This window comes from Ensifer adhaerens (assembly GCF_020035535.1).
In the GTDB taxonomy this organism is placed as follows: Bacteria; Pseudomonadota; Alphaproteobacteria; order Rhizobiales; family Rhizobiaceae; genus Ensifer.
This window is the reverse complement of the sequence record NZ_CP083350.1, coordinates 55,814-517,186: the sequence shown is the minus strand read 5'-3', so window position 1 is coordinate 517,186 and position 461,373 is coordinate 55,814. Positions and strand designations below refer to the sequence as shown.

Genomic DNA, 461,373 nt, shown 5'->3' with positions numbered 1-461,373 from the left:
GCTGCTCATCACCACGGTCGCACCCGTCTTCTCGATGCTTTCGGTCGGCATCATGTTGTCGGCGCGATCGCCGATGAACTTGCGGATGAAGTTGTCATATTGCCGGCTGAGCGAGCTTGGCGCCAGCTGGAAATCGGCGACGACGTCATCGTCCTTGAACCTGTGATAGTCGGCCTTGTCGAGCAGGTAGATATGCGTCAGCCGATGCGGGCCGGGCTTCGGGTCGGACTGAGCGATGGCGTCGAGCGCCAGGCGCGCGCCGCGGTCGCCGGTCACGTGATAGTGCAGCTTGAAGCCCTTTTCGGAAAGCACCTTGGAGTAGCGGTCGAGCGTTGCCTCGTCGAAATAGAGGAAGCCGCTGTCAAACCCGTGGTCGATGCCCGGGCCCTGTTTGTAGGGCGCGAGCAGCGCACCGGTGCGCTGCTCGAGGATGCCATCGACATAGATCTTCACCTGATTGAACTTCAGCAGCCGGTTCGGGTCGTTGCTGTAGAAGCTCGCGAGCTTTTCGACCTGCGCGTCGAACGGCAGGTCAGGATAGACGTAGAGCGCATTGGCGGCTCTCAGCGTCAGCGTGTCGTTCTTCTCGGCCATTTCCCAGGCCTTCAGGTGCCCCTGCGGCCAGAAGCCGCCGGCGTCGCTGACGGTGGTGATGCCGCTTTCGGCCATCGTCTTCAGCGTCGGCAGCATGCTCTCGTAGGCAAACTTGACGTTTTCAGGCGTATCCGGAAAGGCGAGGTTGCGCAGCTTCTGCTGGGCGTTTTCGAGCACAATCCCGTTCGGGGCGCCGGTCTTCTCGTCGCGCAGGATGATGCCGCCCGGCGGGTTGCCGTCGATCTTGTCGTAGCCGGCAGCCTCAAGCGCGGCGCTGTTGGCCCAGGCGCCATGGCCGATGTCGTCGAGGATCAGGATCGGCCGGTCGCGGGAAATCTCGTCCAGAACGGCGACGGGATTGTCGGTTTCGTCGAGCAGGTTGGTCATGCTGACGCCCGAGCCGACCACCCACTCGTTTTCGCTCTGCTTGACGCAATCGCGAACGGTGTCTTTCGTCTCCTCAAGCGAAGCGAAGGCTTCGAACTCGCAGAGACTGGCGTTGACCCCGGCCTCGATCAAATGCACGTGGGCATCCTGGAAGCCCGGAAGGAGCATCCGGCCGCCGAGCTTGACGACGTGGGCGTCGGCGCCCGCCTTGGCCAACACGGCCTCTTCGTCGCCTACCGCCGCGATGACCCCATCGTCATCGATCGCCACGGCTTCGGCCAAGGGCGCCGCGGGGTTCATGGTGCGGACCTTGGCGTCGGTAATGACGAGCGTTTCCGCAATCGCGGTGGTGGCGCCGCAAAGCGCCGAAGCGGCCAGAAGCAGGCCGGTCAGCGGTCGCAGCGCTCTCTTGACGTCTCGAGACATGGGGATGCGCCTTTCCTTTCGGTGTTCCTCACTACCACGCCTGTGCCACCAGTGCAGGTGAAGTCTCGAATGAACGACCTTCGCAGGCGCGTTGCTGGTTCGCCGGCCACCGGATCTAGTCCGCTGTGGCCGGTCGACGGTCAATCGAGCGTGACCCAAACGGACTTGGACTGGGTGTTGTCGATCAGTGCCTCCAGGCATTTGTCGCGGCCGTGGCCGGAGAGTTTCCAGCCGCCCCAGGGCTGGCTCATGTCGCCGTTCATGTAGCCGTTGATCCAGACCATGCCGCATTCGAGATCGCGGGCAATGCGGTGCGCCTTGCCGAGATTGGAGGTCCAGATGCCGGCGGCGAGACCATAGGGGCTGTCATTGGCAATTCTCACGACATCCTCGGGGCTGTCATGGGGAATGATCGCCCCGACCGGCCCGAAAATCTCCTCCTGGGCGATCTTCATGCGGTTGTCGACGCCGGCAAAAAGCGTCGGTTCCACAAAACACGCCTCGTCTGCGGTCCGATCGCCTGCGTGGCCGCCGATGACTGGCGTTGCACCGTCTTTGCGGGCGCCGTCGATATAGTCGAGCACACGGCCCTGATGAACCTTGTTGACGAGCGGTCCCATCGTCGTAGAGGGATCGAGCGGATCGCCCGGCCGATACTTCCGTGAGGCGTGCCCGGCGATGAGTTCGCAAAATTCGTCGTGGATGCTTCGCTCCACCAGAATGCGGGAACCGGCCGAACAGACTTCGCCCTGATTGCCGAACAGTCCGTCGGCGACCTTCTCCGCGACCGACGAGAGGTCCTCGACATCTGCGAGGACGATCTGCGGCGACTTGCCTCCGAGTTCGGCCGACACCGCCTTCAGGTTCGAATCCGCAGCGTAGCGATACATCTGCCGGCCGATCGCCGTCGAACCGGTGAAGGCGATCTTTTCCACCTGCATCGAACGCGCCAGCGCCTGTCCGGCCACCGCGCCGCGCCCCGGCACGACATTGAACACGCCGTCCGGGCCGCCCGCTTCCAGAAACAGGCGACCGAGCATCAGCGCGCTCAAGGACGTATCCTCGGCCGGCTTCAGAACGACGCTGTTGCCGGCCGCAAGCGCCGGCGCGATCTTCCAGACCGCCATCATCAGCGGGTAGTTCCAGGGTGTGATGCAGCCGACAACCCCGAGTGGCTGGCGCAGGATGTAGTGCAGCGCGTCCGGATTGGTGACCGGCGCGCTGCCTGCGATCTTGTCGATGCTTTCGGCCATGAAGCGCATCGTCAGCACAGCGCCCGGAACGTCGATCGCGCACATCTCGGCAATCGGCTTGCCCATCTCCATGGTGTCGAGTACCGCGAGAATTTCGCGGTTGTCGGCGATCAGTTCGGAAAAGCGGGTCAGGACATCGATGCGCCGTCGGAGCGCTATGCGTGACCAAACGCCCTGACGAAACCTCTTTGCCGCAACCTCGCATGCCGTCTCGATATCGGCTGCATTTGCGCAGGCGACGCGTGCGATCACGGTGCCGTTTGCCGGGTTGATCGAGGCGAGCGTTTCGCCGTCTGCTGCCGCCCGAAACTGCCCGTCGATCAGCAACCGCGTCTCAGGACGGAGCGCTTCTGCAATGCGGTGCCATCGTCTGTCCGGTGTCGTGTCCATGACCTGCCTCCACGGTTGACCTCGGCATGCGTTGTAGCGAGCGGGGGAGAGTCGGGCACAGTCCCCCTCATGGGTGACTGGCGCTCCCTCGAATAGCCACGGACCTTTGTGGGCGACGAATACATGCGTTCGGAGGACAGGATGCGAAGCGGGATCGACGGGGATCGTTTGTGGGCTCGGCTGATGGCGATGGCCGAAGTCGGCCCGACACCGGAAGGAGGCTCGTGTCGGCAGACGCTTTCGGATGCGGACGAAGCCGGCCGCGCGCTGTTTCTCGGCTGGTGTGAGGCGCGTGGCTACGGCATCCGCAAAGACCGGATCGGCAATCTTTTCATTCGCCGCCCGGGTCTCAATCCCGAAGCGTCCCCGGTCCTGATCGGCAGTCATCTCGACACCCAGCCGACCGGCGGGCGGTTTGACGGCGTGCTCGGCGTGCTCGCCGGGCTTGAGGTTTTGGAGACGCTGGACGATGCGGCTGTGGAAACCGCCAGGCCGATCGATCTCTGCGTCTGGACCAATGAGGAAGGCTGCCGCTTTCAGCCCGCGATGATGGGGTCGGGCGTTGCCTGCGGCATGCTCGACCTGGAGAAGGTTCTGACGGCCCGCGACTGTGCCGGGATTGCGCTGGCTGACGAGATTGTTCGGCATCGATACGATCGCGAGGCGGCGCCAAGACTTCCCGTTGCCGATTGCTATGTCGAACTGCACATCGAACAGGGACCGATCCTGGAAGCGGAGGCAAAGACCATCGGTATCGTCACCGGCGGTCAGGGCATCCGCTGGTATGAGATATCGGTTCATGGCGAGGAAACCCATGCTGGCCCCGTCCCGATGGCGTTGCGCAAAGACCCCGTGCCGGTGCTCATGCATCTGATCGGGCTGGTGCAGGCCATCGGCCGGCTCGACGAAGACGCGCGCTGCACGATCGGCAAGATCCATCTCTCTCCAGGTGCGATCAACGTGGTCCCCGGGCGTGCTGATATGACTGTCGACCTGCGGCATCCCAACGAGGAGGTGCTCGACAGGATGCATCGGCGCTTGATGGGCGGGATCGAGGCGCTCCGTCAGAGCCATAGGGAGACCGATCTCCAGGCCTGCCTGACATGGCATTCGCCGGTGGTCACATTTGACGGTGCACTAATCGAGGCGGTGAGGGCAAGCGCCAGGGATCGGCAGCTGACGCATCGTGACATCGTCTCCGGGGCGGGGCACGACGCATTCAATCTGGCGCGGCGGGTGCCGACCACGATGATCTTCGTGCCCTGCCGGGAGGGGATCAGCCACAACCCCCGCGAATACGCGTCTCTCACAGATGTTATGGCCGGCGCCAACGTACTCTTGGATGTGACGCTGGCGCGTTCATCTGAGGGGCAGCCTAAAGTATCTAGTTTGTCCGTGTAATCGGGGAGCACCTCAATGGCTCGCATAGCGAGCCGCGCCCTGTTGCGTGGGCGCGGCTCCGTGACCGTTCTGTAGCTCGGCTTCGCTGGGTATCTTGGCGAAACAGCAAAGGTCGACGATCTTGCGGTGCAGCCTTACGCTGGCTGGGCAATCATCCGAGACCTGTGCTTCCACATGGACAGAAGCAGCACAACCACCAAGAGGCCGAGCGTGACCAGCGATGCATTGTCACGCGGAAGGTTCAGTCCGCCTTTTTCAATCGGCTTGGTCAGGAAGTCGCCAAATGTCGCACCGAAGGGGCGCGTAAAGACGAACGCTATCCAGAACAGCAAGACGTCGCTGATCTTCGTCAGGTAGTGCAGCGCGACAACGATGCCGATGATACCGGCCGTGATGATCGCGCCTTGCACATAGCTGAGCTCCATATTGTCGGTGAGGAAGTCGCCGAAGGCCGTGCCGAGGCTGTTTGAAAAGACGACCGCGATCCAGAACAGGGCTTCCGTGTCCCGGCGGTTCACGTGCACGACGTCAAGCTTGGCGTCGCGCAGATACCAGACGCCAAGGGACGCAGCGAGCCCGAGCGTCAGGATGATGGAGCCCGACAGGTAGCCGAGGCCGAAGGAACGGTCCATCATATCGGAGATTTCCGTTCCGGCGGTCGTGGTCGCGACGATCGCCAGCCAGAACAGCGGCGAATAGAATTTCCGCGCCGAGATCTGGGCGACAAGAATGACCAGCAGCGCTGCGAAGGTGATACCGAACCCGACATAGTAGCCGAGGTTGAGGGTCATCGAGATGAAATCACCGGCGGTTTCTCCGAGCGTAGTGGCTAGAATTTTCATAATCCAGAAGGCCAAGGTCACGGCGGCGACCTTGGTAAGTGGTGCGCCCGTGGGCGCCGTGCTAGAAATATCGGATGGGGAATGTGAAACCATGATGCTTCCTAACGGGGAGACGGTTGACCGTTCACATGGGTTGACCGGCAGGAGAGTTGATTGCCGGCACGCCGACCCCGTCGCATCCTTAGGGGATGCCGGGTGGACGCCGCCGCCGCGCGACTCACAGGCCGTGGCGGGCGTTTGGCCCGCCGCGGCGCATATTGCTGAGGAATTCTCACGGCGGCTCTACCTGCACCTTACGGATTTGTAAGCCGTAAGGTGTCGCAAGCTTGGGGCGAGCTTGGTGCGAATGCCGAGCAGAGAGCCGCCTCAAATGTAGCTATCAGGCAGAATGGGAGTGTCGGCGCGACGTCGTGGTCCATCCGCAGCGTCAGGTGCCTGAGACCTGGGCTCCAGTGCGTGCGCGATGCGATCTGAGGACGATCCTCGTTCCGGGATTGTTGTCCTCGATCGTGATCGCCGCACCGTGAAAGTCCGCGATTGCCTGTACGAGGCTAAGTCCCAAGCCGCTTCCCGGCGTGCTGCGGCTCTTGTCGAGCCTGTAGAGCCGTCGAAACACGTTGGTGCGCTCGTCCTCGGGAATGCCTGGCCCATCGTCCGCAACACTGAGGATCCAGCATTGTTCGCCGTGAACGAGATCCACCGCGATTTTTGTTCCCTGGGGGCAGTGGGTGATCGCATTTTCGATCAGATTGACCAACATCTGGGTAAAGAGTTCCTTGTCCCCTTGGGCTTGGACATCGTCGATCCGACCGACGATCAGGGATTGTTGGTTGTCCTCTGCCACATCCGAATAGGTCTCGATCACATTGCGCACGAGCTGGCCGAGATCGAGCGGATAGAACCGAAGCTTGCGCCCGCCGGCCTCGATCTGGGATATCCGCAACAGGGCGTCAAACGTCGCGTTGATCTGGTCGCTTTCGGACAGAGCCTCCTCCAGCAGGAGGCGTAGCTCGCCATCAGTCGCGTCGTGACTGAGCGCGTCCTCCACCATGAGCTTGAGACGGTTGAGCGGCGTCTTCAGATCATGCGCTATGTCTGTGCTGACCTGCCGCATGCTTTCGATCAGAGCGGAAAGACGCGACAGCGCCTGGTTGATGTGCCCGGCAATCTCGTCAATATCGTCCCGCGACCTGGATAGCGGGATCCGCACTTGAAGTTGGCCCTGAGAGACGGCCGACATCGTGTCTGCAATCGCATCCAGGCGCTGTTGAGCGCGGCGAGCGAGGTAGGCACCCGTGCCGAACGCCAGCAGCACAGCCAGGGCGCAGGCCCAGCCGAAACTCACCAGGATCATTCGTGCCAGGTCGTCCGTCTCGGCGAAGCTGTGGCCGACGATTAATCGATATCCATCGATTGTACCGCTCAAGACGCGAAAGCGTTCGTCACCGGGCAAGCCGAGCGCCGCCGCGGAAACTGTCGTGAGCCCATTGCCGTCCATGGTGTGCACGAGGTTGCCCGACAGGGCCTTTCCCGCCCGGTCAGTCAACAGGAATACGCGTGAGCCATTGGCATTCAGCCTGACGAAGCTGTTCATTGTGGCGACCAAATCCTCGATGTCATCAGGGGCATAAGCCGCCTCGAGAACCGAGTAGGTCTCCTGAACCGAGCCATCCAGGGCGTCGTGCAGTCTTCGTTTCAGTAACTCGTAACTGACTACCCAAACGGCGAGCGACGTAAAAACAAACAGCAGGCCATAGGTCAGCGCGAACCTGATCGGCGTGCTGCGCAACAGCTTAGCGCGGGGCATGCAAGCTATACCCCGTGTTGCGGACCGTATGGAGAAGAGGGGTGTTGAAGGGCCGGTCGATCTTGGCCCTCAATCTGCTGATATGAGTTTCGACGACGCTCGTCTTCGGGTCGAAATGGTAATCCCAGACCTGCTCGAGCAGCATGGTGCGTGTGAGGACCCGCCCTTCGGCACGCATCAGAACCTCGAGCAGGGTGAATTCGCGCGGCTGGAGATCTATGATCCGATCGGCCCGCGTGACAAATCTCTTCACCAGATCCATTTCCAGGTCGGCGACGCGCAACACCGTTTGCTGTTCCTGGACCGGTGGTCGGCGAGATAGCGCGTTGATGCGCGCCAACAGCTCGGAGAATGCGAACGGCTTTACCAGATAGTCGTCGGCGCCGGCCTCCAAACCCTCAACACGGTCGCCAACGCCACCGATCGCAGTCAGGAACAGCACCGGCGTGCCGACACGCGCGGCCCGAAGGGCCTTCACGATGGAAAGACCGTCCAGGTTGGGCAGCATCCGGTCGACGACGACGATGTCGTAGTTGTCCTGCGTTGCCTGGTAGAGGCCCTGGCGACCATCGGCGACCACGTCGCAGACATGCCCCGCTTCGTTCAAGCCCCTCATAATGTAATCGGATGTCTTCTTGTCGTCTTCGATGACGAGGATGCGCATGTCCTGGTCCGGTTCCAGTTTCGGCGGTCAGTGCAGCTTCGAAGAAGCGTGCGTCATTGTAAAGGCGACCGTGCAGAGATCGGTCGGATATTACGAAACCGTATGGTTCTCACAAAGCGTGCGTATTTTCGGTGGCTTACAACTTCCATTCGCCGGAAGAGATCTTCCCGGTCCCCCAGGGCGGGTCGCCCTGCTCGTTTGCCGGAGCCCAAGCCATGAGAGTTCGTAAACTGATCCAGGCCGCATCGACGATTGTTCTTGGAACGGTCGCTTTTTCCATGCCGGCACATGCGACTGTCCCGTGCGAAGACATGCTCAAGGAAATGCGTGCCACGAAAGCGAGCACGACGCTCAACGACACCGACAAGGCGAAGGTCGAGGAACTGGAAGCGAAGGCTGTCGAACGTTGCAACGCTGACGACGACGTACGTTCGGACAAGTTTCTCACCGAAGCGATGACGCTCTTGGGCAAGTAACAGACAGCATAGGGAGCACTGCCGTCATGTCCCATATCACGCTCACCACGGAAAGTGGATTGAACCGCGTTCCTCGCGTCACCGTTGACTTCTGGCTGATCAAACTCATGGCCGTCACCATGGGTGAAACCGCCGCCGACTACCTCGCCGTCAACCTCGGATACGGGCTTACGGCAACATCGCTGATCATGACCGCCGTGCTGGCGGTCGTGATGGTGCTGCAGCTCTCGCAGAAGCGTTACGTCCCCTGGGCCTATTGGTCTGCCGTCGTGTTGATCAGCGTGGTCGGCACCTTGATCACCGACAACCTTGTCGACAATTTTGGCGTAGCGCTGGAAACGACGGCAACCGTTTTCTGCATCCTGTTGGTGGCAACGTTTGCGTTCTGGTACGCGCTTGAAGGCACGCTATCGATCCACACCGTCTCCACCAATCGGCGTGAGACGTTCTATTGGCTCGCAATTCTGCTGACTTTCGCGCTTGGTACGGCGGTCGGAGATCTGGTCGCCGAAGTGTTCGCGCTCGGCTATCTGACGACAGCGATCATCTTCGGTACGCTTATCGCGGCAATTGCCGCCGCCTATTATGTCCTTCGCCTTGATGGCATTCTCACGTTTTGGCTGGCCTACATCTTTACTCGACCGCTCGGCGCTTCAATTGGCGATTTGATGTCTCAACAGGTCGAATACGGCGGTATGGGGCTTGGCACCATTTACACCAGTCTCCTCTTCCTGACGGTGATCGTCACGATCGTCGTCTATATGAGCTTCAACTACACTCCGGAGGAGGTCCCTGCCGAGCGCATGGGTTGACGTCGACCTTGGGTCGGGGAGAGGGTCGAGGCCTCAGCATCATGCAAATCCGCGTGAAGGCAAGGATCAGACCTCCCGCCACGACCGTAGCCATCGATTGAAGGCTGTTGCCACGGCGCTTGTCGGCGTTCCTGCGATCTCGTAGGCGCCGACAATCGGATCGATACTCGGACAGAGCACGATCAATTGCCCCTCCCGCAACTCCCGCTCGATCAGAGAGGGGCTTGCCTGCCCGATCCCGAGCCCGCTCATGCAGGCGTCGATCGAGGCTTCATCCGTGTCGAATGTGATGCTGCCGCTGCGCGGCTGAAACGCGATGTTTGCCGCCTCGCACCAACGCCGCCACGACCATCCGTCCGCAGTGTCGAGCAGGAGCGGCAGATCGAGGAGCGCTTGCGGCGCCATCGTTGTCGTGACGTTGCCGATCAGGAGTGGGGAGCAGACTGCAACCGTTCGGTCGAGAAGGAAGGCGGATGAAAATCGGCCTTCCTCCGAGCCCCGTCTATAAATGATCCTGGCATCGGGTACGTCGCTTGCGCCGAGTGCGAGCGACTGGATGCTCGGGTCCACGCTCGGATTTTCCTGCAGAAACGAACCGAGCCTCGGAATGAGCCACGTCGTGCGAGCGTGATTGGCGTCTGGATTACCAGGCGCACGCGATCTGGCAGAAGGGCGCGTGTGCCGTTGTCGATCGTTGCCAATGCGGCGTTCACATGGGTCAGGTACTGCCGCCCTGCGTCGGTGAGCGTGATCGCGTTGTGCCCGCGATGGAAGAGTTGGACGCCCAGCGTGTCTTCCAGCGACTTGATCTGCCGGCTGATCGCCCCGGGCGTCAGATGCAACTCCCTGGCTGTCAGCGTAAGGCTGCCGGTACGGGCTGCGATAGAAAACGCAGGCAGCGTGGCCAGCGGCGGAAGCTTGGTGCGATTGGATTGAGCATTTCTCATGCCGGCGTGAGAATCTTTCGCTTGCAAATAACTTGACTTTATCTATCCACAAATCCCTGGCACAACAATAAACCATCGGGTGGACCGGCATTGAGGACACCGATCCGAAATCAGCACGTCTGTGGAATGCACGGCTTCGCTGTCAGGGGGAGCATGCATTCTGCGCAACAGCTTGGGTGGCTGGCGGCGCGCCACTGTCATCACTGACCATATCCAGGGAGATATTCATGTTTCGGAACTTTGCCTCGCCGATCAGGCGCGCCGTGTTGTCTGGCATGCTTGCCACGTGCTTCGCCGTGATCGCGGGACCGGTCCTTGCCGAAGACGCAACGCAAAAGGTCATCGACGACCGCGGCGTCGAGGTTCAGATCCCCGCGAAGCCCCAGCGTATCGCATCGGTTTCGTTCTTCGCTGACGACGTGGCGTTGGCGCTTGGTATCAAGCCCGTAGCCAGCACCTATATGGTGGCCGATCGCGCGCCGGAATTCCTGCTCGGCCTGACCAGGCACATGACGCAGATCGGCCAGCGTGCCAAGCCGAACCTCGAGCTTCTCTCGGAAGCAAAGCCGGATCTGATTGTCGCTATCCGCCGCTACACGGTCGGCAATGCGCCGCAGCTCGAGAAGATTGCCCCCTATGTCGCCTACAACATGGAACTGCTCGACGGCAGCGACAAGGAAATCGAGGCGCTGTCGAAAATCCTGGGCAAGCCTGAACGCGGCGTCGAGCTCAACAAGGAGTTCCGCGGGCATCTGGCCGAGACCGCGGCCAAGGCGCCGCAAGACAAGCATCCGCGCTACGCGATCATGTGGGGCGGCGAAGTCCCGTTCGCTTTCCATGACGAAAACACCTCTGCCTCGATCGTCAATGCGATCGGCGGCGAAAACATCGCCGGAGCCATGACGCCGGGCGGTGAGTTCGGTATCGACCTCAGCCTCGAGACGATGCTGGAGAAGGACCCGGAGGTCCTATTCATCTATGATTACGGTCCGGATCGCCCGCATGAGAACAATCCGATCTGGAGCCAGCTCTCTGCCGTCAAGAACAACCGGGTCTTCTATGTCGGCGATCACTGGGTCGAAACGAATGGTCCGATCGCGCGCGAGATCGTTCTGCGCGAGGCTGCGCACTACCTTTATCCGGATGCCTTTCCCAAGATCGACGTCAGGGCCGAAGCGGCCAAGCTGATCCCCGCTGAACTGCAGAAGTGAGCGACTGATCGCAACGACGATGGACGCACGGAAATCCTCGATTGCCATAGGCTTCATCGTCCTTGCGACGCTTCTGGTCGTTGCTATCGGGTTGATGCCGGGGGCCAGAACGCTCTCGTTCGAGGCCGTTTTCAGGGCACTCGTCAATCCCGACGGCAAGATCGAGTCGATCCTCGTTTGGACCCTCAGGCTCCCGAGGAGCCTGACGGCCGTCACCGCGGGCGCAGGCCTTGCCGTCTCGGGTTATCTGCTCCAGTCCCTGACCCGCAACCCGCTCGCCGATCCCGGCATCACAGGCGTCACGGCCGGCGCGATCGCGCCGATCGTCACCTGCTTCGTTCTTCTGCCCTGGGTTTCCGGTCTCTACTATCCCGTTATCGGGCTTGCCGGCGGTCTCGCAGCGGCAGCCGTGACATTCTGGGTGGCGCGCGGCGGCACCAGCCATCCGCTTCACCTGGCGCTCGGAGGCGTCAGCGTTTCCCTCTTCCTGGGGGCGATCACGATCTACGTTCTGCTGTTAGCCGGTCCACAGTCGACGGCACTGCTGTTTTGGCTCGCCGGAGGTTTTGCGGGCCGAACGTGGATGAACCTCGTCCAGATGCTGCCGTGGGTACTGACGGGCGTGATCGGCGCTTTCATCCTCTCTCGGGTCGTTGCGATGTTTTCCCTGAGCGACCATTCCGCCGCAGCCATGGGGGTGCAGTTGACTGTGTGGAAACCGGTCCTGCTCGTGCTTGGCGTATGCCCTGTTGCCGGCGTTGCCCCCGTCGCAGGGCCCGTTGCCTTTGTCGGCCTCGCCGCACCGCATATCGCCAGGCTTCTAGGGCCGCGCGGCACAGTTTTTGAGATTGCCTTTACCGCTGCCATCGGGTCGCTGATCGTGAGTTCGGCTGATCTGATCGCGCGGACAATCGCCATCCCGAAGGAATTACCGGTCGGGATCATAACCGCACTGCTTGGGGGACCGATCTTCGTCTATCTGATCCAGCGCGGTCGGCTCGACTTCAGGGGGGAGGGCGGACGATCGTGAAGGCTTCCACTCTCGGGCAACCAAACCGCTGGTTTTTTCCTGCCGTTTTGTTGCTCATGCCCGCGTCCTTCGTTGCGGCCATTTTCCTGGGCATCGTCGACGTTCCCGTTGCCGACGTCCTCTCGGCCCTGGGCGGACGCGGGTCGCCGGAGGCGCGCTCGATCATTCTCGACATCCGATTGCCGCGGATCGTGACGGGTGTTCTTGCTGGAGTGCAGTTCGCGTTGGCGGGGTTGCTTCTCCAGACCATCACGCGAAACCCGCTTGCCGATCCATCTCTGATGGGTGTCTCTCAGGGGGCGACGCTGACCGTGACGCTTTTTCTCCTGGCCACGGTCTACCTTGCCCATCCGGACTCCTACGCCGTCAACGAGTTACCGATCGCCTGGCTTCCGCCCGCCGGCATGGTTGGCGGCATGGTGGCAGGAGGCATCATCTATCTGCTCGCTTTCCGTCTCGATCTCAGCCCGCTGCGGATCACACTCTGCGGTATCGCCATTGGCGCCGTGCTTCATGCCATCGCCATCGGGCTCATCGCAGGCTGGGGTTCGGCGCGCATCGAGATCATTCTCGAATGGCTTTCCGGCAGCCTCTATGCCCGGACCTGGGATCACGCGCTCTTCCTGCTGCCTTTCACGGTTGCCGGCCTCGCCGTGCTACCCTTGATCTACCGTCCGCTCATCCTGCTCCGGTTCGACGCCGCCGTCGCCCAATCCTTCGGCCTTTTCTATCGGCGACAGTTCTCGCTCGTTCTGCTCGTGTCCTGTGCGCTCGCCGCAAGTGCCGTCGGCGCCGTCGGGCCGATCGTATTCGTCGGCCTCATCGTCCCGCACCTAGCGCGCTTCATCGCAGGCCGGCACTTTCCATTGGTCCTTCCGCTCACCATCGTCCTTGGCGCGGTCGTCGTTACGCTCAGTGACCTGATCGGTCGCCTGGTCGGCGGCGCCGAGGAGGTGCCGATCGGTGTCGTCACCGCTCTCATCGGCGTCCCCGTCCTGCTCGCGCTTCTGCGCAAGGTTTCTTGAGATCATCCATGCCGTTGTCCTGTTCGCAATTGTCGGTTCTCTACGGTCACCGAAGAGCGTTGTCCGATTTCTCCCTGTCCATGGAGAGAGGGGAGATACGCGCCCTGATCGGTCCGAACGGATCCGGGAAGAGCACTGCGCTTCAGGCGCTCGCTGGGCTGCTTTCACCAGCGGAAGGCGGGGCGTTGATTGAAGGTGTCGCCGTTGCCTCGATGTCGCGCCGCGCCATTGCGAAGAAGCTCGCATTTCTGCCGCAGCAGCCCACCGCTCCGGACGAGATGACGGTCGCTCAACTCGTCCGCCAGGGGCGCTTTCCCCATGTCGGCCTGTTTCGTTCCTACGTTCGCCGGGACGAAGAAGCCATCGAATGGGCACTGGACAGCACAGGGCTCACCAGCCTTGCAGACCGCACGCTCCAGCAATTGTCCGGCGGCGAACGCCAACGCGCGTGGATATCGGCGGCCTTGGCGCAAGAAGCGGCGATCCTGCTCCTCGACGAGCCGACGTCCTTTCTCGATATCGGCTATCAGGTCGAGGTCATGGACCTCGTCCATCGCCTGAGCCGCGAGCGCGGCGTGACGATCATCATGGCGATCCACGACATCAATCAGGCGATTGCCGTCAGCGACCGGATATCTCTATTGGAGAGGGGCGTGTTGCGCTTCGACGGCGAACCGAGGTACTTGGCCGAAAGCGGTCTGATCGAGAAGACCTTCCGGGTCAGGGGGACGTTCGTCGAGGTTGCCCCCGGCAAACCACCCCATTTCGACGTCGAGCTTACGAAGCTGAACCCGCCAGGCCCTTGACGAGCCGGAAAACGATCTTCGTCTGGGTGTAGTAGTCGAGCGCATCGGCGAAATTTGGCGTCCAGCCATCCGCGACAAAGGGAATGAAGCCGTCATATTCCAGCTTGCGGCCTGAGACCTCGAAGCCGGCTTTGGCGAAGGCATTTCCGTAGTCGGTGATCGATCGATCCTGAACGACCGTATTCGTGCGCTTGGCGACGAGATCGCGCCACTTCGGCCAGAGCGGATTGTCGGTGTGGCAGCCCGTGACGGCATAGTAGACGCCGCCCGGCTTCAGCGCCTTGAAGATGTCGGCGGCATGGGCGTCGATGTCCTCGACGAGATAGATCACCTCGTGGCTGATTGCGAGATCGAACTCCTCGACCCAGCCTTCGAGCCTTCCGCCGACCGCGTGCTGAACGGGAATATTGCCCTTGAAGGCTTCGGCCTTGGCGATCGATTGCTCGGCAATGTCGATACCAAGGGCCTTGCGAAATGGCCGGATCGCATAGAGATGCCGTAGCAGGCCACCCTGATTGCAACCGAAATCAAGGACGCTCTTCTGGGACAGGTCGCGCTCGACGATCAAGTCGATCAGATGTCGCCAGATCGGAGCATGCCCATCCGACATCCGGTCTTCTGCGTCCGGATCGACATACCAGGTGGTTATGGTCTTTTGGTCCTGGCTCATGGCGGCCTCCAATCCGATTCTTCTCGTATGAATCTGTTTAGGCGACGGGGACTTACGCCGGTAGGACAAAAGCGCGAGGTGCGACAGAACGTGTGCTGAAGGTGGTATTTGGCGGCCTTTGGCCACGATAGCGATGATCGGCCTCTCCAAGAGGGCCGGCTGCATTCTCGCCGACGGCTCAGGGGACATGCTCTGAAACCGCCTTGCAGGCCGATAGAGGGGCCGGAGGCAAAAAACTCCGCAAATTACGGCGGAAACGAGACGGAATTTCTAAGGCGTTGCGCAACCGAAGTGCTCGGTCCCTCGCGCTGCTATACGCCCGCCGGTAGGTTCTCAGGGAAAACAACACCGGAGAATTGCATGAAACGCCTCCTCATTCTCGGCGCTGCCCTCGCCGCGCACTTCGTCACTCCCGCGCTGGCTGAGGAGCCCACGAAACTCCTCAACGCGTCTTACGACGTTTCGCGCGAGCTTTTCGTTGCTGAGAACGAAGCGTTCATCAGGCAGCATCCCGGGGTAACGATCGACCAATCGCACGCCGGCACGTCGAAGCAGGCGCGCTCGATCCTCGAGGGTCTCGAGGCCGATGTCGTGACCTTCAACCAGACCACCGACATCGAGTTCCTGGCCAAGAATGGGTTCGTCGCCAAGGACTGGGCGAAGGCCTTCCCGAACAATGCCTCGCCATTCTATTCCTTCCCATCCTTCCTGGTGCGCACAGGCAACCCGAAGAACATCAAGGATTGGAGCGATCTCGCGCGCGACGATGTTCACGCTGTTTTCCCCAATCCGAAGACCTCGGGCAATGCCCGCTACACCTATCTTGCCGCTTACGCCTGGGCCAAGGAGGCCTATGAGGGGGACGAGGCGAAGATCGAGGCCTACATCACCAAGATCTTCGACAATGTTCCGGTCTTCGATACGGGTGGCCGCGCTTCCACGACGACGTTCGTCGAACGCGAAACCGGCGATGTCCTGATCACCTTCGAGGCTGAAACGCGCAGCATCGTCAAGCAGTACGGCGCCGACAAGGTCGAGAGCGTCATCCCGTCGGTGAGCCTGCTTGCCGAATTCCCGGTCGCCGTCGTCGACAAGGTTGCCGAGAAGCACGGCACGGAAGCGCTTGCCAAGACCTATCTCGATTTCCTCTATACGGAGGAAGGCCAGCGGATCGCCGCCGAGTTCGGCCACCGCGTCCGCAACGAGAAGGTAGCCGGCGAGTTCAAGGATCAGTTTCCGGCGATCCGCCTCGTCAACGTCGACGACGTCTTTGGCGGCTGGAGCAAGATCCAGAGCGAGCACTTCGCTTCCGGCGGGGTTTTGGACAAGCTCTACGGCAGCCGCTAAGCGCTAGCCGCTCCCGATTTCAGCCAGCCCGGCAGACGAACCGTTTGCCGGGTTTCACCATGACATGACAAGGAAATGACCGCTTGAGACGCAATGTCCTGCCCGGATTGCGCCTGTCGCTGGGGGTGACGCTGCTCTACGTGAGCTTGATCGTCGTCCTGCCGCTGGCAGCCCTCGTTTTCAAGGCAGCAAGCCTTGGTCCTATTGATTATTGGCAGATCGTCTCGTCGTCGCGGGCTCTCGCGAGCTATCGCGTCACGGTGCTTGCCGCACTTGCCGCGACCTTCTTCAATCTCTTTTTCGGCCTCGCGCTCGCCTGGGTTCTGGTGCGCTACCGCTTTCCGGGGAGGCGCATCGTCGACGCCATGGTCGACCTGCCGTTTGCGCTGCCGACGGCCGTCGCCGGCATTTCGCTGACGGCGCTTTTCACCACGAACGGCCTGTTCGGCTCCATCCTCGGCGATTTCGGCATCAAGGTTGCCTATACGCCGCTCGGCATCATGATCGCCATGTGCTTCACCTCGCTGCCCTTCATCGTGCGCACGGTGCAGCCGGTGCTGGAAGATCTCGATCCGTCGCTGGAAGAGGCCGCCCAGTCGCTTGGCGGGTCGGATTGGGCGATCTTCCGCAAGGTCATCCTGCCGCTTCTCACTCCGGCCCTGCTCGCAGGTCTATCGCTTTCCTTCGCCCGTTGCCTCGGCGAGTTCGGCGCGATCATCTTCATCGCCGGCAACCAGCCGATGTCGACCGAGATCACCGCGTTGCTGATCTTCATCCGGCTGGAGGAATACGATTACCAGGCCGCTGCGGCGATCGCGTCCGTCCTGTTGCTCACGGCCTTCCTCATGCTCGGCATCACAAACTGGCTGCAGGCGCGTGCGCTGCGCTATACGGCGAGGGGCTGACCATGAGAATGATGAGAACCGGACGCACCCCGCCGCGGGTCGGTGACGGACCATTCTTCCGCCGCATGCTGATCGGCACCGTCCTGACCCTCGGTGCCTTCCTTATCCTTGCACCTTTGCTGATCATCGGTGTCGAAGCCTTTGCCAAGGGATGGCAGGTCTATCGCGACACGATCCTTCATCCCGACACCCGGCACGCGATCATGCTGACCGTGCTTGCGGCGCTGGTCGCAGTGCCGGTCAATACCGCCTTCGGCATTGCGGCGGCCTGGGCCATCACCAAATTCGACTTCCGCGGCAAGGCCTTCCTGCTGGTGGTGATAGAAATCCCGTTCTCGGTCTCGCCGATCGTTGCGGGTGTCGCCTATCTCTTTGTCTATGGCCTGCAGGGCATCTTCGGTCCGACACTCGATGCCTACGGCATCAAGATCCTGTTCGCGATCCCCGGCATCATCCTTGCCTCGATGTTCGTCACCGCGCCGTTCGTCGCGCGCGAACTCATACCGCTCATGCAGGCGCAGGGCAGGGACCTCGAGGAGGCGGCAACGTCGCTCGGGGCTTCCGGCTGGCGTACTTTCTTCTCGGTCACGCTGCCGAACATCAAATGGGCGCTGCTTTATGGCGTCGTTCTCTGCAATGCCCGTGTCATGGGCGAGTTTGGCGCCGTGTCTGTGGTTTCGGGCAATATCCGCGGACAGACCAACACGCTGCCGCTTCATATCGAACTGCTCTACCACGATTACCAGGCGGCGGGCGCCTTCGCGTCGGCGTCCATCCTGGCGCTGATCGCCGTCTTCACCATCATTGCCAAAGTGGCGCTGGAGCGCCGTGGGGCGGGCCGTGTCCGTCCGGCAGCCAATCCTGCGGAGTAAACATCATGAAGATCCGCCTTGACCACGTCGTCAAGACTTTCGAAACGTTCCGCGCCGTCAAGGACGTGTCCCTCGAGGTCGAGAGCGGCGAACTTGTCGCTCTGCTCGGGCCGTCCGGCTCCGGCAAGACGACCATTCTGCGCATGGTCGCCGGGCTCGAATTCGCCGATGGTGGCCACATCTACTTCGGCGATCAGGATGCAACGGATATCCCGGTGCGCGATCGGGGCGTGGGATTCGTCTTCCAGCACTATGCGCTCTTCCCGCATATGACCGTGGCGGAAAATATCGCCTTCGGCATGGACGTCTCGAAGGTCAAGCGCGAGAAGGCGGCGATCCAGGCGCGGGTAACGGAGCTCCTGCGGCTGGTCCGCCTCGAAGGTCTGGGTGACCGGTTTCCGGCGCAGATTTCCGGGGGGCAGCGTCAGCGCGTCGCGCTTGCCCGTGCCCTTGCGGTCGATCCGAAAGTGCTGCTGCTCGACGAGCCTTTCGGCGCGCTGGACGCCAACGTCCGGCGGGAGCTTCGCCGTTGGCTGCGCGAGATCCATACAACGCTCGGCATCACGACGCTGTTCGTCACCCACGACCAGGAAGAGGCGCTCGACCTTGCCGATCGCGTCGTGATCCTCAAGGACGGCCACATCGTCCAACAGGGAACACCGGAGGCCGTCTGCCGCGACCCCAAGTCGGCATTTGTCATGAAGTTCCTGGGCGATGCCAACATGCTCGCCGCCGAAGTGCGCGACGGCAGGGCCTATGCCGATGGCGCGGAGATCGACGCCGCAGGCTTGGCGGATGGCAAGGCTGAACTCTACGCTCGTCCGGGTGATCTCGACTGGGCGCCGCAGGGAGCCGGCATCGCTGCCACCGTCAGCCGTGTCATGGATCGGCCGGGCGGTCGCCGGGTGATTGCGACCACCCGGGACGGTGCGCATCTGGAACTCGACCTGGAACCGGAACGCACGGTGAAGTCCGGAGACACTGGTTTTGTCACGTTGCGCCGCGCGAAGGTCTTTGCAGCCTAGTCGATAGAAGCCGGCTGTCACGACTATCCGTATCGACGGCTGCCGTTGACCTCCTTGCCGACGATTTCCCGGATGATGGTCAAGGTCTCCTTGGCCGCCTTCTTCGGGTCCAGCGCCGTATCGGCGACATTGCTGACCAGCCTGGTGATGTCGTGATCGATGTTCTTCTCCGCCCATCGCTTGCCCTTGGCGACGGTGATGTAGACGGAGTAGGCGTGATGCATCGTGCCGGGACGTTCGCCGATGATGTGGAGGATCCCTCTCAGGCTGTCGGGGTCGGCCTTCGCGTAAAGCATCTCGCCAATGCGATAGCCGGCCCGCACTCTTCCGCTCGTGACGACGATGTTCTTGTCTCCCACCGAGACGCCGGCGTCGGAAAGAAGCTTGCGCATCTCTTCGAGGAAGGGTGCGAGGTGTCCCTCGTCCATGATGGCCTTGGCGTTCAGGCCGTCTGAAATGACGATCTGCCCTTTCGGGATGTCGTCGCCCCAGAGTTCCCGTATCTTTTCAATCTCGGCGGCCGTTTCCGGGCTAATCGTTTCGCCTGTGGTCGGGTGGGCGATGTAGTCGTTGCGGTCCCTGGACAGCGTGCGTACCGTCACGGCGTTGGGCACGGCGGCAATGAACTCGGGCGTGAGCTCAGCCCAGAGCGATAGCTTGGCATCGTCGTAGAGGCTCTTGACCTTGGCCGCGAGTGCCGGGTTGAGGTCCCAGATCTCTGCACCGTGACCTGTTGCAAGGTCTACACCTCTCGCCTCAACCTCCTGCATCTTCTCGCGGCCTTCGGCATACACGTCGTCCTTGGACCGCCCGTCACCTTTGGCGAGACGATACTGGTAATAGACCCAGAGAGGATCTCCATAGTTCGCCGTGTAGCTGCCATCCTCGCCAACGATCCCGATGCGTTTGTAGAATTCCCACATTGCATCATTGACCTTGAAGCCGAATTTATCCCGTACCCGCACGTGATCCTGGAACGATGTGGTGAGATAGCTCAACATCGGGTCGTTCTTGGTCGGCAGCGCGATCAGATAGGCGGGATTGGCGGGGAGGATCTGGTCCTGGCACCAGTCCAGGTCTTCAAGACTGACCGTCATATGCAGGGTGGTGCAGATATCGAGCCCGATGATCAGCCCATGCAGCTTGCCCATGACCATGTCTTCGAGGCAGCACCTGACTAGCTGCTCGCGGGTCTTGAAGACCTCAGGCCCTATGAATCCGGCAACATCGTTGACATGAAGCCACGCGCCCTTGGGCTGGACCTTGGCCAGTTCAATTCCGACGGCCCTGCTGAACCCGTATTTGCGTGCCTCAAGCACCATCATATCGACGCCGTTTGCGACGCCGTTGGTGAATTCCGAACCTTGCCCGGTTTCGAAGTAGAGACCATATCGTTCGCCGGCCTTGGCGCTTGCATACTTCAGGATCTTGTCGTTCGTGATGTCGAAGATCTTGTTGCAGTCGTCCGTTCCGGCAAGGCTTTGGAACATCGTCGAAACCGTTCCCGGGAAATCCTCGTTGACCTCGGCCTGAACGTCGATGTGCGCAAGCACGCACCAGGGGATCACGTCTCCGAGCGCAAATGTATCGACGATGTCCTTTAGCGCGCGCTCGACGGTGACGACGCTATCGACGGTGCTGTCCACCGGATTGGTGCCGATGACGATATCGCCGGTCGCATAGGAAAACGCATCGAACACCTGCCAGACGATGTCTTCGGGGTGATCTGTGGGAGAATTCGGCTGGATCCGAGCGCCCATATACCCTTTCGCGCCCATCTTGGTGCGGGGCATCACATTGAAGATCTTGTTGCTGAGAGAAATGAGCTCCTGATTGGTCATCAGTTTCGGGACGCATCCGATCGTATCGCTGGTCAGCCCCGTCATCATGGCTTTGATGGTTTCTTCCGGTTCGTTCAGAAGAAAGTCCTTCAATCGTCCCATCGTCCAGTCTTTGACCTTTTCGAATTGGGCTTGGTCGGTCGTCTGCCAGATCAGGCGCTGCAGATTGTCCTCAAACAGCGGATGCTCGTAGAGTTCGCCGATCTTGGTGTTGGTCAGCAGAGCGCGCGCATGGAGCCGTGTCGCGTCGTCTTCAGCGCCCACGCCAATCGTTTGATCCCCCTCCTTGAACTCGTTGGCGGCGCCAATCACCTGCTGGTAGGCTCTTTGGGTAAAGCCACCATTCATCCTGTTGAGGTAGGCGAATACATCCTCATCGCGCCTGACCTCTTCGATCTTGATTGCCGTTTCGCCGGACGCCGCTGCCGCCCTGTGGCTGGAGCTGGCGAGCGCCGCGGCCGCGGTTCCGGCAATGAGCAGAAGGTCTCTTCTGTATAGTCCGGCATGCTGATGAGAGAACGAGCCCTTCGTCATGGTCACTTCCTTTCTGCAGAAGGTCGGTACCGCGTTGGATTGAACGTTGTGGCGGCTTCGCGAGCCGCCAATTTCGTGCTTTGCGCCGGCGAATTTCGCTCGGTTCACCTCTCCGGCTATGATGGCGTCAGCGCCTCCGACCTCATCAGCCGACAGCCAGAAGGACTTGATGGTTTTGTCCGTCATCGGCGAGCGGGACGCTGAGGTCCTTGAGCTCCTGGCCATCCAGCGTGATTGCCCGCCGGGGCCCGGGACCCTTTTTGACCTTGATGCAATAGGTTGCTGCTCCAAATCGGAAGTCGACTTCATAGCCGGGCCAATTGGTCGGCACGCAGGGTTCGATGAAAAGCTGTGTGCCTTGTCGGCGGATGCCGAGGATCGCTTCGAGGCCAACACGATAGAGCCAGCCGGCAGATCCCGTGTACCAGGTCCACCCTCCGCGACCCGAATGGGGCGGCGCACCGTAGATATCGGCGTTAACGACATAGGGTTCGACCATGTAGCGCGCGGTGTCTTCGGCGGAGAGGGCATGATTGATCGGGTTCAGCATGCTCCAGAGCTCAAACGCCCGGTCACCGTCTCCTGACAGTGCGGTGGCCAGGACGACCCAGGCAGCGGCATGGGTGTACTGGCCACCGTTTTCCCGAATACCTGGAACGTAGCCCTTGATATATCCTGGCTGCAGCGCGCCTTTGTCGAACGGCGGATCGAACAGCCGGATCAACTTGTCCTCGGGACGAACCAATCGATCCCACACGGCATGCATGCCCTTCGAAGCGCGTCCCGCGTCGGCTGCCCCCGATATGACGGCCCATGCCTGCGGTATGGCGTCGATCTGACATTCATCGTTTACCGAGGAGCCAAGTGGCGTGCCGTCGTCGAAATAGGCGCGGCGATACCACGAACCGTCCCAGGCGTGGGTCTCCAATGAGACGCGCAACGCCTCGGCTCGCTCTTCGCACCAGGCGGCCCGTTCTCTGTCGCCGGTGGCGGTTGCCAACGTTGCGAACAACCTGAGAGTGGTCAGGAAGAACCAGCCGTTCCAGACGCTTTCGCCCAAGCCTTCCGCGCCCACCTTGTTCATCCCGTCGTTCCAGTCGCCGGTTCCCATCAGGGGCAGGCCATGCCGACCGGTGCGAAGACCCCTTTCAAGGGCGCGGCAGCAATGATCGTAGAGCGTTGCGGTTTCCGCAGAGATCTCGGGCATGCCGAAGGTCTCTTCCTGCTCGTCCGTAAGGACTGGCGACGAGATGAAAGGCACAGGCTCGCTGAGAAGCGCATAGTCGCCCGTCACCGACACATAGTTCTGGACGACGTAAGGCAGGAAATAGAGGTCATCGGTGATGCGGGTCCGAACTCCAACGCCCGTCGGCGGGTGCCACCAATGCTGGACGTCACCTTCGGTAAACTGGCGCGCCGCGGCGCGCAGGATGTGCGCGCGCGCCTCGTCGGGCGCGCAGTGAACCAGCGCCATGACATCCTGGAGCTGGTCGCGAAAACCATAGGCGCCACCGGATTGATAAAACCCGGTCCGCGCCCAAACCCGGCAAACCAGTACCTGGTAGAGCAGCCACCGGTTCATCATGAGGTCAAAGGCCTTGTCTGGCGAGCGAACCGTAATCGCACCCAGGGTTTGGTCCCATTGCCGGGTGGCGGCTTCCAGAGAGCGCCGTGCGCCGCCCGGATCGGCATATTCCCGAACGAGCCTGCGGACTTCGTCGCGACTGGTTGCCTGCCCAAGCACGAACACAAGCTCGGCGCTCTGGCCAGGAAGGACCGGTACCTCGACTGTCAACGCCGCGCAGGGATCACCCGGGGTACCGGTGGAGCAGCTGAGCTCGGAACCACTCAGCCCCAAGGGTTCTGCGACGGAACCGCCGCGTCCCAGGAACTCGCCGCGATCACAGGTGAACGATCGCAGCGGCATGCTGGATGCAGCGAAAGCGTGCCGTCCAGCGAAAGGACCTTCCCAGATGGGCCTGGCGATGATGGCGTGTGACTTGGCGTCATGTTCGCAGGCGATCCGCGCCGACGTATCCTCGCGCAAGGTCCCGAGCACCCACTCGATGAAGTAGGTTATGCTCAGCGTGCGCGCTTCGGTTCCCTCGTTGCGAATGGCAAGCTGGATGATCTTGAGCGGTGCGGAAACGGGAACATGCACCGTCATTTCATGGCGAAGCGTTCCGCTGGCGCCTTCATAGCGCGTGTAGCCCTGCCCATGCTTCACATTGCTGGACGACGCGTGTCCAAGCGGTAGAGGCGTCGGTGTCCAGACTTCTCCGGTCTGCTCATCGCGCAGATAGACGACCTCGCCCGGAGCGTCTGAAACCGGATCGTTCGACCACGGGGTAAGCCTGTTCAACTGGCTGTTGCCTGCCCAGCTATACCCAAGGCCGCTTTCGCTCGTCATGCAGCCGAAATCGGGGTTGGCGATGACATTGCACCATGGCGCAGGCGTCGGCCGCTCCGCAGCGATCACATATTCATTGCCCTGATGCGTGAAGCCCCCGTGTCCGCTCCAGAAAAGCAGGTCCTCTGGAGCGTCGCCGGGCCGCACCGGTCGGCGGCGCGAAGATGCGTCGGGTGGTGGTGCGGAAAGCGGAATGCTTGTTCTCGGCGAGATCTGAACGGCCAGCGGTCCGCGGCTGGAAGCAAGAACCACACGCGCGGCAGCAAGCAGCGTGTTCGCGGTGCCGTGCGGGAGCTTGCTGCCACGAAGCGTATGAATTCCTCCTGGCTTATCGAAGAGTTCTTCTCCACGGCTTTCTGTGACCTGTTCGCGCAAGTGCGCGCTTTCGTCGTCGTCACGTTCATCGAGGAGAACCAGATCGAGGGTGAGGCCACGGCCGGTCAGGAACGCATGTGCATCGAGAAGATCCGGAAGAAGTGAGGTCCTATCTTTTTGGTCGAGCCGAAGCAGCAGAATGGGAATGTCGCCGCCAATCCCGTTCGACCACAACGCGCCGATTTCAAGGCGTGGCCCGCCATGGACACTGCCGTTCCGGAGGTCGGGATGCGAGCGGGCCAAGGCTCCTGCGAGTTGATAATAGACGGCCACCTTGTCGGCCATGGGCTGGGAAGCGGCCGCATTGGTGGAATTTCGGGTTACAGGCGATAGGGCCCTAGCTGCCGCCGCGATATCTGAAAACTGTCTCGCGATCGCGAGTGCGGTCCCTTCGTCGTCAGAGGCACCCGTCACGAAAGCGATTTGCGCGATCTCGGAAGGTCCCAATGCCAACGTTCTGCGCAGGCTGAAGACCGGATCAAGGACGGGCCCCGTCGTCGCTGAAAGACGCTGCCGGTTCTCAAGGGCGAGGGGATTGGACGGTGTTCCCCCTCGGCCCAGAAAGCGGCAGCGGTCCGTCTCATATTCGACCGAAGAACCGCCGTTCTGGCTCGATGCCGAAACGTGGACGGCAAAATTCGGCTTGTCCAAGGCGCTGCGCGGTCGGCGCCTTGCAAACAGCGCCGTCGTTTCCGGGTCAAACCGGGTTTCTACGAAAAGCTTGGCGAATGCAGGGTGCGCACTGTCGCCGCGTCGGCCGCTCAGGCAGACCTCGGAGTAGCTCGTTACCGCAAGTTTCCGGGTCGCGGCTCCCTTGTTGACGAACTGCAGCAAGCGCACTTCGGCGTCGCAATCACCGGCTACACATATTTGCGCGGTGACTTCGATGTCTTTGAAAGCGCAAAGAAACTCCGCGCGGTCTCCATCAAGCTCCTGCGCATACGTTGCATCCGGCCGTCGGATCGGTTGCCTGCCGATGGACCAGACATCGCCGCTTTCGAGATCCTGGATGTAGCAAAACTGGCCCCAGCAATCGCGCGTAACATCCTCTCGCCAGCGCGTGACATCGAGCCCGCGCCAGATTGCGTATCCTGACCCGTTCTCCGTGAGGAGCACATGATAACTGCCGTTCGAAAGCAGGGCGGTTTCGGCAGCCGGACCTGTTCGATGCGGGGAAACCAGTTTCTCAGTTTCGTCAATCGACCGGACCATTGCGAGATCCCTCAAATCGATAGCAGCTTTGCGTCAAGCCGGACGCTGGCACATCTCCATGGATGTCGTTCGGGAAGGCCATCCGGGTTCCCGTTCAACAAGGCCTGTGCTGTCGTGCCTCCGGGCGGCCGGCGTGCAAGTCAGTGCAGTCGCATGACGATGCGGCCGTCGATCTTGCCCGCCTCCATCCGATGGAAGATGTCGTTGATGTTCTCGAGGCGGTCCCAGGAAAAGTGCGGCTTCACTTTTCCCTCTGCGGCAAACACCAGCGATTCCTCCAGATCCTGGCGGGTGCCGACGATCGAGCCGCGCACCGTGATGCGTTTCAGTACTGTCTCGAACACGGGCAAGGACATCATTCCCGGAGGAAGGCCGACCAGCGCCATCGTGCCTTTCGACCGCATGAACCCGAAGGCCTGCTCCATCGCGGCGGGAGAGACCGCGGTCACAAGGACGCCGTGAACGCCGCCATTGGTCGCGTTCACGACCTGTTCGATGGCGTCTTTGGCCTTGCCGTTGACAGTAACATCGGCGCCGAGCTGTTTTGCCAGCGCCAGCTTTTCCTCGAATATGTCGGCAGCGACGACATTCATGCCCATCGCCTTGGCATATTGCACTGCCATGTGCCCGAGGCCACCGACACCGGATATCGCCACCCACTCGCCGGGACGGACCTCCGTCTCCTTCAGCCCCTTGTATACGGTCACCCCGGCGCAAAGCACCGGCGCGGCGGCACCGAACTCGAGCTTGTCTGGTACGGCGCCGACGAAGTCAGGATCTGCCAGTCCGAACTCCGCGAAGGTTCCGTTGACGGAGTATCCTGTATTTGCCTGGGAAGCGCACAGGGTCTCCCAACCAGTTCGGCAGTATGGGCAGTAACCGCAGGCAGTGTGTAGCCAAGGCACCCCAACCCTGTCGCCTTCCTTCACTCTTTTGACGCCCGCTCCGACGGCCGAGACGAAGCCAACTCCCTCATGTCCCGGTACGAAGGGTGGCGACGGCTTAACCGGCCAGTCTCCATTGGCGGCGTGGAGGTCGGTGTGGCACACGCCCGTCGCCTCATATTTGACCAGTATCTGGCCTGGTCCAGGTGTCGGTACGGCCATTTCTTCAATGGTGAGTGGAGCGCGGAACTGCCGAACGACAGCCGCCTTCATCGTCTTTGCCATTTCCATGCTCCTCCAGCTTGTATGACTTCGACGTATTTTGCGGGCCTTGATGCCAGTACTGGCTATGGCGGATACGAACCCGAGATCTCTTAGCTACGCCTCGGCGCTTCAGACATTCTCTGCGAACATCCATGCGGTTCTTTGCCCTCGTTGATTAAGACTCACGAACGGGCTTTCATCGCCAGCAACGGGGAGGTCGCTGACGTGGTTGTCCAACATAGTTCGGCTTGCCTGTCTGACCGCTGTTGTCAGGCGAATGCTTGACGGCGACCGCCGTCACCAATTCTTTGACGCGCATCTGAACCTAACTCCGGCGAGAGGCAATACCGTCATCAGCGGCGGGAATGTTAAACCTCTTGCGATGCTTCGACAACCGGCTCTGCAACTTGTGACCGCTGCCGCTACCACCGCGCAAGCGGCTGTTCCAACTGGCCGGACAGAAGATCAGCGAAATTGTCCGGCGTCTGCAGCGAGCATAGTAAGCCTTCCACAGGAGCGCTGTGCGTTGCTGTAACATACTCCGGCAATTCCCGGCCTTCATGCACCTTGTCGCCGTTTGGCGCCGTCCGGCGACCAGTCGATAAGAGGTCATAATGTTGAGGGCAGTTATTTCGTGGCGGCCACCGTGCTTGCCGCCATCGTCTTTACCGGGCCTGTCCAAGCCCGGACCCTGAGTTACACCGACGCGATCACCAAATTGACGGACGATTGCGGGCGGATATTCAGAAGTTGTGCAAGGGGCTTAATCTCGGCAACGGAAGAATTGCCGATTGCCTGCAGCAGAACGCTTCGAAGGTTACGCCCACCTATAGGGGCGCCATCAGCGTCGTTCTCCAGTCGATTGCCCAGCGGGAACAGGCCCAAGCTTCCTATCAAAAGGTCTGCCAGCGCGACATCGCCAAGAGATGCTCCGACATCAAGGGCGACGGCTTCATCCTCGCTTGCCTGGCGACAAAGCAGGAACGCATCAGCCAGGAATGCAACCAGGTGATCACAGAAGCAGGGTGGAGACAATACCATGAGGTTTCTCGCAAAAGGAGGCGCTTTGCTTGCCGCAATCGCTCTCTTCCCCTGCCTGACGTTTGCCCAGGAGGTTTCTCAACAGCGGATCATCACCGGGCTCAGAAAGGTTAGCTCGGCGGCGCGCCGGCAATTGATCTGGAGATTTTGAGGCCGGAGGTGGTGAACGGCGGCGGCCAGCCGATGGCGGCTCTGCCGAACTGGCAAAAGATCTCGAAGCTTCCGTGGACCAATCTTGGGGTCTTCACGCAAAAGCTGTAAACGGCAGCGTAACACCGTGTTGATCGGTTGTCTCCCAGGCGTCAATTAGAAGAGGGGCCCAACCTAAAGGGTTGGGCCCAAGCTTTGCCTGGCATGCTCACCACCGAGTCTGTACATAACGCGAGGCGCCAGAGGCGCATCAGCCAGAACGAGCCTTCACTCTGCCGCCGAACGTTGCGGCAGCACCCAGTTCGGGCGCGGGAAATGGCAGGTGTAGCCGTTGGGATAGCGTTCCAGGTAATCCTGGTGCTCCGGCTCGGCCTCCCAGAAATTCCCGACAGGCTCCACCTCGGTCACGACCTTGCCCGGCCACAGGCCTGAGGCTTCCACGTCAGCGATGGTATCCTCGGCAACCCGCTTCTGCTCGTCGTCGACGTAGTAGATCGCCGATCGATAGGACATGCCGATGTCGTTGCCCTGGCGGTTCTTCGTCGTCGGGTCGTGGATCTGGAAGAAAACCTCCAGAAGGCGCCTGTAGCTGATACGCTCAGGGTCGAAGATGATCTCGATGCCCTCGGCATGGGTGCCGTGGTTGCGGTAGGTTGCGTGCGGCACGTCGCCGCCGGTGTAGCCGACGCGCGTATCGGTGACGCCGGGGAGCCTGCGGATCAGGTCTTGCATCCCCCAGAAACAGCCACCGGCCAGAACAGCTCTCTTCGTCATCCAGAATCCCTCCGGTTGGTAAATGCGCCTTGGTCTTTTCTCCACTCACGGCGAAGGTACCGTCGGCGATGGACCTGTAATATAGGAATTCGTTTTGCTCTGGTCAGGAGGGAGCCAAAAAACACGGATCGAATCCCGCGCTGAGGGTCGCCACGGCGCTTCCTAAGCTTGGCGAGGGAGAATGCTACAACGCCCCGGGCTTCAGCGGCTCCGTCAGTCGCGTCAGCAGCGTCACCACTTCGGCCTGCAGATCCAGGCAGATTTGCTGATGCTTGGACACCTGCTTCTCCCGGCGCGGAAGCTCTCGCAAGAGACTGTCGAGCGTCATCGACTCGCGCGCATAGGCCTCGAAGAGGTCGTAGAGCTGATGGTTCTTTGTCATGCGCAGAAGTTCGCGGTGCCGTGGAAGCACCAACGAAAGGCGAGCCCGGCCGAGTTGTACCAAACCCATATCGTCCCTTGCCCTCTGCTTTTGCCTGCGATCGGTTCGATCCAGGTTCTCTCCTGCGGCCCGGTATCCGAAAGCGCCGGAGGACGGGAAACGCTGCAACTCGAGGACGGTTCCCGACGATGTTGAGGCCGAGCCGAACTGTGCGCGCGAGAACGTTGAGGTTGGCGGTCGGCCGCTTGCCGATTGCTCCGGATGGGCGGACGAACGCCTTCGTTCGCTTTCTTGAAGGCGAGGCGGCCGCTCTTTCTGGCGACGCGCCCCGATCCAATCTTCGATCACGGTTTCAAGGCGGCCAGGAGGGCTTTTGCCGTTTCGCCAGATGAGGCGGGATTCTGGCCGGTGATGAGCCGGCCATCCACGACCGTATGGACGCCCCAGTCCTTCACCTTTGAGAAAACGGCGCCGAGACCGAGCAACTCGTCTTCCACCAGGAAGGGCACGACCTCCGTCAGGCCGACGGCCGCTTCCTCGGAATTGGTAAAACCGGTGACCTTTCGACCGTTCACGAAAGGCGTGCCGTCCGGGTTCTTGACGCGGTGCAGAACGCCGGGGGCGTGGCATACGAGGGCAATCGTCTTGCCCGCCGCAATGAAGGCTTCAAGCAGCTTGATCGAGTTTCCGTCCTCGGCGAGATCCCACATCGGACCGTGACCGCCGGGATAGAAGACGGTGTCGAAGTCCCTCTGGTTGACGCTGTCGAGGCGAACCGTCTCGGCGAGCTGGGCCTTGGCTTCCCGGTCTGCCTTGAAACGCCGAGTGAGGTCGGTCTCGAACATCGGTTCATCGCTCTTCGGGTCAAGTGGCGGTTGGCCGCCCTTGGGGGATGCAAGGGTGATTTCGGCACCGGCATCCCTAAAGACGTAATAGGGAGCCGCCAGCTCTTCGAGCCAGAACCCTGTCTTCTTGCCGGTGTTGCCGAGGGTGTCATGCGAAGTGAGGACCATTAGGACTTTCATGGATCATATCCTTTGCACTGGAGGAGTAGATTTGAAGTCCGATCAGCCGCGTCGGCTTCTCGATGCACTGATATTGGCGTCGCAATGATATTTGGGAGATCTAGGTCGCAGAATCCAGCTATCCATCTTGATGATGGAAGAAGGAGCGAGAACTTCAGCTCGCTTTCGGGCGGCGATTGATCGCCGCCCGGGTGGCCGAAATGGCCTGTGCGCCCTTCAGGTCTGACCGCTGCGGGCGTCGACCGGCAGGTTGGCTGTAGTGCCATCCGCGCGCGCCAGGACGAAATTGTCGAAATTGGCGATCGAGGCGCAGGAGTGGTTGGGGAACACGCGCACGCGACTGCCGAGCGGCAGGGCGCGCCCGGAATGCGGGACGAACCCATGTTCCTCGGACAGTCGCTCGAGTGTCCACATGCCGGTTTCGCCATCGCCTTCAGCGCTGACGACCGTGCCGAACCCTGCGCCACCCATGCCATGTGCGCCGCGATCGGAGCTCATGGACTTCGAACCAGCGTCGATGATGAAGTGCGCGTCGTTGGACGCAACGACGCGGGCGACGACTGAAAGCGCGAGGTCGTCGGCGGTACAGATGCCAAGCCGAAGGGCGGTGCCGTCCAGAAAGACGTAGTTTCCGGGACGGATGTAGTCGACTTCCTGGGGCAGCGGTGCACCGAGGCAAGTCGGCGTTGCGCCGACGGAAATGCAATCGACGGCGATTCCGCGTTGCCGAAGCCGGTCGGCGAGGCCGGCGAGGGCCTTCGCCTCGTCGCGGGCGATCGTGGCCAGGGCGTGCGGCTCAGGAGCGGCGTAGGCATGTCCGGCGTGCGAAAGCAGTCCGGCAAATCGCAAGCCAGGGGCGCCGGCGATCCTTGCGCACAGTTCAGGCGCTGCCGGGTCATCGGGTTTGAGGCCGACGCGGCCGAGGCCGACGTCGACCTTGAGGAACACGCCGATCTCGACGCCGTGCCGGCTGGCGGCCTCCGACAGCGCATCGACACCTGTTTCGCTCGCCGCAATCGTACGCAGTTCCACGCCCCGCGCCTTGACTGCAGGCAGCAGGCGATCGAGCGACGCCGCGCGGACGATGGGATAGGCCAGGATAATCGACGGGATCCCGGCTTCGGCAAAGATAAGCGCTTCGCTGGGCTTGGAGGCGGTGATGCCGCGCGCGCCTGCGGCCAGCTGCTGCCGGGCGATGTGGAGGCTCTTGTGCGTCTTCACATGCGGAAACATCGCCACGCCGGCTGCATCGGCGCGCTGCTGCATGGCCTTGATGTTGCGGGTAAGCCGTCTCTCGTCGACCTCGATATAGGGTGTCGGTCGCTCGGCGGCCGCTGGACGCAGGAACCCTGTGGTCTTGGCTTCGCTTGCGCTGTCGCGGATATCTGTCGACGCGATGCCGGCAGCGCTCGCAGCCGGTTGCGTCACTTCGAAAGTGCTCATGTCGGGATACTCTGATCTGGAACGGGGTATTGCGGCCGTTGTCAGCCGGTTGCGACCTGGCGCACGTAGTGGGTCGATGAGATCTGCCGCATCGGCAGTTCGCGAGGCACGAAGTCCGGCGCACGCACCGCACTCGGGATTTCGTCGGACATCGGCTGGCGCCCTTCCGGACGGCGCGTCGGGTCGGCAATCGGCACGGTCGATAGCAGCTTGCGGGTATAGGGGTGCTGCGGATTGCCGAACACCGAACGGCGATCGCCGATCTCGACGATTTCGCCGAGATACATGACCGCAACGCGGTGTGCGATGCGCTCGACCACCGCCATGTCGTGGCTGATGAACAGAAGAGCGATCTGCATCTCGCGCTGCAGGTCCATGAGAAGGTTGATGACTTGCGCCTGGATCGTCACGTCAAGCGAAGCGACCGCCTCGTCGGCGACGATGAGACGCGGCTTGAGCGCGAGCGCCCGGGCGATACAGATGCGCTGGCGCTGGCCGCCGGAAAATGCATGCGGATAGCGCTCGAGATGCTCAGGCGAAAGCTCGACCTTTGCAAGAAGTTCGGCGGCGCGGGCGCGCAAATCCCCGGTCGAACCCAGCTTGTGGACCCGCATCGGGTCCATCAGCGACTGCTCGATCGTCATGCGCGGGTTGAGCGAAGAAAAGGGGTCCTGGAACACCATCTGGGCTTCGCGCCGAAATCGGGCAAGGACGGGGCGCGGCGCGCCGATCAGCTCGGTTCCATCGAAGCGGATGGAGCCCGAGCGCGGCCGATCGAGCTGCATGAGCGAGCGGGCGACCGTCGACTTGCCGCAGCCGGATTCGCCGACCAGCGCCAGGGTCTCACCTGGAAAAATGTCGAAGGAGACGTTCTCCACCGCGTGCACCCGGCCGGAGACGTGGCCGAAGAGCCCGGCTTTGAGATCGAAGCGCGTCACCAGGTTTCGTACCTCGACGAGCGGGCGGGGGGCTTCCGTCACATGAGCCGGCGCGTTCATTCGGTCGCCTCCGCGGGCTGCCGCTCCGGTTCGAACACCAGCAGCGGGAATTTTTCCGGCGCATCCTTGTCGGCCATGCTGCCGAGGCGCGGCACGGCGGAAATCAGGGCGCGTGTATAGGCATGCTTCGGCTTGGCGAAGATGTCGTAGACCGAACCCGTCTCGACGATTTCACCCTTGAGCATCACGCAGACCCGGTCGGCGACCTCCGCGACGACACCCATGTCGTGGGTAATGAACAGCACCGACATGCCGATCTCGCGCTGCAGGGCGCGGACCAGATCAAGGATCTGCGCCTGAATGGTCACATCGAGCGCGGTCGTCGGCTCGTCGAGGATCATCAGTGACGGGCGGCAGGCAAGCGCGATGGCGATCATGACGCGCTGGCGCATGCCGCCGGAGAGCTGATGAGGATACTGGTCGAGCCTGCGTTCCGCATCGGGCACGCGCACCAGCTTGAGGGTGTTGACCGCGATCTGGCGCGCTTCCTCGGGTGTCTTGTTCTGGTGATGGATCACCGCTTCGGCAATCTGGTCGCCGACGGTAAAGACCGGGTTCAGGCTCGACATCGGGTCCTGGAACACGATCGAGATGTCCGCGCCGCGGAGGGCTTCGACCCGCTTTTCCGACAGTGTCGCGAGATCGGCGACCTTGCCGTCCTTCAAGCGCATCAGCACCCGTCCGCCGGTGATCGCCGCGCCGTCATACTCCGTCAGCCGCATGATCGTCATGGCAGTCACCGATTTGCCGGATCCGGACTCGCCGACCAGCGCGACGGTCTCGCCGCGTGCAATGCGGAAGGAGACGCCCCGCACCGCGCGTAGCTGGGAGCGTGTGCCGGCCGCGAAGGAAACCTCAAGGTCTTCCACGGAAAGGATGACATCCTCGGGCAGTTCAGGGGGCGCGGATTTAGACAGGAACATCAGCACATGGACCCGATTTCGAGGGGACGTTGCCCTATCAGGTCTCGCAACGGGGTTGCATCCTGTCAATATGCTCGGATGGCGGAGAACTCCCAGCGAGGCAGGCCGTCAGTGCCCGGGCGGCACGCGATCGGCTTCGGTCCGCGCCACAAAACCGAGTGAAATCAATGTGTCACGAATGTGGCAGTCGAAACTATGCGCTTTCTGCATCGTGTCGCCTGTCTTCGCATATGGCCTCGATCGGGCGATTTCGGTCATGACGATGCCTCAGGCGGCGTCGATGCCGGCATCGAATCCGTTCTTGTACTGTGGCAGCGCCGCACACTGCTTGAGATGCTGCCACAACCCATCGCTGTCGGCGCTGCCGGGGCCGGCGCGTCTGAAGATGCGGATCTCCATTTCGAGCGACATCTGTGGTCCGCCGATCTGGACGAGGCGGCCTTGCCGCAAGGCTTCCGCCACACAGATCTGCGGCAGCCAGGCGACGCCGCGCCCGGCGACCGCCATGTGCTTCAGGCCGTCGGCGAGGCCTGACTGATAGACGGTGCTGAGATTGAGCGGCCTGCGCCAGCGCGACTGGATCAAGGTCGCCAGCTTGCCGATGTAGCCGTCGCTCCAGGAATAGGCGAGGTAAGGGATCTCCGTGCTCTCGGGCCCGTCGATGTCGAACAGCGGTCGGCCGCTCTCGTCGGTTCCAGACACCAGGATGAGCCTGTCCTTGCCGATCTGCAGGGATTCGAACGGACCGCCTTCCAGCACCGGCGGGCCATCGGGATGTACATAGGTAATGGCAAAATCGCACTGGCCCGAACACAGGTGATCGATGCTTTCGAGGAAGTCGGCCGCATGCATGCTGGTGCGAAGCGGCATCCGCGAGATCAGCGGCGAGCCAATCCATCTCGGGAAAAAGTACATCGCCAGCGTGTGCAGCGAGGTAAATGTCAGCATGGCCGAGCTTTCGCCCGCGACATTGCGGCAATCGGTGCGCAGCCTGTAGGCCTCGCGCACGAGGCGCTGGCAACCGGGCAGGAACATCGTTCCCGCCCGCGTCAATTGCACGGGATAGGTGCTGCGGTCGATCAGGTCCGCGCCGATCCAGTTCTCAAGCGATTTGATGCGGCGACTGAAGGCCGGCTGCGAAATGTTGCGTGCCGTCGCCGCCGTCGAGAAATTCCGCGTGGCGGCAATCTCCAGAAAATCTTCAAGCCATTGCAGTTCCATGCTGGCCCTCATGCGTGATTTGCATAGTCTATCCTAATTACACATTGGACAGACCTGCAAGGGCTCTTCTAGCCTCACCCATAACGAGAAGAAAACTTCCGCCTCCACCAAATGGGAACAACGATGAAACGCACCTTAGCCCTAGCTCTCTGCTTGGGGCTCGGCATCGCGGCTGCGCCCGCTATGGCCGAGACCAAGAACCCCGGCACTTTCGTCTTCATGTGGACCGACGACATCCAGTCGTTCGATCCGGCCTATATCGCCAACACGCCGAGCTCCTACGGCGCGCTCAACATCTACAGTCGCTTGTTGAACTTCAACGGCTCGAAGATTTCCGAGTTCGTGCCGTCGCTCTCGACCGAAGTACCGTCGCTCGAGAACGGCCTCATCAAGCAGGCGGCCGACGGCTCCGTCAGCTACACCTTCCCGATCCGCAAAGGCGTTCTCGCCCACAAGGTCGGGATCAAGGGTGCCGACGGCAAAGTCGCCTGGGCGTATTACGACAAGCTGACCGACGCCCAGAAGGCGACGATCGAGCCTGGCTACGGCCAGATCACGCCGGAGGACGTGCGCTATTCGCTGTTGCGCGCCATCCTTCAGGGGCAGTCGTGGATGTCGAACGCGATCACCGAGGTGATCACTGCCGGCAAATATACCGACATCGCCAAGTGGGTTGAGGCCGAAGGCCAGGTCAAGTCGATCAACGACGCCAGCCCCGAGATCCTGCGCAAGGTTTATGACCAACTCGCCTCGCAGATCGTCGTCGATGGCGATAATGTCACGCTCAAGCTGCCCAAGTCGTTTCCAGCGACGCTTGGGGTAATCGCGCTGCCCTTCGGCACCTCGGTCGTCGACAAGGAATGGGTTGCATCGGTCGGCGGCTGGGATGGTTCGGGCGACACCTGGAAGGCCCATTACCGCCCGGAACTAGGCGCCAATCCGCTGTTTGCGGAAGAAAATGGCACCGGGCCGTTCATGCTCGAGGAGTGGGACCGGACCGACCGGCGCATCACCTTGAAGCGCTTCGACAATTACTTCATGGGCCCCGCCAAGCTTGAGCGCGTGGTCATGCGCACCGTGCCGGAATGGACGACGCGGCGCCTGCAGCTTCTGTCCGGCGACGCCGATTTCGTTACCGCCCCGGTCGAGTTCATCGACGAACTCAGCAAGACCGAAGGCGTCAAGGTCATCGACGGCCTGCAGAAAGTGTTCTCGCGCGGCATTTTCTTCGCCTGGCCGCTCGACGACAACGACAATCCGGCGATCGGTAGCGGCAAGCTGGACGGCGCCGGCATCCCGCCGGACTTCTTCGCCGATATCGACGTGCGCAAGGGCTTCAACTATGCCCAGAACTACGATGCGCTCCTGAACCAGGTGCTGCTCGGAAAGACCGTGCAGTCGCGCGGGCCGACGGTGCGCGGCATCATGGGTTACCGCGCGGATTCGCCGATCTACAGCTACGATCCCGCCAAGGCCGAGGAGCACTTCAAGAAGGCATTCGGCGGCAAGCTCTGGGATACCGGCTTCGCCTTCACCGCCTATGTGACCGAGGGCAATCCGCAGCTGACGGCCGCACTTTCGGCGCTGCAGCAGGGCCTGTCGCGCATCAACCCGAAGTTCAAGATGCAGATCCAGGCACTGCCCTGGGCCTCGGTCTCGGACAAGCTCAACAACCGCGAGAAGCCGGCCGCTCCTTTGACGGTGATGGGGTGGGGGCCTGACTATTCCGATCCGGGTGGTCCGCTCGGTGCAGCCAGCTACTATCTCTCGCCCACCGGCCTCGTCGGCGGCATGGTCGGCCAGGGGTACCGCGATCTGATGGCCGAGAAGTTCAAGCCTCTGCTCGACGAGGCATGGGCTTCGGTCGATCCCGCTGTGCGCGAGCCGATCTACGCCAAGCTGCAGGAAATGTCGTACGAATACGCCACCACCCAGTTCCTCTGGGAAGATTTCGGCTACGTCGTCACCCGCAGCAATATCGATGGTTATGTCGACAACATGATCCTCTACGGTGCGTGGGACTTCTACCCGGTCACCAAGGCCAACGATTGATTGGCCAGGGCTGCCGGGTGGCGATCCCGCCCGGCAGCCCTTGTTTCATTTTCCCTGAAATCGGAACGTGTGAACCGTGCTGAACTATGCACTCAGACGATTGATGATGCTGCCGATCGTCCTCTTCGCGCTGTCGTTGATGATCTTCGCGCTGCAGATGTCGCTTTCGCCGACACAGAGACTGGCGGCCTACGCACCGTCGCCCGATTATCTCAAGGGCGGTCAGGAGAGCATTCGCCGGATGATCGAGCAGTACGGGCTCAACGATCCCTTCTATCTCCAATATGGCCGCTGGATCGGTGGCGTTCTCAGCGGCAATCTCGGCTGGTCCGAGACCGCCCGCCAGCCGGTGTCGACGGCGCTGATGTCGCTGTTTCCGGCGACGCTGGAGCTGGTCGTGCTGGCCTTCGTGCCCTGTCTGCTGCTCGCCGTCTACCTCGGCTCGCGCGCCGGCATCTATCTCAACCGCTGGCCGGACCACGTCATCCGCATCTTCACCATTCTCGGCTGGTCTTTTCCGGTCTATGTCTTCGGCCTGCTGATGCTCCTGATCTTCTATTCGGCGCTTGACTGGTTCCCGCCCGGCCGGCTCAGCCAGTGGGCCCAGACCATCGTCAGTTCCGGCGATTTCGTGCGCTACACCGGCGCCAACACCGTCGATGCCCTGTTGAACGGGAACCTTGCGATCTTCGGCGACGCGCTTCGTCACCTCGCGGCGCCCGTCATCACGCTGACCTATGTCAACGTCGCCAGCATGACGCGGGTGATGCGCACCTCGATGCTGGAAACGCTGCGCCAGGATTACGTGCGCACCGCCCGCGCCAAGGGCCTGCCGCGCCGCGTCGTCGAATTGCGTCACGCCAGGCGCAACGCGCTTCTGCCGCTCGCAACCATCGCCGGCATGGAACTCGCCGTGATGATGGGCGGCGTGGTCATCACCGAGACCATCTTCGACTATGCCGGCCTCGGGCAGTTTGCCGCGAAGACCGCCGCCAATCTCGACTTTCCCGCAGTTCTCGGCTTCGGCCTCTATTTCGCGGTCGTCCTGGTGCTGATGAACCTGGTCGTCGATCTCATCTATCCGTTGCTTGACCCGAGGGTGAAGACGCAATGAAGTTTCTTCGTTACCTCGCACGCAATCCGGTGTCGCTGTTCGGCGTCGTGGTCCTGCTCGCTTTCGTGCTGATCGCCGTCTTCGCCCCCGTCTTGGCACCGCCGCAGAGCTTCCAGCTTTCGCCCTACGACACGCCGCGCGCGGGTTTCCTCGCGACGCCGCAACCGCCTTCGCCTGAGGCTGTGTTTGGCACGACCCAGGGCCAGTACGACATCTTCTATGGTGTCGTCTGGGGTACGCGCACGGCATTCAAGATCGGGCTCGGGGTCGTGGCGATCTCCGTGCTGATCGGCACGGTCGTCGGCGCCGTCGCGGCCTATTACGGTGGCGTCATCGAGGAAGTGCTGATGCGCATCGTCGACGTGTTCATGGCCGTACCTTTCCTGATCGCTGCCATGGTGCTGACGGCGTTGCTCGGCAAAGGCATCGTGCCCATCACGATCGCGCTGACGACGTTCGGCTGGATGAGTTATGCCCGTATCGTTCGAAGCGAGATCCTGAGGATCCGCGAGATGGATTACATCCACGCAGCCAGGAGCTATGGCGCCAGCGATCTCAGGCTGATCGTGCTGCATATACTGCCCAACGCCATGTTCCCGGTGCTGGTTCTCGCGACGATGGCGACCGGTTCCATGGTGCTGTCCGCCTCGGCGCTCAGCTTCCTCGGCGTCGGCACCGAAGAAGGTTATGCCGACTGGGGCCAGTTCATCGCCTATTCACGCAACTGGATCGTCGGTCAGCCCGGCAATCCCTTCCAGTTCTGGTACACGCTGGCCTTCCCGGGCGCGGCCGTCTTCCTCTTCGTACTGTCGTGGAACCTGGTCGGCGATGCGCTGCGCGACATGCTCGACCCACGCCACGCCCATTGAGACCCGATCCCTTTACGACCCAAGGAGCATTTTCCATGTCCTCTCTGTCTGCTGCTTCCATCGAGCTGTTCGAGGATCTGATCCGGTACGAGGTCGAGGATAAGGCGATCCCGTCGATCTCCTACGCCCTCGTCGACCGCGACGGTGTGCTTGCCGAAGGCCATGTCCAGCGCCATGACCGACATTTCGAAATGGGCAAGGACACCTGCTTCCGTATCGGCTCGATCACCAAGACCTTCACGTCGCTCGCGATCATGCAGCTGGTCGAAAAGGGCCTTGTCGATATCGATGTCGACGTCTCGACCTATCTGCCCGGTTTCAAGCCGGTGAACCCGTTCGCCGGCGCCGAGGGCGGGCCCTACGGCTCGGTCATCAGCCTGCGCAAGCTGATGACCCATACGGCCGGGCTCGTGCGCGAACCGAAGAGTGGCCACTATCTCGACGCAACCCGTCCTCCGCTGGAGGACACCGTCGACGAGCTTGCGAGCTCGACCTTGAAGCAGGATCCGAGCCTCGGGGTGATGCACTACTCCAACGCCGGCATCGCCGTCGTCGGCCGGGTGATCGAGGTCGTCACCGGCCAGAGCTATTCCGACTATGTCGCTGCCAATATCCTGAAACCGCTTGGCATGGACAGTTCCTCCTGCGGCATGGCGCCCGGCATTCGCGAGCGGCTTGCGCCGGCCGACATGTGGACGCTCGACGGCGATACGCCGGCGCCGGTGTTCAGCCTGGGCGGCTCGCCGGCCGGCAACATCTTTTCCACCACGGGCGATATGGCACGCTACGCCCAGTGCCTGCTGCGCGGCGGCTTCGATGCTGAAGGCAATTCGATCATCTCGCCTGCATCGCTGCGCGAGATGTGGACGCCGTTCGGCAAACGTCCGGCCGGCCATGACAAGACACTCAACGGGTATGGCCTGTGCTTTGGTTCCGGCGACGTCGACGGCTGGACCTCGGTCGGCCATGGTGGCGCCGTCTACGGTTATGCTTCGCAGATGATGCTTCTGCCTGCCGCCGGCGTCGGCGTGCTTATCTTTGCGACCCTTGATTTCGCCAACCAGATCGCCTCGCGGCTCGGCGTCGACGGCGTGCGCATCGTTCTTGCCGAACGCAAGATGGGCAAGATGCCGGAGCGGACACAGCGTCCGCCGGAGATCCCCGAGGCGCAGTTCAAGACCCTGCCGGGCTATTACCGCGACGACGCCACGCAGGAGATCGTCGAGGTCAAATCCAAGGACGGCAAGATCTACCTGATGGGCGAGGGCGTTCCGCACCGGATCCGTCCGGTTGCCGGCAACGATTTCGTCATCGACGGTCGCATCTACGGGCGCGGCGCGGACTACGCCCACATGAATCTCTCCTTCCCGGAAGCCGGCAAGCTCGTCTGGCGGGATACAAGCTGGACACGGATAGAGACGCCCGACGACGAGACCGTGCCCGACGCTATTGCGCCGCATCTCGGCGAATACGGGCCGGACTTCAACATCACCTACCTGACCTACAGCCATGGCGGCCTGAAGTGCCTGATCGAGTACTTCTGCACGCACACCTGCGAGCCGGTCGAAGAGGGGCGCTTCCGCATGCATGGGCGGCTTTACGAAGACGAGATCCTCGAACTCGACGCCGTCGACGACAACGGCAAGCGCGGCATCCGCGTCGGGCCGATGTTCCTGGAGCGGCGCAGCCCGTCCCAGGCCGAAGCGGCGTGACCCAACCATGACCGCTCCAATCAAGATGGAGTCACCTCTTGGCGCCCGCATGTTCATCGGCGGGCGCGAGGTCGACTATTATTGCGGTACGTCGTACTTCTGCCTGCATGGCCACCCCGAGGTGATCGAGGCGGCCTGCGAAGCGACGAGGCGCTACGGCATGGGGCCGGGGACACTCGCCCATATGCAGGTCTATGCCGATTTGCAGGAGCGGTTGCGCGACTGGTTCGGCACGGAGGAGGTCGTCTACATGATCTCCGGCTACACCAGCCCCATGGTGTTGCTGCAGGGGCTGCGCGGCGAATTCGATGTCATCCTCATGGATTCCGCAACGCATTACAGCACCCGTGACGCAATCCCGACGCTCGGCAAGCGGGTTCATGAATTTCGGCATGCCGATCCAGAGGACCTTGCTGCACAACTGTCGCTGCATGTGAAGGCGGGCGAGCGGCCGGCGGTGCTGACCGACGGCGTCTTTCCGTCGTCCGGGCGATTGGCGCCACTTGGGGATTACCGGCAGGCCATGGCCCCCTATGATGGCGCGCTGCTCTGCATCGACGATTCCCACGGCGTCGGCGTTCTTGGTGAGACCGGCCGCGGATCGCTGCAGCATGCGGGGCTCGAAGGCGACGGCAACTATCTCGCGGGCACGATGAGCAAGGCGTTCGGCGCGCTTGGCGGCATCGTTCCCAGTAGTGCGGATCTGGCGGCCAAGATCGCGGGCAATGCCATGATCATGCGTGGGGCCTCGCCGGCACCACCGGGTCTTGCAGCCGCTGCTGCCGCATCGTTGCGCGTTCTGCAGGCGACTCCGGAAAAGCGCGCCAACCTCGTTCGCAACGTCAAGCATATGCGCAACGGACTGCGGACCCTCGGGTTCGACGTTGCCGACACGCCGGTGCCGATCGTCACCATCAAGGGCGTCACCGACCTCGAACAGCTGCGCGATCGTCTGGCGGAGCGCGATATCATCGTCAGGGTGCAGCAGCCTGGCGGTTATTCCGACGCGTCAGATGTCGCGACCATGCGGCTTGCGGTGTTTTCCGAGCACACGACTGATCAGATCGATCGGCTCCTGCAGTCGATGGGTGAGCTTCTCTAGACCTGAGTGTGGTGATGCCACCGACTTGGCAACGGCAGAGAGCTCCGCGCTACCGACCGCGCGCGCGTCTGTTCGTCAGGGGGTATCCATAACCAATTGAACTCTCAGGACTTAGGCGATTTTTGCATGGAGTTTTGCCCAAATTGAATTGGCCTGTGGCGGCGAGCTGCACCAATGTTCCGTCCAAACGACATGCAAATCGCCGATCACCAGTCAGACGCGCCTCGCCGATAACTTGCCCAAGTGGCCGCTAAAGCCCCGTGGTCGTCGGCTGCGCCGAACGCGCTCTGCTTGGCCTTCGCGATGCCTGCCTGAAACGACCGCATCTATCCCGCTTTTCCCGATTGACCGATAGAGGAACCCACCCATGAAAGTCTTCATTTCCGCTGACATCGAAGGCACCGCAGGCATCGCGCAATGGGACGAAGCGGAGCGCACCCATGCCGACTGGACCGAATTTCGCGCCCTGATGACCGCCGAGGTGGTCGCTGCCTGCGAGGGCGCGCGCGCTGCGGGTGCGACCGAAGTCGTGGTGAAAGACGCCCATGACAGCGGCCGCAACCTCATCCTCGACCGCTTGCCGGACTATGTCCGCATCGTGCGCGGCTGGTCCGGCCATCCGGATGCGATGATGTTCGGCCTCGATGCCGGCTTCGCGGCCGCGATCTATACGGGCTACCACTCCAAGGCGGGCAGCGAGGCAAATCCGCTCGCCCATACCTCCACCATGCGCATCTCGCGCCTGCTTCTGAACGGCGAGGTCGCCTCGGAATTCACCGTCAACGCGCTCTGTGCTGCCGGTTACGGCGTACCGTCGGTCTTCCTTGCCGGCGATGCCGGCATTTGCTCTGAGGCGCGGGCGATGGTGCCGGGGCTGAAGTCCGTGGAAACACTGGAGGGCAAAGGTCGTTCGACCACGTCGATCTCGCCTGCTTGGTCGCGCCGGCTTATTCGCGAAGGCGTGGCAGAAGCGCTTGCCGGCGATTTCGCTCAGGTGCTGCCGTCCAGGGCCGAGCGCTACGAAGTGGTGATCGAGTTCAACAATCCGACAGATGCCTATCGTGCCGGCTGGTATCCCGGTGCCTACGCGCACGGTCCTCGCGCCGTCGCCTTCAAGCATGCGGATTTTGCGGAGATCCTGCGCGCGCTGGTCTTCCTGAAGGCCTGATCAGGCGGGCTCGCGTTCCAGCAGCAGCTTTGCCGTGTGCCAGAGGTCTTCGACCCTCCGGCTGCGCATCGCGGCGTGGCGATAGAGGCGTATTTCGAGGTCGAGATTCCAGCCCGTGTCCGCGGAGGCGGGTACCAGGTCTCCGGCCTCGATCACGTCGCGCGCGAGGCTCTCTGGCAGCCAGCAGACGCCGGCGCCCGTCACCGCCATGTTCATCAGCCCGGCGCTGATCGTGTTTTCATGCGTCGTGCGGCGCCGGAAGGGCGGGCGACGGAGCATGAGGCGCGACAGGGCGACGCCGAAAAAGGAATTGAACCCGTAGCTCAGATAGGGAACGGCGAGCCGCGGCTGTGCGACGGCGCGGTCGAGGATGTGCAGCCCCGGCAGTGTGCCACCGGGAATGGAGACGTTTGCGGCGGCGAGCGGGATCAGCCGATCATGGGCAATCGTCAATGACGAGAACTGTCCGCGGTCGAGATGGAACGGCACCTCCGAATGCGCATAGGTCAGGAAAAAATCCGCCTCGTCGCCGATGAGGGCGTCGAGATTGGCCTCGATGCCGCCGCGGTCGGGCATCAGTGAGGTGCTGAAGGCGCCGCCAGACTTCTCCAGGAGTTTGAGCCAGCGCGGGAAGATCGTTACCGTCAGCGTATGGAGCGCGGCGAAGCGGATGAGGCCTTCTTCGTGAGACGGTCGCAGTGACTCGCGTGCCGCGTAGAAGGTTCGGATCGCCTCCTGCGCAATGGGGAGGAAATTGCGACCGGCCGGTGTCAGTTCCGCTGGCATGGTGGCGCGGCTGATCAGCGTTGCTCCGAGCCAGCCCTCCAACTGCTTGATGCGGCGGCTGAAGGCAGGCTGAGTCACGTTGCGCAATTCGGCAGCGCGCGAAAAGCTCCACGTGTCGGCGAGCGTCACGAAGTCCTCCAGCCACTTGATCTCCATGCCCGCTCCCTTGTGCTTTATGGTTGTGGGGGATCATAAGTTGTTGGAAAGAAATCGCTATGCCGATATTGCATCAGCCTTTGCTAAAAGCGAATTAGCCAAACCCCAACAAACCTTCCACGTTGCGCCCAAGGCAAACAGTTCTGATTTCGAGGCAGCGAGGAGGCTCACGAAATCAGGCTGATAACAAAAGGGGGATTGTTAATGGCCTTCCAGCTTCACGCTGATCTTATCCTGCGCAATGGCCGCATCTGGCGGGGCAGGGAGGAGGGGATCAGCGAGGCCCTAGCCATCTGGCAGGGCAAGGTTCTGGCTACCGGCAGCGACGCCGATATGCTGAGCCTCAAGGGTCCGCACACCGAGGTCATCGACCTCGAAGGTCGTTTCGCCAGCCCCGGGCTCATTGACAACCATCTTCACCTGATCTCCACCGGCATCACCATGGGATGGGTCGATGCGACGCCTGCCGCCGCGCCGACGCTTGCCGCCCTTTTGGAAAAGCTTGCCGAACGCGCCGCCGCGACACCGAAGGGCAACTGGGTGCGGGCGCGGGGCTATGACCAGGTCAAGCTCGATGTCGGCCGGCATCCGACCCGCGAGGAGCTCGACCGCGCCGTTCCGGATCATCCCGTGCTTTTGACGCGCGCCTGCGGCCACGTCGCCATCGCAAATTCGCTGGCGTTCAGTCTGGCCGACGTGACGGAGGCGACGCCGGTGCCGGATGGCGGCGTGATCGGTACCACCGATGGCCGCCTCAACGGGTTCCTCGCGGAAAACGCGCAGAACCTCATCAAGACCGCTATGCCCGAGGTGACGACCGAGGAACTGATCGACGGCATCGAACGGGCCGGACGCTATCTTCTCTCGCTCGGCTTAACCAGCTGCATGGATGCGGCGGTCGGTCAACTCGCCGGCTTTGCAGAAATCCAGGCCTATGAGATGGCCAAGCTTTCGGGTCGGCTGCCGGTGCGCGTCTGGCTGACGCTGCTGGGTGATCCCGGTGTCTCGATCGTCGAGGATTCCTGGCGTGCAGGGCTCATTACCGGCGCGGGCGACGACATGTTGCGCGTCGGCGCGGTGAAGATCTTTCTCGACGGTTCGGCCGGGGGGCGCACCGCCTGGATGACGCAACCGTATCAGGGGGAGCCCGACAATATCGGCGTGCAGATGCTGCCGGATGCCGACGTCGAGGCGATCGTCAAATCCTGCCACGATCGGGGCTATCAGATGGCCTGCCACGCCATCGGCGACGGTGCGATCGAGCAGCTGGTCACAGCCTATGAAAAGGCGCTGGCCGCCAAGCCCGACCCGGATCGGCGTCACCGCATCGAGCATTGCGGCTTCTCGAGCCCCGACCAAGATCGACGCATGAAGGCGGCTGGCATCCTGCCGGCACCGCAGATGGCCTTCATCCACGATTTCGGCGACAGCTACGTTTCCGTGCTTGGCGAGGAACGCGGCAAGGCGTCCTACCAGATCGGCACCTGGATGCGCATGGGTCTCAAACCTTCGACAGGCTCGGACTCGCCGGTCTGCTCGCCCGATCCCTTCCCGAACCTTCACGCCATGATCACGCGCAAGACCGGCAAGGGCACCGTGATGGTGGAGACGGAGAAGCTGAGCCGCGAGGAAGCGTTGCAGGCCTATACGGAGTACGGCGCCTATTCGCAGAAGGCCGAGGGCGTGAAGGGCAGACTGGTGCCGGGCCAATGGGCCGACATTGCGGTCTTCGACAACGACCTGCTGGAAGCGCCGGCGGAAACCATCCTCTCAGGCACACGCTGCCTGATGACCCTGCTTGCAGGCCGCGTCGTGCATGACGCGCGCTGACGGCCTGCCGGACTGACCAACACAAAGCCGAAAACGGCACGAGAGGGAAAACAGCATGCTGAAAAGATTGACACTGGCCGCAATGCTCAGCCTCGGCGTGGCTACCGGGGCACTGGCCGCCGGCGAACGCCACGGCGGGACGCTCGTCTTCACCGCACCCTATGGTTCGAGCTTCGCCACGCTTGACGTGCAGGCAAGCCCGAACACGCAGGAAGAATTCATCACCCAGGCCATCCACCGCGCGCTCTACAGCTGGGATTCGATCCAGAACAAGCCGGTGCTGGAACTGGCAAGCTCGGAAGAGGTCTCCGACGACGGCACGGTGCACACCTATCACCTGCGCGACAACGCCGTCTTCCACAACGGCAAGCCGCTGACGGCTGACGACATCATCTACAGCTACAAGCGCATCGCCAACCCGAAGAACGCGTTCCCGGGCGCGAGCTACATCGCCGTCATCAAGGGCGCGGAAGAGTTCATTGCCGGCAAGGCACAGGAGATTTCCGGTCTCAAGAAGATCGACGACCACACGCTGGAGATCACCTATACCGGACCGATCAATCCCGGTTTCCCGCTGATGCAGAATACGACGGTGATCTATCCGTCAAACGTCGAGGATGAATCGAGCTTCGCCAAGACCCCCGTCGGCCTCGGCGCCTTCGTCTTCAGGGAGCACGTGCCGGGTTCGCAGGTCGTCGTCGAGAAGTTCGACAAGTACTACGAAGAGGGCAAGCCCTACCTCGACCGCATCAACATCGTGCTGATGGCCGAGGATGCCGCGCGCGACGTGGCTTTCCGCAACAAGGAAATCGACGTCTCGATCCTCGGTCCGACCCAGTACCAGGCCTATCAGGGTGAGGAAGCCCTCAAGGATCACCTGCTCGAAGTCGCCGAGGTCTATACGCGCAACATCGGCTTCAACCCGGCCTTCGAACCGTTCAAGGACAAGCGGGTCCGCCAGGCGATCAACCATGCGATCAACGCGCCGCTGATCATCGAAAGGCTCGTGAAGAACAAGGCATACCCCGCTTCAGGCTGGCTGCCGCTGTCTTCGCCTGCCTTCGACAAGGACAAGGCGCCTTACGCCTTTGATCCGGACAAGGCGAAGGCTCTGCTGGCCGAAGCCGGTTATGCCGATGGCTTCGAATTCGAAGTGACGGCGAGCCCGAACGAAAGCTGGGGCGTGCCGATCGTGGAAGCCATTCTGCCGATGCTGAAGAAGGTCGGCATCACCGTGAAGCCGAAGCCGGTCGAAAGCTCGGCCCTTGGCGACGCCGTAACGTCGAACAACTTCCAGGCCTTCATCTGGTCGAACCTGTCCGGTCCTGATCCGCTGAATGCGCTGCGTTGCTATTATTCCAAGACGGCGCAATCGGCCTGCAACTACGCAAGCTATTCGAGCCCGGATTTCGACAAGCTCTATGAGGCGGCCCAGCAGGAACGCGACCCGGCCAAGCAGAGCGATCTGCTCCGCCAGGCCAACAACATCGTGCAGGACGATGCGCCAGTCTGGTTCTTCAACTACAACAAGGCAGTCATGGCCTACCAGCCATGGATCCACGGCCTTGTTCCGAACGCGACGGAACTGGCGGTCCAGCCCTACGACGAAATCTGGATCGACGATACGGCTCCGGACGCACGCAAATAAGCCCTGAGAGGTTCGGGGCGGCTTCGGCCGCCCCACACATCAGTTGTCCCACCCATCCGGGTGGCCAAAATGGAACCGCTCATGCTTCGTTTTACCCTGCGCCGCATTCTGCAGGTCGTCCCGACGATCGTCGTGGTGGCGCTGCTGATCTTCGTTATCTTCTCCGTCGTTCCCGGTACCTTCGCGGCCAGCCTCTTTGCTGACGGCAAACGTGCCGCCGATCCGCAAATGATCGCTCGTCTCAACGAGGAATTCGGTCTGAACAAACCGCTGATGGAGCGCTTCGTGACCTACGTCACGGATCTCGCGCGGTTTGATCTCGGCACCAGCTTCCGCACGCGCCAGCCGGTCATCGACCTCATCAACGACCGCATGGGTGCCTCGCTTCAGCTTGCCGTCGCCGCCATGGTCTTTGCCATTGTCGTCGGCGTGCCGCTCGGCTTTCTCGCCGCACTCCGGCCCGGTTCGATCCTCGACACCGTGACGATGATCGGTGCGGTTTCGGGCCTTTCCATGCCGCAATTCTGGCTCGGCCTGTTGATGATGTATCTCTTTGCGCTGCAACTGAACTGGTTGCCCAGTTTCGGCTATGGTGACGGCTCATTGCGGAACCTTATCCTGCCGGCCGTGACCCTCGGCGTCACGCCGCTGGCGCTGCTCGCGCGCACCACGCGGGCGGGCGTGCTCGACGTGTTGAACGCCGATTTCATCCGCACCGCCCACTCCAAGGGCATGAGCGAGGCGAAGGTCGTGCGCTGGCATGTGGCGCGCAATGCGCTGGTGCTGATCGTCACCACCATCGGTCTGCAGTTCGGTTCGCTGATCGGCCAAGCGGTCGTCATCGAAAAGCTCTTCGCCTGGCCCGGGATCGGTTCGCTGCTGGTCGATAGCGTGGCGATCCGCGACATTCCCGTGGTGCAGGGCACGATCCTCGTCATCGTGCTGTGGTTCCTGATCATCAACACCGCCGTCGATCTGGTCTATGCCGCGATCGATCCGCGCATCAAGCAGGAGTGACGCCCGTGCGCCTCGGCTTCAACTTCTGGCTCGGCGCGACGCTGACTGCGCTCGTCATCTTCGCCGGTGTCCTTGCCCATTGGATCGCGCCCTTCGACCCGGTGCTCGATGCGGACCTGATGAACTCCGAACTGCCGCCGGACGCCACCTTCTGGTTCGGCACGGACGGGCAGGGACGGGACGTCTATACCCGCATTCTCTACGGCGCGCAGATCTCGCTGACCGTCGGTATCGTATCGCAGGTGATCAACTCGATCATCGGCGTCACGCTCGGCATGACCGCTGGTTACTGGGGCGGCTGGTGGGACGATCTGGTGAACGGTCTGACCAACGTCATGCTCGCCATCCCCTCGTTGATCTTCGCGCTCGCCGTGATGGCTGTGCTCGGCCCAGGCTTGCCGTCGCTGCTGATCGCGCTTGGCCTCACCAACTGGAGCTGGACCTGCCGCATCGCCCGGTCCTCGACGCTTTCGCTGAAATCGCAGGGCTATGTGCAGGCGGCCCAAACTCTCGGCTATGGTGACCTGCGCATCATGTTCACGCAGATCCTGCCCAACATGATGGGGCCGATCCTCGTCATGGCGACGCTCGGCATGGGGTCGGCAGTGCTGTCGGAAGCGGCACTCTCCTTCCTCGGGCTCGGTATCCAGCCGCCGTTCCCGAGCTGGGGCTCGATGCTGACTGACGCCCGCCAGCTCATCCAGCTCGCGCCCTGGGCGGCGCTTTTCCCCGGCCTTGCCATCTTCCTCTCGGTGCTCGGCTTCAACCTTCTCGGCGATGGACTGCGCGACAGCCTCGATCCGCATATGAGGACGCGCAAGCCATGACTCAGCCGCTTCTCGACATCAGGGACCTGCGCCTCGGCGTTTCGCTTGGCCGCTCCAGTCACCATCCGCTGCTCAAGGGCGTCTCCTTCCAGATCATGCCCGGCGAAGCCTATGGTCTCGTTGGCGAGTCCGGTTCCGGAAAATCGGTCACATCGCTCGCTGTCATGGGGCTCTTGAAAAGACCGCTCGCCGTTACCGGTGGCGAGATATTGTTCAAGGGGCAGAACCTGCTGGCGCTGCCGAAGCGTGAAATGCGGCGCCTGCGCGGCAATCGCATCGCCATGATCTTCCAGGAACCGATGACCGCGTTGAACCCGCTTTCGACGGTCGGACGCCAGATCGCGGAAATGTTCGTGCTGCATCAGGGAAAAAGCTGGGCGGAAGCTGAAAAGCTCGCTGTCGAGGCGCTAGGGAATGTCCGCGTGCCCAACCCGGATCGCCGTGCCAAGAACTACCCGCATCAGATGTCCGGCGGACTGCGCCAGCGCGTGATGATCGCGATGGCGCTTGCCTGCAGTCCGGACCTTTTGATCGCCGACGAGCCGACGACGGCACTCGATGTGACCGTACAGGCCGAGGTGTTGCGCCTCATCAAGGAACTCTGCGCGGCGCGCGGCACGGCGGTTCTCTTCATCAGCCACGACCTCGGCGTCATCGCCAGCATCTGCCAGCGCGTCGGCGTGATGTATTCGGGTTGCCTTGTCGAGGAAAACGAGACGCGGGCGCTCTTTGAAAGCCCGCGGCATGAATATACCCGCGGCTTGCTCGGCGCACTGCCGCGCCTTGGCAGCCGCAGCGAACATGGGCGGCAGCGGCTCGTCGATATCGACAGCATCATCGCCGATCGCTCGAGGCTGACCGAGAGCCGCTTCATCGCGCCACGTGAACTGGAAGGGAGCCAGACATGACCGCTCCGCTGCTGCAGGTGGATGATCTCCACGTTCGTTTCCCGATTTCCGGCGGTGGCTTGCTCGGCAAAGGACGGCGCACGCTCCACGCCGTCAACGGCATCAGCTTCGAACTCGCCAAGGGCGAATGCCTGTCGATCGTCGGCGAGTCCGGCTGCGGCAAATCGACGACGGCTCTTTCCATCCTCGGACTGCAGGAGCCGACCGAGGGCATGATCCGCTATCGCGGTCAGCCGCTCGCGGGAGCCGGCGCGCCGCACCGGATGGACAGGGCGAAAGCGGTGCAGATGGTGTTCCAGGACCCCTATGCCTCGCTCAACCCGCGCCAGTCCGTGCGCACCTCGCTCGCCGCACCGCTGCGGCTGCACGGCATCACCGCCGCTTCGGAAATTGAGAGCCGCATCGAGGCGATGCTGAAGAATGTCGGCCTGACGCCCGAACAGGCAGGGCGCTATCCGCACGAATTCTCCGGGGGCCAGCGCCAGCGCATCGGCATCGCCCGCGCGCTGATCCTCGAGCCTGAGATCGTCGTGCTCGACGAGCCGGTCTCGGCCCTCGACGTGTCGATCCGTGCGCAGATCATCAACCTCCTGCTCGACCTTCAGGAAAAACTCGGCCTCTCCTATCTGATGATCAGCCACGATCTGAGCGTGGTGGAGCATATGAGCGACCGGGTGCTGGTGATGTATTTCGGCGAAGTTGTGGAAGAGGGCGGCTGGCGCGAGATCTTCGAGGCGCCCACCCATCCCTACACGCGCCGCCTGATCGCCGCCATTCCTGACCCGGATGCGGCGCTGAAGCCGGCGGCCATGCAGGGGAGCGACGCCAACGTGCCGCAACTTGCCGGCCGCCGCTTCGTTTCCGATGGCAGCACCGCGCCGGATGTCTTTACCGCCCCTGTTCGATCCGAACTGATCGAGATCGGCGGGAACCATAGGGTTCGGATGGCTTTGGTCTAGTCCGGGGACGCGGTCAGCGAAGCCCGGTTCCGCCCTGCCGCAAGGATAGGCTAGGTTGGCCGACGTTCGAGCGTGGAATCTCTGAAATCTAGGATGAACCCGATGAAAAGCATGCCGAAGATCGCCGTGATCATGGATGAAAACACCAGTTCAGGTGGCGGACGTTACGACACCTCGAGGAATTACTTCTCCGCGATCCGCCGCGCCGGCGCCTTTGCCTTCGGCATCCCGTATATTCCCGATCTCGTCGAGCAGGTCGTCGAGGAGTTTGATGGGTTCTTAAGCGTCGGCGGCCGCATCAATTTTCCGAAGAGCTGGTATGTCGAAGGAGACCAATCCCAGTACCCGCCATCGGATCGCCTTGCCGTCGATGTGGCATTGATGGAAAGCTTCCTTGCGCGCGACAAGCCTGTGCTCGGCATCTGCAACGGCATGCAGATGCTCGGCTGCCTCAACGGCTGCCGGATGGTTTCGGATGTCCATTCGTCGTGGCCCGCAGCGCTCAACCACGACCAGGCCAATTTCTCGCATGACGTCCGCGTCGTCGCCGGCACCAGAATGGCTGGTATCTTCGGCGCCGAGACATTCGCCGTGAACACGTTTCATCGCGAGGCGATCGTGGAGGTATCCGACGCTGTGACCGTTGCCGCCCGGGCCCCGGATGGAGTGGTCGAAGCGATCGAGATCGGCTCGCAGTCCTTTGCCATGGGGCTTCAATGGCACCCGGAGATGCTGGACGCTGAAAGCCATCCGGGCGCACGCGTCTTTGACGCATTCGTGGAAGCTGCCAGCCGCCGATCCCGTTGACGCCTAGTACGGCTGAGCGCATCGCGCTTTCAACGGAAGCGCGCTCCGCGATATTTCATCGCGAGGACAAGCTTCCGTTGGCGCGTTTAGTTGTTGTGGCCGCTGTAGTGTAACAGTTCCGGGACGCGCAGAGCGAGGATCGCAAGCGAAATGGCCAGCAACGTGCCACTGATCAGCGCGACATTGGCGATGCCGACGATTTCTGCCGCGGAGCCGAGCACCAGGCTCGAAACCGGCATGACGCCGATCGTCAATTCCTGAATGCCCATCACGCGTCCTTGCACGTGCGGTTCCGTCATCATGAGCATGAGCGTGGTCTGCAGGACACCGAACGGCGATGCCGAAAATCCGATGAGCCCCATGAGAACAAACGACAGAGGCATCGTGGATGATAGTGCGAAGACAGCCCAAAGGCCGCCCCAGACCGCCGTTCCGATCAGAAAGAGGCCGCCCTTGTAGCGGAAGTCCCCGAGGCTGGCGATGACGAGGGCGCCGGCCAGGCTGCCGGTGCCCGCGCATGCCAGCAGCAAGCCGAGCCCCTGTGGCGTCAGACCCAGATGTTCCTTGGCAACAACAGGCATGAAGCCCTGGTAGATAGGCCACAACAGAATATTGGCCAAGAACGTGACACCCAGGACGGACCTAAGGAGGACGTTCCCGGAGATGGTGCGAAAGCCTGCCGCCACGAGGCTCGCGAAGTCTTCTCCTCGATGCTGCTCGCGGCTGTTCTTCAGGTTCCGCATCGGCCAGAGCGCTATGAACGAAACGAGATACCAGCAGGCGGAGATGGCGAGCGCCGAGGCAGCGCCGAATGCGACGATCATCGTCCCCCCAAGCGCCGGACCGATCATCTGCGTCATGCTCAGCACAAGCGAGTTCAGGGCATTGGCGTTGCTGAGCTTTTCGCGATCGACGAGATCGGCGACCAGTGCGAAACGTGCCGGCTGAGACGGAGATTGCGCCAGGCCAATGCAGAAGCCACCAAAGACCAGGCCCCAGAAGGATATCTTGTCGAGTGCCACCAGCAGCGCGATCGCGCTGAGGACGGCAAAGGCCCAGCCTGACGCAACCAAAAGCAGCCTCGGCCGGTCGAAGCGGTCCGAGATCACGCCGGCGAGCGGACCGAACATCATCGGGCCCAGCCTTGCCGCGGTGAAGAGGGCGACGGAAAACTCCGAACGGGTGGTCTCGAACACCAGCCAGCCGAGCACGAGCGTCTGTGTCCAGACACCGCCGAAGAAGAAAAGGTTGGATATCCAGAGTCTTCGGTAGCCTGGATAAAGGATAAGGGACGACGCGATCCGGGCCAGGAAGCCGGCGCGAGGCGCGGATGACGAAGAACGCCCGCTCGCGATAGTGTCGGAACGCATGGCGCCCTCAAGGTCTTCAATCATTGCATCGCACCTTTCCAGGCAGCCAGTCGCCGAGGGGCTGGATCTCTTTTTGCGAGAGGTGGCTGCTCGTTGCGGCGTCTGGGGTGTCAATGCGGATTTCGCCGCTGCCGCATTGCGCAATTCGCGACCGGAGACCGCGACATGGCTCCGGCTATAGGACTGTTCTCGACGGTTCGGAAATTAAGAAAACCGATGGAAAGCATTGCGTTGGAGAATGGTAGCAGGCGCTAAGTTCCGTCTCAAACGTGACGATCCCTCATGAGCTCGTCGGGTCCATATTTGGCGAGCTCTAGGGTTATCGGGCTGATGAAGGCAAAGGGCGGGCATCGCCCCCGAGGCGACGCCGGCTCTTTTCTCTTTGCATGCAGATTGTATACAATGTAATAAATTCAGCGCATTCAAAGCGCGACGCGTGAACTGTGGACTTCCCGGGGATCGCACGATTGCGCTCCATTTCGGAGCCGTCATCCTCGCCAGCAATCGGTTCCAGTGCATTTGGGGGACGAATGAACCGCTATCCCATGTTCAATCCCCAGCTGTTGCTCAGCTTTGTGGCCATTTGCGAATGCAACAGCTTCACCCGGGCCGCCGAGCGGGTGAATCTTTCGCAGTCGACTGTCAGTCAGCAAATTCGCCGGCTGGAGGAAATGCTCGGGAAAGCGCTCTTCGAGCGCTCGTCGCATCTGGTGCAATTGACGGAAGAGGGCGTCAAGTTGCTGAGCTATGCGCGTCGTATCATCGCGCTGAACGAAGAGGCGCATGATGCCCTGGCCGGGCCCTGGCGTGACGGGGTGCTGCGCTTGGGGATGCCCGAAGACTTCATGGTGCCGACGGCCGATCTTCTGGCATCGTTCAACGGCCAGCATCCGCACTTGCGATTGGACGTGACGAGCGGGCTCAGCGCCGATCTGCAACACGCCTATCGGGACGGGGACCTCGATCTCATCCTCGTCAAGCAGCGCCGCAAGCAACAGCCGCGCGCGGCGAGGCCTGAACCCTTGCTGTGGTTGGACAGTCTCGTGCGCCCGGCGATCGAACAGGTGCCGGTGCCCCTGGCTGTGTTCCCGCTCAACGGTCTCTATCGGGAGGAATTGTGTCAGGTGCTCGACACCCTCGGCATTCGCTGGCGCATCAGCTACAGCAGCGCCAGCCTGGCAGCGCTCGCTGCCGCCTCCGCTGCCGGGCTTGGTGTCAGCTTGTTGCCCGCGAGCTGCCGGCTGTCTTCCCACCGCGTGCTGGGCGCGGCTGAACGTCTGCCGTCCGTCGATGACTTCGAACTGGCGCTGTTTTACCGCGACGATGCCAGCCCTGCAGCACTGGCGCTGGCGGAACGTCTCATCGAGTATTGCGACCTCAGGCGGTAGCGACGGGGCGCACCCCTTTGCTATTCGTGAATGCCGTGATGTTGTCCGCTCGCATTGGCAAATCGAATAGCCAGCATTGGCAAATGTCGCTGCCATGCCGTCCCGCCGTTCGGTAAATTGGCGGCTCTAACCAATCCATGATGAGGCAATAATGTTGGAACAGATGCTACCACAAAGCCGCAGGACCTTTCTGAGCCGCACCGGGTCGCTGACCACGGCGTGCGCTGTCGCTGGGTTGTCCGGTGGGGCGGTTCGCGAGGCATCGGCCAGCGCGGGCAAGAGCGTCGGCGAGACGAACACCAAGACGCTCGCGGATCGCCATTACATCCTGACCGGCGTGCGACTGGAGGAAGGGTTCGAATATGACGGCGATGTCGTCGTCGCCACCCGGACCGCGCTCTACGGCCTGGAGATCAAGGACGGCGCGATCGTCGCTCTGCATCCGGAAAATGCGAACCTGCCCGAGGGCGTGCCGCGCTATCAGGCGAATGGGCAACTGTTGCTGCCGCAGATGCGCGATATGCACATCCATCTCGACAAGACGTTTTATGGTGGCCCGTGGCAGGCGCCGCGCCCGCGTCAGGGCAAGACCATCATGGACATGATCGCGCTCGAAGAGAAGCTGCTGCCTCAGTTGCTGCCGACCTCGCGTGAACGCGCCGAGGGGCTGATCGCCCTTTTGCAGTCCAAGGGAAGCACCGCCGCCCGCAGCCATTGCAACATCGACCCGGTCAGCGGTCTCAAGAGCCTCGAACACCTGCAGCAGGCGTTGGAAAACCATCGCGATGATTTCGTGTGCGAAATCGTCGCTTTCCCGCAGCACGGCCTGCTTCACTCCAAGGTCGATGGCCTGATGCGCGAAGCGATGCAGATGGGCGTTCAATATGTTGGTGGCCTGGATCCGACGAATGTCGACGGTGCGATGGAAAAATCGCTCGACGCCATGTTCCAGATCGCGCTCGATGCCGGCAAAGGGGTGGATATCCACCTGCACGAAACCAGCCCGGCCGGCGTTGCCGCGGTCAACTACATGATCGACACCGTCGAGAAGAATCCCGCTCTGCGCGGAAAAGTGACGATTAGCCACGCCTTCGCGCTGAGCACGCTTGCTCCTGAGGCTCTGGAAGAGACCGCCACGCGGCTGGCGGAACAAAAGATCTCGATTGCCTCAACGGTGCCGATCGGTTTGGTGATGCCCCTGCCGCAGCTGGCCGAGAAGGGGGTCTTTGTCATGACCGGAACCGATAGCGTGATCGACCACTGGTCGCCGTTCGGCAGCGGCGACATGCTGGAGAAGGCGTATCTCTACGCGCAGCTTTATCGCGGGTCGGACGAGTTCCGCCTCTCGCGGTCGATGTCCATTGCCACCGGAGGCATCCTGCCTCTCGACGACAAGGGCAAGCGCGCCTGGCCGAACGTCGGCGACGAGGCCTCGTTCACGCTCGTCGGAGCAAGCTGCTCGGCCGAGGCGGTCGCCCGCGTACCGGCGAGAACTGCGACGTTCCACAAGGGGCGTCTCGTGTCGGGTGGGGTTGGCGAAGCCTGACGAGTTGGGCGCTTGCGTGCCACGACAGCGCTTGTCATCGCGAGGCGGCAGTGGCCGCCTCGTTCACAGTCGAAGTGACGCAAGGGCCGATAGCCCCGATGTCTAGGAGATGGCTCGCGCGCCGGACCAGCCTGCAAGGCTCCCGGATATCCTCCGGCAGCGCCGCACCTTGCCTAGGCCAGGCCCTCTGCCACGGCGTAGGCGGAGAGCACTTCCTTGATGTTTCTGTCGCCGTCGGTCGGAAGCAGTGCACGGGTCGTCACCGAATCGAGGTGATGCGCCATGAGGGCCGCCGCCTCGTCGGTCTTGCCGGCAATCAATTTGTCCAGCAGGTCCTGGTGTTCCGACACGGCGCATTCCGATGAATGCGGCCGGCCGTAGAGCGCGAGGATCAGGGAACTGCGGGCGACCAGTTCGTTCACGTAGCGGATGAGGCTGGTATTGTTCGTCATCTGCGCCAGCAGCGTATGGAATTCTCCGGCTAGCCGGATCGATTGAGCACGCTCCTTCTTCGCGGCCTCCTCGGCGGCGATATGAGACGAGAGAACGTCGATCTGCTCGCGCGTGAGTTTTCCCGAAAGCGTCTCGACCACCAGCCGTTCCAGCGCCATTCGGGTCAGGAACAGATTGCGGCCCTCCTCAAGCGTCGGTCGTGCAACCACGGCGCCCCTGTTTGGCCGCAGTTCCACCAGCCCCTCCTCGCTGAGGCGGACCAGCGCCTCGCGCACCAGGGTTCGGCTGACACCCAATCGTTCGCCGATCGAATCTTCGGGCAGCTTTGATCCCGGAGACAGCGCCTGATCGAGGATCGCGCGTTTCAGGACGCGATGAACGGCATGAGCGCGGCCGCCACCTCCTTCGCTCTCTTTCTTTGCCATTCGGGTCACTCCAAGCCGTCGCAATTATTTCTTCGAATTGCATACAAATCGGCGAGCTGTCCAGTGATTTGGCGTTTGGATCACGGCAACAGCGGCGACCCCAAAAGTCGGTTCTCGAAAAGTCAGGCGCCAGGAAGCGCCCTTCGTGCCCGCGCGTGGGTCGGCAAGATGCGGCCAGCACGCGCGAAGCGAGGCAAGGCCGCACCCTTTCGAGGGCAATGTCTCAGACGGGCGACTGCATGGCCTGCGCGTAACGTGACGGGTTGAAGCGCATGTAGAGGAAGAACACGCCGATAACGCAGGCCAGATGCAGCGTCCATCCGGGAGCGAAGCTGCCGCTGATGTTGTGCAGAAACGCCGTTGCAAAGGGGCCGAGCGACGCGATCAGGAAGCCGCCACCCTGCATCAGCGCCACCAGTACGCCGGCCTCTTGCGGCCGCGGCAGGTGGTCGAGGGCGGTGACGATCGCCAGCGAGAAGCTGCTGCCGAGGCCGGCTCCGCAGAGGCCAACCCAGATCGCGGGCGCTGCCTCCGGCAGGAACGCAAGGCCGGCAAAGCCGATCGCCTGCATGGCCAGTGTCAATCGCAGGAAGGCGCGGCGATCGATGTTGTGGCGGGCCAGGACTGGGAGGCCAAGGGCGCCAGCCGCCTGACAGATCGCCATCAACGCCACAAGGTTACCGCTGTCGCCGCTGCTCCAGCCGAGTGACTGATAATAGGATGCAAGCCAGGCGACGGCGGAGGAGTAACCGGCGTTGACGAGCCCGAAGGCGATGATCAGCGTCCAGGTCCGGGGACGGCGGAGCAGCCGGCCGGTCAGAGCCTTGTCCGGTCGCTCGCTGCGCGAATCCGATAGGATCAGCCATGCGGCACCGAGAGCGACGATCGCGGGGGCCGCAAGCCAGGCAAGGGCCGGGCGCCAGCCGTAGCCGGTGCTGACGAGGAATGGCGTCAGCCGTGCGCCGAGCGCGCCGCCACCCATCAGGACCGCGGAGTAAAGGCCGGTGACGACAGGTATGCTGCGCGGAAACTCAGCCTTAATGATCCCGGGGAAAGCGGCCTGGATAAAGGCGACGCCGGCGCCGCAAAGGGCAGCCGTCATGACCAGGGCCACGCCACCCGGTGCGACGAGCCGGAGCAGAGAGCCGGCCGCCAGCACCAGCATGGCAATGAGAATGCCGCGCCGCGTGCCGATCATGGCCTGCAGCGAGGGGGAAATGAAGGCGCCCACGCCCATCAGCATCATCGGCAGCAGTGTCAGCAGCGCCAGACTGCCATATCCCATGCCGGTATCGGCGACGATCTCGGCCAGCACTGGCCCCGGAGCGGTGAGAAACGGCCGAAGGTTGACGGCGACCAGCACGACGAGAATGAGCAGCATCCATTGGCGGCCCGTCGTGGGCTCTGATGATTTGGGCATGATCGGGTATTTCCTTTACGTATTCTTCTTGTTTTTGAGGCCCCGGAGGGCACTTGCGCGGTGGCGCATCAATCTTTCGCGATGGGCATGAGCTCCAGGGCGATCAGTCCAGTCAGGCCAGCGGCATGCTGACTGGGGTGTCGGTGATCGGCCCCCGATCCCGCCGGCCCTGGCCGGCGAGATGCGGGAAATCCGTATTGGTCTATGTCCGCCACTGCTAGGCCGAAGCCAGTTCCCGCCCCAGAATGCGCTCGACGGAAGGGGCAAGGCGGAGAAGCTCGCGCGTGTACTCGTGTTTCGGCGTGGTGAAGAGGGTCTCGGTATCCGCAAGCTCGACGATCTCTCCCGCCTTCATCACGGCGACGCGGTCGCACATCTGGCGGATCACGGCGAGGTCATGGCTGATGAACAGCATGGAAAGACCGGCAAGGTCGCGCAGATCCTTCAAAAGGTTGAGGAGCTGTGCCTGCACCGAGACGTCGAGCGCCGAGGTCGGCTCGTCGCAGATGAGCAGCGAGGGATGCGGCCCGAGCGCGCGGGCGATGGCGATGCGCTGGCGCTGGCCGCCGGAGAAGGCGTGCGCGAAGCGCGCGCCGGCGTCGGCGGGAAGGCCGACTGCTTCGAGCAGCGTCTTGGCGTCCTGCCGGGCTTCCTCGGCATTGGAGGCCAGCTTGTAGAAGAGGATCGGTTCAGCAATAGCAGCGTTGATGCGCAGCCGCGGATTGAGCGCCGAGTATGGATCCTGGAACACCATCTGAAGCGACTGGCGGATCGATTTCTCGCGTCGGGCGCCGAGCGCCGTTCCCTGGAAATCGATGGAGCCGGCGCTCTGGGTGACGAGACCGGCGATGGTATTGGCAACCGTGGTCTTGCCGCAGCCGGATTCGCCGACGAGGCCGAAAATCTCGCCGCGCCGGACATCGAACGAGACGCCCTTGACGGCCTTGAAGGCCGCTGCCTTGCGAAGCAAGCCGCGCCCGCCATACTCCACGGCGAGATCGCGCACCGAGAGCACCACCTCGTCGCGACTGCCGGTCTCGCTCTTTGCACTCTTGCGGCGCACCGAAGCGCGCGCGTCGAGCGTCACCTGCGTTTCTTCGCTCGGCACCGGCAGGCGATCGAGGCGCGTATCGATCGGCGGTACGGCCGCGATCAGCGTGCGGGCATAGGGCGCCTTGGGTGCCGTCAGCACCTCACGGGTCGGGCCGCTTTCCACGACCGCACCGTTCTGCATGATGGTGACGCGGTCGGCGATCTCCGCAACGACGCCCATATTGTGGGTGACGAGCAGCACGCCGACGCCCCGCTCATCGGCAAGGTCACGGATGAGCTTGAGGATCTGGGCCTGCACCGAGACGTCGAGCGCCGTCGTCGGTTCGTCGGCAACGATCAGTTGCGGATTGCAGGCAAGCGCCGTGGCAATGACCACGCGCTGACGCTGACCGCCGGAAAGCTGGTGCGGATAGCTGCCGAGCCGGCGTTCAGGCTCCGGAATGCCGACGGCCTTCATCAATTCCAGCGCGCGGGCCTTCGCCTCTCTGGCGGAAAGCTTCAGGTGCGTGAGCATGCCCTCGCAAAGCTGGCTTTCCACCGTGAAGAGCGGGTTGAGGCTCGTCATCGGATCCTGGAAGATCGCGCCGACGTCGCGCCCGGGCACGATGCCCTCGGTACGACCGGTGCGAAGGTTGATCTCCTTGCCGGCAATGACGATCGAACCGGCGGCGATCTTGCCTGGTGCCTGCAGCAGACCCATCAGCGCATTGCCGACAGTGGTCTTGCCGGCGCCGGATTCGCCAACGAGAGCGTGGATTTCCCCGGGGCGGATCGTGAGGTCAATGTCTTTGACGGCCGTCAGCGTGCTGCCGTTGGCCAGGGGATACTCGACACGAAGATTGCGGATGTCGAGGACGGGGCGCGTTGTTTCGGTCATCTCATCTCGCCATCAGTTTCGGGTTGAAGTGGTCGCGCAGATAGTCGCCGATCACGTTGACTGCGAGCACGAGGATGACCAGCACCGTCGCCGGCATCACCGCGATCCACCAGAGACCGGAGAACAGGAACTGGTTGCCGATGCGGATCAGCGTGCCGAGCGAAGGATAGGTCGGCGGCATGCCTGCACCAAGGAAGGAGAGCGTCGCCTCCGTCAGGATCGCGCCGGCAAGGTTGATCGTGGCGATGACCATCACCGAACTCATGATGTTCGGCAGGATATGGCGGCCCATGATGCGGGCGGACGGCAGGCCGATGACCTTGGCGGCGCGCACATAGTCTCTCGCGATCTCCACCATTGTCGAGGCGCGCACGGTTCGCGCATATTGCACCCATTCGTTGATGGCGATCGAGAAGATCAGCACCAGCGGCGCCCAGGCGAGCATCGTATCGGCGCTAAGCTGCGCGCGGGCGATGCCGCTGATGAGCAGCGCGACGAGAATGGTCGGGAAGCTGACGAAGACATCGGCGATGCGCATCACGACGCCATCGACAACGCCGCCGAAGAAGCCGGCAATGAGCCCGAGTACGACGCCGAGTACGGCCGCAAAGACCACTGCGCCGAGACCGATGATGACGGAAATCCTCAAGCCGAAGAGGATGACGGAGACGAGATCGCGTCCCTGGTTGTCGGTGCCGAGCAGGAAGCGGGAATCACCGCCCTCCATGAAAACAGGGGGAATCTCCATGTCCATCAGCGAATAGGACGAGACGTCGCGCGGGTCCATCGGCGCGATCATCGGGGCGAAGATCACGAGGATCAGCATGACGACGAGCACCACACCGGCGATCATCACGGAAACCGGCGGAAGCCGGCGCATCAGGGATTGCGTGGCCATTATCGTGTCCTCAGGCGCGGATCGATGAAGGTGTAGAGAATGTCGACGATCATGTTGATCATCACGAACAGGAAGCCCACGAACAGAAGGTAGGCGGCCAGCACCGGCACGTCGGGATAACCGACGGCGTTGGTGAACAGCAGGCCCATGCCGGGCCACTGGAACACCGTCTCGGTGACGATCGCGAAGGCGATGAGCTGGCCGATCTGCAGGCCCGTGACGGTAACGACCGGCATCAATGCGTTGCGCAGCGCCAGGCGGCCGTAGATATAGGTCTTGGGCAGGCCGCGCGCGAAGGCGAAGCGAATGTAGTCCGACGACAGGACGTCGATCATTTCGGACCGCACAAGCCGCATGATCAGTGTGAGCTGGAACAATGCCAGCGTGATCGACGGCAGGATCAGGGACTTCAGGCCCGAGAGCGAGAGGAAGCCCGTCTGCCAGAACCCGATATCGACGAGATCGCCGCGTCCGGAGGATGGCAGCCATCTGAGGTTCACGGCGAAGACTAGGATCAGCAGCAGGCCGGTGACGAAGGTGGGCATGGAGATGCCGACGAGGGTTGCTGACTGGGTCAGTCGCGAGAAGAAGGCGTGCGGCTTCAGTGCGCAGAGCACGCCGAGCGGGATGCCGAGCGACAGGGCCAGCACTGTGGCAACGATCACCAGCTCCAGCGTGGCGGGAAGGCGACTGAGCAGCAGCGTCGTGACCGGCTGCTGGTAGCGATAGCTTGTGCCGAGATCGCCGGTCAGCACCTGGCCTACGAATTTGACGAACTGGGTGACTACCGGCTTGTCGAGGCCGAGCGCAGCGCGCACGGCATCCTTTTCTGCCTGGGTCGCGCCCTCGCGAACCATCGAGGCGACGGGGTCGCCGACGAAGCGGAACATGACGAAGGCGATGGCCGTCACCGCGACCATCACGAGGATGGCCTGAAGCAGCCTGACTGAAAGAAGTCTGATCATCGGATAGTCCTTAGGGGGAGCGATCTTGCCCAAAGGGCGGCCACCGGGCTGTGCGCTCCCGCGTCCTCCGTGCCGTTTCCGGCCCTGGAGGGGTTGACCCGGTTTGCGGTCCAGTCCCGGCGGGCTTGCGCGCGCCAGGACCGGCCTCGGGAGTATCCCGACTTACTTCTTAATCTGCGCGAACCACGGACGAACGTACTCGTCCGGGAACTGCGGCATGTCGACCTTGCTGTTCATCGCCCAGGCGACCGGCTGCTGGTGCAGCGGCAGGTAGAGCACCTGGTCATGGGTGATGCGGAAGGCATCCTTCAGCATCTGCACGCGCTTGGTCTCGTCAAGCTCGCTTGCGGCGGCATGAGCCAGCTTGTCGATATCAGGGTTGGACAAGCCGTCGGCGTTGCTGCCGCCGAAGGTGCCGTCATTGGTCGCCAGCAGCGCCTGCAGCGGGCTGAACCCGTCCATCGGCGGCAGTGAAGCCCAACCGAGAAGATAGACGTCGAACTCGCCCTTGTCGGTCCTCGGGAAATAGGTCGTCTTGCTCTCGACGCTCACATTGGCCTGGACACCGATCTGCGCCCACATGGAGGCAACTGCAAGGCAGATCTGCTCGTCGGCGATGTAGCGGTCGTTGGGGCAGGCGAGGCCGGTCTTGAAGCCGTTCGGGTAGCCGGCTTCGGCCAGTAGCGCCTTGGCCTTGGCGACATCATAGGGCAGCGGCACGTCGATGGATTCGTCATAACCGGTCACTGCCGGCGCGACCAGCATGCCGGCCGTGCGCGACTTGCCCCGCATCAGGCGCTTCTGGATCGTGTTGGTGTCGATTGCGTGCCACAAAGCCTGGCGTACGCGTACATCGCGCAGCGGATTGGGCTGGCCCGGCGTCGCGTGAAGTTCCGGGCGGTAGCTGAAGACGAAGAAGATCGTGCGCAGCGATGGGTTTTCGACGACCTTCAGCCCATCGGTGGCCGCAATGCGGTCGATGTCCTGCAGCGGCACCGGCGCAATCATGTCGACTTCGCCCGACAGAAGGGCGGCGACACGGGTAGCGTCGGAGGCGATCGGACGGAACTCGACTTCGTCCAGATTGTGCTGCGGCTTGTCCCACCAGTCCTTGTTCACTTCGAAGACGGAACGCGAATCCGGCTCGTAGGCCTTCAGCTTGAAGGCGCCCGTGCCGTTGGCATGGTTGCTGGCATAGGTGACGACGCCCGTCGAAGCGTTGCCCGGCTTCAGTGCGTCATGCTCTGCCATCCACGGCTTGCTCATGATGTAGATGGCAGCAAGGTCGTTGAGGAGCAGCGGATAGGGCGCGCGGAGGATCAGATCGACGGTATACTCGTCCACCTTCTCGACGCCGACAACGGTGGAGAGGTTCTCGCGGTTGCGCGCTCCGGGATCGATCTGGCGCTGGATCGTCGCCACGACGTCGTCGGCGTTGAAGGGCTGGCCTTCATGAAACTTCACGCCCTGGCGCAGCTTGAAGCGCCAGCGGGTGGGCTCGACGACTTCCCAGGAAGTGGCGAGTGCCGGCTCCAGCTTCAGATCCTTGTTGCGGCGCACCAGCGGATCGAAAACCATGTGGTGTACGCTCTGGGTGAAGCTGTCGACCTGTGCGTTCGGGTCGTAGGAAATGACGTCGCCGGATGATGCCCAGCGCAGCGTCTCGGCAAATGCGGGCGCAGACAGAGGCGCCATGAGGGCGAGTCCGGCCAAAAGGGTCTTTATAGAGGTCTTCACTGGTTTCTCCCATTTAACGTATACATATTGTCTTTGCTATTGGATACGAATGTTCCCATAAATAGTGTACATCTGATGCAAACAATATCAAGATGGCGAAAGTCGATTTGGCGCGCTTTGTCAAAAAAGAGCGCCAAAACCGGCAGCCGGAGAGGGAGCCTTCCATGACGAACGCACTACTGATTGAAAATGCCACGATCGTTACGATGGATTCGGGACGGCACATTCTCGATCGCGGCCACATCCTGATCGAGAATGGACGCATCGCTGCGATCGGTGATGGAAGTCTTGCTGGAGAAACAAATGCCGAGCGCATCGACGCGGCCGGCATGGTCGCAATGCCCGGATTGATCGACACCCATGCCCATGCCGGTCATATGCTGACCAAGGGGCTGGGCAGCGACACCGAGGACTGGATGTCCGTAACCGGACGAATCTACGCAACCGCGACCGATCCTGAATTCTGGGCGGCAGAGGCGGCGCTGTCGGCGACCGAGAGGATCAAGTGTGGTACGACGACTGCGGCGCTGCTGTTTGGCGGCGGCCCGGATATCATGCGCAGCGAGGCGCCGGAGGCGGCGGAAGCGCACCTGGCTTCGATTGCGGCCATGGGCGTGCGTGAGGTTCTGGCCGTCGGCCCGAACCGTCCCGGACAGGATCATGTCTATCGCCAATATACGTCGACGTCCCACACCGACCTCGTCGTCGATCCGGACCGGCAGATCGACGTGGCGACCGATTTGGTCGACGCCTGGGCCGGACGCGACGAGCGGTTGCAGGTCGTCTTTTCCCTGCCGGTATTCGATGAGCAGGAACTGCGCGACGAAACGGTATACAGGATTGCATGCAAGGTGCGCGATCGCGTGCGCGCAAGAAAAGGCATTCTGGTGCAGGATGGTCACCGGGACGGATCCATTGCTGCCAATGACGTGAGGCTCGGCCTCTTTGATGAGCGGTCGCTTCTTGCCCACTGCATAGACCTGACCGATGCCGACCGGGCGGTGCTGAAGCGAACCGGCGCCAAGGTCGCACACAATCCGAGTGCCCTGATGTCGGTCTATGGCCGCTGCCCGGCCCCGGAACTGATGGCGGACGGCGTTACCGTTTCGCTTGGCACCGATGCCGCGGCACCCGATCGACCGTTCGACATGTTCCGCAACCTGTTCCAGGCGCACCGCTACCACGCACGTCATTTTGGAGACGATGCGGTGTTGCCGCCTTTGCAGTTGCTTGAGATGGCGACGATCGAGGGCGCCCGCGCGCTGATGATGGAAGACGAAATCGGCTCGCTTGAGGTGGGCAAGCGTGCCGACATCCTCCTTATCAACCTGCGCCAGCCCCACCTCTGGCCGCCGCATGACCCGGTGCAGCGCATTGCACGTTTCGCCAATGGCGCCGACGTGGACACGACCATCGTCGGTGGACGGGTGCTGATGCGTGGCCGGCGCCTCGTCGGCCACGACGAAAATGCGATCCTGGATCGCGCGTTGCGTGCGTTTGAGATCGCCATGTCCCGCGCAGGACTGGGCGTTCGCAGCTGACACTGTGAAAAGCGAGGATATCAAGGTGACTGCAGACCTACTCATCCGCAATGCCCGTCCCTTCGGCGGTCCCCTCCAAGATCTTTGCATCCGCGAAGGCCGGTTTGTTGCGGCAGATGGCGGGCGTGCGGCCATCGAGATCGACGCCGCCGGACAAGTCGCCCTGCCGGGGCTTGTCGAAGCCCATACACATCTCGACAAGACACTCATCGGCATGGACTGGTTCGAAAACCGGGTCGGTCCGACCCGCAACCACCGGATCCTGGCTGATCGCAACGCCAAGCGCGAACTCGGCATCAATGCCCGCCGGCAGTCTGCCCGTCAGATCATGCAGACGCTTTCCTACGGCGTCTTGAGCATTCGCAGCCATGTGGATGTCGATACCGAGATCGGCATTGCCAATATCGAAGGCGTCCTCGAAACGCGCGAGGCGATGCGCGATCTGGTCGTTGTACAGATCGTGGCATTTCCGCAGAGTGGCATGCTGCCGCGCGAAGGCACGCTCGAACTGATGGATGCGGCACTGCGGGCCGGCGCCGATATCGTCGGTGGCATCGATCCCGCTTCCATCGAGCGTGATCCGGTGCGCCATATCGATGCAATCTTCTCCCTTGCCGATCGTCATGCAAAGCCGATCGACATTCATTTGCACGAGCCCGGCGACCTCGGTGCGTTCTGTCTCGAACTGATCATCGAGCGCACACGCGCATTGTCGTTGCAAGGGCAGGTGATGGTAAGCCACGGCTATTGTCTGGGAATGCTCGATGCTTCACGACAGGCTGCCTTGATCGACCGGCTCGCTGCGGAAGGCATTGCCGTCATGACCGTCGGGAGCCCTTCGGCGCCCGCATTGCCACTCAGGTTGATGCGTGAGAGCGGTCTCGCTGTCGCTTCCGGTAACGACGGCATTCAAGGCACCTGGGAGCCCTATGGAAATGGCGACATGCTGGAACGGGCGCGGTACCTGGCGCAGCGCAATGGAATGGCCAATGATGTCGATCTCGAATATGCGGCTCGCGTCTGTACCTTCGGTGGTGCGGAAGCCATCGGGCTCGACGGTTATGGTCTCTCAGATGGCCGCTTCGGTGATCTGGTGCTGGTGCCGGCCCGCACCTTGGCGGAGGCTGTCGCGCTGACCCCGCACAAACGCACCGTCATCAGGCGGGGTCGTGTGGTCGTGGATCGTGGCGAACTGGCGGGTGACCTGCCGGTCATCGAATGACGATGGGGCGGGGGCCGGGCTGATGGAAGAGGGACCGACCGTCCGAAACGCCGGCGGGCAGCCGCAGGAACGGCCGGTCCGCAGTGGCGGGCCGCGCCTTTGCCGCTTCGAAGGGGGTGATAATTGACTGTGCTCGGTCCCTTGGCAGTCTCTTTCGACAGCACGCCCGCTATTCTTCAGGTTCGTCATGACGTCCAATCCCAGTGATAGCAATTCAAAATCCGCGGCCTCCAAATCGGACTTGGTCTATCGCATCCTTAGGCGCGCAATCCTCGACCAGGCATTTCCCGCCGGAACGAAACTTCCCGAGGATTCGATCGGCGAGCGGCTGGGTGTGAGCCGCACGATCGTGCGCCAGGCGCTGGCCCGGCTGAACGGCGAGGGCTTGATCGAATTGCGCCCGAACAAGGGTGCCTGCGTCAGTCATCCCAGCCTTGAGGACGGGCACGATATCTTCGCGGTGCGGCGGTCGCTGGAGACATTGGTCGTTGATAGCCTGATCGGCAGGCTGACGCCGCCGAAGATCAAGGAGCTCGAGGCGCATGTCGATGCCGAGGACAAGGCAAGGGTCAGCAATCCGGCAATCTCGATTCAGCTCGCTGGAGAGTTTCACGTCCTGCTCGCAAGGTTGACGGAAAACGCGATTCTCCTGCGGTACGTCACGGAACTCGTTTCGCGCTCTTCGATGATCCTGTCGCTCTATGGGCGTCCCCATTCTTCCGATTGCGCCGTCTCCGAACACCGCGCCCTGATCGCCGCGCTTACGCGCAAAGATCGAGAAAAGGCATGCGAACTGATCGGCCATCATATCGGGGCCATCACGGCCCGGGCACTACTGAAAAGCAACGCCGAGGACGGCCTGCCGGATCTGCTTGCTACCTACGCGAAAGAAGAGGGGCTGTAATGCGCTCTGACACGCTGCTTGTTTTGCTGCGGGGCGTCCCCAGATGCATGCGCGCAGTTCGTATGCAATCAATCTGATGCTTCGACCGCGTGAGGCACGTCTCCACAGTGACCGCGCGGCGGAGTTGGTTTATTCCGTTCGACGCCTACCATCTCGTCAAGCCTCTGATTCTTCGTCAAGATTCGTGTAGAAATCTTGCTGACCCTATTGGAGATTGACCTGTTCATCTCGATTCCTAAGATTGTATGCGATTATTGGATACGATATTGACATAATAATGGATGCAATATAGCTCTATAAGGGCGATTGGCACTGTCGGGGAGGGCAGCATGCGCAACGTACGTTTTGCCGGCCGGAGAGCCGGCGATGCTTTCCTGAAAAGCGATCGTTCCTGCCGAAAGAGATATGCCGGTGTCGGTGCTATCTGCGCGGCCGCGCTTTGCCGCGCATCGCCGTCGGTCCCCAGTGTGGTCGACGGCGAGCGTGTGTGCAGTCGCAGCGCTGAAGCGATGAGTTTTTCAACAAGCAGCCAGGAGATCCGGACATGAACATCGATTTCACCACGCTTCCGCCTCCGGACCGCTATCGACTGCTGACCAACTTCATCGGCCCGCGTCCGATCGCCCTTGTTGGAACGCGTTCGGTCGCCGGCCATAACAATGCGGCGCCGATGAGCTTCTTCAACGTGTTCTCCCATGAGCCGCCATTGGTCGTGCTCGGGATCCAGAACCGTGGCAATGGCGACGAGAAGGACACCGTCGCAAATATCCGTCGAACGGGCGAATTCGTCGTCAACATGGTCGACATGGCGCTTGCCGACGCGATGATCGTCTGTGGCGTCAACTTCGCCTCGGAAGTCGACGAGCTCGATTTTGCCCGCCTGACGCCGATAGCGTGCGAACAGATCGATGCCGCCCGCATCGCCGAAAGTCCATGCAGCTTCGAATGCAGGGTCGAGCAGATCCTCGATTATCACAAGCGTGTGCTGGTCATCGGCAGGGTCGTGCACATGCACATCCAGGACCGGTGTCTTGATCCGCAGGGGCGCTACGCGAACCCCGAGACCTATCAGCCGATCGCGCGGCTGCATGCCGACAATTACATCACGTCAGACCGACAGTTCGAACTTAAAAAGCCGGAGGACCTCCTGCCTCTGGAACAGGCGCAAGTGAACCCCAGGCCGGAGAGGGCCGCCCAATGATCCGCATACATGTCATCAATCCGAACTCGACCGCGTCAATGACCGAGCAGATCGCACGGGCGGCCGAGGCCGTACGATCGGAAGGTTCCGTCATCGATGCGGAGACCGCAACCGGCACGCCCGTCTCGATCGAAGGCTACTCGGACGAGGCGATGGCCGTCCCGGCGATGCTGGCGGCAATCCGTGCTGCGGAGAAACGGGGTGCATCGGCGCACGTGATCGCCTGTTTCGATGACCCCGGTCTGGCGGCTGCGCGCGAAGTGGCAACCGGTCCGGTCATCGGGATCTGCCAAGCGGCGGTACAGGTGGCAATGACGGTGGCGACCCGCTTCGCAGTGATTACCACGCTGCCGCGGTCGGTGCCGGTGATCGAGGATCTCGTCAAGCACTATGGTGCTGCGTCCCGCTGCCGCCGCGTGCGCTCGGTCGACTTGCCGGTTCTAGCACTGGAGTCCGACCCGGAAAGCGCGCGGCGGAAACTCCTCAGCGAAGCGCGCGCGGCGATACGCGACGACGGCGTCGATGCCATCGTTCTTGGCTGTGCCGGTATGGCGGAGCTGTGCGATTGGCTCTCGCGTGAAGCCGGCGTACCGGTCATCGATGGCGTGGTGGCGGCCGTCAAGCTCGCCGAGGCCTTGGCGAGCGGCGGCTTTCGAACCTCAAAAGCCGGTGCCTATGCCTATCCTCGCGACAAGTCGGGTGATATCGCCACCACCCACTGAGCCAGGCCTCCGGCACTCCCGCGCCAACTGTAGCGGCATATTCGAAGGCCGCACTCGCCTTCAAATCACGCTGCTCGGGCGATGGTGGCGCGGGTCGCTTCGGCCAGCCGGCGCACCCCTTCCTCGAGTTTTTCGGGCGCGTTCAATGTGAAATTAATCCGGACCGAGCGGCAATTTCGGCCCTCGGGATCGAAGACGCTGGACGGCGTGATACAGACGCCGTGTCCAAGCGCTTCACGCAAAAGAGCATCGGTATTCAATGCCGGGTCCCGGGCCGTGGCCCAGACGAACATGCCGCCCGTCGGTTTCTCCCATTCGAACAATTCGCCCAGATGCCTTTCCATGGCCGCGCAAAGCGCATCGCGGCGTGCGCGATAAAGCGCAAGGATACCCGGCAGCACGCGCTCGGGGAGGCCGGCGGCGAAAGCGTCCTGGGTAATGCGCTGAGACAAACCCGAGCTGCACATGTCCGAAGCCTGCTTGGCGCCGACGAGTGCCCTGATCATATCGGGGGCGGCGATGGCCCAGCCGATACGAAAGCCGGGCGCCAATTCCTTCGACAGCGTTCCGAGGTAGACGACCGGGCCGTCGTAGACCATCTCATCTTTGCCGGAGAGGGTAAGCATGCGCGGCAAGGGAGTGCGGTCGTAGTAGAGCGTGCCGTAGGGATCGTCCTCGATCAGCCAAGTCCCGGCGCAAGCGGCCGCTGTGACAAGCGCGTGCCGATCCTCGACTCCGACGAGCCGGCCCGTGGGGTTTGAGAAATTGGGCACCGTATAGGCGAACTGTGCGCCGCTCATTGCCGCGACAGGGTTGAAATCACTGGCTTCCAGCCGCATCGGGCGATAGGTCGGGTAGCGGGGCTTCCAGGCATCCAGCGCGCCCAGATAGGCCGGTGTTTGGGCCGCGATCAGCCCGCCTTCATCCAAAAGCACCTTGCCGATCAGATCCAGCGCCTGCATCCCGCCGGTGGTGATCAGCACGTTTTCGCGCGTGAGGCGGAGCCCCGGCGCGCTAAAACGCGCCGCGATCAGGTCGCGCAGTCCGGGTAGGCCCTCGATCGGACTATAGGCCAGCGCCTCGCGCGGGTGATCTGCCACGGCACTCGCCGCCAAGATCGAGAGGTCGGAGACCGGCCATGTCGACGGATCGGGCAGGCCGCCTGCTATGTTGATAAGGCCGGGGATCTGGCCGGCAGACAGGAACATCTGCGTGACATCGTTGCTTTCAGCCAGCCAGTTTGCAAATTTCGGACGCCGGGCGGAATGCTCCATGATCGCTCCTCAGATCGAATGCAGTAGACCGCCATCAACCGCGATGGCCTGGCCGGTGATGTAGGATGCTCGCGTCGAGGCGAGAAAGACGGCGAGCGCCGCGAACTCCTCGGGCTCGCCCAGTCGCCCCGCGGGAATCTTCGGTCCCATTGTCGCATTGTCGACACCCAACTCGGCCATCCGGTCGGTGTTGGTGTAGCCGGGGAGCAGCGCGTTGACGGTGATGCCGGCTGCAGCAACCTCGCGCGACAAGGTGTTCAGCATTCCCAAAAGCCCGGCTCTAAGGCCGTTGGAAATGACCAGACCCGGCTGCGGCTCTTTCGCGGCAACCGAAGTCACGGCGAGGATCCTCCCCCAGCGGTTCGCTTTCATCGCCGGAAGGACGGCCTGAATGCTGTCCACCGTACTCATCCACAAGCCTTGGAAACCCTTGGTCCAGGCCGCCGCATGGGTGGCTTGAAAGCTGCCGGTGGGTGGCCCGCCAGTGTTGGTGACCAGAATGTCGATAGGGCGGTCAAGAAGCGTGCTCGCCGCCGTCACCAGTACTCCGCCCGCTCCAGGGGCAGAAAGGTCACCCGCAAGCGGCAGGCACGCCGTCGCTTCGGCCGTTTTCCGCAGCGCGGCCTCGTCGCGCGAAACAATCACGACCTGGGCGCCTTCGCGCGCAAGTTCCGCTGCGATCGCCCGGCCCAATCCACGTGACCCGCCGAATACGAGGGCGGATTTTCCCTTCAGCTGCAGATCCATGTCAGACCTTCGGGTCCGGGTCTTTGGTGTTGTCGCGCGACACCTGCAGCAGCATTCGCCCGGAAGAGGCCAGCCGCCTGAACTCTGCGGCGCTTTGATAGTCGGCATCCCGATACCAGGCCAACGCTGCATCCCGATCCGGGAACTCCAGGAGAACCATGCGCTCGGCGAAAGCCGGACCGCCTTCGACCGTCTCGACCGCGTCGCCACGGGTGAGGAATTTTCCGCCGTAGCGCGCCAGCGTGGGCGGCGTGAGTGCCGTGTATTTGCGGTAGGTGTCGGGGTCGTGAATGGTCATGGTGCATACGAAGTAGGCAGGCACGGTCGCTTCTCCCGTTTTTTGAAATTCACGGAGACAGTAGCCCGATATTCTTAGCACAACTCGGCGATCTCGGGCATTCACCCATTATTGTGCGCGTGATATCACTACGAATAAGTAGTTTTTGAGAGTTTTTCGCTCATGCCCGATCTCGACCTGATTGATCACAAGATCCTTGACGTCTTGCGCCGGGACGGGCGCATCTCGATGCTGGATCTTGCCGAGCGCGTTGGTCTTTCGGCCACGCCATGCGGCCGCCGCGTCAAGCGCATGGAAGACGCGGGGATCATCAAGGGCTATGCCGCCCGGATCGATCCGGTGGCGCTCGGGCTGACTGTCAGTGTCCTGTGCTCGGTGCGGCTGGCTCGGCACGGCACCGAAGGAACGGAGCAGTTCCTTTCAGCGATCGCCAAACGCCCGGAGATCACAGAATGCCTGCTGGTGGCGGGCAACGTCGATTATGTCCTGCGCATATGGGTGCGCGATCTCGATGCGCTGGGGACGTTCATTCGGGATGTGCTTCAGTCGATCCCGGCCGTCGCCGAAACCACGACCATGGTGATCCTGAAGCACGACAACCCGTACTGGAAGGCGGGGCGATGACGGCGGTTCCATGCCGGGCGCCGCCATCATAAGGGCTGCGGCTCACGTCTCCGGGGCGGCCTCTGCGCGGGCACATCCGCGGATTTCTTCGAGCGAGCGCACGCCGAGGCGTTCCAAGAGCGCGTAGAGATCATCGAGGAGGCGGGGGAAGTAATCCGGCCGGCTCATGCTGGCGGCGCCGATCTGCACGAGATGGGCACCCGCCATGATGAACTCCACGACGTCCTCCGCCGTGGTGATGCCGCCGGCCCCGATCACCGGGCGCTTGGCGACGCTCGCAGCCTGCACGCAGCGCCAAAGCGCGAAAGGCTTCACGCCGGAGCCGGAGTAACCGCCAAAGCCGGTGGAACCGCAGACGAAGGTGCGCCGCTCGATGTCGATGCGTGCGCCTGGAATGGCATTGAATAGCACCGTTCCATCCGCGCCGCCTCGCTCCGAGGCGGAAACAAAATCCTCGATGATCATCTTGGCTGACGTGGCCGCCTTCGACCACAGCAGCACCTTGCCCTCGGCGGCCGCCGAAAGCGCGCGAAACATCTCCTCGTTCTGCTGGGGATTGTCCCAGTAGGAGGGTTCGCCGCGGCCGGCATAGGGGAAGTTGCCATTGACCTCGACGCCGGCGATGCGGCCGCTTTCGACACAGGCGCGGATCATCTCGACCAACTGCGCGCGCGTCGGCGCCTTGATGTTGACGAAGATCGGCACCTCTTCCGCCGGCAGGCGCGGCAGCGCCTCGGCAATGAAACGGTCGAGCGTCATGTTGTTGATGCCGAAGGCGGAGAGATAGCCGCTCTCCGTATGGGCAAAGCGGCGGCAGCGGTTCGGCTCACCCTGCCAGGGAAGGAAGGAGTTTGCGACGACGCCGCCGAGCCGGGTGATGTCGAAGACATCGAGATACTCGACGATGTTGCCGAAGGTGCCTGCGGCTGACATGACCGGGTTCTTGAAGGTCACGCTGCCTGTGCCCATTGGTACGGTTACGGAAAGGTCCATGGCGGCGATCCTCAAATGAAGGGGGCGGAGGCGAATTGCAGGCGCACGAGGTTGACCCGCTTGAGCGCGAACCAGGGGCCGACGCGACAGCTCGCCTCGCCGTCCATGTTGTCCGAAACCGTTACGTGACAGCTCCGGCAGGCGCCAACGCCGCAACTCATGTCCATGTTGGCAAAGAGGTAGGGATTGGCGTCGGGGAACTCGACGATGAAGGCCTGAAGCCGCGCGGGTTCGAGTGCGAGGAAGACGGACGTCCATGCGAGACCAGCCTCCACGCGCTGGCGTAGATTCTGCCAGAGGTCCGCATCCGCCCCGGTGACGAGCACTGTCGCTCCGCGCTGCTCGAAGGGCGCGACGCGGTAGAGGAAGGCCGGCGTAGTGACGATGAGCGAACCGGCGCCGACGGACACGGCAGCGGTTTCGTTCGACCAGACTGTCAGCGCGTTGCCCGCCGCGGGTTCGAGGTCATCTGCCTCGAACTTTGCGACCAGCGCAGCACGGCCGTCCGCAAACGTCTCGACCGTCGCGATCCGGCAGCGAGGGCTGTGCCGGTCCTCCGAGAAGAGCACGGTCTCGCCGGGGCTAACCGATGCAAGGCCAGAAATTTCCAGCCGCAGCCAACGACGCGCGCCCTCGCGTCGCAGTTCGTGACAAGCCAGTACCTTGGTTTCACTGAGGAAGCGCATGGTGGCTCACCGTGCCATCAGCGTTGCGCCCGGGCCTGGCGGCAGGTCCCACAGCACCCAGAACACGAGCTGCAGCGCGAGAACGGCGAGGATGGCGAGTGCATAGGGCATGGCCAGCATCAACGGCGTGCCGACCTTGACCGCCTCGGTGCCCTTGGGGCGCCACTTGTTGAGCAGGCCGATGACGAGGATGAGGAAGGGGTTGACCGGGCAGATCGCGTTCAGCGGTGCATCGCCGATACGATAGATCATCTGGGTCGCCGCCGGGCTGTAACCGAGCGCCAGCATCAGCGGCACGAAGATCGGCGCGTACATGATCCACAGTACACTGCCGGAGATGATGAAGAGGTTCGATACCGAGACGAGCAACAGGAAGAGGAAGATCGCGACACCCGGCGAGGCCTGTGTGCCCTGCAGCATCACCACGCCGTAGCTGCCGATGTATTCGCCGATGTGGCTATCGTTGAAGAGCTTCAGGAAGATCACCGCCGCGGCGGAAACCACGAGGAAATAGGACATCGACGAGATGCCGTTCTTCATCCATTCCGCCGCCTCGCCGAGTGACTTCAACCGGCCGGAGGCCCAGCCATAGGCAATGCCCGACAGTGCAAAATAGAGCGAAATCAGAACCACGATGCCGCCCATGAAGGGGGACTTCGGCACGATTTGACCGCCTTCGCCGCGCAGTGCTCCGCCTTCTGACAGGAGAGAGACGAGGATCAGTCCGAGATAGACAACGGTGAAGATACCGGCTGCGACGAGCCCCCGACCCTCGCGGCCATGACCGGTGCCGGGCTCTTCAACGACCTCCGTTTCGATCTCCAGTTCGCTCACACGGTTCGGTGCGAGCTTGGAGGGCACGAAGAAGTAGGTGATCAGCAGCATCGCCGCCGTTGCGGTAAAGGCGCTGAACGCGTTGAAATACCAGTTCATGATCGGCGAAACGTTGGCTGCTGCCTCCGGCGGCAGAACGCTCGCGGTGATGCCCGAGAGTACCGTATCCGTCTGGTTGATGACCAGTGAAGCGGAGAAACCGGCAGTGTTGCCGACGAAGACCAGAATGATGCCGAGCCAGGGATTGAGGCCCATCTGATAGAAAAGCGTCGCCGCGAGCGGCATCAGCACGAACATCGCCGCGTCGCCAAAGAGGTCGCCGTTGATCGCCACAAACGAGACGACGCTGATGATCGCGAATTTCGGAACGCGCCGCAGAAGCCCGCGAATGACCGAGGAGAGGAAGCCGGATTGTTCGGCAACCGAAATACCCATCATCACGACCAGCGTGAGGGCGATCGGCGGGAAGCCGACGAGCAGCTTCGGAAATTCGACGATCAGGTTGGCGAAGTAGGCGGGCGTCAGGATGTTTTCGATCGCAACCGTCTTCGCCACGGCCTGGCCCGTCGCCGGATCCACGGTCGAGAAAGCCAGCGATACCCCCGCTTGGGCCAATGGGAAAGACGCCAGCGCCGTCAGTGCCGCCAGCGCCAGCAGCAGCGTGAAGGGCTCGGGCAGTCTGTTGATGATCCCTTCGAGCCTGTCGAATAAATTGCTGTCGCGCCTAGCGAGCGTCCCGTCCATGCTGTCCCACCCCATCCTCGAAATGCCTTCGATGGCCAAGTTATTTCGCAAGTGTCTGCGAAAGTGAAGATCATGTCGACAGGAATGGCGCTTGTTTGTATACATTTATTTCAATTATCGTGCGCAATATAGAATGCTATTGGATTGCCGTGCCGGCACTCTCGACCGGCTGCACCTCTGGCAGCTCCTGTGGCTCGAGGTTCATGCTAATTTCCGTGACCAGTTTGCGCCGAAGGGCGGTCGCGTAGTCGCCTGGGCCTGTCGTTGTCACGACAAAGGCTCCCGAACCGCCGATGACATTGTCGGCAAAATAGGACGCCAGGTGATAGCCGGGAATTTCGTCACTTGCCGGGATGGCGATCGCGTTGATGGTGTATCCCTTTGCAATCGCGTTTCGTCTGCTTGACTGAACGGGGAGGCCGTCGTTGTTCTCGCCATTGCCGGAGATGTCGATGACTTTCCGCTCGGCCTTGCCCGGATACTGGTCGAGAAGCAGGCTCGCGGCATCGATGGCAGAGGAAACGGATGTCCCGCCCCTGCCACCGCGGCTGAAGCCGGTGTCGCCGTTTCTTCTGATCACATCGGCGGCGGCTTCGGCATCTTCCAGTCCGCAGATCCTCGTCCAGGGCAGCACGATTCTCTGGCGTCCGGGGCTCGCCCACTCAAAATAAGCGACGCCGACGCAGCCGAAGTAATTTCGGGCAATGGCTGCAACGATCTCCGGCGACGTGAGCGCTGCGGCATGACCGTTGCGTTGCAGGTTGGCGGTGTCCGGATCGACCGAGGACGAAAAATCGACGGCGAACACGATGGCGACGTCAACGTCGGCAGCCTGTGCCGGCAGCGGCCCAAGCAATGCGGCGGCAAGTGTTCCCGCCAATCTCAAGAATGAACTGCCCCCCATGACGAGCCCCCGGTCGGTTGGTTCCATCGGTGCCGTGTCCGGCACTTCTCTAGGTTTAGTCGATCGACCGTCACGGCGGAGCTTGAATGGTTGGCGGTTTGGTTGACGCTAGCGTTATATTTGCATTAGCGTTTCATTATTTAATGGTGCCAGACGCCCCATGACGACCAACCAAGGCATGGCCAGACTCAGACTTTCTTTGCTCGGCGGCTTTCGGATCGAGGAGGAGCAGCGCGGCCAGGTCCCTTTGACCGGCAAAAGAGGTCAGGCCATCATTGCCTATCTTGCCCGCTGTCCGGGCATGGCAGCGTCCAGGGAGAAACTGGCCGGTCTGCTCTGGAGCGATAGTGACAGCGACCATTCGCGCAACAGCCTGCGGCAAACCCTCAGCCTTTTGCGGCGCGATTTCAGTCGGGCAGGCGTGGATTTGATCCAGGCCCAGAACGATACGATCGGCCTGAAGACTTCTGCCATCGACATTGACGTCGAGGATTTTGAAGCGGGTCTGATGGCCCGCTCGCCGCAGGAGCTCGAAATGGCCCTGGCGCACTACGGCGGGCCGTTTCTCGATGGCTTCTACCTGGACAGCAACTCCTTCGATGACTGGGCAGCCTCAGAGCGAGAGAGGCTGCTGAACCGCGCAATCGAGTCGTATGAAAAACTTGCGCGTCTCGTGGATGGGGAGGCGGGCTTGGTTCTGGCCGATCGCCTGTTGGCCCTGGAGCCGACGCGGGAAGCATCCTACCGGCTGAAGATCGAATTGCTGATCGCCTATGGTCACCGCGACCAGGCGATGCGCACATATGAGCTGTGCAGCAGCGTCGTGAAGAGGGAGTTTGGCGTCGGGGTCAGCCCGGAGACCCGAGCGCTGTCGGACGCCATCTTGGCCCCCGCCTCGAAATCGGTTCATCCACAGTCGGCAAATGGAGGCGCGGCCGGACAACACCACGGAAGCCCGTCGATCAGCGTTGCAGAATTCGTCAATCTGACGGGCGAGGGGGGAGACGATTACTTCGCGAGGGGGCTCGTGCAGGATATCGCGACGGCCCTGACCGCGGTTGCGGACTATGTGGTGCTCGCCGTACCCTCGCCCCAGGACAAGAACATTCCCGGCGACGAGCCGAAAACGCCGGTCAGGGCGCGTTATGTGCTTAGCGGCAGTATTCAGAGATCCGGCGATGACCTGCGGGTCAACGTCCTGCTCGTCGATGTCTCCGGCGGCCACAACGTCTGGGCGCAGAAGTTTGACGGCCACTCGGAAAATGCACTCCGGTTCCAGGACCGGATCGCACAGGCGGTCGTGCTGGCCGTGATCCTCGAACTACAGATGACGAACTGGAAAGTGCGTGACAAGAGCCCTCCCGGCAGCTCGGAGGTACGCAGGCTCGTGAACGAATCTCTGATGAAGTACTTCGAGATGACGCGGGATTCGCTGCTGACGGCGATAGAGCTTGTCGAGATGGCGCTCGCAATCGAGCCTCACAACGCCCGCGCAAAGCGCACGCTGTCCGTGGCAATGACCATGGCCCTTGCCTTTGGCGCCCTTCCGTCAAATCAGGGATACCTGGAGCGCGCATTGGATCTTGCGCAGGCTGCGGTGCGCGCGGTGCCCGACGACGAAATTGCCCGCGTCATCCTCTCCTTCGCCCTTTTGTCGGATGGCCGGATCGATGAAGCGATTGTCGAGTGTCGCCATGCGATCGGTCTTAACCCGAGTTATCCCAGTGCGCGGGGCGATATTGCGGAACTCTATGCCTTGCGCGGACAGGTGAACGAGGCATTGCACGAGGCGAGCGAAGCGATCCGTCTCGGGACCCATGACGTGATCGACTTCTGGCGCCACCACAGCATGGCCGTGGCGCTGTTTGCCGGCGGCAAGGATCGGCGTGCCCTGGAGGTTGCCCGCAAGGTTGTCAGGACCAAACCCGGCTTCGTTCGCGGCGCGCTCTATTGGGCCGCTGCCGCTGCCGCCACCGGAAACACGGAAGAAGCGTCTCGGGCCATGCATCATTGCCTCTCACAGCTCCCGCATCTCAACCTCGGCAATGTCTGCCCGGGTTTCATGCCGCGCTACGTGAAGGATCATCACCACGCGCGCTTGCTGGAGATGCTGTCGCGTGCCGGTCTTCCGAGCGCGTAGAGAGCGCTTCCTTGAGAGCGGTCTAGGAGAGCGGTCTACGCAGTCGGAATTTTCGCATTGAGCGGTTGCCCCACCGAACGTTCAGTGGGGCAACCGGAAACATTATGCAGCGGAACGCTGTCCGACCGCAGCCGCGAGGCGCCTTGCCCGCTCGAGGCATGCCGGCTGCTGGTCGGCAAAACGCTCGGCGCCGATTTCCATGATCAGCGTCGTATCCGGAAGGAAGGTCAGTTCGGAGAAGATGTCATCCCAGGCAATGTCGCCCCAGCCGATCGGCAGGTGCAGGTCGCCGATCCCAAGCGCGGTCGCTTCGGCCGGGTGATAGAAGCGGTTCATGGTGTAGGGCAGGCCGAAGCTGTCATGAGCGTGCAGGTGACCCGTCACCGGTGCCATCGCCCTCAGCTCGTCGCGGAAATCCAGCCCACGATGCGTGGCTTCGATATAGGCATGCGAGAAGTCGATGAGCGCGACGACGTTGTTCGAGCCGATCGCTCGCACCGTTTCGGCAACCTGGCTCGGCGTTTGCCGATACTGGCCGCTTTCCGTTGTGAAGATGTTCTCAAGCGCGATGCGGACACCGTAACCTTTGGCGACCTCGGCCATTTCCGCGAGCGCGTCGCGTTCCATCTTGTCGAGGTCAGCGGCGTTCTCTCCGGCGGCAAGCTGTGCCGCGCCGGAGTGGTGGACGAGGATCCCCGCACCGAGCCTGTCGCACAGTTCGAGCATCGCCCGCACGACCTTCTTCTGCAGATGGTGGTGCTGGCGATCCATGAAGTTGGATACGATCTGGCCGTGCAGCGAAAGCTTGTTGAAGGTGTACTTCTTGGTGATCTCGGCGACCCGCTGGACGCGGTCTTCGATGATGCGGCCGCCGCTGACGATCTCTTCGCCATAGATCCCGATCTCGCAGGCGTCGGCGCCCGTCTCTGCAACTTCGCGCAGGGAGGCATCAAGGGTCGAAAGATCACCCTTGCCCGTCCGGTTGCAGAATCCTACGGCGGAAATGATATCGTTCATCACGGTTTCTCCTGATTTATTGAAGTGATCAGACTGCTTGGAGTGTCGGTTGGCTGGCGGAATTGCGGACGGCACGCGGCTCCAGATCGACCTCGATCCTCCGGCCGGTCTCCTTGTCGAAGAGGTGCAAGTGCGCGAGCGGCAGTTCCAGGCTGATCCTCTCGCCCGGCCGCACGCGCGTGTACTCGTCGACTGTGGCCGCGAAGGGATAGCCGTTCAGTTCCGAGTGGATAACACGGCCGGAGCCGAGCTCCTCGATGAAATCCACCTTGATCGAGATTCCATCAGGCGCAACGACACATTGTTCCGGGCGAATGCCGACCGTGATCTGCCTTGCGCCCAGCCGGGTGGCCAGGCCTCTGTCGATCGGTATCGTCGTGGCGCCGAATGTGAGGCAGGCGTTGTCGACGTCGACCACGGCATCGAAAAGGTTCATCGCCGGAGAGCCAATGAAGGATGCGACGAAGATGCTTGCCGGACGGTGGTAGATGTCGAGCGGCTGGCCCACCTGTTCGACCACGCCCCTGTTCATCACGACCAGCTTGTCCGCCAGTGTCATCGCTTCCACCTGGTCGTGGGTGACGAAGATGGACGTTGCCTGGAGGCGCTGATGCAGTTTGCGGATCTCGGCCCGCATGGTGACGCGAAGCTTGGCGTCCAGGTTCGAAAGCGGTTCGTCGAATAGGAACACGTTCGGCTCGCGAATGATCGCGCGCGCCATGGCGACGCGCTGCCGCTGACCGCCGGAAAGGGCAGCGGGCTTGCGATCGAGATAATCGGTAAGCCCGACGATCTTGGCTGTTTCCTCGATCCGACGCAGGCGCTCCGCCTTCGCTACGCCGGCCACCTTCAGGGCATAGCCGATGTTTCCGGCAACGGTCATGTGCGGGTAGAGGGCGTAGTTCTGGAACACCATGGCGCAGCCGCGTTCGCGCGGCTCGAGCCTGTTGACGACCTTTCCGTTGATGGCGATCTCGCCGGCGGTGATGTCCTCCAACCCCGCGATCATCCGCAGAAGGGTCGATTTTCCGCAGCCGGACGGGCCGAGGATCACGACGAATTCTCCTGACGCGAAGGCGAGGTCGATGCCATGCAGGGTGGGGTTCTTTCCGTAAGATTTACGCACGGCGCGAATTTCGATGTCAGCCATGAGCGCGGACCTCTCTGTCTATTCTGTTCGGGGAAAGCGGGGTCATTTTTCCGTGGCCACGAGGCCGCGAACGAACCACCGCTGCAGCACGGCGACGACGATGAGTGGAGGCAGCATGATGATCAAAGAACCGGCGAGCGTCACGTTCCAGTCCGGCGTGCCGTTGTCGGCGGGCAGGAGCGCAACCAGCGACATCATCGTGGTCTTGTATTGCGGGTCCGTCACCATCAGGAGGGGCCAGAGATACTGGTTCCAGCCGTAGACGAACATGATCGTGGTCAGCGCCAGCATGTTGGTGCGCGAGAGCGGCAGCAGCATGTCGATGAAAAAGCGGATTGCGCCTGACCCGTCCATACGCGCCGCCTCCGCCAGCTCGTCCGGCAGGGTCAGGTAGAACTGGCGGTAGAGGAAGGTTCCGGTCGCCGTGGCGATCAGCGGCAATGTCAGACCGGCATAGGAATTGAGAAGGTTCCAGTCGACGGAGATCTCGAAGCCGGTGATGGCGGAAATCAGCAATCGGATCGGTTGGAACAGATCGGCGGCAACCGCATAGGTGGGCACCACGCGCACTTCGAGCGGCAGCATCAGGGTGATGAACACCATCCAGAAGAAAAAGCCCTTGAGCGGTGTGCGGAAGAACACGATGGCAAATGCCGTCAGCGCCGACAGCGCCACCTTGCCGACCGTGACAAGGCTCGCCATCACGAAGCTGTTCAGCATCGCCGTCCCGAGGCTGGCGCGCGACCAGGCCGCGCCCATGTTCTCGAAGAGGCGATCCTGCGGCACGAAGCTGAAGGGGATGGCGTTGACCTGCTGGAAGGTCTGGCTGGCGCCCGACACGATGACGATGAAGGGGCCGATCAGCAGCAGGAAGCCGAAGATCATCACGCCATAGGTCAGCGCGTTGGCGAAGGGGGTCCGCTGGATCATGGGAGCCTCACTTGTAATGGACCTGGCGCTCGATGAAGTGGAACTGGATGAAGGTGAAGACCATGATGAGGCCGATGAGCACGAGGCTCTGGGCCGACGCGCCGGAGTAGTTCAGGCCGCGGAACGCCTCCTCGACGATGCGATAGACCATCACGTCGGTGCCGTGGTTCGGGCCGCCATCGGTCGTGCGGGCGACGATGCCGTAGGTATCGGCACCGACGAAGCCCTCGGTCATCATGATGACCAGCAGGAAGAAGAGCGTTGGCGCCAGCAACGGTATCTGGATATCGACCGCTCGGCGGATCGGGCCGCAGCCGTCCATCGCGGCCGCCTCGATCAGCGAGCGCGGCACCGACTGCAAGCCAGCGAGCAGGAAGATGAAGGTGTAGCCCGCCCATTTCCAGGCAAAGACGACGATGACGAGGATGAGGGCGTGGCTGCCATACTTGGCCGGGTTCCAGAAGTCAGGAAAGGCGGCGTTGACCGATGCCATCAGCCCGCGTTCCGGCGACAGGATGAAGCGGAAGGCCATACCGGCCGCCGGTCCCGCAATCGCGTAGGGCAGAATATAGAGGAACCGGAACGGTGCGGAGCCCGGCAATTGCCGGTCGACAGCAAGGGCAAGAACAAGGCCGATGAAAATGGTGGAAAGCGTGCCGCAAAGGGCGAATGCCAGGCTGATGCCAACGGAGTTCCAGTAGAGCGGATCGGCAAACACTTCCTGGAAGTTGGCAAGGCCGACGAATTCGGCGGCACCGCCGAATGGCGGCTCCAGCGTGAAGGCCCACCGCAATACGGCGACCGCTGGCCAATAGAAAAAGAGCAGGATCAAAATGATCTGCGGCAGGGCGAAGAGGCTGGGCAGCCACCAGCTGCGAAAGGCCGCGCGCTTGTCCATATGTCGAAATTCCAATGCGCAAGAACAGAAATCGGAGCCCGCCGATATTGCGGCGGGCTCCGGGCGGATCAGATGTCAGTTCAGCGTCTGTCCGGCGTAGGTCTTCTCGAAGCGGCGCAGAACGGCGTTGCCACGTTCAACCGTTTTGTCGAGTTCGGCCTGTACGTCTGCGTTCTGCATGAAGATCGCTTCGAGCGCGGTTGCGAATTCCTTGCGGATCTGCGTGAAGCCGCCGAGGCGAATGCCGCGGGTATTTTCCGAGGTCGGGGTGAAGGATAGGCTCTGGATGGCGAGTTCGCGCCCCTTGTAGGGAGCCTTGTCGTAGAAGCCATTGGCCTTCATGGCGTCGAAACCGGTCTTGGTCACCGGGATGTAGCCCGTCACCGTTGACCACCACTCGGCCATCTCGGGCGTCCCAAGGTAGTTGAGGAAGGCGGCCGCGCCCTTGTATTCCGCTTCCGGACGGCCAGCGAGCACCCAGAGCGATGCGCCGCCGACGAGCGAGTTCTGCCGCTCCGTGCCCTTCCATACAGGCAACATGGCAACTTCCCACTTCACGCCTTCGGGAAGGGTCTTGCCGATCGTGCCGTGGTCGGCGACGGAGGTCTGGATCATCTGGCAGGTCTCGGACGTGAAGGCCGGGACGATATCCATGCCGAGTTGCTTGGTCTTGACCACGAAGAGCTTCTCGTCAGCCATCTTCTTGAAGAACTTAACGTGATCCACGAACTTGGTCTTGTTGACCACAAGTTCGGCGTCCAACCCATTGTAACCATTGGCCTTCGTGGCAAGCGGCTGGTTGTGGATGGCGGAGAACTGCTCCATCAGCGGCCAGGTGTCGAAGTTGAACGCCAGCGGGCACTCGAAGCCGGCTGCCTTCAGTTTGCGGGCTGCTTCCTCGACCTGTTCCCAGGTGTCCGGCTTGAAGTCGATGCCAGCCTTCTGGAAGGCGTCGACATTGTAATAGAACATCGCGGTGGAGGAGTTGAACGGGAAGGAGTTCAACTCGCCCTTTGCCGTCGCGTAATAGTTGGCGATGCCGCCGAAATAGTTGTTCCAGTCGATGGTGTAGCCGTTGTCGGCCATCAGCTTCTTGGCGGGCACAAAGGCGCCGGAGAGCATCATGTCGAGTGTGCCGGCATCGTAGATCTGGGTGATTGCCGGCTGCTTCTTGGCACGGTAGGCGGCAATCGTGTTCTGCAGGGTCGTGTCGTAACCGTTTTGAGAGGTGCAGACGATCTCGAATTCGGACTGGCTGTCGTTGAACTTCTTGCAGGCATCCTGGACGCGTTCGCCAAGATCGCCCGAAAGGCCGTACCAGAATTCGAATTTCGTCTTCTCGGCGGCGGCTGCGGGCGCGCCAAACGCGACGCTGGCCATCAGGCCGATAAATACGGACGTAGTGACGGAGACTCTCATTTGCAAAACGCTCCTTGCAGATTGGCGGACACCAGGATCGGTGGCACGAATGAAGCCGGGCGCTTGCTAACAGTTGAGTGTGACAGTCCTTGCCAATCTGCATGATGGAAAAATGAAAGTTTGATTACGCTTTGAGGAAGCGGCGCGCGCTCTCGTTGCGCCGCCTCCGTGTCAGGTGGCAGTCGTTGACCCGGTGTCGGTTGGCGTCAGGCTGACGACCGGAGCGACAAGCTCCGAGCCGCGATTACCGCTCGGGTGACTGCCGCAGACTTCCCTCGAGGCGAAAGAACTGCCCCTGAAGGGTCGTGAAGAAGGAAAACGATCGTCCGGTCTGAAAGTCATCGACGTGGACGACGGTCGAGCCGTCCGCTTCCTGCCAGGAGATCGCATAGATCTCTTCGCTGAGCCGGCGCCATTGAAATTCAACGGTGCCGGATGCTCCCGACATCGGACCGGATGTAATCTCATAATAGAGCGTGCGTCCGTCGGCACTGTAGGTGTTGATAGCCGCCAAATCGCCGTAGTCGACTTCAAAACGCTTCCCAGCGTGAGGAAAGGCCTCGGTCATTTTTTCATCTCCGTCAGTAAGTTACCTGGGTTTCCCAACGTCCTGCATTGCTTATCGAAGCGCCGGCGCCGCGTTTTTCGCGCGGGTTCCTATGAGCACCAGAACCAGGCCGGCAGCTGCCAGCAAGCCGCCGGCAATCGGAATGGCTTCGTAGCCGAGGCCCGCGCTGAGTGCGCCGCCACCGACTGCCGCTCCCACTGCATTGCCGAGGTTGAATGCGCCGACATTGATCGACGAGGCGAGACCCGGCGCCTCGGCCGCCGCCTGCATGACCCGCATCTGCACTGGTGGCACGATCGCAAAGGTGGCCGCACCCCAAACAAGGAGCCCGATCGCCGCGCCGACATGGGTCGTCAGAGCCAAGGGCAGGAGCAGCATGATGACGGCGAGAGCGGCAAGAAAGATCTTCGTTGCCCCATCCAGCGACCAGTCGGCCAGCCGGCCGCCGAGGCCGTTGCCGATGGTGAAGCCGACGCCGATCAAGACGAGTGCGAGCGTGATGAAGGTCTCGGATGCGTGCGTGAGCTCAGACAGCACGGGCGCGACATAGGTGTAGAGCGTGAACATCGCCCCGGCGCCCATGACCGTTGTCGCCATGGCCAGCAGCACGACCGGGCGGGTGATCACCTTCAACTCCTTTGCGACGTCCGGCATCTTGCCCGCCTCGCCACGCGGCAGGGACTGCCACAGGGCGGTGATGGCGACGACGCCGAGAACCGCCGTTCCGGCAAACGACATGCGCCAGCCAATCTGCTGGCCGATCCAGGTCGCTGCAGGAACGCCGCCAATATTGGCGATCGTCAGGCCCATGAACATGGTGGCGACAGCACTTGCGCGCTTTTCCGGCGATACGATGCTTGCCGCCACAATCGAACCGAGGCCGAAGAAAGCCCCGTGGTTGAGGCTCGTCACGAGCCGGGCCGCGAGCAAGGTCCAATAGTCGGGCGCGAAGGCCGAGAGAATGTTGCCGAGCGTGAAGATGCCCATGAGCAGCATCAGCGCCGTCCGCTTGCCAAAACGGCCAAAGGCCAGCGTCATGATCGGCGCACCGACCATTACGCCGATGGCATAGGCGCTGACGAGGAGACCGGCCGTCGGAATTGATACGCCGACGCCATCGGCAATGACGGGCAGCAGGCCCATCGGCGCAAATTCGGTGGTGCCGATGCCGAAGGCACCGATCGCGAGCGCGAGAAGCGGCCAGTTGAAACCAGCCGCCGGCGCCGCACTTTCCTGTGCGTTTGTAGCACTCATTGCGAGTTCTCCGTTATTTGTCCCAGACAGGCGCCAGTCCGGGAGGGCTGACCAACCGGCCGTCGGGGCGTGCAAGTTTGGAAATCGCGGCCATGTCCTCGGCGCTGAGCTCGAAGTCGAACACATCGAAATTCTCGGCAACGCGTCCCGGCTTGGCGGTTTTCGAGAGAGCGACGAAGCCACGCTCGATCAGCCAGCGAATGCCGACCTGCGCTGCCGTCTTGCCGTACTTTTCGGCGATCGCCTGCAAAACCGGATCGCGCGGCACTTCGCCGTCTGCCATGCCGTAATAGGCGGTGATGGCTACGCCGGCGGACTTGGCCGCTTCCGCCACCGCGTTCTGGTCGAGATAGGGATGCACCTCGATCTGATTGGTGACGATGGGGGCAGCGCTGCGCGCGATGGATTCGTTCATCTGCGCGATGTTCTGGTTGCTGACGCCGATGAAGCGGGTCTTGCCTGCGGCCTGGACTGCATTCAGCAAGTCGACCTGGTCGGAGATCTCCACTTTATCGGCCGGCCAGTGGAGGAGCAGCAGGTCGACGTGATCGACCCGGAGCTTGTCGAGGCTTTCCTCGACGGACGCGGCAAATCTCTCTGGGCTATAGTTGTCCACCCAGACCTTCGTGGTCAGAAAAATGTCCTCGCGGCGGGCACCAGCCTTCTGCAGGGCACGGCCGAGGGCAGCTTCGTTCTGATAGATCTGCGCAGTGTCGAAATGGCGGAAGCCTGCTTCCAGCGCGGCCGGAACGACGCTCTCCACTTCGGCGTCCGACATGCGGAACACGCCGAAGCCGAGCGAAGGAATGGTGGCTCCGTGCGAATTGACGAATTTCATAGGTTTCTCCATGGGGTCAAGCAGCATGTATTGCGGGAATTTTGCCGAGCCGCGGCATGACATCGGAAGCAAGCTCCTCGATGACCTCTGCCGGCGGGCGGCTTGATTGGCGAAGGTTGATCGCTATGTGATCGACGCCGGCCCGGGCGAGCGCGCCAAAGTGTTGGACCAAAGCCTTGCGGCCGAGGCGGGCACCGAAGCGGATCGGCTGAGCGGATGCGTTGGGGTCTTCGAGCAGATCGAGATGAAAGGCGCTGATGAACACGCCCTTGTGTGCCGTCGCATCGGACCAGGCTTTCGTCTGAAGGGACAGTTTTTCGAGGTTGCCGGGATAGACGAAACGGCCTTCCATATTGGCTGCAAGCCAGGCGTCGTCCTGGCGTGCTTGGCCGGCGACAATGAGCGGAATGCTTGCCTGCGCCGGACGCGGAAGAATATGGAGTGTCGGATCACGTCGACCGTCGACCGGCAAGCCGCCCGGCTGCCAGGCCTGTCTCATATAGCCAACGGCCTCTCGAAAGCGCTCGCCGCGGCCGTCGAAATCGAGGCCGAGCAGCGGGTATTCGACGGGACGATCGCCGGAAGCAACACCGAGGAGGAGCCGTCCTCCCGACAGTGCGTCTACCGAGGCGGCGGCCTTTGCCATCAGCAGCGGATGGCGGATCGGCAGCACGACCGCTGCCGTGCCCAGCGCCATGTGGCGGGTTACACCGGCGAGGAAGCCGAGTAGGGTGAAGACGTCGTAGACCGAACCGGCATCGCCCATGTTGACCTGGTCGAAGACCGGCACGTCGCGGGCCCAAACGGCGGCGAAGCCGAGCGCATCGGCCCGCCGAATCAGATCCGTCTGCGACGACAGATCCGCTACGCCATGGGGTCGGCCGGTGGCGCGCGCTCGCGCCAGGCCCTCGGGCGACCAATCGTTGTCGAGCGGCAATTCGATGCCGAGGGTCATAACATCCGGCTTGCGGATCAGGTTGAGAGCTGAGATTTTTGACATGGCGAACAGATATGCGGGGGCGATCTGCTTGATAAGTCGCTGTCATTCCACATTTTCTGTGAAAGTTTTTCACAAGTAGGATTCGTCATGGATAACCGCACAGGGGAAATGCAGGTCTTTGTCCGCGTCGTCGATGCAGGCAGCTTCTCAGAAGCGGCGCGCCTGCTGCGCATGACGCCGTCGACGATCAGCAAGTTGATCGCAAGGCTGGAGACCCGCCTCGGCGTGCGGCTCTTCGAGCGGTCGACCCGTCGCCTTTCGCTCACGACCGAAGGGCGGATCTACTACGAGCGCGGCCAATTGCTGCTGAACGAGTTCGACGAGGTCGAACGAGAGCTCTCGCAGGGTGCGTCGAGCACCGGCGGGACTGTTCGGGTGAATGCTTCCGTTGCCTTTGGCGTGCTCGGGCTTGAGCCGATCTTGCCCGAGTTCTGGCAGGCCTTTCCGAACGTCGTTGTCGATCTGTCGCTGTCCGACGAAATCGTCGACCTTTATCTCGATCGTACCGACGTGGCGTTCCGCATCGGGCCGTTGCCGAATTCGACGATGATGGCCCGCAAGATCGGGACGGCCAGACGGAAGATCGTGGCTGCGCCCGAATATCTGAGCCGACATGGAACGCCGACCTCCGTCGATGATCTGACGCAGCACAATTGCCTTGGTTTCAATTTCCGCCGTTCAGCGCCGGTTTGGCCGATGAAGGAAAGCGGGCGTATCGTCGATCGGGCGGTGCATGGGGCGCTGCTTGCCAACAACGGTGAAACGGTCCGGCGCATGGCTGTGGCCGGTGTCGGTATCGCGAGGCTCGGCGACTACCATGCTCGGGCGGATATCCAGGAAGGCCGTCTCGTCGAAGTTCTGAGCGACGTGGTTGCCGAGGACGAGGAAGATATCCACGCGCTCTTTCTTGCGGGTGGGCGCTTGCCACAACGCGTCAGGGTCTTCCTTGATTTCGTCTGTCCTCGACTGCAGCGGTTTCTCGGGAGCGCACCGGCTCGCGCTGCATGACGTTCGGGCTGCGGCAAGGTCACAGCCGTGAGGTATCGTGCGTCCGAGGCTAGTTGCGGTGCCAGGCGACGCACGTCAGTTTTCCGACAGTTCATCGGCCGTCGCCACCAGGTTAGCGTTGCCAAAGGCGCCGTCTGCATATTTGAATGCAAGTATGCTCATGATCGAGGCGACTATTGCTACCAGTATTATTCGCATCTCGTTTTCCCGTATTCACTCAGCATACGGCAACGCGCGTCGCAGACGGTTGTTCCCAACCGGCCAACTGTTCAAGGTTTCTCTAATTCGAACGGGTTAGGCGACCACTTTCGTACCACCGGCGTTCTCATATCGTTCTATGCGTATTAGAAGTTAAACTTTCTCCCGTTACTCAGCTAATGCGATTGTCATCCATCGTCTGCAGGCGTTGACAACCAAGTCCAATCGACCATTTTTCTTGACATGAAGATTCTCGCAATATCAGGCAGCGCTCGGATCAATTCCACCAATACGGCCATGCTGCGGGCCATCCAGTCGATTGCACCGGCAAACATCGAGATTTCAGTCTTCGATCGTGTGGGAGAGCTGCCGGTCTTCTCGCCGGATCTCGAGATCCTGCCCCTGCCGCGCCAGGTACAAGGCTTCATCGATGCCATTGCCAGGAGCGACGGCCTGATCGTCGCAAGCCCGGAATACGTGCGCTCCATTCCAGCTGGCCTCAAGAATGCGATCGACTGGCTCGTGTCTGGAGCGGAAATCGTCCACAAGCCGATTGCCCTGCTGCATGCGTCTCATCGGGGAGACGATATGCTGGCCAATCTGCGCACCGTCCTTGCAACGGTCAGCGACCGTTTCGCGGTAGATATCTTTCTCCGTCTCCACCTCATGAAGATGGAGCCTGCAGAGATTTTGGGGGCCATGGAGACACCCGAGAACCGCTCGAAGGTAGAAGCCTATCTTCGGGCGCTTGCATTGTTCTGCATGGCCGAGCGTGAATCCGCTTAGCTTTTAAGCCTGCAGCACCAGCTGTTCGGGGCCCCCTAGCTGTCGACCTGATTTTACTGGCGAATTCGAAAACAGGGGCAGTCGGCTTTCCCACTTCCTGGTGTCTTCGTGCTTGCTGTGGCGCAAGGAAGAGCGCGCGTCTACGGGATAGCTATGCGGTGACTGCGGGACATTCTCGCAGCAGCGCAGAAGGAGCTTGAGTGTGGTGAGGCGACGCAACAGTTGGGGATTGGCGTTTTTCGCTGCCTGCCTGTTCGTGCTGCAGTCGATCGCCGGCACATTTGCCGCGAGTTCGATGGCTGCCTTCGCGCAATTGGATCCTTTCGGCAATGCGCTTTGCGCAAGCGTGGATCACGCCAGCAAAGACAACCATGACAGCGACCACGGGAGCGCCGCCGATTGCTGCCTGCTTGGATGCTGCGTGTCCTCGCAGGTCCTGGCGGCTACTCCGGAGGCCTTCGAGGTCGTTTGCTTTCAAGTCGCGTCCGCCGCAGAGCGGTATTGGCCCGCGGCAGCCCCGTTGCCGACGGGCGAACATCGCCCCGGCTATCCTCGCGCGCCCCCTCGACTGCTCGCCTGATCGATAGCGTTCGCGCCAGCCTATGCCTGAGGCGGGGACACCCTTGCCTGGCGTCTGCCGGTACCATCGCTCTGCGGGATTCTCCTGCAGGTCACTGTCGCCTTCGCCCATGCATCGCTCAACACAAGTGAACCGAAGGACGGCGCGGTTGTAGATACCGCGCCGCCCGCCTACATGTTGACCTTCAGCGAGCCGGTTTCGCCCTTGTCGTTGAAGCTCGTCGGCCCAGATGGGACGGCGATCCCACTGGAACGGTTTGAGCTGAAGGATCGATTGCTCGAGATCATGGCGCCGACCGGTCTTGGGCGCGGCACGCATGTGCTCAGTTGGCGCGTAACCTCTGCTGACGGGCATCCGATCGGCGGATCGGTCGTCTTTTCGCTCGGCGCCGCCAGCACCACTCCGCTCGCGACGGGAGACAAGATCGACTGGTCGGTACGCGCCGGCGTTCTCCTGTCAAAGCTCGCGTTTTACGTGGGGCTGTTCATCGGTGTTGGCGGCGTGTTTTCGCGCCATTGGCTGCTCTACGGTTCCCGATCGGGGCGCAACGTGGTCGCGGCAGCGCTCGGGATAGGGGGGCTGGGTGTCCTTGTCGCCGTGGGCTTTCAAGGGCTCGATGCATTGGGCGTCCCCCTGGCGCACCTTGTCGAGCCAGTTGCCTGGTCCGCGGCCATGGCGACGAGCTTCGGCGGGACGGCCGTTGCCGCGTTCGTTGCCTTCGGTGTGGCGGCAATCGCCCTGCGGGCAAAGGGTCGGCTTGCGCGGGCGTCGTCTCTTGCCGCGCTGGTCGTCTCATCTGCCGCCCTGTCACTGAGCGGGCATGCGGCCACGGCCGAGCCGCAATGGTTGATGCGCCCGGCGGTCTTTCTGCACGTTATTGCGGTCAGTCTCTGGATCGGAGCGCTGGCGCCTCTGGGTCTGGCGCTGCACGGCAAAGACCCGGCGGCGCTTTCGGCGTTGCGGCGGTTCTCAATGGCCATCCCTTATGCGGTTCTAGTGCTCGTCGCGGCGGGTATTGCCTTGGCCATCGTGCAGGTGGAGAAGCCGGCAGCGCTGATCGAAACAGCCTATGGCCAGGTATTTGTGGTCAAGATGGCATTGCTGACGGGATTGTTTCCGCTGGCGATCGTGAATCGCTGGCGTCTGACACAACCGACCTTGGCCGGCGATCGGGCCTCAGCGAAACGGCTGGCCCGTTCGATCGCTGCGGAAACACTGATTGTCTTCCTGATCTTGGGAGCCGTCTCTTGCTGGCGCTTCACGCCGCCGCCGCGCGCGCTGATGGGTTCGGCGGAGCAGCCTGCAAGCGTTCATATTCACACCGAAAAGGCGATGGCCCTTGTTGACGTCGCGCCCGCCCGGGTGGGCGAGGTGGACGTATCGATCAACACGCTCACCGACGAACTCGAGCCACTTGCCGCCAAGGAGGTTACGCTTGTGCTGTCCAAACCTGATTCAGGCATCGAACCGTTCAAGCGCACGGCTGTGCGGCGCGGTGAAGCGGACTGGCAGGTCGAACACATGAACATCCCGCTGCCCGGCACTTGGCAGGTGCGTGTCGATATTCTCATCAACGATTTCGAGAAGGTGACGCTGAGCGATCAGATTGGCATTGCGCCGTGACTGCGGAGGCTGCCGCCCCGAAGCCGCTGTCAGCTTTTTCCGATTGCAATTGCTGGCGGCATCGCAGTCCCCACTGCAGCGCTCAATCGCACGCACCCGACGTTGGGCCGCGGCCTTGCCGCGGGAGGTCCTTTTGACGTCGCGCCCTTGCGCGAGTGACGCGACTGGCGGCTGGCCGAAGCTCGTCCGTCGAAAGATTTTTTTCGCCGTTAATATTTTAGAAATATCGCATGTTCATGCTGTGTGGCCATGCGCGGCTTCCTGTTGATGGCATTTTTCGCTGGCGGATTGTGGACGGTCGACACGACGTTGTGTGAGGGCCGCTATACCCAGGAGTTTGGGCATGAGGCTCAGTCCGCGACCAGACAGGTTCGCTATTGGCTGAACGCTCAACTGAACTACCTGCGAACGCGCTTCTAGCTTTCCGTCGCCTCCTGGTGCGGAGAACCGGTATCACCAAGCGGTCCACCCCGAGGATTGGGCGGCGAAATATTGCTGCTAAAAAGTCACACTGTTGGCCACTTCGTTGTCAAAGAGCTTGGAAATCCGAACTAAAATGACAGTCGTCAAGTGGGGGAGTTGGTTCTGTTCGTTAGTGCGTGCTAAATTGATGAAATGCATAGATCTGATCAAGATGGCGATGCGAAGGTCACGGACCTCATCGCACAATTCAAAGCGGCGCAGAGCCAACTGTTTGGGCTGGTTGACGAATATGAAACGGAACGATTCCGCTCGCTCGAACGGACCGTGGAGCAAACGTTCGTCGAGATTGAGCAGCGCGTCCCGCGCGACGCCGGCGAATTTCGCGCGATAGCGCAGTTCTATCTGGATATTCTGGAGGACAATGATGGCGGCTACAACGGGCGGCTGCATGCCTGCTTGCGCCAGTTGGTCGATCGGCACACCTTTGATGTGTCCTCGAAATTCGACTGATTGACGGTGTTGCGTGTGTCGTTCACACAGGTTCCATTCACACCGGGTAATGATCCCCCGAACATAAGGAAGGCCCATGGAAGGGGATAGAGAGCGCACCTTCGTTGTGGATCTCGCCGATGTGGAAACTGCGGATTCCGGGATTTTCACCTGGGACATTACACAGGACCTCGTCTACGCGGACTCGGCTCTGGCGGAGCTTTTCGGATTGATCGCCACGGAGACCAATCGCGGATTGCCGCTCAAGCTCTATCTCGACCGGGTTCACCCGGAAGACCGGCCGTATCTGGCAAAGGAAATTGCCGCCACCATGGTGGGAGGGCGAGCCCAGCAATCGACCTATCGCGTAAGGACGCGAGGCGGACACTACGTCTCGGTCGTCGCTTTTGGTCGGTGCTTTCGCGATCGGAAGGATACTCCGGTGCTCTATTCCGGGATCGTTGTTCTCGAAAGCGCCACGTCGGCAAGCGACCATCGAAGACACTGACGGCGCAAGGTCGCCAAGGCGCGGAACAGATTTGGGGAGATTGGTCCGCGGTCAGGCGGAAGTCGTTTCGCGCAAGCCGCTGTCGAGCGCATTGTGTGCTGCCTGCATCACGTCGATGTCGTGAATGTGGCTTATGGTTGCCATCTCCATCATCAGATCGCCGATCACCAGATCAATGCGTCTCGGTGCACCGGCATCCCTTTTCGCGACGCAGGCCTCAAGCTGTTCGGACGATCCGCCCAAAACGACATAGAGTTCCAGCGCGGTCGTCAGAACCTTTGCGCGACGCACGGCAAGATCACTGGTCGAATCCTCTCCTGCGGAAGCAACCATCAATCGAACAGCTCTGTTTTGGAACTCGCTCATTTTGAACCCTGTTCAAACGCAATTTAGCGCGGAGCATATCGCCGATTGCTGAACTCTATCTTAAGCGCAAAGGTAGAGTTCATAATGCAGTTTGGGTTTTACTCGGGCTGACGCAGTCGAGCCGTCCCGAAGGCAAGGTCTCGCCATGATGCTGTTCGGCGACCTGCAGCACCTTCCCACGGACGCGACCGAACCGGCGGGGTCTCGCAGTCTGTCGCGAAAATGAGAACGTTTGAAGAACTTTCCTGTGTGAAAGGGCCTTCTGCCCGTGTATAAGGCCCGGATGGTCCAGAGAGCAGGCAGTGCCGATCTTCCGCTTCACGGTGGCCGGGTTCCCCGGTGGCTTGGCGAGCGTATGACAAAACTTGGTGCGATCATTACCCAGGCGATCGTCATCGAATATGGGCGAGACGAGTTTCTTCGCCGGCTGGCGCATCCGTTCTGGTTTCAGTCTTTCGGATGCGTCATGGGCATGGACTGGCACTCCTCCGGCATCACCACCAGCGTCATTGGTGCCCTCAAACGTGGTCTATCACCGCTGTCGGGCGAACTTGGTATCCATGTCTGCGGCGGACGAGGGCGGAACTCCAGGGAGACACCGGGCGAGTTGATTGCAATCGGCGAGCGCGTGGGCCTCGATGGAGGCGGCCTGGCGACCACCAGTCGCCTCGTCGCAAAGGTCGACAGTGCGGCCGTGCAAGACGGCTTCGACCTTTACCTGCACGGCTTCATCGTCACCGATGACGGTAAATGGGTTGTCGTGCAGCAGGGCATGAACGGCGAGAGGCGGCAAGCCCGGCGCTACCACTGGCTTTCCGAGGGGATCAGCAGCTTCGTGGATTCGCCCCACACTGCGATCGAAGGTGCGCGGCAGGGCGAGATCGTCAATCTTGCCGACCGCCGCGCCGCGGCTTCGCGCAATAGCCAACTAGATCTTCTGGCATCGCTCGGACCGGACCGGATCGTCCGGGAGATCGCGGCGATCGAGCCAAGACGTACGACCAGGCAAAGCGCGCAGCCTATGCTCCCCCATCTGATCATGCCCGCGCATCACGACGTGCGCGAGGAAGACGTCAACATGAAACGCCTGCATGCCACGCTCGCCGCTGCCGCCGACCGTGGTCCAGAGGATTTCGAGCATCTCCTGTTGGTGCCGGGCGTTGGCGCGCGCACGGTCAAGGCGCTGGCGATGGTGGCCGAAGTGGTACACGGCGCGCCGTGCCGGTTCGCCGATCCGGCGCGCTTCTCGCTTGCCCATGGAGGCAAGGATCGCCACCCGTTTCCGGTTCCCCTGAAGGTGTATGACGAGACGATCCGGGTGATGAAGTCCGCCGTGTCGAAGGCGAAGCTCGGTCGCGACGAAGAGATGCAGGTTCTCAAGCGCCTCGACGATCAGGCCCGCCAGTTCGAGAAATATGCCACCGGCCCGGATCTCAAGGAGATCGTGGCCGGTGAGTTTCGTCAATCGCACGAGTTTGGCGGCCGCAGTGTCTTCGGCTGGGAAGGACCGGTAGAGCGGTCGAGCGATGCAGACCGGCCACGCCGCAAGGGTGACCGCGACCGGTAACCGCTCCATGCCGCTGCAAGGCGTTGCAGCGAATCTCATTCTTTGATCTTCTTGAGATGTTCTCGCCGGAACTCAAACCTCCTCCCAAGGGTTGGAAGGTCGTGTGAACAAACCTGCGAGGGCGAACCAGCAGAATCCACGTCAAGAGGAGTCTCGCGATGGAAGAACTGCAGAGCATCACGGTATCTGAGGAACGGCTCGAGGATTGCCGTGACGTCGTCGAACTGGACCTCCAGCTTTTGATCCGCGAGACCATCGAGTCCGGGTTTTCGGTGGAAGAGGTCCTGATCGCGATCAGCGAACTGGTGGCGGAAGATTTCGCCCACGCCGTCAAGATCGCCAGCGTCCATTAAGACCAGAGTTCACTGCGGAACGCATTGCTGTCCGAAACGGAGCATCTGATCGCGCAGCGATGGCTCTGCGACGCGCTTGGCCGCTTCCCGATAGTCGAACCAGGCGAGCTTCCGCTCTCCCTTCTCGGGGAATTTCGCTCGCATGCGCGCGACTTCCAGGGTGTGGAGTTGAACCCTGCAGGAAATCTTGAGCCCGTGGTCCAGCCGCTTCTTGTAAAAGTAGTGGCCGAACGGAAATCTCTGGCAGGTGCCTTTCACGCCAGCCTCTTCATAGGCCTCTCTCGCTGCCACCTCATGCGCGCGCTTTCCCTTCATCGGCCAGCCCTTGGGAATGACCCAGCGACCGGTGTCCCGGCTGGTTATGAGAAGGATTTCCAATGCGTTGTTGCGCACGCGATAACACAAGGCCGCGTATTGCATACGTGGCGGCCGGCGCAGCATCAACTGCACGTCAGCGGCAATTTGGCGTAGAAAATTCACCGGAATACTGTCTCCCTTGTCGCCCGCTTGCGGCAATCGCGCTCTGTGCGCCACGCGCAACATCGACAATAACAACCGGATCATCGGTTCTGTTCCGCCAACAGGTAGTGCAAAAAGGAATGGGGCGACGGAATGGCCGGCCGATTCAAAGCGTTGACAGGATTCGATTGCTGAGTGATCCCCGATAGGTTTTCCTGATCTCGACCTTGTTTTCCAGTGAATCCAGGATCTCGTCGCAGAAATCGATATCGTGAAGCGCACGGATGGTCTGGAGCCCGCCGGGCGTGAAGACGTTGATCTCGAGAAGTTTGTCGCCGACGATATCGAGGCCGACCAGGAACATGCCGTCCTCGACGAGTTTGGGCCGCAGCGTTTCGGCGATTGCCAGCATATCCTTCGTGACATTGGCCGGCTTCGGCGTGCCGCTGGCGTGGATGTTGGACCGAACGTCTCCCTTGGGTGGCACGCGTCTGAATGCGGCATAGACGTCGCCTCTCTGCAGCGGTCGCCCGTTCATCAGGAACAACCGCGTATCGCCTTCCGACGCCTTCGGTAGATAGCTCTGCACGATCAGATAGCCGACGACGCCAACCGCCTCGACGATCTGCGTAAGATTGCCTTCGGTGCTGGTGCCCACCCGGAAGACGTTTTTACCTCCGGATCCCTGCAACGGCTTGATGATCACGCCTTCGGAGTGGCTGTCGATGAATGTGCGGATTTCTTCGATGTCCTTAGAGATCAAGGTTGTCGGGCGAACGGCCACCGGGAAATCCTGGAAGTAGAGCTTGTCCTGGGCCAGTGCCAGACCGCAGGGATCATTGACGACGATCGTGCCGCGCTCGGTGGCGAGACGCCCGAAATTGGCTCCGGCATAGGATGCCCAGGACCGGTTTTCGGCGTCCTCTGAAGGGTCATTGCGAAGCAGCAGGACGTCCACGTCTTCAATGTTGACGATGGTCCTGTCTGCATCGGCAAGCGCGCGCAAGAGTGTTTCCGGCTTCTTTGGCCGTGTGCCGGCGAACCCGGCCGCTCGGATCATCAACGTATCGTCCGGGCGCAGGATGAAGTCGCCAGGCGTGACGTAGAGAACCTCATGCCCGCGAGAGAGGGCGGCGAGCGCCAATGCGGTCGTTGTATAGGCAGGGCTTTCGGTTTCAAGCGTGTTGACGAGGAGGGCAATGCGCATTGGGGCTCCTGGCTTCGGATGGAGGAATTTGATCCCTTTCGCGCCGGGCGAACCGAATGCGCGGCACATGACCGAAATAGGGCGGCTGCCGGTGGCAGCTACTCCTGTTTATCGCGCCAGGCGGCAATCGGCGTTTTCGTCGCGACGCGGCCGCCGACGGTGAGCACGCTGTCGAAGAACTCGACCCCGCTTTCGGATTGGATGGAAGAGGTGTCGTGCATGACGGCGATCACCGCCGCCTCCGGGCAATGATCCTTGATCGACTGATAAAATCCGCGAACCGCCTCGCTATCGAGTGCGCTCGTCGCCTCGTCGAGGAAGAGAAGGCCTGGCTCCTGCAACAGGATTCTTGCAAGGACCAGCTTCTGCTTCTCGCCCCCGGACAGAAGCTTGTCCCAGTTCTGCCCTTCGCGACCATCGTTCGAAAGTTCTTCCGTGAATTCTTCGAGCCCGGCCTCCTCCAATGCTGCAATGACAGAGGCATCGTCATGGGATTCAGCTGCATCCGGCAAGCAGACGAGGTCCTTCAGGCAAACGCCCTGGAGCTTGACGTCCTGGGCAGCGTAGAGGCTTCGTACCTTCTCCGGCGCCGTGATCATGCCGCGGCCGTGTGCCCAAAGTCCGTTGATGGCCTTGAGAAGCGAGGTCTTTCCGCCACCGGATTCTCCGACCACCAAGGTCCACTCCCCGGGACGGAAATTCAGTTCGTCAGCGGTCAGAAAAGCTTTGTCGTCGCCGGTGTGCAAGAGTTCGACTGCCTGGATCGTCAAGCCGCGTGCGGCGTCCTGGGTCTCGTACTCGAACACCGAAGGGCCGCTGCGAGCATAATAATCCTGCGGCCGCTGCACCGTTTCGATCGCTTGCGCAAGTTCGGTGATCCGGCGCGCGTCCGCTCTGAGCGTCGCGATATCGGGCATTGCATGGATGAACCACGAGCATTCGTTGATAAGCGCCGTCGCCAGCTCGGCGCCGGTGACGTAGTCCTGAAGGCTGATCGTCTTGTCGACATAGGGCAGCAGACCTGGCGCATAGGCGACGATGCGTGAGCCGATAAAGTTGTGCACCAGTTCGAAGCCCATGTAGCCGGCAGTAACCCGGTTGAGGCTCGCCCAGGTGTCGTCGATCTCGCGATAGCGCCGCCCGTTCACTGCTTTCTGGGCCGGTTCGCCCTTGATCACGGCGACATGAAAACTACGGTGCAACAGCTGGTTCAACTCGCTGCGATAACTGCCTTCAGCCGATTGGATGCGTATGGAGAGGCCCTGGAGGACGCTGCCGAGCTTGGCTGCGATGAAGGTGTTGAGCGGCACGTAGATCGCGATCGCCAGGAACATCAGGCACGCGCTGCCGTAGCTGCCGAGGAGATCGAGCCCTCTGACGGGGCTCGACGTTTCGATCAGTTTTCGCCCGACGAAGCCGAGCGACAGAACGACGCCGGCGATGCCAACGCCGAGACCGATCGCACCGCCGGTCATGCCCTTGATCGCTTCCTGTATTCTCTGGTCGATGTTGTCGGGCGATGAGCTCTCATCCTCCGTCGCGGCACCAAACCCGTTCTGCTGAAGGTGGAAATGGGTGTGGTTGGAATCGAGCAGCGCCCGGTTGAAGCGTTCGTCCAGCCACTGGCGCCATTTCCGGTGGAGCGTGGTCGAGAAAAAATGTCGGACCGCCGTGAACCCGGCATCCCTGGTGATCGCGATCGCCGCCAACGTCCCTGCGGTGCTCAGAAGAGATGATGGCGTGGTGGGTACGGTGGGGTGGTGGAAATTGGCGATCCGATTGACGAGCTCGCCCGAGGTCAAGGCAAACCATACGCTTGCTTGCGCCGACAATCCGGTGAGGAGCAGGATGAGAAACGTCAGGCCCCAGGCTTCGCGCCAGCGTTCGGAAAGCCAGTAGGCCAGCAACAGACCCCAGAAGCTGCGCATGGAGGAAACAGGGCTGCTCCGGCGCCGTCGTTCCCGGTCGAGGGTCCATTTGACCAGTGCTGCTGTTCGTTGTGCGTTGCTGCGCACGACCTCACTTAATGCCATCACCATGAACTGGGGCGAGGATCGGGCTTGTCAATTCCGAAGCGTGCGGTGGCAGGTGGACCAGGCTCGTTGCCAATTGCCGATGTCCCTTTATCTCCGCAGCTTACGCGTCGGAGATTGAAATGTCGTCGCGGATCAATTTTGCCAGTTCCCGTTCATCCGTCACGCCGAACTCATACCAACGGATCAAATTCCTGGCTGCGAGCCCGCCCGCGTCACTTTCGGCCTGACAACCTTGCTCGTCGCACCATTCCCTGAGGAGGCGGCGCAGCACCGTGATGGTTTCCGACGCCATCCCCGGCTTTGGCCAATCCGTCTTCCACATGCGCGCCTTCCAGCGATTGCAGCCTAGCGGTCAACGGACCTCCGGCGTAAAGATCGATCATCAAGTGACGCCTAATGTTTCTGGTGGGTTCCTGCCCCGAAGTGGCTTCCGCTCGCCAGCCGTCGCGGCCATCGAGTTATGCTTGCTTGGTGAGGCCGCCGCTTCCCTTTGTCGGATTTTTCGGCGGCCTCGAAGCCTTGCGCCTCAAAGGAAATTGAACGCCCGACGCATTTTCGCGTCAAGGTTTAGCGGTTACTCAATTCGAACTAGCCTCCCGGCAGAGTTGCGTGCGCGCCGGGCTTTTGATTGGTTTCGATTGCCTCCGGCACATGGAAGAGTTCAAAAGGAGCCCGGCTCTCGATGCCGGTCTTATTCTCACGGCTCAGGCGGTCGAACACTGTGAGATCGCCCGCTACGGCACCTTGAAGGCCTGGGCCAAACAACTTGGGTTGGAAAAAGCGGTGCTTCTGCTGGAGCCGACCCTTCAGGAGGAAGGGCTACCGCAAGGCGCTCACCAAGAGCGCGTTGTCTGCCGCCAATATCAAGAGGTGAAAGCTGCGGCCTGACGACATCAGAATGAAGAGGGCGCAACCGTGCCCTCCGCATCAATGCCACCGGCGAAAGAGAAGCCCGGCGTGAGGCCGGGCTGTTGTGTTCAATCGCGATGCTCGGGCATGGACTTGAGCTGATCCTTGGTCCATGTGGTCACAGCGTGAACCTCACCGTCTTCATCACGCATGAAATCAAGATCGGTCGTGGGCACCGCAACCGGCTTTGCACCGATGCCGAGAAAACCGCCGACATCAATGATAACGGTGCCGCTGGCGCCTGCGCCGTGGACGTGGTCCACCTTGCCGACCTTGTCGTCATCTGCCCCATACACAGTCGCACCCTCAAGGGCTGCGGGTGTCAGTTCGGTGGGGCCAAGGCGTACGTGATTGGTGTGATCCATCTTCGTTGCTCCTTTGAAGTGAACGGAGCAGAACCGGCATCGGACGAAACGGTTCCATCACACGGTGATCGCCTGTGAGGTCGCTGACGAGAGAAAGCGAGCTCACCGTCGCATTGGCGCGCGGTACCCGGGACCGGCGGTATTTGGCGGCCGGGCTGATGCGCCGGGGCTTGGAGATCTCGATCGGCGCCGGGCTGAGATTGGCCCCTGGCCGGGTAAACAATCCACCTTCCTGGCAGGTGGATGCAGGCGGACCGGATTGGTCCGGCAGGTTGGTCGCGGAAAAGGAGGCCAACCAACTGTTCTATCTGGTGGCAAGCGGCGTGAGAGCCCGGCAGCGAGCACGATAACGCCCCGCAGCCTCGCCGGCTGGATCGTTCGCGGGTGACTCATTCACCGTCTGCAAGAAGATCGATACGTGCGCGCACGCGGGTAATGCCTTCCGGGATGCGCGCGCCGGGGATCGACGAATAGCCCATGCGGAAATAGCGACAGGGCTGGTCGCTCCGGGGGAAGAAGGGCGAACCGGCTTCGATCAGCACGCCATCCTGGCGCAGATCGCTGACCAGCCGATCCGCATCCAGCCCCTCCGGTCCTTCCATCCAGAACGAGGTGCCGCCGAAGGTCGAGGAGCCCGCGACCTTCAGGTTCGCCCTGCGCAGCGACTCCGCCATGATCACGTGGCGCTTGTGATACTCCGTACGCATGCGGTGCAGAACCGCGTCATAGTGGCCGAGCGCCAGGAAATAGGCCGCGGTGCGTTGCAGGTGGCCTGGCGGATGTCGCAGCATGAGCGAGCGCAGCGCACGGGCCTCGCGAATAAAGGGCGCAGGCGCGACGAGGTAGCCGAGGCGGAGCCCGGGAAACAGCGATTTGGAGAAGCTGCCGATGTAGAGCACGCGGCCGGAGGGGTCCAAGGCTTTCAGCGCCGGGGAGGGCGGCGCGAGATAACTGATCTCGAACTCGTAGTCGTCCTCCACGATGACGAAGTCCTTTTCCTCTGCCGCCTGCAGCAGCCGGGTGCGCCGATCGATCGGCATTGTCGCGCCTGTCGGCGAATGGTGGCTCGGCGTCACGAAAACGGCGTCAATGTGCTCCGGCAAGGCATCCGGCGACAGGCCTTCTCCGTCCACGTCGACGGTCGTGACTTTCGCACCGCTGAGCAATAGAGACGCGCTGATATCTGGATGGCACGGGTTTTCGCAGACCGCGGCGGAGCCCTTCTCCAGGATCAGCCGCGTTACGATCCAAAGGGCATTCTGGGCACCGACGGTGACGAGGATTTCGTCCGGCGTGGCGTGGATGCCGCGGCGCGGCAGCGTGCGTGAGCAGATGTAATTGACGAGGCGCACATCGTCGGCGGCGGCAAAGTCGCTCGCCATCAGCACGAAATCCTCGCGTGCGAGCGCCCGACGGGCGCAGTCACGCCAGGCATTGAGGTCGAACAGCGTCGGGTCCATCTGGCCATAGAGAAACGGGTAGGGGTAGCGTCGCCAGTCCAGCGGTTTGGGGATCTGCCGCACGACACCAAAGCTCATCTTGATCTTGCGGCTCCAGTCCACCGGGGCGCTGCCGACGGATGGACGGTCGCTTTCAAAGTCTCTGCCCGGCGGGTTGTCGGCGATGCGATAGGAACTGCGGTTGACGGCTTCCACATAGCCCTGGGAGATCAGTTCCTGGTAGGCGAGCGTCACCGTGATGCGTGAAATGCGAAGATAGTCGGCGAGCTTGCGCGTCGAGGGCAGGTGTGCTCCGGGCTGTACCCGGCCGGCGAGCACGGCCGAAACGACGGTCTCGCGCAGCTGCGCCTGCAAGCCGATCCCGCTTTCGCGTTCGATGAAGAAGATCGTTTCGGAAACGTTCATGCGCACGTGCCGGTCCTCGGTCACCCCAATCTGGATCTATTCAACTTCCAGACTGGATATAACGCAAGCCGCCAAGCGCCTCTATCGTCCTCAACAAGACCGGAAAAACTGGCCAATCAATAATCAACGAGGAGGAACGAAGAATGCCATACGGACATTTCAAACGATTTGCGGCCGCCGCCAGCATCGTGGCTGGGCTTGCCGTATCCAGTGCAGCTTACGCGGAGACGAAGCTCGTCGTCGGCTATCAGCAGATTGTCGGCCCGTTCGTGGCCGCGATCGCCGACGGCCGTTTCGACGCGGCTGCCAAGGAGGTCGGTTACACGATCGACTGGCGCCAGTTCAGCTCGGCCGGCGACATCACGACGGCGCTTGCCTCAGGCGACGTTCCGATCGGCGTTCTCGGCTCGACCGGAACGGCGTCGGCCGCGACACGTGGCGTCGACCTGCAGCTCTTCTGGATCCTCGACAATATCGGCCAGTCCGAGGCACTTGTCGCGCGTGAGGGTTCCGGTATCGAGACGCCTGCCGATCTCAAGGGCAAGAAGGTCGCCGTGCCGTTCGTCTCCACTTCGCACTTCCACCTACTGGTCGGTATGAACAAGATCTGGAACATCGATCCGCGCAAGGTGGAAATCCTCAATCTGAAGCCGCCGCAGATCGTGGCCGCCTGGCAGCGCGGCGATATCGATGCGGCCTATGTCTGGCCGCCCGCTCTTTCCGAGATCCAGAAAACCGGCAAGACAATCTCGGATTCCGAGGTCATCGGCGCGGCAAGCGTGCCGACCTTCGACGGGCTGGTGGTCTCCAAGGGTTGGGCAGAGGAAAATCCGAAGCTCATGGAGGCCTTCACCAAGGTCCTGACGCAAGCCTATGCCGACTACAATGCCAACAAGGCGGCCTGGACGGAAGACTCAGCCCAGGTCCAGGGCATCGTCAAGCTGATCGGCGGCGACGGTCCAAGCACGGTGGAGGCGCTGCGTCTCCTCGCGTTCCCGAACGCGGAGGATCAGGCATCAGACGTCTGGCTCGGTGGCGGCGCCACCCGCGCGCTCAGCGAGAGCGCAAAATTCCTCGTCGAACAGAAACAGATCAGCCAATCGCTCGACGACTATGCGCCCTTCGTCAACGCCAACTTCGCGAAGGCTGCGGCGCAGGCGCAATAGGATACCCCGCAGATTGCGCCGTCCCTGAGGAGCGGACGGCGCACCATCATCGACCCGTGACCGAGGTGCAGGGAGGCATTTCTCATGGAAACACTTAGCGTCAGGAACATCAGTCTGACCTACCCGGGCCTTTACTCGGACCAGGCGATCATCGCCCTCAAAGGCGTCAATCTGACCATCAACAGTGGCGACTTCGTCGTCGCTCTCGGCGCCTCGGGCTGCGGCAAGACGACCTTGCTCAACCTGATGGCGGGCTTCATGGCCCCCTCGGAAGGCGACATCACTCTCGGAAACCATCGGGTCAACGGGCCGGGCGCCGAACGCGGCGTGGTCTTCCAGAAGCACGCGCTTCTGCCGTGGCTCAACGTGATGGAAAACACCGAATTCGGCCTCAAGCTTCGCGGCGTCGACAAGGCGACCCGGCGCGATCTGGCGACCAAGAACCTCGCCTTGGTCGGGTTGCAAGACTTTCACCGCCACATGATCTATCACCTGTCGGGCGGCATGCAGCAGCGCGTCGGTATTGCCAGGGCACTGACCTGCGACCCGGCCATGCTCTTGATGGATGAGCCGATGGCAGCACTCGACGCGCTGACGCGCGAGACGATCCAGGAACTGCTGCTCAAGGTCTGGCAGCTCACCAACAAGATGTTCTTCTTCATCACCCACAGCGTCGAGGAGGCTCTTTTCCTCGGCTCGCGGCTGATCGTCATGTCGCCGCGTCCGGGCCGTATCACCCACACCTACGAGCTCAACTTCAACAAGCGGTTCCTCGCCGAAGGTAATGCCCGTGCGATCAAGTCCAGCCCGGAATTCATCCGCATGCGCGAGGAGGTGCTCGGCATCATCTACGGCGACGAACGTGCGTCCGGCAACCCGGAGGTGGCCCATGCTTGACAGAGTGACACGCGCCAAGCCCGTCAAGGCCGGCAAGATCTTCGGTGCTCCCGGTGACGGCAGCAGCGGCCTGATCAGCTTCGCAACGACGGTCGTCATCGTTGCCCTCTGGTTCACCGTAACGGAGGCCGGTTGGGTCAAGCCGCTCTTCCTGCCGTCGCCGCTGGCGGTCTGGGACAAGTTCATGCTGGCGATGACCGACGGTGTTTCGAACTCGACGCTGATACAGCATACGCTCGCCAGCATCGGCCGCGTCTTCGGCGCCTTCCTCTTGGCGCTGGTAACGGCCGTGCCGATCGGTGTGCTGATGGGCGTCAACCGCTTCGTGCGTGGTCTGTTCGATCCGATCATCGAATTCTACCGGCCGCTGCCGCCGCTTGCCTACCTGCCGCTTGTCATCATCTGGCTCGGCATCGGCGAGTTCCCGAAGGTGTTCCTGATCTATCTGGCGATCTTTGCGCCGATGGCGATCGCCGCAAGGGCAGGGGTGCGTTCGGTCTCCACCGAGCAGATTCATGCGGCCTATGCGATGGGCGCCACCCGCGGGCAGGTCATCAGTCAGGTGATCATGAAGGCCGCCTTGCCCGAGATCTTCACCGGCATGCGCATCGGCATCGGTGTCGGCTGGACGACCCTGGTTGCGGCGGAAATGGTGGCGGCCAACCGAGGCCTCGGCTTCATGGTTCTGAACGCGGCCGAGAACCTCGAAAGCGATACGGTGATCATGGGCATCTTCATCATCGGCATCTTCGCCTTCGCCTTCGATCTCTTGATCCGCTACCTCGAAAAGGCGCTGATCCCCTGGAAGGGCCGCCTCTAGCCGGCGGCCACGTTCGACCCCTCATCTGAATTCGGCCTGGCAGCCTTTTGAAGACGGCATCTCCCGTCTCCGGCGAAGCCATGCCTTGCGACTAGCCAAAGGACAGGACCATGACACTGACGGCGACCGATCTCAAAACCTTGTTCGATGCCTTCAACCGGCACGACATCGATGGCGTCATGCACTTCTTCGCCACCGACTGCGTGTTCAACGCAGTCGGTGGCCCGGAGGTCTATGGCAACCGTTTCGTCGGCTCCGGTCCGATTGCCGATGCCTTCAGTGGCGTGTGGAAGTCGATGCCGGACGCCGAGTGGGGCAACCACAGCCACTTCGTCGAGGGGGACCGGGGCGTCTCCGAGTGGACTTTCTCCGGCACGGCCGCCGATGGCAGCCGCATCGAAGCCGAGGGCTGCGACCTCTTCACCTTCCGCAACGGCAAGATCGTGCGCAAGCAGGCGTTCCGCAAGAACCGCCCGGTCTTGCAGCCCCGCTACTGATGGCCTGGAGCAAGAGCCATGCAACTGCACGCCACTTCCCTGAAGACTGCAAGGCAGCCGTTCGATCCCGCCTACGACCCCAACCACGACCGCAGCCCCGGTCGAGGCAAGGACTATGCGCCGACCTATTGGATCGGCACCGCCGGGCCGGAGCCGGAGGACGACGGCCCGGTCACGCGGGACATCGATGTCGATGTCGCGATCATCGGTTCGGGCTATACCGGTCTCTCCTGCGCCATCCATCTGGCGCGCGAGCACGGCATCAAGGCCACTGTGCTGGAGGCCAATGGCGTTGCCTGGGGCTGCAGCACCCGCAACGGCGGGCAGGCACAGATTTCTGCCGGTCGCCTGAAGCGCTCGCAATGGATCGCCCGCTGGGGCGTGGACGTTGCCCGCAAGATGCATGCGGAGATTTCCGAGGGATTCGACCTCTTTCGCTCTCTCGTCCGCGAGCCCGAAATCGACTGCGATCCGCAGGATGGCGGCCATCTCTATATCGCCCACCGCGACAAGATGCTGCCGGCGTTGCAAAGCGAGGTCCGTGTTCTCAACGATACGTTCGGCTATCGCGCCCGCATGGTCTCGCGCGGCGAGATCCACCGCGATTTCGTCCGCGACGAGGAAGCACGCGGGGCGATGTACGAGCCCGACGGCATGGGTATCCATGCGGCCAAGCTCGCCTTCGGCTATCTGAGGCTTGCCCGCAAGCTGGGTGCCAAGGTGCATACGTCGAGCCCTGTGCTTGAGTGCGTCGCCAAGGGCGGCGTGCATTACCTGACGACGCCGGGCGGCACGGTGCGGGCTCGTGCCGTCTGCATTGCGACGGCCGGCTATACCTCGCCGGGGATGAATGCGCTCACCCGTCACCGGCTGATGCCGATCCTGTCGAACTCGATCGTTACGCGGCCGCTGACGAAGGGCGAGCAGCAGGCGCTCAACTTCAAGGCGCGCATCCCGCTCACCGATACGCGGACGCTCCGCCACTACTATCGCATGTTGCCGGACGGACGGGTGCAGATCGGTAGCCGCAGCGCCATTACCGGGCGCGACGCGAGCAATCCGAAACATCTCGAGCTGCTGCTTGCCGGCCTCTACCGCAAGTTCCCGGCGCTCCGCGGCATCGACATCGACTACTCCTGGTGGGGTTGGGTGGATGTCAGCCACGACATGATGCCGCGCATCTTCCAGCCGGACCCGGCCCAGCGGCTGTTCTACGCCATGGGCTATGGTGGCAACGGCGTGATGTATTCCGCCCAGGCCGGCCGCCGCATGGCCCAGATGGTCGCCGGCAAGGGCGGCGGCCTCGACCTTCCCATCTTCACTTCGCCGCTACCGGGCCACGGGCTTCTGACGCCGTTCCGACGGCTCGGCCAATGGGGAATGTACCGCTGGTACTACCTCCGCGACGAGATCCTCTAACACTTTGAAATAATACCAGGAAAGGAACCACCCCATGAAAATGACCACCGAGGAAGCCTTCGTCAAAGTCTTGCAGATGCATGGCCTCGAACATGCCTTCGGCATCATCGGCTCGGCCATGATGCCGGTGTCGGACCTGTTCCCGAAGGCCGGCATCAAGTTCTGGGACTGCGCGCATGAGACCAATGCCGGCATGATGGCTGATGGCTTCAGCCGCGCGACCGGCACGATGTCGGTCGCAATCGGCCAGAACGGCCCCGGCGTCACCGGCTTCATCACCGCGATCAAGACCGCCTACTGGAACCATACGCCGCTTCTGATGGTCACGCCGCAGGCGGCCAACAAGACGATCGGGCAGGGCGGTTTCCAGGAAGTCGACCAGATGGCGATGTTCGAGGAAATGGTCTGCTACCAGGAAGAAGTGCGCGATCCTTCGCGTATCCCGGAGGTGCTCAACCGGGTCATCGAAAAGGCTTGGCGCGGCTGTGCGCCGGCGCAGATCAACATCCCGCGCGACTACTGGACCCAGGTGATCGATGTCGACCTGCCGGCAATCGTTCGCTTCGAGCGTCCGGCCGGCGGTCCGCAGGCGATCGCAGAAGCCGCCAAGCTTTTGTCCGAGGCGAAGTTCCCGGTCATCCTCAACGGCGCCGGCGTCGTCATCGGCAATGCCATTTCCGATTCCATGAAGCTCGCCGAACGGCTCGACGCGCCGGTCTGCTGTGGCTACCAGCACAATGATGCCTTCCCCGGCAGCCATCGCCTCTCGGTCGGCCCGCTCGGCTATAACGGTTCGAAGGCGGCGATGGAGTTGATCTCCAAGGCAGACGTCGTGCTGGCGCTCGGCACAAGGCTCAATCCGTTCTCGACGCTTCCGGGCTACGGCATCGACTACTGGCCGAAGAACGCCTCGATCATCCAGGTCGACATCAATGCCGACCGGATCGGCCTGACCAAGAAGGTGTCGGTCGGCATCTGCGGTGATGCCAAGCAGGTCGCCCGCCAGATCCTGGAGCTGCTCTCACCGACTGCCGGCGATGCCGGCCGCGAGGAGCGCAAGGCGGCGATCCACCAGACCCGCTCGGCCTGGCAGCAGCAGCTCTCCTCGATGGATCACGAGGACGACGATCCGGGCACGGAATGGAACGAAAGCGCCCGCTCGCGCGAGCCGAACCGCATGTCGCCGCGCCAAGCCTGGCGAGCGATCCAGGCGGCCCTGCCGAAGGAGGCGATCATCTCCACCGACATCGGCAACAACTGCGCGATCGGCAACGCCTATCCGACCTTCGAAGCTGGCCGGAAGTATCTTGCTCCGGGCATGTTCGGGCCCTGCGGCTATGGCTTCCCGTCGATCGTCGGCGCCAAGATCGGTTGCCCTGATGTGCCGGTCGTCGGCTTTGCCGGTGACGGTGCCTTCGGCATCTCCATGAATGAAATGGGCTCGATCGGCCGCGAGGGTTGGCCGGCGATCACCATGGTGATCTTCCGCAACTACCAATGGGGTGCTGAAAAGCGCAACACGACGCTTTGGTACGCCAACAACTTCGTTGGCACCGAGCTCAACCCCAACCTCTCCTACGCGAAGGTGGCCGAAGGCTGCGGCCTGAAAGGTGTTGCCGTCAATACGACGGCGGCGCTCACCGAGGCGCTGTCGAATGCAATCACCGACCAGAAGAAGGGTGTCACGACCTTTATCGAAGTCATCCTCAACCAGGAGCTCGGTGAACCCTTCCGCCGCGATGCGATGAAGAAGCCGGTGCCGGTTGCCGGCATCGACCGCGCCGACATGCGTCCGCAGAAGCGGGCCTGATCCCTCGCTCTAAAATAAGCTCCGCCCGGTGCCCCCCAGCCACTTACTTAAATGTGGAATCGTTAGGACCGTCTTCAGCAATACCCCTTATAACCCCGGTTATCGGGGGTATTGCGTATGCCGGAGATTTTTTCGGAGACCCAAAAACGCTTGCGACTGCCTCTCCCCTTCCAGGGAGTGAACGTCAACTTCTGTAAAAATCCGCACTGCCCAAACTTCGGCGTTGCAGCGGAGCTGGAGGACGGTCGAGGGCGATCCCGATCAGACAACAATCGGACACCGTATAAGGTTTCAGCGAGGGACGATAACGCTGTCCTCAGGTGCACGACATGCGGCACGTCCTCCATCGTCAAAAGCAACAAGGCCGTTTGGGAGGAGTTCGACCGACACCTACAGTCGCTCGCCGCACCTCTTGGCCACAGGTGCACGAAGAAGACCTGCTCGAACCACTCGAAGCCGCTTGATTCGCATCCCGGAGAATACTACCGCCACGGCACCAACGCGAGCGGCGACCCACGATACCGATGCCGTGAATGCCGGACGACCTTTTCGGCGGCAAGGCGGCATGCAAGGCATCGGAAGTCGCACGAGAACAAGACCGTCTTCCAGCTTCTCGTCGCAAAGGTCGCCCTTGCCAAGATCGCGCAGGTCACGGGCCTGAATATCAAGACGGTTTACGACAAGATCGATTTTATCCACGGCCAGTGCGCCAAGTTCGTCGCGGACCGCGAGCGTCGCCTTCCCACGATGGACCTGGGCGACATGCGTCTCTGCACGGACATGCAGGACTACATGGTCAACTGGCCGACCAAGGCGATGCGCAAGACGATCCAGTTCCGGGCAATCGTGACGAGCTGCCTCAACACCGGATACGTCCTCGCCTGCCACCCGCAGCTCGATCTACGTTTCAATACGCTGGAGGTCCAGCAGCTCGTCGAGGAATGCGACGATCTCCTGAAGCGGCCCGCCTTCCGGGAGTACGCCCGCCTTTGGAACTTCGAGGATTACGCCAGCGCCCTGTCGCTTCCATCGAACGTGTTTCGACCAGTCCGCGAGGACCAGGAGTCGCCAGAGCACATGACCGAAGACCGCCAGCTACCCAGGCAGGGGGCGATGGTTCACATCGATTATCTGGCAATAGGGCACTTCCGATATCTCCGCCATCTGCTCGGCCGCGCCGACCATGTGTACTTTTCGCTCGACGCTGACCCCGGCCTCCCGACCGCCGTCCTGGCGGGCTGGGTCGACAAGGCCATGGCCCGCAAGCTCGACGTCGCGGTTATGTCGTTCGACAAGAATTCCACCATCGACGAGAAGAACGAGCGGGTGATGGCGGCCAACAAGATCAAGGCGCTCGCCGAGGAGGCCTATCCCTTCCTTCATCCATTCGTGGCTTGGCTGACATTCTTCCTGCAGATTAGCGGGCTGGATCGGATGAGCACCTCGGAGCGAAGCGAGCACCTCAGGACCACCGAGGTCGATTACCCGTACATCAACAAGTCAGAACCCGGAAAGCGCGTCCGCCTGCTAACGGACGACGGCAGACGGACTGGCCTGCAGATCGCAAGGGTGCTCCACGATGTCTCGCTCCACCAGGTCGACAGGTTCTTCATGCAGGTCCGCCGCAGCATCGCCGGGCTGGAACGAGCGCCGTCGTATCCGAGGCGTGCGGCGCGAAAATGGTACCTGTACGGGTTCTACTCCCCCGACATGGTCGAGAAGTGCCTGGTGATCTTCCGCACCTACTTCAACTTCATCGCCAAGGGCAAGGACGGCCAAACACCAGCCATGCGCTTGGGCCTCGCCAAGGGGCCAGTTCGCTTCGAGGATATCCTCTATTTCGACTGAATTTTAGAGAGAGCTAAATCATGTGGAATCGACCCGAAAGTCGATTCCACATTTAAGTAAGTGGCTGGCCGGTGCCCCCGGGCGGGGCGAAGCCTCCCGTAAATGACCGGAACAGAACCATGACCTTCGTTGCCTCCGTCCACGAACGCTTCCGAAGCGTGCCCTCCGGCTTTGCGGCCTACTGGCCGGGCTTTGCCGTTACGGCGGCGGTTGCCGTCGCTGCTCAATTCCTTTCCGACCACTACGGCGCGCCGGCCATGCTGATGGCGCTATTGCTCGGCATCGCCTTTCACTTCCTGTCCGAGGAAGGGCGCTGCGTCGCCGGCATCGATTTCTGCGCCAAGAAGGTGCTGCGCATCGGCGTGGCGCTGCTCGGCATGCGCATCAGCGTCGATTTGCTGATCGGGCTTGGCGCAAGCACGATTCTGCTGCTTATCTCGGCCATCGCCGCCACCATCGGCTTCGGCCTGCTTGCCGCAAAACTACTCGGGCGCGGCTGGCGGCTGGCGCTTATCACCAGCGGTTCGGTCGCGATCTGCGGTGCATCTGCCGCCATGGCTATCGCGGCCGTCCTTCCAAAGAACGAGTTTTCCGAGCGCAACCTAATCTTCACCGTGCTTTCGGTCACGGTGCTCTCCACGCTTGCGATGATCGCCTATCCGATCATCGCCCAGACCATGGGGCTTGACGCGCGGGCGACTGGCATCTTCTTTGGTGGCACCATCCATGATGTCGCGCAGGTTGTCGGCGCCGGCTTCTCGGTCTCGCCGGAGGCGGGCGAGACGGCGACGCTCGTGAAGCTGATCCGCGTCACCATGCTGGCACCGGTCGTCCTCATCTTCTCGCTGTCGCTGCGCAAAGTGCCGCAGCCCGAAGGCGAAACCGGCAAACGCCCGCCGTTGCTGCCGGGCTTCGTCGTCGCCTTCCTGATTCTTGCGGCGCTGAATTCCTTCGGCTTCGTGCCGGAAATGGTCGCCAAGGCTGGCATGGAAACGTCCCGCTGGGCGCTGCTCGCGGGCATTGTCGCCGTCGGCATGCGCACCTCGCTTCGCCGCGTGCTCGACGTCGGCGGCGATGCCGTCGCGCTGATCGTCGCCGAAACCGTGTTCATCGCCCTCTTCATCCTCGTCGGCATTCACTATCTGGGACACGCCTGATGAAACCGCTCGATCGCATTCTCGAAGCCGCGAAATCCGCACCCCGTCACATCGTTCTCGCCGAGGGCGAAGACCCGCGCATCGTCGAAGGCGGCCTGCGGGCCGTTAGAGCCGGCCTTGCCGAGATCACGCTCGTCGGCAATCGCAATGTCGTTGAGGAACGTCTGGCAGAAGCCGGCGCTCGATCGGACGAAATCCGTGTCGAGGACCCGGCATTGTCGTCGCTGACCCCACGTCTTGCTGGGACCTACCATCAGCTGCGCCGAAGCAAGGGCGTCGACGCGGCGGCGGCAGCCGAGGCGGTGCGATCACCGCTCGTCTTTGCCGCGATGATGGTGCGGGAAGGTGCGGCCGACGGCACGGTCGGCGGCGCCGTGGCAACCACGGCGGACACGGTGCGTGCCGCGCTCCAGACCATCGGCCGCGCGCCGGGTGTCGGCCTGGTCTCAAGCTTCTTCCTGATGATGCTCTGTGCGCCGCATCACGCCAAGAAGGGCGCTTTCGTCTTTGCCGATTGCGGGCTGGTGGTTGACCCCGATGCTCAAGGGCTTGCCGATATTGCCGTCACATCGGCGGGATCCTTCGAGGCGCTTGCGGGAAAGCCGGCGAAGGTAGCGATGCTCTCGTTCTCGACGGCCGGCAGCGCTGCGCATGAGCGCGTTTCCAAGGTGGTGGAGGCGACGCGGCTTGCGCATGCGGCCGCGCCCGGGCTGGTGATTGACGGCGAGTTGCAGTTCGACACCGCCTTCGTCGAGGCCGTCAGCGCGGCCAAGGCACCCAACTCTGCCCTTCATGGCGAGGCCAATGTCTTCGTCTTTCCGAACCTCGATGCCGCAAACATCGGTTACAAGATTGCGCAGCGGATCGGTGGAGCCACCGCCATCGGCCCGATCCTGCAGGGGCTCGCCAAGCCCGCCAATGATCTCTCGCGTGGGTGTAATGCCGATGACGTGTTCCACATGATCGCCGTCACCGTCGTTCAGGCTTCTAGTGGATAAGTTATCGCACGCGAGCCCATCGTTCGGCAGTGTTGTGCCGTAAGCTTGGTGAAGCCTACGTCGCCCGGTGTGCCAGTTTGCGCGCGATGTCGAAGAAGGCGCTGACGAGCTTGCCGTTGCTGCGCTCGCGCAGGCAGATCAGTGCTTCATCCATCAGCATCTCCGGCGCGTCGATCCGGATGGGAACGAGGCGGCTGTCCTGGCCGAACTCCGCCGAGGAAACGAAACCGACACCACCGCCCGCCGCAACGATCTCGCGCACGGCCTCGCGTCCCTCCGCTTCGATGAGCGGCGTCAGAGACGCGCCGCATTGCTGGGCCATCGCCTCCAGCTTCTGCCGCGTCTTGGAACCCTGCTCGCGCATGACGAGCGGATGTCCGGCAAGCTCGGCGAGGGTAACCGTCTTCCGGCCCGCGAGCGGGTAGTCGCGGCTGGCGAACGCGATGATCGGCGTGGAATTGAGTTTCAGGATGTCGAAGTCGCTCGATTGCGGGATTTCTCCGAGAACGCCGATATCCGCCTCATAGGCGTGCAGGCTGGTGATGACCGTTTCGGTGTTGCCGGAGTCGATCGAGACCTGCACCGTCGGATAGGTACGCCGGAAGGCGGCAAGGATATGCAGCAGGTGGTGGGCGGCATCGGCAACGATCCGTAGTTTTCCCGCTCTCAGCGCCCGTGATTCCGACAAAAGATCCAGGGCCTGCTGCTCAACATCGAACATGCGGCGGGTGACTTCGAGAAGCTGCTGGCCGGCCTGGGTCAGTGTCACCTGCTTCTTGTTTCGGTTGAAGAGGAGGACATCGTATTCCTCTTCGAGCTTGCGCACCTGATCCGAGACGGCGGGTTGGGTGAGGAACAGCGCTTCGGCTGCGCGCGAGAAGCCACCATGGATGGCCACATTGTGGAAGGCGCGAAGCTGGACATAGCGCATGCGTACGACGCCTCTTGAATAGATTTGATCTATGGTTTGATTAAAACGAACGATTTGATTTATGTAAAGTGGCGGCGGATAGTTTTCGGATTGCATCTCTTTCCGGAGCGCGCCCATGAACCTCCCGGCTGTCGCCCTTGAGCTTGCCGCTGCCACTGTCCTTTTGCTCTACGCCGTCAGTCTCGTGAAGAAGGGCGTCGAGACCGCGGCAGGCGACATCGTTGCACGCACCGTCGGCGGTGCGGGCGGACGACCGCGGGCAGCCATCTGCGGCTGCGCTGTTGCCATTGCCCTGCAGAGCTCGACGGCGGTTGCCATGCTTGCCGCCGGTTTTGCCGTCAGCGGCGCACTGGCGCTGGATACCGGTCTGGCGGTTCTGCTGGGTGCCGATCTCGGCTCGGCGCTCGTCGTCAAGATCCTGTCCTTCGACCTGCACTGGCTGGCACCGCTTCTAATCGCCGTTGGCGGTCTCGCTCATCTGAAGGCATCGACCCGCAAGACCGTCGAAGGGGGCCGCGCCGTGCTCGGTATCGGTCTGCTGCTGCTTTCGCTGCAGATGATCGGCCATGCGACGCAGCCGCTCTCGCAAAGCCCGCTGCTGCCATCCGTCGTCGCCTTTGTCGGCAAGGATGCGCTGACGGTGATGATCCTTGCCGCCCTTTTCACCTGGGCGCTGCACTCCAGCGTCGCCGCGATCCTGCTGATCCTGACCTTTGCCGTGAAGGGCATCGTGCCCCTGGACGTCGGTATTCCGCTCGTGCTCGGCGTCAATATCGGCGGCGGGCTCATCGCGCTCTGGCTGACCCGTGGCCTGCCGGTCGAAGGCCGACGCCTGCCGCTTGGCAATTTCTTCTTCCGCGCCCTGTTCGGCGCGATGATCTTTGGCCTCTTTGCGCTGCATTCTCCATTTGACTGGCTTCCGGGTGAGACGGTGGCCGGCAAGCTCGTCAATCTGCATGTGCTCTTCAACGCGGCCCTGGTTCTCGTCGGGGTGATCTTCTGCGGCCCGATGGCGCGCCTCGTTCGGTTGGTTATGCCGGAACCCGCTGGTGCCAATGAAAGTTCGGCTCATTTCAGCGCCCTTGACCCGGCGCTGATCGACAAGCCGGCGCAGGCGCTTGCGGCTGCAGCACGCGAGGTGCTCCATATGGGCAATCTCATCGCCCGGATGCTTGAGCCCGTCATGACGGTCATTCACGCGCCGACACCCCAGACGGTCAAGGCGCTCAGGAGGATCGACGGTGACATCCACGTGGCCCATAGCGCGATCAAGCTTTACATCGCCGCCGTCAATCGCGGCATCTTGACCGAAGACCAATCGCGACGGGGCATCGAACTCACGGAGGCGGCGATCCACCTCGAATATGCCGGCGACGTTGTTGCAAAGAGCCTGCTGCAGATGGCCGAGGAGCGGCTTGCGGGCGCAGGCACGTTCTCGCAAGAGGGATGGCGTGAGCTCACCCTGCTGCACGCGGCCGTGTCTTCCAACGTCCGGCTCGCGGCCAACCTTCTCGTCTCACCCGATCCGGTGATTGCCCGCGAGATGGTTCGGCAGAAGGAACATATCCGTCGTCTCGTCGAGGAGAGCAGCAAGTGCCACCTGGAGCGGCTTCGCCAGGGAGTGGCGGCCAGTATCCTGTCGAGTGACATGCACCTGGAGATCGTGCGGGCGCTGAAGGAGGTCAATTCGCTCGTGACCACCATGGCCTATCCGCGCCTGCGCGAGAGCGGCGACCTCCTTGAAAGCCGCCTGGTTCCCGCCGCGTAGACATATAAACGAAATCGATAGATTGATACAAAAGAACGATTTTACAGATAGATGTTTCCGCCCCATTGTCGTTCTCGAACACGCCAACTGCGAGGACGGACAATGCCAAACACCGCTTCTGACAGAACCATCGCGCCCCTGGAAACGCCGAGGCTCGGCGAGCCCTATCTGTTGACGCCCGGCCCGCTGACGACGGCCTATGAGGTCAAGGAAGCCATGCTGCGCGATTGGGGTTCCTGGGATGGCGATTTCCGCGCGATGACGGCCAAACTGCGCCGCGAACTGCTCGATATCGCCGGTGACACCAAGGGCGAGTTCGATTGTGTGCCGATGCAGGGCAGTGGCTCGTTTTCGGTCGAGGCCATGCTCGGCAGCTTCGTTCCGAAGGACGGCAAGGTGCTGGTGCTGATGAACGGCGCCTATGGCAAGCGCATCGCCCAGACGCTCTCCTATCTCGGTCGCGCCCACGTGACGATCGACAAGGGCGACTACATGCCGCCGCGCGGTCCGGAGGTTGCAGCGGCGCTCGATGCCGACCCTGGTATCACCCATGTCGTGGTCGTCCATTGCGAAACGAGCTCCGGCATCCTCAACCCGCTGAAGGAGATTTCCGACACGGTCTACTCCCGCGGCCGCAAGCTGCTCGTCGACTCGATGAGCGCTTTCGGCGCAGTGCCTGCCGGTATTGGCGATTTCCGCTACGAGGCGATCGTTTCTTCCGCCAACAAGTGCATCGAGGGTGTGCCCGGCTTCGGCTTCGTCATCGCCCGCAAGAGCGAACTGGAGGCCGCCAAGGGCCGCAGCCATTCGCTGAGCCTCGATGTGCATGCGCAGTGGGACTACATGAACAAGACGGGCCAATGGCGCTTCACGCCGCCGACCCATGTGGTCGCGGCCTTCCTCGAAGCGCTGCGGCTGCACCGCGAGGAGGGGGGCGTTGCCGGCCGCGGTGCGCGCTATGCCCGCAACCGTGACGTCATGGTCGCCGGCATGCGCGAGGCGGGCTTCGAGACGCTGCTTGCCGACCAGTGGCTGTCGCCGATCATCGTCACCTTCTTCAGCCCGGCCCATCCCGCCTTCGCCTTCGATCGTTTCTACGACCTGATGAAGGACAAGGGCTTCATCATCTATCCGGGCAAGCTGACCGTCGTCGACAGCTTCCGCGTCGGCTGCATCGGCCGCATGGACGAGCATGTCATGCGCCGCGTGGTCGAAGCCGCTAGTCAATCCCTCAATGAAATGGGCGTCGATAGTGCTGCCCCGCCGGCCGTCGCCCTCGAAGAACGCCGTCGTCTCGCTGCCTGAACAAAGGAAATTCCAATGAACCAGATGTCCAAGATCACCGTCACCGCAAACCGCCGCACCTATCCCTGGCCGAAGGTTCCGGCGATTGCCATCTGCCTCGACGGCTGCGAGCCGGCCTATCTCGACGAAGCCATCAAAGCCGGGCTGATGCCGACGCTCGAGCGCATCCGCAAGACCGGCACGGAGCGCACCGCGCTCAGCGTCATCCCGAGCTTCACCAACCCGAACAACCTTTCCATCGCCACCGGCCGGCCGCCGGCGATCCATGGCATCTGCGGCAACTATCTCTACGAACCGCAGACCGGCAACGAAGTGATGATGAACGACCCGCGCTTCCTGCGCGCTCCGACGATCTTTAAGGCGTTCTACGATGCCGGCGCGAAGGTGGCTGTGGTGACGGCCAAGGACAAGCTCAGGGCGCTGCTCGGCGACGGCCTCAAGTTCGACGAGGGCAGGGCGATCTGCTTCTCCTCGGAAAAGTCCGACAAGACGACGGAGGCGGAAAACGGTCTCGACAATGCCTCTGCCTGGCTCGGTCGTCCCGTGCCGGAAGTCTATTCCGCCGATCTCTCGGAATTCGTTTTTGCCGCCGGCGTCAAGCTGCTCAAGGAGTTCCGGCCTGACGTCATGTATCTGACGACGACCGACTACGTGCAGCACAAGTATGCGCCGGGCGTGCCGCAGGCAAATTCCTTCTACGAGATGTTCGACAAGTACCTGACCGAACTCGACGCGCTCGGTGCCGCGATCATCGTCACCGCCGACCACGGCATGAAGCCGAAACACAAGGCGGACGGTTCGCCCGACGTGGTCTACGTCCAGGACCTGCTCGACCAATGGCTCGGCAAGGACGCAGCCCGGGTGATCCTGCCGATCACTGACCCCTATGTCGTGCATCACGGTGCGCTTGGTTCGTTTGCCACGGCCTATCTTCCGGAGGGAGCCGACAAGGAGGAGATCATCGAGCGCCTGAAGGCGATCGAGGGTATCGATGTCGTCCTTACACGCCCGGAAGCCTGCGTGCGCTTCGAGCTGCCCGACGACCGCATCGGCGACCTCGTGCTGATTTCGACCGAAAACAAGACGCTCGGCACCAGCGAGCACCGCCACGATCTCGCAGCCCTCAATGAGCCGCTGCGCTCGCATGGCGGCCTGACGGAACAGGAAGTGCCATTCATCGCCAACCGCAAGCTTCCCGAACTTCTTTCGGCCGGCACGCTGCGCAACTTCGACGCGTTCTTCTACGCGCTCGTCGCTGCGGCGCAGGTTGCGCACTAGGGAGGACGCGATGACCAAGGTGGAAACGACATTCGCCATTCGCCACGAGCCGATGCGGATCGCCGGCAAGGCGGTCGATACCGAAGGGCGCATCGAAGTGCGCTATCCCTTCAACGATGCCGTCATCGGCACCGTTCCCGCGGGCAATGCCGAGCACGCCCGCAAGGCGTTCGAGATCGCGGCCGCGTACCAGCCGAAGCTGACGCGCTACGAGCGTCAGCGCATCCTGCTCAAGGCGGCGGACCTGCTCGTTGCCCGCAAGGAGGAAATTTCGGACCTCATCACCCTGGAGCTCGGCATCTCCAAGCAGGACTCGCTCTATGAGGTGGGTCGCGCCTTCGATGTGCTGACGCTGTCGGGCCAGATGTGCATCCACGACGATGGCGAGATCTTCTCCTGCGACCTCACTCCGCACGGCAAGGCGCGCAAGATCTTCACCACGCGCGAACCCCTGACCGCCATTTCGGCGATCACGCCCTTCAATCATCCGCTCAACATGGTGGCGCACAAGGTGGCGCCGGCGGTGGCGACCAACAATTGCGTCGTCCTGAAGCCGACCGAGTTGACGCCGATGACTGCGCTGATCTTCGCCGACATCCTCTATGAGGCCGGCCTGCCGCCGGAAATGCTATCGGTCGTCACCGGCTGGCCCGCCGATATCGGCATGGAGATGATCAACAACCCGAACTTCGACCTCATCACCTTTACCGGCAGCGTGCCCGTCGGAAAATTGATCGCCGCCCATGCCCACTACAAGCGCCAGGTGCTGGAACTTGGCGGCAACGACCCGCTGATCATCCTCAACGATCTGTCGGACGACGACCTCGCAAGAGCGGCGGATCTCGCCGTGGCCGGCGCGACGAAGAACTCGGGCCAGCGCTGCACGGCGGTCAAGCGTATTCTCTGCCAGGAGAGCGTTGCCGATCGCTTCGTGCCGCTGGTGCTGGAGCGGGCGAAGAAGCTGAAGTTCGGCGATCCGATGGACCGGGCGACCGAACTCGGTACCGTCGTCCACGCACGCGCGGCGGAAGTCTTTGAGCAGCGCGTGTACAAGGCAGCGGAAGAGGGCGCAGAAATCCTCTACAACCCCGGTCGAAAGGGCGCCCTGTTGCCGCCAATCGTCGTTGACCGGGTCAAGCATTCAAGCGAACTGGTGATGGAAGAAACCTTCGCGCCGATCATACCGATCGTGCGTGCGCCCGATGACGACGACGCGCTGATCGCGCTGTCGAACTCGACCGCCTTCGGACTCTCGTCCGGCGTCTGCACCAACGACTTCCGCCGCATGCAGAAGTACATCGCAGGCCTAAAGGTCGGCACCGTCAACATCTGGGAAGTGCCGGGCTACCGTATCGAGATGAGCCCCTTCGGCGGCATCAAGGATTCGGGCAACGGCTACAAGGAAGGCGTCATCGAGGCGATGAAAAGCTTTACCAACGTCAAGACCTTCTCCTTGCCATGGTGATCTGACGCGTTTCCCCCGCAGGTTCACCCTTCTGGGAGCCGCGTTAGCGGCTCCCTTTTTTATTGCTTGCCGTGCCGTCGCAGCAACCGGTCTCGAGCGCAATCGTAGATCTGCCTCTTCATTTTGCAGGGCGCGTGAAATTGTACTGGAGGTTGCTCATGGCTTCGCCGCCTCCCGGCCGACTTGCCTCGTTTTGCGGCAGACCATCCATAGTTTTTATCTTCTGAACGATAAGAATAATAAATTTTACTTACTGGAAACCGCTGCGCAGAATGTTTCCCGAAGCCGACAACTACAGGGCAGCATCAAGATTGCCCGCCGCGCTTCCCCGGTTTTTCCAGGACTTCAGAGGAGAACTTCAACATGAACAAACGCATGCTGCTTGTGCTTGCCGGCGCCGCTTCGGCAGTGCTTCCCGCCATCGCTTCCGCTGAAACCCAGCTTACAGTCTATACCGCTGTCGAAGCCGTCGACCTTGACCGCTACAAGGCCACGTTCGAGAAGGCTCACCCGGATATCAAGATCAACTGGGTGCGCGATTCCACCGGTGTCATGACGGCAAAACTGCTCGCCGAAAAGGACAATCCTCAGGCCGACGTCGTCTGGGGGCTCGCCGCCACGTCGCTGCTTCTCCTCAAGACCGAAGGCATGCTGGAGCCCTACCAGCCCAAGGGCGTCGAGGCGCTCGACCCGAAATTCGTCGACAAGGACACGCCGCCGAGCTGGGTCGGCATGGACGCCTATGTCGCAGCCCTTTGCTACAACACAGTCGAGGGCGAGAAGCTCGGTCTCACACCGCCGACGAGCTGGAAGGACCTGACGAAACCCGAATACAAGGGCCATGTGGTGATGCCGAACCCGGCTTCCTCGGGTACCGGCTTCCTCGATGTCTCCGGCTGGATGCAGATGTGGGGTGACGAGAAGGCCTGGGACTTCATGGACAAGCTCCACCAGAACATCTCCGCCTACACCCATTCCGGTTCTAAGCCGTGCAAGATGGCAGGCGCCGGCGAAGCCGTCATCGGCGTGTCCTTCGAGTTTCCGGGCGCCAAGGCCAAGAGTGCCGGCGCACCGATCGACATCATCTTCCCCGCGGAAGGTTCGGGCTGGGAGGCGGAGGCAACCGCGATCATCGCCGGCACGGCAAATCTCGAAGCCGCAAAGACGCTCGTCGACTGGTCGGTCACCAAGGAAGCCAACGAGATGTATAACGCCGGCTATGCCGTCGTTGCCTATCCAGGCGTCGCCAAGCAGGTCGAGCATCTGCCCGACGACATCGCATCCAGGATGATCGTCAACGACTTCGAGTGGGCCGCCAACAACCGGGCGTCGATCCTGAAGGAATGGCAGAAGCGCTACGACGCCAAGTCTGAGCCGAAGAGCTGAGCCTGATCGGCCTGGCGCAGTGCGATCGCGCTGCGCCCGCTCGCATTTCTCCCGAAATCCCTCAAGCCAGCGGAGCTTGCAGATGAGGCATGCCCTGTCGATCGAACCGACACCCACCAGCCGTCAGCACTTCGCCGATAATGCGGCCGCCGAACCGGCTCCCTATCTGCAGATCCGGGATCTCTGGAAGACCTATGGCGATTTCGTTGCGCTGCGCGACATCGAGTTGAGCATCGCCAGGGGCGAATTCATCTGTTTCCTCGGCCCCTCCGGTTGCGGCAAGACGACGTTGCTCCGGTCGATTGCGGGCCTCGATCTGCAGACCAAGGGCACGATCCTGCAGGATGGCCGCAACATCTCGACGCTGCCCGCTTCCAGCCGCGACTATGGCATCGTCTTCCAGTCCTATGCGCTCTTTCCCAATCTGACGATCGAGCAGAACATCGCCTTTGGCCTCGAAAACACCGGCCGGTCGAAGGCGGGGGTCGCGTCCCGCGTCTCAGAACTGCTGGAGACGGTCGGCCTGTCGGCCCATGGCAAGAAGTATCCGGCGCAGCTTTCGGGAGGCCAGCAGCAGCGTATCGCGCTTGCCCGCGCGATTGCCATCTCCCCGGGGCTGCTGCTGCTCGACGAGCCGCTCTCGGCGCTCGACGCCAAGGTCCGTGTGCATCTTCGCCACGAAATCAAGGCACTGCAGAGAAAGCTCGGTGTGACGACCATCATGGTGACGCACGACCAGGAGGAGGCCCTCGCCATGGCCGACCGGATCGTCGTGATGAACCACGGCGTTATCGAGCAGATCGGTTCGCCGACCGAAATCTACCGTCATCCCGAGACGCTGTTCGTCGCCGACTTCATCGGCGAAACCAATCAGTTCGAAGCCCGCGTGCTTGGAGATGGCGAAGTCGAGATCGGCCACTCGGCTTTCTGCTGTTCGACGGAAGATTTTTCGGCCGGCCATGCGGCAACGGCGGTCGTCCGCCCGGTCGACATTATTCCCCACGGTGCCGATGCACATGCGGTCAGCGCCAGCGATCGGCCGGCGACGCCGCAAAACCTGATCGATGCCGAGGTGCAGGAAATGGAATTCCTCGGCATGTTCTGGCGCACGCGCCTGACGGCCCCGCGTCTCGGCGAGCGCACGCTGGTTGCCGACTTCTCCGTCAACGCGGTGAGACGCCTCCGGATCGAAACCGGCGGCGCCATCCAGGTGGAGATCCCGCGCGAACGCCTGTTGCTCTATCCAAGGGGAGCGTGACGATGAACATGGTCCTCGAAGCGCCCCACCTTCCCGCGATCGGCAAACGGCTCCGGCAGGAAGCCTCCCGTGACGACCGCATCAAGCTCGGCTTCATGGCCATCATAGGGCTTTATCTGGTGGTCGCACTCGGTGCGCCGCTCTTCGTCATGCTGTCGAAGTCGCTTTCGACCTATCGGTTCGAGCTTTCAGCCTTCGAGTTCCAGGTGAGCGACGAGACGGGCGCGAACTGGGGGCCGGTCGTTAGCGCCGAAGACCTGAACCGCACACTCGCGGCCGTGACGGAAGCCGAGCTTTCCGTGAGTTCGGACGGGCGGCTTGCCGCCACGAAGTTCTTCCCAGAGTTCAAGTTCCGCAGCCCCGTCCACTACCGCATTCGCGGTACGACTGACGATACGACCTTCCTCGTCGGCTCCACCCTGGAGAAGGGCACGGAGTGGCGCGACTACGATTCCGGCACGTTCCGGCGTGTCGTCCTCAGACCCGCCCGCAGCCTTGGCTTCGAGAATTTCAGCACGTACTTCTCGACGCCCGCCCTTGCCCAGTCGATCTACAATTCGGTGCTGATGGCGGTGATCAGCACTGTGTTCACGATAACGATCGCCTTCGCGCTGGCCTTCGGCCTGACGCGAAGCTGCATGCCCCTGAAGGGGCTGTTTCGTGGCATCCTGACGATCCCGATCCTTGTGCCGTCGCTGCTGCCGGGCATTGCACTCGTCTATCTCTTCGGCAATCAGGGTATCTTTAGGGATTGGCTGCTGGGCTATTCCATCTATGGACCGATCGGTATCGTCATCGGCTCGATCTTCTTCACCCTGCCGCACGCCTTTCTGATCATCCTGACCGCCCTTTCCGTCGCCGACGCCCGGCACTACGAAGCGGCCGCGTCGCTAAAGGCCAGCAAGTGGCGCACGTTTACGACAGTCACCGTGCCCGGTGCGCGCTACGGCATCGTTTCGGCCGCCTTCGTCGTCTTTACGCTCGTCATCACCGATTTCGGCTTGCCCAAGGTGATCGGCGGGCAATACGGCATGCTCGCGGTCGACATCTACAAGCAGGTGATCGGCCAGCAGAACTTCGAGATGGGTGCGGTCGTCTCCGTCATCCTGCTGGTGCCGGCTGTACTGGCCTTCTACGTCGACCAGCGCATTCAGAAGCGGCAGGTGGCGCTGTTGTCGGCGCGCGCCGTACCCTACACGCCTAAACGCAACCCTCGCACGGATGCGCTTTGCTTTGCCTTCGCCTGCCTTGTCAGCTTCTTCATCCTCGGCATGATTGCCATGTGCCAGATCGCAGCGGTCGTGAAGTTCTGGCCTTATGATCTGACGCTGACAGCGAAGAACTTCGCCTTCGACCTGATGGACGGTGGCGGATGGGCGGCCTATGGCAACTCGATCCGGCTTGCATTGCTGACGGCGCTCTTCGGTTCGGTCGTCGTCTTTGCCGGCGCCTACATGGTCGAGAAGGCTGATGGCTTCCGCTTCGGCCGTGGCCTCTTTCACTTCCTGGCAATGATGCCGATGGCGGTGCCCGGCATGGTGCTCGGCCTTGCCTATATCTTCTTCTTCAACAACCCGGCCAATCCGCTGCACCCGATCTACGGCACGATGGCGATCCTCGTCGTATCGACGGTGACGCACTTCTACACCGTCGCGCATCTGACCGCGCTGACGGCGCTGAAGCAGATGGACCCGGAATTCGAATCGGTCGCCGCCTCGCTCAAGCAGCCCTTCCACCGTCTGTTCTTCCGGGTCACGGTGCCGGTCTGCCTCCCGGCGATCCTCAACATCGCGATCTATCTCTTCGTCAACGCGATGACGACCGTCTCGGCGGTGGTGTTTCTCTACTCGACCGACACCAAGCTCGCATCGGTTGCCGTGCTCAACATGGACGACGCCGGCGACATCGCGCCGGCCGCCGCCATGGGCATGATGATCTTCTATACCAATGTCGCGGCCAAGCTCGTCCATGCGCTGATCGCGCGCGGCCTGCTGGCCCGCACCCAGGCCTGGCGCTAACCGGCCCAGCCTCTCCGCAAAGCGTGTCGCCCTCCTTCGTTCTGAAGGAGGGCGACACGCTTTCCCGCGTCAATCTCAAGCGACCCGGCGCTCTTCCATGGTCGCCCTGCGATCATTTCCCGCGCGCAGGCGTTCCATTTCGGCAAGACGCGTGCGCTGCGGCGTCAGTCCATAGCGCTCGCGGTAGGTGCGGGAAAAATGCGAGGCGGTGGAAAAGCCGCAGGCGACCGCGATCTCGATGACCGGGAGGGACGAGGTCAGCAGCAGCAGATGGGCGCGCTCCAGCCTGAGATCGAGATAGTAGCGCGCCGGCGTGCGGCCCATTTCCTTGCGAAACAGCCGCTCCATCTGGCGCCGTGAAAGGCCGGTCGACGGCGACATGTCGGCAAGCTTCACCGGCTCGGTGAGATTGGCCTCCATCTGCTGGATGATCCGGATCAGCAAAGGGTTGTCGATGCCAAGGCGTGCCTGCAGCGGCAGCCGCTGGCGCTCGCCTGTCTCGCGAAGTCGCTCGCAGAGCGCCGCCTCGCAGATGCGGTTGATCACATCAGGGCCGAGGTCCGCTTCGATGATGCGCAGGAACATGTCGAAGGGCGCATTGCCACCGGCGCAGGTGTAAAGGTTGCCGTCGATCTCGAAGGCGGTCTGACGCGCCCCGGCGATGAAGAACCGCTCGGAGAAATCCGGAAAATGCTCCCAGTGGACGGCGCAGCGACGCTCGTCGAGCAGGCCTGCGTGCGCCAGACAGTAAACGCCGCCGGCAAGTCCAGCGAGGTGCACCTGACTGCGGGCGCATAGCCGAAGCCAAGCCTCCAGAGCGCGGTCGATGGGCGGTTTCGTGCGGCTACCGCAGATGACGACGAACCCTGGCTGTTCGCCCCGGTGGAACCGGCCGCGCTCATCCGAAAGGGGACCGGCCGCAGCAAGGCGTGTGCCGCAGGACGACACGGCGGGCGAGCCATCTGCCGTTACAGCGTGCCAGTGATAGACCGGGCGCCCGGCCACGTCATTGGCAAGACGCAGCGCTTCGATCGCTGCAGAAAAGCCATGCAGGGCAAAGCCATCGAGCAGATAGAAGGTGAAGTGGCGCACCGGCGCGGTTGCCTGCTGCATTGTCTCTTCCTGATCATGAAAGGTCGTGACGTGTTGCGCGTTTGATAGAATGGTTACATTATGCAACATATTGAACCGTTGCCAAGGCGGTTTCAGCGGCTCCGGAGGAAAAATCTCGGCGTTTCTCGCGTGAAAGGCCGGTTCTTCCAACGGGGAGAGCGGCAAGCCTGTGGCGCGGCTTGTCAAATGGACAAAAATGAACACAGTTGGTTCCATGTCCGACTCTCAAAACACAAAAGCCCTCGCTCCGCGCCGGCACGGCGAAATCCTCAGGCGTCTCGCAGCCGACGGCACCGTGGGGATCACCGAACTTGCGGACTTCTTCGGCGTTTCGCGGCAGACGATCCGCCGGGACCTGAAGCTGCTTGCCGATCGCGGCCAGCTCGATCTGGTCCATGGCGGCGCCACCCTCTTCGAGCCGACCGAGGCGGCCTTTGTCGAGCGGCGCGAGGAGAATGCCGCGCCCAAGGCGGCGATCGGCCGTGCGGCGGCGGAACTGGTGCGTGACGGCATGGTTATCTTCCTGGATTCCGGCACGACGACGCTGGCCGTGGCCCATGCCTTGTCGGAGAGAAAAAACCTAACGATTTGTACGACATCCCTTTCGATCGCGCTTTTGATGTGCAGGCAGCCGCTGGTGCGCGTCCATATGCTCGGCGGCGAAATCGATCCGGACGAGGAGGCGGCCGTCGGCATCGATGCGCTTGAGGCGATCAGTCATTTCCGTGTGGATGTGGCGTTCCTCGGTGGCGGTGGCCTGTCGCCGGATGGCGAGGTGACGGACTTTACCCGCAACGGCGCCGAGCAGCGTTCCCGCATGGTGGCGACGGCGACGAAGGCCTACTTCGTGCTCGACAGTTCCAAGTTCGGGCGCCTGACGCCCCTGCGTATTCCGCGCTTCGAGGTTGCGGCCGGAGTGATCGTCGACCGCCGCCCGCCAGAGGCGATCTGCGAGGCTCTGGAGCGCAAAGGTCCGGTCCTCATCGTGCCGATGGATTGAAATGTAATATTTTGTAACTTTTTGTCTTGTTCTTTCGCTATGGTTTGTTACCTTGCGGCCTTCCATGGTTTCGGGAGGTCACTTCATGGCGCAGGAATTTCCAACGCAGGCACAGGTCGTCATCGTCGGCGGCGGCATTATCGGCTGTTCGCTTGCCTATCACCTGACAAAACTTGGTTGGCGGGATGTCGTCCTTCTGGAACAGGGGCAGCTAAGCGGCGGAACCACCTGGCATGCGGCCGGGCTCGTCGGGCAGTTGCGCAGCCACGCCAACATGACCGGCCTCATCAAATACTCGACGCAGCTCTACAGTGAGCTTGAGGCCGAGACCGGCCTGGCCACAGGCTGGAAGAACTGCGGCTCGCTCTCTGTCGCGCGCACTGCGGATCGAATGACCGTGTTGAAGCGTACCGCAGCCTCCGCCCGCGCACAGGGTGTGGCGATCGAGGTGATCTCGCCGAAGGAAGCGCAAGACCTCTGGCCGGTCATGGCGATCGACGATCTCGTCGGCGCCGTCTGGCTGCCGGGTGACGGCAAGGCCAATCCGACAGACCTCACGCAGTCGCTCGCCAAAGGTGCGCGCAGCCGCGGCGCGAGGGTATTCGAGCGGGTGCGGGTGACCGGGATTTCGACGAGGAACGGTGCCGTCACAGGTGTCGAAACCGATCGGGGCGCCATTGCCGCGCAGATCGTCGTCAACTGCGCCGGGCAGTGGGCACGCAAGGTCGGCCAGATGTGCGGCGTGTCCGTGCCGCTGCACTCGGCCGAGCACATGTATATCGTCACCGGCCGCATCGAGGGAGTGCATCCTGATCTGCCGGTCATGCGCGATCCGGACGGCTACATCTATTTCAAGGAAGAAGTCGGCGGGCTCGTCATGGGCGGCTTCGAGCCGGAAGCCAAGCCCTGGGGCATGGCAGGCATTCCCGATGATTTCGAGTTCGCCCTTTTGCCTGACGATTGGGACCAGTTCGAAATCCTGATGCACAATGCGCTGCAGCGCGTGCCGCAGCTTTCAACATCCGAGGTGAAGAAGTTCTACAATGGCCCCGAGAGCTTCACGCCGGACAACAACTTCATTCTCGGCGAGGCGCCTGAATTGAAGAACTTCTTTGTCGGCGCAGGCTTCAACTCCATGGGCATTGCCAGCGCCGGCGGGGCGGGGAGGGCGCTGGCCGAGTGGATCGTCAACGGCGCCCCGACCATGGATTTGTGGCCTGTCGATATCCGCCGTTTCGCCGGCTTCAACAACAATCCGCGCTGGCTGCACGACCGGGTCAAGGAAACGCTCGGCCTGCACTACGCCATGCCCTGGCCAAACCGGGAACTGGATACGGCGCGCCCTTTCCGCCGCTCGCCGCTCTATGATCGCCTTGCCGCCAAAGGCGCCTGCTTCGGCTCGAAAATGGGGTGGGAGCGCGCCAACTGGTTTGCCGCCGCGGGCGAAAGCCCGGTGACGGAATACGCCTTCGGCCGGCAGAACTGGCACGAGGCGGTGAAACGCGAGATGAAGGCGACGCGAGAGGCTGCCGGCATCTTCGACCAGACGTCGTTCGCCAAGCTGCTCGTCCAGGGGCGGGATGCCGCGGCAACGCTAAACCGCATCTGTGCCGCGGAGATCGACGTCGAGATCGGTCGTTCCGTCTACACCGGCCTGTTGAATGGGCGGGGCGGCTACGAAAGCGACCTGACGGTGATGCGCCTTGCGACGGATCGCTTCCTGCTGATTACCGGATCGGCGCAGGCGGTGCATGACGCCGACTGGATCCGCAAGAACGTTGCCGCCGACGCTCACGTGACGCTGACCGACGTAACCTCGGCCTACTCGGTCCTGGCGCTGATGGGGCCGAAGTCGCGCGACCTCCTCGTGCGCCTCACGTCTGCTGACCTCTCGAACGAAGGATTTCCGTTTGCGACGATCCGCGAAATCGATATCGGCTACGCTACCGTCTACGCAAACCGCATGACCTATGTCGGTGAACTCGGCTGGGAATTGATCGTGCCGACGGAGTTCGCCGTCGGTGTCTACGAGGCATTGCACGAGATCGGCGGCGAATTCGGTCTTACCGATTGCGGCTATTACGCGCTGGAGGCGCTCAGGCTGGAAAAGGGCTACCGGGCCTGGAGCCGAGAGCTGACCCCGGACATCAATCCATGCGAGGCGGGCCTCGCCTTTGCGGTGGCGGCCGACAAGGCGGGCGGCTTCATCGGTCGGGACGCTTATCTTGCGGCAAAGGCAAAGGGTTCGCCCGCACGGCGCATCGTACAGTTTACGGTGGACGATCCCCTGCCGGTGCTCTGGGGCGGCGAATTGATCCTTCGTGACGGCAGGCCGGTTGGCGAGGTGCGCTCGGCCGCCTATGGCCATTCGCTCGGCCGTTCCGTCGCGCTGGCACTCATCGAACATAGTGCGGGCGTGGACAAATCCTTCGTGGAGTCCGGCCGCTTCGAGGTTGAACTCGCCGGCGAGCGCTTTGCGGTTACCGCACATCTCGCAGCCGCCTATGATCCTAGGGCTTTTCGCGTGAAGGCCTAGTCACGGTGTCGTGCACACGCCGCCGCCGATAGAGCTCAACGGGGATTGCGCGCACTCTCGACGATGGTGCGCGCAAGCGTTTCGGCTGCACGCGATGGCTTGTTGCGTGGGTGAGCGATGTGGAACATGTCCTCGAAGGTCATACGTTCCGGGGCGAGCAGCCGAAGGCGGCCGCTACGCACCCATTCCTCCGCATAGTGATCGGGCAGGAAGCCGATATAGGCGCCGGAGAGAAGCAGCAGCAGCGTTCCCTCCATATGCGGTGTTGCCGCTGCCCACCGGAAATTCACGCCGCAGATCGTCTCGTTCAGCATATAGGTGCGGCCGGCGAAGGACTGTGCCTCCAGAAGCTCCGCCGTGATTGCCGTATCCGCCACGCCGAACAGCGGATGGCCCTCGGCGCAATAGAGCTTCTGGACCTCGGAAAATACCGACTGGGTGCGGAAATGCGGTGTGGCACTGCCGATCGAAGGCATGAGCACGATCTGGTACGCGCCATTCATCAGGCCCTGATGCAGAACCTGCGGCGCGGCGACGTCGATTTCCAGATGGACGCGCGGAGCCTGGCGATGAAACGCCGCTAGCGCACCCTGTAGATCGAGATCCCTGTTGGTGATCATTGCATCCACGGTGCCGAAAGCAAGGCTTCCGGTCAGCTCGCCCTGAGCTTCGCCGACGCGGCTTTGGAACTTCTCCAGCGAGCCGAACAGTTCCAGCGTCGCTTCATAGACGAGGCGCCCTTCATCCGTCAGCAGGAAGCCGCTTCGCCCGCGACTGCAAAGCCGTAAGCCCAGGCGATCCTCGAGATGGCGCATATGCGTGGATATCGTCGCCTGCGTCATCCCGAGTGCGGTCTGGGCAGAGGAGAAGCCGCCATACTGAACGACGGAGGCAAAGACGCGCAACAGCCGGAGCTCGGCGTCGCCGAGGGACAGATTGAGAACGCGGTGGCGAACCTTGTTGATCATGCATTGATTAAGTCACAACTAAACATCCAATCATAGATATTTTTAAAGGTATCCGCCTTCCGCACACTCCTTCCCCTGTGGAGGAGACACATGGCTAGCAATTCCTACGAAACCGGTCGCCTGAACCTGCCGTTTGTCGGCATCTGCACCTTCGGCAAATATCCCTACCAGCCCGATTGGGATGCGATCGACGCTGACGTCGCAATCCTCGGTGCGCCCTTCGACTGCGGTACGCAATGGCGTGCCGGCACACGCTTCGGGCCGCGCGCGATCCGCGAGGCCTCGACGCTGTTTTCCTTCGGTCACGGCGGTGCTTACGACCACGAGGACGACGTCACCTACCTGCCGAGCGACAAGGTCTCGATCGTCGATATCGGTGACGCCGACATCGTCCATACCGACACGATGAAGAGCCACGCCAACATCGAATTCGGCGTACGCAAGATCCTTGCCGCCGGTGCGCTTCCGGTGGTTCTCGGCGGCGACCATTCCGTCAATATTCCGTGCATCAACGCTTTTGAAGACGACTGCGCCAGGAACGGCCCGATCCACATCGTCCAGATCGACGCGCATCTCGATTTCGTCGACGAACGCCATGGGGTGCGCTACGGACACGGCAACCCGATGCGACGCGCCGCGGAAAAGCCCTATGTCAGCGGCCTGTCGCAACTCGGCATCCGCAACGTCTCTTCCACGGCGAAGGAAGGGTATGAGGATGCCCGCGCCATGGGTTCGGACATTCTCTCGGTGCGCCAGATCCGCACCTTGGGCACGGAATCTGTGGCCGCCCGCGTGCCGGCCGGTGCGCGCTACTATGTCACCATCGACATCGATGGCTTCGATCCCTCGATCGCGCCTGGTACCGGCACACCCTCGCATGGCGGCTTCATCTATTACGAGGTGCTGGAGATCCTGGCTGCACTCGCCAAGCGCGGCACGATCGTTGGTATCGACCTCGTCGAGGTTGCCCCGGACTACGACCATTCCGGCTCCACCTCGATCCTTGCAGCACAGGTGCTGATGAACCTCATCGGCCGCGTCATGCACGCGAAGAGGGGCTGAGACCATGGGGCGCATCGCTTACGATTTTGCTGGCGAACATGTGCTGGTCACCGGCGCAAGCAGGGGCATCGGCCGGGCCGTCGCGGAAGCTTTTGCCGCGGCCGGCGCCGACGTGACGATCCTCTCTTCGGGTGCCGGCATCCATGAGGCGGCGCGCGAGATTTCGGCGCGCGTCGGCCGCAAGGTCGCAGCACTCGAATGCGACATCACCGACAGCGCTGTGGTGAAGGCGACGCTCGCGCCGCTCGGACGCATCGACGTTCTCGTCAACAATGCCGGGCTGGAGCGCATCACGCCGCTCAGCGAAGAGGACGATGCCGTCGAGGACACCTTCCGCCGTATCACCGACATCAACACCAACGGCACCTTTTACGTTACCCGCCATGCGCTGCCGCATATGGCCGACGGCGGTCGTGTCATCGTCACGGCGTCGATCTGGAGCCGGGTCGCTGTACCCGAGTTTTCCGCCTACGTCGCGTCCAAGCACGCCAATCTCGGCTTTACCCGGGTGATGGCCAAGGAGCTCGCCGGCCGGGGCATCCGCGTCAATGCCGTCTGCCCGGGTTGGGTGCGCACCGAGGCGGCGATGCTCTCGCTGAAGAACATGTCGTTGCGTACCGGTCGCAGCGAAGAGGATCTGCTGGCCGAAATCGTCGGCGCGCAGGTTCTGCCTGGCTTGCTGGAGCCGGAAGATCTGGCCGCTCCCTATCTTTTCCTTGCCTCCAACGGAGCGAAGGACATGACGGGGCAGGCGCTGATGCTCGATCGCGGCGAGGTGATGGCATGACGCAGCGCATTCTAATCACCGGCGCCTATCGCGGGATTGGCGCCGCCTGTTCCCTTGCCTTCGCCGCGTCGGGCGCGCGCGTCGCGCTTGCCGATATCCGCAAGCCGCTGGAGACCGCGGAGGCGGCAACGAAGGCAGGGGCCGCTGAGGTGCTTACGCTCGCCTGCGATGTCTCCGATGAAGGCGCCGTCGCGGCCGTCGGCGAGGTGGTGCGGGAGACCTTCGGCGGGCTCGATATTGTCGTCCATTGCGCCGGCGTGATCCATGAGGCGCCTTTGCTTGAAACCCCGGTCGCCGATTTTGACCGCGTGATCGCCATCAACCTGCGCGGCAGCTTCCTCGTCGGCAAGATGGCGCTCGGGCTGATGAACGGGACAGTCGAGGAGCCTGCCCGCCTCATCCTGATCGCCTCGGACATGGCCTACTACGGTCGCGAGACCTTTTCGCCCTACGTCGCTTCGAAGCACGGCGTGCTCGGCCTAGTGCGCTCCTGGGCGAAGGAGTTCGCGCCACGCGTCCTCGTCAATGCTATCTGTCCAGGGCCTATCGATACCGAGATGCTGGGTGCCGCCCATATGAGCGCCGAATGGCGCGCCAGGGAACTGGCGATCCCGCTTGCTCGCTTCGGCAAGCCCAAGGAGATCGGCGAGCTCGCCCTGTTCCTGGCGGGTTCCGGAGGACGGTACTTCACCGGGCAGGGGATCGGCAGCAACGGCGGGAGCATCATGCCATGATCGCTAATCCCATTCCCTGGCCGAACGGCGCCAAATGTGCCGCCTGCATCACCTTCGACATGGATGCCGACAGCCTCATCCATATCGCCCATCCCAATGATGGCCACAGCCGCGTCTCGGCGATCTCAATGCTGCAATATGGTCCGAAGGTGGCGATCCCGCGGATTGTCGAAAGCTATCGGCAACTCGGTATCAAGCAGACCTTCTTCGTGCCTGCCTGGTGTATCGAGCAGTATCCGCAGGCGATCGACGCCATTCTTCAGGGTGGCCACGAACTGGCACACCACGGCTTCCTGCACGAGCACCCGCGCGAACTGCCCGATGATGAGGAGGCCTACTGGCTCGACCGCGGCATCGAGGTGATCGTCAAGGCGAGCGGCAAGCGGCCGCGCGGCTGGCGGGCGCCGCTCTACAATTTCTCCCATCGCTCCGCCGATCTGCTGGTGTCGCGCGGCTTCGACTACGACGCCTCGCTGATGGGTGACGACATCCCGTACCTGCTCGAATGTGATGCCGGGCGTCTCGTCGAACTGCCTTCGCATTGGGGTCTCGATGACTGGCCGCAATACGTCCAGTCGATGGATCTCGACTACATGATGCCGATCCGGGCACCGGAACAGGGCTTTGCCGCCTTCGCCCAGGAATTCGAGGCCGCCTATCGCCACGGCGCCCTTTGGGTTCCGGTCGTCCACCCTTTTGCCACCGGTCGGCTCGCCCGCTGGGAAGTGGTGCACCGCTTTCTCGAACAGGTCATCGCGCGCGGCGACGTCTGGTTCGCGCCGATGGAAGAGATCGCCGCTCATGTGCGGCGCGTTGTCGAAAACGGCAGCTGGTCGCCGAGGATCGATCGGCTGCCCTTCTATTCCGAGCCCGTGCGGGTTCGGTAGCCGGAAGCGGGTGCGCCCGCTTCCGAAGATCTGCGGCTGATGGAGCCGCGACTGTCTTCGCGGAAAGACGCCAAAAAGGCGCGACGCGACAAGGGGAACGACGATGGAACACAACGAAATCGCCTGGCAGGGCGAACTGTCGCGGCGCGCCCGCGTCTATGAGGACATCGAAGCGGGAGAGCGCTTCGAGGGCACCATGACCACGCTCGACTATACCTGCTTAACCTTGCTGACGCTCGTACTCGTCGTCGGCTTCTGGCTTTGGGGGGCGTGAGATGACCGATCACGTTGCATTGGACCGCCTCACCGCCGCCGAAACCGAACTTGAGGATGCAGCCCGCAACCGTGCCGCCGCCGAGCGTGGCGATGCGCCGCTGCTGCCAGCCGAGAGGCTTTGGGGTTTCTGGGAGTTCACATATGCCAATTCGGCACTGGCGATTGCCACCTGGGCCTTTCTGATCGGCGGTTCCGTCGGTCTGTTCGTCGGGCCGAAGGAGGGCATTGCCGCAATCGTGATCGGCAACATCGTCGGCGTGGTGCTGACCGCGCTCGCCACCACCACGATGTCCGGCCGCTATGGCGTCGAGCAGTTCATCGCACTGCGCAGCCAGTTCGGCTACAACGGCAGCCGTGTCGTCTATGTGCTCGCCGTGGTCATCCTGACCATGGGGTGGCTCGCGGTTCTCGCGATGATGTTCGGCCGCTCGATCGACGGGTTGATGGCGCTCAGCGCCGGCGAAGCGGCCAATCCGACCGGCGCCAAGATGATCGTTGCTGCCATCGGCGCGATCCTGCTCACCTGGTTCATCGTCGCCAAGGGACCGACCTCGATCAAGTTCTTCAACATGGTCGTATCGCCGGCGCTGGTGCTCCTGATGGTGGCGATGCTCTATCTCATCCTTAGCCATCACTCGATCGGCGAACTCCTGGCGCTGCCGGCCCTTGCGCCGCCCTTCGAGGACAAAACGCTGAATTTCATCGTCGCGGTCGAGGTCAATCTCGCCGCCGGCTTCTCCTGGTGGCCCTATATCGGCAATCTGGCACGGTTGACGAAGAACGAGCGCACAGCCTTCTGGCCGAACATCCTCGGCATCTTCGGGGCCGCAGCCCTTGGCGAAATCGTCGGCCTGCTTGCGGCAGTGGCACTTGGCGAAAGCGATCCGACAATCTGGATGACGAAGATTGCCGGACCGATGATCGGCATCGTCGCACTGCTCTTCGTGGCCTTCGCCAACATGACCTCGATGGCGAACATCCTCTACACCTCGATCGTCGGCCTGCGGCAGGTCGGTACGGCATCGGTACGCGCCATTTCCTGGGGCACGATCCTCTTCCTCTTCTGCCTCATCCCGTTCGGGCTCGTGGTCTTCTATCCGCAGATGTATGACGGCTTCTTCATCTTCCTCGTCTGGACCTCGGCGCTGAACTCCGCGCTCGCCGGCATAGGTATCGCCGACTACTTCTTCCTGCGGCGCCAGAAGCTCGACATGCGCGGCCTGCACGGGCCACAGGAAAATGGTCCCTACCGCTTCTGGGGTGGCTTCAATCCCATCGGGCTCTTTGCTCTGGCCGTCGGCTTCATCGTCTATGTCGCCGTCTTCAATCCGCAGACGCTCGCGAGCCTTCCAGCCTTCAAATACCTGACCGCCTCCGTGCCGTCCTGCCTTGCCGCAGGCACGGTCCACTACGTGCTGACACGGCTTTTCGCCCGCGGCCGCGGCTGGGGTCAGTATCCATAACCACCGGAGAAGACGACGATGACCGAAACATACGACTACATCATCATCGGGGCAGGGTCGGCCGGCTGCGTGCTCGCCAACCGCCTGTCGGAGGATCCGTCCACCCGGGTGCTCGTGCTCGAATTCGGCGGCAGCGACAAGTCGATCTTCATCCAGATGCCGACGGCGCTTTCGATCCCGATGAACGGAACGAAGTACAATTGGAAATACATGACCCTGCCGGAGCCCGGTCTCGACGGGCGCAGGGTGCATTGCCCCCGTGGAAAGGTCATCGGAGGCTCGTCCTCGATCAATGGGCTCGTCTACATGCGTGGCCACGCGCGGGATTTCGACGAGTGGGAGGAACTGGGCGCGCGCGGCTGGCGCTACGCCAATTGCCTGCCCTACTTCCAGAGGGCCGAGACCTGGCAGGATGGGGGCGACAGCTATCGCGGGGCCTCGGGGCCGCTTTCGACCAATGCCGGTAACAAGATGAAGAACCCGCTCTACCGGGCCTTTGTCGATGCAGGGCGCGAGGCCGGCTATGTCACGACAAACGATCCGAACGGCTACATGCAGGAAGGCTTCGGGCCGATGCACATGACCGTGAAGGACGGAGTGCGCTGGTCGACTGCCAACGCCTATCTGAAGCCGGCGATGGGCCGACCGAACCTCAATGTCGTCACCCATGCGATGACGCGCCGGGTGCTGGTAGAAGACAAGCGCGCCGTCGGCGTCGAGTACGAGCTTGGCGGCGAGCGCCATATTGCCCGCGCCAGCCGTGAAGTGCTCATCGCCTCGGGCCCGATCGGATCGCCGCACCTGCTGCAGCGCTCGGGCATCGGCCCGGCCGCAGTGCTGCAACAGGCGGGCGTACCCGTCCTGCACGATCTGCCCGGTGTCGGCGAAAACCTGCAGGACCATTCGGAGGTCTATATTCAATATGCGTGCAAGGAGCCGATCACGCTCAACGGCAAGATGGGCGTTTTGAGCCGCGCGCTGATCGGTGCCGAATGGCTGCTGTTCAAGAAGGGGCTTTCGGTCTCCAACCACTTCGAAAGCGGTGGCTTCATCCGCTCCGACGCTTCGCTTCAATGGCCGGACATCCAGTTCCATTTCCTGCCTGCAGCGATGCGTTACGATGGCAAGAAGCCGCTCGATGGCCACGGCTTCATGGTCCTGACCGGACCGAACAAGCCGAAAAGCCGCGGCTACGTCCGGCTGCGTTCTCCCGAGGCCCACGAACAGCCCGACATCCTCTTCAACTATCTCGACCGTGAGGAGGATCGCGAAGGTTTCCGTCGCTGCTTGAGGCTGACGCGCGAGATCATCGCCCAACCGGCCTTCGACCGTTTCCGTGGCGATGAAATCGCCCCGGGAGCGAATGTGCGGACGAATGACGAGATCGACGCCTGGGTTCGAGAGACCATGGAGAGCACCTATCACCCCTGCGGCTCCTGCCGGATGGGTGAGGATGGAATGGCGGTCGTCGATAGCGAACTTAGGGTTCGTGGCATCGATGGGCTGCGGGTCATCGACAGTTCCGTCTTTCCATCAGAGCCGAACGCCAACCTCAACGCGCCGACGATCATGCTGGCCGAGCGGGCCTCCGACATGGTGCGCGGCAAACCGCTGCTCGCCGCCTCCAACGCCGAAGTCGGCGTTGCCCCTGGCGTCGGCGTCACACAGCGCAGCAGCAAGCCGCTGCGCGCGCTCCGGCAGTGAACGGGGAGAGGGCGCTGCGGCATGTTGCGGGGTATCGGTTACGTGGTAGTCCGGCGGGAGCGCGGTAACGACGAGGAGCCGAACCGATTGGCCTTGGCGGTCGAAAGGCTCCTCGGCCGCCTCATCTCCCGATGTTACCCTCCGTTCGGGCAATCGCATCCGCCAACCGGAGAAGAAGAGGCCTCATCCGATCTGCCGGAACGCCGGCGTAGCCGAGAATGAGCGCACCCGGCAAAGGTGTCGCGATCGTATAGTCGGACAGGGGATAACATTGCAGCCCCGCATCGAGCACGGCGCGGTGCGGGGCCTGGTCTTGCCGACCGCCCTTAAGCCAGGCGAGCGCGTTGAGGCCGCTTTCGGAGCTGTCGATGCGTGCAAGTCCGGCAAGCGTCTCCTGCGCCACTTGCGTAAAGGTTTCGCGGCGCTCGGCGTAAAGGCTACGCATGCGGCGCAGATGGCTTGCAAAATGACCACCGCCGATGAACTCGGCGAGCGCGAGCTGGGTTTCGACAGGCACGCTGCGATGGATCAGCGCTGAGAGGTTGCGGAACGTACCGATCAGTGGCGGCGGCAGGACGAGATAGCCGACACGCAGGCCTGGATAGAGCGCCTTGCTGAAACTGCCGGCGTAAATGACGCGTCCATTGCTGTCGATGGAGCGCATGGACGGCAGCGGAGCGCCGTCATAGCGGAATTCGCTGTCATAATCGTCCTCGATGATCCAGGCATCGTTGGCCCGCGCCCACTCGAGCAGGGCAAGCCTGCGCGGCAGCGTCAGGGTGACACCGAGCGGGTGGTGGCGCGACGGCATGACGAAGGCGAGCCGGGCATCCGGATAGCGGGCGATCGCGCCTTCGACATCGAGGCCCTCGGCATCGACATGCGTCGGACACAGGCGCAGACCAAGCGTTCGGAAGAGGTTGCTGGTGGTGATGGGCCCCGGATCCTCGAACCATATCCCGTCACCGGCATCGGCAAGCGCCAGCGCGGCGAGCGAGAAGGCCGCGTGGCCCCCGGGTGTAATGACGATCTGCTCGGGATCGCACGGGTCTCTCCGGTGCAGGGCCAGATACTCGGCGATCCGCTGCCGCAGAACCAGTTCGCCCGCAACGTCGCCATAGCCCATGGCCACCGCCTTGCCGCTGCGCGCTACGGCGTTCCAGCATTTCCTCCAGATGGCAAAGGGAAAGCGATCGAGCGCCGGCCGGTTGGGCAGGAAGGGCCTGTCCTCCATCTGGCCGATGTCGGCCGACATCCGGCGCGATTGCTCGCCAATGCGCGATAGCCGTGGCGGTGCGCTGTCGGTAACGTCACCACGAGCGGGCATCGACAGCTTGGTCGATTGCCGCGGCAAGGCGGCGGACACGAATGTCCCGGCCCCTTGCCGTGCCTCCAGATAGCCCTCCGCCTTCAGGTTCTCGAGCACCCGCACCAAAGTCTGGCGCGACAGGCCGAGCTCGTCGGCCAGGATGCGGCTGGCGGGCAGCCGGGTTCCGGCACGCAGATGCCCCTTGAGGATGGCCATGCGCAATTGGTCCTGCACCTGGCGGAATTTCGGCAGCGCGATCGTCGCATCAATGCGCAGGAACGGCAGGATCGGGCCTTCCAACTGCTTGCTCACCGGTGTGTCTCCAAAATTGGTACGATCGAATGCATCATAATGGACGTTTCTTCGTCGTCCAATTGTTACATCCTGTACCTACACGAAAACGCACCGATGCAGCCCTTCCGCAGGACGCAGACAAGGTGCGGGGGAACCGGAACTGAGGCGGTGCCGACGACCGGATGCAAGGACAGAAAAGCAGTCATCGCCCACGATCCGTCGCAGACGGTCAACAGGAGGAAATCATGAAGAAGCTTCTATCGCGCGCAACGAGCCGCGCCTTCGTCTCCACCCTTGCACTGGCTGCCGCGCTGCCGGGTATTGCCCGCGCCGAGCCTTCGCAAGAGCTGGTGGCGGCTGCCACGAAGGAAGGTGCGCTTACGGTCATCGCGCTCCCCCATGACTGGTGCAATTACGGCGAGGTCATCGCTGGCTTCAAGGCAAAATATCCGGGCATCGAGGTCAACGAGCTGAACCCTGATGCGGGTACTGCCGACGAACTGGAAGCGATCCGGGCGAACAAGGGCAATACCGGCTCGCAGGCGCCTGATGTCGTCGACCTCGGCCTTGCCTTCGCCCCGGCCGCCGCGCAGGAAGGACTTCTCCAGCCGTACAAGGTGGCGACCTGGGATGAAATCCCGGGCAACATCAAGGATGAGAAGGGCTATTGGTACGGCGACTACTATGGCGTCATGGCCTTCGGTGTGAACAAGGACCTGCTCGATACTGCGCCCACCGATTGGTCGGATCTGTCGAAATCGGAATACTCAGGCGCCGTCGCGCTCACCGGCGATCCGCGGTCTTCCGCCCAGGCGATCCTGGCGCTGATGTCGGCCGGCATCTCGCGCGGCGCCAAGCCCGGAACGGAGTCCGGCGGCAAGGGGCTGGAGCTCTTTGCGGAATTGAACAAGTCCGGTAACTTCGTGCCTGTGCTCGGCAAGGCCGGCACGATCGCACAGGGGCAGACGCCGATCGTCGCTGCCTGGGACTACAATCTCCTGGCCTGGCGCGATGCCCTGAAGGGCAATCCGCCGATGGACGTCGTCGTGCCGGTGAGCGGCGTCGTTGCCGGCGTTTATGTTCAGGCGATCTCCGCCTACGCACCGCACCCGAATGCTGCCAAGCTGTGGATGGAATACCTCTATTCCGATGAAGGCCAGACCGGCTGGCTGAAGGGTTACTGCCACCCGGCGCGCTTCAATGCCATGCTGAAGGCCGGCAAGTTCCCGCAGGACCTGCTCGACAAGCTGCCGCCGGCCGAAGCCTATGAAAAGGCGATCTTCCCGACGGTCGACGAACTTTCGGCCAACAAGACCGCGGTGGTCGAGGGCTGGGACAAGGTTGTCGGCGCCAACGTGAAGTAATCCGCCGCTCGGGCAGAGAGGCTTCACCTGTCACGAAGCCTCTCACCGGCCTTTGGCGCTACTATTCCAGGGACAAATCCGATGACGACAAGCGTCGCATCCCTGCCGGCTGCCTTCAGGCCACGGCAGGTCCTCAGCTGGTTCGGGGTCGCCCCCTTCTTCCTCTTCGCCACGCTGTTCCTCATCCTGCCAACGCTCAACATCGTGCTCGGTGCGTTCCGCAACGCGCAGGGACAGGTGACGCTCGAAAACCTCGGCAAGCTTCTTGCGCCTTCGATACGCTCTGCCTTCTGGATTTCGATCGAACTCAGCCTGCTGACGGCAGCGCTCGGGTGCCTGTTCGGCTTTCTCATCGCCGCTGCCATCACGCTGGGCGGCCTCCCGCGACCGCTGCGCAATGCCATCCTCACCTTCTCCGGCGTCGCCTCGAACTTTGCCGGCGTGCCGCTCGCCTTCGCCTTCATCGCGACGCTCGGTCGCCTCGGCTTCGTGACGATGCTGCTGCGCCACTGGTTCGGCATCAATCTCTACGGCGCCGGTTTCAACATCGTCTCCTTCCTCGGCCTGGCGCTCACTTATCTCTATTTCCAGATTCCGCTGATGGTGCTGATCATCACGCCAGCGCTGGAGGGGCTGCGCCGCGAATGGCGGGAGGCGGCCGAAAGCCTTGGCGCCAACGGCTTTCAGTACTGGCGGCTGGTGGCCCTACCGGTGCTCTGGCCTTCTCTTCTCGGCACGCTCGCTCTCCTTTTCGCCAATGCCTTCGGAGCGGTTGCGACTGCCATCGCGCTGACCGGTTCATCGCTCTCGATCGCGCCGATCGTCCTCTTCGCACAGATCCGCGGCGACGTGCTCAATGATCCGCATCTCGGCTATGCCATAGCCTTTGCGATGATCCTGCTGACCGCCGTTGCCAACGCAATCTACATCGTCTTGCGCATGCGCGCGGAAAGGTGGGTCAAATGACGGAAAGACGCCTCTGGTCCTGGCTCGCCGTCGCCTTGGGTGGACTCTATTTCCTGCTCCCGCTCGTCGGCATGTTCGATTTCTCCATGCGCATGCAGCGCGATGGTTACAGTTTCGAAGCCTATCGTGTCGTGCTGGCGGATCCTCAGTTCCAGCAGACCTTCGGTTACTCGGTGGTCCTCGCCCTGCTGACGATCGTTCTCGGAATCCTGATCATCGTGCCGACAGCCTATTTCGTGCGGCTGCGGTTTCCGGGTCTGCGCCCGATCGTCGAGTTCCTGACGCTGCTGCCGCTGGTCATTCCGCCGATCGTCATCGTTTTCGGTTACATCCGTATCTACAACACCTCGTCGATCCTGCCGCTGACGGGAAGCTGGTGGGGCACCAATCTGCTGCTTTTGTTCGGCTATGCGACACTGTCGCTGCCCTACATGTACCGCTCCGTCGATACCGGGCTCCGTACCATCGATGTCGGCAGCCTGACGGAGGCGGCCCAGAGCCTTGGCGCCGGCTGGGCGCGGATCCTCACCGTCGTCATCCTGCCGAACGTCTTCGTCTCGGTGCTCTCCGGCGCCTTTTTGACCTTTGCGATCGTCATCGGCGAATACGTCTTTGCCGCCTTGCTCAACGTCGGCAGCTTCGGTCCCTACATGGTCTGGATGGGCGGCAATCGCGCCTATGAACCATCGGCGCTCGCGGTGGTGGCATTCGGCATCACTTGGGCCTGTATGGGGCTGATCCAGCTTTTCACCCGCTTTTCAAAATTCTCTACCGTGAGGCGCTGATCATGGCCTTTCTCGACATCCGTAATCTGGAAAAATCGTTCGGCGCGCTACGCGTCGTCAAGGATTTCAACCTCAACATCGAGAAAGGGGAGTTCGTCTCCTTCCTCGGACCATCCGGCTGCGGCAAGACAACCGTATTGCGCATGGTGGCCGGGTTTGAGGCGCCGACGGCCGGTGCGATCCGTATCGAGGGGCGCGACGTGACCGGCCTTGCTGCCAACCGTCGCAACATCGGAATGGTCTTCCAGGCCTATGCGCTCTTCCCGAACCTCACGGTCGAGCAGAACATCGGGTTCGGCTTGCGGATAAAGGGCGAAGGAAAGTCAGAGATACGCACGCGTGTCGGGGAAATGCTGGAGATGGTCGGCTTGCCGAAGCTCGGCGAGCGCTACCCGTTCCAGCTTTCCGGCGGCCAGCAGCAGCGCGTGGCCCTGGCGCGCGCGCTGGCAATCCGCCCGCAGGTCCTGCTGCTGGACGAGCCGCTGTCGGCGCTTGACGCAAAGATACGCGTGAGCCTGCGAGAAGAGATCCGTCGCATCCAGCGCGAACTCGGCATCACCACCATCTTCGTGACGCATGATCAGGAAGAGGCCTTGTCGATGTCGGACCGCGTCGTCGTCATGCATCAAGGCATAGCCGATCAGGTCGGCACTCCTTTTGAAATCTACAATCGGCCGGCGACGCGGTTCGTGGCGCAGTTCGTCGGTACGCTCAATCTGCTTGATGCCAGCCTCATCGACGCAGCCGCGGGGCGGGTAGGGCTGGGGGATATCCCGGTGGCTCTGAACAGGAAGCTGCCCGGCCGGGTGGGTGACCGCGTGAGCCTGGCGCTCCGGCCGGAAACCGTGGCGCTCGGGCGAAAGGACGAGGGCTGCGTCGTTCTCTCCGGCCATATTGCCGAGGTGCATTTCCTCGGTTCGGTCATCCGCATCAGGGTCGCCGTTGCCGGTCAATTCGTCTCGCTCGATACGTTCAACCAACCCGATACGCCACCGCCTTCTGTCGGGACCGCGGTCGAGGTCAGCATTTCTGATCGCGACCTGCTCGTTCTTGCGGCCTGACGACGCGAACGAAAATTTCGAACAATACCGATCGCTTGCGGAGGAGCCGGGATGGTGACCGATTTGCCATGGGAAATGACGCCTCGCCCGAATTGGCGGCAGCGGATAGAGGGTCTGTCTGCCGGGGGCCGTGCGAAGCTCGCTGCGCGGGCACGACGCGCGCCGCTCTTTGCTCATGCCTATGCCTTTCACCTGAACTTCCGCTTTGGTGGCATGAAACCCCTGGATCTGGCTGAATTCGCAAGAGAACTGGGTCTGCAGGGCCTCAAGATTCATGTCGAGGACGGCGAGCAGGCAAGTCTGGCCAGAATGTCAGATGAGGCGTTGCTGGCGTTTGGCGCGACGGTGAGCGGCCTTGGTCTGGAGTTGCATGTCGAGACCAGCACGACCGAGCTTGCCGGGCTCTCAGACGCGGTGCGTATTGCGCTTGCGACCGGAGCCACATCGCTTCGTTGTTACCCGCGCTACGAGGGGCGGGTTTCTGAGATCGTCGAATGGACGATCGCCGATCTGCGGCAGCTCGAAAACCTCGATCCTGACGGTAGGCTCCGTTACACGCTCGAACAGCATGAGGACCTCAAATCAGCAGAGTTGATCCAAATCATCGAGGCAGTCGCAAACCCGCGCCTCAGCCTTCTGTTCGATTTCGGCAACATGATCAATGCGTTTGAAGAGCCGATGTCGGCGCTGGCCATGCAGGCGCCGCATATCACCGAGGTGCACGTCAAGGATTGCCTCGTACGGCCGGATCGCGGCGGATGGGCGCATCTCGCCTGCTTGTCGGGAACCGGCGATTTGCCGATGCTGGCGATGCTGGTGGAGCTGTTGCTGCTTGGCAGCGACAGGCCGCAGGTTCTGGCTTTCGGATTGGAGGAGGAGGAGGGCTATTTCGCGCCCGCGCTTCGCTTTGCCGACGAGGCACGCGATCCGTTCATCCCCGCCCGCTCGGCAAGCTTCACCACGATTGGAGCCGCCGATCAGGAGGCGCGGCTGCGCCAGGAGGTGGCGGCCGCCCACAAGCAGGTCGAGACGGTCCGGAGCCTGTTGCAGAAAATCATAACGCAAGCTGAGAAGGTCTAAGAATGACGGTTGAACATGCCTGCCCGCCTGCGTTTCTGGCATTCGCCCACGAAATGGCTGATGCCGCCGCTACCGTTATCCGTCCCTATTTCCGTCAACGGCTCGAGATCGACGCCAAGGCGGATAGCAGCCCTGTCACGGAAGCCGATCGTCTCGCCGAAATGACGATGCGGCAGATGATCGGGAAGCGTTTTCCGGACCACGGCGTTCGTGGCGAGGAGTTTGGTGCTTCCAATGCTGATGCGGAATGGGTCTGGGTGCTCGATCCGATCGACGGCACCAAGTCCTTTGCTTCCGGCTCGCTTGCTTTCGGCACGCAAATCGCGCTGCTGCATCAGGGCGCACCGTGCCTTGGCATCATTGACCAGCCGATCACAAACGAGCGCTGGGTCGGCCGGCGGGCGAGCCCGACGCTTTTCAACGGTGTACCGATCCGAACGAGCGATATCGCCCGCCTCAAGGAAGCGATCGTCTATACATCGGCGCTGGAACAGTTCGATCTCAATGCGAGAGAGCGCTTCTCGCGGTTGGCAGCCGGGGCCCGTTTCACGCGGATGTCGCATGATTGCTACGCTGCCGGCCTGCTGGCGCTTGGTTGCGTTGACGTCCTGGTCGAAAGCGACGTGTTCGACTACGACATCCTTCCGCAGGTACCCATCATCGAAGGAGCGGGTGGCATCGTTACGGACTGGGAGGGTCGACCGTTGGCCAACACCAGCCGGTACGGGACAGTCCTCATGGCAGCGAACGAGACGCTGCACGCCGAAGCGCTCGAGCGGCTGCGGCACGGGACAACCCCTGCAGTGCCCTAGGGGCTGGCTGCGTTTTCCGAGCGTGGGCGCGCGGAGGGATCACGCCCTTCGAAGAGCGGCCGATGTTTCGCGAGCGCCTGGCCTGCAAACTCTGTAAAGGCGCTGACACGGGCGGTGCGGCGCAGGTCCTCGTGGGTAAGGAGCCAGAGCTCTCGCGTCATTGCGGCGACCGGTGAGCCGATGCGCACCAGGCCCGGTGTCGTATCGCCAAGATAGCAAGGCAGCGCCGTAAGGCCGATACCGGCTGCTGCTGCTTCGCGCGCGGTCACCAGGGAGTCGCAGCGCAGCACCGCCGGCGCGGGCAGCGTCGCGCGCATCCATCGTGAGACGCTTGTGGAAGCAAGCGCATCGCCGAGGCCAATCCAGCGTTCCCCCGCGAAATCGATCTCGTCGGACGATCCCAGGCCGCGTTCCTGCAGGTATGAGGGCGCCGCATAAACGGCAAAGGCAACGTTCGCGATCCGGCGGCCCACGAGCGCATCGGGTGAATCGACCGCGGGGCGAATGGCGACGTCAGCGTCGCGATGAGAGAGATTTGCGAGTGCATTCGAGGTGCTCACTTCGAGCAGGACGCCCGGGTGGCGTTGCCGGAAAGCAGCGAGTATCGACGGCAGGATCGAGGCCATCAGTGTGTCGGTGGTGGTGATCCGCAGGCTGCCTTCCAGCCGCAGGTCCTGCCCGGTCAGGCGGCGCTCCAGTTCGGTGACCGTTTCCGCCATCTGTCGGGCCGCCGCGAGCAATTCCTCGCCGCCGGCTGTGAGCGTGTAGCCGGACGGGAGGCGATCGAACAGCCGGACCCCCAATTTCTGCTCGAACGATCCAACGCGCCTGAGCACGGTGGTGTGATTGACGCCGAGCGCGCGGGCCGCAGCGGCGAGGGAGTTCGCCTCCGCGACCGCCAGGACAAAGCGGAGATCTTCCCAGTCGATACGGTGGTGGCTGTTCATGTCTGGGCAAACCTTCGGCAGCGTTGCGGATCGAGCGTGCAAGTCGCAGCGCCGTCTCCGCCATCCTCGGTCGGATCGGCACAACCACCCCCCACGATCAGGCGACTCGGCGCTTCGACGGCCCAAACTTAGGGGATGTGCAAATATGCAGCATGAAACGGCAAAGTGACAGATCGATCTGCGAGAAGGCACGGCCTAACTAGATAAACACGTTCGGACGGGACGGTCGAACGCGCCTGTCGAGCCCGGTTTCCGGTGTGAGGGAACCTCAATGCCGGTCCATGTCCCCTTTGCGCTACTCATCAAGGAGGTCCCGTGATGGAGACCCTGTTCGTTCCATTGGCTCTGGTTGCCGGTGGTCTGCTCGCAGTTCAGGCGGGCGCCAACGCACAACTTTCAAAGGCTGTCGGGTCGCCGTTTGCGGCCACCACGCTCCAGCTCGCGATCGGCACCGGCCTTCTGTTTTTCGTCACCCTGTTTACCGGAACAGTTGCCGTTCTCGCCGCGGTTCCAGAGGCCGAGTGGTGGCATCTCGTCGGAGGTACCGCCTCGGCGGTTTACGTCGTTTCGACGATCGTTCTCTTTCCCCGACTAGGTGCCGTCGTTTCCGTCGGGCTCTTTATCGCCGGGCAGATGCTTGCGTCCCTTGCGCTCGATAGCTTCGGTCTGCTTGGTGTGACGCAAATCAGGCTTCGCGCTGGAGCCGCGATCGGCACGCTCGTCGTGCTCATCGGGGTCGGCATGATCGTTTTCGGCCAAGGCGGAAAGGATAACCTCAAGGCCGACAAGCTTGGATGGATCGCCCTGGCGCTGACCGCCGGCGCGGTCCTCCCGGTCCAGGGCGCCGTCAACGCGCTTCTGCGCCACGATCTCGGTGGTGCGCCGTTTGCCGTGGGCGCGGTTTCGTTCTTCGTCGCAACGCTCGCCATGGCAGCGGTGATGCTTGTCGGGCTCGCCGGACAGAAGGCACCCCGCCCGAATATCGGCGGCGTGCAGGCCATGCCCTGGTGGGGCTGGCTCGGTGGCCTTGCCGGCGCTACCTATGTCACCACGGTGTTTACCGCAATCCCCGTGATCGGCGCGGCCGCAGCGGTCGGCTTTACCGTCGCCGGTCAGCAGGTCGCGAGTGTCTTCGTCGATCGCTACGGTTGGTTCCGTCTCCCGCAGCGGCCGGTGTCGGGACTGCGCCTCGCCGGGGTGGTGCTGTTGCTTGCGGGTGTCGCGCTCATCAAACTCGTATGAAGGACGACTGGTGCGGCGCCAGGCGTGGCATCAGGAAGATGGAGAACAGGTCACGCCCATCCTGAGTTGCATATCCTGCACGGTGGCGCGCGTCGCCTCCACATAGGCATCGACGAGGTGGCGGTTTTTTGTGTCGCGAAGCCAGCAGAGGCTGAGATCAGATGCGATGTTGGGGCGGAAAGGCCTGATCGTGATCTGATCGCGCTGGCCATAGGCGAACACCGGGTCGACAATGGCGATCCCCAAACCATTGGCGACCATTTCACAAACGGCCGGCGCGAGTGTTGCATCCATGATGTAATTCAGGCGGGTGCCGTAGCCATCAAGCGTGCTTTCGATCTTCTGCCGGATGCGGTTGTCAGCGGCAAAGCCGATATAGGGCTCGCCGTCGATATCGGCGGGCTCGACCTCTTGCTTGGCGGCGAAGCGATGCCCCGCCGGTGCAATGCAGACAAGGTCGCCACCGCGCAAGGGAACGCATTCGATGTAAGGATTATCCGTATTGCGGTTGATCAGGCCGATATCCACCTGTTTGGACAGCAGCCATTCAACGATGAATTGTGAACTGCGGATCACCACGGAAATATAGGCATCACCATGCCTGGCAAGGAAGCGCTTGTTGGTGTGGCTGATGAACGGGCCGGACAGGGCGGGCATCACGCCAACGGAAATTTGCCCGAGCTCCTCTCGCCGGATCAAGTCGACGGCGCGCTCTATCTGCTTGATGCCGGCGAAGACACGGTCGATCTCCTTGTAGAGCCGCATGCCATGTTCTGAAGGGATCAGCCGCCCCTTGACGCGATCGAACAGCGCCAGTTCCGTATCCTCTTCCAAATGCGCCAACAGCTTGCTCACCGCCGGTTGCGAGATATGCAATATCTCGGCTGCGCGGCTGACCGTACCACATTCGATCACGGCCTTGAGGGCCTCGATTTGTCGTAGGTTCGGTGCGCGCTTCATTCCATAACTTCTCAACAGGGCCGGTCGCCGATCACCCTAACTGCGCCAACGGATATTGACAATCTGGCAGCCCGCGATGCTGAAAAGCACCTGAGGTTCGGCGCCGCTACGTGCATGGATAGCCTATAACCTTTTGGAATGGGTGCAGGCTCATAAACAATTGGACGGGCCAAAATCGCTGCGCCTATCTATGTGCAGGCTGCAGCCGGATCGATCCGGTTGCGCGATAGGCGATCGGCTCGGCAATGCGCCCACGCACGGACCGACGCTCATCAAGTCACGCTGGGAGGCGCGAGGAGGAACAATGATTATCGGGCAAAAGATCAATCGCAGAAACGCACTCAAGCTGTTGGGAGCCGGCAGCGCAACACTGCTCGCAGCGCCGTACATCATCCGCTCGGCAAGCGCGCAGAGCTCGGTTCTCAACATCACCACATACGACAAGTTCCTGCCGCAGGACTTCATCGAGCAGTTCCAGAAGGAAAGCGGCATCGAGGTGCGCATCCGTCTGACCGACGACCAGGGCAAGCAGTATAATCTGCTCACGGCAGAAGGTGCAAATCCGACGACCGACATCGTGACGGTCGCGGGCCATCGCTATGGCCAGTTCATCGACTCGAAGCTGGTGCAGGCGCTGGACACAGCCAAGTTGCGCAATTGGTCGAACCTCAATTCCGCCTATCAGGAGGCGGCCTGGGCGCGCTACGAAGGCAATCTCTGGGGGCTGCCGATCCTTGCCGGTTACGAAGGCCTGGTCCGCAATACGGACTACGTGCCGGAGGCGGATAGCTGGGGCATCATGTTCGACGCGAAATACGAGGGCCTGACGGCCTATATGGCGGGAGATTTCATGTCGATCACCATGAAGTATCTCGGCCATGATGGCGACTTCGTCACCTACACCGACAAGGCCGACGAAGCCCAGAAGGCGGCCAGCGAGGCGCGTGACTTCCTGATCAAGCACAAGGGTATGGTTCGCAAATATTACGATGCGGCCAGTGAAGTGCAGCAGATGTTCATCAACGAGGACATCCACCTGGCGCAGGCCTGGTCGGGTCCGGCCGCGAAGCTGATCATGGACGGCGTGCCGGTCAAGCTGTCCGTTCCGAAGGAAGGCACCTACGGGTTCTGCTACACGCTGAACATCGTCAACAACGCGCCCAATGCCGAGAACGCCTACAAGCTGTTCGACGCGATCCTGGCGAACCCCGAAGTCGGGGCGGCGATGACGCGCACGTCCGGCTTCAGCTCGACGATCTCGGGTGTCGACAAGCTGCTCGACGACAGGGAGCGGCTGGCATCGACGCTGCCGCAGGAAGAACTCGAGCGCGTCACCTTCTTCAGCACGCATAACCGCGCGCTGAAAAACGAAATCATTGATCGTGCCGTCGCCGAACTGAAGGCGGCTTAAGCAACCATAGAGCGGCGACTGGTCCTGGCCCCGTTTTAGAGACGGGGTCAGCACGATGACGCATGCCCAGTCGCCGCCCATCGGGTCAAGGTTTGGGACAATTCAATGGCCGTGGGAACAAGTACAGCGGATGGCGGTATTCCCGCCTATGCCGCTCAAATGAAGTATTCGACAGGCATCGCCCGGGTGATCCACTCTCCGGTCTACCGGTATACGCTGGGCGCCGTTGCCGAGTGGCGATATGGCCGCATCCTTCTATTGGCCGGCGTGCCGGTCGTCTGGATGCTGATGATGCATATCGGCCCAATCTACGAGATGCTGCGCATCAGCCTTCTGTCGAGCTACCCGCCCCAGCCCGGTGTGGAGGCGAATTTCACGTTCGACAACTACGCGCTCTTCTTCAGCGAGAAGCTCTACTGGATGCCGCTGCTGCGTAGCTTTATCTACGCGTCGATCGCAACTGCGGTTACCCTGATCGTGGTCTATCCGGTTGCCTATTACGTTGCCAAGGTGGTGACGACCGGTAACAGGTCGCGGGCGTTGCTGTTGTTGCTGGCGCCCTTCTGGGCCGGCGAAATCATCCGCATCTTCTCCGTCATCATGCTTCTGGCCAATCGTGGTGCGGTCAACGTGCTGTTGCGGGAAATCGGGCTGACCGATCGTCCCATCCAGATGCTCTACACCTCGTTCTCGATCAGCTTCGGCCTGGTCTACATGGTCTGCCTTTACATGCTGCTGCCGCTCTATTCGGCGATCGAGAAGATCCCGAAGTCGCTGCTCGATGCCTCGGCAGATCTTGGGGCAGGGCCGTTCACGCGCTTCCGCCGCATCATCCTGCCGCTTTCGCGCGATGGCATCGTGTCGGGATGCTCGCTGGTCTTCCTCACCTGCATGGGCGTCTTCGCTGCTCCCATTCTTCTGGGCGGGCCGACCACCAGCATGTTCTCCGAAACGATCAGCAGCTTCTTCCACGGCGCCAGCAGCCGCTGGCCGGCGGGTGCCGCCTTCGCAATGATCATGCTTGCGGCATCGCTCGTCACCGTCGGCCTGTTCATGCGGGTCGTCGGCGGATCCAAACAAAGGACATTCTGATGCGCGCCATGTTACTCGATTGGCCGGGACTGGCCCTCAAGTCCTTCTACTGGCTGTTTGTCTTGTACCTGTTTCTGCCGCTGTCGCTGATGGTTGCGGTCAGCTTCAAGGATGCGAGCTTCATTTCTTTCCCGCTCGGAAACCTGACGATCGATTGGTACGCCAAGGTCATTCAGGACAAGCAGTTCCTGGACGCCTGCCTTTACACCTTCATGATCGCCGCGGCGACGACCGCCATCGCGACGGTGATCGGCGTCTGGATCGCGATGCTGATCGGATCGCTGCGCGGCGCGGCACAATACGTGGCCTTCGCGGTCGCCTGCCTGCCGGCCGTCGTGCCGGGCATGATCTCGGCGATTTCGTTGCGCATCTTCATCACCACCATCGACCTGCCGACCGGCACGGTGGCGATCATTCTCGGTCACGTCGTCCACGCCGTGCCCTTCGTGGTCGTCATGGTGCTGACGCGACTGCGCTCCATGCCGGGCAATCTCGTTGATGCCGCTCGCGATCTCGGTGCGGACAGCATCGTCACATTCTTCCGCGTGACGCTTCCTTACCTCGGGCCGGCCATCTTCGGGGGCATGATCTTCTGCCTCCTGCTGTCGAGCGATGACTTCGTCCGCACCTTCTTCCTCGGCGGCTATCGCCCGACGCTGCCGATGCTGATTTTCGCCCGCGTGCAGTCCGGCATGTCGCCGGAGATCAACGTCATGGCGACGCTGGTCCTGGTCGTGACCGCGGTGGTCGGGCTTTACGCAGAATATCTCACACGTCGTTCGAGGATCCGCTGATGGAACCGGTAGTTCAGTTCGAAAATGTCAGAAAGAGCTTCGGCAGCTTCGTCGCCGTCGACAATCTCAACCTCAACATAGAGCGCGGCAAGTTCGTCACGCTGCTCGGCCCATCCGGCTGCGGCAAGTCGACGACGCTGCGTATGCTCGGCGGGTTCGAAACACCCACGAGCGGCCGCATTCTGCTCTCCGGCCGCGACGTGACAAAGGTTCCGCCGAACCGGCGCAACGTCAACATCGTATTCCAGGACTACGCGCTGTTTCCGCACATGACGGTCGCGAAGAACATTGCCTTCGGCCTGGAACTGAAGGGGGTCGACAACAGGCAGATCCAGAAGCGCGTATCGGAACTTCTTGAACTCGTGCAACTGCAGGATTTCGCAGGCCGCCTTCCGTCCGAACTTTCGGGCGGCCAGCGCCAGCGCGTCGCGCTGATGCGGGCGCTGGCGCCCGATCCTGACGTGCTCCTGCTGGATGAGCCGCTTTCGGCCCTCGATGCGAAGCTGCGCCAGACCATGCAGGTCGAGCTCAAGGCGATCCAGGAGCAGACCGGCAAGACCTTCATGTTCGTGACCCACGATCAGGAAGAGGCGCTCACCATGTCGGATACGATCGTGGTCATGAACAATGGCCGGATCGAGCAGATGGGCGACCCGGCGAGCCTCTACAAGCGGCCCGGTTCCGCCTTCGTCGCGACCTTCCTCGGCGAAACCAATCTGTTGCGCTCAGATGTCGTGGGCACGGAAGCTGGCGAGGCCGCAGTGCGGTGGAACGGCATGACGATCAAGGCGTCGGCCGGCGCGCTGTCTCCCAAGGCAGGCGATGCGATCTATGTCGTCCTGCGGCCGGAAGCGATCCAATGTTCGGCGCAGGAACCGGGCGTCGCCAACCGGATCCGGGGGCGCATCCGCCAGCGCGTTTTCAAGGGCAACCACACATCGCTCAAGGTCGAGATCGGCGAGGGACATCTGCTCAACGCGCTCGTTCATCCAAGCGAGGTGGAACGCCTCAGCCGCGACGACATCTGGGTTGGCTGGTCGTCCGAAGCGACCACGCTCATCCCTGCCCGCAACGCGGCTTAGCCGCAACATCTCGACGGCGGGCGCCCCGGCTGCGCCCGTTACCCGATATCAGTGAAAGTGGAAAACGACATGCGCGTAGGTATCGCAGGTGCTGGCTCTATTGCCTTCGGCACCGCTGCACTTCTTGAAAAACTGGGACACAAGGCGACGCTCTGGTCACCATCCGGCACGGGGACCGTTGCGCTTGCCGAGGGAGAGAGCCTAAAGGCCGAGGGCGCCATCGAAGGCACGTTCCTTCCGGCCGTTGCCGAAAGTGCGGAAGATCTCGTCCACGATGCCGATGCGATCCTCATCGCTCTGCCGGCCTATGGTCACCGCTTCGTGCTGGACGCAATCGCGCCGCATCTGACCGCCGGACAAGTGGTGATCTTCAGCTCGCACACCTCGTTCGGCGCGCTTTATCTCTCGTCGCTGCTGGCAGCACGCGGCATCACTTTGCCGATCGTTGCCTGGGGCACGACGATCGTCAGCGGCCGGAAGCTCGGCCCTGCGCTGGTGCAGGTGAACACCATCCGCAAGCAGGTCGACCTGGCGACCGTTCCGGCATCGGAAAGTGCGCGCGGCCATGCGGTTTGCACGGCGCTCTTCGGCGAACATTTCGTTGATCGCGGCAGCCTGCTGGCGATCGCGCTTTCAAACCTCAACCCGCAAAACCACCTCGGGATCGCGCTCGGCAACATGTCGCGCATGGAGCGTGGCGAGAGCTGGGTGCAGGCCCAGAACGTCACCCCCAATATCGGCCGTCTTCTGGAGACGCTCGACCGCGAGCGCCTGGCCGTCGCCGAGAAGCTGCAGTTGCAGGTGCGCGATATTTTCCAGCACTTCCACCTGTCGTTCCATGTGCCGGTCAGCACCATCTCGCAGATGAACCAGGAGATGCATCAGGCCGGGCATAACGGCACGGGTCCCCCGACGGCCGATAGCCGCTATGTGACGGAGGATGTCCCCTTCGGCCTGGTCGTCACGGCGCAGCTCGCGCGCCTTGCCGGGTGCCCGGCAGACCTGCACGAGGCCGGCATCCGCATCTTCTCGGCCATGTACGGCCGGGACTTCGAAGGCGAGAACGACCTCCTTCCGGAACTGGGCCTCGATCGGCTGGATCTCGAGGGTCTCGATGCGCTGTGCCGCAGCGGCTTCCCGCCTGTTGCTGCTGTCGATCGAGCCGAAGGACGCATCTGAATGAACGAACGCTTTCTGTCCCATTTCCGTTTAGAGCTCGATGGCCTGAAGACGGCCGGATTGTACAAGTCGGAGCGTGTGATCACCTCGAAACAGGCGGGTGAGATCGAGGTCGCCTCGGGCGATCGGGTGCTCAACTTCTGCGCCAACAACTATCTCGGCCTTGCCGACAACGAAGAGCTGGCGGAGGCCGGCAAACAGGCGCTCGACCGTTACGGCTACGGCATGGCCTCGGTGCGCTTCATCTGCGGCACGCAGGAGGAGCATAAAGCACTCGAGGCGCGGATTTCGTCCTTCCTCGGCCTGGAAGACACGATCCTCTATTCCTCCTGCTTCGATGCCAATGGCGGCCTGTTCGAGACGCTGCTTGGCGAAGAGGACGCGATCATCTCCGATGCGCTCAACCACGCCTCGATCATCGACGGCGTGCGGCTGTCCAAGGCCAAGCGCTTCCGTTATGCCAACAACGACATGGCGGCGCTGGAAGAAGAGCTGAAGAAGGCCGAGGGCAGCCGCTTCAAGCTGATTGCCACCGACGGCGTCTTTTCGATGGACGGCATCATCGCCAATCTCGGTGGTGTCTGCGATCTCGCCGACAAGTACGGCGCCATGGTCATGGTCGACGACAGCCATGCGGTCGGCTTCGTCGGAAAGAATGGCCGCGGCTCGGCCGAGCATTGCGGCGTCGAGGGCCGGATCGACATCATCACCGGCACGCTCGGCAAGGCGCTCGGCGGTGCCTCGGGCGGTTACACTTCGGCCAGAGCGGAGGTCGTCGACTGGCTCAGGCAGCGCTCGCGGCCCTATCTGTTTTCCAACACGCTGGCGCCGGTGATTGCTGCGGCCTCGCTGAAAGTCTTCGACCTGATCGACAACGGCGATGCCTTGCGCGAGCGGCTCTATGCCAATGCGGCACTGTTCCGCACCGAGATGACCAAGCTCGGCTTCACGCTTGCCGGCGAGGGCCATCCGATCATCCCGGTGATGCTCGGTGATGCCGCACTCGCCCAGGAGATGGCGGCGCGCATGCTGAAAAAGGGCGTCTATGTCATCGGCTTCTCCTTCCCGGTGGTGCCGAAGGGCCAGGCGCGCATCCGCACGCAGATGTCGGCAGCACACAGCGAACAGGACGTCCGCCGGGCGATCGCCGCCTTCGAAGAGGTCGGCCGCGATCTCGGCGTGATCTGAGGGAGGCAATCAAATGACGAACATGATGAAGGCGCTGGTCAAGTCGAAGGCCGAAGTGGGCTTGTGGATGGAGCGTGTGCCGGTGCCGGAGATCGGCCCGAACGACGTGCTGATCAAGGTGAAGAAGTCGGCGATCTGCGGCACCGACGTGCACATCTGGAACTGGGACCAGTGGGCGCAGAAGACCATTCCGGTGCCGATGGTCGTCGGCCACGAGTTCATGGGCGAGATCGCCGAGGTCGGCTCGGCCGTCACCAAGTACCATGTCGGCGAGCGGGTCTCGGGCGAGGGCCATATCGTCTGCGGCAAGTGCCGCAACTGCCGCGCCGGCCGCGGGCATCTGTGCCGCAACACGCTCGGCGTCGGCGTCAACCGGCCGGGCTCGTTCGGCGAGTTCGTCTGCCTGCCGGAATACAACGTCGTGCCGATCCCCGACGACGTGCCCGATGAAGTGGCGGCGATCTTCGATCCGTTCGGCAATGCCGTGCACACAGCGCTCTCCTTCGATCTCGTCGGCGAGGACGTGCTTGTCACCGGCGCCGGTCCGATCGGCATCATGGGGGCGCTCGTTGCCAAGCGCTCGGGCGCCCGCAAGGTGGTGATCACCGACATTAACCCGACGCGCCTGGCGCTCGCCAAGAGCGTCGGCATCGATTACGTCGTCGACGCGTCGAAGGAGAACCTTGCCGACGTGATGAAGGCGATCGGCATGACCGAGGGTTTTGACGTCGGGCTGGAAATGTCGGGGGCGGCTCCCGCCTTCCGCGACATGATCGACAAGATGAACAATGGCGGCAAGATCGCCATCCTCGGCATTGCACCGGCCGGCTTCGAGATCGACTGGAACAAGGTGATCTTCAAGATGCTCAACCTCAAGGGCATCTACGGCCGCGAGATGTTCGAGACCTGGTACAAGATGATCGCCTTCGTGCAGGGCGGTCTCGACCTTGCCCCGGTCATCACCCACCGCATCACGATCGACGAGTTCCGCGACGGCTTCGAGGCGATGCGCTCGGGCAATTCCGGCAAGGTCGTGATGGACTGGTAAACCCCAAGGGCCGCCGTACCCCGCAAGGCGCGGCGGCTCAGTTGGCAAGGCCGAGCTGGATCTCGATCTCCTCGGCAACGTCTGGGGCGAGAAGGCTGCGCATGGCGCGGCCGGCGGGCCTGCGACGGCTCTATCCGCGTGGCCTTGCCCGTTTGGGGCGTCAGCCCGGTTCATCCACGCATTGGTATATGAAACAGAACGAATATTCCAACGTGAAAAATCTGCGGATTCCTCGTTCTATTTTCTCTTGCAGGTTCGTTATCGTTCGTTTTTAATCGGCGCACTTTCGCTACGAAAGTCAGGCGCGTCTGATTGAGGAGAGTCAACGCGGCTGAACATTGTGACTTGTCGTCTTAACAATGGGAGGAACCGCCATGAGAGTTTTGAAATGGACCCTTGCGGCCACATCTGCGCTTTCGATCTTTGCCGCCTCGAGCGCCTTCGCGGCGACAGAACTCGCCTGGTGGCATGCAATGACGGGCGCCAACAACGAAACCGTTGAACGGCTTGCCAAGGAGTTCAACGAAAGCCAGTCGGAATACAAGGTCGTCCCCGTCTTCAAGGGAACCTATGCTGAAACGCTGAATGCCGGCATCGCGGCATTCCGTTCGAAGCAGGCTCCGGCCATCCTGCAGGTATTTGATGCCGGCAGCGGCGTGATGCTGGGCGCCGAAGGCGCCGTGGTGCCGGTGGTGGACGTGCTTCAGAAGGGTGGCTACGAGTTCAACAAGGATCAATACCTGCCGGGTATCGTCGCCTACTACTCCAAGTCGGACGGCACCATGCTGTCCTTCCCCTTCAATTCGTCTTCCCCGATCCTCTATTACAACAAGGACGCCTTCACCAAGGCCGGCATCGATGCGGCCAAGCCGCCGGCCACATGGCCTGAGGTCTTCGAAGCGGCGAAGAAGATCAAGGCAAGCGGGGCGGCCAATTGTGGCTTCACCTCGACCTGGCTGACCTGGATCCAGACCGAAAACTTCGCCGCCTGGAACAACGTGCCCTACGGCACGAACGAAAACGGCCTTGCCGGCCTCGAAGTCGAACTGAAGATCGACGCCCCGCTCTTCGTCGAGCACTTCCAGTCGATTGCCGACCTCGCCAAGGACGGCACCTTCCGCTACGGCGGCCGTACCTCGGAAGCAAAGCAACTCTTCATGTCGGGCGAGTGCGCGATCCTGACCGAGTCCTCCGGTGGTCTCGGCGACATCGTCAAGTCGGGCGTCAACTATGGCGTCGGCGAGCTTCCCTATTATGAAGGCCATGGCCCGCAGAATACGATCCCAGGCGGTGCAAGTCTCTGGGTCTTTGCCGGCAAGAGCGACGCTGAATACAAGGGCGTAGCCGAGTTCTTCCATTTCCTGTCGAAAACGGAAACCCAGGCTCAGCTTCACCAGGTCTCGGGTTACCTGCCGGTCACGCTTGCCGCCTATGAAGAAACCAAGAAGTCCGGTTTCTATGAAAAGAACCCGGGCCGCGAAACGCCGATCAAGCAGATGATGGGCAAGGCGCCGACCGAAAATTCAAAGGGCGTTCGTCTCGTCAATCTGCCGCAGGTTCGCGACATCCTGAACGAAGAGTTCGAGGCGATGCTTGCCGGCCAGAAGGACGCAAAGACGGCGCTGAGCGAAGGTGTGGTAAAGGCAAACGCAGCGATCAAGACTGCAATCGGGAACTGATCCTCTAGACGAAATGTCCGCACCGCACCGCGGTGCGGACTGGTTTTCTTTGGAGGGGAGGTTTCATGCAGTCCGTCGTGTTTCCAAACAAGGTGCTGCCGTATCTTCTGCTGGCGCCTCAGATCGTCCTGACGGTCATCTTCTTCTTTTGGCCCGCCAGCCAGGCGCTCTACCAATCGGTCTTGCGCGAAGATCCGTTTGGCCTGAAATCCGGCTTTGTCGGCCTTGCCAATTTCCGGGCGATCCTCGCCAATCCGGACTATCTGCATTCGCTGAAGGTCACCGTGGTCTTCAGTCTCGCAACAGCGCTGTTGTCGATGGCTCTCGCGCTGCTGCTGGCGACGGCCGCCGATCGTGTGGTGCGCGGGCGCAACGTCTATCGCACGCTTCTGATCTGGCCCTATGCGGTCGCGCCGGCCGTAGCCGGCATGCTGTGGCTGTTCATGTTCAATCCGGCGATGGGGACCTTTTCCTACATTCTGCGTCGGAACGGCTTTGCGTGGGATCCGCTGCTCAACGGCAACCAGGCGATGTTGCTGGTTATCGTCGCCGCGGCCTGGAAGCAGATCAGCTACAACTTCCTCTTCTTCGTTGCCGGCCTGCAGGCAATCCCGAAATCGTTGATCGAAGCGGCGGCAATCGACGGTGCTCGCGGAACCAAACGGTTCTGGACGATCGTCTTCCCGTTGCTCGCGCCGACGACGTTCTTTCTCCTCGTCGTCAACACCGTCTACGCGTTCTTCGACACCTTCGGCATCATTCACGCGGTCACCGGTGGTGGTCCGGCCAAGGCGACCGAGACGCTTGTCTACAAGGTTTACAATGACGGTTTCGTCAATCTTGACCTCGGCAGTTCAGCGGCCCAATCCGTGATCCTGATGATCATCGTGATCGCGCTGACTGCCTTCCAGTTCCGCTTCGTCGAGAAGCGGGTCCACTATTCGTGAGACGCCGATGATCGAGAACCGTCCCATATCAACCCTGATCAGCCACCTGGTGCTCGTGATCGGGATCATCATCGTCGCGCTGCCGATCTACTACACCTTCGTCGCCTCCACGCACACTTCGATCGAGATCGTGCGCCCTCCCATGTCGCTGGCGGTCGGGGATCATGTCGTCGAGAACTACCGGGAGGCGGTGGGCGGTGGCGTCGAGCGCGTAGTCGGCGTCAGTCTCGAGCGCCTCTTGTTCAATTCGACGGTGGTGGCGATCGCGATTGCCGTCGGCAAGATCGTGATTTCCTTCCTCTCCGCCTTCGCGATTGTCTTTTTCCGCTTCCCGCTGAAGATGCTGTTCTTCTGGATGATATTCATCACCCTGATGCTGCCGGTCGAGGTTCGCATCTTGCCGACCTACAAGGTGATCGTCGACCTCGGTCTGATCGACACCTATGCCGGACTGACGCTGCCGCTGATGGCTTCGGCAACGGCGACGTTCCTTTTTCGCCAATTCTTCCTGACGATACCGGGCGAACTGGTGGAAGCGGCGCGCATCGACAATGCCGGTCCGTTCCGCTTCATGCGGGATATCCTGCTGCCGCTGTCGGCAACGAACATCGCGGCACTCTTCGTCATTCTGTTCATCTACGGCTGGACCCAGTATCTTTGGCCGCTGCTCGTCACCAACGACGCAAAGATGAATACGATCATCATCGGGCTCAGGCGAATGATCGATTTCACCGACGCTTCTACGCCTTGGAACTATGTCATGGTGACCGCAATCCTTGCGATCATTCCCCCTATTCTCGTCGTGGTGCTGATGCAGCGCTGGTTCGTCAAAGGCCTTGTGGAGACAGAAAAGTAATGGCTGAGATTACGCTGAAAGACGTCCGCAAGAGCTACGGTCCGGTGGACGCGATCAAGGGCGTTTCGCTCGACATCTTGGACGGTGAGTTCGTCGTTCTGGTTGGCCCGTCCGGCTGTGGCAAGTCCACGCTTCTGCGCATGATTGCCGGCCTCGAGAGCATCACCGGCGGGGATATCTTGATCGGCGGGCGCCAGGTCAACGATGTCGAGCCGGCAGAGCGCGACATTGCGATGGTATTCCAGAACTACGCGCTCTATCCGCACATGACGGTGCGGCAGAACCTCGCCTACGGCCTCAAGAACCGGAAAACACCGCCAGCCGAGATCGAGCGGCGCATCGCCGCTGCGGCTAAGACGCTTGAGATCGAGCCCTATCTCGACCGCAAGCCGCGGCAGCTATCGGGCGGCCAGCGCCAGCGCGTTGCCATGGGGCGGGCGATCGTTCGCCAACCCGCCGCCTTCCTCTTCGATGAACCTCTCTCGAACCTCGACGCCAAGTTGCGTGGCCAGATGCGTATCGAGATCAAGCGGCTCCAGCGCGCCCTTGGTACGACGAGCGTCTATGTCACGCATGACCAGATGGAAGCGATGACGCTTGCCGATCGGCTTGTCGTCGTCAGCGCCGGCCGCATCGAACAGGTCGGCACGCCTCTGGAACTGTACGAAAGACCCGCAACCACCTTCGTTGCCACCTTCATCGGCTCTCCCTCGATGAACCTGCTGAACGGCAAGGACGCCTCGGCGGGATGGTCGCTCGCCCCGCAAGTGGCTCGTTCCGATGACGACTTTACGCTCGGCGTCCGTCCCGAAGATCTTTCGCCGATCTCGGCTGGGGCCCCGGCTCCTGCATTCGAGGCGACGGTCCGCATCGATGGTATCGAGTTGGTGGGTGCGGAAAGCCTGCTGCACGGCAGGCTCGACAACGGCAGCGATCTGATATTTCGCGTTTCCGGCCGGGCCCGCAATGCGATCGGCGACCAGGTGAAAGTTGGGGCAAGCGCCGATGCTTTGCACATGTTCGATGCGAACGGCCAGCGGTGCGGCTGAGGCCGCATTTCGAGCGCACCTTCCTGCCGAAGGCGCACGACCCGTTTAAGAGGGCGGGACACTGTTCGGTGATCCGCCGCCAAAAAAGAGCCTGCACGGGCAGGACGTCGCTTAGGCGGAAAGAACGTGCGGTTTCGCGCTGGTACGCCGCAACATTATCTCAGAAGCCCGCAATTTCGAGCAAACTGATATCTATAAAAGCTATAGAGTTTATATGTTAATAGTCCTGTTGGCTCGCCAGGAGGATACCATGCCCAAAACCGAATCCAATCCCATCACGCTCGGAACCAGCGCCCCGGACTTTATCTTGCCCGATGCCGACGGGAACCTGTTCACGCTGGCCGAGTTCAAGGACAGCCCGGCGCTGCTCGTCGCCTTCATCTCCAACCGATGCCCCTTCGTGGCGTTGATCCGTGAAGCGCTGGCGCAATTTGCACGCGACCGTGCCGGGCAGGGGCTTGCGGTCGTCGCCATCAACAGCAACGACGCCGAAGCGCATCCGGAAGAGACACTGGAACGTATCGGCATTGAGGCGAAGACCTACGGATACGGCTTCCCCTATCTGAAGGACTCTTCGCAGCGTGTCGCCAAGGCTTATGGTGCGGCCTGCACGCCGGATTTCTTCCTCTATGACCGTGATCGCAAGCTTGCCTATCACGGCCAGTTCGACGACGCCCGGCCCGGCAACGGCAAGGATGTGACGGGCACGGATCTGCGCGCGGCCGTCGAGGCGGTACTGAAGGGTGAGGTGGTCGGCGCAGATCAGGTTCCCTCGATCGGCTGCAACATCAAGTGGACAGCCGGCAACGAACCGTCCTGGTTCTCGACCGCCGCCTGATCTGCATTCGCAAACGGCCGGTCGTAGCGCCGGCCGGCCCCTTCCTTTCCTATACCGGTACACCATGGCATCGCGTCGCAAGGAACCGCCCACCGAAGAGGGGCGACACATAGAAACGGACGTGCTGGTCGTCGGCGGCGGTCCTGCGGCCGCCTGGGCCGCGCTTTCGGCCGCCGAGAGCGGCGCGCGCGTCGTATTGGCGGACAAAGGCTATCATGGCACCAGCGGCGCAACCGCTCCGTCCAATACGGGGACCTGGTGCGTGCCACCGGGAGAGGGGCGGGCGGCCTCGGTCGAACAGCGCTTCAAGCGCACGGCCGGCCTTGCCGATCGCCGCTGGATGTTGCGAGCGGCGGACCGAGCCTATGAAAACCTCCTGAAGCTCGTCGAATGGGGGTATCCCTTTCCGAGCGAAGAGGATGGCGGCCTCTACATCGCCAACTTGCGGGGCCCGGACTACATGCGGTTCATGCGCCAGCGCGTGCAGCAGGCCGGCGTCACCATCCTCGACCACCATCCGATCCTGGAACTGCTCGGCGACGAGCATCATGTCGGCGGGGCGGCTGGGCTCGCGCGCCGCAATGGTGCAAGCTTTTCCGTTTCGGCCGGCGCAGTCGTGCTCGCCACAGGCGGCTGCGCCTTCTTCGAACGCATCCTTGGCGGAACAGGCCTCACCGGTGACGGCTATCTCTTCGCCGCGGAGGCCGGCGCCTCCCTTTCCGGCATGGAGTTCACGGGCAAATACACGCTCGCACCGCACGGTTCCTCGCTGAACAAGGGGCTGCCCTTCCGTTGGGCGACCTTCTACCGGGAGAACGGCGAAGTGCTGCGCGACGCGCGCGGCGAGCCGGTGACAAACGGTATCGGCGGCGGCGAGCGGCAAGTGGCCGAGGCGCTGCTGTCCGGCCCGGTCTACGCCCGGCTCGATCTCGCCGAACCCGCCATGCAGGACTGGCTGCGTCGTGGCCAACCGAACTGTTTCCAGCCCTACGACCGCATGGGGATCAACCCGTTCGAGCAGCTGTTTAGGGTCGAGCTCAAATACGAGGGCACGGTGCGTGGCACAGGCGGTATCCGCATCGTCTCCTCCGATTGTGGCACCGGCATTGCCGGGCTTTACGCTGCCGGTGACGCCGCGAGCCGCGAAAACGTGACAGGCGGGATTTCCGGCGGCGGCGCCATCAACGCCTCCTGGGCGATCGCCAGCGGCTGGTGGGCCGGTCATGGCGCTGCCGGCCACGCACGCAGCAGAAAGCACCGTGATATCGCGCGCTTGCGGCCGCTTGGTGCAACGGGTTTGCGCGGCGCGGGACAGCGCGAGGACGTCAGTCTTGCCGCGGCCGCCCGCACCGTGCACGACGAGATCGTGCCGCTCGACAGGAGCTATTGGCGCAAGGCCGCTGCGCTGGAGACGAGCCGCCGCATTCTGGAAGGCGTGTGGGCCGGCCTCAACCAGGCGAAGCCCGCGGTCGGCATCGATCGTCTTCGCGCACGCGAGGTGGCGTCGGTTACGGCGAGCGCCCGTTGGACGGTCGCGGCTGCGCTCTTGCGCACGGAAAGTCGAGGTGTGCATCGCCGGAGCGACTTTCCGACCGAAGACGACGGGCAGGCAAGCCGCATCGTCGTCTCCGGCCTCGATCGGGTGAGGGCCGTGCGTGAAGATCTCGTGCTTGAAACGGCCAGGGAGGGTTGAGCGATGATCGAAGTCATCTCCGCCGACCGCTGCATCCGCTGCGACATCTGCGAACGGGTCTGCCCTGCCTTCGTCTTCGATCGCGACGAAACGGGCCTGCCGGTGATTGCCCGGCAAGACGACTGCCAGACCTGTTTCCTCTGCGAAATCTACTGTCCGACGGATGCACTCTACGTCGCCGAGGCGGCGCACGGACCGGTCGGCATTGCGGAGGCCAAGGTGCTGGAACGCGATCTTTTTGGCGCCTACGCCCGCTCGCTCGGCTGGAACCGCGGCCGCGCCGGCGGCGCGCAAGATGATCCGACCCGTCACATCCGCGTGGCGCAGGTTTGAAGGGAGTTCGACCATGGAACGCATAGCCGTCAGCGCGCTGCGCAAGACCTTTACGCTCAAACAGGGCCAGACCGTAACGGTCGACGGCGTCGCCTCCAACCGCATTGCGGTACTGGATGGCGTCGATCTGACCATCAAACGCGGCGAATTCATCACCCTCGTCGGGCCGTCCGGCAGCGGCAAGTCGGTGCTGCTCGACGTCATCGCCGGATTGACCGAAGCGACCTCCGGCGTCGCCCGCATCGACGGCATCGAGGTCTCCAAGCCGCACGCCCGCACCGCCTATGTCTTCCAGCAATATGCGCTCTTCCCCTGGCGAACGGCGCTGCAGAACATCGAATATGCGCTGGAGGTGCGCGGTGTGCCGGCGGCGGAGCGCCGCGAGAAGGCACGTCATTTCCTGCATCTCTTTGGCCTCAAGGGCTTCGAAGACCGCTTCCCTTCGCAACTTTCCGGCGGCATGCAACAGCGTGTGGCAATCGCCCGAGCGCTCTCCACCGATCCGCAGGTGCTGCTGATGGACGAGCCCTTCGCGGCGCTTGACGCCCAGACGCGCGACATCCTGCAAAGCGAACTGTTGCGCATTTGGGAGCAGATCAAGACGACCGTCGTCTTTGTCACCCATTCGATCGACGAGGCGATCTACCTCGCCGACCGTGTGGTCGTCATGACCGCGCGCCCGGCGAGCGTCAAGGAAATCGTCGAGATCGACCTGCCGCGCCCGCGCGACCTCGATATCCGCAACAGCGCCGCCTTCAATACCTATCGCGGCCGCGTCTGGGAAAGCCTGCGTGACGAGGTCGTCAAGGCCCAGCGCGATTGGGCGCTCGCGTCCAACTATGCCAACTAAGGGAGGATCCGATGAGTCTGATCGCCGACCGCAACCTGCCGCTCCGCAACACTTTTTCATCGCGCCGAAAGCGCGCGGCCGAGAAAGCGCCGACAGTCCTCGGTGAAACCTTTTCAACCATCACGTTGGGTCTGCCCGCACTCGTCGCCTTCGCTCTCCTCTGGGAGATCGCACCGCGTGCCGGCTGGATCAACGCGCTGTTCTTCCCGCCTCTGAGCCAGGTGCTCTCGGTGCTGTGGGAAATGATCGTCTCCGGTCAGCTCGCGGACCATATTGGCATCAGCCTTCAGCGCGCCGCGATCGGATTTTCGCTTGCGGTCGTCGTCGCCGTGCCGCTCGGCTTTCTGATGGGCCGCTATCCGCTCTTCGAAAAGGCGTCAGACTTTTTGGTCCAGACCCTGCGCAATACCTCGCAATTCGCCCTGTTGCCGGTCTTCATCCTGCTGCTTGGCATCGGCGAGGCGTCGAAGATCGCCATCACCTTCTACGCGGCCGTCTTCTTCCTGCTGATCAACACCATCGTCGGCGTGAAGTCGGTGGATCCGCTGCTGGTGAAGGCGGCCCGTTCCATGGGGACATCGGACTGGGACCTCTTCAAGAAGGTCATTCTGCCCTCGGCCGTTCCCTCGATCGTCGCGGGCGCTCGGCTTGGCGTGAAGACCTCGCTCTTCTCCGTCATCGCGGCGGAGATGCTCGCGGCCCAATCCGGCATCGGTTACCTCATCCAGAACTCTTCGCTGATGCTGGAAACGGACCGGATGTATGCCGGCATCCTGACGCTGACGATCATCGGCCTTCTCCTGAACTACCTGCTCGTCGCCGGGGAACGGCGCGCCACCCGTTGGCGTGGCAACGCTGAAAGCGGACCGAACTGAGCCCTGCCTCTCTTCAAACGAACTCTCGAATTCGAAAGGATCCTTCCATGACATCCAATCCGCTCCGCCGGACGCTCCTGAAACTGGCGATCGCACTCTCGCTCCTGCCGGTCACCGGTGCCGCGCCGGCCCTCGCCGACGAGGCGAAGCCTGAGGTCATCCGCATCGGCTCCACCGCACCGGGCCACCTGAAGTTCATCCTCTACCGGAACAAGAAGCTGCTGGAGGACGAGTTTGCCAAGGATGGCATCAAGATCGAGCTGACGACATTCGATGGCGGTTCGGCTGCCACCGTTGCGCTCGGTTCAGGGGCGATCGACTTCACCTATATCGGCAACAACCCGTCGCTTCGCCTTGCCGCGACCGGCGCCGACGTGAAGCTGATCGGCCTTTCGAGCTGGAACCGCTCGAACGAGACGCAGATCGTCGTCAAGCCGGAGTCCGCGATCCAGAAGATCGAGGACCTGAAGGGCAAGAAGGTCGCTTATCTCTCTGGTACGGTGCGTCACTCGACCTTCGCCAAGGCACTGAAAGCCGCAGGTCTTTCCCTCGCGGATATAGAAAGCCTGAACCTCGGTATCGAAAGTTCCGGCCCGGCGCTGGCCCGTGGTGACGTCGACGCCATCGTGGAAAGCACCGGCCCGGTCCAGACGCTTGTTGAAAAAGGCGGAGCGCGAGTGATCTTCGACGCCGGCGTGTCGGGCAGCCCCGATTGGGCGGTTCCACATCTCCTCAGTGTCAACGGTGAATTCGCCCGCAAGCATCCCGAAATCGTGACGCGTCTGCTGGCTATCGATATCGAGACTGCCCGGTGGGCCGACGCCAACCCGGAGGAGACGACCGCGGTCTTTGTCAAGGAGACGGGCAGTAGTGACAAGGCAGTCCGCGCCACCTACCCGGATGGAAAATTCTTCCAGGACCCGGAAATCACAGACGCGGCGCTGAAGGCGCTTCAGGGTGAGGAGGCCTTCATGGCTGAGGCCGGACTGCTGAAGGGCAAGGTCAACTATGAGACCTGGATTGACCGCTCCTTCTACGAGGCGGCTCTAAAAAAGGTTGCTGCCAGCAACTGATCCTGTAGGTTCGGGCGGCGGCGCAGCTGCGTCTCCGCCCTCTCTTCTTCTAGAATGATGTCCTCCATTTCCTCTTCTCCGCTGCCATTTCACCGTACCCGCATCGTCCCGGCCGTCGTGGCCGTCGCTTTTTTCATGCAGATGCTCGACAGCACGATCATAGCGACGTCGCTGCCGGCCATGGCCGCGTCGTTCGCGACCGATGTGGTGACGCTTAACATCGGCTTTACCGCCTATCTTCTGGCGATGGCCGTGTTCATCCCACCTGCCGGCTGGCTCGCCGAGCGTTTTGGCGCGCGGGAAGTCTTTCTCGCTGCCATCGCGCTGTTCACGCTCGCCTCCGTTGCTTGCGGCTTTTCAGGATCGCTAGGCGAATTCACTGCAGCGCGGCTCTTCCAGGGCGCGTCCGCCGCGCTGATGACGCCGGTCGGACGTCAGCTCGTGCTGCGCGATGCGCCGAAGGCCGAACTGGTGCGGGCGATCGCCACCATCACCTGGCCGGCCCTGATCGCCCCCGTGATCGGCCCTCTGATCGGCGCATGGATCACCACCCATGCTGGCTGGGAATGGAACTTCTTCATCAATCTGCCGCTTGGCATTCTGGGTGTCGTGCTCGTCGCCTTCTTTGTGCCGCGCGCGCCGGCCGAGGGTGCGCGGCCCTTTGATTTAACCGGTTTCGTGCTGACCGGAGGCGCGCTCGCGCTGACCCTTGCCGGTCTGGAGCTTTCCAGTTCGTCGAGCGGGGGCGCCGGCGCGCTTGGTCTTCTGGCCGCCGGCCTTTTCTCCGGATTCTTTGCCGTCCGTCACCTTCGCCGCGCGTCGCATCTTCTGCTCGACATGGCGGTGCTGAAGATCCCGACTTTCTCCTTCGCGACGCTTTCGGCCGGCACGGCCGGGCGGCTTGCAGTCAACGCGACGCCATTCCTGTTGCCACTGCTGTTCCAGGTCGGGCTGGGCTTCAATGCGGTCGAGACGGGTTCGCTGGTCTTCGTCTACTTCCTCGGCAACCTTCTGATGAAGAGCGTGACGACACCGGCGCTGCGTCTTTTCGGCTTCCGCACCTTGCTCGTCGTAAATGGCTTGATCGCCGCTGCGACGATCGGTGCCTTCGCTTTCGTCGACGCTGAGACCCCGCGCATCTTCATGTGGACGCTGCTGATTGCCTGCGGCCTTTCCCGATCGATGCACTTCACGGCGCTGACGACAATCGCCTTTGCGGACGTGACGCCCGCCCAACGAAGCGCGGCGACGACCATTTCGGCGATGCTGCAGCAGCTGTCGCAACTGCTCGGCATCGCTGTCGCGGCGGCCGTCATTCGCTTTGCATCCTATCTGAGCGGAGGAGGCGGCGATGCCGGCATGCTTCCGGATATCCGCGCGGCCTTCCTCGTTATCGCTGCCATTGGCTTCGTTTCGGCGCTGCGCTTTCTCGCGCTGTCACCCGAGGCGGGTGCCGAAGTCTCGGGCCATCGGCGCACTCGACCATCGCCCGTTCGCAACAACGCCTGCTAGGCCAGGGATAGTGAGAGAGGGCGGGCAAGCCGCCCTCTCGTTGTTGCACCTTCGTCAGCGTTTGTGATGAACGCTCTGCAGGCCATAGACCGGCGTCTCAATGCCCTCCATTCGTGCCTTCAATTGCAGTGAGAGATACTGCGAATAATGGCGCGACTGGTGGAGGTTGCCGCCGTGGAACCACAGGGAATCCTGTTGCGTCGGCTTCCACATGTTGCGTTGCTCGCCCTCCCAGGGGCCGGGATCCTTCGGCGTATCGGAGCCGAGCCCCCAGACCTTGCCGACCTTGTCGGCTGTCTCCTGGTCGATGAGATCGGCGACCCAGCCGTTCATCGAGCCGTAACCCGTAGCATAGACGATGACGTCGGCAGGAATCTCCTTGCCGCCAGAGAGTTTTATGGAGGTTTCGGTGATCTCTTCCACCTGTCCAGCGGCAAGCTTCACCTTGCCATCGATGATCAGCTGCGACGCGCCGATATCGATGTAGTATCCGGACCCGCGGCGCAGGTACTTCATGAAGAGACCGGAGCCATCCGCGCCCCAATCCAGCTGGAAGCCGGCCTTCTCCAGCGCCGCGTAAAAGTCGGCGTCACGCTCGCGCATCTTGTCGTAAAGCGGGATCTGGAACTCGTGCATGATCCGGTAGGGAAGCGAGGCGAAGATGAGGTCCGCCTTGCCCGTCGTCACGCCATTGGCCAGCGCCTGTTCTGAATAGAGCCCACCGAGGCCGATATCCATCAGCGTGTCGGACTTGACGATATGGGTCGTCGAGCGCTGGATCATCGTGACCTCGACGCCCGCCTCGTAAAGTGCTGCGCAGATGTCATGGGCCGAATTGTTCGAGCCGATCACGACGACCTTCTTGCCCTTGTAGCCATCAGGTCCCGGATGCTGCGAGGAATGATGCTGGTCACCCTCAAAGCGCTCACGGCCCTTGAAATTCGGAATGTTTGCCTTGCCGGACATGCCTGTCGCAAAGACGAGTTGCTTCGGCCGCAACACCACTTCCTCACCGTCGCGGTCGACGACGATAGTCCATTCCTTCGCGGTTTCGTCCCATTTTGCCGATTTGGCGGTGGAGCGTGTCCAGTAGTTCAGCTCCATCACCTTGGTGTAGAATTCCAGCCAGTCGCCGATCTTGTCCTTCGGCGCAAAGACCGGCCAGTTCTTTGGGAAGTCGATGTAGGGCAGATGGTCGTACCAGACGGGGTCATGCAGGCAGAGCGACTTGTAGCGCTTGCGCCAGCTGTCGCCTGGCCGGTCGTTCTTTTCGAGGATGATGGTGGGAACGCCGAGTTGGCGAAGCCGGGCGCCGAGCGCAATGCCACCCTGTCCGCCGCCGATGATCACGACATAGGGTTGCTTCTCATAGCCGAGAGTGCGCTCCTCGTGCTCGCGCTCCTCCTTCCAGGTTTTCGCGCCGACATTCTGGCCGTGTTTTGCACCAAGTGGGCGGGTAAAGCCGGATTTCTCCTCGTGGCCCTTGAGTTCGGCCAGTGCCGTCAGCAGCGTCCAGATCAGACCGTTCTTGATGCGCACGAGGCCGTAGCCGCGTCCGGTTGCCGTCTCGAACGAAATCCAGCTTTCAAGTACGCCATCTGCCTCGGTTGCTTCTTCGCCGGTGGCGACGCGCCAGTTGGAGGGCTTTGCAGAGGCAAGCTGTGCCTGAAGCATGTCGCGCACCTGATCCCGGCCTTCGACGGTCTTGAGGTTCCAGGTAAAGGCGACGAGGTCACGCCAGTAGCATTCCTCCGCAAACAGGTTGACCGCATCGCCGATACGGCCGGTTTCGAGTGCAGCGCCAAGGGCATCAAGCTGTGCCTGAACGCGGGTGGTGGGGGTCTTCTCGAGCATCCTTTATCCTCCTGCTCTGTGATGAAAAACGGGACGGCTCCTCAACCGTCCCGCAATGCGGACCGGCCTAACGCTTGAGGTCGACCATTATTTTCAGATGGGTGCCGGCGGGATCGAGCAACTGGTCGAACCCCGCCGAAACGGCCTCGCTGAGCGAGACATATTTCGTGACGATGCGACGAGCCGGTATCTGGCCGCTGGCGATCAGGCGCGCCACGCGCGGCCAGTAGTGGGTCGGGTAGGCCCACGAACCACGAATATCGATGTCCTTGAAGGTCACGTCGAACCAGTTCAGCGGGTTCTCACCGGGATGAAGGCCGGTCTGCACGACGACGCCCTGCTTGCGCACGGCGCTCGCGCAGTTCTTGAGCGCATGTTCGTTGCCGACGCACTCGATGGCGACGTCGCAACCGACGCCGCCCTCGGTTTCGGCCTGGACAACATCGCTGACCTTTTCCATCTTTGGATTGATGGTGCGGACCTCGCCGAGTGCTTCCTTCGCCAAGGAAAGTCGCGTCTCGTTGAGATCAGAGAGAAAGATCTTCGATGCGCCGGCGGCCCGCGCTGCCATGGCGACGAGAATGCCGATCGGTCCTGCGCCCGTGACCAGCACGCTGTTGCCGGCGGTAACGCCGCCGCGATCGCATGCATATACGGCGACCGCGGTCGGCTCGATCAGAGCGGCCTCCTCGTCGGACAGCGCATCGGGAATGGGCTGGACATTGTAGTCGTTGAGAAGGGCCGCTTCCGCCATCCCCCCGGAGTGCCAGGAGAGGCCTGCAAGGGCGAGGTTGGCGCTCAGATGAAACAGACCGCGATCGGCATAATAGTCGCCGCGCCGCGGCATGATCAGCGGCTGGATCGAGACGCGGTCGCCCGGTTTCACATGGCTAACCCCTTCGCCGATTGCCTTCACGACGCCGCCGAATTCATGGCCGAGGATCTGCGGTCCATGAGCAGCCGTAAAGGGATGCGGCTCCTTGGGGATGAAGATCGGGCCGTAGGCGTATTCGTGCAGATCGGTCCCGCAGATGCCGCAGAAACGATTCTCCACCAACACCTCGCCGGGCCCGGGCGCAGGCGGGGGCTCGACATCGTCAATGCGTAGATCCTTGGCAGCGTGAAAGCGCAGAGCTTTCATTGTGTTTCCTCCTGTTGTTCTTGCACAGGAGAGGCAGCAAGTCGCATGCCAGATCGCAGACCTGTCTATTTTGAACGTGATATCAATGGCTTGAGAATGGAAGCGAGTTAAAATCTCGGGGAATGCAACAGTCGCTGCGCAACAGGTGTTGCAGGCGTTGCGTCAGTTGATACGCTTCAGGCGACGGTGGATGGTGGAACGGTTGACGCCGAGCTTTCTCGCAAGTGCCGAGACGTTGTCGCCGCAGTCTCTGAGTGCCTGGCGCAGCCCATCATCCTCGCCCGGCAGCGAATGGAGGGCGGCGGAGAAAAGATGCTCCGGCAGGCACTCGGTGTCGATGAGGCCATTCTCGGAAAGGGCGGCAGCCACCCGCAGAACGTTCGAAAGTTCGCGCAGATTTCCCGGCCATTCATGCGCGAGCAAGACTGCCCGGGCGGGCTTGTCGATGCGATAGGACTCGTTGTTTTCCTTCTCGACGCGAAGGAGCAACTGGTCGATCAGCCAGCCGAGATCCTGACGCTCTCGCAAGGCGGGGAGCACGAGCATTGCGGCATTCAGGCGATAATAGAGGTCTTCCCGGAAACGGCCCTCCTTCACCAGCTCCGCCAGATCGCGGTGGGATGCGGATACCACGCGCAGGCGGATCGGGCGAGCCTTCAGCGCGCCGACCGGTTGGATCTCGTTTTCCGAGAGCACGCGCAACAATCGGCTTTGCAGCGAGAGCGGCATGTCGCCGATCTCGTCGAGGAACAGGGTTCCGCCGTCGGCATCCTCGATCAGGCCGCGCTTGCCCTTCTGGCTGGCGCCGGTAAAGGCGCCGGGAGCGTAGCCGAATAGTTCGGATTCGATGAGGTGCTCCGGGATGGCCGCGCAATTGACGGCGACGAAATTGCCGTTGTCGCCGCAACTGTCATGGATCGCGCGAGCGAGATATTCCTTGCCGCTACCCGTTTCCCCTTGAATGAGAATGGGAATGCGGCGGGTGGCCAGTTTCGCCGCACGGGTCTGCACCCGCTCCATTGCGGTGTCGCCGTGGCTGAGATCGCGCAAGGCCCGCGGGAGGTGCTGTTCGGGCACGGCGGGCGCGCGGTGGCTGACAACGGGTGCGATGGCACTGGCGAAAAGGACCAGCCCACTTTTGGCTCGGAGCAGGCGTTCGCCGTTCGGCCGGCCGCGCATGAAGTTTGGCAGGTCGTCCACGTCGATATCGAAGACCTCGGAGACCGGGAGGCCCAGGAAATCGCGTGTTCTGAGGCCGCGGATGTTCATCGAGCGCGCGAGTGCGCCGAAGCCGCCGTGGGTCATGCCGGTGATGCGCCCGCTGCCATCAAGGGCGATGGCGGCGTCCGGGTCGACGTCAAGGAATTCCGGGGAGCGCGCAAGCCGCAGGACCCAGTCGTTGCGGGTGCGGGTCATGAGGTTGGCAAGCTCGATCCGCCGCGCAGTGGCGGATACCAGATGCAGGGCCAGTTGCTGGCTCGTCTTGGCGGTGGGTGAACGGAGCTGGGAGATGTCGAGCACGGCGGTCAGATCGCCGAGCGTGTCGAACACAGGCGCCGCCGTACAGGTCAGCCCGATATGGCTGGCGTCGAAATGATCGTCCTGATGAATGATGACCGGCTCGCCGGAGACGATACAGGCCCCGACGGCGCAGGTGCCCGCGCGGTTTTCCGACCATTCCGAGCCGAGATAGAGCCCCGCCTTGCGAAGCTGATTGTCGAAGGTCGGATCGCCCATGAAATCGACGGTGACGCCGCGTGCATCGGACAGCAACAGAACATAGTTCTGCTCGGCGACTTGGTTGAACAGCCCTTCAAGGCCCGAACGACCGATGCGGATCAGTTCTTCCGCCTGTTCGCGATGCTCGCGCAGCTTCGATCCCGGAACGATATAGGCTTCCTGCGCGATCGTAGGATCCAGCTTGTAATCGTTGAGGCAGCGCAGCCAGGACTGGACGACAGGTGCATCGCGCGGGCTCGCAGCGCCCAGGCCGACACGCTCTATCTCACGTATATGCGATAGTTGCGTTGTCATCGATCGGCCTCCCAAACGGGAAGCTGACATACTCCAGGCCTATCGACAATCCATATCTACCGATCGGCAAACGGGCGCCGGGCGGATTCTTCACGATGACGAGATTGGAAGCCGCGCCACTTTCATGTGTTTTGCAGTTTCGGTGCCGTGTTGCTCGAAGCCCATCCGTCAAGGCACCAGGCCGTGCGCCTTGAGGTGGCGGTCGAGAATCTGAGGGATCATCCCGCCTGCTCGAAGCGTCTCCACCTCTTGCTCCGTTTCCACCGCCGCCCGAGCCACCAGCGTTACGTTTTCGCCGGAGGCGCGTTTCAGAACCAAGGGCACCGGCCCGCGCGGACAAATGGCCGTCGCATCGATCTCCAGGAGGTCAAGAGCTGATATCAGCGGCACCTTCTGATCCTGGAGAATGATGGGAAGAACACCCATGCCGATCAGGTTGGTGCGGTGAATCCGCTCAAAGCTCAAGGCGATCACTGCCCGTACCCCGAGCAGCCCGATGCCTTTCGCCGCCCAGTCACGCGATGATCCGGCGCCGTAGCGTTCTGCTGCAACGACGACGACGGAGCGCTGCTCCGATCGGTAGCGTTCGGCTACCTCCCATAGCGGAGCCTCTTCCCCTGTCGGTGCGTGCACGGTCGTTAACGCGGGCCTACCGTCGAGGAGGTGGTTGGCGGCCGAGCGATTGTCGAAGAGGCCGCGCACCATCACCCTCCAGTTGCCGCGACGGGCGGCGTAAACGTTGAGATCGTTTGCGGGATCACCGGCGGCAACGAGGTGGCGGCCGGCATAGCTGGTGGCGCCAATCTGGCCGGCCGGCGAGATGTGGTCCGTGGTCATGTCATCTCCGAGCACGAGCAAGGGGTGCGCCACGTAGGTCCCCAGGCGGCTGGGCGCGCCTGCGACGGCAAAGGGTGGCCGTCGGATGTAGGTTGAGGTTTCGTCCCACGGAAACGTCGATGACGTTGGCGCGGCCAACGCATGCCAGGCCTCGTTTCGTTCCGCGTCCAGGAACGCGCGGTGGTAGTCCTGCGGATCGGAGTGCTGCTGGAGAACGGCATCGATCTCCCCGTCGGCAGGGATCAAGTCGCCGAGGCGCATGGGCGTTCCGTCGGCGGCTCGCGCGATCTCCGTGTTCATTGGGTCCGGAACGAACTTTCCAATCAAGGATAGGGCCAGAACGTGCGGCGGCGATGCCAGGAAACCGAACTGGAGACTTGGATGCACGCGGCCGGGAAAATTGCGATTTCCCGAAAGCAGGGCTGCCGCGATCGTACCGCCGCCGATCGCGTCGGCCATCTCGCTTTGAAGGGGTCCAGAGTTTCCGATGCAGGTGGTGCATCCGTGGCCGACGATGCCGAAACCGACGGCCTCAAGCTCGGCAAGCAGGCCGCTTCTCCTCAAAAACAGTTCGGCGGATGGCGAGCCGGGTGCCAGCGATGTCTTGACCCAGTAGGGCGGGCGCAGGCCTAACCGGTTGGCATTGCGGGCGACCAGGCCTGCCGCGGCCAGCAGTCGTTGATCCGACGTGTTGGTGCAGCTCGTGATCGCGGCGATCGCGATTGCGCCGTCCGGTATGCCGGGGGTGCCTTGCTCCAAGGGCCGGCCGCATGCGGTCTCAAGTACACCCAAGGCATCGGCCAGTGCCAGCTTGTCCTGCGGGCGCCGTGGACCGGCCATCAAGGGTTCGACCACCGTGAGGTCGAGCTCGATCACGCGGGTATAGCGCGGCGAAGCCGCAGGCTCGAACCAGAGGCCGAGCCCCTTCGCGGAGTCGCGGACGAGTTGGCAATGGGACGGAGACCGACCCGTCCGGCTGAGATAGGCGAGGGCTTGTTCGTCTATCGGAAAGTAACCCGTCGAGGCGCCGTATTCCGGCGCCATGTTGGCAACGACCGCGCGATCTCCGGCCGAAAGCGTCGAAACACCCTCGCCGAAAAACTCGACAAATTCGCCTGATATTCCATGACGTCGCAGCAGATGGGTCACTTCCAGCGCGAGATCGGTAGACAGAACGCCTGGCGTCAGCCTTCCTTTCAGCCGCACGCCGACCACATCAGGAATGCGCAGCGTCACCGGAAAACCAAAGAAGACACTCTCGGCCTCGAGGCCGCCGACGCCCCAGGCCAATACGCCGATGCCGTTGATCATCGGTGTATGGCTGTCGGTGCCGATCAGCGTATCCGGCACGGCCCATTGTTCCCCACCGCGTTCCTCGACGGAAATCACCTTTGCAAGTTGCTCGAGGTTGATCGTATGCATGATCCCGGTTCCCGGGGGGTGCACCTTGACACCTGGCAGGGCCTGGGTCGCCCATTTCATCAGGCGATAGCGCTCGCTGTTTCTGTCCATTTCGCGCTGCATGTTGAAGCGGCGAGCGTCGGGCTGGCCGTACCGGTCGACAGCGACGCTGTGGTCGATGGAGACATCGACCGGAAGAACCGGGCTCAACGCGTCCGGATCGCCACCGGCTTCCGCGATCGCATCGCGCATGGCGGCAATATCGACGAGAGCCGGCACGCAGGTCGTGTCGTGCATCAGCACCCGGGAAGGGTGGAATGCGATCTCCGCTTCGCTCGTTCCTGCTTCGAGCCAGGATTTGAGCGCCGCGATGGTCGAGGCCAACTGGGCGGCGTCCTTGCGTGCGACGTTTTCAAGCAGAATGCGCAGAACCCAGGGCAGGCGTTCGAAATCAGGTCCGAAATCTGCGCGGAGGTCTACAACGTTCAGCGTTCCGTGGACCGAAGGGATGCTCAGCGCCATGTCGACTACTCCAATATTGCTTTTTTAAAACTAAAAATCCAAAATAGTACCAAAGTCAACCAACGAAAGCCCTTTCATTGGCTTTTTCATCGGCGGAATATGCAAAAAATAAGGGAGTTCGGTTCCCTTTGCGTGCGTTGTGAAATATCGTGGCACCCGGCAAAGTTTTACGAATCCGGGGACTACCGACATGCGTTCCAGCCAATTGGCACAGACCATCGCCAACGAAATCAGCCTGCTCGTGACATCCGGGGAGTTGAATGTCGGCGACCATGTGAAGACGCAACAATTGGCAGATCGTTTCGGCGTTTCCCGGTCACCGGTCCGCGAGGCGATGGAGATTCTCGCCGGGCAGGGGCTGCTGGAGCAGAAGGAGAACCGCGGCTTCTTCGTGAAAGAGCCGCCGGGCGCCATCGCCGAGAGGGTCCGTGAAGATGCCGAACCGTTCGAAGTTGCGAACGACTACCAGCGCCTTGCCGAGGACTGGCTGACCGACCGCATCCCGGCAGAGGTCACGGAACAGACGCTGCGGGAGCGCTACGAACTGACCAAGTCCCAGCTCAACGACGTGCTGATGCGCGCGACCCGTGAAGGGTGGGCTGAGCGCAAGCAGGGTTACGGCTGGCGATTCCTGCCGGTCGCCAAGACACCGGAAGCCTTCGAGCAGATTTATCGTTTCCGCATGCTGATCGAGCCGGCTGCCATGCTCGAGCCGGAGTTCAGCCTCGATCGAAAGATCATCGATGAGCAGCGGCGCATCCAGATGCGCATGCTGGAGACGGACATCGAGCGACTGCCGGCGGAGCGCCTACTGCACAATGGTGCGCTCTTCCACGAAGAGCTCATCAAGATGTCGAACAATCCTTTCTTCCACATTTCGCTGGTGCGGGTGAACCGCATGCGACGCCTCCTCGAATATCGCTCCCGCGTCGACCGCAGCCGCACGGTACGGCAATGCCAGGAACACCTCGAAATCCTTGATCTTCTTGAGCGCGGCGAGGTCGTCGAAGCCTCCTACGCGATGCGTCGCCACCTTGGCGGCGCACTGTCCAAGAAGTCGCCGATTACCTGGTCCTGGTCGCACCAGGCGCATGAAAAAGACAATCTCGAAAAATAGGGATTGCATTTTCAGATTTAAAAAGCCAATAATCCGCCCGTGACGTAGAGCGGCGACTTCGCTCGTCGCCTCATGGGAGATTAGCTGATGAAAATATTCGTGACGCCGTGTGATGGGATCGGTCCGGAGATCACTGCGGCAACCATGGAGGTCCTGAAGGCAGCCGACGCGGCTTTCGGCCTGGGCCTCGAATACCATTTCGAAAACACCGGCTTCACGAGCCTGGAGAAGTACGGCTCGACGCTGCGAGATGAGACGCTTGATCGCGCCCGCACCTTCGACGGCATCATCCTTGGGCCCCAGTCCCACATGGATTATCCGGCCCGCGACAAGGGTGGCGTGAACGTCTCGGCAGGTTTTCGCGTCAAGCTCGACCTCTATGCGAACGTGCGTCCGGCGCGCTCTCGTCCGTTCCTGAACGACGCCAAGAAAATGGACCTCGTCATCATGCGCGAGGCGACGGAAGGCTTTTATCCCGACCGCAACATGTATGCCGGTACGGGTGAGTTCATGCCGACGCCGGACGTGGCGCTTTCCGTGCGAAAAATCACCGCGTCTGCCTGCGAGCGCATCGCGCGCCAAGCCTTCCTGCTGGCCATGAAGCGCAACAAGAAGGTGACCGCAGTTCACAAGGCCAACAACTTCATCCTCACGGACGGCCTGTTCCTTCAGCAGGTACGCAAGGTTGCCGCCGAATTCCCCGAGGTCACGCTCAACGAATTCATCATCGATGCGATGGCCGCCCATCTGGTCCGCGACCCCTCGCGCTTCGACGTGATCGTCGCGACGAATTTCTACTCGGACATTCTTTCGGACCTCGCCAGCGAGCTCTCCGGCAGCCTTGGCCTGGCCGGCTCGATCAACGCCAATGCCGAGACCGGCCTTGTCTGCGCCCAGGCGCAGCATGGTTCAGCACCCGATATCCAGAACCAGAACATCGCCAATCCGACTTCGCTCATCCTGTCTGCAGCCATGATGCTTAGCTGGCTGGGCGAGCAGCGCGGTCTGCCGCAATTCGAGGCGGCGGGCGCGGAAATCGAGCGCGCGGTCGACGAGGTCCTCGCGAACCCCGGGTCCCGGACGCGCGACCTCGGCGGCAGCATCGGCACGGATGCATTCGGTTCGCTCGTGGCGCGTGCCGTTCGCAGCGGTGAGGGCGAGCGGAAGCTTGCAAACGCCTGATCGGAGTTTGTACTTTGGATATTTAAAAGCCAAAGTGCGGACATGGAGGCGCGAGGGCGGCAACGGCCCTCGCGAAACTGCCCGGAGGAGATTTGGAGCCGGGCGTCTTTTGGGAGAAGAGAAGATGAACAAGCATGTTTCCGGCCGCCTTGGGGCCGTTGCGGTCACCGCGTTCATGACGGCTTTTGCGGCGCACGCGCAGGAAGTGCCCGCGGGCTACCCTGCCGACTATGCGGACCTGATCGCCAAGGCCAAGCAGGAAGGCACCGTTTCGATCTATACCTCGACCGATGCGGCCCAGTCGCAGAAGCTGCAGGATGCCTTCACCAAAAAATACGGCATCAAGATCGCCTACAACGATCTCGGGACGAACGGTGCCTATAACCAGGTGATTTCGGAGGCTGCCGCCAGCCAGACCACCGCCGACATCGTCTGGAGTTCGGCGATGGACCTGCAGATGACGCTGGTCCAGGATGGTTATGCGGCTGATTACGCTTCACCAGAAGCCGGCAACCTTCCGAGCTGGGCAAACTACAAGAACACGCTCTACGCCACCACCGTCGAGCCGATCGGCGTGATCTACAACACCAAGGCCCTTTCCGAAGACAAGCTTCCGAAAACCTATGCCGACATGATCACGTTCCTGAAGGGCAACAAGACCGAGCTTCAAGGCAAGGTTGCGACCTTCGATCCTGAAAAGAGCGGTTCCGGCTTCCTGCACCACTCCAACGATGCGCGTAACCGGCCTGACTTCTGGGATCTTGCCAAGGCCATGGGCGACGATGGCGCCAAGATCTATTCCAGCTCCGGCGGTATGAAGGAAACGGTCGTTTCGGGCGAAAACGTCATCGCCATCAACATCATCGGCTCCTACGCGCTCGACTGGGTCAAGGAGAGCCCGAACCTCGGTGTGCACTTCGCAACGGACTATACGCCCGCCTTCTCGCGTCTGGCGCTGATCACCAAGGATGCTCCGCATTCGAACGCGGCCAAGCTCTTCGTCGACTTCATGCTGTCGTCCGAAGGCCAGTCGCTTCTGGCGGAAGGCGGACTGCCGTCGATCCGTGAAGACGTGACCGCCGGCCTCAACATCAAGACGCTCAACGAGCGTGTCGGTGGTGGCCTGAAGCCGATCGCCGTCGACGAGGGTGTTCTGGAATACATGGACCAGATGAAGCGCGTTCAGTTCCTCAACGACTGGAAAGCCGCCCTCGGCCGCTGATGCTTAGCCGACCGCGGCGCTCCGGCGCCGCGGTTCCGCCACCGTTTGCGAGAGGCATAGAATGTCTACCCACATCCAAGCACCGGCTGCAGTCCCCCTGACGAAAGCCGCAGCCGAAAAGAAGTATCCGGCAAAGATGCCGCGGCATGGCAATGCAAACTTCTATCGGCGCATCGTCATTGGTCTGCTCGCGGTCGCCGTCCTGGCACCCGTCGGCCTGATCATCTACCAGAGTTTCCTGACGGCCGCGTTCTTCAGCCCCCGTGCGCACTTCGGCCTCGATGCGTACAAATACGTCTTCACCGACAAGAACTTCTATCGTGCACTCGGCACGACGGCGATCTTCTCGTTCGGCATGGTGGCGATCGCGGTGCCGCTCGGCGGCCTGCTTGCCTTCCTGATTACGCGCACCGACATCAAGGGCAAGCGCCTGCTCGAGATCCTCGTGCTCGTGCCGATGTTCATTTCGTCGATCGTGCTTGCCTTCGGCTACACCGTCTCGGTCGGCCCGACGGGTTTCGTGTCGCTCTTCGTGCGCGACATTCTCGGCTTCGTGCCGTGGAACATCTACAGCCTGCCGGGCATGATCCTGATTGCCGGCCTCAGCCACGTTCCGCACGTCTATCTCTATGTCTCTTCTGCCATGCGCAATCTGCCGTCGGACCTCGAAGAAGCCGCCCGCACCACCGGCGCGTCCATCTGGCAGGTCTCGCGCGACGTCACGCTGCCGATGGTGCTGCCGGCGCTGATCTTTGCGGCGGCGCTCAACATCCTGCTCGGCTTCGAAACCTTCGGCATTCCGCTCGTGCTAGGGGATCCGAACGGGATCATGGTACTGACCACCTACATCTACAAGCTGACGACGCTGTTCGGCACACCGACCTATCAGCTCATGGCTGTCGTCGCGGTCGTGCTGGTGCTGATCACGCTGCCGCTTGTGTGGATGCAGCGCAGGCTGCTGCGCAATGCCCGCAAGTATGCCGCACTCGGCGGCAAGGGTGCCCGCGTCGCCACCTTGAAACTCGGCACAAGCGGCCAGGTCATTGCCCTTTCGGTCATCGGTTTCTGGCTCTTTGTCTCGGTCGCTCTCCCGATCGGCGGCATCACGGTGCGCGCGTTCGTCGATGCCTGGGGCGAGGGCGTCAACCTCTTCGACCAACTGACCCTCTCCAACTTCAGCCGCATGCTCGAAGTGCCGAGCCTCTACAATGGCATCGTCAATACGATCATCCTGTCGGTCGTCGGTGGTGCTGCAGCCGTGGCGATCTATCTCGCCGTCGGCCTGGCCGGTCACCGCAACTGGGGCATGTCGAACACGGTGCTGGACTATATCGTCCTCCTGCCGCGTGCGCTTCCGGGCCTCGTCGTCGGCCTTGCCTTCTTCTGGGTCTTCCTGTTCGTGCCGTTGCTCACGCCGCTGAGACCAACGCTGGTCAGCCTCTTCGTCGCCTATCTGGTCGTCGGCCTGTCCTATGGTCTGCGCCTCCTGCAGGGCACGCTGATCCAGGTCGCCCCGGAGCTCGAAGAGTCCGCCCGTACCACGGGCGCAACGATAGGCCGCACCTGGAAGGATGTGGTGATCCCGATCGTCCGGCCGGGTCTTGCCGGTGCCTGGGCGCTCATCATGATCATCTTCCTTCGCGAATATGCGACGGGCGTCTACCTCATGGGCGCCGGCACGGAAGTCATCGGTTCGCTGATGGTCTCGCTTCTTCAGACCGGCGCCATGAACACGATCGCCGCTCTTTCCCTCATCAGCATCGTCTTGACGGGCGCAGGTCTCGCACTCGCCCTCCGTTTGGGAGCAAAAATCCATGACTGAACTCGTTGTCAGCAATGTCCAGAAGTGGCTGGGCGGTCTGCAGATCCTGAAAGGCGCGTCCTTCACCGCGCAGCGCGGCTCCATCGTCGCCCTGCTGGGTGCCTCGGGCAGCGGCAAGACCACGCTGTTGCGCTGCGTCGCCGGGCTCGAGCAGCCGGAAATCGGCCAGATCGTCATCGGCGGCAAGACCGTGCTCGATGGCGAAAGGAAGCTCGCGCTTCCGCCCGAACAGCGCAACATCGGCCTCGTGTTTCAATCCTACGCCCTTTGGCCGCATCGCACCGTCAAGGAGAATGTCGGCTACGGCCTGAAGCTGCGCGGGGTGACGCAGGCCGATATCGAAAAGCGTGTGCAGGCGATCTTGGAACGCATGGGCCTTGGCCATCTTTCCGATCGCTTCCCCTCGCAATTGTCGGGCGGCCAGCAGCAGCGCGTCGCCATCTGCCGGGCGCTGGTTTATGAGCCGCGTGTGCTGTTGCTCGATGAGCCGCTCTCCAATCTCGATGCGAAGCTCAGAGAAGAGGCGCGCTACTGGATCCGCAAGCTGATCCTCGACCTCGAGATCTGCGCGATCCTCGTCACCCACGATCAAAGCGAGGCGCTGGCCGCTGCCGATAACATTCTCCTGCTACAGGACGGTCGCATCGTCCAGCAAGGCGGACCGCAGGAGATATATTCCAATCCGAACAGCTTCTATTCGGCAGACTTCCTGGGCGCGAACAACATCGTCAAGGCGAAGGTGAAATCGATCAACGGCCGTAGCGCCGTCATCGGCGGCGACAACTGGAGCCTCGACGGCACGGTGCGCGAGGCATCCGGCGTCAACGCATCCGACGACGCGCGTGCGGTGATCCGGGTCGAGCAGATCAGCGTCAGCGACCAGCCCGAGGCGGGCGGGCTTGAGATGAACCTCGACGACAGCATCTATCTCGGCGACCGCTGGGAATACCGTCTGCGTCGCGGCGATTTCGTTGCCAAGGCACACGGCGCACGGCAGCTGGCGACCGGCACTGTCTGGGCACGAATCCCGTCTGAGAGCGTCTGGGTGTTTTCGGCGGGCCAGCGCTAGCGGGCGCTTGGCGGTCGCCGTTCCTCCCGGCGGCCGCTCCATTCAAAGGGATTTTCATGTCGAGACAGCCCCGGATAACGCTCGTCCACGCGACGCCGATCGCGATGGAACCGATCAAACTTGCTTTCGCAACGGCTTGGCCGGACGCGGATGTGGTCAACCTTCTGGAGGACAGCCTTTCGCCCGACCGTGCCGCAAGCACCGACATCACCGAAGCCCTGACGGCGCGTATCGAGGCTCTGGCCCGATATGCGCGGCAGATCGGGAGTGCGGCCGTGCTCTTCACCTGCTCGGCCTTCGGGCGGGCGATCGAGCAGGCGGCGACGACCGTCGACATCCCGGTGCTGAAACCCAACGAGGCGATGTTTGAGGCTGCGATCCGGAAAGGCGGCAGGACTGCCATGCTCTACACCTTCCCGCCTGCGCGCGACGGCATGGAGGCGGAGTTTTGGGAGGAGGCCGAAAGGATCGATCCGACCGCGACCATGGAGAGCTTTCTGGTGCACGGCGCGATCGAGGCGGTGCGGGCGGGTAATGCAGAGACCCACAATCGGCTCGTCGCCGAAGCTGCGGCGGGGTTGCGTGGCTTCGACAGCATCGTGCTTGCGCATTTTTCCACGGCACGCGCCGTATCTGCGGTGCGGGCGGTGACGAACATACCGGTCCTGTCGAGCCCGGATGCCGCCATCGACAAACTCAAGCGCCTTCTCGGCGCAGCCTGACATTCGGGAGTACACCTTCAATGCTGCTTGGCGTCATTGCAGACGATTTTACAGGGGCAAGCGATATCGCGAACACGCTTGCCAAGGGTCTGTCGGGGCAGGGTGGTCTTCGCACCGTTCAATACCTTGGAATCCCGCGGGCAAAGGCCGAACCCGATGTGGAGGCTGGCGTGATTGCGCTGAAGAGCCGGTCGGTCGAGGCAGCTTCGGCCATCGAGCAGTCGCTGGCGAGCCTGCGCTGGCTGCTCGATCAGGGGTGCCAGCAGATCGTCTTCAAGTACTGCTCGACCTTCGATTCCACTCCGGCGGGCAATATCGGCCCCGTCGCCGAAGCGCTTGCCGAGGCCTTGGGCGTCAAAGGCGTGATCTCCTGCCCCGCTTTTCCCGGTGCCGGCCGAACGGTCTATCAGGGCCACCTCTTCGTGAAGGATCGGCTTCTGAGCGAGTCCGGCCTGCAAAGCCACCCGCTCAACCCGATGACCGACGCGGATATCCGGCGCTGGCTGCGGCTCCAGTCGACAACTGAGGTTGGACATGTCGATATCGCCGTCGTCCGGCAAGGGGCGGCCGAAATCGGAACAGCACTGCGGGAGAACGGCGAGCGCAATCGCACGCTCGTCATCGTCGATGCCATCACGGATGAGGATCTCGTCGCAATCGGTCGTGCAGCGGCGGGAGATCGCCTTGTCACGGGTGGTTCCGGCATCGCGATCGGTCTTGCCGCAAACTTCATCGCGCAAGGCCTTGCTGCCGGCCACAGCGCCAGTACTGCCGGCGTCGAGGGGCCGGAGGCCATTCTCGCCGGAAGCTGCTCCGGTGCGACCCGCGAACAGGTCGAGATCCACCGCAAGAACCACCCGACGCTTGCCATCGACGTTGCCGGCGTCATGGCCGGCTCGGTGACGACCGCCGAGCTGACGTCCTTCATGCGCGCGAACGAGGGCAGGGCGCCGCTCGTTTACTCTTCGGGCACGCCCGAGGAGGTCCAGGCGGTCCAGGCGCGCTTCGGCCGGGAAGCGGTTGCCGGGGCGCTCGATGATCTCTTCGCCAAAACGGCGCAGGAACTGGTCAAGGTTGGCGTCCGTCGCCTCGTCGTTGCCGGTGGCGAAACGTCCGGAGCGGTCGTCTCGGCACTCGATCTCGGTGCGCTGACGATTGGGCCGGAAATCGATCCTGGGGTGCCGGTGCTGTTGTCGGGCGGGGCAAGTCCCGTGGCGTTGGCGCTGAAGTCCGGCAATTTCGGCAGCCCCGATTTCTTTGCCAAAGCATTGGAAAGGCTCACAGGCAGATGAGTGCTGAGAACAGGATACGTGAGGAGATCGCCCGGCTTTCGAAGTCGTTGTTCGACCGTGGCTTCTCGGTCGGCTCCGCCGGCAACATCAGTGCTGCAGTCGAGGACGGGATCCTGATGACCCCGACCAATTCGTGCCTCGGCTTTCTCGATCCGGCACGCATCTCGAAGCTCGACCGCGAGGGCAACCACATATCCGGCGACAAGCCCTCGAAGGAAGTGTTCCTGCACCGCGCGTTCTACGAAACACGGCCGCAGACGGGCGCGGTGGTCCACCTTCATTCGACCTTCGCCACGGCTCTCTCCTGTCTTGCCGACATTGATCCGGACGACTGCATTCCGCCGCTCACCCCTTACGTTGTCATGCGCGTGGGGCAAGTGAAGCTGCTCCCCTACGTCAAGCCGGGCGACGAACGAATGGGCGACATGATCAGGGAACTCGGTGGTCGCTATGCCGCCGTTCTGCTTGCCAATCATGGCCCCGTCGTCACCGGCAAGGAGATTGCATCGGCGGTCTACGCAGCCGAGGAGCTAGAGGAAACTGCCAAGCTGCTGGTGCTGTTGCGCGATGCGCCGAAACGCATGCTTTCCCCTGAAAACGTCACGGAATTGAAGGCCGTCTTTGGCGGCTATTGAAGGAAACACCGATGAAAACGGCTGATCTCGTCGATGCGCATGGGGAGGAAGTGCACTTCTGCGATCTTCCCTTTCTGAAACTCGGGAAGACGAAGTCCTTCAGCGGTCCGATCGCGACCGTCAAATGCTTCGAGGACAATGCTCTGTTGAAGGCCGAACTGCAGATGCCGGGCGAGGGCAAGGTCATAGTTGTCGATGGTGGCGCCTCGAGCCGCGTCGCGTTGCTCGGCGACCAGATCGCGATGATCCTTCGCGACAATGGCTGGGCCGGCATCGTGATCAACGGCGCCGTGCGCGACAGTGCTGAGATCGCCGAGATGGACGTGGGCGTTTTCTGTCTTTCGGTGACACCAAAGAAGTCCGCGAAGGACGGTCCCGGCAAGACGGGCATGCCCGTTCAATTTGGCGGCGTCACGTTCGCGCCGGGCGCCTACCTCTATGCGGATGCGGACGGCGTGCTCGTCAGCGCGCGCGATCTTCGCTGAGGGGATAGTGCGGTGACCGCGCAGCCCATTTTCTCGGCCCACACCGGCTATCTCTTCAAGGAGCTACCCTTCGAGGAACGCTTCGAAGCGGCTGCTGCTGTGGGTTTTGATGCAGTAGAACACCCTTATCTGGAGACGTTCGAACCCGCGGTCATCCGCGGCCTTTTAAAGAAACATCGTCTCCGCTTTGCGCAGCTCTCCTGCGCATTCGGCGACCTGGCAATGGGCGAAAAAGGTCTCGCCGCGCTGCCGGGCCGGCAGTCCGAGTTTCGCGCAACCTTCGACAGCGCCCTTGAATTCGCGCTCGCTGTCGATGCGCCCTACGTGCACCCGATGGCCGGCGTTCCACCTCAAGGAAGCGATGCAGACGCCGGCAGTGTCTACCTCGAAAACCTGCATTTTGCCGTCCAGCGAACGGCCGGCACGCCGGCGAAGGTCCTGATCGAGGCGATCAGTGAGCGGTCGGTGCCGGGCTACGCGCTCTCCACACTGGAGCAGGCGTGCCGCGTGCAGGATGTCTTCGGTCCCGGCAATCTCTCGCTGCTGTTTGACACCTTCCATGCGCGTGCGACCGGCATCGATCCGGCTCAGTGGATCGCGGAAAATGCCTATCGGATCGGACACATCCACATCGCCGACCATCCGGGCCGACAGGAGCCGGGGACCGGGACGATCGATTTCGAGCCAGTCCTTTCCGCACTTGAAGCGCAGAGCTTTCAGGGTGCCATCGGCTTCGAGTTCACACCCTCGGCGAACACAGTCGAGAGTTTGACATTTCTTGCCGCCTGGCGGGCGAGATCAGAAATCAGGAGGTGGCATGAAAGAGGCCACGCCCGCTGAGAGAACGGATCATTGAGATGGCGATGATGATCGAGGGACAGTCACGCTTCCAGCCTTTCGGCTTATCCTGTTGGGGTTTTGCAGATCTCAACACGGGAGTTGGAAGCATGACTGCGTCCTATGATTACCATATCGGGGTCGACTACCACAAATCCTATAGCCACCTGGTGGTGCAGGACAGCAGCGGTAAGACGCTCAGATCCGGCCGGGTGAAGAACGACCGCCAGTCGCTGGACAGCTTTCTCGAGCGCTACCGCGAGAACAGCCATGCGGTTGTCGAGGCAACCCGCAACTGGATGGTGATGTACGACTGGCTCGACGACATTTGTGATGATGTCGTTCTCGCCCATCCGTTGAAGGTCAAGGCGATCGCCGACGCCAAGATCAAGACCGACAAGATCGACGCGACGGTGCTGGCGCATCTGCTGCGCGCCGATCTGGTGCCGGAGGCTTGGGCACCGAGCGACAAGGCCCGCGCGTTGCGTGTCGCGCTGCGCGAGCGGATGTTTTACGTGCGGCTGCGCACAATGACGAAGAACCGCATCGTCACGGTGTTTGATCGTTATCCGGAGCAGACGGCCCAGTTCAAAAAGCTCGGCGACCTGTTTGGCAAGGCCGGCCGCATCCAGCTGGCGCAGATTGAGCTCTCCGCGATCGACCGCGTCCAGATCGACCGTGGCCTCGCCTTCATCGGCGACATCGATGGGCGGATCAAGCAGTCGGAGACAACGATCCGGGCACTGACCAAGGCCAATGCCAACGTCAAGCTGTTGAAGACGATCCCCGGCATCGGCGAATTCTTCGCCCGGCTGATCGAGGCGGAGATCGACGATATATCCCGCTTTCGCAACCCGAAGAAGCTGGCCGCCTATGCGGGACTGGTGCCGTCGACCTATTCGTCTGGCGGCAAGACCTTCCACGGCAAGATCATCAAGCAGGGCAACAAGTGGCTGCGCTGGGCCTTTGTCGAGGCGGTAACGCCGGCCGTCGCCAGTGATCCTGAGCTGCGCGCCCACTACGAGCACCTGAAGATCAGAGGAACCAACAAGGCGCGCGTGGCGATTGCGCGCAAGCTTTTGACGATCGCCTTCCAGATCCTGCGTGACCAGCGCGCCTATGAGCCGCGCGGCACCCCCATGGAAAGCGCGTCGACGATATCCCGGTTGTCCTGATGTTCGTCTAGCGAGCCCGGCAGGACTGGGCTGCGCTCTTTCAGGAGAATGGGAAACCGGGAGCCGAACGCCACTCTGTGACCGAAGCCAAGGCATCAGGTCACGCATTGGAGACTGGTTCAAGAACCGAAGGACGGAAACAACCGTCCAGCGGAAGGAGCATCTTTAGCCGATCGGCAAAAACGCCGGTCAAAACTGAACCGCACCCAAGGAAAAGCCGCCAGTTCAAGGCGTTTTGCCCCTTGCATTCTTTCATTGGAGAAGAGCATGATCGTTTCCACCAATCCGGCCGACGGCCGCGAGCTTGCGCGCTACGACCTTCACGGCGATGCCTATGTCGACCAGGCGTTGCGCGCGGCAGCGAAGGCACAGGCCGCCTGGCGAAGAGTACCAGTTGCTGAGCGCTGCACGCTTCTTTCCGCCATGGCGCGAGTGCTGCGGGCCGGAAAACACCGTTATGCCGCCATGATAACCCGCGAGATGGGCAAGCCGATCACAGAGGCTGAGGCCGAGGTGGAGAAGTGCGCCTACAACTGCGATTTCTATGCCGAGAATGCGCCGAAGTACCTTGCGGATGAACCGGTGGCGTCGAACGCGGCTGAAAGCGTAATCGCTTTCGATCCGCTCGGTGTCGTCTTGGCGATCATGCCGTGGAACTATCCGTTCTGGCAGTTCTTCCGCTTTGCCGCTCCTGCCTTTGCAGCAGGCAATGGCGCAATCTTGAAGCACGCCAACAATGTCCCTGAATGTGCGCTCGCGATCGAAGAGGTGATGCGGGAAGCCGGCTGCCCTGAAGGTCTCTTCGCCACGCTGCTGATCGAGCCGTCGAAGGTTGCCGGCATCATCGCCGACGATCGGATCGCGGCCGTCACGCTGACGGGATCGACGGAGGTGGGGGCGATTGTCGCCGCGCAGGCCGGCAAGGCGTTGAAGAAGCAGGTGCTTGAGCTCGGCGGCTCGGATCCGTTCATCGTGCTCGCCGACGCCGATATCGAACAGGCGGCGAATATCGCGGTCAAGGCGCGCTACGTCAATGTCGGCCAATCCTGTGTCAATGCCAAGCGCTTCATCGTCGAAGAAACCATCGCAGAGCGGTTCGTTGACCTCTTCCTGCAAGAAGTGGCGAAGCTGAAGATCGGCGACCCGATGGAGCGGGAAACGAATATCGGCCCCATGGCCAGGGAGAACTTGATGACTGGCCTGCACAAACAGGTCGAGCGTAGCCTTTCGGCCGGCGCGACGCTGAGGGCCGGCGGCACGCCGCTCGAAGGCGACGGGTTCTATTATCCGCCGACGGTCCTCGACAACGTTCGCCCCGACATGGCTGCCTTTTGCGAGGAGACCTTCGGGCCGGTTGCGGCGATCATCCGCGTGAAGGATGCCAGGGAGGCGGTGGCGCTCGCCAACCAGACGGAGTTCGGCCTGGGTGCCGCGCTCTGGACCAGGGATCTTGCACGCGCCCGATCGCTTGCGCGTGAGATCGAAGCCGGCGCCGTCTTCATCAACGGTATGGTCGCTTCCGATCCTCGCTACCCCTTCGGCGGCATCAAGCGCTCCGGCTACGGGCGCGAACTCGGGGTCTACGGCATCCGCGAATTCGTCAACATCAAGACCGTGTGGATTGGCCCCACCCAGACGCCGGCGACCGCACAGGGAGGAGCACGATGAGCAAGGTGATGCCGGCCATCCTGCGGCCAAGGGAATTGAAGACCAACGACCGTGGCAACGGCGCACGCACCACGCCGCTGGTCACGCGCAAATGCGGCTCAGCGAGCATGATCAACGGCATCACCGCGTTCGATCCAGGTGCTGCGATCGGCCTTCACAAGCACAATTGCGAGGAAAGCGTGATGATCCTCGATGGTCAGGCGATCGCCGAGATCGATGGCGTGCGCTATCCCCTCGGGCCCAATGACACGACCTGGATTCCGGCGAACGTTCCGCACCGCTTCATCAATGCGTCGGAGACGGAGCCCATGCGGATCTTTTGGGTCTATGCATCGATCGATGCCACCCGGACGATGATCGCGACCGGCGAGGAGCACACGATTGACGCCGAGCATGGCCACAAGCCGGGGGCGTCGGTATGATCCAGGAAGTTGCAGAATTGACCATCAAGCCGGGGCTGGAGGGTGATTTCGAGCGAGGCGTCGAGAAGGCTGTTCCGCTGTTCCTCCGTGCCAGGGGATGTCACGGGGTTTCCCTCCACCGTGTCATCGAGACGCCGCAGGTCTATCGCCTCGTCGTCGATTGGGAAACGGTCGAAGATCACATGGAAGGGTTTCGAGGCTCTGCCGATTTTCAGACCTGGCGCGAGATCGTCGGTCCCTGCTTCGCGGCGGCGCCCGTCGTAACGCACACGCGCCAGGTCATGAGCGCTCGGTGAGCCGCGACGGACTTCGCAAGGCGGGCGGCCGGTTTGCGCTGACGCTCTGCATCGGTGCGTTCGGCGGGTTCTTGATGTGGCTGGCGCATATGCCGCTTGCATGGCTGTTGGGGGCCATGCTGGCCACGGCCGTCTGCGCCTTTGCAGGCGTTCCCGTCTCCCTGCCGAAACACGCGCGCCCACCGATGACGGCGGTGATCGGTGCGATGCTCGGCACCTCCTTTTCGCCGGAAACATTCGGACATTTCTCGGCCTGGATCGTATCGCTCAGCGGCCTGATTGCCTTCATCGCCATCACCGGCACCTTGGCCTTTGCCTATTTCCGGTACCTCGCCAAGCTGGATCCCGTTACCGCCTACTTCTCCGCGATGCCTGGCGGTCTCGTCGAAATGATAACGCTCGGCGCGGAAAAGGGCGGCGACGAGCGGATGATCGCGCTCATCCATGCCGCCCGAATTTTCCTGGTCGTATTGACGCTGCCGTTTCTGATCCAGACGTTTACGGGCGTCGCGATCGACAGAACGGGCGTCGTGTCCGCCGGCGAAACCGCAGTGTCGGTAGCGGATGTGCTGTGGTTTGCCGGCGCGGTGATCGGCGGCGTTGCGCTTGGTACCGTCCTGCGATTGCCGGCGCGGTTTCTGGTCGGGCCGATGCTTGCGAGCGCTGTGCTTCATCTGGCCGGCGTGACCGATTTCGAGCTGCCGGCCATTGCCCTTGCTGCGGCACAGGTCGTCATTGGCGCGACGATCGGATGCCGCTTCGCCAACGCGTCACCGCGCATGGTAGTGCGGGCAATGGTGCTTTCCGCCGGCGCCACGGTGCTGATGCTCCTATCGACGCTGATGTTTGCCGGGCTGTTGTCGTTCATGGGCGGGGACCGGCTCATCGCCTATGTGCTCGCCTATTCGCCCGGTGGCGTCGCTGAGATGAGCCTCATTGCCCTTTCGCTCAACGTGGAAGTGCCGTTTGTGGTGCTGCACCACGTCGTTCGCGTGCTCACCGTCGTCGCGGGCGCATCCGCTGCCTTCCGATTGTTCGGCGCACTGATGCGTTGATGTCCGCGGGCAAAAGAGTTGGAGGTGTGGGCGACAGGCCACAGTCGGAGATGCTAGGGGTGCTCACCGGGAAGGGGCACAATCCAGCAGGAGACTTCTCGATGAGCAGAACTGCCATGAACGCCCTAGGACAACCGCTCTATTACAGCGGAAGCTCGACGGCATGGTTTTCCGCGACCGGATCCGGACCGACCCTCTACGGCACCGCCGGTAACGATTCCATCTGGGGCGACAGTTCCGTCGACGTAACGATGGTCGGCGGCACGGGCGACGATATCTACTACCTTTATTCATCGACGAACCGGGCCGAAGAGGCGCCCGGCGAAGGTGTAGACACGATCGATACGTGGATGAGCTACACCTTGCCGGAGAATTTCGAGAACCTGACCGTCACCGGCGATGGTCGACATGCATTCGGCAACGGTGCCGACAACATCATCACCGGCGGTTCCGGCAGCCAAACCATCGACGGAGGCGCAGGCAATGACGTGCTGATTGGCGGCGGTGGAGCCGATATTTTCGTGTTCGAGCGCGGCAATGGCAGCGACGTCATTGCCGATTTCAGCTCCAACGACACTGTTCGCCTCGACGGTTATGGCATCACGTCGTTCGACCAGGTTCTGGCCAACTCCGTTCAGGAGGGCGACGATCTCCGCCTTGGCCTCGCTGATGGCGAAAGCCTGGTGCTCGCCGATACGGCGACCGAGCAATTGCAGGAAAGCCAGTTCCAGTTGAGCCTGGACCGGTCGGCCTTCACGCAGACTTTCTCGGACGACTTCGACACGCTTCAACTCCGCGATGACACGGGCGGTGTCTGGGATGCGAAATACTGGTGGGCGCCGGAAGAGGGGGCGACGCTCACTGAAAACGGCGAACTGCAGTGGTATGTCAATCCGAGCTACGAGCCGACCGCTGCTGCCAATCCTTTTTCGGTCGGGGACGGCGTACTTACGATCACCGCGGAGCGCGCATCGGAAGCAATCCAGTCCGAGATCGGTGGCTATGATTACACGTCCGGGATGCTGACGACCTACTCGTCCTTCGCCCAGACCTACGGCTACTTCGAAATGCGGGCCGACATGCCGGACGACCACGGCGCCTGGCCCGCCTTCTGGCTGCTACCCGCCGACGGCTCCTGGCCGCCCGAACTCGACGTCGTCGAGATGCGCGGGCAGGACCCGAATACCGTCATCACCACCGCCCATTCCAATGAAAGCGGTGAGCACACCGTGAGCCGAGACGGGGCGCAGGTCGCCGATACCGACGGGTTTCACGACTATGGCGTGCTTTGGACGAAAGACGAAATCGTCTGGTACTTCGACGACACGGAGATCGCCCGCACCGACACGCCCGCGGATATGCACGAGCCGATGTATATGCTCGTCAATCTTGCGGTCGGAGGAATGGCCGAAGCGCCGAATGACGATTTTGCCGATGGAGCGGAGATGAAGATCGACCACATCGAGGCGTACGCGCTGGGTTCCGATTGGGACATTTAATCGGGTAGCGGGCAAGGCCGGCGGCCCGCACGGCGGCCGGCCTTGCCAAAGCTCTCAGGGATCAAGATGACGGAAGGCCGGCGCTCATTTGGCGGCTCCCTCGGTCCCGGCCAACTTGATCCTGTCGCGTTGCGGCAGGCGACCGTTCAGCACGATATAGGCGACGAGGCCGATTACCAGACCCCAGAAAGCTCCGCCAATGCCGAGAAGCTTGATGTTGGCGGCAGACGCCAGGAATGTGATGAGAGCAGCCTCGCGCGATGTCGGATCGGCCATCGCTCCGGCAAGGCTGCCGCCGATCGTGCCCAGCAGCGCGAGGCCCGCAAGCGTGGTGATGAATGTTGCGGGGAATGCCATGAACACGGCAGCGAGGGTCACACCGAAGACACCCACGAGCACATAGAAGCAGCCTGCCGCGATGCCCGCGATCCAGCGCTTGGACGGGTCCTCATGCGCTTCCTTTCCGGTGGCGATTGCCGCGGTGATGGCCGCGATATTGAAAGCGTGGGAGCCGAAGGGCGCCATGATGAGCGAACCGAGGCCGGTCGCGGTGACGATCGGGTTGGCGCTGGTCTTGAAGCCGTCATTTCGCAGCACCAGCATACCCGGCATGTATTGGCCGGTCAGCGTGATCAGAAACAACGGCAATGCGACGGAAAGCAGTGCGTTCAGCGAGAATTCCGGCATGGTGAAAACGGGTGCCGCGAATTCCAGCTTCAGCCCGGACAGGTCGACCCGGCCCTCTGCAAGCAGGAACGAGAGCCCAAGAATGAGGATGCCGACCACCGCATAGCGGGCGGAGAAGCGCTTCAGCACGACATAGGCAGCGATCAGCAAGCCGACGAGCAGCGGATCGACGCTGGCGCCGCCAAACGCACCGATCCCGAACTGCAGCAGAATGCCGGCCAATAGGCCGGAGGCAATGCCCGACGGGATCAGGCGGATGACCTTCTCGAAGTAGCCGGAAAGGCCAAGTGCGACGAAAGCTGCAGCCGAGACCATGTAGGCACCAATGGCCTGCGCATAGGGTGTCGTTGCCAGTGCCGTCACGAGAAACGCCGCCGCTGGTGTCGACCAGGCGGTGATAATCGGCTCGCGATATCGCCAACTCAAGAAGAGCCCTGACAGCCCCACGCCGACGGAGACGGACCATACCCACGACGCGGTCAGCTCCGGACTGAGACCGGCGACCTTCGCGGCCTGAAAGACCAGGATGAATGTGCCGCCGTAATTGACGATGACTGAGATCAGGCCCGCCACGATCGGGTGCGTCAGGTCGTTCAGGCGGATGGGAGTGGGCGATGGATGGGAAGGCATGTCTTGACGGAACTCCTGAATTCTGCGGCGGGTGGCCGACGAAGTGCGTTGACATTTAGCCGCCCAATGGACTGATGTTCCCATCCATTTTGTCAGGCAGGGTCAGACCATTTGTTCAAGCATTCGCAACTGGAGTCCGTGAAGGCTTGGCTCGTTCATCCGGCGCATGCCGCCATGCCGCTTCACGCGCGGATACAACGCGCAATCCGGCAACTGATCCTCGATGGCGTGATTGGGCCCCGAAAGCCGCTGCCGGCGTCACGCGCGCTCGCCCAGTCGCTCGGCGTATCCCGCGACACCGTCGAAGCAGCCTATGGTCAGCTTCATGCCGAAGGCTTCATCGAGCGCCGGGTGGGAAGCGGGAGCTTCGTGGCCGAGATGACGGAATTCGCAAGCGGTCGGCGCCTTTCCCGGCGGGATACGCTATTGCGCAACCACGCGCCGAACCTCAGCAGACGTGGCGATGCGATGTTTCAAAGTGGCGGTGTGCGCGAACTGCTTGCGCCGCGACCGTTCGCGCATGGTGTGCCGGAGACGCGGAATTTTCCTCTCCGGATTTGGGAACGCCTGGAACGCCAGGTGTTGCGGGAGAACGGCACCCAGGTGCTCCTTCACGGCGATCCGCAAGGGACCGAATCGCTTCGCCGTGCCATCGCCGACTATATGAACCTGGAGCGTGGCGCGCGCGCCACGGCCGATCGGGCGTTGGTCCTCACGAGTTCGCAGCAGGCGTTGACACTTTGCGCAAACATGCTGTTCGACCCCGGCGACCGGATCTTCATCGAAGACCCCGCCTACTACGGTGCGCGCAAGGCTTTCGACGCGGCGGGGCTGGAATGCGTTCCCGTTCGCGTCGATGGCCAGGGCCTCGTCGTTGAGGAGATCATGGCCGAACCGCGCAAGGCCAAGGCCGTGTTCCTGACGCCCTCGCATCAGTTCCCGACCGGTGCGACGCTGGCGCTGGAGCGCCGCCTGGCGCTGATCGAGTGGGCCAAACACCATCATGCCTGGATCATCGAGGACGACTACGACAGCGAATTCCATTATGCTGGCAAGCCGACGGCCTGCGTTCAGGGTCTCGATCCGCACGACCGGACGATCTACATCGGCACCTTCACCAAATCGCTCTTTCCGGGCTTGAGGATCGGCTATGTGGTGCTGCCTCCCCAACTCGTGCAGCCGATGACGGTCGCGCGCACGCTGCTTGACGGGCACACCGCCCCGCTGGCGCAATTGACGCTCGCCCGCTTCATGGAAGGCGGGCATTTTGGTGCGCATGTCCGCACCATGCGCAGCGTCTACGCCGACCGGCTCGCCCTGCTGGCAACCCTCGTCGGCAAGCATCTGTCGAACTATGTCGAAGCGCAGGTCCCCATCGGCGGGCTGCAGATGCCCTGTGTACTGGTCGGCAACATGCCGGAGCCCACAGCCATCGACGCCGCTCGACGTGCCGGGATCGACATCATGGGACTGTCCGGTCTTTACGCTACCGGCGAGCCTATGGCCGGCTTCCTGATGGGATTTGCGGCCTACACGCCGGGTGAAATCGAGACTGCAGTCAGGAAGCTGGCGGACGCATTCGGCGCCGTAGCGAAGCCTTAGCCGCTTTTGCGCCGGATTTTCGGCGCAAACGCCAGAACGAAATGGCTGGCGATATCAACGCCAGTCCGAGCTGCCGGCTGTTCTGTCGTCCTGCAGGGTTTCGAGAAGCAAGCTCATATCCCCGAGCGCGACGGTTTGGGACATGGCGATGTCCAGGAGCGCGTCTCTGAACCGGCTCCGCTGAGAAGCGTCGCGTCGCTGCAAGCCTCCAAAGCGCGCCGGATAAAACTCACTCTCTCTGCGTGGCATGATTGGCAGCCTCCTGCATTCCGCCGGATGAATGGCGAACCTGGCGCGATTGTCGTAGCAAATAGGAGCCCAACTCTGCGGCAGCAGCGATATCGGCGAAGAGCAGGCTCGCCTCCGCCATGGTGCCATCGTCAAGGGCATCTGTTTCATTGGGGTCAAAGTCACCGAGCAGCACCAGAAGTGCCTCGATCCTTTGACGCTGGTCGCTGGCCGCTGCCAACAGGCTCCGCTCGATCCGCTCTCGCTCCAGCCTTTCAAGGTCGCGCAGTGCCTCGCCCACCCGGTCTCGGCATTCGCAGTCGATCGCGCTGCTCAAGACCGCGCCGTGCATGCGCGCGATCGCACGGCCGATGTCTTCTTTGGTTTGGGCCAATGTCGATGTCATCGCTGGGTCCGCTGCTCGCATTGCATATGTTCCATGTCCACGTTGCGTCGAAGCACCTTCCGCTTCCAGGCAACGACGATCCGGCAATCTCGGCGTCAACCTAAGGTGAAGTGAGACCGGACTGTTTGAACCAGCGCAAAGACAGACGATTTTCTATGGCCGGGGGAGGTCTGAGGCGCGTGGCGCGAAAAAAGGGGGTAGTGATCACCAGGTGGACCTTGGTCGCAAGGAAGGACGGGACACCGGCCAGTTATTCCAATATGACGTCCACCAGATCCGCTGCAGTCGCAGCCGCAACGACTGACGGCCAAGGGCCGTCACTCCTGACGCCAGGCTCGGGGAGCCGTGAAGTAGGATTAGCCTTGATGATCACACCAACTCCTGGGCAGGCGTTGCCCGCTTCTGCAGATGAATTCGCCGGGCGTGAGCAACTGCGTGCGAGTTCCGCCGAATTCCGCAAGGATATCATCGAAATCACGGAGGGCGTTTTTGCCGCCGTCGGCTATTCGGCGAGTAACGTCACGCTGATCCAAGGCGACGGTGGTTCGATTATCGTCGACACATCCGCCAACCCTGTCGACGCCAAGGCGATCGTGGACGCCTTCGGTGATCGTTTCGTCCGCCCTGTCCGGGCAATCATCTACACCCACAATCACCCGGATCATTCTGGCCGCACGAAGGTATTTGCCGGAGCTGACAATCCCGAAATCTACAGCCATCAGGTGCTGGTGGAAGCCGGCCCTGAGTTCGGAAGGGGACCGAGGGATGGCGGCGATGCCTTCGGAACGAAGCTGGCCGACGATCTGTTCATCAACGCGGGCACGCAGCTCGAATATGGCCGCGTTACACCGCATACCCGGGAGGGCTTCCTGCCGCCGACCCGCACTTTCGGCGGCGAGTGCGAGACCATCGAGCTTGCCGGTGTCTCGATGCAACTCATCCATACGCCCGGAGAGTCACCGGAGAACACGGCCGTCTGGATCCCCGGAAAGGGCGTGCTGATCCCCGGCGACAATTTCCTGAAATCCTACCCGAACCTCTCGCCGATCCGCGGCCTCAAGCTGCGGCCGCCGGAGAAGTGGGTCGCAAGTCTCGACAAGATGCTCGCCTTGAATGCTACCTACATGATCCAGGGCCATATGCGACCTATCCTCGGGAAGGACGAGGTCCGCAAGGCGCTCACCGACTACCGGGACGGGATCAAGGCGGTCCTCGATCAGACGCTGGCCGGAATCAAACAGGGAAAAACGCCGGACGACATCGTTCAGGAAGTGAAGCTTTCTTCCGAACTCGCAAGGAGCCCACATCTGCAAGAATACTACGGCACAGTCGCATGGGCCGTGCGTGGTATCTATGCTGACTATGTCGGCTGGTTCGATGGAAATGCCACGAATTTGAACCCTCTGCCGCCCACCGAGCGCGCTGAAAAAATGCTCGAAATGGCTGGAGGGACAGAGAAGATGATCGCCCGCGCCCGGGAAGCAGTCGAGGCCAAGGAATTCCAATGGGGCGCGGAACTGATCGACTATGTACTAGCCTCCGACCCTGAGAACATGCAGGCCAAGGCGATCAAGGCGAGGGCACTGACCGAGTTGGGTGAGCGCCAGATCAATGCCACCGCCCGGAACTACTATCTCACCACGGCGCAGTATCTACGGAACGCTGAGAACCAGGAGTAAACTTCACCGCGGGGTGGCTGCCGCGGGCGGCCACTCGATCCGTTTCGGCCCGCGACACTGGAGAGACTTCAACGGGCAGATAGCTACGGGGCCGTTCTGGCCTGGTCGCTGGCGCGGCCGGGCAGGCGAGGGTGGAAACGATCGCACCCGCTTCCTCCTCGTTCACGCTTGCCAGCGACCTGTCAGCCGACCTTCAGCCTCCAGCACCGAGTACGGACGTGATCGCGCCGGCGGCCGCTTTCACGACGATGTCTGCCTCGCCGGTTGTCAGGCAGAGCGGCGGCGCGAAGCCCAGGATATCGCCCTGCGGCATGGCGCGGCCGATAACGCCGCGTTCGAGCAGGGCGGCCGCGATTTGCGGGCCCACCTTCTTCGCCGGATCGAAGAAGACCCGGTCGTCCTTGTCCTCGACAAATTCGATCGCGGCCATCAATCCGTCGCCACGCACCTCGCCCACATGCTTGTGGCCGGCAAGCGCCTTCGTCAGCTCCGAGCGGAAGTAGGCGCCGGTGCTACCGGCGTTTTCAACCAGCCCCAACTCGTCGATCAGTTCGAGATTGGCAACGCCCGCGGCCGCGCAGATCGGATGGGCGGAATAGGTCCAGCCATGGCCGATCGCACCCAGTTCGTCGGATCCTTGCACCAGCACCTGCCACATCTTGTCCGAGACGATCGTGCCCGACAGCGGCGCGTATGCCGAGGTGAGACCCTTGGCAATGGTGATGAGATCAGGCCGCATGCCGTAGTGATCGGAGCCGAACATCGTGCCGAGACGGCCGAAGCCGGTCACCACTTCGTCGGCGACGAGCAGGATGTCGTACTTCTCGAGCACCGCCTGGATCTTCTGCCAATAGCCCTTCGGCGGCGGCACGATGCCGCCGGTGCCGAGGATCGGCTCGCCGATAAAGGCGGCGATCGTCTCCGGGCCTTCGGCGAGGATCATTTCCTCGAGCTTGTCGGCGCAATGTTGCGAGAACTGCTCTTCATCCATCGAGCGATCCGGGCGGCGGAAGAAGGAGGGCGCTTCCGTGTGCAGGATCGGCGCGCGCGGCAGATCAAACGCGTTGTGGAAGAGATGGAGGCCGGTCAACGAGCCGGTCATGACGCCGGAGCCGTGATAGCCGCGCCAGCGTGAGATGATCTTCTTTTTTTCCGGCCGGCCGAGGATGTTGTTGTAGTACCAGATCAGCTTGATATTGGTCTCGTTGGCGTCCGAACCCGAAAGACCAAAATAAACCCGGCTCATGCCCTCCGGTGCACGGTCGATGATCATCTTGGAAAGCGTGATCGACGCTTCCGTACCGTGGCCGACATAGGCGTGGTAATAAGCAAGGTTTTTGGCCTGCTCGGCGATTGCGTCGGCGATCTTCTGCCGGCCGTAGCCGACATTGACGCAGTAGAGGCCGGCAAAGGCATCAAGGCTCGTCCTGCCGCTGGTGTCGGTAATGTACACACCTTCGCCGCCGCCGATGACGCGGGTCGGCGTCTCGCCGCGGGCGTGCATGCCCATATGCGTGGACGGGTGGAAAAAGTGATCACGGTCCCAGGCGCTGTGTTCGTTGCTTCTGTCGAGCATGGTCTTTCCTTTCGCGTATGAAATGTGGCGCCCGCGTTCAGGCGGCCGTATCGATGCAGAGATATTTGAGTTCGGTGAAGGCCTCGATGCCGTGGCGCGAACCTTCGCGCCCAAGGCCTGACTGCTTCCAGCCGCCGAAGGGGATCGGTCCGCCGGTGATTTTCACCCGATTGATCGCGACCATCCCGTACTCCAAAGCCCGCGCAAGACGCATCTGGCGTCCGCCGTTCTCTGTGACCACGTATGCGACGAGGCCATAGTCGGTGGCATTGGCGCGCGCGATCACTTCGCCCTCGCTGTCGAAAGCGGTGACGGCGGCGACCGGGCCGAATGTTTCCTCGCGCATGATCAGCGCTTCGTCGGGCACGTCGGTCAGCAGCGTGGGTTCGAAGAAAAGTGGTCCGGCCGCATGGCGCCTTCCGCCGACCGAAAGCTTGGCGCCAAGCCGAAGTGCGTCGGCCACCTGGTCCTCGACTTTGGTGATCGCCCGTTCGTGCATCAGCGGGCCGATCTCGCTGTCGCGGTCAAGGCCTGCACCGACCTTCAGGTCCGCGATCCGCGCAGCAAAGGCCGCCTCAAACGCCCTCAGGATCGGCCTTTCGACATAGATGCGATTGGCGGCGAGGCAATCCTGGCCGGAGGTTGCAAACTTTGCCGCGATGGCGATATCGGCTGCCTTCTCCACATCGGCGTCGGCGAAGACGATCAGCGGTGCATGGCCGCCGAGCTCCATGACCAGCCGCTTCATGGTCTCAGCGCACTGGCCGGCGATCAGCTTGCCGATTTCCGTCGAGCCGGTGAAGCTCATGGCGCGAATGCGCGGATCGGCATTCATGCGGCCGACGATGATGGCGGCATCGCCGGTCACCACATTGAAGACGCCTGCGGGAAGCCCAGCCCGCTCGCCGAGTTCGGCAAGGGCGAGTGCCGAAAGCGGGGTTTCGCTGGATGGATGCGCAACGACCGTGCAGCCGGCCGCAAGTGCGGCTGCAGCCTTGCGCGTGATCATGGCGGAGGGGAAATTCCAAGGCGTCACGATGCCGACCACGCCGAGCGCCTCGCGGCGAACGATCATCTCGGCTCCGGGAAGATGGCTGGTGACGCTTTCTGCGTTGAGGCGCTTTCCTTCCTCGGCATACCATTCGACGAAGGATGCCGCATAGTCGATCTCGCCGCGGGACTCGGCAAGAGGCTTGCCCTGTTCTAGCGTCATCAGCAGGGCAAGATCCTCGCGCGCCCCAAGCATCAGGTCGTACCACTTGCGCAGGATCGCAGCGCGCTGCTGCGGCAACATGCTGCGCCAGGCTGGCAGCGCATCGCTCGCCGCAGAAATGGCCTCTCCGGTCTGCTCGGCATCAAGCGCTGCGACCCAGGCGAGTGTCGCCGACGAGGCGGGATCCGTCACCTTGAAGCCGGCGCCGTCGTGACCGGCAATCCAGCGGCCGCCGACATAGGAAAGCTCCCTGAGTAGGTGCGGATCGGCAAGGCGGGCGAGAGCGTCGTGAAAGGTCGTTCGGGCAAATACGGCGGTCATGGCGGCCTCCTCCTGTTGGTAGAGGAAGTCTGCCAGAGGGCGAGCGACAGATTGTCTATTGCCGGGGTGGCGGCCAGAGACTTTGGCCAAAGGTGGGGCCGGCCGTAGACAATCTCTCTATTCGGAGGCGGGAAGCAGCGTCTCTAGCGGAAGCACGGTCTCCTCCTTCACCGTCTTGGTGACGATGTAGGTGAAGTAGCGATCGATACCGAGTTCGCGGTCGAGCAGGCTGTCGACAAGGCGCTGATAGGCGTCGATATCGGGCGCCATGATCTTCAGGATGTAATCGACGCCGCCGCCGACCGACCAGCAGGCGACGATTTCAGGCGTTGCCGCGACGGCGCGCTCGAATCGCTCGAAATCCGTTTGCCGATGGTTGGCGAGCGTCACTTCCATCATCACGCTGGCGACCGGCGCAACGCGCCTGACCGCGACGCGGGCATGATAACCCGTCACGATGCCTGCCTTTTCCAGCTTGCGCAGGCGCAGCCAGCAGGGCGTCGGCGAAAGCCCCGCCTTTTCCGCGAGCGCCAGCTTGGTGATGCGCCCGTTTTCCTGGATTGCTTCCAGGATGCGCAGGTCGATGGCGTCGAGTTTCATTCAGGCGCCCTCCGGGCGGGGGTCATGTCAAAGCAGAGAAAAAGACAATGGTTAGGCATTTTGGCGTTGTCAATTGAACTGAATTTGAGCACTGTTGAAATCATGACAAATTGGCGACCCGATATATCCCAATTGCGCCGGCCGGCCTATCTCTCCCTCGCCGAGCAGATTGCTCGCGCCATTCAGGAAGGCCACTTGCCGAACGGTACGCGCCTTCTGCCCCATCGCAAGCTCGCCGACGACCTGAAACTATCAGTGCAGACCGTCAGCCGTGCCTATGACGAGCTGATCCGAAGGGGGCTGATATCGGGCGAGATCGGCCGCGGCTCCTTCGTGCAGACAAGGCCGAAGGAGCCCGAGCCCCCCTACCTGCCCGAGCGTCTTGGCGAGCTGGTCGACCTTTCGATCCTCAAGCCTGTGTGCGAGCAGCTCCATCTGGAACGCATGCGTGCGGCCTTCGGGTGGCTGGCGGAAAACCTGCCTTCGAGTTCGGCGCTGTCCTTCCGGCCGAACATGGTTTTCCCGCGCCATCGCAATGTAGCGGCCGAGTGGCTGTCGCGGTGCGGTCTCGATGTATCGCCCCTCAATATCAGTCTGACGAATGGCGCAACTTCGGGCATGACGGTGGCGCTGATGAGCGTCGCTCCGCCGGGCTCGACCGTTGCGACCGAGGCGATCAGCCACCACACGCTCGTGCCGCTTTCCAGCTACCTTGGCCTTCATCTCGAGGGCTTGCCGATCGATCGCGAAGGCATGATCCCTGAGGCGCTGGATGAAGCTTGTCGCACCGGCGTCATCCGCGCCGTCTTTCTCCAGCCCTCGGTGATCAATCCGACCGCGGCGTTGATGGGGCCCGAGCGTAGGCAGGCGCTTGCCGAGATCGCGCGGCGCCACGATATTGCGATCATCGAGAACGACATTCTGGGGCCGCTGGTGGAAGGCCGCGCGCCGCCGATCGCGGCCTATGCCCCGGAGCGTACGCTCTACGTCACCAGTTTCACCAAGATCACGGTGCCGGGTCTGCGCATCGGCTATCTTGCCGCGCCGGACCGTTACGTCGCGGCCGTCGCCAACCGCCATCTGGTCTCCAACTGGATGGCGACGCCCTCGATCGCGGAGATCGCTACGCTCTGGGTCAGTGACGGCACGGCGATGGAACTCGTCAACTGGCAGCGCCGGGCGCTCGGTGTCCGCCACGCGATCGCGGAGGAGGCGCTGGCGGGTCTGCCCTATTACGCTCATCCGCAGAGCTTGCATGTGTGGTTGCCGTTGCCGGAGGGGCATACGGAAGAAGGGTTCGTCTCTCAGGCCCGCTTGCGGGGCGTTGCGATTGCCCCGGGCTCTTCCTTCCGCACGGCGGACCAGGGCTGGCATCCGGCGGTGCGCATATCTTTGGGCTCGACGACCGAGCAGGAACTGCGCACCGGCCTCGGCATCCTCGCTTCCTTGGCCAGCGGCAACCCGGAGGCGTTGCTGCTCGCGATTTGAATGGAATGCCCGCCAATTGGGCAGCCGAACTATAATTGTACTGATATTATTATTCTGATTGACATGATTTTGATTGCCGCGCATCGTTGCGCCATCACTTGTCTCAATAGGGAGAGACATGCATGGCAGCGCCGATCATCCGCATCGACAACATCACCAAACGCTACGGTCCGCTGACCGTACTCGACGGTCTGTCGATGGACGTGCTGCCCGGAGAAAAGCTGGCGCTCATCGGCCCCTCCGGTTCGGGCAAGACGACGATCCTGCGTATTCTCATGACATTGGAAGCGATCAACGGCGGCCATATCGAGGTCGACGGCGACCAACTCTATCACATGCCGAAGAATGGCAGCCTCGCGCCGGCCGACGACCGTCATCTGCACAAGATGCGCGAGAAGATCGGCATGGTCTTCCAGCACTTCAACCTCTTCCCGCACAAATGCGTGCTCGACAATGTCACGTTGGCGCCGATGCTGACGAAAGGCGCCGCGAAAGCGGCGGCGGAGAAGCGGGCGATGGAGCTTCTCGACATGGTAGGCATGGCCGACAAGGCCAGGAGCATGCCGGCGCAATTGTCCGGTGGCCAGAAGCAGCGCGTTGCGATCGCCCGGGCGCTCGCGCTCTCGCCAAAGATCATGTTGTTTGACGAGGTGACCTCCGCGCTCGACCCGGAACTGGTCGAAGAGGTGCTGAACGTCATGCGCAAGCTCGCCGTCGAGACCGACATGACCATGTTGCTTGTCACCCATGAGATGGGTTTCGCCCACGACTTTGCCGACCGCATCCTCTTCTTCGACCGCGGCAAGATCGTCGAGGAAGGCAAGCCGGACGAGATATTCCGCAATCCCAGGCAGGAACGCACGCAGACCTTCCTGCGCAAGATCATCGCGGCAGGGCACCGCGTCTGAGCGGCCTTGCTGCCCGGAAACAAGCTCCAAACAAAAACCAGGGACAGCCAGAGGAGTTCGCAACTATGAGCATGAGAAACTTTTTGACCATGACCGCCAGCGCAGGCGCCCTGACGGGAATGGTTGCCGCAGCACCTGCTTGGGCCGACGGCAAACTTGAAGAGCTGAAGGAACAGGGTTTCGCGCGTGTCGCCATCGCCAACGAGCCGCCCTTTACGGCAGTTGCCGCCGACGGCAAGGTTTCCGGTGCCGCACCGGACGTGGCGCGCGAGGTCTTCAAGCGCCTCGGCGTCGAAGACATCGTCGCCTCGATTTCGGAATATGGCGCGATGATCCCGGGTCTGCAGGCCGGGCGCCACGATGTCATTACCGCCGGCCTTTTCATGAAGCCGGAGCGCTGCAACGCCGTCGCCTATTCCGAGCCGATCCTGTGCGACGCCGAAGCCTTCGCGCTGAAGAAGGGCAACCCGCTCAAGCTCAAGAGCTACAAGGATATCGCCGACAATCCGGATGCCAGGATCGGTGCGCCAGGCGGCGGCACGGAAGAGAAGCTCGCGCTCGAAGCCGGCGTTCCGCGTGATCGCGTCATTGTCGTGCCGGATGGCCAGAGCGGCCTGAAGATGCTGCAGGACGGCCGTATCGACGTCTATTCGCTGCCGGTGCTTTCCATCAACGCTCTTGTCGCCAAGGCGAACGACCCCAGTGTCGAAGTCGTGGCGCCGGTTGAAGGCGCGCCGGTCTATTGCGACGGCGCGGCCTTCAAGAAGGGCGAGGAAGCCTTGCGCGATGCCTTCGACGTGGAACTCGCAAAGCTCAAGCAGTCGGGCGAGTTTGCCAAGATCATCGAACCCTATGGCTTCTCGGCCGCGGCCGCTATGTCGACAACCCGCGAAAAGCTCTGCGCCGCCAAGTAAGCGCCGCAGTACATCGTCCTCTCCCCGGATTGGGGAGAGGAGCCATCTCCTTGCTACATGGAAGAACGGATGACCGACTGGTCCGGTTACATAGGGCTGATCCTGCAAGGCGCGCTCGTGACGCTTGAGCTCACCGTGCTCGGCTCGATGCTCGCCGTCGTCATGGCGTTCGTCGCCGGCCTCGGGCGCGTCAGCCGCTTCCTGGCGGTTCGCGCGCTTGCCACCACCTATATCGAGTTCTTCCGCGGCACGTCGATCTTCGTTCAACTCTTCTGGGTCTATTTCGTGCTGCCCTTTGCCGGCGTCACGCTCTCGCCGCTTCAAGCCGGTGTTCTGGCGCTGGGTCTGAATGTCGGAGCCTATGGGGCTGAAGTCGTGCGCGGCGCGGTCAAGGCGATCGGCCGCGAGCAGCGCGAGGCCTGCATTGCGCTCAATCTCTCCCGCTATCAGTCGATGCGTTACGTGATCCTTCCGCAGGCCCTGCCGCTGATGCTCCCGACCTTCTGCAACAATGCGATCGAGCTCCTGAAGGGCACGGCCGTCGTCTCGCTCATCTCGCTGACCGACATGACTTTCCAGGCGCAGGTGGTGCGGGCCCAAACCGGCAGCACGCTCATTCCGTTCGCAACGATCCTCGTGCTCTACTTCCTGATGGCACTTGCCATCTCCCACGGCATGCGCTGGCTGGAACGCCGGGTAACGCGCGGCCTTGATGGCGTGAGGACCTGACGATGGAATGGGACTGGAATTTCGTCTGGGAGATCATGCCGACCCTGCTCGAGGGCCTGAAGATCACCATTCTGGCGACTGTGTTCGGCGCGGCCCTCGCCGCCGTCATCGGCCTCGTCTTTGCCATCCTGCGCATGACCGCGCCGAAACCGATCGCGCGGGCCGTGGCCTTCATCGTGGAATTCATTCGCGGCACGCCGCTGCTCGTGCAGCTCTATTTTATCTTCTTTGTCCTGCCGGATATCGGCATTCGCCTGCCGGCGATGCTCGCCGGCATCATCGGGCTTGGGCTGCACTATGGTACCTACGCCGCCGAGGTCTACCGTGCCGGTATCGAGAACGTACCGCGCGGCCAATGGGAGGCGGCAAAGGCGACGAACCTGACCGGCCGCCAGACCTGGATCCACGTCATCCTGCCGCAGGCGATCCCGCCCATGATCCCGGCGCTCGCCAACTATCTCATCGCCATGTTCAAGGAGACGCCGCTGCTCTCCGCCATCACCGTGCTCGAGCTGATGAACCAGGCGAAAAGCGTCGCCAACAGCAGCTATCGCTATATCGAGCCGATGACGCTGGTCGGGGTCTTCTTCCTGATCATGAGCCTGATCTCCGTCGTCTTCCTGCGCTGGCTGGAAGAACGTTACGCCCGAGTGGAGGAACGCTAATGCAGACGTTCGACCTTGCACTTGCTTCGCGCGCGCCCAAACTGGACGACCGTCCGATGGACAAACGCGTCGGCCTGATCATCCTTGCGACGGATCACACGACGGAAGTAGACTTCCAGAGCTTGGTGGCAAGCGAGCGGATCGGTGTCTATGCGACCCGCATTCCCTATGCCAATCCGGTGACGCCGGAGAACCTGCGCGCCATGCAGCCTTCGCTGACATCGGCGGCCGCGCTGATCCTGCCGGACGAGCCTCTCGACGTCGTCATGTACTCCTGCACGTCCGCCTCCGTCGTCATCGGCGATGCGGAAGTGAAGATGGCCGTGCGCGCAGCCAAACCGAGTGCTGCCGTCGTTACGCCCACTGCGGCAGCTACCTCCGGCCTCAAGGCGTTGGGCGCGAAGCGCATTTCCGTGCTGACCCCCTATACGATCGAAACCAGCAAGCCGATGGCTGATTATTTCGTGTCGCTCGGCTTCGACATCGCCCGCTTCACCTGCCTCGGCCTCACCGACGACCGGGAGATGGCGCGCATTTCTCCGCACGAAATCGTTGCCTTCGCGAGGCAAGCGACTGCACCCGATAGCGACGCGCTCTTCATATCCTGCACGGCTGTGCGGGCGGCAGGCGTGGCGGCGGAGATCGAGGCCACCATCGGAAAGCCGGTCGTCACCAGCAACCTTGCCACGGCCTGGGCTTGCCTGCGGCTCTGCGGCAATGACACGGCGCGTCCGGAACTCGGCCGCCTCATGACGCTTGCCTATTCGGACCAGTAGCGATGTCGAACCTTCAAGTTACATTGGCGGATATCGAACAGGCGGCTCGGTGCATCGACGGCCGGGTCTTGAATACGCCGCTCGTGCTTTCCGCTTCGCTCTCCGAACGCTGCGATGTGCCCATCGGCCTCAAGCTTGAGCACCATCAGACGACGGGCAGCTTCAAGCTCCGTGGCGCCACGAATGCCGTACTCTCGCTGACGTCGGAAGAGCGGGAGAGGGGTGTCGTCGCCGCCTCTACGGGCAATCACGGCCGGGCGCTCGCCCATGCCGCCAAGGCCGAAGGATCAGTCGCGACGATTTGCATGTCCAGGCTCGTGCCCGACAACAAGGTGTCGGAGATCCGCAGACTCGGCGCCAATGTCCTGATCGTCGGCAAGTCGCAGGATGAGGCACAAGTCGAGGTGGATCGGCTGGTGACCGAAGACGGTTTCGTCATGGTGCCACCCTACGACAACCGCGCCGTGGTCGCTGGCCAGGGCACGCTCGGCTTGGAGATCGTTGACGCGATGCCGGACGTGGCGACAGTTCTTGTGCCGCTTTCGGGCGGCGGGCTCGCGGCCGGTGTCGCCGCGGCCGTGAAAGGGCGGTCACCGAAGACCCGCGTCATCGGCCTCACCATGGATCGAGGGGCTGCAATGAAGGCGAGCCTTGACGCGGGGCGGCCGGTGCAGGTCGAGGAAGTGGCAAGCCTTGCCGACTCCCTCGGTGGCGGCATCGGCCTCGATAACGCCGTGACCTTCGAAATGTGCCGAGCGCTGCTCGATGATGTGATCCTGCTTTCGGAGGAGCAGATCGCCGCCGGCATAAGGCACGCCTATGCCGCGGAGCGTGAGGTGATCGAGGGGGCAGCAGCCGTCGGCGTTGCAGCCCTGCTCTCCGGCCGGCTGGGCGGGCTGACGGGGCCGGTGGCGGTCATCCTCTCCGGCCGGAATGTCGACATGGACTTGCACAGACGGGTCATCAATGGCGGGGTCGGTCCGCTTGCGGAGGCAGCGGCATGACGACGATGAAGATTCTCACCGAGGCAGAACTGAGGCACATCGTTCCGCTCGATCTTGCGGCCATCGCCTGTGTAGAGGAGGCATTTCGCGCACTCGCCACAAAGGCGGTCGTCATGCCGCCGATCCTGAGGCTCGACATGTCCGAAGTGCGCGGTGAGGTGGATGTGAAGACCGCCTACGTGCCCGGTCTCGACGGTTTCGCCATCAAGATCAGTCCTGGCTTCTTTGGCAATCCGCAGATCGGCCTGCCGAGTACCAACGGTCTGATGGTCCTGCTTTCCGCGAAAACCGGCCTGGTAGAGGCCGTGCTGCTCGACAATGGCTACCTGACGGATGTGCGTACAGCGGCAGCCGGCGCCGTCGCGGCTCGGCACCTTTCGCGCTCGGATGCCATGGTTGCCGCCATCTTCGGCGCAGGCATGCAGGCAAGGTTGCAGCTTGAGGCATTAAGCCTCGTGCGGCCGATCCGCGAAGCGCGCATCTGGGCGAGGGATGTTGCGAAAGCCGAGGCCGCCGCAGCGGACTTGACGGTGAAGCTCGGCTTTCCGGTTCGAGCGGAGGCCGACGGCGCGCGAGCTGTCGATGGCGCCGAGATCATCGTCACCACCACGCCTTCCGAAACACCGGTACTTCGGACCGATTGGCTCCAGCCTGGCCAGCATGTCACGGCCATGGGGTCGGACGCCGAACACAAGAACGAGATCGAGCCCGCCATTGTCACCGGCGCCGGCCTCTATGTCGCCGACAGCCTCAAGCAGACGCGCAGGCTTGGCGAACTGCACCATGCCATCGAAGCGGGCCTCGTGGCGGAGGGCACCATCTTCCCCGAACTCGGCGAGATCATCGCCGGGCGCAAGCCGGGCCGCAGCGGCCCTGAGCAGATCACCGTGGCGGACCTGACCGGCACGGGCATTCAGGACACGGCCATCGCAACGCTTGCTGCCGCCCGCGCGGCAGCGGTGGGCGCCGGCACGATCTTCGAGAGTTGAGACCGGCTTTTCGCCGGGTATAGAGGAAAAACCGATGAAACAAGCGAACCTGAAGTTCTCACTTCCGGAGTATGAAACGCGTCTTCAAAAAACGCGAAAAGCCATGGAAGCCAAGGGCATCGACGTGCTGATCGTCAGCGATCCGTCGAACATGAACTGGCTGACCGGCTATGACGGCTGGTCTTTCTACGTGCACCAATGCGTCGTCGTGCCGCCGACGGGCGAACCGGTCTGGTATGGCCGCGGCCAGGATGCCAACGGCGCCAAGTTTACTGCCTACCTCAAGCACGAAAACATCATCGGCTATCCGGACCACTATGTGCAGTCCACCGAGCGCCACCCGATGGATTACCTCTCGGCCAAGCTTGGCGAACGCGGTCTCGACAAGCTGACGATCGGCGTAGAGATGGACAATTACTGGTTCTCCGCTGCCGCCTTTGCCTCGTTGCAAAAACACCTTCCGAATGCCCGCTTCGTCGATGCGACCGCCCTCGTCAACTGGCAGCGCGCGGTCAAGAGCGAGGCGGAAATCCGCTACATGCGCAACGCCGCGAGGATCGTCGAAAAGATGCATGAGCGCATCTTCGACAAGATCGAGGTCGGCATGCGCAAGTGCGATCTGGTCGCGGAAATCTATGATGCCGGAACCCGTGGCGTCGACGGCATCGGTGGCGACTATCCGGCGATCGTGCCGCTGTTGCCCTCCGGCGTGGAGGCGTCTGCGCCGCACTTGACCTGGGACGACCGGCCGATGAAGACAGGCGAGGGAACGTTCTTCGAGATCGCCGGATGCTACCACCGCTACCACGTGCCACTCTCGCGCACCGTCTTCCTCGGCAAGCCGACACAGGCCTTCATCGACGCCGAGAAGGCGACGCTGGAGGGCATGGAGGCCGGCCTCGAAAAAGCGCGACCCGGCAATACCTGCGAGGACATCGCCAACGCGTTCTTCGCGGTGCTGAAAAAGTACGGCATCGTGAAAGACAACCGCACGGGCTACGGCATCGGCGTTTCCTATCCGCCGGACTGGGGCGAGCGCACGATGAGCCTGCGTCCCGGCGACCGCAGCGAACTGAAGCCGGGCATGACCTTCCACTTCATGACGGGGCTTTGGCTCGAGGACATGGGCTTCGAGACCACGGAAAGCATCTTGATCACCGAGACCGGTGTCGAGTGCCTCGCCAACGTGCCGCGCAAGCTTCTCGTGAAGGATTAAGCCATGCGGGAGATTACGCTTCGTCCTTCGCCGATCAGTGCCACCGTCGATTTTTCGGTCGATGGCATCCAGCACGGATTCCTGCGCCTGCCCTACAGCCGCGACGATTCCGCCTGGGGCTCGGTGATGATCCCGGTGACGGTCGTGAAGAATGGGGAGGGCCCGACGGCCCTTCTCACCGGCGGCAACCACGGCGACGAGTATGAAGGGCCGATTGCGCTCTTCGATCTCGCCCGTAAGCTCAAAGCCGAGGACGTGACGGGCCGCGTCATCATCGTGCCGGCGATGAACTATCCGGCCTTCCTCGCCGGCACGCGCACTTCGCCAATCGACAAGGGCAACATGAACCGCAGCTTCCCGGGTGCGCCGGACGGCACGGTTACGCAGAAGATCGCCGACTATTTCCAGCGCACCCTGTTGCCGCTCGCCGATATCGTCCTCGACTTCCATTCGGGAGGAAAGACGCTCGATTTCCTGCCCTTCTGCGCGGCCCATATCCTGCCAAACAAGGCGCAGGAGGAGAAGGCCTTCGCCCTCGTCAGCGCCTTCGGTGCCCCTTGGTCGATGAAGATGCTGGAGATCGATGCCGTCGGAATGTACGACACGGCGGCGGAGGAGATGGGCAAGGTCTTCGTTACCACCGAGCTCGGCGGCGGTGGGACGGCGACGGCCAGGAGCGCACGCATCGCCAAGATGGGCGTTTCGAACGTGCTGAAGGCGGCGGGCATCTTGAATGGGCCGATCGACGGTGCGCAAACCACGTGGCTCGACATGCCGGACGGCAATTGCTTTTCCTTCGCCGAGGATGGCGGCCTCATTGAACCGCTCGTCGATCTCGGCGATACGGCAAAGAGCGGGCAGGTTGTCGCCCGCATCTATCCCGTCGGCCGCGCGGGCGCTCAACCGTTGGAGGTGCATGCGAAGATGGACGGCATCCTTGTCGCTCGCCATTTCCCCGGTCTGGTCAAATCCGGAGATTGCGTCAGCGTGCTGGCAACCATTGTCACGGGATAAGCTTGGCCGCCCGGGGCAGCGTGGGCGGCGAGTGCCGTATGGCTAGGCAAGGCGAGCCGAGTGGATGGCTCGCTCTGCCCCGAAACACGAGTACTCTACGAGGAGAGACTTGCTAGGCCGCATCGGTGACCAACGATGACACGGGAAGCGTCGGCTCTTCCTTCACGGTCTTGGTGACGATGTAGGTGAAATAGCGAGCGATGCCGAGCTCCCGATCGAGAAGCGCGTCGATCAGGCGCTGGTAGGCGTCGATATCCGCGGTGACAAGTTTCAGGATGTAGTCGACGCCGCCCCCGACCGACCAGCAGCAGACGATCTCGGGCATATCCCGGATCGCCCGTTCGAACCTGTCGAAATCGGCCTGGCGATGGTTGGCCAGCGTCACCTCAAGCATGACGTTGGCAACCGGCGCGATGCTTCGCATGGAGATGCGTGCGTGATAGCCGCAGACGATGCCGGCCTTTTCCAACTTGCGCAGTCGCATCCAACAGGGCGTCGGAGAAAGCCCGACCGTTTCGGCGAGCGCAAGCTTGGTAATGCGGCCATTGCGCTGGATCGCATCCAGAATACGCAGGTCGATCGCATCGAGTTTCATGGCAAGCTCCCGCGCCGCCGGACGCTCGCTCTTATCAAGTGCTGCTCTGTGATGCCGCTTTTTCGGCTTCCATCTCGGCCATGTCCTGGAAGCGGTCGGCGATGCGGGCATGGGCGCGGCCGCTGTCGGAGGCACCGATGGCGACGATGATTTCGTCCGGGCCAGGGGCGTCGGCGATCTGGAAATTGGCGGTGAGGAAATGCGATCGTTTGCCGTTTTCGCTCTTGTGCATCATCGGCAACGACAAGAGCGCGCCTGGCGCATTACGGGTGTTGGCGAATTCAAGGTAGTTGGTGCCGCCGATCGCCTCGCGGAAGGAATTGCCGAAGCGCAGCGTGTGGATCATTGCCGAAGCATGTTCAATTTCGCCGGCGATGCCGACGGCCGCTGCCTTGCCGCAAGCCTCGATCCTGTCCGCCGCCATCTGGCAGAGCAGCCGGTCCGTCATCTCCTGGCTGAGTTCACCGGCGATGCGAGTGATTTCCGGCCGCAGGTCTTCGACAAAGCCTCGCCCTGCCCAGGGGTTCTGGATCACTGCAGCCACCACCACGATGTTGACCGGGCGCGCCGCCGCCTTGCCGCCTTCGACGAGGGTTTCTTCCAGGAAGGTGCAAATTTTTCTGATGCCGAGGGTCATTTGGAACGCCGCTGATAGTGGAAACTTGCGGCAACTTACCGGGGCGCTTGCAGATTTCTTCCGCTGTTTCGAGGAAGTGGGCGCCGATCGTTCCTGCAAAAACAGGTAGGGCCCTGCGCTGAACGCATCTCGCTCAATGAGCAAAATCTAAATCGTCGCCGTCCTTTACGAGGAAGCTTTGGCCCTTAGCTCGGAGGGGAGAAAAAATGACATCGGTCTTCCTCCGTCCGTGAGAATGCCCCCGTCTCAGCGCCCGCCCATCATGGCCCCGCCAACCGGCGACCACCAGATGGAAGGGAACCAAATGAAGACGATACTGGCGAACACGACTGCTTTGATGCTTGTTCTGCGGCTTTCCGCGGGCATCGCTTACGCCGACAGCGCAAGGCTCGATACGCTCATCGACCAGAAGTATCCGGAGATTGAGAAGGTCTACAAGGACCTCCACGCCAATCCCGAACTTGGCTTTCATGAGACGCGGACGGCAACGCGACTGGCCGGGGAGCTGGAAAAGCTCGGCTTCGAGGTGACCGTCGGCTTCGGTGTGGATACCGGTCTCGTCGGTGTCTTTAGGAATGGCGACGGTCCGACGATCATGCTCCGAACCGAGCTCGATGCGCTGCCGATGGAGGAAAAGACCGGGCTCGATTACGCCAGCCGCGTACAGGTGCCGGCAACCCAATGGCCTGGAAACACAGATGAGACGGCAAAGGTCTTTGTCGCCCATAGCTGCGGCCATGATATCCATATGGCGTCATGGCTTGGAGCGGCCCAATTGCTGGTCGAGATGAAGGATGATTGGAAAGGAACGCTGCTGCTCGTCGGTGAACCGGCCGAAGAAATCGGCGGCGGTGCAACCGCCATGCTGAAGGCAGGCCTGTTCGAGAAGTTTCCGAAGCCGGATTTCGGCTTCGCCATGCACGTCAACGGTGACACCGCCGGCAAGATCACCGTGAAGGACGGTGCCTTCAGCGGGAACTCTGATACGTTCGACCTGACCTTCAAGGGTCGCGGAGCCCACGGCAGCGCGCCGCATCTCTCGATCGATCCGATCGTCTTGGGTTCCCGTTTCGTCACCGATATCCAGGCGGTCGTCAGCCGCGAGAAAGATCCACGCGAACCGGGAGTGATCACGATCGGAAGTTTTCAGGCGGGAACCGCGGGCAACATCATCCCCGACCAGGCCAAGCTGAAGCTGACCATGCGTTCGACGACGCCGGAGACGCGCAAGCTGCTGCTGGAGGCCATGCAGCGCGTTGCCGAAACGACGGCGCAATCGGCCAAGGCGCCGGAACCCGAACTGGTGCGTATCGGCGGCGGCGCTGTGGCCGGCACGAATTCGTCGCAGCTGATCGGCGATATCAAGCCGGCACTGGATGCGTCCTTCGATGGCGTCGTGTACGTTCCGGCCGCGGTCCAGCCGACGCTGGGCGTCGAAACCTATCCTGAGTTCATAGAAGCCGGCGTGCCTTCCATTTTCTATTGGGTTGGCGGGAGCTCACCTGAACAGATCGAAAAAGCTAGCCAAGAGAACAGGCCCGTTCCCTCCAATCATTCGCCATTGTTCGCTCCGGCCCCGGAGATTTCCATCAAGACGGGCGCGAAGGTTCTGGCGATCTCGGTGCTCGAAAAAGCCAGCGTTGACTGAAGCCTGAATAGAGCCGTGGGTTCGTGGTCGTCGGCAGTTCGATGGCCACGAACTCGGCGTTGAAGATACTACCTTTCATAGAAAGGTTGACCGAAGATATCCATCGAAACGAAGTAGACTTGTCCGGTGTCGGCGCGCATGTTGATTGATAGAAATCAAGAGGCGAGGCATTTGGATCAGAAGTCCCGGATATTGTCGCTGCGCGACGTCGCGAGCCAGATCAACAGCGGTAGCGACCTTCAGACGGCGCTGCAGGAGCTCATCGTTGCCGCATGCCGCCATGCGAACTGGGCGCTGGGGTCGATCATGGGCATCGATGCCGCGCATGGCTATGCCCATGTCATCGTCCGCTATGACCCAACGCTGATCGAACGGCAACTGCCCGACAAATGGGAGCTGGCGACCAGCCCCTCCCTGATCGCCTTGCAGCGCAATGAGCCCGTCTACATCAGGGATGCACGCGAGTCGGGCGAGTTTCCTGGCTATCGAAAAGAAGCCTTCGAGCGCGACTATCGAACGGTGCTCGTCATGCCGATGAACTGCAGGGACGCCGAGGGGCGCCCGATGGTCCTGAGCGTCATCGCCCGCGAGGTGACCGAGGTGTCGGAAGACGACCTCGCCTTTCTCGGCACGATCATCCACCTCGGCGCTATCGCCGTCGAGCGGGAACACCGTCTCGAAGCCGAGAAGCGATCTGCCCAGCGGCTGGAACGCGCGCTGGAGGCGCATACGTCCCTGCTCGAACATGTGTTGAGCGACCGGTCGGTCGCATCGCTTTCCACCATGGTCGGGATGATGTTGCCGAATCCGGCTGTAGTCGTTGATTTTACAGCCAATCAGGTCGTCGCCGGACGGTCGCCGAACGCGCTTTACGACGAGGCCAGTTGGCAGCATTCGGCCTCTGGCGTCCTTAGCCGACCGCTGCCATGAGCCTCTACCTCGACGACGGCACGCAACGGTTCAAGATAACCGCCCGCGTCGAAGCGCTGATGGTCGACAACCAGCTGGTGGGAGCGCTGATCATCTTCCCGACGACCCGCGAATTCAGCGATCTCGATCTCCTGATGTTAGACAGTGCCAAGTTCGCATTGAGCGTGCAGATGATGCGAAGCTTCATCCGGTTTCGCTTCGAGACGCGGACGCAGACCGAGCTCTTCTTCGAGGTCGTGGAGGCGCGGTGGCGCAATGCCGGCGATGTCGCGCAACGGGCTCAACGGCTTGGCTTCAGTTTCTCAACGCCTCAGCAGATGATCGTCGTTGATTTTCCGGACAAGACGAAGGCATTTGGTGGCGCTTCCGTCGATGTGGAGCACACGCTATCGCGTGTCATGCAGCAGGCATCCGTTCAGGCGAACCTGATCGCGGTCGAGGGCGGCGTCGTCTGCCTCGTCCCCCATGATACGGGTAAGCGGCAGGAGCGCACGACAAAACTCGCCCGGCGCATCGCCGAGGAACTTGGCCGCTATTTCGACGAGGCACCTATCGTCGTCGCCAGCAACCGGTGTGCGACCCTGTCGGACTATCCGCCAGCCTGGGAGCGCTGCGCCCGGATGATCCGCATCGGACGCTCCTTCGGCCTGACCGGTGCGGTCTCCGCCCAGGATTTCGGTCCGCTGCCGATGCTGGTCGCCGCCTGCGAGGCGGGCGACGTGCGCGGCTTCGTGCAGGAGAGCGTGGGCGCAATTGCCGATCATGACCGGGACAACGGGACGCCCTACCTTGAAACCTTGTCGGTGTATCTGCAGGAAGGTTGCCGTAATCAGGCCTGTGCCGATGCGATGGGCCTGCATGTGACGACGCTGCGCTATCGGCTGGCGCGCATTCAGGAGCTGTTCGGGGTCGATGTCGAGACGCCTGAGAAGCGCTTTGCCGTCGAGCTCGCGATCCGTCTGCATGGCGTCATCGACAACGGCTCTACCGCCAGCAACTAGCATATCGTCATCGGTCGAGAGCCGCCTGGCGACTTCGTCGCCACCCGCTTTCGCGGCCTTCGATCATCTCCTCGGGATCGATGGAGAAGTTCTCTCTCCTCTCCTTTGAAGCCATGGAAGCATGGTCGCCATGACGGCGTTAGCCTCCAACCAACTTACTGGTGAGGAGGCGAGAAGCGCATGGTTGAGACAACAGCATCGACGGACGTGCCGATTGATCCGATTGCGCTTCGTCGCGCCTTCGGCACGTTCGTGACAGGTGTCACGGTCATCACCACCCGCGACGAAGACGGCACACCGCGTGGAATGACGGCTAATTCCTTCACGTCGGTTTCGCTCGATCCGCCGCTGCTGCTGGTCTGCGTCGCGAAATCCGCGTCGAGCTATCCTGCCTTCACCAATGCGGGATGTTTTGCGGTCAATATCCTCCATGAAGGGCAGGTCGACGTCTCCGGAAACTTTGCCTCGAAATCCCCCGACAAGTTCCAGTCGGTGACGCATGACCATATTCACACGGGCGCGCCGGTCCTGACCGACAGCCTGACCTGGTTCGACTGCACGACTTTCAACACCGTGGACGCCGGCGATCATGCGATCCTGATCGGTCAGGTCCGGGCATTCGGCACCAGCCCCACCGCACCGCTCGGCTTCTGCCGCGGCCGCTATGCCAGTGTGAAAGACCCGCTGCCGAGCGGTTGGCTTGCGTCGCATGGAATGATCATCGGCTATCTGATCGAGGCCGGTGACGGCCTGCTCCTGCGCTCGGATGGCAAGGGCGGCTGGGTTCTGCCGTCAGCACGGCGTCGCAAGGCGGACAGCCAGCTCGTCATCGATGGTGGCGACGCGCTCAGCCTCGTCCCGGACGAGACCTTTCTCTACTCGGTTTTCGATGTTGCCGACAGCGACCCGGGCTACCTTGTCTATCGCGCCCGGCTGGCGGGCAAGGGCGGCGCCGGCGCGAGCCTGCCATCCGATCTGCGCTTCTTCCCACTCGACGATCTTCCTGACGAAGCGATCGCGACGCACGAACTGCGATCCATGTTGCGCCGCTACGTGCGCGAGCGGCAGGCGGGTCGCTTCGGCATCTACATGGATTCCGACGACGGCGGCCGTATCGCGATGATCGACGGCGAAGCCCGCACCTGGCTTCAGGCCTCCCCAGACCAAGGACAATAATATGAAGACGACGGTCAGTTCCATCGAAGGTTCACGTCAGCTGCTGTTCATCGGCGGGCAATTCGTGGCACCAAAGAGCGGCAACTACATCGCCAGTTTCGACCCGACGACGGGTAAGCCCTGGTACCATTTTGCCGAAGCGGATGCGGACGATGTCGGGGCTGCCGTCACTGCTGCCGCCGCTGCCTTCCGCGATCCGGCCTGGCGCCGCATGACGCAGACCGATCGCGGCGCGCTGATGCGCCGTCTTGCCGAACTCGTTCGCGCCAACGCCGATACGCTCGCGGAAATAGAGACGCGCGACAATGGCAAGCTGCTGAAGGAAACTCGGGCGCAAATGCGCTCCATGCCCGACAGCTACCACTATTTCGCGGGCATGGCAGACAAGCTGCAGGGCGAGACGATCCCGATCAATCGTCTCGATACGCTGAACTTCAACCTGCGCGAACCCTTGGGCGTCGTCGGCATGATCACGCCGTGGAATTCGCCGTTGATGCTTCTGACCGGCACGCTGGCGCCTTGCCTGGCGATCGGCAATACGGTCGTCATCAAGCCCTCGGAACACGCGACCGCGTCGACGCTGGCGCTTGCGGAGCTGATCCACGAGGCGGGCTTTCCCGCCGGCGTCGTCAATGTGGTAACGGGTACGGGCCAGAGTGCCGGTGAGGCGCTGACACGTCATCCCGGCGTTGCGAAATACGTCTTCACAGGCAGCACGGCTACCGGCCGGCGCATTGCAGGAAACGCAGCGCAAAACCTTGTTCCCTGCTCGATGGAGCTTGGAGGCAAGTCGCCTCACGTGGTCTTCGGCGATGTCGATATCGAACATGCGGTCAACGGCGTCGTCTCGGGCGTCTTCGCAGCAGCCGGCCAGACCTGCGTCGCGGGTTCACGCTGCTTCGTCGAGGAGCGTGTCTACGATCGCTTCATCGAGGCGCTTGTCGCCCGCACGCAGCGCATCCGCGTCGGCCTCCCGACGGTCGACGACACCGACGTCGGTCCGCTCGCGCTCGCCGATCAACTTTCCAAAGTCGAATCCTATGTGGCCTCCGGCATCAAGGAAGGGGCGCGCGTCGCCGCCGGCGGCAGCCGTCCGCAAGGTCACGGGCTTTCGTCAGGGGGCTGGTACTTTGAACCGACCGTGATGGTCGATGCGCAAAACGACATGGCCTTCATGCGCGACGAACTCTTCGGCCCCGTGGTCGGCGTCATGCCGTTCCGCGAAGAAGAAGAGATGATCGGGCTCGCCAACGACACGCGCTACGGCCTTGCCTCGGGCATCTGGACAAAGGACATCGATCGGGCGCTGCGGTTCGCCAACCGCATCGATGCCGGGACAGTCTGGATCAACACCTACCGCTCCGCCTCCTTCATGTCCGCCAATGGTGGCTTCAAGGAAAGCGGATACGGCCGGCGCGGCGGCTTCGAGGTCATGCACGAGTTCTCACGATTGAAGAACGTCATCGTCGACTACTCCGGCGCGATGCAGGACCCCTTCGTCATCCGCCTGAAATGACAGCAAAAGCACGGGAACAGGAAAGGCAGAAAACATGAAGTTCGCGGTCTCCCTCACAATGGAACGCTTCTCCCCCGATATTCCGATGGAGCAGGTGAAGAGCAACCTGCTGCGACTTGCGCGGCTTGCCGACGATGGCGGCTTCGAGACGCTGTGGACTGCCGAGCACCATACCCTGGAATGTACGATTTCCCCCAATCCGTTCCAGACGCTGGTTTGGCTTGCACAGCACACGGATCGCATCCGGCTGGGTACCTCCACGCTGGTTGCACCCTATTGGAACCCGATCCGGCTCGCCGGCGAGTCGGCGCTCTGCGATCACCTGACCAATGGACGCCTGGAGTTCGGCATCGCGCGCGGTTCCTACCAGTACGAGTTCGACCGCATGGCGGGTGGCATGCCGCAGCAGGAGGGCGTGGCCTACATGAAGGAAATCGTGCCGGCCGTGAAGAAGCTCTGGTCCGGTGACTATGCTCATGAGGGGCAATACTGGAATTTTCCGGTCACGGCCGCGGTGCCGAAGCCGCTGCAGCAGCCCCACCCGCCAATCTGGGTGGCGGCGCGCGATCCGGGAACCTTCGACTGGGCGATCGCGAACGGCGCGAGCATCCTGTCGACGCCGCTTTCCGCTCCGGAGGCCGAAATCCACGTCCTCGCCGAGAAGTTCCGCAAGGCCGTCGCCGACCATCCGGAAGTACCGCGTCCGCGCTTCATGATGCAGCGCCGGACCTGCGTCTACGACCGGCCGGACGGCTGGGAGCGCGCCGTCAAGCACAGCATGGACTACGGTCGCGCCTTCGAAAACCTCATGCAGAACATCGGCACGGTGCACAACGGCTTTCCCGAGGCGGTGCCGTACGAAGCGGTCAAGGGCAAGGACAACTACAACCCCGAAAACATCCGCAAGAACCTGATGTTCGGTACGCCGGACGAAGCGATCGAGAAGCTGCTGGTCTACGAGGCTGCCGGCGTCGATCAGTATTGCCTGGGCCTGACTTTCAATCTGCCGTTCGAGCTGCAGAAGCGGACGCTGGAGCTGTTCGTCAAGGAAGTCATGCCCTTCTTCGCGGCGCGTGAGAAGGAACAGAAGCGCGTTGCGGTGGGAGCCTGACCATGGCAGCGGCTCAGCGCCATACCATTGGAGAGGTGACACTCAACTATCGCATCGAAGGTGACGGCGAACCGCTCGTCTGCATTCACGGCGTCGGCTCCTATCTCGAGGCATGGTCGGGCGTGGTCGAACGGCTGAAGGATCGGTTCACGATCCTGACGTTCGACCTTCGCGGGCATGGACGGTCGAGCCGGGTCAAGGGTCGCTACGAGATCGATGACTTCGTCAACGAGACGCTAAGCCTCGCCGACGCTGCGGGTTTTCCCACTTTCAATCTCGCAGGCTTTTCGCTCGGCGGGCTGATCGCGCAGCGTCTGGCTCTCACCCATCTTGGCCGCCTGCGCAGGCTGGCGCTTCTGTCGACCGTCGCCGGCCGCACGCCGGCCGAGCGGGAGCGTGTTCTTGATCGCCTCGCGGCGCTGAGGGCCGGAACGCCTGCCGATCATCACAATGCCTCGCTGTCGCGCTGGCTGACGGAAGAGTTCCAGGAGAGCAACCCGGAGGTGATCGAACGGCTAAGGGCGCGGGATGCCGAAAACGATCCCGACTGCTACGCCGCCGCCTATCGCGTGTTGGCGGAAACGGATTTCGGCGGCTTTCTCGACCAGATCCGCTGCCCGACGCTGATCACTACCGGCGAAGACGATGCCGGCTCCAACCCGCGCATGGCGCGCTACATGCACGAGCGCATTCCCGGGTCCGAGCTTCGCATCCTGCCAGGCCTGCGCCATTCCATCCTCATCGAGGCGCCCGACGTCGTGGCGACGCTGATGGGCGAGTTCATGAGCCAGGGGGAGACGGTCGATGGATGAGGCACTTCGGGCAAGGGGGGAGGCCGTCCGACGCCAGGTGCTTGGCGATGCCTATGTCGACCGGGCGATCGGCAATAGCGATGCCTTCTCGCGTCCCTTCCAGGATCTGTTGAACGAATATTGCTGGGGCACCGTCTGGACGGACGAAGGCCTCGATCTGAAGAGCCGCAGCCTGCTCAACCTCGGAATGCTCGCGGCGCTGAACCGCATGCACGAGTTCGCCATCCATTATCGCGGGGCGATCCGCAATGGCCTGACCGATGAGGAGCTTCGCGCGGCACTCGTCCAGATCGCGGTTTACTGCGGCATTCCCGCAGGCGTCGAGGCCTTCCGGGTGGCGCGCAGCGTCCGCGATGAGATGGCCGAGAAAGGAGAGCGCTGACTTCCACTGTTTTTAGGAAAGGGCGGCCCCGCGCTACCTCGGATCACCGGAAGACGGATGGCGGCCTCAGAACTCAAGATCAACCCGTTGGCAGGAAGAGGACCCTGTCAAAAACAGAACGATAAAGGGAACGACAGCATGAACACATTCTCAAAACTCACCGCGGCCGCATCGCTAGCCCTGTCGCTCGCAACCGTTCCGGCTCATGCCGGTGCCGTGCTCGACCACGTGCTCGACGCAAAGACCCTGAAGGTAGCGACCGACGCCAACTGGGCGCCGCAATCCTTCATGAACGAGAACAACGAGATGGACGGCTTCGATGTCGATGTCGCCAAGGAACTCGCCAAGCGGCTGGGTGTGGGTGTCGAGTTCGTCACGCCCGGTTGGGACATCATCACCGCCGGCAACTGGCAGGGGCGCTGGGACATGCATGTCGGCTCGATGACGCCAACAAAGGAACGCGCCAAGGTCTTCGATTTCCCCGCGGTGTACTATTACACCCCGGCCGCTGTGGCCGTGCACAAGGATAGCCCTGTCGTCGGCTTGATCGATCTGGACGGCAAGGTTGTCGGTGCGACGGCGACGTCCACCTTCGAAGCCTATGCCAAACAGGATCTGACACTCGATGCCGCCGGCGCGCCTGCCTTCGAATACACCTTCAAGCCGAAGGAGGTGAAATCCTACGCCAACTCGACGACCGCGTTCGATGATTTGCGCCTCGGTGACGGCGTGCGCCTCGACGCAGTCGTGTCGTCACTGCCCAGCATTCGCGACGCAATCAAGGCCGGATATCCGATCAAGCAGGTTGGCGACCCCGTCTTTTACGAGCCGCTCGCCGTCGCCATCGAACGCGGCGACAAGGAACTGAATGACAAGATCGCCGAAGCGATCAAGGCAATGCAGAGCGACGGCACACTGAGCAAGCTTTCCGAGAAGTGGTACGGCGTCGACTACACCGTCGTGAAGTAAGGCAGCCACATCTGGCGGTCCGGGCAACCGGACCGCACGTTGTCCAAAGGGACCAAAGATGCTTTATCCGGATACTGTCGAGTCCGAAATACTCGTCCACAAGCCGTGGTTCGTGGCCAGCATGTTCGCCGCTGTCCTCATCGCCTTCACGGCCTTCGGCCTGACCGGCACGACGATGGGCGAACTGATGCGTCCGGTGATCGGGGAGCCGCTTGAGAGTGGGTTCTACGGCCGCTTTGCGACCGCCTTCGTCGTGGCAGTGCTCTTCTGCCTCAACATCGTGCTCATCGGCTTTGCGAGCCTCAGGGTCCAGATCGCCGTCGTCTGGCTCGAGTTGCTGGCGCTGTTCCTTGCGTTCTTCCAGACCTTCCACCTCAGCCTGCCCTTCATCGAGGAGAAGCTGCCGTTCCTCATCACGCAGGGGTTGGTAACGACGGTCTACGTCTCGGCGATCTCGATCGTGATTGCATCTGCGATCGCCATCCTCGGCGCCGTGGCCAAGCTCTCGACGAACGGTTTCGCCTATGCGATCGCCAGCTTCTACACGTCGTTCTTTCGCGGTCTGCCGCTCCTGATGCAGGTTTACCTGATCTATCTCGGCCTGCCGCAACTCGGCTTCATCATCGACGCGGTGCCGGCCGGCATTCTGGCACTTTCGCTCTGCTACGGCGCATACATGACGGAGATCTTCCGCTCCGGCATTCAGAGCATCGACCGCGGCCAGTGGGAGGCGTCGCGCTCCATCGGCTTCGGCTTCGGGCTGACGATGCGCAAGGTCATCCTGCCTCAGGCGCTGCCGGTGATCATCCCGCCGACCGGAAACCAGTTCATCTCCATGCTGAAGGATAGCTCGCTGGTCTCCGTCATCGGTGTCTGGGAACTCATGTTTCTCGCCCGCACACTTGGCCAGAAGACCTTCCAGCATATGGAAATGCTCATATCCGCCGCCATGCTCTACTGGGCGATGTCCATCGTTCTCGAGCTGATCCAGTCCCGCATCGAACGTCACTATGCCAGGAGCAAGGTCAGATGAGTGCTGAGACCATCATCGACGCCAGGAACGTTTCCAAATGGTACGGCGCCTTCCAGGTGCTGACGGATATCAACCTTAGGGTCCGCAAAGGCGAGCGCATCGTCATTTGCGGCCCGTCCGGGTCCGGCAAATCCACCTTGATCCGCTGCTTCAACCGTCTGGAAGCACACCAGGAAGGCGAGATCGTCGTCAACGGCATCAACCTGCATACCAAGATGCGCAATGTCTCGGACGTGCGGCGCAATGTTGGCATGGTATTTCAGCATTTCAATCTGTTTCCGCACATGACCGTGCTGATGAACTGCATGGTCGGACCGATGTGGATCAACGGCGTGTCGGAAGCAGAGGCACGGGCACGCGCGCTCACATTCCTGGAGCGCGTACGAATCCCGGAACAGGCCAACAAGTTTCCCGTCCAGCTTTCCGGCGGCCAACAGCAGCGCGTCGCGATCGCGCGCTCGCTCTGCATGCAGCCGGCGGTGATGCTGTTTGACGAGCCGACCTCCGCACTCGATCCGGAAATGGTTTCCGAGGTCCTTGAGACGATGACAAGCCTGGCGAAGGACGGCATGACGATGGTCTGCGTCACGCACGAGATGGGCTTTGCCCGGGCCGTTGCCGATCGCGTGATCTTCATGAACTCCGGACAGATCGTCGAAGAAGCAAACCCCGACGAGTTCTTCACCAATCCGAAGCACGAGCGGACGAAGTTATTTCTCAGTCAAATTCTGAAGCATTGAAGCGACGTTGGGGACTGCGATCGCTCGTGGCTCCCCAACGCTACACCCGTTAAGGCGAGTGAAGTCGGAGGTGCTGGCGCCTGCTTCGTTTCCGCTCACGTGCCCGGGCCACCGGCAATGCGCCGATTACAGGTCCTTCCAGGTGTGGAAGACGGCGGCTTGGCCGACGCGGACACCGTCGGAGCGAACAAGCTGCCACACGGTCGCCTCTTCGATCCAGAATCGGCGCCCGGATTTCGCAATCCGAACGCCGCGGTAGTTGTCGATGAAACCCCTGGCGGAGACGGCGTCCAGAAGGCGCTGCCTTTCCTCCCGGTCCGGAGCCTCGGCAGAAAGGCGTGACGGCATCCCGATGAACTCTTCCCAGGCATATCCGAAACAGGCCTGGGCCGTCCTGTTCGCGTAAACGAAGCGCGGGTCTTCGGATCGGTCATGTGCGAGCAAGGCAAACGGAGCGGATTGATAGAGCCATCCGCTATCCGCCGGAGTCTCAACCAGGCTTCTGCCGGTCAGCTGGTGGAAGCTTGCAACCATCAGCGCGGAAATCTCTTCGACGTCAGGCGTGCTCGTCATGCCGTTCCCTTCAGGTGCACCGACGTCGCCAGCGCAGACGCTCGGCAAGGAATTCTAATATCCATGCCGGGCCTTGACGCCGGTGAACCCGGGTCGGGTTGCCTCAAACGCTCAGTCGTGGACGGCCATTTGCAGTTCCGCCTCGCGGCCGAGTGTCGTCATCCACTCGGTGTACTCGGGTCGGCTCTTGATCTGACGACCGTAATGACGGCCAAGCGCTGCATTAAGGTCTCCCCGACGGCCGAGTTGTTCGTCGGCAAAGGCAATCATATGGGAATTCGGCCAGGCTTGCGGGCGGATGGCGGCGAGGCGGGTAAAGAGGCTTTCGCCGGCTTCGTCGGGGTTTGCCTGCGCCATCAGGGTCAGCATGGCTGCCGTCGAGCGCGACACGCCCATATGGCAATGAACCAGGACATGGCTCGCGGCGTCCCGATCTTGCCGCATCAGGAAATCCGTGCCGAAGCGAAGGACGGCTTCAACGTGATCCGGATGGGGCATGACCCGGTTCGGCGCCGCCGTAATGATGTCGTGGAAGCGAAGCGTCGTGCGGTGGTGCTGGCCGTAGGCTCCGAAAGCGTCCAGTTCCGGGAGTTCCGGGTCGACGATCGACAGAACATGGGTCACGTTTCGGCTGCTCTGACCCGGGAGTTCCTCGATACCGCAAACGGTCAGCACTGGAGAGAAAGTCGTTTCCATGTCGTCATCCTTGCATCCGGTTTCATGAAGCGCCTGCCTCGCATCTTCGCGCAAGCAGGGCAAAAAGCACGTCGAGCATCACATACATCGGGGCGCGCCCGGTCGGTACGATGAGGGGATGGGTCGAGGCGCGGTAGGCGTTGAGATTGATGTTTTCGTCGGCGAGGGAAGCGACGACGGAACCGCCGGGAGAGATGGAAACTATACGTGCGCCGGCCTTTTTTGCAATCTCGATATTCGAGATTAGATAGCTGGTGCGGCCCGAAAACGAGAGCACGAAAAGCACGTCCTCTCCCCGAAGACGAGGTGCCGACACCATCTGCAAGGTCGGGTCGGAATAGGCAACGCTTGCTATGCCGAGCGAGGCGAGGCGGTGTTGAGTTTCACCGGCGAGGAAGCCGGAGCCGCCATAGCCGTATACGTCGATGCGGCGGGCCCTGGCGAGCAGATCGACGGCGCGGCGCAGCGTATCGAGGTCAAGATCGTGCCGGGCTTCGCGCAACGATTCTGCGGCGCGGTTGAACACATCGTCGACGAGCCCCGTAAACGGGTCGGCGCCGCTTTCCGCCGGGCTTGCCGGCGCCTGGCGCACGGCGAGCTGCTGGGCGAGCTTCAGGCGGAAGTCCGGAAAGCCGTCGCATTCGAGCCGCCGGCAGAACCGGATGATCGAGGGCTCACTGACATTGGCGATGCGTGCCGCGTCGGTGATCGACCAGGTTATCGCCGTGCTCGGGGTGTCGAGGATCGCCTCGGCGATCCTGCGTTCGGCGGGGGTGAATTGCGAGAGAGACTGCCTGATCAGATCGAGCATGGAGCCCTTCGTTCCGGGATATGGAGACTTTCGAACACGGAGATCACAAGTTGCCGTCTGCCATCAGCTTCGACAGGCAGGACGATTGATAGTCAAAACCGGCCTGCGCCACAACGAGCCTCTTCACCGAACCGAGCGCCTCTTCGCGCGGCTCGAGCGACCGGCCCTCCCGGTCCTGAACGGCGACGAGACCGCCTGCCGCTTCGACGAGCTGGATGCCGGCCGCGATGTCCCAGGCGCTGAACTTCGATTCGTAGGCGACCGCCACGCGTCCGGCAGCCACATATGCAAGGTGCAGTGCGCAGGAGCCGAGACGGCGCACAGCACGGAAGGAATTGACAAGATCGGCATGGGCTTCCTGCGCTGCACGCGAAGGGCGCTCGCCCTCGTAGGGAGCGTTGGTCAGGAGTTCGACCTCACGGTCGCTGCGCCCGCGCAAGAAGGGCTTCACCTCCGCTCCGTTCAAAGTGAGCCGCCCGCCGCTCGCCATGAAGAGCTCCTCACGGATCGGGTCGTAGACGATGCCGCAGACCGGCTCGCCCGCATGATACGCTGCGATCGAGACGCAGAAGAAGGGCAGGCCCGAAGCGAAATTGCTGGTGCCGTCGATCGGGTCGATGATCCAGGTCGTGTCGCCTTCGCCCTGCAGGCCGCCTTCTTCGCCGAGGATGCGGGATGCGGGCAACCGAGACCAGATGATCTCGCAGGCCGTCGCCTCCGCCGCCTTGTCGGAGGCCGTGACGATGTCGAAGAAACCAGCTTTCTGTTGGGTTTGCAGCGTTTCCGGGTTCGCCTCGACGAAACCTTTGCGGGCGACGGCGCCGGCCGCGAGTGCGGCCTCGCGTGCGACTTCTGCGATTGTCTTGTGGAGATCGTGGAGGATGGGCTGGTTGATGGTCATGCTGCTCTTTCCATGGCGTCGGCTTTATTCTGCGGCAGGATCCAGACCGGCCGGCTGTCGATGGAGAGGCGTAGTGTCTGGCCAGCTTCGGCCACGCCCGTCCGGTGGTAATCGTTATCGAGGAAGACGCAATCCTGGCCGTCCAGATCGGTAAGATATTCGACATGAGCGCCCTGGAAGACCACCCGGCGCACCTTCGCCTCAACCGTGCCTTCCGGATCCACGCGAATATGCTCCGGGCGAACCACGCAGCGTACCTCGTCGCCCTGTCTGTAGGCGTGGTCGCCGTATGGAAGCGTCAAGGCGACAGTCGGGGTTATCCGCACCCGAATGCCTGATTGCTCGATGGTTTCGACCTTGCCCGTGAGGATGTTCGCCTTGCCCATGAACTCGGCGACGAAACCGGTGCCGGGGCGGGCGTAGACATTAAGCGGTGTGTCGTCCTGCTCGATGATGCCGTTGCGCATGACCACGACCCGGTCTGATATTGCCATAGCCTCACTCTGGTCGTGGGTGACGTAGAGGCTGGTGATGCCTAGCCGGAGCTGGATGGAGCGCAACTCATCGCGCATGCGCTCGCGCAATTGCGCGTCGAGGTTCGAGAGGGGCTCATCAAAGAGCAATACCTTCGGCTGGGTGACGACGGCGCGTGCGAGCGCCACGCGTTGCTGCTGGCCACCGGAAAGCCGCGAAGGCGAGCGATCGGCATATTGCGCGAGCGCCATTGTTTCGAGGGTGGAATCGACGCGATCCCTCATTTCGTTGCGCGGCAGGTTCAGCAGCCGCACGCCATATTCGACATTCTCGCGCACGCTCATATGCGGAAACAGGGCGTAGCTCTGAAACACCATGCCGACATTGCGTGCATTGACGGGAACGTTCGTAACGTCGCGCCCACCGATGGTGATCGTGCCGTCGCTCGGCGTCTCGAAGCCCGCGAGCATGCGCAGCGTCGTCGTCTTGCCGCAGCCGGACGGTCCGAGCAGGGTAACGAGCGTGCCTTCCTCGATCGTGAGGTTCAGCCGATCGACGGCGGTCGCACCCGCGACGCCCGGGAAGCGCTTGGTGATATTTGAGAAGATGACTTTCGACATGGGCTTACCTCTTCGATGTCGAACTGAGGACGAGTTGCACGGCCGCCAAAATGGCGAGCACGACGAAGACGAGGATGCTGCAATAGGCGGCCGCGACGCCGAGCTTCAGGGTCTCGACCTGGGACAGGATGGTGACGGTAATCAGCGTCCAGTTGGCCGAGACCAGGAAGATCACGGCCGAGAGCGTCGTCAGTGACCGCGTGAAGGCATAGGAGAGGGAGGTGAACAGTGCGGGCTTCAGGAGCGGTAGCGTGACCTGGAAGAAGGTTCGCGTGTTCGAGGCGCCAAGGATGGTGGATGCTTCCTCGATGGACTTGTCTATCTGGCGCAACTGGTTCGACCCGGCCTCGATGCCGACCTGCAGGTTCTTCACCACCATGGCCGCGATGACGATGAAGGCGGTGCCTGTCAAAAGCAACGGCGGCGCGTTGAAGGTGCTCACATAGCCTATGCCGAGAATGGTTCCCGGTGCGGCGAAGGAGACGAGCGTACCCCAGCGCAACAGAAAACTGCCCGGAAAGGCCTTACGGATGAGGAGGTAGGCGATCAGCATTCCGGCAATCGCCGTTACCGGTGTCGCGATGCCTGCAAGGAGCAGTGAATTGCTGAGCGTCTCGAAACCGACCGTGAAGACCGTTGCGTAGTGGGCGATCGTCAGCGTGTTGTCGACGCCCGGCAGCTTCGTGAAGGAAACGTAGATCACCGTCAGATAGAAGGTGAGGATGGCGAGGACGACCGTGTAGCAGAGGATTGCCAGGGGAACGACGACGGCACCCGAAATGCGGATCGTCTGGGCGGTCGGCTTGCCGGTGACGGTAACGTAGCTGCGCTTGCTGACCCAGTAGCGGTGAATGAGGAAGGCCGTCATGGAAGGGATCAGCATGAGGCTGGCGAGGAGCGCGCCTGCCTGCAGGTTGAAGTAGCCGACCATCTGCGAATAGGCCTCGACGGCGAGCGTGTTGAAGTTGCCGCCGATCAGCATCGGATTGCCGAAGTCCTCGACCGACTTGACGAAGACGAGGAGTGTGGAACTGAGGATCGCCGGCGTCACGAGCGGAAGCGTCACCCGCGAAAAAGTCGTCCAGCGCGACGCGCCCAGCGAGGCCGAAGCATCCTCCAGCGCGCTGTCGATCGACTGCAGCATGCCGCGGATGTTGAGATAGGCGATCGGCGTGAAGGCTAGCGACTGGATCAGCACCAGACTGTGGAAGCCATAGACATTGGCGTTGCGGATGCCGAGCAGCTCGCGGGTGATGAGGCCCGAGCGGCCGAACAGGATGACGACGGCCAGCGCCATGACGAAGGGTGGCGAGATGATCGGCAGGAGCGCCACGCCATGCACCAGGATTTTTCCTGGCATGGTGGTGCGCGTCGCGGAAAAGGCGAGCAGGAACCCCACGGCCGTGGCGACGAGCGCCGAAGTTGCGCCAAGCAGCAGCGTATTGAGCAGTGAATCCCAGACAAAGGACTGCGAGAGCGTATTGGCGAGAACAGCAATGTCGAAGCCGTGTTCTGTGACGGCAGCCTGTTTCATGACGGTAAAGATCGGCAGGACCGCGAAGACCAATACCGAAACCGTGACGAGGGCGAAGATGCCGAAGAGCCAGGGGTCTACGACGATCTGGCGAAGGAAGGCCGGCGATGCCCCCGTCCGGCCGGACGGGGTCGCCTGCGAGACGAGGGTCATGTCGGTGCTCCTTGGCGAGCGTTGCTCGGTCGGGCGTTACTTGGCGTCGGCCTTGTGGCGAACGTCGTTTTCGTAGCGTTCCAATAGCCGCGCGCGGTTTTCACCAGCCCAGGTGAAGTCGTAATCGATCATCTTCACGTTGGAGAGGTCGATCTTGGCTTCCGGGTTCTTGTAGCCTGGAACGATCGGGCCTCGGAACGTTGCACCGATGGCGGCCTGGCCCTTGTCCGTCAGCACCCAGTCGAGGAAGGCGGTAGCCCCCTTGGCCTGTTCTTCCGGAGCGTTGGCGATCGCTGCGGCGGCGTTCACCTCGAAGCCGGTGCCTTCTTCCGGGAAGGAGTATCCGACGGGATAGCCCTGGGCGAGCGCCGCCTCGATGTCCTGCGTGTAGGCCATGGCCAGCGCGATTTCGTTGTTGGCGACCATGCGCGAAGGCGCGACGCCCGAGCGGGTATATTGCACGACATTCTTGTCGATATCCTTCATCAACGAGAAGGCCGGTTCTTCGCCATAGAGCTGGACCATGGAGGCGAGTGCTACATAGGCGGTGCCGGAAGAGGCCGGATGGGCAAGCGCGACGCTCTGCTGGAATACTTGCTCTGTGAAGGACTTCCAGCTGGTCGGCGGCTTGGCGCCGATTTCGTCGAGAACGCTCTGGCTATAGGCAAAGACAATCGGCGAGAGCGAGATCGGCGTCCAGCGGGCTTCCTTGTCGGTGTAGCGCGGGTCGACCTTCTCGATACCAGTCGCCTTATGAGCGGCGAGCAGGCCCTCGCTGGCCGCCTGGATGAAATTGTCGGCCGCTCCTGCGAGCCAGAGGCCGGCCTGCGGGTTGCTTTTTTCCGCCCGGATACGGGCGAGGATTTCACCCGCACCGATACGCACGAACTGCGCGTCGATGCCGGTATCCGCCTTGAAGGCTTTCAAAACTGCGCCGCAGTCATCTTCCGACATCGGGCAATAGACGGTCATCCCCGCAGCATTGGCGCTGCCGGTCGAAAGGATATGCGAGCACAGGACTGCGAGCGCTGAAGCCAGCGCAAAACGGCGTGACATGTTGATTTCCTCCAGGTGAACGCAACGGCCCCTGTGAAAGCGTTGATGGGCTCCCAGGTCTCACTCGCCGTGCGTGAGTGTCGGTATAATGAAGGAATCTACATTCGTCAAACAAAATGTAAGAAAGCTACATTCTCGCTTGTCAGTGTAGCATTGCTTCCAAGTGGCCGATGGTGGCGTGCCCTTATCCTTGCCCAGGGCGAACCGCCCTTCAACGCGGCCGCAACATTTGAAGGGCCAGCGGTCGACAAGCGCATGCACCCTTGACGGATTGGGCGCTTGCGCCGGTCTCGCGCGGCGCTCTACGCCCTCATATGCGAGCGCTCCTCAATCTGAGGGCGTTGCCGATTACGCTGACGGATGAGAGTGCCATGGCAGCGGCCGCGATGATGGGCGACAACAGCAACCCAAAGGCCGGGTAGAGCACCCCGGCTGCCAAGGGCACGCCGGCCGCATTGTAGATGAAGGCGAAGAACAGGTTCTGCCGGATATTCGCCATCGTCGCTTGGCTGAGCCGTCGCGCCCGGACGATGCCTTGCAGGTCGCCCTTGAGCAGCGTCACGCCGGCGCTTTCGATCGCAACGTCCGTGCCGGTTCCCATGGCGATGCCGACGTCAGCTGCGGCAAGCGCAGGGGCGTCGTTGACGCCGTCGCCTGCCATGGCGACGATCCTTCCTTCCTTGCGCAGGCGCGTGACGATCTCGCTTTTGTGTTCGGGAAGGACTTCGGCCTCGACTTCTTCGATCCCGAGCTTGCGGGCAACGGCCCTGGCGGTGGTGCGGTTGTCTCCGGTGAGCATCACCACACGCACGTCGTCCTTGATCAGCGCTGCGACTGCTGCCGGTGTCGTTGCCTTGATCGGATCGGAGATTGCAAACAGCCCGCCGAGGCGGCCGTCGATGGCCGCGAAGATGACGGTTGCTCCTTCGTCACGCAGTTCTTCCGCTTTCTGCGACAGGGCCGAGACGTCGACTTTCTCCTCCGACATGATCCGGTGGCTGCCGATGATGAGCCTCCGGCCGTCGACGATACCGGTCACGCCCTTGCCGACCGGGCTGTCGAAGTCTTCGGCAGAGCCGAGTTTCAGGCCGCGCTCGTTGGCGGCATCGACGATCGCACTTGCGAGCGGGTGCTCGCTCGGCCGCTCCAAGGTGGCTGCGAGCCTCAGCAATTCGTCCTCCGTGATGCCGCTAACGGCAACAATCGAAGTGACCATCGGCTTGCCTTCGGTCAAAGTTCCGGTCTTGTCGACCACCAGGGTATCGACCTTCTCGAAACGTTCCAGCGCTTCGGCATTCTTGATCAGCACACTGGCGCCGGCACCCTTGCCGACGCCGACCATGATCGACATCGGCGTGGCGAGGCCGAGAGCGCAGGGGCAGGCGATGATAAGTACCGCCACTGCGGCCACCAGTCCGTGTGCGAAGCGCGGCTCCGGGCCGACCATCATCCAGGTTGCGAAGGCGATGACGGCAATCAGGATGACGACCGGTACGAACCAGCCGGAGACTTGGTCGGCAAGCCGCTGGATCGGCGCGCGCGAGCGCTGCGCCTCGGCGACCATGTGGACGATCCGGGACAGCATGGTGTCTCGGCCGACCTTGCCCGCCTCCATGACGAAGCCGCCGGTCCGGTTCATCGTACCGCCGATCAGCTTTGCGCCAACCTCCTTGGTGACCGGCATCGACTCCCCGGTGATCATGGATTCATCGACCGAACTGCGGCCTTCGAGAAGCGTACCGTCGACCGGGACCTTTTCGCCCGGGCGCACGCGCAACCGGTCGCCGACGGCGACGGCCTCCAGCTCCACGTCCTCGTCGGTGCCGTCGCCGCGGACGCGGCGAGCGGTTTTGGGCGCGAGATCGAGAAGAGCCTTGATCGCACCCCCTGTCTGCTCGCGGGCCTGCAGCTCCAGCACCTGTCCGAGCAGCACCAGCACGGTGATGACAGCGGCCGCCTCGAAATAGATTGCAACTGCTCCCTCGCCGGATCGGAACGTTTCGGGGAACAGGCCCGGGGCAACCGTTGCGGCGACGCTATAGACCCAGGCGACGCCTGTACCCATCGCAATCAGCGTAAACATGTTGAGATGACGGGTGATGAGCGACTGCCAGGCCCGTTCGAAGAATGGAGCGCCGGCCCAAAACACGACCGGCGTCGCCAGGATCAACTGGATCCAGTTCGAGGTCTGCGCGCCAACAAGCATATGCAAATTGGTGAGATGACCTCCCATTTCCAGCGCCAGCACGGGCAGCGCCAGGACCAGCCCGATCCAGAACCGCCGTCGCATGTCGACAAGCTCTGGGCTTGGACCCGTATCGCCGGTGACAACTTCGGGTTCGAGCGCCATGCCGCAGATCGGGCAGTTGCCGGGGCCGAGTTGGCGTACCTGCGGGTGCATGGGGCAGGTGTAGGTTACGCCATCCTGCGTGGAGCCTTGCCCGTCTGCGGGTTTGGAGGGCGTCGCGTTCTGATTGGTATGGTGGTGATGGTCGTGAGCTTCGTGCCGATGATGGTGCTTATGCTCGTCCATGGGATTCCTCCAAATTGGTACTCGCCGACAACAAGGCTAGCGCCCGGCGCCTCCGTCACTGATGACGCCGGGCGTATCCTGGTTACGCGTAGGCGACGAAGGACATCATTCCCGATGCCATGTGATAGAGGTGATGGCAGTGGAGCGGCCAGCGGCCCGGATTGTTTGCGTCGAACACGACGCTAACGCTCCCCATCGGTGGCACAACAACGGTATCCCTCACGGCGCCGCCGATTGCCTTCCCGCCGATGTCGACCACTTGGAAGTGGTGACCGTGCAGATGCATCGGATGGGACATCATCGACATGTTGCGCATGGCGATCTCGACCCTTTCGCCTTCGCGGACATCAAGGCCGTCGCCGCCCTCGATCCGCCAGTCGTAGCCGCTCATGTTGCCCGTCAGAGTGAGCTCGAACCGACGGTCGGCAGGACGAACGGGAAGTGGCGTGGCGGCGGCTATCCGCTCTTCGAGATCGAGCCCGACAATCGGCCCGTGCTCCGTTCCACGCGATGCGATCCTGGCGATCTTTGCACCGGACGGCGCCAGGATGATGCCTGTGCGATGATCCGTGCCTTCGCGCAGCGCGAGGATGGGCTGGGCTCCCGCTGACTTCGGAAGCTCCAGCCGGATATCGAGCCGCTGTCCCATGGAAATCGGGAAACGGTTTCCGGAAACCGGTTGCACCGACTGCCCGTCGACGGCGATCAGCTGTCCGCTGAGTGCGCCGGTGTCGATCGTGAAGGCAGTGGCTGTCGCGCCATTGATGATGCGCAGGCGAATGCGACCTCCGCTCTCGACGGTGACCACTTCCGGATCGTCGAGCGTGCGGTCGTTGGCGAGGTAGGCATCATACTCGATGTCGTTCAGATCCATGGCGGCCATGCCCGGCATTGCCGCTCCGGACATGTGGCCCTGCATGTTGGATGCCATGCCCTGCATCATCGCGCCGTGGTTCATCCCGTGGCCGCCCGCCGATCCCTTGAGTTTGGCGAGCAGTTCCTCGGCCGGCGTGAAGGAGAAGTCATGCAGAAGGATGATCACTTCCTGTTCGTCGCGCTGTCTGTCCTCGGCAGTCCGCACGATCAGCGGCGCGGCCATCAGGTTCTGCTCCTGCAGCGTATGCGCATGCATCCAGTGTGTGCCGCCGGAGCCGACCGGAAACGTGTAGTGCCGGGCCTCATTCGCCTTCAGAGGCGCTGCCGGATTGTCCGGCACGCCGTCCATGTCCCACGGCGGTGCGAGCCCGTGCCAGTGGATAAGCGTTTCTTCGCCGCCCTGATTTGAAAGGGCGACGTCGAGCGGCCCGTCCGCATCGAGCGTCAGGCCGACGGCGCCATCCGGTTGTAGGAGCCCGAACACGTTGGCGGCTTTGCCATTCACCTCGATGACGCGTTTGGTGATCGCAAGCGAACGGGTCCCCGCGCCCGATGACGCTGCCTTGCCGGCCTCAGCCCAGCTCTTGTTTGGATGGAATGCGGTACCCGATGCGGCGACGACAGCGCCCGACATCAGTCCGCCCAGGAATTCACGGCGTTTCATATCCATTACCTCATGTTCCGTGTCGGCCAATGCCGACGAAGATCGCACCGCGGAGTGCGATCGTGGAAGGCAGCCGCCAAGCGACTGCTGTTCATCCGGCGGAACGGGGAGGGCCGATGGCGGGGCGGGAGATGACGCCGTCGATGGGGGCTTGCGGATTAAGGTCTCGGCGGCCGCCCCCGTTCAGGATTACTTCGCCGAGGACTGGAGCCGGGAACAGCGCATAACAGAGGCTGCAGATACGTTTGCAGCACGCTTTCTGGCTGCCTGTTTCCGTATCGGCGTGGAGATCGGTTTTGCCCTGCGGGGAAACGACATGTTCGCTGCGGGTAACGTGTTGCCCGCATTTGAATGGCGCAGCCTCAGCCATCGGCACGAGCAGAAACAGAACGGCGACCACGATGGCCAGCAATTCTGCTGCATGTTTCCGGGCGATCTGGCTGGCGGCGATCATGTTTTCGTCCGACACCTCGTGCTGTATTCAAGCACAGTGCGTGATGCTTGCAAGTCTCGCCTTGACCTTGATCAATCGGCGAAAAGCGCGCGGCTCTCGCGAGGAGGATTGCACCCGAATGTGTTCGAATGCGGCAAAATGGTCCGGGCTCGTCCTGGCAGTGATTGCCTTTGCGGGCTTTTCAACGGCAATGGCGCAGCGCGCGGCCACCGACATCGTTCGCGAGCGGCAGCAGGAGATGAAGACGATGGCAGCTGCCGCCAAGAATATCGATGCCATGTTCAAAGGCGCATCGCCCTATGATGCGAAGGCATTCAAAGCCGCCGCCGAAACCGTTCGAACCTATTCAGGCGAACGACTGGCGCGCTTGTTCGCGGGCACCGTCGCTGCCGAAGGATCAAAGGCCAGCGTCAATATCGAAGCGGAGCGACCGGCGTTCGACAAACTGGCGGCCGAACTCGGTGCTTACGCCGCAGCACTCTCTATCGCGGCAGACCGCAACCCGGATGTCCTTGCTCCCGGTATGCGAATGCCCGGCGGTGATGCGAAGATGGGTGGGCCGCTCGCCAAGAGAAAGACGGCAGCCCCTGACCCGATGTCCATGCCCGCCGAACACGCCTTCCACACGATGCTGCAGGTCTGCACGTCCTGCCACGCAAAGTTCCGTGCGAAAGACTGATCGACCCTGGCAGGCGTGGATCATCCGACGTGGCTGCAGCAGGATTTCTTGAAGGATGCCTTGTAGCCGGCCTCCTCGATCGCTGCGACGAAGCTATCCGAGCCGATCTGAGAGTCGATCGATGCGGTCTTGGCATCGAGATCGACAGCAACCTTGGCGCTGGGATCGACCGACTTTACCGCTTTCTCGACCGCTCCGGCGCAATGTCCGCAGGTCATGTCGGGGATGTTGAGATGGTACATTGGAGACTCCATATGATCTGACGTATCCGAATGTGGGGCTTCCAACGATGGCAAGGTCAAGGGCAAAGCGTGCACAAACAATTCGGTTCTTCCCGGCGAAGAAACTGCGACGGGAAACGCGCCCACCGCGCCTGATGGTCTGCGGAACTCACAGAAGGTGCAGAGCAGTTCCGCCTGCGGCCGTCAGCGCCACAACGATCCACGGTGGCGCCTTCCACACGACGAGCAGAATGAACGCCGTCAGCGCGAGCGCGAAATCGTAGGAGTTCAGCACGGCGCTGGTCCAGACCGGACTGTAGAGCGCCGCGCCGAGGATGCCGACCACGGCTGCGTTTGCGCCGCGCATCGCAGCCTGTACGAGCTGGCGTTTGCGGAAACTGTCCCAGAAGGGAAGGGCGCCGATGAGCAGCAGAAAGCCGGGCAGGAAAATCGCGACAAGGCAGATGGCCGCGCCGAGAATGCCGTTCGGAGCGGGCCCCATGACCGCACCGAGATAGGCTGCAAAGGTGAAGAGCGGGCCTGGAACGGCCTGGGCCGCGCCGTAGCCGGCAAGGAAAGCATCATTGGAAATCCAGCCCGGAGCGACCACTTCGGCCTGCAGCAACGGCAGGACCACATGTCCGCCGCCAAAGACGAGAGAGCCGGAGCGGTAGAAGGCGTCGAAGAGCGCCCAGTTCTGGGAAACTGCCGCAAGGATCGGCAGAAGGCCGAGCAAAGCGAAGAAAGCGACGAGGCAGATGATGCCGACCGGTCGTGTGACGCGAAAGCTGAAATGTGTGGATCCCGTGACCGGGTCGTTGCGGCACAGCATGGCACCGGCGAGCGCACCGAATGTGATCGCCGCGATTTGCCCGACCGCACCCGCCGCAAACACGACGATCAGCACGGAGGCAAGGGCAATGCTGGCGCGTTCGCGGTCCGGCGTGAGGCTCTTTGCCATGCCCCATACAGCCTGGGCCACGACCGCGACGGCCACAACCTTCAGCCCGTGCAACAGGCCCGTTCCGATCGGGCCGCCGAAGGTGGTCGCCGCCATGGCAAAAGCGATCAGCAGCAGCGCGGACGGCAGGGTAAAAGCGGCCCAGGCGGCGAGCGCGCCGAGCGGACCACCACGCAGGAGGCCGAGCGCAAAGCCGACCTGGCTTGAGGCCGGGCCGGGCAGGAACTGGCATAGCGCGACGAGATCCGCATAGCCGGCCTCGTCGATCCACTTGCGACGCACCACCAATTCGTCTCGGAAGTAGCCGAGGTGCGCGATCGGCCCGCCGAACGACGTCAGCCCCAGCTTCAAGAAAGCGCCGAAGACTTCGGTCGGCGTGCCCTGGCGCGGTCTTGCTGCCTGCTCATGCATTGTTTTCGCCGATGACCCCACCAACAACTCCCAGGCTCTGCTGCGACTCCAGCTCGTTCGATGCCGCAACCGGATGTCGCCTTCGGCGGCGGCCGTTCTCGCCTCTGTCTGACGTGTGTGCGGACCGCCCAGTTAGCGGATATTGAAACTCGATATCGGAACCGACTGCGGAAGCAATGGGTCGAATTTCATTCCGCCGGTCAAACAGGGTGCCGAGATATCGTGGGCTTCGGTGACAGGCGTGTGAATGTGAAGGTTTCGTATCGGATGATTTTCCGTGTGCAGGCGATGGCCGTGGATGCTTGGGGACGCGATGTGCACCCTAGCAGCTTGATCTCGCTTCCGCTTTGGGCAACATCAGGACCAGATCCGCAAACTGCCGGGCGGTTCGGCCAAGGAGAGATGGTGAGTGTAAAGAAGCCCCGTGGGGCAAAAGTGGAGGCGACGAAGCAGGCTGGTCGCATGACCCGGGAGGCCTGGATCGATGCCGGCATTGATGCCCTGATCGAAGAGGGTATCGCCAATGTGAAGATCCAGGTCATGGCCAAGAAACTCGCGGTTTCCCGGTCGAGCTTCTATTGGTTCTTTGCCGATCTGCAGGCGCTGCACGGGGAGTTGCTGGAGCACTGGCTCACCAAGAACACCAGCCCGATCCTCGAGCGGGCGCTGCGCCCAGCGGCCACCGTAACGAAGGCGGTCTGCCATATCTTCGAGTGCTGGGTCGACCCGTCGATGTTCGATCCGCGGCTCGACGCGGCCGTCAGGTCCTGGGGGCAGGTGGATGCCGTGGTTCGCGGCGTGGTCGACCAGGCGGACGACCAGCGCGTCGATGCGATCACCCGCATGTTTCAGCGGTACGGATACCCCGAGGAAGAGGCCTTCATCCGGGCCCGCGTGCTCTATTTCACGCAAGTCGGCCACTTTACGCTTGGAATACGTGACGGTCGCGAAATGCGCTTGCGGTTGCTTCGCCCCTACCTCCTCAGCTTCACCGGTCGTCTTCCTTCCGATGAAGAAGTCGAGTCGTTCACCGCAGTCATGCGACGCGTTCAACCCGATAGTTGAGTCAAAATGGACATGTCTGTACACACTGAAGTTCGCCGTTTTGCCATAATATGCCGAACGACTGGGCAGGAGCGTGCTTTCAGGCGTCGTTGGTGACGCGATCGTCTAGACATTTGTGTCTAGAATCATTATTGATGCCCGTATGGATCGGGCGCGCGGGATCACGGATGCGCCGGTTCCTCCATCGCGAGGGCATACAATGCAGCAGCCAGCTTTGTCAGCCGATCCGTCAGATGCCGCGCGCTCAGGCAGTGGTGCCTCCAGATGACGCGGCGCTATTCCGCCGTTTCGCTTTTCAAGGAAGGTCTCAACGCCCAGAAGGGTTGGCAAAAGGCATGGCGCTCTCCCGAGCCGAAACCGCGCTATGACATCCTGATCATTGGTGGCGGCGGTCACGGTCTCGCGACCGCCTACTATCTCGCCAAGAACCACAATATTCGCAACATCGCGGTCATCGAGAGGGGATGGCTTGGCGGCGGCAACACCGGGCGCAACACGACGGTCGTACGCTCGAACTACTTCTTCCCGGAGAGCACCGCGCTCTACGAAATGGCCCTCCGCCTCTATGAGACGCTGGGGCGTGACCTCAACTACAACATCATGCTCTCGCAGCGAGGCATCATCACCTTGGCGCACAGCGAGGCCGAGATGGAAATGGCGGCGCGCACGGTCAACGCCATGCAGATCAACGGTACGGACGCCGAGCTGTTTGACGTCGACGACGTGCGCGGCGTGCTGCCGTTGATCAATCTCTCGCCCGAGGCGCGCTATCCGGTCTTCGGCGGCGTGTGGCAGGGAAGGGCCGGGACGGCGCGGCACGATGCCGTCGCCTGGGGATATGCGCGCGCTGCCGACAGGCTGGGCGTCGACATCATCCAGTCGTGCGAGGTCGGGGAGTTCCTCGTCGAGGGAGGCCGCTGCCGCGGTGTGAAGACAAGCCGCGGCGAAATCCGGGCTGACCGCGTGGCCATGGTCGTGGCCGGAAATTCCTCTCATCTCGCCGCAAAGGCAGGCTTCCGTTTGCCGATAACCTCCTACGCTCTGCAAGCCTGCGTCTCCGAGCCGATCAAACCGGCGCTCGATACGGTCGTGCTTTCTCCGGCGACCGGCACCTATGCGAGCCAGTCGGACAAGGGAGAGCTCGTCATCGGCGGCGGCCTAGATCGGGTCCCGTCCTATGGGCAGCGCGGCAACCTTCCGGTTCTCGAACACGTCGTTTCGGGGCTGCTTGAAATGTTCCCGAGCTTCCGGCAGCTCCGGCTGATGCGGCAATGGGCGGGCATCGTCGATGTCACGCCGGATTCTTCGCCGATCCTGGGGGAGAGCCCGTTGCCGGGCCTCTTCATGAATTGCGGTTGGGGCACGGGCGGCTTCAAGGCCATCCCCGCCGGCGGCACTCTGCTCGCCCATCTGCTCGCCACCGGAAAACACCACGACGTCAGCCGTCCATTCGATCTCGACCGCTTCGCGCGTGGCCGCCTGATCGACGAAGCGGCCGGCTCCGGCATCGCGCACTAGGAGGACGGAATGCAACTTTTTCCATGCCCGTTCTGCGGCCCAAGGAACGAGAGCGAGTTTCACTTCGGCGGCGACGCCGGAAATCTGCGCCCGGAAGGTTTTCGCGATGTGACTGATGGTCAATGGACCGCCTATCTGCATGAGCGCAACAACCTGCGGGGGCCGGCAAACGAGATCTGGATGCACATGACCTGTGGCGAGGTGTTCAGCATGGAGCGCGATACCGTGCACCACGGGGTGGCGCAGGCGATTGCGCTAGCGAATGGAGGCGGCGATGACGGCATGGCGCACTGAAGACGGCACGGCCATCGACAGGACACGGCCGCTGCGGTTTACCTTTGATGGCAGGGTGGTCGAGGCTTACACCGGTGATACCGTTGCCTCGGCATTGCTTGCCAACGGCGTGGCCGTTGTCGGCCGCAGCTTCAAGTACCACCGCCCGCGCGGGCTCTGGGGTGCCGGGGTCGAGGAACCGAACGCACTCGTCGACATCGCAGGCGGCATGCCAAACGGCCGGGCGACACAGATCCTCGCCGCGGACGGTATGGTCGTTCGCTCCGTCAATGCCGAGCCGAGCGCCGCGAACGACCGTCATGCCTTCCTCGACGCGTTCTCGCGCTTCATTCCGGCCGCGTTCTACTACAAGACCTTCATGTTTCCCGACTGGCACCGGTTCGAGCCCCGCATCCGGCAGATGGCGGGCCTCGGAACCCTGGACACGAATGCCGATGGGCCAGGACTTGCCGAACAGATCAACCATCATTGCGACGTGCTGGTAATTGGCGCCGGGCCGTGGGGCCTTGATGCGGCGCGGTCCGCTTTGCGCGCCGGCCGCCGTGTCGTGCTCTGCGACGACGGTGCCCGGGCCGGCGGCAGCCTGCTCTTCCACGAGGGGCAGATGGAAGGAAAGCCAGGCGCCGAGTGGGCTGAAAATGTCGTTGAGGAACTGGAACGGGCCGGCGCGCTCGTGCTTACCGGCACCACGGCCTTCGGCATTTATGACCACGGTCTGGTTGGCCTGAACCAACGGGGTGTCGACGGTGTGCCGGACCGGCTATTCCGTATCCGTGCGAAATCGATCGTGCTTGCGACCGGCGCCATCGAACGGCCGCTGCCCTTCGGCAACAACGACTTGCCGGGCATCATGTCCGCGGAAGCCGCGCTCGTCTATCTCCGTCGCTTCGGTGTTGCGGCCGGCCGTAAGGTTGTGGTCGCAACGAACAACGGGCTCGCCTACGAGACGGCGGAGGCGCTCGCTGCCGCAGGCGCCGACGTCACGGTCGTCGACTATCGCACGATGCGTCAGGTCTGCTCGGGGATACGCGTCCTGCAGGGGCGCACGGTCAGATCTGCGAGCGGCAAGGGTGCCGTCAATGCCGTGCTGCTTTCTGATGGCAGCACGCTTGAGGCCGACGCGGTGCTCGTCTCGGGCGGCTTCACGCCGACGGTCCATCTCTATTGTCAGGCGCAGGGCAAACTCGACTGGCGTGACGATATTCTCGCCTTCGTCCCCGGCCGGCCTGTTGCTGGCGTGGAGGTGATCGGCGCAGCGGCGGGTGATTTCTCTCTTCCGCTGGAGCTTGCTGGTGATACCAGGAGGGCCCTCGACATCGTCGCCGCCTGGCCGAAGCCCGATGCGAAAGAACGGGTCTGGATCGATCTGCAGAACGATGTCACGGCCAAGGACGTGGAACTGGCTGTCCGGGAGAACTTTGTCTCGGTCGAGCACCTGAAGCGTTACACCACGCTCGGCATGGCGACCGACCAGGGTAAAACGTCCAACGTCAACGGCCTGGCCTTGATGGCTGAACTGACCGGTCGACGGATTCCGGATGTCGGCACGACCACCTATCGCCCGCCCTTTACGCCGGTACCGCTCGCCTCCTTCGCAGGTGCTCGTTCCGGAACCCGGATGAACCCGCTGCGCCGGCTGCCGCTCGAAAAGGAACATAGGGCCGAAGGTGCGGTGTTTCGCGAATATGGCGGCTGGCTTCGCCCGGCCTTCTATGGTGCAGGCCCGTCGGAAGAACGCATCCAGGAAGAGGCCAGGGCGGCGCGCGACGGCGTCGCGCTCTTCGACGGTTCGCCGCTCGGCAAGATCGAGGTGCTCGGGCCGGATGCCGCGTCTTTCCTCGATTTCATCTATTACAACACCGTCTCGACCCTTGGAGCAGGACGGTGCCGCTACGGCTTCATCCTTACCGAAGCCGGCAATGTCTATGATGACGGGGTGCTGGTGAGGCTGGACGAGAACCACTTCATTGTTTCGTGCTCCTCGTCGCATGTTGCCGGGGTTCATGCCCTCCTGGAAGAATGGCGGCAGGATCGTTTCGATCGCCGGCGGGTGTTCATCCATGACGCGACCTCGGAGATGGCGACGCTGACAATCACCGGGCCCCGTGCGCGGGCGTTGCTGGAAACGATAGACCTTGGGGTCCTGCTCGACGACCAGACACTGCCGCATATGGCCGTCGCCTCAGGCATCTTCGAAGGGACGCCTGTGCGGGTCGCGCGCATCAGCTTCACCGGTGAGCGCTCCTACGAAATCTCCGTGCCGGCCGACCTGGCCGGGGCTCTCTGGTCGCGACTGCGGCGCGAAGGGGAGGACTTCGGTGTCACCTTGCTCGGCCTCGAAGCCCTGATGATCCTGCGCGCGGAGAAGGGCTACATCGTAATCGGCAAGGATACGGACGGCACGAGCCGGCCGATGGATTTCGGACTGACGGCTCCGCTTGAGAAGAAGAAGGTTGAGTTCCTTGGTCGCCGCTCGCTGATCACGGAGGATGCCCAGCGTCCGGACCGGCGGCAATTCGTCGGGCTCGAAATCGTCGATGGCAAAGGCGTGCTGCCGACCGGTGCGCACGGGATCGAGCGTAATTCTAGCGGCATCCGCAGTGCCGGCTTTGTCACCTCAAGCTATTTCAGCCCTGTGTTGCAGCGGCCGATTGCGCTCGGGCTCATCGAGCGTGGGCTTTCGCGTATGGGAGAGATCGTCGAGTTTCAGCATCTGCGGGAGCTACGGCGCGCCCGGATCGTCGCCCCTTGCGCCTTCGACACGGATGGAGGTCGCCTCCATGCTTGACAATTCGCGTAAGTGGAAGCCTGAGCCTGATTGGAACAGTGCCTGCCTGACAGGTCGAGCGGTCGACGTGCGTGCCGTCTCCGGGCTGACGCAGCATCTCGTCAGCGGCGATATCGAGCGATTTCGCGAGCGCCATGGTCTTGCCAAGGATATCGGCGCGTTGGGTCTCGCCACGGGCGAGCGCTATGCCGTGCGCGTCGCGCGCGACCGGTTGCTTGTGGTCGGATTGCAGGCGTCCGAGTGTGCGGCGGGCTGGCATCAGGACGGTTATGGAGTAACCGCACTCGGTTCGGCACAGCGTGTTTTTGAAGCGCGGGGGGAGGGCGTGCGGGATCTCCTGGCGCGGGCGACGACGATCGACCCCGACAATGCCGGCCCCTGCGCCGCCTTGCAGTTTTGCGGCCTGACCTGCAGTGTCTATTTCCACGGAGACACGCAAGCGTTGCGTGTTCACGTCGACCGAGGGCTTGCTGCCTATCTATGGGAATGGCTCGAATGCCAGCCGCTCTTTTGCGAAAAGACCGGTGGGTTCGAGAATGAAGATTTCGTGTTGGAGGAGTGCACCGCGTGAAAGCGGGCAACAAAAGGGAGTTGAGACAATGAGACGTATTCTGATTATCGGCACGGCCCTCGGCCTGCTCATGGGGACAGCCGCGCGTGCGGATGATCTGACGTTTGCCGTGGCAGGCCCGCTGACCGGGCCGCTCGCCACGATCGGCGATCAGTTCAGGCAGGGCGCTCAGGCGGCTGCAGACGCGATCAACGCCAAGGGTGGCGTGCTTGGCCGCCAGGTCAAGCTGCAGTTCGAAGACGACCAGTGCGACCCGAAGCAGGCGGTTTCGGTTGCCAACCGGATCGCGGCAAGCGGCATCAGCTTTGTCGATGGCCACGCCTGCTCGGGTTCCAGCATTCCGGCATCCGCTGTTTATGCCGAGAACGGCACGTTGATGATGAGCCCGGCCTCGTCCAACCCGGTCATGACGGATGATGCGGCGGCCAAGGGCTGGACCAACATCATGCGTCTCTACACCCGTGACGACGCGCAGGGCGCCTTCATAGGCCCATGGATCGCCAAGGAATATGCTGGCAAGAACGTTGCAGTTCTGCACGACAAGACCGCCTATGGCCAGGGTGTTGCCAATGCGGTGCGCGCTACGATGAACGAAAGTGGCCTGAAGGAGGTCCTCTATGAAGGCATCAACGCGGGTGAGAAGGACTACAACGCGCTCGTGACGAAGCTGAAAGAGGCCAAGGCCGATGTGGTCTATTTTGGCGGATACCATCCGGAAGCCGGCCTGATGCTGCGCCAGGCCGCGGAGCAGAAGTACAAATTCCAGCTGATCATGCCGGACTCGATCGCCTCGCCGGAATTCTGGCAGGTCGCGGGCCCGGCGGGCGAGGGCACGCTTTTCGTTTTCCCGTCCGATCCGCAGTCCAAGCCTGAGGCGAAGGAGGCGGTAGCCAAGATTCAGGCCGGCGGCTTCAAGCCCGAAGGCTTCACGCTCTTCTCCTACGCGGTCATTCAAGCATTCGCGCAGGGCATCGAGCGTGCCGGTTCGGACGATCCGACGAAGGTTGCAGAGGCTCTGAAGAACGGCCAGCCGATCGATACTGTCGTCGGTTCGGTGGCCTTCGACGAAAAGGGCGACCTCAAGGATGCCAGCTACGACATCAACCGCTGGAGCAACGGCGCCTACGCGCCGATCGCCAACTAACTGGCCCAATAATTCGAGGCGGCGAGTTGATCTCGCCCGCCTCGAGAAATCCGCTCGTCGGCGAGAGACGCGCCGGGAGCGCCTGCCTCAGGGAGAAACCGGAAGCAGAACCTTGCCGGGATTGAGGATCGCGGCAGAGTCGAGCGTTTCCTTCACGCGATGCATCAGCGCCAGTTTCACAGCGCCTGAGATATCCGACAATTGCCTGACGCGCTTGATGCCGATCCCGTGTTCGGCGGAGAACGCTCCGCCGATCCCCCCGATATCTCTGTAAAGGATCGTCTCGATTGCCTTGACCTTTTCGGCTGGGATATCGCTGCCGGCGGCATTGAGGACGATATGGAGATTTCCGTCGGCGAGATGGCCGAACAGGTAGGGGTCGAGGGCAGCATCCAGTTCCCGCAGCCCCTCAAGGCAACGCTCGAGATAGGCGCCGATCTCCGAAAGCGGGACCGAGACATCGTAGGATGGCGCGCTCGGATGTTTTCGATAGATCAGGTCCGTATCTTCGCGCAGGCGCCAGAGATCGACCTCCTGCGCGCCCGAAGAGGCGATCACGGCCGAGGCGTCGGGATGATCGGCGATGACGTCCTCGTAGATACGTCCCAGTTCCGCCTGCAACGCGTCCTCTTCCGTCCCGCCGAGAGAGACCAAGAGGTTGATCGGATGGTCGGTCCTGTAGTCCACGGCCGACCAGGACTGATGGCCGGACGTCAGGCGGAAAAAGGTATTCCAGATCGCCTCCGCTGCCCGCAGTTGACCGTATTCGGCGTCGAGGCCGCGACGGACGACCGCGAGTGCCGCATCCACGGACGGCAGACCGAAGAGGACCGTGGCGGTGGCTGCCGGCTGGGGTTCGAGCTTGACGGCAATGCGCGTGATGATGCCGAGCGTGCCTTCCGCTCCGACAAAGAGATGTTTCAGGTCGTAGCCGGCGGCATTCTTCACGACCCGGGTCATATCCGAGTAGATGGAGCCATCGGCAAGCACGGCCTCCATACCGAGAATGCGATGCCGCATCACCCCGAAGCGAAAGGCGGCAATGCCCCCGGCGTTGGTGGACGCCATCCCGCCGATCGTAGCCGACCCACGCGACGGCAAATCGATCCCTGTTTCAAGTCGATGTACGGCCGCCGCTGCTTGCAGCGCCTGCAGCGTAACGCCGGCTTCCACCACGGCAACGCGCTCGATCGGCGAGATATGCAGGATGCAATTGAGGCGGGCGGTCGAGAGCACCAGCTCGCCCGGCCTGGATACGGCACCGCCGACGAGCCCGGTTCGTCCCCCATGAGTAACGAGCGGAACGCCGTGCGCGCGGCAACATTTGACGACCGCCGCAATTTCGTCGGCCGTTCTGGGGAACACGACTGCGCGCGCCCCCAGATTTTCGGGCGCCACTCCGTAGTCGATCGTGGAGATGGCCTCTCCGTCCTTGAAATTTCCGTCACCGACAATTCTCAGAATTTCGGCTTTGAACGCGGGCTTGAGGCAATCCATGCGATACGACCTGCGGGTTGATGTCTGAAGTTTTTCAGATGGTTGCGTCTGCGTGTTCAGGCCGATTTGAGCGCGCCGCTCTTCTTGGCCGTCCATGTGGCGATGTAATCCATGAGGCCCGGGTTGAGGCAGTCATAGGGTTCCACACCCAGTTCGCGCAGCCGGGCGCGCACGCCATCCATCTTCGCCGGATCATAACCGCTCTCGATGATCGAGGAGACGAAGGCCGCAAAGCCCGGCTTTGCCCAGCCTGTTTCCTGGAAGCGTTCGGGGTGCAGGAAAGACAGCCCCTTGAACGGGTGGTCCCGTTCCACCGGGCCATACATGTGCACGCCGCAGTCCTTGCAGGCATGGCGCTGGATCAGCGCGGTAGGGTCCACGACCGCCAGCTTGCCGCCGTTCTGCAGAACCTCGATGTTATCCGTCGGTGCCACGGCGACGACGGAGAAAACGGCATCGCCGGGCTTCCAGCACTTGGTGCAGCCGCAGGCGTGGTTGTGGGCGATGTCACCTTTGACGCGGACCTTTACGGGATTGCTCGTGCAATTGCAGACGAGCGTGCCGCCGGAAAAGGCGGCGTCCGTCGCCTTGAACCCGCTGTCGAGGGACGGATGTATGGCAATGCTTGGCATGGGCTTCTCCTCCTTTTGGCCGGTGCACGATGCCCGGCTGTTCACTGGCGCCGCCGGCCGGTGGCGCGGCGGAACGTGAAATGCAATTGCAGTCTGGAACAGTCCTCAACCCGCGCTCAGTATAGCACCACCGAGCGGATGCTTTCGCCGGAATGCATCAGCTCGAAGCCCTTGTTGATGTCTTCGAGCGGCATCGTGTGGGTGATCATCGGATCGATCTCGATCTTGCCTTCCATGTACCAGTCGACGATCTTCGGCACGTCGGTGCGACCGCGCGCGCCGCCAAAGGCAGTGCCCATCCAGCTGCGGCCGGTGACCAGCTGGAACGGCCGGGTGGAGATCTCCTGGCCGGCGCCGGCAACGCCGATGACGACCGACTTGCCCCAGCCGCGATGCGAGGCTTCGAGCGCCTGGCGCATCACCTTGGTGTTGCCGGTGCAGTCGAAGGTGTAGTCGGCGCCGCCGATCTGGTCGGCCCCGCGCTTGGTCATGTTGACGAGGTACGGCACGATGTCGTCGCCGACCTCCTTCGGGTTGACGAAGTGGGTCATGCCGAAGCGTTCGCCCCAGGCCTTCTTGTCGTTGTTGAGGTCGACGCCGATGATCATGTCGGCACCGGCAAGCCGCAGGCCCTGGATGACGTTGAGGCCGATGCCGCCGAGACCGAAGACGATCGCGGTCGCGCCCATCTCCACCTTGGCGGTGTTGATGACCGCGCCGATGCCGGTGGTCACGCCGCAGCCGATGTAGCAGATCTTGTCGAAGGGGGCGTCCGGATTGACCTTGGCGACGGCAATCTCGGGCAGCACCGTGTAGTTGGCGAAGGTCGAGCAGCCCATGTAGTGGTGGATCTTGTCGTTGCCGATCGAGAAGCGCGAGGTGCCGTCCGGCATCAGGCCCTGGCCTTGCGTCGCGCGGATGGCGGTGCACAGGTTGGTCTTGCGCGACAGGCACGACGGGCAGGAGCGGCATTCGGGCGTGTAGAGCGGAATGACGTGGTCGCCCTTCTTCACCGAGGTCACGCCCGGGCCGACGTCGACGACGATGCCGGCGCCTTCATGGCCGAGGATCGCAGGAAACAGGCCTTCCGGGTCGGCGCCCGACAGCGTGAAGTCGTCGGTGTGGCATATGCCGGTGGCCTTGACCTCGATCAGAACCTCGCCGGCCCGTGGGCCTTCGAGTTGAACCGTCATGACCTCGAGCGGCTTGCCTGCCTGAACGGCAACGGCGGCGCGTACGTCCATGGTATTTCTCTTTCTTTTGAAGTTTCCAGCCGTTTCGGGCGCGGCAGCCCTATCGCGGCAGGTAGCGTGTGAGACGGGCTTCCACGAGCCGTACGAGCGTGATCAGCACCAGATTGATGAGCAGATAGAGCACGCCGGCAATGGCGAAGATTTCGAGAATTGCGTAGGTCTGGCTCATCAGCCGTTTTGCATGGCCGGTGATCTCCAGAACGGTGATTGTAGAGGCGAGGCTCGTTCCCTTGACGACGAGAACGAGTTCGTTGCCATAGGCGGGCAGTGCCTGCCGGATGGCGAGGGGAAAGGTGATCCGGCGAAAGCACAGGAGCCGCGACATGCCGCAGGCCTGGGCGGCTTCGACGAGCCCGCCCGGAATGGACATGAGCCCGCCGCGCAGGATTTCAGACGTATAGGCCGCCGTGTTCAGTGCGAGTGCCATGACCGCGCAATGCGCGCCGTCGCCGACGATCCACCAGAGCACGGGGTTGTCGCGAACGAAGGAAAGCTGGCCGAGGCCGTAGTAGAAGAGGAAAAGCTGGACCAGCAGCGGCGTGCCCCGGAACACGGTGCTGTAGCCCTTGGCAAAGCTGCTGAGTACCGAGTTTTTCGACAGCCGCATGACCGCCAGCGCCAGGCCGAGGTTGAAGCCGATGGCGATCGAAATGAGTGTCAGGATGGCGGTCAGCCACAAGCCCTTGGCGAGGGCTGGAACCGCGAGGCGAACAAGTTCGAGATCCATGCCTATTTCCTCTCGCGAGGGCGCAGCAAGCGTTCGATCCCATCAAAACCACTCTGGCTGACCAGCGTGATCGAGAGATAGACGACGGCGGCGATGAAGTAGAAGATGAAGGGGTGGCGGGTCGATCCTGCTCCGACGAATGCGGCACGCATCAATTCCTGCAGGCCGACCACCGAAACGAGGGCCGTATCCTTGATGGTGGTCTGCCAGACATTGTTCATGCCGGGTACGGCGATCCGCAGCATTTGTGGCGCGATGATGCGGCGGAAGATGCGGGTCCCGGGAATGCCGAGCGCCCGCGCCGCCTCGATATGGCCAGACGGAATGGCGGCAAGTGCACCGCGGACGACCTCGGTGGAGTAGGCACCGGAAATGGCCGCGATGGCGACGACGGCGATGACGAAGGCGTAACCGTTTCCGGCGAGCCCCTCATAGCCGAACGCTGAGGCCACCCGAGCGATGAACTCGACGGAGGAAAAGAAGAGAAGATAGATGATCAGGAGTTCCGGCACGCCGCGCACGATCGAGGTGTAGAAATCCACGATCAGCGTCAGCGGGAAAAGCCGCGCCCATTTGATCAGGCCGCAGGCGACGCCTATGACGATGCCGAAGGCCATGCTTGCGACGCCGACGGCTATGGTGATTGCCGCGCCGCGCAGGATTGCGGTTATCCAGCCGCCTTCCCATACCTGCCATAATCCAAGTTCCATTGAACCAGCCCAAACCTGTGTATTGTCCGATCGGATGCTTCGTCTCCCGGACGAAGAGCACCTGGCGGTCTCTTCTCTTCCGGGAGACGAAAGTTTGCCGCTATAGGCAGGGGCGGGAGATGTCCGCCTTGAACCAGGTCTCGCTCGCCTTGCCGATCGATCCGTCGGCAACCAACTCGCAGAGCGCCTTGTCGATGCGGGCCTTCAGCTCGGTGTTTTCCTGCGAGATGCCTACGCCGATGCCTTCGCCAAGCGTCGGATCGAAGGTGCTCAAGACCTTCACGTCAACGAACTGGAAGTCCTTGCCGTCGGGCCGTCCGAGGAAATCCTGGAGGGCTGACGCATCCGCAAACGCAGCCTCGACGCGGCCGCTGGCGAGGTCGATCTGCATCTGGTCGAGCGTGTCGTAGGTCTTCAGCACGGCAGACGAAGCCCGCTTCTCCATGAAATGGGCGTGGGTCGTTCCGGCCTGAACGCCGACCGTGCGGCCATCGAGCGACTTCAGCAGCGTGTCGATGTCCTTGATGCCGGCCAGATCCGAGTCCTTCTTGACCACGAACATGTTGGCGAGTTCGGCATAGCCGACGGAGAAGTCGATCTGCTTCTTGCGTTCGGCCGTGATCGACATGCCGGAAATGATGATATCGAAACGCTTGGCCTTCAGCGCCGGTATGAGCCCGTCGAAGGCCTGTACGACGAAGTGGCATTTCATCTCCAGCTTGGCACAGAGCAGGCTTCCGACATCGGCGTCGAAACCGGTCACGTTGCCGGCAGAGTCGGCAATGCTCCACGGCGGATATTCGCCCTCGGTGCCGATCGACAACTCGCCCTCGGCAGCGTGGGCCGTGGTGAGGCCTGCGGTGAAGAGCGTGGCGAGCAACAGACTTTTCAGCTTCATGTTTTGGTTCCCCATGTTGAGCTTTCTTGTTGGCTCTCGTCCGGAAGTTCCCGGACGGGTGATGCCGGCGGTCAGAGCGTACGGGCCAGGAACTGGCGCATGCGTTCGGAGCGTGGGTTCGTGAAAACCTCCGCCGGAGCACCCTCCTCCTCAACCTTTCCCTGGTGGAGGAAGAGGATCTTGTGCGAGACCTCGCGCGCGAACTGCATTTCATGCGTCACGAGGATCATCGTATTTCCTTCTTCTGCGAGCTGCCGGATCACGCGCAGCACCTCGCCGACGAGCTCCGGATCGAGCGCCGAGGTCGGCTCGTCCAGGAGGATGAGCTTCGGGCGCATGGCGAGCGTGCGGGCGATGGCGGCACGCTGCTGCTGCCCGCCGGAAAGCTGGCCGGGATACTGGGCGTGCTTGTCGGTGAGGCCGACCTTCTTCAAGAGGGCATGGGCATGATCGATTGCCGCTTGCCGGCTCTCCTTCAGGACATGCAGCGGCGCCTCGATGATGTTTTCGAGGACCGTCATGTGCGGCCAGAGATTGAAGTTCTGGAACACCATGCCGACGCGCGAGCGGATACGCTCGACCTGTCGCATGTCGGCGGGCATGGCGCCGCCATCTGGCGTTTTCTTCATGCGGATTTCTTCGCCGTCGATGATGATGCGGCCGTCGTTCGGCTGTTCCAGCAGATTGATGCAACGCAGGAAGGTGCTCTTTCCCGAACCGGAAGAGCCGATCATCGACACGACTTCTCCGGGCTGCGCAGAGATGTTGACGCCGTTGAGAACGGCGAGGGGACCAAAGCGCTTGTGAATGTCGTGCACTTCGATGGCTGGCCTGTCGGCAAGTCTTGGCCCGCCGGCTTCCGGGTGGGCAACGATGGTGACGGCCGGCGCTGCCGGAACGGGCTTTTCGGCACCGGCGCCGCCGACAGACTTGAGCTCTGCGAACGCGCGGTCGAAGTGGCGCAGGGAAGTCGAAAGACAGGTGCGCTGCCAGTCCGCGTCTTCGGGAATGAAAGCGGCGCGGAGGCTCTCCTTGATCCGGTTTCCGAGCGGCGTGTCGACCTTGCCGAACAGATGAAGCCAGTTGTCCGCCTGAACCGCATCGGAGACCGTGGCGCCGTCAAGGGTTCCACATTCGACAACCAGGGGCAGGACACGAGCCTTTGGCAGCGCAGTTCTCACCGCGGCTGAGACATAGCCCGTGGCCGTCGCGGCAATGCCCGTATCCGTCGTCGCATTCTCGCCGGTGAGGACGACCGAGAGCGCGGGTCCGAAGATGCGCCGCCCCCATTCCAGGCCCGCATGTTCCTGCTCGGCAACGGAGAGGAGTGCAGGATAGCCATAGGGGCCGGCGCCTGTGTGCAGGTCGAAGGCGACGACTTCTTCCGCCTGCTGTGCGAATGTCGAGAGGATTTCGATGAGGGTCCGGTTGGACCAGACCGGACCGTCGCCGCCGTAGAACAGGCCGTCCGGAAACTCATACTGCCCGGCTTCCACGACCGGGGCGATGCCGGCATAGCCGCCCAGCCGTAGTTTCGCGGCGTCGTAGGCTGCTACCGCCGCATCCCGCTCCGGCCCCTCCCAGGCGCGACAGACGAGGGCGGCGTGCAGCGCCGCATATCGATCGTTCTTCGGCGTGCTTTTCAGCCAGTCGATGAAATTGCGGTTGAGGTCGACATTGTCCTCGTTTACTCGGCGCGACCAGGCCGTGCCCCACGGGTTGATGAGGTGGATTGCCAGGACGGCTGTATCGTCGGGCAGTTGCCAAGGCGAATTCTGTGAGAGCCAGGCGGTCTGGCAAGCCGAGCCGAAAGGACCCTCAACGCCGTGGGTGCCAGATATCAGTACCAGGAGCTTCCCGGCATCTTCGCGCCCGAGATAGGCGACATCGGTCGCGAGACGCTCGCCGTTCGGGCCGTGCAGTGGATGCACGTATTCGACGACACTGGCACCCGCGGTGCGCGCTGCGGCGAGAAACCGTGCGCGCAGGGCCGAAAAATCGCCGGCGAAGAGACCGGCAGGCGTTGATGGGGACATGCGACTGGGCTCCCGGTTCATCTTGTAGAGGCTTGCGTTTCCGCTCATTGTTCGTTCCCGTGGGGCTTGGAGTGCCCCTTTGTTTTGTGTGAGGTGAGGGAGGCCGCAGCCTTCAGCCCCTGGCGAAAGCGCAAAGCGCGTCGAGAAAACGGTCGTTCTCCGCGGGCGTGCCGATCGTTACGCGGATGAAGGTCTCATAGCCCTTCTCCTTCCATGGCTTGACGATGATGCCGCCCGACAGGAAGTGGGCCATCGCCGCCGAACTGTCGCGACCGACGTCGATGAACAGGAAGTTCGTCTGCGATCTCGCCGATGCAAGCCCGATGGCGGCGACCGCGTTGGCCACACGTGCCCGTTCCCGTTTCAACGCTGAAACCGAAGACGACATCCAGGCCTCGTCCTCCAGTGCGGCGACGGCGGCGACCTGTGCGGCGGCGTTGACGTTAAACGGTGTCTTGGCTGCCGCGACCGCCCGCGCAAGCCGTGCATCGGACATCACCGAGTAGCCGACGCGCAGGCCCGCAAGGCCATAGGCCTTGGAGAAGGTTCTGAGCACGACCCAGGAAAGGTCCGTGGCGGAGAGCGCGGCGAGACCGTCGGGCAAGTCTTCGTCCGTGAACTCGAAATAGGCCTCGTCCAGCACGAGAAGCGTCCCCGGTGAGACGGCCGCAAGAACGCGAGCAAGGCTCTCGCGGTCGAGCGCCGGGCCAACCGGATTAGAGGGCGAAGAGAGGAAGAAGATCGCCGGCTCCCGCTCGAGCATGGCAACGATTGCCGGTACGTCAAAATCGAGGTCGGCCCGCATGGCAACCTTCTCGACATTGGCGCCATTGGCCAGTGCTTCGATCTCGTGCAGCCCGAACCCGGGACAGACCGTGCCTACGAGTGCGCCGGGACGAAGGACGGCGCGACAGACGGCCGCGATCATTTCCTCCGAGCCATTGCCGGCGACGATGCGATCAACGGCAACGCCGAGTTTCTGTCCAAGTGCCGCGCGCAGCGCCGTACAGGCGGGATCGGAATAGCGTGATGGATTGAGGTTCGTAAGGGCGGCTGCGACACGCGGCGAGCAGCCATCCGGATTCTCGTTGCTGGCGAGTGCTGCGATATCCTGGCGACCGCTTTGCAGTCGTGCAGCGGCAATGTTCATGCCGGCGTTGTATGGCGGCAGGCCGGCGACATGGGGGTTGAGCGGGATTTCGGATTGGAGCGGTTTCCTCACGGATCCTCCTTCGGGGATTGGACACCCTGGTTCAGGCCGCAGCCTCTTGCTTTGAGCGGTCAGAGATCGAGCACGATCGATGATTTCGGTCTGGTGCAGCAGAGCAGCACGCGGTCCGCCCGCACCTCGTCCAGCGGTTCCTCGAAATAGTCGACTTCGCCGGAGACGAGACCCTGTTCGCAGGTCCCGCAAACTCCTGCCCTGCAAGAGAATTCCGGTTCGATGCCCTGAGCCTCGAGAAACGCGAGGATCGATTCGCTTGCGCCATCCCAGGCCAGGCTGTGTCCCGATTTTCGGAGGACGACGTGCAGGCCGTCCTCCCCGACGTTTGGTTCCACTAGGGGCGCAGCCGCCTGTTTTGGGGCAGGGGCCTCCGACAGCAGGCTCGCCGGGCCGAAGAATTCGTAGGCGATGCGGTCCTTCCGCACGCCGAGGCCGGTCAGAATGGCGTAGAGGGCCTGCATGAAAGGCGGAGGCCCGCACATGTAGATGTCGTAGTCGTCGAGCGGGAGGAGGCTCTGAAGCGTCGTACGTGTCAGAAAACCCGCGGAGTGACATTGGGCAGCTTCGAGATCGCTGATCCCGGCGAAGCGGTAGCAGAAGTGCAGGGTGATGCCCGCCCGGACGGTAGCGAGATGCTCGACCTCGTCCCGCAGGGCATGGACTGCAACACTGTCGCAGGCATGGATGAACCAGACGGGACGATCGCTTTCCCGTGCCAGCACATCCAGCATCGAGACAGTCGGGGTCAAGCCGACGCCGCCGGAAAGAAGCACGACGGGCCGGGCACTCGCGCGGTCGAGCTTGAATGCACCGCGCGGCGGGTCGATCTCGACGACGGCGCCGGGCTCGATGTCGTCATGGAGCCAGCAGGAGCTTAGTCCCTCCGGCACGTCTTGTGTGGGGGCGGCCTCACGCTTCACGGTGATCCGATAGGTTCCTTCGTCGCGTGGCGAGGAAGAGACGGTGTAGTTACGCAGGACATATCCGCCTTTGCGGTCGGGTACACGGATCGTCAGGAACTGTCCCGGCTCGAACGGCCGCCAGTGCTGGGGCTCGAGAGGGGCGAGACGGAACGACGTGATGGTGGTGCTTTCGCGGACCTTCGAAACGACTTCGAAGGGGCGGAAGCGTGAGGCCGCGGCATCGAGCATTCGGATCGAACCCTATTCAGCAGCTGCGCTCGCCGGATCGGCTTGCGTTTCGGCAGCAATCAGCTGGGCCAGTTTGCGGCGAAAGCGCATCGGACCGACGTCGATCTTCAGGTCGAGGTTCGGTGTGTGCATATTGGCCATTCCGTGATGGACCGCCTCCAGGACGACGCGGTCTTCCTCGAAGGCGCCCCGTACGGATTTGGCAAAACTCTCCGATACCTTTGCGTCAGCGGGCGCAAAGTTGCGCATCTGGAACCAGTAGTACTTGGTCCGGTTCTCATCGACAGGGGTCATGAAGTTGTAGCTGTCCATGAGGAAGGTGTTCTCAGGAAGCGTGCGGCCTTCGCCACCGGTATGAGCGGGCGCGAAAATGGCCTTGATAATCGCGTTGCTCGGATAGCGCACTTCATAGTGCTGCTTGCGATCGGTGTTGCCTTCGAATTGCAGGAAGGGGGCGTAGAACGGGGCCGGTTCGGAGTTAATCATCCAGCGCCAGACGGTGACACCGTCGTCCTTCACCGTCGTCTCGAGCGGCGTTTCCTCGCAGGCGGAGCTTGCGAAAGACGACTGGTGGACCCAGGCGACATGAGAGGGGTCGAGAAGATTGTCGGTCATGTAAAGATAGTTGCAGTTGAGCGTCATCGACTCGCCGCGGTTGATGCCCCAGGCAGGATCGCCGAAATGCTCGACTTCGAAGATATCCTTCGGATCCGCCCGCTCGGCGTCACCCATCCAGATCCAGAGCAGGCCGTAGCGCTCATGAACCGGGTAGGAGCGCACCTTGGCGACGTGCGGAATGCGCTCTGCGCCCGGTACCCGGGTGCAGGTTCCCGAACAGTCGAAGGTGAGGCCGTGATAGCCGCATTCCACATCGTCACCCTTGATGCGCCCCATGGAGAGCGGCAGTTTCCGGTGGGGACAGGCATCTTCGAGCGCGGCGGCCTGGCCGTCCTGCTTGCGGTATAGGACGATGTTTTCGCCGAGGACCGTGAGGGGCTTCAGCTCGCGGCCGACCTCGTGATCCCAGGCTGCAACGTACCAGGCATTCTTGAGAAACATTTCGCTCTCCTTGCGTTTTGTTAAGTGAGTGTTCGACGTTTTCTCTGTGCCAACAAGTTGCCAGCGCCTGCGTTCTTTTTTAGAAAATCTAAATTAGAATGGTTGGCCGAGGAGAATTTTAAGATGCCGAACCCGTCCTTGCGCGGCTTGCAGGCCTTTGAGGCGATCGGTCGGTGTGGCTCTGTCAGTGCCGCAGCGGAAGACCTCGGCGTATCGCCGGGCGCCGTCAGCCAATTGGTCCGAAATCTGGAGCAATGTCTTGGCCTGACGCTGCTGGAGAGGCGCGGGAGGCGGGTTGAACTGTCCTCATGGGGGCGGTTGTACTATCGCGAAGTGGCGAAAGGCTTCCAGCAGCTTTCCCATGCCGCCAACGTTCTCACCCGCGCCCGGAACGAGACCAGCATCGTTCTAAGCGCGCTGACGTCGGTCGCAAACAAGTGGGTCAACCGCAAGATCTTCGATTGGCAATCGCTCTGTCCGGAATCGAGCGTGCGTATCCTCGGCCAGGAACAGGAGCCCCGTCTTGGGCTCGAGCAGGTGGATTTCCGCATCACCTACGGTCGGCGCTCGCACGCACATGAACACGTCGCCAAGCTGTTCACCGACTGGATGGTGCCGGCGTGTTCACCTGGGTTGATCGCCGGACACACGCTCGAAACGCCGCACGACGTCCTGAAGTTTCCCCTCCTCAATGTGGAATGGGAGGCGGACTACAAGGCTTCCCCGCAATGGAGGGATTGGGCAGCGCTCGTGCAGGCGGACGGCGGCAAGACGTTCTCGGGCCTTTCCTTCACCCTGTCGAGCAGTGCCATTGACGCGGCGGTGAACGGCAGGGGATTTGTTCTTGCACAGGTTTCCATGATCAAGGATGAGATCGCATCCGGAGCCCTGGTCGTCCCCTTCGACCTCCGTATGAAACTGCCGGAAAGCTACTACCTCGCCTGGGACCGGGCAGCCCTCGAAAAACCGTTCGGGCAGAAGTTTCACAAGTGGCTGGTCGGGGTCGCGCGGCAACAGGAGTTGCTCTCTGCTCCATCCGCCACCTGACGTCCGTCATAGCCGGATGAGGAAGCCCGCGTCCCGATGCTCGATCTTGAGAAAGCCGCCAATCGCAGCGCGGAGATCGGTGCTTTTTTCCCGATGGCTGACGGTATGGCGGAGCAACCGGGATGGGGCCCGTCACGCGGGGAATTGAGAAGGCGTCGTTCAATGCGCGGTTTAATTAGAAGTTGGCGGCGTTGCCAGTTGCACTCGGCTTCGAATGTGCAATGATCTTGAAATTGAACGACTTTAATTGACCGCGAATGCGAGAAGCCTTTGTCGCGGCGAAGCGTTTCCAGTGGCACTTCCGGCGGACAGGGACTTCGAACAGCTCAAATACTCTGTGAGGGAATGTGATCATGCGTAGAATTCTTGCGTACCTGACGATCGCTTCATTCTTCTCTACCTCCGCCTTTGCGGACCCGGCCGTTCTGACGGCCAATGTGAATTTCAGGGTGGGTCCGGGCACCGGATTTGACGCGCTGCGCGTCATTCCCCAGGGCGAGGAAGTCGATATCAAAGAGTGCGATGCGGAAGCTTCCTGGTGCGCCGTGAGCTACTCCGGAACGAACGGGTTCGTTGCGGGCAAGTACCTCAACCAGTCCGATGCGACGGCGCCGGCCTGGCCAAGGGTGTTCGACACCGAGAAGGGCGCGACGATCACGCTCTTTCAACCGCAGATCACAGCCTGGAAGGATTTCAAAGAGCTCGAGGCTCTCGTCGCCACCGAACTCAAATCGTCCGCCGACGCGAAGCCGGTCTACGGGATCATCGGGCTTTCAGCCAAGACCACGGCTGACGATGCATCCGAAAACGTCACGCTGACGGATGTCAAAACCACGCGGCTCGATTTTTCCTCTCTGGACCGCAAACAGCTTGCTGATCTCGCGCTGGACATAGGCAAGCTCGTTCCTACCGATCCGATCGTCGTGTCGCAGCAACGCCTGGCCGCAAGCCTTGCTGATTTTCAGCGGCTTGCAGACGTTCCGGATATGAAGGCTGATCCGCCACCGATCTTCGTGAGCGAGGCATCGGCGATCCTGTTGCAGACGGATGGCAAGGCCGTTACGGCTCCGGTCAAGGGCGTCGAGGGCCTGTCGTTCGTGGTCAATACGAACTGGGACCTGTTCAAGGTGGAACAGTCGGGCGACTACTATCTTCGAAGCGACAAGAACTGGCTCACCTCGAAGACGCTTGATACCGGTTGGGTCGAGGCGGAAACGGTACCGGACGTGTTTTCCAAACTGCCGGAGATCGAGAACTGGAAGGGAGTGAAGGCCTCGCTTCCGCCGACGCGCTTCGGCGAGAACAAGATCCCGAAGGTCTTTTATTCCGAGAAGCCAGCGGAGCTTTTGATCTTTGAAGGGAAGCCTGCCCTCGAACCGGTGTCCGTGACAGGGTTGGATTGGGTTTCCAACACAACCAGTTCGGTCTTTTTCCATCGGGCCAGCAAGACGTGGTACACGCTTCTCTCCGGACGATGGTTTTCATCAGCCTCGCTCGAAGGACCCTGGAACTTTGCTACTCCCAATCTGCCGGAAGATTTCCTGAACCTGCCGGACGACGCGACCTACTCGGCAGTGCGTGCTTCGATCCCCGGCACGTCAGAAAGCGCAATGGCACGCCTGCGGGCGAGCATTCCGAAGCTCGCGCGGGTTTCTTCCGATGGATCGTTGAAGGTGGATGTTCACTACAATGGCGAGCCCAAGTTCGAGCCGATCGAAGGCACGTCCATGTTTTATGCTGTCAACGCCAATGAGCAGGTCATCAAGGTTGCTGACAAGTATTTCGTTCTGAAGGATGGCATCTGGTTCGTTGGTGATACGCCGACCGGCCCCTTTGCCGTTGCGCGCGCTGTCGCGGATGAAATCTACACCATCCCGTCGTCATCCCCGGTTTATAACGCGACCTATGTCCGCGTTTACGACACGGAGCCGGACGCTGTCTGGTATGGCTACACCCTCGGCTATCTCTATACGTATCTCGCCTGGGGCACCGTCGTCTGGGGATCGGGATGGTACTATCCGCCCTATTGGGACTATTACGACGACGACTGGCCCTACTATCCGCCACCGATCAGCTACGGGTTTGGCGCTTCGTACAACCCGGCCTACGGAACCTTTGGTCGCTACGGTTACGCCTACGGTCCCGAGAGAGGTCTGGCATTCGGTGCAGCCTACAACCCCGTCACCGGAACCCGGTTCCGCGCTGGGGCGGTGGCAGGACCTGGCGGCGAACGAGGGTTCATTTCCGCCTACAACCCACGCACCGGCAATGCCATGGTCGCGCGCGGTGGCCAGAACGTCTACGGTTCCTGGGGCAGTGTCGCGGTCAAGCATGGCGGGGAGTTCGCCCGCATAAGCGGCGGGACGACGGGGAGCGCCGGCGGCCTGCGCTGGCGTAACACGGAAGGCAACAAGGGCTTCATCGTCGGCAGCAAGGGCGGCGACGTCTATGCCGGCCGCGACGGCAGCGTCTATCGCCGCCAGGACGGAACGTGGCAGAAGCACACGCCGGACGGCTGGCAGCCCGTTCAGCGGCCGGACGGAGAGAACCTCCGGAATGCCGCAGCCAACAGGCCGCAGGCGGGGCAGCGCATCCAGAACCGGGCCGAAACGCGGCCGGCACCGCGGCGCAACCAGCAGGTTCGTCAGCGGGCGCCCGACCATCTTTCCTTCGACCGGGCCGGACGCCAGTTCGGCAACCAGAATGAACTGAGCCGCAATTACGGCCGGCTCTACCAGGAATCTGGCCGCAACTTCCAAAGCTTTGATCGTGGCGGCTATAGCGGCGGCGGATTCCAGGGGGGCAGCCGCGGTGGCTTCCACGGCGGTGGCGGTCGGGGTGGCGGGGCGGTTATTCGCGGCGGCGGTGGAGGTGGGCGTGGCGGCGGCGGTCGGCGCTAAGCACATAGCCGAGACCGGACACAACCGCTTTCAAACGATCTGAACTGCCCGTTGGAAGCCGCAGATTGCGGCTTCCAACCCGGTACTATTGTGCCTGTCTCCTTCCTCGAAACCTTGGCGTCGCCATAAAGCAGGCGGCAGGACAGCCGATGGACAGGTTGCGTCGCCTAGAACGGCGTCGGGACCGCACGGCTTGCCGGCGCCGGTTCTCGTTCGTAGGCGGGGTATGAGCGCGCGATTGCTTTCCCGAGAGAAGGAAGAGCCCACCGGGCAGCGATGCCACTCTGTCCCTCGACATGGCGCATGTCGCCAGCAACGTTCAGCAAAAGGGAAACTTGAAATGCGGTTCACCCGAAACAAGCTAGCAGTGCTTACTTTCATCTGTCTGACGTCGCCCGCTTTTGCCGCGACGACCGTCAAAGTTGTCGAGAGCGGCGAGGCTGGCGGCTCGATGACCCTCACACTCGATCAAACGACCATCAAGGCCGGCGAGACGACCTTCATGGTCCACAATGACGCGATGACGGAAGAACACGAGATGGTGCTGATCAAGCTGAAGTCGGCCGACCAGAAGATCGATGTCGTCGCGGCCAAGCATCGCGTCAACGAAAAGCAGCTGAAAAGCCTTGGTGAAGTGTCTGACCTGAAGCCGGGTGCCGATGGCACGATGAAGGCCAAGCTTACGCCCGGATCCTATGTCCTGCTTTGCAACATCAAGGGACATTTCGAAGCCGGCATGCATGCCAGGTTGACGGTAACAGAATAACCCATCGTTCGGCGCCTCGGCCGATCGGGCCGACGGTCACCCGCGGGTGGCCGTCGGTTATTCCGAGAGCGGCTCGTCACCGGCCGCCCAGGCGCTCTGCTTTTTCTGCCGCCTCAATGGGTGCGCCCGTCGTCAACCTGAAGCGAGTTCGCGTCCGACGGACCTTTCCCGCCGCCCGAAGGAAAGCAGTTCACGCGTATAGGGATCGGCCGGCGTTTCGATTACCTCTTTCGTTCTGCCGAATTCGATGACGTCACCGCGCCGCATGACCAGAAGCGCGTCGGAAACATGTGCGACGACCTTCAGATTGTGGGTCACGAAGAGCATCGAGAGGCCGCGGCTTTCCTTCAAATCCGAGAGCAGATTGAGGATCTGGGCTTGCACCGAAACGTCGAGTGCCGATGTCGGTTCGTCGAGAATGAGAAGGCTCGGCTCCAGCGCCAGGGCGCGGGCGATTGCCACGCGCTGAGCCTGGCCCCCGGAGAGCTCGCTTGCGCGTCGATCGAGGAAGTCGGCCGGCAGCCCGCAGTCCGAAAGCAGGCCTGCAATTTTCTTCCGAATGGTCGGGCTCTGCCGGCCGCCCTGCGCGAGGATCGGCTCGGCGAGAATTTCGGCGATCGTCAGTCTGGGGCTTAGCGACAGGAAGGGATTTTGCAGCACGACTCCGATCTTCTGGCGTTCTCGGCGCAGTGCGCTGCCCTTGAGCGCCAGCCAGTCCTGTCCATCGAGCCGTATCTGCCCGCTTTCCACCGGAAGGAGGCGAAGAATGGCACGCAGCAGGCTTGTCTTGCCGGAGCCGCTCTCTCCGACGATGCCGAGGGTCTCCCCCTTGGCAAGGCGGAAGCTTGCGCCGTTGACCGCGGGCTTTGGCCGGGCGGCAAAGAGGCCGGCGCGGTAGCGGATCAAGAGGTTCTCGACGTCGAGAATCGGGAGCGTGGTCATGCGGCGTCCTCCGGCAGATGACAGAGCCAGTGGTGCGCGGCGCGGCTCCGCTCGGGCGGCGGTGTGGTCGCGCACTCGCGAAGCGCCTGGGGACAGCGTGCGGCAAAGGCACAGCCGGCGATCGTTGAGCGCGGCGGCGGGATAGAGCCCTCGATGGCGGCAAGCCGCGCCCCATGCGGTGCGGCGTCGGGAAGTGCCGCAAGCAGAGCGCGGGTGTAGGGATGGCCCGGGCGCTGCAGCACCGCATCGACCGGCCCGGTTTCGACGGAGCGGCCCGCATAGAGCACGGTCGCACGATCACAGGCCTCGGCGATCACGTCCATGTCGTGGGTGATCATCAACACGGTGAGACCGCGCTCGGTTACCAACTTGCGCAGGAGCGCCAGGACTTGGGCGCCGACCGAGACGTCGAGCGCTGTGGTCGGTTCGTCGGCAATCAGGAAATCTGCACCGGTCGCCAGCGCTTGGGCGATGACCACACGCTGCTGCATGCCGCCCGAAAGCTGGTGCGGATAGCTGCGCAGCACTTTTTCCGGATCGGGCAGACCGGTTGCCGCGAGCAGATCGGCTGCCTCCGCGCGTCGCGCGCGCTTCGGCCGGTCGCGATGGGCGCGGATCACATCATCCATCTGGCTGGCGATGCTGAGGACCGGATTGAGAGCGGCGGCCGGATCTTGGGCGATCATGCCGATCCGCCGGCCACGCAGCCGCACCGCATGCTCCCGAAGGTCCTCGCCGTCGAAATGGAAGCGGTCGGCGATGATGCGGGCCCCCTTGGGAGCAAGGCCGAGTGCCGCCATCCCGGTCATGGTCTTGCCGCAGCCGGATTCGCCGATGACGCCGTGGATCTCGCCACGGTCGATCTCAAGGCTGACCGCACGTACCGCGTGAACGTCGCCTTCTGATGTCGGGATGCTGACCGACAGGTTGCGGATATCAAGCAGAGGCACGGCCAGTCCCTCCCTTGCGGTCGCGCAGAGCATCACCGAGCACGCTGAAGGCGAGCGCGATGACGAAGATGGTGAGGCCAGGCATGGCCGAATACCACCAGCGTGCGGGGAAGAACTTTCGACCGGCATCGACCATCTGGCCCCAGTCGGCAATCGGCGGCAACACGCCGAGACCAAGGAAGGAGAGGGCGGCGGCGGTCAGAAGTGCCGGCCCGACATCGAGTGCCGCCTGCACCGTCAGGGGGCGGCCGGTTGCCGGCAGGATATGACGCAGGATGATGCGCCAATGCGAGACCCCGGAAAGCTGCGCTGCCTCCACATAGGGTTGCCCCCTCAGTACCAGCACCTCCGCACGGGCAAGCCGCGCATACCAGGGCCACCAGGTGACAGCGACGGCGACGACGCTGTTCAGGAAGCCGGGTCCGAGAGCCGCGGCCATCAGGACCGCCAGCAGCAGTGCGGGGAAGGCGAGGAAGACGTCGGTACCGCGCATCAGCGCTTCATCGATCCAGCCGCCGAAGTAGCCTGCGGCAAGACCGATCGGCAGGCCGATGAGCAGCGAGAAGGCAACAATCAGTATGCCGTTCGTCAACGAGACCCGGGTGCCATAGACGATGCGGCTGAGGATGTCTCGTCCGAGATGGTCTGTGCCCAGCCAGTAATCTGCCGATGGCGGCGAGAGCTTGGCAACGACATTCGGGCCGCCTGCTCCCTGGATGGGATAGGGCGCGATCCACGGCGCGAAGAGGGCGACGAGCACGAAGAGGAGGACGATGGCAAGGGCGAGGGTGCCGGGCCAGCCGAGACGTTGGGTGAGCTTTTTCATGACAGCGCCACCCGCGGATCGACAAGGGCTTGGGTGATGTCGATCAGGAGGTTCATCACGACATAGCAGATGGTGACGACCATGGTGACCGCGGCGATGACGGGAAAGTCCTTGGCAAGGATTGCTTCGGAGACATAACGACCGAGACCCGGCCAGGCGAAGATGATCTCGACGAGCACCGCGCCGGTCAGGGCATAGGCGAAGGAGAGACCGATCACCGTCAGTGCCGGTCCCATGGCATTCGGCAGTGCATGGCCGAACAGGATACGCGGTTCGGAGAGCCCGAGCGCTCGGGCGGCAACGATATGCCGGCGCTCGAGAATCTCGATCATGGCCGAGTGCGTCAGCCGCATGGCGACGCCGGCAGGATAGGAAGCGAGCGTCAATGCAGGCAGGATCAGGTGCGTCAGCGCGTCGCCGAAAGCATCAAGCCGGCCGGCGAGCAATGCATCGATCAGGTTGAAACCGGTCACCATCGGCAGCGGCGCGGCGATTGCGATCTCTCTGGATAGTCGCCCGGAGAGCGGGAGGATGCTGAGCCACTGCGCAAAGATGAGCTGCAGGATCATGGCAAGGAAAAAGGTCGGCATGGCGACGGCGGCGATGGAGCCGAAACTGCAAAACCTCTCCGCCCAGCCGCCTTGCCGCGCCGCCGCGATGACGCCGAGCGGGATACCGATCAGGAGAGCAAGGCCCGTCGAAAAGATGGCAAGTTCCAGGGTGGCCGGCAGGTAGGCCCTGAGATCCTCGGCGATCAGCCGCCTGGACTTGTAGGAGATGCCGAAATCGGCGGAGACCATGGCCCCGGCGAATGTCGCGAAACGGGCCGGGAGGGGCGCGTCGAGGTTGAGTTCCTGACGCGCCTTTTCGATTTGTTCAGCCGTGGGACGTGGGCCCGCATAGAGCGCTGCGGGGTCCGACGGAACGACCTGTGCCACCACGAAGACCAGGAAGGTCACGCCCACCAGCACGAAAGCCGAGAGGAACGTGCGGCGCAGGATGTAGCGTAGAAGTTCCATCAGACCCCCCGCGTGCCCTACCGGCTCAGTTCGTTGACAAACTTGGTCCGTTCGATCGAGTCCTTCACCGCCTGCGAGGTCAGCGGGCTGCCGTCATGGAATTTTACGCCGTCGCGCAAGGTGAAGGTCCAGGTCTTGCCGTCTGCGCTCACGTCCCAGGACGTGGCCAGCAGCGGCTCTATCCTGGCTTCGGCTGTGTCGGTCGCGGGGATGTAGCGCGTCAGTCCTTCATAGACATTGGCGAGTACCGCACCGTCGTTGGAAAACGAGGTGGCCGGATCGAGGTCCGGAAAACTCGTCGGATAGGCGAGTGTGAAGATGCTGCTGGCGCCCTCGGCCATGGCGAAATTCCAGCGCGACGCTGCGGCTGTGGCAAGAGCGGTGAGGGCGGCGGTTTTCAAGAAATTGCGGCGGTTCATGTCAGGCTCCCAATCGAGTTCTGGAGGGGCGGACGGTTAGGCGTCTTCTTTGTAATGGGGTACGGCAGGCGCATCGGCAGAGACGCCCATTGGAACGAAGTCGAAATCGTAACCGAATGCGCGCGGGCCGACGGAGGCGAGCGCGATCTCGCTGCGCAGCAGCACCGGAGCCGGCATGGACAGGATGTCGATGCGCAGGCCGTAGCGCAGCTCTTCCGTGCCGATGGCGCGACCGGTCTCCGAATCCACGATGCAGATCAGGTCCGGCACCATGGTGATGATCTCTCCGCCTTCGCGTGCGATCAGATATTCGTTCTGGATGTCGACGGTGAGCGTGCGGCCGGCATCCGCATCGAGCCCTGCAACGGTAAGCTTGCCGCGGGTGAAGCCCGCCATGACACGGCGGCTGATATCGGTGACCTTGCCGCGCATCAATCGCACGCCGCCGGACTGCTTCAAAATGGCGTCGACGGGGTCTTCCTTCGCCGCCCGCGCGTTCATCACCGCATCGCCCAGGCTCCAGGCCTGGCTGGTGGTGTGGGGCACGCCGAAACGGCGGACGAATTCACCGGACATCGGCGCCGTCGTCATCAGCGCCGTGCATCCCATCGCAATGGTGCTGGCGCGCAGCAGTTTCTCCAGCATCTTCGGCGTCGTCGCGTCGGTGACGACGATCACGTTGCCGTCTGCATCGGCGAGAGCCGCGGGCTGTACGGCCTGGCCGTGGATGAAGAAGGTCGTCATCTGCACTTCCGGGAAGGCGCGGCCCATGCCGTCAGCGTCGACGACAGGCAGATCGACCATGGCCGCCGTCAGCATCGGCGCAATGCCGTTGCCGCCGCCAACCTCGTCACCGAGCAGCGCATCGACCTTGCGGCCGAGATGCCTTTCGAGCGCGTGCAGAAGCCGCACGCCCTCGCTGCCTTCCGGGATCTTTTCGATGCCCACGGTCGGGGCGCCGATGCCGCCGATACCGAGGATCTGGGCATCCGGCGCCATGTCGGCCGGGCGCACCATGCGAATGCGCTTGCCTTCACGCAAAAGCGCCTTGGCGCGCAGCAGGCCGTGATAGGTGCTGCCGCCGCCGCCGGTTCCCAGAATGCCGCAGCCGATGGCGATCCGATCGATATCCGCTTCGCTGAGTGTCCAGTACTTCATGCCCGCAACTCCCCAATCACTTTCGCGGCGACGCGAACGGCATTGCCGGGCAGGTAAGCCAGCGGCGTTTCTTCGATTTCGGCAAGGGTGGTCGTCTCCGCGTCCGCGCCCGCCTCGACGGCGCGCGCCCGTGCCTCGGCGACGATGGATTCCAGCGCGATTTCCCGCGTGGTGCCTTCGAGCGAAACCACGCTGTCCACCTCGCCGGATACCTGCGCGATCGCCGCGCCGATGGCGTTGGCCGAACCGAAATGATCGGGCTTCATCGAAACCGAGGTGCCTTCGAGCAGCCCTTCTACCAATACCGAACCGCCGCCGACGAGAATGGCGGGGATAGGCTCGGCGCTTGGCTTCATGCGGTCCAGCACCGTTTCGATGCTGGCCTTCATCTGGGCCAGCATCTGCTGCGCCAGCTCCGGCGTGATGTGGCTGAGACGGCTGCGGTCGCCGAGGTCGACGAGGCCGGCCGCGACGGCGATATCGGTCGCCGTCAGCGTGTCGCCGCCGAAGCAGAGCGCCTTTTCCGGCAGGCGGAAGCCGACGGAATCCGGGCCGACTGTCGGCGACGGGCCCGGGCGTACGATGCTGCCGCCGCCAAGGCCGAAGGAATAGACATCCGGCACACGGAAATTGGTCGGCACGCCGCCGATCATCGCGCCTTCGCTGCGGGTGCGCGGGAAGCCGGCAACCAGCATGCCGATATCGGTGGTGGTGCCGCCGATGTCGATCACCGCCGCGTCGGAAAGGCCGGTGAGGAAGGCCGCGCCGCGCATGGAATTGGTTGGGCCCGAGGCGATGGTGAAGACCGGATAACGTTCCGCAAACTCGGCGGCCATCAGCGTGCCGTCGTTCTGCGTGAGGAAGAGCGGGCAGGTGAGGCCGAGGGCGGCAAAGGCCGAGCGGAAGGCGCCAACCGTCTCACGCCCGAGCGTATGCAGGCTCGCATTGAGGATGGTGGCATTTTCGCGCGGCAGGAGGCCAGTGCGGCCGACACGGTGCGACAGGCTGATTGCCGCGCCCGGCATCTCCTCGGCGACGATTTCCGCCGCGTCGTTTTCCATCTTCGGGTCGACAAGAGCGAAGACCGAGCAGATCGCGATGGCGGAGATGCCGTGGGCGCGCCAGTCGCGGCAGGCCGCGCGGATTGCCGTATCGTCGAGCGGCGCAATCTCCGAGCCATCGTAATTGACGCCGCCGCCGACCAGGGCCGCGCCGCCGTTGACGACGGGGCGAAGCCTGTCCGGCCAGTCGATCATCGGCGGCAGCGAGCGCGTCGCCGCGCCGCAAAGCCTGAGAACGCCAACCTTTTCAAGATGCTGGCCTTCGACGATGGCATTGAGAAAATGCGTGGTGCCGATCATGACTGCATTGACCGAGCCAGCGGAAACGCCGGCTTCCGCGAGCACTGTGCGGATCGCAGCGCTGACGCCCGATGTCACGTCTGCGGTAGTCGAGGATTTGACCGTGGCCAGAACCTCGGCGCCACGCAGCAGCGCCGCGTCCGTATTGGTCCCGCCGACATCCACTCCGATACGAAGCATGGATTATCCCTTCTTCTTGCTGCCGAGGTCCGTACCGCGGCTGATTGCGGTCGTCCTCGTGCCGAATACCTTGTAGAGGCGCAGCACGACCGAGCTCGTAACGCGCTTGACGCCAGGCAATTTGCCCAGTTCCTGATCGATGAATTCGAGCAATGCCGCATGGTCGGAAACGAAGAGCGACGCGCTCAAATTCGCCGTACCGCTCGTGGCGGCGAGGTATCCAATCTCGTCATATTCGGCGAGCAGGATGGCCACGTCTTCGTGTTTGCCGGGCTCGACCTCGATCAGAAGCTCGACCTGAACGTCGCGTCCGAGAGCGACCGGATCAGGAATGGCGCCGATGACGATCATCTTGGCCTGCAACAATCCGGCGATGCGGTTGCGGATCGTTCGCTCCGAGACACTGCCGATCCGGCCAGCGATTTCGGCCGCCGAAAGGCGCCCGTCTTCGGTAAGATAGCGGATAATCTCGCGGTCCAGATCATCGACGAGGTAGCGTTGGGTCATTACCGTTTCCATTTCGGCCTTGATGACGCCAGTAAATTTCCGAAACGGAATTGTGTCAAGAATATTTCAGGCGCGAATTGAAAATATTGCCGAAAATGTCCCGCTTTAGGCACGGATTCTTTTGGAAGTTGCCGAATCGGAAATGGTCGAGGGGGTAGGAAGGCTGCCGATGCGGCCATGCTGGAGAGGCAGAATGCATCAATTCCGTTCGGAATGGCCTCTCACCCGAAGGCTATAGCGCCGCCGAGTAGCATCTGAAGAGCCGTAGGCGCCTGCCAAGCCAGAGGGCCCTCTTTCTGCCCGCTACCAGGATTGGTTGAATCGGATCGGGTAATTCCCCAGTATTGGGTTCCGCTGGAAAGCCACGACTTGGGGGACGGTGTGGTTCGACTTCAGACGCGCGTCGTCGATGCGCTGTCGGTGGCGATCCCCGCTACGGACGGGAACGCTCACGAACCGCAACGCCGTCAGTCGTTTCTAGGAAGCTGGACGCGCAGGTTTGCCGACTGCAGCGTCCGTACGCAGCAGGGTCAGTGGTATTTTTCCTGCTCGCGAACCAGGATCGCCGGAGCGTTCAGCCCCGCGATCGGTTGGTTGACATCTGTCGGAATGTCTCCGGTCAGTTGAAGGTCGAGATAGCGCGCGCAGCAGACCCTGAGGAACGAAGTGAAGTTCCCGAGATCATGGCCGGCATCGATGGATTCATGATGCAGCTTGGTTATCAACTGCGTGACGTTCATGCGATCGCGCTGTGCGATCTCCTCGAGCTTCGACCAGAAGAAGTTCTCCAGGCGAACGCTTGTCACCATGCCATCGATGCGTAGCGAACGGGTCGTGCTTTCCCAGAGCCTCGCGTCCGCCTTTATGAATAACTCGCACATCGCGACCCTCCCTTGTCCGCTTCCTCAGGCGGCGTCTGTTTGTAGCAGCGCGGAGGCGCCGAGCACAGCCATGAACTGCCGCAACCACGACGGATGTGCCGGCCACGCAGGTGCGGTGACGAGGTTGCCGTCCGAGACCGCATCGTCGATCGCGATATCTGCATAGATGCCGCCGGCGAGTTCGACTTCCGGGCGGCAGGCGGGATAGGCCGAGCATGTGCGTCCCTTCAGCACGCCGGCCGCAGCGAGCAGCTGGGCACCGTGGCAGATGGCGGCCACCGGCTTACCGGCTTCGAAAAAGTGCTGCACAGCCTTGATGACGTCGGGGTTGAGGCGGAGATACTCGGGCGCACGGCCGCCGGGGATGACGAGCGCGTCGTAGTCCTCGGCGCGAATATTGGAGAAGGTGGCGTTGAGCGCGAAATTGTGGCCGCGCTTTTCCGAATAGGTCTGGTCGCCTTCGAAATCATGGATGGCGGTCGCGACCGTCTCGCCGGCCTTCTTGCCGGGGCAGGCGGCATGCACGGTGTAGCCGCAGGCAAGCAGCGTCTGAAACGGGACCATGGTTTCATAGTCCTCGGTGAAGTCGCCGGTGATCATCAGAATTTTCGAAGCTGGCATGTGTTCCTCCCAAAGCCAATGGAAAGAGTTTATCAGGGCCGGTGCGCCAGCAGGTACTAACGGAATACTACAACGAAAATTCCGGGAAAATTCCGGGCGGTTCCGGCTGCCGCCGATTGGCCGAGCGATCGCCGTGGGCGGCTCGGTGAAATTCGCCGTCAGTCGGAGACTCCACACCAGCCCGGCAAAAAGCTGGCGGATTTGCCATGTGCAAGGCCGAGCGCGTCATGCAGCGCCTTGCCGATGTCGCTGGCGATGAGCTTCGCGTCGATACGCGTGCGGAGGAAGTTCGCCCACATGAACTCGCTATAGGGGGTGGTGTCCTTGGCATAGCCGCCCGCCCGGCGAAGCGCGCCCGCCAGGGAGCGATAGGGATCGTCGACGAGGCCGGCGATGGTCTTCGGCAAGTCGTGGTGCGAGCGCCGCAGGCCCTGTGCATCGAAAGGATACATCCAGTGACGATGGTCCATGACCGACCAGAACTCATCCTTGCCGAGATGGCTGAGGTCGTACACGATGCTGGTTAGCACATGTGCGACGCCTTCATCGTAAAGCGCGCGCACGAGGTGGTGGTGGTCGACGAGATAAGCGCGCTCTTTCGGCCCCAGAACGACCGGCACCATATGATGCCCCAGAAATTCCGAACCGTGTTTCTTGGCGTTCCTGCGCCACTCCTGCCGTTTGTCGGCGACTTCGAGGAGGCCGACGGTGAGCTGGGTCGGGCGAAGCTCGGCAATCTCCACCGGCTGCAATTGCGGCTCATAGACAGTTGTCATTGAACGGCTCCGGGTGTGGTGGCCCCTGGTTGAGAAACGGCCACTACGGCGTCATCGACACTGTAACTGAGATAGGCGAGAAGCGCGGGCGCTGCCAGTCCGATCAGATCCCGCACGTGGTCATGTACACGTGCATATTGCAGGCATTTGCCCTGCGCCCGGACCAATGTGTCGAATTCGAGCAACGCATCGAGCGCGGTGCTGTCGAGGTCGAAGCTTTCTTCCAGGCTGACGATGATGGCGCGGACCGTCTGGTCCTTGCCGATCCTTGCCGCGGTCTCTGTGAGAATGGCATCGGCATTGGCAAAGAAAAGCGGTTGTGCCGGCCGCCATATGGAAATCCCCGGAATGGGTTGGGCATCGGCATGGCGGGCGAGGTCGACGAAGTCGTGCCCCTGACCAAGGCGGCCAAGAGTTGCGACATATGGAGTGGCCAGCCTGTGCAGCAGAACGGCCAGCGAGAGTGCGACTGCGATCGTGATGCCATTTACGACACCGAAGGCGATGACCCCCACTGCCGCGGCGAGCGCAATGACGACGTCATGTTTCAGCTTCCACAGCCGCAAGAAAGGGCGCGGATCAAGGGCATGGGCCAGCGCGGCGATCACCACCGCCGCCAAGACGGGTTCGGGAAGGCTCTCCACAAGGCCTGCGCCAACGATGACGAGGACGGTAAGACCGACGGCAGCGATTGGTGCCGTCATCCGACTTTCAGCGCCGGCTCCCTCGGCGGCGGATCCCGCCGAAAAGCCTGCGCCAACGGGCATGCCTTGAACGACGGCGCTGGCCACATTCGTGGCGCCGAGCGCCAGCAGTTCGCGATTGGCCGTGACGGTCTCTCCATGGCGCAGAGACAGCGAGCGGATGGTGCCCCAGGACTCGGCAAACAGAATGAGCACGAGCGGAAGCGTGTAGGGCACCAGTTGCCTGAGTTGGCTCCATTCCACCAGCGACAACGATGGCCAGGCCAATGTGATGGACAGCGGGCCGACCACTGCCACGCCAAGGCTGGAGAGGTCCAGTAACTTTGAAGCGAATATACCGCCGCAGAGCACCACGAAGGCTCCGGGAAGCATCGGAAGACGGCGCAAAAGCAGCAGGGCGGCGAGGGCCAAAAGACCGACCGTGATGCTCACGGCATTCCACTGCGCATAGGCCGCGGCGAGGTCCGCGACCTGATGGAAAATATCCGTGGCCGGCACGCTTACTCCCGTAACGGCGGGCAGTTGTTTGATGATGATGGTGATCGCGAGGCCGAAGGCGAAGCCGCGAAGAACGGGGCGGGAGATGAAGCCGGCCAGATTACCGAGCCGCAACAGCGACGCCGCCACGAAGAGAAGGCCGGTCAATGCCACGATCAAGGTCACGAGTGTCATCTTGTCGGCCGTCGAGCCGGGCAGTGCGGCGATCGTTGCTGCCAGAATGGCGGCCGACGATGACGTCGGCGACACGATCGCGAAACGGCTTCTACCGAAGACGGAATAGGTCAGGCAGCCGGCAATGGCGGCGATGACCGCATGCTGCGGTGGCAGGCCCGCAATACCCGCATAGGCGACAGCTTCGGGTAGCATCAGTCCTGCGACGGACAGCCCGGCAATCCAGTCCCTGGTGCCCATTATTGTCGTGACCTTCTCTTCATGCACGCCGGGATGCGCGGCTTCCGGCGAAGCGCCGGCAAGTGCGCGATACTGCGAGCATGTCGAAGCCAGCTCAGTGTTTTATTATAGTCGAATAGACTTGATCTTTCGTTCAATGCTGCAAAGAACTTGGAGTGCGACTGCCGCTTGAACGAGCATAGTAGACAAGATGGCGCTTGGAAGTCTTTATCAAGGCTCGCATTCCCGAAGACGGCTCCTTGGTTGCGGGCGCTTTTTCACCGGTTCATTTCCGTGCGACACTTACGATGCCGCTAAGGGTCGCCGAGACGGTTGATGCGGCCGGGGCGGTTGCTCGCTGAAAGGACAAGGCAGCAAGACGTGCAATGAGGGCGTTTCCCCTCTCATTTTTCAATCGCTCATTGCGAGACGGAGCGTCACATATCTGTCATAAATGCGGTCAAGATTCTGGCTGCAATCCATCGGGACCGAGAGAGAAATGTCCGAGCAAATCTCGCTGGTATGCGACGCGCTGCCGCAAAATGCTGCTCGTTCAATCACATGTGTCCAACAGGCCGGCGCGATCTGTTTTCGGGTCGCAGCAGATGGTCATCCGGAAGTGTTGCTCGTCACGAGCCGCCGCAACGGCCGTTGGGGGATCCCGAAGGGCCGCATAGAGGGGGGCGAAACGTCCTGCGCTGCGGCCGTGCGTGAGGCAATGGAAGAAGCTGGCGTAGGAGGTCAAGTGTCGAGCGAGGCAATTGGCTCGTTCCTTTATACCAAGGACGGTGCCGATCTCAGCTATCACCTCAACGTTCATCTGCTCGAAGTTCAGGAAATTCTGGCGGACTTCCCCGAGAGGCAAAGTCGCAAACTGAAATGGGCTCCGCTTGAAACTGCGGCCCAGGAGGTTTCTCAGCCGAAGCTTCGCGATCTGCTGTTGTTTCTGGTTGCGGAAAATCGGCTGCGTGTCGTGTTCGAGCTCGAGGCGCAATAGCGCCGCCGCTGTCGCCGCCGGTCGGGGCTTGATGCGACACTAGCTCGCCATGTCGATGAAAGTGACGCCGTTGGCGGGCTCAGTTTGCAGTTTTTGCTCGTTGCAGGAGAACCTGCATTTCCTGAAATCGTCTCTTGCGCACGGGATCGTCTTCGTCGGCCGAGTAGCAAATGCGCGAAACGCAGAAGCGCAGGATCTTTTTCGGCGCGCTCGTCTTGTCGAACTCGCATTCGAAGGTGTCTGTCATGTCTGCCTTCTTCGTGTCGGCTCTCTCGGCATACTTGAAGCGTGCTCCAGGCGGCTCGATCTCGGGAAAGGACTGCACCACCCCGACATTGAGGGTATTGACCATGAAGAAATTCCTGGCGACCGCCATGCAGGTCGACTCAAGGTCGGGGCTTTGCGCGTATGCAGGCCCTGCTGCGATACATAGGACTGGGAGAAGCCATTTCATCGCACACTCCATCCACAGGGAACCTGCCCGCTCGGACTGTTGCGACAACACGAAAGTGGGGCAATTGTTCCATCGTGGGCGCTTGGGGCTGGTGGGGGCGCGAACCCGGAAACCCAGCAGCCCGACTTTGATCGCAAAGTGCGCCGGTAATCCGATCAGGATCGGCTTATGAGCGTTTGGTCAGTTGGTGTTCGCGCCAGATCGTGAAAAGGCCTGCACCGACAACGATGAGGGCGCCGACGATCATGTTGTGCGTGATCGTTTCGCCAAACAGCAGGACGGCGAACATCACGTTGAGAACCAGCTGAAAATAGGTGACCGGCTGGACTTCGGCAGCAGGCAGCAGGCCATAGGCCCGGATGAGGAAATAGTGGCTGAGCGTGCCGCAGACGCAAAGGGCCACCAAGGCTAACCAATCGGATGGGACGACTTCGGTCCAGTAGAACGGGCCGATCAGCGAAATCGCCAGCGCCCCGACGACGCCCGCGTAAAAGAGGCTCGTTACCGCGGAATCTTCGCGACTGACGGCACGCGTGGCGATACTGTAGAGCGCGAAGAGCACGGAGGCGACAAGCGGCAAGAGTAGCGACATGTCGAAGTGAACATTCACCGGATTGATGATCACCAGGACGCCGGCGAGGCCAACCAGTACCGCCGTGCCGCGCCGCCATCCAACCACCTCTCCAAGCAGAGGGATCGACAGGATGGTGATGATCAGTGGCGTTGCCTGGAAGATCGACTGGCTCATGGCGAGCCCGGCGTGAACGTAGGAAAAGACGATGACGACGATCTCTGCGACCAGCAGAAGGCCACGAATGACCTGCAGCCAGGGATGCCGCGTTTGAATCGATCCGCGAAGGCCCCCGGGAGACGACGCGGCAAAGGCAAACACGAAGAGAGCGAAGGCCCAGAAGCGGATCATCGTGATGAAGAGCGCCGGGTAACGATCACCCAGATACTTGGTTATCGCGTCCTGCCCCGCGAAGATGCAGATGGCGAGGAAGGCAAACAAATAGCCGCGGGTCTTGGGGCTCATCACACTAAAAACTCAGAATCGTTCGCCACTTGATTAGCATAGTCGTTTCGTGAGCGCTCGAACCAAACGATGGGATCCTCCTCAGCGCATTTCACATGGGAGCGTGACGAGATGGTTCGGCTTGCTCGCGCAATCGTTTCGATGCCGCGTCGCTTCACACAAGAACGGCCACTCGACCGGTGGCGCTTTCGCTCACATCAGATCAGGCCGAGATGGGTGGCCAGTTCCCTTGCTGCTGCGCCGCCCGCCCTGTTTGCCCCGATCGTCGAAGCCGAGGGGCCGTAGCCGACCAGGTGGATGCGCGGGTCCTTTTCAACCCGCGTCGCGAGGCGTCCGCCCATGACGATGCCGCCATCGTTCCCGCGCAGTTGCAGCGGCGCGAGATGATCGAGCGAACTGCGAAAGCCCGTAGCCCAGAGAATGACGTCGGCTTTCTGTTCCGTTCCATCCGGCCAGCGTACGGCGTGAGGGAGGATCTCGTTGAACATCGGCCGGCGGTTCAGCGCCCCACGGGCCGCTGCGGCCCGCAACGCCGGGGTCCACGGAATTCCGGTGACGGACACCACCGACCCCGGCACCAGGCCACTCCTTACCCTTTCTTCAACGGCAGCGACGGCGGCGCGGCCGTCTTCCGGGGTGAACGGCCCGTCGTGAAACCGTGGCTCTTGGCGCGTGACCCAGGTTGTCGTCGTCACTTGCGAGATTTCGTCGAGATGCTGAAGTGCCGAGATGCCACCGCCGACGACAATCACATGTTTGCCCGCAAACGCAGCCGCCGTTTGATAGTCGCGGGAGTGAAGCTGCTGTCCTTCGAAACGATCGGCGCCGGGATAGATGGGAATGGAAGGGGTTTCCCAAGTGCCTGTGGCGTTGACAAGCCCCTGGGCAGAGAAAGTCTCGCGGTCGGTTTCCACCCGAAGCCGGCCGAAGCGTTCGCAGACCACTTTGACTGCGACCGGGCGATAGATCGGCAGTCGGAATTTCTCTTCATAGGCGGCGTAGTAGTTGGGAACCGCCGTCGAAGCCCGCGCCTCTGTTTCGCCAACCGGAACAACTTCGGCAAATTCCATGCCCGGCAGGTCGTGGAGGCGGTTGACCGTGCTCAGCGTCAGTGACGGCCAGCGGTGCTGCCAGGCGCCGCCGGGTTTGTCGTTCTTGTCGAGGACGATAAAGTTCCGGCCCGGCTGAAGGCCGAGTTTCATCAGGTGATAGGCCGATGACAGCCCGGCCTGCCCGGCGCCAATCACGACAATGTTGACCTTGATCGCGGTCTGAAGCGTAGCATTCGTTGACGTCGTGGATGGCATGGCAGCAGTCGATCCTGATCTTTGGGCCCGGCAGGTCGGCTGCCCCGTGCGGCGCAAACCTTATGCTCTTCTGCGCATCCATGTGGTCCCATGCAGCCGGAAGCACAATCCCGTGGCCGGCGTCGGTCGGGGGAATTCCTCCATCGCGATGCCGGTCAGAAAAGTCTTCTTCGCCGCGATCCGTTTCCGCGCTCCGGATCGTCCTTGGCATATCCGAAACCGAAGGAGCCATGCCATGGCCGACGAGCCTGCCATCCGGAGCAATTTGCGGCAGCAAACGCCACGGAAACGGGAAGCGCCGACCCGTGCATGAAAGTCCTTTCCCGATGATTGCGCTGGTGAGCGTGGCTCGACAAAGAAAGCCTCCTTGCCTGCGGGACACAACAGACAAAGGAGAACCACAATGGCTCATATGATTGTGATCTATCCGACGCCTGCGGATATCGAGGCGTTTGATCGGCACTACTTCGACATTCACGTGCCTCTCGCCAAGAAGCTCCCGGGGCTCCGCAAATACGAAGTCAGTCAAGGTCCCATTGCAACGCCGGCAGGCGTCCCCGATGTCTATCGGATCGGGACGTTGCATTTCGACGACCTCGCTGCGCTCAAAAGAGCATTTGCGAGCCCGGAGGGACAAGCGGCCGCTGCTGATCGAAGGCTCTTCGCACCTGATGCTTCGGGCGTGCAAATGTACCTGTTTGACAACAGGGAAGTCTGAGATCGACTTGGTTCGAACCTCTCGGGCACGTGGCGCAGGTGGCGGCAAGCCCGCCGGTCACCCAGGCAGTCACTTGAAGCAACGACATCAGATCAAGGAAGGCGCAGCAATGACCGCATCCAAGGCAGTTTTCGCCCTGATCCACGGCGGTTGGCACAACCATTCGTCCTGGAGCAAGGTCACTCCATTCCTGGAAGCACAGGGCTTCACCGCCTTGACGATCGACCTCCCAGGAGCGGGCGTGCACGCGCTTGCGCCAACGTCACGCGATCATCGTCCGTTCGACCCGGTTGCTTTCGCCAGTGAGCGCTCGCCGGTTGCCGAGGCAACCCAGGAAGAGCGGACCGAAGCGGTGATCGCCTTGGTGAAACAAGCCGCGCCGCTTGGCAGCGGCAAGGTGATATTGGTCGGGCATTCCGCCGGTGGCATGACGGTTTCCGCGGTTGCCGAGCGGGTTCCGGAACTGCTTCTCGCAGTCGTCTATCTTGCTGGCTTCATGGTGCCGAAGGGCATGCCGTTGCTCACCATGCTTCAGCACGAAACCATGTCTTCGGCGCTAGCGCCCAAACTGTTCATCGGCGACCCCATCGCCATCGGCGCAACGCGGATACACGCCGGATCGACCGACGAGGCCTACCGGGCTTTGCTGAAGGCATCGTTCTACGCCGACGTGCCGGAGGCCGACTTTGCGCAGGCCGCTTCGCAGCTTCATTGCGACGAATCCAACGCCGGCGCGCTGGCTCCATCGGAGATTACGCCCGGAAGATTTGGCTCGGTGCCGCGCCACTACATCCGCTGCACCCGGGATTGCGCAGTTCCCCTATCCGGTCAGGATCATATGATTGCGACGGTCGACGGTTCCATTGGCGGCAAAACGATCACCCACACATTGGAAAGCAGTCATTCGCCGTTCCTGTCCCAGCCGGCCAACTTGTCGAAGATCCTTGTCGACATCGCTCTCCGATCGAACACCGCACAGTAGCTCGATCGACAGTGACGAATGCCAAGGCGGACTGAAGGCGCGGCAGGCCGCCTTCGGCGCTGCCGTGTGTGTGGCTGAACCAGCGATCGCTCGGCTGATCTTCCTCGGGACATTTCCACGGTAGCCGCGCCATGTCCGCGTAGGTGAGGGCCGGACGCGCAGCCCTTGCTCTTTGCAAATGTGTCTTTCTTTCGCCGAAGACCCGAGTCTCTTGCAATGTTGACCCATATGTGAGTAAGCTATTTATATAAGAAGATATCTGGTTTTGCTCGCGGAGCGTTTCTGCTCCGGCAACCAAAACCAGGGACTGACTTAGCTATCGCTGCGCAAGGGTCTGCTCATGCATGAATTCACACCCACCGTCGGTGTTTCCTCGACGCATCCCACGGATATGCCGCAAGACCATGCCGCCTTGCCGGTTTGGAACGCGGAAAACTGGTTCTATGAGGATTGGCCCGTCGGCCAACGCATCCGGTCTCTGCGCCGGACGATCGCCGAGGGCGACAGTCACCTGTTCAACACGCTGGTGGTCGACATCCACCCCTACGTCCAGGACCAGATGTTTGCCGAGCGCGACGGCATGTTCGGCCGCCGTCTCGTTGCCGGCGCCTTCGTATTCTCCGCGGGGCTCGGGCTCGTTGCGACCAATTGCGTCAACGCCTTTTCCTACGGCTACGACAAGCTGCGCTTCATCAAGCCGGTCTTCATCAGCGACACGATCTACACGATCCGAACCAACATGGACAAAAGCCCGCGCTACAAGGAGCTCGGGCTCATCCGAGCCAGCTACCAGGTCTTCAAGGGCGAGGGGGAGCTGGTGCTCTACTGCGAGCACTTGCAAACCGTGAAGTACAAGAACCCCGCCGATTTTGTTGGCAAGACCGAGAAATAAGATACCGATGACCGAAACAAACGAACTGCCGCTCTCGGGCCTTGTCGTGGTCGACATGAGCCAGTTTCTTTCCGGCCCCTATTGCTCCCTGCGCCTCATGGATCTCGGTGCACGCGTCATCAAGATCGAGCGCCCCGACGGTGGCGACCTGTCGCGCCGGCTCTATCTGAGCGACACCGAGATCGGCGGCGACTCGACGATCTTCCATGCGATCAATCGCGCCAAGGAGAGTCTCGCGATCGACCTCAAGAACGAGGCCGACCTTGCGGCCTTGAAGACGCTGCTCGCCAAGGCCGACGTCCTCATCCAGAACTTCCGGCCCGGCGTCATTCAGCGCCTCGGGCTCGACTATGAGGCGGTCAAGGCGATCAATCCGAAGATCGTCTATGCCTCGATCAGCGGTTACGGGGAGGAGGGCCCCTGGGTGAAGCGTCCGGGGCAGGATCTGCTTGCGCAATCCCGCTCCGGCGTGATGTGGCTGAATGGCGACGAAGGGCAGGGGCCGGTTCCCTTCGGTCTGGCGATCGGCGACATGCTCGCCGGTGCTGCGGCGGCGCAAGGCATTCTCGCCGCTCTGGTTCGCCGCGGCATCAGTGGCAAGGGGAGCCTGATCGAAACCAGCCTGCTCGAGGCGCTGGTAGACTTCCAGTTCGAGGTGCTGACCACGCACTTGAACGACGGTCGCCGGCTTCCGGCCCGGTCCGGCTTCCGCAGCGCCCATGCCTATCTGTCGGCGCCTTACGGGGTCTATCCGGCCAAGGACGGCTATCTCGCCATCGCCATGACGCCGATCCCCAAGCTCGCGGATCTCCTGGAAATGCCCGAGCTTGACGCCTATCGCGACGACCCGGCGACCTGGTTCTCCGAGCGGGACAGGATCAAGGCGCTGATCGCCAAGCGGATCGCCGAAAATACCATCGACCATTGGCTTGGTGTCCTTGAGCCAGCAGACATCTGGTGCGCCCGAGTTTTGAACTGGAACGAACTGCTCGAAAGCGAAGGTTTTCGCGTGCTCGACATGCTGCAGACGGTGGTGCGCGAGGACGATGTTTCAATTCTGACCACGCGGTCGCCGCTTAGGGTCAACGGCAAGCGTGCCCAGGTGGATCGTGCCGCTCCGCGGATCGGCGAGCATAGCACCTCGATCCGAGAGGAGTTCGGCCTGTGAGCAACACATTGAAGGGTATGACCTGGAGCCACCCGCGCGGCTACGACCCGATGATCGCCTGTTCCCGACTTTGGCAGCAACGCACCGGCACAACGGTGGAATGGGACAAGCGCTCGCTGCAGGATTTCGAGACCTATCCCGTCGAAGATCTGGCGCGGGCCTATGACCTGATCGTCATCGACCATCCCCATGTCGGCCAGATCACCAAGGAAGAGTGCCTGGCACCGCTCGATATCGCCGGCCGGGAGGCCGAACGGAACGCGCTCTTGGATGGAAGCGTCGGACGTTCCTACCCGAGCTATACTTGGCACGGTCGGCAATGGGCCTTTCCGATCGACGCGGCAACCCAGGTTCAGGCGTGGCGCCCGGACCGGACGGACCGTATGGACAGCTGGACCGATATGTTGGCGCTCGCGCGACAGGGACGAGTGGCGTTGCCGATGCGCCCGCCGCATTCCCTGATGTGTTTCTACACGCTTGCCGCAAATCTTGGCCACCCCTGCCGCAGCGATGGTACTGGCCCGCTGATCGATGCTGAAGCGGGCATCGACGGCTTCGAACGCCTGCGCCAACTGACGGAACTGATTGATCCCGGCTGCTTCTCGATGGATCCGATCGCCGTGCTCGAGGCGATGAGCGACCCGGCTTCGAAGGTTGTCTGCGCGCCGCTGATCTACGGCTATGTTAGCTACGCGATGCCGGGCTTTCGACCGTCTCTCGTAAAGTTCGGCGATATTCCTGTTGCCGGAACCATTGGTCCGTCCGGCTCGGCCTTGGGTGGTACGGGCATCGCGGTTTCGGCCTTCTCGGAATCACGCGATGCCGCGATAGATTTCGCCTATTTCGTCGCGAGTGGCGAGGTTCAACGCGGCGCCTATGCCGCCCGCGGGCAGCCTGGCCATGCGGCCGCCTGGGATGACGACGTCGTCAATGCCGCGACCTCGGACTTCTATCGCTCCACGCGCAAGACGCTGGAGAAAGCCTGGGTTCGGCCAAGGCACGATGGCTACATGGCCTTCCAGCAGGCGGCCTCCGATCGCATCAATGATGGCCTCACGTACAGGGATGCGGCGCCAAGGGTCGTCGATGATCTCAACCGGCTGTTTGCGGCGAGCTTTGTACCCGCTTGATCAGCCGGGGAGCGCTGTCCGCGCTGGGCGACAGCGTCTTCGATCTAGGTGGATAAAGGGCGGTGCACACAGGAGGGTGGCAACGAGATCCGCGCCGCCGATCCCAGGCGAGTCTTACTCATAATTCCTGTAGTAGACGAGGAGTTGTCTTTATCCTATCGGTTGCATATGAAAACCAGCCTCGACCATCTGCCCGAGAAGAAGCAGCGCGAGCTTGCCCGCGTCGTGGAGATCATTCACGAGGAATTTGCCGATGCGCTCGAGGGAAGTTCGTCCGACTTCAAGAAGCGCGGGCGGATCCTGAAAATCATAATGTTTGGTTCCTACGCCCGCGGCACTTATGTCGACGAGCCGCACACGATGAAGGGTTACCGCTCGGATTACGATATCCTCGTCATCGTCAATTCGAAGAAGCTCGCGGATCCGGAGTACTGGGACAAGACGACCGACCGGCTGATGTGGGACAAGAGTGTCTCGACACCGGTTGGATTGATCGTCCATGGCGCCCGCGAGGTGAATAACTTCCTTGCGGACGGACAATATTTCTTCCTCGACATTCTGCGCGAGGGCGTCGTGCTCTACGAGTTGGATGACCGGCCGTTGGCCGAGCCGAGACGGCTCTCGCCTGCCGATGCACTCAGGGTAGCGAAGGAGCATTTCGACAGCAAACTTTCGGCGACGTTGAGCTTTCTGGATACCGCGCAGTATCTGGTGAGGAAAGGCCAGCTCAAGCATTCGTCATTCGAACTCCACCAGTCCATCGAGACGGCCTACTCGTGTCTTCTCCTCACCCTAACCAACTACAGCCCACCTTCGCATAACCTCAAATTCCTCCGGGGTCTTGCCGAGGATCGTGACCAGCGCCTTGTCGATGTCTGGCCGCGCGACCAGCATCGCTTTGTGGCCTGGTACAACGTTCTCAATGAAGCCTATGTTAAGGCACGCTACTCGAAGCAGTTCGACATCTCCGAGGAGGCGCTCGGATGGCTTATCGAGCGGACGGAGCTTCTCCTTCGACTCGTTGAGGCGGTCTGTGAGGAGCGGTTGACCGAGTTGGCTCGAGCAGTGGACGTCACCTGACGCCCGCTTGTCTCGGAGCCCCCTAGTCTTAGTCTACGCGAGCTTCCAGATTCGGCGTGCATTGTCGGCGAGCAGCTTGCGCTTCTCCGCAGCACTGCAGCCTTCGAGAAGCGCGTGGGTGGCGCCGACCCAGGTCGAAAGATTGCCGCCGAGCGTGCAGACCGGCCAGTCGCTTCCCCAGACCGCCCGGTCCCAGCCGAAGGCGCCGATGGTGTGCTCGACATAGGGGCGCAACGTTTGAACCTGCCAGGCTTCGTCCGCATAGGCGACGACGCCGGAGATCTTCGCCGTGACATTCGGCCGGCGCGCGATCTCGCTCATGTGCTCGCGCCAGGGATGCTCGGCGCCGGCGCGAATGTCGGGGACGCCGCAATGGTCGAGAATGAACTGAACGTCGGGCGCGAGATCGGCAAGCGCGATCGCCTTTCCGATCTGGTGCGGCAGGACGCAGAGGTCGAAGGTGCAGCGGCGGCCGCCGAGCTTGCGGATGTTGTCGCGAAAGCGTGATGCTTCGGACAGTTCATCCGGCATGACATGCAGCACCCTGCGGAAGCCCTTGACGAAGCCATTCGCTTCCTGGCGCTCCAGATAGGCTTCGAATCCATCGCCCTCGGGGCGGCAGGCGGCAATGGCGCCCTTGAGCAGGCTGTCCGGCCCGCGCGAGAGCCGTTCGATCTCTGCCGTTTCCTTCTCGATTTCCGAAGGCTCGACATCGACCTCCATGTGCAGGGAGGCTTCGATGCCGAGCCGGCGCGCTTCCCGTTCATAGGTTGCGTAAAGGAAGTCGTGGTCGAGCGCCGGTACGCCTGAGAGCCAAGGATAGGTGAGCTTGGACCTGTCGATCAGGTGAAGATGGGTGTCGATGATCAAGGCGCTTCTCCTCCGGATAGAATTCTTACATAAGAATTGACTATTCAAATAAGAATTAGTGCCGTCTCATGCGGTCGTCAATCGGCTGCCGGAACCACATCCGAGCCTGCAAGCGTCGACAGTTGTTCGGCTGTTTTCAGCAGCAGGGCGATGGTTTCGGTGATATCCGGCGCCGAAGGCGCGTTGACGAGCGCGATATAGGGCACGGTCAACGCAGCAATGCCGCGACCGTCGGGGCCAAGGATCGGTGCCGAGAGGTTATAGACGCCGGCTGTCTGCGCACTCGCCATCATCTCGTAGCCTCGCTCGCGAATCTGGTCGAGGCGTGCGTAGAACTCCGGCCCGCGCGGGACCTCGTCTTTGCTCTTGGCATGTTCGGTAATCATCATCTCGCGCTCTTCGGCAGAGCGGAAGGCGAGCAGGATATGGCCGGAACCGGTATCGAACAGGCTGATGTGCGAGCCGACCCGGATCGAAATTCCCCAGTAATCAGGGGCTTCCTGCTGGGCAATCACCACGGCCGAGCCGCGATCAAAGACGGCCAAGTGGTTTGCCTGCTTGGAGCGCTGCGCCAGGTCGCGCATCAACGGTGTCGCATAGGAAGCGAGCCTGCGCACCGGTGCATGCAGCTGCGAAAGCCCGAACAGTTTCAAAGTCAGGGAATAGCGATCGCCGTCAATGCGGGTGACGTAGCCGCGCCGCACCAGCCGGTCGAGCATGCGGTAAAACTCGTTGGGGCTGCGGTTCAGGCGCTTGGAGATTTCCGCCTGCGTCAGGCCGCCGTCGACGCTGGCGAGCAGCTCGAGAATGTCGAGCCCCTTGTCGAGGGCGGGCGCGCGATAGCGGTCAGACTCTTCGGTGTCCATGGGATCCCTCCTTGGTGAATATTCATATCCATATACGCAGAGAAAGGCGCCGACAAAGGAAAGTTCTCCCTTGACGCTGGATAAATTTATTGTTTGTATATGAATTAGTTTCTCACAAATGAGAAAATTGCGCCAGGATGAGGGCGTGAACCCAGGGAGGAGTGGAGATGAGAAGGCTGCTATCCGGCGTGTCCGCCGGAGTCATCATGCTTGCCGCGGGACTGGGGTCGGCTATGGCCGCCGACCTGCCCGGCAAGTTCGAGGGCGTCACGATTGACGCCAAGCTGATCGGCGGACAGCAATACGAAAAGCTCTATGAGCGGATCGGCGAATGGGAGAAGGCGACCGGCGCCAAGGTCAACATCCTGTCGAAGAAGAATCACTTCGAACTCGACAAGGAAATCAAATCGGACATCGCGACCGGCGGCGTCAGCTGGTGCGTAGGCTCCAACCATTCCTCCTTCGCTCCGCAATATCCTGACATCTATACCGACCTCCTGGCGCTGCTGCCGCCGGAAGAGATCGCCAAGTTCGTGCCGGCGCTGATCGACGCTTCGACGCTCGACGGCAAGCTGGTGATGCTGCCGCGCGCCCAATTCGACGTGTCGGCGCTCTACTACCAGAAGAGCCTCTACCAGGACGAAGCCAAGAAGGCCGCCTTCAAGGCGAAATACGGCTACGATCTCGCGCCGCCGGACACTTGGGCCCAGGTCAGCGATCAGGCTGAGTTCTTCGCCACACCGCCGAATTTCTACGGCACGCAGTTTGCCGGCAAGGAAGAGGCGATCAACGGCCGCTTCTATGAAATGCTGGTTGCCGAAGGTGGCGAGTACCTCGACAAGGACGGCCGCCCGGCCCTCAATTCCGAAGCCGGTGTCCGTGCGCTCGACTGGTTCGTCAAGCTCTACAAGGACAAGGCCGTACCGCCGGGCACGACCAACTACCTCTGGGATGACCTCGGCCAGGGCTTTGCCTCGGGCTCGATCGCCCTCAATCTCGACTGGCCTGGCTGGGCAAGCTTCTTCAACGACCCGAAGTCGTCCAAGGTTGCCGGCAATGTCGGCGTGAAGGTGCAGCCGGCCGGTTCTTCCGGCAAGCGCACCGGCTGGTCGGGCCATCACGGCTTCTCGGTCACCGAGGATTGCGCCAACAAGGAAGCGGCCGCTTCGCTCGTCTGGTGGCTGACCAACGAGGATAGCCAGAAGCTGGAATCGGCTGCCGGCCCGTTGCCGACCCGGACTGCCGTCTGGGAATACAACATCAAGCAAGCCGAGGGCGACGCCTACAAGACGGAAGTGCTGCAGGCTTTCCAGGAAGCCGCAAAGCATGCCTTCCCGGTTCCGAAGACCGCCGAATGGATCGAAATCTCCAACGCCGTCTATCCTGAACTCCAGGCCGCCATCCTCGGCGACAAGACGTCGAAGGAAGCCCTTGATGCCGCCGCCGCAAAGGCGACCGGCATTCTGGAAGACGCCGGCAAGCTCTGATCGATACCAACGAGGCGGCGCCGATGCCTTAAAGGCGACGGCGCCGCCTCGGCCATTTCATGCAATCCTCAGGACTGCCCGATGAAGCTCAAGAAATTGTCAGCGCCGGCCCTGCTTCTGCTGCCGGCCTTTGTCGTGCTCGCGGCGGTGATCGTCTTGCCGCTGCTCTTTTCCTTCTATTCGAGCTTCACGCCTTTCCGTTTGACCAAGCCGGAGACGCTGTGGGTCTTCGTCGGCCTGCGCAATTACGCGACCGTTCTCGGCAACACCGAGTTCTGGGTCGCCTTCGGGCGCACCGTGCTGCTGCTGACGGTAGCGTTGAACGCCGAGATGCTGCTCGGCCTCGGCCTGGCGCTGCTCGTCAACAAGGCGACCCATGGTCAGCGCCTGCTGCGCACCATGATGATGTTTCCGATGATGTTTTCGCCCGTGCTCGTCGGCTTCCAGTTCAAATTCCTGTTCAACGACAATATCGGCTTCGTCAACAATGCGCTGCAGTCGCTGGGACTGACGGATCAGGCGATCCCGTGGCTGATCGACGGCAATCTGGCGCTCCTCTCGATCATCATCGCTGAAGTCTGGTCCTCGACCGCAGTCTTCGCCATCCTGATCCTCGCCGGCCTGCTTGCCATGCCGAAGGATCCGGTGGAGGCCGCCCATGTCGATGGCTGCACGCCCTGGCAGACCTTCCGCTATGTCACCTGGCCCTATCTCATGCCGTTCGCCTTCATCGCCATGACGATCCGTTCGCTCGACGTCGCGCGCGCCTATGACATCGTCAAGATCATGACAGACGGGGGGCCGGCCAAGCGCACCGAGCTGCTGTGGACGCTGGTCGGTCGCACGGCTTATGCCGATGCCCGCATGGGGCTCGCCAACGCCATGGCCTATGTCGCGATCCTCTTGTCGATTGTCTTCACCGTCTATTTCTTCCGCAAGCTCGCCGCAGCGCGCCAGCAGATCGGAGCCGAGTGGTAATGGATATCAACGCTTCGCACCGCCTGCGCCGCCGCCTGTTAAAGACGATGCACCTGATCGGCCTGTTCCTCGCAATGGCCGTGATCTGCCTCCCCGGCCTCTGGATCGTGCTCTCGTCGCTGCGCCCGACCGTCGAGATCATGGCGAAACCGCCGGTCTGGATCCCCGAGAGCATTTCGCTCGATGCCTATCGCGCCATGTTTTCGGGCGCAGGTCAGGGCGGCGTTCCCGTCTGGGACTATTTCCGCAATTCGTTGATCATCTCGGTGACGTCAACGGTGATCGCGCTCGCGATCGGCATGGCCGGCGGCTACGCCTTTGCCCGCTATCGTTTCAAGGCGAAGTCGGCGATCTTCCTCGGCTTCATGCTGACACGGGCGGTGCCCGGCATCGCGCTCTCGCTGCCGCTCTTCATGCTCTACGCCCGCACCGGCATCATCGATACCCACTTTTCGCTGATCCTGACTTACGTTGCGCTCAACGTGCCCTTCACCATCTGGCTGATCGACGGCTTCTTTCGCCAGGTGCCGAAGGATCTCGCTGAAGCCGCCCAGATCGACGGCTGTACGCCCTGGCAGGCCTTCTGGCAGGTGGAGTTTCCGTTGGCCGGCCCCGGCATTGCATCCGCCGGCATCTTTGCGTTCCTGACGTCCTGGAACGAATATGCGCTCGCCTCGCAGATCACCCGCTCGGTCAATTCCAAGACCCTGCCGGTCGGGCTGCTCGACTATACCGCCGAATTCACCATCGACTGGCGCGGCATGTGTGCGCTCGCCGTCGTGATGATCATACCGGCGCTGACCCTTACCTTCATCATTCAGAAGCACCTCGTTTCGGGCCTCACCTTCGGCGCGGTAAAAGGATAATCGTTCATGGCTCCTGTTACCCTCAGGAAACTGGTCAAGCGCTACGGCGCGCTCGAGGTCGTCCACGGCATCGACCTCGAAGTGAAGGACCGCGAGTTCATCGCGCTCGTCGGCCCCTCGGGCTGCGGCAAGTCGACGACGCTGCGGATGATCGCCGGCCTCGAGGACGTCAGCGACGGCGCCATCGAAATCGGCGGAAAGAAGGTCAACGACCTGCCGCCGAGGGCGCGCAACATCTCCATGGTCTTCCAGTCCTATGCGCTCTATCCGCACATGACGGTCGCTGAAAACATGGGTTTCTCGCTGAAGATTGCCGGGCGCTCGGCAGACGAAATCAAGACGCGGGTCGACGAGGCCGCCGCCATCCTCGATCTCGGCCATCTCCTGGAGCGCCGCCCGTCGCAGCTTTCCGGCGGCCAGCGCCAGCGTGTTGCCATGGGACGGGCGATCGTGCGTCAGCCTGATGTCTTCCTGTTCGACGAGCCTCTGTCGAACCTCGACGCCAAGCTCAGGACGCAAGTCCGCACCGAGATCAAGAAGCTGCACGCCCGCATGCAGGCAACGATGATCTATGTCACCCACGATCAGGTCGAGGCGATGACGCTATCGGACCGCATCGTGATCATGCGCGACGGATACATCGAACAGGTCGGCACACCTGAAGAGGTGTTCCAACGCCCGGCCACCAAATTCGTCGCCGGCTTCATCGGCTCGCCGCCGATGAACATGGACGAGGCGATCGTCGACAACGGCGCGCTGGTCTTTGTAAGCGGCGCACGGCTGCCGATCCCGCCGCGCTTTGCCAAGGCACTGCGTCCGGGCCAGAAGGTCACGTTCGGCCTGAGGCCCGACGACATCTATCCAAGCGGCCATGGCCTGCATGCCGGCGATCCGGCGGCCGTGCACGAGGTGGAACTGCCGGTTACGATCACCGAACCGCTCGGCAACGAGACGCTCGTCTTCATTCAATTCAACGGCCGCGACTGGGTGTCGCGCATGCTCAACCCACGCCCGCTCGCCTCGGGCGAGAAGGTGCGCATGAGCTTCGACCTCTCGCGCGCCCATCTCTTCGAAATCGATACCGGCAAGGCTCTGGAAGGCTGACATGGCAAGAATCGAGAAAATTGAACTGCGCATGGTTGACCTGCCGCCGAAGGTGAAGCGGACCGATGCGATCCAGAGCTTCGTCAGCCAGGAAACCCCAATCGTCACCGTCACCGACAGCGATGGCGCAACCGGCACCGGCTACAGCTACACGATCGGTACCGGCGGTTCGTCGGTGATGCGGCTTCTCTCCGATCACCTGGTGCCGATCCTGATTGGCGAAGATGCCGATTGCATCGAGGCGATCTGGCACAGACTAGAATTTGCGACCCACGCCACAACGATCGGCCCGATAACGGCGCTGGCACTGGCTGCTGTCGATACGGCCCTTTGGGACCTGCGCGCCAAGAAGCAGAAGCTGCCGCTCTGGAAGCTTGCCGGCGGCGCCAAGGAGAGCTGCCCGCTCTATACGACCGAGGGCGGCTGGCTGCACATCGAGAAAGATGCGTTGGTCGAAGACGCGCTGGCCGCCAAGGCCAAGGGTTTTTCCGGTTCGAAGGTGAAGATCGGCAAGCCGCACGGTTCCGAGGACTACGATCGTCTGTCGGCGATGCGCAAGGCGCTCGGCGACGGCTTCGAGATCATGACCGACTGCAACCAGGGCTTCACCGTCGACGAGGCGATCCGCCGGGCATCGCGGCTGAAGGAACTGGATCTTGCCTGGATCGAGGAGCCGCTGCCGGCCGATGATCTCGACGGCCATATCCGGCTGACGCGCTTGACGCCAACGCCGATCGCGGTCGGCGAATCCATGTATTCGATCCGTCATTTCCGCGAATACATGCAGAAGGGCGCCTGCTCAATCGTCCAGGTCGACGTTGCCCGCATCGGCGGCATCACGCCGTGGCTGAAAGTCGCGCATGCGGCGGAAGCCTTCGACATTCCGGTCTGCCCGCATTTTCTGATGGAGTTGCATGTCAGTCTGGTCTGCGCGGTGCCGAACGGCAAATATGTCGAGTACATTCCGCAGCTCGACGACCTGACGACCAAGGGCATGGAGATCAGGAACGGTCGCGCTTTGGCACCGTCCGAGCCGGGCATCGGCATTTCCTGGGACTGGGATGCCGTGCGTGCGCGCTCGATCGACGAGTTCACGCGCGAGTTTCGTGGCTAGGGCAGGGAGGTCGTCATGCAGCGGATGGGAATGGTGATCGGTCTCGAAGCCTCGAAGATCGCCGAATACAAGGCTCTGCACGCGGCCGTCTGGCCGGAGATCCTCGCGCTGATTTCCGAGTGCAACGTCACCAATTACTCGATCTTCCTCAAGGAGCCGGAAAACCTGCTCTTCGGCTATTGGGAGTATGTCGGCGCGGATTTCGAGGCGGACATGGCGAAGATGGCGGCACACCCGAAGAACCAGGAATGGTGGTCGGTCTGCATGCCCTGCCAGAAGCCGCTTGAGACGCGAAAGGAAGGAGAGTGGTGGGCGATGACGGAAGAGGTCTTCCATCACGACGGCAAGGTCTCCCGCAATGGCTGACAATTTCGATCCGGGCGCGCTCAGGCAGTGGTGGCCGAAACCGGACAAGCCGCGGCCGATCGTGATCTTCGGTGCCGGCAGCATCGTCGGCGACGCGCATCTGCCAGCCTATCGCCAGGCGGGTTTCCCGGTTGCAGGGATTTATGACCCTGACCACTCCAAGGCAGCAGCCTTGGCAGACAAATGGGCTATCCGCGCCTTCGACAAAGAGGCGGATGCGCTTGCGGTCGCCGATGCGCTCTTCGACCTTGCGACCCCGCCGGCGGCCCATGCAGCCATCCTCGCCAAGCTGCCGATTGGCGCAGCCGCGCTGATCCAGAAGCCGATGGGTTCGGATCTTGAAGCTGCGACGGCCATTCTCGATATCTGCCGGACGCGCAACCTCAAGGCAGCCGTCAACTTCCAGCTTCGCTTTGCGCCGATGATGCTGGCGCTGAAAGACGCCATCGCCAAGGGGTACCTCGGCGAGGTCGTCGATTTCGACGCCTGGCTGGCGCTCGCCACCCCCTGGGGCCTGTGGCCGTTCCTCAAACGCCTGCCGCGCATCGAGATCGCCATGCACTCCATCCACTATCTGGACCTGGTGCGCGGCCTGCTCGGCAACCCCTTGGGCGTTCACGCCAAGACGATCGGCCATCCGAACCACGCGGTTGCCCAGACGCGGACGGCTGCGATCCTCGACTATGGCGATCGTGTGCGCTGCGTGCTCTCGGTCAATCACGATCATGATTTCGGCCGCAAGTTCCAGGCCTGCGAGTTCCGCATCTCGGGTACGTCGGGTGCCGCCTATGTGAAGCTCGGCGTCAATCTCGACTATCCCAAGGGCGAGCCGGACGAGCTCTGGATCAAGCCAGCCGGCGGCAGCGAGTGGGTTTCGGTACCGCTCGAAGGCGCTTGGTTCCCCGATGCCTTCGTCAACCGCATGGCCAATCTGCAGCGCTTCGCCACGGGCGAGGACCACGAACTGATCGGCTCGGTGGAGGACGCCTGGCAGACGATGGCCCTGGTCGAGGCCGCCTATCAATCGAGTGCCGCGCCGGCAACGGCGATCGCGCCACTTCCGGGACGCTGAGATGTCAGAACAGATCATCCATTTCGAAGATTACGAGTTGGGGCATGAGCGCCTGACGACGGGCCGCACGATCACCGAGACCGACTTCGTCGTCCATGCAGGGCACACCGGCGATTTCTTTCCGCATCACATGGACGCGGAGTTTGCCAAGACCCTGCCGGGCGGCCAGCGCATTGCCCACGGCACAATGATCTTTTCGATTGGCGTCGGGCTCACGGCATCGCTGATCAATCCGGTTGCCTTTTCCTACGGCTATGATCGTCTGCGCTTCGTGCGTCCGGTTCATATCGGCGATACGATCCGCACCCGCGTCACGATTTCTGCCAAGGAGGACGATCCGAAACGGCCGAAGTCGGGGCGCGTCGTGGAACGGTTAGAAGTTATCAACCAGCGTGGCGAGGTCGTCCTTGCCGCCGACCATATCCTGGTCGTCGAACGCAAAGCATGAGGGATCGAGAATGACAGCGGATCTTAAAGGCAAGGTCGTCCTGATTACGGCTGCCGCCCAAGGCATCGGCCGCGCTTCGGCTTTGGCCTTCGCAGGGGCCGGCGCGAAAGTGCATGCTACGGATATCAACGCCGATGCGCTTGCCGCGCTCGCCAGGGAGGCCGATATCGAGACCCATCGGCTCGACGTCCTCGATACTGGGGCCGTCGAAGCGCTGGTCGCAAAGATCGGCGCTGTCGATGTGCTCTTCAATTGCGCCGGTTTCGTGCATGCCGGCTCAATCCTGGAGATGAAGGATTCCGACCTCGAATTCGCCCTCGACCTCAACGTCAAGGCGATGATCCGCACCATCCGCGCGGTCCTGCCGGCGATGCTTCAGCGCAAGGACGGCGCCATCATCAACATGGCTTCGGTCGCTTCCAGCATCAAGGGTGTGCCTAACCGGTTTGCCTATGGCGTCACCAAGGCGGCGGTCATCGGTCTCACCAAGGCCGTTGCCGCCGACTATGTCTCTGAGGGTATTCGCTGCAACGCGATTTGCCCCGGCACAGTCGAAAGCCCGTCGCTGCAGGACCGCATGCGCGCCCAGGGCGACTATGAAACGGCGCGCGCCGCCTTCATCGCCCGCCAGCCGATGGGCCGCCTCGGCACCCCGGAAGAGATTGCCGACCTTGCCGTCCATCTCGCTGGCGCCACCTATACGACCGGTCAGGCCTATGCCATCGATGGCGGCTGGACCATCTGACAACAGACAAGCAGGAAGCAGAGATATGAAACTTCTTCGTTACGGCCTCCCGGGCCAGGAAAAGCCGGGCATCCTCGATGCGAACGGCACCTTGCGCGACCTTTCCGGCCACGTCGCCGATTTCTCCGGTGCGGCGCTCGACCCGGACAAACTCGCCGAACTCAAGGCGCTCGATCTTGCCGGTCTTCCGGCTGTAGACGGCAACCAGCGGCTCGGCCCCTGCGTGGCCGGTACCGGCAAGTTCATCTGCATCGGCCTCAACTATTCCGACCATGCCGCCGAGACGGGCGCCACGGTTCCCTCCGAACCGATCATCTTCATGAAGGCGACGTCGGCGATCGTCGGCCCGAATGACGACCTGATCATTCCGCGCGGCTCGGAGAAGACCGACTGGGAAGTGGAACTCGGCGTCGTCATCGGCCGCAAGGCGAAGTACGTCAGCGAGGCGGAAGCACTCGACTATGTCGCCGGCTACTGCACCGTGCACGACGTCTCCGAGCGTGCCTTCCAGATCGAGCGTCAGGGTCAGTGGACCAAGGGCAAGTCCTGCGACACCTTCGGCCCGACGGGCCCGTGGCTGGTGACGAAGGACGAGGTGCCGGATCCGCAGAACTTGCCGATGTGGCTGAAGGTCAACGGCGAAACCATGCAGAACGGCTCGTCGAAGACCATGGTTTACGGCGTCGCTTATCTCGTTTCGTACCTGTCGCAGTTCATGTCGCTGCAGCCGGGCGACATCATCTCCACCGGCACGCCGCCCGGCGTCGGCATGGGCATGAAGCCGCCGCGTTACCTTAGGGCTGGCGATGTCGTCGAACTCGGCATCGAGGGCCTCGGCAGCCAGAAGCAGTCCGTGCGCGCGGACGATTGATCATAAGACTGGAGTGACCATGACCCGCATCACTGATCTGCGCGTCTTCGACCTGCGCTTTCCGACCTCGCAGAGCCTCGACGGTTCCGACGCGATGAACCCGGACCCGGATTATTCCGCGGCCTATGTCATCCTCGACACCGATCGGGAGGGGCTTGCGGGCCATGGTCTCACCTTCACCATCGGCCGCGGCAACGACATCTGCTGCATGGCGATCAAGGCCATGGCGCATCTGATCGTCGGCCAGGACACAGCAGACATTCTCGCCCATCCCGGCCGCTTCTGGCGGCACCTGACCAGCGACAGCCAGCTGCGCTGGATCGGCCCGGAGAAAGGCGCGATGCATCTGGCGACCGGCGCTGTCGTCAACGCCGTTTGGGACCTGCTCGCCAAGGAAGCGGGCAAGCCCGTGTGGCGGCTTGTCGCCGACATGTCGCCGGAAGAGATCGCCGATATCGTCGACTATCGCTACATGACCGACGTTTTGACGCGTGACGAAGCGGTCGCCATCCTCAGCAAGGCCGAACCCGGCAAGGCGCAGCGCATCGCGACACTCGAGAAGGAAGGTTATGCTTGCTACACGACGTCGGCGGGCTGGCTCGGCTATGACGACGACAAGCTCCGACGTCTCGCCCAGGAGGCGATCGACGAAGGCTTCAACCATATCAAGATGAAGGTCGGCCGAGACCTTGCCGACGACATCCGGCGACTGACGATCGCCCGCGAGGTAATCGGGCCGGACCGCTACCTGATGATCGACGCCAACCAGGTCTGGGAGGTCGGCGAGGCGATCGACTGGGTCAAGCAGCTCGCCTTTGCCAAGCCGTTTTTCATCGAGGAGCCGACTAGCCCCGACGACGTTGCCGGTCACCGCAAGATCCGCGAGGCAATCGGGCCGGTGAAGGTCGCAACCGGTGAGATGTGCCAGAACCGCATCATGTTCAAGCAGTTCATCGCCGAGGGCGCGATCGACATCGTCCAGATCGACTCGTGCCGCATGGGCGGTCTCAACGAGGTTTTGGCGGTGCTGCTGGTCGCGGCGAAGTACGAGCTGCCGGTCTGGCCGCATGCCGGCGGCGTTGGCCTTTGCGAATATGTGCAGCACCTGTCGATGATCGACTACGTCGCCGTCTCCGGCACGAAGGAGGGACGTGTCATCGAATATGTCGACCATCTGCACGAGCACTTCGTCGATCCCTGCGTGATTGAAGACGCAGCCTACATGCCGCCGCAACGGCCGGGCTTCTCCATCGAGATGAAGCCGCAATCGATCGCGGAATACACATTCTGAGGATGACCGAAGAATTCATATAAAAATACATCATTCAAAGTTCTGAGGCCGGAGCGATGGTCCATCGCTCCGGCTTTTTTGCATTCTTTCCAAAAAGCGGCGAAGACGTGGGTGAGAGCGTATCCTTTCACTCTTGACGCAAAAGTTCATTCATGAATAGATCATTCATCCGTTGTGCGTTCCGGAGGGGGGTCCGGAAAGAGGAGGAACTGATGAAGACCTTGATCGTCGCAGCCGCTCTGGCTGCCCTTTCCTGTTGCGGCATTGCCAATGCGCAGGAGTACAGCCTGCGGTTCTCGACCTCGCAGGTGAACCCCAACGAGCCCATCGTCAAAGCGATGAAGACCTATGCCGAACGTGTCGGCGAACGCTCCGGCGGCCGCATTGCCATCACGGTCATGACGGGTGATCAGCTTGGGGCGCAGAAGAAGGTCAACGAAATGGTCATGAGTGGGGCGAGCCTGCTCAGCGCCACGGACTATGGCCAGCTCGGCCAGTTCGTTCCGGACCTGTCGATCCTGGCCGGACCCTATGTCTATCCGGATCTCGCCGCGACCGACCGTCTCTTCGCCTCGGATCTCTACAAGGAGCTGTCCGGCAAGCTGGAAGCGCAGGGCATCAAGATCATCATGCCGAATGGCCTCTTCGGCTATCGCCACATCATCGCCAACAAACCGGTGCGCTCACCGGCCGACCTTGCCGGCGTCACCATTCGCGTGCCGTCCTCGCCGATCATGATGGCCACCTTCGGCAACTATGGTGCCCGCCCGACGGAACTGCCCTGGGGCGACGTCTACAACGCCCTGCAGACCGGTGTCGTCGACGCGGCCGAAGGTCCCTTCGGCTCGATCGCCGGGGCAAAGCTGAACGAAACCCGCAAGGTGATTTCGAAGACCGGTCACCAGATCATGTTCACGGCCTGGGTGGCTTCCAGTCAGTTCTTCAACGGCCTGCCGGAAGACCTGCAAAAGATCCTGCTCGAAGAGGGGCAGACGATCGCCAAGGAACTGACTGAGATGACGCTCGAGACCGATGATGCCTACGCCAAGCAGCTCGCTGCCTCCGGCGTCGAAATCGTCACCGACATCGACGTCCCAGCCTTCATCGAAGCCTCGCGCGCGGCCTACGAGAAGGTGCCGAACATCACGCCGGGAATGTACGATCAGGTGCAGAAGGCAATGGCCGAGTAACGCTGTACCGGGCGTGGCTCGAATGGCTACGCCCGGACATTCTCTCGCGCGTCGCGGCGCGATGACGCCAGGCCGCGCGGGCATGTCCGCCCGTTCGGTGCCGCCACTCCCATTCCGCCCCTTAGGACTTCGAGGCAACCATGGAAACTTCACCACCGGAGGAAGCAATTCCTCTGCTCAGTCTGCGTCGCGCCGATGAGGCGATTGGCGTTGCGGCGCTGCTCGTCATCGTATTTTCGATACTTTGGGGCGTGATCAGCCGCTACATCTTCCCGCAGCCGGCTGCCTGGACATACGAACTGGCGATCATGGCCTTTGCCTATCTCGTCTTCTTCGGCGCAGTCGCCGGTGTCCGCCTCGGCACACATGCCGCCATCGACGTTCTCGTCGCAACCTTCCCCGAAAGCTGGCAGAAGGCTGTCGCCTGGTTCAACTATCTTCTGCTGGCGCTTTTCTTCATCGCCATGACGGTCCTCTTTGCGTGGCAGGCCTGGACCTCGCGGCATGTGCACACGATCGCGCTCGACCTGTCGCGCAGTCTTTCCTACGGGCCGCTCGCACTCGCCTCGGCCGGTATGCTGGTCCAGCACCTCATTGTCGAAAGACCCTGGACCATCCGCCTGCATCGCAATGTGGAATCGCTGATATGACCTTCTTCCATCTGGCTGGCCCCTCGCTCCTGGTCGTCGTTCTCTTCCTGCTGTCGACGCCGATCACCTGGGCCATGGCGATCGGAGCGCTCGCCTTCTTCGTCATCAACATGGACATGATCCCGCTGGCGAACTTCGCCCAGGAAATGGCGGAGGGCAGCCAATCCGTCTCGTTGCTGGCGCTGCCGCTGTTCGTGCTTGCCGGCTGCATCATGAACGCATCGGGGATCACCCGGCGCCTGCTGGCGCTCGCAGACGTGATGGTCGGCCACATGACCGGAGCGCTGGCGCAGATGTGCACCGTGCTCGGCACCTTGCTCGGCGGTCTGACCGCGTCGGCAAACGCCGATGCTGCGATGTTGGCGAAGACCCTTGGCGTCGAAATGGCGGAGCGAGGCTATAGCCGCGCCTTTGCGGCGGTCATCACATCCTCGGCCTCCATCATCACCAGCCTCATCCCGCCTTCGATCGGTCTCATCGTCTATGGTTTCCTGGCGGAAACCTCCATCGGCCGGCTCTTCGCAGCCGGTGTCGTGCCGGGCCTGGTGCTCGCTGCCGGACTGATGATCACCACCTATTTCATCGCCCGCAAACGTGGCTACAAGCCGCTCCGCAAGGAGCGCGCCACGCGGGCGGAGGGCACCCGGGCGCTGATCGACGGGCTTTGGGCATTGTCGATCCCGGTCGTGATCTTCGCGGGCACGCGCTACGGCATCTTCACCACCACCGAAGCCGGCGCCGTGGTGGTCGTCTATGTGCTTTTCGTCGCCGTCTTCGGCTACCGTGAATTCACGCTACGGCAGATCCCGGAAGTGCTTGCCGAGTCGGTGCGCGATTCCGCCGTCGTGATGATCATGATCTGCGCGGCCGCGGCCTTCGGCTTCTATCTCGCCTGGGAACAGGTGCCGCAAGCCATGTCTGGCTGGCTGGGCGGTGCAACCGACAATCCGCTGCTCATGCTGCTCCTGATCAATGTTCTGCTGATTGTCATCGGAACGGCGATCGAAGGATCGGCTGCGCTCATCATCCTGACACCGATGCTGATCCCGATCATCGACGGTGTCGGTATCGATCGCGTGCATTTCGGCGTCGTCTTCATCACCAACCTGACGATCGCCGGCATCACGCCGCCGGTCGGTGGGTTGATGTACATCTCGTCGATGGTGCTGAAAGTGCCGATGATGGCCTATGCGCGCGAGGTGCTGCCTTATCTCGCGATGATGATGGTTCTGCTGGTGATGCTCAGCATGTTCCCGCAGCTGTCACTGTGGCTTCCGAACCTCGTCTACGGAACGAGTGCCGTGCAGTAGCGTACGCTCAGAAGGCCTCCGCGCCGACGGAGGGCCTTACGGCAGCGGAGACGTTCGGCCGGCCCCGTTACCCTGGGTTCGTGGCAAACCGCTTCGACACGTTCGGGCGACCGATGGCAAGGAGCGCAGTCGGGAAGCCAGGGGCAGCCGGCGTGTGAGAGACCGTTCAATCGGTCGGTCGTTCGTTTTCAGAAACGCCGACGCGCGCCCAATCAAGCGGGCTCCGGAGTGATCTGTCTGTCCATGAGTTTCGCCAGCCGATCGGGCCTTATCATTGGCTCTTGAGATGCACCTCGACCGAGGTCTGCTGCCTTGCCAATGCATCGATCTCTTCGGGCGCCATCAGCGAAAACGCCGTCGAAAGGGCATCAGCCGTCGAAGCCTCCGGTGCAACGACCGAAACGCGAGAATACCGCTGTGCGGTGGTGCCGCTCCGCGGGTCGAGGATGTGACTGAACCGGCCATCGGCGTCGAACTGGAACCCCTGTCCGGACGAGGTAGCGACCGCGCGGTCGGTGACATCCAGGGTCGCATCGACCTCATCCGCATCCTCAAAGTCGGCAAGTCCGATCCGCCAGGGCTGCCCGTTGGCGCGTGCGCCGATGGCACGGTTCTCGCCCATGTCGACGAGACTGCTGGTGATGCCGGCCTCACGCAAGAGCACGACGACGCGATCTGTCACGTAGCCCTGGGCGATGCCGTTGAGCGTCAGTGCCATGCCGCGGCGAGAGAAAGCGATGCGATTGCGGTCGACCCGTACCTGCGCGAAATCGGCAAGGGCCAGCGCCTCGCGCACCTTGTCCTGATGAGGCCCGGCAGGGTCGGCTTCGGGTCTTGCGAAGTGTCGCGCATAGAGCGCCCAGAGGGGCTGTATAGCGGGCTCGAACCGGCCGCCGGTAAGGGCGTGAAAACGGCCCGATATCTCCAGGAGTTCGACAAGCTCGGTTGGCGGGTTTGCAAGAGCGCCAAGCCGATTCAGTTGGCTGAGTGCCGAATCCTCGCGATAGAGGCTGAAGAGATCCTCGAGGCGGCGAACCTCTGCTACCACTCTGGTGACAAGCACCTTTGCTTGCGCGCGGTCTTCATGATTGAGGACAAGCATGGCCGGCGCGCCTAGAGCTTGACCGTGCCAGACGACAGGCTCGACCGGTACCGCCGCCCGGCCCGTTCCTCGCAGCAGCGGCAACCCGGCGAAAGCCGCCATGATCGTGATGAAGCGCCGGCGGCCGACAGGTTTATCCATGATCGTGTCCTCCCGGTACTTCGGCCTCATCGGCGTTTCCTTCGCCCGCGCCCAGGATGTAGCTTTCGGGAAGATCGGCGAAATGCACGATGCGGCCACCGTTCTTGGCAATGAAGGCCTGGGCAGCCTCCTGCGAGGAGAAGGGCACGGCTTCTTCCGCGCCCATCCCGCCTCTAAGCCGGCTGTCGATGACGAAAACTGCCTTGCGCGCGTCGATCCAGTTATCGGCGCCGGGTTTCTCCCAGCTCGGCGCCTTGCCCATGTCGGATACGTAGATGGCAGCGATTTCCTTCGGCTCGTCCGGCAGCATGGTGAAGGCGACGGTGTCGCGGGCCGACGAAAACCAGATGGCTTCCGGTATCTTCTCAAGGATGATCTGGCCCTTGGGGCCGGCGTGTTCCAGAACATTCATGCCGCAATAGCGGCCCATGGCATCCTGGGTGAGGGCATAGGGCGCAGGCATTTCTGCCTGTTCCTTGTTTTCGCAGGCAGCAAGCACCAGCGAAGCTGCGACGATGAGGGCAAAGCGGACGGGTTTCAAATGTCCCTCCTGGAGAAAAGCAGGGTGGCAAGAGCGAGCGGTGCGGCTGTCCAGACGCAGAGCGCTGTAAGCAGGACCTCGCCCGTGAGGATCGAATTCTTGGCAACACCGCCCATGCCCGAGAGCGCAGCAGCGCCGCCGCTGCCGAGATTGAGAAGACGGTAGGCATCGGTGGGGTTGGCGAGAAGCAGGAAATCGAGCAGCCCGTCCGGCAGTGAACGGCCCTGTGCCGCCACGAGCCCTCCGAGGAGAGCCATGTCGTAGATCAGCACGAAGAACAGCCACAGGCCGATGGCAATGCCGCCCGCAGTGCTGCGCTCACCGGCACTTGCACTGATAAAATATCCGATTGCCACGAAGACCGCGCCCAGCAGGACGGAAGATCCTGTCATGGAAACGAAAGCCAGCCAGCTTTGCGCGTCCGTTGCACCGCCCATCAAGGCGAGTGCGATCGCGGCTGCGCCATAGCCGCAAATGGTCGCAAAACACAGGATGGCGATGTGGCCGAGGAACTTGCCGAGCACGATCTGGCCGCGCCCGATGGGGTAGCCGAGCAGCAGCAGCATGGTGCCGCGTTCCACCTCGCCAACGATGGCATCGTGAGAAATCAGAAGCGCGATCAGTGGCACCAGAAAGATCGTCAGGCTGGAAAGGCTGACGATCACCACGTCGAGGCGGCTCGCCCCGACATTGCCGGTGGGCGCGCTTCCGAGAAACGTCAGCGTCAGCGCGAGTGCGGCGAGGACCAATGTCGTGGCAAGGACCCAGCGATTGCGCATGCCTTCGCGAACTTCCTTGGCTGCGATAATCAGGATGTTGCGCATCACGCCGCCTCCTGGCTGTTCAGGAAATGAGCGTAGAGATCGTCGAGTGTCGGCTCTATCATCGTCAGCGTATCGATACCGGAGGCGGCATCGCTGAGGCGATGCAACAGTGGAAGTCTTTCGGCATGCGCCACCTCGGTTTCCAGGCTGCCGTCGCCTGCTTCCGTCCAGCGGACGCCGGTCTTTTCGAGAAGATCGGGTCTTTGGCCGGAGGCCGATCGCACCCGGATCCGGGACGGGAGGCTCGCGATCCGCCTGAGGTCGTCGATGGTGCCATCTGCGATCTGCGAGCCGCGATTGACGATAATCACGCGCCCTGCGCGATCCTCGAGCTCCCCAAGCGCATGCGAGGACAAAAGGATCGTTGTTCCGCCGGCACGCAGTTCATCGATGAGGGCGTAGAAGTTGCGCCGCAGCGCCGGATCGAGACCGCTCGTCGGCTCGTCAAGAAACAGCACCTTTGGTGCGCCGAGCAGCGCCTGCGCCAGGCCGAGCCTTTGCCGCATGCCCTTGGAATAGGTGCGGATGGGACGGTCCGCGGCGCTGGCCGCAAGCCCGACGCGCCCGAAGAGTTCGTCCGCGGACCTCACGTCCACCCGCTTCAGGCGCGCGTAGAAGGACAGGGTTTCGCGTCCCGTCAGTGCCATATGAAAAGACACGCTCTCGGGCAGGTAGCCAAGTGCCCGACGGACGCCGAAATCGCCGTTTGCCGGATCTTCGCCGAGGACGCGAACCTCGCCGGATGTCGGGCGGATAAGCCCGAGCAGCAGCTTGATCAGCGTCGTCTTGCCGGCACCATTGTGGCCGACCAGCGCAACGGTCTCGCCTTCGTCGAGGGTGAAGGAAAGCTCCCGCAGGGCATCCACCTTGCCGCCGTATCGTTTCGAAACCCCTTTGACGCTAACGGTCGAGGTCATGGTCATTGTTCCTTTCGTGCCGGCATCGCCATCAGCGGGTGGCTGTCGGTGACGCCGCCGGGCAGAAGTGCTGGAAACCGGGCCTGGGCCCAGCGCACGACCTGAACGGCAGGGCTGCTCGTCAGCACGCGCGCCTGCGGTGCCGTCCAGAGCACCCGATCGATCAGATCGTTGGGGCGATAGGCGTTGTCGGAGATGCCGTCGCCGTCGAGATCGAAGGCCGGATTGTCGCTCCAGTAGTTGCCACGCCCATCCTCGGACCAGTCGAGATAGCGGGCGCCGACATATTTCACCTGGTTGCGATTGCCGACGAAAGCGTTGCCGCTCAGCTTGTTGCTTTCAGAACCTGCGGTGAAATGGATGCCGATCGCACAGCCCTCGAACAAGTTGTCACGCAGGCGGTTCTTGTTCGCGTTGTAGATGAAGACGCATTTGTCCGGACCGGGGCGCATCCCCGTTTTGTCTTCGGCGGCGCTGCCATCGGCTGTCGGAGTGCCGTGCTCCTGGGAGCGGACGCCGCGCTCGGCCCAGCGCGAGACCGGCTGCAGACGTCCTTTGACGATATTGCCGGTGATGGTTGAGCCGTTAGCGTAGTTCAAAAGCAGACCGTGATCGCGATCGCCGTCGGAGATGTTGCCGGTGATCTTCAACCGGCTCGAGAACATGATGGCATAGCCGACCGAGTTGCCGGTGGAGATGTTGTCGCTGATCTCGCTGTCGTTCGTGTACATGTAATGGATCGCGAAACGCAGATTGCTGAAGCGGTTGCCGCTGAAGACGTTGCGTTTGCTTGCGTTGGTCGCGATGCCGTCGCGCCCTAAACTGATGTCGTTTCCGGTTACCCGTGCGCCGGGTGCATTCCAGAGCGTCACGCCATTGCCGGTTTCGCTCAGTCGGCCTTCCCCTGTGCCGATGATGACGTTGTCGCGGGCAATAGAGTTCTCCGCGCCATGCAGATAGATGCCGTAAAGATTGCCTTCGATCCGGCTCTTTTCGACGATCGCCCGCTTGGCGCTTTGCGCAACGAAGACGCCCGAATTCATGTCTTCGAGCGAGCTGCCCGATCCCGAAACGGTAATGCTGCTGAAGACCACGTCTTCGGCGGTGATGGTGACGACGCTGCCCTTGCCGTTTCCCTTGATCGAGGCGCCCGGTTCGCCGCGCAGCGTGAGTGGCACGCCGATCGTGACCGGGCCGAAGAACTCTCCCTTCTCCAGCACCAGTTCATCGCCCGGCTTGGCAGTATCGATGGCTTGCTGGAGGGACGATACGGCAGCAGGCGAGAGGCGGATCGTTTCCGCCCCCGCCGTTGCCGGGATGGCGGCGACTGCCGCCATCCCGAGCAATGTCGCCTTGTGGAGACGCATCATGCCTTCTTCGGCTCCACGAACATCCGGCCCTTCATCTCCATGTGCATGGCATGGCAGAACCAGGAGCAATAGTACCACCACACGCCGGGCTTATCGGCGGTGAAGGTCACGGACGCCGTCGCCTGCGGCGCAACTTCCATGTTGATGCCGTAGTTGATGATCGAGAAGCCGTGCGTGAGATCTTCCACCTCGTCGATGTTGGTGATGTAGACGGTCACCTCATCGCCCTGCTTGACCGAGAAGCTCTCCAATCCGAAGGCGGGCGCGGCCGATGTCATGTAGACGCGGACCTTGTTGCCGTCGCGGATCACTTCGGAATCGATCAGAAGGTCGATGTTGTCGGCCTTTGCCTGGGCGACCGCATCGGCGAAGAAGCTGTCGTCGCGGCTCCAGATGCTGACCGGGTTGATCTTCGAGTTGTGAACGATCGTCGCGTCATGCGGCTCGGCAAACGTCGGGTTGTCGTGAACCAGCACCATCTCGTCGCCGGAGATGTCGATGAGCTGATCGTTCTCGGGCTTCAGCGGGCCGACGTTGAGATAGCGGTCCTTTGAGAATTTATTCAGCGAAATCAGCCACTTGCCATCAGCATCCTTAGTCTGGCCCATGGACGTGTGGTTGTGGCCGGGCTGATACTGCACATCGAGCTTCTGCCGGATCGGGTTGACCTTTTCGCCCTTGTAGGCGCGCCTTGCATCCTCAAGGTTCCACTTGCAGATCTGGCTGTCGATGAAGAGCGTCGTGTAGCAATTGCCCCGACCGTCATAGGCGGTATGCAACGGACCAAGCCCGAGTTCCGGCTCGGCAACGACCGTGTCACGCGGCTTGATCTTGTCGTCGAAAAGGTCGTCGAACAGGCGCACGTCCATGACGGTAACGGTCGGCGACAGCTTGCCGTTTGCGACGATGTGAATGCCATCCGGCGCCGTGTTCATGCCGTGCGGGCCATTGGAAACCGGGATGTAGCGGGTGTAGGGCGAACCCTTGCGGCCGTCGACGACCGGGACGCCGCCCATTTCCTTGAAGTCGCCTTTCGCGACCGCTTCCTCGATGCGCTTGAGGTTGAAGACGACGATCCAGTCCTGGTCCTTCGCCATCATCTCCGCGAGGTTCACGCCTTCTTCGGAGTTATAGCAGGTGGCGAAGGCATATTTGCCCTGGTAGTCGGCGTCGACGTTATCGAGATTGCCGTCGACCATGACCTGCCACGCGACTTTCATCGTGTCGCCGTCGATCGCCGAGAAGATCGCGTGATACTGCTTGTGGTCGTCGAGAACCGAGCCGTCGTTCGGGATCGGCACGCGATCTTCGCCATTGGCAAAGACGTAGCCGGTGCGCGGGTACTTCTGTACGCGCAGTCCGTGAACCGTGTGCTGGTTCGGCAGCTGGATGATCTTGTCGCACCTCATCACGTCGAGGCGGATGCGGCAGACACGCGTGTTGGCCTTGTCGTTCGCGAAGAGGTAGCGCCCGTCATAGGTGCCTTCGGTGAAGGACGGATGCGGGTGGTGCAGGTCGCCGTTGAGATAGATGCCGCCCTTGTCCTTCAGATATTCCTTGGTCTCCGGCAGAAGCCCCTCGGTCAGGATCTTGCGGCTCTCGTTCGTCTGCCCCCAACCGGTGGCGCTGTCGCGATTGAAGACCGGAATTCGCATCAATTCGCGCATAGACGGCAAGCCGAGGATGCGGACCTCGCCGCTGTGGCCGCCGGAGAAGAACACATAGTATTCGTCGAGTTCGCCGGGCTTCACTTCAATGGACTGGCCACCGGCGGCAAGTGCCGGGGCCGCCGTGACGGTGGAAATGGTAACCGCGCCGCCGACCGCAGCGGCGCCCGCAACGGCCGCTGCTGCCGTCGAGCCGAGCAGCTGGCGCCTGCTGAGGGCGGTTGGGATGGTGGGATCTGACATGTCTATGCTCCTTTGATGATGGCTTCAGGCGGTCTCGCCTGTGACCTCTTCCTTGCCGCCGATCGGCTTGCCCTTGTGGGTAACCACGGTTTTTGTGGACGCCTGTCCCCTCGATGCCGGGGTGGAGAGCGCCATGAATTTCTCTCGCTTCAACCGCACCTGGATCATGTGCGGGCAGCGTTGGTCGTCCTGATAGAGTTCCTGGCAGTGCATGCAGTAGATGCACTCGTTGACGTTGATCTGCCCTTCCGGATGGATTGACTGCACCGGGCATTCCTTGGCGCAGCGTTGGCAAGGCGAGCCGCATTCGGGCCAGCGCTTCAGCCATTCGAACATGCGGATGCGTCCAGGAATGGCGAGTGCGGCGCCGAGCGGGCAGAGATAGCGGCAGTAGAACCGCTCGATGAAGAGGCCCGCAGCCAGCAGCGTCAAAGCAAAGAGGACGAAGGGCCATTCGCGCGCGAACTTCAGGATGATCGCCGTCTTGAAGGGCTCGATCTCGGCAAAGGTCTCCGCCAGTGCAACCGAATAAAGTGACAGGCCGAACAAGCCGAGAAAGATGATGTATTTCACCGGCCAGAGGCGCTCATGCAGGCCCCAGGGCAGCTTGACCTGCGGCACCTTCAGCCATTTGGCGATACCGTTCGTAAGCTCCTGCAAGGCGCCAAACGGGCAGAGCCAGCCGCAGAACGGGCCGCGTCCCCAAAACAGCAGTGCCGCCGCCACCGCTGCCCACAGAATGAAGATCAGCGGCGCGGAGAGGAAAAACTCCCAGTGAAAGCCGGTGATCAGCGAATTCACGAAGGTGAGGACATTGACCACCGAAAGTTGCGCATTGGCGTACCAGCCCAGCCAAACCAGGGCGAAGAGCAGGTAGCCACGTCGTACCCAGCCGAACAGTTTCGGTCGGCTCACCAACCAGTTCTGGAAGAAGAAGATGGCGGTCAGAACCAGCAGTCCAGCGAAGGTGATGACGATGGAGAGACGGCTCATTTCCCAGATGCTGACCCAGAGTGGCACCTGTTCATCATCAAGCGGACCGGGCTCCGCTGCTGCTTGCGCAGGGGCTGCGAGCGCGGGCTGAACCACCGCTGGAGCGGGCGCCGCCTCGACGATCATGTAGCGCTCGGGCAGCGTGTATCCGAGATCGTAGGGCAGGGTGGCCTTGTCGCGCACACCGGTGCTGCGCTGGACCAGAAGTTGCAGTTCCCACGGTTCGGTGACGTCAAAGGCGAAGCTGTCGGGAATGATGTAGAGGGCGATTTCGCGCAAGCGAGGCGCGCCATCGGCGGCAATCTGCGTCAGCCGGGTGTGGTCGCGGTCGCGAAAGCGCAAACCTTGCCCGTCCTGTAGCAGTTCGATGCGGTCGAAAATGCCGCCGCGCACATAGCCCGATCCCTTGAACGAATAGGCACCGTCGCCAGCGACCAGAATGGCGGACTGGCTCGGTTTCAGTCGCTTGGCGAGCCGCGCATAGCCTTCTTGGCCAAGCAGGCTTTTGCCGATGGATGGCACGCTGACCGGTGCGAGATAGAGATCGATGAAGCGGTCCTTGGGCTCGGCTGTTTCCGGCTTTTCGGCTGCGTCCTCGTGTCCGGCCCTGCGGAATGCCTCCGACACTTCGCCGACGTCGAGCCGGAGACTGCGGATCGAACCGTCACCGAGAAGGGTTTGCCAGTCTTGGACCTCCTGTTTCGCAGCATCGAGCTTTCTGACCGGAGCAGTGCTGGCGATTGCAGTTGTTGCCTTGTCCCCGAGCCGGCCGCTCCGCACCAGCTTCACGGCAGAGCGCACAACGCTGTCGCCCATCACAAGAACGGTAACGGTCGCGCCGCTGACGATGTCGACTTGAGGTGGGCGCTCGGCGCCTGAGGCGACGCGAGAAAGATCGCGGCCAATGATCGAGTTCAGTGCCTCGACAACGCGGGCTTCCGGTATGCCGATCAGCACGATCGGCTCCTTGTGGTCGACGAGCTTCAGCCCGCGCACAACACCGGTCTTGTCGATCCCGACGACGATATGGATGGGCTTGCCGGAGTAACCGGTCGAGTTAGTGAAGTCGGAGTTGAGATAGGCGTAGCCGGCTATGTCCGCGCCCTTGTAGACGGGCACGATAGCCGGTTCGCCCAGGGGCTCACCGAAACGGTCGGCGCCGGCAAAAAGCTCTGTCGGCTGAACCTTGGCGAGATATCCCGATAGGTCGCTGGCGGCGAACACCTGGCCGGCTGCGCCAATGACCGCCACGAAAAATAGGAGAAAAACGGCCAGACCGTGTTTTTGGATGGTGACGTTCTTCAGCATTTGCATTCCATCTGGCGCAGCGGCCGTTTTTCACTTCGATCCTGCGCCGCGATCCTCGGCCCAGGAATTCGAGCGGAAGTTAGCGGCGCACACGGCGCGCTCATTGAGCCAGATCAACAAACGGTATTTTTGTTTCCGTAGGATGCGGGCGTTGATTTCGGAGAGACTTGATGCCCAAGCTGACTGAAGAGCCGCCGGTTCTGAACACCATGGAAGGTCTGATGCAAACGGCCGCGCGCATGGAACGGGAGGCGATCGAAGGATACGAAGCGCTGCGTGACAGGATGAGCGCTGAGGGGCGACCCGAGTTGGTCGCAGTCTTCGAACGGCTGGTCGCCGAGGAAAAGTCGCACCTGTCTCAGGTCGCGGATTGGTCGAGGGCAACTGGCCTGGATGCTGCTGGATTTGTGACGGGCGCTCCGTCTGTGTCTGATCTCTTCGACGCGGAAGGTGCCGATTTGATCCCGGCCGAAGCTCTAAGCGCCTATCGGGCCTTTTCGATCGCGGTCAGAAACGAAGAGCGGGCATTCGAATTCTGGAGCTATGTTGCCGGGAGGGCGCCATCACCGGAGATAAGGCAGGCTGCCGAAAGAATGGCCGGTGAGGAGCTGGGTCACATCGCGACGTTGCGGCGCGAACGGCGGTCGGCTTTTCATCACGCGCGCCAGGATGCCTCATCGGAAGCCGGCGTGACGCTTGAAGATCTCGAGCACCGGCTCCACGTGCAGTTGTCGGGCCTGCGGGATATCGCCGACGCACGGGAACTCACGCGCTTTGCAGATGAAGCAAAAGAACGCCTCGGGCAATGTCGCGACCTGCGCGTGGTTTTCAAGCCCAATGTTGACGGGTTTTCTCAGGCAGCGTTCGAACGCCCAGCCGTCGTTTGTGGCATCATCCTTGACTGTTATCTCGATCTCATGGCGCGCGAGAAGGACGAACGTGGGCTTGTCTTCGCGCAGGAGGCCGCCTCCCAGTTGGTGCAATGCCTGCTGTTCCTACGCGGTTTGCCACCGAAGGTATGATCTGTCGTCGGGACGGCACGGGAATGAATTACCTCGGAAGAAGGCACCCGTGGGCTCTCGCGTAAAGTCGACTGCATTCGTCGCTCTCGGCGCACTTGCGTCCGAAACACCCCTATCGCGTCTCGCGTTTCGCGAAACTGGCCGCCTCGTCTAGGCCTGGTGGCCTCCAAAGGCCATCGTGACAAGCGTGGCAAGCACCATGATGACGCCATAGGGAATCTTGCGGCTGACACGAATCTCCTCGATGCGCATGGCCACGGCATAATGCGCGAATGCCAGAGGCATCGGCACTTTCAGGGCCAGCATGGTCAAGATGCCTCCGATCAGCAGGAAGATGGCGAAGGGGAGCATGCCGTGCCAGCCGACGAAGAGCCCAATCGGCAGGAACAGTTTGGCGTCGCCGGCGCCGAACAGCCGAAAAGCCCAAAGTACGACCCCGAGCGTGAAGAGGAGTAAGCCAGCTCCGACATCGCCTCCAATGCCGCTGAGCGAGAAGAGCGTGGCGCCGACATCCTCTACAACAAGTAGCTTCAGTGCAGCGCCAAGCGCATAGACTGCGATGAGGGCGAGAACAGCGCCGTTCGGTATGCGCCAGCGCTGAAAGTCACTCCAGGCCGCATAGAGAAAAACCAGTCCGGCAGTCCACGGGATTATGTTGAATACTTCAATCATGTTTCCTCGACTTGATAGAGCGCAGGTCTCATCCGGAGTTAGCGAGCTGTACTGCGTACGACGTAATCACTTGTGGGCGGGAAAACTCAACAAATATTACGGGATGTCACGATCATATAAAATTCAACTAAAATGCCCTTAAAATCCGCGGGTTTATGATTTTAACCATACCCTGGAGTTGTTTCGTTCCACGCCGTATTAGAAGTTGACGATATAATAATTAAGGGATTATTAATCAACTTAGTCGGAGAGGCGGTCTCGATGACATGCGGGGGGCCGGATAAAATAAACGGTCCCGCATTCCAAGAATATTTGGAGGTAATTCTCGATGAAAGCTGTTTTGTCTGAAGTACGCGCTTTCGCGCGGGAAGAAGAAGGCGTAGCGCTGACTGAATACCTGATTCTGCTCGGCCTGCTTATCGGCGGTGCGATCTTGGCAGTAGGTGCCGCAGGAACGAACCTCAGTGCCGCGTGGACTTCATGGGGGACCTGGTGGACTACTACCGTCAGTGCTCCTCCTCCGGCTGCATGACATCGCCCAAGAGGAGGGGGGTTTATTAACCCCTCTCTTCTAAATTAGCATTTCAGCATGAGTTGATTTTCGGATTTGTGAGTATCGGCAATGCGTTTTTCAACGATCCTTAGTCTCGCAATCGCCTTTGTTCTTGCCATTGCTGCGGTCTTTGCCACACGCACCTATCTTGCTGGAGAGCGGGCACGTCTTGCCGCGAACGGTGGCGTCAAACAATCGGAAAAAACTCTCGTCGTTGCCGCCAAGGCAATGCGTTTCGGTGACCGGGTGCGACCCGAGAACCTGAAGGCCATTCCGTGGCCATCAGATGAAAGACCGGACGGCTCCTTCGATGCGATCCAGGCGGTGCTCGGGGACAAGGATGAGCCGCGATATGCGATGGAAGCGATCGATCCGGGCGAGCCGGTGCTGACTTCAAAGATTACCGGCGCCGGTGAGCGCGCCACCCTGTCGGCGGCCCTCGACCAAGGGATGAAGGCGGTTTCCATTCGCGTCAACGACGTGCTCGGCGTTGCGGGCTTCGTTCGCCCCTCGGACCGGGTTGACGTACTCCTGACCCGTGTCATCCGTGACCCCAAGAACGGCAACGAGCAGACCTCGGTGGATGTGCTGCTGCAGGGTGTAAAAGTACTTGCCGTCGACCAGACAGCCGACGAGCGCAAGGACGAGCCGTCGGTGGTGAAAACCGTCACGTTCGAAGTGACGACCGACGAGGCGCAACGTCTGACGCTGGGCACCAATATAGGCACTCTCTCGCTCGCACTCCGCAATATCGCTTCTGCTTCAGTCGAGCAGACCAGGCCGGTCACGGTGGCGGATTTGGGCGGTGGACCTATGGCTGCCGAATTCACGCAGAATGCCGACGACGGCCGACTGGACCTGATCGAAGGCATGGTTCGCAAGGTTGGCGAGGACCTCAATGGCAGGATCAACTCCGTCGAAAGCAAATTGAATGCACCCAAGGGCGAAAAACAGGTGCAAATCGTGGAGCGCAGTGTCGAGCCGGTCTTGCAGGTAGAACCGAAGTGGGCAACCGTCGGCGTCTGGAGCGCAACTAAACGGGACGAATACCGGGTTGGGCAGATCCAGGAACTTGGAAATTAACCTGCCCTGGATGAGGGGCAGGGCCAGCTTCGAGGAGAGGGGGCTTTGGCGGGAATGAGGGTAAGCATAAGACACGCGGCAAGACGCAGGATCCTGGCAGCGACGGTCGCGATTATTTCGGGCAGCGCCTTTTTTGGGCCTGTCCTAGTCGGTTCGGCGGCGGCGCAGGAAAAATTCGTCACTCTCGGCGGATCGGTTCAACATGTCGTACTACCGCCGAACGATACGCTGACGATCACCACCGGCAAAGCGTTCGGGGATCTCGTAATTGGTAGTGCCGACCTTATCGATGTCGTACCGCTTTCCGATAAGTCTCTCTTCATTCGCGGCAAAAAGACCGGGGCCACAAACATCTCGGTCTATGGCGACGACAAGAAACTGCTGGGCGTCATCGACATCCGTGTCGCCAGCGACTTCACCGAGGTGGCGTCAGCCATTCGAGCGGCTTCGCCAGGGTCACAGGTTCGGGTGATCAATTCGAATGATCGCATACGCCTGACCGGCGTGGTGAGGGATGCGACGGAGCTACAACGCGTCTTGGAGATTGCGCAGTCCTATTCGGACCAGGCCGTTCTCAACCAGTTGCGTGTCAATGATTCCCAGCAAGTCATGCTCGAGGTTCGGGTAATCGAGGCCTCGCGCCAAACCGGACGCGACCTGGGTATCGGCTGGTCTGGGCACGGCCGAAACGGTATCGGCAAGGCGACCACCAGTCAGGGGATCGACGTCAAGGACGGTTCACTCGTCCGCACCCTTACGGATGCCGCCGGCGCGGCAACCGGCATGCAACCGTTCGGACAGTTGATCGCCAAAGTCCTTGAGATTTCCGGCGGCCAGATCGATGTCGTCATCAATGCGTTGGAGCAAAAGGGACTGGTGCGGCGACTTGCCCAACCGAACCTGATTGCGATGAGCGGCGAGACCGCAAGCTTTCACGCCGGTGGTGAAGTGCCGATCCAGACGACCGTGGCAAACGGCGCGACACTGGCGACGCAGACCGATTACCGTCCTTTCGGCGTACGGCTGACCTTTACGCCAGTTGTGCTCGACGGGGGGCTCATCAGTCTCAAGGTCGAGCCGGAAGTCTCCGAAATCGATACATCGATCAACGTCAACGGCAATCCCGGCTTCATCTCACGCGCCGCGAAGACGACCGTGGCGCTACGTGATGGTCAAAGTTTCGCATTGGCGGGCCTGCTGCAGTCGGTCAACTCGAAAGATATCCAGCAATTGCCGGGCTTGGGGCAGTTGCCGGTGATCGGAGCCCTGTTCCGCTCGACGAGTTTCCTGAAACGGGAGTCCGACCTTGTGATCGTCGTAACCCCGCATATCGTTCGCCCGGCGGCGCCGGGTGAGGCGCTCTACAGCCCGCTCGACCAGACGCGTTCGTCCAACGATGCGGAGCTTTTTGCTCTCGGTGTTTTGGAAGTCGACAAAGACATGCTTCGTCGGTTCCGCAATGGCGAAGGCGTCACCGGTCCCTATGGCCACAGGCTTGATCTCGATACGGGAGGCGTCGTTGCTGTTGTTAAAAAGTAAGCGCGCGCCTCTGGTTCTGGTTCTGGCGGCAACCAGCCTCGTTTCGGGCTGCGCCGACTACATGAACCACCGGGATACCATCACCTTTGGGGCCGGCAATGCCATGGAGGCCAATAAAGCCATCCATATTCAGGATCCTTTCCCGAGGGTGGCGCAGAACACGCGGATCGCCATGGACGGCAAGTCGATCGACAAGGTCATGCGGAACTATAACGGCGCCGGCGCGAGCCCAGGTGCCGCTATGCCAACGGCAGTGATCCTGCCGACGGCAACACCGCCCATGGCTACGAACGGTTATAGCGGCACGGCACAGTGACCGTGATGGCATGGCAGGCAGGCGGGGAAGGCCCCTGAAAGGAATGCAATAGGAACAAAGTGTCACGACGGTGAGCCGCCGCGATCGGAGAGGCGTGTCTATGCTACACAGAACGATCAAGAGGTTTTGGGAAGACCGACGAGGCTACGTCATTGCGTTGACGCTCATTGCCATGCCGTTGTTGCTCGGTGTCTCTCTCATCGTCATCGACGTTGGCCGCAGCGCCAATCTCCATACGGATCTTCAAAGCGCGGTCGATGCCATGGCTCTGACGGGGGCCCGAGAACTTGACGGCCGTGACGATTCGATCACGCGGGCGCAGGCCGCAATCGAAAAGCTTGCCAATACTGCCGCCTTCGGTAACGGCGGCAGTGGCATGTCGCTCGGTTCGTACATCACGGTTGCTTACAAGGCCGGGGACGATACTGCCAGTACGGTGACCGTCAGGTTTCTCAAGGGCATCCCCGGAGACGGCACGTTCGCAGGCGACGACGACGACCCTATAACGGCGGCAATGATCACGACGAATCCGAACGACGCCGGCTATGCCTGGGTCACCGCCAAGAACCAGGCGATGCAGACGATCTTCCCGCTGCCCGTCGGTGTCACACGCTCTACAATCAACGTGTCGGCCGACGCTGTGGCAGCGTACCGGGTCAGCGCCTGCGACGTGACACCAATCTTCATCTGCAATCCTTATGAGCCGGCCGGCAACAGCAGCGCGACTGTCAGCGAGCAGGCGGCCGAACAGTTGCACACCAAATTTGCGGCCGGCGATCTCTATGGCACCCAGATCGAGCTGCACAGTACATCGTCTTCCAGTCCCGGGCCGGGCAACTTCGGTTTCCTGAGGACCCCTTTGGGCAATGGTGCATCCGTGCTGGCCGATGCCCTGGCGACGGGTAACCCCGGAACGTGCTACACCAAGGATAACCTCGACACTGAGACCGGCGCCAAGGCTGGGCCTGTTGAGGACGGCGTGAACACCCGCTTTGGTTTCTATTCCTCGTCGTTCAACAAGGTGAGCAACGACGCCCGCTATCGCCCGGCGCAAAACGTGCGCTCTGCGCAGAGCCAGACGGGCAACGCCAACAAGACTTGCGACACGTACAACCCGGTCACATCCGGAGGCGCGATCGGAGACGTCACCAAGGCGGTGCCGCTCGGCTACGGCGCGACCATGACAGCGATGGGCGGGGGCAAGATCAGCACGGGCAACAACTGGAATTACAATACCTATTGGAACGTTGCGCAGGGTGGCTCGGCCCCGTCCGTCACCGCCGTTCTCAGCAACTATTCGAGCTATCCCAGTGGCGCCACAGGGCTGCCGAGCCGCCCGTCCGCATACGATGTTTATCGCTATGAGCTCAACAACCCGTCGCTGATCAGCCATGCTTCGGCGAGCGGCGAGAAGGGCACCCCTGGAACCGGCGGACAATGCTACTCGGGGCCGGCGCTTTCGAACTACACGGCCGATGAATACGGCGATCGACGCGAGATCTTTTCCGCGATCGTCAATTGCGGTTACGAGAAGTCGGTTGGGCATCTGAATGGCCACAAGGCGACGAAGGCGATCGCCTTTGCGCGCATGTTCCTGACAAAGCCCGCTGTCAAGGAAAGCAATGAGCGCTATATCTCGCTGGAAATGATCGACATCAGCGGCAAGGGCGGGCGCGGCACCCTTGACGAGTTCCTCCGCGAAGAAGCGGAGTTGGTCAGATGATGATCGCGCTGCGAAACTCTGTCCTTAATCGTTTCCGCCACAGCGATGATGGAGCCGTGCTGACCGAAGCGTTGGTTGCCATACCTTTCGTTACCCTCTTTGCTGCCGGTATCCTGGAGTTCGGCAATATCTTCTGGGAACGGATGCAGATCGACGCCGGTCTGAGGGACGCCGGCCGCTACCTCGCTCGATGCCGACCGGATTCGGGAACGTACGACGCAACGTGCGATACGACGACTGCCAAGCTGATTGCTTTCTATGGAACACAAACCCCGGTCGCAAACGCTGCGCTACGTGTACCCGGTTGGGGGCCGGCTCTCACCAACATCACAATTACTCCAGTGGACGCGAACGGCACGATTACCGTCCAGACGGCACATGTCTACCGGAGTTCGCCTATTTTTTCCTGGCTCGGCATCGAGGCGATCACAATCCGCTCCTCTCACCAAGAGAGGTACATCGGATGGTAAGCCTTCGATCGCCCATTTCCTTCTGGCAAGACCAGCGCGGTGTGACGCTGACCGAAGGATTGATATCGCTGCCGCTCGTGCTTCTGGCGATTTCGGCGCTCGTTGAGTTCGGTTATGCCATGTCGCAATGGAACCAGACGGTCAAGGCCCTGCAGGCAGGCGCCCGTCTCGCAGCCGTCTCAGATCCGCTGACGAACAACTTCGCCGCCGTTTTTCCGACAGACAACAACAACCCTCTCTATAATGGCGATGCGACGCCGAATGATGCGACGATATCGTCGAGCTGCGGACCGAATCTCGCAAATTGCAGCGCGGCATTAACCCGGATTGTCATGGGCAGCGACGGCGTCTGTGGGGTGGCGGGTGACCCCAACCCAGGCATTTGCGACATCAACTGGCGTATCCAGCCGGCAAACGTCGTCGTCACCTATCAACGCTCCGGCCTGGGATATTGGGGACGGCCGAACGGGCCTGTGCTGACCATGCGCCTGGAAGTGCGCGGCGTCACATTCGATCTGCCGCTTCTCGGCGCTTTGCTGGGGTTAAATCGGATCGAAGTTCCTGCCCATCCGGTGACGCTGACGACGGAAGACCTCAAGACATGTTCAAGCTGCTGAGCCCTTCAATTCTGCGTGGGGAAGCGAGATGACCGCACACATGAACTTTACAACGACCATAAAGATCCTCGTTCTCTCCGACGATGCGGCGGCGGCGAGCCTCATGCTGGATACGTTCGGGTCGCTGTCGCGCTATGAAGCGCACCATATGTCGTTGAACGCACTTGGTGAAGCCGGGAAGGTCGATCCGACACAGTTCAACTTGATCGTGCTTGATGTCGATAATGGCGAGGTTCTTTCCCGCCCAGAGACCACTCAGTTCCGCGCCAAACACCGCAACGTTCCAATGGTCGTCGTATCCGAAGTTCTTTCCGATGAACTGATGCGGCTGCTATTTCGCCTGAACGGAGACGATTGGCTGAAAAAGCCACTAGAGCGCCGCGCTCTGATCGACATGATCTCGACGCATGCGCCGGGCGTCAGCGGCAATGAGAGCCGGGTGCACGCGATCGTCGCTGCAGTTGGTGGTGCCGGGGCGAGCGTGATTTCATCCTCGCTGGCACAAATATTGGCGCAGCCGACGAAAGGCGTGGCGCCGCGCGTTGGCCTCTTCGATCTGGACTTTTCTTCCGGGTCGCTCGGCTACTACCTCAATCTCGTCAACGACTACGACCTGAAGGCCGTTGTCGCGAACCCAGGGCGTGTCGACCTCGAATTTATCGATCTCGTTCGCAAGCGGCATTCGGCCGGGTTCACGCTGCTGTCGTTCAAGCAACCCTCCATCTTGCTGGAACCGAAGGGCGCCGAACTGGCGTTGCGAATGCTTGATGTCGCGGCTTTCGAGAGCGACCACATGGTCATCGACGTGCCTTACTATGAAACGCCCTGGAAGAGCGATGTACTCGCCTCAGTCAACAGCATTTCCATCGTCACTGAAATGACAATCCCATCGCTCCATCAGGCCAAGGATCTATTTGCTCGTCTCGTACGCCTGCGTGGCGGTGCGGATGGCATTCAGGTCGTGATCAACAAATACCGCACCAAGCTCTTTAGCCTTGGCGTGCGCCGCGAGCAGGTCGACAAGGTATTCAAGGACACCCACGCGCACATCATTCCGTACGATTGGGATACGCTGAGCGAGGCGGTAAACCGCGGCGTCCTGCCCCACGAGGTCAATTCTCGCTCTCCATTCTGTGGTGCCGTTGGCAAGCTTGGGGCGCTCGTCAGATGAGGGCATTCCTACGCGCCAGCATCGGATCACGAGGGCGAGGCGACGGCGTCGCCAGGCTCCTTCGGTGGATGCCGGCCGTATCGCTTTTCGGTGTCCTTGCAATCGCGCCGCAGGCCATGGCAGCTGGCGGAACGGTACCACGCAGTCTTGGACCGAAAACGAGCACGGTCGTATCGATCGACAAAACCTACCCGGCCGGTACGATCGTCGTTGCCAGCGAGGCAAGGACGCTGGACCTCGTCATCTCCGGTAACCGCGCGATCCGTTATCGGATCGGGGTCGGCCGCGACGGCTTCCGTTGGAGCGGCGTGGTGAAGGTGGGGAGAAAGGCCGAATGGCCCGACTGGCGGCCGCCGGCCGAGATGAAGGCACGCGCACCGGAACTGCCGGAACTGGTGCCTCCCGGCCCATTCAATCCCCTCGGGGCCCGCGGCATCTATCTCTACCGGGGCAAAGCCGACACGCTTTATCGCATCCATGGAACGAATGAGCAGTCGACGGTCGGGCAATTCGCCTCCTCCGGCTGTTTCCGCATGAGCAACGCCGACATCATCGATCTCTACGAGCGGGTGAGGGTCGGAGCGACGGTGATCGTCGAATAGCCGAACAGGGTGGGAAGCAATGGCAACCGGGTTCATTGGACGTTTCTACAAGCAGCAGCCGGACGAAAACGTTCGGGAGTCTCCCGAGCCCACCTCGATGCCCGCGGCGGTAGCGGCCTCGATGCCCAGCGCGGAGGCCGCCGGTAGCGCGGGGCTCGAGGAGTCGCTCGGGCTCGACATGGTGGCGGAGCGGGTCAATCTGCATCGCTACCTGCTCGATCGCATCAATCTCGGCATTCTCGACACGATGGACGACGAGGAAATCGCCACCGAAATCAGGCCGCTGGTCAAGGACTACATCCGACGCAACAATTTCCCGCTCAATGCGAAGGAAATCAGCGACCTGATCCGCGACATCACCGACGAGATGCTCGGGCTCGGGCCCATCGAGCCGTTGCTGGCTGACGACTCGATCGCCGATATTCTGATCAACGGCTACAACAGCGTCTACGTCGAAAGGCGGGGGAAGCTCGAAAGCACGGCGGTGCGTTTCAAGGACGAAGATCACCTGCTGCGGGTGATCAACAAGATCGTCTCCGCTGTCGGGCGCCGTGTCGATGAAGCAACGCCGCTGGTCGACGCTCGCTTGAAGGACGGATCGCGCGTCAACGTTGCCATCCGGCCGATCTCGGTCGACGGACCGCTCGTCTCGATCCGCAAATTCACCCGCAAGCCGCTGACGCTTGAGCGTCTGGTCGAGTATGGCGCCATGGCCAATGCGATGCGGATCCTGCTGAGCGCCGCCGTCAAGGGCAGGGTGTCGATGGTCGTTTCCGGAGGTACCGGCTCGGGCAAAACGACCCTGCTTAACGCCCTGTCTTCGCAGATATCGGCCAACGAACGCCTGATCACCATCGAGGACGCGGCCGAATTGCAGCTGCAGCAACCACATGTCGGACGGTTGGAAACGCGACCGCCGACCCTCGACGGACGCAACGAAGTGCGCCAGCGCGAGCTCCTGAAGAATGCGCTGCGCATGCGGCCTGACCGCATCATCGTCGGCGAAGTCCGCGGCGAAGAGGCCTTCGACATGCTGCAGGCGATGAACACCGGCCACGAAGGCTCGATGACGACCATTCACGCCAACACGCCGCGCGATGCGGTCGGCCGGCTTGAGCAGATGGTCGGTATGGCGGGCATGCCCATGTCGCAACAAAGCATCCGCTCGCAGATAGCCTCGGCAATCACCATCATTGTTCAGGTTCAACGTTTGAGTGACGGCAGCCGCAAAGTGGTTTCGATCTCCGAGATAACCGGCATGGAAGGCGAGGTCGTGCAGATGCAGGAGATCATGCGGTTCAGGCGAACTGCCACCGACGAGAACGGCCGCATCCACGGGGAGTTTCGCGCCACCGGCCTTCGACCGCGCTTCGTCGAGGAATTCGCGCAGCTCGGGATCATGCTTCCTGCGGCGATATTCGATCCGGGAAGACCATTGCAAACGGGGGTGATTGAACCGTGACCCTGCCGCTCCTCTACGCCGCAGTCTTCGTCGCATCGCTGGTTTCCGTCGAGGCGCTGTTGCGCAGCTACTTCCGGAAGACCGAGCGCCAGCGCGCCGTCAATGATCGGCTGGGCCTGCTCGATGCGAGCGAGGACCACCTCAAGACCTACCGCGCAATGCTGAAAGCGCGTGGCGTCGACGCCGAATGGCGATCCCTGCCGCTCGTCCAGCGCGTCCGGCAGTTCTATACGCAGTCAGGCATCAAGTTCGACGCGCAGCGTTTTGCGCTCTATGGGATCGCCGGTGCGGTGCTGGTCTGGCTTGCGGTCAGGTTCCTGCTTCCTGGCATCCTGGTCCAGATATTCGTCTTCCTGGTGATCTGCTTTCTCTTTCCAGTCATTGTCGTCTGGCGGACTCGGGCCAACCGGATCCGCAAATTTACCCTCAAGCTTCCTGAAGCACTCGACGTTGCCAATCGCAGCCTGTCCGCAGGTCACCCGCTGCCGGCAGCGATTTCCCTCGTGGCGCGCGAACTGCCCGATCCGGTCGGGACGGAATTTGGCCTGCTCTCCGACGAGTTGACTTACGGCACCACCCTGGATGACGCGCTGGTAAATCTGAGCATCCGCGTCGGCGCGGAAGATCTCAATCTTTTGGCAATCGCCTTGAGCGTCCAGGCGGGTACGGGCGGCAATCTGGTCGAAATCCTGCAGAACCTTTCAAAGACGCTGCGTGATCGCACGATGCTGAAAGCCAAGGTCAAGGCGATTTCGTCGGAAGGGCGGATCACGGCGATTTTCATGTCCGCCTATCCATTCCTTCTCTACGCGTTGATCAAGACGCTGGCGCCGACCTACTTCGATCCGGTTTGGGCAAGCGGCCATGGCACGACCATCGTCGCGGTACTCGTCGCCATTATGGTCGTGGGCAACGTCATTCTCTACAAGATGGTCAACTTCGAATACTGAGGCCGCCATGGGCGAGTACGGAATTTACATCGTCGTCTTCTTCGCCGTAATGATATTTGCCGGCGTTACTTCGGAGCTGGTGTTTCGTCGACGCGAAGTTGGCGTGCGCCTATCGGAGACGACTGCAAAGGCAGGTGTCGACGACCTCCAGTTCGCCGAAGGCGCCCTTCTCGGCCTGGGAGAGGCAGAGAACCGCCTGATCCGCCGCTATTTCGAAATTACCCGGCGCGACCAAAACGCAAACTCCACACAGAACCGGCTGATCCGCGCCGGCTATTTCGGCGCCCAAGCGGTGACCGTATTTCAGGTGATACGGGCACTCCTTTGCGGCGTGGTCATGGTCGCAGCGGCCTGGGCTTTGGATCGGTTCGCTCCGCAGATGTCACGGCCTGCGATCCTGGTCATCGCCATGATTGCGACCGCCGCCACCTTCATGCTGGTGAACATCTACATCGACCGGCGGGGTGACGCCAAGGAAAGGGAGTATCGGCGGCTGTTCCCAGACTTCATGGATATGCTGACTGTATGTCTGGACGCAGGCATGAGCGTTGAGGCGGCAGCGGACCGCGTCGCCCGGGAATTCGTCCAGAAACGCCAGGATTTTGGCCTTCACCTGTCGATCATGATGCTGGAGGTGCGCGGTGGGCGTCGACTGCGCGAGGCCCTCACCAACCTCGCCACGCGTTTGCGGATCGACGAAGCGCGCTCGCTCGCGGTGCTTTTCCGTCAGTCGGAGGAGCTCGGGACGAGCGTGACGCAGACGCTGCGTGTCTACAGCAAGGAAATGCGCGATCTGCGGATCGTGCGGGCAGAGGAAAAGGCCAATGCGCTGCCGATCAAAATGCTCTTGCCGCTCGGCGCTTTCCTGTTCCCTGTCAGTCTTATCATCGTACTCGTCCCCATCGTCCTTCGCGTCATAGGCCTGCTCACCGGCTTGAGACCGGGTGGCTAGGTAGGAGTGTGGCTTCATGCAGTATTCGCCCAGTCAAGACCGAGAAGACTTTGCAATCGCGCTTGATCCGCGCATGCCGGTGGTGCCGCTAAGCCTTGAAGAAACCGGGCTGGAACCGTCGTTCCTGTTGCGGCTTGCCGCGAAATGCGCGACCGAGCAGGACACGGTGACGGCTTCGCACCTCGCCGATCGGATGAAGCTGTCGAAGGTGCTGACGAACCTGCTCATCAAGGAATTGGTGAAGCTGTCCTATCTCGAGGCGCGCGGGCTTGCTGGTGAGGACGTCAGGTCCGACATCCGCTACGCGCTCTCGTCAAAGGGCCTGGACTACGCGCAGGTGGCGCTGAGGCAGTCGGAGTATATCGGCCCGGCGCCGGTGTCGCTCGATGCCTTCTGTCGCCAGATCGGTTTGCAGTCCATCCATCACGAACGCGTCACCTATGAGCGGCTCATCCGAAGCCTGGACGGGCTGGTGTTGTCCCCGGCACTGGTCGAGAAGCTGGGACCGGCGGTCAATTCGGGCCGATCCATTCTCCTTTACGGTCCGCCTGGTAATGGCAAGACCAGCATTGCAGAGCGGACTTCCGAGCTCTTCATCCAGACGGTCTGGGTGCCCTACGCCATCGAGGTCGGTGGCTATGTCATCAGCTTCTATGACGAGGCGACGCACCAGGCGTTGAGAGAGCCGACGAGCAAACCGAATGCGAAGACCGACCAGCGATGGGTCGAATGCCGGCGGCCCGTTATCAAGACGGGTGGAGAACTCACGCTCGATCTGCTCGACCTCACATATAACCCCGCATCGCGGGCCTATGAGGCACCCATGCATCTGAAGGCATCGGGTGGCGTGTTCATCATCGATGATTTCGGGCGCCAGCAGGACCGGCCTCAAGCGCTCATCAACCGCTGGATCGTTCCGCTCGAGCGCGGCTACGACTTCCTGACGCTGCACACAGGCAAGAAGTTCAAGGTGCCGTTCGACGAACTCGTCGTCTTCTCGACCAACATTCCGCCGCGGGAACTCTCCGACGAAGCTGGCCTGCGACGCCTCAAATATAAGATATATGTGAATAACCCGTCGCGAGATGAATATCTGCGCATCTTTGAGTCCTACGCCCGCTCGGTCGCGATAGACTTGGTGGACGATGATTTGCACCTTTTCTACGATCGAAAGTACAGAGGAGATATGCTGGCGTCCTGTTACCATCCCAAGTACCTCCTGGATTTCATCTCCTCCTATTGCGAGTTTAACGAGCAGCCCAAGGTTGCTTCGCTGAAGATGCTGGAGCGGGCCTGGGGTGGGGTGTTCACATTGGATTGACGCGGGAGACAGAGCCGGGCGGCAGGCGAAGAAGCGTGGCGTCCTTGTTAAGAAGTGGCTGAAATAATAAAGCAGAGTGACGATCGGCGCGGGAGCGCGGAACGTCTGACGTGAGGCGATCCAGCGGGATCACGTGGGTTTGGGTGCAGGTAGCGTGGGGCCGTGGCCCAATCCGTGACGGAGGAATTCGATGACACATATTTCGAATGTCGATGTCGAAATCGTGCCCGACGTCCGAGCGCGACGTAACGAGCACGCCGCGAAGGAGCCGAGCCGTTCGCGGAGCATGCCGATCATCGCGCTGGCACTTGCAATGCTGCCGCTGAATGCCGGAATTCTGCTCTACACCGCCAAGAATGCCGCGGACCTCCGCGAAAGCCGAGAGGCCCTTTCAGCGCTCAAACGGTCGATCGACGGCCTGAAGCAGCAGATCAGCAAGCAGACCGTGAACATCGCCGGCGGAGCCAAGGGCGACGACATGGCGGCCGTTCGCAAATCGGTTGAGGAATTACAGAAGGATGTTGCCGATCTCGCTGGTCGCGTGACTCCGAGCATGTTCGCATCCAGCGGCAGCATGATCATCAGCGCGCCGGGGAAGGAAGTTCCCCAGCGCTTGTCGCCATCATCCTATTCGGTTTCCGCTTCGGCATCCGCTGTTGATGACGTGCTGGCTGCGGCCGATCCCCAGGGCGGTTCCATTGCCAACTTGCCGCGCTACGAACGAACCGTCTCGGCGGATGGCAAGCTTGTGCTGAGGAAGGTGCGCTAGACCGAGCCCGCCTTTAGGCAGGTTATTGCCTCCAGATCCCTCGAAGCGCCGTCCCGGTGACATCAGGTATCGGGGCCGCTCCGCGTTATTTGCGCGAGCGTGGTGCAGTCGCGGACTTGCCCTCTTAGAAGATTTTGCGCAAACAAATCCACCCGAGGCGGTCTTGCGCGCCGAAAGACGTGAGGGCCGCCGCAAGCAGCCTATCGTTGCGCGTATTTGACGCTGTTCTTCATCAATTCGAGATTCTTCGCCGTGGTCTCGTTCGAGGGGTCGATCTCGTATGCTTTCAGGAAATACGTGCGGGCGCCGGGCAGGTCACCACGCAACAGGTGGGAGTAGCCGATATTGTTGTAATAGACGGCTGTGCCGCCGATCATCTTGGAAAGCTGCACATAGGCTCGATCCGAGCTATCAAACCGACCGACCATGTCGGACGAGGCAGCAAAGCCCAACCATGCGGCCGGGTCCCGCGGATAGACCTCAACTGCCTTCTTGTAGATCGCGTAGGACTTTCCGTAGTTCTTCTCCTGGAACTGGAGCTTGCCCGTGGTCACGAGCTCATCGTCCTTATAGAAGGCAACCGCCGAATCATCGTTGAGTGTCTTTGCGCTATCACCGAAGGCGGCGACATCGTCGAGTGCATCCGATTGGCACCCGGCCAGCAGCAGCACCCCTGTGAGCAGTAGTGTAACGCGACGTTTATTGCTCCGAGACATTTCCATTACGTTCCCCCAGTTGCGGGTATCCTAGCCTCGCCTACGAATGCGCTCATCGGAAATCTTCCTGAAAAATAACTAATAAAGGAAAAATTGAAATTGGGAGTCGCAATAAAGAGACACATGCCGGCTGGCTGGGCGCGTCTGTCTCCGCAATTCCGCCTTGGAGTCTTGCTAATCAAGGGGTTGAAGCTGAAAGACAGCGACCCGCAAAGGCCTGTTGGGCCGCGAGATATTCCGCTCTCATCGGCAAGTTTCGTAAGCCTCAATTAAGCATCATCTTATATTTTCTGTTCGAGACCCCCGAATCGAATGTTCGGGCATGAAGGAATAGAACCATGCGCGCCTCAGTGCTGACCATCATTCGACTTGGACCTTGCGCAGCCTACATGGTTGCCGCCGTCTCGCTTCTGAGTGTAGTGCAGCTTGGCAACGCGCCGTCCAGCCCGCTCGCTTGGGCCGTGTACACGACGATGCTGCCGATGACGCGCATACTTGTCCTGACGCTCGTAAGCGCTTCCGATGTGGTCTTTTGGGGCGCGACCGTGTTGCTCTTTGTCGCCGCCGCCGTCGGTGGCTATCTGGCGCTTCGGCCGGAGCGATTTCTGCGATTGCGCTTTGTTCACGCGCACGCAGCGCTCATAGCCTCGGGGCTCGCGGTGCTCCAGGTGTCACAAAACAGTGCGGGGCTCGCCAGTGCTTCGTTTTCTCAACTCCCGCCGCTTGGCTGGACGTTCGGTGCCGGGACGTCAGCCGCGTTCGCCTTGTTTGTTCTGATACTTTTGGCGTGCCTTAGCGCTCATGTGGCGATCATCAAGAACATCTGCGGCTCATACCGCCAAATGAACGTGCAAACTGGCTGAGGATGCGCTGTCTCTAGTGAGACTTCTCGGACGTCAGATTCGGAATTGAGAGCGCCGCTCGCGCGCCGATCCGCCGTGACGAAACAAAGCTGCGGAGTCTCACCGGAGCTTTCGGCCGGAAAATTGTCTACTTTTGCGGCTGTGAGTTGGCTGACACTAGCCGCTTCAAGTCGAAGCCACATGCGCGAAAGTTATATAGAGTACCCATGGAGTCGCCATCAATCGTCACCGATTTTGCCTCGATCATCCAGACGTCCTTGGCACCTGTTTTCCTGCTTGCCGGTACGGCCGGGTTTGTCAATGTCTATGCGACACGTCTCGGGCGGGTCTCCGACCGGGTTAACGAAGTGGGAGAGAAGGACGGGGAGGGCGAAGCGCGGCGGATACAGCTGGACTATCTGCGCCGGCGAACCCTTGCCCTTGAGATAGCGGTCGCCTTGGGGACCTTGGCCGCGATTTGTACCGGCTGCGCCATCCTTAACCTGCTCGCTGGTGCGCTGTCGTTCGGATTCCGTGAGGAAAATCTGTTCTGGTTCTTCGGCGGCGCGATCGTCTCGCTCATCGTCTCGCTTGTGGCATTCCTGTATGAGATGCTCATCGCCGGGCGCAACATGTTGCGCCAGATGCGGATGGATCAGCTGCCTGCCGGGCGCGATTGAGGCTCGCGAGACGACGGTGGGCTGCGAGCGCAGCACACCGTTTCCCGTCCACCTTGGTCTGGTCTTGGCCTCTATCGTGCCTCGGCAGGCCCCTTGCCTTGTCCGTCAAGCAGCCAGGCAATATTCACCTGCAGAATTCGCGCCAGCATATCGAGGCGGTTGGCCCTGGGCTCGGCGCGATCGTTTTCCCAACTGGTCCACGTATCTTCGGTCACACCGGCGACGGCGGAAATCTGCTCGACGGTGAGGCCCGCGGCATCGCGGGCGAGGGAGATGCGGCCACCAATCGTGTCATCGCTGGTATCGCGTGCGACACGCGGTGCAAGCGTATCGTTCAGCATATCGATGCTCCTTTGTCTCTGAAGAACCGTCCGCGGACGATGCCGCGGGCGGAAGCGGAAAATCGGCGCGTCGCGGTCAGCCGCCTTCCTTGGCGAGCCAGGCCTTGATCTGGTCCGGGTGGTCCGCGATGTATTTATCGACGGCCTTCTCGTAGGAGGTCTCCTGGGCATTGAACATCGCCGCCTCGAGATCGCCGATCGGCAGCTTCATGCGCGACAGAAAATCGGCGACCTCCGGATTGTCCTTCTCAAAATCCTTGCGGGCGAGCACGTCCACGTGTTCGGCTTTTCCGAGCGCGGTCTTCGGGTCGTCGATGTAGCGAAGCTCATACTTGCCGAACATCCAGTGCGGGCTCCAGGATGTCGCGACGAACCATTGTTCATTGCGCATTGCCCGGTCGATGGAGGTCAGCATCCCGGCCTCGCTGGAAATCTGCAGCTTGTAACCGTCGAGTTCGTAGTCCTTGACGGCTTGCTCGGACAGGCGCGTCAGGCCCGCGCCGGGATCGATACCTTCGATCCGGCCCTTGAGCTTCTCCTTCACATCGTCCTTCTTGAGGTCGTCGATCGAGGCGATCGCGTCTTCGGGAATGTATTTGGGCACTACCCAGCCGAGTTTGGCGCCGTCATAGACGGTGCCGAGCGTCGTCACCTTGTCCTTCACTTTGGCAAAGTAATCGGCGTGGGTTTCGGGCAGCCATGCCATCATCATCGCGTCGAGGTCGCCGCGGCTCACACCCTGGTAAAGTGGTGCGATGTCGGTCTGAACCAGCTCGACCTCGTGGCCGAGTTCGTCCTTGATGAGCTTTGCTGCGAGCTTGGTCACGAATTCGGCGTCGGACCAGGCGGCCCAGCCAATCTTGACCGGGGTCTTGTCTTCGGCGAAGGCCGAACCGAACGTGCCGGCGGCGATACCGGCCGCGAGACTCACTGAAACGAGGGTCTTGAACATAGTTGCTCCTTTTTTGAGGGTTCGCATTTGGAGGCGCGAACGCCGCCATCTTTGGCGCAAGTCCGCCGGTCGTCAGGCCGTGGCGGCCGAGACCTCGGGCTGTTGCGTCTGTCGCCGGAAGAGGCGGAAACCGAGGGAGGCCCGCTCCTTTCCGAAGCTCTGGGTAAGGCGGTCGAGAACGACCGCGAGAATGACGACGGCGAGGCCGCCTTCGAAGCCGGTGCCAACATCGAGCCGCTGGATGCCGGTCAACACCGTGTTGCCGATGCCGCCCGCGCCGATCATCGATGCGATCACGACCATGGACAGGGACAGCATGATCGTCTGGTTGATGCCGGCCATGATCGAAGGCATGGCGTTTGGAAGCTGTACCTTGCAGAGCAACTGCAGGGCAGTGCAGCCGAAGGCATTGCCGGCCTCGATGAACTCCACATGCACCTGCCGGATGCCGAGATTGGTAAGGCGCACGACCGGCGGCATGGAAAAGATGACGGTTGCGATCGTCCCCGGTACGGCGCCGAGGCCGAAGAACATCGCAGCCGGGATCAGGTACACGAAGGCCGGCATTGTCTGCATCAGATCGAGCACCGGCCGAACGATGGCGGCAACCCGGTCGCTGCGGGCCATGGCAACGCCGAGCGGCAAGCCGATCAGCATCGCAACGAGGGTCGAAGCGAGGACCAGCGACAGTGTCTCCATCATGGCGGACCAAAGCCCCATGTGGTCGACGAGGAAAAGCGAGAGGGCGGTGAAGACCGCGAAGCCAAAGCCGACGCGCCACAGCGATAGCAGCACGAAGACGGCGAGCCCGACGGACATGGGGGTCGCGAGCAGCAGCGCCTGGATGTTGTTCGTCACGGCGCCGATGGCCTCAGCAATGAGGTCGAGCAACGGCGCGAAATTGTCGAGCACGTAGTTGACGGCGCTGTCAACGCCGTCGCCGATATCGAAAGTCATGATTTGTCTCCGAACTGGCGGGATCAGGCGGTGCGATCGAGCGTCTCGAGAAGCGCAGATTTGCTGATGGAACCGAGGTAGCGGTCGGCTTCGTCGATGACGGGCACGGGAAAGGGGCTGGCCGCGACCGTGCCGAGCACATTGGAGAGGCTCTCCGATGCGAGGATCGGCGCGATGTCCGGCAGGAAGGCCCGCCGGTAGGAATGGCCTGCACCGTCGCGTGCGGTGTCGATCAGCGAAGTACGGCTGACCATGCCGTGATAGGTCTTGTCTCGGCCGAGGATGATGGCGACTTCCCTGTCGAAGTGCTCCATGCGCTCCAATGCGGCAGCGGCGGAAACACCTTGACGCTCGATGATGGTCACCTGCGTCTTGCGCGCGACGTCGCCGGCACGAAAGACCTGCGAAACGTCGACGTTGCGAAAGAACGAGCGCACGTAGTCGTTGGCGGGCTTGAGCACGATCTCGTCGGGCGTGCCGACCTGTACGACCTCGCCGTTCTGCATGATGCAGATGCGGTCGCCGATGCGCATCGCTTCGTCGAGATCATGGCTGACGAAGACGATCGTCCGGCTGTGCTCGGCCTGAAGCCGGACGAGTTCGTCCTGCATTTCGGTGCGGATGAGCGGATCGAGCGCAGAAAAGGCCTCGTCCATCAAAAGCACCGACGGTTCGCCGGCCAAAGCGCGGGCGAGGCCGACGCGCTGCTTCATGCCACCGGAAAGTTGATCAGGGCGGCTATTGTCGTAGCCATCGAGCCCGACAGCCTGCAGTGCTGCGCGGGCCCGTTGCGTGCGTTCCGCCTCGCTGACGCCGGCGACTTCGAGACCGAAGGCGGCATTGTCGATGACGTTGCGGTTGGGCAGAAGCGCAAAGGACTGAAAGACCATACTGATGTCGCGGCGGCGCAGTGCGATCAGCTCGCCGAGCGGCATGCGCGCCACGTCCCGCCCCTCGATCTCGATCGAACCGGTCGTGGGTTCGATCAGGCGGTTGATGAGGCGCAGCATGGTCGACTTGCCCGAACCCGAAAGGCCCATGATGACGAAGATCTCGCCGGCGCGAATGTCGAAGCTCGCGTTGTTGACGCCGATGGTGCAGCCCGTCGCTGCGTGGATTTCAGACTTGGTCTTGCCGGCGTTCAGGAGACGGAGGGCCTGTTCCGGCCGCTCACCAAACACCTTGAAGACGTTCTTGATACTGATCTTGACCGGTCGGTCGTTTGCCGAGGGGTCGCTCTCAGTTGCAAATGCCATATGTACTGGGCCCGGCTCCGGAAGCAGGGCACTCTCCTTCGTTTGATGGGGGCTGATGAAGCAATCAGCGAAAAGGGAAAACGCGCTCACCAAATTGCTTCGCAAATACGACGGCGCGTCGCAATATGGATATCTATTGGCACGTTCGTGCTGAAAAGTCCACGCTGTGGGAATAAAAATCTATAAATATCAAGGATCGCCATGTGGATGTGGAATGGCTTCGCAGCCTCTCTGGACCGCCAGGCGAACGGATCCCGACTATTCAAAGGGCCGCGCTTGCGCTGGGGGCTGGACGTTCGAGGTGCGGCCGTGCGTCCCGGCGGCGTCTGGCCCAGGGTGAGTGTCTTTCCTTGAAGACCCGACCCTCATCTTCCGGTAGCGTCAGGCGATATGCGCGGCGAGGTAGCGAAACATGGCAACGATTCTGGTCCCGGGTTTCATGCTCGATGCCGATCTTTGGCGCGATGTGGCGCCCGCGTTGAGCGACTTTGGTCCCGTTTCATACGCAGATCTTTCGCAGGACAGTTCGATAGCGGCCATGGCGCGCCGCGCTCTCGCGGAAGCGCCGCCCAAGTTCGTGCTCGTCGGCTTCTCGATGGGCGGGTACGTCGCTCGGGAAATCGTGCGGCAGGCTGCCGGTCGGGTCTCAGCCCTTGTGCTTGTCGCAACATCCGCACGCGGCGACAGCAACGTCGAATTTCAGCGAAAGGCCGCAATCTCCAGGCAGACAGGCAGTGCCGTTTTCAAGGGACTGAGCAGGGTGGCCGTCGCCTCGTCGCTGCATCCCGACAATGCCGACCGCGCAGACATTGTCGAGCGCATTCAGGCGGCGGGGCAGCGGTTGGGAGGCGATGTCTTTCGCAGGCAGTCGCTGATCGATCGGCGAGATGAACGGGTTGATCTGAAAACGATCAACTGTCCGACCCTCGTCATTGCTGGGGAACAGGACCGGTTGAGGTCTCGAGCCGAAGCGCTCGAGCTTCATGAGGGGATCGCCGGCTCAAGCCTCGAAGTTATCGAAAACACCGGGCACATGGTTCCGATGGAGGCGCCGCAGCGCCTCGCGACCGTCATGGGGGAGTGGCTCGATCGACAACGCGCCGGATGGTGATGGGCGCTGCTGGCGCGGGCTCAAGCCACACCATGCTTGCAGAGGTTGGGCGGCGTAGGCCGCCCATTCGATTGACGGGTTCGCAACCGGCTCGCTTAGAGCGCGATGACGGCTTCGATTTCGACCTTTGCGCCCTTTGGCAGTGCGCTCACTTCGTAGCAGGCGCGTGCGGGGAACGGCTTGGCGAAGAAGCCGGCATAAACCTTGTTGATTTCGGCGAAATTGCCGAGATCGGTCAACAGGACCGTCGTCTTGACGGTGTTGGAAAGGCTCGTGCCGGCGGCGGCTGCGATAGCGGCAAGGTTCTTGAGGCACTGATCTGCCTGCGCGATCGCGTCATCCGAGTTGAACTCTCCGGTCGCCGGATCGATCGGCAATTGGCCGGAGACGAACAGCAGGTTGCCGACCTTGATCGCCTGCGAGAAGGGGCCGACGGCGCCCGGCGCGTCGTTCGTGTGGATTTCCTGGATCATGATTTGTCTCCTCGAAAGTGGTTGAACGGAGCCGCTTAAGCGTAGCGGGCGATTGCGAGATCGGTCGCGTCGATCTCAGGCTTGCGGCCGATGACGAGGTCGGCGATCACCCGAGCCGAACCGGAGCTCATCGTCCAGCCGAGCGTACCGTGGCCCGTGTTGAGATAGAGACCCTCGACCTTCGTTGCGCCGATGACGGGCGTACCGTCCGGCGTCATCGGGCGAAGGCCCGACCAGAAGCTCGCCTTCGACACGTCGCCGCCGGGGAAGAGGTCGGTGACAGAGTGTTGAAGTGTAAGGCGACGGGGCTCGCCGAGATCGTTGGTGTAGCCGGAAATCTCGGCCATGCCGCCGACGCGGATGCGGTCGCCGAGCCTGGTGATGGCGATCTTGAAGGTCTCGTCCATCACGGTCGATTCCGGCGCGCGCGACGCATCGGTGATCGGGATCGTCAGGGAATAGCCCTTGACCGGATAGACCGGCAGGCGGATGCCGTGCGGCCTGACGAGGAGCGGCGAGAAGCTGCCAAGTGCCACCACAACGGCGTCGGCCTGCAACGTCCCGTGCGCGGTGACAACGCCGCGGACGCGACCGCCTTCGACGTCGAGGCCGCGGATGATGCTGCCATAGTTGAAGCGTACGCCGAGTTCTTCGGCCTTTTTCGCGAGCGCGTTGCTGAACTTGAAGCAGTCGCCGGTTTCGTCCTTCGGCGTCAGCAGGCCACCGACGATTTTTTCGCGCACATGCTTCAGTGCCGGCTCGACGCGGATGCAGCCGTCGCGGTCGAGGACCTCGTAGGGAATGCCGTCAGCGGCGAGCGCCTTGACGTCCTTGCCGGAGGCATCGAGCTGCTGCTGCGTGCGGAACAGTTGCAACGTGCCCTGCATCCGCTCGTCATAGGCAATGCCCGTCTCTGTACGCAGCGTGGCGAGGGAGATGCGGCTGTAGTCGGCAAGGCGCAGCATCCGGCTCTTGTTGATGGCGTAGCGCTTGGATGTGCAGTTGGAGAGCATCTTCACCATCCACGACAGCATGGCCGTGTCGACCTTCGGCCGCAGGATCAGAGGCGCATGCTCCATGAACAGCCACTTCATCGCCTTCATGGGGATGCCGGGTGCTGCCCAGGGCGAGCAGTAGCCGAAGGAGACTTCGCCGGCATTGGCGAAGCTCGTCTCCAGGGCAGGGCCGGGCTGACGGTCGATGACCGTCACCTCATGTCCCGCCTTGGCGAGCTGGTAGGCCGACGTCACGCCGATGATGCCGGCTCCGAGAACGATAACTTTCATGATGCCCTCAAGCAAAAAGAGAAGGGGTCAGCGGTATTGCCGCTCGTAGCGCTGGCCGAGGCCGGTCAGAATTTCATAGGCGATGGTGCCTGCGTCGCGTGCAATATCTTCGAGCGTCTGATGGGGGCCGAGCACCTCCACGAGGCTGCCGAGGTGCAAGCGACCTTCCGGTAGAGCGGAGATGTCGACGGTGATGCTGTCCATCGAGACGCGACCGACGATCGGCAGGCGAACCCCGTCACAATATACGGCGCCCCGGTCGCTCAGGCACCGCGGCAGACCATCCGCATAACCGGCGGCAATGGTGGCAAGACGGGTTTCGCCAGCGGCAATATGGGTACCGCTGTAGCCGACGCGCGCGCCGGCGGGGACCGTGCGGGTCTGCACGACCGCAACATCGAGGCGCAGGACGGGGGCCATCGGATTCGGTTGGTTGGCGATCGGTGCCCCGCCGTAGAGCGCGATGCCGGGGCGGGCAAGTACACCGTGATAGGGCCTGCCGAGGAAGATGCCGCCCGAATTGGCGAAGCACAGGTCGAACTCCGGGAATTCAGCCGTGATACGGCTCATCTCGGCAAGCTGGCTTCCGTTCTGTTCGCTCGCAGCCTCGTCGGCGGAGGCAAGGTGGCTCATGATGAACCGGACATCAATGTAGTCGCCGAGCAGGCTGGCAACGGCAGCGCGTTCCGCCGGTGGAATGCCGAGACGCGACATGCCGGTATCGAACTGCAGCGCCGCCGGCAGCTTGCGGCCGAGCGTCCTCGCCGTGTGGCTCCAGCGCTGCAACTGCTCCAGTGAATTGATGATCGGCACGATGCCGCGCTCGGCGCAGGCCGTTTCATTGCCGGGTTGAAGGCCGTTCAACACATAGATAATGGCATCGGCGGCGAGAGTTGGCTGGAGGCGCAGGGCCTCGACGAAGTGGGCGACGAAGAAGTGGCGGCAGCCGTGTTCGTATAGCCTGGCCGCGACCCTGACGGCGCCGAGCCCGTAGGCGTCCGCCTTGACGACTGCTGCGGCACGCGCCGGCGCGACTTCCGCCGCCAGCTTTTCATAGTTGCGAGCAATGGCCGCAAGGTCGATGGTCAGGTAGCCCGATGCGCCGCCTGTGGCGGTCGCCGCGTGTTGCCTTTTCGCCTGTATTGTCCCGTCCATTCCAGCCTCCCCGTATTGGCGCGAGACTAGTGAAACGATCGTGAAATTTCCGAGGAAAGAATGATTGATCGTTGCGTGAAATCATGATCATTGAAAGAAACAAAGATGAATTGGAATGATCTGCCATGTCCGCGCTTGATGCGATAGACCGCAATATTCTTCGCCTGCTTCGGCTGGATGCCCGACGAAGCAATGCGAGTCTCGCCGCAGAAGTCGGCCTCTCCCCATCGGCCTGTCTTCGGCGCATAAAACTGATGGAACAGGCCGGCGTTATCCGCGGCTATACCGCTCTCGTGGACACGTCGAACGTCGAAGCTTCCATTGCCGTGATCATCAACATCACGCTCGATCGCCAGACGGAGGACTACCTCGACCGTTTCGAGGCCGCGATACGCAGGCACCCGGAAATAAAGGAATGTTTCCTGATGACCGGCGGGTCGGACTATCTCTTGCGCGTCGAAGTCGCCAATGCCGGCGAGTTCGAGCGCATTCATAAGGAAATCCTCTCCGCTCTTCCTGGTGTCTCGCGGATCCACTCGAGCTTTGCGATCCGTAATGTGCTCGCTACGCGGACCGGCACGAAGCGTTCAATGCGACAATAGAGACGACGAGACGCAGGCGCAGATTCCGCTTGCGTGAGGTGCACACGCGTGCAAATGTGCACGCGTGTGCAACGGAGTCTCCCGATGAACGATCACAATCCGCGCTATTCGAATGACCTCGCAGGACGGGCGTCGTTATGTCGGGACGTCATTCGCTCTGCCGGCGCATTGGTGCTGAGCGGCTTCAAGGAGAGTTCCGAGCGCGGCTTCTCGCTGAAGGGGCCACAGGATTTCCTCACGGAAACCGATGCCGCATCCGAGGCCCATATCCGTCAGGCTATCACCACGCACTTTCCTGGAGATGCGTTTCTGGGCGAGGAGGGCGGCGGCTCGATCGGCGACCGCGTGTGGGTCGTCGACCCGGTGGACGGCACCGCCAATTTCGCGCGCGGAATTCCGCATTTCTGCATTTCGATCACCTATGTCGAAGGGGGCAGTGCAGAGATCGGCGCGATCTACAATCCGGCCCAGGACGAGCTCTACTTTTGTCGACGAGGCGCTGGGGCGACTTTGAACGGCAAGCCCATAAGCATCTCGTCGACGGTCACCTTCGATGCAGCCTCCGTCGAAATGGGCTGGTCACGCCGGGTGCCGGACGAGACCTATCTACAAACCATGCGGTTGATGCTCGCCAAGGGCGCCAATGTCCGGCGCGGGGCGTCCGGAGCACTGGCGCTTGCCTATGTCGCTGATGGGCGCTCCGATGCCTATGTGGAGCTGCACATGAATTCCTGGGACTGCCTCGCCGGGCTCCTGCTCGTTGCCGAGGCCGGCGGCGTCGTGTGCCCGTTCCTGGAGATCGGCAGTCTGCGGGACGGAGGACCGGTGCTTGCATCGACGCCGGCCATCGCCGACGGTGTCAGCGAAGCCTCCGGCATTCCGATCCTTGCCCACGAACGGACCGCTGCGCTTCAGCCGGCGTGAACCAACGATCGGCGGAGCGCCTCGTTCGACGACAACAGAAGGAAACTACAATGGACGCACCGGTTTACGCGCGACCCGCAATCAGCCTGATCGCCACGGAACTTGGCCCCCGTAGAGCGGATCTCTATATCGGCGGCAGCGACGGCGCGCGCGACATGGAACTGCTCAAGCGTCACGGGATCACCATCGTCGTCAACTGTGCGGTCAACCTCGATATCAATCTCGTGCGTGAGGAGGGTCGCGGTCAATGACGACCTCTGCGCAAGTGGCTACGCCGACATACGCTACTACAAGCTCGGCATGATCGATGGCGACGGCAGCCCGGACACGATGATGCTTGGTGCCTACTACATTCTCGACGGAGCCCTGCGTCAAACGATGCCTAAACGCCCGACCTACCCCTTCGTCGACGGCGGCAACATTCTGGTGAACTGCCGCGGCGGGCGCAGTCGCTCCGTGTCGCTGGTGGCGCTTTTCCTGCACAAGCAACAGCCGCACCTGTTTCCGACCCTAGACGCCGCGGTCGCCCATATCCGCGAGCATCGCGAGCTGCGGCCGGACGAATGGTTCGAAACACCGAAGCCGATGCTGTACGAGGCGGCGCGGCGCGCCTCCACCTGGATCGATCTCGTTGAAGCGTCCCGCGCGGAGGCGAATGCCAATGGCTGACTTGCCGCGGATCGCCGTGATCGCTGACGCCCACTTTCATGATCTTGAGACCGACTTCGCGTTTCCAGCCATCGAGGTCGATGGGAAGGCGTTGGCCATCAGAAGCTGGGCCGATACGCGCGAGTCGACCCGCGTATTCAACGAGAGTGCGAGGGCGCTGGACGAGGCATTGTCGGAGGTTGCCCGGCGCGGAATCCGTCACGTCGTCTTGCTGGGCGACTATACGGATGACGGCCAGCGGCAAACCGCAGAGCGCCTGCGCACCATTCTGGAGCGGCATGAACGCGAGAATGATACGCGCTTCTACGCACTCCCCGGCAACCACGACATTTTCGGCCCCAGGGGCCGCCATCACACCAAGCAGTTTCTCGATGTGAATGATGCGAGGGTCCTCGTCACCAGCGATGAGGAAATGGCCTGCCCCGGCACTTACGCGACGCCGTCCATGTATTGCGAGGGGTATCCGACGGGCCTCGCGCCGATGGCCGCATTCGGATACTTCCGAAGGTCCGACGATATCCATTGGGAGACCCCGTTCGGCGCCTCGGACAAGGTCGAAGACCGTCTCTACGACGTTTCGTCCCCAGATGGCCGAAACCGCTACGCGCTGATGGACGCTACCTATCTGGTCGAGCCGGAGCCCGGTCTCTGGCTGATGATGATCGACGCCAACGTGTTCGAGCCGCGCGACGGCATGTTCCCAGAAGGCGATGAGGCGGCTTTCGTCGATAGTACCGGGGCCGGCTGGAATGCGCTCTTGAAGCTGAAGCCGTTCATCATCGATTGGATCGCCGACGTCTCGGCACGCGCCCGCAGGCTCGGAAAGACGCTTCTTGCCTTCTCGCACTATCCGGTTCTCGATCCCTTTGATGGGGCAACGGGTGCCGAAGGCGTGCTTTTCGGTGAGACGAACATTGCTCGCAGGACGCCGCGCAAGGAAGTCGCGCAGGCTCTGATCGACGCAGGGATGACGCTGCACTTCAGCGGGCATCTGCATGTCGAGGGCGTCACGCACCGAGGATCCGGCGACGGTGTGCTCACCAATATCGCCGTGCCGTCCCTGGTGGCCTTTCCGCCAGCCTTCAAGATCGTCGAGCCATCCGCCCCTGGCCTGCTGGTCGAAACCGTCGAGCTGTCCTCCAGCGCCGTCGATCCGCGCATCTCCTGTGGCTATCGGCGCGAAATGGCCCATCTCACGGAAGAGGCTGATAGCGCCTTTGACGTCTCCGACTACGGATCGTTCCTGAAAGCGCATAAACGCGCCCTGGTTCAGCATCGCTACTTTCCCAAGGAGTGGCCGAAGGAAGCCGTCGAAGCGATCTCCGGGCTCACTGTCGAGGATGTCTGCAAACGCCTCGGCGGGCCGGGCGCGATCGAGAGTGTGATCGCGGCATGCCCGCCCGAGGACGCCACTGACTTGGTTCGCCTGGAAATGCTTGAGCTGATCACCGATTGGTATTGTCTGCGCCAGGCCTCCGTGCTCGCGCTCGACAAGATCTCCGCGCCACACCTCAGGCTCTATCGAGCGCTCGCTGCACGGTTCGGTAGTGCTGCGGAAGGTGGTTGGGACGGCTCGACTGACACTTTCCTCTCGATCTTCTTCGGTGCGTTCGACGCCTTTCTTGATCGTGCCGAAACCGGCAGTCTTCGTGTCCACATCGAGAGCACGCCCTCCAACGTGGAGGCGGCCTAAACATGGTCCATCAACTGTCCGTCACTACCGCCTCGATCGCACCTCCGGCGACTTTTGTCGAACTGCGGGAGTCCTGTCGCCTCGGTGTACGGCGGTTGAAGGGCGGGCGGCTGGAGGTGGCGAAGTTCGTCCTTGGCCATCCCTATGACGTTGCCTTCGCGAGCGCGCGCGAGGTGGCCGAGCGCAGCGGCGTCTCGACGACGACGGTGATGCGCCTCGTCAACGATCTTGGCTTCGAAAGCTACGCTGCCTTTCAGCAGTTGTTCCGGGCGGAATTGCTGCGGGGCCGGCAGTAAGGCTGCTCAAGGGGAGGGAGCCGTGGATTCGGCGAACGTCAGCATCAATCTCTTCGGCGCTGTGGCCCTTCTCCTCTTCGGTCTCGGCCAGGTGCGCGAGGGCATGCAGCGCGCCTTCGGCGCTCGGCTGAAGGCTGGCCTTGCGGCCGGAACGCGCGACGGCTTTCGCTCCTTCTTCTCCGGCCTCGTCGCGACCGTTGCGCTGCAGAGTTCGACCGCGACTGCCCTGATGGTGGCGTCATTCGTCGAGCGTGACCTCATCCTGCCGCGCATGGCGCAAGTGGTACTGCTTGGCGCCAATGTCGGACCGGCGATGACCGCCTGGATCGTCGCATTGGGCCTGGGATGGCTTTCGCCGCTTTTGCTGCTTTGCGGTGTCGTCGTCGGGCGCGGAAGCTCGAATGCCCGCAAGGGGGCAGGTGCCGCGCTCGTCGGTGTTGGGCTGATGTTGCTGTCGTTGCACCTGATCGGCGCTGCCACCGAACCGCTTCGAACGTCTGTGGCGCTTTCTGCCTTCCTCGCGCTCCTCGACAATGCCTGGCCGGTTGCGTTGGTCATCTCCGCAGCCCTTGCCGTCCTTGCCGCATCCGGCCAGCTTTCGACCGGGCTGCTTATCGTGCTCGTTCTTGGCGCAAATCTCGGTGGGGCCGTGCCGCCGGTTCTTGCAACGCTCCATGCGGCGCCCAGCGCCCGACGTGTCGCGCTTGGAAATCTGATCGTCCGGGCAGTTGGTTGCCTCCTGGCACTGCCGTTGGATGGCTACTCCGGCCATTTGCTCAAACTATTGCCGCTGTCGCATGACAAGCTGCCGGTCGACGCGCATCTTGGCTTCAATCTCGTGCTGGCGGCCTTGGCTGCTCCCTTCGCCCGGCTGCTTTCTCGTCTGACGGCGCGGCTGCTGCCGGACGCGGCGAAAGCCGAGGATGGCCCGTCGTTTCTGGAGCAGGGCGATCTGCAGACGCCGGTTGCGGCCCTTGCCGGAGCCAGCCGGGAGGTCCTCGGCGTCGGCGACATGTTTCGCGCTTCCCATTCGAGCGGAAGAACTTCTTTTAATCCGGAATCAAATTCACGACCAAGCGGAAGCGCAACCATGCTTTCCTTGATGCGAACCGGCCATGCCTGATTTGGGAGGCAGGCAGAAGGATTCATCAAAACGTCTCTGATTTCACTAGTTACATCGCTGCTGTCGCCGGAGCTCACTTCTTCGCGCCGTGGCGGTTGGAGAGGGGCACGTCTGAGCCGCACGACTGGAATGTTGAAGCTCTACCCAACGAGAATGCTCGCATCAATTTTCGGACGCCGACGATCGGCAACCAACATCGGCAAAAATGTGAACGTATTGGCCGTATCAAATTGATTTAAATACAAAATATACGATAATGATATCGGCAATTTAGAACTTGTTTGATTTCCATGAAAGATCGGCAACCAACATCGGCAAGTTTCTTGATTTGTTCACGCTAAGATACTAATTATTATCAGTTTTCAAGAAACGCAAGATCGGCAAAAGATGGAAGAAGTCCCGACCCGCATTGAACCCGCTTTTTTCGAAGATATCATCCCGTCCGTCCTTTCTGATCTCGTTGTCGAGATTCATGCGGCGGCGTCTGACTTGGGGCGGGGCTTGCACAACGACGCTGCCTTCGAATTGTCAGACCTCGTCCGCGTGATAAATTGCTATTACTCGAACTTGATCGAGGGGCACAACACGCGGCCCAAGGACATCGAGCGTGCACTGGCTGGTGCTGAGCTTGAAGAGGCGACAAGGCCATTGGCGTTAGAAGCCAAAGCTCACGTCATCGTTCAAAGAGAAATTGATCGCCTGAACCATCGCGGTGCGTTGCCGCCACCTACATCAGCAGAGTTCATTTCCTGGGTCCATCGCCGTTTCTACGAAGAGATGCCAGCGGAGTTCCGTTTCGTCGAGCGGCCTGACGGGACGAAGGCCGAGATTGTACCAGGCGTATTCCGTTCTAAAAGCGTGGATGACGTGGCAGTTGGGCGACACCAGCCACCTTCATCTCAGTACGTCATCGCATTCATGGAGCACTTTGCTAAGCGCTATAGGGCGGCAGAGACTGGAGCCACGAATAGGATTATCGCGATTGCAGCTGCTCACCACCGCCTGAACTTCATCCATCCTTTCACGGACGGAAATGGTCGTGTCAGCAGGTTGATGTCTCACGCGATGGCCCAAAACGCAGGGGTAGGCGGAAAGGGCCTGTGGTCAATCTCTCGCGGACTTGCCCGGGGCCTGAAAGACAAAACCGAATACAAGAGCATGATGGACCACGCCGACCAGCAAAGGATGAGCGACAGAGACGGCCGTGGCAACCTGTCGACGAAAGCGCTTCAGGACTATTGCGAATGGTTTCTTTCGGTCGCGCTCGACCAAATCAAGTTCTCGAACGCCGTTTTCGCCTTTGACACACTTGAAGGACGTTATCGGAAGCTGGTTGGGGCTCTGATAGACGACAAGAGGGCTTCTGATGTGATTTCCGCTGTCCTGAAGCACGGAACAATGGATCGTGGCGACATCAGCCTGGTCACGAGGACCTCGGAACGCACTGCGCGCAATACCCTCAAAGAGTTGCTTGATGTTGGGTTCTTGAAGTCTGCTTCGCCCAAAACACCTGTGCGCATCGCTTTTCCGCTAGACTACCGAGACCGACTTTTCCCAAATCTCTTCGCGGATGTTGAGGTGGAGGCGGATTGATTACGTTCCCATGCTCCTTCAGTCGACGGAGACAAGATACCTTCTTGGAAGGATCGCCACCGAAGAACTGGCGACATCCGATGGCATGGAAGTTGATTGGCGTGCCGTCGAGGACCGCGTTATCGCTGAAGCCATGGGGGAATACGGATATTCGCGAACGGCGGTTATCGAAGACCTCTCTACCTATAGCCCCGGAACGTTGACCGAAAATCAAAAAAGCGAGCTGAAACTACGTGTCTACGAAGCAGCGCCAGAGCTTGTAACCAAATACAATCGACGATTTGAAGGGCGAACGCCTAAGCGCTAGGTAGACGAGGTTTCCAACCCGACGACCCCCACCCATCGTTTCTGAATGGCTTTGTAGAGGCTCATTCCTGACAGCAGGCGGTCTTTTGCATCGAGCGACCGATATCGCCGACTGTGCCATTAACCTCGAACACATCGGAGACATCATCGAAAAGGGTCTGCTGGCCGAACTTGCAAAGAAGATCACCCGGGGCCTGACCTTTTCCCGCGATGGCCACGAAGAACTCCCGCGGCTTTTCGCGATCACGATCGACAATCTGCGCATGGCGCAGGCGGTGTTTGCCACGCGCGACAACACCATGGCGCGGCGCCTTGTCGAGGCGAAAGAGGACGTCCGCCGGCTGGAGCGGCAATCGGCCGAACAACATCTGCAGCGGTTGCGTGACGGACGCGCCGACAGCATCGAGACCAGTTCGCTTCATCTCGACATGCTGCGTGATCTGAAGCGCATCAATGCGCATATCGCTTCTGTTGCCCACCCGATCCTCGATCAGAGCGGACTGTTGATCGAGAGTCGTATCCGGCAGGCGGCTTCCTGAGACTGCGGTTTAGCGTCTTGCCGTCTTGCGCTCGACCATCGCGACCGGAACGACCTGGAGGCGGGTTTCCGCATCGTCGGATTCAAGCGCGGCCAACACGTGATCGGTCAGGGCGGTAAAGGATTGGGCAACGGTGGTGAGCTCGTAGCTCTTCCAGCTTGCCTGCGGAATATCGTCGAAGCCGACGACGGAAAGGTCGGCCGGGATCCGGCGATGCATTTCGGTGCGTGCCGCGTCGAGAAAACCGAGTGCCAGCAGATCGGTGACGCAGAAGGCTCCATCGATGGCCTGGTCTTTCAGGACCTCGCAACCCGCCTGATAACCGCTTTCATAGCTTGTCGGGCCGCCGGACCAGGCAACGACGTCGATGCCGGCCGCCGCCATCTTCTGCTTGAACGCCGTTGCCCGGCGAACCTGCGCTGGCGTCTGGCTGCCGCTCGAAACAACCGCAACCTTCTTGCATTGGGCCTCGATCAGGCGCAGTGCCGCGAGATCGGCGCCTCGGGAATCGTCACTCAACACCATGCTCGTATCGGTCCGGTCGAGTTTCTGGTTGATGAGGATCAGCCTGACACCGTTGGCGATGCACTGGTCGACGATTGATTCCGGCGGTTCGCCGGAAAGAACCACGATGGCCTGCGCGCGGAATTCGAAGAGAAGCTCGATCAGCGGAGCAATATCCTTGCGGGCATCCGCTGCATTGAGCAGCAGGCATTGCAGTCCCTGGCGCAACAGGCCGATGCTCAGAAGATCGAGCTGTTTGGATATGAAGGGTGAACTGAGATTGGCCCCGACGACACCGATCAGGTTCGATCGGTCGTTGTTCAAGCCCTGCGCGAGCCGGTTGACACGGTACCCGAGTTCTCTTGCAGCCTTCAACACCTTGCGGCGGACCGCCTGGGAAACGCTGGCGCCGGGCGTGAAGGTTCGCGATACCGCCGAGCGCGAAACGCCCGCGCGCTTTGCGACTTCCTCGGCGGTTACGAACCCTCTTGCCATGCATTCCCCCACTGAATCAGAACGTTCCCATCAGGGCCATAAAACCTGCCCCATTCCAACGAAAAAGTGCGGACCAGCGGCCACAGTCGGTGCTCCGCAGCCTCCGCCCGCACGTTTCCCTCACCGGCAAAACGACCGCCAATCGTGGTGCCAGAAAGCGCCTTCTGATGCCGATTGCTCACGTGTTCGAAAAATAATATACATTCTCCATAAAAATATCAATAAAAACAACGAACTACATCAATGCGCACGTGTGCAATTTTTTAATTGACAAGGCGCCCCTGTCATTGGATCATACATTCCACTGACGGAGAAATGCTGGAATATTTGTTCCGTTTGTGTTCGCGATAATGGTTGCGCCTTTGAGGAGTTGGCGTCGTCGTTTTGGCAGGGCATCCGGCCTGTCCGCGAGTGGGGAGGAGAGCAGCCAGGAAGGCGGGACGGCTCGCGTCGTTCGCGGCTTTCAATGCGGCGGCATCAAGTGCGGCCCGGCATCTATTTCCCCATCAGCACTACTGGAGCGCGGCCCGGCTTCGATCGCCGCAGCAGGTTGCGCATGTCGAGTTCCAAGGGGAAGAGCATGGCCTTATTGAGTGAAACAGCCAAGGCGTCGACAGTGCCAGACGACGCGACGGCGCCGACAGCATGGCAGCGCTGGCGGTATCGAGCGAAGGTCGCTTCCCGCGAGCCGACAACATTGGTCGGCATTCTGACGGCGCTGCTGTTCACCTATCTGATCGTCGTGCCGATCATTTCGATCGTGCTCGATTCCGTCCGCGTCCAGTTCGGGCACGAGCGGCGGCTCGGCAAGGATTTCGGCGACCTGACGCTCTACTATCTCGACCGGGCGTTCCTTTCGCCTGTTTCTGTCGACCTGTTCTGGCGGCCGCTTCTTAACACTTTATCTGTCGCCGTCGGAGCTATCAGCCTGTCGCTGGTGATCGGAACGGTGCTCGCATGGTTGATCAGCCGGACCGACATGTTCGGGCGGCGTTGGTTCGCAACCGCACTCATCGTACCATACATGCTGCCGGCCTGGACGTTCGCGCTCGCCTGGACCACGCTCTTCAAGAACCGGACGGTCGGCGGCCAGCCGGGCTGGTTCGAGGCGATGGGCCTGACGCCTCCGGACTGGGTTGCCTATGGGCGCTTTCCGATCGTCGTCATCCTGGCGCTGCACTACACGCCCTTCGTCATCCTGCTGTTCGGCTCGGCCCTTCGCCGCTTTGATTCCCAGCTTGAAGACTCTGCCCGCATTCTTGGCGCGAAGCGCTACCAGGTGGCGATGCAGATCATCCTGCCGCTGATGCGCCCGGCATTGCTGTCCTCGATGGTGCTGATTTTCGCAAAGTGCCTCGGTGAGTTCGGCGTGCCCTATGTGCTTGGGCTGCCCGTCAAGTTCGAGGTGCTCTCCACGTCACTCTTCCGCAGCATCGCATCCCGCCAGACGGGCGTCGCCGGTGTCGTCGCAGCCTCGATCATGCTGATCGGCATCATCACCCTGATGATCGATGCCCGGCTTGTTCGTGAAGCGCGCCGCTTCGTCACCGTCGGCTCCAAGGGTTCGATGAACCGCCAAAGCCGGCTCGGCAAGTATCGCCTGCCGGCGACCGGCTTCGCAGCGCTCATCTTCCTGCTAAGCGTCGGGCTGCCGCTTCTGACCCTGTTCCTGTCGACGATCATGAAGCTGCCGGCACAGTTCACGCTCGACAACTTCACGCTGGATTACTGGATTGGCCGCGATCTCCATACCGTGGCGCTGCAAACAGGTGTGTTGCTGAGCCCGGATCTGTGGGCGGCCGCGAAGAACACGCTGATGATCGTCGGCCTTGCATCGCTGACCTCGGGTATCCTCGGATTGCTCGTCGGCTATGTCGTGATCCGCACGCCGGTAAAGGCGCTGTCGGTCTACCTGAGGCAGGTTACCTTCCTGCCGTATCTGGTGCCCGGGATCGCTTTTGCTGCAGCGTATCTGTCGCTCTTTGCGGTGCCACGCGGACCGATGCCCGCCCTCTACGGTACGGTCACCATCCTCATCCTGGCGCTGATTGCCGACCAGATGCCCTATGCCTCGCGCGCCGGCATCTCCGCCATGACACAGCTCGGCAAAGATCCGGAAGAGGCGGCCCAGATCGCCGGCGCCGGCTGGTTCCGCCGCATGATGCTGATCGTGATCCCGATCCAGAAAGGGTCGCTGGTCACCGGTGTGCTGTTGCCGTTCATCTCGGGCATCAAGGGATTGAGCCTGTTCGTCATCCTCGCCGTGCCGAGCACCGACGTCCTGACGACCTACTCCCTGCGGCTCGTCGACTACCACTACACCCAGGCGGCAAATGCGGTCGTGCTGATCATCGCCGCCATCGCCTATCTCGGAACACTGGCAGCCCAGAAGCTGACCAAGACCAATCTCGCAGAAGGACTCGGAAGCTGATGCCCACCATCAATCTCAGCGGCGCGCAGAAGAACTATGGCGTCAATTCCGCCAATGCCGTTTCGAACCTCGATCTCGAAATCCGCGATGGTGAGTTCATGTGCCTTCTCGGACCCTCCGGCTGCGGCAAGACCACGACGCTGCGCATGATCGCCGGTCTCGAAAACCTCTCCGATGGCGAAATCCGCATCGGCGAAAGGGTGGTCGACTCGGTCCGGGCAGGGGTGTTCATTCCGCCGGAAAAGCGTGAGATGGGCCTCGTCTTCCAGAGCTACGCGCTCTGGCCGCACCTGACGATCGAGCGCAACACCGATTTCGGCCTGCGTCTGCGCAAACTGCCGAAGGAAGAGCGCGAGCAGCGGGTGGAGAAGGTCATGCAGGCGCTCGACATCGCCAAGTATCGCGACCGCTACCCCTCGCAGCTCTCCGGCGGCCAGCAGCAGCGTGTGGCGCTTGCCCGCATGCTTGCGGTCAATCCGGGAGTTCTGTTGCTCGACGAGCCGCTTTCGAACCTCGACGCGCGGCTGCGGCTCGAAATGCGGGCCGAGCTCAAGCGCATCCACAAGGAGTTCAAGACGACGATCGTCTTCGTCACCCATGACCAGTGGGAAGCGATGACTCTGGCGACGACCATTGCCGTCATGAACGAGGGCACCCTGCAGCAGATGGGCACGCCGAACGATATTTACGATCGTCCCGCCAATCGCTTCGTTGCGGAATTCGTCGGCAGCCCGCCGATCAACATCCTTACCTTCGGCTCGCCTGCAGACTCGGAGATGTCGCGTGCGGCCGAAGCCTATCTTGGCGAGCGCTATCCGTCGCTGCGCGGCATAGGCTCGGTCGGCATCCGGCCCGAGGCGATCGGGTATGCAATGGAGCCAAAGGATGTGCCTGCGGGCAGCTTCACCGGTGAAATGACGGTGACGGGCGTTCTGCCGACCGGCGGCAGCTGGATCCTCGAGCTCAGGAACGACAACGATACGCTTTTCCTGACCACGAATGCCCTGCCGCGCGTCGAGACCGGTGCGAGGGTTTCCTATTTCGCGCCGCCCGAGGCGCTGCACGTCTTCGACATGAACGGTCAACGCGTCAGCGAAGCCGATGCGTTGCTGCGCAAGAGCACACTGAACTAGGGCGCCAGACGCCATACCGAAACAGAATCTGAGGGAGGAACAGACAATGCAATTTCGGAAAACTGACAGGATGCAACGTGCATTTCGGCGCGCCTTGCTGGCGACGACGATCGTGGCGATCAGCGGGCCGGCGCTGGCGGAGGAGCCCTTCGACCTGAACGCCCTCATTGAGGCGGCACGGAAAGAAGCGCCGATCACGGTCTATGACAGCACCGGCAAGATCGTCGAAATGGCCAAGGCCTTCGCGGAGAAGTATGGCGTGGCCGCCGAAGGGTCGAAGGTCAAGGCGACCGCCCAGCTCGAGATGATCATTCGCGAGGCCCGGGCGAACAATATCCAGGGCGACGTGTCGATCATCAGCGATGCGCCGGCCGCGATGGCCCAGCTCATTCCGCAGGGCTTTGCCGAAAGCTGGCTGCCGCCGGATCTCGCATCCAAGATTCCCGCGGAGTACCAGGATCCGCTGACAGTGGTCACCAGTGCCAACGTCTGGGCCTATAATACCGAACTCTTCGACAAGTGCCCGGTCAGCAACATCTGGCAACTGACGGGACCAGAATGGAAGGGCAAGGTCGCGATGCAGGACCCGCTCGGCAAGGCGTCCTATGTCGACTGGTTCAACCAGATGGCCAAGCACGGCGACGACAAGGTGGCTGCGGCTTACAAGGAGCTTTATGGCAAGGAGCTCGAAACCGACGACGGCAGCGCGACGGCCGCCTGGGTGAAGGCGCTTGCCGCCAACGCGCCGCTCCTGACCGATGCCGATGCGGCAGCCGCCGACGCGGTCGGCGCACCGGGGCAATCGCAGCCGTTCATGGGCCTGATGAGCTCGGCGAAGTTCCGTGACAATGCCGACAAGGGTATGAAGCTCGGCCTTTGCAAGGACCTGAAACCGTGGCTCGGCTGGATGTATCCGGGTGTCGGGCTGATCACCAAGGGTACCAACAGCCCCAACGCCTCGAAGCTCTTCATCCATTATGTGATGACGGCCGAAGGCATCGCGCCGCAGGCCGAGGACGGGAAGATGTCGACGAACCAGGATGTTTCGCTGCCTGCCGACGAGCCGTCAGGCATCGGCGCAGTTATCGATCAGGTCATGCCCTATCAGATGGCAACGAGCCTCGACGATTGGGACGCGCGTGAGACCTGGCAGGACCTCTGGCGGCTCAGCTACCAGAAGTGAAGCGAACTCTGAGGGTAACTTTATGAGCAATCAGATCATGAGGACGCGTCGGCTTTGGACGGTCGCGTCCGTCTCCGCCTGGGCTATCGCCGCCTCTGTTTCGTTGGCTTCCGTAGCCCATGGCGAGCAGCGCTTCGACCTTGATGCGACGATCGAGGCGGCGAAGAAAGAGCCGCCGATCACGGTCTATGCGGTGACCGGCAAGATTGTCGACACCGTCCAGGCCTTCAGCGAAAAATACGGGCTCCAGGCAAACGGCAAGAAGGTGAATGAGGCGACGCAGGTCGAACTCATGATCCGCGAGCATCAGGCAGGCAACGTCGTCGGCGATGTCAGCCTAGCCATGGATGTCGCTTCCGCAGTCGGGCAGATGCTTCCTGAAGGCATTGCCACCAGTTGGACGCCGCCCGATCTTGCGGGCGACATTCCCGAACCGCTGCGCAATCCCTTGGTGGTCGTCTCCGATCCGCATGTGTGGACCTACAATACGGAGAAGTACGAGAAGTGCCCCGTCACCAACATCTGGCAACTGACGGAGCCGGAGTGGAAGGGGAAGGTCGCGATGCTCGATCTGTTCGACAAACCGCTCTATGCGGATTGGTTCAATCAGATCGCCAATCATCGCGACAAGGACGTCGCGCGGGCCTATGAGGCGCAGTACGGCAAGGCACTCGATACACAAGGTGAGAGTGCCACGGCCGCCTGGGTCAAGGCATTTGCCGCAAACGGCCCGCTGCTTTCGGATTCGTCGACTGTCGCCGAGGCCGCCGGCGCGCCCGGCCAGGCCGAGCCGTTCTTTGCGATCACCTCGACCGCAAAGTACCGGGAAAATGCCACCAAGGGGCTGAAACTCGGCATTTGCGCCGGCATGGAGCCGTTCACAGGCTTCCTCTATCCCGGCTTCGGCCTGATTGCCGCTCAGACGAAGAGCCCGAACGCTGCAAAGCTTTTCGTTCGGTATCTGATGACGGCCGAGGGGATCGCGCCGCAGACCGTCGACGGAAAGATCTCCGGCAACAGGACGATCGCCTTGCCGGCTGACGAAGCCTCCGGCGTTTCCAAGCACCTCGACGAACTGATGGTCTTCGATGCTGCGACGGCCGGCGATGATCTCGACAAGCGGGAAACCTGGCAGGACCTCTGGCGGATCAACTACCGGAAGTAACCTCGTGAACCCTGAAACGGTCTCCTTGGGAGGGGAAACCATGAAAAGAGGCAACAGCAAATTACTGGCAATGGGGGCGGCGTTGGCTGCCCTTGCGACCGCTGTCGCGGTTGAAGCGCGTGCCGAAGAGGCGTTCGATCTCGACGCCTTGATCGAGGCCGCCAAGAAGGAAAAGCCTATCAACGTCTATGACAGCACCGGCAAGATCGTCGAGATGGCCGAAGCCTTCACCGCGAAATACGGGGTCAAGGCAACGGGCGTGAAAGTCTCGGCCAACAGCCAGCTGGAAATGATCATCCGGGAGGCGCAGGCCGGCAATGTCCAGGGTGATGTGGCGTTGATTACCGATGCGCCGGCAGCGCTCGCCCAGCTTCTGCCGCAAGGCTTCGTCGAGAGCTATCTGCCTGGGGACATGAAGGACAAGATACCGGCAGCCTTCCAGAACCCTCTGGCGATTTCGACCAATGCCAATGTCTGGGCCTACAACACCGAGGCCTACGACAAATGCCCGGTGAGCAACATCTGGGAGCTGACGGAGGCGAAGTGGAAAGGCAAGATCGCTCTCGTCGATCCCCTGACCAAGAGCACCTATACCGACTGGTTCAACCAGATGGAGAAGCACGCCGACAAGGCGGTGGCCGACGCCTACAAGAGCCACTTCGGCAAGGATATCGAAACCGGAGAGAAGAGTGCGGCCGCAGCCTGGATCAAGGCGCTCGCACTAAACGGGCCGCTGGTTACCGACGGTGACGATCCGGTCGCCGAGGCTGTCGGTGCGGCCGGCCAGAAGGAGCCGTTCTTCGGCCTTTTGAGCTCGGCCAAGTTCCGCGACAACGAGGGCAAGGGCTACAAGCTTGGACTGTGCACGGAGCTTCAGCCCTGGGTCGGCTGGACCTACACCAAGCTGGGCCTCGTTGCGTCGAAGAGCGCAAGCCCGAATGCCGCGAAGCTCTTCATTCACTACGTTCTGACGGAAGAGGGCATTGCGCCGCAGATGAAGGACGGCAAGCTGCCGACCAACACCGACATCAAGATGCCGGCGGACGAACCGTCGGGGATTATGGAAGTGGCGGACCGCCTGTTCCCCTACGATGCCGCAACGGGTCTTGAAGACTTCGACCGGCGCGAGGAATGGCAGGACTTCTGGCGTGTGAACTACAGCAAATAGAAACTCGAGGCCGGCGCGACATGACGAGGACAGGTCGCGCCGGCCGCACCCGCATGAACGGAAAGAAAGCATGAACAACGCTTATCCGGCGGCAAGCCCCAGTCGCGCCGATGAAGCGGGCAAACTTGCCCGATCACGCCACCTGATGCAGATAGCCGAGGGCGCGGCCCGGGCCGTGGGGGCACCACTCCTTGCGGCATTTCGCTCGGAAATGGCGGTCGACTACAAGCGCGACCTGCACGACATCGTGACGATTCACGACAAAAACGCCGAGGCACTGATCCGGGACCACATTTTCGCGAACGAGCCGAACTCGGCCATGCTCGGCGAAGAGGGCGGTCAGGTCGGCACAGGCGAAATCCAGTGGTATGTCGACCCGATCGATGGAACGGCGAATTTCGCTCGGGGGCTCGCCTTCTGGTGCGTGTCGATCGCCGCAGTCGAAGAGGGGGTGGTCGTGGCAGGGGTCGTCTACGACCCGGTCGCCGACCTACTTTTCTCGGGTGACCTCGAGCGCTCCTATCTGAATGGAGACGTCATCACTTCCAAGGCAGTGAGCGACGAGAGCCGCGCGACCCTGATCACAGGCTATCCCGTTTCGAGAGACTTTCGCCTCGATGGACAGGATGTCGCCCTTCGTCGCTTTGGCGACCTGGTCGAGACCTTCTCGACATTGCGCCGGCCCGGCAGCGCAGCCCTCAGCATCGCGCATGTGGCGGCCGGCTTTGTCGACGCGGCGGCCGGCTTCGGCGTCAATGCGTGGGATGTCGCCGCTGCGACGTTGATCCTCAGAAATGCCGGCGGGCGCTACCGCCCCCTACCGCTCGGCAAAGTGCCGGTCGGTTCTGCCGATTATCTGTGCCCCGGTTATGTGGCTTATGGCGCCGGTGCCGATTATCCGACCCTGAACCGCGTCGCGCAGGCCATTTCAGATGGCCGTACGGCCAAAGCTCCAGCGCCATGAGCGGAGACGAGGAAAGCATGCAAATTGAACCAACCGAAACGATGGCCGCCAACAAGGCGAGCAGCGAGCTGCCAAGGCTCAGCCTCATCTATGCCAGGCATCCGACCTATGACGCCGACATCTTCATCTCGGGCAAGGAAGGCGCGAGTGATCTCGATCTCCTGCGTCGCAACGGCATCACGACCGTCGTCAATTGCGCGGTCAATCTGGATTTCAATTTCGTCCGAGAGCCGCAGCTCGTCTCGGATCACCGAAACAGTGTCCATGGCCCAGGCGAGATCCGCTACTACAAGGTGGGGCTGATCGACGGCGATGGAAACCCGGACACGCAGATGCTTGCGGCGCACTACATCTTGCGGGCCGCGCTCGAGCAGGTCCTGCCGGAGAAGCCGTCCTACCCCAGACGGGAGCGCGGGGGAGTGCTGATCAATTGCCGCGGCGGACGCTCTCGCTCCGTTGCTGTCGTGTCGTTGTTTCTCCATCTCACGCTGCCGCAAGAGTTCCTAACCCTGGACGCCGCAATCGACCATGTTCGCGACAAGCGCAGGCTTCCTGAGAACGAGTGGTACAAGGCCCCCAAACCCATGCTGACCGAGGCGGCGCGACGCGCTGCCGGATGGGCGCGCTCAATTGGCTGCTGACACGTCGGGCACACGGGTTCCGCTCATGTGCGGCAAAAGAAAAGCAGCGCGCCAGACACTCGGCGCGCTGCAAGTCCGTTAGCAGAGATGGCAGCGAAAGAGGCAGGCCTGACCTGCCAAAGCTCGCGTTAGTTCTTGGCCGCGACGACCACGACTTCGATAAGCCTCTTGGGATCGCCAAGATCGGCGACGCCGATGGTCGCGCGCGAGGGCAGGTCGTCGCCGTCGAGCCATTCGAGCCAGGCTTCGTTCATCTCTTCCTTCTTCGACATGTCGCTGATGTAGATCCGGGCAGATACGAGCTGGGTCTTGTCCGAGCCGCATTCGGCCAGCACGCCGTCCAACTTTTCGCAGACCTGCTGCGTCTGTTCCTTCATGCCGACGGAAATGTCGCTGGCTGCGTGGCCTCCGACAAAGATAAGGCCATTGTGTTCCACGGCTGCATGCATGATGCGATTTTTCCGGTAACGCGTTACCATGATTGTTCCTTTTCCATTGATGGTGAGTTCAAAGCCGACCGGCGATTTACGCCGGGGCGTAGCGCGTGAGATCGACGTCGAGAGGAGCGTCCGTCAGCAACTCGGAGAGTTGCTTTCCGGCGAAGGGGCCGATGGTGAGGCCGGCTGCGCCGAGGCCGTTGCCGACCGTCAAGCCCGAGATACCGGGAACCCGGCCCAGAATGGGCTTCATGTTGCTCGACGCCGGGCGAAAGCCGATGCGTGTTTCTATGTGTGTCGCTGTCGCAAGCCCCGGAGCGATCGTCAGTCCGGCGTTCAGGACCTCGGCTTCGCCACCCGCGGTCACGCGATAGTCGAAACCGGAATTGTCCTCGCGCGTCGCGCCGATCACGACGCGGGAATCATCGAACGCCAGCAGGTAATGGCTGCCCATTGGCAGGAGAACGGGCCAGTTCGATGTCTGGACGCCCGGCAGGCGAAGATGGATGATCTGGCCCTTCTGGGGTGCGACCGGATGCTGAAGGCCCAGCGGGTCGAGAATCTGCGATGCCCATGCGCCGGCCGTAACGACGACTTCGTCCGCTTGAAGTGCTGTTCCATCGCTGGCCGTGCAGACGGGGCGTCCATCCTTCAAGGCCAACGAAACGCGATCCTGTCTGACCTTTGCGCCGAGAGAGCTTGCGGCGCGCAGCATTGCGGCTGCGAGCAAGCGCGCATCGACGCGCGCGGCTCCGGGGATGAAGATCGCTTCCATCCCTTCGCGCAGCGGCGGGAACTTCAAGCGCGCCGCAGCCGGACTCAGATATTCGACCGTGCCCGCTTCAGGCACATTGGCAACGCGCTGCGCCACGCGCTCGGCGGCCGCCTCGAACTCCTGCCTGTCCTCGGCCACGACGAGCGCACCGACCTTGCCATAGCCGAGATCGGTCTCGCCAAACGACTTAAGGCCCTCGACCAGGGAGGCATAATAGGCTGCGCCGGCGGCGTACATGTCATAGAAATCGCCGTCTTCTAGCTTCGTCGCCCATGGGCAGACGATGCCGGCGCCGGCGAGGGTTGCCTTTCCCTCGTGCTGGGCGTCGACGACTTCCACGTCGACGCCCTTTTTCGCGAGGTGATAGGCGGTGCTGGCGCCAAGAATGCCGGCACCAATGATCAGGACTTTCATATTTGCTCCAATGCGAATGCATGGCTTGCCCGGTGTGGCGAGCCTAGTCGACGGTCACGCCCGAAAAGCGGCTCGTACCGAAAATGGCGGGCTGGAAGCCGTGCACGGTCTTGCTGACGGCCGTCAGTGTATCGGCTCCACCGAGGATGACCGCAGGCGCTTCCTCGTGGAAGCGTGACTGCGCCTTCTTGTAGAGCTCGATGCGCTTCTCCTTGTCCGCAATACGCCCGGCTTCGTTCATCAGGCTGATGAATTCGCTGTCGCACCAGGCGCCTACGTTGGAGGGGCTTGGCTTGCCGTCGGAATCGCAGATGAAGTAGTTGTTCGGGATCTGGCTCGGGTCCGGAAAATCATAGATGCCGCCGAACATGGCGACCGGGGCCTCTCCCGCCCTGGCGCGCTGAATGTACTCGCCCCACTCGAAGGTAACGACCTCGGCCTTGACGCCGATCTTGGCCCAGTCGGCCTGGATCATCTCGGCGGCGCGGCGACCGTTCGGCATGTAGGGACGATAGACAGGGATCGCCCAGATCTGGGTCGAAAAGCCGTCCGGATATCCGGCTTCCTTGAGAAGCGCCTTTGCCTTTTCTGGGTCATAGGGGTGCGGCTTCAGCTCGCTGTCGTGCCCCCAGAGAACCGGAGGGATGAGCGCGCCGGTGGCGATGCCCATGCCGTTATAGACGGTGTCGACGAGTGCCGGGACGTTGATGGCCTCGGCCAGTGCGGCTCTGACCCGCTTGTCCCTGAACTTCTCGTCGCGGAAATTGAAGTCGATGAACCCGGTCGATGCCACCGGCGTCTGCATCAGTTCGAGCGTGTCGCTGTCCTCGATCTGGCCGCGGTCGGCAAGGTTGGGGTAAAGCGCAATCTGGCACTCGCCGGCCAATGCACGTTGCAGCCGCACCGGGGCATCGGCGCTGATCGCCATTACCAGGGCGTCGACCATGGGCGTGCGGCTCTTGTCACCGATGGCCACACCCCAGGTTTCCTTGAACGGCACGAGCCGGACCACGGCATCCTGTTGATAGGCCTGCAACGCGAAGGGACCAGTCCCGATCGGGACCATGTCGAAGGTCTCAGGCTTGCTCGCCTTCATCAGGACGTCGGCGTACTCGGCCGATGTGATGGCGAGAGACTGATGCGCCATGATGCCGATGAACGGAGCGAGCGGTTCCTTCAGGGTAAAGGCAACGGTGTAGTCGTCGATTTTGGAGACCGCTTTCAGGCTATCGGCAAGCTTGGTGTTGAAGGTGATGTAGGTGCCTTTGCTGATCTTCGCATAGGGATGATCCGACTTCAGCATCCGGTCGAAGGTGAACACTACGTCATCGGCGTTGAAGTCCCGCGTCGGGGTAAACTGATCGTTGGACTGCCACTTCACGCCCTTGCGCAGCTTGAAAGTGTAGGTCCGGCCATCCTCCGAGATCGTCCAGCTTTCAGCCAGTGCCGGTTCGATGTCCGAGCTGTTTGCCTTCACGGACACCAGATTGTCGTAGATGTTGGCCAGCACGTTCGACGTCGTTCCGCTGCTGCTCAGCTGCGGATTGAAGATTTCCGGCGATCCCTCCACGCATACCGACAAGACGCCGGCATACGCCGATGTTGAAAGCGCCAAAGTCAGTAGGGCCGTTCCCAACGCTGTTCTCATGCTCGTTCCCTTTTTGACGCAGATCGAACGCCCGGATCTGTCGTGTTTGGTTGGTGTGAGAGAAGCGAGACAGGGTATGATTGTCAAATATCAAATTATCCGCTCATTATAACCGAAACTCATGTTGCTCGATTCCAAGCAGAGGCATACCCATGAACATCCGCCAGTTGGAGGCGTTCCACAACACCGTCGAGACCGGGTCCGTCACGCTGGCCGCTGAGCGCATGCGGATCTCTCAGCCGGCGGTCAGCAAGCTACTGCGCAGCTTTTCCGATGCCTGCGGCTTTCAGCTTTTCGTTCGAGCCGGTGGCCGGCTCACGCCAACGCTCGAAGGCCGTATGCTCGCGGTCGAGGTCGCCAAGATGTTCTCGGGGACCGCACGCGTGGCAAGGCTGGCCGATGCTGTCCGCAATCAGGAATGGGGGGAGATCACGCTTGTCGCCCCGCCGGCGTTGACCACGCGTTTTCTCGCACAGGCGCTTTCGCCCCTGCTTGCCGAACAGCCCGATATTCACTTCACGATGCGAAGCCTGCCGTCGCCGCGCATCATCGATCTCGTCGCGGCCCAACAGGTGGATATCGGCCTCAGCGTGCTGCCGTTCGAGCATCCCAACGTCGATGCCGAGCGCCTGATGCGCTTCGAGATGGTCTGCGTGCTTCCCGGGCGCCATCCGCTGGCGGACAAATCCGTCATCGATCTGGAAGATCTCGGCGGCGATCCTTTCGTCTCCCTGGCGCGCGACGACTGCTCGTTGATGACGATTGACCGTGCCTTCCAGATCAAGGGCGTACAGAAGAGAAACCGAATCGAGGTTCCGCTCTCGGAAACTGCCTGTTGTTTCGTTGCCAATGGCGTCGGCGTCTCCATTGTGCCTTCGTTCGTCGGGCTCGATTTTGGCAGCGACGTTCTGGTGCGGCGGAGTATCGTTCCGGAAACGACGGTCGATCTGTGGCTGCTTACACCGAGGAACCATCCACGATCGCTCGCGGCCAGCAAGCTCATAGATTTTCTGCGACAGGCGTTCGCTCCGTTCGACAAGCTTCAGCCCCGGTCGAGCGTGCCTGAATGACGGCGCGCGGGATCATGCGAGACACGGTCGTCTCGCATGATCCGGCCAGCGACGGCTACTTGTAGGCCGAGACGACCACTTCGATCAGCGTGTCACCACCGAGATCGGCAACGCCCACGGTCGCGCGGGTCGGCAGCTCTTCCGGGCCAACCCAGGCCTTCCAAACGGCATCCATCTCCGGCTTCTTGCCCAGGTCGGTCACGAAGATCGTGGCCGTCAGGAGCTTCGTCTTGTCGGTGCCAGCTTCCCCCAGATAACGATCGATCTTCGCCAGGATTTCGCGGGTCTGGCCAGCCATGTCGAGGCTCTCGTCGTCACAGGTCGTGCCGCCGACATAGACGATGCCGTTGTGTTCAACGACGCGGTGCATGATGGGCGTGCGGAGATGACGTTCTGCCATTTTTGTTTCCTTTGTTGAGGGGTTAGCTTCTGTCGGAGTGGTCGCCGGTAACGGCCTGAACGGCATCCGGCGTGAGGGGGAGCGAGGCGAATTCGCGCAAGGGGACGGGCTTTATCGGTGTGCGAAGCCTGTAGGTGCCGATATCGGCGGGGGACCGCTGTTGCACGTCAGCCAGAATTTCGGTGATGGTCGCCGTGCACATGCGCCCCTGGCACGGCCCCATGCCACAGCGCAGCATCGTCTTGAGCTGGTTGGGGCCGACCACGTTGCGCGCGGCGGCATCCCGGATGGCACCTACCGTCACTTCTTCGCAGCGGCATGCGATCGTCTCCCGATCGGTCGGTGCGCGAAACGCCACAGCGGGCTGATAGAGCGTGTCGATGAAGGTGCGCCCGCGCGACAAGACCCTGCGCCGCTTTTCGTGCTTCGCCAGGAGCGGTCCGATCTGGCGCGTCTTCTCCGGAAAGAGATCGAGACAGGCGGCCAGCGCCGCTATCCGCCCGCCGACCTCCGCGACAAGCGCGCCGCCTATGCCGCCGCCGTCACCGGCGACGTAGATCGACGGCAGTGAGGATCGACCGCGTGTACCAAGGTCTGGCTGAAAACACTTCTGACGGTCATTCCAGGCAAGAAGACATCCGGTCGCGTTGGCCAGGCTGTTGTTCGGGACGACTCCCTGATGCAGGAAGACGCTGTCGATGTCGATTTCCTCCGTCCGGCCCTTCGCCTGGAAGCGGATTGCGGTGGCCCGGTCCTGACCGATGACCTCGATCGTCCCGACGCGGGTGAAAACCGGCACCGAGCGCCGGACCTTCGCCAACAGCGCCAGGCCTTTCAGCAGATAGGGCGAAACCAGAAATGGGGGCAGGAAAGGCAGCGCCTTCGTCCAGTTCGAACGCGGCGTGGTGTCGAGTACTGCGACGAGGTTGCCACCTGCCTGCAACAATTGGCCGGCAAAGAGATAAAGCAGGGGGCCGCTGCCTGCCAAAACAACGCGGCCGTCGGGCACCAGCCCTGAAGATTTGAGTGCGATCTGGGCCGCCCCGATCGTCATCACGCCCGGAATCGTCCACCCCCTTACGGGCATCGGCCGCTCCATCGCGCCGGTGGCGAACACGACCCGTCGCGCATGAACGATGCTGCTCTTGCCACCGGCCGAAACGCGCAGTTCGACAGATGTCTTTCCATCGGTCTCGCCTTGCTCGACACTCCAGACAAGTGCTTGGGGCAGGTAGGCGGCGTCGCACTGAAGAAACGCCTTAAAGACGCCCTTTCCCTTCCAGTAGTCCTTGCCGAGGAAGGCGCGCCTTGTTGGCGAATTCCTTTCGATCGACCGGTAGATCTGGCCGCCGGGGGCGGGGTTTTCATCAAGGAGGATCGTTCGCGCGCCAGCGGCGGCCGCTTCTGCCGCCGCGGCCATCCCCGCCGGCCCTGCACCGATGACCGCGAGATCGTATTCGCGGTCGAGAAGATGAAGATCGTCGATTTTCCGGAGCGCCATCGTCAGCACCCTTCGTCCAGAGAGCGGGCACCGCTTTGCGATGAGATCGCCATCCCGTCACGCACGACGGTCATGCAAGCCTGCCGGTTTTGAATGCCGTCGATGGTGACCAGGCATTCGAAGCAGACACCCATCAGGCAATAGGGCGCACGTGGGCGATCGCCGACGACGCTCCTGCGCAACGTGCTGATACCTTGGCTAAGGAGTGCTGCGGCTACCGTCTGCTCGGTGTCGACGCGCATCGGGATACCGTCGAACGTGACGACGACCGTTTCCGCTGCTTTATCAATTCTACGAAACATGAAATCTCCGGCCGGGGAATGTGTTGCCGGCAAGTACGGCCTGCTGGGTGGCGATCTCACCGGCGACGACGAGCGCATGGATTGCGGCAAGCGTCACGCCGGAATGGCACATCGCCACATAGGCACCGGGATGGGCGGTCGACTGCTCGTAAATGGGAAAACCGTCGGGCGTCTTGACGCGGAATCCGGCCCAGGAGCGAAGGACGTTGACGCCACTCAGGCAGGGAAATGTCCGGATGGCGCGATCGGCCAGAACCGCGCTGATGTCCTGGTTGGTGGCAATCGAGTCGGTGTGGGTTTCCTGGCTGTCGCCGATCATCACGCCGCCTTCGTCGGCTTGCCTGAGCGTGGCCGAGGTGTAGGGGAAAAATGGACGGCATTTTTCTGTGACGAGGATCTGCCCCTTGCTGCGCACGGAGGGCGCGTGAATACCGACCATCGCGGCAAGCCGGCTGTTGCCGACGCCAGCCGTCAGGACGATGCGTTTGGCGAAAACCTCGCCCCAGGAACCCTTCAATTGGAACCCGCCCGATCGGGGGGTGATCTCGTCGATCTCACAATGCGGCTCGTAAGCAGCGCCTAGATTTATCATGCCGGTATGAAGCGCCCGGAGCAGGCGGAGCGAGTTCACGTCGCCATCCATTGGAGAATAGACGGAGCCGACGACATTCCGCCCGATCGCCGGCACCAGTTTCGCCGTCTCTGCGTGGTCGAGCAGGGTATGTTCGGTGGCATCATCGCCAAGTTCGCGCGCAACCGTCACGACGTCTTCATGCGTCCGTTCCAGCTCGGATTCGCTCAGCGCAAAGGTGAAGCCCCCTTTTTGCTTCAGGGCAACATCGACACCGGAAGTCTCTTTTAATGCGGCCGCGAATTCCGGCCAAAGGCGGGTCGAGCGCATTGTCCAGCGTGCATAATGGGGAGCGCCGAGCCCCTTTCCCTGAACCCAGATCAGCGCAAAGTTGGCGCGAGATGCGCGCAGCGACAGATCATCCCCGTCCAGAAGCAGCGGCCGCTCACCCGCGCGCGCAAGGCCCCAGGCGAGGGCGGCGCCCACAAGGCCTGCTCCAATGATGACGATGTCCTGATCCGGTAGTCTGCGCATGCTTTTCGGTCCGTATGCCGGTGGCGTGGCCCGCCCGAAACTCGGACGGGCCGGTTTGTCGAGGCTTATTCCTGCGGGCTCACGTCCACCTTGAACCACTTCTCGGAGAGCTTCTTCACCGTGCCGTCGGCGACGGCAGCCTTGATGACGTCGTCGAAACGAGCCTTCAGTGCGGTGTCTTCCTTGCGCAGTCCGACGCCGATCATGCCGAACACCTTGCCCGAGAAGAGCGGGCCGGTGAGTTTGGCACCCTTCATGTCGTCCTTCTCGAGCGCTGCTGCGAGAACGGTCGCATTGGCCACGACTGCGTCGAGGCGGGCGCTCGCGAGATCGAAGTTGTGCTCTTCAGTGGTCTTGTATTCGCGAACGTCGGCGCCACCTTGAAAGTACTGTTCCATGAACGCGGAAGCCGTCGTGGAGCCCTGTACGCCGACAGCCTTGCCCTCGATCTTCCTGGCGATCTCCTCGAGCACGGGCTTGGCGGCCTCAGAGTCGACCGAAAGCGGCTTGCCGGTTTCCGGCAGGTTGGCGAGATCGCTGTCTTCCATCACGGCAAAGGAGTTGATTGCAGCCGCGTAGGGGGCGGAGAAGGCCATCACTTCCTCCCGCTTCGGCGTGATGCTCATGGCCGCCATGATGGCATCGTATTTGCCGGCGGTCAGCGAAGGGATGATGCCATCCCAGTTCTGCGCAACGATTACGCACTTGGCCTTCATGCGTCCGCACAGGTCGTTCGCCAGGTCGATCTCGAAGCCTTCCAGCACATTGTTGGGGCCGGAAAAGTTCCACGGCGCATAGGCGCCTTCGGTGGCGATGCGGATCACGTCCTCCGCTTGCGCGACATGGGCCGTTGCCAGCAGGCCGACGGCAGACAAGACAATCTTCAGTTTCATGCGTTCTCCTCTCTTGGTTTTTTCAAAGTTGGTTTCAGGCGTTGTGCTTGGAAATGAACTGGCGGAAGCGCTCGCTCTTCGGGTTCGAGAAGACCTGCTCCGGGCGACCGTCCTCTTCAATCAGCCCCTTGTGCAGGAACAGAACCCGGCTCGAGACGTCGCGGGCAAAGCCCATCTCATGGGTGACGACGAGCATGGTGCGGCCCTCGGCTGCGAGATCGCGCATGACCTTCAGCACCTCGGCGACCAGTTCCGGATCGAGTGCCGACGTCGGTTCATCGAACAGCATGATCTTGGGTCGCATGGCGAGTGCGCGGGCAATCGCCGCACGTTGCTGCTGGCCGCCGGAAAGATGCGCCGGATAGAAGTTGCGCTTGTCGGCGATCCCCACCCGCTCGAGGAGGGCTTCGGCCTCCGCGACGCATTCGGCGCGCTTGCGCTTTTGCACATGGACCGGCGCTTCGATCAGATTTTCAAGGATCGTCAGGTGTGACCAGAGATTGAAGGACTGGAACACCATCGTCGCTTGGGAGCGAAGCCGCAGCAGTTGCTTCGGATCGGCGACGCGCGGTGCGAAGCCCGAACGCTGCGTAAGCCTGTAGCTCTCACCGTGAATGGAGATTTCGCCGGCATCCGGCACTTCCAGCATGTTGATGCAGCGAAGCAGCGTGGACTTGCCGGATCCCGAGGCCCCAAGGATCGAGACGACCTCGCCCTGGTTGGCACTGAGCGAGATGGAATGCAGCACCTTGTAGGCACCGTAGCTCTTCTCGAGCCCGGTGATCTTCACGGCCGGCGCAAGGGGTGCGTTCATCATGCGTTTTCTCCTGCGGCACGTCGGTAGAGGGGTTGGCGCTGCGCGGCCGAAAGCCGGTATTCGAACAGCTTGAACAGCCGGCTGACGATGAAATTGAGCAGCAGATAGATCGCGCCGGCGGCGATGAAGATCTCCACGGGGCGGTAGGTCGCCGAGATGAGTTTTGCCGCCAGCCCTGTGACTTCCATCATGGTTACGGTCGAGGCCAGCGCCGTCGATTTCACCATCAAGATCACTTCGTTGGAGTAGCCAGGCAGCATCTGCCGCAGCGCCTGTGGCGCGATGATGCGGCGAATGAGAGTAAAGCCACTCATCCCATAGGCACGCGCGGCTTCGATCTGTCCCGCAGGCACTGACAGCACGCCGCCGCGGATGATTTCGGCACTGTAGGCTGCTGTGTTGAGCGCGAGCGCGAGCGCTGCGCACCAATAGGCCTCCCGCAGGAACGGCCATAGGAAGGTCTTGCGCAGTTCGGGAAACTGGCTGAGGCCGTAGTAGATGAGATAGAGCTGCACCAGAAGCGGCGTGCCGCGAAAGATGAAGATGTAGATCCGCGCCAGGAGGTCGAGCGGTGGCCAGGACGACAGTCTCATCGCTGCGAGAACAATTGCCAGAACGGCGCCGGAGGCGACGGACACCGTCATCAGTTGCAGCGTCAGCGGGATGCCGCTGCAAAGCTGCACGAAGGCGTCGTAGATGAAGGGAAGATCGATCATAGTGCCCGCCTGATCCCGCGCATGGCGCGCTTCTCTGCAATCCGGAACAGGACGCCGGACATGAAGCTGATCAGCAGGTAAAGCACCGCAGCCGTCAGGAAGAAGGTGAAGGGTTTGCGGGTCGAGCCCGCGCCGATCTGGGCCTGTCGCATCAGTTCGATCAGCCCCACCACCGAGATGAGCGCGGATTCCTTCAGCACCAGTTGCCAGACATTGCCGACACCTGGGATTGCGAACCGCGTCGCCTGGGGGAGGATGATGCGGCGAAACAGAAGGTGGTTCGGCATGCCGTAGGCCCTTGCCGCCTCAATTTCGCCCTTGGAGAGCGCGAGCACCGCACCGCGATAGACCTCGGCCTGATAGGCGCCTGAAACAACGCCGATCGCCAGAGCTCCGGTCAGGAAGACGGGGGCGCTGATGAAGCCCTCGGAACCGAACAGCGCGCCGAGTTGGCTTAAAACCGCGCTGCTGCCGAAATAGAAGAGGTAGATGACGAGCAGGTCGGGAATGCCGCGCAGGATGGTAGTGTAACCGTCGGCCAATATCCTCAGAGCGCGCAGCGACGAGAACGACGCCGCCGCGGAGAGACATCCAAAGACCGCCCCGGCGGCAAAGCCGCTGAGGGCAACGCAAAGCGTAACGCCCGTCGCCCTGAGCATATCCATGCCCCAGGCTCCCTCGGCGAACCCCATCAGATCGAGATACGCGCTCAAAGCACCCACCAGTTTGTTCCCTTGGTGCGGCGCCGGTTCTGCCTGGCGCCACGGTTTGTTTTCAGTGGGTTTGACAGCTTGCTTCAATACCGTCAAATTCGTAATGAGGCCTAGAGCATAACCAAATATTATGGTGATCCATGAACTTGCGTCAGGTAGAGGCGTTCCGAACCGTCATGTTGACCGGGAAAATGACGGCGGCGGCGGAGCTGATGTCCATCACCCAGCCGGCGGTGAGCCGACTGATCCGCGACTTCGAAATCGATACGAAGCTGAAGCTGTTCGACCGTCGGGGAAACCAGTTGACGCCCACGCGGGAAGCGCTGACGTTGCTTCAGGAGGTGGAGCGCGCCTATGTCGGCCTATCGCGCATCAAGGCGTTTGCCGAAGAGATCAGCCGACAGAATGCCGGCATGCTTCGCATTGCCGCGATGCCGGCCCTTGCCAACGGGATTATGCCGCGTTTCCTTGCGTGGTTCCTGCGCGACCGGCCGAACGTTCATGCGTCGCTCAACGGTATTCCGTCGTCTCTGGTGATTGAGGCGGTCGCATCGGGGCAGGTGGACCTCGGCTTTGCCGACGGTCCGCTCGACCGTCCCGGATTCCTGATCGAGACCCGCCCAATACCGGCGGTCGTCGCGGTTCCCACGGGTCACAGGCTTGCCGACCGGGAAAACATCATGCCGGCCGATCTCGCCAACGAGCGCATGATTACACTGGAGCCGGGTACGCTGTTTGCCATGCGGGTAGAGGTGGCGTTGGCCGGCATTCCGCGGTCATCGACGTTGGAAACGCGCCTTTCCCATACCGCGCTGACGCTGGTCTCCGAAGGGGCGGGAATTGCGATCATCGACCCATCGTCCGCGACCGAATTCCGGGGGCGCGGCGTCGTCGTCAGGCCGTTCGGCATCTTCGTCGACGCCGGCTTCCTCGCGATCCGTCGCAGCCAGGGTTCCGATAGCGTCCTTGCCGAACGCTTCGTCACCGAATTCTGGAGCTATCATGAGGCGTTGCTGCGCGGGGACCAGGACTTCCGCGTTCAATCCGCTCCATAGGAGCCGGCCCGGCCGCCCGGACTGTGGAAGGCCTGCTGGAAATAGGAACGAAGCGCCGTCATCGCCGGCGTGAACTCGGTGCCTCGGCGCCACGCGAGGCCGACATCCATCGCCGGAACCGCGTCGCGCACGTCGATCGTTTCGATGCGGCGCCCTTCCAGCGACCAGGGGCGGTGAACCATGTCCGAAAGGATCGCCACGCCCTGGCCATTGGCGACCAGAGACCGAACCGCTTCCACCGATGACGTTCGAAGGATGACGCGCGGCTGAAAGGTCGACGCGCTCCAATATTTGAGCGAGGTGTGGGCGGCCTCGTCGACCGTCAGCATGATGTAGGGTTCTTGGGCGATCTCACGAAAACCGACATTGTCGCGCGCAAGCAGCGGGTGCTGGGCGGGAACCCAAAGCCGCCGCGTCGAACTCATGAGCTTCTCGGTTTGAAGCGCGGGATTGAGAATATTTGACGTGAGCAGTACGGCCATATCGTAACGGTTCGTCAGCAACCCTTCCTCGATCGACTCGCGGTTGAGCTCGAACAGCTGAACCTCGAGCTTTGGGAACAGCCGCCGCAGCCGCTCGATGTGCTGTGGCAGGAAGTAGCCGATCACCGTATAGGTGGCTGCAATGGCGAGCGTCCCCTCGACCGAACTGCTGACGACGTTGAGATGCGTTGCCTCGTCCACCTTCTTCAGGATCTCGTAGGCATGCGAGAGAAACTGACGGCCCGCCATGGTCAGGTCCATGCCGCTCGGCGTGCGCAGGAAGAGGCTGGCTCCCACGATGCGCTCCAGCTCCTTGATCGCGGTGGTGATGGCCGACTGCGAAATGGAGAGATCGACGGCAGCCTGCGAGATCTGCCCGAGTTCGGCGGTGGCGACGAAATAGCGAAGCTGGCGAAGGCTGATCGACATCGACTTCTCTTCTTATTTTTCGATAATGCAGGTCTGAAATTCAGAAAGCCTGCTCGCTCCTTGTGCAGATATCTAACCGCGTTGCAGGCAGACCTACGTAAACTATGGTTTTAGCGGTACTTTCTCATGGGTGATATTGCAACTGCGAATTCTGAAAAACAGATATTCGGCATATAATAATAGAATTTTTCAAATGCACTAAATGCTCCTAGCGTTTCCTTCATTGAAGGTTTGGCCGGCTTTCGAGGCGGCCCTGATCGAAGGGAATGACTTTGCTCGACGTCGTCGACATCAACTGTGACATGGGAGAGGCCTTCGGTCGCTGGCATATCGGCGACACCGACGATGCGACGCTCATGGCGCTGATCAGCTCCGCCAACATTGCCGCGGGCTTCCATGCCGGCGACCCCAACCTGATGGACGAGACCGTGCGGCTCGCCGCCGAGCATGGCGTCGGAATCGGGGCGCATCCGGGCTACCGTGACTTGCAGGGTTTCGGTCGCCGCAAGATCGCGGGCACCGCACGCGAACTGGTCAACGATATCGTCTACCAGGTGGGCGCCATTCGCGAATTTGCAAGACGGCACGGCACGAGTCTGCAGCATGTGAAGCCCCACGGCGCGCTTTACATGGAGATGGCAGTCAACCGTGAACTCTCGCAGATCTTCCTGCAATATATGCGCACGGTGGCACCGACCGCCTTCGTCTTCTGCATGGCCGGTTCGGAGACGGACATCGCCGCGCGTGAAGTCGGGCAGCCGGTCATTCGCGAGTTCTATGCTGATCGCGACTACGACGACAGTGGTTCGATTGTCTTTACCCGTGACGCCGGGCGTCCCGACCCGGCCGCGATCGCGCGAAAGGTGGTGCGCGCCTGCAAGGAAGGGCGCGTGCGAACCGTGACCGGTAGCGACATCGACATCGCGTTCGAATCCATCTGTTTCCATTCCGATACACTCGGCGCACTGGATATCGTGCGCCTCATGCGGGAAGCGCTTGCGGCAGAGGGTATTCGCATCGCTCCTGTTTCACAGCTTAGAGCGGGATGAGGAAAAATGTGGGCGGATTAACGCCCGCATCTAACTCTAAGTTATTAGAATTAATCATGCTTTTTGTCGGTCCGACCAAAAGCATCAAGACCAAATGACAAAGCGGAGGCAACCATGAGCAAGCACGAAATCCGATCGCCCCTTCCAGGAACCTTCTATCGGTCGTCTGCTCCGGATGTCCCACCGTTCAAATCGGACGGCGATGCGGTGGCCTCGAATGAGGCGATCGGCCTGATCGAAGTGATGAAGACCTTCCAGGAGGTTCAGGCGGGCGTCACCGGCGGAAGCATCCGTTTCCTCGTAGACAATGAAGAACCTGTTATGGCCGGCCAGGTGATCGCCGAGGTGGAACAATGACGATCCGCTCGGTCCTGATTGCCAATCGCGGCGAGATCGCCGTGCGTATCATCCAGGCGGCAAAGGCGCTAGGCATCCGCACGGTCCAGGTCTACAGCGCTGCGGATGCCGACATGCTCGCGGTGAAGCTCGCCGACGAGGCCATCGAAATCGGCCCGCCGGCGCCGAAGAAATCCTACCTCAATATCGAGGCGGTCATCGCCGCGGCGAAGCGTGCAGGCGTCGATGCCGTGCATCCGGGCTACGGCTTCCTGTCGGAGAACGGCGATTTCGCCGATGCGGTGGTTGCAGCCGGCATAATCTTCATCGGCCCTTCGGGTGACGCCATCCGGCTGCTCGGCGACAAGGTGCAGGCCCGTGTCGTCGCCGAGAAGGCAGGTGTGCCGACGGTGCCCGGCAGCAACGGCCGGATTTCGAGCGTGGAAGAGGCGCATGCGGTAACGGCTGAGACCGGCTTTCCGGTCATGATCAAGGCGGCCGCGGGCGGTGGAGGGCGAGGCATCCGCATCGTCAACGATCTGGCGGAGCTCGACAAGCAGTTCCCCCAGGCGTCGGCTGAGGCGCTCGCCTCTTTCGGCGACGGCGGCCTCTACCTCGAGAAAGTCATCACCCGCGCGCGTCACGTCGAGGTGCAGATCCTCGGTGATGGCGAGAACTTCGTGCATTGCTTTGAGCGCGAGTGCTCGCTGCAGCGCCGCCGCCAGAAGGTTTGGGAAGAGGCGCCTTCGTTCCTCCTGCCTGCAGATGTGCGACAGAAGCTCTGCGACAGCGCCGTGGCGCTCGCCCGGGCCGTCGGCTATCGCGGCGCCGGCACCGTCGAATACCTCTATGACGACGAGACGCGAGACTTCTACTTTATCGAGGTCAACACCCGCATTCAGGTCGAACATCCCGTCACCGAGATGATCACCGGCATCGACCTCGTGCAGGAGATGTTCCGTGTCTCCGGCGGCGCGCCGCTCTCCGTGTGCCAATCGGACATCGCCGTGCGCGGCCACGCGATCGAGTGCCGGATCAATGCCGAGGACCCGGCGCGCGGCTTCATGCCGGCGCCCGGCAAGATTTCCCGTTTGAGCGTGCCTGAAGGCGAGGGCGTTCGTTTCGATACGATGCTCTACGAGGGCTACACGATACCGCCCTTCTACGACTCCCTCCTTGGCAAGTTGATCGTCTGGGGCGAGGACAGGTCAGCGTGTCTCGCCAGACTTTCGCGAGCGCTTGCCGATTTGAAGATCGAAGGGGTGCCGACGACGATCGCCCTGCATCAGGCGCTGGCCGCTGACGCGCAAGTCGCGGCCGGTGCGTTCCACACCCGCTTTCTCGAAACTTGGCTGGAAACCGAATTTGCCGCCCTGGGCGGCCGCACCGCGGAGGTCGCGTGATGCCGACACGTTATACGTTTGGAGGCGACGAGCATCTGTTCGTCGAATGCAGCGACGAGATGTCGCTCGAGGCCTTCTTCAAGAGCCTTTCCATGGCGAAGGGCGTGCGGGAGAGCCGCATCCGCGGCGTCACGGAAATCTGCCCGGCGAACGCTTCTTTCCAGATCAAGTTCGACCCTGATGTCATCAAGCCGGATGACGTTCTGAAGGAAGTCCGCGCGATCGAAGGGGCGGCGGAGCGGGCTGAGCCGGTCATCCGCACGCGCATCGTCGAGATCCCGGTTTTCTACAACGACCCCTGGACGCACGACACGCTGATGCGCTTCCGTGAACGGCACCAGGACCCCGGCGGTACAGACCTCGACTATGCGGCGCGCATCAATGGCTACGACGCTGTGACCGACTTCGTAGCCGCCCACTCAGGCTCGCCCTGGTTCGTCTCAATGGTCGGTTTCGTTGCGGGCCTGCCCTTCATGTATCAGATGGTCGAGCGGCAGCGGCAGATCGAGGTGCCGAAGTATCTCAGGCCGCGGACCGATACGCCAAAGCTGACGGTCGGCCACGGCGGCTGTTTCGGCTGCATCTACTCGGTGCGGGGCGCCGGCGGCTACCAGATGTTCGGCATCACGCCGATGCCGATCTTCGATCCGACGCAGACGACCAGCTATTTGCGCGATTTCATGGTGTTCTTCCGCCCTGGCGACATCGTCAAGTTCAAGCCGATCGACCGCGACGCCTATGATCAGGCGGTCGAGGACGTCGACAAGGGGCGCTTCGCGCCACCGATCCGCGACGTCAGCTTCGACCTGCGCGAGTTCCAGAAGGACATCACCGGATACAACACCAAGCTGGAGGGTGTCCTCAATGGCCATTAATGTGCTGCATCATGGTCTGGCGACCACCATCCAGGACCTCGGCCGCCCCGGCTACTTCCATCTCGGCATCCCGATCGGGGGTGCAATGGATCGCTACGCGATACGCGCTGCCAACCTGCTCGTCGGCAACGACGAGGGCGCTGCCGGCCTGGAAGCGGTTTTTCTGGGGCCGAAGCTTGAGTTCACCGAGGATGCGCTCGTTGCCGTCACCGGCGCCGACATGCCGGTCAAGGTCGATGATGTCCTTCAGCCGGGATGGACCGCTTTTCGGGTGAAGGCCGGCCAGACTCTGAGCTTCGACTTTCTGAAATCCGGCGCGCGCATCTATATCGCCGTTTCCGGCGGCATCGACGTGCCGGAAGCCCTTGGCAGCCGCTCGACCTATCCGATCGGCGCGCTCGGTGGATACAAGGGACGCGCGCTCGCAGCCGGCGACGTGCTGCCGGTTGGGCAAGCGAGCGCCGGCCGCGAAGGACTGGCGGTTGACGAAAGCCTGCGCCGCAGGCCCGCGGCACCTGCTGCGCTGCGCGTGCTGCCCGGGCTCTACTGGGATCGCCTGACGGATGAGGCAAAGCAGAGCTTCTTTGCCGACGAGTGGAAAGTGGCGCCGGAAGCCGACCGCATGGGCTATCGCTTCCGCGGTGGCCGCAAGCTCAGCTTCGTCGATCGCGACCAACCATTCGGCGCCGGCTCCGATCCTTCGAACATCGTCGACAGTTGCTACCCCTACGGCTCGATCCAGGTGCCGGGCGGCACGGAGCCGATCATCCTGCATCGCGACGCCGTATCGGGCGGCGGTTACTTCATGGTGGGGACTGTGATCTCGGCGGACATGGACCTCATCGGTCAGTTGCAGCCGCATACGCCGACCCGCTTCGTCGAGGTGACGATGGAGGAAGCATTGGCGGCTCGCGCCGAAGAAGGCAGGCGGCTCGAAGCCTTGCGGGCGGCGATTGCCGGAAAGGCGTGACACTATCGGCGATCGGCCGCCCAAGCGGCCGTTGGCCCTCAACATGAACAGTTCGATTGCAGCCGGCGACTAGGCGCTTTAGTGACGAGGGGCGAATGATGAGGAGGGCGGACCTGACTTTGCGATCGTCGTCGTCCGCAGCAGTTCGCGGCGCGCGTCTCGCATCGTTGCACCCGCTATTCGACGACCCGTGTCAGGTAGGCAGCGGTGACGCTGGGGCCGGGAATGATCGCCACGATCTTCATTTGTGCGATCGTCCGGTTCAGCGACGCGTCGATATGGCTTTCAAGCATCGACGCCGCCGCCGCATTGGCGCCGCGCGTCATCAGCTCGACAATAAGTTTCAGTTCCGCGATGACTGCCGGGTCGCCCGGCAGCCCCAAATGCCGAAGCAGTCTCTCCGTGGCCGTCACCGGCAAGAGGTTGTTGCGGATCAGTTCGCGCAGGCGTTCGTTCGGCATCGCAAGCACGCAGGCCTCGGTGAACTCCACCAGAATGTCTTCGAGGCCCAGCCAGCCGTCCTCGTCCTGCGTCTGGCCGAAGTCGACGAGCCGGTTGAAAAGCGCTGTCAGCCGGCCTCGGTCGATATGCGGCGCGCCAAGCGCCAGTGCCTGCGGCTCCAGCAGCCGGCGCAACATGAAATGATCCTTTACCGTCTGGGCCGTCAGAGGCCCGGCGATCCAGTGCGAGCTCTGGTTCTTGCGCACGAGCCCACGCTCGCGCAGACGGGTCAGAACGTCGCGCACAACCGTCCGGCTGACGTTGAAATGGTTGGCAAGCTCGTTTTCGATGATGCGGTACTGGCCGAAGATCACGCAGCCGGCCACATCGTTCTCGATCTCGTCGTAAATGCGCTCCCAGGACGAACGGCTTTGCAGGGCCTCGTCGGCATGTTGCGGAACGATGAGGCCGAGTGTCTTGATGTCGGTTCGGTTCGGTTCGATTGCCCGGCCGGGTGGACCGACGAGATAGCCGCGCCCTTTGAAGCGGTGCACGAGCCCGTCGCTTTCGAGCTGCAGCAAGGCGCGCTGCACCGGCGCGCGCGAGATCTGCAGGATATCGGCGATCGGCCCTTCGAGAAGGACGAGGCCGGGCGGCAGCGTGCCTTCGGCAATGTTCGTTCGCAGCACATCCTCGGCAATTTCGTATCGGCGCTGCGGATTCTGGCCGAGGCGTGGCTCGCTCATGCGGTCTGGCATCTTCCGTTTGGCTGGCAAAGTCGTCTCCTTTCTTTACGCCACTTGCCGGTGACCGTGACAGCGCAAAATAAATGCATATTGAATACACATGTGCATTTTTCTGCGCGGTTGTCCATTGTGTTGTCATGGAAAGGCGTTTCGCCTCTGCAGGAGCGCGGAGCCTTGCGAAGGCGGCACAGGCTGCAGTCAAGTTGAGGAGTTGTGGCGGTTGCGCTCGATGAAATGCGCAATTCCACAGTGTTTCGCGGATGACTTGATGACCGCTGCGTGGCGATGAACGGAAGTGTCGCCTTCTTGGGTTAAGGCGCAATATTGCCACGCATCTGCATCCGACAAAAACCGAATAAAAGTCTATTGCATACAAAAATCATTCATGTCATGGTTCGTGACATGCAAGCGCTCAGAAGAAGCGTGCAGGTGGAACTTATTTTTTAAATCGCAGAGGACCGTGATCTCAGCCGCGCATGTGACCCATGCGTGATCGCTATCGCATGTGCGTTCGGATGCCTGATCGGCGCCGGCGAGGGCGAAGCGTTGGCTGGTAGCCGGTCGGCGATAACGGGCAGGAAAACGATGTCGACAGTCCTACAGCTCAAGAACGTCACCAAGGCTTTTGGCGAGATGCGTGCGCTCGATGGTATCGACCTCGCGCTGCCGGGCGACGCCTATATCTCGCTCCTAGGGCCGAGTGGCTCCGGCAAGACGACGCTTCTGCGCGTCATCGCCGGTTTCGAAGATCCGGACGGCGGCAGCATCGTGTTTGACGGCAAGCGCATCGACACCGTAGCACCGCATCAGCGCGGCATCGGCTTCGTGTTCCAGAACTTCGCACTCTTCCCACATCTCTCCGTCGCCCAGAACATCGCCTTCGGCCTGGAAAACCGGGAGGTCGAAGCGGTGACGGACCGCAGGGTGATCGATGCTCGGGTGAAGGACATCATCGCTCTCGTCGGCCTGACCGGCCTCGAAGGCCGCGCCGTCACACAGATTTCCGGTGGTCAACGGCAGCGCGTCGCACTGGCGCGCACGCTCGTCACCGAACCGCGTATGGTCCTGCTCGACGAGCCGCTCGGCGCGCTCGACGCCAATCTGCGCGCCCGGATGCGCACCGAACTCCGCGCCATCCGCGAACGCTGCGGCGTGACCTTCCTGCACGTGACGGGAAGTGAGACCGAGGCCTTGGCAATGGGCGACACGGTGCTGGTGCTCGATCGCGGCCGGATCGCGCAATCGGCCGATTCCGATACAATCTACAACCGTCCGGCGTCACCGGCGGTCGCTCGCTTCCTCAATTGCTACAACCTCTTTCCCGGGCGTCTTGAGGGCGGCGCCTTTGTCGGCAGTGCCGGGCGCTTCTCGCTGGGCGGCCGCGCGGCAACCCGCGCGACGCAACCGGCCTATGCGATCCGCTACGACCGCGTTGCCGTGCGCCCGCGCGAAGCGGCGACAGGTGACGATGAGGTCCGCGTCGAAGGCAACTTCGTTGCCAGCGAATATTCCGGCGCTGCGGTCAATTCCTTCTTCACCCTGGATGACGGGCGGGTCTTCGAAGTGGAGACCCATCTCAGCCATGCCGCCCCTGAAGCCTATGAGGATCAGGGTCGCTACGCGCTCGTCTGGAAGCGGGAGGACGCCCTTGTCTACGCTTGAAACGTCTACGCCTGAAACGCGCGCAACTGAAACGGCCAGAGCCTGTGCCTCGGTGCTGCGCTGGTCCCCGGAGATTGAGAGATGAGCATGATGGCCGTTGCGGAACAGACGGAAGCGGAAACCGTCACTGAGAGGAAGCCCACCGGGAAGGCGCTATGGCTGCTCGCCCCTGGCGTTCTCTGGATGGTCCTGTTCCTCGTCCTGCCGATGCTGATGATGGTCTATGTGTCCTTCTGGACGCAGACCACCTTCAAGATCGAGCCGACGCTGACGCTGAAAAGCTGGGTCACCTTTTTCACCAGCGATACCTATCTCGGCGCGCTGTGGACGACGGTACGCATCTGGCTGATCGTGCTCGTCGCCACCGTTCTCGTCGGCTACCCGGCGGCGCTCTACGTCGGGCTGTTCGTCAAGAACAAGGCGCTACAGACGGTTCTGCTCGTCCTTTGCGTCATTCCCTTCTGGACCTCGTTCCTTATCCGCGTTCTCGCCTGGCGCCCCATGCTCGGCAAGGAAGGGGCGATCAACATGATCCTGATGAACCTCGGCATCACCGATGCGCCGATCGAGGTCCTCCTGTTCTCGGAACTCTCGGTGATCATCGGCATGACGCAGATCTACTGCGTCTTCATGGTCGGGCCGATCGCCTTCATGCTTGGCCGTATCGATCACTCCGTCATCGAGGCGGCGCAGGATCTAGGGGCCGGCTTCTGGCGGATCTTCCGCACGATCATCCTGCCGCTCTCCATGCCGGGCGTCGTCGTCGGTGCGATCTTCGTCTCGGTCATGGTGCTTGGTGAGTTCGCCACCTCCGCAGCGCTCTCCGGCCGCAAGGTCAACCTGCTCGGAAACATCATCGTCACCCAGGTCGGCTCGTTGAAATGGGCATTTGCTGCGGTCGCCGGCGTCGTCCTCACCATCCTGATGGGCGCCGTCATCGCCGCTCTGCTCAGGGTCGTCGACCTCAGGAAGGAACTCTGATCATGAACGCCAGCGGCATGAAACTCGGCCTCGGCGCCTATACCGCGCTCTTCCTGGTCTTCCTCTACGGACCGCTTGCTGTGCTCGCGATCCTTTCGTTCCAGACCGGACCGGAAGGTGGGCCGCAGTTCCCGATCATCGAGTGGTCGACCTATTGGTACCAGCATCTCTTCGGCCTGACGCCGCCGTCGCGTATTGCACCGCTGCCGATCGAACAGGCGCTGGTGCGTTCGCTCGGCCTCGCAGTAATGACCATGATCGTCTCGACCGTTCTGGGTGTCACCGCAGCGCAGGCCTTTCGCCGCAAGTTCCGCGGTTCGGGCGTGGTCTTCTATCTCATCGTCCTCGGCATGATGGTGCCCGGCGTGCTCGTCGGTCTCGGCATGGCGCTCGTTGCCAATACGCTCGGCATTGACCGCCACTGGTGGGGCACCGCCTTCGTGCTGCATGTGGTCTACACGTTCCCCTTCGCCTTCCTGGTGATGCTTGCGATCTTCAACCGCTTCGACCCCAGCATGGAAGAGGCGTCCTGGTCGCTCGGGGTTACCCCGGCGCGCACCTTCCGCAAGGTTACGTTCCCGCTGATCTTCCCCGGTGTGCTCTCGGCGATGCTCTTTGCTTTCACGCTCTCCTATGACGAGTTCTCACGCACGCTCTTTGCCTCGGGCCGTGATCTGACGCTGCCGCTTGCGATCTACGGCACCTTCTCGGTCGAGGTGCATCCGAACGTCTTCGCCTTCGGCGTGCTGACGACGCTCTTCTCTTTCGCGCTGCTCGGCACCTATGGGGCCTTGATGACGCTGTCGGTGCGCCGCGCCAAGCGCGTTGCGATCCAGGAGGAGGCGTAATGGCAGACGCTTCTTCGCCAGCCGCGATCATCACCGGCGCCGGCTCCGGCATCGGTCGTGCCATCGCCTTGAGGCTCGCAACTGACGGATATGCCGTGCTGGTCAACGATCTCTCTGCCGAGCGCAGCCAGGCCGTCGCCGCGGAGATCATCGCGGCAGGCGGCAGGGCGACCGCGGCGGCCGGTGATGTTTCCAATGAGGCCGATGTTCGCGGAATCGTGGAGGCCGGCGAGCGCGCTCATGGCACGACGACTCTGCTCGTCAACAATGCCGGTATCGCCCATCAGGCGCTGTTCGAGAACCTCGAGGTCGGCGACTTCGACCGCATGTTCGCGGTTCACGTGCGCGGAACGTTCCTGATGACCCGGGCGGTGCTGCGCCCGATGCTTGAGCGCGGCGAGGGCGTGATCGTCAATATCGCCTCGCAGCTCGGTCAGATCGGTGGCGTCGAACTCGTCCACTATTCCGGCGCCAAGGCCGCGATCATCGGCATGACCAAGGCGCTGGCCCGCGAGGTGTCGAGCCGCGGCGTTCGCGTCAATGCCGTCGCGCCCGGGCCGATCAATACACCGCTCGTCATGGAACTCTCGGACGACTGGCGCGCAGCCAAGAAACAGCAATTGCCGCTCGGCCGCTTCGGCGAGCCGGAGGAGGTCGCAGCCACGGTGTCCTTTCTGGCATCGCCGGCGGCCAGCCTCTTCGTTGGCCAGACGCTTGGGCCGAACTCCGGCGATGTGATGCTTTGACAGGAAAGATGGAAATGACAAATCCTCCCAAGACTTCCCGCATTGTCATCGTCACCGGTGCCGGCATCGGCATCGGCCAGGCGACCGCCAAGTCCTTCGCAGCCGCGGGCGACCATGTGGTCGTAACCGATATTTTAGAGCGTGAGGGTGCGGCCACTGTCGAGGCGATCCGTGCTGCCGGCGGCTCGGCCGAGTTCGCCTATTACGATGTGCGCTCGACGTCTGCGACGGATGCACTGGTGGCCGACGTCGAAAGCCGCCACGGCCATATCGACGTTATCGTCGCCAATGCCGGGATTGCCCATCGCACGCCGCTTGGCCAGTTGACCGACGACAAGTGGGATCTCACCTTCGACATCGACTTGAAGGGCATCTTCCGGCTGGCGCGCGCCGCGGCTGGCGGCATGCGTCGCCGCGGCAAGGGCAGCATCGTCGCGCTCTCGTCGATCATGGGCGTTGCCTATGGCTGGGAGGAGCATGTCCATTACTCCGCTGCCAAGTCCGGCGTCGTTGGCCTCGTCCGCGGACTGGCGGTCGAGCTCGCGGCTGACGGTGTGCGCGTCAATGGCGTGGCGCCCGGCTACATCCGCACGGCGCAGCTGCTCTCCGAAGAGAATTCGCTCGGTCCCGCCGGCGCGGAAGCCGCGGCGGAGTTCATCCCGATGAAGCGCCTCGGCACCCCTGAAGATATCGCCGAGGTCATCGCGTTCCTGGCGTCCGACAGTGCTCGCTACATGACCGGTCAGGTTCTGGTTGTCGACGGCGGGCTCCTGGTCGGGCGCTACTGATCGGTCTTGGAATTGTGCGGCGGGCGCTTAGGCCGCCGGACTGAGTGCCGCGGTGGCGGCGAATGATGAATGGGGGCCGATGAACGGTCTCCGGGGAACAACGAAAACTGGAGAAGAGACAATGCCTAGTATGGAAATCAATCGCCGCTCGCTCCTCAAACGCTCCGCCGGGATGATGGCGCTCGCGATAGGAGGCGGAACACCGTTCCTCTCCTCGCGCGCAGCCTTCGCACAGGCAAGCGACCTCGCTAGCCAGCAGCTTCGCACCATCGGTCTCTCGGTGACCGTGCAGGAGCGCATCCTCGAGCAGTTCAAGGCGGCTGCCGGCGTCGGCGGGACCTCGGGAACGGCGGCGACCTTCCCGGACGCACAGACGAAAATCCTCTCCGGCTCCAAGGACTATGACTGCTGGGAGATCATCGCCGAACGCCTGCCCTCGATCGTCATGACCAACAATGTCGAGCCGATCCCGGCCTCGGCCCTGAAGAACTGGGCGAATATTCGCGATACCTTCACCACCCCCAGCGACAAGTGGGATCGCGCCGCGCAGATCGTCGGGCAGATCTGGACCGACGATAGCCAGGCCTCGCTCAACATGGTGCCGGCCGTCTATAACTACGACTCCATCGGCTACAATCCGGACGTTCTTTCGGCCGAGGAGGCCAATAGCTGGGCGGCGATCTTCGATCCGAAGTGGAAGGGCAAGTCCGGCATCAACACCGATCCGCTGATCGCGATCGGTCAGGCGATCATGGCGATGAACTCGCTTGGCCTTTCCGACGTCAAGAACCCGGGCAACCCGACCGCGGCTGAAATCGACGAGGCCGCCGCCTTCCTGATCTCCAAGAAGAAGGACGGTCAGTTCCGTGCGCTCTGGGGTGATTTCGGCGAACTCGTCAACCTGATGGCATCGGGCGAAATGGTGGTCTGCGACGCCTGGCAGCCGGCCGTCATGGCCGTCAAGGCGCAGGGCAAGCCCTGCCGCTACGCCGTGCCGAAGGAAGGCTATCGCGGCTGGGCGATCGGACCTGCGATGATCGCCGGCACGACGAACAAGGAAGCCGTCATCGCCTATGCCGACTATTGGCTCTCGGGCGAACCGGGCATCACCGTTTCGGAACAGGGCTACTATTCGCCCTCGACCAACATCAAGAACGTCATGGCGCCGGAAAAATACGCCTTCTGGTACGAGGGCAAGCCCTGGGTCGGTGCTGCGGAGCGCGGCATCAAGGAAGGCGACCTGCGTGACGGCGGCTCGCTCGAGGAGCGCGCCAAGAACGTCGCCTACTGGCACCAGTGGCCGGATGAATACGATCACCTGATCCAGAAGTGGGACGAGTTCCTGAACGCCTGATCGAACACGCCGGGCGGCGCGCCGCCCGGCTTTTGAGACATGGTGCATGGCTCCGAGCGACCACCCGGTCGTCTCACATACGAACGGTCGGGATGGCCGGGGCCATGCGCCGGATAGCCGCGATTTCAGACAAGCTCCGGAGAGCCACGATGATCTTCGACCTCGAACTCAACAATGTCGGCAAGGTCTATGACAACGGCACGCCTGCCGTGATCGACTTCAACCTGTCCGTCGCCAAGGGCGAGTTCATCGCGTTCCTCGGCCCCTCCGGCTGCGGCAAGACGACGACGCTCAGGATGATCGCTGGTTTCGAGGCGATCTCCTCCGGCGACATGCTGATCAAGGGCAAGCGGATGAACGACGTGCGGCCCGAGCATCGGCCGACCTCGATGATCTTCCAGAGCTACGCGCTTTTTCCGCACATGACGGTGCGCCGCAACGTCGGCTACGGTCTGGAGGTGAAAGGCATGGCCAAGGCGGAGCGCGACGCGAAGGTCGACCGCATCCTGGCGACACTTGGCCTGGAAGACATTGCCGATAAGAAGCCCGACCGGCTCTCCGGCGGCCAGCGGCAACGCATCGCTCTGGCGCGCGGCCTGGTGGTCGAGCCCGACATTCTGCTGCTCGACGAACCGCTCGGCGCGCTCGACGCCAATTTGCGCAAGGCGATCCAGAACGAGCTCAAGCTGCTGCAGAAGACGCTCGGCGTGACCTTCATCTTTGTCACGCATGCCCAATCCGAAGCGCTTGCCCTGTCGGATCGGATCGTCGTCATGAACCAGGGTCGGGTCGAGCAGATCAGCCCGCCGCATCAGCTTTATACACGGCCGAATACGGCCTTCGTCGCCCAGTTCATCGGCAACAACACCATCTTCGATGGCGAGGTGGATGGTGCCTCCGGCGAGCGGGCTCTGGTGTCGACTGCCGTTGGCCAATTGTCCGGGCGCGTCAATGGCGCCTTCGCCGGCCGATCACGCGTCAACGTCGTCATTCCGGCGGAGGCGATCGAAGTTCACGCAGCTGCACGTGTAGACCGCGACCGTATCGCCGCGAACTACGGTGGCAACGTCGTCGCCGCCAACGTGCGGCGCTTCGACGTCGTCGGTCATGTTTCGCATCTGACGGCGGCACTTCCGGACGGACGCACCGTCTCGCTGGAGGCCCATGTCGACAAGTACCAGCCCGACGCCTTCCCCGTCGGTGCCGACATTCTTCTGAGCTGGCAGCCGGGCGAAGCAACCGTCATCCCAGCCTGACTTTTTGAACGAAAAACACGAAGGAGACATACCATGGCCAAGGAAATCCTCTGCAGCTTCGGCATCGACGTCGATGCGGTTGCCGGCTGGCTCGGATCCTACGGGGGCGAGGATTCGCCGGACGATATCTCGCGCGGTCTTTTTGCCGGCGAGGTCGGCAGTCCGCGGTTGCTGAAGCTGTTCGAACGTTTCGGCATCAAGACCACCTGGTTCATCCCCGGGCACTCGATCGAGACCTTCCCGGAACAGATGCAGGCGGTCGCCGATGCCGGACACGAGATCGGTATTCACGGCTACACCCACGAAAACCCGATCGCCATGACCCGCGAGCAGGAAATCGAAGTGCTCGACAAGTGCATCGAGCTCGTCACCAAACTGTCGGGCAAGCGGCCGACCGGCTATGTCGCCCCCTGGTGGGAGTTCTCCAACGTTACCAACGAGCTGCTGCTTGAACGTGGCATCAAGTACGACCACTCGCTGATGCACAACGACTTCACGCCCTATTATGTGCGTGTCGGCGACAAGTGGACCAAGATCGACTATTCGAAGAAACCATCGGACTGGATGGTGCCGCTCACGCGCGGCAAGGAAACCGATCTGATCGAAATCCCGGCCTCCTGGTATCTCGATGATCTGCCGCCGATGATGTTCATCAAGAAGTCGCCGAACAGCCACGGCTTCGTCAATCCGCACGATATCGAGCAGATTTGGCGCGACCAGTTCGACTGGGTCTATCGCGAGATGGACTATGCCGTGTTTCCGATTACCATTCACCCGGATGTCGCCGGACGCCCGCAGGTTCTGATGATGCTCGAGCGGCTCTATGCCCACATGATCAAGCATCCGGGCGTGAAGTTCGTGACGATGAACGAGATCGCCGACGATTTCGCCAAGCGCTTCCCGCGCAAGAAATAACCAGCCCAAGGGGGCGGTTTGCCGCCCCCTTTAGACATTTTTGAATGGACAGCATCATGTGTTCCCTTTGCGGCATCCTCGGCGGCAACGAACATTGGGCGGACGCCGTGGCGCGACCCGGTGTCTTCACCCGCAATGTCGAGCGGATAGATCGCCGGCGTGAACGCGCGAACCGTGTGCGCATCGCCAACACGATGCTTGCGCGCTTCGGCCTGACACTTGCCGATTGGCAAGGCGCATCCTTCGTGCTGTCGACGCGGACCGGCAAGAGCGAGATCATCGAGGATCTCGGCCATTTGTGGCCGGCGGCCGAACGGCTCTGCGGCCGGGTCTGCGATCCGCTCGATCCTGCCTTCATTGCCGTGGCGGAGGAAATGTGATGGCCGAGGAGATACCGTTGCTCACGCCCATCAACCTTTTGACCGGCTTCCTCGGATCGGGCAAGACGACGCTGCTGTCGCGGCTGCTTGCCGACCCGGCGCTCAGCGACGCCGCGGTGCTCATCAACGAGTTCGGCGAAGTCGGTCTCGACCACCATCTGGTCGAGCGTATCGACGACACCATGGTGCTTCTGCAGTCCGGTTGCCTCTGCTGCACCGTCCGCGGCGAACTCGCCGACGCCATCAAAGACCTGCATTCCAAGCGCGAGCGCGGGGTCGTGCCGCCCTTCCGGCGCATCGTCGTCGAAAGCACTGGGCTCGCCGATCCGTTTCCGGTGCTGTCAACGATCAAGGCGGATCCGGTATTGCGCCATCACTTCCGGCCGGGAAACGTCATTACCACGGCCGATGCCGTCAACTGCCTGACGCAGCTCGAAACCTATGTCGAATCCAACCGCCAGGCTGCGGTCGCCGATCGCCTGGTCGTCACCAAGTCGGATCTGACCGATGCCGGCACTGTCGTGGCTCTGTCAGACAAGCTGCGGATCATCAATCCGGATGCGCCACTGGTGCTGGCTGGCGAACCGGACCTCGACCTTGCCGCTCTCATCGACGAAGGGCCGCCTCTACGCGCGGGCAGCCTGCAATCGGTGAGCGGGTTCTATTGCGATGCGCCGACGGTTTTGACCACGGCTGACGGTACGGCGCATGCCTCCGCCGTGACCTCATTCGTGATGACGGTCGAAAGGGCGGTGGATTGGACCGCTTTCGGCCTCTGGCTGACGATGCTCCTCAATCGCCACGGGGAGCGGGTTCTCCGGGTCAAAGGTATTCTCAATATTGCCGGGGAGGATCGTCCTGTCGCCATCCACGGCGTTCAGCATCTGGTGCATACGCCTGTCCACATGGAGCGCTGGCCGGATGAGGATCGACGCTCGCGCATCGTCTTTATCGTTGACGGTCTCGATGTTGGACTGCTCAAACGGTCGTTCGAAGCATTCTCGCTCGATCGGTCGCCCGCATTCGCCCCGGGTGTGGCCGAGGAACCGGTACTACAGGAACGCCTTTCGTCCCTATGAGCAAGCACAAGCCTGATCAATCGACCGTCGCCACGCCCGCCCTGCATCTGGCCGGGCGGCCGAAGCTCCGGGTGCTCGGTACGGCGATTTCCCTGCTTGAGGAATTGCGGCTGCGCGCCGAAGAGGACCTCGGCATCGAGGTGGTGTTCGACAACAACGATTTCCTGACGACCCAGCACAAGGCGGCGCAGGAGCCGGACAGCTACGACATCTACGACCAGTGCTTTCACAATCTCGATATCGTCTGGTACTGGCGGGCGATCCAGCCGATCAGCATCGGACGGATTGGGCTCTGGGACGAGATCAACGATCTGACGAAGACCGGACATATAGGGCCCAACGCGCGGCTGGGGCAGGGTGACGCCCCGGTCAAGAAGCTCTTCGTCCAGCCGAATCTGGAATTGGGCGATGCGCCATCGACGTCGATCTCGATGTTGCCGACGACCCATAACTTCGACAGTTTCGCCTATCGCACGGATGTGGCGCCCAACGCGGTTGCTATGAACAGTTGGGCGGCACTGCTGGACGAGCGCTGGGCTGGCCGCGCTGCATTAGTCGACGAGCCGGCAATCGGCATCTTCGATGCAGCGCTCGCTGCTCAAGCTGCTGGCCTGATGAGTTTCGACAACATCGGCAGCATGAGCGTCGATGAGATCGATCGTCTGATCGGGCTTCTCGAGGAGCGCAAGAAGGATGGCTACTTCCGCGCCTTCTGGCGCACCGCGGAGGATGCGGCCCGCCTGATGTTGCGCGGCGAAACGGACATCCAGAGCATGTGGTCGACCGGCATCAACATCCTCAATGGCCAGGGTGTGCCCGTCGAGCAGGCAGTACCCGCCGAAGGCTACCGCGCCTGGCACGGGGGACTATGCCTCGCGCGCCATCTCTCGGGCCGCATGCTCGACGTCGCCTACGAGTATCTCAACTGGTGGATTTCCGGATGGCCGGGAGCCGTGGTCGCGCGGCAAGGCTATTACATCTCGACACCCGAGCGCTCGCGGGCATTCATGTCGGCGGCGGAGTGGGACTATTGGTATGGGGGGCTGCCGGCGGCGGAAGACCTGCCGGGGCCGGATGGCACGATCCGCATCAAGGCGGGCTCGGTGCGCAGCGGTGGCTCCTATTGGCAGCGCGCCAATTGCATTGCCGTTTGGAACACGACGATGGACGAACACAATTATCTGGTTCGTCGCTGGATGCAGCTTGTGGATCGATAACGCGCTTCGGGCTCGAGTGGATTTTCAAGAAGTTACTGTATCTTTTTGTTTTTACGTATTTCGTGGCGTATGGGAACTTCGCGCCTATTGAGAAATGCGCTATGGAAGGAGCCGACTATGCAGGATTTTGGCGAACGCTCGATTGCGCAGCTTTCCGTCTTGCTGCAATCCTGCGCACTTGACCCGCGCGCGCTCACCGAATGGACGCTGGGGCGGATACGGGACCATGCGGACCAGGCGATCTTCACGATCGTCACGCCTGAGCGGGCGATGCGGGAGGCCGAGGCATCGCACATGCGGCTTTGGTCTGGCCGTTCACTCGGCCTTCTCGACGGTATCCCGGTCGCCTGGAAGGATCTTTTCGCGATCAAGGGCCTGCCGACCACCGCCGGCTCGATCGTGCTGAAGGATGATCCGGCGGTCACTGAGGATGCGGCCGTCGTCGCTGCTCTCGCCAAGGCCGGCATGGTCAGTGTCGGGCGGGTCAACATGAGCGAATTCGCTTTCTCCGGTCTCGGGCTCAATCCGCATTACGGTACGCCGCGCAATCCGCGCGCCGAAGACGTAGAGCGCGTGCCCGGCGGCTCGTCCTCGGGCTCGGGCGTTGCGGTTGCCGCGGGCCTCGTGCCGGTCTCGATCGGCACCGACACCGGCGGATCCATCCGCATTCCGGCGGCGCTGAACGGCATCGTCGGTTACAAGGCGACACGCGGCCGCTATTCGATGCACGGGGTCTTTCCCCTGGCAAAAAGCCTCGATTCGCTTGGGCCTCTCTGCCGCACGGTACAGGATGCCGTCTGGGTTGATGCCGCGATGCGCGGGCTTTCCGCATCGGAGATGCGCAGGGGCAGCCTTGAGGGACTTTCGATCGTCGTGCCGACCAATGTCGTGTTCGATGGTGCGGAAGACGGAGTGGTCGCGGCCTTCGAAGACGTGCTGTCGCGGCTCGAACGGGTGGGCGCACGGGTCAGGCGTCAGGCTTTTCCGGCTTTCACGCGCATCTTCGAGATCATGGCTGCGCACGGTCCCCTGGTGACTGCCGAGGCGTTCGCCCTGCATCGCTCCAGGCTTGAAGGCTCCGACGCCGCGTCCATGGACAGGCGCGTCGTTACTCGGGCTCGGCTTGGGGAAAAGATCGCACTCTCCGACTATATCGCAATCCTTGACGCCCGCGACCGGTTGATTGCCGAGGTCTCGGCGTCGGTCGGCCCGAGCGAGATCATCGCCTATCCGACGGTTGCGCACGTTGCGCCCCCAACGGCGCCGCTCGAAGCGGATGACGCCTTGTTTGTCGAGACCAACGCCAGGACGCTGCGCAACACATTGATCGGCAATTTCCTCGATTGGTGTGGCGTGTCGCTGCCCTGCGGCACCGGCGAAGCGGGTATGCCGGTTGGCCTTCTGCTCTCGGCTCTGCCGCACCACGATACGCATCTTCTATCCGTGGCGCTGGCTGCGGAAGACGTGGTGCGTGCGGGCTGATATCGGTGGACTGGCGGGCTTTCGCACTACGCCCACCGACAAGAGCGAGCGCACTTTGCGACTAGCCGGGCCACCGAAGCCGTAGTTAACTGACCCTACAGCGCAACGCGCCTTATGAGATGGGCAAAGGTCGCTGTAGCATTTTGCAGGAGATCCTCCGCGAAAGCCTCAGGCGCAAGACACGAAAGATGTCGCGAAACGAAGGCCGGTGGGATCGGAGAATGATCGAGATCGGCAGCGCTTGGCACAAAGGGAACAGCCGCGCGACGGGCCGTTGGACTTGATGGGAGCTTCGCATGGACGTGAGTTATTCCACGGCAGGCACCGCTGCGTTCGAACGCAAGCGCTATTGGGACGAGGCCGTGTCGAGCACCTATTTCCCGCTCGACCTGCGTTTCCAGAACGCGCAGGAGTTCTCCGGCGAGCTTAACGTCTGGGATCTCGGTGCCGTCTCGCTGTCGCGGCTGGAATCTGACGGTCTGCTTTACCGCCGACAAAAACGGCATCTTCTGCATGAGCGTGAGGAGAGCTACCTGATCACAGTGCCGGAGAAGGCGGAGATCAGTTTCGAGCAGAGCGGCAAGGCCGTGACCTGCAAACCCGGCGCCTTCCTGGTCGAGCGCAGCCATCTGCCCTATGAATTCAGCTATAGTGCGAAGAACACCCTTTGGGTGCTGAAAGTGCCGATCGTCGCGCTGCGCCCCCGCGTGGGCCTGCCTGAGCGCATTGCCTCGCTGAGCTTCGATTCCACCCGCGGCACCGGTGCCCTCTTCGTCGACATGATCCGCCTGATCGCGCCGCGGCTCGTCGAAATGGACGCATCGGCTCGCGACATGACCGGCAAGCACCTCGTCGACATCCTGGCGATGTCGCTGACATCGGACGAGCGTATGCTGATGTCCGATGCGACATCGGTTCAGCTCGGCCACCTTCACCGTGTCGAAGGCTTCGTGCGGACCAATCTCGCCAGGGCTGATCTTGGACCACAGACGATTGCCGAGGCATGCGGTATCTCGGTGCGCTATCTGCACCAGCTCATGAAGCAGCAGGGGACCTCCGTCTGCCATTGGATCCGGCTGCAGCGGCTGTTGCGTTGCGACGAAATGCTTCGAGATCCCGCCTGCCGCAAGCTGGTTTCAGAGATTGCCTATGCATTGGGCTTCGGCGACCACGCCCAACTCAGCCGCCATTACAAGGCGCATTTCGGTCCCAGCCCGACCGAGGCACGCGAGCGATACCTGATGGAGCGCACCGTCGCGACAGGGTGATCAGGACAGCAAATCCAGCCAAAGTGCGCCGCGGTCTCGCGCCTGGAATTGCGTGAAAACAAAGAGATAGAGCGTTTCCAAGAACTTCTTCCTGAACGGAAACGCTCGCAACGACCACCAACACTGCAGCGCTTGCCGCGGCCGCTTTCGGCCGACGGCGAAGCCTTGCCCGATTTCTATTTTCGAGACAGGAGACGAAACTTGCAGAACCTTCGTGTAGCGGTCGATGTCGGCGGCACCTTCACCGACATTTGCATCATGGACGAGACGACGGGTCTCATCCGGGTAGAGAAGACTTCATCCTCGGTCGATCCCATCGATGGCATCATGTCGGGTGTGGAAAAGGCTGGCATTGATCTCAAGAAGGTGGCGCTGTTTTCGCACGGCACCACCGTTGCCACGAACGCCCTGATCACGCGGCGGCTGCCACGCACGGCCATGGTCTCAACGAAAGGCTTCCGCGACGTCATCGAGATCCGGCGCGCCAACAAGGAAGACCTCTGGGATACCTACAAGGATGTCGTTCCACCCTATGTGCCCAGGCGCGACAGGCTCGTCGTTTCGGAGCGCGTCGATGCGCAGGGCGAGGTCGTGACGCCGCTCGACGAGGAGGAAGCCCGCGAGGTGGCCCGTATCCTCAAGCGCCGCAACGTCGCCGCCGTCGCGGTCTGCTTCATGAACGCCTTCATGAATGGCGAGAACGAGCGGCGGATGAAGGAGATCCTGATAGAGGTCATGCCCGGCGTGCCGGTCTCGACCTCGTCGGAAGTGCTGCCGGAGATCTTCGAGCACGAGCGCTTTTCGACCACGGTAGCCAATGCGGCACTGAGCCCGGTGGTCGTCGACTATACCTCCAGGCTCGGCAAGCGCCTTGCCGCGGACGGCTACCAGCGCGACCTCCTGCTGCTGCATACCGGCGGTGGCGTGATGACGCCGAAGAGTGTGGAGGACTTCGCCGCCCGGCTCGCCGGATCCGGTATCGCTGCCGGCGCGATTGCCAGCAAATACATCGCCGAACTCTGCGGCTTCAAGAACTCGATCGGTCTCGACATGGGTGGCACGTCGACCGATGTGTCGCTTGCCTATGATGGCCAGTCGCGGGTGACGAAAGACTGGTTCATCGAATTCGGCTACCCGATCCGCTTCTCTTCGATCGAGGTGCTGACGATTGGTGCTGGCGGCGGATCGCTTGCCTGGACGGATGAGGCGGGATCGTTGCGCAACGGCCCCCAATCGGCCGGCGCAAACCCGGGTCCGGCTTGTTATGGCAAGGGCAACAAACAGCCGACCAACACCGATGCCAATGTCGTCCTCGGTCGCCTGGGCACCAGTCTGGCCGGCGGCAAGATCACGCTTGATGCGGGGCTGGCAGAGGTTGCTGTCAAGGAGGGCGTGGCCGAGCCCTTCGGTCTCGGTGTGCACGAAGCCGCGGACGCGATCATCCGTGTCGCCAACGCCAATATGTCCGATGCCGTGCGGCTAATCTCCATCAGCCGCGGCTATGATCCGCGCGACTTTGCGCTCGTCGCTTTCGGTGGCGCCGGCGCGCTTCACGGGGCGGCGATTGCTCGCGAGCTTTCGATCCCCGCCGTGATCGTGCCGCCCAATCCCGGTGTGACCTCGGCGCTCGGATGCCTGCTCGTCGACATGCAGCACGACTTCTCGGAGAGCTACCTGAAGGCGGCGGCCGATGCGGATCCTGCGGCGATCGAGGCAGCCTTCCTCCGCCTCGAAAAGGAGGCGCTCGATCGGCTTGCCCATGAGGGCGTCGCTGAAAAGGATGTCGTGCTCCAGCGCAGCATCGACATGATGTATCTCGGCCAATGGCGGTCGCTCGCCGTTTCCGCCCCGTCGGGCATGACGGAGATAGCGCCGCTCGTCGAAGCCTTTCATCGCGAACACGAGCGCGAATACAACTTCCGCCGCGACGAAACGCCGGTGAGCCTCTTCCGCATCAATCTGAAGGCGATCGGCGTGGTGCCGAAGGCGACGCTCGCACGCCACGAGCCGACGGGCATCGTGCCCGAGCCGAAGACGCGGCGCACGGTCTGGTTCGATGGCGAACGTGGTCTGGATACGCCGGTTTACGAGCGCGAAACCCTGCCGGCCGGGCTCGTTCTCGCCGGGCCCGCCATTGTCGAACAGCTCGATTCCACGGTCGTCATTCCTCCGGACACTCACGCCGAAGTCGACCAGTTCCTCAACATCATCATCCGTATCGAAGGTGAGAAGAATGTCTGAACAGCAGAGCCTTGACCCCGTAACCTTCGAGGTGCTGAAGAATTCCTTCATCACCAGCGTTGACCAGATGGCAGAGCAGATATTGAGAACCTGCTATTCCTTCGTCATCTACAACCGCGACTTCTCCAGCGCGCTGCACGATGCCGAGGGCAATTCGGCCGCACAGGGAAACCAGGATATCGCGGTGCATGTCGGCACGTTGCATTTCACCTGCAAGGACGTCATCCGCGCCTTCGACGGCGACATGCATCCGGGCGACGTCTATGCCATCAATGATCCTTACGCCGGCGGCACGCATTTCAACGACGTGCGTCTGATCCGTCCAATTTTCGTCGACGGCCGTATCATCGCCTTCAGCCAGTCTAACGGCCACTGGTCGGACCTCGGTGGCAGCGTGCCGGGCTCCTTCGACGTGGCAGCGAAGGAAATGTTCAAGGAAGGCATGCGCATCACGCCTATCCGCCTCTTTGATCGCGGCCGGTTCTGCAAGGACGTCGCCAACCTCATCGCTTCGAACACGCGCGATCCGGCCTCGATCATCGGCGACATTCACGCCCAGGCTCAGGCGACGCAGGTCTGCGAACGCGAAATCCTTCGTCTGGTCGGCAAATACGGCGAAGGCACCGTGAAGCAGGGCCTTGGTGCCGTGCAGGACTATGTGGAACGCGCCATGCGCCAGCGCATTGCATCGCTGCCCGACGGGACCTGGGAAACGCAGGACTTCATCGACCGCGATCCGGCCGGCAGCGAGGGCATGATCCCGATCAAAGTCAAGCTGACGATCAAGGGCGACCGGGCGATTTACGATTTCACCGGCAGCCACCCGACGATCGGGTCCATCTACAATTCGGCCTTCGGCGCTACCTTCTCGGCGGTTGCCGCCGGCATGAAGACGTTCTTCCCGGACCTTCCGCTCAACAGCGGCTTTTATCGCGTCTTTGAGATCATCGCCCCGGAAGGTTCCATCGTCGATGCGAAATGGCCTGTAGCGGTCACCGGATTCCTGATGCCCTTCGAGAAGATCATGAATGCGATCTATGAGATCTGGTCGAAGATCATTCCGGAGCGGGCGATCGCCTGTGCCTTCAACCTCGAATATCTCCTGACCGGCGGCCGCGATGCCCGGGCGAAAGAAAAGCCGATCTTCATGTTTTATGACTGGCTGCCCGGCGGTTGGGGCGGACGCAACGGCAAGGACGGCTGCAACGTCACGACCGCCTGCTTCGGCACTGGATTGATGGCGCAGCCGGTGGAGGGGCAGGAGCGCGCAAATCCGATCCTGACGACCGAATTTGAGGTGCTCAAGGATTCTGCCGGACCAGGCAAGTGGCGCGGGGGTGCCGGCGTGCTGAAGACTTCGCGCATGCTCGAGGCGGAGAGCACGGTCATTTCCTATATCTGCGACCGCGAGAGGGCGATCGTCTGGGGTATCGAGGGCGGACTGCCGTCGATCCCCCACGGTCTGACCCTGACGCGCGCGGAGAACGGGAAAAGGGAGTGGCTCGGCGCGACCTTCTCGGATGTGGCGATCGAAACAGGCGACGTCTTCTCCCGTCCGACCGCCGGTGGCGGCGGTTTTGGCGACCCGCTGGAACGCGACCCGAAGCGGGTCCTGGAGGATGTCATCGACGACTATGTCTCGGTCGAACGCGCGGCCAAGGACTACGGCGTCGTCATTCAGCCGATCGATCCGGAAATCTGCGCCTACGAGATCGACAAGGATGCGACCATCGCCTTGCGCCGTGAGATCCGCGCCGAACGCAACGATTGGCTGGCGGCTGATCCGGAGTATGTCTCCAGGCGGTTCAAGGCCGGCGAGATCGATGCCTTGGACGCGGTGCGTCGCTACGCGGTCATACTCGACTGGGATAGCGGCGATCTGCTGCCGGTCTCCACCGCTCAGTTCCGGGAGATGTATCGCAAGCGTTCGGCGGCTGCCTGGCAATAGTGTCGAAAATGGCTGGCGGGTGGGCGGTTCGCCCACCCAGGGTCGGGGGTAACAATGGGTGATATCACGATCGTCGCCGTAGCTGAGGGCGACAGGTCAGTGTGGAACGAGCTCCACGCGGGGTTTGCCAGCTACTACGGCGTCGAGCAGACCGACGAAATGCGTGATCGGGTCTGGGGCTGGATCTGCGATGGCCGGCTTGAATGCCGGCTTGCGCTCGATGGCACTGGCCGCCCGGTCGGCCTGACACATTTTCGCGAATACATCCGGCCGTTATTCGCGGCGCGCGGCGGCTTTCTCGACGATCTCTTCGTTGTACCCGAGGCGCGTGGAAGCGGCGCAGCCCCCGCACTGATCCGCGCCGTTGCCGAGATCGGGCGGGACCGCGGCTGGAACGTCGTCCGCTGGATCACACGCGACAACAATTATCGTGCACGAACGCTTTATGATCGTGTCGCGTCACGCACCGATTGGATTACCTATGATATCAGGCTTTGAAATCGCAGCAGGGAGACGCCGATGACCGCACAGCCGAATTCCACCGAAGCGCGGGACATGGCGTATCACCTCCATTCCTACACCAATCCCCGGCGCCTGGAACGCGAAGGGCCGATGGTGATCGAGCGCGGGGAGGGCATCCACGTCTTCGACAACAGCGGCAACCGCTACATCGAGGGCATGGCGGGGCTCTGGAGCGTCGCCGTCGGCTTCGGCGAGAAACGGCTCGTCGAGGCTGCGCGCAAGCAACTGAGCCAATTGCCCTACTACCACACGTTCTCGCAGAAATCGCACGGGCCGGTTGCCGATCTGGCGGAGAAGTTGGTGTCGCTGGCGCCCGTACCGATGTCGAAGGTCTATTTCGCAAATTCCGGGTCGGAGGCGAACGACACCGCGATCAAGCTCGTGTGGTACCGCTCGAACGCGCTCGGCAAGCCCGAGAAGAAGAAGATCATCTCGCGGATCAAGGGCTATCACGGCGTGACGGCGCTGAGCGCCAGTCTGACGGGCCTGCCCAACAATCATCGCTCGTTCGATCTGCCGTTCCCGAACATCCTGCACACGACATGCCCGCATTATCGAACGGGTGCGGAACCGGGCCAGGACGAACTTGCCTTCTCGCGCTGCTGCGCCGAGGAGCTGGAGGCCATGATCCTCGAGGAGGGACCGGAAACGATCGCCGCCTTCATCGGCGAGCCGGTGATGGGCGCCGGCGGCGTCATCGTTCCGCCGGAAGGTTATTGGGCCGCCATCCAGGAGGTCCTGGACCGTTACGACATTCTGCTCATCGCCGACGAGGTGATCTGCGGGTTTGGCCGTACCGGCAACATGTTCGGCTCGCAAACCTATGGCCTGCGCCCCGATATCATGACGGTCTCCAAGCAACTCTCCTCGTCTTACCAGCCGATCTCGGCGCTGATGATCAACGAGCGCGTCTTTGAACCGATCGCTTGCGAGGCAGGCCGGATCGGCGTGCTCGGCCACGGCTATACGGCAAGTGGACATCCCGTCGCCGCCGCAGTCTCTCTGGAGAACTTGGCCATCATCGAGGAGCGCGATCTCGTCGGAAACGTGCGCCGGCTAGCGCCACATTTTCTCGAACGTCTCAACGCACTGGAGCGGCATCCCCTCGCAGTCGAAGCGCGCGGAGTCGGGCTGATCGGGGCCCTGGAACTGGAGGCCGCTGACGGCGCACCGACGGGGACAATGGGCGCCAGGGCGGCAGCCCTGTTGCAGAAGAACGGCCTGATTTCCCGCAATATCGGCGACGCTATTGCCTTCTGCCCGCCGATGATCATCACCAGCACAGAGGTCGATGAGATGTTCGATATCGTCGAGCGCAGTCTCAAGGAACTGGCGGGATCGTAGCGCGCAATCAAAGCCGCGCCGGTCACCGGACGGGCGCGGCAGTTCAATCGGTTCTTCCGGCGTCCTTGCCTGATTAAGAATGTAAGCAAGTCAGTATAACCAATTGGACATATTTCATTTTCTGGATTGATTTCTGCATCAATCCTCTTACGTGAACCTGTCGTCGTGACGCGCCCGGCGCTTCTCCGCTTCCATGGAGATTTCGAACGCACTGTACCGGAGAGGCGGCGCGAAGCGTGTGCCGCATAGATCGGGTGCGCCCCTTGCTGCTGCCGGATCGACGATCAGACGGACCTGATAGCATCCCCTTTTCACAGATCATCCCATGCTGTGCGAACAAGCGACGTTCCGGCTTGGCGCCGACGAGTCTCAGTTGTCACGGCGACATTCGCTTGAAATTCGCGTCTCTAAGCTTCGCTGATGCGGCTTGATTTGCAGGCCCTGAAATGTCTGGTGGCGCCGACTGTGTAACGGTTCGACACCGCAGCTAAGCCATAAGGCCATGCGGTCCGGAAGAGGCTGTTACCAGCCATTCTCCTCCAAGTCTGATGCTGCGATCAGGGAACGTGAAGAACGCTGTTGACAAAACACACCTATCGCTGGCAAATGTCAAATATGGGTAGCGAACGCCACTTAAGCCGGTTGCTTCAGGGGAGACAGGAGCAGAAATCGACGGCCTAGGGAGCGGTTTCAAACTACGCAGACACCAGGGTGGGAGGAATAATCTTGGCTTTTCAGGTGGACCGACAGCTGGGCTTTCTGGCGACTGTCAACGTCGCCGCCGTCGTGGCCGGCGCGGTGCTCGTCGGTGCCAGCTTCGTCGAGCTCTATAACTTCCAGTCGATGGCCTCGCAGGTTCCCGAGCTCGGCTTCCTCGCCCTCGGGGTGATGCTCGCCATGATGTCCGGCAATGGTGGCATTGACCTCTCCGGCATCGCTCTGGCGAACCTTTCCGGTGTTGCAGCCTACTTCTTCCTGCGTGATGCCATTTCCGCCGACGATGCGCCGCTCCTCTTCACATGGAGCTTCGTCGGCGCGGCACTTGCGATCGGCCTTGTCGGCGGCATGCTGAACGGCTTGCTGATCGCGCGGCTCGGATTGACGCCGATCATTGCGACGCTCGGCACCCAGTTGCTCTTCACTGGGCTCGCCGTCGTCCTCACAAATGGTTCGGCACTCAGCCTCGGCTACGTCGAGCCGCTCGATGATTTCGGCAATGCCTCGATCCTCAGCGTTCCGCAATGCTTCGCGCTCTTCCTTCTCGTCGCGCTCGGTATTGGAGTGGTGTTGCGCTTCACCCCCTTCGGTCAACGCCTGCTTCTGCTTGGCAACAATGCCAAGGCGGCGCGCTACGCAGGTATTCCCGAGAAGCGAATTCTGTTCGTGACCTATACGGTATGCGGTTTGCTGGCGTCGCTGGCCGGCATCGTGATCGCCGCACGCACGTCGAGCATGAAATGGGATTACGGCAGCTCATACGTCCTCATCGCGATCCTCATTGCAGTCATGGCAGGCGTTCGCCCAGAGGGCGGCTACGGACGGGTCGTCTGCGTGGTACTCTCGGCAACTTCGCTACAGATGCTTTCGAGCCTCTTCAACTTCATGAACATCTCCAATTTCTTCCGGGATCTCGCCTGGGGTGTTCTCCTGCTCATCTTCATTGCGATCTCAGGCTTCGATTTCAAAGCCTGGTTGAGAGTCGCCCGCAACTAGCCCTCTTCCTCGTCAACGCCGGCGCGGGCCTTCGCACGCCAGCGGCACTTTTCCTTCGAAGGCACAATGGGAGGAACTATGTCTGATTTTCGTAAGCTTGCCGCCTGCACCGTGGCGCTCAGCACCATCTGGGGTGCGGCGATCGCGACGGCCGATGAAAAGCCGTCCATCGTCACGGTGGTCAAGGTCACCGGCGAGAACTGGTTCACGCGCATGAACGAAGGCGTGACCGCCTACGGCAACGACAACGATACGGTGGCCACCAGCCAGATTGGCCCCGGCAAGGCCGACGCTGCCCAGCAGGCGCGCCTGATCGAGGATCTGGTTGCCAAGAAGGTCAGCGCCATCGCCGTCGTGCCGATGGACGCGTCATCGCTCGAAGGCGTGCTGAAGCGCGCAGCCCAACGCGGCATCAAGGTCGTGACTCACGAAGCCGACAGCATGAAGAACACCCTCGTCGACATCGAAGCATTTGAAAACAAGGCATTCGGTGCGCGGTTCAACGAGAAGATCGCCGAATGCATGGGCAAGTCCGGGAAGTGGACGTCCTTCGTCGGCTCGCTCGGCAGCCTGACGCACGTCCAGTGGGCAGACGGCGGCGCAGAGAACGCCAAGAAGTACCCGGAAATGGAACTCGTCTCGGAGAAGAACGAGTCCTTCAATGACGCCAATCGCGCCTACGAAAAGGCGCGCGAAATCCTGCGCAAGTACCCCGACATCAAGGGCTTCCAGGGCGGGTCGGCGATCGACGTCATCGGCATCGGGCGCGCGGTCGAAGAGGCCGGCCTGCAGGACAAGACCTGCGTGTTCGGCATCGGCTTGCCGAAGGACACCGCTTCCTATCTCGAATCCGGCGCCGTTGATGGCATCAGCTTCTGGGACCCGAAGGACGCCGGCTACGTCATGAACAAGGTGGCGGACATGGTCATCAAGGGTGAAGAGATCAAGGACGGCATGGACCTCGGCGTTCCAGGCTACGAAAAGGTGGCGGTCAAGAAGGGTGCAGGCGACGGCATCATCGTCGTCGGCGAGGCCTGGGTCGACGTCGACAAGTCCAACTACGGCAAATATCCGTTCTGATCGGCTCAACCGGTCAACCCCATCGCGCCGGCTCCGGCGCGATGGGTTCCTTCAGCGCGTCGATCCATGCAGCATCAGGACAAATCCATGCAGCCTCAGCCCAGTGCTAGCGAACCGCTCCCGCGGCAGCAGTCCTTGCCTCCGTTTCTGGAGGTGCGCAACGTCGAGAAGCACTTCGGCGGGGTGCGCGCGCTCAAGGGCGTGAGCTTTTCGATCGAAGCCGGCAACATCTATCACCTGATGGGCGAAAACGGCTGTGGGAAAAGCACGCTTATCAAGATCATTTCCGGGGCTCAGGCTGCGGACGCCGGCGACCTGTTGATCGATGGCGAGACTGTTGCCGATCTGACGCCCGTGGCGGCTCTCGCTGCCGGTATCGAGACGGTCTATCAGGACTTTTCGCTGCTCCCGAACCTTTCAGTTGCCGAGAATATCGGCCTGACACAGCAATTGGTGGCTTCCTCGGGCAAGCTCGCGCGCCGGCTCGACATACCGAAGATGCGCGCGACGGCCGAGCGCGCGCTTGCGGCGGTGGGATTGCCGACAAACCGCGCCTTCCTTTCGACGCGAACGGACGAGTTGCCAATGGCAACGCGTCAACTGATCGCGATCGCCCGCGCCATCGCATCCGACGCCCGTCTCGTCATCATGGACGAGCCGACCACGGCCCTCACCAAACACGAGGTCGACACTCTCATCGCCGTCGTCGACCGTTTGCGCTCCAAGGGCGTCGCGGTCTTGTTCGTCACCCACAAGCTCGATGAATGCAAATCGCTCGGTGGGCGCGCGATCATCATGCGCGACGGCCAGAAAGTCGCCGAATGTGATGTCGACACCCACTCGAAGGCAGATCTCGCCTTCTGGATGACCGGCAAGGTACTCGACGACGCGCGCCAGCGCGCCGCGGTCACGCTCGGTGAAAAACTGCTCGACATCGACGGCTTGGCGCGATCCGGCTACTTCGAGGACGTATCGTTTTCACTGAGAAAGGGCGAGATCGTCGGTATTACCGGCCTGCTCGATTCCGGGCGCAACGAATTGGCCCTTGCGCTCGCTGGCGTGTCGCCAGCGGAAAGCGGCGGCGTCCGCCTGGAGGGCAAAGAGATCTGCCTTCAAAGACCCGCCGACGCCATCGCCTCGGGCATTGGCTATGTGCCTGAAGACCGGCTCTCGGAAGGCTTGTTTCTATCGCAATCGATCCGGGACAATATCATGGTGCCGGTGCTCGACCGGCTCCGAAACGCCTTCGGGGTCCTCGACGGTCGACGCAGCCGCACGCTTGCCGAACAAACGGTCGGCGATCTTCAGGTCGCTTCGGCTGGCGTCGACAAGCCGGTCCAGTCGCTTTCCGGCGGCAATCAGCAGCGTGTGCTCATCGGCCGCTGGCTGACCATCAATCCGAAACTTCTCATCCTTCACGGCCCGACCGTCGGTGTCGACGTCGGCTCCAAGGACACGATCTACCGCATCATTCAGCGACTTGCAGGCGAGGGCATGGGCGTCATCATCATCAGCGACGACCTGCCCGAACTTCTGCAGAACTGCGACCGCATCATGGTCATGCGCAAGGGCCGCGTTGTCAAAACCTTCACCGCCGAAGGCTTGGCGGAAGATGTCCTCTATCGCGCACTCACCGACGATACAATTAAGAGGCTGCAATGACCGAAACCACCTTTTCCGCAGCTGAACCCCGATCGGGCAGTGCAGGGGGCATTGCCGGCGCCTGGGCTTGGCTCGTGCGGCATCCGCCGGTGTTTACGTTGATCCTCATCGTGGCGGTTGCGCTCACGGTTGGCGCGATAAACACGGACTTCTGGCAGACCTCGAACCTCTTCGATATCTTGCGGGCTTCGGTCGTTCGCGGTCTTTTCGCCCTCGGTGTGCTCGTCGTCCTCGCTTCGGGTGGCATCGATGTCTCGTTCACGGCGATTGCCGCCTTCGTCATGTATGCCGTCACGATGCTGGTCGTGAACGTCGTGCCGGACATGCCGATCCTGGCGATCCTGGCGCTCGGCGCTGTCGGCGGCGCATGCTTTGGCGCACTGAACGGCATCCTGGTTCATACGCTGAAGGCACCGTCGCTGATCGTGACGATCGGCACGCAATATGTGATCCGCAGTTTCCTGCTCACCTTTGTCGGCACAGCGTTGTTCATGAACATTCCGGTGGCAATGGACGCGTTCGGAAAGCTTTCCCTTGTCACGCATCATAGCGACAACGGTTCCACTTCGACCCTTCCGGCTTTCGTGCTTGTGCTGGCAGTGGCGTCGGTCGCCACCTGGTGGATCCTCGAACGAACCCTGATTGGCCGCGCGGTCTACGCCGTCGGCGGCAACGCCAATGTCGCCCAGCGCCTCGGCTACAATCTGCGTACGGTTCACATCTTCGTCTTCGGTTATGCCGGGCTTCTTGCGGGCATTGCCGGGATCATTCACGTCTCCAGCAATCGCCTCGCCAACCCGTTCGACCTCGCTGGCGCCGAGCTCGAGATTATCGCTGCCGTTGTTCTCGGCGGGGCGCGGATCACGGGCGGTTCAGGCAGCGTTGTCGGTACGCTCCTGGGTGTGATCCTGATTACACTCGTCAGCAACGTGCTCATTCTCGTCGGCATTCCGAGCACCTGGCAGCTCGTCATTGTCGGTATCTTCATCATTCTGGCCGGCGCCATCTTCTCGATCCGCGGCAAACAATCATGACGGCCCGGCCTGCGGTCGCTGGTAAGGCGGCTGGGGCCGATGTCGGTCGACTACTAAGTTTCAAGAGAAAGGTTTGAACGCATGGCGCACGATGTATCGGTAATCGGACTTTACATCCTCGACATTCTTGGTCGCCCCGTCGACCGCATTCCTGCGGGCGGCAATGTCGAATTCATTGATGAAATCCGCCTGACCGTCGCCGGTACTGCCGGCGGCACCGTTGTGGACCTGGCGAAACTCGGCCTCAACTGCCTGGCCGTCGGCGCTGTCGGCGACGACGAAAAAGCCGATTTCGTCATTTCGACGCTTCAACGCTTCGGTGTCGATACGGCGGAAATGCAGCGGCTCCCGGGTGTTCCGACCTCCGCGACGATCCTTAATATTCGCCGCAACGGCGAAAGGCCGGCGCTTCACGTCCGCGGCGCATCGGGCCATTTCGAAATCGCGCCCGACGCGCTCGATCGCGTGACGATGGCGTCGATCGTTCACCTCGGCGGGACGGGCCTGCTCGATCGCCTCGACGGCGAGCCGAGCCGTGTGCTTCTCGAAGAAGCAAAGCGCAAGGGAAAGACCGTCACCTTCGACCTTCTCGGCGCCAGCGAGAAGACACTTTCCCTCATCCGTCCGCTCTTCCCCTACATCGACTATTTCATGCCCTCCGTAGAGGAAGCCATGTTGATTTCCGGGCGCAAGACAGCCGAGGATGCAGCACTGTTCTTCGCCGATCTCGGCGTTCAACATTGCGTCTTCACGCTGGGTGGCGACGGTGTCTACTTCATGGACCCCGCGAGAAAGAGCCTGAAGTTGCCGGCATTCGAGATTGATATCGTTGATACGACCGGCTGCGGCGACGCCTTCAATGCCGGCTTCATCGCGGGCCTGCACCACCGCATGGACACGGAAACCTCGCTCAAGTTCGCTCAGGCATCTGCGGCACTGGTGGCGACGGGTCTCGGGTCCGATGCCGGCATCACCTCCTTCGAGGCGACGCTGGAATTCATGCGAACGGCGCGCGTCAAGGCGAACTGAGGCCGATCCCTGAGGCGCTCCGTTGCGAGCGCCTCAAGCGCCCTCCGCCAGCAGCAGCTCGGCGGTTTCCGTGTCGGTGACGAGGTGCGTGGCGTAGCCGCCTTTCATCGTCGCGCGGATAGCGGCGACTTTGTTCGCGCCGCCGGCAACGCAAAGCCGGCTCGGGATGCGTACGAGTTCATCGAGTTCGATGCCGACCATGCGGTCGTCGAGTTCGCCGTTTACCTGACGGCCCGCTTCATCGATGAAACGGCAGATCAGAACTGCGACAGCGCCGTGTGCCTGATAGGAATCGAAGTCTTCCTGGCTTGCCACATTCGCCGAACGGATCAGCGTGTCAGGCCCGATGTCGCCGACGCCGAAGACCAGGATATTGGTGGAATGGATGAGCTCGAATTGCTTGACGAGCACAGGTTCCGCAAGCAGCCAGCGCTTGAGTTCCGGCGTCGAGAGCAGCGCAGGTGCAAGCAGGTTGACGCACCGCGCATGGATCCGCTGCGACATCAGCGAGGTGCAGAATTCCGGCGAAAACTCGGGATTGGCGATCGAGCTGCCCGATACCTGGACCACCGTAAGACCGCCGAGGGGCTCTGCCAGCGAAATCTGGTCGGCGACGGCAAGCACGGTTCGCCCCCAGGCCACGCCGATCGTGTCGCCTTCCTTCACCATATCCGCAAGCAGGCGCGCGCCTGCTTCGCCGAGCCTCGTGACCAGCGAGCTCGGCTCGCCTGCGGGAATGACCAGCGCGCCTTCAAGCCCGAAAGCCTCTTTGAGCTTTCGCGCAATTGCAACGCGCCCGCCGATGTCGGTGTTGACGCGGATCGAAACGAGCCCCCGCTCACGCGCTTCCTGCAGATAGTTGACGATGGTTGCGCGCGACATGCCGAGGATCTTGGCAATGTCGCTCTGGGTCAGTTGATCGACGTAGTAGAGCCATGCGGCCCATACGACGCCGTCGTCGAACTCGGGCGGCAGCGATTTGCCTTCGCCGATCATCCAGCTTGCCCGTCCGCTGTCCGTCATCCTTCACCCCGCCTGATATCATTTGCGCCACCTCAAACCGGAAAAACCTCTGACGTCAAACAAATTCGAAAGCTGAATTGACATTTGACACGCTATGTTGTCATTTGTTTGCGTCACGTTGCAACGGACAATCGACATCGGATTCTCGCTTGGGCAGTCCGCCGCGAATGCGGACGTGCGCCTAAGGGAGGCCGAGGCAAACGCAGGATGGGAACCGGCCTCCAGGTGCGGTCCGTGCCGGTTGCCGCCCCCAATGCTTCCCAAGCGCGCCTTCCCCTGCCAGCCGTGTGCGGTTCGGTGGGAGCGGTCGTGCCACACCAATTTTTGTCCGGAGCCTTGCAGAGGATGTGCGAGCGCCGGCAGCAGAGGAGCCTTTCATGAAGTCGAGATGGTCCGAGACCGACCACGCCAATGTCGTCGATACCTATGTGCGCAACGGCATCAACCGCGACCTGGCGATCCGCACCTACACGACGCGCCTTCTCGGATCCGATCCCGAGCTCGTCCTTCATGGTGGCGGCAATACCTCGGTGAAGACCACGTATGTCGACCTCGACGGTTCTGAAATTCCGGTTCTTTGTGTCAAGGGAAGCGGTTGGGACATGGGCACGATCGAGCCGGCAGGTCTGCCGGCCGTCCGCCTGCAGCCGCTGCAGGCGATGGTCGGTTTCCCGACGCTCAGCGACGACGACATGGTCATGCTGCAGCGCCGATTGCTGCTTGATCCTGCCGCTCCCAACCCGTCGGTGGAGGCGATCCTGCATGCCAACCTGCCGTTCAAGCATATCGACCACACCCATGCCAACGCGATCGTCTCGTTGACAAACCAGCCGCATGGCGAGGAGATCGTCCGCGAACTCTTCCCCAATTCGATCATCATTCCCTATGTCATGCCCGGCTTCGATCTCGCCAAGGTTTGCGACGAGGCTTTCCGCGCCGATCCGACTGCGGACGGCATGATCCTCTTGAAGCACGGGATCTTTACCTGGTCTGAAGACCCGCGCGAATCCTACGACAAGATGATCGCAGCGATCGACAAGGCCGAGCGCCGCATTGCAAAGGGCAATCCGCGGCCCTTCGTTCAAGTCAGGCAACCTTCAGGTCTCGCGACGGCTGCCGAAATTGCCCCCATCCTGCGTGGCGCAATTGCGATCGATACGGACGTCGAAGGCTCCCCGAAGCGCTTCGTCTTGGAGCATCGCGCAACCGAGGCCGTACTCGAATTCTGCAATGCCGAGAATGCCGCGGATATGGCGCGGCGGGGCAATGCGACGCCGGAACACGTCATTCACATCAAGCGCTTCGGCCTTGTTCTGCCCGCACCGGTCGCCGGCGACACTGCCGTCTGGGCGGAGAGCGTCCGTGCGGCGGTGGCAGACTATATCGCCGAGTACCGGTCCTACTTTGAACGCAACAATGCCCGCGTCGGTGGCAACAAGAAGATGCTGGACCCCATGCCGCGCGTTTTCTACGTATCCGGCGTTGGGCTCTTTGCAGCCGGGCCGACGAAGAAGGCTGCGCGGGTAGGCGCCGACGTCGCCGAGGCGACGATCAACGTCATACGCAATGCCGAAGGGATCGAAAGCTTCGAGGCGCTTTCAGAAGAGGATCTGTTCGATATCGAGTATTGGTCGCTCGAGCAGGTCAAACTGACGAAGCAGGTGGAGAAGCCGCTCAGCCGGCAGGTTGCGGTGGTGACGGGGGGCGCAGGCGGACTGGGGCTTGCGATCGCCGAGGCGTTGCGTGCCGAAGGGGCTGAGATCGCACTGTTCGATCTCGCCGAAGCAGCGGTGAAGAAGGAGGCTGCCCGGCTTGGCGGACTTGGCCTGGCCTGCGACGTGACCAAACCGGAGGCAGTCGCAGCCGCCCTTGCCGGAGTTGCCGAACATTTCGGTGGCGTCGACATCGTCATTTCCAACGCCGGTGCCGCCTTCCAGGGCGCTATCAGCGAGGTGTCCGACGAGATTTTCCAGAAGGCCTTCGCGCTGAATTTCTGGGGACATCACTACATTGCGCGCACTGCGACAAAGATCATGAAGGCGCAGCGCACTGGCGGTGCGCTGGTGTTCAACGTGTCCAAGCAAGCCGTCAATCCCGGGCCTGATTTCGGTCCTTACGGCACCTCGAAAGCCGCCCTCATGGCGCTGATGCGGCAATACGCGGTCGAGCATGGCGCTGACGGGATCACGTCAAACGCCGTCAATGCCGATCGTATCCGAACCGGCCTCATGACCGACCAGATGGTCGAGGAGCGCAGTCGTGCCCGCGGTATTTCGCCGGATGCCTACATGCGCGGGAACCTCGTCCATCGCGAGGTTGCCGCCAAGGACGTCGCCGACGCTTTCGTGCATCTCGCCAAGGCGCGCACCAGCACCGGCGCGGTTATCACCGTCGACGGCGGCAATGTCGCGGCCATGATGCGATAGAGTAGACCGAACACAGGCGCTGCGAAACGCGGCGCCTGTGTCACCCGGTTGGGTGCCAGGTCGCCGCATGGAAACGGCGGGGGCTGCCGTCAGCTCGGGTTCTCCAGATTGAATTGCCGCAACTCTTCGTCGTAGCCGAAGAGTTCCGCGTAGCGGCCCCATGAAATGACTGCACGCACCGTGTGTTCGGCGTTTTCCTCCGACATGTAGTCCTCGAGTTCCTCCGAAAAACGCGTGAACGGCGCGCGGTGGCTCGGGCGTTCGTCGAGCACCCGCCGGATGAGGGCGGCGAGAGGCACGTAAGCGAGAAGATGTTCAGCGAACAGGCGCTTGCGGGCATCGACCTCGGCGCCAGCGCAGTGTTGCCCAGCCTCCGTCAGCTTCACGTCTCCCTCTTCCAATTCGGCAAATCGCATCAGTTGCAGCGTTTCGAGGATCGAAAACAGTTCGCCCGCCTCCATCTGAAGTGTCGAGGCCAGATCGGGGAGATCGGCCCTACCGTCGTATGGCGGCAGGGCGAGCGCTTCTATGAGGCCGGCAAGTCGGTTGGTCGACAGGCGCGGAAGCGCCATGGCGATACCAACGCCGGCGAAGCCGCTTGCGGCATGTTTCTCCATCTTTTCCTTCGGCGCGCGCTGTGTCATCCGCGCATAGATGTCGTCGACCAATTGCCGGAAGGCCGGATCGAGTCGGTTGCGCGGGTGGACGAGGTCGACCTTGATCTCGGCAGCGACGCGCCCCGGATTGGAGGAGAAGATCAGGATGCGATCGCACATGAGCACGGCCTCCTCGATGTTGTGCGTGACCATCAGGATCGATCTGATCGGTAGGCGCCCCTCGATCCAGAGGTCGATAAGGTCGGTGCGGAGCGTTTCCGCGGTCAGGACATCGAGCGCCGAGAAGGGTTCGTCCATGAGCATGAGGCGTGGATGGACGACGAGCGCCCGGGCAAAGCCGACGCGTTGGCGCATGCCGCCGGACAACTCCTTCGGGTAGGCACTTTCGAAGCCGTCGAGGCCGATCAGGTCGATCGCATCGATCGCGCGGCGACGGCGTTCGGCCGCAGGAACGCCAAGCGCCTCGAGCCCGAGCTCGACATTCTCGAGTACGCTGAGCCAGGGGAAGAGTGCGAAGCTCTGGAACACCATCGCGACGCCTTCGCAGGGGCCGGTAACCGGCAGGCCGCGCCAGAGCACGGAGCCGGTGGTTGGCGCGATCAATCCGGCAACGATGCGCAACAGCGTCGACTTTCCGGAGCCTGAACGCCCAAGCAGTCCGACGATTTCACCTTCACTGATCGAGAGCGCGACGTCGTCGAGCGCGACAAGGTCGGGACTGTCGCTCTTGTGATAGATCTGGCGCACGCCTTCCAGTTCGACGAGCCTTTCGTTGGCTAGGTGGATGCGGGGTTTTGTGATTTCGACCGAAGCCATGTGGGAAACCTCTCTCAGTCGAGACGCAGGTGGCGGCCGGAAAAGGCGTAGAGCGGACGCCAGAGCAGACGGTTGAACAGGATGACGAACAGCGACATGACGGCAATGCCGAGCACGATGCGGGGATAATCGCCCGCCTTGGTCGCTTCGGCGATGTAGGCGCCAAGGCCATGTGCCGTGAGCGTGGTATTGCCCCAGCCAACAACCTCGGCGACGATCGACGCGTTCCAGGACCCGCCGCTCGCGGTGATCGCACCGGTCACGTTTAGGGGAAGATCCCCGGCAGGATGACCTTGCGCCACCAGTTCCAGCCGTGGATGTGGAAGGTTGCCGCCGCCTCCTTGAGATCGTTCGGAAAGGCGCTCGCTCCGGCAATCACGTTGAAGAGGATGTACCATTGCGCGCCAAGCACCATGAGCGGCGACAGCCAGATGTCCGGGTTCAGCCCCAGGTGGACGATCCCGGCGACGGCGAACGGAAAGACGATGTTGGCCGGAAATGCGGCCAGGAACTGTGCGAGCGGCTGGACGCGCTCGGCCACCCGCGACCTCAGCCCGACCCAGACACCGATCGGAACCCAGATCAGCGTGGCAAGCGTCATCAGGACGATGACACGCAGCATGGTCAGAAGTCCAAGCCCCAGCACCAATGCAACATCGCGGAAGGCTAGCTCGGTGCCGATGAAGCGGGCAATCAGCCAGAATGCATAAGCCGAAACGATGGCGACGAGCGCAAGCCAGACGCGATCCCCGAAAGCAGTCGCCTTGGCCCCGTGGAGTTGGGGCGGCAAGACGGAGGGGATAGCAAGGCGCTGCTGCGGCAGGCGGGCGAAGAGCATTCCGACAGGCGCAAGCAGAATTTGAAACAACCGCGTTCTGCGAACCGCGTACAGGAGCCATGAGCGGGGCGCCGTTCCGCTTGCCGAAAGTTCGACGCGGAACTTGTCGCTCCAGGCTACAAGTGGGCGGAACAGCAATTGATCGTAGATGAGGATCACCGCGAGCATGGTCGTCACCGCCCAGCCTACGGCGGCAAGGTCTTGTTGCGCGATGGCGAGCGCGACATAGGAACCTATGCCCGGCAGGGTGACGGTCGTGTTGCCGACTGAAATTGCTTCCGACGCGACGACGAAGAACCACCCGCCCGACATCGACATCATCGTGTTCCAGACAAGGCCCGGCATCGAAAACGGGACCTCAAGACGCCAGAAGCGTTGCCATGCAGAAAGACGGAAGCTGCGTGCTGCCTCATCCAGGTTGCCCGGGGCGGTCTTCAGCGACTGGTAGAAGCTGAAGGTCATGTTCCAGGCCTGGCTGGTGAAGATGGCGAAGATTGCTGCTAGCTCCACACCGAATACGTTCCCGGGGAAAAGGGACATGAACCCGAGAACGGTGAAAGACAGAAATCCCAGCACGGGCACCGACTGGAGGATGTCGAGGAGCGGGATCAACACCAGCTCGGCACGGCGGCTCTTCGCCGCGAGCGCCCCGTAGACGAAGGTGAAGGCCAGTGAGGCGGCGATCGCCGCCAGCATGCGCATGGTGGTGCGCAATGCGTATTCCGGCAACATGGCCGGATCGAGAGAAACGGGCGACGCCGCAAGCGAAGTGAGCGGCGCGAGCGTCTCGTGCCCACCCCGAATGATGAGGATGAGGCTGCCGAAAAGCAGGCCGAATGCAAACGCATCCCATAGATTGGGTGCATAGCGATACCGGCGAACGGCTTCCATGGCGGGATGATGCATGGTCATTTTGACAGCTCGTCATATCAAATGAGAACGAGTCCATGCGTGGGGCGCCGTGTCCTGGCGTCACAGTTCTATTCGGTCCTCGCGGTCGGCAAACCGAGGGGCGGACTGGCGAATGCGGAAGGTTTGGGACCGCATGGCTCACCTTTCAATCCCGAGCCTGCCTGCTGGGACCGGTGAACCGGACGCGAAAGGTCAGGTCCGCAGGAGCGCGGGCAGGCTGCTTCTAGGTCGACTGCTGGAACCGTCCATCTCGGCAACAATCCTTGCGTGCTTCCTGAACTTTTTGCCGATTGTGCGCCGCACGCAGCCATAGTCAAGTTGTTAAATTGACGCGAAAAATGGCCGCTCAATGCCGCCGGGCAGGCGAAGGGCGAAGGGCGAGGGGTGGCACCGTTTCCGGTGTCGCTGGCTTTGTCTTGGTTCGCCCGGATCTAATGAACCATGATTAGGCGGATAGTGGACGGGCGTGTTGCAGGTGTCCAAGCCTGCTCGGCTTCACCGACCAGTCTGCGGCCACATCTGCCGGATAGCGGCTACCGATGAGCCGCCCGGTCGGCATTTGCGATAACGGGTTCATTCTTCTCTGAATGCGCGCATCATCTGGTCTGTGAATGGTTTGCTGATATAGGAGATAGCGGTTCGTTCGTCGGTCTGGACGAAGACTTCGACGGGCATGCCTGGCAAGAGCTTGCGGTTGCCGAGCCTTTCGATCGGGTCGGTGATTTCGACGGTTGCGAGGTAGTAGGGTTGTCCGGTTGCCCGGTCGATGGTGGTTGCGGCGGCGACGACGTCGATCCTGCCGTCGAGTTCCGGGGTGGTGCGCTGGTTGAAGGCGGTAAAGCGCATGCGGCTGGCCTGGCCGGGGGCGATGCGGTCGATGTCGGCCGGCGGGATGCGGATCTCGACGGTGAGGTCGTCGTCCTCAGGCACGATCGACATCACGCTGGCGCCGGGGGCGATGATGCCGCCGATGGTGTGGACCTGCAGGTCGTAGACGAGGCCGTCGACGGGGGCGCGCACGTCCATGCGCGACAGCCGGTCGCGGGCGGCGACCTCGCGTTCGCTGAGTTCGGCGATCTTGGCCTCGATGCCGACGATCTGGGTCTGGGTTTCCTTGCGGGTGTTCTGGTCGATCGCCATCAATTTGATGCGCAGCTCGCTGATCTGGCCGACCGCCTCGGCGATGCGGGCGACGAGTTCGCCCTTGGAGCCGTCGATGCGGGCCATCTGGCGCAGGAGGTCGCGGTGTTCGGAGATCGGCACCAGGTCGCTCTTCAGCAGGGTCTCGAGCTTGGCGATCTCCTTGATGACGATCTCCCGTTCCGCGTCGCTCGAGCCGGTCTGGGCCTTGAGACCGCGGATCTGCTCCTCGAGCTGGGTGATCTGCAGCCGCATCTGCTCTTCCTGGCTGGTGATCATCCGGCGGTTGGCCTCAAACAGCTTGAGTTCGCTGACCTTGAGCACCTCGCTGACATCGAGGCCGTCGAAGGAGACGGCTGTGTCGCCGTCGCGCTCGGCCTTCAGCCGGGCGCGCATGGCGTAGAACTGCTGCAACTGGCCGCGCACGATCGCCAGTTCCACCCGGGTCTGGGTCTCGTCGAGGCGGATGAGGACGTCCCCCTTGCGGACGTGGTCGCCGTTGCGCACCGCAATGTCGGAGACGATGCCGCCGTCGCGGTGCTGGATCAGCTTGACCTGCTGGGAGATGGCGACCTGGCCCTGGGTGATGACGGCGCCGGAAAGCCGGGCATGGGCGGCCCAGCCGCCGACGCCGAACAGCAGCGTGGCGGCAAACACGGCGGAGACGACGACGCGCGAGGTGATGCCGAACTGGTTGCCGTCCTTTGCGATCGTGCCGTCGGCCCTGGCGATCGTCTTGTTGTTCTCTCTGGTGGTCATGGCCTTCTCCCGGGTAACGCGTGACAGCTGTGGTTTGATGCGGGTGGTGTCGCCTGGCGATGGATCAGGCGTCTCTCTGCTCTGCGGCGGTCTCGAAGGCCGCGAGGATGAAGTCCTGTTCGGTCAGCGCGTGGCGGCCGGCGATCAGGAACTCGAGGTCCTCGTCGCGCTCGAGATCGATGACGGCGCGCACGACCGTGCGCTCGCTGTCGCTGAAGGTCTCGTGGTAGAAGGTGATGCGGTTGACCGGCGCCGGGCTGCCGTCGTCGGCAAACGGCGCAAAGGCAAGGCCGCCGAGGGCTTCGGCGATCTTCGACAGGTCGATGCGGTCGCCGACCTCAAAGTCGCGGATCTCGTCGCGGCCCTCCCCGCCATTGGCAAGGGCGGCAAGGCTGCGGAAGACGAAGATATCCGCCCCCGCACCTCCGGCCAGGAAGTTGACGGCATCGCTGGCGACGATGATGTCGTTGCCCTTGCCGCCGACTGCGGTCTCGACCGATCTCAAGCTGTCGTTGCCGATCTCGGCGCCGGCGGCGATGCCGCGATCGAGATCGATCACCACGGCCTGCGTCGCCGCCGATGCGTCGTAGCCATCGACGCCGGCGCCGCCGTCGATCGTATCGTCGCCGTCGCTGGTGCCGGGCAGAAGGACGACGACGAAGGTGTCGTTGCCGTCTTCGCCCTTCAACTCGTCGTCGCCGGCGCCGCCGACCAGCACGTCATCGCCGTCGCGGCCGCGCAGCCGGTCGTTGCCGTGGCCGCCGAACAGCATGTCGTTGCCGCGGCTGCCGGAGATCCGGTCGCTGCCGCGCCCGCCGACGATGATCTCGAAGTCGTCGATGCGATCCTCGCCGATCTCCTCGCCAGTGGCGATGCCGGCCTCCATGTCGGCGAGAACCGCCTGCACCAGCGCGGACAGGTCGAGCGTGTCGATGCCATCGCCACCGCTATAGCTGTCGTTGCCGTCATGGTCGGCGTCGCCGCTGCCATCAAAGGCGACAACCACGATCGTGTCGTTGCCGCCGCCGCCGGAGACGACGTCGTCGCCATTGCCGCCGATCAGCGTGTTGCAGCCGTCGTCGCCGGTGATGACGTCGTTGCCGGAACCGGCGATCACGTTCTCGATGTTGGCAAGGGTGTCGGAACCGATCTCCGCACCGGTGGCGATGCCCGCCTCGAGATCGATGATCACCGTCTCGCGTGCGCTGCCGGCATCGAGCGTGTCGTTGCCGGTCCCGCCGTCGTAGTGGTCGTCGCCGTCGTCACCCTGAGACGACGGTGCCTGCACGGCGACAATGATCGTGTCGTCGCCGGCGCCGGCACTGACCACATCGTTGCCGGCGCCGCCGACGAACGTGTTGTCGGCGTCGTTGCCCTTGAGCTGGTCGTCCCCCGAGCCGGCAATCACGCTTTCGATGCTGTCGATCGTATCGGAGCCGATCTCCGCGCCGGTGGCGGTTCCGGCTTGGAGGTCGATGACGACGGTCTCGCGTGCACTGCTGGCATCGAGCGTGTCGTGGCCCTCGCCACCGGAATAGTGGTCATTGCCGTCGCTGCTCGGCGGCAAGGCGCTGCGGGCCTCCTCGGCGCTGAGACCGGTGACGATGATGTCGTCTCCGGCGCCGGCAAGCACGGTGTCTTTGCCGGCGCCGCCGGTCAGCCGGTCGCTGCCGGCGCCGCCGTCGAGCAGGTCGTTGCCGGCATCGCCATCGAGAACGTCACGGCCTTCCTCGCCGAACAGGCGATCGTCGCCGTCGCCGCCGGAGAGATAGTCGTCGCCGGCCTCGCCAAGCAGGATGTCGTCGCCCTCCTCGCCATAGAGGTGGTCGTCCCCGGTCCCACCGAACAGGATGTCGTTGCCGCGCCCGCCATAGAGACGGTCGTTGCCGGCCTCACCGTAAAGCGTGTCGTTGCCGTCGCCGCCAATGAGCGTATCGTCGCCGCTGCCCCCCAGAATGATGTCGTCGGCTTCACGGCCATAGACGATGTCGTCGCCGCCAAGGGCAGCGATGATGTCCTTTTGCGGCGTGCCGCGCATCACGTCGTCGCCCTCGGTGCCCCGGATCTCGTTTGCCGGCCAGTCCATCAGCGTCATCAGCGCGCCATTGACGGAACGGCCGGTGCCATCGAAGACCGAATAGGTGAAGGTGACCTCACCGAGATCGCCGCGTTCCGGCGTGTAGAGCCACATGCCCTCGCCATAGGCGCGGACCGAGCCATTGGAGACCGTCAGGTTGGCGATCGACAGCCTGTCGCCGTCCGGATCGACGGTATTGGCGAGCAGGTCGTCCAAAAGGATGACGGCCGAGAGGTTCATCAGGCCGTTGGCGAGCACATTGCGCCCGGTGACGACAGGCAGCCGGTTGCTGCGGGCACTGCCGTCGTCATCATCGTCGTCGCCACCAGGACCGCCGGGACCGCCCGGACCACCATTGTCGTCGTCGTCATCGCCGCCGCCGGGACTGCCGCCGTCATCGTCGTCATCATCATTGCCGTCGCTTCTGCCGGACGGCGGGCTGCCGAAGGACGCAAGCCCGGGGAAGTCGAAGCCCTGCAGGCCGTTGTCGTTGGCCGGCCGCGTGCCGGTCTTGAACGGCCGCTCGTCGATGAGGTCGGTGTTGGGCGCACCGTCGTCGAAGGCAAGCCGCACCGAGGAGCGCAGGCGGCCGAGCTTTGCCGGCATGACCTCGTCCGGAAACGCCAGGTCGGCCAGCAGCCCCTGGATGTAGGCGGCGGCATCCTCGATCGCCTCGAGCGCACCGGACATGTCGAGCGCTTCGCCCGGCGGCTCTGAACCGACGGGCTCGGGATCGCGATCGTGGTTTGCCGGTTCGCTTTCGCCGTCCTTGCTGCCGAGCACCGAACCGAGCGCGCCGAGAAACAGCGCCGACAGCACCAGCCGCCCGCGCTTGCGCTCAGGCTTGTCGGCGATCGCGTACCGGTTCATCGGCGCGATCGCCTGCTGGCTGTCGGGTCGCTTCAGGATGAGCTTCTCGTCCATGACATCCTCCTCGGCTCGGGGCCGAACCTCTCGGGTCTTTCACTCCGCCGCAGCCGACACCCGTTGCGGCGGTTGCCCGCCGACGTCGGTGCGCCGCGTCTTCTCGACCACCAGTGGCCGGGTCTTTTGCTGCGGCAGGATCTCCTCCTTCGGACCGAAGGCGACCAGCCGGCCAGCCTGCACCAGGCCGATCATGTCGACCGTCTGCAAGGCGCTCGGGCGGTGGGCGACGATGACGACGATGCCGCCGCGCTCGCGCACCTTGAGGATCGCCCGGTTGAGCGCTTCCTCGCCTTCGGCATCCAGGTTGGAGTTGGGCTCGTCGAGCACCACGAGAAAGGGGTCCCCATACAGTGCGCGGGCCAGCGCGATGCGCTGCCTCTGGCCCGCGGACAGGGCGGTTCCATGGGGACCAAGTTCGGTCTGATAGCCGTTCGGCAGATGCACGATCATCTCGTGGATGCCGGCGGCCTTGGCGGCGCGGATGATCGCCCGCGCGTTCGGCGCCTCGGCGAAGCGCGAGATGTTGTCGGACACGGTGCCATCCATCAGCGCCACGTCCTGCGGCAGGTAGCCGACATGCTGGTTGAACAGCACTTCCGGCCACTGGTTGAGATCGGCGCCGTCGATGCGCACCGCGCCGCGTAAGACCGGCCAGATGCCGAGCATGGTGCGGGCGAGCGTCGTCTTGCCGCCGCCCGACGGGCCGATCAGCCCGAGCGCCTGGCCGGCCTTCAGTTCCAGGCTCACCTCGCTCAGAAGCACAGCACCGGTCGAGGGCGCGACCGTCGTCACCTTGTCGAGGCTGAGGCTTAGCTGCGGCGCCGGCAGGTCGAGATTGCCGCTGCGTTCGTCGAGCACGCCGAGTGTCTCGTTGAGGCGGTGATAGCTGCGGCGGGCGGCAACGACGCCCTTCCACTGCGCGATCGCCAGGTCGACCGGCGCCAGCGCCCGCGCCGTCACGATCGACGAGGCGATGATCGAACCGGCCGACATCTGGCCGCGGATCGCCAGATAGGCGCCGAGCCCGAGGATCGCCGATTGCAGGATCATGCGCAGCACCTTCGACAACCCCGACAGCGTGCCGCCGACATCCGAGGTCTTGGTCTGGCAGTCGAGGTGGCGGCGGTTGGCCGTCTCGAAGCGGGCCACTGCCCGGCCGGTCATGCCCATGGCGTGCAGCACGTCGCTGTTGCGGGCATTGCTCTCGGCAATCGAGCTGCGCGCCACCGACGCCTTGATCATCGGGCTGGAATGACGCCGCGTCATCACCTCGGCAATCACCGTCAGCAGCGCCAGCACCAGGGCGCCGCCGAGCGTGAGGTAGCCCAGCATCGGGTGCAGCAGCCAGACGAAGGCGAGGTAGATCGGGATCCAGGGCAGGTCGAACAGCGCCACCGGTCCCTGGCCGGCGAGAAAGCCGCGCAGCGTGTCGACGTCGCGGCCGCGTTCCGTCGCCTCCGCCGTCGAATAGCCGAACCGCGGCATCTCGATCACCACCTTGTGGGCGAGCGGCGCCAGTTCCGCGTCGAGACGGGCGCCGAGGCGCACCAGGATCTGCGAGCGGATGACGTCGAACAGGCCCTGGAACAGGTAAAGCCCGATCGCCAGCACCGACAGCGCCACCAGGGTGGAGATGCTGCCGCTGGTCAGCGCCCGGTCGTAGATCTGCAGCATGTAGAAGGCGCCGGTCAGCGCCAGGATGTTGATGATGCCCGATAGGCCGAAGAGATAGATCAGGATACCGCGCATGCCGCCGATCTTGTGTTGCGGCTCTTTCTTCTTGCTCATGATGAGATCCCCTTTTGCCCGCCCGCCCAGTTGTCCGCCCAGCAGACGTCCCGGCCGACCTCGGCCGGCCGGGACCTGTGCGTCATGTTCACGAGACGCCGTTGAAGTCGGCGACCTTGAGGTTGTGGGTGCCGTCGAGCGTCAGTGCGAACTCGGCATCCGGATCGGCATCGACGCTGCCGCGGATCACCGTCACGTCGGCGCCGTCGCGGGTCTCGTGCGTCACCACGATCTGGCCGGCGCCCGTGAGCGTCGTGCCGCTGGAAAGCGTGAAGCCCTGCTTGCCCGCCTGTCCGCCGTTGGCATCGATCGCCGAGAAGTCGATCCGGTCGCCCGGCGAGAAGCCGTAGATCGTGTCGCCATCGGCCGCCGCCACCGAGGTGAAGCGGAAGACGTCGTCACCAAGCCCGCCGTCCATGATGTTGACGGCCGTCGAGGCGGTGATCTCGTCGTGCCCCGAACCGGCGATGATGTTCTCGAAGCCGTAGATCGTGTCGTTGCCGACCTCGGCCCCCACCACCTGGCCGCGGCCCATGAAGCCGTTGCCGAGGTCCACCTTGAGGTTGCCGGTCGCCACCGAATAGTCGAGCGTGTCGACGCCATCGCCGCCCCAGTAGCTGTCCGAGCCGTCGTTGAGCGTGGCCAGCACGATGTCGTCGCCGTCGCCGGCCCAGACCTTGTCGGCCCCCGCACCGCCTTCGATGATGTCGTTGCCGGCATCGCCGTAGATCAGGTCGGCGCCGCCATTGCCGAACAGCATGTCGGCACCGGCCCCGCCATGGACCTCGTCGTCGCCGGACCCGCCCGACGCCACATCGTCGCCGTCGCCGCCACTCAGCACATCGTCGCCATCCTCGCCGCGCAGCACGTCAGCTCCGCCGTCACCCGACAGAATGTCGCTGGACGCCCCGCCAAGCAGGATGTCGGAACCCGCACCCCCCAACAGCACATCCGACGCACCAGTCCCGACAACCGTCCGCGCCGCAACCGGCAACGGCAAACCAGAACCATCACCGTCACCATCATCATCGCCAGAGCCAGCGCCGTCATCGTCATCGTCGTCGTCTTGGTCGTCGTTGACGACGAGGGTCGGCGTATTGCCGCCGAAGGTGATGGAATGAGTGCCGTTCGAGAGTGTCGTGGTGCCGTTGCCGTTGTCGGTTTCCGCGTAGCCGGCGGGGTCGGCGCCTGCCGGAATCTCGATCACGTCCTGGGGACGCAACGCACCGACGATGGTGTCCTGACCGCCATTGCTGCGGAAGACGATGCGGTGCGCCGACGACAGGCTCGATATGTCGATGACATCGTTGCCGTCCGAACCTTCGATGGTGATCGTCGAGTAGTTCAGGCTGGTCGTGTCGAAGTTGCCGATGACCTGGATCGTGTCGCCCTGGCTGGGCCCCTGGTCAGGACCGCCATTGTTGTTGTTGTTGGTTACGTCCAACGTGTTGACGGTAATCTCTTCGATGTTGTCGAGCTCAGCAACGACGGTTTCGACACCACCGACCGTGCGGGTAATCACGATCTCCGTCGACGCCAGGAAGGTAGTATTCAGGTTTGCTGCCAGGTTGGCGTTTTGCCCGGCGGTGACGGCATAGATGCGGAACAGCTCGGCGGCTGCGTTCCCCGACAGGATATAGGTGTCGCTGCCGGCGCCACCGTCGATGGTGTCGCGGCCCTGCGTGCTGCTTTGATTGATGGTGTCGTTGCCGCCACCGGCGAAGATAATGTCGTTGCCTCCGCTGCCATTCAGCGTGTTTGCCGCGTTGTCACCGACCAGAATGTCGTTGCCGTTCCCGCCGTCGATCGATCCGGCGGTGTCGCGCACCACATCGACGTTGGCCGTATCAGTCCCCGTTCCGCGGTAGGTAAAGCTGCCGCCGTTATTGCCATTTCCGTTGCCCGTATCGGTGATCGTCACGCCGCCTGCGCCGAGGGTTGCCGTGAGGCTGCTTGTCTGCGTGATGGCCGAGATCGCCAGCGGGCTGTCGGGATCGATATCGTTGGCAAGCAGGGCCCAATTCGGGATCGTGAACGGGTTGCCGTTGGTCCAGTTCGTCACGATCCGATCGTTGTTTGCGATCATGGGGTCGTCCACCGCAACGACGTTGATCGTCGCCGTCGCCGCCTGGCTGTCGCGGATACCATCATTCACCGTCACCTCGATGGTGCGCGCTGTCGTGGCCGGGGTGTCGGACGAATTGGAGAAGCGAACGGAGTCGATCGCGCGCTGGTAATCGGCGGCGCTCGCCTGACCGGTGAGCAGCAGGACGAATTCGCCGCTGATCACCGCCTGCGAGGCTGCTATGGCGGCGGGGCGGCCATTGGCCGTCGTCGCTGTCAACGTGTCTCCGTCCGCCATGTTCTTCAGCACGATGCGAGCCGACGCGATCGTCTCGCTTGTCGAAATGCCGGAAAGGCTCGAGATGCCGACCGCACCCTGATCTTCCGTGAAGGTGCCGCCCCAACCCGTCGAACCGTCATCGACCGGCGTGGTGTACTCAACATTGACATTGTCGATCCGCACCGTCTCGTTGCTGTTGTTCACGCCACTGAAGACAAAGCGGATCGCCGATGTCGCCGAGAAGGGACCGGTCAGCGCGAAGCTCGGGCCGCCGTTGTTGGAAGCGCCTGTGATCGTCTCAAGTGTGGTGAACGTGATGCCGTCGCTCGAGAACTGCACCTGCAGGGTCTCGCCGTTGTCCAGGCCGCTTTCTTCGTAATCGAAGCGCAGCGTCGCAGTGCCGGCGCCAACCATGGAAAGATCGACCGTCCGGGTGATCGTGGCTCCGGGTGGGGTCGAGCCGGCTCCGGTATCCTGGCGGAATTCGAGCTGTCCACCACTGATGCGAATTTCGCCCGTGGTTGCCGCATTGCCCGCACGGTCGCCAGCTTCTATCCATGGCGTGGTCCAGGCTGCCGATCCGTTGGAGTTGGCGTAATTCGCCGAACCGAATGCATCACGGTAGTTTGCACTGTCAAACGCATGCAGGTCGATGGAAGGGCCGCGAAGGTCCAGCACCCGATCGGCAAACTGAATGCGTTCGATGTTGAAGAGGCGGTCTGTCCCCTCGGATTCGAGGTTGCGGCCGGTTGCCGGGTCGATGATGCCGACGGTCGGGTTGACGTGGGCGACCGTCACGCTGCCGTCCGCGTTGTAGGTGATCTCGTAATTCTCGAAGTTGTCGTAATAGACGGCCGTGTCGATATCGCCTTCCTTGCCGCCGTCGAGGATCTCTCGGACGACCTGCAACTGGCTCGGCTTGATCTCGCCGGAGAACAGGCGGCTCTGAATTTGGGCGATCGAGTCGATGCTGAAAGCAGACCATCCCTGGCCTTCACGCGGCGTGACGAGGATGCGTACGTTGAGCCACTTGTCGCCGTCGATGATGTCGTTGCCGCCCATGCCGCGGATCATGTCCGAGCCGCCGCCGCCAAGGATGATGTCCGAGCCGTCGGACGTATCCATGACCGCGATCTCCCTTGCTCCCGCGGGATTGATCGGAAGGCCATTGGCATCGAGATTGTGCGGATTGTAGAGGTCGAAGCGCGGGAGGTGGGCGACCAGCTCCCGCAGGCCTGCGATCCGGTCGACGTTCTTTTCGAGCAGCGCGTTGGAGAAGCTCTCGATCGGTGCGTCGGCATCGACCTGGGAGGCGTTTCCGTTCGGATCGTACCCGCCGATGACCACGTCGCGGCCGGTGAGGGTGTCGTTGCGGTCCCAGCCGGAAAGTCCTTCGACCAGGTCATAGCGGTCGCGGAGGATGTTGTTCTGTTGGTTGACGAAGATGCTGATGTTCATGTTTGCATCGGCGTCGTAGTTGTTGTTCTTGAACGTCGTCCAGTCGAAGCCGGCCATGCCGTTCGAACGGTTGATGCCGATACCCTGAACCATGATGTCGTCGCCGGATTCGGCGTCGAAGTCGGTATCGTTCTCGCCGGCGATCATCACGTCATGGCCGATGATGCGCGAGTTGAAGAACAGTTCAGAGTTATCGCCGGTAAGCGTCGTCATGTTGCCCTGGGCTTCCATCCAGTCGTCGCCCTCGTTGCCGAGGATGGCGCCGCCACCACCGGTGGGCGCGCGGATGAAGTCGTTGCCCTGACCGCCCGAAAGCGTCTTCTGATCCTCGCCGCCGGCAAGCACGTCGTTGCCGTCACCACCGAAGATCAGATCCAGGCCCATGCCGCCATTGATGACGTCGTCGCCACCCTCGCCCTTGATCACGTCGCTGGCGCCAATGTCGGTTCCGCTATCGGTGATGATATCGTCGCCGTCGCCGCCGTGCAGATGGTCGACACCGAAGCCACCCTCGATACGGTCATCGCCGCCTTCGCCCCAGATCGTGTCGTCGCCAGCGCCGCCGATCAGGGTTTCGCCGGCATTCGTGCCGCCGAGCACCACGTGTTCCTCGCCGGTGAAGCGGAGATAGTTCGTGCCGCGAATGACGAGGGAGTCGGTGCCCGTGACAGCAGAGATCACATCCGCCTCACGGGTCGGATCCGCACTGCCGAGCCCGTGGTTCCACTGTTTGGACTGGTCCATCGTGATGACGTAGTCGGCAGTTTGGAAGGCCGAGCCGTTGATGTGAAGACCGCTGTCCTCGGTGTCGGTGTTGCGGCGGATGAGATCGGCGAAGCTGTCTGCCTCGAGTTCGTTGAGCAGGTTCTGCCCTTGCGTGCGGCTGAGATAATAGAAACGGTCACCGTTCTGGAGGTTCTGGATCTGCAGCTCGAAGACGAAGGTGAAGGTCGAGCCCAACATGCCGCCGAAGGGCATCAGCGCCTCGGCGAGGCCGCCAATCCAGAAGTCCACCTTGTTGAGACCGGTTTCGCGCGTTGCCCATGTGCCGGTCGAATTCAGATAGTCGAGCCGCGCCTGGCGCTCCGCTTGTGTTTCGCCGGCAGCGCCGAAGACGAGTTCCCAGGCGGCGTCGCGCTTGGCGTCGGCTGTGGTTGCGGCGAGGATCGTTTCATGCGTGCCGTAGGCGGCGATGAAGTTGACGATCGAGAGCGGGTTCTTGATGTGCAGGGCGAAATCGGCCCAGCTCTCGTAGGGCTTGAGGTAGCTGTCGTTCGTCTGTTCGTAGATCTGGCGCCGTGCCTCGTTGAGCGAGGGGATGCCGGTTTCGCGAGCACGGGCGATGTTGACCGTGGCCAGATCGAGCGGCAGGCCGACGAGGTTGTTGCGCAACGCGCTGGTCATGAACTCGTCGATCTCGTTGCCGACCTGCTGGGTCATGCCACGGATGATGGCGCCGGAGGCAGCATGGGCATCGACACCGGCGTTGTTGAAGGCCATCGGGTTGAGGAAGGCATCGATCAGGCCGATTTCTTCAGGCGTCGCCGCTCCCTGGGCGCTGAGCTTCAGCATCTCGACGTTTTCATTGAGCATCGAGTGGCCGAAGCGATAGACGACCTGGGCGAACTCCTCGAAAATCGCGCCGTCGATTTCGACGGAATGCGAGAACACGAAGGCATCGATCTGCGGGGCGACGGCGCGAACGAACTCCTCGAAGACGAGATGCTGATAGACCATCTCCGTCGAGAAGCGTGCCGCCTGGAAGAGACGCTCGCCGTCCCATACGAGGCCAGCAGAACTGGTCGGGAACGTGGTCACGTCGACCAGCAGCCACTCGTTGAGCAGCACCAGGTCCCCTTCGGCGAGCACCGTCGCCTTGATGGCGCTGACCTGACGGTTGTGTTCGCTGTGGAAGACGGAATGGGTCGCCGTCAGCGCGATGTTCTCGTTGCCGCGACCATCGCCGACGACGAAGTGGGCATCGAGCAGTTCGTCGTCATAGGTGACGTTGACGCCGAAGGCGTTCGGAAGGATCGGGTTGCCGGCAACGTCGTCTGAATCCGGCAGCACGGCGACCGGCGCCGTCGCCGGGTTTCGGTCGTGATCCACCGGTCCGCTCGGTACGGCGCTGTGAGCGATGTCGTTAAGGAAGGCGCGTCCCGCGCTGAGGGCCGTCACGGCATCGATCGGGTTCGCAATGTTACCCTCGACAGGTCCCGTGGCGGTCATCATCAGCGGCAGGCCGTTGGGTCCGCGCACGAATTCGCCGTAGAGGTCCGTGACCAGGAGTGGCACGCTATGCACGTTCATGTCGCTCAGTTCGATGCCGAGCAGGTCTCTTGCCTGGTTCTTGATGTCGGCCCAGGTCGGCGGTCCACCGGTAGCGCCCTGCAGCATCTCGCCGGTTGCCAGGGGCTTGCCTTCCACGAGCACATACTGGCGCAGGAAGACCTGGTGCGACGGGTTGGACGTGTAGACCTGGTTGAGATCGATCCACGGCGTGGTCTCGTTGCGGTGATCGCGGATGTCGTCGGGCGTCCCGAGTTGTCCATCCGGGCCGGCCTCATTCGTTGCGCGAGTGAGGATCATGAAGTTGGTCGGGCTACCCGCGACATAGAGCGGATCGTCCGGCTGCAGGGGGATGATGACGTTGCCGCTGCCTCCCTTCGAGGTCAGGTCGAGGCCGTGGTCGAAGAACTGACCGAAAATAGTCATGAACCCGTTGAACGAGGCCGTGTCGCCAAGGTCGGCTGCGATGTTCTTGATGAAGACGTTGTCACCATCCATCGTCACACCATGAGAGGAAAGCTCGTCGATGACGGCGGCATCGGCGGCCTCCGCTAACGCTTGTGCGGCTTCGGTTGCGCCGTCTCCCGTCAGGATTGCTTCGCGCGCCGCAACGGCTTCATTCAGGTTGGTCGTCGCTTCTGCCAGATCGCTTGCCGCAGCGCTCAACGTTGCGTCGGCGCTCGCAAGCGCAGCAGTGGCGCTTGCGGCAGCGCTCTGGGCGCTTTCCACAGCGCTGGTCAATGTCTGCTGTTCGGCAATGGTGTCCTGCAAGGTGGCGACAGCAGTCGCATGTTCAGCCTGTGCGGCCGTGAGCGCAGCCGAAGCATCCTCTAGGTTCTCGACCGACAGAGCGTAGGCGATTTGCGCGTCTTCTCGGGCATCAACAGCGGCTTGGTAGAGCGCGCTGTTTTGGGGCGTCGGAGCGTTCTGGAACGCCGTAAGGGCAGCGCCCTCTGCCTGCTGGGCCAATGCGAGATTGGCAAAGGCGATGTTGCGTGCATCCGTTGCGTCGGACACTGTCGACGCTGCAGCCTGGCTGGCTGCAAGTGCTGTGGCAGCCGCCGCCTGGGCACTTGCGACCGCAGGAGCATGTGCGTCGCGTGCGGCGATTGCCGAGGCCAAGGCGGCATTGGCGCTTGCGAGTGCCTGCGTTGCTCCCGACTGTGAGGCCACAGCCGCATCATACGTCGCCTGTGCCGATGTCTGCGCCGCCTGCGCATTGGCGACGACGACATCGGCGGCGGCGGCCGCCGCATCGGCATTCGCCGCCGCATTTGCTACGGCGGCATGCGCTGCGCGTGCCGCTGCCTGAAGGTCCATGACGGTGCGAACGATGCTGAGTGCTTCCGCGCCCTTGATATCGAGGGAAGCAAGCGCAGCAGCGATTGCCGCGGGGTTGTTCAAAGACTGGTCGGCAACGATGTTGGAGATCAACCGCGGCTGGCTGTCGTAAACCGAACCAGTCGGATCGGCATAGCTGGTCTGCTGCCCGTTCCGGGGGTTGATCTCGGCCGGCGCATAGTTCGGCGTCAGCAGCCGCACCATCGTTTGATCCGATGAGCCGAGATGCGTCATGTTTGGCTGGAAGTTGTTGAACGAGCCGTCGACCGTGCGAAGGCCGTATGGAAGGAGCGGGTTGGAAACAAGCTCTGCAAGGGCAACGCGCGGATCGGCGCCGCCGTCGATGGCTGCCGTGTGAGCCTCTGCGATCTTGATTTGCTTCAGGATGAAGTCGAGATCGTTCCGGTTGAGCTTTACCATTTTTCCCTCCATCGGCGCATCGCGAAGCCGCGGCCGCCCGTTTCAAACAAAGTTCCACCGTCCGACGGCGAGGCTGTCCCCCCGGCGCGCCGGTTGCTGTGTTCCGGACTGCCCGGTTCGTGAGCCACGGGCATTTCTGCTGATGCTTGTATGGTGGGCGCAGAAGCCCAGGAAAGAAACGTCGCAAGGTCGGACGAGATTGCCGACGAAGGGCGGAGCGCATTTCCGACTTGCGGACGCGGCATTTGTGGCATTGGACCAATAGAAAAGCTGGACCTAGGTCCAGTTCTTCTTTGGACCCTGGATATTAACTGGGCAAGGTCTTTCAATTTTGCGGAATAATGCCATCATCTCCGCGGCGGCTCGGTTGGGACATTGCGTTTCCGCCGCAGCAATCCGAGAGGAAACCGCGCAGCGTGACTGAGCATTCACGGGGCATTTCGCACGAGATCGCCGTGCCGGCGAAGCCGGCGGTCATGGTCCGTCGTCGCTTGCTGCCGCCGCTGCGGGAATGGTTTGGTCGGCAGACTCTCTCCGTGCAGTTCCTGCTCGCAAGCAGCGTGTTGATCCTGCTGGTCGCCGGGGTCTCCGGCTACCTCATTTCCCGCGAAGTTTCCCAGAATGCAGCGGGCGATCGCGCCGCGGCGACGGCACTCTTCATGCAAAGCATACTCGAGCCGGTCGGAAACGAGTTGGCCCGGGCGGGGGAGCTTTCTCCGGAGCGCCGCGCGCGCCTCGACCAGCTCTTTGCCGAGCCGCAGTTCAAGGGCCGCTTTCCCTATTTCGAATTGTGGTTGCCGGATGCCACGGTCGCCTATTCCACCTCCAAGGAGCTGATCGGTCGCCGGTTCAATCCGCCGCCGGGGCTCGTTCAGGCGCTGCGCGGCGACGTCGCGGCCGATTACGCGGATTTGACGGCAAGCGAGCACACGCTTCGAAGCCTCAACGCCCGCTATCTCGAAATCTATAGCCCCGTACGCCGGGCCGACACGGGGGAAGTCGTTGCCGTCGCGGAAATACACGAGGATACGGACATCCTGCATTGGGAGATCTTCAAGGTTCGCCTGATCGGTTGGACGGTGGTTGCGGGCGCCTCCACCCTGATCATGCTCGGCCTGTTCGGCATAGTGCATCGCGGCAGCGCGACGATCGAGCAGCAACGCCTCCGGCTGGAGCAACGCGCCGAGGAGGCCGAGCGGGTCTCCGAGGAAGTCCGGGTGCTGCGCGATCGCGCAAGGATTGCCTCCTTACGAATGACGGATTTCAACGAGCGGCTTACGCGCGGAATTGGCGCCGACCTGCACGATGGTCCGGCGCAGTTGATCGGCTTTGCCGTTTTGCAGATGGAGCCGGTACGCCTGGCACGGTCCAAGGCCGAGCGCGACGAGGCTCTGAATGTGATCGGAGGGACGCTTGAAGAGACCTTGAAGGAAATCCGCCTGATCGCGCGGTCGTTGCTCTTGCCGGATATCGAGCGCCTAGACCTCGATCAGGTCATCGCTCGGGCCACAAGACTTCATGAAGCGCGGACTGGAACCCAAGTCGATATCGAAGCCAGCGGCAGCAAGTTGACGTTGCCGGCGGTCATCAAGACCTGCGTCTACCGTTTCGTGCAGGAAGGCCTGAACAATGCCTACCGCCACGCTGGCGGGCAGGGGCAGGCAGTCCGCTGTCGCGTCGACGGCGCGACCCTGGTGCTCAGTGTTTCGGATCGCGGCCGCCAGTCGGGTGACGGGCATTCTGCCGAAAAGCCGGGTGGCGGGGGCCTGGGTATCCACGGCCTGCAGCAAAGGGTCGAAAGCCTCGGCGGTACATTAAATTTCATCCAGCGGCAGAACGGTGCGGAACTCAAGATGACGCTGGATCTCGGAGGAGGAATACTCGATGGGTGAACCCACGTCGGTTATCGTCGTCGATGATCACGCGCTCTTTCGAATGGGCGTGCTACAGGCACTCGGGTTGCAGAAACATTTTGCCGTGGTCGGCGAGGGCGCCTCGAAGGACGAGGCGCTCCGGCTCGTCGAAAAACTGCTGCCTGATGTGGCGCTGCTCGACATTTCCATGCCCGGCAACGGGATCGATGCGGCGCGCGAAATCTCCACGCGTTGGCCCGAGACGAAAGTCGTGATGCTGACGGTTTCGGAGGAAGACGACGACGTGCTGGAGGCGCTCGATGCTGGAGCGGCGGGTTATGTGCTGAAGGGCGCGCCTGCACCCGACTTGATTGCGGCGATCTCGACCGTTGCCGAGGGGCAGGCATATCTTTCGCCTGCGCTTGGCATGCGCCTCTTCGGCGTCATTCGCAATCGCACCGAAGGACACAGGGTGGAACGGCTGATCGACAAGCTGACGCCGAAGGAGGCAATTGTCTTCCGCTTGCTCGGGCGCGGTTGCACCAATCGGACGATCGCCGAGGAAATGGACGTGCAGGTCAAGACGGTGAAATTCCATGTCGGCCGCCTGCTCGCGAAACTCGGTGCAAAGAACCGCGTCGAGGCGGCCCTCTTGGCACAGCGTCACTTGAAGCTTTCGTCAAATCGCAAAGCCTGAGACAGGCACTGGCCGGCCAATGCGTACGATCCCGGGGCAATGGGACGGTCGTGACGGCCCTCTTGCCGCCGGTCATGGCAATGGGGGACGCCGGCGGCTTTTGGGATTGTCCGCCCAATCCTTGAAAAGGGGGGAGGCTTCTGTCCGGGTGACGGAGGGGCGAGGCGGCGCTCGCTGGCGTAGAACGGCGCAGCCGGTATCGAGCGTCGGCCCGCCGATCCATGCGAGGGTAGGGCGCTTTAGTTGATCCGTCCGCGATCGACAGTACCGTCCGGCAGAACTTCGAGGCGTTGGGCCGCCAGCACCACTTCCAGCCGGTTCCTCACGTCGAGTTTCTGCATCAGCAATGTCATGTAGTGCTTGACGGTCTTTTCGCTGATATCAAGACATCTGGCGATTTCGCGATTGGTGCTGCCGCGCATCAGGTGACGGACAATCTGTTCTTCGCGCAAACTCAGCCGCTGTTGCGCCTGCTTGCGTCGGCGCAGTTCCGCGGTCTTCATCGCCATGATGACTTTGGTGGCAAAGCCCGCGGTGATGAATGTGTCGCCATCGTAGACCGTGCGTATCGCTTGATGCAGATCGCTAGCGGAACTGCCTTTGAGCACGTAGCCTGCGACGCCTTGGTTCAGCACCTGGATCGCCGTTTCGATGCTCGAATTCGCTGTGAAGACGATGATCCGCGTCCCCTGATATTTCTGTGCAATCACCTCGATGGCGGCAACTGTGTCGCCCGGCATGCTCAGGTCGAGCACGAGGACATGGGGTGAATGTTCTTCGACGATCTTTAAAGCGTCGACCGCATTCTCGCCCTTGGCGACGATATTGAGATCGCTTTTCCCGGAGTATAAGCTGACCAGCCCTTCAAGTAATATCGGATGGTCGTCGACAAATGCGACTGAAATAGACATATTTTTTGCTCTCCGACGGCAATTTGTAAATTATCAACCCTACGATGCAGAGAGACGACTTCCATGCGATCGATATATTGGTCGTACATGCTGTATGGAACGCTGAAATATAAATTCGTACTCAAAGTATTGATATCGAATACATTGAACGGCTAGGCGTAGACGAAGTCGATTTTCTTTTTCGGTATGCCCTCCAGCGCGCCCGATACGCCGATAATTCGATGGAGACCGCCGCTTATCGCTGCCCCCTAAATTATAGTAGTGCAATAGAGGTGCGTTTTAAAGTGCACGCTTAAGAAACGGTTAATTTGCAGGTTCCATCTGGAGATGCCGCTGCCGTCTCCTGTTAGATAGTGAACCACCAAAAATATGGACGTGCCGCCATCTATGACACCGCGCGTGCTATCTCGCGCGGAAAAGGTCGCTGCCGTATCTAGATTTGCTGCTTGCTCAAGCGGCGGGTACTCGCGCGCAAACCGCAAACACCTGATCGGCGTCCATCCCAGGCCTCCAGTGCCACGGACCGTATTGAATTCGGTGCGCACCTTTGATGGGGAGAGGAACGTAGATTCAGTCCTTGAAGCCGATCGCTCTCTTAACGCCCGACTTGAGTAGTTTTTCGGCCTGAGAAATCGGGAGCCGCTCGATAAATATCTCGGAGTAATCGTAGTGCGTCGCTCCGAAACGCTCCTTGAAATGTGAAAGCGATGCCGAATTGCCGCTCTCGCCGAGGTGATAGTAACGACAGCCCGTCCGACACGCGTCTTCGATTGAGAGTTTTTGGAGAAGATCGTTGGCGCGAGACGTTCCCAATGCAACTCGGTCGATTGCGCCCCGGGCGTCATTCACGTTTCTTCCCATCAAAACGAGGGATGCCGCGACCGGTTGCCCATTCACCCATGCTGCCCAGACCTTGCAGTTCGCACCGAGCGCCTCCTGGATTTGATAGAGCTTTTTGATGGGATCTCGCCTGCCAAAGCGGAACTTCGCTAGCCAGAGCGGTTCGTTTTGCTGTTCAGCCCACCGCTTGACGGACCTCTCAAGCAAGTTGTGAAGGAGGGGGATTAGTTCGCCGTTGCTGCTGCTTTTTACGATGACGGCCTCTCGCTCGGCTTTGCGAATACTGACCCTTGTCGCTTTGGTGAAGAGCTTGCCATAGACGTGGTCGAACCCTTCCTTCAGATCGATCACATGGGCACGGCGCGGTTTCATCATCAGACCCAGGCCGTGCGCCGCTTCGGACCACCGTTTACCCTGCAAAGGGTTCGGCCTGACCCGAATGCTGAGGAAACGCAATGCCATGAGGTCCTTCAGTACCTCCCTGAGGTGGCGGATGGCTGTGTTGTCGCAGCACACCGCCCCTCCCATTCCGCAACCATCGGGATAAGAACCCGCAACAAGGTCCACCGGACCTATGGCCGTCGTGGTTACGAGCGGAACTATAACCTGGCAACCGTCTTCGAATACGTAGTAGCGGCTGATATCTTTGAACTTGCCCTCAGCGCAAATCGCCTTGTTCCACTCCGGCGATTGATAGGGCATCGCCTCGTGGTCACGCGTCATCAATTGCTTCCAGGCGTCACGCGGCGCAGGGCTGGTGACCCGGTAGCAAATAGTTGACGTAATCCGATCATCAGGAGTGTATTGCATTGGCCCTACACAAGAAAATTGGACTCTTAAGATCGAGAAATTCAAATAATTCAAATATCTGATGCGAGGTCTGACGTAGAGGAACGGCCAGCGAATAAACTAACAGCCCGGAAGTCTTTGCGGTTGGGTAAACTTAGGCATTATATATATTACGCATGTTTTAATTTATGAAAAGGCCCCCCCTGCCCATAATCTCGCCGGCGTTGTGTCTTCTCACGGGTGGAGAACGCCTACGGACATCAGTGGCTTGACTGCACGACCGCGAGAATAAAGGATTGAGCTGACGTGTAACGAGTTTCGGTCACCTGGCGGCCAGCAGCGGCGCTGCCCGTTTCCATTGGCTCGTGTGTGTGCTCTTGCTTTGCATTGTGTCTGGACAACTCTAGCCGGGACGAAATGTCATGAGTGGAAACGGCTTCGAAACGATCTTGGTGACCGGCGGAGCCGGGTTCATTGGTGCGCATCTCGCGCGGCGATTGTTGGAAACTGGTCGTCAGGTTGTGGTCCTAGACGATCTAAGCTCAGGAAAGCAGGACAATGTACCCCCGGCCGCCACCTTCATCAAAGGCTCTGTACTGGATATGGAGGCCGTTCGTGAGGCGCTTGCCTTGGTTGATGCCTGTATCCACTTGGCGGCGGTCGCTTCGGTCGAAAGGTGCAACCAGCAACTAACGTCTTCTCATGCAGTCAACATAACCGGGTTCTTAAACCTCGTTGAGGCAATTGCGAATTCCGGTACCAAGCAGCCGCTTGTCTATGCCTCTTCGGCCGCCGTCTATGGGGCCAGCCAAAGCCTGCCGCTTTCTGAAGAGGGAAGGTGCGTTCCTCTGTCACCCTACGGTGCCGACAAATTCTCATGCGAGTTGCACGCCCGCGCTGCCTATGAAGTCTACGGCATTTCGACGACAGGCCTTCGTTTCTTCAACGTCTTCGGGCCGGGCCAGGATCCGCGGTCGCCCTATTCTGGGGTGATCACCAAGTTTGCGCAAAGGCTGAGCAGAGACGAAAATATCGTGATCTATGGCGACGGCACGCAGACACGCGATTTCGTTTACGTCGAAGATGTGGTTGAAGCGCTTATCCGCTCGGTGGAGCGCCCTCCCGTTGGTGCCCGGGTCTTGAACGTTTGCAGTGGTGTAGAGACGTCGATTAATGATCTCGCACGAATAATGATCGAAGAGACGAAATCTGGTTGCGGTATCGACTACGTCGACGGCCTGCTCGGCGAAGTTAGGCGATCCCAAGGGTGCGTGCGGGCATTTCAAGAGGCGCTCGACTATCGATGCCGAACGGATCTTCGCGTTGGATTGGCACAGTTGCTGGCGCCGGATCGGCGATAGCTTGCCGTGACGTCACGGCGATCGCAGCGCCCACCATTGAACCGAACGCCAGTAGACTGGCCGGCTGTGACCGGGACCTATCCGGCCGGCGGCTAGTGATACCGATTACCAAGGGCACTACCATCGGCCGTCGCGGGCAGGAGCCGAAAAATTTTCGCATTCGCGGATGCCCGCACCAGCTTGAAACGAGACGACATAAGTAAATCTTGCTCGATGCGATCGAAGTCACCCGGCCGCATTTGCCCGTTGGCCTCCAGGGAGGCCTTCTGGCTGCGCGTCAAAATTACATAGGCGTCGCGCCAGCGTGGATTGTCCATCCAGCGCAAAAAGACACTGGACGGGTTGGCGATGATTTCTTTTCGAGTGGCTTCGGATTCCAGTGCGATCGCCAAATAGTAGAAGTTTTCGTAGTTCATGAACTGCGAGGGGTAGCTACGCGAGCCCTCGATGAGGAGTGTATCTTCCGGAGCCGAACGGTAGAGCCATTCAGCCACCGCGACCTCATCCTGCGCAAAGCGGTACTCGCGATCCTTGCCGTTGTTCGCAAACAGGAAGCCGACGGTTGAAAGTAAGAGAATAGCGGCAAGTGGTGCAAAGACATAAGCCGGGGTCCCCGCCCGCGCTGACGGAAAGAACGCTGTGGCGGCGAAGAAGGCGAGGAAGGGCGATGCGAAGAGATAAACACGGAAAATCGACTCTCCGCCATACGCTACGGCGATAAGCGGCATTGGTGAGAGCAGGAGTGCTGCGGCAGTGAGGTCCCAGTGACCATTCAGCAGCCGGCGCAATCCGCCCAGAAGCGCAAAGACAATGACACCTGCCGACAGCGCGCGCCCGAACAGGACGACCCAAGCACGATCGGCACTCACGTCGGCCACGTTCGCCAGCTTGCTCGTCGCTTCAGCAAGGGTCCCCATGCTGGCCAGTTCGCTCAATATTTGTTCGTAGACGAAAGGGGCCGCGGGCCAGAGAAGCCACAAGACTTCAGTGATGATAGCAAAGATCAGATAGGCGGGCGAAAGCCATCCGAGCACGGTTAAAGCTGCCGCGGCAAGGATAATCATGAGAGGCGTCAACTGATGCGTGACCACGATGACGGAAATAAGTGTCATGGCGAGCAGGGCCGAAAGCGCACGGGTTAACCGACCACCCGTCCAAGACGGCAGGCCGCCGGGCAGTGCGGGCGGGCCGAGCACATTCAGAAAGCGAGGTCTTCGCGCCGCCCATGTTGTTTCGTTTTTGCGCAGTGGGCCAAGAAACAGACCGATGAGAATGAGGTAACAAAGAAATGTGACGCCTTGGGGCGAGAAGTAATCCTGGCCCACCCAGTTGGCTGCGACGAATAACCAGCAGGCCGTCAGTTGAAGGCGGCGGTCCGCCGACAGTCTTTTGACCACTTGCAGGAACGCTCCGACAAGGCCGAGCGTCAGGACAGGTGGGGTAAAACTCACAATTGGCGCGAGATCGACTGATCTCAGGCCGAAGCGGTCGGCAAGCCAAGCTGTTGCCGCGAAAAGCCCAGGCCAATTGTGATAGGCTGCAAGAAATGACGCATTTCGGTCAACGGCATCATAACGTTGTATGTAATCGATAACGCCCAGATGCTTCCAGGCCCAAGAATAACGCAACGTTCCGTACACGATCGGCGGCGTACCGTGCAGGATAATAACCAGCGTCATCAGATAGAGAATGGGCAACGGGCCGCGCGTTCGTCCCCCGCAAACCAACCAGGCAAAACCGGCTGCAAGCAACGTTAGTGAAAGAAAAAAGCTTCGTGGCAGAACCGATACCAACCCGACGTCGGTCATGCGGTCGGGGTCTATCGCAGGCAGCGACACCGTCCAGAGAAGGAGTGTCGCGGAGAGTATAGCGGTCAGGGCCACATCATATCGCCCGGCAGGCCGTCGCGATACTGCTTCCACTCCTGTGTTGGAGGCAATGTCTTCGACGTTAGCAAGGACGGTCATACTTCTAGCCCTTCCTTGTGGCAACGGAGACAGGTTCGGAGCTCGTCACACTTGGGCGGCTCCTTTGTCGCCGGAGGCAGCCGATCGCAAGCGAGTGCGGTGCTGCGGTCACCTTTCCGCCGTACCAGGCCAAGACGAGGTCGATGTTGACTGCGAGCCACAACGCCTTGTCAGCAAAGCAGGCTGATTTGGTGAGATTGGTTGCAACATGATGCCACCAGGCCAGCCCGCACAATGCGCGCAAGACCGCTGGGTCAGATAGGGCACCGTAGCTCTCCTCCAGTGCAGCATTCAACGGTGCCATTCCTGTCAATTCATCGGGCGACAGAAGCGGTGTTTCCAAAACCCGGCGGACAACAAATCCCAGATCTTCACCACTGCGCGCTGCGCGTGCCGTCAGCAACAAGAACATGGCATCAAGGCCTGGAGGGGTGTCTTGGGTGGCGGTCTCCCAGTCAATGACTGCGCTCAGGCGAACATCTGCATCACCTGGCCCGTTCGTAAAAAGCAAGTTTCCAGGAGCGAAGTCACCGTGCCCGAGGCCGAGAGACAGGGAGCGGCCGTGCCAGAACTGGTATTGCTGTTGTCGAAAAATGGCGAGCGCATCAGCGCGTGCTGGCTCGCCCAGCAAAGGTGAGCGCGACGCGCGTACGGTTTCGGCTCCAAAATCGAGCCAGCGTTCTAGCCAATCGTCGTTGATGATCCGCTTTGCCGCTGTACGCGAGTGCATGACGTGGATGGCGTTTATCGACTGGGCGAGAGCCGGAATATACTGTTCGGACTTGGCAAAGATCGAACGTCCGTCTTCGCCCGGCAGGGCGCGTTCTGCGAGCCTGGCTCCCGATGAATCAATGGAGCTCGCAACGATCGTGGATACCGCGAAATCAAGTTGAGCAAGCGCGGGGTTGGCGGCTAACTCCTGGCTCCTTTTGATGTGTCGAGTGACCGCCCTGTGTCCCTCTGGTGAGGTCGACGCCTTGAAGACAAGGAGTTCGGCGGGCGGGCGGGCCGTACGGAACATGCCTGTCCGCACATCGCTCTCCCGGTAGAATTCTTGCACCGTTTGCGGATCCGGCATTTCGAGCCCGGTCGCAGCACAGAAGCTTGCAATTGACGCCTGAAGCGGCGGCGACGAATGGCGTCGGGGCCGGAGATTGCTCCACAGCCGCGCCAGCGACGACAGCAAGCGCAACGTGAGATCAATCCTGCCAGCTGGCCCGAGCCGGTGCGAAAGGTCAGCCAACAGGCCCGCAGCGGTGATGCTATGGGCAACAAGCCACGCTGCTGCCATCCCGACCGCGCCATGGATGACGACAAGCGGAGTGCCAAGGCCAAGCACAATGGCCAACGTTACCACTTGAGCTAGCGCGACGATCTGCGTTTGACCTGTCGCACGGGCGACGGCAAGCATGAGCGTGACAAGGCTCCAAGGCAGGCATGAGATGGCAAGCAGCCGCAGCAGCGTAGAATTTGCAGCCGAAACTTCCATTCCAAGCACGGACAGGAGCAGCGGTGCAGCAAGAATGAGCAAGAATACAACGCCCGCCAACGGTGCAATGGTATAAATTAGTGCATCGACCGCGAGCCGATGCAACTTCGTCTTGTCGAATGCAATCTCTGCCAAGAGGGAGATGCCCATCGAACGACTGATGAGGTAGACCCCGTAAACGATCTCCCAGCAAATATAATAGACCGCCAGATTGGCCGAGCCGCCATAGTGGAGGACCACGAGTGGCGCTGTTCCCATTGCCGTCATCGAAGCGAGGGTCCCCAGATAGTCCCAACCAAAATAGCGGGTGAGTGCTCGGCGGTCAGCTCTCTCGGTGTCACCATTGATTCGGTGTTGGGGAAGAAAGCGAAAGAAAATCAACCAATTGATGCCGGCCAACAAGAGCGGAAGTGGCAATACCCACGCTGCGTAGAGCCCCGCGCCTAAGATGGAGGAACCCGCAAAAAGCGTCAGCAGCAGCAGCTTGGCGACAGCGAACACCGCGTTTTCAACGGGGACAACGGTCGCGCGACGCAAGCCCGCAAGGACACTGTCTTGGAGGGCAAAGAGCGTCCATGCGACCGTTGCGACCACGAAGGCGGCAGCCGCGACGGGTTGCTCGCTCAGGAAACCCAGCTCTGGGGTGAGGCGGGAGATGAACATAATGGCAAGCGTGGAAAGAAGAGCCGCCGCAGCGGCGGCCAATGTATAGGCCCAAAGCACTAGCCGAACAGCGCCATTCTGCCCGGTGGCAGGCAGGTAGCGGTTCAAAAAATTGCCCATGTTGAGTTGCGAAATATTCCCAAGCGCCAGCATGGTAGAGATAAGCGCGGCGCCCAGTCCCACTTGCTCGGGGGTATAAAAGCGTGATGCCAGCCCCCAGAAAACGAGTCCAAGTGCCGATGTGAGCCCGGCGCTCGCGACCAGCGCGTAACCGTTTTTCAAAAGCGACGAGTGGGCGAGGGCCGCTATTGCCGGATACGCACGTGAAATTCGGGACACGAAGTTGGCGGTGTTGTGGTCTTTGCGTTGCAACATCAGCCGTCGTCCCGTTGCCAGATTCGTACGTAGTCGATGAGGTATTGCGAGGGAAACTTCGTAGACTTGGGCGGGGAGCCCGCCCACTCACCCCCAACTGCCAAGTTTAGGAGCAGATACATCTCTTCGCTGGATATCGCTGCGGCGTCGGTTTGGCGCCAAACCTCCTTGCCGTCGAGGTACCAGATGATCTTATCCGGGTCCCAGGTGAGGCTGTAGACGTGCCAACCCGCCGACAAGTCTGCCGTCTCAACATCCTTTCCGACGCTTTTTTTCTCCAAGGCTGCGTCGACGTAATGATAGTGCATCCGCAGCGTGGAGGCAGAATCTCCAAGAACCTCCATGAGGTCAATCTCCGGTCGGGATTCTCGGCTCTCGGGCAGGAGCCATATCGCAGCCCAGAATCCCTTGCCCGCTGGGACTTTGGCTTTGACCTCGACGTGCCCATAGCGAAACCGCACGCGCGATGGCCGAGGCAATTCGTCGTAGTCACGCCCTGTGGTGACGATACCGGAGGTGTAATCGAATGTGCGCCCTTCAATCCCCTTGGCCTTTTGTCGTCGGGCAGTCAGGCGGAGATGGCCGTCGGAAAGCGAGACGTTTTCGGGCCGGTACCATTGCAGTTCGGCATTGCCGAGATTAGTGCAGCCGTCCTTGTTCCACCAATAACAAGTCGTCCACTTGTCCCGGTCAAGCTGGCGGCCGTCGAAGTCATCCCCGAACACGAGTCGCCATGAGCCCTTTTCGGCGATCGGAACCGGCCCGTCGGCGCGCGCCGCCGAAAACGGTAGAAAGATGGACAGAAAGATGCCGGCGATGGCAACCGATCGGCTAAGACGCATCACGAAACCCTACCACGCGTTTAACGGTACTTCGGGCGAAACTATCGATGCTTGCGAGCGGAACGCGCTCATATCGATACTCTGCATAGGGAATGGCGATTGCACCGAAGCGAGATTTAAATTGTGCGAGAGAGGCAGAATTCCCCGTCTCACCCATGTGATAATGCGTACTGCCGAGCCGGCAGGCCTCTTCAATGGCCGTGGCCTGAAGCAGATACGTGGCGCGGCTTTCGCCTGCGAGCCCCTCGTCGATCGCGCCGCGCGTATAATGTGCTTGATGATGCATGAGCACCAATATTGCAGCAACGGGGCGGCCTCCAAGCCGGGCGACATAGAGGCGAAAGCCCTCGCCCAGATTGGCGGCCATTGTAGCGAACTTCGAGCGAGGATCGCGGCGAAGCCCACGGAAGCGAGCAAGTGCAGCCGGTTCATGCTGTTTGCGTGCCCAGCGCACAAAGGAAAGTTCGAGCAGGCCATGGAATTCGTCGATCAATCGATCACTGTTGCCAGCTTCCACCTCCACGCCATACTTTTGCGCACGTCTGATGTTGGTTCCTGCGTTGGACCGAAATCGCGCTTTTACTGCTTCAAAGCCGCCGGTCAGATCGATGACATGCGCCAGGCGAGGAATGGATGCCCAGCCCGGTCGCATTGCCTCTGCCCAAACGTGCTCTTTGAGAGGGTTTGGTCGGACCTTCACTCCGACATAGGGCAATGTCTCTAGATGAGCGAGTACGGAGCGTAACTTGTCAGGCGAGATCTCCTCATCCGAAAGCAGCCCGCCAAACCCCCAGGCCGGCGGCGGCGACCAAGCGTAGCGCAAAGAAGCGACCCCCCTGGTAAACAGAGGCAGAACGGCATGACTGCCGTCGGCGAAATGGAAGTCTTGCGGGTTACACCGGTAGTTGCCGGCGGCCGCGACTGCCTGTCCCCATCGCGGGGATTGGCTGGGGACTGCCGCCCGGTCGTGTTGATAGAGATTGAGCCACATGGCATCTGAAGCCGGCCCACTGGAATGAATGAGGTGTCCAAAGGCGTTTGGACCGATCGGTTGCGTCAATGCCGTCTCCGAAATCATACTGTCGATCCAGCACTTCCTTCTGGTCCATTATCGATAGCTTTCGCAAGCATAGGACGATTAAGCAGGAAATGAAATGCCTCAGATTGATCTGTCGGGGGGCGTGCAATCTCACAATTTTGTGCTTTACTGGGCGCGAAAAAGTGAAGTGGCAGGCTATGCTTGGAGCCCGCGAATGCCTCACCGATTGCGAAGACATCTATTCGAAACGGTATGCGAACTCGAAAGAATGAGCTTACGCAAGGCTCGGCTGCTGATCGTTGGGGCCTTGTGGATGGCTGCCGTCTTGCCAGCTGCAGCCCAGTCTGTGGTTCTGGACACCGACGGGATATCGTTGCCTCATCTGGGGACCGTGCTTCAACAGGCTTACCAACTGCCGCTTCTGATTGACGCAAAATCCACACCGTCCAAACGTCAAGAGGCGCTGGCGACAGAGAAAGCGCGGTTGCGAGGTGTGATCGCGGATTTCGGCTACTTGGATGGAGATATCGTTGAAGAGCATCAGGCCGGAAAAACAGTTCTTCGGCCGAAGCTTGGTGATCTCTACAGGGTGACATCCGTCGAATTGAAGGGAATCCGACAGTCGGAACTGGAGCGTGAAGTCGTAGATAGGCTGGCCGCGATCATCGCAGAGTTCGTCGGGCAGCCCGCGACGACTTTTGTCGCTGAGACATTCACGCGGCGCATTCTGCAAACGGTCAGTGCGGAGGACTTCGCGCTTGCACAGAGTTACAAAACGGAGTGGGTCCGCAAGGGCACGGGCATGGTGACCGCCGTCATCGGCGTTGATTTGGGTCCCCGCGCTCGTTTCGGGTCTGTCCAGTTTAGCGGTGCGCTGCGCATGCAATCCGAACTCCAGCGCCTCGTTCCTTTTCGGCCGGGCGAACGATACAGTGCCTCACGCGTCGAAGAATTGCGCCGCAACCTTGAAGCTCTTCAGACGGTGAAGTCAGTAAACATCGCCATCGGAAAAGACCAAGACGGAATGCTCCCGATCGATGTTCGGATCCGTGAAGCGCCTGCAAATCTCGAAGCGCTCCGTCATACAGACCCAATCGACGTTGGAAGTGGCCTCGTCGCGATGGCGGGTCTTCTTTTGGTACAGGTCGGGACGCAGGCTGGCATTGTCCGATCTCGCCTGCGCCCATTAATTTGGGTCACGACCGCTTCCTTGTTTGTATTTGCAGTTCTGGCCACCCTTCGGCTAGCAAGCTTCCTCGCTTGAGGCGCGCGCCTTATACAGTCGCTAACGGTCGCCTTTGGGCGACGGAATAAGGGTTCCAACAATCAGTGGCCCCGTGATCGGTTGGCGTTGACTGGCAGCCTCTGCGAGAACCGCGTCGATTTCTTCCTTGAGCGCGTGACCTTTAGCGACGAGGGCGGCCTCGGTCTGGATCAGTTCAGATTTCTCGCCAACCGATGTCGCGATGGCGCGCCGTACTTCTTTCACTTGAGCAGTGAGCGCGTTCCACTCTGTCATCAGTTTCATCCACCGCTGAACGGGGTCCGTTTTGGGAGCCTTTGCGGTATGTTCTTCCGATTGCATCGGCATCGCTTGCCTTTAATTTGCGTCGTAATCTCAACATACTGCTTCATCCCTTATAGTACGCGATTCCCTCTTGCTACGCCATCGATCTTGCAGCTGTGGTTGGTCGCAAAGAACCATCACGCATTCGGAGCGGTGCGATTTCGATCAGTTAGATTGGAGGCGATCTCCTCGTCGCTGATGCGATACATCCATTCCGTCGCGTCCAAACCGCACGATTGAGGTCACGAGAACGTGTGTAGAAAGTCAGCATCTCCACGCTTCTTGCGTGGGGCGTTCGCTCCCATGAACCGCCTGAAATCCTCTGTATCTAAGCTATCCATGATATTGTCATTTATGTTTCTGTTTGCGGAAACTTGATCGCTTTCAAGAAGAAAACGAAGGGTACGAATATAAAGTCTCCGGAGAATTTACGTCTCTCCCCAGGATTGTTTGCCGGAAATTTTCCGAAATCGGCAAATGCCGCGTGATATACTTTGATATAATTCTGAAACAAAAGGTTCGCTGGAAGTAGGTATTCGAATATATCAATAATAATAAAGACTTGCTTCGCGGGCGGGCCATTTTCAAGAAAAGAATGTGATGGTTTACAAAGTTAGAATATTGTAATAAAGCTGAATGCGTACAAGTAATTCAAGCTTTTCCCTTCCACGGTCATATACATGGCTGGGGATCCATATTTTTTTGCTTTCATTTTTTTGAGTGGAGGAATTTGAAGCGAAATGGGCGAACAATTTCACGAGTCATTAAGAGCAGCCCTCCGCCCGTCCGTTATGGACAAGGCCATTTTAGTACCGAGGGTTAGTGTTATCGTCCCAACGGTAAATGAGGCGCAAAACCTTCCACACGTATTGCCACGTATTCCCGCCTGGATCGACGAAGTAATTCTTGTCGACGGCGATTCCAACGACGGAACGGTCGCGATTGCGCGAGAGCTTATGCCCGACATCGTCGTGATCGAGCAAGCGCGCCTTGGAAAAGGTGTTGCGCTTGCCGCTGGTTTCGCGGCGGCCCGTGGCGACATCCTTATTACCCTCGACGCCGATGGCTCGGCGGACCCGGAGGAGATGACCGGTTTCGTGGGCGCGCTGCTTGCCGGAGCCGATTTCGTCAAGGGGTCGCGCTTCCTGCAGGGCGGCGACACGCGTGACATGGAATGGTATCGACGCCTGGGGAATTGGGGCTTATTGCAATTGGTGCGCCTGCGTTTCGGCGGTCGCTACAGTGATCTTTGCTACGGGTATAATGCCTTTTGGCGTGACGTGTTGCCTCATTTGCGTGTCGAGTCCGCTACAGGTTTCGAAATCGAAACGCAGATGAACATCCGTGCACTGCAAGCCGGTCTCGCGATTGCGGAACTCCCAAGCCGCGAATATGCGCGCATCCATGGTGTCAGCAATTTACGCACAATACCCGATGGGTGGCGCGTCCTGAAAACAATCGCTCGGCTGGGCCTCGGCGAGCGCAGTCGTGCTGGCGAAGCCGTCCGAAACCGTACGCAGCGGGCAGGTTGAGGCCCGTTATGAATTCGATTGCGGTTGTGATCTGCGCTTATTCCGATGAGCGCCGCCTCCAACTTGGCGACGCTATCAACTCGATACTCAATCAGACACGGCAAGCCGACCGGCTTGTCATCGTCATCGACCACAACGAGGACTTGTTGTGTGCGATGCGGGCGTCTTACCCTGATGTCGAGGTAATCGCCAATGATGGGGCGCGCGGCCTTTCGGGTGCGCGAAACACGGGTGTGCGCGCCGCTTTCCCGAGCGATGTCGTTGCATTTCTTGACGACGACGCCATTGCTGAGGCTGATTGGCTGGAACGGCTTGCGATACATTATGCTGATCCGAAGGTAATCGGTGTCGGCGGCAAGGTATTGCCACTTTGGCAAGTCGGGCGACCACGGTGGTTCCCGGAAGAATTCCTGTGGGTGGTTGGTTGCAGTTATGATGGCTTGCCGACAAGGCTAAGCCCGGTCCGCAACCCGATCGGCTGCAATATGTCGTTTCGGCGGATGGTTTTCGATGTCGTTGGCGGCTTTCTTGAGGGTCTCGGTCGCAGCGGACAGGATGCCGCCGGATGCGAAGAAACCGAACTGTGTATTCGCGCGCGCCGGCATCTTCCCGACGCTGTGATCCTTTATGATCCCCAAGCGGTTGTTCACCATCACGTCACCGCAGAAAGAACGCGGTGGGCCTACTTCCGAAAGCGATGCCAGGCCGAGGGACGCTCGAAAAATGCGGTGGCCGGAACTGAAGGGGCGAGCGAGGAACTTGGCACCGAGCGTGCCTATGTCACCCGGACGTTGCCGGCAGGCGTCCTGCGCGGCGTGAGTGATATGGTGACCCGGCTTGATCCCTTTGGACCGGCCCGAGCTTTCGCCATCGTTGCGGGGCTCATGTTTACGACAGCAGCGTATCTCGCGGCAAAACTCTCCAGACGAGTGAACCCGTTCCACCCCATCAAGATTGTCAGCGTAGATCACACAAAACCCCTTCCGGCGATCGATCTCCGGCGGCCGAATGGCGGGCGATATGGTGGTATCTTCTGTTTGGTTCGCTCCGGGCCAGAACCGCTCCGGATTGTCGAGCTTCAGCATTCTGGCCCTGTCATTGAACCCGCTGACCTACGGTCGCGGATAGGTCCCGATCGCTCTTTGCCGGCGACCGCGGCCGGACCTGTCCCCGTGCGTGAAAAGGTGGCTGTTGTGATAGCAACACGCGACCGTGCTGAAAGCCTGGATCGCTGCCTCGCGTCTCTTTTCAATCAAACCCGTGCACCCGACGAGGTGCATGTCGTAGACAACGCACCGGCGTCGACGGCAACAGTGGATCTGATTTCGGCGCGTTACCGGGGACGGGTGCATTATGTGCTTGAGCCGACCCCGGGGCTCGGCCGAGCGCACAATACCGGCCTGCGTTACGTGTCGAGTGACATCGTCCTCTTCACCGATGACGACGTTGTACTCGACCAGCATTGGGTCGAAGCGATGGCCGGGCCGATGGAGGAGGACAATGCCGTCGGTTGCGTGACCGGCTTGATCCTGCCCGCCGAACTCGAAACCCGGGCGCAAGTCTGGACGGAACAGCACGGTGGTTTCGGCAAGGGCTTTCAGCGCCGCGTCTATGATTTGGAGGAAAACCGGCCAAAAGGCATGCTTTTTCCCTTCACGGCCGGTCAGTTCGGCTCCGGTGCAAACATGGCTTTCCGAGCAAGTGCGTTGCGTCGAGTTGGTGGTTTCGATGCGGCGCTTGGTGCTGGAACGCTGGCGCGCGGTGGCGATGACCTCGCCGCATTCTTCGCGATCATAAGCGGCGGTTTCCAGCTGGTATACCAGCCACAGGGCATCGTCTGGCATTACCACCGCCGGGGCGAAGAAGGCATGCGCCGCCAAGCTTTTTGTTATGGCATGGGGCTAGGTGCCTACCTGACGAAGATCATTGTCGACGAACCGCGTCGGGCTTTCCGACTTGCCAAGGCATTTCCAGCGGGCATCCTCCACATGGCGGGGCCAACCTCGCAGAAGACGGCCCGGTTACCCAGTGACTATCCGCTGCGGCTGATTTGGATGGAGCGTCTCGGCATCCTCGCAGGAATCCCGGGCTACTTTAGAAGTCTCGCGAAGCGCAGGCGCGACGACCGGCCGCGCAGCGGCCTCGACGCGAGGCGACCAGCCCAAAAAGAGGTGTGATATGCAATCTATCCCGATTTTGGTCTATCATAGTGTCGGTCGTGATTGTGCCCCGGCATATCGACGCTGGATGGTGACCGAGCGGGAGTTGGACGCGCATCTACGTGCCTTGTCGCAGCGCGGATACCGCTCGATTACGGTTGCCGACCTCGCGTTGTTGCGAAGCCGCGGACAATTGGTTCCTCCGCGCACCTGCTTGATCACCTTCGACGATGGTCTTCGGGATTTTTCCGAAGCCGCACTGCCTGTTCTGGCCGCCCGCAAATTCGCCGCTACCCTCTATGTCGCCACGGGATTTGTAGGGAAGACCGCTCGATGGCTTTCAGATCTTGGCGAGGGAAATCGTCCGATGCTCGACTGGGGCGCGTTGCGTGATCTGCAACGCGCAGGTGTCGAGATTGGCGCGCATTCCGTGAGCCATCCGGAACTTGACACGCTTTCGCGGGCAAAAGCTACAAGGGAGCTTCGAGATAGCAAAAAGGCCCTGGAAGACGGTTTGGGTGCTCCCGTCACCACATTTGCCTACCCCCACGGTTACGCGTCAAACGAAACACGCCGCATTGCGCAAGAGGCAGGATACCTTGCGGCTTGCCGCGTTCGCCATGCGCTGAGTAGCCAGACGGAAGATCTCTTTGCGCTGTCTCGCATCGTTGTCACCAGTGAGGTAACACCGGACGCGCTCATGGATCTGATCGAGATGCCGCAACTGCCCGTCGCGCCACCGGTCGATCGCCTCATTGCCACCGGATGGCGTGCGGCAAGACGCATGCGTGCCTTGCACCGGTCGGTGTTTCCACGACGCCAGGTGGCCGGGTCAGAAAGTGGGGGGTGATGCGTTCAGCGGGATGGATCGGCCTTGTCGCGGTTGGCTTCCTTTGGGCGGGGTCGGCGTCAGCCGCTACGCCACAAACCTCCGCAAATCTGCCTAATTCGCAAACCGATCTGTCTGACGGAGACCAGGTTTTCCAGCCCAACCTCGGTCGAGCGCTCTCACAACTGGCTGATCTCTACCTCGCACGCCGGATCGACGCCGCGACCGTCGATCGGCTGTTCGTGGAGTATGAAGACTTGCTGCGCAACGCCGGGCCGGATGCGATCATAGCAGTGTCGCAGCCGAAAACCGGAGGTGAGGTTGTCAATGATGCTCCCGACGGCGCCCGCGTCCTCAAGCTCTACTCACGGGCGGCAGCCTATGGGTATCGGGGTGCGCTGATCGGCCTGGGAGATCTCTACAGTCGTGGCGAACTCGTGGCGCATGACCCCACAAAGGCATTCGCCGCGTACACCAAGGCGGCAAATCAAGGGGTCGTCGCTGGGCAGTTGCGGGTCGCGGAGTTGTTGATCCGCGGCGAAGGCACGCAACGTGACGTGGCGGCAGGAGCGGCAAACTTGCGCTCGGTCGGCGGATCCGACAATCCAGGTGTCCTTGAGCAACTGGCTGATCTTTGTCTATCCGGGCGCGTCCCGGAGCAGGGGGAGATCGCTGTTGCCGCGCTTCGCAAGGCCGCAGCTCTTGGCTCGACAAGCGCGCAGGTCAGGCTGGGAGACCTTTATTATTCCGGAACGGTCCTGGCGACTGACTACGCCGCGGCGGTCGTTCATTATCGCCTGGCCGCTGAACAAGGGAATGTGGAAGCGAAGGTCCGGCTTGCAGAAATGCAGGCACGCGGTCAAGGGATGGCACGCAATGTGAAGCAAGCGATCGGTGAACTGCAGGCCCTGGCCGATCTCGGTGCGCCAATCGCCGACCTCTCGCTCGGAAGTTTCTATCTCAAAGGCGATGTCATCCCGGCGGATTGGCACCGCGCGGTGGAATACTACCGTCAGGCCGCCGCCCATGGTAGTGGGACGGCGCTAATGCAGCTTGGCGATCTGTACGCGGATCAAGCGGCGGTGAGTGGTGATTATGGTCCAGCTGTTGCAAGTTACCGCCAAGCTGCGGCGACCGGCAATGTCGGGGCAAGGGTGCGGCTTGCAGAGATGAAGGCGAGAGGACGCGGCATGTCGCGGGACCTCGCCAGTGCGACGACGGAGTTGATCTCGCTTGCCAGTACGGGAGAAGCCGCTGCCTCCTTGGCGCTCGGTGACCTCTATGGGGACGGTCGGGCACTCGCGATCGAGCCCGCCAAGGCGCTAATCTACTATCGTCAGGCCGCCGCTCAAGGCAGCGTAACGGCATTGCTAAGGCTCGGCGAATTTCATTCGGAAGGGGAATTGTCACGGCCCGAATATGGGCGGGCGCTCGAATACTATCGTGCAGCAATCGAGAGGGGTAGTGCCAGCGCCAAGGTGCGTTTAGCCGAAATGGAGGCGAGGGGTGGGGGCGTGGCGCAGGACGTTGCCTCTGCCAAAGCCAAACTGGAAGGCTTGGCGGCACAGGGCGAGGGGGAGGCGTCACTTATTCTGGGCGATCTCTACGCGCGAGGGGATGTCATGCCGGTAGATGCTGCCCAAGCCTGGCTTCATTATCGGCGCGCTGCCGATCAGGGGAGTGTTCCGGCGCTGACGCGGCTCGGGGATCTCTACTCCTCGAATGACACGTCCAAGCCTGACTACACGCTCGCCCAGGATTATTACCGCCGCGCCGTTGGCAGGGGCAGCGCAAATGCGCAAGTGCGGCTTGCGGAAATGGAGGCTCACGGACAGGGAACCGTTCAAAACGTATCATTGGCAACCCGTACGTTGATGTCACTCGCTGAACGAGGGGAACCGGCCGCGGCCCTCACCTTGGGGAACCTCTACTACGGCGGAGGGGTCGTGCGGGCTGATCCGGCACGCGCAATCGGTTATTACCAGCAAGCTGCCGCGCTCGGAAGCACAACGGCTTTGGTTCGGCTGGGCGATCTTTACGCCGCCCAGGGCGCACTGACGGGCGACTACGGGACTGCAATCGTAAGCTATGAACAGGCGGCGGCCAGGGGAAATGCCGGCGCGAAGGTGCGCCTTTCGGAAATGAAGGCAAGGGGACGCGGTACAGTACAGGACATATCCACCGCGAAGGCCGAATTGGATGCATTGGCCGCAGCGGGGGAGGCTGGTGCCTCTCTGGCTCTCGGCAATCTCTATAGCGACGGACAGGCGATACCGGCCGAGCCGGCGCGGGCTGTGACTTACTTTCAGAAGGCTGTTGCACAGGGCAGTGTGTCGGCGCTTCTTCGGCTCGGCGAGTTCTATTCCGACGGTGAGCGGTCCGCTGCCGACTACGGGCGCGCGATGGAGTTCTTTCGCAAGGCCGCAGAGACCGGAAACGTCGGCGCGAAGGTGCGGGTCGCTGAAATGAAGGCGCGTGGGCGCGGAGTCCCCCAGGACATCGCCTCCGCTAAGACAGATCTCGAGCAACTTGCGGCGGGGGGTGATGCAGATGCGTCCTTGGCCCTTGGCGATCTCTACGGTAGAGGCGAGGTCGTTGCAGTCGATCCGCACAAAGCCCTGTACTGGTATCAGCAGGCCGCAGATGTGGGCAGCGTAACCGCCTTGTTGCGGCTTGGTGACTTATACTCCCAAGGGCAACCAACGATGGTCAACTATGGGCTTGCGCAGGAGTTTTACCGTCAGGCGGTCGGCCGGGGGAGCGTGAACGCCAAGATCCGGCTCGCTGAAATGCAGGCGCGTGGGCAGGGCGTTGCCGGCGATGTGGCGACCGCGACGCGGGAACTGGCCGAGCTTGCGCAGCGGGGCGAGACTGCGGCCGCTCTCGCATTGGGTGATCTCTACGGCAGGGGAGAGGCCGTATCTGCGGATCCAACACAAGGTCTGCAATACTATCGTCAAGCGGCCACGCAAGGCAGCATGACGGCGTATCTGCGACTGGGAGACGTCTATTCTGCCGGCAGGACATCGACAACGGACTATGCCGCAGCGCTCGATCACTATCGGCGGGCTGCCAGCCGAGGAAATTCAGTGGCAAAGGTCCGGCTCGCGGAAATGAAGGCGCGAGGCCAGGGCGTGGCGCAGGATGTCGCTTCTGCAACAAGCGAGTTGACCGTCCTGGCAGACGGAGGCGAAAAGGCCGCAGCAGTTGCATTGGGCGAGCTCTATAGCAACGGGCAGGTCGTCTCTGCCGATCCGACCCGCGCGGCCGGTTATTACCGCCAGGCCGCGGAGCTTGGCAGCGTCGAGGCAAGAGTCCGGCTCGCGGAGATGAAGGCAAGAGGACAGGGCGTCGCGCAAAATGTGTCCGCTGCCACCGCTGAACTTGCGGCACTTGCAAAGGGAGGAGAGGCCAGCGCGTCCCTTGTCCTTGGTGATCTCTATGCCGAGGGAAAGATCGTACAGTCTGATCCACCTGTCGCCCTGAAATATTATCGGCAGGCGATCTCACAGGGTAGCTCAACCGCGCATCTTCGGTTGGGCAATCTCTACTCCGCCGGGGGTCTGTTCGCGACGGACTACGCTGAAGCGTTCGAGCAATATCGTCAGGCGGCAGAGCGGGGTAGCAACGAGGCAAAGATCCGGCTTGCAGAAATGACAGCGCGGGGCCTAGGCGCGACCCAGGATGTAGTGTCGGCGACGCGTGCATTGACGGCGCTTGCCGACAGTGGCGACACGGCCGCAGCAATCTCGCTGGGGGATCTTTACGGTGCGGGAGAGGTGGTGCCTTCTGATCCGGTAAGAGCGCTGCATTATTATCGGCAGGCCGCCGAGGAAGGCAGCGTTAGCGCGTTGCTGCGACTGGGCGGATACTATTCGGAAAGTGAATCGCCAGTGGCGGATTTTGCCTTGGCCCAAAACTATTATCGGCAGGCTGCCGGGCAGGGGAGCGCTGAGGCCGCAGTCCGGCTTGCGGAAATGAAGGCCCGCGGACAGGGCGTGTCTCGAGACGTGACGTCGGCGACACAAGAGTTGGCTGCTCTGGCAGAACAGGGGGAAGCGGCGGCTGCCCTTTCCCTGGGTGAACTCTACCGCAAGGGGGAGGTGGTAAAGGCCGATCCGGAGCGCACAGTCGACTATTATCGGCAGGCGGCCGGCCGAGGCAGCCTGACGGCGCTGCTACGGCTCGGCGAACTCTACTCCATGAGCGAGACGACCATGACCGACTACGCTCGTGCGCGGGACTTTTACCGCCAGGCCGCAGGCCAGGGTAGCGTGGAGGCGAAGGTCCGGCTTGCGGAAATGAAGGCGCGCGGCCTTGGCGTTACGCAGGACCTCGCATCCGCTCAGGCCGAGCTCAAGAGCCTTGCTGCGACCGGCCGACAGGAGGCTTCGCTGGCGTTGGGTGATCTCTACAGCGACGGCAAGGTCGTCCCGGCTGATCCTGCCCAGGCACTAGAGTATTTCCGCCAGGCCGCGTCGCAGGGCAGCACGACGGCGAATGTTCGAATGGGGGATCTCTATTTCGCCGGCAAAGGGGTGACGACGGATTTTGCGACTGCCTTCGACCACTATCGCCGTGCAGCCGAGCGCGGGAATCTGGAGGCAAAGGTTCGGCTCGCGGAAATGAGGGCGCAGGGTAAAGGGATACCACAGGACCTCTCCGCTGCGAAAATAGAGCTTGACAACCTTGCCGCGCGCGGAGGGGCCGAGGCGTCGCTTGCCGTCGGCGATCTTTACAGCAAGGGCGAAGCCGTGCCGGCGGACCGCGCTCGAGCCGCGGACTATTACCGACAGGCGGCAGCGCAAGGCAACGTCGCGGCACTACTGCGGCTCGGCGACTTCTACTCGGAAAGCCAGGCGGCCACGACAGACTTCACGCTCGCACAAAGCTATTATCGTCGCGCTGCAGAACAGGGGAATGTCGCGGCAAAGATACGGCTTGCAGAGATGCAGGCCAGAGGGCAAGGCGGTGCGCAGAACGCGGACGCGGCCAAGTCCGAGTTGGCGGCGCTTGCTGACCGAGGTGAAGCGAGCGCTGCGCTCGCCCTTGGTGATCTCTATGGACGCGCGGACGCAATCCCCGTCGATTCTGGCCAGGCAATCCGCTACTACGAACAGGCAGCAAAACAGGGAAGCTTGACTGCACTGCTGCGGCTCGGCGATGCCTATCGAGCGCACGAACCAATCAAGGCCTTCGCCGCTTACAGCGCAGCCGCAAAGCAGGGCAGTCTGGATGGAAGCCTGCGGGTTGCGGAGCTGACGATCCGTGGCGAGGGGACATTGCAGGATGTTTCGCAAGGCGTGGCGAATTTACGCTTGCTCGCAAAAAGTGACAGCCCGAGCGTGCTTGAAGCACTGGCCGACCTCTGCTTGTCCGGTCGCGTGCCAATGCAGCCGGAACTTGGCGTTGCAGCCTTGGAGCGTGCGGCAAATGTCGGTTCTGTCGATGCGCATGTGCGGCTTGGCGATCTATACGCCGCTGGAGACGCGGTGGCACTCAACTATTCGCTTGCGCTCGAGCACTATCGACAGGCGGCGGGACAAGGGAACCTTGAGGCGAAGGTACGGCTTGCGGAGATGAAGGCGCTCGGTCGTGGCATGGCTCCGGACGCCGGGTCTGCTACGGGCGAATTGGCGATGCTCGCCGCGCAAGGTGAAGCAGGCGCCGCTTACTCGCTGGGAGACCTTTATACTAAGGGCCAAACGGTGCCGGTTGATGCTGGGCGCGCGCGACAATACTACCAACAAGCTGCCGGGCAAGGCAGCGTGCGAGCCATGTTGCGGCTTGGCGACGGCTATCGGGCGGAAGATCCGGCCAAGGCGTTCGCGTCCTACGGCGCAGCCGCGGATCAGGGCAACATGGAGGGTCGGCTACGCGTCGCCGAACTGACGATACGGGGCGAAGGGACAGGACGCGACGTATCTGGCGGGATGGCGGAACTGCGTGCGCTAGGGACCAGTGCAAGTCCGGACATCCTGGTCGCGCTCGCTGAGCTGTACCTTTCCGGTCGCATACCCTTGCAGCCGAGCCTCGCTGTGGCGGCGCTCGAAAAGGCAACGCAGTTCGGATCTATTCGAGCGCATTTGCGCCTTGGCGATCTTTATGTCGAGGGACAGGACGTGAAAGCGGACTACGGCATTGCGCTCGAGCACTACCGTCAGGCGGCAGAACAGGGCGATGTAGACGCCAAGATACGTCTTGCCGAGATGGAGGCACGAGGCCAAGGCATGAACAAGGACGTCGCTTCGGCAGTCCACGCGTTAACAGCACTGGCAGCAGACGGGTCGGCGTCAGCCTTGCTTTCGCTTGGCGATCTTTATGGCGGAGGGCAAGTAACCGCGCTCGATCCGAAGTTGGCCCTGACATACTATCAGGACGCCGCGGCGAAGGGCAGCGTCTCAGCAATGCTCAGGCTCGGTGACGCTTATAATAGCGGTCGTCTCGCTCCGCGCAATGTGAAGCAAGCTGAAAAATACTACAAAATGGCTTTCGAAACGGGGAACCCGGGTGCCTCCTTGGCACTCGGCCGCTTCAATGCGTCGACAAAGACCGGAAAGGCCGCGGCGGCAGGCGTCGTCCTGCTGCGACGCTCCGTTGACGAAAACGTGGGCGGTGCATCATCAGCCGTCGCCGAGGCCCTCTTCTACGGGCAGGGCGCGGCGCGCAGCAGCAAGGAGGCCGTTTCAGTCCTGCAGAAGGCCGCGAAAGAGGGGGATCGGATTGCAGCGATCGATTTGATCGAGGCCTATCGCGACGGCAAGCGCGACGGTCGGACGCAACTTGTACGCAAGGACAGCGCCAAGGCGAAGTCGGCCTTGGCCGCTTCGGCAGACCTGCTTTCCGGCCCGGAAATGAGCATTCAGACCTTCCTTTTGGATGCCTCGACGGCAAAAACAAGCGCGTTTGAGGCACTCAGCAACAGGTTCACGACCCTCACCCAACCGGAACGTCAGCGGGTCGTGCGTGACTTGTCGAGGACGAACCCCCAGCTTTTTGCCTATGTGATCGAGATACGGCTGCGCCAAAGCGGCGTGCGCGTCGGGCCACTTGACGGGCGGTTGAACGGGGCGGCCCAAGCGGCGTTGGTCCGGCAATGCCGCACACTCCTTCCAGCTCGCCAATGCAATCAAGGTGTCTCGACGCCGCGGGTCGTCGAGACGGTTGCTCAGATGTTTTAAAGCAGCTTTGCAGGTGGGTTTGCGGGCCCTTTCGCGACGTCTCGGCCGCAATTGACACGGGCGTGGTGTGGCTTATGGCGGCTGACGCCGCCCTAAGGGGCCTGCAGCAGAAGATTTTCTTTTAGAAGGATCTCGATGCGGATCCTCTCCTGCGAGGCCAGGAGTTCGCGGTGGTCGGCACGGGCGCGCATGATGCGCAACGCGCTTCGCACTGCATGCCCGGGGTCCTGGGCAATCAGGGCGTCGATGCGTTCGTCCATCAGCGCCCGCTCGCTGAAGGGCGTGCGTTCGTGGGCAACGACGGTGAGTTGACGGGAGCCCTGCGCATTCCCGACCGCCGTCAATGGCGCGCGCGCCTCGGAACTTAGGACGTAGACAGCGAGGGTATCCGGATTGTGCTCCAGCGTCCGGTGAATGATCAGTTCGGCGCGCTTCTCGTCGGCATAGGTTTCGAGCGACGGCAGGCATTGGAGATGCGGGAACTGCGCGTTGATGATGCTGTCGAAGCCGAGGCGGCGCTGAATGCTGTCGAGCGCCATCATGGTTTCCGCCACGACCATGATCTTGCCGGACCGGTTGCCGATGAAGCGGCCTGCGATCTTGCCGGCCGTGGCGCCTGCAGCAAAATTGTCGATGCCGACATAGTCGGCGCTTTCCAGTCGCTCCTGCCCCGACAGGAACTGCACGACCCTTACCCCCCGCTCCACGAGCCGCACCAGCGCGTCGCGGACCTGCGGCGATTCAGGTGCCATCACCGCGACCCCATCGACAGCTTCGTGGTCAATGAGGCTCAGATATTTCGCGACGTGGTGCGGATCTGTCATCGGTATCTGCACGGCTTCCACCTCGGTGGAATCGGCGCGCAGCGCATCGCGTGCCTCGGTGACGCGCCCGATGAGCTCGCTCAGATATTGGTCACCCGAGACGGGAAGGACGAAGCGAAACCGGTAGGTCTTGTTGCGCGCCAGTGCGACGGCCGCCGGGTTCCTGACGAAGCCGATGCGCTCGATGGCGTCGTTGACCTTGCGAAAAGCCTTCTTGCTGACATTCGGGCGGTCATTCAGCACACGGTCGACGGTGGCCAGGCTTACGCCGGCGGCCTCTGCCAGGTCTTTCGCGGTAGGACGCATTCTATCGCTTCTCTTTGCTCACGATCCTTCAGGGCGATTCCTCCAACAAAAGCAATCGAAAATCAAGAATTGATGTGCGCACCTCAAAATTTGCTTGCATTGAGGTGCGCACCTCAATATGAATCTTATTGTGGCTGCCAGAGGAGTGCGTGAGGCCACGAAGCGGTGCGCGGAAGCCGAACCCATGCGGGAACGTCGCTTTACGGCCGCTATTCGCCGCAGGCGTTTTCAGCTTCCGATGGAGGTCGGAAGGAACGGGGAGGAGGCCCCAGCTATGAAACTTCGTCATTTCAAATCATTGGCTGCATTTGGCGCGTTGCTCTCGGCAAGTGCCGCAAATACTGGCCACGCAAGCGCAGCCGAGCTGACCCTCTGCTGGGCGGCCTGGGATCCGGCAAACGCTCTTGTCGAACTCAGCAAGGACTTCGAGGCCAAGAGCGGCATCAAGATGAAATATGAGTTCGTGCCGTGGCCGAACTTCGCCGACCGCATGCTCAATGAACTGAACTCCGGCGGCAAACTGTGCGACCTGATGATCGGCGACAGTCAGTGGATCGGCGGCGCCGCGGAAAACGGCCAATACGTCAAGCTCAACGATTTCTTCGACAAGGAAGGAATCAAGATGAGCGACTTCATCCCGGCAACCGTGGTCGGTTATGCCGAATGGCCGAAGAACTCGCCGAACTACTGGGCGCTGCCGGCGTTTGGCGACGTCGTCGGCTGGAGTTACCGCAAGGACTGGTTCGCGCGCCCCGAGCTGCAGGCCGAGTTCAAGGGCAAATATGGCCGCGACCTTGCTGTGCCGAAGACCTTTGCTGAGCTCAAGGACATCGCCGAATTCTTCCAGAAGCGGGAGATCGACGGCAAGACGGTCTACGGCGCCGCGATCTATACCGAGCGCGGGTCCGAAGGCATCACCATGGGCGCGATGGATGTGCTCTACAGTTTCGGCTTCGAGTATCAGAACCCGAATAAGCCCTATGAACTCGAGGGATATGTGAATTCCGCCAAGGCGGTGCAGGGGTTGGAGTTCTATAAGACGCTCTACGACTGCTGCACACCGCCCGGGCATTCCGACGCTTACATGTCCGAGGACATTGACGCCTATAAATCCGGCCAGGTCGCGCTGCACATGAACTTCGCCTTTACCTGGCCTGGCATCAATGCCGACGCCAATGTCGGTGGCGACAAGTCGGGCTATTTCCCGAACCCGGCCGGTCCGGACGGCGTCGCCTTCGCGCAGCTCGGCGGTCAGGGCATCTCCGTGGTCGCGGCCTCCGAAAAGCAGGACGATGCGCTCGCCTACATCAAGTGGTTCGCCCAGCCGGAAATCCAGCAGAAATGGTGGCAGATGGGCGGCTATTCGGCACTGCGCAAGGTGGTCGAAGATCCGGGCTTTGCAACGAGCCAGCCCTATGCCCAAACCTTCCTCGACTCCATGGCGATCGTGAAGGATTTCTGGGCCGAGCCCTCCTATGCCTCGCTGCTCCAGGCGACACAGAAGCGCTTCCACGACTATGTGGTTGCCGGCCAGGGCTCTGCGCAGGATGCGCTCGACGGTCTTGCCAAGGATTGGACGCAGATCTTCGACGACGAAGGCAAGTACTAAGGCCATCAAGGCCGTGGCTGCGCACCTCCCAGCGCACCATGGCGCGACACGGAGCCGGGGATCTTCCCCGGTTCTGTCGCCGCCAACTCGCATGTTTCCTTCGACCGTTGCCAGTTGAAGGACAAAACATGCAGCAATTCAAAGTGTTGCAGCGACCTTCGCTCGTTCAGCGAGAAGCGCGGCGCTGCAGTCAACTGAGGGAATACCAATGCTGAAATCCACAGTGGACCGGGTCGCCGGAGCGACGCCGCATGCCATTGCCAAACGGGTGCGAGGTCTGTCGGATCGCTCGTTGGCCTGGTTGTTTGTGGCTCCTTCGATCGTCCTGCTTCTTGCGGTCAACATCTTCCCGCTGATCTGGACGATCCGGCTGAGCTTTACCAACTTTCGCGTCAATCGGCCCAATGCCGAGGTCGAGTTCGTCGGGCTCAAGAACTACCTGAGCATCCTGTCCGACAAGGACATTTGGCTGACGATGCAGGCAACGGCCCATTTCCTGATCTGGACGATCGTCCTTCAGGTTCTGATCGGTTTTTCCCTTGCCTATTTGATCAACAAGAAGTTCCGCGGCAACGATCTTTGGACGACGATCATCGTCCTGCCGATGATGCTGAGCCCGGCGGTGGTCGGCAATTTCTGGACGTTCCTCTACCAGCCGCAGATCGGTCTCTTCAATTACGCAGTCGGTTTCCTGACGGGGGCCGATCCGTCGAGTTTCTCGATGATCGGCGACGTGTCGCTTGCTCCCTGGGCAATCGTCATCGTCGACACCTGGATGTGGACGCCCTTCGTGATGCTGATCTGCCTTGCGGGCCTTCGTTCGATCCCGAGTAGCATCTATGAGGCGGCCGAATGCGATCGCGCCAGTAAATGGCGGCAATTCTGGACGATCACCATTCCGCTGGTGTTGCCGTTCCTGATGCTCGCCGTGCTCTTTCGCGGCATCGAGAATTTCAAGATGTTCGACCTGGTGGTGCAGTTGACCGGTGGGGGGCCGGGATCGATCACCGAGCTCACCTCGATCAACCTGAAACGTGAGGCCTTCGAGAAGTGGCGCACCGGCTACGCCTCTGCCTATGCCGTCATCCTCTTCGTCACTGTCTTCGGTCTGGCGTCGATCTACGTCAAAGCCCTGAACAAGGTCAAACAACGATGAGCAGCTATTCCGTAACCGAGCCGTCGCGACGGCAAAAATGGTGCGCCGGGATCCTGGTCGTTGGCTACGCCCTGATCACGATCCTGCCCCTGGTCTGGATCATCGCGACGAGCTTCAAGTCACCGTCCGACGCGATCGCCTATCCGCCCAAGACCTTCTTTACGCCGACGGTTGAAGGCTATGTCAACGTCTTCACGACCCGCACGCGGCTCACTGAGGATCAATTGAAGGCGGTCGGCGAGCCGCAGACCTGGTATGACAAGCTGGTTCGCAAGGATGGCTTGGTCATCTCCGGTCCGTCTCGGTTTGCCGAGCGGTTCACCAATTCCGTGATCATCGGCTTCGGCTCGACGGTGCTCTGCATCGTGCTCGGCACGGCCGCCGCCTACGCCTTTTCGCGTTTCAAGGTTCCACTGAAGGACGATCTGCTGTTCTTCATCCTTTCCACGCGCATGATGCCGCCGATCGCCGTTGCCATCCCGATCTTCCTGATGTTCCGGTCATTGGGGCTGAACGATACCCATGCGGGCATGATCCTGCTCTATACCGCCGTCAATCTTTCGTTGTCGGTCTGGCTGCTCAAGGGCTTCATCGACGAGATCCCGGTCGAATACGAGGAGGCGGCTCTCATCGATGGCTACACCCGCTTCCAGGCGTTCTACAAGGTGGTGTTGCCGCAAGCGGCGACCGGCATCGCCTCCACAGCGATCTTCTGCCTGATCTTTGCCTGGAACGAGTACGCCTTCGCGGTGCTTCTGACCTCGGGCAACGCCCAGACGGCGCCGCCTTTCATCCCGACCATCATCGGTGTCAGCGGCCAGGATTGGCCGGCCGTTGCGGCCGGAGCGACCCTGTTCCTTGTCCCGGTTATGGTCTTCACCATTCTTCTGCGCAAACACCTGCTGCGCGGCATCACCTTCGGAGCCGTACGCAAATGACAAGATTTTTCAACGGATTGCTGCATTTGCGCCGCGGCGCCTGGGAAATGCTGGCGTCGGCGCTGATTGCCACTGGCGTCTTCATGCTCATGCAGCCCTTCGCGCTCGTCCTCTACTCATGGTCCTTCGTCATAACCTTGCTGGGCACGGTGATGTTCATCATCGTCAGCCATTTTCCGGAGTAAGCCGATGGCGCAGATCAGAATTCAGAACGTGCGCAAGGAGTTCGGCGCCTTTACCGCGGTGCGCTCTTCGAGCTTTACCATCGAGGATGGCGAGTTCTTCATGCTGCTCGGCCCATCCGGCTGCGGCAAGACGACGACCTTGCGCATGATGGCGGGACTGGAACTGCCGACCAGCGGCGAGATCTTTATCGACGGTGAAGAGGTCGGGATGAAACCCGCCAGCAAGCGCGACATCGCCTTCGTCTTCCAGATGTTCGCGCTCTATCCGCATATGAATGTCCGCAAGAACATCTCCTATCCGCTGGTGAGCCAAGGCTTGCGCGGCGAGGAGGTCAGGTCGCGCGTCGCCGAAGTTGCCCGCATTCTCAAGATCGAGAACATTCTCGACAAGCCCGTCGGTGGGCTCTCGGGTGGCGACCGGCAGCGCGTCGCGCTCGGGCGCGCGATCGTGCGGCGTCCGAAGGCCTTCTTCATGGACGAACCGCTGGGCGCGCTCGACGCCGAGTTCCGCGAGCACATGGCCGAAGAGTTGCGAGCTCTGCATGATCGCATGGGTGCGACCACCGTCTATGTGACCCATGACCAGCTCGAAGCGATGCAGATGGGCGACAAGATCGTCGTCATGAACCACGGCGTCGTCGAACAGTTCGGCAAGCCGCAGCAGATCTACGACTGGCCCGCGACGAAATTTGTGGCTCAGTTCATCGGCTCGCCCCCGATGAACTTCCTCGAGTTCGAGGGGATGATTGGCGTGGGCGGTGGCGCCATCGCTCTCGGCGGCATCGAGGTCAAGGTGCCAACGTCACGGGAAGGCCGCGCCGGAAGGTTGACGCTCGGCGTCCGCCCGGAGCACGTGAAGTTCATCAGCGATGGCACCTACCGGGGACGGGTGAGTGCGGTCGAATACCTCGGGACCACGCAGATCGTAACGCTCGCAACGAGCCACGGCGAACTGAAGGCGCGCATCCCATCGGGTCACGGGGTTAAGGAGGGCGAGCAGGTGGGCCTCGAGTTCGACGCGAGGACGCTTTCGATTTTCGACGCGGAGACCGGCAAGGTGCTGCTATCCGACGGCAATGAAGGAGTGCTCAGACATGGCTGAAGTCGTCCTGGAAAACGTGACGAAGTCGTTTGCCGGCACAGTCGCTCTCGACAATGTCTCATTGACGGTACCCGACGGCTCCTTTGTCGTGCTGCTCGGGCCGACCGGTGCCGGAAAGACAACGACGCTGAGAATGGTTTCCGGCCTCGACACACCCGATCGCGGCGAAGTCTACATCGATGGACAGCCGATGCGCGGGCTGGCGCCCGCCGAACGCAACGTTGCCATGGTTTTCCAGCAGTATTCGCTCTATCCACATCTCACCGTCCGTCAGAATCTGGAGTTTCCGCTGAAATCTCCCTTGCTGAAGACGCCGAGGGACGAGATCGACCGGAAGGTGAGGGAAGTTGCCGAGGTTCTGCAGATCGCGCACAAGCTCGACAACAAGGCGACTGCGCTGTCAGGCGGGGAGATGCAGCGCGTTTCCATCGGCCGTGCCCTCGTTCGTGAGCCGCAGATTTTCCTCATGGACGAGCCGCTGAGTTCGCTCGACGCCAAGCTCAGGGCCGACCTTCGCATCGAGCTCAAGCGCATTCAGGCAAGGTCCGGGGCAACGCTGCTCTATGTCACCCACGATCAGATCGAGGCGATGACGATGGCGACCCATGTCGGCGTGCTGAATGAGGGCAGGCTCGTGCAATTCGGCTCGCCGCGCGAAGTCTATGAGCGCCCGGTCAGCGTCTATGCCGCCACGCGCCTCGGACAACCTCGGATCAACGTGCTTCCGGCCGATATTTTCGCCGGCGCCCCCTCGGGCGCAGCAAGCATAGGTCTCCGGCCGGAGCACATCCGTCAGGGCGAAGGGGAGGAGGCGCTGGTCAAGCGCGTCGAGCATCTCGGCGACCAGACACGTCTGCACCTGACCTTCAGGAAACACGACCTCATCACAGTCACGGACGCCCACACGCGGCTTAAGGGCGGTGAAACGATCAAGATTCAACCTTCGAAGCCGCTCTACTTCGACGCGGCAGGCATGCGTTTGGCTTAAGGAGCTCGAAATGGCGCAATTCATCAACAAGCGGGAAGATGTCGTGACGGAAGCGATCGATGGCGTTCTGGCTCTGTCCGGCGGCGCGCTCACCCGCCTTGACGGCTATCCGCATATCCGGGTCGTGCTGCGCACCGACTGGGATAAGTCCAAGGTCGCGATCGTCTCGGGCGGCGGATCCGGCCATGAGCCTGCCCATGTCGGTTTTGTCGGGCGCGGCATGCTGACGGCCGCCGTCTGCGGCGATGTCTTCGCCTCGCCGAGCGTCGACGCCGTGCTGGCCGGTATCCTTGCCGTGACCGGTCCCGCCGGCTGCCTGCTCGTCGTCAAGAACTATACCGGCGACCGGCTGAACTTCGGCCTTGCTGCCGAGCGCGCCCGCGCGTTCGGGCTGAAGGTCAGTATGGTGATCGTCGGTGACGACATAGCGCTTCCCGACCTGCCGCAGGCCCGCGGCGTTGCCGGTACCCTGTTCGTGCACAAGATCGCCGGTGCGCTCGCCGAACGCGGCGCCGACCTCGAAACGGTGACGGCTGCCGCCAAGAAGGTGATTGCCGGCACGCACAGCATCGGCATGTCGCTGGACACCTGCCGCGTTCCGGGCTCGCCAAAGGAAGAGCGGATTCCGGAAGGCAAGGCGGAGCTTGGCCTCGGCATTCACGGTGAGGCCGGTGTGGAACAGATCGATTTTGCTGGCGCCCGAGCGTCGGTGGCGACCATGGCGGAGCGATTGGCGGCCGTCATGGGCGAAGGCCAGCATGTCGCCCTGATCAACAATCTCGGCGGCACCTCGGTTCTCGAGATGTCGGTGCTTGCCCACGACCTCATCCACCTGCCGCTCGGAAAAAAGATCACGCACACGATTGGCCCGGCGCCGCTGATGACGTCGCTCGACATGCAGGGCTTCTCGGTCTCGGTCTTTGCTGCCGACCAGGCGGAACTGGAACTTCTGAAGGCGTCGGTGGCGATCGCCGCCTGGCCGGGCGTGTCAGAGGTTCGGCCGGTCGCCGTTGCCGCCTTGCCGGATGGGCTGACGCCAATCACGCCGATGGCATCCGAACACCGTGCGACGCGCGCGTTCCTGATCGATTGCTGCAAGGTCTTGATTGCCGCCGAACAGGATCTCAATGCCCTCGATGCGAAGTCCGGCGATGGCGATACCGGCTCGACGCTCGCCGGTGCCGCCCGGGCGCTGATCAATGCCATCGATCGACTGCCGCTTTCGGATCACACTCAGCTCCTGCGGGCGATCGGCCAGGAGCTCAGCCAGACCATGGGTGGTTCCTCCGGCGTGCTGCTTGCCATTTTCTTCGCAGCCGCCGGCGACGGAGCATCCAGCGGGCTACCGATGCGCGAGGCGCTTCGCACCGGGCTTGCGCGCATGCAGGAGATCGGTGGCGCCAAGATCGGCGACCGCACGATGATCGATGCGCTGTCTCCGGCGCTCGATGCACTCGAAGACAGCGTGGTCGCGGCAGCGGCGGCCGCGCGATCGGGGGCGAACTTCACCTCGACCCTGACGCGCGCCAAGGCCGGCCGTGCGGCCTACATCAATGCAAAGCAGCTTGAAGGCCATGTCGATCCGGGCGCCGAGGCCGTCGCCCGGCTGTTCGAACATCTGGCCGCCTAGGCTGGTATCACCTTGCGAAGGCGCCGCCGAACCTGGTGTTCGGCGGCGAAAACGCTGACGCAGGTCGTCCGTTCGTGACGGCACAGTCCCGGAAGCCTGTCCGGGGACATCTCCTCGGATGCGGAAGACGCGTTCACGCCAGGCCTCATCGCGCAACCGCACGGTTGACAGTAACAGGGGTATGTGCCGGCCATCCGAATGTCCATCAAAGGCAGCTCGGTTCTCTCAGCCGCAATTTCCGTTTCGACAGCGCGTGAACGGACGAGGGTAACTTCGCGCCACCATAGGCATCCCCGCAAGGCCGGGGGCAGGCTATTGCAAAGATCCGGATATTTTCGCCTGCCTCTTGCCAACACGAAATTTCTCATGGTAACGTTCCCACAGAATTCAATGAGGCCCGGGAGAGGCGTCGTTGAACTTCGGGAGGAAGTCCATGAACAACGCGACCGGTCGAAGGGCGACCATCATAGACGTTGCCAAACGCGCAGGCGTTTCGAAGAGCACCGTCGCGCGTGTTCTCGGCGGTTCCGCCAATATTTCCGAGGAGGCACGCGATCGCGTGCTGAAGGCCGTCGCCGCAACGGGCTACGAGCCCAATCAGCTTGCCGTCGGCATGCGCTCCGGCCGTAGCGGTCTGCTCGGCATCGTCATCCCTGATATCACCAACCCGTTTTGGGCCGAAGTTGCCCGTGGCGCGCAGGATCGTGCGGCAAAGGACGACATTTCGCTTCTGATCTTCTCGTCCGATTGGGACGCACACAAGGAGGCGACCCACCTGCGCGCCCTGCGTCGTGCCCGCGTGGATGGCGCGATCATCAATCCTGTTGCCGACAATTTCGATGACCTCGACCGTTTCGGCATGCCCTTCGTTTTCATCGGTTCGAGTGCCGAGCGTTTCCCCGATACCTTGAGCGTCGGTTCCGACATAGCGCAGGCGGTTCGACTCGGCATGGATATTCTCGCCGAGCGCGGTCATCCGGCGCCGGCCTTGATGCTCGGGCCGAGGTCGCGCCTGGCGCGCGCTCGCTTCCTGCGTTCGGTGCATGAGCACTGCATCGCGCGCGATGTGGATCCCGAAGTCCTGCTCGTCGAAGAGTCCGACTATACGGTCGAAGGCGGACGCAGCGCGATGGCCCGCTTGCTTGCAAAGCAGTGGAGAGGAAACCGCGCCGTGTTCGTTGCAAACGACCTCATGGCGCTTGGGGCGATGATCGCCGTTCGCGAAGCGGGGCTGCGGTGCCCTGAGGATATCTCGATCCTTGGCTTCGACGGCATTCCGGCCGGGGCCTTTTCGTGGCCGGGTCTGACGACCATCGAGAAGCCCGGCCGGCAGATCGGCATTCGCGCGGTGGAATGTCTGATCGATCAGATCGCCGGTGGACGCCAGCGCGAACGGATTTATCTGCCGTGCCGATTGGTGGAGCGTGGCTCTGTTGCCGATGTTTCCGGGGCGGCATCCGTGCGCATGGCGGCAGGGAGGTAAATAATGGCGGTAAGCAACGAACTTGTGGTGAACGCAACAATGTCGCGAAATGGGAACGTTCCCAAAATTCGGGGCCAAAGCCTGTCGAAAAGCGCGCGGCAATGGTGGCCCTATTACCTGATGATGGCCCCAGGCCTGATCTTCTTCGCGATCTTTCATTACTTTCCGATCTGGGAAGCCAAGATCGCCTTCGAGCAGCTGCGCATCATCCCGCCGAACATCTGGGTCGGTATCAAGCATTTCCAGACGCTCTTCTCATCGCCGATTTTCTGGCAGGTTCTGGCGAACACGCTGATCATCTCGACGATGAAAATCGTCTTCTTCTTTCCGATCCCGATCATCGTCGCGCTTTTGCTCAACGAGATCCGGGGAGGCGCCTTTCGCAAATTCATCCAGTCGGCGATCTACCTGCCGCACTTCCTGTCCTGGGTCGTCATCGCCGGCGTGTTCATTGCCGTGCTCTCGCCAAGCGACGGCGCGGTCAACGATATCATTGGTTTCTTCGGCCTGCAGCCGGTCTCCTTCATGACGGATACCGGCTCGATCCGCTGGGTACTGGTCTTTTCGGAAATCTGGCGCTCGGCCGGTTGGGACAGCCTCCTTTATCTCGCCGCCATTATCGCCATCGACCAGGAGCTTTATGACGCTGCCGAGATCGACGGCGCCAATCGCTGGCAGAAGATACGCTACGTCACCATTCCCGGCATCGTGCCAACGATCGCGACGCTCTTCATCCTGAACGCCGGCATGTTCCTGAATGCCGACCTCAATCAGGTGATCAACTTCTCCAACGACGTCGTGCGCAGCAAGATCGATATCATCGACACCTATGTCTACCGCATCGGCCTGCAGACGGGGGAATACTCGCTTGCAACGGCCGCAGGTCTCTTCAAGGCCTTGCTCGGCATGCTGATGATCGTCGCTGCACACCTTCTTTCCAAACGTCTTACTGGCAAGGGGGTATGGTGATGGCCGCCCACAACGTCCGCAGAACGCCGCTCGAGCGGCTCGAATATGCGATCATCGTCTCGACGCTCATGTTCCTCGTCGTGCTGACGGTCCAGCCGCTCCTCAACCTGCTCGCCATCTCGTTTTCGGATCCGGGCAAGGTAGCGGGGATGAGCGGCTTGACGGTCGTCCCGAATGGCTTCTCGACCGAGGTCTGGAACCTGCTGATCAGCAATTCCGCCGTTCAGCGTGGTCTCTTCAACTCGATCTTCATCACTCTGGTCAGCACCTTCCTTGGTGTGGTGCTGACGGCGCTGATGGCCTGGGCGCTTTCGCGTCCTGGTTTGCCCGGCCGGCGCATCATCTTCGTCTTCGTGCTGGTGACGATCGTCTTTGAGCCCGGTATCATCCCCGACTACTTCATCAACAAGCGCCTCGGTCTGCTCGACAGCTACTGGTCGCTGATCCTCTTCAAGGTCGTCAACGCCTGGTACCTGATCATCCTGGTGCGCTTCTTCGAGGAAGTGCCGAAGGAACTGATCGAGGCGTCCGAACTCGACGGTGCCAATCCCTTCCAGATTTTCTGGTACGTGGCGCTGCCGCTCGCCAAGTCGGCGCTTGCGACCATCGCGCTCTTCTATTTCGTCTTCCACTGGAACGAGTTCTTCCGGGCGATGATCTATCTCAACGACCAGTCTAAGTGGCCGCTGCAGGTCGTGCTCCGCCAGTTCGTGGTCGAAGGCGACAAGCTCGCCATGGTCGGGGTGGTCGATAGCAACAACTACACCGGCGCGAGCCAGATCAACATTCGCGCGCTGAAGGCAGGCATGATCCTGCTGACCATCGCGCCGATCCTCGCGATCTACCCGCTGATCCTGAAGTTCTTCACCAAGGGCACCATGAGCGGTGCGGTGAAGGGCTGACGATGCAGAACCGAAACATAAAGGCCAAAGCATATTGGGAGGAACAAACATGGTTGGAAAACTGATCCTGGGCGCAACGACCGCCGTCGCGCTGATGGCGAGCGTCGCGATGCCCGCCTTCGCTGACCCGGTGACGATCCGCGTCGTCTCGAAGGACCTCACGACGAGCAATCCGGACGATGTGAAGCTCATGAAAGCCTACGAGGAGGCGCTGAAGGCCAAGGGCACCGACATCCACATCCAGGTCATCGACCTGCCGTCCTCGGGCTACGCCGACAAGCTGAGCGCCATGCTTCTGTCCGGCGATATCCCGGATCTCATCTATTTCCAGGGCGGCGATGCCAAGATGGCCGAGCAGGGCGTGCTCGAGGACTGGAACAACTGGCTGCCGAAGACGACCTATCTGAAGGACGCGCTCTTTCCGCACAATGTCGAGCGTCTCAAGAACTATCCCTATCTGCTCTACGTCTATCCGCCACGCATGCCGCAGCCGGTCATCCGCACGGATTGGCTTGAAAAGTCGGGCGTAGCGGCGCCGAAGACCACCGACGACTACGTCACTCTCTTCAAGGCGATCAAGGACGGCGATCTCGACGGCAACGGCAAGGCCGACAGCTACGGCGTCACCACCGCCGACAATACCCAGGAACTCGATGCGATCTTCAACCAGGCCTTCGGCGTGACCGGCACCTGGCTGAAGAACGACGCCGGTGAATGGATCCATGCGCGTGTTTCGGCCGCGGAAAAGGCGAAGATCGCCTTCTATGCGTCGCTGCGCGAACAGGGTCTCTATGATCCGGAGTTCATCACCACCAAGTGGGACGTCAAGGAAGACAAGTTCTATTCCGGCCGTGCCGGCGTGATCTTCGGTTCTTCAGCGGAAGTCATCGACATCTATGGCGGCAAGATGCGCCAGGCCCATCCTGACGTGACGCTGAGCCTCCTTTCACCGCCGAAGGGTCCGGCCGGGCAAGGCCTGATGGCGCTCGACGTCTCCAAGGAAGCGCGTGGCCTCGCGATCGCGACGACCTCGGAACACAAGGAAGAGGTGGTCAAGCTGCTCGATTTCATCGCGAGCCCCGAGGGCCAGGCGATCGAACGGCTCGGCTTCGAGGGTGAGCAGTACACCAAGGACGGCGAGACCATCAAGCCGACCGACAAGCTCGCAACCTGGTATGCCCGCTTCCTCGTTGCCGCCAACTGGCAGCCGCCGGTGCAGTGGCTGAGCGATGCTGCGCAGCAATCGCTGAAGACGATCTCAGCCGACTTCAAGCCGGATAACGCCTTCGTCTGGCCTGCCGAATACGCCACCGACATCGACGCCACGGAAAACGTCTACCGGGCCTGGGTTTACAAGTTCGTCTCCGGCGAAGCCAAGATGGACCAGTGGGACCAGTTCGTTTCCGAATGGAATGCTGCCGGCGGCGAGAAAATGACCGAATATGCAAGGACAGTTCTCAATGACAAATGATGCTGCAGGGCTCTCCCTCAAGGGACGGGTTCGGGCGCTTCTCTTTGGCGTCGCCTACGGCGACGCCATCGGGGCGCCGGTCGAAAAACTCTCCGCCGCGGAAATCCGCGAACGCTATGGCCGGGTGGCTTCGCTCGATACCGAGTGGCACCGCATGAAGCAGAGCGAGGCGGCCCGCAACGGCCGTGTCCGCGGTGGCGGGATCGTCACCGACGACACGCTGATGACGCTCTGCGTCATGTCGATCTATGACGACGTGAAGCGTCATCTCGATGCCTGGGACATGGCTTCCGGCATGGTGCGCGAGATTGCCTGGACGCCACGCTGGGTGCCCGAACTGCAGCGCGAAACGATGTTGATCGAGCGTCTGTTCTATCCGGAGAAGTGGATCTTCCAGCGTCATCAGCTTTCGGGCTGCGATCCGCGCCAGGGCGGTGTCGGCAACATGGTGAACTGTGGTGCTGCGATGTACATCGCGCCGATCGGCGTTGCCAATGCCTGCGATCCGAAGGCAGCCTATGACGAGGCGATCGCTTTTGCCTCCGGCCATCAGCAAAGCTTCGGTCTGGAGGCTGCCGGCGTACTGGCAGCAGCAGTCGCTGCCGCATTCGTGCCGGGGACCACGCTCGATACCGTCATTGAAGAAACGCTGGCCGTCGCCAAGGACGGCACGCGCGATGCGATCGTCGCTATCGTCGAGGCTGCGCGCTCATTGAAGGGCGCGGATCATGCGACTGTCGTCGCCGAATTCCACCGCATCATCGCGCGCTATTCGCCCATGGGCGACAACGTGCAGCACACGCCGCAGAAGGCAGGCATTGCCACCGATGCCTACCAGCCGTCGCGCCTCCACGCGATCGAGGAGTTGCCGCTGGCGCTCGGCTTTGCCGTGGTCAATGACGGCGATTTCTACAAGACGATCGTCGACGGCATCAATTCCGGCCGCGACACGGACTCCATCGGCGTCATGGCGGGTGCGATCCTTGGCGCCATGTACGGCGAAAGCATTATCGACCGGGCGATGGCCTCCCAGCTCGACCGCGTCAACAGGCTCGATCTCTTCCGATCGGCCGATGCCTTTACTGCAACAGTGACGGCAATCCAGGCGGCGGACCGCACACGCGAAACAGCGCGGGCGCAGGCGCGCGCGGGGCTCTTTCCCGCTCCCGAACTCACCAAGGTTTCCAGTCTCTAGAATTCGAAAGTATCCGATGCTCAGCACCACAGAAATCTTCGAGCGTATCTATTCCGGTTTCATCGGCAAGGCGATCGGCGTGCGCTTGGGCGCACCCGTCGAGCCGACGATCTGGAGCTATGAACGCATCCGGGACACCTATGGCGAGGTGACGGAATATCTGCGCGATTTCAAGAATTTCGCAGCGGATGATGACACCAACGGCCCGGTCTATTTCATCCGGGCGCTGCGCGATTACGGCCTCGGGGCCACGGCCGAAGAGGTCGGCAAGACCTGGCTGAACTATGCGGCCGAGGAACACGGCATGTACTGGTGGGGCGGCTTCGGCAACTCGACCGAACACACCGCCTACCAGAACCTGCGTGCAGGCATCCCGGCGCCACAATCCGGCTCGATCGCCCAGAACGGCACGACGGTTGCCGAACAGATCGGCGGCCAGATCTTCATCGACAGCTGGGGCTGGGTGCATCCGGCCAACCCGAAGAAAGCGGCGGAAGCCTCTGCGCGTGCCGCAAGTGTCGCCCATGACGGCGAGGGCCTGCATGGCGCCCGCTTCTGTGCCGCGGCGATCGCCCAGGCCTTCGTTGCCAAGAGCATCGAGGACGTGATCGAGACGGGTCTCGCGACAATCCCGGCCGACTCGCTCTATGCCAAGGTCTCGCGCGCGGTGCTGCGTTTCTACGACAGCAACCCCAATGACTGGCGCGCTTGCCGCGACATGCTGACCGCTGAATGGGGCTATGACCGCTATCCGGGTGTCTGCCACATCATTCCGAATGCCGGCGTGCTCGTCATGAGCCTGATCTACGGTCAGGGCGACCTGCCGCGCACCGTCGAGATTGCCACTATGGCCGGCTGGGATACGGACTGCAACGCCGGCAATGCCGGTGCGATCGTCGGCACCCTGCAGCAGGTGCGCCCAAGCTGGGACAAGTACCGCAAGCCGATCAACGACTTCGTCGTCGCTTCCGGTGTTACCGGTTCGATCAACGTCGTCGATATTCCGTCCTTCGCTCGCGAACTGACCGTGCTGGCGCTCCGCCTGCAAGAGCGCGAAGCGCCGGCACTCTGGGTCGAGGATTTCGAGCGCCGTGGCGTTCGCTTTGATTTCGATGCACCAGGCGCCACCCATGGCTTCCGCACCGAACCCTTCAACCAGATTGCCGTCAAGGCTTCGGCGGAACGCCATACGGAGAATGCCAAGGGATCGCTGGAAATCCTGCTCGACCGGCTTGAGCGCGGGCATGGCGGACGCATTTTCTGGAAGCCCTTCTATCGCCGCTCCGACTTCGACGACGAGCGCTACCGCCCGATGTTCACCCCGCTTGCCGATGACGGCCAGACGGTGAAGTTCAAACTCTGGCTCGACCCGTGGAATGGCGACGGCAATCTGCGCGTCGCGCCCTATGTTCGTCGCGCCATGAGCGGCACCATCCAGGAAACCGGCGCCTGGCATGTTCCTTCGGCGAGCGGCTGGCAGGACTATGAGTTCACCATCCCCGATGGCAGGGGCGAGGCGGTCGACGAGATCGGCATCCTGGTCGAATACTTCGGGCGCCTGAAGTTCCTCGGCCGGCTGTTCCTTGCGGACTTCTCCGTGTCCGGCAAGGGCCGCGCTGTCATCGATCCGGCGAAGGAAGCGCATGAATGGGGCGGCATCACCCGTTTCACCTGGAACCGAGGCCATTGGAGCCTGCAGCAGGGCCGCATACATGCCCATACGGCAACCGACGCGGACGCCTGGACCGGCAATGCCTATCTGCGCGACGTCAGCGTCAAGGCCGAGCTTCAGCCGCACTCGGGTGCCTCGCACCTGGTGGTGGCGCGGGCTCAAGGCACGAGCCGCTTCTATGCGGCCGGCTTTGAGAACGGCGAAGCCGTGATCCTTCTGGAAAACCACGGCACGAAGGTCCTTGCACGCAGCCCGTTCCGTATCGAATACGGTCGGAGCTATGCGGTCGATCTCACGGTCGAGGACGGCAAGCTGACGCTCTCCATTGACGGCGAGCGGGTGCTTCAGGCGGATGATGCGACGCTGCGTTACGGCATGGCCGGCCTGCGCATGGCGTCTGCCGGGCGCATGTCGATCGGTCGGCTCGAGGTCGCCGAGCGCTAACGGCGCGAGGCGGAAAGAAAGGGAGGAAACATGTCCGAGATAGAGCTCAGAAGCGTCGGCAAGAGCTACGGCAGCGTGGCCGTGCTCAACGACATCTCGCTGGAAATGGGCGATGGCGAATTCGTCGTGCTCGTCGGCCCTTCGGGCTGCGGCAAGTCCACGCTGTTGCGGATGATCGCCGGGCTGGAGGATATTTCAGCCGGCGAGATCACCATCGGTGGCAAGGTCGTCAACGACATGCCGGCGAAAGAGCGTGACATCGCCATGGTCTTCCAGTCCTACGCACTCTATCCGCACATGAAGGTCGCGGAAAACATGAGCTTCGCGCTGAAGCTCGCCGGCGCGCCGAAGGCGGAGATCCAGAAGCGTGTGACCGAGGCGGCAGAGATCCTCGGTCTCGAAAAGCTGCTGGACCGCCTGCCGCGGGAACTCTCCGGCGGCCAGCGTCAGCGTGTTGCCATGGGTCGCGCCATCGTGCGCGATCCGCGAGCCTTCCTCTTCGACGAGCCGCTTTCGAACCTCGATGCCAAGCTGCGCGTGAAGATGCGTAGCGAAATCAAGAAGCTGCACCAGCGACTGCGCCGGACGATGGTCTACGTCACCCACGACCAGACCGAGGCCATGACCATGGCCGACAAGATCGTGGTGATGAACGGCGGGAAGATCGAGCAGGCGGGCGCGCCGCTGGAACTCTACAACGACCCCGCCAATCTCTTCGTCGCCGGCTTCATCGGCTCGCCGGAGATCAACCTCATCGAGGCGATTGCCGAGGGCGAGAAGGGCCTGACCCGCGGCGGTGTGTCCCTGCCGCTCGGCCGGCAGTTGCAGGCGGGCAAGCGGGTTGTCTGCGGCATCCGCCCGCAGCACATCACGCTCGGTACATCGGGCGTGCCGGGCCGCATCAGCCTCGTCGAGCCAACCGGCGAGGACCAGGAGATCGTCGTCGATATGGGCGGCCAGGATATCTCGGTCGTCGTTCACGGCGGCAAGCTGCTTACGGCTGGCCGGGACGTGATGCTGACGATCGATGCCGACAAAGTTCTGCTCTTCGACAAGGACACCGGGGAGCGTATCAGATGAGCGGGTTTGCCAAGCGCCAGTTCGACGCCTCTGCCAAGGGGCCGCTTGTTGGTACACGTGTTCTGGATCTCTCACGCCTTGTCGCCGGCAACATGCTGTCGCTGCAGCTCGCCGATGCCGGTGCCGACGTCATCAAAATCGAACCGCCGGCCGGTGATCCGCTTCGGGACTGGAAGGACGACGGCCACTCGCTCTATTGGAAGACCTACAGCCGCAACAAGCGCTCCGTCGTTCTGAACCTGAGGCAAGAGGCGGCGATGACGGCGCTCTGGGCGCTGATCGATACGGCCGATGTCTTCATCGAGAATTTTCGGCCGGGAACGCTGGAGCGCATGGGGCTCTCGCCGGAAGCGCTGCATGCCCGAAACCCCAACCTGATCATTGTGCGCATCTCGGGTTTCGGTCAGACAGGTCCCTATGCGCAGTTCCCCGGCTTCGGCACGATCGTCGAAGGCATGAGCGGATTTGCCTATCGCACCGGGTTCCCCGACCGCGAGCCCGTGCTGCCGCCGCTGGCGCTCGCCGACATGATCGCAGGCGTATACGGCAGTTCGGCCACTGTGACGGCGCTGCTCGCGCGTGATCGCGGCTACGCAAAAGGGCAGGTGGTCGACCTTTCTCTGCTGGAGCCCATGTTTTCCGTACTCGGCCCCGAGGCGGCGATCTACCAGACGACCGGCAAGATCAAGGAGCGCGTTGGGAGTGCCTCCAACACGGCCGCGCCGCGCAACGTCTACCGCTGCCGCGACGGCAAATACGTGGCGCTATCAGGCTCGACGCCCCAGGTCGCAAGGCGGATTTTCGAGATCATCGGCCGCGCAGACATGAACCAGGATCCGCGCTTCGCAACCAACTCCGAACGCGTCAGAAACCGGGACCTGGTCGACGAGGCCGTGGGCGGCTGGTTTGCCCGGCACGGTCATGACGAGGCGTTGAAGATCATGCGCGATGCCGGTGCGACGGTTGGGCCGATATACAACATTGCAGATGCTGCGTCCGACCCGCATTTCGCCGAACGCGAGATCATCGTCGATGTGGAGGATGCCGAGTTCGGCAGCTTGCCGATGCACAACATCGTACCACGGCTTTCCGAGACGCCGGGCGTCTGGCGCAGGCCCGCGCCGACGCTTGGAGAGCACACGGCTGAAGTCCTTGCTGAAGCCGGGCTGGATGAAGGCGCAATCGACCTCGTTCTGGCAGGAGAGGCGGCATGAGGCTGCGGTCTCTTCTCTATGTGCCGGCCTCGTCCGAACGCTTCATCGCCAAGGCGCATGAGCGGGGTGCAGACGCGATCGTCCTCGATCTCGAAGATTCCGTCGCCCACAGTGAAAAGCAGGCAGCACGCGCAGGACTTCCGCAGTCCGTATCCATGGCGGGACGAGGTGGCGCCAAGGTGTTCGTGCGCGTCAATGCCGAGCCAGAGCTGCAAAAGTCGGATGCCGAGGCCGCTTGCCGCGCCGGTGCCTTCGGCCTGTTCATTGCCAAGGCAAGTTCGCCGGAGCAGGTGCGCGAGCTCGCCGAACACATGGGAGCGACCGAGCGCGAACTCGGGCGCGACCCGCTCGCCTTCGTCGCGTTGTTGGAGGATGCCGGCGCGGTGTTGGACGCAAGACCGATTGCCGCCTGCAAGCGCGTGCTGGGCCTCGTGGCTGGTGGCGAGGATATCGCCACCAGCATGGGGGCTGAGCCGCTGCCTGAGGTTCTGCGTCTGCCGAAGTTGCTCGTGCATCTCGCGGCCAAGGCGGAGGGCAAGTTGTCGTTCGGGACGCTCACGACCGTTGCAGACTACCAGCAGCGCGACGCCCTTGAAGCCGCAGCCCGCGAAGCGAGCCGCCACGGCTTTGACGGCGCAACCTGCATTCATCCCTCTGCCGTGCCGATCATGAATGCTGCATTCTCGCCGAGTGAAGAAAAGGTCGCCTGGGCGCGCACCGTGCTCGACGCGGCGGCAGGTGCTGCGGCCGAGGGCAAGGGCGCCTTCCTGGTCGGTGACCGGATGGTGGATGCGCCGATTGTCGAGCGCGCCCGCCGCATCTTGCAGAAGATCGACTAGATCGCCCTTTCATTCAAATCACGACGCGAAAGGCCAGCGTTTCTTACGCCACAAGGTGGCCGGGCACCGCCAGCGTAATGTTGCGGCAACGAAACCCGAATACCCGCCCTCAGGCGGAAGATCGTGGATGCATATGTCGACCACAGCCGCGAGGAGATCGCCTACTATGCGGCACTGAACAGCACGGTTCTTGGATGTGGGCCTCCGGCAATCATGCTTCTTCACGTCAATCGCATCAATGCCGCGGTCATCGATCGGCTGCTGGCGATCTTGAAAGCGAGGGATACCGCTTCTTCTCTCTGGATGAGGCTCAGATGCGCCGTGCCTATGATCGATCCCCTGAATTTGCCGCCAAACACGGGCCTATGTGGGGCTGTCGGTGGGCCGGGGAACGCGGCATCAAGGTGGATGGCAGCAAGGAACAGGAGCCACCGGCCTGGGTGTCAAGCTACACGGAAAGCGGCGAAACACCCTAGCCGACAGCTTCTCTGGATTACATGGCGTCCTTACCCTTCATGGCATTCTCCATGTGGGTCTTGCACTTCGCCGTATCCTTTGCCGTCATGGCTTCCTTGGCCATGGCCAGCTCCTTGGTGGCCATCGCCTTCTTGGTTGCGTCGGTAATGGAGTTCACATCGGTTTCCAGTTTTGTCATGCCGGCCTGATCGCAGGCCATGTCCGTCTGGGCCATGGCGGCGCCGGTGAGAGAAGAGGCCATGACGGCCGCAATCAGAAGTCTATTGAACATTGCATCTGTCTCCTGTTTCGGGGGTATTTCGCGCCCCAAACCAGCGGGCGAAAACTACGTTCCCTTGAAGGCAACAAATGCCGCCGGCGCCCTGTATTTCAGCGCCTCGGGCGGAACCAAACCGATCTCCCAACGTTACTCGAGTGCAAGGGGAGGCACAGGATGAAACACGCCGATATCCGAACAGTCGACAACTCCCAGGCCAGGCACATCTGGGACGTTTCGGACTATTGCCGGCGCACCGGCATTCACAAGGCCGAAGAGCAGCGCCTCATCAAGGTGCTCGGCAGATACGCAACGAGCCATGAGCTCCAGATGAACATCGTGCGCGCGCACACGCGCATACGCTGATTGCGCGACACGAACTCACGGCAGACACGGTCGAACCGCCCGTTCGGGCGGCTTGCATCCTCTCATCTATTCATTCGCAGGCGTGTCGTTGCGGTCCCGCTCGGTGGGACTAGTCTACGAACTTGACGATCACGCCGGGTTTGACCATCCCTGCCAATTCCTCCGCGTCCCAGTTCGTCAGGCGAACGCAGCCGTGCGATCCGGATTTGTCGATCATCGATGGCTCCGGCGTGCCGTGGATACCGTAGGTTGGCTTCGATAGATCGATCCAGACGCTGCCAACAGGGCCGTTCGGGCCGCCGGGCAAGGTCAGGGTCTTGCGGTTGTCGCCCTGCCGGAAGTTGATCTTCGGATTGTAGACGTAGGGAGGCATGCGAGCGACGCCCTTGACCTTGTGCGTCCCGGAGGGCGAGGGGGTCTCCCGGCTACCGATTGTGGCCGGATAGGCGGCGATCAGATTTCCGTCCCCGGCAAAGGCCATGAGTTGGCCCGAGCGCCGATGGGCTTCAATGCGTTTGACCGTGCCTTGCCTCGGCGCCCCGGGGATCACGACGGACACCGTGTCGCCGACCGAAAACGTCGAGGCGGCATTGAGCGCCTTGAGGAGATCTATGTCCATGTGAAAGCGCTCGGCGAGCTTCTCCGCGACACTCGTAAATCCGAGCTGATCCATTCTCGCCTGTTCGGAATAGTCTTCAGGGATCGTGGCCACGAGCCCCTTGGTGTCTGCTTCGGAAACGAGGTAGGGCTGCACCGCGAGCGCCT

Annotated in this window: 397 protein-coding genes and 9 pseudogenes (2 of these 406 only partly in view); 251 read left to right on the top strand and 155 right to left on the bottom strand. The window is 62.0% G+C overall.

The window, feature by feature from the left end:
* A protein-coding gene (locus LAC81_RS22765; protein ID WP_223729448.1) for an amidohydrolase crosses the window boundary here: on the bottom strand, positions 1-1,407 show its 5' portion. The gene continues 300 nt to the left of window position 1, outside the view; 1,407 of the gene's 1,707 nt are visible here — the first part of the coding sequence; its start codon is at positions 1,405-1,407; its stop codon lies beyond the left edge, outside the window.
* Positions 1,408-1,547: 140 nt separating this feature from the next.
* The gene (locus LAC81_RS22760; protein WP_223729447.1) at positions 1,548-3,050 is read right to left on the bottom strand and encodes an aldehyde dehydrogenase family protein; all 1,503 of its coding nucleotides are present in this window, start codon (positions 3,048-3,050) and stop codon (positions 1,548-1,550) included.
* 141 nt (positions 3,051-3,191) lie between these two features.
* Here LAC81_RS22760 and LAC81_RS22755 point away from each other — a divergent pair, with 141 nt between their 5' ends.
* The gene (locus LAC81_RS22755; RefSeq protein WP_223729446.1) at positions 3,192-4,451 is read left to right on the top strand and encodes a Zn-dependent hydrolase; all 1,260 of its coding nucleotides are present in this window, start codon (positions 3,192-3,194) and stop codon (positions 4,449-4,451) included.
* A 134-nt stretch (positions 4,452-4,585) separates the two neighbouring features.
* Here LAC81_RS22755 and LAC81_RS22750 read toward each other — a convergent pair whose 3' ends face one another.
* The 3 genes from LAC81_RS22750 to LAC81_RS22740 form a co-directional block, all read right to left on the bottom strand.
* Entirely contained in the window at positions 4,586-5,386 is an 801-nt protein-coding gene (locus LAC81_RS22750; RefSeq protein ID WP_223729445.1) for a hypothetical protein, read from the bottom strand.
* A gap of 334 nt (positions 5,387-5,720) precedes the next feature.
* On the bottom strand, positions 5,721-7,082 hold the full coding sequence (locus tag LAC81_RS22745; protein WP_223729444.1) for a sensor histidine kinase: 1,362 nt from the start codon (positions 7,080-7,082) through the stop codon (positions 5,721-5,723).
* 4 nt (positions 7,083-7,086) lie between these two features.
* Complete coding sequence (locus LAC81_RS22740; protein ID WP_223729443.1) at positions 7,087-7,764, bottom strand: winged helix-turn-helix domain-containing protein; 678 nt, start codon at positions 7,762-7,764, stop codon at positions 7,087-7,089.
* A 215-nt stretch (positions 7,765-7,979) separates the two neighbouring features.
* Here LAC81_RS22740 and LAC81_RS22735 point away from each other — a divergent pair, with 215 nt between their 5' ends.
* Positions 7,980-8,240 carry a hypothetical protein gene (locus LAC81_RS22735; protein WP_223729442.1) on the top strand — a complete coding sequence of 87 codons (261 nt, stop codon included), beginning with the start codon at positions 7,980-7,982 and terminating at the stop codon, positions 8,238-8,240.
* Positions 8,241-8,266: 26 nt separating this feature from the next.
* On the top strand, positions 8,267-9,052 hold the full coding sequence (locus LAC81_RS22730) for a hypothetical protein (RefSeq protein ID WP_223729441.1): 786 nt from the start codon (positions 8,267-8,269) through the stop codon (positions 9,050-9,052).
* 66 nt (positions 9,053-9,118) lie between these two features.
* Here the strand turns inward: LAC81_RS22730 and LAC81_RS22725 are convergent, their stop codons facing one another.
* Both LAC81_RS22725 and LAC81_RS22720 read right to left on the bottom strand, forming a co-directional pair.
* Positions 9,119-9,622, bottom strand: coding sequence for a LysR substrate-binding domain-containing protein (locus LAC81_RS22725; RefSeq protein ID WP_235693188.1), 504 nt, complete (start codon positions 9,620-9,622; stop codon positions 9,119-9,121).
* Between the two features lie 218 nt (positions 9,623-9,840).
* A pseudogene (locus tag LAC81_RS22720) lies at positions 9,841-9,999 on the bottom strand (LysR family transcriptional regulator); the annotation flags it as partial.
* 227 nt (positions 10,000-10,226) lie between these two features.
* Here LAC81_RS22720 and LAC81_RS22715 point away from each other — a divergent pair.
* From LAC81_RS22715 to LAC81_RS22700, 4 genes are read left to right on the top strand one after another with little or no spacing between them, the layout of a single operon-like run.
* The gene (locus LAC81_RS22715) at positions 10,227-11,210 is read left to right on the top strand and encodes an ABC transporter substrate-binding protein (RefSeq protein WP_223729440.1); all 984 of its coding nucleotides are present in this window, start codon (positions 10,227-10,229) and stop codon (positions 11,208-11,210) included.
* A 19-nt stretch (positions 11,211-11,229) separates the two neighbouring features.
* Positions 11,230-12,240 carry a FecCD family ABC transporter permease gene (locus LAC81_RS22710; RefSeq protein ID WP_223729439.1) on the top strand — a complete coding sequence of 337 codons (1,011 nt, stop codon included), beginning with the start codon at positions 11,230-11,232 and terminating at the stop codon, positions 12,238-12,240.
* A gap of 56 nt (positions 12,241-12,296) precedes the next feature.
* Positions 12,297-13,265 carry a FecCD family ABC transporter permease gene (locus LAC81_RS22705; protein ID WP_223730435.1) on the top strand — a complete coding sequence of 323 codons (969 nt, stop codon included), beginning with the start codon at positions 12,297-12,299 and terminating at the stop codon, positions 13,263-13,265.
* An 8-nt stretch (positions 13,266-13,273) separates the two neighbouring features.
* Entirely contained in the window at positions 13,274-14,071 is a 798-nt protein-coding gene (locus tag LAC81_RS22700; RefSeq protein WP_223729438.1) for an ABC transporter ATP-binding protein, read from the top strand.
* Here LAC81_RS22700 and LAC81_RS22695 read toward each other — a convergent pair.
* On the bottom strand, positions 14,043-14,741 hold the full coding sequence (locus LAC81_RS22695) for a class I SAM-dependent methyltransferase (protein WP_223729437.1): 699 nt from the start codon (positions 14,739-14,741) through the stop codon (positions 14,043-14,045). The genes LAC81_RS22700 and LAC81_RS22695 overlap by 29 nt on opposite strands.
* Positions 14,742-15,101: 360 nt before the next feature.
* On the opposite strand from LAC81_RS22695, the gene cysP reads away from it, so the two are divergent.
* The 4 genes from cysP (at position 15,102) to LAC81_RS22675 (ending at position 18,890) form a co-directional block, all read left to right on the top strand.
* The gene (cysP, locus tag LAC81_RS22690) at positions 15,102-16,088 is read left to right on the top strand and encodes a thiosulfate ABC transporter substrate-binding protein CysP (RefSeq protein WP_223729436.1); all 987 of its coding nucleotides are present in this window, start codon (positions 15,102-15,104) and stop codon (positions 16,086-16,088) included.
* An 83-nt stretch (positions 16,089-16,171) separates the two neighbouring features.
* Entirely contained in the window at positions 16,172-16,993 is an 822-nt protein-coding gene (gene cysT, locus LAC81_RS22685) for a sulfate ABC transporter permease subunit CysT (protein WP_223729435.1), read from the top strand.
* Between the two features lie 2 nt (positions 16,994-16,995).
* On the top strand, positions 16,996-17,865 hold the full coding sequence (gene cysW, locus LAC81_RS22680; protein WP_223729434.1) for a sulfate ABC transporter permease subunit CysW: 870 nt from the start codon (positions 16,996-16,998) through the stop codon (positions 17,863-17,865).
* Positions 17,866-17,870: 5 nt separating this feature from the next.
* Entirely contained in the window at positions 17,871-18,890 is a 1,020-nt protein-coding gene (locus LAC81_RS22675; RefSeq protein ID WP_223729433.1) for a sulfate/molybdate ABC transporter ATP-binding protein, read from the top strand.
* A gap of 23 nt (positions 18,891-18,913) precedes the next feature.
* Here LAC81_RS22675 and LAC81_RS22670 read toward each other — a convergent pair whose 3' ends face one another.
* The 3 genes from LAC81_RS22670 to adhP form a co-directional block, all read right to left on the bottom strand.
* The gene (locus tag LAC81_RS22670) at positions 18,914-21,265 is read right to left on the bottom strand and encodes an ethanolamine ammonia-lyase (protein ID WP_223729432.1); all 2,352 of its coding nucleotides are present in this window, start codon (positions 21,263-21,265) and stop codon (positions 18,914-18,916) included.
* 145 nt (positions 21,266-21,410) lie between these two features.
* A complete protein-coding gene (locus tag LAC81_RS22665) occupies positions 21,411-25,262 on the bottom strand; it encodes a GH36-type glycosyl hydrolase domain-containing protein (protein WP_223729431.1) in 3,852 nt (1,283 codons plus the stop codon).
* A gap of 140 nt (positions 25,263-25,402) precedes the next feature.
* Positions 25,403-26,431, bottom strand: coding sequence for an alcohol dehydrogenase AdhP (gene adhP, locus LAC81_RS22660; RefSeq protein ID WP_223729430.1), 1,029 nt, complete (start codon positions 26,429-26,431; stop codon positions 25,403-25,405).
* 580 nt (positions 26,432-27,011) lie between these two features.
* On the opposite strand from adhP, the pseudogene LAC81_RS38555 reads away from it, so the two are divergent.
* Positions 27,012-27,442: pseudogene (locus LAC81_RS38555) on the top strand (cysteine rich repeat-containing protein); the annotation flags it as partial.
* Between the two features lie 426 nt (positions 27,443-27,868).
* Here LAC81_RS38555 and msrA read toward each other — a convergent pair.
* The 8 genes from msrA to LAC81_RS22615 all read right to left on the bottom strand — a co-directional run bounded on the left by msrA (position 27,869) and on the right by LAC81_RS22615 (position 34,367).
* Entirely contained in the window at positions 27,869-28,375 is a 507-nt protein-coding gene (msrA, locus tag LAC81_RS22650; RefSeq protein ID WP_223729429.1) for a peptide-methionine (S)-S-oxide reductase MsrA, read from the bottom strand.
* A 184-nt stretch (positions 28,376-28,559) separates the two neighbouring features.
* Positions 28,560-28,757, bottom strand: a complete 198-nt coding sequence (locus tag LAC81_RS22645; protein ID WP_223729428.1) for a hypothetical protein — start codon at positions 28,755-28,757, stop codon at positions 28,560-28,562.
* 344 nt (positions 28,758-29,101) lie between these two features.
* Entirely contained in the window at positions 29,102-29,782 is a 681-nt protein-coding gene (locus LAC81_RS22640) for a type 1 glutamine amidotransferase domain-containing protein (protein ID WP_223729427.1), read from the bottom strand.
* Between the two features lie 216 nt (positions 29,783-29,998).
* A complete protein-coding gene (locus LAC81_RS22635; RefSeq protein WP_223729426.1) occupies positions 29,999-31,225 on the bottom strand; it encodes an alanine racemase in 1,227 nt (408 codons plus the stop codon).
* Between the two features lie 41 nt (positions 31,226-31,266).
* On the bottom strand, positions 31,267-32,223 hold the full coding sequence (locus tag LAC81_RS22630) for an ABC transporter ATP-binding protein (protein WP_223729425.1): 957 nt from the start codon (positions 32,221-32,223) through the stop codon (positions 31,267-31,269).
* Entirely contained in the window at positions 32,220-33,092 is an 873-nt protein-coding gene (locus LAC81_RS22625; RefSeq protein ID WP_223729424.1) for an ABC transporter ATP-binding protein, read from the bottom strand. Before LAC81_RS22625 ends, LAC81_RS22630 begins: the two co-directional genes overlap by 4 nt.
* Positions 33,093-33,254: 162 nt before the next feature.
* On the bottom strand, positions 33,255-33,404 hold the full coding sequence (locus tag LAC81_RS22620; protein WP_223729423.1) for a hypothetical protein: 150 nt from the start codon (positions 33,402-33,404) through the stop codon (positions 33,255-33,257).
* 9 nt (positions 33,405-33,413) lie between these two features.
* Positions 33,414-34,367, bottom strand: coding sequence for a LysR family transcriptional regulator (locus LAC81_RS22615; protein ID WP_113538107.1), 954 nt, complete (start codon positions 34,365-34,367; stop codon positions 33,414-33,416).
* Between the two features lie 123 nt (positions 34,368-34,490).
* On the opposite strand from LAC81_RS22615, the gene LAC81_RS22610 reads away from it, so the two are divergent.
* The 6 genes from LAC81_RS22610 to LAC81_RS22585 all read left to right on the top strand — a co-directional run bounded on the left by LAC81_RS22610 (position 34,491) and on the right by LAC81_RS22585 (position 42,384).
* Complete coding sequence (locus LAC81_RS22610) at positions 34,491-36,419, top strand: ABC transporter substrate-binding protein (RefSeq protein WP_223729422.1); 1,929 nt, start codon at positions 34,491-34,493, stop codon at positions 36,417-36,419.
* A gap of 76 nt (positions 36,420-36,495) precedes the next feature.
* Complete coding sequence (locus LAC81_RS22605; RefSeq protein ID WP_223729421.1) at positions 36,496-37,533, top strand: ABC transporter permease; 1,038 nt, start codon at positions 36,496-36,498, stop codon at positions 37,531-37,533.
* Positions 37,530-38,402, top strand: a complete 873-nt coding sequence (locus LAC81_RS22600; RefSeq protein WP_223729420.1) for an ABC transporter permease — start codon at positions 37,530-37,532, stop codon at positions 38,400-38,402. Before LAC81_RS22605 ends, LAC81_RS22600 begins: the two co-directional genes overlap by 4 nt.
* Before the next feature lie 35 nt (positions 38,403-38,437).
* Complete coding sequence (locus LAC81_RS22595; RefSeq protein ID WP_223729419.1) at positions 38,438-40,114, top strand: serine hydrolase domain-containing protein; 1,677 nt, start codon at positions 38,438-38,440, stop codon at positions 40,112-40,114.
* A gap of 7 nt (positions 40,115-40,121) precedes the next feature.
* On the top strand, positions 40,122-41,216 hold the full coding sequence (locus tag LAC81_RS22590) for an aminotransferase class I/II-fold pyridoxal phosphate-dependent enzyme (protein WP_223729418.1): 1,095 nt from the start codon (positions 40,122-40,124) through the stop codon (positions 41,214-41,216).
* 367 nt (positions 41,217-41,583) lie between these two features.
* Positions 41,584-42,384, top strand: a complete 801-nt coding sequence (locus LAC81_RS22585; protein WP_223729417.1) for a M55 family metallopeptidase — start codon at positions 41,584-41,586, stop codon at positions 42,382-42,384.
* Here LAC81_RS22585 and LAC81_RS22580 read toward each other — a convergent pair whose 3' ends face one another.
* A complete protein-coding gene (locus LAC81_RS22580) occupies positions 42,385-43,326 on the bottom strand; it encodes a LysR family transcriptional regulator (protein ID WP_223729416.1) in 942 nt (313 codons plus the stop codon).
* Between the two features lie 204 nt (positions 43,327-43,530).
* Between LAC81_RS22580 and LAC81_RS22575 the strand changes: the two genes are divergently transcribed.
* The 7 genes from LAC81_RS22575 (at position 43,531) to LAC81_RS22545 (ending at position 51,322) form a co-directional block, all read left to right on the top strand.
* Positions 43,531-45,156: an amidohydrolase gene (locus tag LAC81_RS22575; protein ID WP_223729415.1), complete on the top strand. Its 1,626-nt coding sequence runs from the start codon at positions 43,531-43,533 to the stop codon at positions 45,154-45,156.
* 55 nt (positions 45,157-45,211) lie between these two features.
* Complete coding sequence (locus LAC81_RS22570; RefSeq protein ID WP_223729414.1) at positions 45,212-46,804, top strand: ABC transporter substrate-binding protein; 1,593 nt, start codon at positions 45,212-45,214, stop codon at positions 46,802-46,804.
* Positions 46,805-46,885: 81 nt separating this feature from the next.
* Entirely contained in the window at positions 46,886-47,821 is a 936-nt protein-coding gene (locus LAC81_RS22565; protein ID WP_223729413.1) for an ABC transporter permease, read from the top strand.
* 5 nt (positions 47,822-47,826) lie between these two features.
* Complete coding sequence (locus LAC81_RS22560; RefSeq protein ID WP_034794912.1) at positions 47,827-48,648, top strand: ABC transporter permease; 822 nt, start codon at positions 47,827-47,829, stop codon at positions 48,646-48,648.
* Positions 48,645-49,556 carry an ABC transporter ATP-binding protein gene (locus LAC81_RS22555; protein ID WP_223729412.1) on the top strand — a complete coding sequence of 304 codons (912 nt, stop codon included), beginning with the start codon at positions 48,645-48,647 and terminating at the stop codon, positions 49,554-49,556. Before LAC81_RS22560 ends, LAC81_RS22555 begins: the two co-directional genes overlap by 4 nt.
* Positions 49,553-50,515 carry an ABC transporter ATP-binding protein gene (locus LAC81_RS22550; RefSeq protein ID WP_223729411.1) on the top strand — a complete coding sequence of 321 codons (963 nt, stop codon included), beginning with the start codon at positions 49,553-49,555 and terminating at the stop codon, positions 50,513-50,515. Before LAC81_RS22555 ends, LAC81_RS22550 begins: the two co-directional genes overlap by 4 nt.
* 102 nt (positions 50,516-50,617) lie before the next feature.
* Positions 50,618-51,322, top strand: coding sequence for a gamma-glutamyl-gamma-aminobutyrate hydrolase family protein (locus LAC81_RS22545; RefSeq protein WP_223729410.1), 705 nt, complete (start codon positions 50,618-50,620; stop codon positions 51,320-51,322).
* A gap of 86 nt (positions 51,323-51,408) precedes the next feature.
* On the opposite strand, the gene LAC81_RS22540 is transcribed toward LAC81_RS22545, so the two are convergent.
* On the bottom strand, positions 51,409-52,716 hold the full coding sequence (locus LAC81_RS22540; protein ID WP_223729409.1) for an MFS transporter: 1,308 nt from the start codon (positions 52,714-52,716) through the stop codon (positions 51,409-51,411).
* A 506-nt stretch (positions 52,717-53,222) separates the two neighbouring features.
* Between LAC81_RS22540 and LAC81_RS22535 the strand changes: the two genes are divergently transcribed.
* Complete coding sequence (locus LAC81_RS22535) at positions 53,223-54,080, top strand: LysR family transcriptional regulator (RefSeq protein WP_223729408.1); 858 nt, start codon at positions 53,223-53,225, stop codon at positions 54,078-54,080.
* Positions 54,081-54,231: 151 nt separating this feature from the next.
* Positions 54,232-55,626, top strand: coding sequence for an amidohydrolase family protein (locus LAC81_RS22530; protein ID WP_223729407.1), 1,395 nt, complete (start codon positions 54,232-54,234; stop codon positions 55,624-55,626).
* A 173-nt stretch (positions 55,627-55,799) separates the two neighbouring features.
* On the opposite strand, the gene LAC81_RS22525 is transcribed toward LAC81_RS22530, so the two are convergent.
* The 6 genes from LAC81_RS22525 to LAC81_RS22500 all read right to left on the bottom strand — a co-directional run bounded on the left by LAC81_RS22525 (position 55,800) and on the right by LAC81_RS22500 (position 63,454).
* The gene (locus tag LAC81_RS22525; protein WP_113541239.1) at positions 55,800-56,504 is read right to left on the bottom strand and encodes a GntR family transcriptional regulator; all 705 of its coding nucleotides are present in this window, start codon (positions 56,502-56,504) and stop codon (positions 55,800-55,802) included.
* A gap of 223 nt (positions 56,505-56,727) precedes the next feature.
* Positions 56,728-57,924 carry a cyanate transporter gene (locus LAC81_RS22520; protein ID WP_223729406.1) on the bottom strand — a complete coding sequence of 399 codons (1,197 nt, stop codon included), beginning with the start codon at positions 57,922-57,924 and terminating at the stop codon, positions 56,728-56,730.
* 217 nt (positions 57,925-58,141) lie between these two features.
* Positions 58,142-59,854, bottom strand: a complete 1,713-nt coding sequence (locus tag LAC81_RS22515) for a dipeptide ABC transporter ATP-binding protein (protein WP_223729405.1) — start codon at positions 59,852-59,854, stop codon at positions 58,142-58,144.
* Between the two features lies 1 nt (position 59,855).
* Complete coding sequence (locus tag LAC81_RS22510; RefSeq protein ID WP_113541236.1) at positions 59,856-60,752, bottom strand: ABC transporter permease; 897 nt, start codon at positions 60,750-60,752, stop codon at positions 59,856-59,858.
* Positions 60,752-61,717 carry an ABC transporter permease gene (locus LAC81_RS22505; RefSeq protein ID WP_223729404.1) on the bottom strand — a complete coding sequence of 322 codons (966 nt, stop codon included), beginning with the start codon at positions 61,715-61,717 and terminating at the stop codon, positions 60,752-60,754. The genes LAC81_RS22510 and LAC81_RS22505 overlap by 1 nt, the downstream gene beginning before the upstream one ends.
* A gap of 162 nt (positions 61,718-61,879) precedes the next feature.
* A complete protein-coding gene (locus LAC81_RS22500) occupies positions 61,880-63,454 on the bottom strand; it encodes an ABC transporter substrate-binding protein (protein ID WP_223729403.1) in 1,575 nt (524 codons plus the stop codon).
* A 164-nt stretch (positions 63,455-63,618) separates the two neighbouring features.
* Here LAC81_RS22500 and LAC81_RS22495 point away from each other — a divergent pair, with 164 nt between their 5' ends.
* The 5 genes from LAC81_RS22495 to LAC81_RS22475 all read left to right on the top strand — a co-directional run bounded on the left by LAC81_RS22495 (position 63,619) and on the right by LAC81_RS22475 (position 69,044).
* Positions 63,619-64,995 (top strand): amidohydrolase family protein, encoded by a 1,377-nt coding sequence (locus tag LAC81_RS22495; RefSeq protein WP_223729402.1) that lies wholly within the window; start codon positions 63,619-63,621, stop codon positions 64,993-64,995.
* Between the two features lie 25 nt (positions 64,996-65,020).
* Positions 65,021-66,217, top strand: a complete 1,197-nt coding sequence (locus LAC81_RS22490) for an amidohydrolase (protein ID WP_223729401.1) — start codon at positions 65,021-65,023, stop codon at positions 66,215-66,217.
* Positions 66,218-66,458: 241 nt separating this feature from the next.
* The gene (locus tag LAC81_RS22485) at positions 66,459-67,121 is read left to right on the top strand and encodes a GntR family transcriptional regulator (RefSeq protein WP_419195881.1); all 663 of its coding nucleotides are present in this window, start codon (positions 66,459-66,461) and stop codon (positions 67,119-67,121) included.
* A gap of 544 nt (positions 67,122-67,665) precedes the next feature.
* Complete coding sequence (locus tag LAC81_RS22480) at positions 67,666-68,322, top strand: flavin reductase family protein (RefSeq protein ID WP_223729399.1); 657 nt, start codon at positions 67,666-67,668, stop codon at positions 68,320-68,322.
* Positions 68,322-69,044, top strand: coding sequence for an aspartate/glutamate racemase family protein (locus LAC81_RS22475; protein ID WP_223730433.1), 723 nt, complete (start codon positions 68,322-68,324; stop codon positions 69,042-69,044). Before LAC81_RS22480 ends, LAC81_RS22475 begins: the two co-directional genes overlap by 1 nt.
* A 65-nt stretch (positions 69,045-69,109) precedes the next feature.
* Here LAC81_RS22475 and LAC81_RS22470 read toward each other — a convergent pair whose 3' ends face one another.
* From LAC81_RS22470 to LAC81_RS22460, 3 genes are read right to left on the bottom strand one after another with little or no spacing between them, the layout of a single operon-like run.
* The gene (locus LAC81_RS22470) at positions 69,110-70,318 is read right to left on the bottom strand and encodes a PLP-dependent aminotransferase family protein (protein WP_223729398.1); all 1,209 of its coding nucleotides are present in this window, start codon (positions 70,316-70,318) and stop codon (positions 69,110-69,112) included.
* Positions 70,319-70,327: 9 nt separating this feature from the next.
* Entirely contained in the window at positions 70,328-71,065 is a 738-nt protein-coding gene (locus LAC81_RS22465; RefSeq protein ID WP_223729397.1) for an SDR family oxidoreductase, read from the bottom strand.
* 1 nt (position 71,066) lies between these two features.
* Positions 71,067-71,387 (bottom strand): DUF1330 domain-containing protein, encoded by a 321-nt coding sequence (locus tag LAC81_RS22460; RefSeq protein ID WP_223729396.1) that lies wholly within the window; start codon positions 71,385-71,387, stop codon positions 71,067-71,069.
* Positions 71,388-71,525: 138 nt separating this feature from the next.
* On the opposite strand from LAC81_RS22460, the gene LAC81_RS22455 reads away from it, so the two are divergent.
* The gene (locus tag LAC81_RS22455) at positions 71,526-71,987 is read left to right on the top strand and encodes an Lrp/AsnC family transcriptional regulator (protein WP_113541228.1); all 462 of its coding nucleotides are present in this window, start codon (positions 71,526-71,528) and stop codon (positions 71,985-71,987) included.
* Positions 71,988-72,029: 42 nt separating this feature from the next.
* On the opposite strand, the gene LAC81_RS22450 is transcribed toward LAC81_RS22455, so the two are convergent.
* The 4 genes from LAC81_RS22450 to LAC81_RS22435 form a co-directional block, all read right to left on the bottom strand.
* On the bottom strand, positions 72,030-72,980 hold the full coding sequence (locus tag LAC81_RS22450) for a hypothetical protein (RefSeq protein ID WP_223729395.1): 951 nt from the start codon (positions 72,978-72,980) through the stop codon (positions 72,030-72,032).
* Positions 72,981-72,991: 11 nt separating this feature from the next.
* Positions 72,992-73,666, bottom strand: a complete 675-nt coding sequence (locus LAC81_RS22445; protein ID WP_223729394.1) for a hypothetical protein — start codon at positions 73,664-73,666, stop codon at positions 72,992-72,994.
* 6 nt (positions 73,667-73,672) lie between these two features.
* The gene (locus tag LAC81_RS22440) at positions 73,673-75,244 is read right to left on the bottom strand and encodes an AbgT family transporter (protein WP_223729393.1); all 1,572 of its coding nucleotides are present in this window, start codon (positions 75,242-75,244) and stop codon (positions 73,673-73,675) included.
* Between the two features lie 136 nt (positions 75,245-75,380).
* The gene (locus tag LAC81_RS22435) at positions 75,381-76,175 is read right to left on the bottom strand and encodes a DUF1194 domain-containing protein (protein WP_223729392.1); all 795 of its coding nucleotides are present in this window, start codon (positions 76,173-76,175) and stop codon (positions 75,381-75,383) included.
* A 151-nt stretch (positions 76,176-76,326) separates the two neighbouring features.
* On the opposite strand from LAC81_RS22435, the gene LAC81_RS22430 reads away from it, so the two are divergent.
* Entirely contained in the window at positions 76,327-78,288 is a 1,962-nt protein-coding gene (locus tag LAC81_RS22430) for a BTAD domain-containing putative transcriptional regulator (protein WP_223729391.1), read from the top strand.
* A 102-nt stretch (positions 78,289-78,390) separates the two neighbouring features.
* Here LAC81_RS22430 and LAC81_RS22425 read toward each other — a convergent pair whose 3' ends face one another.
* From LAC81_RS22425 to LAC81_RS22385, 9 genes are all read right to left on the bottom strand, one after another.
* The gene (locus LAC81_RS22425; protein ID WP_223729390.1) at positions 78,391-79,305 is read right to left on the bottom strand and encodes a TIM barrel protein; all 915 of its coding nucleotides are present in this window, start codon (positions 79,303-79,305) and stop codon (positions 78,391-78,393) included.
* 28 nt (positions 79,306-79,333) lie between these two features.
* Positions 79,334-80,455 carry a sn-glycerol-3-phosphate import ATP-binding protein UgpC gene (locus tag LAC81_RS22420; RefSeq protein WP_223729389.1) on the bottom strand — a complete coding sequence of 374 codons (1,122 nt, stop codon included), beginning with the start codon at positions 80,453-80,455 and terminating at the stop codon, positions 79,334-79,336.
* A gap of 42 nt (positions 80,456-80,497) precedes the next feature.
* Positions 80,498-81,385, bottom strand: a complete 888-nt coding sequence (locus tag LAC81_RS22415; RefSeq protein WP_223729388.1) for an ABC transporter permease subunit — start codon at positions 81,383-81,385, stop codon at positions 80,498-80,500.
* A gap of 7 nt (positions 81,386-81,392) precedes the next feature.
* Positions 81,393-82,283 carry a carbohydrate ABC transporter permease gene (locus LAC81_RS22410; protein ID WP_223729387.1) on the bottom strand — a complete coding sequence of 297 codons (891 nt, stop codon included), beginning with the start codon at positions 82,281-82,283 and terminating at the stop codon, positions 81,393-81,395.
* 75 nt (positions 82,284-82,358) lie between these two features.
* On the bottom strand, positions 82,359-83,702 hold the full coding sequence (locus LAC81_RS22405) for an extracellular solute-binding protein (RefSeq protein WP_419195882.1): 1,344 nt from the start codon (positions 83,700-83,702) through the stop codon (positions 82,359-82,361).
* A 244-nt stretch (positions 83,703-83,946) separates the two neighbouring features.
* Complete coding sequence (locus LAC81_RS22400) at positions 83,947-84,270, bottom strand: MoaF-related domain-containing protein (protein WP_223729386.1); 324 nt, start codon at positions 84,268-84,270, stop codon at positions 83,947-83,949.
* 51 nt (positions 84,271-84,321) lie between these two features.
* Positions 84,322-85,524 carry an MFS transporter gene (locus tag LAC81_RS22395; protein WP_223729385.1) on the bottom strand — a complete coding sequence of 401 codons (1,203 nt, stop codon included), beginning with the start codon at positions 85,522-85,524 and terminating at the stop codon, positions 84,322-84,324.
* 13 nt (positions 85,525-85,537) lie between these two features.
* The gene (locus tag LAC81_RS22390) at positions 85,538-86,362 is read right to left on the bottom strand and encodes an aldo/keto reductase (RefSeq protein WP_223729384.1); all 825 of its coding nucleotides are present in this window, start codon (positions 86,360-86,362) and stop codon (positions 85,538-85,540) included.
* A 16-nt stretch (positions 86,363-86,378) separates the two neighbouring features.
* Entirely contained in the window at positions 86,379-87,362 is a 984-nt protein-coding gene (locus LAC81_RS22385; protein ID WP_223729383.1) for a TIGR03571 family LLM class oxidoreductase, read from the bottom strand.
* An 87-nt stretch (positions 87,363-87,449) separates the two neighbouring features.
* Here LAC81_RS22385 and LAC81_RS22380 point away from each other — a divergent pair, with 87 nt between their 5' ends.
* The 6 genes from LAC81_RS22380 (at position 87,450) to LAC81_RS22360 (ending at position 92,977) form a co-directional block, all read left to right on the top strand.
* Positions 87,450-88,370, top strand: coding sequence for a LysR family transcriptional regulator (locus LAC81_RS22380; RefSeq protein ID WP_223729382.1), 921 nt, complete (start codon positions 87,450-87,452; stop codon positions 88,368-88,370).
* A gap of 441 nt (positions 88,371-88,811) precedes the next feature.
* A complete protein-coding gene (locus LAC81_RS22375) occupies positions 88,812-89,354 on the top strand; it encodes an NADPH-dependent FMN reductase (RefSeq protein ID WP_223729381.1) in 543 nt (180 codons plus the stop codon).
* A gap of 202 nt (positions 89,355-89,556) precedes the next feature.
* A complete protein-coding gene (locus tag LAC81_RS38550) occupies positions 89,557-89,934 on the top strand; it encodes a DUF2946 family protein (RefSeq protein ID WP_419196234.1) in 378 nt (125 codons plus the stop codon).
* Positions 89,935-89,988: 54 nt separating this feature from the next.
* The gene (locus LAC81_RS22370; RefSeq protein WP_223730431.1) at positions 89,989-91,557 is read left to right on the top strand and encodes a copper resistance CopC/CopD family protein; all 1,569 of its coding nucleotides are present in this window, start codon (positions 89,989-89,991) and stop codon (positions 91,555-91,557) included.
* A gap of 615 nt (positions 91,558-92,172) precedes the next feature.
* Positions 92,173-92,490 carry a hypothetical protein gene (locus LAC81_RS22365; protein ID WP_223729380.1) on the top strand — a complete coding sequence of 106 codons (318 nt, stop codon included), beginning with the start codon at positions 92,173-92,175 and terminating at the stop codon, positions 92,488-92,490.
* Positions 92,491-92,566: 76 nt separating this feature from the next.
* Positions 92,567-92,977, top strand: a complete 411-nt coding sequence (locus LAC81_RS22360) for a PAS domain-containing protein (protein ID WP_223729379.1) — start codon at positions 92,567-92,569, stop codon at positions 92,975-92,977.
* A 51-nt stretch (positions 92,978-93,028) separates the two neighbouring features.
* Here the strand turns inward: LAC81_RS22360 and LAC81_RS22355 are convergent, their stop codons facing one another.
* Positions 93,029-93,310 carry a hypothetical protein gene (locus tag LAC81_RS22355; protein ID WP_223729378.1) on the bottom strand — a complete coding sequence of 94 codons (282 nt, stop codon included), beginning with the start codon at positions 93,308-93,310 and terminating at the stop codon, positions 93,029-93,031.
* A gap of 316 nt (positions 93,311-93,626) precedes the next feature.
* On the opposite strand from LAC81_RS22355, the gene LAC81_RS22350 reads away from it, so the two are divergent.
* Both LAC81_RS22350 and LAC81_RS22345 read left to right on the top strand, forming a co-directional pair.
* Positions 93,627-94,910 (top strand): DUF763 domain-containing protein, encoded by a 1,284-nt coding sequence (locus tag LAC81_RS22350; RefSeq protein WP_223729377.1) that lies wholly within the window; start codon positions 93,627-93,629, stop codon positions 94,908-94,910.
* A gap of 158 nt (positions 94,911-95,068) precedes the next feature.
* A complete protein-coding gene (locus LAC81_RS22345) occupies positions 95,069-95,263 on the top strand; it encodes a hypothetical protein (protein WP_113539703.1) in 195 nt (64 codons plus the stop codon).
* Between the two features lie 9 nt (positions 95,264-95,272).
* On the opposite strand, the gene LAC81_RS22340 is transcribed toward LAC81_RS22345, so the two are convergent.
* The 4 genes from LAC81_RS22340 to LAC81_RS22325 all read right to left on the bottom strand — a co-directional run bounded on the left by LAC81_RS22340 (position 95,273) and on the right by LAC81_RS22325 (position 99,287).
* Complete coding sequence (locus LAC81_RS22340) at positions 95,273-95,743, bottom strand: NUDIX hydrolase (RefSeq protein ID WP_223730430.1); 471 nt, start codon at positions 95,741-95,743, stop codon at positions 95,273-95,275.
* Positions 95,744-95,888: 145 nt separating this feature from the next.
* Complete coding sequence (locus LAC81_RS22335; protein ID WP_223729376.1) at positions 95,889-96,929, bottom strand: glutathione synthetase; 1,041 nt, start codon at positions 96,927-96,929, stop codon at positions 95,889-95,891.
* 98 nt (positions 96,930-97,027) lie between these two features.
* Positions 97,028-98,857, bottom strand: a complete 1,830-nt coding sequence (locus LAC81_RS22330) for an ABC transporter ATP-binding protein/permease (protein ID WP_223729375.1) — start codon at positions 98,855-98,857, stop codon at positions 97,028-97,030.
* A gap of 208 nt (positions 98,858-99,065) precedes the next feature.
* The gene (locus LAC81_RS22325; protein ID WP_223729374.1) at positions 99,066-99,287 is read right to left on the bottom strand and encodes a hypothetical protein; all 222 of its coding nucleotides are present in this window, start codon (positions 99,285-99,287) and stop codon (positions 99,066-99,068) included.
* A 329-nt stretch (positions 99,288-99,616) separates the two neighbouring features.
* Between LAC81_RS22325 and LAC81_RS22320 the strand changes: the two are divergent.
* A pseudogene (locus LAC81_RS22320) lies at positions 99,617-99,839 on the top strand (ferritin-like domain-containing protein); the annotation flags it as partial.
* A gap of 103 nt (positions 99,840-99,942) precedes the next feature.
* Here the strand turns inward: LAC81_RS22320 and LAC81_RS22315 are convergent.
* A complete protein-coding gene (locus tag LAC81_RS22315) occupies positions 99,943-100,239 on the bottom strand; it encodes a PRC-barrel domain-containing protein (protein WP_223729373.1) in 297 nt (98 codons plus the stop codon).
* A gap of 389 nt (positions 100,240-100,628) precedes the next feature.
* Complete coding sequence (locus tag LAC81_RS22310) at positions 100,629-102,104, bottom strand: PLP-dependent aminotransferase family protein (RefSeq protein WP_223729372.1); 1,476 nt, start codon at positions 102,102-102,104, stop codon at positions 100,629-100,631.
* Positions 102,105-102,247: 143 nt separating this feature from the next.
* On the opposite strand from LAC81_RS22310, the gene tauA reads away from it, so the two are divergent.
* The 9 genes from tauA (at position 102,248) to pta (ending at position 112,716) form a co-directional block, all read left to right on the top strand.
* A complete protein-coding gene (gene tauA / locus LAC81_RS22305) occupies positions 102,248-103,270 on the top strand; it encodes a taurine ABC transporter substrate-binding protein (protein WP_223729371.1) in 1,023 nt (340 codons plus the stop codon).
* Between the two features lie 84 nt (positions 103,271-103,354).
* Complete coding sequence (locus tag LAC81_RS22300; RefSeq protein ID WP_223729370.1) at positions 103,355-104,167, top strand: taurine ABC transporter ATP-binding protein; 813 nt, start codon at positions 103,355-103,357, stop codon at positions 104,165-104,167.
* Positions 104,160-104,987: an ABC transporter permease subunit gene (locus tag LAC81_RS22295; protein WP_223729369.1), complete on the top strand. Its 828-nt coding sequence runs from the start codon at positions 104,160-104,162 to the stop codon at positions 104,985-104,987. Before LAC81_RS22300 ends, LAC81_RS22295 begins: the two co-directional genes overlap by 8 nt.
* Positions 104,988-105,103: 116 nt before the next feature.
* Positions 105,104-105,484, top strand: a complete 381-nt coding sequence (locus LAC81_RS22290) for a nuclear transport factor 2 family protein (protein ID WP_223730429.1) — start codon at positions 105,104-105,106, stop codon at positions 105,482-105,484.
* A gap of 18 nt (positions 105,485-105,502) precedes the next feature.
* On the top strand, positions 105,503-106,903 hold the full coding sequence (locus LAC81_RS22285) for an NAD(P)/FAD-dependent oxidoreductase (protein WP_223729368.1): 1,401 nt from the start codon (positions 105,503-105,505) through the stop codon (positions 106,901-106,903).
* A gap of 34 nt (positions 106,904-106,937) precedes the next feature.
* On the top strand, positions 106,938-108,713 hold the full coding sequence (gene xsc / locus LAC81_RS22280) for a sulfoacetaldehyde acetyltransferase (RefSeq protein ID WP_223729367.1): 1,776 nt from the start codon (positions 106,938-106,940) through the stop codon (positions 108,711-108,713).
* Positions 108,714-108,863: 150 nt separating this feature from the next.
* A complete protein-coding gene (locus tag LAC81_RS22275) occupies positions 108,864-110,561 on the top strand; it encodes a hypothetical protein (RefSeq protein ID WP_223725502.1) in 1,698 nt (565 codons plus the stop codon).
* Between the two features lie 119 nt (positions 110,562-110,680).
* Positions 110,681-111,718: a YeiH family protein gene (locus tag LAC81_RS22270; protein WP_223729366.1), complete on the top strand. Its 1,038-nt coding sequence runs from the start codon at positions 110,681-110,683 to the stop codon at positions 111,716-111,718.
* Positions 111,718-112,716 carry a phosphate acetyltransferase gene (gene pta, locus LAC81_RS22265; RefSeq protein ID WP_223729365.1) on the top strand — a complete coding sequence of 333 codons (999 nt, stop codon included), beginning with the start codon at positions 111,718-111,720 and terminating at the stop codon, positions 112,714-112,716. The genes LAC81_RS22270 and pta overlap by 1 nt, the downstream gene beginning before the upstream one ends.
* Positions 112,717-112,771: 55 nt before the next feature.
* Here pta and LAC81_RS22260 read toward each other — a convergent pair whose 3' ends face one another.
* On the bottom strand, positions 112,772-113,647 hold the full coding sequence (locus LAC81_RS22260; protein WP_113539854.1) for a LysR substrate-binding domain-containing protein: 876 nt from the start codon (positions 113,645-113,647) through the stop codon (positions 112,772-112,774).
* Positions 113,648-113,762: 115 nt separating this feature from the next.
* On the opposite strand from LAC81_RS22260, the gene LAC81_RS22255 reads away from it, so the two are divergent.
* The 7 genes from LAC81_RS22255 to LAC81_RS22225 all read left to right on the top strand — a co-directional run bounded on the left by LAC81_RS22255 (position 113,763) and on the right by LAC81_RS22225 (position 124,125).
* Positions 113,763-115,415, top strand: coding sequence for a Na/Pi cotransporter family protein (locus tag LAC81_RS22255; protein WP_223729364.1), 1,653 nt, complete (start codon positions 113,763-113,765; stop codon positions 115,413-115,415).
* Positions 115,416-115,517: 102 nt separating this feature from the next.
* Positions 115,518-116,720: a 2-aminoethylphosphonate--pyruvate transaminase gene (locus LAC81_RS22250; RefSeq protein WP_223729363.1), complete on the top strand. Its 1,203-nt coding sequence runs from the start codon at positions 115,518-115,520 to the stop codon at positions 116,718-116,720.
* Between the two features lie 15 nt (positions 116,721-116,735).
* Positions 116,736-117,998, top strand: a complete 1,263-nt coding sequence (gene phnA / locus LAC81_RS22245; protein ID WP_223729362.1) for a phosphonoacetate hydrolase — start codon at positions 116,736-116,738, stop codon at positions 117,996-117,998.
* Between the two features lie 10 nt (positions 117,999-118,008).
* Complete coding sequence (gene phnY / locus LAC81_RS22240) at positions 118,009-119,463, top strand: phosphonoacetaldehyde dehydrogenase (protein ID WP_223729361.1); 1,455 nt, start codon at positions 118,009-118,011, stop codon at positions 119,461-119,463.
* Positions 119,464-119,826: 363 nt separating this feature from the next.
* Entirely contained in the window at positions 119,827-120,849 is a 1,023-nt protein-coding gene (locus LAC81_RS22235) for a putative 2-aminoethylphosphonate ABC transporter substrate-binding protein (RefSeq protein ID WP_419195884.1), read from the top strand.
* An 82-nt stretch (positions 120,850-120,931) separates the two neighbouring features.
* Positions 120,932-122,107 carry a putative 2-aminoethylphosphonate ABC transporter ATP-binding protein gene (locus LAC81_RS22230; RefSeq protein ID WP_223729360.1) on the top strand — a complete coding sequence of 392 codons (1,176 nt, stop codon included), beginning with the start codon at positions 120,932-120,934 and terminating at the stop codon, positions 122,105-122,107.
* 8 nt (positions 122,108-122,115) lie between these two features.
* Entirely contained in the window at positions 122,116-124,125 is a 2,010-nt protein-coding gene (locus tag LAC81_RS22225; protein ID WP_223730427.1) for a putative 2-aminoethylphosphonate ABC transporter permease subunit, read from the top strand.
* Positions 124,126-124,200: 75 nt separating this feature from the next.
* Here the strand turns inward: LAC81_RS22225 and LAC81_RS22220 are convergent, their stop codons facing one another.
* Complete coding sequence (locus tag LAC81_RS22220; RefSeq protein ID WP_223729359.1) at positions 124,201-125,238, bottom strand: GlxA family transcriptional regulator; 1,038 nt, start codon at positions 125,236-125,238, stop codon at positions 124,201-124,203.
* A gap of 214 nt (positions 125,239-125,452) precedes the next feature.
* Here LAC81_RS22220 and LAC81_RS22215 point away from each other — a divergent pair, with 214 nt between their 5' ends.
* Both LAC81_RS22215 and LAC81_RS22210 read left to right on the top strand, forming a co-directional pair.
* On the top strand, positions 125,453-126,238 hold the full coding sequence (locus tag LAC81_RS22215) for a DeoR/GlpR family DNA-binding transcription regulator (protein WP_223729358.1): 786 nt from the start codon (positions 125,453-125,455) through the stop codon (positions 126,236-126,238).
* Positions 126,239-126,323: 85 nt separating this feature from the next.
* Complete coding sequence (locus LAC81_RS22210; RefSeq protein ID WP_223729357.1) at positions 126,324-128,774, top strand: GcvT family protein; 2,451 nt, start codon at positions 126,324-126,326, stop codon at positions 128,772-128,774.
* Between the two features lie 35 nt (positions 128,775-128,809).
* Here the strand turns inward: LAC81_RS22210 and LAC81_RS22205 are convergent, their stop codons facing one another.
* Positions 128,810-129,742: a LysR family transcriptional regulator gene (locus LAC81_RS22205; RefSeq protein WP_223729356.1), complete on the bottom strand. Its 933-nt coding sequence runs from the start codon at positions 129,740-129,742 to the stop codon at positions 128,810-128,812.
* A gap of 90 nt (positions 129,743-129,832) precedes the next feature.
* Between LAC81_RS22205 and speB the strand changes: the two genes are divergently transcribed.
* From speB to betA, 7 genes are all read left to right on the top strand, one after another.
* Positions 129,833-130,804: an agmatinase gene (gene speB, locus LAC81_RS22200; RefSeq protein WP_223729355.1), complete on the top strand. Its 972-nt coding sequence runs from the start codon at positions 129,833-129,835 to the stop codon at positions 130,802-130,804.
* Between the two features lie 4 nt (positions 130,805-130,808).
* Positions 130,809-131,591 carry an SDR family NAD(P)-dependent oxidoreductase gene (locus LAC81_RS22195; protein ID WP_223729354.1) on the top strand — a complete coding sequence of 261 codons (783 nt, stop codon included), beginning with the start codon at positions 130,809-130,811 and terminating at the stop codon, positions 131,589-131,591.
* Positions 131,588-132,325, top strand: a complete 738-nt coding sequence (locus LAC81_RS22190) for an SDR family NAD(P)-dependent oxidoreductase (protein WP_223729353.1) — start codon at positions 131,588-131,590, stop codon at positions 132,323-132,325. Before LAC81_RS22195 ends, LAC81_RS22190 begins: the two co-directional genes overlap by 4 nt.
* Positions 132,322-133,212, top strand: a complete 891-nt coding sequence (locus LAC81_RS22185; protein WP_223729352.1) for a polysaccharide deacetylase family protein — start codon at positions 132,322-132,324, stop codon at positions 133,210-133,212. Before LAC81_RS22190 ends, LAC81_RS22185 begins: the two co-directional genes overlap by 4 nt.
* 103 nt (positions 133,213-133,315) lie before the next feature.
* The gene (locus LAC81_RS22180; RefSeq protein WP_223729351.1) at positions 133,316-133,486 is read left to right on the top strand and encodes a hypothetical protein; all 171 of its coding nucleotides are present in this window, start codon (positions 133,316-133,318) and stop codon (positions 133,484-133,486) included.
* Between the two features lies 1 nt (position 133,487).
* Positions 133,488-134,951 (top strand): purine-cytosine permease family protein, encoded by a 1,464-nt coding sequence (locus LAC81_RS22175; protein WP_223729350.1) that lies wholly within the window; start codon positions 133,488-133,490, stop codon positions 134,949-134,951.
* 18 nt (positions 134,952-134,969) lie between these two features.
* Entirely contained in the window at positions 134,970-136,655 is a 1,686-nt protein-coding gene (gene betA / locus LAC81_RS22170) for a choline dehydrogenase (RefSeq protein WP_223729349.1), read from the top strand.
* A gap of 121 nt (positions 136,656-136,776) precedes the next feature.
* On the opposite strand, the gene LAC81_RS22165 is transcribed toward betA, so the two are convergent.
* Positions 136,777-138,276, bottom strand: a complete 1,500-nt coding sequence (locus tag LAC81_RS22165) for a PLP-dependent aminotransferase family protein (RefSeq protein ID WP_223729348.1) — start codon at positions 138,274-138,276, stop codon at positions 136,777-136,779.
* Positions 138,277-138,503: 227 nt separating this feature from the next.
* On the opposite strand from LAC81_RS22165, the gene LAC81_RS22160 reads away from it, so the two are divergent.
* The 6 genes from LAC81_RS22160 (at position 138,504) to LAC81_RS22135 (ending at position 144,326) form a co-directional block, all read left to right on the top strand.
* Positions 138,504-139,622 carry an ABC transporter substrate-binding protein gene (locus LAC81_RS22160; RefSeq protein WP_223729347.1) on the top strand — a complete coding sequence of 373 codons (1,119 nt, stop codon included), beginning with the start codon at positions 138,504-138,506 and terminating at the stop codon, positions 139,620-139,622.
* A gap of 81 nt (positions 139,623-139,703) precedes the next feature.
* On the top strand, positions 139,704-140,588 hold the full coding sequence (locus LAC81_RS22155; protein WP_223729346.1) for an ABC transporter permease: 885 nt from the start codon (positions 139,704-139,706) through the stop codon (positions 140,586-140,588).
* Positions 140,585-141,373 carry an ABC transporter permease gene (locus LAC81_RS22150; protein WP_223729345.1) on the top strand — a complete coding sequence of 263 codons (789 nt, stop codon included), beginning with the start codon at positions 140,585-140,587 and terminating at the stop codon, positions 141,371-141,373. Before LAC81_RS22155 ends, LAC81_RS22150 begins: the two co-directional genes overlap by 4 nt.
* A gap of 2 nt (positions 141,374-141,375) precedes the next feature.
* Positions 141,376-142,434 (top strand): ABC transporter ATP-binding protein, encoded by a 1,059-nt coding sequence (locus tag LAC81_RS22145; RefSeq protein WP_223729344.1) that lies wholly within the window; start codon positions 141,376-141,378, stop codon positions 142,432-142,434.
* A gap of 54 nt (positions 142,435-142,488) precedes the next feature.
* Entirely contained in the window at positions 142,489-143,514 is a 1,026-nt protein-coding gene (locus LAC81_RS22140) for a sugar phosphate isomerase/epimerase family protein (RefSeq protein WP_223729343.1), read from the top strand.
* A gap of 2 nt (positions 143,515-143,516) precedes the next feature.
* A complete protein-coding gene (locus LAC81_RS22135; RefSeq protein ID WP_223729342.1) occupies positions 143,517-144,326 on the top strand; it encodes an inositol monophosphatase family protein in 810 nt (269 codons plus the stop codon).
* Here LAC81_RS22135 and LAC81_RS22130 read toward each other — a convergent pair.
* A complete protein-coding gene (locus LAC81_RS22130) occupies positions 144,323-145,273 on the bottom strand; it encodes a LysR family transcriptional regulator (RefSeq protein WP_223729341.1) in 951 nt (316 codons plus the stop codon). The two genes, LAC81_RS22135 and LAC81_RS22130, sit on opposite strands and share 4 nt — an antisense overlap.
* A gap of 318 nt (positions 145,274-145,591) precedes the next feature.
* Here LAC81_RS22130 and LAC81_RS22125 point away from each other — a divergent pair, with 318 nt between their 5' ends.
* On the top strand, positions 145,592-146,515 hold the full coding sequence (locus LAC81_RS22125; protein WP_223729340.1) for a DMT family transporter: 924 nt from the start codon (positions 145,592-145,594) through the stop codon (positions 146,513-146,515).
* Between the two features lie 30 nt (positions 146,516-146,545).
* Here LAC81_RS22125 and LAC81_RS22120 read toward each other — a convergent pair whose 3' ends face one another.
* Entirely contained in the window at positions 146,546-147,475 is a 930-nt protein-coding gene (locus LAC81_RS22120; RefSeq protein ID WP_223729339.1) for a LysR substrate-binding domain-containing protein, read from the bottom strand.
* Between the two features lie 304 nt (positions 147,476-147,779).
* On the opposite strand from LAC81_RS22120, the gene LAC81_RS22115 reads away from it, so the two are divergent.
* From LAC81_RS22115 to LAC81_RS22030, 18 genes are all read left to right on the top strand, one after another.
* Positions 147,780-148,886 (top strand): extracellular solute-binding protein, encoded by a 1,107-nt coding sequence (locus tag LAC81_RS22115; RefSeq protein WP_223729338.1) that lies wholly within the window; start codon positions 147,780-147,782, stop codon positions 148,884-148,886.
* Between the two features lie 105 nt (positions 148,887-148,991).
* A complete protein-coding gene (locus LAC81_RS22110; protein WP_223729337.1) occupies positions 148,992-149,978 on the top strand; it encodes an ABC transporter permease in 987 nt (328 codons plus the stop codon).
* A complete protein-coding gene (locus tag LAC81_RS22105; RefSeq protein WP_223729336.1) occupies positions 149,978-150,772 on the top strand; it encodes an ABC transporter permease in 795 nt (264 codons plus the stop codon). Before LAC81_RS22110 ends, LAC81_RS22105 begins: the two co-directional genes overlap by 1 nt.
* Positions 150,772-151,854 (top strand): ABC transporter ATP-binding protein, encoded by a 1,083-nt coding sequence (locus LAC81_RS22100; protein ID WP_223729335.1) that lies wholly within the window; start codon positions 150,772-150,774, stop codon positions 151,852-151,854. The genes LAC81_RS22105 and LAC81_RS22100 overlap by 1 nt, the downstream gene beginning before the upstream one ends.
* A gap of 69 nt (positions 151,855-151,923) precedes the next feature.
* Positions 151,924-153,033: an NAD/NADP-dependent octopine/nopaline dehydrogenase family protein gene (locus LAC81_RS22095; protein WP_223729334.1), complete on the top strand. Its 1,110-nt coding sequence runs from the start codon at positions 151,924-151,926 to the stop codon at positions 153,031-153,033.
* Positions 153,034-154,221 carry a glycine C-acetyltransferase gene (locus LAC81_RS22090; RefSeq protein WP_223729333.1) on the top strand — a complete coding sequence of 396 codons (1,188 nt, stop codon included), beginning with the start codon at positions 153,034-153,036 and terminating at the stop codon, positions 154,219-154,221.
* Positions 154,222-154,234: 13 nt separating this feature from the next.
* Positions 154,235-155,269 (top strand): L-threonine 3-dehydrogenase, encoded by a 1,035-nt coding sequence (tdh, locus tag LAC81_RS22085; RefSeq protein ID WP_223725080.1) that lies wholly within the window; start codon positions 154,235-154,237, stop codon positions 155,267-155,269.
* A 374-nt stretch (positions 155,270-155,643) separates the two neighbouring features.
* Entirely contained in the window at positions 155,644-156,948 is a 1,305-nt protein-coding gene (gene ugpB, locus LAC81_RS22080; protein ID WP_223729332.1) for a sn-glycerol-3-phosphate ABC transporter substrate-binding protein UgpB, read from the top strand.
* Positions 156,949-157,013: 65 nt separating this feature from the next.
* Positions 157,014-157,895, top strand: coding sequence for a sn-glycerol-3-phosphate ABC transporter permease UgpA (gene ugpA, locus LAC81_RS22075; RefSeq protein WP_223729331.1), 882 nt, complete (start codon positions 157,014-157,016; stop codon positions 157,893-157,895).
* Positions 157,896-157,902: 7 nt separating this feature from the next.
* Complete coding sequence (gene ugpE / locus LAC81_RS22070) at positions 157,903-158,751, top strand: sn-glycerol-3-phosphate ABC transporter permease UgpE (RefSeq protein WP_223729330.1); 849 nt, start codon at positions 157,903-157,905, stop codon at positions 158,749-158,751.
* Entirely contained in the window at positions 158,751-159,800 is a 1,050-nt protein-coding gene (locus tag LAC81_RS22065; protein ID WP_223729329.1) for a sn-glycerol-3-phosphate import ATP-binding protein UgpC, read from the top strand. Before ugpE ends, LAC81_RS22065 begins: the two co-directional genes overlap by 1 nt.
* A gap of 250 nt (positions 159,801-160,050) precedes the next feature.
* Complete coding sequence (locus tag LAC81_RS22060) at positions 160,051-160,638, top strand: thioredoxin family protein (RefSeq protein WP_223729328.1); 588 nt, start codon at positions 160,051-160,053, stop codon at positions 160,636-160,638.
* Between the two features lie 64 nt (positions 160,639-160,702).
* Positions 160,703-162,331 carry an FAD-binding protein gene (locus LAC81_RS22055; protein ID WP_223729327.1) on the top strand — a complete coding sequence of 543 codons (1,629 nt, stop codon included), beginning with the start codon at positions 160,703-160,705 and terminating at the stop codon, positions 162,329-162,331.
* Between the two features lie 3 nt (positions 162,332-162,334).
* Positions 162,335-162,664 (top strand): 4Fe-4S dicluster domain-containing protein, encoded by a 330-nt coding sequence (locus tag LAC81_RS22050; RefSeq protein WP_223729326.1) that lies wholly within the window; start codon positions 162,335-162,337, stop codon positions 162,662-162,664.
* Positions 162,665-162,677: 13 nt separating this feature from the next.
* Positions 162,678-163,514 carry an ABC transporter ATP-binding protein gene (locus LAC81_RS22045; RefSeq protein ID WP_223729325.1) on the top strand — a complete coding sequence of 279 codons (837 nt, stop codon included), beginning with the start codon at positions 162,678-162,680 and terminating at the stop codon, positions 163,512-163,514.
* Between the two features lie 11 nt (positions 163,515-163,525).
* Entirely contained in the window at positions 163,526-164,389 is an 864-nt protein-coding gene (locus LAC81_RS22040; protein ID WP_223729324.1) for an ABC transporter permease, read from the top strand.
* A gap of 47 nt (positions 164,390-164,436) precedes the next feature.
* Positions 164,437-165,462 (top strand): aliphatic sulfonate ABC transporter substrate-binding protein, encoded by a 1,026-nt coding sequence (locus LAC81_RS22035; RefSeq protein WP_223729323.1) that lies wholly within the window; start codon positions 164,437-164,439, stop codon positions 165,460-165,462.
* Between the two features lie 54 nt (positions 165,463-165,516).
* Entirely contained in the window at positions 165,517-166,974 is a 1,458-nt protein-coding gene (locus LAC81_RS22030) for an MFS transporter (RefSeq protein ID WP_223729322.1), read from the top strand.
* Between the two features lie 54 nt (positions 166,975-167,028).
* Here the strand turns inward: LAC81_RS22030 and LAC81_RS22025 are convergent, their stop codons facing one another.
* The 4 genes from LAC81_RS22025 to acnA all read right to left on the bottom strand — a co-directional run bounded on the left by LAC81_RS22025 (position 167,029) and on the right by acnA (position 174,763).
* Positions 167,029-168,828, bottom strand: a complete 1,800-nt coding sequence (locus tag LAC81_RS22025; RefSeq protein ID WP_223729321.1) for an NAD(P)/FAD-dependent oxidoreductase — start codon at positions 168,826-168,828, stop codon at positions 167,029-167,031.
* 67 nt (positions 168,829-168,895) lie between these two features.
* Positions 168,896-169,969 carry a 2,3-butanediol dehydrogenase gene (locus LAC81_RS22020; RefSeq protein ID WP_223729320.1) on the bottom strand — a complete coding sequence of 358 codons (1,074 nt, stop codon included), beginning with the start codon at positions 169,967-169,969 and terminating at the stop codon, positions 168,896-168,898.
* A 162-nt stretch (positions 169,970-170,131) separates the two neighbouring features.
* Positions 170,132-172,003: a sigma-54-dependent Fis family transcriptional regulator gene (locus LAC81_RS22015; protein ID WP_223729319.1), complete on the bottom strand. Its 1,872-nt coding sequence runs from the start codon at positions 172,001-172,003 to the stop codon at positions 170,132-170,134.
* Between the two features lie 168 nt (positions 172,004-172,171).
* On the bottom strand, positions 172,172-174,763 hold the full coding sequence (gene acnA / locus LAC81_RS22010) for an aconitate hydratase AcnA (RefSeq protein ID WP_223729318.1): 2,592 nt from the start codon (positions 174,761-174,763) through the stop codon (positions 172,172-172,174).
* 190 nt (positions 174,764-174,953) lie between these two features.
* Here acnA and LAC81_RS22005 point away from each other — a divergent pair, with 190 nt between their 5' ends.
* The 16 genes from LAC81_RS22005 (at position 174,954) to LAC81_RS21930 (ending at position 191,261) form a co-directional block, all read left to right on the top strand.
* A complete protein-coding gene (locus tag LAC81_RS22005) occupies positions 174,954-175,880 on the top strand; it encodes a GntR family transcriptional regulator (protein ID WP_223729317.1) in 927 nt (308 codons plus the stop codon).
* An 87-nt stretch (positions 175,881-175,967) separates the two neighbouring features.
* On the top strand, positions 175,968-177,062 hold the full coding sequence (locus LAC81_RS22000; RefSeq protein ID WP_223729316.1) for an isocitrate/isopropylmalate dehydrogenase family protein: 1,095 nt from the start codon (positions 175,968-175,970) through the stop codon (positions 177,060-177,062).
* 124 nt (positions 177,063-177,186) lie between these two features.
* Positions 177,187-178,284 (top strand): ABC transporter substrate-binding protein, encoded by a 1,098-nt coding sequence (locus tag LAC81_RS21995; RefSeq protein WP_223729315.1) that lies wholly within the window; start codon positions 177,187-177,189, stop codon positions 178,282-178,284.
* A gap of 61 nt (positions 178,285-178,345) precedes the next feature.
* Entirely contained in the window at positions 178,346-180,106 is a 1,761-nt protein-coding gene (locus tag LAC81_RS21990; RefSeq protein WP_113540925.1) for an ABC transporter permease, read from the top strand.
* Positions 180,099-181,175: an ABC transporter ATP-binding protein gene (locus tag LAC81_RS21985; RefSeq protein WP_223729314.1), complete on the top strand. Its 1,077-nt coding sequence runs from the start codon at positions 180,099-180,101 to the stop codon at positions 181,173-181,175. The genes LAC81_RS21990 and LAC81_RS21985 overlap by 8 nt, the downstream gene beginning before the upstream one ends.
* A 56-nt stretch (positions 181,176-181,231) precedes the next feature.
* Positions 181,232-181,897: an arylsulfatase gene (locus tag LAC81_RS21980; RefSeq protein WP_223729313.1), complete on the top strand. Its 666-nt coding sequence runs from the start codon at positions 181,232-181,234 to the stop codon at positions 181,895-181,897.
* Positions 181,898-181,917: 20 nt separating this feature from the next.
* Positions 181,918-183,189 carry a 3-oxo-tetronate kinase gene (gene otnK, locus LAC81_RS21975; RefSeq protein WP_223729312.1) on the top strand — a complete coding sequence of 424 codons (1,272 nt, stop codon included), beginning with the start codon at positions 181,918-181,920 and terminating at the stop codon, positions 183,187-183,189.
* Positions 183,186-183,824 carry a 3-oxo-tetronate 4-phosphate decarboxylase gene (gene otnC, locus LAC81_RS21970; RefSeq protein ID WP_223729311.1) on the top strand — a complete coding sequence of 213 codons (639 nt, stop codon included), beginning with the start codon at positions 183,186-183,188 and terminating at the stop codon, positions 183,822-183,824. Before otnK ends, otnC begins: the two co-directional genes overlap by 4 nt.
* Before the next feature lie 11 nt (positions 183,825-183,835).
* Entirely contained in the window at positions 183,836-184,309 is a 474-nt protein-coding gene (gene rraA, locus LAC81_RS21965) for a ribonuclease E activity regulator RraA (RefSeq protein ID WP_223729310.1), read from the top strand.
* 12 nt (positions 184,310-184,321) lie between these two features.
* A complete protein-coding gene (locus LAC81_RS21960) occupies positions 184,322-185,149 on the top strand; it encodes a hydroxypyruvate isomerase family protein (protein WP_223729309.1) in 828 nt (275 codons plus the stop codon).
* A gap of 107 nt (positions 185,150-185,256) precedes the next feature.
* Positions 185,257-186,321, top strand: a complete 1,065-nt coding sequence (locus LAC81_RS21955; protein ID WP_223724852.1) for an IS110 family transposase — start codon at positions 185,257-185,259, stop codon at positions 186,319-186,321.
* A 267-nt stretch (positions 186,322-186,588) separates the two neighbouring features.
* Complete coding sequence (locus tag LAC81_RS21950) at positions 186,589-187,989, top strand: NAD-dependent succinate-semialdehyde dehydrogenase (RefSeq protein ID WP_223729308.1); 1,401 nt, start codon at positions 186,589-186,591, stop codon at positions 187,987-187,989.
* Positions 187,986-188,411, top strand: coding sequence for a cupin domain-containing protein (locus tag LAC81_RS21945; protein WP_223729307.1), 426 nt, complete (start codon positions 187,986-187,988; stop codon positions 188,409-188,411). Before LAC81_RS21950 ends, LAC81_RS21945 begins: the two co-directional genes overlap by 4 nt.
* Complete coding sequence (locus LAC81_RS21940) at positions 188,408-188,707, top strand: antibiotic biosynthesis monooxygenase family protein (protein WP_223729306.1); 300 nt, start codon at positions 188,408-188,410, stop codon at positions 188,705-188,707. Before LAC81_RS21945 ends, LAC81_RS21940 begins: the two co-directional genes overlap by 4 nt.
* Positions 188,704-189,762, top strand: coding sequence for an AbrB family transcriptional regulator (locus LAC81_RS21935; protein ID WP_223729305.1), 1,059 nt, complete (start codon positions 188,704-188,706; stop codon positions 189,760-189,762). The genes LAC81_RS21940 and LAC81_RS21935 overlap by 4 nt, the downstream gene beginning before the upstream one ends.
* A 101-nt stretch (positions 189,763-189,863) precedes the next feature.
* Positions 189,864-191,261, top strand: coding sequence for a family 16 glycosylhydrolase (locus LAC81_RS21930; RefSeq protein WP_223729304.1), 1,398 nt, complete (start codon positions 189,864-189,866; stop codon positions 191,259-191,261).
* Positions 191,262-191,345: 84 nt separating this feature from the next.
* On the opposite strand, the gene LAC81_RS21925 is transcribed toward LAC81_RS21930, so the two are convergent.
* The gene (locus tag LAC81_RS21925; RefSeq protein ID WP_223729303.1) at positions 191,346-192,578 is read right to left on the bottom strand and encodes a benzoate/H(+) symporter BenE family transporter; all 1,233 of its coding nucleotides are present in this window, start codon (positions 192,576-192,578) and stop codon (positions 191,346-191,348) included.
* Between the two features lie 111 nt (positions 192,579-192,689).
* Here LAC81_RS21925 and LAC81_RS21920 point away from each other — a divergent pair, with 111 nt between their 5' ends.
* Positions 192,690-194,180, top strand: a complete 1,491-nt coding sequence (locus LAC81_RS21920) for a PLP-dependent aminotransferase family protein (RefSeq protein WP_223729302.1) — start codon at positions 192,690-192,692, stop codon at positions 194,178-194,180.
* A 229-nt stretch (positions 194,181-194,409) separates the two neighbouring features.
* Here the strand turns inward: LAC81_RS21920 and LAC81_RS21915 are convergent, their stop codons facing one another.
* Entirely contained in the window at positions 194,410-194,835 is a 426-nt protein-coding gene (locus tag LAC81_RS21915) for a hypothetical protein (RefSeq protein WP_419195895.1), read from the bottom strand.
* A 344-nt stretch (positions 194,836-195,179) separates the two neighbouring features.
* Between LAC81_RS21915 and LAC81_RS21910 the strand changes: the two genes are divergently transcribed.
* Complete coding sequence (locus tag LAC81_RS21910; protein WP_223729300.1) at positions 195,180-196,493, top strand: alkyl sulfatase dimerization domain-containing protein; 1,314 nt, start codon at positions 195,180-195,182, stop codon at positions 196,491-196,493.
* Positions 196,494-196,686: 193 nt separating this feature from the next.
* On the opposite strand, the gene LAC81_RS21905 is transcribed toward LAC81_RS21910, so the two are convergent.
* The 3 genes from LAC81_RS21905 to LAC81_RS21895 all read right to left on the bottom strand — a co-directional run bounded on the left by LAC81_RS21905 (position 196,687) and on the right by LAC81_RS21895 (position 200,203).
* Positions 196,687-198,069, bottom strand: a complete 1,383-nt coding sequence (locus tag LAC81_RS21905; protein WP_223729299.1) for an aspartate aminotransferase family protein — start codon at positions 198,067-198,069, stop codon at positions 196,687-196,689.
* A gap of 37 nt (positions 198,070-198,106) precedes the next feature.
* Positions 198,107-199,603: an NAD-dependent succinate-semialdehyde dehydrogenase gene (locus tag LAC81_RS21900; protein WP_223729298.1), complete on the bottom strand. Its 1,497-nt coding sequence runs from the start codon at positions 199,601-199,603 to the stop codon at positions 198,107-198,109.
* Between the two features lie 117 nt (positions 199,604-199,720).
* Positions 199,721-200,203 carry an Lrp/AsnC family transcriptional regulator gene (locus tag LAC81_RS21895; protein ID WP_223729297.1) on the bottom strand — a complete coding sequence of 161 codons (483 nt, stop codon included), beginning with the start codon at positions 200,201-200,203 and terminating at the stop codon, positions 199,721-199,723.
* A gap of 66 nt (positions 200,204-200,269) precedes the next feature.
* Between LAC81_RS21895 and LAC81_RS21890 the strand changes: the two genes are divergently transcribed.
* From LAC81_RS21890 to doeB, 10 genes are all read left to right on the top strand, one after another.
* Entirely contained in the window at positions 200,270-201,691 is a 1,422-nt protein-coding gene (locus LAC81_RS21890) for a PLP-dependent aminotransferase family protein (protein WP_223729296.1), read from the top strand.
* A gap of 122 nt (positions 201,692-201,813) precedes the next feature.
* Positions 201,814-202,599: an ectoine/hydroxyectoine ABC transporter ATP-binding protein EhuA gene (ehuA, locus tag LAC81_RS21885; RefSeq protein ID WP_223729295.1), complete on the top strand. Its 786-nt coding sequence runs from the start codon at positions 201,814-201,816 to the stop codon at positions 202,597-202,599.
* 71 nt (positions 202,600-202,670) lie between these two features.
* On the top strand, positions 202,671-203,513 hold the full coding sequence (gene ehuB, locus LAC81_RS21880; protein ID WP_419195896.1) for an ectoine/hydroxyectoine ABC transporter substrate-binding protein EhuB: 843 nt from the start codon (positions 202,671-202,673) through the stop codon (positions 203,511-203,513).
* Positions 203,514-203,582: 69 nt separating this feature from the next.
* A complete protein-coding gene (gene ehuC / locus LAC81_RS21875) occupies positions 203,583-204,242 on the top strand; it encodes an ectoine/hydroxyectoine ABC transporter permease subunit EhuC (RefSeq protein ID WP_223729293.1) in 660 nt (219 codons plus the stop codon).
* Positions 204,243-204,244: 2 nt separating this feature from the next.
* On the top strand, positions 204,245-204,907 hold the full coding sequence (ehuD, locus tag LAC81_RS21870) for an ectoine/hydroxyectoine ABC transporter permease subunit EhuD (protein WP_223729292.1): 663 nt from the start codon (positions 204,245-204,247) through the stop codon (positions 204,905-204,907).
* Positions 204,907-205,683, top strand: coding sequence for an ectoine utilization protein EutA (gene eutA / locus LAC81_RS21865; protein WP_223729291.1), 777 nt, complete (start codon positions 204,907-204,909; stop codon positions 205,681-205,683). The genes ehuD and eutA overlap by 1 nt, the downstream gene beginning before the upstream one ends.
* 2 nt (positions 205,684-205,685) lie before the next feature.
* The gene (eutB, locus tag LAC81_RS21860; protein ID WP_223729290.1) at positions 205,686-206,687 is read left to right on the top strand and encodes a hydroxyectoine utilization dehydratase EutB; all 1,002 of its coding nucleotides are present in this window, start codon (positions 205,686-205,688) and stop codon (positions 206,685-206,687) included.
* A complete protein-coding gene (gene eutC, locus LAC81_RS21855; protein WP_223729289.1) occupies positions 206,684-207,676 on the top strand; it encodes an ectoine utilization protein EutC in 993 nt (330 codons plus the stop codon). Before eutB ends, eutC begins: the two co-directional genes overlap by 4 nt.
* 34 nt (positions 207,677-207,710) lie before the next feature.
* Positions 207,711-208,892 carry an ectoine hydrolase DoeA gene (gene doeA / locus LAC81_RS21850; protein ID WP_223729288.1) on the top strand — a complete coding sequence of 394 codons (1,182 nt, stop codon included), beginning with the start codon at positions 207,711-207,713 and terminating at the stop codon, positions 208,890-208,892.
* Between the two features lie 3 nt (positions 208,893-208,895).
* Positions 208,896-209,906: a N(2)-acetyl-L-2,4-diaminobutanoate deacetylase DoeB gene (doeB, locus tag LAC81_RS21845; protein ID WP_223729287.1), complete on the top strand. Its 1,011-nt coding sequence runs from the start codon at positions 208,896-208,898 to the stop codon at positions 209,904-209,906.
* Positions 209,907-210,018: 112 nt separating this feature from the next.
* Here doeB and LAC81_RS21840 read toward each other — a convergent pair whose 3' ends face one another.
* Both LAC81_RS21840 and LAC81_RS21835 read right to left on the bottom strand, forming a co-directional pair.
* Positions 210,019-210,501: an Lrp/AsnC family transcriptional regulator gene (locus tag LAC81_RS21840; protein ID WP_223729286.1), complete on the bottom strand. Its 483-nt coding sequence runs from the start codon at positions 210,499-210,501 to the stop codon at positions 210,019-210,021.
* 34 nt (positions 210,502-210,535) lie between these two features.
* Positions 210,536-211,138, bottom strand: coding sequence for an amino acid synthesis family protein (locus tag LAC81_RS21835; RefSeq protein ID WP_223729285.1), 603 nt, complete (start codon positions 211,136-211,138; stop codon positions 210,536-210,538).
* A 304-nt stretch (positions 211,139-211,442) separates the two neighbouring features.
* Here LAC81_RS21835 and LAC81_RS21830 point away from each other — a divergent pair, with 304 nt between their 5' ends.
* From LAC81_RS21830 to LAC81_RS21785, 10 genes and pseudogenes are all read left to right on the top strand, one after another.
* Positions 211,443-212,786: an amidohydrolase gene (locus LAC81_RS21830; protein WP_223729284.1), complete on the top strand. Its 1,344-nt coding sequence runs from the start codon at positions 211,443-211,445 to the stop codon at positions 212,784-212,786.
* A 171-nt stretch (positions 212,787-212,957) separates the two neighbouring features.
* Positions 212,958-214,717, top strand: a pseudogene (locus tag LAC81_RS21825) (helix-turn-helix domain-containing protein).
* Between the two features lie 180 nt (positions 214,718-214,897).
* The gene (locus LAC81_RS21820) at positions 214,898-215,893 is read left to right on the top strand and encodes a flavin reductase (protein ID WP_113540957.1); all 996 of its coding nucleotides are present in this window, start codon (positions 214,898-214,900) and stop codon (positions 215,891-215,893) included.
* A 1-nt stretch (position 215,894) separates the two neighbouring features.
* Positions 215,895-217,409 carry an aldehyde dehydrogenase gene (locus LAC81_RS21815; protein ID WP_113540958.1) on the top strand — a complete coding sequence of 505 codons (1,515 nt, stop codon included), beginning with the start codon at positions 215,895-215,897 and terminating at the stop codon, positions 217,407-217,409.
* Between the two features lie 34 nt (positions 217,410-217,443).
* Positions 217,444-218,520, top strand: a complete 1,077-nt coding sequence (locus LAC81_RS21810) for an LLM class flavin-dependent oxidoreductase (protein ID WP_223729283.1) — start codon at positions 217,444-217,446, stop codon at positions 218,518-218,520.
* A 2-nt stretch (positions 218,521-218,522) separates the two neighbouring features.
* Positions 218,523-219,332 carry an alpha/beta fold hydrolase gene (locus LAC81_RS21805; RefSeq protein WP_223729282.1) on the top strand — a complete coding sequence of 270 codons (810 nt, stop codon included), beginning with the start codon at positions 218,523-218,525 and terminating at the stop codon, positions 219,330-219,332.
* Positions 219,325-219,714, top strand: a complete 390-nt coding sequence (locus LAC81_RS21800) for a carboxymuconolactone decarboxylase family protein (RefSeq protein ID WP_223729281.1) — start codon at positions 219,325-219,327, stop codon at positions 219,712-219,714. Before LAC81_RS21805 ends, LAC81_RS21800 begins: the two co-directional genes overlap by 8 nt.
* Positions 219,715-219,852: 138 nt before the next feature.
* Positions 219,853-220,683 (top strand): transporter substrate-binding domain-containing protein, encoded by an 831-nt coding sequence (locus tag LAC81_RS21795; RefSeq protein ID WP_223729280.1) that lies wholly within the window; start codon positions 219,853-219,855, stop codon positions 220,681-220,683.
* A gap of 58 nt (positions 220,684-220,741) precedes the next feature.
* Positions 220,742-221,716: an amino acid ABC transporter permease gene (locus tag LAC81_RS21790; protein ID WP_223729279.1), complete on the top strand. Its 975-nt coding sequence runs from the start codon at positions 220,742-220,744 to the stop codon at positions 221,714-221,716.
* A complete protein-coding gene (locus LAC81_RS21785) occupies positions 221,713-222,456 on the top strand; it encodes an amino acid ABC transporter ATP-binding protein (RefSeq protein WP_223729278.1) in 744 nt (247 codons plus the stop codon). The genes LAC81_RS21790 and LAC81_RS21785 overlap by 4 nt, the downstream gene beginning before the upstream one ends.
* Positions 222,457-222,582: 126 nt before the next feature.
* Here the strand turns inward: LAC81_RS21785 and LAC81_RS21780 are convergent, their stop codons facing one another.
* The 10 genes from LAC81_RS21780 to LAC81_RS21735 form a co-directional block, all read right to left on the bottom strand.
* Positions 222,583-223,029 carry an MEKHLA domain-containing protein gene (locus LAC81_RS21780; RefSeq protein ID WP_223729277.1) on the bottom strand — a complete coding sequence of 149 codons (447 nt, stop codon included), beginning with the start codon at positions 223,027-223,029 and terminating at the stop codon, positions 222,583-222,585.
* A gap of 111 nt (positions 223,030-223,140) precedes the next feature.
* Positions 223,141-223,725: a tyrosine phosphatase family protein gene (locus tag LAC81_RS21775; protein ID WP_223729276.1), complete on the bottom strand. Its 585-nt coding sequence runs from the start codon at positions 223,723-223,725 to the stop codon at positions 223,141-223,143.
* A gap of 22 nt (positions 223,726-223,747) precedes the next feature.
* On the bottom strand, positions 223,748-224,536 hold the full coding sequence (locus LAC81_RS21770; RefSeq protein WP_223729275.1) for a MurR/RpiR family transcriptional regulator: 789 nt from the start codon (positions 224,534-224,536) through the stop codon (positions 223,748-223,750).
* Between the two features lie 43 nt (positions 224,537-224,579).
* Complete coding sequence (locus LAC81_RS21765; RefSeq protein WP_223729274.1) at positions 224,580-225,437, bottom strand: inositol monophosphatase family protein; 858 nt, start codon at positions 225,435-225,437, stop codon at positions 224,580-224,582.
* Positions 225,434-226,531, bottom strand: coding sequence for an ABC transporter ATP-binding protein (locus tag LAC81_RS21760; protein ID WP_223729273.1), 1,098 nt, complete (start codon positions 226,529-226,531; stop codon positions 225,434-225,436). The genes LAC81_RS21765 and LAC81_RS21760 overlap by 4 nt, the downstream gene beginning before the upstream one ends.
* A 4-nt stretch (positions 226,532-226,535) precedes the next feature.
* Positions 226,536-228,218 (bottom strand): ABC transporter permease, encoded by a 1,683-nt coding sequence (locus LAC81_RS21755; protein WP_223729272.1) that lies wholly within the window; start codon positions 228,216-228,218, stop codon positions 226,536-226,538.
* 36 nt (positions 228,219-228,254) lie between these two features.
* Positions 228,255-229,274 carry an ABC transporter substrate-binding protein gene (locus LAC81_RS21750; RefSeq protein ID WP_223729271.1) on the bottom strand — a complete coding sequence of 340 codons (1,020 nt, stop codon included), beginning with the start codon at positions 229,272-229,274 and terminating at the stop codon, positions 228,255-228,257.
* A gap of 310 nt (positions 229,275-229,584) precedes the next feature.
* Positions 229,585-231,675 (bottom strand): copper-transporting P-type ATPase, encoded by a 2,091-nt coding sequence (locus tag LAC81_RS21745; RefSeq protein ID WP_223730426.1) that lies wholly within the window; start codon positions 231,673-231,675, stop codon positions 229,585-229,587.
* Positions 231,676-231,889: 214 nt separating this feature from the next.
* Positions 231,890-233,347, bottom strand: coding sequence for a multicopper oxidase family protein (locus tag LAC81_RS21740; RefSeq protein WP_223730425.1), 1,458 nt, complete (start codon positions 233,345-233,347; stop codon positions 231,890-231,892).
* A 91-nt stretch (positions 233,348-233,438) separates the two neighbouring features.
* Complete coding sequence (locus tag LAC81_RS21735; protein ID WP_223729270.1) at positions 233,439-233,801, bottom strand: hypothetical protein; 363 nt, start codon at positions 233,799-233,801, stop codon at positions 233,439-233,441.
* 118 nt (positions 233,802-233,919) lie between these two features.
* Here LAC81_RS21735 and LAC81_RS21730 point away from each other — a divergent pair, with 118 nt between their 5' ends.
* Positions 233,920-234,480, top strand: a complete 561-nt coding sequence (locus LAC81_RS21730) for a cytochrome c (protein ID WP_223729269.1) — start codon at positions 233,920-233,922, stop codon at positions 234,478-234,480.
* A gap of 20 nt (positions 234,481-234,500) precedes the next feature.
* Here LAC81_RS21730 and LAC81_RS21725 read toward each other — a convergent pair whose 3' ends face one another.
* Both LAC81_RS21725 and chrA read right to left on the bottom strand, forming a co-directional pair.
* Complete coding sequence (locus tag LAC81_RS21725; protein ID WP_223729268.1) at positions 234,501-234,722, bottom strand: heavy-metal-associated domain-containing protein; 222 nt, start codon at positions 234,720-234,722, stop codon at positions 234,501-234,503.
* Between the two features lie 148 nt (positions 234,723-234,870).
* The gene (gene chrA / locus LAC81_RS21720; RefSeq protein WP_223729267.1) at positions 234,871-236,073 is read right to left on the bottom strand and encodes a chromate efflux transporter; all 1,203 of its coding nucleotides are present in this window, start codon (positions 236,071-236,073) and stop codon (positions 234,871-234,873) included.
* A 405-nt stretch (positions 236,074-236,478) separates the two neighbouring features.
* Between chrA and LAC81_RS21715 the strand changes: the two genes are divergently transcribed.
* From LAC81_RS21715 to LAC81_RS21690, 6 genes are all read left to right on the top strand, one after another.
* Entirely contained in the window at positions 236,479-237,138 is a 660-nt protein-coding gene (locus tag LAC81_RS21715; protein WP_223729266.1) for a TetR/AcrR family transcriptional regulator, read from the top strand.
* 264 nt (positions 237,139-237,402) lie between these two features.
* Positions 237,403-238,656, top strand: a complete 1,254-nt coding sequence (locus LAC81_RS21710) for a sarcosine oxidase subunit beta family protein (RefSeq protein WP_223729265.1) — start codon at positions 237,403-237,405, stop codon at positions 238,654-238,656.
* 9 nt (positions 238,657-238,665) lie between these two features.
* Complete coding sequence (locus tag LAC81_RS21705; protein WP_223729264.1) at positions 238,666-238,950, top strand: sarcosine oxidase subunit delta; 285 nt, start codon at positions 238,666-238,668, stop codon at positions 238,948-238,950.
* On the top strand, positions 238,931-241,738 hold the full coding sequence (locus LAC81_RS21700; RefSeq protein ID WP_223729263.1) for a 2Fe-2S iron-sulfur cluster-binding protein: 2,808 nt from the start codon (positions 238,931-238,933) through the stop codon (positions 241,736-241,738). The genes LAC81_RS21705 and LAC81_RS21700 overlap by 20 nt, the downstream gene beginning before the upstream one ends.
* Positions 241,731-242,309, top strand: a complete 579-nt coding sequence (locus LAC81_RS21695) for a sarcosine oxidase subunit gamma family protein (protein WP_223729262.1) — start codon at positions 241,731-241,733, stop codon at positions 242,307-242,309. The genes LAC81_RS21700 and LAC81_RS21695 overlap by 8 nt, the downstream gene beginning before the upstream one ends.
* A gap of 28 nt (positions 242,310-242,337) precedes the next feature.
* Positions 242,338-243,453: a branched-chain amino acid ABC transporter substrate-binding protein gene (locus LAC81_RS21690; RefSeq protein ID WP_223729261.1), complete on the top strand. Its 1,116-nt coding sequence runs from the start codon at positions 242,338-242,340 to the stop codon at positions 243,451-243,453.
* Between the two features lie 87 nt (positions 243,454-243,540).
* On the opposite strand, the gene LAC81_RS21685 is transcribed toward LAC81_RS21690, so the two are convergent.
* From LAC81_RS21685 to LAC81_RS21635, 10 genes are all read right to left on the bottom strand, one after another.
* On the bottom strand, positions 243,541-244,950 hold the full coding sequence (locus LAC81_RS21685; protein ID WP_223729260.1) for an FAD-binding oxidoreductase: 1,410 nt from the start codon (positions 244,948-244,950) through the stop codon (positions 243,541-243,543).
* Between the two features lie 56 nt (positions 244,951-245,006).
* Complete coding sequence (gene gfa / locus LAC81_RS21680) at positions 245,007-245,582, bottom strand: S-(hydroxymethyl)glutathione synthase (protein ID WP_223729259.1); 576 nt, start codon at positions 245,580-245,582, stop codon at positions 245,007-245,009.
* Positions 245,583-245,698: 116 nt separating this feature from the next.
* Positions 245,699-246,826, bottom strand: coding sequence for an S-(hydroxymethyl)glutathione dehydrogenase/class III alcohol dehydrogenase (locus LAC81_RS21675; RefSeq protein WP_223729258.1), 1,128 nt, complete (start codon positions 246,824-246,826; stop codon positions 245,699-245,701).
* Between the two features lie 49 nt (positions 246,827-246,875).
* Positions 246,876-247,562, bottom strand: a complete 687-nt coding sequence (locus tag LAC81_RS21670; protein WP_113537462.1) for an ABC transporter permease — start codon at positions 247,560-247,562, stop codon at positions 246,876-246,878.
* Positions 247,563-247,564: 2 nt separating this feature from the next.
* Complete coding sequence (locus LAC81_RS21665) at positions 247,565-248,272, bottom strand: ABC transporter permease (RefSeq protein WP_223729257.1); 708 nt, start codon at positions 248,270-248,272, stop codon at positions 247,565-247,567.
* 100 nt (positions 248,273-248,372) lie between these two features.
* On the bottom strand, positions 248,373-249,170 hold the full coding sequence (locus LAC81_RS21660; protein WP_113537460.1) for a transporter substrate-binding domain-containing protein: 798 nt from the start codon (positions 249,168-249,170) through the stop codon (positions 248,373-248,375).
* A gap of 71 nt (positions 249,171-249,241) precedes the next feature.
* Complete coding sequence (locus tag LAC81_RS38450; protein ID WP_419195897.1) at positions 249,242-251,206, bottom strand: DUF2817 domain-containing protein; 1,965 nt, start codon at positions 251,204-251,206, stop codon at positions 249,242-249,244.
* A 112-nt stretch (positions 251,207-251,318) separates the two neighbouring features.
* Positions 251,319-252,428, bottom strand: a complete 1,110-nt coding sequence (gene hisC / locus LAC81_RS21645) for a histidinol-phosphate transaminase (RefSeq protein ID WP_223729256.1) — start codon at positions 252,426-252,428, stop codon at positions 251,319-251,321.
* Positions 252,429-252,487: 59 nt separating this feature from the next.
* Positions 252,488-253,582: a 2Fe-2S iron-sulfur cluster-binding protein gene (locus tag LAC81_RS21640; RefSeq protein WP_223729255.1), complete on the bottom strand. Its 1,095-nt coding sequence runs from the start codon at positions 253,580-253,582 to the stop codon at positions 252,488-252,490.
* Between the two features lie 12 nt (positions 253,583-253,594).
* A complete protein-coding gene (locus tag LAC81_RS21635) occupies positions 253,595-254,641 on the bottom strand; it encodes an aromatic ring-hydroxylating dioxygenase subunit alpha (protein WP_223729254.1) in 1,047 nt (348 codons plus the stop codon).
* Between the two features lie 123 nt (positions 254,642-254,764).
* Here LAC81_RS21635 and LAC81_RS21630 point away from each other — a divergent pair, with 123 nt between their 5' ends.
* The 3 genes from LAC81_RS21630 (at position 254,765) to LAC81_RS21620 (ending at position 259,354) form a co-directional block, all read left to right on the top strand.
* Complete coding sequence (locus tag LAC81_RS21630) at positions 254,765-255,688, top strand: LysR family transcriptional regulator (RefSeq protein WP_223729253.1); 924 nt, start codon at positions 254,765-254,767, stop codon at positions 255,686-255,688.
* Between the two features lie 353 nt (positions 255,689-256,041).
* Entirely contained in the window at positions 256,042-258,588 is a 2,547-nt protein-coding gene (locus tag LAC81_RS21625) for an SH3 domain-containing protein (protein ID WP_223729252.1), read from the top strand.
* 340 nt (positions 258,589-258,928) lie between these two features.
* The gene (locus tag LAC81_RS21620) at positions 258,929-259,354 is read left to right on the top strand and encodes a plastocyanin/azurin family copper-binding protein (protein WP_223729251.1); all 426 of its coding nucleotides are present in this window, start codon (positions 258,929-258,931) and stop codon (positions 259,352-259,354) included.
* Between the two features lie 132 nt (positions 259,355-259,486).
* On the opposite strand, the gene LAC81_RS21615 is transcribed toward LAC81_RS21620, so the two are convergent.
* The 12 genes from LAC81_RS21615 to LAC81_RS21555 all read right to left on the bottom strand — a co-directional run bounded on the left by LAC81_RS21615 (position 259,487) and on the right by LAC81_RS21555 (position 270,565).
* Positions 259,487-260,296, bottom strand: a complete 810-nt coding sequence (locus LAC81_RS21615; RefSeq protein ID WP_223729250.1) for an ABC transporter ATP-binding protein — start codon at positions 260,294-260,296, stop codon at positions 259,487-259,489.
* A complete protein-coding gene (locus LAC81_RS21610) occupies positions 260,293-261,246 on the bottom strand; it encodes an ABC transporter ATP-binding protein (protein WP_223729249.1) in 954 nt (317 codons plus the stop codon). The genes LAC81_RS21615 and LAC81_RS21610 overlap by 4 nt, the downstream gene beginning before the upstream one ends.
* Complete coding sequence (locus tag LAC81_RS21605; protein ID WP_223729248.1) at positions 261,233-262,072, bottom strand: ABC transporter permease; 840 nt, start codon at positions 262,070-262,072, stop codon at positions 261,233-261,235. Before LAC81_RS21605 ends, LAC81_RS21610 begins: the two co-directional genes overlap by 14 nt.
* Positions 262,069-263,091 (bottom strand): ABC transporter permease, encoded by a 1,023-nt coding sequence (locus LAC81_RS21600; RefSeq protein WP_223729247.1) that lies wholly within the window; start codon positions 263,089-263,091, stop codon positions 262,069-262,071. The genes LAC81_RS21605 and LAC81_RS21600 overlap by 4 nt, the downstream gene beginning before the upstream one ends.
* Positions 263,092-263,108: 17 nt before the next feature.
* Positions 263,109-263,510 (bottom strand): ABC transporter substrate-binding protein, encoded by a 402-nt coding sequence (locus LAC81_RS38445; protein ID WP_273700235.1) that lies wholly within the window; start codon positions 263,508-263,510, stop codon positions 263,109-263,111.
* A 36-nt stretch (positions 263,511-263,546) separates the two neighbouring features.
* Positions 263,547-264,668, bottom strand: a complete 1,122-nt coding sequence (locus tag LAC81_RS21585; RefSeq protein ID WP_223729246.1) for a DUF917 domain-containing protein — start codon at positions 264,666-264,668, stop codon at positions 263,547-263,549.
* Positions 264,665-266,209 carry a hydantoinase/oxoprolinase N-terminal domain-containing protein gene (locus tag LAC81_RS21580; RefSeq protein WP_223729245.1) on the bottom strand — a complete coding sequence of 515 codons (1,545 nt, stop codon included), beginning with the start codon at positions 266,207-266,209 and terminating at the stop codon, positions 264,665-264,667. Before LAC81_RS21580 ends, LAC81_RS21585 begins: the two co-directional genes overlap by 4 nt.
* Before the next feature lie 3 nt (positions 266,210-266,212).
* Positions 266,213-266,716 (bottom strand): Lrp/AsnC family transcriptional regulator, encoded by a 504-nt coding sequence (locus LAC81_RS21575; RefSeq protein WP_223729244.1) that lies wholly within the window; start codon positions 266,714-266,716, stop codon positions 266,213-266,215.
* A 530-nt stretch (positions 266,717-267,246) separates the two neighbouring features.
* Positions 267,247-267,597: a ribbon-helix-helix domain-containing protein gene (locus LAC81_RS21570; protein ID WP_113537448.1), complete on the bottom strand. Its 351-nt coding sequence runs from the start codon at positions 267,595-267,597 to the stop codon at positions 267,247-267,249.
* 24 nt (positions 267,598-267,621) lie between these two features.
* Positions 267,622-268,218 carry a DJ-1/PfpI family protein gene (locus LAC81_RS21565; RefSeq protein WP_223729243.1) on the bottom strand — a complete coding sequence of 199 codons (597 nt, stop codon included), beginning with the start codon at positions 268,216-268,218 and terminating at the stop codon, positions 267,622-267,624.
* A gap of 158 nt (positions 268,219-268,376) precedes the next feature.
* On the bottom strand, positions 268,377-268,994 hold the full coding sequence (locus tag LAC81_RS21560) for a ParB-like protein (RefSeq protein ID WP_223729242.1): 618 nt from the start codon (positions 268,992-268,994) through the stop codon (positions 268,377-268,379).
* On the bottom strand, positions 268,991-270,565 hold the full coding sequence (locus LAC81_RS21555; RefSeq protein WP_419195898.1) for a SulP family inorganic anion transporter: 1,575 nt from the start codon (positions 270,563-270,565) through the stop codon (positions 268,991-268,993). Before LAC81_RS21555 ends, LAC81_RS21560 begins: the two co-directional genes overlap by 4 nt.
* 523 nt (positions 270,566-271,088) lie before the next feature.
* Between LAC81_RS21555 and LAC81_RS21550 the strand changes: the two genes are divergently transcribed.
* Entirely contained in the window at positions 271,089-271,586 is a 498-nt protein-coding gene (locus LAC81_RS21550) for an NUDIX hydrolase (protein ID WP_223729240.1), read from the top strand.
* A gap of 79 nt (positions 271,587-271,665) precedes the next feature.
* Here LAC81_RS21550 and LAC81_RS21545 read toward each other — a convergent pair whose 3' ends face one another.
* The 3 genes from LAC81_RS21545 to LAC81_RS21535 form a co-directional block, all read right to left on the bottom strand.
* Complete coding sequence (locus tag LAC81_RS21545; RefSeq protein ID WP_328717755.1) at positions 271,666-271,938, bottom strand: hypothetical protein; 273 nt, start codon at positions 271,936-271,938, stop codon at positions 271,666-271,668.
* Positions 271,939-272,206: 268 nt separating this feature from the next.
* A complete protein-coding gene (locus LAC81_RS21540) occupies positions 272,207-273,076 on the bottom strand; it encodes a DMT family transporter (RefSeq protein WP_223729239.1) in 870 nt (289 codons plus the stop codon).
* A 197-nt stretch (positions 273,077-273,273) separates the two neighbouring features.
* Positions 273,274-274,383 carry an NAD(P)-binding domain-containing protein gene (locus LAC81_RS21535; RefSeq protein ID WP_223729238.1) on the bottom strand — a complete coding sequence of 370 codons (1,110 nt, stop codon included), beginning with the start codon at positions 274,381-274,383 and terminating at the stop codon, positions 273,274-273,276.
* A 403-nt stretch (positions 274,384-274,786) separates the two neighbouring features.
* Between LAC81_RS21535 and LAC81_RS21530 the strand changes: the two genes are divergently transcribed.
* From LAC81_RS21530 to LAC81_RS21505, 6 genes are all read left to right on the top strand, one after another.
* Positions 274,787-275,101: an EthD family reductase gene (locus tag LAC81_RS21530; protein ID WP_223729237.1), complete on the top strand. Its 315-nt coding sequence runs from the start codon at positions 274,787-274,789 to the stop codon at positions 275,099-275,101.
* Positions 275,102-275,210: 109 nt separating this feature from the next.
* Positions 275,211-276,083: an alpha/beta fold hydrolase gene (locus LAC81_RS21525; protein WP_223729236.1), complete on the top strand. Its 873-nt coding sequence runs from the start codon at positions 275,211-275,213 to the stop codon at positions 276,081-276,083.
* A gap of 340 nt (positions 276,084-276,423) precedes the next feature.
* Positions 276,424-276,975, top strand: a complete 552-nt coding sequence (locus tag LAC81_RS21520; RefSeq protein WP_223729235.1) for a MaoC family dehydratase — start codon at positions 276,424-276,426, stop codon at positions 276,973-276,975.
* A gap of 7 nt (positions 276,976-276,982) precedes the next feature.
* The gene (locus LAC81_RS21515; protein ID WP_223729234.1) at positions 276,983-278,143 is read left to right on the top strand and encodes a CaiB/BaiF CoA transferase family protein; all 1,161 of its coding nucleotides are present in this window, start codon (positions 276,983-276,985) and stop codon (positions 278,141-278,143) included.
* Positions 278,140-279,273, top strand: coding sequence for an extracellular solute-binding protein (locus tag LAC81_RS21510; RefSeq protein WP_223729233.1), 1,134 nt, complete (start codon positions 278,140-278,142; stop codon positions 279,271-279,273). The genes LAC81_RS21515 and LAC81_RS21510 overlap by 4 nt, the downstream gene beginning before the upstream one ends.
* Positions 279,274-279,441: 168 nt before the next feature.
* Positions 279,442-280,353, top strand: coding sequence for a nucleotidyltransferase and HEPN domain-containing protein (locus LAC81_RS21505; protein WP_223729232.1), 912 nt, complete (start codon positions 279,442-279,444; stop codon positions 280,351-280,353).
* Positions 280,354-280,386: 33 nt separating this feature from the next.
* Here the strand turns inward: LAC81_RS21505 and LAC81_RS21500 are convergent, their stop codons facing one another.
* Positions 280,387-281,223 carry an amidohydrolase family protein gene (locus LAC81_RS21500; RefSeq protein WP_223729231.1) on the bottom strand — a complete coding sequence of 279 codons (837 nt, stop codon included), beginning with the start codon at positions 281,221-281,223 and terminating at the stop codon, positions 280,387-280,389.
* A gap of 77 nt (positions 281,224-281,300) precedes the next feature.
* Positions 281,301-282,089, bottom strand: a complete 789-nt coding sequence (locus LAC81_RS21495) for an IclR family transcriptional regulator (protein WP_113537435.1) — start codon at positions 282,087-282,089, stop codon at positions 281,301-281,303.
* Positions 282,090-282,256: 167 nt separating this feature from the next.
* Between LAC81_RS21495 and LAC81_RS21490 the strand changes: the two genes are divergently transcribed.
* From LAC81_RS21490 to LAC81_RS21425, 14 genes are all read left to right on the top strand, one after another.
* Positions 282,257-283,576, top strand: a complete 1,320-nt coding sequence (locus LAC81_RS21490) for an ABC transporter substrate-binding protein (RefSeq protein WP_223729230.1) — start codon at positions 282,257-282,259, stop codon at positions 283,574-283,576.
* 81 nt (positions 283,577-283,657) lie between these two features.
* Positions 283,658-284,554, top strand: coding sequence for a carbohydrate ABC transporter permease (locus LAC81_RS21485; protein WP_112948648.1), 897 nt, complete (start codon positions 283,658-283,660; stop codon positions 284,552-284,554).
* On the top strand, positions 284,554-285,420 hold the full coding sequence (locus LAC81_RS21480; protein ID WP_223729229.1) for a carbohydrate ABC transporter permease: 867 nt from the start codon (positions 284,554-284,556) through the stop codon (positions 285,418-285,420). Before LAC81_RS21485 ends, LAC81_RS21480 begins: the two co-directional genes overlap by 1 nt.
* 6 nt (positions 285,421-285,426) lie before the next feature.
* Complete coding sequence (locus LAC81_RS21475) at positions 285,427-286,524, top strand: ABC transporter ATP-binding protein (protein ID WP_223729228.1); 1,098 nt, start codon at positions 285,427-285,429, stop codon at positions 286,522-286,524.
* Position 286,525: 1 nt separating this feature from the next.
* Complete coding sequence (locus LAC81_RS21470) at positions 286,526-287,638, top strand: mandelate racemase/muconate lactonizing enzyme family protein (protein WP_223729227.1); 1,113 nt, start codon at positions 286,526-286,528, stop codon at positions 287,636-287,638.
* Between the two features lie 15 nt (positions 287,639-287,653).
* Entirely contained in the window at positions 287,654-288,004 is a 351-nt protein-coding gene (locus tag LAC81_RS21465; protein WP_223729226.1) for an L-rhamnose mutarotase, read from the top strand.
* Entirely contained in the window at positions 287,997-289,076 is a 1,080-nt protein-coding gene (locus tag LAC81_RS21460; protein WP_223729225.1) for a Gfo/Idh/MocA family protein, read from the top strand. The genes LAC81_RS21465 and LAC81_RS21460 overlap by 8 nt, the downstream gene beginning before the upstream one ends.
* A 1-nt stretch (position 289,077) precedes the next feature.
* Positions 289,078-289,524 (top strand): MaoC/PaaZ C-terminal domain-containing protein, encoded by a 447-nt coding sequence (locus LAC81_RS21455; protein ID WP_223729224.1) that lies wholly within the window; start codon positions 289,078-289,080, stop codon positions 289,522-289,524.
* A 10-nt stretch (positions 289,525-289,534) separates the two neighbouring features.
* Entirely contained in the window at positions 289,535-290,269 is a 735-nt protein-coding gene (locus tag LAC81_RS21450; protein WP_223729223.1) for an SDR family oxidoreductase, read from the top strand.
* A gap of 25 nt (positions 290,270-290,294) precedes the next feature.
* Positions 290,295-291,140, top strand: a complete 846-nt coding sequence (locus LAC81_RS21445; RefSeq protein ID WP_223729222.1) for a fumarylacetoacetate hydrolase family protein — start codon at positions 290,295-290,297, stop codon at positions 291,138-291,140.
* Between the two features lie 19 nt (positions 291,141-291,159).
* Positions 291,160-292,431, top strand: a complete 1,272-nt coding sequence (locus LAC81_RS21440) for an L-fuconate dehydratase (RefSeq protein WP_223729221.1) — start codon at positions 291,160-291,162, stop codon at positions 292,429-292,431.
* Between the two features lie 212 nt (positions 292,432-292,643).
* The gene (locus LAC81_RS21435) at positions 292,644-293,621 is read left to right on the top strand and encodes a C4-dicarboxylate TRAP transporter substrate-binding protein (RefSeq protein ID WP_113537425.1); all 978 of its coding nucleotides are present in this window, start codon (positions 292,644-292,646) and stop codon (positions 293,619-293,621) included.
* Positions 293,622-293,761: 140 nt separating this feature from the next.
* On the top strand, positions 293,762-294,271 hold the full coding sequence (locus LAC81_RS21430; protein WP_223729220.1) for a TRAP transporter small permease: 510 nt from the start codon (positions 293,762-293,764) through the stop codon (positions 294,269-294,271).
* Positions 294,268-295,581, top strand: coding sequence for a TRAP transporter large permease (locus LAC81_RS21425; protein ID WP_113537423.1), 1,314 nt, complete (start codon positions 294,268-294,270; stop codon positions 295,579-295,581). Before LAC81_RS21430 ends, LAC81_RS21425 begins: the two co-directional genes overlap by 4 nt.
* A gap of 271 nt (positions 295,582-295,852) precedes the next feature.
* Here LAC81_RS21425 and LAC81_RS21420 read toward each other — a convergent pair whose 3' ends face one another.
* From LAC81_RS21420 to LAC81_RS21390, 7 genes are read right to left on the bottom strand one after another with little or no spacing between them, the layout of a single operon-like run.
* A complete protein-coding gene (locus LAC81_RS21420) occupies positions 295,853-296,824 on the bottom strand; it encodes an FAD:protein FMN transferase (RefSeq protein ID WP_223729219.1) in 972 nt (323 codons plus the stop codon).
* Positions 296,817-297,365 carry a nitrous oxide reductase accessory protein NosL gene (locus tag LAC81_RS21415; RefSeq protein WP_223729218.1) on the bottom strand — a complete coding sequence of 183 codons (549 nt, stop codon included), beginning with the start codon at positions 297,363-297,365 and terminating at the stop codon, positions 296,817-296,819. Before LAC81_RS21415 ends, LAC81_RS21420 begins: the two co-directional genes overlap by 8 nt.
* Positions 297,362-298,189, bottom strand: a complete 828-nt coding sequence (locus LAC81_RS21410; RefSeq protein WP_223729217.1) for an ABC transporter permease — start codon at positions 298,187-298,189, stop codon at positions 297,362-297,364. The genes LAC81_RS21415 and LAC81_RS21410 overlap by 4 nt, the downstream gene beginning before the upstream one ends.
* Positions 298,189-299,112: an ABC transporter ATP-binding protein gene (locus tag LAC81_RS21405; protein WP_419195838.1), complete on the bottom strand. Its 924-nt coding sequence runs from the start codon at positions 299,110-299,112 to the stop codon at positions 298,189-298,191. Before LAC81_RS21405 ends, LAC81_RS21410 begins: the two co-directional genes overlap by 1 nt.
* Positions 299,109-300,473: a nitrous oxide reductase family maturation protein NosD gene (locus LAC81_RS21400; protein ID WP_419195899.1), complete on the bottom strand. Its 1,365-nt coding sequence runs from the start codon at positions 300,471-300,473 to the stop codon at positions 299,109-299,111. Before LAC81_RS21400 ends, LAC81_RS21405 begins: the two co-directional genes overlap by 4 nt.
* On the bottom strand, positions 300,473-302,386 hold the full coding sequence (gene nosZ, locus LAC81_RS21395) for a TAT-dependent nitrous-oxide reductase (protein WP_113537417.1): 1,914 nt from the start codon (positions 302,384-302,386) through the stop codon (positions 300,473-300,475). Before nosZ ends, LAC81_RS21400 begins: the two co-directional genes overlap by 1 nt.
* 24 nt (positions 302,387-302,410) lie before the next feature.
* Positions 302,411-304,687, bottom strand: a complete 2,277-nt coding sequence (locus LAC81_RS21390) for a NosR/NirI family protein (protein ID WP_223729214.1) — start codon at positions 304,685-304,687, stop codon at positions 302,411-302,413.
* Between the two features lie 239 nt (positions 304,688-304,926).
* Between LAC81_RS21390 and LAC81_RS21385 the strand changes: the two genes are divergently transcribed.
* Positions 304,927-305,709: a ferritin-like domain-containing protein gene (locus tag LAC81_RS21385; protein WP_223729213.1), complete on the top strand. Its 783-nt coding sequence runs from the start codon at positions 304,927-304,929 to the stop codon at positions 305,707-305,709.
* Positions 305,710-305,859: 150 nt separating this feature from the next.
* On the opposite strand, the gene LAC81_RS21380 is transcribed toward LAC81_RS21385, so the two are convergent.
* Positions 305,860-306,381, bottom strand: coding sequence for a prepilin peptidase (locus LAC81_RS21380; protein WP_223729212.1), 522 nt, complete (start codon positions 306,379-306,381; stop codon positions 305,860-305,862).
* Positions 306,382-306,709: 328 nt separating this feature from the next.
* On the opposite strand from LAC81_RS21380, the gene LAC81_RS21375 reads away from it, so the two are divergent.
* The 14 genes from LAC81_RS21375 to LAC81_RS21305 all read left to right on the top strand — a co-directional run bounded on the left by LAC81_RS21375 (position 306,710) and on the right by LAC81_RS21305 (position 319,909).
* Positions 306,710-306,913 carry a hypothetical protein gene (locus tag LAC81_RS21375; protein ID WP_223729211.1) on the top strand — a complete coding sequence of 68 codons (204 nt, stop codon included), beginning with the start codon at positions 306,710-306,712 and terminating at the stop codon, positions 306,911-306,913.
* Between the two features lie 90 nt (positions 306,914-307,003).
* The gene (gene cpaB / locus LAC81_RS21370) at positions 307,004-308,017 is read left to right on the top strand and encodes a Flp pilus assembly protein CpaB (protein WP_235693187.1); all 1,014 of its coding nucleotides are present in this window, start codon (positions 307,004-307,006) and stop codon (positions 308,015-308,017) included.
* 54 nt (positions 308,018-308,071) lie between these two features.
* The gene (locus tag LAC81_RS21360; RefSeq protein ID WP_223729210.1) at positions 308,072-309,556 is read left to right on the top strand and encodes a type II and III secretion system protein family protein; all 1,485 of its coding nucleotides are present in this window, start codon (positions 308,072-308,074) and stop codon (positions 309,554-309,556) included.
* On the top strand, positions 309,540-309,872 hold the full coding sequence (locus LAC81_RS21355; RefSeq protein WP_223730422.1) for a pilus assembly protein: 333 nt from the start codon (positions 309,540-309,542) through the stop codon (positions 309,870-309,872). Before LAC81_RS21360 ends, LAC81_RS21355 begins: the two co-directional genes overlap by 17 nt.
* A gap of 100 nt (positions 309,873-309,972) precedes the next feature.
* On the top strand, positions 309,973-311,595 hold the full coding sequence (locus LAC81_RS21350) for a TadE/TadG family type IV pilus assembly protein (RefSeq protein ID WP_223729209.1): 1,623 nt from the start codon (positions 309,973-309,975) through the stop codon (positions 311,593-311,595).
* Positions 311,595-312,065 (top strand): TadE/TadG family type IV pilus assembly protein, encoded by a 471-nt coding sequence (locus LAC81_RS21345; RefSeq protein WP_223730421.1) that lies wholly within the window; start codon positions 311,595-311,597, stop codon positions 312,063-312,065. The genes LAC81_RS21350 and LAC81_RS21345 overlap by 1 nt, the downstream gene beginning before the upstream one ends.
* A complete protein-coding gene (locus LAC81_RS21340; protein ID WP_223729208.1) occupies positions 312,059-312,682 on the top strand; it encodes a TadE/TadG family type IV pilus assembly protein in 624 nt (207 codons plus the stop codon). Before LAC81_RS21345 ends, LAC81_RS21340 begins: the two co-directional genes overlap by 7 nt.
* 28 nt (positions 312,683-312,710) lie before the next feature.
* Entirely contained in the window at positions 312,711-313,853 is a 1,143-nt protein-coding gene (locus LAC81_RS21335) for a pilus assembly protein (RefSeq protein WP_223729207.1), read from the top strand.
* Positions 313,854-313,921: 68 nt separating this feature from the next.
* Positions 313,922-314,455, top strand: a complete 534-nt coding sequence (locus LAC81_RS21330; RefSeq protein WP_223730420.1) for a L,D-transpeptidase — start codon at positions 313,922-313,924, stop codon at positions 314,453-314,455.
* A gap of 19 nt (positions 314,456-314,474) precedes the next feature.
* Positions 314,475-315,917: a CpaF family protein gene (locus tag LAC81_RS21325; protein ID WP_223729206.1), complete on the top strand. Its 1,443-nt coding sequence runs from the start codon at positions 314,475-314,477 to the stop codon at positions 315,915-315,917.
* Positions 315,914-316,867 carry a type II secretion system F family protein gene (locus LAC81_RS21320; RefSeq protein ID WP_223729205.1) on the top strand — a complete coding sequence of 318 codons (954 nt, stop codon included), beginning with the start codon at positions 315,914-315,916 and terminating at the stop codon, positions 316,865-316,867. The genes LAC81_RS21325 and LAC81_RS21320 overlap by 4 nt, the downstream gene beginning before the upstream one ends.
* A 7-nt stretch (positions 316,868-316,874) precedes the next feature.
* Positions 316,875-317,819, top strand: a complete 945-nt coding sequence (locus LAC81_RS21315; RefSeq protein WP_223729204.1) for a type II secretion system F family protein — start codon at positions 316,875-316,877, stop codon at positions 317,817-317,819.
* Between the two features lie 16 nt (positions 317,820-317,835).
* On the top strand, positions 317,836-319,140 hold the full coding sequence (locus LAC81_RS21310; protein ID WP_223729203.1) for an AAA family ATPase: 1,305 nt from the start codon (positions 317,836-317,838) through the stop codon (positions 319,138-319,140).
* Between the two features lie 190 nt (positions 319,141-319,330).
* Positions 319,331-319,909 (top strand): hypothetical protein, encoded by a 579-nt coding sequence (locus tag LAC81_RS21305; protein WP_223729202.1) that lies wholly within the window; start codon positions 319,331-319,333, stop codon positions 319,907-319,909.
* 200 nt (positions 319,910-320,109) lie between these two features.
* On the opposite strand, the gene LAC81_RS21300 is transcribed toward LAC81_RS21305, so the two are convergent.
* Positions 320,110-320,625 (bottom strand): tetratricopeptide repeat protein, encoded by a 516-nt coding sequence (locus LAC81_RS21300; RefSeq protein ID WP_223729201.1) that lies wholly within the window; start codon positions 320,623-320,625, stop codon positions 320,110-320,112.
* 338 nt (positions 320,626-320,963) lie between these two features.
* Here LAC81_RS21300 and LAC81_RS21295 point away from each other — a divergent pair, with 338 nt between their 5' ends.
* Entirely contained in the window at positions 320,964-321,488 is a 525-nt protein-coding gene (locus LAC81_RS21295) for a hypothetical protein (RefSeq protein ID WP_223729200.1), read from the top strand.
* Between the two features lie 206 nt (positions 321,489-321,694).
* The gene (locus LAC81_RS21290; RefSeq protein ID WP_224393537.1) at positions 321,695-322,147 is read left to right on the top strand and encodes a DUF2721 domain-containing protein; all 453 of its coding nucleotides are present in this window, start codon (positions 321,695-321,697) and stop codon (positions 322,145-322,147) included.
* Positions 322,148-322,218: 71 nt separating this feature from the next.
* Here the strand turns inward: LAC81_RS21290 and LAC81_RS21285 are convergent, their stop codons facing one another.
* The 4 genes from LAC81_RS21285 to proV form a co-directional block, all read right to left on the bottom strand.
* Positions 322,219-322,488, bottom strand: coding sequence for a helix-turn-helix domain-containing protein (locus tag LAC81_RS21285; RefSeq protein WP_223729198.1), 270 nt, complete (start codon positions 322,486-322,488; stop codon positions 322,219-322,221).
* A 76-nt stretch (positions 322,489-322,564) separates the two neighbouring features.
* On the bottom strand, positions 322,565-323,440 hold the full coding sequence (locus LAC81_RS21280; RefSeq protein ID WP_223729197.1) for a glycine betaine ABC transporter substrate-binding protein: 876 nt from the start codon (positions 323,438-323,440) through the stop codon (positions 322,565-322,567).
* A 72-nt stretch (positions 323,441-323,512) separates the two neighbouring features.
* Positions 323,513-324,397: an ABC transporter permease gene (locus LAC81_RS21275; protein ID WP_223729196.1), complete on the bottom strand. Its 885-nt coding sequence runs from the start codon at positions 324,395-324,397 to the stop codon at positions 323,513-323,515.
* A 23-nt stretch (positions 324,398-324,420) separates the two neighbouring features.
* Positions 324,421-325,653, bottom strand: coding sequence for a glycine betaine/L-proline ABC transporter ATP-binding protein ProV (gene proV, locus LAC81_RS21270; RefSeq protein WP_223729195.1), 1,233 nt, complete (start codon positions 325,651-325,653; stop codon positions 324,421-324,423).
* Between the two features lie 412 nt (positions 325,654-326,065).
* Between proV and LAC81_RS21265 the strand changes: the two genes are divergently transcribed.
* Positions 326,066-326,764, top strand: coding sequence for an alpha/beta fold hydrolase (locus LAC81_RS21265; RefSeq protein WP_223729194.1), 699 nt, complete (start codon positions 326,066-326,068; stop codon positions 326,762-326,764).
* Positions 326,765-326,859: 95 nt separating this feature from the next.
* Here the strand turns inward: LAC81_RS21265 and LAC81_RS21260 are convergent, their stop codons facing one another.
* Genes LAC81_RS21260 through alr form a run of 3 tightly spaced genes read right to left on the bottom strand, consistent with a single transcriptional unit; the run spans position 326,860 to position 329,678 of the window.
* Positions 326,860-327,237 (bottom strand): RidA family protein, encoded by a 378-nt coding sequence (locus LAC81_RS21260; protein WP_113537393.1) that lies wholly within the window; start codon positions 327,235-327,237, stop codon positions 326,860-326,862.
* A 35-nt stretch (positions 327,238-327,272) separates the two neighbouring features.
* Positions 327,273-328,523 carry a D-amino acid dehydrogenase gene (locus LAC81_RS21255; protein WP_223729193.1) on the bottom strand — a complete coding sequence of 417 codons (1,251 nt, stop codon included), beginning with the start codon at positions 328,521-328,523 and terminating at the stop codon, positions 327,273-327,275.
* A 27-nt stretch (positions 328,524-328,550) separates the two neighbouring features.
* Complete coding sequence (gene alr / locus LAC81_RS21250) at positions 328,551-329,678, bottom strand: alanine racemase (RefSeq protein ID WP_223729192.1); 1,128 nt, start codon at positions 329,676-329,678, stop codon at positions 328,551-328,553.
* 125 nt (positions 329,679-329,803) lie between these two features.
* Here alr and LAC81_RS21245 point away from each other — a divergent pair, with 125 nt between their 5' ends.
* The 9 genes and pseudogenes from LAC81_RS21245 to LAC81_RS21205 form a co-directional block, all read left to right on the top strand.
* Complete coding sequence (locus tag LAC81_RS21245) at positions 329,804-330,280, top strand: Lrp/AsnC family transcriptional regulator (protein ID WP_113537390.1); 477 nt, start codon at positions 329,804-329,806, stop codon at positions 330,278-330,280.
* Positions 330,281-330,364: 84 nt separating this feature from the next.
* Positions 330,365-331,204 (top strand): inositol monophosphatase family protein, encoded by an 840-nt coding sequence (locus LAC81_RS21240; RefSeq protein WP_223729191.1) that lies wholly within the window; start codon positions 330,365-330,367, stop codon positions 331,202-331,204.
* A gap of 50 nt (positions 331,205-331,254) precedes the next feature.
* Positions 331,255-331,873 (top strand): annotated as a pseudogene (locus LAC81_RS21235) (dual specificity protein phosphatase family protein).
* Positions 331,860-333,566 carry a metallophosphoesterase family protein gene (locus tag LAC81_RS21230; protein ID WP_419195840.1) on the top strand — a complete coding sequence of 569 codons (1,707 nt, stop codon included), beginning with the start codon at positions 331,860-331,862 and terminating at the stop codon, positions 333,564-333,566. The pseudogene LAC81_RS21235 and the gene LAC81_RS21230 overlap by 14 nt, the downstream one beginning before the upstream one ends.
* A 2-nt stretch (positions 333,567-333,568) precedes the next feature.
* A complete protein-coding gene (locus LAC81_RS21225; RefSeq protein ID WP_223729189.1) occupies positions 333,569-333,862 on the top strand; it encodes a MurR/RpiR family transcriptional regulator in 294 nt (97 codons plus the stop codon).
* A 22-nt stretch (positions 333,863-333,884) separates the two neighbouring features.
* Positions 333,885-334,877: pseudogene (locus LAC81_RS21220) on the top strand (Na/Pi cotransporter family protein); the annotation flags it as partial.
* Between the two features lie 495 nt (positions 334,878-335,372).
* Positions 335,373-336,578: a Fic family protein gene (locus tag LAC81_RS21215; RefSeq protein ID WP_223729188.1), complete on the top strand. Its 1,206-nt coding sequence runs from the start codon at positions 335,373-335,375 to the stop codon at positions 336,576-336,578.
* Positions 336,579-336,588: 10 nt separating this feature from the next.
* Complete coding sequence (locus LAC81_RS21210) at positions 336,589-336,885, top strand: hypothetical protein (RefSeq protein ID WP_223729187.1); 297 nt, start codon at positions 336,589-336,591, stop codon at positions 336,883-336,885.
* Positions 336,886-336,976: 91 nt separating this feature from the next.
* A pseudogene (locus LAC81_RS21205) lies at positions 336,977-337,423 on the top strand (PhoU domain-containing protein); the annotation flags it as partial.
* A gap of 9 nt (positions 337,424-337,432) precedes the next feature.
* Here LAC81_RS21205 and LAC81_RS21200 read toward each other — a convergent pair.
* The gene (locus LAC81_RS21200; protein WP_223729186.1) at positions 337,433-338,422 is read right to left on the bottom strand and encodes a LacI family DNA-binding transcriptional regulator; all 990 of its coding nucleotides are present in this window, start codon (positions 338,420-338,422) and stop codon (positions 337,433-337,435) included.
* Positions 338,423-339,002: 580 nt separating this feature from the next.
* Between LAC81_RS21200 and LAC81_RS21195 the strand changes: the two genes are divergently transcribed.
* From LAC81_RS21195 to LAC81_RS21165, 7 genes are all read left to right on the top strand, one after another.
* Positions 339,003-340,853, top strand: a complete 1,851-nt coding sequence (locus LAC81_RS21195) for an ABC transporter permease (RefSeq protein WP_223729185.1) — start codon at positions 339,003-339,005, stop codon at positions 340,851-340,853.
* A complete protein-coding gene (locus tag LAC81_RS21190) occupies positions 340,853-341,986 on the top strand; it encodes an ABC transporter ATP-binding protein (RefSeq protein WP_223729184.1) in 1,134 nt (377 codons plus the stop codon). Before LAC81_RS21195 ends, LAC81_RS21190 begins: the two co-directional genes overlap by 1 nt.
* A 70-nt stretch (positions 341,987-342,056) precedes the next feature.
* Positions 342,057-343,169, top strand: a complete 1,113-nt coding sequence (locus LAC81_RS21185; protein ID WP_223729183.1) for an ABC transporter substrate-binding protein — start codon at positions 342,057-342,059, stop codon at positions 343,167-343,169.
* Between the two features lie 22 nt (positions 343,170-343,191).
* Entirely contained in the window at positions 343,192-344,334 is a 1,143-nt protein-coding gene (locus LAC81_RS21180; RefSeq protein WP_419195841.1) for an ABC transporter substrate-binding protein, read from the top strand.
* A 70-nt stretch (positions 344,335-344,404) separates the two neighbouring features.
* Positions 344,405-345,502, top strand: coding sequence for an ABC transporter substrate-binding protein (locus tag LAC81_RS21175; protein WP_419195900.1), 1,098 nt, complete (start codon positions 344,405-344,407; stop codon positions 345,500-345,502).
* Between the two features lie 70 nt (positions 345,503-345,572).
* Entirely contained in the window at positions 345,573-346,466 is an 894-nt protein-coding gene (locus tag LAC81_RS21170) for an inositol monophosphatase family protein (protein WP_223729181.1), read from the top strand.
* A 17-nt stretch (positions 346,467-346,483) separates the two neighbouring features.
* Positions 346,484-347,107 (top strand): dual specificity protein phosphatase family protein, encoded by a 624-nt coding sequence (locus tag LAC81_RS21165; protein WP_223729180.1) that lies wholly within the window; start codon positions 346,484-346,486, stop codon positions 347,105-347,107.
* Positions 347,108-347,235: 128 nt separating this feature from the next.
* Here LAC81_RS21165 and LAC81_RS21160 read toward each other — a convergent pair whose 3' ends face one another.
* From LAC81_RS21160 to LAC81_RS21150, 3 genes are read right to left on the bottom strand one after another with little or no spacing between them, the layout of a single operon-like run.
* Entirely contained in the window at positions 347,236-347,586 is a 351-nt protein-coding gene (locus LAC81_RS21160; protein ID WP_223729179.1) for a RidA family protein, read from the bottom strand.
* Positions 347,587-347,632: 46 nt separating this feature from the next.
* Positions 347,633-348,733, bottom strand: a complete 1,101-nt coding sequence (locus LAC81_RS21155; RefSeq protein WP_223729178.1) for an NAD(P)/FAD-dependent oxidoreductase — start codon at positions 348,731-348,733, stop codon at positions 347,633-347,635.
* A 43-nt stretch (positions 348,734-348,776) separates the two neighbouring features.
* Positions 348,777-350,381 (bottom strand): ABC transporter substrate-binding protein, encoded by a 1,605-nt coding sequence (locus LAC81_RS21150; RefSeq protein WP_223729177.1) that lies wholly within the window; start codon positions 350,379-350,381, stop codon positions 348,777-348,779.
* Positions 350,382-350,533: 152 nt separating this feature from the next.
* Here LAC81_RS21150 and LAC81_RS21145 point away from each other — a divergent pair, with 152 nt between their 5' ends.
* On the top strand, positions 350,534-351,451 hold the full coding sequence (locus LAC81_RS21145; protein ID WP_223729176.1) for a LysR substrate-binding domain-containing protein: 918 nt from the start codon (positions 350,534-350,536) through the stop codon (positions 351,449-351,451).
* 55 nt (positions 351,452-351,506) lie between these two features.
* Here LAC81_RS21145 and LAC81_RS21140 read toward each other — a convergent pair whose 3' ends face one another.
* From LAC81_RS21140 to LAC81_RS21105, 8 genes are all read right to left on the bottom strand, one after another.
* Positions 351,507-351,851, bottom strand: coding sequence for a RidA family protein (locus tag LAC81_RS21140; RefSeq protein ID WP_223729175.1), 345 nt, complete (start codon positions 351,849-351,851; stop codon positions 351,507-351,509).
* A gap of 22 nt (positions 351,852-351,873) precedes the next feature.
* Positions 351,874-353,352 (bottom strand): NAD(P)/FAD-dependent oxidoreductase, encoded by a 1,479-nt coding sequence (locus tag LAC81_RS21135; RefSeq protein ID WP_223729174.1) that lies wholly within the window; start codon positions 353,350-353,352, stop codon positions 351,874-351,876.
* Between the two features lie 2 nt (positions 353,353-353,354).
* Positions 353,355-353,654 (bottom strand): (2Fe-2S)-binding protein, encoded by a 300-nt coding sequence (locus LAC81_RS21130; RefSeq protein ID WP_223729173.1) that lies wholly within the window; start codon positions 353,652-353,654, stop codon positions 353,355-353,357.
* Positions 353,644-354,759, bottom strand: a complete 1,116-nt coding sequence (locus tag LAC81_RS21125; RefSeq protein ID WP_223729172.1) for an NAD(P)/FAD-dependent oxidoreductase — start codon at positions 354,757-354,759, stop codon at positions 353,644-353,646. The genes LAC81_RS21130 and LAC81_RS21125 overlap by 11 nt, the downstream gene beginning before the upstream one ends.
* 65 nt (positions 354,760-354,824) lie before the next feature.
* Entirely contained in the window at positions 354,825-355,652 is an 828-nt protein-coding gene (locus LAC81_RS21120; RefSeq protein WP_223729171.1) for a lysine/arginine/ornithine ABC transporter substrate-binding protein, read from the bottom strand.
* A 34-nt stretch (positions 355,653-355,686) separates the two neighbouring features.
* Positions 355,687-356,466 (bottom strand): ABC transporter ATP-binding protein, encoded by a 780-nt coding sequence (locus LAC81_RS21115; RefSeq protein WP_113537469.1) that lies wholly within the window; start codon positions 356,464-356,466, stop codon positions 355,687-355,689.
* The gene (locus tag LAC81_RS21110; RefSeq protein WP_223729170.1) at positions 356,466-357,185 is read right to left on the bottom strand and encodes an ABC transporter permease; all 720 of its coding nucleotides are present in this window, start codon (positions 357,183-357,185) and stop codon (positions 356,466-356,468) included. The genes LAC81_RS21115 and LAC81_RS21110 overlap by 1 nt, the downstream gene beginning before the upstream one ends.
* Positions 357,182-357,877 carry an ABC transporter permease gene (locus LAC81_RS21105; RefSeq protein WP_223730418.1) on the bottom strand — a complete coding sequence of 232 codons (696 nt, stop codon included), beginning with the start codon at positions 357,875-357,877 and terminating at the stop codon, positions 357,182-357,184. The genes LAC81_RS21110 and LAC81_RS21105 overlap by 4 nt, the downstream gene beginning before the upstream one ends.
* A gap of 161 nt (positions 357,878-358,038) precedes the next feature.
* On the opposite strand from LAC81_RS21105, the gene LAC81_RS21100 reads away from it, so the two are divergent.
* Positions 358,039-358,953, top strand: coding sequence for a LysR substrate-binding domain-containing protein (locus LAC81_RS21100; RefSeq protein ID WP_223729169.1), 915 nt, complete (start codon positions 358,039-358,041; stop codon positions 358,951-358,953).
* On the opposite strand, the gene LAC81_RS21095 is transcribed toward LAC81_RS21100, so the two are convergent.
* Positions 358,938-359,864, bottom strand: a complete 927-nt coding sequence (locus LAC81_RS21095) for a LysR family transcriptional regulator (RefSeq protein WP_113537467.1) — start codon at positions 359,862-359,864, stop codon at positions 358,938-358,940. The two genes, LAC81_RS21100 and LAC81_RS21095, sit on opposite strands and share 16 nt — an antisense overlap.
* 266 nt (positions 359,865-360,130) lie before the next feature.
* Between LAC81_RS21095 and LAC81_RS21090 the strand changes: the two genes are divergently transcribed.
* From LAC81_RS21090 to LAC81_RS21070, 5 genes are all read left to right on the top strand, one after another.
* Entirely contained in the window at positions 360,131-360,913 is a 783-nt protein-coding gene (locus LAC81_RS21090) for a 5-oxoprolinase subunit PxpA (protein WP_419195842.1), read from the top strand.
* A gap of 114 nt (positions 360,914-361,027) precedes the next feature.
* Positions 361,028-361,270, top strand: coding sequence for an acetyl-CoA carboxylase (locus LAC81_RS21085; protein ID WP_113537370.1), 243 nt, complete (start codon positions 361,028-361,030; stop codon positions 361,268-361,270).
* Positions 361,267-362,652 carry an acetyl-CoA carboxylase biotin carboxylase subunit gene (locus tag LAC81_RS21080; protein ID WP_223729168.1) on the top strand — a complete coding sequence of 462 codons (1,386 nt, stop codon included), beginning with the start codon at positions 361,267-361,269 and terminating at the stop codon, positions 362,650-362,652. Before LAC81_RS21085 ends, LAC81_RS21080 begins: the two co-directional genes overlap by 4 nt.
* A complete protein-coding gene (locus LAC81_RS21075) occupies positions 362,652-363,527 on the top strand; it encodes a 5-oxoprolinase subunit B family protein (protein ID WP_113537368.1) in 876 nt (291 codons plus the stop codon). The genes LAC81_RS21080 and LAC81_RS21075 overlap by 1 nt, the downstream gene beginning before the upstream one ends.
* Positions 363,517-364,497: a biotin-dependent carboxyltransferase family protein gene (locus LAC81_RS21070; RefSeq protein WP_223729167.1), complete on the top strand. Its 981-nt coding sequence runs from the start codon at positions 363,517-363,519 to the stop codon at positions 364,495-364,497. Before LAC81_RS21075 ends, LAC81_RS21070 begins: the two co-directional genes overlap by 11 nt.
* A 176-nt stretch (positions 364,498-364,673) precedes the next feature.
* Here LAC81_RS21070 and LAC81_RS21065 read toward each other — a convergent pair whose 3' ends face one another.
* Positions 364,674-365,684, bottom strand: coding sequence for a GntR family transcriptional regulator (locus LAC81_RS21065; protein WP_113537366.1), 1,011 nt, complete (start codon positions 365,682-365,684; stop codon positions 364,674-364,676).
* A 585-nt stretch (positions 365,685-366,269) separates the two neighbouring features.
* Here LAC81_RS21065 and LAC81_RS21060 point away from each other — a divergent pair.
* The 22 genes from LAC81_RS21060 (at position 366,270) to LAC81_RS20955 (ending at position 392,233) form a co-directional block, all read left to right on the top strand.
* Positions 366,270-367,346 (top strand): ABC transporter ATP-binding protein, encoded by a 1,077-nt coding sequence (locus tag LAC81_RS21060; RefSeq protein WP_223729166.1) that lies wholly within the window; start codon positions 366,270-366,272, stop codon positions 367,344-367,346.
* Positions 367,347-367,436: 90 nt separating this feature from the next.
* Positions 367,437-368,327 carry an ABC transporter permease gene (locus LAC81_RS21055; protein WP_419195901.1) on the top strand — a complete coding sequence of 297 codons (891 nt, stop codon included), beginning with the start codon at positions 367,437-367,439 and terminating at the stop codon, positions 368,325-368,327.
* A gap of 2 nt (positions 368,328-368,329) precedes the next feature.
* Positions 368,330-369,175, top strand: coding sequence for an ABC transporter permease (locus LAC81_RS21050; RefSeq protein ID WP_223729165.1), 846 nt, complete (start codon positions 368,330-368,332; stop codon positions 369,173-369,175).
* Complete coding sequence (locus LAC81_RS21045; protein WP_223729164.1) at positions 369,175-369,921, top strand: SDR family NAD(P)-dependent oxidoreductase; 747 nt, start codon at positions 369,175-369,177, stop codon at positions 369,919-369,921. Before LAC81_RS21050 ends, LAC81_RS21045 begins: the two co-directional genes overlap by 1 nt.
* Positions 369,922-369,929: 8 nt before the next feature.
* Positions 369,930-370,709, top strand: coding sequence for an SDR family NAD(P)-dependent oxidoreductase (locus LAC81_RS21040; protein ID WP_419195843.1), 780 nt, complete (start codon positions 369,930-369,932; stop codon positions 370,707-370,709).
* Between the two features lie 121 nt (positions 370,710-370,830).
* Positions 370,831-372,063 (top strand): ABC transporter substrate-binding protein, encoded by a 1,233-nt coding sequence (locus LAC81_RS21035; RefSeq protein WP_113537362.1) that lies wholly within the window; start codon positions 370,831-370,833, stop codon positions 372,061-372,063.
* 149 nt (positions 372,064-372,212) lie between these two features.
* The gene (locus tag LAC81_RS21030) at positions 372,213-373,319 is read left to right on the top strand and encodes an ABC transporter ATP-binding protein (protein WP_223729162.1); all 1,107 of its coding nucleotides are present in this window, start codon (positions 372,213-372,215) and stop codon (positions 373,317-373,319) included.
* 33 nt (positions 373,320-373,352) lie between these two features.
* Positions 373,353-374,234, top strand: a complete 882-nt coding sequence (locus tag LAC81_RS21025) for a polysaccharide deacetylase family protein (RefSeq protein ID WP_223729161.1) — start codon at positions 373,353-373,355, stop codon at positions 374,232-374,234.
* 56 nt (positions 374,235-374,290) lie between these two features.
* Positions 374,291-374,614 (top strand): hypothetical protein, encoded by a 324-nt coding sequence (locus tag LAC81_RS21020; RefSeq protein ID WP_223730417.1) that lies wholly within the window; start codon positions 374,291-374,293, stop codon positions 374,612-374,614.
* Positions 374,614-375,693, top strand: a complete 1,080-nt coding sequence (locus tag LAC81_RS21015) for a CobW family GTP-binding protein (RefSeq protein WP_223729160.1) — start codon at positions 374,614-374,616, stop codon at positions 375,691-375,693. Before LAC81_RS21020 ends, LAC81_RS21015 begins: the two co-directional genes overlap by 1 nt.
* The gene (locus LAC81_RS21010) at positions 375,690-376,910 is read left to right on the top strand and encodes an ABC transporter substrate-binding protein (RefSeq protein WP_223729159.1); all 1,221 of its coding nucleotides are present in this window, start codon (positions 375,690-375,692) and stop codon (positions 376,908-376,910) included. The genes LAC81_RS21015 and LAC81_RS21010 overlap by 4 nt, the downstream gene beginning before the upstream one ends.
* 117 nt (positions 376,911-377,027) lie before the next feature.
* Positions 377,028-378,392: an amidase gene (locus LAC81_RS21005; protein ID WP_223729158.1), complete on the top strand. Its 1,365-nt coding sequence runs from the start codon at positions 377,028-377,030 to the stop codon at positions 378,390-378,392.
* Positions 378,393-378,688: 296 nt separating this feature from the next.
* A complete protein-coding gene (locus LAC81_RS21000) occupies positions 378,689-379,660 on the top strand; it encodes a helix-turn-helix domain-containing protein (protein WP_223729157.1) in 972 nt (323 codons plus the stop codon).
* Positions 379,661-379,861: 201 nt separating this feature from the next.
* Positions 379,862-381,901 (top strand): hydantoinase/oxoprolinase family protein, encoded by a 2,040-nt coding sequence (locus LAC81_RS20995; RefSeq protein ID WP_223729156.1) that lies wholly within the window; start codon positions 379,862-379,864, stop codon positions 381,899-381,901.
* A complete protein-coding gene (locus tag LAC81_RS20990) occupies positions 381,894-383,849 on the top strand; it encodes a hydantoinase B/oxoprolinase family protein (RefSeq protein ID WP_223729155.1) in 1,956 nt (651 codons plus the stop codon). Before LAC81_RS20995 ends, LAC81_RS20990 begins: the two co-directional genes overlap by 8 nt.
* A 54-nt stretch (positions 383,850-383,903) precedes the next feature.
* Positions 383,904-384,347 (top strand): GNAT family N-acetyltransferase, encoded by a 444-nt coding sequence (locus LAC81_RS20985; RefSeq protein ID WP_223729154.1) that lies wholly within the window; start codon positions 383,904-383,906, stop codon positions 384,345-384,347.
* Between the two features lie 21 nt (positions 384,348-384,368).
* On the top strand, positions 384,369-385,715 hold the full coding sequence (locus tag LAC81_RS20980) for an aspartate aminotransferase family protein (protein ID WP_223729153.1): 1,347 nt from the start codon (positions 384,369-384,371) through the stop codon (positions 385,713-385,715).
* Positions 385,716-386,438: 723 nt separating this feature from the next.
* Positions 386,439-387,428, top strand: a complete 990-nt coding sequence (locus LAC81_RS20975; RefSeq protein ID WP_419195902.1) for an ABC transporter permease — start codon at positions 386,439-386,441, stop codon at positions 387,426-387,428.
* Between the two features lie 78 nt (positions 387,429-387,506).
* Positions 387,507-388,508, top strand: a complete 1,002-nt coding sequence (locus LAC81_RS20970; RefSeq protein WP_113537350.1) for a substrate-binding domain-containing protein — start codon at positions 387,507-387,509, stop codon at positions 388,506-388,508.
* A gap of 87 nt (positions 388,509-388,595) precedes the next feature.
* Positions 388,596-390,170, top strand: coding sequence for a sugar ABC transporter ATP-binding protein (locus LAC81_RS20965; RefSeq protein ID WP_223729152.1), 1,575 nt, complete (start codon positions 388,596-388,598; stop codon positions 390,168-390,170).
* Entirely contained in the window at positions 390,167-391,204 is a 1,038-nt protein-coding gene (locus LAC81_RS20960) for an ABC transporter permease (RefSeq protein WP_223729151.1), read from the top strand. The genes LAC81_RS20965 and LAC81_RS20960 overlap by 4 nt, the downstream gene beginning before the upstream one ends.
* Before the next feature lie 81 nt (positions 391,205-391,285).
* The gene (locus LAC81_RS20955) at positions 391,286-392,233 is read left to right on the top strand and encodes a carbohydrate kinase family protein (protein WP_223729150.1); all 948 of its coding nucleotides are present in this window, start codon (positions 391,286-391,288) and stop codon (positions 392,231-392,233) included.
* Between the two features lie 33 nt (positions 392,234-392,266).
* On the opposite strand, the gene LAC81_RS20950 is transcribed toward LAC81_RS20955, so the two are convergent.
* Positions 392,267-393,256: a sugar-binding transcriptional regulator gene (locus LAC81_RS20950; RefSeq protein ID WP_223729149.1), complete on the bottom strand. Its 990-nt coding sequence runs from the start codon at positions 393,254-393,256 to the stop codon at positions 392,267-392,269.
* Between the two features lie 377 nt (positions 393,257-393,633).
* Between LAC81_RS20950 and LAC81_RS20945 the strand changes: the two genes are divergently transcribed.
* Positions 393,634-395,682 carry a bifunctional aldolase/short-chain dehydrogenase gene (locus LAC81_RS20945; protein WP_223729148.1) on the top strand — a complete coding sequence of 683 codons (2,049 nt, stop codon included), beginning with the start codon at positions 393,634-393,636 and terminating at the stop codon, positions 395,680-395,682.
* An 89-nt stretch (positions 395,683-395,771) separates the two neighbouring features.
* Here LAC81_RS20945 and LAC81_RS20940 read toward each other — a convergent pair whose 3' ends face one another.
* The 6 genes and pseudogenes from LAC81_RS20940 to LAC81_RS20905 form a co-directional block, all read right to left on the bottom strand.
* Positions 395,772-397,115, bottom strand: coding sequence for an AAA-associated domain-containing protein (locus tag LAC81_RS20940; protein ID WP_223729147.1), 1,344 nt, complete (start codon positions 397,113-397,115; stop codon positions 395,772-395,774).
* A gap of 14 nt (positions 397,116-397,129) precedes the next feature.
* Positions 397,130-398,865, bottom strand: a pseudogene (locus LAC81_RS20935) (ABC transporter permease).
* A 573-nt stretch (positions 398,866-399,438) separates the two neighbouring features.
* Entirely contained in the window at positions 399,439-400,764 is a 1,326-nt protein-coding gene (locus tag LAC81_RS20930) for an HlyD family type I secretion periplasmic adaptor subunit (RefSeq protein ID WP_223729146.1), read from the bottom strand.
* Positions 400,765-400,828: 64 nt separating this feature from the next.
* Complete coding sequence (locus tag LAC81_RS38440) at positions 400,829-403,765, bottom strand: calcium-binding protein (RefSeq protein ID WP_273700233.1); 2,937 nt, start codon at positions 403,763-403,765, stop codon at positions 400,829-400,831.
* A 39-nt stretch (positions 403,766-403,804) separates the two neighbouring features.
* Positions 403,805-405,556, bottom strand: a complete 1,752-nt coding sequence (locus tag LAC81_RS20910) for a type I secretion system permease/ATPase (RefSeq protein WP_223729145.1) — start codon at positions 405,554-405,556, stop codon at positions 403,805-403,807.
* 88 nt (positions 405,557-405,644) lie between these two features.
* A complete protein-coding gene (locus tag LAC81_RS20905) occupies positions 405,645-413,408 on the bottom strand; it encodes a peroxidase family protein (protein WP_223729144.1) in 7,764 nt (2,587 codons plus the stop codon).
* A gap of 416 nt (positions 413,409-413,824) precedes the next feature.
* On the opposite strand from LAC81_RS20905, the gene LAC81_RS20900 reads away from it, so the two are divergent.
* Together LAC81_RS20900 and LAC81_RS20895 are read left to right on the top strand one after the other, a co-directional pair.
* Positions 413,825-415,300 carry a sensor histidine kinase gene (locus LAC81_RS20900; protein ID WP_223729143.1) on the top strand — a complete coding sequence of 492 codons (1,476 nt, stop codon included), beginning with the start codon at positions 413,825-413,827 and terminating at the stop codon, positions 415,298-415,300.
* Positions 415,293-415,958 carry a response regulator gene (locus tag LAC81_RS20895; RefSeq protein WP_223729142.1) on the top strand — a complete coding sequence of 222 codons (666 nt, stop codon included), beginning with the start codon at positions 415,293-415,295 and terminating at the stop codon, positions 415,956-415,958. Before LAC81_RS20900 ends, LAC81_RS20895 begins: the two co-directional genes overlap by 8 nt.
* A 239-nt stretch (positions 415,959-416,197) precedes the next feature.
* Here LAC81_RS20895 and LAC81_RS20890 read toward each other — a convergent pair whose 3' ends face one another.
* Positions 416,198-416,869 carry a response regulator gene (locus tag LAC81_RS20890; protein ID WP_223729141.1) on the bottom strand — a complete coding sequence of 224 codons (672 nt, stop codon included), beginning with the start codon at positions 416,867-416,869 and terminating at the stop codon, positions 416,198-416,200.
* A gap of 570 nt (positions 416,870-417,439) precedes the next feature.
* Complete coding sequence (locus LAC81_RS20885) at positions 417,440-418,432, bottom strand: GNAT family N-acetyltransferase (protein WP_223729140.1); 993 nt, start codon at positions 418,430-418,432, stop codon at positions 417,440-417,442.
* Positions 418,433-418,920: 488 nt separating this feature from the next.
* Between LAC81_RS20885 and LAC81_RS20880 the strand changes: the two genes are divergently transcribed.
* The gene (locus LAC81_RS20880) at positions 418,921-419,859 is read left to right on the top strand and encodes an NAD-dependent epimerase/dehydratase family protein (protein WP_223729139.1); all 939 of its coding nucleotides are present in this window, start codon (positions 418,921-418,923) and stop codon (positions 419,857-419,859) included.
* A gap of 92 nt (positions 419,860-419,951) precedes the next feature.
* On the opposite strand, the gene LAC81_RS20875 is transcribed toward LAC81_RS20880, so the two are convergent.
* The 4 genes from LAC81_RS20875 to LAC81_RS20860 are packed head-to-tail and all read right to left on the bottom strand — an operon-like array spanning position 419,952 to position 426,273.
* The gene (locus tag LAC81_RS20875; protein ID WP_223729138.1) at positions 419,952-421,826 is read right to left on the bottom strand and encodes a hypothetical protein; all 1,875 of its coding nucleotides are present in this window, start codon (positions 421,824-421,826) and stop codon (positions 419,952-419,954) included.
* Positions 421,827-421,830: 4 nt separating this feature from the next.
* Positions 421,831-424,353 (bottom strand): phosphotransferase, encoded by a 2,523-nt coding sequence (locus tag LAC81_RS20870; RefSeq protein ID WP_223729137.1) that lies wholly within the window; start codon positions 424,351-424,353, stop codon positions 421,831-421,833.
* The gene (locus LAC81_RS20865) at positions 424,353-425,195 is read right to left on the bottom strand and encodes a glycoside hydrolase family 16 protein (RefSeq protein WP_223729136.1); all 843 of its coding nucleotides are present in this window, start codon (positions 425,193-425,195) and stop codon (positions 424,353-424,355) included. The genes LAC81_RS20870 and LAC81_RS20865 overlap by 1 nt, the downstream gene beginning before the upstream one ends.
* A complete protein-coding gene (locus tag LAC81_RS20860; protein WP_113538201.1) occupies positions 425,185-426,273 on the bottom strand; it encodes a GNAT family N-acetyltransferase in 1,089 nt (362 codons plus the stop codon). The genes LAC81_RS20865 and LAC81_RS20860 overlap by 11 nt, the downstream gene beginning before the upstream one ends.
* 76 nt (positions 426,274-426,349) lie before the next feature.
* Here LAC81_RS20860 and LAC81_RS20855 point away from each other — a divergent pair, with 76 nt between their 5' ends.
* A complete protein-coding gene (locus LAC81_RS20855; RefSeq protein ID WP_223729135.1) occupies positions 426,350-427,498 on the top strand; it encodes a POTRA domain-containing protein in 1,149 nt (382 codons plus the stop codon).
* 21 nt (positions 427,499-427,519) lie between these two features.
* Here the strand turns inward: LAC81_RS20855 and LAC81_RS20850 are convergent, their stop codons facing one another.
* Positions 427,520-427,753: a hypothetical protein gene (locus LAC81_RS20850; RefSeq protein ID WP_162768776.1), complete on the bottom strand. Its 234-nt coding sequence runs from the start codon at positions 427,751-427,753 to the stop codon at positions 427,520-427,522.
* 788 nt (positions 427,754-428,541) lie between these two features.
* Here LAC81_RS20850 and LAC81_RS20845 point away from each other — a divergent pair.
* The 3 genes and pseudogenes from LAC81_RS20845 to LAC81_RS38225 all read left to right on the top strand — a co-directional run.
* The gene (locus LAC81_RS20845) at positions 428,542-429,333 is read left to right on the top strand and encodes a glycosyltransferase family 2 protein (protein ID WP_223729134.1); all 792 of its coding nucleotides are present in this window, start codon (positions 428,542-428,544) and stop codon (positions 429,331-429,333) included.
* Positions 429,334-429,341: 8 nt separating this feature from the next.
* A complete protein-coding gene (locus tag LAC81_RS20840; RefSeq protein WP_223729133.1) occupies positions 429,342-431,510 on the top strand; it encodes a glycosyltransferase in 2,169 nt (722 codons plus the stop codon).
* Position 431,511: 1 nt separating this feature from the next.
* Positions 431,512-432,081, top strand: a pseudogene (locus LAC81_RS38225) (polysaccharide deacetylase family protein); the annotation flags it as partial.
* On the opposite strand, the gene LAC81_RS38545 reads toward LAC81_RS38225, so the two are convergent.
* On the bottom strand, positions 432,052-432,291 hold the full coding sequence (locus tag LAC81_RS38545; RefSeq protein ID WP_223730414.1) for a DUF2852 domain-containing protein: 240 nt from the start codon (positions 432,289-432,291) through the stop codon (positions 432,052-432,054). The pseudogene LAC81_RS38225 and the gene LAC81_RS38545 overlap by 30 nt on opposite strands.
* Before the next feature lie 50 nt (positions 432,292-432,341).
* On the opposite strand from LAC81_RS38545, the gene LAC81_RS20825 reads away from it, so the two are divergent.
* Positions 432,342-439,502: a tetratricopeptide repeat protein gene (locus LAC81_RS20825; protein WP_223729132.1), complete on the top strand. Its 7,161-nt coding sequence runs from the start codon at positions 432,342-432,344 to the stop codon at positions 439,500-439,502.
* A 92-nt stretch (positions 439,503-439,594) separates the two neighbouring features.
* On the opposite strand, the gene LAC81_RS20820 is transcribed toward LAC81_RS20825, so the two are convergent.
* Together LAC81_RS20820 and LAC81_RS20815 are read right to left on the bottom strand one after the other, a co-directional pair.
* Positions 439,595-440,632, bottom strand: coding sequence for a LacI family DNA-binding transcriptional regulator (locus LAC81_RS20820; RefSeq protein WP_113538207.1), 1,038 nt, complete (start codon positions 440,630-440,632; stop codon positions 439,595-439,597).
* A gap of 28 nt (positions 440,633-440,660) precedes the next feature.
* Positions 440,661-440,921 carry a hypothetical protein gene (locus tag LAC81_RS20815; protein ID WP_223729131.1) on the bottom strand — a complete coding sequence of 87 codons (261 nt, stop codon included), beginning with the start codon at positions 440,919-440,921 and terminating at the stop codon, positions 440,661-440,663.
* Here LAC81_RS20815 and LAC81_RS20810 point away from each other — a divergent pair.
* From LAC81_RS20810 to LAC81_RS20735, 16 genes are all read left to right on the top strand, one after another.
* Positions 440,907-442,241, top strand: coding sequence for an ABC transporter substrate-binding protein (locus LAC81_RS20810; protein ID WP_223729130.1), 1,335 nt, complete (start codon positions 440,907-440,909; stop codon positions 442,239-442,241). The two genes, LAC81_RS20815 and LAC81_RS20810, sit on opposite strands and share 15 nt — an antisense overlap.
* Before the next feature lie 208 nt (positions 442,242-442,449).
* Entirely contained in the window at positions 442,450-443,397 is a 948-nt protein-coding gene (locus LAC81_RS20805) for a carbohydrate ABC transporter permease (protein WP_113538209.1), read from the top strand.
* Positions 443,394-444,335: a carbohydrate ABC transporter permease gene (locus LAC81_RS20800; protein WP_223729129.1), complete on the top strand. Its 942-nt coding sequence runs from the start codon at positions 443,394-443,396 to the stop codon at positions 444,333-444,335. Before LAC81_RS20805 ends, LAC81_RS20800 begins: the two co-directional genes overlap by 4 nt.
* Positions 444,332-444,520 carry a hypothetical protein gene (locus LAC81_RS20795; RefSeq protein WP_223729128.1) on the top strand — a complete coding sequence of 63 codons (189 nt, stop codon included), beginning with the start codon at positions 444,332-444,334 and terminating at the stop codon, positions 444,518-444,520. Before LAC81_RS20800 ends, LAC81_RS20795 begins: the two co-directional genes overlap by 4 nt.
* Positions 444,521-444,524: 4 nt before the next feature.
* Entirely contained in the window at positions 444,525-445,622 is a 1,098-nt protein-coding gene (locus LAC81_RS20790; protein WP_223729127.1) for an ABC transporter ATP-binding protein, read from the top strand.
* Positions 445,615-446,610, top strand: coding sequence for an ABC transporter ATP-binding protein (locus LAC81_RS20785; protein WP_223729126.1), 996 nt, complete (start codon positions 445,615-445,617; stop codon positions 446,608-446,610). Before LAC81_RS20790 ends, LAC81_RS20785 begins: the two co-directional genes overlap by 8 nt.
* 10 nt (positions 446,611-446,620) lie before the next feature.
* Positions 446,621-448,240, top strand: a complete 1,620-nt coding sequence (locus LAC81_RS20780) for a dihydroxyacetone kinase subunit DhaK (protein ID WP_223729125.1) — start codon at positions 446,621-446,623, stop codon at positions 448,238-448,240.
* A 433-nt stretch (positions 448,241-448,673) separates the two neighbouring features.
* Positions 448,674-449,723 (top strand): LacI family DNA-binding transcriptional regulator, encoded by a 1,050-nt coding sequence (locus LAC81_RS20775; RefSeq protein ID WP_223729124.1) that lies wholly within the window; start codon positions 448,674-448,676, stop codon positions 449,721-449,723.
* 3 nt (positions 449,724-449,726) lie between these two features.
* A complete protein-coding gene (locus tag LAC81_RS20770) occupies positions 449,727-450,692 on the top strand; it encodes an ABC transporter permease (protein WP_223729123.1) in 966 nt (321 codons plus the stop codon).
* Positions 450,692-451,594, top strand: coding sequence for a carbohydrate ABC transporter permease (locus LAC81_RS20765; protein ID WP_223729122.1), 903 nt, complete (start codon positions 450,692-450,694; stop codon positions 451,592-451,594). The genes LAC81_RS20770 and LAC81_RS20765 overlap by 1 nt, the downstream gene beginning before the upstream one ends.
* A gap of 49 nt (positions 451,595-451,643) precedes the next feature.
* Positions 451,644-453,065 carry an extracellular solute-binding protein gene (locus tag LAC81_RS20760; protein WP_223729121.1) on the top strand — a complete coding sequence of 474 codons (1,422 nt, stop codon included), beginning with the start codon at positions 451,644-451,646 and terminating at the stop codon, positions 453,063-453,065.
* Complete coding sequence (locus LAC81_RS20755) at positions 453,055-454,260, top strand: ADP-ribosylglycohydrolase family protein (protein WP_113538218.1); 1,206 nt, start codon at positions 453,055-453,057, stop codon at positions 454,258-454,260. The genes LAC81_RS20760 and LAC81_RS20755 overlap by 11 nt, the downstream gene beginning before the upstream one ends.
* A gap of 16 nt (positions 454,261-454,276) precedes the next feature.
* Complete coding sequence (locus LAC81_RS20750) at positions 454,277-456,376, top strand: ADP-ribosylglycohydrolase family protein (protein WP_223729120.1); 2,100 nt, start codon at positions 454,277-454,279, stop codon at positions 456,374-456,376.
* Positions 456,377-456,406: 30 nt separating this feature from the next.
* The gene (locus LAC81_RS20745; RefSeq protein ID WP_223729119.1) at positions 456,407-457,456 is read left to right on the top strand and encodes an ABC transporter ATP-binding protein; all 1,050 of its coding nucleotides are present in this window, start codon (positions 456,407-456,409) and stop codon (positions 457,454-457,456) included.
* On the top strand, positions 457,453-458,670 hold the full coding sequence (locus LAC81_RS20740; protein WP_223729118.1) for a CaiB/BaiF CoA transferase family protein: 1,218 nt from the start codon (positions 457,453-457,455) through the stop codon (positions 458,668-458,670). Before LAC81_RS20745 ends, LAC81_RS20740 begins: the two co-directional genes overlap by 4 nt.
* The gene (locus LAC81_RS20735; protein WP_223729117.1) at positions 458,667-459,509 is read left to right on the top strand and encodes an HpcH/HpaI aldolase/citrate lyase family protein; all 843 of its coding nucleotides are present in this window, start codon (positions 458,667-458,669) and stop codon (positions 459,507-459,509) included. The genes LAC81_RS20740 and LAC81_RS20735 overlap by 4 nt, the downstream gene beginning before the upstream one ends.
* Before the next feature lie 493 nt (positions 459,510-460,002).
* Here LAC81_RS20735 and LAC81_RS20730 read toward each other — a convergent pair whose 3' ends face one another.
* Positions 460,003-460,257, bottom strand: a complete 255-nt coding sequence (locus tag LAC81_RS20730) for a hypothetical protein (protein ID WP_223729116.1) — start codon at positions 460,255-460,257, stop codon at positions 460,003-460,005.
* A 162-nt stretch (positions 460,258-460,419) separates the two neighbouring features.
* On the opposite strand from LAC81_RS20730, the gene LAC81_RS20725 reads away from it, so the two are divergent.
* Positions 460,420-460,608, top strand: coding sequence for a hypothetical protein (locus tag LAC81_RS20725; protein WP_223729115.1), 189 nt, complete (start codon positions 460,420-460,422; stop codon positions 460,606-460,608).
* Positions 460,609-460,717: 109 nt separating this feature from the next.
* On the opposite strand, the gene LAC81_RS20720 is transcribed toward LAC81_RS20725, so the two are convergent.
* Positions 460,718-461,373: the 3' portion of a L,D-transpeptidase family protein gene (locus LAC81_RS20720; RefSeq protein ID WP_419195844.1), read on the bottom strand. It continues 328 nt past the right edge of the window; 656 of the gene's 984 nt are visible here — the last part of the coding sequence; its start codon lies off the right edge, out of view; the stop codon is at positions 460,718-460,720.

Bases quoted from the DNA above. Each gene is read 5' to 3' on its own strand.
- LAC81_RS22760 (WP_223729447.1), bottom strand. From the start codon at position 3,050: ATGGACACGACACCGGACAGACGATGGCACCGCATTGCAGAAGCGCTC.
- LAC81_RS22755 (WP_223729446.1), top strand. From the start codon at position 3,192: ATGCGAAGCGGGATCGACGGGGATCGTTTGTGGGCTCGGCTGATGGCG.
- LAC81_RS22750 (WP_223729445.1), bottom strand. From the start codon at position 5,386: ATGGTTTCACATTCCCCATCCGATATTTCTAGCACGGCGCCCACGGGC.
- LAC81_RS22740 (WP_223729443.1), bottom strand. From the start codon at position 7,764: ATGCGCATCCTCGTCATCGAAGACGACAAGAAGACATCCGATTACATT.
- LAC81_RS22735 (WP_223729442.1), top strand. From the start codon at position 7,980: ATGAGAGTTCGTAAACTGATCCAGGCCGCATCGACGATTGTTCTTGGA.
- LAC81_RS22730 (WP_223729441.1), top strand. From the start codon at position 8,267: ATGTCCCATATCACGCTCACCACGGAAAGTGGATTGAACCGCGTTCCT.
- LAC81_RS22715 (WP_223729440.1), top strand. From the start codon at position 10,227: ATGTTTCGGAACTTTGCCTCGCCGATCAGGCGCGCCGTGTTGTCTGGC.
- LAC81_RS22710 (WP_223729439.1), top strand. From the start codon at position 11,230: ATGGACGCACGGAAATCCTCGATTGCCATAGGCTTCATCGTCCTTGCG.
- LAC81_RS22705 (WP_223730435.1), top strand. From the start codon at position 12,297: ATGCCCGCGTCCTTCGTTGCGGCCATTTTCCTGGGCATCGTCGACGTT.
- LAC81_RS22700 (WP_223729438.1), top strand. From the start codon at position 13,274: ATGCCGTTGTCCTGTTCGCAATTGTCGGTTCTCTACGGTCACCGAAGA.
- LAC81_RS22695 (WP_223729437.1), bottom strand. From the start codon at position 14,741: ATGAGCCAGGACCAAAAGACCATAACCACCTGGTATGTCGATCCGGAC.
- cysP (WP_223729436.1), top strand. From the start codon at position 15,102: ATGAAACGCCTCCTCATTCTCGGCGCTGCCCTCGCCGCGCACTTCGTC.
- cysW (WP_223729434.1), top strand. From the start codon at position 16,996: ATGAGAATGATGAGAACCGGACGCACCCCGCCGCGGGTCGGTGACGGA.
- LAC81_RS22675 (WP_223729433.1), top strand. From the start codon at position 17,871: ATGAAGATCCGCCTTGACCACGTCGTCAAGACTTTCGAAACGTTCCGC.
- LAC81_RS22670 (WP_223729432.1), bottom strand. From the start codon at position 21,265: ATGACGAAGGGCTCGTTCTCTCATCAGCATGCCGGACTATACAGAAGA.
- LAC81_RS22665 (WP_223729431.1), bottom strand. From the start codon at position 25,262: ATGGTCCGGTCGATTGACGAAACTGAGAAACTGGTTTCCCCGCATCGA.
- adhP (WP_223729430.1), bottom strand. From the start codon at position 26,431: ATGGCAAAGACGATGAAGGCGGCTGTCGTTCGGCAGTTCCGCGCTCCA.
- msrA (WP_223729429.1), bottom strand. From the start codon at position 28,375: ATGACGAAGAGAGCTGTTCTGGCCGGTGGCTGTTTCTGGGGGATGCAA.
- LAC81_RS22645 (WP_223729428.1), bottom strand. From the start codon at position 28,757: ATGACAAAGAACCATCAGCTCTACGACCTCTTCGAGGCCTATGCGCGC.
- LAC81_RS22640 (WP_223729427.1), bottom strand. From the start codon at position 29,782: ATGAAAGTCCTAATGGTCCTCACTTCGCATGACACCCTCGGCAACACC.
- LAC81_RS22635 (WP_223729426.1), bottom strand. From the start codon at position 31,225: ATGAGCACTTTCGAAGTGACGCAACCGGCTGCGAGCGCTGCCGGCATC.
- LAC81_RS22630 (WP_223729425.1), bottom strand. From the start codon at position 32,223: ATGAACGCGCCGGCTCATGTGACGGAAGCCCCCCGCCCGCTCGTCGAG.
- LAC81_RS22620 (WP_223729423.1), bottom strand. From the start codon at position 33,404: ATGACCGAAATCGCCCGATCGAGGCCATATGCGAAGACAGGCGACACG.
- LAC81_RS22615 (WP_113538107.1), bottom strand. From the start codon at position 34,367: ATGGAACTGCAATGGCTTGAAGATTTTCTGGAGATTGCCGCCACGCGG.
- LAC81_RS22610 (WP_223729422.1), top strand. From the start codon at position 34,491: ATGAAACGCACCTTAGCCCTAGCTCTCTGCTTGGGGCTCGGCATCGCG.
- LAC81_RS22600 (WP_223729420.1), top strand. From the start codon at position 37,530: ATGAAGTTTCTTCGTTACCTCGCACGCAATCCGGTGTCGCTGTTCGGC.
- LAC81_RS22595 (WP_223729419.1), top strand. From the start codon at position 38,438: ATGTCCTCTCTGTCTGCTGCTTCCATCGAGCTGTTCGAGGATCTGATC.
- LAC81_RS22590 (WP_223729418.1), top strand. From the start codon at position 40,122: ATGACCGCTCCAATCAAGATGGAGTCACCTCTTGGCGCCCGCATGTTC.
- LAC81_RS22585 (WP_223729417.1), top strand. From the start codon at position 41,584: ATGAAAGTCTTCATTTCCGCTGACATCGAAGGCACCGCAGGCATCGCG.
- LAC81_RS22580 (WP_223729416.1), bottom strand. From the start codon at position 43,326: ATGGAGATCAAGTGGCTGGAGGACTTCGTGACGCTCGCCGACACGTGG.
- LAC81_RS22575 (WP_223729415.1), top strand. From the start codon at position 43,531: ATGGCCTTCCAGCTTCACGCTGATCTTATCCTGCGCAATGGCCGCATC.
- LAC81_RS22570 (WP_223729414.1), top strand. From the start codon at position 45,212: ATGCTGAAAAGATTGACACTGGCCGCAATGCTCAGCCTCGGCGTGGCT.
- LAC81_RS22565 (WP_223729413.1), top strand. From the start codon at position 46,886: ATGCTTCGTTTTACCCTGCGCCGCATTCTGCAGGTCGTCCCGACGATC.
- LAC81_RS22555 (WP_223729412.1), top strand. From the start codon at position 48,645: ATGACTCAGCCGCTTCTCGACATCAGGGACCTGCGCCTCGGCGTTTCG.
- LAC81_RS22550 (WP_223729411.1), top strand. From the start codon at position 49,553: ATGACCGCTCCGCTGCTGCAGGTGGATGATCTCCACGTTCGTTTCCCG.
- LAC81_RS22545 (WP_223729410.1), top strand. From the start codon at position 50,618: ATGAAAAGCATGCCGAAGATCGCCGTGATCATGGATGAAAACACCAGT.
- LAC81_RS22540 (WP_223729409.1), bottom strand. From the start codon at position 52,716: ATGATTGAAGACCTTGAGGGCGCCATGCGTTCCGACACTATCGCGAGC.
- LAC81_RS22535 (WP_223729408.1), top strand. From the start codon at position 53,223: ATGAACCGCTATCCCATGTTCAATCCCCAGCTGTTGCTCAGCTTTGTG.
- LAC81_RS22530 (WP_223729407.1), top strand. From the start codon at position 54,232: ATGTTGGAACAGATGCTACCACAAAGCCGCAGGACCTTTCTGAGCCGC.
- LAC81_RS22525 (WP_113541239.1), bottom strand. From the start codon at position 56,504: ATGGCAAAGAAAGAGAGCGAAGGAGGTGGCGGCCGCGCTCATGCCGTT.
- LAC81_RS22520 (WP_223729406.1), bottom strand. From the start codon at position 57,924: ATGCCCAAATCATCAGAGCCCACGACGGGCCGCCAATGGATGCTGCTC.
- LAC81_RS22515 (WP_223729405.1), bottom strand. From the start codon at position 59,854: ATGACCGAAACAACGCGCCCCGTCCTCGACATCCGCAATCTTCGTGTC.
- LAC81_RS22510 (WP_113541236.1), bottom strand. From the start codon at position 60,752: ATGGCCACGCAATCCCTGATGCGCCGGCTTCCGCCGGTTTCCGTGATG.
- LAC81_RS22505 (WP_223729404.1), bottom strand. From the start codon at position 61,717: ATGATCAGACTTCTTTCAGTCAGGCTGCTTCAGGCCATCCTCGTGATG.
- LAC81_RS22495 (WP_223729402.1), top strand. From the start codon at position 63,619: ATGACGAACGCACTACTGATTGAAAATGCCACGATCGTTACGATGGAT.
- LAC81_RS22480 (WP_223729399.1), top strand. From the start codon at position 67,666: ATGAACATCGATTTCACCACGCTTCCGCCTCCGGACCGCTATCGACTG.
- LAC81_RS22470 (WP_223729398.1), bottom strand. From the start codon at position 70,318: ATGGAGCATTCCGCCCGGCGTCCGAAATTTGCAAACTGGCTGGCTGAA.
- LAC81_RS22465 (WP_223729397.1), bottom strand. From the start codon at position 71,065: ATGGATCTGCAGCTGAAGGGAAAATCCGCCCTCGTATTCGGCGGGTCA.
- LAC81_RS22455 (WP_113541228.1), top strand. From the start codon at position 71,526: ATGCCCGATCTCGACCTGATTGATCACAAGATCCTTGACGTCTTGCGC.
- LAC81_RS22450 (WP_223729395.1), bottom strand. From the start codon at position 72,980: ATGGACCTTTCCGTAACCGTACCAATGGGCACAGGCAGCGTGACCTTC.
- LAC81_RS22445 (WP_223729394.1), bottom strand. From the start codon at position 73,666: ATGCGCTTCCTCAGTGAAACCAAGGTACTGGCTTGTCACGAACTGCGA.
- LAC81_RS22440 (WP_223729393.1), bottom strand. From the start codon at position 75,244: ATGGACGGGACGCTCGCTAGGCGCGACAGCAATTTATTCGACAGGCTC.
- LAC81_RS22435 (WP_223729392.1), bottom strand. From the start codon at position 76,175: ATGGAACCAACCGACCGGGGGCTCGTCATGGGGGGCAGTTCATTCTTG.
- LAC81_RS22430 (WP_223729391.1), top strand. From the start codon at position 76,327: ATGGCCAGACTCAGACTTTCTTTGCTCGGCGGCTTTCGGATCGAGGAG.
- LAC81_RS22425 (WP_223729390.1), bottom strand. From the start codon at position 79,305: ATGAACGATATCATTTCCGCCGTAGGATTCTGCAACCGGACGGGCAAG.
- LAC81_RS22420 (WP_223729389.1), bottom strand. From the start codon at position 80,455: ATGGCTGACATCGAAATTCGCGCCGTGCGTAAATCTTACGGAAAGAAC.
- LAC81_RS22415 (WP_223729388.1), bottom strand. From the start codon at position 81,385: ATGATCCAGCGGACCCCCTTCGCCAACGCGCTGACCTATGGCGTGATG.
- LAC81_RS22410 (WP_223729387.1), bottom strand. From the start codon at position 82,283: ATGGACAAGCGCGCGGCCTTTCGCAGCTGGTGGCTGCCCAGCCTCTTC.
- LAC81_RS22405 (WP_419195882.1), bottom strand. From the start codon at position 83,702: ATGAGAGTCTCCGTCACTACGTCCGTATTTATCGGCCTGATGGCCAGC.
- LAC81_RS22400 (WP_223729386.1), bottom strand. From the start codon at position 84,270: ATGACCGAGGCCTTTCCTCACGCTGGGAAGCGTTTTGAAGTCGACTAC.
- LAC81_RS22395 (WP_223729385.1), bottom strand. From the start codon at position 85,524: ATGAGTGCTACAAACGCACAGGAAAGTGCGGCGCCGGCGGCTGGTTTC.
- LAC81_RS22390 (WP_223729384.1), bottom strand. From the start codon at position 86,362: ATGAAATTCGTCAATTCGCACGGAGCCACCATTCCTTCGCTCGGCTTC.
- LAC81_RS22385 (WP_223729383.1), bottom strand. From the start codon at position 87,362: ATGTCAAAAATCTCAGCTCTCAACCTGATCCGCAAGCCGGATGTTATG.
- LAC81_RS22380 (WP_223729382.1), top strand. From the start codon at position 87,450: ATGGATAACCGCACAGGGGAAATGCAGGTCTTTGTCCGCGTCGTCGAT.
- LAC81_RS22375 (WP_223729381.1), top strand. From the start codon at position 88,812: ATGAAGATTCTCGCAATATCAGGCAGCGCTCGGATCAATTCCACCAAT.
- LAC81_RS22365 (WP_223729380.1), top strand. From the start codon at position 92,173: ATGCATAGATCTGATCAAGATGGCGATGCGAAGGTCACGGACCTCATC.
- LAC81_RS22360 (WP_223729379.1), top strand. From the start codon at position 92,567: ATGGAAGGGGATAGAGAGCGCACCTTCGTTGTGGATCTCGCCGATGTG.
- LAC81_RS22355 (WP_223729378.1), bottom strand. From the start codon at position 93,310: ATGGTTGCTTCCGCAGGAGAGGATTCGACCAGTGATCTTGCCGTGCGT.
- LAC81_RS22350 (WP_223729377.1), top strand. From the start codon at position 93,627: ATGGTCCAGAGAGCAGGCAGTGCCGATCTTCCGCTTCACGGTGGCCGG.
- LAC81_RS22345 (WP_113539703.1), top strand. From the start codon at position 95,069: ATGGAAGAACTGCAGAGCATCACGGTATCTGAGGAACGGCTCGAGGAT.
- LAC81_RS22335 (WP_223729376.1), bottom strand. From the start codon at position 96,929: ATGCGCATTGCCCTCCTCGTCAACACGCTTGAAACCGAAAGCCCTGCC.
- LAC81_RS22330 (WP_223729375.1), bottom strand. From the start codon at position 98,857: ATGCGCAGCTTCTGGGGTCTGTTGCTGGCCTACTGGCTTTCCGAACGC.
- LAC81_RS22325 (WP_223729374.1), bottom strand. From the start codon at position 99,287: ATGTGGAAGACGGATTGGCCAAAGCCGGGGATGGCGTCGGAAACCATC.
- LAC81_RS22315 (WP_223729373.1), bottom strand. From the start codon at position 100,239: ATGGATCACACCAATCACGTACGCCTTGGCCCCACCGAACTGACACCC.
- LAC81_RS22310 (WP_223729372.1), bottom strand. From the start codon at position 102,104: ATGAACGTTTCCGAAACGATCTTCTTCATCGAACGCGAAAGCGGGATC.
- tauA (WP_223729371.1), top strand. From the start codon at position 102,248: ATGCCATACGGACATTTCAAACGATTTGCGGCCGCCGCCAGCATCGTG.
- LAC81_RS22300 (WP_223729370.1), top strand. From the start codon at position 103,355: ATGGAAACACTTAGCGTCAGGAACATCAGTCTGACCTACCCGGGCCTT.
- LAC81_RS22295 (WP_223729369.1), top strand. From the start codon at position 104,160: ATGCTTGACAGAGTGACACGCGCCAAGCCCGTCAAGGCCGGCAAGATC.
- LAC81_RS22285 (WP_223729368.1), top strand. From the start codon at position 105,503: ATGCAACTGCACGCCACTTCCCTGAAGACTGCAAGGCAGCCGTTCGAT.
- xsc (WP_223729367.1), top strand. From the start codon at position 106,938: ATGAAAATGACCACCGAGGAAGCCTTCGTCAAAGTCTTGCAGATGCAT.
- LAC81_RS22270 (WP_223729366.1), top strand. From the start codon at position 110,681: ATGACCTTCGTTGCCTCCGTCCACGAACGCTTCCGAAGCGTGCCCTCC.
- pta (WP_223729365.1), top strand. From the start codon at position 111,718: ATGAAACCGCTCGATCGCATTCTCGAAGCCGCGAAATCCGCACCCCGT.
- LAC81_RS22260 (WP_113539854.1), bottom strand. From the start codon at position 113,647: ATGCGCTATGTCCAGCTTCGCGCCTTCCACAATGTGGCCATCCATGGT.
- LAC81_RS22255 (WP_223729364.1), top strand. From the start codon at position 113,763: ATGAACCTCCCGGCTGTCGCCCTTGAGCTTGCCGCTGCCACTGTCCTT.
- LAC81_RS22250 (WP_223729363.1), top strand. From the start codon at position 115,518: ATGCCAAACACCGCTTCTGACAGAACCATCGCGCCCCTGGAAACGCCG.
- phnA (WP_223729362.1), top strand. From the start codon at position 116,736: ATGAACCAGATGTCCAAGATCACCGTCACCGCAAACCGCCGCACCTAT.
- phnY (WP_223729361.1), top strand. From the start codon at position 118,009: ATGACCAAGGTGGAAACGACATTCGCCATTCGCCACGAGCCGATGCGG.
- LAC81_RS22235 (WP_419195884.1), top strand. From the start codon at position 119,827: ATGAACAAACGCATGCTGCTTGTGCTTGCCGGCGCCGCTTCGGCAGTG.
- LAC81_RS22230 (WP_223729360.1), top strand. From the start codon at position 120,932: ATGAGGCATGCCCTGTCGATCGAACCGACACCCACCAGCCGTCAGCAC.
- LAC81_RS22225 (WP_223730427.1), top strand. From the start codon at position 122,116: ATGGTCCTCGAAGCGCCCCACCTTCCCGCGATCGGCAAACGGCTCCGG.
- LAC81_RS22220 (WP_223729359.1), bottom strand. From the start codon at position 125,238: ATGCAGCAGGCAACCGCGCCGGTGCGCCACTTCACCTTCTATCTGCTC.
- LAC81_RS22215 (WP_223729358.1), top strand. From the start codon at position 125,453: ATGTCCGACTCTCAAAACACAAAAGCCCTCGCTCCGCGCCGGCACGGC.
- LAC81_RS22210 (WP_223729357.1), top strand. From the start codon at position 126,324: ATGGCGCAGGAATTTCCAACGCAGGCACAGGTCGTCATCGTCGGCGGC.
- LAC81_RS22205 (WP_223729356.1), bottom strand. From the start codon at position 129,742: ATGATCAACAAGGTTCGCCACCGCGTTCTCAATCTGTCCCTCGGCGAC.
- speB (WP_223729355.1), top strand. From the start codon at position 129,833: ATGGCTAGCAATTCCTACGAAACCGGTCGCCTGAACCTGCCGTTTGTC.
- LAC81_RS22195 (WP_223729354.1), top strand. From the start codon at position 130,809: ATGGGGCGCATCGCTTACGATTTTGCTGGCGAACATGTGCTGGTCACC.
- LAC81_RS22190 (WP_223729353.1), top strand. From the start codon at position 131,588: ATGACGCAGCGCATTCTAATCACCGGCGCCTATCGCGGGATTGGCGCC.
- LAC81_RS22185 (WP_223729352.1), top strand. From the start codon at position 132,322: ATGATCGCTAATCCCATTCCCTGGCCGAACGGCGCCAAATGTGCCGCC.
- LAC81_RS22180 (WP_223729351.1), top strand. From the start codon at position 133,316: ATGGAACACAACGAAATCGCCTGGCAGGGCGAACTGTCGCGGCGCGCC.
- LAC81_RS22175 (WP_223729350.1), top strand. From the start codon at position 133,488: ATGACCGATCACGTTGCATTGGACCGCCTCACCGCCGCCGAAACCGAA.
- betA (WP_223729349.1), top strand. From the start codon at position 134,970: ATGACCGAAACATACGACTACATCATCATCGGGGCAGGGTCGGCCGGC.
- LAC81_RS22160 (WP_223729347.1), top strand. From the start codon at position 138,504: ATGAAGAAGCTTCTATCGCGCGCAACGAGCCGCGCCTTCGTCTCCACC.
- LAC81_RS22155 (WP_223729346.1), top strand. From the start codon at position 139,704: ATGACGACAAGCGTCGCATCCCTGCCGGCTGCCTTCAGGCCACGGCAG.
- LAC81_RS22150 (WP_223729345.1), top strand. From the start codon at position 140,585: ATGACGGAAAGACGCCTCTGGTCCTGGCTCGCCGTCGCCTTGGGTGGA.
- LAC81_RS22145 (WP_223729344.1), top strand. From the start codon at position 141,376: ATGGCCTTTCTCGACATCCGTAATCTGGAAAAATCGTTCGGCGCGCTA.
- LAC81_RS22135 (WP_223729342.1), top strand. From the start codon at position 143,517: ATGACGGTTGAACATGCCTGCCCGCCTGCGTTTCTGGCATTCGCCCAC.
- LAC81_RS22130 (WP_223729341.1), bottom strand. From the start codon at position 145,273: ATGAACAGCCACCACCGTATCGACTGGGAAGATCTCCGCTTTGTCCTG.
- LAC81_RS22125 (WP_223729340.1), top strand. From the start codon at position 145,592: ATGGAGACCCTGTTCGTTCCATTGGCTCTGGTTGCCGGTGGTCTGCTC.
- LAC81_RS22120 (WP_223729339.1), bottom strand. From the start codon at position 147,475: ATGAAGCGCGCACCGAACCTACGACAAATCGAGGCCCTCAAGGCCGTG.
- LAC81_RS22115 (WP_223729338.1), top strand. From the start codon at position 147,780: ATGATTATCGGGCAAAAGATCAATCGCAGAAACGCACTCAAGCTGTTG.
- LAC81_RS22110 (WP_223729337.1), top strand. From the start codon at position 148,992: ATGGCCGTGGGAACAAGTACAGCGGATGGCGGTATTCCCGCCTATGCC.
- LAC81_RS22105 (WP_223729336.1), top strand. From the start codon at position 149,978: ATGCGCGCCATGTTACTCGATTGGCCGGGACTGGCCCTCAAGTCCTTC.
- LAC81_RS22100 (WP_223729335.1), top strand. From the start codon at position 150,772: ATGGAACCGGTAGTTCAGTTCGAAAATGTCAGAAAGAGCTTCGGCAGC.
- LAC81_RS22095 (WP_223729334.1), top strand. From the start codon at position 151,924: ATGCGCGTAGGTATCGCAGGTGCTGGCTCTATTGCCTTCGGCACCGCT.
- LAC81_RS22090 (WP_223729333.1), top strand. From the start codon at position 153,034: ATGAACGAACGCTTTCTGTCCCATTTCCGTTTAGAGCTCGATGGCCTG.
- tdh (WP_223725080.1), top strand. From the start codon at position 154,235: ATGACGAACATGATGAAGGCGCTGGTCAAGTCGAAGGCCGAAGTGGGC.
- ugpB (WP_223729332.1), top strand. From the start codon at position 155,644: ATGAGAGTTTTGAAATGGACCCTTGCGGCCACATCTGCGCTTTCGATC.
- ugpA (WP_223729331.1), top strand. From the start codon at position 157,014: ATGCAGTCCGTCGTGTTTCCAAACAAGGTGCTGCCGTATCTTCTGCTG.
- ugpE (WP_223729330.1), top strand. From the start codon at position 157,903: ATGATCGAGAACCGTCCCATATCAACCCTGATCAGCCACCTGGTGCTC.
- LAC81_RS22065 (WP_223729329.1), top strand. From the start codon at position 158,751: ATGGCTGAGATTACGCTGAAAGACGTCCGCAAGAGCTACGGTCCGGTG.
- LAC81_RS22060 (WP_223729328.1), top strand. From the start codon at position 160,051: ATGCCCAAAACCGAATCCAATCCCATCACGCTCGGAACCAGCGCCCCG.
- LAC81_RS22055 (WP_223729327.1), top strand. From the start codon at position 160,703: ATGGCATCGCGTCGCAAGGAACCGCCCACCGAAGAGGGGCGACACATA.
- LAC81_RS22050 (WP_223729326.1), top strand. From the start codon at position 162,335: ATGATCGAAGTCATCTCCGCCGACCGCTGCATCCGCTGCGACATCTGC.
- LAC81_RS22045 (WP_223729325.1), top strand. From the start codon at position 162,678: ATGGAACGCATAGCCGTCAGCGCGCTGCGCAAGACCTTTACGCTCAAA.
- LAC81_RS22040 (WP_223729324.1), top strand. From the start codon at position 163,526: ATGAGTCTGATCGCCGACCGCAACCTGCCGCTCCGCAACACTTTTTCA.
- LAC81_RS22035 (WP_223729323.1), top strand. From the start codon at position 164,437: ATGACATCCAATCCGCTCCGCCGGACGCTCCTGAAACTGGCGATCGCA.
- LAC81_RS22030 (WP_223729322.1), top strand. From the start codon at position 165,517: ATGATGTCCTCCATTTCCTCTTCTCCGCTGCCATTTCACCGTACCCGC.
- LAC81_RS22025 (WP_223729321.1), bottom strand. From the start codon at position 168,828: ATGCTCGAGAAGACCCCCACCACCCGCGTTCAGGCACAGCTTGATGCC.
- LAC81_RS22020 (WP_223729320.1), bottom strand. From the start codon at position 169,969: ATGAAAGCTCTGCGCTTTCACGCTGCCAAGGATCTACGCATTGACGAT.
- LAC81_RS22015 (WP_223729319.1), bottom strand. From the start codon at position 172,003: ATGACAACGCAACTATCGCATATACGTGAGATAGAGCGTGTCGGCCTG.
- acnA (WP_223729318.1), bottom strand. From the start codon at position 174,763: ATGGCGCTGAGCATCCCTTCGGTCCACGGAACGCTGAACGTTGTAGAC.
- LAC81_RS22005 (WP_223729317.1), top strand. From the start codon at position 174,954: ATGCGTTCCAGCCAATTGGCACAGACCATCGCCAACGAAATCAGCCTG.
- LAC81_RS22000 (WP_223729316.1), top strand. From the start codon at position 175,968: ATGAAAATATTCGTGACGCCGTGTGATGGGATCGGTCCGGAGATCACT.
- LAC81_RS21995 (WP_223729315.1), top strand. From the start codon at position 177,187: ATGAACAAGCATGTTTCCGGCCGCCTTGGGGCCGTTGCGGTCACCGCG.
- LAC81_RS21990 (WP_113540925.1), top strand. From the start codon at position 178,346: ATGTCTACCCACATCCAAGCACCGGCTGCAGTCCCCCTGACGAAAGCC.
- LAC81_RS21985 (WP_223729314.1), top strand. From the start codon at position 180,099: ATGACTGAACTCGTTGTCAGCAATGTCCAGAAGTGGCTGGGCGGTCTG.
- LAC81_RS21980 (WP_223729313.1), top strand. From the start codon at position 181,232: ATGTCGAGACAGCCCCGGATAACGCTCGTCCACGCGACGCCGATCGCG.
- otnK (WP_223729312.1), top strand. From the start codon at position 181,918: ATGCTGCTTGGCGTCATTGCAGACGATTTTACAGGGGCAAGCGATATC.
- otnC (WP_223729311.1), top strand. From the start codon at position 183,186: ATGAGTGCTGAGAACAGGATACGTGAGGAGATCGCCCGGCTTTCGAAG.
- rraA (WP_223729310.1), top strand. From the start codon at position 183,836: ATGAAAACGGCTGATCTCGTCGATGCGCATGGGGAGGAAGTGCACTTC.
- LAC81_RS21955 (WP_223724852.1), top strand. From the start codon at position 185,257: ATGACTGCGTCCTATGATTACCATATCGGGGTCGACTACCACAAATCC.
- LAC81_RS21950 (WP_223729308.1), top strand. From the start codon at position 186,589: ATGATCGTTTCCACCAATCCGGCCGACGGCCGCGAGCTTGCGCGCTAC.
- LAC81_RS21945 (WP_223729307.1), top strand. From the start codon at position 187,986: ATGAGCAAGGTGATGCCGGCCATCCTGCGGCCAAGGGAATTGAAGACC.
- LAC81_RS21940 (WP_223729306.1), top strand. From the start codon at position 188,408: ATGATCCAGGAAGTTGCAGAATTGACCATCAAGCCGGGGCTGGAGGGT.
- LAC81_RS21930 (WP_223729304.1), top strand. From the start codon at position 189,864: ATGAGCAGAACTGCCATGAACGCCCTAGGACAACCGCTCTATTACAGC.
- LAC81_RS21925 (WP_223729303.1), bottom strand. From the start codon at position 192,578: ATGCCTTCCCATCCATCGCCCACTCCCATCCGCCTGAACGACCTGACG.
- LAC81_RS21915 (WP_419195895.1), bottom strand. From the start codon at position 194,835: ATGCGAGCAGCGGACCCAGCGATGACATCGACATTGGCCCAAACCAAA.
- LAC81_RS21910 (WP_223729300.1), top strand. From the start codon at position 195,180: ATGATCACACCAACTCCTGGGCAGGCGTTGCCCGCTTCTGCAGATGAA.
- LAC81_RS21905 (WP_223729299.1), bottom strand. From the start codon at position 198,069: ATGCTCGACAGAAGCAACGAACACAGCGCCTGGGACCGTGATCACTTT.
- LAC81_RS21900 (WP_223729298.1), bottom strand. From the start codon at position 199,603: ATGACCGCCGTATTTGCCCGAACGACCTTTCACGACGCTCTCGCCCGC.
- LAC81_RS21895 (WP_223729297.1), bottom strand. From the start codon at position 200,203: ATGAAACTCGACGCCATCGACCTGCGCATCCTGGAAGCAATCCAGGAA.
- ehuA (WP_223729295.1), top strand. From the start codon at position 201,814: ATGGCAGCGCCGATCATCCGCATCGACAACATCACCAAACGCTACGGT.
- ehuB (WP_419195896.1), top strand. From the start codon at position 202,671: ATGAGAAACTTTTTGACCATGACCGCCAGCGCAGGCGCCCTGACGGGA.
- ehuC (WP_223729293.1), top strand. From the start codon at position 203,583: ATGACCGACTGGTCCGGTTACATAGGGCTGATCCTGCAAGGCGCGCTC.
- ehuD (WP_223729292.1), top strand. From the start codon at position 204,245: ATGGAATGGGACTGGAATTTCGTCTGGGAGATCATGCCGACCCTGCTC.
- eutA (WP_223729291.1), top strand. From the start codon at position 204,907: ATGCAGACGTTCGACCTTGCACTTGCTTCGCGCGCGCCCAAACTGGAC.
- eutB (WP_223729290.1), top strand. From the start codon at position 205,686: ATGTCGAACCTTCAAGTTACATTGGCGGATATCGAACAGGCGGCTCGG.
- eutC (WP_223729289.1), top strand. From the start codon at position 206,684: ATGACGACGATGAAGATTCTCACCGAGGCAGAACTGAGGCACATCGTT.
- doeA (WP_223729288.1), top strand. From the start codon at position 207,711: ATGAAACAAGCGAACCTGAAGTTCTCACTTCCGGAGTATGAAACGCGT.
- doeB (WP_223729287.1), top strand. From the start codon at position 208,896: ATGCGGGAGATTACGCTTCGTCCTTCGCCGATCAGTGCCACCGTCGAT.
- LAC81_RS21840 (WP_223729286.1), bottom strand. From the start codon at position 210,501: ATGAAACTCGATGCGATCGACCTGCGTATTCTGGATGCGATCCAGCGC.
- LAC81_RS21835 (WP_223729285.1), bottom strand. From the start codon at position 211,138: ATGACCCTCGGCATCAGAAAAATTTGCACCTTCCTGGAAGAAACCCTC.
- LAC81_RS21830 (WP_223729284.1), top strand. From the start codon at position 211,443: ATGAAGACGATACTGGCGAACACGACTGCTTTGATGCTTGTTCTGCGG.
- LAC81_RS21820 (WP_113540957.1), top strand. From the start codon at position 214,898: ATGGTTGAGACAACAGCATCGACGGACGTGCCGATTGATCCGATTGCG.
- LAC81_RS21815 (WP_113540958.1), top strand. From the start codon at position 215,895: ATGAAGACGACGGTCAGTTCCATCGAAGGTTCACGTCAGCTGCTGTTC.
- LAC81_RS21810 (WP_223729283.1), top strand. From the start codon at position 217,444: ATGAAGTTCGCGGTCTCCCTCACAATGGAACGCTTCTCCCCCGATATT.
- LAC81_RS21805 (WP_223729282.1), top strand. From the start codon at position 218,523: ATGGCAGCGGCTCAGCGCCATACCATTGGAGAGGTGACACTCAACTAT.
- LAC81_RS21800 (WP_223729281.1), top strand. From the start codon at position 219,325: ATGGATGAGGCACTTCGGGCAAGGGGGGAGGCCGTCCGACGCCAGGTG.
- LAC81_RS21795 (WP_223729280.1), top strand. From the start codon at position 219,853: ATGAACACATTCTCAAAACTCACCGCGGCCGCATCGCTAGCCCTGTCG.
- LAC81_RS21790 (WP_223729279.1), top strand. From the start codon at position 220,742: ATGCTTTATCCGGATACTGTCGAGTCCGAAATACTCGTCCACAAGCCG.
- LAC81_RS21785 (WP_223729278.1), top strand. From the start codon at position 221,713: ATGAGTGCTGAGACCATCATCGACGCCAGGAACGTTTCCAAATGGTAC.
- LAC81_RS21780 (WP_223729277.1), bottom strand. From the start codon at position 223,029: ATGACGAGCACGCCTGACGTCGAAGAGATTTCCGCGCTGATGGTTGCA.
- LAC81_RS21775 (WP_223729276.1), bottom strand. From the start codon at position 223,725: ATGGAAACGACTTTCTCTCCAGTGCTGACCGTTTGCGGTATCGAGGAA.
- LAC81_RS21770 (WP_223729275.1), bottom strand. From the start codon at position 224,536: ATGCTCGATCTGATCAGGCAGTCTCTCTCGCAATTCACCCCCGCCGAA.
- LAC81_RS21765 (WP_223729274.1), bottom strand. From the start codon at position 225,437: ATGACCATCAACCAGCCCATCCTCCACGATCTCCACAAGACAATCGCA.
- LAC81_RS21760 (WP_223729273.1), bottom strand. From the start codon at position 226,531: ATGTCGAAAGTCATCTTCTCAAATATCACCAAGCGCTTCCCGGGCGTC.
- LAC81_RS21755 (WP_223729272.1), bottom strand. From the start codon at position 228,218: ATGACCCTCGTCTCGCAGGCGACCCCGTCCGGCCGGACGGGGGCATCG.
- LAC81_RS21750 (WP_223729271.1), bottom strand. From the start codon at position 229,274: ATGTCACGCCGTTTTGCGCTGGCTTCAGCGCTCGCAGTCCTGTGCTCG.
- LAC81_RS21745 (WP_223730426.1), bottom strand. From the start codon at position 231,675: ATGCACCCGCAGGTACGCCAACTCGGCCCCGGCAACTGCCCGATCTGC.
- LAC81_RS21740 (WP_223730425.1), bottom strand. From the start codon at position 233,347: ATGAAACGCCGTGAATTCCTGGGCGGACTGATGTCGGGCGCTGTCGTC.
- LAC81_RS21735 (WP_223729270.1), bottom strand. From the start codon at position 233,801: ATGATCGCCGCCAGCCAGATCGCCCGGAAACATGCAGCAGAATTGCTG.
- LAC81_RS21730 (WP_223729269.1), top strand. From the start codon at position 233,920: ATGTGTTCGAATGCGGCAAAATGGTCCGGGCTCGTCCTGGCAGTGATT.
- LAC81_RS21725 (WP_223729268.1), bottom strand. From the start codon at position 234,722: ATGTACCATCTCAACATCCCCGACATGACCTGCGGACATTGCGCCGGA.
- chrA (WP_223729267.1), bottom strand. From the start codon at position 236,073: ATGCATGAGCAGGCAGCAAGACCGCGCCAGGGCACGCCGACCGAAGTC.
- LAC81_RS21710 (WP_223729265.1), top strand. From the start codon at position 237,403: ATGACGCGGCGCTATTCCGCCGTTTCGCTTTTCAAGGAAGGTCTCAAC.
- LAC81_RS21705 (WP_223729264.1), top strand. From the start codon at position 238,666: ATGCAACTTTTTCCATGCCCGTTCTGCGGCCCAAGGAACGAGAGCGAG.
- LAC81_RS21700 (WP_223729263.1), top strand. From the start codon at position 238,931: ATGACGGCATGGCGCACTGAAGACGGCACGGCCATCGACAGGACACGG.
- LAC81_RS21695 (WP_223729262.1), top strand. From the start codon at position 241,731: ATGCTTGACAATTCGCGTAAGTGGAAGCCTGAGCCTGATTGGAACAGT.
- LAC81_RS21690 (WP_223729261.1), top strand. From the start codon at position 242,338: ATGAGACGTATTCTGATTATCGGCACGGCCCTCGGCCTGCTCATGGGG.
- LAC81_RS21685 (WP_223729260.1), bottom strand. From the start codon at position 244,950: ATGGATTGCCTCAAGCCCGCGTTCAAAGCCGAAATTCTGAGAATTGTC.
- gfa (WP_223729259.1), bottom strand. From the start codon at position 245,582: ATGCCAAGCATTGCCATACATCCGTCCCTCGACAGCGGGTTCAAGGCG.
- LAC81_RS21675 (WP_223729258.1), bottom strand. From the start codon at position 246,826: ATGGACGTACGCGCCGCCGTTGCCGTTCAGGCAGGCAAGCCGCTCGAG.
- LAC81_RS21670 (WP_113537462.1), bottom strand. From the start codon at position 247,562: ATGGATCTCGAACTTGTTCGCCTCGCGGTTCCAGCCCTCGCCAAGGGC.
- LAC81_RS21665 (WP_223729257.1), bottom strand. From the start codon at position 248,272: ATGGAACTTGGATTATGGCAGGTATGGGAAGGCGGCTGGATAACCGCA.
- LAC81_RS21660 (WP_113537460.1), bottom strand. From the start codon at position 249,170: ATGAAGCTGAAAAGTCTGTTGCTCGCCACGCTCTTCACCGCAGGCCTC.
- LAC81_RS38450 (WP_419195897.1), bottom strand. From the start codon at position 251,206: ATGTCCCCATCAACGCCTGCCGGTCTCTTCGCCGGCGATTTTTCGGCC.
- LAC81_RS21640 (WP_223729255.1), bottom strand. From the start codon at position 253,582: ATGCTCGATGCCGCGGCCTCACGCTTCCGCCCCTTCGAAGTCGTTTCG.
- LAC81_RS21635 (WP_223729254.1), bottom strand. From the start codon at position 254,641: ATGTTTCTCAAGAATGCCTGGTACGTTGCAGCCTGGGATCACGAGGTC.
- LAC81_RS21630 (WP_223729253.1), top strand. From the start codon at position 254,765: ATGCCGAACCCGTCCTTGCGCGGCTTGCAGGCCTTTGAGGCGATCGGT.
- LAC81_RS21625 (WP_223729252.1), top strand. From the start codon at position 256,042: ATGCGTAGAATTCTTGCGTACCTGACGATCGCTTCATTCTTCTCTACC.
- LAC81_RS21620 (WP_223729251.1), top strand. From the start codon at position 258,929: ATGCGGTTCACCCGAAACAAGCTAGCAGTGCTTACTTTCATCTGTCTG.
- LAC81_RS21615 (WP_223729250.1), bottom strand. From the start codon at position 260,296: ATGACCACGCTCCCGATTCTCGACGTCGAGAACCTCTTGATCCGCTAC.
- LAC81_RS21605 (WP_223729248.1), bottom strand. From the start codon at position 262,072: ATGAAAAAGCTCACCCAACGTCTCGGCTGGCCCGGCACCCTCGCCCTT.
- LAC81_RS21600 (WP_223729247.1), bottom strand. From the start codon at position 263,091: ATGGAACTTCTACGCTACATCCTGCGCCGCACGTTCCTCTCGGCTTTC.
- LAC81_RS38445 (WP_273700235.1), bottom strand. From the start codon at position 263,510: ATGAACCGCCGCAATTTCTTGAAAACCGCCGCCCTCACCGCTCTTGCC.
- LAC81_RS21585 (WP_223729246.1), bottom strand. From the start codon at position 264,668: ATGAAGTACTGGACACTCAGCGAAGCGGATATCGATCGGATCGCCATC.
- LAC81_RS21580 (WP_223729245.1), bottom strand. From the start codon at position 266,209: ATGCTTCGTATCGGAGTGGATGTCGGCGGGACCAATACGGACGCGGCG.
- LAC81_RS21575 (WP_223729244.1), bottom strand. From the start codon at position 266,716: ATGACCCAACGCTACCTCGTCGATGATCTGGACCGCGAGATTATCCGC.
- LAC81_RS21570 (WP_113537448.1), bottom strand. From the start codon at position 267,597: ATGTGCGAGTTATTCATAAAGGCGGACGCGAGGCTCTGGGAAAGCACG.
- LAC81_RS21565 (WP_223729243.1), bottom strand. From the start codon at position 268,218: ATGCCAGCTTCGAAAATTCTGATGATCACCGGCGACTTCACCGAGGAC.
- LAC81_RS21560 (WP_223729242.1), bottom strand. From the start codon at position 268,994: ATGACAACTGTCTATGAGCCGCAATTGCAGCCGGTGGAGATTGCCGAG.
- LAC81_RS21555 (WP_419195898.1), bottom strand. From the start codon at position 270,565: ATGCTACCCGAAGCTGTCGCCTATGCGGGTATTGCGGGCCTGCCACCG.
- LAC81_RS21550 (WP_223729240.1), top strand. From the start codon at position 271,089: ATGTCCGAGCAAATCTCGCTGGTATGCGACGCGCTGCCGCAAAATGCT.
- LAC81_RS21545 (WP_328717755.1), bottom strand. From the start codon at position 271,938: ATGGTCAATACCCTCAATGTCGGGGTGGTGCAGTCCTTTCCCGAGATC.
- LAC81_RS21540 (WP_223729239.1), bottom strand. From the start codon at position 273,076: ATGAGCCCCAAGACCCGCGGCTATTTGTTTGCCTTCCTCGCCATCTGC.
- LAC81_RS21535 (WP_223729238.1), bottom strand. From the start codon at position 274,383: ATGCCATCCACGACGTCAACGAATGCTACGCTTCAGACCGCGATCAAG.
- LAC81_RS21530 (WP_223729237.1), top strand. From the start codon at position 274,787: ATGGCTCATATGATTGTGATCTATCCGACGCCTGCGGATATCGAGGCG.
- LAC81_RS21525 (WP_223729236.1), top strand. From the start codon at position 275,211: ATGACCGCATCCAAGGCAGTTTTCGCCCTGATCCACGGCGGTTGGCAC.
- LAC81_RS21520 (WP_223729235.1), top strand. From the start codon at position 276,424: ATGCATGAATTCACACCCACCGTCGGTGTTTCCTCGACGCATCCCACG.
- LAC81_RS21515 (WP_223729234.1), top strand. From the start codon at position 276,983: ATGACCGAAACAAACGAACTGCCGCTCTCGGGCCTTGTCGTGGTCGAC.
- LAC81_RS21505 (WP_223729232.1), top strand. From the start codon at position 279,442: ATGAAAACCAGCCTCGACCATCTGCCCGAGAAGAAGCAGCGCGAGCTT.
- LAC81_RS21495 (WP_113537435.1), bottom strand. From the start codon at position 282,089: ATGGACACCGAAGAGTCTGACCGCTATCGCGCGCCCGCCCTCGACAAG.
- LAC81_RS21490 (WP_223729230.1), top strand. From the start codon at position 282,257: ATGAGAAGGCTGCTATCCGGCGTGTCCGCCGGAGTCATCATGCTTGCC.
- LAC81_RS21485 (WP_112948648.1), top strand. From the start codon at position 283,658: ATGAAGCTCAAGAAATTGTCAGCGCCGGCCCTGCTTCTGCTGCCGGCC.
- LAC81_RS21480 (WP_223729229.1), top strand. From the start codon at position 284,554: ATGGATATCAACGCTTCGCACCGCCTGCGCCGCCGCCTGTTAAAGACG.
- LAC81_RS21475 (WP_223729228.1), top strand. From the start codon at position 285,427: ATGGCTCCTGTTACCCTCAGGAAACTGGTCAAGCGCTACGGCGCGCTC.
- LAC81_RS21470 (WP_223729227.1), top strand. From the start codon at position 286,526: ATGGCAAGAATCGAGAAAATTGAACTGCGCATGGTTGACCTGCCGCCG.
- LAC81_RS21465 (WP_223729226.1), top strand. From the start codon at position 287,654: ATGCAGCGGATGGGAATGGTGATCGGTCTCGAAGCCTCGAAGATCGCC.
- LAC81_RS21460 (WP_223729225.1), top strand. From the start codon at position 287,997: ATGGCTGACAATTTCGATCCGGGCGCGCTCAGGCAGTGGTGGCCGAAA.
- LAC81_RS21455 (WP_223729224.1), top strand. From the start codon at position 289,078: ATGTCAGAACAGATCATCCATTTCGAAGATTACGAGTTGGGGCATGAG.
- LAC81_RS21450 (WP_223729223.1), top strand. From the start codon at position 289,535: ATGACAGCGGATCTTAAAGGCAAGGTCGTCCTGATTACGGCTGCCGCC.
- LAC81_RS21445 (WP_223729222.1), top strand. From the start codon at position 290,295: ATGAAACTTCTTCGTTACGGCCTCCCGGGCCAGGAAAAGCCGGGCATC.
- LAC81_RS21440 (WP_223729221.1), top strand. From the start codon at position 291,160: ATGACCCGCATCACTGATCTGCGCGTCTTCGACCTGCGCTTTCCGACC.
- LAC81_RS21435 (WP_113537425.1), top strand. From the start codon at position 292,644: ATGAAGACCTTGATCGTCGCAGCCGCTCTGGCTGCCCTTTCCTGTTGC.
- LAC81_RS21430 (WP_223729220.1), top strand. From the start codon at position 293,762: ATGGAAACTTCACCACCGGAGGAAGCAATTCCTCTGCTCAGTCTGCGT.
- LAC81_RS21425 (WP_113537423.1), top strand. From the start codon at position 294,268: ATGACCTTCTTCCATCTGGCTGGCCCCTCGCTCCTGGTCGTCGTTCTC.
- LAC81_RS21420 (WP_223729219.1), bottom strand. From the start codon at position 296,824: ATGGATAAACCTGTCGGCCGCCGGCGCTTCATCACGATCATGGCGGCT.
- LAC81_RS21410 (WP_223729217.1), bottom strand. From the start codon at position 298,189: ATGCGCAACATCCTGATTATCGCAGCCAAGGAAGTTCGCGAAGGCATG.
- LAC81_RS21405 (WP_419195838.1), bottom strand. From the start codon at position 299,112: ATGACCATGACCTCGACCGTTAGCGTCAAAGGGGTTTCGAAACGATAC.
- LAC81_RS21400 (WP_419195899.1), bottom strand. From the start codon at position 300,473: ATGCGTCTCCACAAGGCGACATTGCTCGGGATGGCGGCAGTCGCCGCC.
- nosZ (WP_113537417.1), bottom strand. From the start codon at position 302,386: ATGTCAGATCCCACCATCCCAACCGCCCTCAGCAGGCGCCAGCTGCTC.
- LAC81_RS21390 (WP_223729214.1), bottom strand. From the start codon at position 304,687: ATGCTGAAGAACGTCACCATCCAAAAACACGGTCTGGCCGTTTTTCTC.
- LAC81_RS21385 (WP_223729213.1), top strand. From the start codon at position 304,927: ATGGAACGGGAGGCGATCGAAGGATACGAAGCGCTGCGTGACAGGATG.
- LAC81_RS21380 (WP_223729212.1), bottom strand. From the start codon at position 306,381: ATGATTGAAGTATTCAACATAATCCCGTGGACTGCCGGACTGGTTTTT.
- LAC81_RS21375 (WP_223729211.1), top strand. From the start codon at position 306,710: ATGAAAGCTGTTTTGTCTGAAGTACGCGCTTTCGCGCGGGAAGAAGAA.
- cpaB (WP_235693187.1), top strand. From the start codon at position 307,004: ATGCGTTTTTCAACGATCCTTAGTCTCGCAATCGCCTTTGTTCTTGCC.
- LAC81_RS21360 (WP_223729210.1), top strand. From the start codon at position 308,072: ATGAGGGTAAGCATAAGACACGCGGCAAGACGCAGGATCCTGGCAGCG.
- LAC81_RS21350 (WP_223729209.1), top strand. From the start codon at position 309,973: ATGCTACACAGAACGATCAAGAGGTTTTGGGAAGACCGACGAGGCTAC.
- LAC81_RS21345 (WP_223730421.1), top strand. From the start codon at position 311,595: ATGATCGCGCTGCGAAACTCTGTCCTTAATCGTTTCCGCCACAGCGAT.
- LAC81_RS21340 (WP_223729208.1), top strand. From the start codon at position 312,059: ATGGTAAGCCTTCGATCGCCCATTTCCTTCTGGCAAGACCAGCGCGGT.
- LAC81_RS21335 (WP_223729207.1), top strand. From the start codon at position 312,711: ATGACCGCACACATGAACTTTACAACGACCATAAAGATCCTCGTTCTC.
- LAC81_RS21330 (WP_223730420.1), top strand. From the start codon at position 313,922: ATGCCGGCCGTATCGCTTTTCGGTGTCCTTGCAATCGCGCCGCAGGCC.
- LAC81_RS21325 (WP_223729206.1), top strand. From the start codon at position 314,475: ATGGCAACCGGGTTCATTGGACGTTTCTACAAGCAGCAGCCGGACGAA.
- LAC81_RS21315 (WP_223729204.1), top strand. From the start codon at position 316,875: ATGGGCGAGTACGGAATTTACATCGTCGTCTTCTTCGCCGTAATGATA.
- LAC81_RS21310 (WP_223729203.1), top strand. From the start codon at position 317,836: ATGCAGTATTCGCCCAGTCAAGACCGAGAAGACTTTGCAATCGCGCTT.
- LAC81_RS21305 (WP_223729202.1), top strand. From the start codon at position 319,331: ATGACACATATTTCGAATGTCGATGTCGAAATCGTGCCCGACGTCCGA.
- LAC81_RS21300 (WP_223729201.1), bottom strand. From the start codon at position 320,625: ATGTCTCGGAGCAATAAACGTCGCGTTACACTACTGCTCACAGGGGTG.
- LAC81_RS21295 (WP_223729200.1), top strand. From the start codon at position 320,964: ATGCGCGCCTCAGTGCTGACCATCATTCGACTTGGACCTTGCGCAGCC.
- LAC81_RS21290 (WP_224393537.1), top strand. From the start codon at position 321,695: ATGGAGTCGCCATCAATCGTCACCGATTTTGCCTCGATCATCCAGACG.
- LAC81_RS21285 (WP_223729198.1), bottom strand. From the start codon at position 322,488: ATGCTGAACGATACGCTTGCACCGCGTGTCGCACGCGATACCAGCGAT.
- LAC81_RS21280 (WP_223729197.1), bottom strand. From the start codon at position 323,440: ATGTTCAAGACCCTCGTTTCAGTGAGTCTCGCGGCCGGTATCGCCGCC.
- LAC81_RS21275 (WP_223729196.1), bottom strand. From the start codon at position 324,397: ATGACTTTCGATATCGGCGACGGCGTTGACAGCGCCGTCAACTACGTG.
- proV (WP_223729195.1), bottom strand. From the start codon at position 325,653: ATGGCATTTGCAACTGAGAGCGACCCCTCGGCAAACGACCGACCGGTC.
- LAC81_RS21265 (WP_223729194.1), top strand. From the start codon at position 326,066: ATGGCAACGATTCTGGTCCCGGGTTTCATGCTCGATGCCGATCTTTGG.
- LAC81_RS21260 (WP_113537393.1), bottom strand. From the start codon at position 327,237: ATGATCCAGGAAATCCACACGAACGACGCGCCGGGCGCCGTCGGCCCC.
- LAC81_RS21255 (WP_223729193.1), bottom strand. From the start codon at position 328,523: ATGAAAGTTATCGTTCTCGGAGCCGGCATCATCGGCGTGACGTCGGCC.
- alr (WP_223729192.1), bottom strand. From the start codon at position 329,678: ATGGACGGGACAATACAGGCGAAAAGGCAACACGCGGCGACCGCCACA.
- LAC81_RS21245 (WP_113537390.1), top strand. From the start codon at position 329,804: ATGTCCGCGCTTGATGCGATAGACCGCAATATTCTTCGCCTGCTTCGG.
- LAC81_RS21240 (WP_223729191.1), top strand. From the start codon at position 330,365: ATGAACGATCACAATCCGCGCTATTCGAATGACCTCGCAGGACGGGCG.
- LAC81_RS21230 (WP_419195840.1), top strand. From the start codon at position 331,860: ATGCCAATGGCTGACTTGCCGCGGATCGCCGTGATCGCTGACGCCCAC.
- LAC81_RS21225 (WP_223729189.1), top strand. From the start codon at position 333,569: ATGGTCCATCAACTGTCCGTCACTACCGCCTCGATCGCACCTCCGGCG.
- LAC81_RS21215 (WP_223729188.1), top strand. From the start codon at position 335,373: ATGGAAGAAGTCCCGACCCGCATTGAACCCGCTTTTTTCGAAGATATC.
- LAC81_RS21210 (WP_223729187.1), top strand. From the start codon at position 336,589: ATGCTCCTTCAGTCGACGGAGACAAGATACCTTCTTGGAAGGATCGCC.
- LAC81_RS21200 (WP_223729186.1), bottom strand. From the start codon at position 338,422: ATGGCAAGAGGGTTCGTAACCGCCGAGGAAGTCGCAAAGCGCGCGGGC.
- LAC81_RS21195 (WP_223729185.1), top strand. From the start codon at position 339,003: ATGGCCTTATTGAGTGAAACAGCCAAGGCGTCGACAGTGCCAGACGAC.
- LAC81_RS21190 (WP_223729184.1), top strand. From the start codon at position 340,853: ATGCCCACCATCAATCTCAGCGGCGCGCAGAAGAACTATGGCGTCAAT.
- LAC81_RS21185 (WP_223729183.1), top strand. From the start codon at position 342,057: ATGCAACGTGCATTTCGGCGCGCCTTGCTGGCGACGACGATCGTGGCG.
- LAC81_RS21180 (WP_419195841.1), top strand. From the start codon at position 343,192: ATGAGCAATCAGATCATGAGGACGCGTCGGCTTTGGACGGTCGCGTCC.
- LAC81_RS21175 (WP_419195900.1), top strand. From the start codon at position 344,405: ATGGGGGCGGCGTTGGCTGCCCTTGCGACCGCTGTCGCGGTTGAAGCG.
- LAC81_RS21170 (WP_223729181.1), top strand. From the start codon at position 345,573: ATGAACAACGCTTATCCGGCGGCAAGCCCCAGTCGCGCCGATGAAGCG.
- LAC81_RS21165 (WP_223729180.1), top strand. From the start codon at position 346,484: ATGCAAATTGAACCAACCGAAACGATGGCCGCCAACAAGGCGAGCAGC.
- LAC81_RS21160 (WP_223729179.1), bottom strand. From the start codon at position 347,586: ATGGTAACGCGTTACCGGAAAAATCGCATCATGCATGCAGCCGTGGAA.
- LAC81_RS21155 (WP_223729178.1), bottom strand. From the start codon at position 348,733: ATGAAAGTCCTGATCATTGGTGCCGGCATTCTTGGCGCCAGCACCGCC.
- LAC81_RS21150 (WP_223729177.1), bottom strand. From the start codon at position 350,381: ATGAGAACAGCGTTGGGAACGGCCCTACTGACTTTGGCGCTTTCAACA.
- LAC81_RS21145 (WP_223729176.1), top strand. From the start codon at position 350,534: ATGAACATCCGCCAGTTGGAGGCGTTCCACAACACCGTCGAGACCGGG.
- LAC81_RS21140 (WP_223729175.1), bottom strand. From the start codon at position 351,851: ATGGCAGAACGTCATCTCCGCACGCCCATCATGCACCGCGTCGTTGAA.
- LAC81_RS21135 (WP_223729174.1), bottom strand. From the start codon at position 353,352: ATGGCGCTCCGGAAAATCGACGATCTTCATCTTCTCGACCGCGAATAC.
- LAC81_RS21130 (WP_223729173.1), bottom strand. From the start codon at position 353,654: ATGTTTCGTAGAATTGATAAAGCAGCGGAAACGGTCGTCGTCACGTTC.
- LAC81_RS21125 (WP_223729172.1), bottom strand. From the start codon at position 354,759: ATGCGCAGACTACCGGATCAGGACATCGTCATCATTGGAGCAGGCCTT.
- LAC81_RS21120 (WP_223729171.1), bottom strand. From the start codon at position 355,652: ATGAAACTGAAGATTGTCTTGTCTGCCGTCGGCCTGCTGGCAACGGCC.
- LAC81_RS21115 (WP_113537469.1), bottom strand. From the start codon at position 356,466: ATGAACGCACCCCTTGCGCCGGCCGTGAAGATCACCGGGCTCGAGAAG.
- LAC81_RS21110 (WP_223729170.1), bottom strand. From the start codon at position 357,185: ATGATCGATCTTCCCTTCATCTACGACGCCTTCGTGCAGCTTTGCAGC.
- LAC81_RS21105 (WP_223730418.1), bottom strand. From the start codon at position 357,877: ATGGGGTTCGCCGAGGGAGCCTGGGGCATGGATATGCTCAGGGCGACG.
- LAC81_RS21100 (WP_223729169.1), top strand. From the start codon at position 358,039: ATGAACTTGCGTCAGGTAGAGGCGTTCCGAACCGTCATGTTGACCGGG.
- LAC81_RS21095 (WP_113537467.1), bottom strand. From the start codon at position 359,864: ATGTCGATCAGCCTTCGCCAGCTTCGCTATTTCGTCGCCACCGCCGAA.
- LAC81_RS21090 (WP_419195842.1), top strand. From the start codon at position 360,131: ATGACTTTGCTCGACGTCGTCGACATCAACTGTGACATGGGAGAGGCC.
- LAC81_RS21085 (WP_113537370.1), top strand. From the start codon at position 361,028: ATGAGCAAGCACGAAATCCGATCGCCCCTTCCAGGAACCTTCTATCGG.
- LAC81_RS21080 (WP_223729168.1), top strand. From the start codon at position 361,267: ATGACGATCCGCTCGGTCCTGATTGCCAATCGCGGCGAGATCGCCGTG.
- LAC81_RS21075 (WP_113537368.1), top strand. From the start codon at position 362,652: ATGCCGACACGTTATACGTTTGGAGGCGACGAGCATCTGTTCGTCGAA.
- LAC81_RS21070 (WP_223729167.1), top strand. From the start codon at position 363,517: ATGGCCATTAATGTGCTGCATCATGGTCTGGCGACCACCATCCAGGAC.
- LAC81_RS21065 (WP_113537366.1), bottom strand. From the start codon at position 365,684: ATGAGCGAGCCACGCCTCGGCCAGAATCCGCAGCGCCGATACGAAATT.
- LAC81_RS21060 (WP_223729166.1), top strand. From the start codon at position 366,270: ATGTCGACAGTCCTACAGCTCAAGAACGTCACCAAGGCTTTTGGCGAG.
- LAC81_RS21055 (WP_419195901.1), top strand. From the start codon at position 367,437: ATGGCCGTTGCGGAACAGACGGAAGCGGAAACCGTCACTGAGAGGAAG.
- LAC81_RS21050 (WP_223729165.1), top strand. From the start codon at position 368,330: ATGAACGCCAGCGGCATGAAACTCGGCCTCGGCGCCTATACCGCGCTC.
- LAC81_RS21045 (WP_223729164.1), top strand. From the start codon at position 369,175: ATGGCAGACGCTTCTTCGCCAGCCGCGATCATCACCGGCGCCGGCTCC.
- LAC81_RS21040 (WP_419195843.1), top strand. From the start codon at position 369,930: ATGGAAATGACAAATCCTCCCAAGACTTCCCGCATTGTCATCGTCACC.
- LAC81_RS21035 (WP_113537362.1), top strand. From the start codon at position 370,831: ATGCCTAGTATGGAAATCAATCGCCGCTCGCTCCTCAAACGCTCCGCC.
- LAC81_RS21030 (WP_223729162.1), top strand. From the start codon at position 372,213: ATGATCTTCGACCTCGAACTCAACAATGTCGGCAAGGTCTATGACAAC.
- LAC81_RS21025 (WP_223729161.1), top strand. From the start codon at position 373,353: ATGGCCAAGGAAATCCTCTGCAGCTTCGGCATCGACGTCGATGCGGTT.
- LAC81_RS21020 (WP_223730417.1), top strand. From the start codon at position 374,291: ATGTGTTCCCTTTGCGGCATCCTCGGCGGCAACGAACATTGGGCGGAC.
- LAC81_RS21015 (WP_223729160.1), top strand. From the start codon at position 374,614: ATGGCCGAGGAGATACCGTTGCTCACGCCCATCAACCTTTTGACCGGC.
- LAC81_RS21010 (WP_223729159.1), top strand. From the start codon at position 375,690: ATGAGCAAGCACAAGCCTGATCAATCGACCGTCGCCACGCCCGCCCTG.
- LAC81_RS21005 (WP_223729158.1), top strand. From the start codon at position 377,028: ATGCAGGATTTTGGCGAACGCTCGATTGCGCAGCTTTCCGTCTTGCTG.
- LAC81_RS21000 (WP_223729157.1), top strand. From the start codon at position 378,689: ATGGACGTGAGTTATTCCACGGCAGGCACCGCTGCGTTCGAACGCAAG.
- LAC81_RS20990 (WP_223729155.1), top strand. From the start codon at position 381,894: ATGTCTGAACAGCAGAGCCTTGACCCCGTAACCTTCGAGGTGCTGAAG.
- LAC81_RS20985 (WP_223729154.1), top strand. From the start codon at position 383,904: ATGGGTGATATCACGATCGTCGCCGTAGCTGAGGGCGACAGGTCAGTG.
- LAC81_RS20980 (WP_223729153.1), top strand. From the start codon at position 384,369: ATGACCGCACAGCCGAATTCCACCGAAGCGCGGGACATGGCGTATCAC.
- LAC81_RS20970 (WP_113537350.1), top strand. From the start codon at position 387,507: ATGTCTGATTTTCGTAAGCTTGCCGCCTGCACCGTGGCGCTCAGCACC.
- LAC81_RS20965 (WP_223729152.1), top strand. From the start codon at position 388,596: ATGCAGCCTCAGCCCAGTGCTAGCGAACCGCTCCCGCGGCAGCAGTCC.
- LAC81_RS20960 (WP_223729151.1), top strand. From the start codon at position 390,167: ATGACCGAAACCACCTTTTCCGCAGCTGAACCCCGATCGGGCAGTGCA.
- LAC81_RS20955 (WP_223729150.1), top strand. From the start codon at position 391,286: ATGGCGCACGATGTATCGGTAATCGGACTTTACATCCTCGACATTCTT.
- LAC81_RS20950 (WP_223729149.1), bottom strand. From the start codon at position 393,256: ATGACGGACAGCGGACGGGCAAGCTGGATGATCGGCGAAGGCAAATCG.
- LAC81_RS20945 (WP_223729148.1), top strand. From the start codon at position 393,634: ATGAAGTCGAGATGGTCCGAGACCGACCACGCCAATGTCGTCGATACC.
- LAC81_RS20940 (WP_223729147.1), bottom strand. From the start codon at position 397,115: ATGGCTTCGGTCGAAATCACAAAACCCCGCATCCACCTAGCCAACGAA.
- LAC81_RS20930 (WP_223729146.1), bottom strand. From the start codon at position 400,764: ATGACCACCAGAGAGAACAACAAGACGATCGCCAGGGCCGACGGCACG.
- LAC81_RS38440 (WP_273700233.1), bottom strand. From the start codon at position 403,765: ATGGACGAGAAGCTCATCCTGAAGCGACCCGACAGCCAGCAGGCGATC.
- LAC81_RS20910 (WP_223729145.1), bottom strand. From the start codon at position 405,556: ATGAGCAAGAAGAAAGAGCCGCAACACAAGATCGGCGGCATGCGCGGT.
- LAC81_RS20905 (WP_223729144.1), bottom strand. From the start codon at position 413,408: ATGGTAAAGCTCAACCGGAACGATCTCGACTTCATCCTGAAGCAAATC.
- LAC81_RS20895 (WP_223729142.1), top strand. From the start codon at position 415,293: ATGGGTGAACCCACGTCGGTTATCGTCGTCGATGATCACGCGCTCTTT.
- LAC81_RS20890 (WP_223729141.1), bottom strand. From the start codon at position 416,869: ATGTCTATTTCAGTCGCATTTGTCGACGACCATCCGATATTACTTGAA.
- LAC81_RS20885 (WP_223729140.1), bottom strand. From the start codon at position 418,432: ATGACGCGTGACCACGAGGCGATGCCCTATCAATCGCCGGAGTGGAAC.
- LAC81_RS20880 (WP_223729139.1), top strand. From the start codon at position 418,921: ATGAGTGGAAACGGCTTCGAAACGATCTTGGTGACCGGCGGAGCCGGG.
- LAC81_RS20875 (WP_223729138.1), bottom strand. From the start codon at position 421,826: ATGACCGTCCTTGCTAACGTCGAAGACATTGCCTCCAACACAGGAGTG.
- LAC81_RS20870 (WP_223729137.1), bottom strand. From the start codon at position 424,353: ATGTTGCAACGCAAAGACCACAACACCGCCAACTTCGTGTCCCGAATT.
- LAC81_RS20865 (WP_223729136.1), bottom strand. From the start codon at position 425,195: ATGCGTCTTAGCCGATCGGTTGCCATCGCCGGCATCTTTCTGTCCATC.
- LAC81_RS20860 (WP_113538201.1), bottom strand. From the start codon at position 426,273: ATGATTTCGGAGACGGCATTGACGCAACCGATCGGTCCAAACGCCTTT.
- LAC81_RS20855 (WP_223729135.1), top strand. From the start codon at position 426,350: ATGCCTCAGATTGATCTGTCGGGGGGCGTGCAATCTCACAATTTTGTG.
- LAC81_RS20850 (WP_162768776.1), bottom strand. From the start codon at position 427,753: ATGACAGAGTGGAACGCGCTCACTGCTCAAGTGAAAGAAGTACGGCGC.
- LAC81_RS20845 (WP_223729134.1), top strand. From the start codon at position 428,542: ATGGGCGAACAATTTCACGAGTCATTAAGAGCAGCCCTCCGCCCGTCC.
- LAC81_RS20840 (WP_223729133.1), top strand. From the start codon at position 429,342: ATGAATTCGATTGCGGTTGTGATCTGCGCTTATTCCGATGAGCGCCGC.
- LAC81_RS20825 (WP_223729132.1), top strand. From the start codon at position 432,342: ATGCGTTCAGCGGGATGGATCGGCCTTGTCGCGGTTGGCTTCCTTTGG.
- LAC81_RS20820 (WP_113538207.1), bottom strand. From the start codon at position 440,632: ATGCGTCCTACCGCGAAAGACCTGGCAGAGGCCGCCGGCGTAAGCCTG.
- LAC81_RS20810 (WP_223729130.1), top strand. From the start codon at position 440,907: ATGAAACTTCGTCATTTCAAATCATTGGCTGCATTTGGCGCGTTGCTC.
- LAC81_RS20815 (WP_223729131.1), bottom strand. From the start codon at position 440,921: ATGACGAAGTTTCATAGCTGGGGCCTCCTCCCCGTTCCTTCCGACCTC.
- LAC81_RS20805 (WP_113538209.1), top strand. From the start codon at position 442,450: ATGCTGAAATCCACAGTGGACCGGGTCGCCGGAGCGACGCCGCATGCC.
- LAC81_RS20800 (WP_223729129.1), top strand. From the start codon at position 443,394: ATGAGCAGCTATTCCGTAACCGAGCCGTCGCGACGGCAAAAATGGTGC.
- LAC81_RS20795 (WP_223729128.1), top strand. From the start codon at position 444,332: ATGACAAGATTTTTCAACGGATTGCTGCATTTGCGCCGCGGCGCCTGG.
- LAC81_RS20790 (WP_223729127.1), top strand. From the start codon at position 444,525: ATGGCGCAGATCAGAATTCAGAACGTGCGCAAGGAGTTCGGCGCCTTT.
- LAC81_RS20785 (WP_223729126.1), top strand. From the start codon at position 445,615: ATGGCTGAAGTCGTCCTGGAAAACGTGACGAAGTCGTTTGCCGGCACA.
- LAC81_RS20780 (WP_223729125.1), top strand. From the start codon at position 446,621: ATGGCGCAATTCATCAACAAGCGGGAAGATGTCGTGACGGAAGCGATC.
- LAC81_RS20775 (WP_223729124.1), top strand. From the start codon at position 448,674: ATGAACAACGCGACCGGTCGAAGGGCGACCATCATAGACGTTGCCAAA.
- LAC81_RS20770 (WP_223729123.1), top strand. From the start codon at position 449,727: ATGGCGGTAAGCAACGAACTTGTGGTGAACGCAACAATGTCGCGAAAT.
- LAC81_RS20765 (WP_223729122.1), top strand. From the start codon at position 450,692: ATGGCCGCCCACAACGTCCGCAGAACGCCGCTCGAGCGGCTCGAATAT.
- LAC81_RS20760 (WP_223729121.1), top strand. From the start codon at position 451,644: ATGGTTGGAAAACTGATCCTGGGCGCAACGACCGCCGTCGCGCTGATG.
- LAC81_RS20755 (WP_113538218.1), top strand. From the start codon at position 453,055: ATGACAAATGATGCTGCAGGGCTCTCCCTCAAGGGACGGGTTCGGGCG.
- LAC81_RS20750 (WP_223729120.1), top strand. From the start codon at position 454,277: ATGCTCAGCACCACAGAAATCTTCGAGCGTATCTATTCCGGTTTCATC.
- LAC81_RS20745 (WP_223729119.1), top strand. From the start codon at position 456,407: ATGTCCGAGATAGAGCTCAGAAGCGTCGGCAAGAGCTACGGCAGCGTG.
- LAC81_RS20740 (WP_223729118.1), top strand. From the start codon at position 457,453: ATGAGCGGGTTTGCCAAGCGCCAGTTCGACGCCTCTGCCAAGGGGCCG.
- LAC81_RS20735 (WP_223729117.1), top strand. From the start codon at position 458,667: ATGAGGCTGCGGTCTCTTCTCTATGTGCCGGCCTCGTCCGAACGCTTC.
- LAC81_RS20730 (WP_223729116.1), bottom strand. From the start codon at position 460,257: ATGTTCAATAGACTTCTGATTGCGGCCGTCATGGCCTCTTCTCTCACC.
- LAC81_RS20725 (WP_223729115.1), top strand. From the start codon at position 460,420: ATGAAACACGCCGATATCCGAACAGTCGACAACTCCCAGGCCAGGCAC.